Origin of the sequence: Providencia hangzhouensis, from assembly GCF_029193595.2 — a bacterium.
Classification (GTDB): domain Bacteria; phylum Pseudomonadota; class Gammaproteobacteria; order Enterobacterales; family Enterobacteriaceae; genus Providencia; species Providencia hangzhouensis.
Map to the genome: position 1 here is coordinate 4,094,673 of NZ_CP135052.1, position 421,293 is coordinate 4,515,965.

A 421,293-nucleotide genomic window follows, 5' to 3' on the forward strand; every position below is an offset into this window, starting at 1 on the left:
TTATCAACTCGGTGAAAAACACCGTAACCGCTTCTCTGGCTATATTGATATAATCGTCATCATAGCCAGCTTGGCGAAAGTGAGTTTCAATAAACTGCTGTGCCTGACGGGCTCCGTACCCGTTAAGAACCTTGCCTAAAGCAGTGATAAGCATTTTCAAAAAGGACATAGTGAAACCTTAGAGCTACCAGTAGTAGCCTGCAATAAAAAACGTAGGGGGGATGTGAGCACATCCGTTTCAGACAAAACGGATGTTGTGAGGCGTTGATACTAATCCGCAGTGAGGGTTGTACAGACTGACATATCAGCGAGTACCTTATGAATATTGCTGGCGGAGGGGGTGAAACGGGCTACTTTTTTGTTGTTAATCCAGACTTCAAACGATGTTGCTTTTCTAACAGCATCAATGAATGATATCCATGCATTATCCCCATTACGCCAGCCTAAAGACGGGGGAACACCATACTGTTCATCGCCGGTAACCAGCGTGATCTGGGTATTTTCGTCATGTGAACTCAGTATTCTTCCATCCGGCAATGTGACCAGTACACTGTGTTGTAACACCTGAGTATCATCGGGATTACTGGTACAGCTAATGTTCAACTGAGTATCCTGTGAATCGGTGATGATATACTCAAACACACCCATGCCGTAGCCGGAACCCCAGATGTTGGGTACGGCATAAGCGGTGGGGACAGCACTCAGCAGCCCAGCTGTGAGTGCAAGAGATGATAATATTTTCATGGTCTCTCCTTAATTATTACCGATAATTTAAATAGTTAATGACCGTATTTATATTCAGAGCCTTACCCCTGATTTATCGTGTGCGAAACATAGACAGAATATCGATAGAATAAAAATTATTTAATGATAACTCTCCCCGCTGAGCTGCATACACTCTTGCTATAGGGCGTAATAATTTATCTCCAATATGATTAATTACCCGGCTCACCTCTGGCGTATTACTGACTTCAGTCACCACCTGTCCCTTTGACTGATAGAGAGTATATTCTACCGTACCCGTGACTTGCCTAGTGTTTGCCATATCAATAGCGGTTTTATTCACATTCGCGATAAAACTTTTATTATTCTTGTAGCTGGGTTCTTTCATCGCCCTTTGGTTAATATCATCAATCCGCTGTTTTAAATTGTTATTTTCATCATCGGATAGCATGGCTGTGAGATGCACTTTGCAAGTTAACGATTTAACATTCGGATTGCTATCAATAGCGATAGGGTTATCCCAAGTTATCTTCACCGCATGACTCGTTAAACCAGACTGACCGTATGGGTGGAATGTTCTGAAGTCGACTTTATTTAAAGAGTTACTGACAATAACCTCGTTAACTGATTTTAGTACCTCTTCGTTTTCACACGAAAAATTATCTCCACATCCCGTTAGGGTAGATACGACTAGAAGAAATATCGCTGATTTAAACATTTTCATTTAATAATCCTTGATCAGAATAAATTGATTTTTTGAGGAGCAGGGTGATCAGATATTTCATTTCTTCTTTTTAAAGAGACTTTGAATATACCTGCAGAGTGATAATGAATTTATTTATGAATAATCCCGCTGATGTAATCAAAATGAGGAAGAGCACGCATAAATCTCGGGTCCTGCAGGATACGATCAATATGCCTGTTCCGTGCAAAATTGCTGGTGGTCATCACCACATCGGTAATTGCAGAGAGGGTAAAAACTTGAATACGATCCTTTGATACCGCCGCCAGATACCACTCTCCGTCGTGGCAGATGAGTCTGTAAGGTGCGATTGATGACTGAAGATGTTTCCGATGCAGGAAACGTATAAGGCGGTTACGGATGATGGCCTGAACAATGACCTGAAAACCACCAAATAATTCAGGAGCCTGCCGTGGCGGATCATTCCAGATAATACAAGGTGAGCCCTGGCGGTTATCGAGTAGTACTGAAAGCAGTTTAGGATCCAGAACCGGAAAATAATGTGCCACGCTGGTTATCTGGGCAAAGCGCAGAATATCACTATTGGTTCGGAAAGGTCCTCGTGCATCACGGAGACTAACGTGACCGTCGATATATTCAGTGTCGAGATAACGTAGACGCTCACGCAGGTCGCGCTGCACCGTGCGGCCAGAAACGCCAAACTCTTGTGCCAGTTGACTAATATTGAGTGATTCCCCCATAAAGAGGCGGCTGACAAGTATAGCAAGACGTATGGCTAACCGGTCATAGCGGTGTTCCTGTTTAGGCATGATAAGTGCTCCCTGCAGAAAATAGCCGGACCAGCCAGCGGTCGGCAAAAAGTGGATTAACGGGAAATATGTCGCTGATAGAGTCAGGTCACGATAATGCAGACCAGTATGGTGATTCGGTACGCCGAGCCAGAAATGTTGAAAATCATTTATGCTGAAAAAAGAGGTTCGTAACTCTGCCTGTACTAACATGATGGTAAGTTGATGTGTTGGATTGGTCAGATCAAGTCGCATATTGCGGGAAAAGGTAGCCAGCTCTTCTTGGGTCATCTGGTCCAAGCTCTTCCCAAGTACTTTCAATAGCAGAGTGAGTTCAATGGCTTCGGTGGAATTTTTTACGTTGTAGTTCACCTCGAGCTTGTCGTATTCATCTTCAAGGATTTCCCTGTAAGCTACTCCTTGCCGCAGAAGGGCCAAACTCATCAAGGTATTCACGCCATAGCACTGAATCTCAGCAGCTATCTGTTGCCAATAACACCGATGTTCAGCTTTTAGTAAATGGTACTCAATGGTGCTGGTTAAGCTCTCAGCCCTAAGGGTATCACCGTCACGGGGGGCTGTGGTAAGAATGAAAGCCAGCGATTGTAGTTTTTCATTACTACATTGGCCCAGTAGATGTAAATCAGGAGCGTGGCGGTAAACAGCCATTGCTTGCCCTCAGTCAGTATGGTGGAAAGACCATACTGTAAGGGAGTGTGTTGCGCAGATATGTCTTATGAAATGGTGAATTTTTATGCGGATGGCGTTGAATGCGACACTGAGTGTCATAGTCCCGTGACAACTACGACTAAAACATACACATTGAGGTCGGGAAGTGCCGTCATCCATTATGATGATATATATCTGATTTTATAATGAATTACTGCATTTGTTCGAACAAAGACTGTATAGCCATATCCATCAGTTCTGAGTGGTCCATACTGTGTTTTTTTGATAATTCCTTAAGCATCCTGATGCTTTCTTTGCTCAAGCCGAGAAGTTCGGCAGTCTGTTTTTTATCCGTCTCTTTTCTTTTTTCACGTACCTTCTTTTGTGACCAAGCTTTAGTCAACGAGGTGACTAACTCTTTAAAATTATCTTCTCTTGTAAGCAGATAAAGCTGTGTGATTAATGCGTATTTATTATCACTCTCCGTGAGAGGTTCTAAATCAGCCAGGAACATATTCTTTTTCTTTAAGTAACAAATTGAAAAATAAACCGACTCTTTGCTTTTCATCAAAGAGGTGACATTGACCTCACGCCTGCATATCTCTTTACCTCTCTTGTAGTTACAGGATAAATGTGAAATCAGAAGATTTATTTCAGTATTTTTGAATGGCAACAAACTTAAGAAGGTCAAAATGGATTTATAGCGTTCTTTATGTCCGCCTACTACCCTGGGCAGACAAAATGCATCAGAAACGTATTGAGCTTGCGGATTATCCCCCACATCACTGTAGCGATGTATATTATCCGCTCTAAGTAGTTTAAACACATCTCTCCATCTGAGCTGCATCAGGTTCCACCAGAAATAGTGGCATGCCTCGATATCATTTTTAAGCCATACAATACAACTATCTGAGAAAGCGTCACTTTCTACATCTTTTACAAGTTTATTTATCTTATCAAAAGGAGATTTCATTTTATCAGAAGCAACACCAGAACAAATAAAACCTATTAATTCCGAGGCATTGTTGACTATCTGAGGGAAAATTGAGTTTGCTACTGTTATATTGAGCGAGATTAATATGCGCCCGAGCAGAGACAATGGAAAGGTTGAAAGATATTCCCTTATCAGCATTGGTTCATCTCCTGCCAATTCCTGCGCAACTTTGATTCTCATCCTTTTTATACGCTCATCACTCATGTTCATTTCCTTCTCTCAAGCCTCCTTTTAGGATAACTTAAACCAAGGTGTTAATGAAGATTTTTCATGTTAAAAATGATGGTTTATATAGGAAAAAATAAGGAAAAAACGTTCCGTTCATAGCGCATAATCCCTGTAAATACGGGGGGGAAATGGTACTTTAGTGACATAGTTAGCAATTCCCGCTTACAAAGGTAACTCCAGAGTGACTGAAGGACCAGCCAGTAGCACGTTGATGGTGCATGGCCCCCCGGATGCACACACGTTACATAGCATAAGCTGTCGGATTGGTAATATATATACCTGACACATCCTTTCTCTTTGTTACGCTTAAAGCTATGGGTTACCTTCCTAATCCTTCTGTAATCAGAAATGATTTAATCAAGATAGGTTGAAACATCAAATCTCAGTTTTAATTATCTGAAGCATTATTTTTAAGAGTATTTTTTTACAGCTCCAGTCATTGATGTGAAAAAAAACACTGGAGATTTCCATAATGAATTACATCTCTAATCCTTTCTGGCAACAACGTATTACCGACACCTTCCTGAACGCCATTAAGGCTTATCCGCGAGTATTAATGCTGAGGGTTGATCTACGACTACCCAATGCTCCAGCAGCTACAGATGCTGCTGTTATCTCCCGATTTATAGACTCCCTGAAAGTAAAGATTGCAGCGTATCTGCTTCGTAAACACCGCGAGGGCAACCGAAAACGCATGACCGACCTGCGTTATATCTGGGCAAGGGAATATGGAGAACGCAACGGTAAAAAGCATTACCACGTAGTGTTATTGCTTAATCGTGAAGTCTGGTGTTCCGCAGGTAACTATAACGATCCGTCTTCACTGGCAGGGTTAATCAAACAGGCGTGGTGTAGCGCCTTACGGGTGAGTAATTCGGAGTATGCAACGCTGGCACACTTTCCGGAAAGCCCGGTGTACTGGATTGACCGCGGGAATAATGAGCAACTACAGGAGGCATTAGTACGGGCTTCATATCTTGCAAAAGACTATACCAAAGTTACCGGTGATGGCGAACGTAATTTGGGATGCAGTCAACGCTGATTTTTCCGTCAAGATTCGCCCCAGCCTATCGGGGCCGATAAGGCTCTCAGGTATTTTTTTACTGGCAATCCCTATCCTCTGAAGGAGTACTGGCGTGCAATAGAACTCAACCACGCCGGACTCCTCCCATCATTAATTTTCAGAGGGAGATATTCCATGGCTACTATCAATAACCCCATTCTTAGTGCTGAAGACCCACTTATAGACATGACTTTTATCACTACATATACAGGCATGACCGACAAATGGTTTTATAAACTTATTCAGGACGGAGTTTTCCCAAAACCCATCAAGCTGGGACGTAGCTCACGTTGGTTTAAAAGCGAAGTGGAAACCTGGGTGCTACAGCGTGTTGCTGACTCGCGGCGGATAGAAAAATTATGAAACGTACTACGGTATGAAAACTGGGATTATTTACCACTTCCATACCGAGGATAAGCATAAGCGTCAATACAGGGCGTATTGACGCTTATGCAGAAGTTATATTTACTTTCCATGGAAGAAGAACGACGACAGCTGAAAGACTGCTTTGTGCTCATCCTGCACATGTACCTACAGCCGGGCTGTCCGGGTTTTGCCCCTGCCCAGCTCCTGCATAAGTAACTAGTACAGTGTTAGGTTTTGGAAACTGTATCCGCTTCATGCATCAACTTATCTACCAGTGGTTTAAAGAAGGACGGCAAGGGGAGTGGCTCACCTTCTTCATTCAAATTGTGACAGTCAAACCAGACACCGTTCTCATATGCGATAAAGAACGTTTCATCTTCGCTTACCGTAAGCTCGATACATGGCCATGCATCCCCATAGACTGAGTGATAGGTCACGGCAGTGAAAGGCACGTTTCCATCCTCTCTGCGAAGAAGGGCCAACAATTTTTTCGAAAGCACCCAGCTGTGCAGCTCCCGGAAATAGCCGCGAAGGTTTGTCTTACTTAGCAGATACACTTGGTTATCTAATTTGTCGATAATCCTTTCCGAACAGTAGCGAATGGTCTCAGGGTCTTTCACGACCAGTTCACGCCAGCCACCGGGGTTTGATTCCTGAATAATTTCTCGGAGCGTGTTTGACATATCTTCTTTTTTATTCAGCTTATCCAGCAGCTCAATAAACACGCTTTTCTCTGTTACCCTCAGCCAGTTCTCATTACGCTCACGCCAAGACTGATGTGAAGGCAGGCAAAAGGTGTATCGTTGCCCTTTCTGCCATATCAGATAGTCTCCCAATGACAGCAGCGCACGTTCAAGTAGGTGCTCGTAGTTATGCAGAACCTTTTCGTTAAGCACCCAATAGGTTTTCTCTGTCAGAGATATAAATCGGGTTAGATCGTAACCGCTATTATCAGCAGTTTTGGCCCCCTTGAGCAGCCCCCTTATGCGACCTTTAAGATGAGGATGAGATTCTGCCCGAATTAAGGCAGGCTCCCATGCACTATCCAGAATAATCAGCTTTGCTTTAAGAACTTCTTCATCCCACTGCTCGTTAAAACCCAGTCGAACTTCAACTGTACGCAGACAACTGTAAATGTCATCAGCATAGGGGGCCAATTCATTAAGTGAACGAATAATCCCCACTGCAACTTGATTACTATCAATACGCATGGTGTAAAGGAAGTTATCGGTAACACGGCTCCATTGAGCGTGCTGCTCAGCGAAGCGGGCATCGATGGACGATCTCTTGGCAGTAATAAATGCACAAAGTGCATAAAAACGGCATGCTCCGAGTAAGTCAGAGCCCGTCAGAAATTCCATCAGCAAGCTGCGATGTTCAAGGGTTGCGTGCGGAGAGCAAAGAAAATCCAGTATGGTTGAAAGGATCTGAATGTTCCCAGGGTTGAAGGTATCCCTTGCTTCGAATTCTGAGGAACTAAAACCTTCACGGGTGCTTCTCAGGGCGTTGAACCAGGCCGCATTTAGGTTTGCCAAAAGATATGCAGGTTCAGATGACTGACTGCATTCAAGAAGAAACGCCATCCGCTTAAAAAAGCGGAGAAAGAGGGTATCAAAGCTTTCGGTCCTTTCTTTGCTCAGGTTCCAGAACATATCAGTCCATGCCTGATCGATTTTTTCACCAAAGGTCACAGCACCGGGCTGCTGGCTCATTCTGCCTGAGAGCCAAGCTTTGAAATTTTCGAAATCGGTAAGTGATTTTCCCCGCGAATTCATTTTGATATAGAGATCGTCAGAAAGTCCAAATGAGGACAGGTTCAGATACTGGAATACCACTGGCTGGGAGTCAGAACTGCATAGTTTTGCATAAAGCTCACTCGGCACATTACCGAAGCATGATTGAATCGCATTAAGCATCGTCAGGCTGGCGGAGACCGTAGGGTCCTGAAGCCAAGAGTGATAAAACCAGCTGCTATCCGTTATCTGCTCCCGAAGAGTGGGGGCATTCTCCGCAAACTTTAGACCACTGTTGTCGGCTCGCACCAGTGCATGGAAAAACTCCGTTGCGGCGGTGCGAGTCTGATAGGTGAAACGGGATTTGCCCTGATAAGCGAATCGTTCACTAAAATCAGCATATTTCGACTCTTTGTTCGCTAGATACCAGTGCAATAGGAAGAGAGTCGTAAGGCGCTGCTGACCATCGAGGACCGAAAGAGTCGGACGCTCCTCAGTGCTGAGATTTCCATAAATAAAATCGAGATCGAGCGGCAGTGCGTCGACAGGAGCTGTTAGTGCTTGGCTGATCGAATGGAGAAACTGATTGCGAATTTCCCAAGCCTCCTCACGCCCTTGGGCATAATCACGCTGTATGATAGGGATCACAACGTTGCTGACTTCGCTGAATAAGCTGGCGAATGTGATGGTTTTACCTTGTTGCATACGTTGCTCCATCAAAAAATACAGTCAGCGCATCTGTAATTGCGCGTCGATAGCTATCCTGATCCTGAGTATTCCAGAAAGTCATGTCGTGGACGTTACTGCTGTAATATTTGAGAAATACATTTCGTGTACCGGGAGGAACAAATGTTGACGCCTTATCCGCTTCAATGATGCGATTACGCTTGACCGGAAAGATGGCATTTCGGTAGCTTCTGTTAGTTGACTGATCTAAAAGAGTAAGGTTCCCAATGCTGTCATCCCTATCCTGTTGCGACGTACGGCTGTACTCATTCAGAACATCGCTGAAATAGGTTTCAAATTTTTCACTGTCAAATGGCTCCTCCAGAAGCAACATCTCCGCGCGTTCAAAAAGTACATGCTGTGCCGACCCGGCCGGGTATAACCCTTCCTCTGTGATATTGTAAGGCCGGAAATGTTCTCGCATCACCTCCGTCCAAGCCTTCTGTCCACTGATATTTTCCGGCATTTGCGAGCTGACTGACGTAATGTGCTCTATGTCCCAAGCATCGAGTTTGTAATGCCGGAACGGGAAACGGGTAGAGGATGTTTTGTTCGTCAACAAAATGGCAATATTGAAAAGCAGAAGCACAGGACGCAGCGACCGCGCTGGATAGGTCAGCGCGGATAGCGCGGCGTCAATCTGAGTGCTGCAATCGGTTCGCTCCCTGCTCAACGAACCCACGAGTCCCGGCAGAGCAATGCGCAGAATCCTTTTCTTTAGTCCGGTAATGAATTCTGACTTTTTCTCGCAGCTTTCAGATTCGCTAATTAGCTGTGGAATGACGCTCTCACTATTATTGATAAGATAGCCGACAAGATGATAAGTCACGCGTCCACGGTACCATTCATCCAGCAACATAAAGCGCTGTTTAATAAGCCTCCACACTTTTTCTATGCGATCCTGGTCCTGATGCATTTCCTGTAGGTAATGGGCGAACGATAGGAAGATGTAGTGTGGATCCTGACGGGAAATACCTGACTTTAATGAATCTGCAACCAGGCCAAGTATAAACTCTATGCGGTTACTCTCACGGGTATGGTTACTGATGAAATACCAGAAGTCTTCCTGCTGAAGGCGGCGCTCCGTTTCATCCCACTCCTGCGCAATTCTGAGCTGATTAAAGCGAACGCTGAGTTCGGTCACCTGACTGAAATTTCCGGCATTGAGCAGCAGTGCTTTGACCAGCTCTGCGTTGGTTAGCGGGATTTTTCCACGATTAAGCCGGGAAAAGACCTCCGTCACATTTGCCTGATCGCTTAGCTGATACCAGATCACTTTTACATTTTTACCGGCCTCATCATCATTCAGCAGAGTCTGCAAAAAGCTGAACTTATAGACAGGCGGTCGTGAACTGAACCATGCGTCTATTGCTTCCCGAGCCTGATTCATATGATAAAAATCAATATTATCATCTGCGTGTTCGCTATTGATATTGCTAAGGAAACTTGCACTCTCAGGGCGGGTTTCGTAGCGCAGAGAGTACCCTGAATGTCCAAGCATAGCGGCAATGTCTTTCAGATAATGAAGGATAATACAAATAGTTGTCAGGCGCTGCTGACCATCAACCAATTCCCATTCTTCGCCACATTGCTTAATAACAACTGGCTGTAGGCAGTAGAAGGCTTTGCGGGAACTTGACTCGCTGTTTTTCTGAAATTCCGCGATGTCATCCAGCAGATCTGTTACCTGTCTTGGCGTCCAGCGATAGCCCCGCTGGTATGAAGGTATGAAAAAACGCTGTTTCATCAGGTCGCTAATTGGCCTAAGGAGAAGTTCATTGCTCGTGGTCATGTGCCTCCCTGCATGTCTGATTTTTCCGGCCGCATGTTAAGTAGTTTAAGTCAGTTATAACAGTAATAATTAACGTTAACAATCCGATATTCTAAACGCAGGGTCTTTGACCTGCTTCGCTTTTTGCAAATGGTGCGCAGCGGTACATTATCTTTTTCCCAGAGAAGGTAAACCGCCGGAGACAACAATCCTGCGTCCGCCAATGTATTGGTCCATAATGTCTCGTGACTTGGCACTTTTGTTTTTTTTACCCTTTGCCGTTACTTTCTTGTTTTTGCTAGATTTGCTTTTTACAGCAAGTCTTTTCTTGGCATGGGCAAGCAGAATGAGCCGCCCTGACATCAAACTCTGTCTGGAAGTATCCGCCGCATCATAGCCATTCACGATGGTCATTATTTCTTTTTCAATTTCAGATAACGTTTTTTCAGCAACGAATTTTTCTACTACAGCGGAGTATTTTTTATCGAGCAGTTGAGTTATCGCCCATTGATAGGAAACCGTCGTTACACTGTTTTTCTTTGAAGGATTACTACTGATGTAAGAAGAGCTTCGTCTTTCTGAATGGGCTTTATTTCGATGCTTTTCTAATCTTTTCGCGTCTTTCAGAGAAACATTACATACTGGACATTTGCAGGTTTGACGGGCAATAAGCGGTGCCTCAGCTACCGGCTTAGCACGATGAGGTGCCATCTTCCAGCCATGATTGGTTAGCAAATGACTGGACAGCACCGTCACCTCAACTGCAGTATTACACAGAGCACATATGATTTTTTCCATACTCTCCTCCCTCAAGCGATGGATGCTGCAGGACAGGAGCATTGTGCGCCATTATGTTTAGCTTGTCATTATCATCCCAGCCATCCCATCCAAACGCTTCTTGATCTTCTCCCAGTCAGGCATTACCTGCCCCATGAGTCGGTAGAAGCGTTCACTATGGTTATGCTCGGCCAGATGGCAGAGCTCATGCAGAATAACGTAATCAATGCACTCACGCGGGGCCTTTACCAGATTGGGATTCAGGGTCACCCTTCCATTGGGGGAACAACTTCCCCACTGAGTCTGCATAGTAAGAATGCGCAATGGCGGTGAGTCACTGACCCATAACGCTTGCTCCAGCATTGCACTCAACCGTCTGGCGAATACTTCCCGTGCACGGGCCTTATACCAGTCAGTCAGCAACTGTAGAACCTTTTCAGCGCTCTTATGGCGTAAGGTGACTTCCAGCTTGCCACGCAACATTTTTACGCCCTGAACCTCAGAGGGAGCCACTATCACCTTAAGCATGTACTGTTTTCCCAGGTAATAGTGACTCTCACCGCTGATATACTGTCGTGGAGTTATATATTCCAGCTGCTTACGGAAGTCCCGTAGCTGCTGATAGATCCAGCGCCCACGCTTTTCAACGGCATTCAAAACCTGTTGGTCATCGGTATCCTGCGGCGCGGATACTACAACCCGGCAGTCGGGGTGAACTTTTATCAGGATGCGTCCATTTACCAACAGTCGGGGTTTACACTCGAAGGTAATACGTTCATCACCGTAAATGAAGCTCATTGATCTTTCGCCCACAATTTAGACTCCGCTCAACCCTACGCGGGTAATCTGGACGATCATTTCCACAATCTTTTTCGCCTGATCCATTCCGCCATCTATTGCCTTACACTCTTTAAACATCATCGGTAGAAGCTTCTTGCGAATATCAGCCTCGATATTTTGCGGATTGATCGAGTTCTCAGCCACAGAGATATCAACAGCCTGGTCTACTTCAAAAGCAAGCTTCACCCACTTACCGATAACTTGAGAATCGGTAACGGCAAAAACCTCCGGCAGTACTTTTTTGTACACACCGAAGTAAGCCTGTGCATGGTGATTACCAGCAAATACGTCAGGTATTTCGTTCAGCCGCCGATCTTGTACTTGCTCCTCAAATTCACGAAATAGCATGTACTGCTTGAGAGGGTGATCAAACAGTTTTTCCGTCTCTTCAATAGCCAGGCGCAGTAACTTCGAGAAGGCTTCCTGGGCATAAGGATCATCACGTAAATCCTGCTCAATCATGCGGGTTACGCGGGTTTTGATAATATCCGTTTCGTTGCGAGTTTTATCCTCGCTCCACTCTTCGGGCCGCTGTCCCATTTTGCTGACTTCATACACTCCATCAGGCTCTCGGACTTCTACGCCAACAACGTGTTTATCCAGCAACTTTTTAACCTGTTCGGTGTACTGCTCATAATCTACCGTCTCACCGGCATCCTGCTTCACCAGCTGGCGCAAGCTGGTAAATTGCCTCAGCGTCTCTTTATAGTGCTGGCGATCCTCTTCGCTGAAACTCTTATCCTCAAAGAAGGTAGCCGACTGCAACGCCACTTTCAGGCAGCTGGCAAATTGCGTGAGTGCCTCATAAAAGTCTTCACGGACTTTAAGATGCACATCAACCATTTCTCCATGCTTTTCTTCAGTGCGCGGCACCAGTACCTGACGGAGTTGCTCAATATCGTTTTTGTTTTTTACACCTGCGAAAATCGCCCACAGATTTTTATACAGCTGGGGAAGACGCTTGTACTCCGTACTCATCTGGCCGTACAGCCCCACCAGATCGTCGATGTCAAACCCGCCCTGCGTGCGGGATGCCAGCTTCTGGTAATCCTCAATGGTGGTATCCAGCTCTTTGAGGATGCCCCGATAATCGATTAGCAGACCAAATTTTTTCTTAGGGTGGAGTCGGTTAACACGGGCTATTGCCTGAATAAGGTTATGCCCTTTAAGAGGCTTATCGATGTAAAGCACTGCATTTTTGGGTTCATCAAAGCCGGTAAGTAATTTATCGACCACAATAAGTAGCTTCAGCGAATCATCTTTATCAAAACGCTCAATGACATTGCGCGTGTAAATCTGCTCATCCTGAGAGCCGACATTATCTTGCCACCATTTGGTCACATCAGGGATGCCAGATTCATCCACCTCGGTATTCCCTTCACGCGTGTCAGGAGAACTAATGACTACTGCAGACTCAAACAGCCCGGCTTCATCAAGATACTTTTTGTATTTTATCGCTGCTGCTTTACTGTCACAGGCAAGTTGCCCTTTCAAACCATCATCGATGTTTTTGACAAAATGGTTGGCGATATCCAGTGCAATAAGGTGGATGCGGTCGTCGGCATTATAGACCTGCCCTTTATTAGCAAACTTACGCTTCAAGTCGGCTTTTTGTTTATCTGTTAACCCCTCAGTGATACGGTCAAACCAACTATCTATAGCTCGTTCGTTAACATTCAGCTCGGGCGGCCGCTCTTCGTAGAGAAGCGGAGTGACGGTTTTGTCCTCTACCGCACGCTGCATGGTGTAAGCATGAACGATGGGACCAAATTTATTAGTGGTTTTATCATCTTTCAGCAATGGCGTACCGGTGAAAGCAACAAAAGCCGCGTTGGGTAGAGCCAGCTTCATGCGTTGATGACTCTCACCGCCATGGCTACGGTGGCCTTCATCAATCAACACGATGATATCAGAGCTGGTATTCACGCACTCTGGCAGGCGGGTGGCCGTGTTAAATTTCTGAATCAACGAGAAGAGAATGCGCTCAGTCCCCTTACCTATCTGTTCGGCTAAACGTCTGCCAGAGGTGGCAATGGCATCGGCTTTATCCCTTTTACCTGCCAGTTCCCCGGTTGAGATAAAGGTGCGGCTGAGCTGGTTTTCCAAATCGATGCGATCGGTTACCACGATGATGCGGCACTGCTTGAGAGTTTCACTCAGAATCAGCGCCTTGCTGAGGAAAACCATCGTCAGCGACTTACCAGAACCCGTGGTATGCCAGATAACCCCACCGTTGCGGCTACCATCAGGATTCTTCGTTTCGATACGCTGTAGCAGTCGTTTGATACTGAATACCTGCTGATATCGGGCAATGACCTTACCGGCTCTCTTATCAAACAATGTGAAGAAGCGAGCCATATCCAGCATGCGCTCGGGTAACAGAAGGCTTATAAGCAACTGATCCTGACCCGTTAAAGCTAGCTCGCCCCCTGCGATCAGGTTCTGATACCATTCCAGGCATGCAACCGGGCGGTGACTGAAGATTGAATCCACCTGCTGCGCGTTAAGTTTGCGGTTTTTTATGGTAAGCATCTCCAGATCGGAGATATCTTCTTCCCGCCATGTAGCCCAAAACTTTGCTTGTGTTCCGCAAGTCCCGTAACGCCCATCATGACCGTTTATCGATAGTAAGACCTGGCTATAGGCAAACAGTCGCGGAATTTCATCATGACGCTGGTTTCGCAGGCTTTGTGAGATCCCCTCGTCAATAGTCGGTCCTTTTTTAGCATTGCCGTCCGGACGCTTAGCCTCAATAACTACCAATGGAATACCATTCACAAAGCAGACAATATCTGGTCTGCGCACCTCAATGCCGTTAGCGCGTGTCACGCTGAACTCTTCGGTGAAAACAAAGCTGTTGTTCTTCGGGTTGTTCCAATCGATCAACGAGATAGTTGGGTTCGCCCGTTTGCCATCGATAAACTCCGTTACTGAGATGCCGTACAAAAGGTGGTTGTACAAGTGCTCATTGGCAGTAATCAGACCCTGATTTAATGCGGGACTGTTAACTTCGGCAATTAGGCTATCAATCGCTTTGTCGGAAATGACATGCTCTTTACCGGCAAAGATAAACGTTCTCTTGGCTAACTGTTCACGCAAAATCTGGTTTAAGACCACCTGATCTGCCTTGCCTGCTCGCGCAGACATGGCTTGCTGAGGTGAAATATATGTCCAGCCTAAATTGCTCAAGAGAGCCAGTGCCGGGAGTTTGGCGCTGTACTCTTCCTGGAATTTTGGCGCGATCTGCATACTCATGATGTTCCCTTATCTTTATCGGCTTTCCAGTGCAGTAGTTCGGTAATATCCTTTTCACCCTCAGCCTCTTTTAACAAACGCCGCTGCTCTGCAAATCTTGCATATTCACCCTGAGCTTTTTCATCTGCCATTTTCTTACAGACAGTCCCAGCGCCCTGTAGCACATTGCGGTCGTTGAACTGCAGGAATTGATCCAGCTTCTCCTGCCAGTCCTGCAAAAAAACCTGCTGACGGCGCAGCGCCTGATCTTCGGCATAGTCCAGCCACATATTCACTACACGGTTCAGCTCACTGACCTCTTTTTGGATCAGGTAATTCTTAGCAACCGTGACATCGCCTTTTCGCACGTCATTGCCTTTATAGCCGGTGAGCCCCATATGAGGCCGGCTGGCATCTGCCCGCTGGTGGATCAGCTCAGCGGCTGTACGCCCAGTGCAGGCAAAGTGCAGTTTGTTCTGGATGGTTTGAAAGAGGAGGGTGGTCTCTTTCAGAGTCGGCTGATAATCAGCAGCCAGCGCGAAAATCTCCCGCACACGCAGATAGACGCGCCGCTCGCTGGCACGAATATCTCGGATACGTTCCAGCATCTCGTCAAAGTAGTCGGACACCACAGAAGAGCCAACGGGCGGACTCTTCAACCGCTCGTCATCCATCACAAACCCTTTAATCAGATATTCCTGTAGGGTTTGCGTGGCCCACTGACGGAACTGAGTCCCCCGAACTGAGCGAACACGATAGCCTACGGCCAATATGGCTTCGAGACTGTAGTGCTCTATCTCTCTGGAAACCTGACGCTTTCCTTCCTGGCGAACTATCCGGAATTTCCGGATAGTTGAATTTTGACCAAGTTCGCCTTCTGAAAAGATGTTGATCAGGTGCTCGTTGATGGTACGAACATCCTTATCATATAGCTCAGCCATGGATGCCTGAGTGAGCCAAAGCGTATCTGACTGAAAGCGACACTCAACGCGTGCGCGCCCATCTTCACTTAGGAACAGCAGGAATTCACCTGCTGGAGGTTGAGGTAAGTGTTTATCAGTCATGCGGCGTCCACCTTAACCCGGCGTTTGCCGGTAAGCAGTTGCTGCATCAGGGCTTTTTTTTCTTGTTTTAGGTGGTTGAGTTTTTGTTTTAGAGTTTCTATCTCACCATCCGCACAGGAAAGAGCAGAAGCGATCTTTCGTTGTTCAGCTATCTCAGGGATAGCTATAACTTGATTAGAAAATATAGATATCCAGTGACGTTGATGCCCCCCAATTTTGAAATCAAGCATCTGCATAGCTTCGAATACATACTTTATAGAAACACCATCTCTTGCAGTAAGGATTTTCATTGCGCTTGATTTAGCTTTAAAAGGAAAATCAACAAATTTACTATCTGTTGTGAAATCATCAAAGATTATCACGGGTAATTTCCCTCTATATATACCTTCTAATTCATTGGTATAGCCAAGAATAAATGTCTTTCCAGCCGTAAGAACTGGGATGTCATAATCATCATTATAATCTGTTGAATTTACCAAATAGGGGGTAGGTTGTTTATATTCAAGCAACTCCCCTAACTCTTTACGCTCCCATTTTCCGTTAAACTCAGGGAAGCGCTTCTTACCGGTTAACAATTGCTGCCTCAGTGCTTTTTTCTGCTGCTGGCTATTGGCAAGTAGCCGCTCAGTGGTGGCGATCGCCATATCCCAATTAGAAAAAATTTGAGCTATTTTTTTTTGCTCTAGTAAGGGCGGAAGAATAAATTTCAGTTTCTTTAAGTTTGTCCCTGAAAGATTTTTCTGCACACCACCAGAAGATAAATTATGTATATCTCGCTGAAGGTGTTCTGATTTCAGAAGTGAATGTATATACTTAGGATGAACATTGTCCTTTAAAATAAATCGAATCAAGAATGCCCCTGCAATTATGGGCTTATCTTGCTTTTCAAAAAGACAAGGAATACCGCAAGTACCAGATCTCGTTATAAGGAGATCATTACTCTTCAGGTAATGAGTCTCAAAAGAGTCAGGGAGGTTTGCATAAGGTATTGTTTTGTAATCAATATTACCTTCACTATCTAAATCAGTAGTGCGTATCGCTCCAACATTTCCATTATCACTATAAAGCTCAGCGGAAAATCTTGGTCCAAAGGCACTCTCATGGATAACTTCACCTAATGTAACTACCTTCCACCCTTCAGGCATCATAACCCAACTCCTCCAGATACTTCGCCATCTCCACTTCTAGCTCAGCCAATTGCGATTGCAGTTGTTCACGCTCGGCACGGATCTCTATTAGATTAATTTCTTTTTCTTCTTCAAAGGTATCAACATAGCGGGGGATATTAAGGTTGTAATCGTTGTCGCGGATCTCCTGCAGACTGGCAAGATAAGCATATTTTTCGACGTTATCGCCATTGCAGTAGGTTTTAACGATTTTGGTAATATTTTCCGGAGTTAGCTGATTTTGATTTTTGCCTAACTTAAAATCACGACTGGCGTCGATAAACAACACGTTATCGTCCACTTTACTCTTTTTAAAGATCAGGATTGCTGCAGGTATACCTGTACCGAAGAATAACTTTTCTGGCAAACCAATCACCGCATCAAGAAGATTTTCTTCAATCAACTTCTGACGGATTTTTCCTTCACTGGAACCACGGAACAACACTCCATGAGGAACCACCACACCCATACGTCCGGTTTTCGGCTTCATGGTCTCGATCATATGCAGGATAAAGGCAAAATCGCCCTTGGTTTTTGGCGGTAGTCCGCGCCGGAACCGGCTAAAATGATCGTCTTTTACATCATCGATCCCCCATTTCTCCAGTGAGAAAGGTGGATTCGCGGTTACCACATCAAATAGCATTAGGTTAGCATTTTTATCGAGTAGCTTGGGGTTACGGATCGTGTCACCCCACTCAATTTTATGGTTATCCTCGCCGTGCAGAAACATGTTCATTTTAGCCAGCGACCAGGTGGAACCAATTGCCTCCTGACCATAAAGCTCATAATTCTTGCTATGGTGCTGTTGAGCCACCCACTTGCCACATTTCATCAAAAGCGAAGCAGAGCCACAGGTTGGGTCACAGATCGATTCCCCTGGCTGTGGGTCAAGCAAAGCTGCGAGCAGATCTGACACTTCAGGTGGCGTATAGTACTCTCCGGCTTTCTGACCGCTGTTCGCAGCAAACTTGCCAATCAAATACTCATAAGCGTTACCAATTACATCTAATCCCCCCACCCGACTAGGCTTAAGATTCAGCTCTGGATGAGTAAAATCTTCGAGTAGCTGCTTTAAAATCAGATTCTTTTGTTTTTCATCACCAAGCTTATTGGTATTAAATGAAATTTCCTGGAACACGCTCTTGCTACCATCTTTCAGCTTGGTGCCGTTAGCTTCTTCAATTGCGTGTAGAGCTACATCGATACGTTCACCGTTACCCGCCTCACTTCGACGCTTATAGAGAGCATAAAAGCTAGCATCTTTCGGTAGAACAAAGCGTTCATTCTTCATCATCTCTTCAATCAGCTCTGGTTCATCGCCATACTGGGCTTTGTAGCCATCATAGTGATCCTGCCAAACATCCGAGATGTACTTCAGAAACAGCATAGTAAGAATAAAATCTTTGTAAGTATCAGGGCTGATGGTGCCACGGAAAGTGTCACATACGCCCCATAGCACGCGATTGATGCGGTCCTGATCGATCATATTGCTCATAACAAGTTAATCCTTAAGTAATTTTTGCAAAATACCAAGCTCAAGCTGATGGCGATTTTCCTGTAACCTATTGATAAGTTCATCTTCTTTCTGCCATATACGCTGGAGTTCGATAAGCTGTAATTGAGTTTCAGCAGGGGGAACCGGGATAGCTACATCCAGCAGCGCTGATTTCGTTATTAACTGAATGTTGGTGCCACTCCGATGAAACCACTGCTGAATCATCGGATGGTTTAAAAGCCAGCACACGTATTCAGGGGCAATCTCACTCTCTTTTCTTTTGAGACTAACAATCAGGAACTGGCTGGTAGCAACCACAGGAACCTGACCACGATATACAACTGCCAGATTACGATTCCCTCTGGCGGCAACAACAATCTCCCCCTGTTCAAGAAATGGGGGAGCGATGCGTTGTTCCCACACGACAGTAGGTAGTGCTTTGTCATTAAACTGCCAGTCCTGATCGAGATCTTTAATCTGTAACAGACGCACATCCCCTTCAGGGTCAGGCGTGATTGCTCCCCTTAGAGTGTGGCCTGAACGGATGCCTGCAATTTGGCCTAACTTTTTTAAAGCTGTTGGCATACGGACCCCTGATTCATTGCACCATCCCTGGCGCATCTATTCTTAAGCGTGGCGATTATAAGTTGTTTTTAAGCCATTGAGAGATTTTGTCAGAAAGCCCATACCACGCACCATCTCCCCGCAAACCAGTGACGAGTAGACCGTCATCGTTATCCATAACGGCTTTGAGATAATCGCGAACTTGAGTTGCCGTTTGCTCGGTGACAATAATCCAGGTTGATTCCAGAGGATGACACCAGGTCCCATAAGACTTGATGCGCTCAATAAGCGAGGAATAATCTTTCTGCTTTCGCAGATCGTAAGAAATTTGATAAGCTACCATAGATTTGATCTCCTAATTTAGACGTTTGGGTTTGAGTCAACGCGACAGATTGCAGTCTGTCGCACCTCCCACCTAATCTCTGTAGTTGCTGTACAGAGATAAAAGTGGTGTGGTAAGCCTATGATTGAGCAAAAAGATCAAAATGTAAACTACAAAATAATGCAGTAGCAGACCTACAGAAAGACATTACCGAAGTTTAGGTGTAAAAAAACCGCCCTCTCACGACTCAATCAATTGATTTTAAAAAAATAAAAAACAATCGAATAATAAGAAAACATGCGCAAATATTTTTATAACCCGCGCACTTTTATGCATTTTTGTTAAATAATCTAGGTGACATCATTCAACATTGACGCAAGATTATCCCATACACTTATACCATCTCCCGTCTTCCCTCCAGATAGGGCGCATATTTATACATGCCACAAATGACTTTCCGTTTGCTGGAGACCAAATCGTTCTCGTATGCTAAATTTACTCAGTCTTCAATTTAGCAAAGTCAAACGGACTAATTGATTTTTCTCGATTAATATCCAAATAATCCGCCCACCATTGCACCATCAGTCGCCTTTCCTCTATATGCTCTGCCTTATGAATATAAGCCGCACGTACTGAGTTACGTTCTTGGTGGCTCATTTGCCTTTCTACTGCATCCTTCGACCATAGCCCTGACTCAATCAACGAACTACACGCCATTGTTCTGAAACCATGCCCACACACTTCCACCTTAGTGTCATAGCCCATCACTCGTAATGCGTTGTTAACCGTGTTTTCACTCATTGGCTTTCTAGGATTGTGATCGCCGATAAATATCAATTCATGGTTACCGCTGAATTGATAGATCTGCTTTAAGATCTCAATAGCTTGTCGGCTTAAAGGAACTAAATGAGGTGTACGCATTTTTGATCCGCGATGTGAGTGTTTCACCCCTTCTATCGCTTCGCGTTCAGCAGGGATCGTCCACATGGCATTATCAAAATCGATTTCTTCCCAACGAGCGAAACGCAGTTCACTGGAACGAATAAAGACTAATAAGGTGAGTTTGACTGCAAGTTTAGTTAAAGGTCTTCCCTTATAATCATCGATGCGTCGTAAGAACTCGGGTAGACGTTTGAGTTCTAAAGCGGCTCTGTGGACTCGTTTACCTGTAGCCACAGCACCTGACATATCTTGCGCTGGGTTATAGTCGATTAATCCGCTTTGTACGGCATAACGCATTATCGCCGTCACACGTTGTTGTAAACGTGCCGCCACTTCAAGACGTCTAGACATCTCTACTGCTTTAATCGGTTCGAGTAGGTCACGAGTTTTCAGTTCGGTAATATTGCGTTTACCAATAGCAGCGAAGATATTGTCCTCAAGGCTTTTGAGGACTCGATGGCTATGCCCTTCTGACCACTTCTTATTCGTCGCGTGCCAATCACGAGCAACTTTTTCAAAGGTATTAAATTCTTTTTGTTGCTCTTCTTTCACTTCTTTGCGTTTTTCGCTGGGATCTATCCCGCTAGCGACAAGTTTTCTTGCTTCATCTCGTTTTTCGCGAGCATTCGCTAAGGAGACATCAGGGTACACGCCAAATGCTAACATCTTTTCTTTACCGCCAAAGCGATAACGGAAGCGCCAATATTTAGAGCCATTAGGATGAACCAGAAGAAATAGCCCGTTACCATCTGTTAGCTTATACGCTTTATCTTCAGATTTTGCAGAACGAACCTTAGTATCGGAAAGTGCCATTTTAACTATCCTCGCAGCCGAATTGCGGGTACAAAACTTTATCGAATCGGCATATACCCGCAAATGTACCCACATCATTAACTTGATGTCGGTTGAGTTGAGTATACGTTGGTAGAGTTAAAATGCGAGAGGAACCTTGAAAACACTGGGTTTCAGATACAAAAAAAGATGTCGGTTGACGTCTCTTGATGTTCTTATGGTGCCGAAGGCCGGACTCGAACCGGCACACCCGAAGGCGGTTGATTTTGAATCAACTGCGTCTACCAATTCCGCCACTCCGGCACGAAGTGATGTGTTTCTTGGAAAACGCTGTCATTATACTTGCCTTGTGTCTACTGGCAACACTTATTCGTGAAGTTACAGTTTGTTCGATTAAAAAAAAAGCATATTCCTTAGATCTGATTAAATCACTGGGAAAGCTTCTTTTGTTTATATATCTATTAATGAGTATGTTAACTTCTCCCAAATTATTTTTCTTATCGCAAGGCTCTGTGACTGGCGGCAGGTCATTATTTTTGTTAGTTTATCTGCAATCTAATGTCAATATTTAAGGTTTAATCATGGGTTTTGTTGGGTGGATAGCAACAGGTATCTTTATTGGCATCTTAATTGGTGTCGTAATGAAGATTTTCGCGAAGAAAAAATAATATTGGCTGAAAGGTCATTTGCAAACAATCATATCGGCTGGCTTCCAACATGAAGAAATCATTTCTAAAAATTCTGTCTGTATCTGCATTGTCTTTGGTGTTAATGGCGTGCTCAAGTAAGACAGAAAAAGCACCAAAGTTTCTGCAAAGTAATGATATTGAATCCTCAGATTGGCAGGTTTTTGAGGGAGATAGAAGGACTTACGAGCGCGTCGCTAAGATTGTCGATTTGTATGCTAACCGCATTTTTAATGAAAGCAATGCACGGGGCATGGCAATCATTGTTATCGATAATAATCAGGCGTTGTCACGCTATTATGGTGAAACCGCACCTGGCAATGGTAAAAAACCCGGTCCAAATTCATTAATTCGCATTGCATCAATTACCAAATTAATGACAAGCGAAATATTAATTAAGCTCGAACAGGATAAGAAGCTGTTAATTACTGATCCGTTACAGCAGTATGCCTACCACGGCGTTAATGTGCCTGATAATGCCAGCGGGCAGCCTATTCGCTTATATCATTTAGCGAGCCATACCAGTGGATTACCTCGAGAACAACCCGGCGGAAAATGGGGTCGCCCTGTTTTTATTTGGCCAACTCAAGATAACCGTTGGACATGGCTAAAAACAGGTAAGTTAGATGCGACACCAGGCACAGAAGCTTCTTATTCCAACTTAGCATATGACTTATTGGCTGATGCGATGGTTAAAGCTTCGAGAGTCTCTTATCCCCAATTATTTAACCACTATGTGACATCTCCCGCCAAAATGACGAATACCACTTATACCCCTAACAATGCGCAGTGCGCACTGTTAATGGAAGGAACAAAACCAAGCCCTTGCCATAACACACTCGCGGCAGCAGGAAGTGGTGGCGTGTATTCTACCCCTGCAGATATGCAAAAATGGATGCAGCAATTTTTATCGACAGACAGTAACTTAAGAAAAGTCACCGCAGCCCGTGAGCAAGGTATCTATTTTCCACGCGAAAAGCTTTTGGAAATTAAAGGGATGGATGTTGCAGGCCATGCTGATGGACTCGGCCTTGGGTGGGTGTATATGAAGCCTAAAAACGGCACTCCGGGAATTTATCAAAAAACCGGCGGTGGCGGTGGGTTTAATACTTATATGGCGATGATCCCACAGCAAAATATTGGGATATTTGTGGTAATGACCCGCAAAGATAACAGTAAATTCAGTAAATTAACAATTGGAGTTAACGAACTGCTCGCTTCACTGTCGGCTAACCATGCGTATGGGAAACATTGAAGGAGTACCGCCGAAGCGTTACAAGCAATGGCGAATTACACCCCAACCTTAAAACGTGGATTTACCCGCATTATTACATTAATTGCGACAACAGCCTGAGATATTCAGGCTGTTTTTGATAATTTTCTTAGCCTTTTTTATAATCAATTTTATTAGGTTCTCGATAATATTTTAGTAATGTCATTTACTTATAAGAGTCCATAATGAGAACCAAGAACTCCTCAACAATACTGAACTATCATTCCGAACCACAACGTAAAATTAGCCCAATCGAGTTTAATAACATTCTGAATGATATTAAAAACCACTGTATTAACAGCCCAAAAGAGTTAAAAGCAAGATCAATAACTATCTCAATCCCCAAAAGCTATTCTGATGATTTTGAAATGCTAGCGATTAAAGCCTATCGACAAGAAGAGCGGCGTATTTATCGAGAAGAATGTTCTGCTGCTTTCAAATTCAAAACACATAATGGGATGAAACGAGGCATTTTTTCTTTAGCTCAACAACTGGCTAATAAAAGCGGTGAAAATATTTTAGCGATGGATCCCCAGCCTCACGCAGCCCTCCCCAAAAGAAAATTATTTCGGCCACAACCGCCATTTATCGCCTTTATCAGCGCACTCGGTTATACACTTTTTAGCTAACAGTAAAAAACGCTGAGTTATAACCGCCAAAATAGTTAGCAAAACCATGTCGTTACCTGATAAATATAATAGCTTGGCCCTTCAAGCTATTATTTCACTCTCGATGTCGCTTTATACAATGTTTTTACCTGCCGAAAAGCTAGGATTATTTTCTCTCTCATTTTGTTAAAATAGGAAGTCAGATGAACATATCTTCACTTTTCTCACACCATATACTGCGCCCTTCCACGATTAAACAAGGTAGAGCATCTGAATTAGTTTTACAGCTCAGAAAAATCTATAATCACCACACAGCTTACCCCACTCCCCAGCAGCCTACTCAGATAGAAATCGATCTTAGCCAGCTTAATTATCTCAAACTGGGAAATAATCAAAAAGAGTTAGAAAAAACCGCTGAATATAAACAGTTAGTCGATAACACTCGCCAAAAAGCACAAAATGAATTTACCGAAAAAGTATGGAATCACGCCTACCCTCTTCGTCAGTCATATACCGCTAACGGTGGAATGTTTTCTTACGCCCAACAATTAGCTAACAAAAGCCGTTGCAATGTCATTGGTGTTAAAGGTGAATATGTCCCTGCATTAGAGGGAAACAAGCTGCAATATATTATGTTTCGCCCTCAAAACAAACTGTTAGGGATTATTAGTCACTTAGGTAATGTCCTGCTAAGTCAGCAATGCTAAAAAGAAAAGGGCTGTGAACCCCGAAGACTCACAGCCCTTTATTTGCCTATAAACGGTTATTTTCGTTTAACTAACAATGTGATACTTACTATCAGGAATAGGACGCTTGGCAATGCTGCTGCAATAATCGGTGGCACCGAATACACTAAGCTCCAATTACCGAACCCTTGGTTAAGTACGTAAAAGAGGAATCCCCCCACAATACCTGAAATAACACGAACGCCCATAGGAACGGTACGTAACGGCCCAAAAATAAATGAAACTGCCATTAGCATCATAACTGCCGCAGAAAGTGGTGCGAGGATTTTTTTCCACATGCTCAGCTCATAAACCGCAGCCACTTGGCCACTTTCTTTTAAATATGAGACATATTGATACAGGCCGCGGATTGATAGCGAATCAGCATTCAGTGAAACTATTCCTAGTTTTTCTGGGGTTAGGTTGGTCTTCCAATCCACCGTCAATCGCTGTGAACCTGTGATTTTTTTCTCGCTACTTAGAATTGACTCATCCACTTGAGATAACACCCAAAGCTGATTTGTCGAATCGTACTCACCATTCGCAGCAAACATCACCGACTTCAATTTACGTTGGTCATCAAAACGATAAATCGACACATCTTGAATCGATGTCGCATTATTAATCCGCTGAATATGAATAAAATCATTGGCATCTTTTGCCCACATACCTTCATCTGTCACAACTAATGAGTTACCCACGATTTTTTCTGCGCGATAATTTCTTGCCCACTGTTCTCCCGCAGGTGCGATCCACTCACCAATAAACATTGCGACAATGACCAATGGAACTGCTGTTTTCATCACCGATAATGCGATTTGTAAGCGGGTAAAACCGGAAGCTTGCATGACGACTAGCTCACTACGTGAAGCCAGTGCCCCTAACCCCATGAGTGCTCCCAACAAGGCTGCCATTGGAAAGAAGATATCAATATCTTTTGGGACAGTTAATAAAGTGAATACACCTGCGCTCAATGCCGTATAGTCGCCATCACCCACTTTGCGAAGCTGCTCGACAAATTTAATGATCCCTGCCAGTGAAACGAGCAGAAATAGCGTCACTAAAATCGAATTTAAAATGGTTCGACCGATATACCTATCTAAAACACCAAACATCAGGCAACCCCTTTACTCAATTTAAGACGCATACGTCTCATTGGGACGGTATTCCACGCATTTAGGACTATCGCTAATATTAAATACCCCACATTCACCGCCCACATAGTATACCTTGGGTCAAGGTCGCCTTTATCAGCACTATTACGCAATGTACTTTGTAATAAAAAGAAAATGAGGTATAGCAGCATCGCTGGAAGCATACTTAATACCCGTCCCTGACGTGGATTAACTTCGCTTAATGGCACGACCATCAAGGCCATGACGACAACGGAGAATACTATCGTTAAGCGCCAATGGAACTCCGCGTTCACTTCAGGAGTATTTTCAGACCACAGTTGTAGCATATTTTTTTGCTCGACTCGGTCACTACGCGTTTCTGCGGTTTGGTGGTCAACAATAGCTTGGTAATTAACAAAGTCAGTTATTCGAAAATCTCGCAATAACGCGGTTCCTTCATAGCGAGTACCTTCGTTTAAAACAACGACTTGTCGGCCATCGGGGTCTTCTTTCATATAACCGCTATCAGCCACTACAACTGAAGGCCGTTGTTCATTTGCAGCGCGTAGCTGTGCAAGAAATACGTTCTTGAAGTTGCTACCTTTTACATCACCAATGTACAGGACATAATTGCCATCTTTAGTGGTTTTAAATTGCCCTTCCACCATCGCAGCTAGCCCAGGGTTCGCTTTCGCATCAGCCAATACTTGTTCTTGATATTGCGATGACCATGGTAACATCCACGTGATATTAGCCACCGCAACCATTGCGGTAATGACCGCTAGGACTAACGCGGCTTTTACTAAAACACTTTTACCTAAACCGCAGGCATGCATTACCGTGATTTCACTTTCAGTGTAAAGTTTACTGTAGGTCATCAAAAGCCCAAGGAATAGGCTCAAAGGTAAGATAAGCTGCGCCATTTCAGGCACACCTAACCCCAGTAAAGGAAGTACTAAGTTTGAGGGAATGTTGCCCTGAACCGCAGCGCCAAGAATATCTATCGACTTCTGGCTAAAAAAGATTAGCATCAATACAAAAAGTATGGCTAACTGACTTTTCAGGGTTTCCCGTACCAAATATCTAATAATGATCACGCTTATTACGCCTGTGAAAACTTGTCTTTTGGGAAGAAAATGGCTAAGTTCGTTCGATGTCTGCCATTTACTAACATATACTCTAGTTTATTGTATGGCTACAATGATATAAAAGCATTCTCTATACTGGTTGAAATATCAGAACATGCTTAATATTCGAGAAACCAGATATACCCGCCATACTTCATGGTGTATCGCAATTAACAGCATACAACGTGAGCTATTTCGCGTATAGATGGTTAGTTTAACATAAAGAGTTCATTCTCTATGAGGTAGATCATGCGAAACGCTAATTTTAGCGGGAGCATCGGCCTTTGTCTTTAAGATTCAGGAGAACGCATGGAGTTTAGTGTAAAAAGTGGTAGCCCGGAAAAACAACGCAGCGCTTGTATTGTTGTCGGAGTCTTTGAACCACGCCGTCTGTCCCCAATTGCTGAACAGCTGGACAAAATCAGTGACGGATATATCAGCGCCCTGCTGCGCCGCGGCGAACTTGAGGGTAAAGTGGGGCAATCCCTGCTACTCCATCATGTGCCCAACGTTCTGTCTGAACGCATTCTACTTATCGGTTGTGGTAAAGAACGCGAATTAGATGAGCGCCAATTTAAACAAATTATTCAGAAAACAATCAGCACGTTGAATGAAACTGGCTCAATGGAAGCCGTCTGCTTCTTAACTGAATTACACGTTAAAGGCCGCAATAATTACTGGAAAGTGCGCCAAGCCGTCGAAACAGCCAAAGAATCACTGTATGTGTTTGATCAACTGAAAAGTAATAAAACAGAACATCGTCGTCCACTGCGTAAACTGGTTTTCAACGTGCCAACTCGCCGTGAATTGACCAGTGGTGAACGTGCTATTTCCCATGGTTTAGCGATTGCTTCAGGTGTTAAAGCGGCAAAAGATTTAAGTAATATGCCACCAAATATCTGTAATGCAGGTTATTTAGCGTCTCAAGCACGTCAATTAGCAGATATTTCAGACAGCAAACTCACCACTCGAGTCATTGGTGAAGAGCAAATGAAAGAGTTAGGAATGAACGCCTATCTCGCGGTGGGTCAAGGTTCACAAAATGAATCGCTGATGTCCATCATGGAATATAAAGGCAATCCAGATCCCGACTGCAAACCTATCGTACTCGTTGGCAAAGGGTTAACCTTTGATTCCGGCGGTATTTCAATTAAACCATCCGAAGGCATGGATGAAATGAAATACGATATGTGCGGTGCGGCTTCTGTTTACGGTGTAATGCGCTTTATCACTGAATTGCAGTTGCCAATTAATGTCATTGGGGTATTAGCAGGCTGTGAAAACATGCCTGGTGGGCGTGCTTATCGTCCGGGTGATATTCTTACTACCATGTCTGGGCAAACCGTTGAAGTCCTCAATACGGATGCCGAAGGCCGTTTAGTTCTGTGTGATGCACTCACCTATGTTGAGCGTTTTGAACCTGAGCTAGTTATTGATATCGCGACCTTAACAGGGGCTTGTGTCATTGCATTAGGCAGTCACTACACTGGGTTGATGTCAAACCACAACCCATTGGCTCATGAGTTATTAAACGCGTCAGAGCAAGCGGGTGACCGTGCATGGCGTCTACCACTGGCTGATGAGTATTTTGACCAAATCACGCCTAATTTTGCTGATTTAGCCAATACAGGTGGCCGTCCTGCTGGTGCTATCACCGCAGGTTGCTTCTTGTCTCGCTTTGCCACGAAATATAACTGGGCACACCTTGATATCGCAGGGACTGCTTGGCGTTCAGGTGCAGCAAAAGGCGCTACTGGTCGCCCTGTCTCCATGCTAGCGCAGTTCTTATTGAACCGTGCAGGCCTTAATGGTGATGAGTAATCTCATTTAACGCTTTAGCTGTACATCACTCGTAAAAATATCCCGATGAGCATTTATGCGACTCGGGATATTATTTTTGGTTTTTTGATACACCAAGAAAGCCATTTTGAGGCAGCTATAAAAAAGGTTATAATTCAACATAGACATAATTCTGCGCTTAGTTACCAAAAACGTGTAGCCAACCCCCCCTACAAATTGAAGGATGGCAATTTAAGCTATACCCTAAATAATTCAGTTTGTAGGTAGGCGGCAAGCAATTGAGACCTTAGGAGCATACAAAAGTATGTGACTAAGGCGAAAGTGCGTAGCCAACACCCCTACAAATTGAAGGATGGCAATTTACGCTATACCCTAAATAATTCAGTTTGTAGGTAGGCGGCAAGCAATTGAGACCTTAGGAGCATACAAAAGTATGTGACTAAGGCGAAAGTGCGCAGCCAACACCCCTACAAATTGAAGTATGACGGGTATATGAAAAAAGGTACATTTTACCAACTAAAACAGGCATCACCACATCCTGAACTTGAAGCCCATGAATGGCTAGCTTGTGAGCTTGCCGCACAAATGTGGCGCAGTGGAAAGCGTGTTTTAGTTGCTTGCGAAACACAGCAACAAGCTGAAAAGATTGATGAGGCCTTGTGGCAACGCGATCCACACCAGTTTGTCCCGCATAATTTGGCGGGTGAAGGGCCGCGTTATGGTGCACCGATTGAAATTTGTTGGCCTGCTAAACGGGGAAATACCCCACGCGATGTCCTGATTAATTTACAAAATCAGTTCGCAGATTTTGCCACGGCTTTCCATGAAGTGGTAGACTTCGTACCTATTGATGAAACTTTAAAACAGTTGGCGCGTGAGCGGTATAAAACTTACCGTAGCGTCGGCTTCAATTTGACTATGGCGGCGCCGCCAACTTACTGAATACAAAAAGATAATGGAAAAGAAACCAGATAGCCCAATGAATGAGCCTTCGCTCGATAAAACGTATAACCCCGCAGAAATTGAGCAATCTCTATATGCTCACTGGGAGAAAAGCGGTTATTTTAAACCTAATGGGGATACCACCCAAGACAGCTTCTGTGTTGTCATTCCACCACCGAATGTCACTGGTAGCCTGCACATGGGGCACGCCTTCCAACAAACCATCATGGATACGATGATCCGCTATCAACGTATGCAAGGTAAAAATACCTTATGGCAAACGGGAACTGACCATGCAGGTATCGCAACTCAGATGGTTGTTGAGCGTAAAATTGCAGCAGAAGAAGGTAAAAACCGTCACGACTACGGCCGCGATGCGTTCATTGACAAAATCTGGGAGTGGAAAGCTGAATCCGGCGGTACAATTTCACAGCAAATGCGCCGTTTAGGCGATTCTGTTGATTGGGATCGCGAGCGTTTTACTATGGATGAAGGCTTATCTAAAGCCGTTAAAGAAGCGTTCGTTCGCCTTTATAAAGAAAACTTGATTTATCGTGGTAAGCGCTTAGTTAACTGGGACCCAAAACTGCACACGGCAATTTCTGACTTAGAAGTTGAAAATCGTGAAATCAAAGGGTCTATGTGGCACCTGCGTTATCCATTGGCTGATGGCGCAAAAACGGCTGAAGGCAAAGACTATTTAGTGGTCGCAACTACCCGCCCTGAGACCATGCTAGGGGATACCGGTGTCGCCGTTAACCCTGAAGATCCACGTTATAAAGATTTAATTGGTAAAGAAATTATTTTGCCAATCGTTAACCGCCGTATTCCAATTGTTGGTGATGAACACGCTGACATGGAAAAAGGCACTGGCTGTGTGAAAATCACTCCAGCTCATGACTTTAATGACTATGAAGTCGGTAAACGCCATCAGTTAACAATGATTAACATGATGGACTTAGACGGCAACGTTCGTAACGAAGCGGAAATTTTCGATACCAACGGTAACCCATCTACCGCTTATAGCTGCGAAATCCCAGAAGCTTACCGTGGAATGGAACGTTTTGCAGCGCGTAAAGCTATCGTCGCAGAATTCGAACAACTTGGCCTGTTAGTTGAAGTGAAACCCCATGACCTGACGGTGCCTTACGGTGACCGTGGTGGTGTAGTTATTGAGCCTATGCTAACCGACCAATGGTACGTGCGTACTGAGCCTTTGGCTCGTGATGCCATTAAAGCCGTTGAAGATGGCCGTATTCAGTTCGTTCCTCGTCAGTACGAAAACATGTATTTCTCTTGGATGCGTGATATTCAAGACTGGTGTATTTCTCGCCAACTGTGGTGGGGCCACCGCATTCCTGCATGGTATGACGAAAAAGGCAATGTCTACGTGGGTCGCGATGAAGACGAAGTTCGTCGTGAAAACAACTTAGGTGCGGATATTGCTCTGCGCCAAGACGACGACGTACTGGATACGTGGTTCTCTTCCGGTCTGTGGACATTCTCTACTCTCGGCTGGCCTGAAAATACCGACGCACTGAAAACATTCCATCCAACAGATGTATTAGTCAGTGGCTTCGATATTATTTTCTTCTGGATTGCCCGTATGATCATGATGACCATGCATTTCATCAAAGATGAAAACGGCGAGCCACAAGTGCCATTCAAAACCGTTTATATGACAGGCCTGATCCGTGATGAAGAAGGCCAAAAAATGTCAAAATCCAAAGGGAACGTTATCGACCCATTAGATATGATTGACGGTATCTCTTTGGAAGATTTACTTGAAAAACGTACTGGCAACATGATGCAGCCACAATTGGCTGAAAAAATTGCTAAACGTACTCGTAAAGAGTATCCAGAAGGGATCGAAGCCCATGGTACTGATGCACTACGCTTCACTTTGGCGGCATTAGCGTCAACAGGCCGTGATATCAACTGGGATATGAAACGCCTGTCCGGCTATCGCAACTTCTGTAATAAATTATGGAATGCGAGCCGTTTCGTTCTGATGAATACTGAAGGCCAAGATTGTGGTCAAAACGGCGGCGAAATAAGCTTCTCACTGGCTGACCGCTGGATCATGGCGCAATTCAATCAAACAGTGAAAGCTTACCGTGAAGCGTTAGATACTCACCGTTACGATATCGCAGCGGGTATTTTGTATGATTTCACATGGAATGAATTCTGTGACTGGTACTTAGAGCTGTCTAAACCTGCTGTTCATAAAGGTAACGAAGCACAAGTACGTGCGGCTCGCTTCACCTTAATTGAGGTATTAGAAGGCTTACTGCGCCTTGCTCACCCAATCATTCCATTTATCACTGAAACCATCTGGCAGCGCGTCAAAGTGGTTAAAGGTATTGATGCCGATACCATTATGTTGCAAGCGTTCCCTGAGTTCGATGCGGCTAAAGTGGATGAGCTCGCGCTAAGTGACCTTGAGTGGATCAAAGAAGCCATTATTGCTGTACGTAATATTCGTGCAGAAATGAATATCTCTCCAGGTAAGCCACTGGATGTGATGCTGCGTGGTGCTTCTGCTGATGCAAAACGTCGCGTTGAAGAAAACCAAAGCTTTATCAAATCAATGGCACGTTTAGAAAGCATCCGCGTACTGGCTGATGGTGAAGAAGCACCGGTTTCTGTCACTAAACTCGTTGGCGGTGCAGAGCTGCTGATCCCAATGGCTGGCTTAGTCGATAAAGACGCAGAACTGGCTCGTTTAGATAAAGAGCTGGAAAAAGTGGTGAAAGAAATCGAAACCATTGAAAGCAAGTTAGCTAACGAAGGTTTTGTGAGCCGTGCGCCTGCTGCCGTTGTTGAAAAAGAACGTGAACGCTTAACTGCCAATATTGAAGCAAAAGCTAAAATTGAAGCGCAAAAAGTGACCATCGCCTCTTTGTAATTATTAATTAGCTAATCATTTTTAAGCCCTTATCGATTCGTTGATAAGGGCTTTTTATTCGAGTATCATCAAATGACTGCGTTCGCAGTTCTCAGATTGAAGTTCCCTTCTGGTTCTCTCTACACTGAGTTGTACACAATAATAATCAAGAGTTTCACATGACAACACAAAACTACAAAATTCGTCCTATCGAACAACAAGATAACGCAGGTATTGCCGCGGTAATCCGCGAAGTTTCTGCTGAGCATGGCTTAACCGCAGACAAAGGCTTTGCTGTTGCTGACCCTATTTTAGATACCTTATTTGAGGTTTATAGCAAACCGCGCAGTGCTTACTGGGTGGTGGAAATGGATGGCGAAATTGTTGGCGGTGGCGGTGTTTCACAAGTCGCGGGAGGCGATAACGATACGGCAGAATTACAGAAAATGTATTTATCTTCCGTGCTACGTGGCAAAGGCTTAGCAAAACAAATCGTACTGATGTCACTGGAATTTGCTAAAGCGCAAGGCTACACTCGTTGCTATTTAGAAACAACCAAAGAACTTCAAGCTGCTATTAAGTTATATGAAAAATTAGGGTTTGAATTTATTGATGAACCGTTAGGAAATACGGGTCATAGTGACTGTGAAATTCGTATGTTAAAGGCATTATAATTCTACGCTAAACGAAAAAGGATAGTTTTTAGCTATCCTTTTAAGTAATTATATGATGCGACTAATAATTAATGCACGCGATCTTCAGGGTCTATATCATCACCATCTTCGTCGTCATACTCTGCATCTGGGTCTTCAAAATACGTGCCCCAACCATCATAGTTGATGCCCATTTTTTCAGCCAACTTCATTAATTGCTCAACCTGTGCGTCAATCAGCTCTGCATTTAAAGCACTTTCACTGATTACATCGCAACACATCAGGGTTTCACCCGTTTCAATTTCGAGCTCTTCTGCATCCGTGACTTCATAGCCTAGTTTAAAAGCTTCAACGGCTGCTTTCTCTAACAGAGCAAAGTTGTCCGCAGAGAAGTGATGCTCAATCGCATACAATGCATCAGGATCGCTACCATCTTCCAGTAATTCCTCGATGATCAAGCGAGTTTCTTCATACTGCGCATCGAGTTCAGCTTTATCTACCATATCCACACCCCTTTTGTTTCTTTGTCGCTCATCTTTCTTTGCGCCATTCTCCCACACGGTTGACAGTGAAACCATATATTTAAAGATAATTTCTTTTACATTGGGGGTTGATTTTGAATTTTTATGAATATAAATTGAATATTAATTCAAATCAAAAAGGCTACCAATTATGAATCCCCTATATAATAAACCTTTTTTAAGGTTACTTGATTTTACTTCTAGCGAAATTCATTCACTTTTAAAACTCTCTTCTTGGTTAAAATCAGAAAAAAAAGCGGGCACAGAGCAGCCCCTCCTTTCAGGGAAAAACTTTGCCCTTATTTTTGAGAAAGACTCAACACGGACACGCTGTGCATTTGAAGTTGGAGCATTTGACCAAGGTGCTAGAGTCACTTATTTAGGGCCTTCTGGTAGCCAAATCGGCCATAAAGAAACCATGAAAGACACCGCTAGAGTGTTGGGTCGGATGTATGACGGTATCCAGTACCGTGGATTCGCCCAAAACACGGTAGAACTCTTAGCCGCGCATTCGGGAGTGCCTGTATGGAATGGATTAACTAACGAATTCCATCCCACACAGTTATTAGCCGATCTGCTGACCATTCAAGAGCACCGACCAAATACGCCATTCTCAGAAATTAAATTTGCCTATTTAGGCGATGCGCGTAACAACATGGGCAACTCGATGTTAGAAGCTGCTGCTCTCACAGGTTTAGATTTACGCCTTGTTGCGCCAAAAAGTTGCTGGCCGGAGGAAGACTTAGTGAACACTTGCCAAGCACTAGCTCAAAAAACGGGTGCGAAAATCACGCTCACGGAAGATGTCGCCGAAGGCGTTAAAGATGCTGATTTTATCTATACCGATGTGTGGGTATCGATGGGAGAAGCCAAAGAAGTATGGGCACAGCGCATTAATTTATTAAAACCATACCAAGTGAATATGAATGTGATTAAGCTCACCGGCAACACAAATGTGAAGTTCCTACATTGTTTGCCTGCCTTTCATAATGAAGACACCACATTGGGCGCGCAATTAGCTAAAGAATTCAATATGTTTGGTGGCTTAGAAGTCACGGAAGAAGTCTTTGAATCGCCTTATAGCATTGTCTTTGACCAAGCAGAAAACCGTTTACATACTATCAAAGCGGTGATGGTGGCGACATTAGCGCCAGAATTGCCTGCTAATATATTTTAATTATGCTGCTCTGTAGACATCAATTTAAGCAAAGGATGTCTACAGAAAAGTTTGACGAGTTAGAAGTGGCTATCAGGGATAGATCAGGTGCTACAACAAAATTACATTGTAAAATCTTTATTTTTGAAGTGTTGATATCACTTTCTTTTTTTGACCAGTAACTTCAGGGGCTGTTGTTCTAAACCGGTCAGACATTAATACTTTAGCATTCGCTAACATAATATCGCGCATTTCTTGAGGCGATAATCTTTCAACCTTATTATTCCCCATAAATCACCCCGTATCATTAATGTTCCCAAGCTGTATTGTATCAAATTCCACAATAATTTTACAGCATGGTGAAAAATAGACTATTTTAATAGCACTATTGATTCGACAGTAATTCCGTAAGTAACGATAGCTGAATTAATCGCAAAGCGTCACTGGTTGCAAACATAACATTTTCATCCCTTAATAATTTGAAACCAAACTTTTGATAATGTGAGATCAAACCTTCATCAGGTTCAATAATATAAACGGCTTTACTATCTGGATATTGAGTAAGGAAAAAAGTTACCGCAATAATAACTAAAGTAGTTAAACGCCCATTTAGAGCGTGCTCAGGGAGGTCTCGCACAAAAGACTCAATCAAAAAAATATGTAAGTCACCACGCTTAGTCGCGTAAACACCAAGTACTGCACCATCAATTTCAGAACCTTTCTCTAATCTGAACCCCATATGAAAGCTGTCTTCACTGAGAAAATGTCCAAATTTGCTAAGCCAATTTAACACAGACCGTTTATCTCTCACTAAGGACTCAAAGTCATCTTCTGATAGCGTACTTACTTGTAAATCTAAGAGAGCTTCATCAACAAACTCCTGTAAAAAATCGACTGTTTTATGTAGATTAGACTCCGAAGACACATGCGACTCCCTATATTGTTATCCGTTATACTCTGCTCCTCATACCTCACCTGCAAAAATATTTTGGCCTACTTTGCTGAAAATTTATATCAAATAAAAGTAGGCCATTCAGATAGAAAAAAGTGATTAATAAAGAAATAATATATACTGATTAGGATCTTTCACCATTAGCCAATCGGCTATTAATTATTTCAATAACTGATGGCAAATCAGCTAAAGTATCAATCACATAATGAGCGCCAGCAGCATATAGTTTCTCTGTGGCTTGTTGTTTCAACGCGTTAACTTCATCAATTGGCATCCCTTGATATTCTTCCCATGTTTTACCAAATTCATTACCCGAAACCGATAATCCAACGCTCCACATTCCCGCATTGCGCCCTTCTTCAATTCCGGGAACGGCATCATCCACTTTGATACAAGCGGATACAGAACCAACACCTAGCTCAATGACGTTCTGTAATGCCATCCAAGGTCCCGGACGCCCACCAGCAAGGAGGTCATCACTTGCTATCCAGTAGTCGGGTTGGTAGCCCAATGCCTTTGCAGCTGGAACTAACTTTTCCATCACGGCACGAGGGTAACCTGAACAAGAGCCAATTTTAATACTTTTGTTGCGTAATGTAGCGATTGTGTCGACAACTCCAGTGATTGGTGTTGCAAAGTCGATAACTTTCGCAATTTGCAATGGCATAAAGGCCGCGTAGATTTTATCGATATCCTCACTACTCATTGAGCGGCCAAACTTTGCGTTCCATAAAGCGTCTACTTCAGGCAATTTACCCAGTGCTTCAATATGTTGCCATTTTCCTAGTCCCATAGGAATGCGCGCTTGAGCCAATGTAATATTTATATCAAACACAGATTTAAATGCTTCGATGAAAATCTGAGTAGGAGCAAAAGAGCCAAAATCTACAGTGGTACCCGCCCAATCAAGGATAACGGCTTCAATACGGTTCATTTCTTTTCCTTATTTTTCCCAGTAAATGGCTTTTTTTATTGCTACCAACAATGCATCAATGTCTTTTTCATAAACTTCACCAATATTTCCAATACGGAAACAATCACTTTGCGAGACCTTGCCCGGATAAATGACAAAACCCTGAGATTTTAAACTCTGATAAAATTGCTTAAATTGGTAATCAGATGAATTTGGTGAGTAAAATGCGGTGATAATTGGCGAATGAAGGCTATCTTCTAACAACGTGGTAAAACCTAATTTACGCATACCGGACACCAACTTGTATTGATTCCCTTGATAACGTTGAAAGCGAGCGGCTACGCCACCTTCTTTAGCTAACTCCTTGAGTGCTTGGGCAAATGCTAATACAGTATGAGTTGGAGAAGTAAATCGCCATTTACCTTGGAAATCTTCCATACAGCGCCACTGTGCGTATAAATCTAGCGATAATGAACGAGAGCGCCCCTTACAACGTTCAAGCGCCTCGGTACGGGCGATAACAAAAGCAAACCCCGGAACCCCTTGAATACATTTATTCGCAGAACTAATTAAAAAATCAATGTTAAGCTCAGCAATATCCATGGGGACCCCACCAAAACTGCTCATTGCATCCACGATATAGCGTTTTTGATACTGCTTCGCTAATTTCGCGACTTTTTCTATCGGGTTTAAAATCCCTGTCGTAGTTTCACAGTGCACCATCGCAATATGAGTGATTTGGCTATCTTGTCGCAATAACTGTTCAATCTGTTGCACATCTGGCAACGACACTTCACCGCAATCATAAACACAATGAGCCACACCCAATCGCTGAGCCATTTCAGCCATTCGAGCACCGTAAGCGCCATTACTGATAATCAAAACTTTCTCTTTATCACCGATTGCACTACCTAAAACCGCTTCAACCGCATAGCTTCCACTTCCTTGAAGCAGAACCGAAGAATACCCTGCTTTGGCCGTTGCCAGTGCCACTAATTGTTGACGAATATTTTGTACAACGCCTAAATTATAATCATCATCCCATGTACAGCTATCAAACAGCATGGCTTCTTTCACCGTTTTAGACGTCGTAAGCGGCCCCGGTGTTAATAGCAAATAATTATTGTTTGTCATTCAATTTACCTATTGGTCTATACCAGATTTCCATTATAATGGTCGTAGGCTGCTCAAAAGGTCAAAGGAAAAGTGCTCGTGAAACAAAAAATTCATATAACTATGTATAATATGACTGAAACAATGACAGGAAATAACCATGAAATTATCAGCGGATGAAGCCCCGCAATATCTGCTTATCAAAGCCCAATTACAGGAAAAGATTCAAAATGGCTCGCTAAAATGTGGTGATAAACTCCCCTCGGAACGCGAACTTTGTGCCATTTTCAATACCACTCGTGTCACTATTCGCGAAAGTTTAGCGCAGCTAGAATCCAGTGGGGCCATTTACCGTTCTGAGCGTCGTGGTTGGTTTGTCACACCTGAGCGCCTTTGGTTAGATCCAACCCAAAATACTAATTTCCATAAACTTTGCCTCGAACAAGGTCGCCAACCGAAGACAGTTTTACTGGATGGAAAAGTTATTACCGTTCCTCTCGAAGCTATGGAGCCGTTAAAACTTCAATCATTTGAACAAATTTATTTACTCACCCGCCTACGTTTTGCTGATGACAGGCCCGTTTGTTACTGTGAGAACCATTGTTTACCAGCTCGCGTTCCTGAACTGCTACGCCACGACCTCAACGGCAGTTTAACGGAAGTGTACGAAGCTCATTTCAATTTAATCTATACCAGTATGCATTTGTCTTTCTACCCAACGGCAATGCCTGCCCAAGCGGCACAAGCACTGGGGGTTACGGTTGGCCGTCCAGCCTTATTGTTGCAACGCTTAAACTATGACCAACATGGGCGAATTTTAGATTATGATGTTGAATACTGGCGCCACGATAGCTTGCGCATCGAAGTCGATACTTTGTGATTATTTCTATTTATAGAAAATAATTTTATCTATTTAGCTGCATTTCATCTTTCTGTCATATAAACCCGTTAGCGTAAAAAACATCTGGTATATACCAGAATACATTTTACCTTAACAGGAGATAACCATGAAACGCACCTACTTAGCTGGTCTATTAATGGCAACCCTTTGCTCTACCTCTGTTTTTGCCGCTGATGTTGTGACTGTTTACTCCGCTGATGGCCTGCACGATGGCAACAACAGTTGGTATAAAAATCAGTTCGAGGCGTTTACCAAACAAACAGGCATTAAAGTACAATATGTCGAAAGTGGTTCAGGGGCGATAGTTGAAAGGCTCGCTAAAGAACGCACCAATCCACAAGCCGATGTGCTTATTACCGTTCCGCCTTTTATCCAACGTGCCGCAAAAAACCAGTTATTAGCTGAATTTATGCCAGAAAATGCAGCAAATATTCCTAATTCAAATCACTTTTACACGCCGTTGGTCAATAATTACCTGACCTTTATCTATAACGCTAAGCTGCTTAAGTCTCCTCCTGAAAATTGGGACTCCCTACTCGATTCTCGCTTTAAAAATAAACTTCAATATTCAACACCGGGACAAGCTGGGGATGGTACTGCAGTGATGTTACAAGTTTTCCACAGTTTTAATGGCAAAGACGCAGGGTTTGATTATCTCGGTAAGTTGCAGGCTAATAACGTTGGCCCATCCGCCTCGACAGGTAAGCTTACCGCCCTCGTGAATAAAGGGGAGCTCTATGTCGCTAATGGCGACTTACAAATGAATTTATCCCAAATGGTACGTAACCCTAATGTCCAAATTTTCTGGCCAAAAGATGCCAATGGGGAACGTAGTACACTGGTTTTACCTTATGTTGTCGGCTTAGTTAACAACGGCCCTGAAACCGAAAACGGTAAAAAACTCATTAATTTCCTGCTGGATAAACCATCACAAAGCCGTGTTAGTGAGCTTTCATGGGGTATGCCTGTTCGTTCAGATATCACACCATCTGATAAGCAATACCAGAGCGCTGTCCAAATGTTAGAAGGTGTGAAAACTTGGCAGCCTAATTGGGATGAAGTTGAAGTTTCCCTATCCGATGATATTTCCCGTTGGCAAAAAGTCACTGATGGTGAGTAACTTGTGATGTTGATGAAACGAAAAGCCACTACTGCAATGCAGCAAACCGAGCACTCTGGGATCACATTAGAGTCTTTACGTGTCTCATATCATAATAATGTCGTGCTAAAACCTTTAGATTTAACCATCGACTCTGGGGAAATATTGGTGTTGATTGGCCCGTCTGGTTCAGGAAAAACCACGGTATTGCGAGCCATTGCGGGGTTTGCTCAACCTGACAGCGGGCGCATCTTATTAGGTGATATGGATATCACCCACCTTCCCCCATACCAACGCGGACTCGGTATGGTTGTACAAAATTATGCGCTATTTCCCCATATGAAAGTGGAAGAGAATGTCGCATTTGGCTTACGAGCTCAGAAACAACCTAAAGCACTCATTAACGAGCGAGTCATTGAAGCCCTTAAAATCGTCGGAATGACGGATTACGCAACCCGCTACCCTCACCAACTTTCAGGGGGGCAGCAACAGCGAGTTGCGATTGCTAGAGCGATAGCCGTAAGGCCTCGTGTTCTGTTACTCGACGAACCGCTTTCCGCACTAGATGCGCAAATTCGTCATAATATGGTTGAAGAAATTGCCCGTTTACACCGCGAACTGCCCGATTTAACTATTCTTTATGTGACTCATGACCAAACTGAAGCTCTCGCACTTGGTGATAAAATTGGCATTATGAAAGATGGCTACTTAGTCGCACATGGTGAGAAAAATGCCTTATATCACCGCCCACCCAACCGTTTTGCTGCTGAGTTTTTAGGCCGAGCCAATATTCTAGCCGCTACTGCGCTTGGTTTTTCAACAAGCCCTGGAAAAGTGAATGTCAGTTGTGGTGGAACATTGTTGGAGGCTCATACATTAGGCATGCGAGCAGGCACTCACAAATGGGTGTGTATCCGCCCACAGCACATCACGCTAGTACCAAATTCCAATGCCACCAATCAATTACAGGCCACATTGACGTCTATTCGCTGGCAGGGGGATTTAACGCATTTAATTTGTGATGTTGCTGGTGAAACCGTGAGTGTTGCCATCACCCATTTGGCCTCACCGCCTAAAATAGGCGACAAACTCACTTTATGGTTTTCACCTGCGGATACCGTTTTAATTGAGGAATAACATGTCACATATTAGCGTGCCAAAAGGTTCATCAATAACGATAAAGCCCATTTATTGGATATTGCCGCCACTACTGGTGTTAGTTACGTTGTTTTTTTATCCCTTATTGTTGATAGCCCAACAAGCACTACAAAATGAGGCGGGTAGATGGGGGTTGGATGCATTTTGGCAACTTATTGAGTCAAAACGCTTTATTAATGGGTTATGGAATACACTCTACATTGCCATTTTGGCCACCTTAGGTTGCCTTGTGATAGGCAGTGTATTGTCACTGATCTTAGTGTTTATTCCTTTTCCGGGAAGCCGTTTTATCACGCAAGTGATTGATACTTTTATTGCTCTACCGACCTTTTTGATTACCCTAGCTTTTACCTTCATTTATGGTTCTGCAGGGCTACTCAATGGCACCTTGATGGCATTGTTTGATTTAGAATTCCCCCCCGTTGAGTTTCTTTATTCTATCCATGGGGTGATTTTGGCAGAAATTACCGTTTTTACCCCGTTAGTCATGCGTCCCCTTATGGCGGCACTGCGGCAAATCGACAAAAGCCAGTTAGAAGCGGCAAGTATTTTAGGCGCACACCCTGCACGGGTTATCGCGCAAGTTATTTTCCCTGCGGCGCTTCCCGCTTTATTAGCAGGGGGTAGCCTGTGCCTGCTGTTAACCACCAATGAATTTGGCATCGTACTGTTTATCGGGGCGAAAGGCGTCAATACCTTGCCGATGATGGTATACAGCAAGGCAATATTAGAGTCAGATTATACCGTGGCATGCATGATTGCCTTAATTAACATCTTGCTTTCACTCGGGTTATTTTTCCTATACAGAATGGCGACCACTCGCCTTGGGGTAAGGAATTAATTATGTTGATTTGGTCTAAAAAAGGACGAGCCACTGCCACTATCATTGCCATCAGCTTATTTGGTTTATTGTTTTTACTGCCTTTAGTAATGATTTTAATGTCGAGTTTCAGCCGCCAATGGAATGGCATTTTACCTTCAGGCTTTACTTTTGAACATTTTGTGAATGCGTTTAGTGGGCCAGCTTGGGATGCCATTTTATCCAGCCTAGTGGTTGGTTTTAGTGCCAGTCTATTTGCGCTGTTTTGTGGGCTTTGGGCTGCGTTAGCACTAAGAAGACACAGTGGGAAAATACAAAAGTGGCTGAGTATTGCATTTTATCTCCCCAGCGCTATTCCTTCTGTGTCTATTGGGCTTGGGATCCTTGTAGCATTCAGCCAAGGCTATTTACAGATGAACGGCACTTTTTGGATTGTATTTAGTGCTCATTTTGTGTTGATTTCTGCTTTTACGTTTAGCAATGTTTCCACTGGGTTAACCCGTATTTCTCCCGATATTGAAAATGTGGCTTTTAGCTTAGGCGCTTCTCCTTGGTATCGTTTATGCCATGTCACCCTACCACTATTGATGCCATGGATGATTTCAGCATTAGCATTAAGCCTATCACTGTCCTTAGGGGAACTTGGTGCCACAATGATGTTATATCCCCCCGGCTGGGCGACATTACCTGTTTCCATTTTCAGTTTAACCGATAGAGGCAATATTGCTGATGGTTCGGCACTAACGATTGTATTAGTTTCGATTACATTATTACTAATGATGAAATTAGAGAAAGTAGCAAAAAGGCTTGGGCAAAAATAAAAGTTATCACGCTAAATAGCCAAGTAACCTCTACCTACTGGGCTATTTAGCGGCCTGTATACTATTCCCACATATACTTATCTTTTTTTGTCCAGCCTTTGGATACCATACATTCCAAGTAATAATTATTACGGGTATCTTCATTGACATCAATCACATAGCTTTCCATAACTGGTGTTTGTTCTTTATAAGTTTTGTCTTTTCCACAATCATCATCTTTTTTGCATTTTTTTTCGACATAAGACATAACAGAGCGCTGCGCAACTTCATTTTTGATTGGGTACAAATGAAGGGCTTCGGGTTTACAAACTGCATTCGCCTCAGCTTGAGTGAATTTTGAGCCACCGGAAACAGGTACCCAAACAGATGAACAGCCAGAAAGAAGGAATGCCAATAGAATAAAAAGTCGTGATTTCATAATGATCATATTTAATTAAAAAGAAAAAATATCTTACTCGTACATAAAATGTGTGTAAATAAATGTACTGTATATTCAATCATGTGATTTAATTTTGGTTTAAAAAACACCAATGCTCAGCACATTCCCTATTGAGAGATACTATTTCTCCCATTTTTCAGTTAGTTCAAATATTCACCAAAACGCAAAAATAAAAAAAATGTATTTTTCTTTATGCAAACGCTTGCGTCATGGAATGAGATGCGTATAATGCGCCACAATTTGCCGGGAGAAACCATGAACGCTGCTGCTCTATTTTTTACAGAGAACACCTCCACTGCACTGCCTTCTGGCGGTCTGGACAGCCTGTTTTTCCCCTTCTTATTTACAGAAAAGCCCCTCAATTGAGGGGCTTTTTTTTGGCCTATAGACCTAACATGTCTTGCTGACACAGGAGAACAACAATGCCGAACCCTTTATACCACCGCGATATCATCTCGATTAATGATTTAGACCGTTCAGACCTTGAATTAGTGCTTAATGTTGCGGCTTCATTAAAAAAACAGCCGCAACCTGAGTTTCTAAAACATAAAGTCATCGCAAGTTGTTTCTTTGAGGCCTCTACACGCACACGCTTGTCATTTGAAACGGCTATCCATCGTTTAGGCGCTTCCGTTGTTGGTTTCTCTGATAGCACCAACACATCCCTCGGTAAAAAAGGGGAAACATTGGCCGATACCATTTCTGTCATCAGCCAATATGTCGATGCTATTGTCATGCGCCATCCGCAAGAAGGTGCCGCTCGCCTTGCAAGCCAGTTTGCAGGCCACATTCCTGTCATTAATGCAGGCGATGGTTCAAACCAACATCCCACACAAACATTACTCGACTTGTTTACTATCCAAGAGACCCAAGGCCGTTTAGAAAACCTACAAATTGCCATGGTCGGTGACCTAAAATATGGCAGAACCGTGCATTCCTTAACCCAAGCACTGTCTAAATTTGAAGGCAATCACTTCTACTTTATTGCCCCTGAAGCGCTTTCAATGCCAAACCATATTCTGCACATTTTAGAAGAAAAAGGCGCAACCTACAGCCTGCATAATAATATTGATGAAGTGATGCCAGAACTCGACATTCTGTATATGACCCGTGTACAAAAAGAGCGCCTCGACCCCTCTGAATACGCGAATGTGAAAGCACAATTTATTTTAAGTGCGGCTGACCTGCATTGTGCAAAACCGAATTTAAAAGTCTTACACCCACTACCACGGGTTGATGAAATCGCAGTTGATGTGGATAGCACACCTTATGCTTACTATTTCCAACAAGCAGGAAATGGGATTTATGCAAGGCAGGCATTGTTATCTCTAGTTTTAAATAAAGAATTAGCTATCTGAGGAGGACATACCATGACACAAGATCATAAATTACAAGTTGAAGCAATCAGCCACGGTACCGTTATTGACCACATTCCTGCTCAAATTGGTTTCAAATTACTAAAATTGTTTAAACTAACAAAAACAGATGAACGCATCACAATTGGTTTAAATTTGCCATCAAGCAATCTAGGTAAAAAAGACATTATCAAAATCGAAAATACCTTTTTAACCCCAGAGCAAGCTAACCAATTAGCCATGTATGCCCCTGAAGCCACCGTTAACCGTATTGAAGATTACCAAGTGGTAGAAAAGCTTGAACTCACGCTGCCTCACTATATCGACAATGTGTTAATTTGCCCAAACAGCAACTGCATTAGCCATAATGAGCCAGTATCGAGCAGTTTCCGCGTGAAAAAAATCGGCAAAGAAGTCGCACTGACGTGTAAATTCTGCGAAAAAGAGTTCGATAGAGACGCTGTGATCAATAACCAATAGGTTGTTTTTGCGTAGACTGCGGTGTTGTGTAGGTGCAATCCATGTTTATAATGGTGCCTAACACCCCATAAAGTTATACTCAAAGTCACACCAAGCCACAAACACCGCTGTGGCTTGCCATATGACGAGTATTTTCTCTTTACGTGATGAAACGGAGTAGTTATGTCATACGAAATCAATACAGAAAACGCACCAGCAGCGATCGGTCCTTACGTTCAAGGCGTAGATTTGGGTAGTATGGTTATCACATCAGGGCAAATCCCTGTTGACCCTAAAACGGGTGAAGTGCCTGAAGATATCGCAGCACAAACTCGCCAATCACTGGCTAACGTAAAAGCAATTTTAGAAAAAGCTGGCTTAAGTGCGGCTAATATCGTGAAAACAACGGTATTTGTAAAAGATTTAAATGACTTTGCGACAGTGAATGCAACCTACGAAGAATTTTTCAAACAACATAATGCACCATTCCCAGCTCGCTCTTGCGTTGAAGTTGCTCGCCTGCCAAAAGACGTGAAAATTGAAATCGAAGCAATCGCAGTACGTAAATAACGATTAATTCGAGCCAAACACCCCATGCTTTGGGTGGGGTGTCTTTCATTACCGTCTACCCCCGATACAGAATAAACTCCCCGCCACAATGGTCATTTTCATGGTTTACAAATAAAGAAAATCACATCTCTTTTTTTATTTAGCTCACTGAAATGAATACTGGCAACTGAAAAGATTTATTTCCTCTGCGCTTTTGATCTTCATACAAATTATTTTTTTCTTTGTTTTAAATCAAATGTTGGCGATCTAAATAAAAGCAAAATCCCACATATTGTGCTTTAATTACACCAACCAACACAACATATAGTATTTATTCACATTTTATCCACAGATTAGTCCCCGTAGTAAACATGGCGAATAGCTGAGGTCGTATTGTGGATAACTTAACAAGGAGAATGCCCGTGGTAACGGTTGTTATAAAAAGAGATGGTTGTCAGGTCGGTTTTGACCTTCCACGAATTCAGGAAGCCGTTAAACGTGCAGCGGCTGCTGTGAATGTTAAGGATGACGATTATTGTCTTCAGGTTGCTTCTGTTGTTACAGAGCAACTTTGCAGCCGTGACCGAGTGGATATCGCTGACATTCAAGATGCTGTCGAAAACCAATTGATGGCAGGGCCTTATAAAGACTTAGCCCGTGCTTATATTGAATATCGCCACGACAGAGACAGCGAACGTGAAAAACGCAGCCAATTGACACATGACATTCGTGGGCTAATCGAACAAAGTAATGTCTCTTTACTCAATGAAAATGCCAATAAAGACAGTAAAGTGATCCCGACACAACGCGATTTACTCGCTGGTATTGTCGCTAAACACTATGCAAAACAACATATTTTGCCGAGAGATGTCGTTATCGCACACGAACGTGGTGAAATTCACTATCATGATCTCGACTATGCGCCGTTCTTCCCGATGTTTAACTGTATGTTAATTGACCTTGAAGGCATGTTAACTAACGGGTTTAAAATGGGAAATGCAGAAATAGAGCCACCAAAGTCTATTTCAACCGCAACAGCTGTTACAGCACAAATTATTGCACAGGTTGCGAGCCATATTTATGGGGGCACAACCATTAACCGTATTGACGAAATTTTAGCGCCATATGTCGCTATCAGCTACGAAAAGCACCTAAAAGTCGCCAAAGAATGGGGAATAGCAGACGCAGAAGGTTATGCACACAGCCGCACCGATAAAGAGTGTTACGACGCCTTTCAATCCTTAGAGTATGAAGTCAATACGCTTCACACCGCAAATGGCCAAACCCCGTTTGTCACCTTTGGTTTTGGTCTCGGAACCTCTAAAGAAGCACGATTAATTCAACAGTCTATTCTGAAAAACCGCATTGCGGGACTTGGTAAAAACCGTAAAACGGCCGTTTTCCCTAAGCTCGTATTTGCAATTAAAGATGGCCTAAACCATAAACTGGGTGACCCTAATTACGACATCAAACAACTCGCTTTAGAGTGTGCCAGTAAGCGCATGTACCCCGATATTCTTAACTACGACCGTGTCGTTGATGTTACTGGGTCATTTAAAACGCCAATGGGCTGCCGCAGTTTCCTTGGCACCTATGAAGAAAATGGGCAACAAATTCATGATGGCCGCAACAATTTAGGCGTTATCAGCCTCAATTTGCCTCGTATTGCTATCGAAGCACAGGGCAGTGAAGATGCGTTTTGGGCATTACTGGATGAACGTTTAGCTATTGCCAAAAAAGCCTTAATGACTCGCATTGCCCGTTTAGAAACCGTAAAAGCACGTGTTGCGCCAATTTTATATATGGAAGGCGCTTGTGGAGTTCGCTTAAAAGCGGATGATAACGTCGCTGAGATATTCAAAAATGGTCGTGCATCTATTTCTTTAGGTTACATTGGGTTGCATGAAACCATCAATGCACTTTTTGGCACACAAACTCATGTCTATGATAATGAAAAATTGCGCGAAAAAGCTGTCGAGATTGTCAGCCACTTACGTCAAGCCACTGATGAGTGGAAAGCCCAAACAGGCTATGGTTTCAGTTTATACAGCACACCAAGTGAAAATTTGTGTGACCGTTTTTGCCGTCTCGATACCGCTGAATTTGGTGTGATACAAGGTGTTACCGACAAAGGCTACTACACAAACAGCTTCCACTTAGATGTTGAAAAACAAGTGAATCCTTACGATAAAATTGATTTTGAAGCGCCTTACCCTGCACTCGCGAATGGCGGTTTTATCTGTTATGGCGAATATCCAAACTTACAACATAATGTTAGAGCCTTAGAAGACGTGTGGGATTACAGCTATCAACATGTGCCTTATTATGGAACTAACACACCAATTGATGAGTGTTATGAATGCGGTTTTTCCGGTGAATTTTCCTGCACCAGCAAAGGTTTTACCTGCCCGGCTTGTGGTAATCATGATACTAACCGAGTTTCAGTTATCCGCCGTGTCTGTGGCTATTTAGGCAGCCCAGATGCAAGGCCATTTAATGCAGGAAAACAAGAGGAAGTCAAACGCCGTATTAAGCATTTAGGTAACGGCCAAATAGGTTAATGCCATGAATTATCACCAATATTATCCTGTTGACGTGGTCAATGGCCCCGGAACCCGCTGTACACTGTTTGTGGCAGGGTGTGTTCATCAATGCCGTGGTTGTTACAACCAAAGTACATGGCGAGTGGATTCAGGTGTGCCATTCACCCAAGAAATGGAAGACCAAATTATCCAAGACTTGCAAGATACTCGTATTCGTCGACAGGGATTATCCCTGTCGGGCGGAGACCCGCTACACCCAGCCAATTTGCCTGCAGTGCTCAAGTTGGTAAAACGCGTTAAAGCAGTTTGCCCAGATAAAGACATCTGGTTATGGACAGGATACACATTGGGTGATTTTACGCTTGAACAGCAAAAAGTGGTGAGTTTTGTCAATACCGTGATTGACGGTAAATTTGAGCAGGATTTACATGACCCGCGCTTAATTTGGCGCGGTAGCTCAAATCAGGTGATCCATAGGCTTCGTTAAATTTGGCATTCCCAATATAGCTTGGTGCCAAAACCTAATTTATTATCCACCATTTTGACATTCTGTAAGTGAAGCAGCCAAACTGGCAGTTTCGCTGCTATTGCCACAGGGAAACGACGGCAGTAGAAACTGCGAGCGAGCTGTGCTTCCTCACTTTCTAATATTTTAATTTCACCTGTAAATTGAATACCTTGTATTGCATTCACAGCTTTAGTTTGCGCCGATATTGTGCCAGCCACTTGCGGGTTAGCCACCATCAATTGCCCATGCTTGGAATTCGGGTCTGTCATTAAAATCAGACACATCGTTTTCGCATCAAATGCATAGTAACAACTGGCAGGCCAGATATCATTGTTGTGATGAGCAAAAAGGGAAAAAACGTGTTGGCGAGCAATATAGCGTTGGATGTGTTTTAAAGTTTGTTCAGGCGTCATAGCGGTTTCCATATAAACCCGTTCAGAACAAGCTTTCGGGTTACCCCTAAGCTTGCTTAAACTGTTCTGAACGTAGGCATAAAATTCGCTATTACTATAGCCTAACTAGCTGAAATATTAACCTAAATTTTTTTAGGCCTATACGCCAACTAAATTCGAGTATTTATTCTAAATAATTCGTGGTACAGCTAGGCGGCAAGTGAACGAGACGCTAGGAGCATACATAAGTATGTGACTAGTGCGAGTAAACGTAGCCAACAACGCTGTGACGTGAATTATGACGAATAAATTTATTTATAAATAGCCGCGGTACCACTCATGCTATTCTCACCGCCAGCAGAAATCACACGGAATGAAGTTGCGCCAGCTTCATCAGCTTTTTTGGCTAATTGTGCGGTCAGGTCATTTACACTCACAGCACCCGTTACTGAGACATAACCTGCTGCTGGCTGACTAGTATGTTGAACTTCTTCAGCCGCCATTGAACCAAATGAAACAGCACCTAAAGTTAAAGCAGCAGCGAATAATGTTGATTTTTTCATTGTATATACCTTCTTGTAAAATTGATTTTTAGTTGGGATTTTTACTGTCCCTCTGTGATATGGATCATATTATGCGCTTTATTTTGAAAAGAGAATTAGCTAATTTTGCTATAGTCATTCAAATATTTTGAATATTAACCTAGGTTGAGGTTACAAATTTGTGACAGTTTAATATCATTTTTTATTTAAATTTTAATATGTTATAAATATCTTACTTAACGAATATATTCGTTGTTAACCTAATATTTTCTTCTTATAAATCAGCACAGAATGATAAAAACAACCCTAGAAAAAAAACAATCAAAACAAAGTGATTGGTATCTTTACTTAGTAAGAGAGAAAAATAACGCCTTGTATTGTGGTATCACCACCGATGTACAACGTCGTTTTGAGCAACATAAGGCAGGAACAGGGGCAAAAGCATTGAAAGGAAAAATGCCACTAGAACTGGTATTTTCTTGTTTTATTGGTTCTCGCTCAGCCGCGTCAAAAATAGAATATCAAGTTAAGCAACTGAATAAAAAGATAAAAGAAAGGCTGGTCATTGACCAGCCTGATGATTTAACTGACTACTTAGCTAACTATAAATTATTGAAGTGTGAAGAGTAAGTCACCAAACCTTGGTGTTCCCCGATTTCGCCATTTTCTAAGCCACAAACCAAAAAATGAGCCTGTTGTTCAGGCCATTGGCAGCTTACGCCGTGGCTTGAAGCCGGTTCAAAACCAAAACGCGAATAGTAGCGTTCATCTCCCAGTACAACGACAGCACCATAACCAAACTCATTAAGGCTATCTAACCCTTCATAGACCAGTTTTTCTGCGATCCCTTGGCCTTGATGCGCTTTACTTACCGCTAATGGCGCAAGACCTACCCATTGTACGTCTTCGTCGTTAACATCAACGGGTGTGAAGCCAACATAGCCAATCACTTCACCATCATCATTTGTTGCCACAACCCCGAGAGTTAACAAACCATCCTCACGCAAATGTTGAACAAGGTTAGCTTCCGCTTCAGTTGGAAATGTTTCACGCAATAATTTATCAATACCCATTGCATCGACAGGGATTTCAACTCGAATTAGCATGAAGTTAACGCAGGCGATTTAGGCTCTGCGTCCTCAGCTTCATTCACGGTTTTAATCACATCGGCTAATTGTAATAGAGCAAAACGCAGCGGTGCTGGCATGTTTTCGAGTTCGAAAGCGTCCATTAAATTCTTCACATAAAGTCCGAGCTCAGTATCCCCTTCAATCACCAATCTACGTTGGAAAAAGAGCGTATCGGGGTCTTCTTTACGCGCGGCGATCAGTACCAGATCATTCGCATTACCACTCACACTAACATCAGCCTCTGCATGCTGTTTTACAGACAATTGACCATCTTGCAAACTGATAAACCAGACTAATGCTAAGTCACGAACTTCAACTTTTAGCCATTTGTCTTCGAGAAAATCAAGTTCCCCTTCTTTTACTGATTCGCGAAATTGCCAACTTAGCAACTGCTCGAGAACCTGACGCTGTAATGCGAATGGGGTCACTTTTAAAGGCAGTTTCAAAAATGAAGGGCCTTTTGTGATGAGTTGAGAACGAATTTTACCTAACACAGTACTGACTCCCGTAGTAATTGTCTGCCCGTTTTCGTGTAACTACTTAACCGCAGTAGCAGCTCGAATTATTTAGGGTAACATATTGCATATTTAGATGATTAAATTTTCAACGCTAATAACCCCACTTATTGAAGTCATTAACCTAACATTTGACTCACGATAAGTTATCTTGCCAAAAAATGACATTATTGGTTTGATCCTATATCAATTTTTGCCCATCCCGCCAATATTTATTTCTCACTTCCCATTGATAAAAAACTATCTCTAATTACCGATACTATCCAATTAACGTTCAAAATTTAGTCAAAAATGATTTATTTTCCCTATTTAATAAACTTATTCTCTACTATTTGATACAGTTTCTTTATTACCCACCAGTCCCCTTATTTCCCTAACAACCTTAATTAACGAATACTGATATCCATTAACAATTTCTCTGCTCTAAATCAAAATCTATAACAGTTCTGTTGACTAGAATGGCAGCTATTAAATTTTATACAGGGATAGGACAATGGAATTACTCTGCCCAGCAGGGAATTTGCCCGCGTTAAAAGCGGCTGTCGATAACGGTGCTGATGCCGTTTATATTGGATTAAAAAATGATACCAATGCGCGCCATTTCGCAGGACTCAATTTTACTGAAAAAAAACTGCACGAAGCTGAGCGCTATATTCATAACCGTAAACGAAAATTACATATTGCGATTAATACATTTGCGCACCCTAATGGTTACGAACGTTGGCAAAACTCCGTCGATCTTGCTGCAGATCTCGGTGCCGATGCCTTGATCTTAGCCGATATCGCAATGTTAGAGTACGCGGCAAATAAATACCCGCATATTGAAAGGCATGTTTCTGTTCAAGCCTCTGCGACCAATACTGAAGCCATACGCTTCTATGAACGTAATTTTCAAGTCCATCGTGTCGTCCTGCCGCGCGTGCTATCTATTCACCAAGTGAAACAATTAGCCAAAAATAGCCCTGTACCGCTTGAAGTGTTTGCTTTTGGTAGTTTATGCATCATGGCTGAAGGCCGCTGCTATCTGTCTTCTTATCTCACGGGTGAGTCGCCAAATACCGTAGGTGCATGCTCTCCAGCCCGTTTTGTTCGTTGGCAACAAACTGAGGAAGGAATGGAGTCACGCCTCAATAATGTGTTGATAGACCGTTACCAAAAAGATGAAAATGCAGGTTACCCAACACTATGTAAAGGACGTTATCTTGTCGATGAACAGAAATATCATGTCCTAGAAGAGCCCACCAGCCTCAATACTATTGAATTATTACCTGAACTGATGGCAGCGAATATTGCCTCTGTCAAAATTGAAGGCCGCCAGCGCAGCCCAGCTTATGTGACTGAAGTGACCCGTATTTGGCGCCAAGCCATCGACCGTTACAAATCCAACCCGAATAACTTTGTCACCGACCCTAAATGGCTAAAAGCATTAGGTGGGCTTTCTGAAGGAAGCCAAACTACATTGGGTGCCTATCATCGTAAATGGCAGTAATTTAAAAGGTAAATATCATGCAGTACTCGTTAGGATCTATTCTTTATTACTGGCCAAAGCAAACGCTGGAAGATTTTTATCAATACGCCATACAAAGTGACGCCGATATTATCTATCTCGGTGAGACAGTGTGCAGTAAACGTCGAGAAATGAAGCCCAATGATTGGATAGAACTCGCACAACAACTCACGAAAAGTGGTAAACAGATTGTGCTGAGCACCCTTGCTCTCCTTCAAGCACCTTCAGAACTTAAAGAGATCAGCAAATTAGTTGATAATGGCGAGTTTCTCGTTGAAGCCCATGATTTTGGTGTGGTCAACATGTTAGCCGAGAGAGGACTTCCTTTTGTCGCGGGCCACGGTTTGAATTGCTATAACGCACAAACCTTAAATATTCTCTTACGCCAAGGCATGGTGCGCTGGTGTATGCCTGTAGAGCTTTCTCGTGATTGGCTAGTCAATTTACTTCACCAATGTGATGATATCGGTATTCGTGGCAAATTTGATGTTGAAGTGATGAGCTACGGTCACTTACCACTTGCCTATTCCGCACGCTGTTTTACTGCTCGCTCTGAAAATAAGCAAAAAGACGAGTGTGAAACTTGTTGTATAAACTACCCACAAGGGCGCAAAGTACTTTCCCAAGAACACCAACAGGTGTTTACATTAAATGGCATTCAAACGCTCAGCGGCGCTTGCTATAACCTCGGTAATGACCTGCATTCAATGCATGACCTTGTAGATATTGTGCGCATTTCCCCTGAAAGTATAGAATCCCTTGAGATAATCAAACAGTTTAAAGCCAATGAAAATGGGGATATTCCGCTGAATATCGTAAACCAAAACTGTAATGGTTATTGGCGACAAATTGCAGGGTTGTTGCTAGTGCCTTGATATACAATAGGTAATGAGCTCGAACTATAGCTCATTACCTTAACCAAATAATTCACTGTGCGAACCAATATCAACGAAAGTGATTAAATTACTTTTATCTGACAAGCGATAAACCAGTAAGAAATCACCACCAATATGAAGCTCCCTAGCTCCTTGCCATTCATGACCTTCTAATTCATGGTCAAGATATTCTTTTGGTATTATTTTTTGAGAAAACAGTATTTCCATAACGAGAACAGCCGCATTCATATCCCTACGGCCCGCTCGGTTATATCGTTCCCATGACTTCTTAAACGTTGGTGTATAAGCAACCTGCCTTGGTTGCTTAGCTCGCTTATTACTTGGCTTCTGAGTCAACTTTGCTTAACTCCACCATCATTTCGTTAATTGAATCGTAGTGCTGCTCAATAGCTTTAGCTTCTTTCAACGCTAGTGTAGTTTTCAGCGAAGGTTGCTTACGTTTGATTTCAAAGGGAACTCTTTGCTCTTGAACTACTTGCTCTAAAAACAAACGAATAGCTGCGCTAATAGTCAAACCACAATCTTGTAATACACTCGTGGCTTCCGCTTTTAATTGTTCATCAATTCGACTACGAACATCTGTTGTTTTCAATAGTGTTGACATATCATCCCCCCACACATATCAAACGTAGCTACATTGTGACTACATTGTGGTTGAGTTTAGCATTTGTCGATTAATTAGTCATTATTTCTTTAGGCCGCCTTTTCTAATAGACCATAAACACGATTAAATATTAATGCCGATGCCTGCGCCAGCGGTTAAACATATGGCTAATATGACGCAGTTCGCCATCTCGGAGCATACCAATAAATACCCCAATGACCGTATAAATAACCCCTAAAATCAGCATCATCACGATATCCATCAGGACATCGCTAAACGGTAGTCCCATTTGGTTAAGACCTGCCATGGCGTTTGTGGCCCATGTTGATGGTAGTGCTGATGCAATCATACGAACCCAATCAGGCATCGCTTGCAGTGGCCAAATCGTACCTGACATATAAAACACAGGGGTCGTAATAAATGCCAAAGTTAAATAAATCATTTCGACACTGCGCAAACATTCCGTCACTAACTTGCCAAGCCCCAGAACAGCCAAGAGGAATGGGAACGTGAACATCCAAATCACATACAATGGCGCTTCTTGCCGGTAACCCAATACCCACGGCCAAAGGGCAAAAAATACGGTAGATAAAAATAACCAAATCGGAATTAAAGCAGATAGCGCCCCTAAATAAACGGCTAATGGCGGTTTTCCTTTCGGCGTAGAACGGACCGCGATACTGACTCGCACACAGGCAATCAATAGGGAGTGCTGTAATAACATCACCAATAGGCCAGGGAAAACGATCGCTGCGAAGCTGATCCCTGGGTTATACAATGGCTCAGTTTCACTGCGAATAGGGGTAATAATCACTTTAGCTTGCTCTTGGCTATAGCCTGCTTTAGTGAGTAACTGGGTGTTATAGGCATTGAGCAGTGTTTGGTAAGCTATTGATAACTCTTGCTGAATTTGCCCACTCGCTAGCCGGTTAGTGCCATCACCATACACTGGCACAGTGATATTTTTACCACTCAATAAGTGTTGTTGAAAATCTGTTGGAATGATAATTATCGCAAATAACTTTCTCGCAATCATATCCTGACGAGCTTGAGCAAGGTTATCATAACTCTGCAATTGCACCTTCGGCGTCGCATCAAGATCGCGGATTAACTCACGACTTGCTGTGCTGTGGTCCATATCAATCACTGCAACAGGTAAGTCCCAAAGAACAGGCTTGGCATAAACTAAGCTCATAACGCACAGAGAAACCAATAATAACAGCCACATCGGTTTTTCCAACATCCCCAGCAGCACTTTACGAAAGGTTGCAAAATAGATAGCCATTAGACAACCCCTCCTTGGTTTTCTAACCGTTTTACTAGTCGCTTACGGATTAAAAAGCCAATCACGAATGGGTAAATCAATAAAAATAGACACACTTGAACGATGCGAGTAAAAGAAATCTCCCGCAAGAAAATATCAAACATAGCATTCAATGTATGTGTAAGTGGTTCAATATTAGAAATAATCTGTGCAGGCAATATCATTGATAGCTCAGGCACAGCCATACCCGAAAAGGCTAAGGCGATACTCACCAGCATCCCTATCAAGCTATACGCCATGATGGCACTTGAGGTAAAACTAAACAGCAATAAACCGATACTTTGCGCTGCTATCACATAGAAAAACCCTAATACAATCATATATAACGGGTTCCCTACCACTTTAGCATCAAAAATAGTGACTAGCGCCGCAATCTCTACGGCGAGCAATATACTGAAAAATAAGGTGTAAGGAGCTAACTTCCCAAGTAACGCCATGACAAACGGTTTAACACTTTGTAAGGTAGAACCTCGTGACATGGTGTAGATTGTTGCGGTAACAACAAATAGCTGTAGCATATGAATAGTTGCAGCAAACTGTTGATAATAAATATAACTACCGCTCGGATTGAACAAACTGTCATAAGAAAGTGTGACTTGAGCTAATGGCGGCAATGCCTTTCCCATGGACTTAGCCATTTCTTGGCGATACTTCGCATTCAGCTCTGCCACTAGCCCACTAAAATCTTGAATCGCATAACTGCCTGATGCATAAAAGAGCGCATTATAATACATCCGCAGCTCTGGCTGACGCCCCCGTAAAACATCTTCTTCAAAGTTATGAGGAATATACAATAACGCGTAATCTTTTGAACTACCGAGTCTTTTTAATGACGTACTCAAATTATCATCAATCGTTTTTACATCAGCGTGCGGGCCTGCGTTAAGGTCACGAATAATTTGCCGAGACACGGGGCTATGGTTGTCATCCACCACAGAAACGGGTAAATCCATTAATGTCCCCTCTGAAAAGTTAGCGCTAACTAACGTAAACAGCATTAATGGAAACAGCCAACTTAACCAATGAAAAACAGGGCTACGAATAGCCATTTGGGTTTCACGGCTAAAGGCGTGCTCAAAACCGTGCCAAGCGAACTTAAATTTCATGGCAACACCTTTTACTTATCCCAGTGCCATAACACACTCATGCCAGGCCTTAACCCTTCGATCGGCTCTACAGGATATAAGCGAATTTCAAATGTTTTTAAATCGAAGTCACCCGTTGCACGTGTTGCTCGCTTAGTAGCATAGTCACCTTTTGGTGCAATATAACGAATTTCAGCTTCAACCACCTTATTACCCAACGCTGGGATATCCAGCTGTACTTTATCGCCTTTTTTCACATCAACTAAAATATCTTCACGCAAGTTATAGACAAAATAAGCTTGCGGCAGGCGTATTAATGAAACCAAAGGGCTTCCTGCATTAAATAATTCGCCAATTTCAGCGGGGATAGGTCCTACTTCCCCATCAACCGGGGCTTTAACTTGCAAATCATCCACCTGAACTTGCAATTCAGCCAATTTTTGTTCTGCTTGGTCAAGCGCCGCCTCATATTGCTGACGTAATTCAATACGGTCACCATGTAAGCCTTCTTCTAACCGTGCTTTTGCCCCCTGGACTTGCGAAAATGCCACTTCTTTGGCCTTACGTGCGTTATCTAACTCATTCGCTGAAACATACCCTTTGTTTTTTAAATTACTTAAACGGGCATATTCACGAGAGGCATTTTGATATTGAGAGTTGGCTTGTGCCAAGGTGGCTTTAAGATCACGAATAGTTTCTTCGCGAGTACCATTAATAGAGAGTTCTAGCTGCGCCTTTGCTTGGTCTCTTGCCGCTTTTGATGCTGCATACTGCGCCTGTAGCTCAGGGCTTTCTAATGTTAAGAGAAGTTGCCCTTGTTTTACATCATCACCACGCTCAATATGGCGCTCAATCACCCGCCCTTTTGCTTTCGAGGTTACGATAACTTCAGGTGCATCGACTTCCCCCTGTAACAATAAATATTGGTTATGGGAATGAAAAAGTGCCGCTGCTGCTATTAAGATAAGCATCAGCAAAATCAGTGCTATTGTTCTTTTTTTCATTATTTATGTGAACCTTAAATAATAACGGGGGAAACTACCATCCCTAGAGTATGACAAGAAAGTTAAATACAGCGTTAATAAATTCGTGCGCAAGATCACGAAAAGGTAGGTCATTGACTAATATTGAAGCGGTTTCAGCCTTATGTCAAATATTGATGAGTGTACTTTTCTCAAATGTCGATTACTTAACCAGTGACTTACGATATAATTTCAAGCCGAATAAAGACTAATAATAGATAGCAAGAATAAATAATTCCGCCACAAAATAAAAATCCCACAACGTATCATGCTCTAAATAGTTCACATTGTGGGTAGGCGACAAGAGAAGATAGCTTGGGGAGCATACACAAGTATGTGACCCAAGGAGCTGAACGTAGTCAACACCCCCAGAATGTGAAACATGACGAGCCATGCTCTAAATAGTTCGCATTATGGGTAGGCGACAAGAAAAGGTATCTTGGGGAGCATACACAAGTATGTGACCCAAGGAGCTGAACGTAGTCACCCCCCCAGAATATGAAACATGACGAGCCATACTCTAAATAGTTCACATTGTGGGTAGGCGACAAGAGAAGATAGCTTGGGGAGCATACACAAGTATGTGACCCAAGGAGCTGAACGTAGTCAACACCCCCAGAATGTGAAATATGACGAGCATGTACGAATTTGACTTAATATTACTCCTCCTCCAGCAAATGTGCGTCTACTTAGTGATCGCATGGGTCCTTAGTCGTACCCCGCTGGTTACCCCATTACTTAAAGTCACTATTCGCTTACCTCACAAGGTGATGTGCTACCTGATTTTCTCAGTATTTTGCATTATCGGTACTTATTTTGGTTTGCATATCAATGATTCTATTGCCAATACTCGCGCCATTGGTGCCGTGCTTGGGGGCCTATTAGGCGGTCCCGCTGTCGGCTTTGCCGTTGGTTTTACTGGTGGGTTGCATCGTTATTCATTGGGTGGTATGAGTGCATTTGCCTGTATGGTTTCAACGATTGTTGAAGGGTTGATTGGCGGGTTAGTTCATCGTTACTTTATGAAACGCGGCGAAATTAATAAAATTTTTAATCCTATGATTGCCAGCTGTGTCACTTTTATTGCTGAAATCATACAAATGCTAATTATTTTATTGTTGGCAAAACCTTTCGATGAAGCCCTCGAACTTGTTAAAAATATCGCTGCACCTATGGTCATCGCAAATACGATTGGCGCAGCTATGTTTATTCGTATTTTACTCGACCGCCGCGCTATTGTTGAAAAATACACAACTGCATTCTCTGCTCAGGCGCTAAAAATCGCCTTAACCACTGAAGGAATTCTGCGTAAAGGCTTTAATGCTGATAACAGTATGAAAGTTGCCAAGATTATTTATCAAGAACTAGAAATTGGCGCCGTCGCCATCACTGATCGTGAAAAAATACTCGCATTTATTGGTATTGGCGCTGATCACCATCGCCCGGGAACACCGATTTCGTCGAGTCAGTCAAGGCAAGCTATTGAGAATAATGAAGTTGTATATGCCGATGGCAATGAAACGCCTTACAAGTGTTCATTAAGCCCCACCTGTAAACTCGGTTCTGCATTAGTGATCCCATTACGCGGGGAAAACGAAAAAGTCATTGGTACAATTAAACTGTATGAAGCGAAAAATAGCCTATTTAGCTCCATAAATCGTACCCTTGGTGAAGGCATAGCCAGCTTATTTTCCGCGCAAATTCTCGCGGGCCAATATGAGCGCAATAAGCAATCACTGTTACAATCTGAAGTTAAACTACTTCATGCGCAAGTGAACCCCCACTTTTTGTTTAATGTACTCAATACGCTGCAAGCCGTGATCCGCAAAGATAGCCAGCAAGCAGGCCAGCTTGTGCAGTATATTTCGACATTTTTTCGCAATAATTTAAAACGGCCTGAACAAAATGCCACGCTTGGTGAAGAAATTGAACATATCAACGCCTATTTGCAGATAGAAAAAGCCCGCTTTCAAGAAAGCTTACAAATTCATATTGAGATCCCAGATGAAGTCAAACAGGTTGAACTTCCAGCATTTACCCTGCAGCCACTGGTTGAAAATGCAATTAAACACGGCACCTCACAGTTATTAGAAACAGGATATATTACAATACGTAGTTATATCGGCAGTGAACATGTCTACATCGAAATAGAAGATAACGCGGGGCTATACAAGCCCACTAAAAAGTCCGATGGCTTAGGAATGGGGCTAGTCGATAAACGCTTACGTTTAAAATATGGTGAACAATATGGTATCAGCGTAGAACATGAGCCAGAAAAATTCACTCGAATGAAAATTCGCCTGCCTTATTTGGCTACAACATAATAATGATTAAATTACCTCTATGAATGTATTGATTGTTGATGACGAACCTCTTGCACGGGAAAATGTGCGTTGCCTACTTGAAGAACACGATGATATTGAAATTATCGGTGAATGCGCCAATGCGATTGAAGCGATTGGGGTCATTCACAAAAAAAAGCCTGATGTGGTTTTTCTTGATATTCAAATGCCGCGCCTAACTGGCCTTGAAATGGTACGCATGTTAGATCCAGAAGACCGCCCCTATATCGTCTTTCTTACCGCTTTTAATGAATTTGCCATCCAAGCTTTTGAAGAGCATGCATTTGATTACTTGTTAAAGCCCCTTGAAACAGAGCGATTAAAAAAAACCTTAAACCGCCTACGTCAAGGTAAGCAAAAACAGAACCTTGAACTACTCAGCAACAATGAGCCGCTCAAATTTATCCCTTGTACTGGCCATAGCCGCATCTATTTGATGAAGCTTGATGAAGTGCTATACGCCACCTCACGTATGAGTGGCGTGTATGTGATGAGCACACAAGGGCAAGAAGGCTTTACTGAGCTCACATTACGCACATTAGAAACTCGTACACCTTTAGTGCGCTGCCATCGCCAATATTTGGTCAACATGACTCAGTTAAATGAAATTCTGTTTGGCGACGGTGGACAAGCCGAGTTGGTACTCAGCTCCGGTGAACATATACCTGTCAGCCGCCGTTATCTCAAGCCACTAAAAGAGGCATTGGGGTTAGTTTGAGTCGCGCTTCAACTTCCTACGCACAAACTTGGTGTATAAATTAATAATAAATTTGTACATCTAACTGATTTTTTCTATAATCAGAAATATAAGTTCAAAAAATACACAATACGTTATTCTGGGTTGTGTGTTCACTATTTATAGGAACAAAATATGTCTAATACAATGTCGCAAAAAGCAGCACGTGAAGGCCTTGGTAACCCTGAGCTCTTTAAGGGCGGCGTTTTTGTAACAAAAAATGGGCAATCTGAGCTGTTTATCCAAACAAGTGAAGAACGTGAAATAGAGCTAAAAGAAAGGGAAAGAGAGCGCCAAGCAAATGCACTGCTAAAATTGGTGATGGCAGCAAAAGATGATGTTAAAAATAAGAGAACCTTATCACCAGAAGAAGCGCTAGAAAAATTACGTGCAGCAAGAAAATAATGAAAGGAAATTGTGATGGAACAACCCTATACGGTCACCCTCGCAGAAACTGCATTATGGTCACTACAGGATGTAGAATCCTTTAAAATCAATTTTATGAGCAGTGTTCAAGCAGCCGCGTTTGTTGATGAGCTACTTTTATCATCCGTTAGAGCAATATCAGAAGATCCAAAGCGTTATCGCCCAAATCAAATGTTAGCCGATAATGGTCTACTAATTCGGGAGCGAATCGATATAACTAGCCAATATCGTTGTTTATATGAATTTGATATGCAAACAAATAACGTTGTTATCCTACTTTTTATCAGTACAGCACAAGATTTAGAAAAAACGCTTTATCGCTACTACATACTTAGGTAAAAATGGCTAGCAAAAAACCCGCATTTCCAAGAAGTGCGGGTTTTCATTTTATTAGGGAATAACTTCCCTAAAACCTAGCAATTACGCGTTATGGCTGCTGCTACGACGACGAGGTGCTGCATTAGTACCATCTTGACGTGGAGCAGAGTTACCACGGTCACGGTTACCACCGCCACGACGCTCACCACCGCTACGACGTTCGCCACCGCGCTCACCGCCACGGTCATTACGACGACCTGCACCAAAGCCACCTTCGCTGCCGCCATCACGACGACCACCACCACGACGCTCACCACCGCCGCGACGTTCGAACGGTTGTGCATCACCGATCAGCTGCATTTGAGTTGGTTTATTCAAAATGCGTGCGCGACTTAAATGAGTTAACACGTCAGTTGGCATGCCTTTTGGTAATTCAATTGTCGAGTGCGTTCCGTACAATTTGATATTACCGATATAACGGCTGCTGATATCCGCTTCGTTAGCAATCGCACCAACAATGTGACGAACTTCCACACCATCATCACGGCCAACTTCAATACGGTACATTTCCATATCACCGACATCACGACGCTCACGACGTCCGCCACGCTCACCACGTTCTGCACGGTCAAAACCATTGCCGTTGCTGTTGCGGCGATCACCACGGCGATCATCGCGATCATTAAATTCACGACGTGGACGACGTGGCGCATCTGGTGGCAGGATCAGAGCACGTTCACCTTGTGCCATTTTCAGTAATGCTGCGGCTAAAGTTTCCATATCTACATCTTCTGATGGAGACATTTTTGCTAACAGTGAACGATATTGGTCTAAATCGCTGCTTTCTAATTGCTGTTGAATTTTCTCAGCAAATTTCGCCTGACGACGTTGGCTCAGCAGATCTGCATCTGGTAATTCAACTTCAGGAATAGTCAGTTTCATCGTACGTTCAACGTTACGTAGCAGACGGCGTTCACGGTTCTCAACAAACAGTAACGCACGGCCCGCACGACCCGCACGGCCTGTACGGCCAATACGGTGAACGTAAGACTCGGCATCCATTGGGATGTCATAGTTAACAACTAAACTAATACGCTCAACGTCCAAACCACGCGCTGCAACGTCAGTTGCAATCAAGATATCTAAACGACCATCTTTTAAGCGCTCTAAAGTTTGCTCACGCAGTGCTTGGTTCATGTCACCATTTAGTGCAGCACTGTTGTAGCCATTGCGTTCTAACGCTTCAGCCACTTCTAATGTTGCATTTTTGGTACGCACGAAAATAATTGCTGCATCAAAGTCTTCTGCTTCTAAGAAACGCACTAACGCTTCATTTTTACGCATACCGTACACTGTCCAATAGCTCTGAGCAATGTCTGGACGGGTTGTAATGCTAGCCTGAATACGAATTTCTTTCGGGTCTTTCATAAAACGACGTGTAATACGACGAATTGGCTCAGGCATTGTTGCAGAGAACAGCGCAGTTTGGTGCTCAGCTGGAATTTGGCTCATGATGTTTTCAACATCTTCAATGAAGCCCATACGCAGCATTTCATCAGCTTCGTCTAAGACTAAGCCTTTTAATTTAGAAAGATCTAACGTGCCACGTTTTAAGTGATCAAGAAGGCGGCCTGGTGTACCCACAACAATTTGTGGTCCTTGGCGCAGTGCACGTAATTGTACGTCATAACGTTGACCACCATACAGGGCAACAACGTTAACGCGGTTCATATGTTTAGAGAAATCACTCATTGCTTCCGCTACCTGAACAGCCAACTCACGAGTTGGAGCAAGTACTAAAATTTGCGGAGCTTTTAAATCTGGGTCGATGTTATGCAGTAATGGCAAACTAAATGCAGCAGTTTTACCGCTACCTGTTTGTGCCATACCTAATACATCGTTGCCATCCATTAACAATGGAATACATTGCTGTTGGATTGGTGATGGTTTTTCATATCCCAGGTCATTTAGTGCTGTCAAAATAGATGCTGATAAACCTAACTCAGCAAAAGAAATATCGGTCTCAGTAGTCATGTAAAGGTGCCTCATACATAATGGCAGCCAGTTTACATAACCATGCGAAAATCATTTCGGTCATTTTCATTTAAAATGTGAACTGGCTCAAATTGTGTTTATTAAACGAACAAATAGGCCGTCACCCCGAGGGATGATGACTTAAAAATTTATCATGAAATGTTCGTCAGCTATTGCTGGCCCGATTCTAAAAGGTCGTCTTGTTCTTGGCCTAACAGCGCCAATTCCAACAATGCATAGCGGTGTTCAACAAAGCTGTGAGCGTTGTTAGCTACCGTCAGTTTGAATAACGCAACTGCGCTATCCTTATCCCCCAGACTTAGGTAATGCTTACCTAAATAGAAGTTAGTTTCACTGAGATGCTCAGCGAGCGAAGTGTTATCCGTAGATGTTTCTTTCAAACGCTCCATCAATGTATTTTCATTGATATTGCCAAGATAGAATTCTACGATATTCCAGCCCCATTGCCCTTTCTCCGCTTGGTTGTAGCGGGCAGCAAGATTATCTTGCGCCATACGCGGGTCTATGTCTTTCTCTACGAGGTAAAGCCACAGAGTACGAAAAGGATCATTTGGATCTATCTGATAATACGCCAGCAGATCATCCTGCGCTAGTTTGTACCGTTCACCGTAATATAATGCGATGCCACGATTCATTCGCGCGAAATTGTAAGTTGGATCAAGCTCTAAAACAGAATCAAACGCTTCATAGGCAGCATCATAATTGCCTGCCTGCGTAAAATATATCCCTAAAAAATTAAAAACTTCAGGAATATCAGGACGAATGGCTAACGCAGTTGAAAAATCATTACGTGCCAGCGCCCTTAAACCGAGACTATCATACAACACACCGCGCTCATATAAAAGCTGTGCGTATTCATCATCGGTTAAAGACCGACTCGCAAGGATTTGTTCCATACGAGCCAGTATCACTTCTTGTTGCAATGAAGGTTGAAGTGGAACGGCAAATACCTCGTTCTTTCGCCAATCTTTGCTACTACATCCAATAATAACAAAAAAGATAAGCGCCAAGAGCACACGCGGTAACGTGCGATAATCTCTCACCCGAAGACAGATACTGTTCAACATACTCCGCCCTTACATTACCACGCTTTACAAATGATGGTTTCAGCAAATTTAGGCTGATAGCGCCCTAACTTAATAGAGCGCTGTTAAGTCAGCTTACTCTGCTGAGTCCTGCGGTTGTGCACTTGCTTCTTCAGTTGCTACCGCTTCTTTCATGCTAAGACGGATACGGCCCTGACGGTCGATTTCCAATACCTTAACAGGAACTTCTTGACCCATTTGTAGGTAATCAGTCACTTTCTCAACACGTTTGTCCGCGATTTGAGAAATATGAACCAGACCTTCTTTACCGCCGCCAATCGCAACAAATGCACCAAAGTCGACAATACGGGTTACTTTACCTGGGTAAATGCGGCCAACTTCAACTTCTGCTGTGATATCTTCAATACGACGAATTGCTTCTTTCGCTTTAATACCATCAGTTGCTGCAATTTTCACAGTACCGTCATCTTCGATCTCGATAGTCGTGCCTGTTTCTTCCGTTAACGCACGGATCACAGAACCACCTTTACCGATGACATCTTTGATTTTGTCTGGATTGATGCGGATAGTGTAAATACGTGGAGCAAATTCAGAGATTTCTTCACGTGGACCATTGATTGCTTGTTCCATCGTACCAAGAATGTGCAAACGCGCACCTTTCGCTTGGTTTAAGGCAACTTGCATGATTTCACGCGTGATCCCTTCAATTTTGATGTCCATTTGCAGTGCACTGATACCTTCACGGCTACCAGCCACTTTAAAGTCCATATCACCTAAGTGGTCTTCGTCACCTAAGATATCAGACAGAACAACGAAATCTTCGCCTTCTTTTACCAGACCCATTGCAATACCTGCAACAGCGGCTTTAATTGGCACACCAGCATCCATCAGTGCTAATGACGCACCGCAAACTGATGCCATTGATGATGAACCATTGGATTCAGTGATTTCAGACACAACACGTACAGTGTATGGGAAATCTGCGTGGTCAGGCATCACAGCTAACACACCGCGTTTCGCTAAACGGCCGTGACCGATTTCACGACGTTTTGGTGAACCCACCATGCCAGTTTCACCGACAGAGTATGGAGGGAAGTTGTAATGGAATAAGAAACGGTCAGTATATTCGCCCATTAATTGGTCGATAACCTGTGCATCACGCTCTGTACCTAAAGTTGCAGTTACCAGTGCTTGAGTTTCACCACGAGTAAACAACGCAGAACCGTGAGTACGTGGCAGAACCCCCGTACGAACGTCCAGTGCACGAACCATATCTTTTTCGCGGCCATCGATACGTGGCTCACCACGGATAACACGGCTACGAACAACTTGTTTTTCTAAGCTTGCTAAAATATCTGCAACTTCAGAAACATCAACGTTTTCGTCTTCAGCAACTAATACTGCAGTGACTTCTTCTTTGATTAAGTCAACCTGCGCGTAGCGCTCTTGTTTCTCAGTGATGCGATAAGCATCGCCCATACGGCTTTCAGCTAATTGTGCAACACGGTCATGAAGAGCTTGGTTAACTGGCTCTGGCTGCCAATCCCATTTCTCTTTACCAGCTTCTTTCACTAATTCATTGATATTCTGAATAACAACTTGTTGTTGATCGTGGCCAAATACCACTGCACCTAACATTTGCTCTTCGCTTAACAAATCAGCTTCAGATTCAACCATTAATACCGCGTTATCAGTACCTGCAACCACTAAATCCAAACGGCTGTTTTTCAGTTCGTCTGCTGTAGGGTTCAGAACATATTGGTCATTGATAAAACCAACACGTGCAGCACCGATTGGGCCATTGAATGGAACCCCTGACAGCGCTAATACCGCTGATGCACCAATCATCGCAACGATATCTGGGTTAACTTGTGGGTTAACAGATACAACGGTCGCAATGATTTGAATTTCGTTATAAAAACCTTCTGGGAACAGAGGGCGTAGAGGACGGTCAATCAGACGTGCGATTAACGTTTCGCCTTCACCAGGACGACCTTCACGACGGAAGAAACTTCCAGGGATGCGGCCCGCTGCATATGTACGTTCTTGATAGTTAACAGTTAAAGGGAAGAAATCTTGACCTTCTTTCACTTTTTTCTGTGCAACTGCAGTCACGAATACTGCAGTGTCATCCATGTTAACCATAACAGCAGCAGATGCTTGGCGTGCGATCATACCGGTTTCAATCGAAACAGTATGTTGACCGTATTGGAATTTACGAACAATAGGATTTAACACTATTTTACCCTTTTTGTAAGGCTACCTGAGATTCTCAGGGAGCATTGGTTTACTCTTCCTACTACAGCCTCGCGACTAATGAGAATACTGATGTTCTAGTGATCAATTCTCTCATTAGCCGCGCGAATCGGATGTAGCGAAGAGGCATTAATAAAAACAACTCACTACGATTTATAGCTTAGCATTTAAGTTAAGTATAATTCGAGTATTACTTCAACTTTCAAAATAACTTTTAGAAGAAAAGGGGCCTCTGGCCCCTTTTCTCTGAAACTGACTCTACTCGTCATACTTCAAGTTGCAACGTTGTTGACTACATTCACTCGTACTAGCCACATACTCATGTATGTACCTAGTAACTCACTCATTTGTCGCCTAGCTGCAACTCAAATTATCTAGAGTAAGATTAGCGGCGCAGACCTAAACGCTCGATAAGAGCAGTGTAACGCGCGATATCTTTACCTTTCAAGTAAGCTTGTAAGCGACGACGCTGAGCAACCATACGCAGCAGACCACGACGGCTGTGGTGATCTTTTTTGTGCTCTGCAAAGTGACTTTGCAGGTGGTTGATTTGTGCTGTCAGCAGAGCGATTTGAACTTCGCTTGAACCAGTGTCATTTTCACCGCGGCCGAACTCAGCAACGATTTTAGCTTTCGCTTCATTACTTAGAGACATAATAAACTCCAAAATGATTAATGTAAGTGATGAGAGCCAATCTCTAATTTAGCATCTCAAGATTAAGCGCCGCTATTCTACGCTGCTTAAGGCAGCAAAGCAATAAGCGCCACTACACGGACTGTTCATTTTCTACAACCAAACGCTTCGGTGCTATACGGCCATCTTCACTCACCAGAGCAATACCGATAAACCGCTGCTCAGCGCCACAAGTGACTCGAACCATACAACCTTCTTCAAGGCCTTGGACTGCGGCTCTCACAGGTTGACCCTGCTTAAAATAAGCCGCTGTTTCCTCTGTAATATTTACAGCTGGAAAATGAACGACTGCGGTATCCATTGGCAACAATAGAGAGTCGAGCAATGACTCAAAAGAACCTTCACCCGCATCTACTTTTGCACGTAAAGCAGCTAATTGTTCTAATGTTACCATTCGCTCATAAGGGTAATTAGCCACTTGCACTCGACGCAGGTAAATCACATGCGCACCACAGCCTAACATCTCACCTAAATCATCGATAATTGTACGAATATAGGTTCCTTTAGAACAGTGTATCTCCAGTTCTAATTCATTATTTTCTAAACGAATAAACTGCAATTCATACACTGTAATTGGGCGAGCTTCACGCTCAACTGTAATCCCTTTACGCGCATATTCATACAACGGACGACCTTGGTGTTTCAACGCTGAATACATTGAAGGAACTTGTAATGTATCACCACGGAAAAATTCTAAAGCATCATCTAGTTGCTGCTGTGTAAACTCTACGTTACGCTCACTAATAATTTCGCCATGTGAATCTGACGTATCAGTGCGTTGCCCAAGACGTGCAATCACGCGATAACGTTTATCTGAATCGAGTAAAAACTGGGAAAATTTCGTCGCTTCGCCGAGACAAACAGGCAACATACCTGTTGCGAGAGGGTCAAGTGCCCCCGTGTGCCCAGCTTTATTGGCATTAAAAAAGCGCCGCACTTTTTGCAGCGCATCATTTGAAGAAATGTCCGTGGGTTTATCCAGCAGCACTACGCCGTCAATATTACGGCCGCTACGACGACGCCCCATTATTTTTCCTCTTTATCACTAACATCCGCACGACGTTTTTCATCATCGCGGATCACATTTGACACTAAATTAGACATCCGCATACCGTCAACAAGAGAGTTGTCATATTCAAATGTTAACTCAGGAATAATACGCAAACGCATTGCTTTTCCAATTAATGAACGTATAAAGCCTGATGCTTCATTTAATGCTTTAATGCCATCTGCAACCATTTCTTCTTCGCTTTTATCGTTAGCGATATTGAAGAAGGTCACAAAGACTTTACCGTATGCGAGATCGCGAGATAACTCGACACCTGAAACGGTAGCCATACCAATACGTGGGTCTTTGATCTCACGTTGTAAGATGATCGCAATTTCTTTTTGCATCTCTTGCGCAACGCGTTGTGCACGACTGAATTCTTTTGCCATCGTTATATCTCCTGACAATAAAGGGGGCAAGCGCCCCCTCATTCATACTGTTTTCTCACCACGACATTTCGTGGGTACTCACAAAATTAACCGTCAATAGAACGTTTAACTTCAATAATTTCGAAAACTTCAATCATATCGCCTACACGAACATCGTTGTAGTTCTTAACGCCGATACCACATTCCATACCGTTACGAACTTCATTGACGTCATCTTTAAAGCGACGTAGTGACTCTAGCTCACCTTCATAAATAACCACGTTATCACGTAATACGCGGATTGGGTTATTACGTTTGATAGTGCCTTCAGTGACCATACAACCAGCAACCGCGCCGAATTTCGGTGATTTAAATACATCACGAACTTCTGCAAGTCCAATAATTTGCTGTTTGTACTCAGGCGCTAACATACCGCTCATAGCTTGTTTGATTTCATCAATTAAGCTATAGATAACAGAGTAGTAGCGTAAGTCAACACTTTCACTTTCAATTACGCGACGAGCAGAAGCATCTGCACGTACGTTGAAGCCTAAGATGATAGCATTCGATGCCGCAGCTAATGTTGCGTCAGTTTCAGTGATACCACCTACACCAGAACCGATGATTTTAATTTTAACTTCATCAGTCGACAGCTTCATTAGAGAGTCGGTAATTGCTTCACAAGTACCTTGTACGTCGGTTTTCAGAACGATGTTCAGCTCAGACACTTTACCTTCTTCCATGTTAGCAAACATGTTTTCCAGTTTAGATTTCTGCTGGCGAGCTAATTTAACATCACGGAATTTACCTTGACGATACAAGGCAACTTCACGTGCTTTTTTCTCGTCACGTACAACGGTAGCTTCATCACCCGCTGAAGGTACGTTAGATAAGCCTAAGATCTCAACAGGCATTGAAGGGCCTGCAGACTGAACTTCTTTACCTAATTCGTTACGCATTGCACGAATACGGCCATATTCGAAACCACACAGGACGATATCGCCTTTGTTCAGTGTACCTTCTTGAACTAAGATTGTTGCAACTGGGCCACGACCTTTGTCTAAGTACGACTCAACAACGACACCACTTGCCATGCCTGCATATACCGCTTTCAGTTCTAAAACTTCAGCTTGCAGCAAGATAGCATCGAGCAACTCGTCAATACCGGTACCTTTCTTAGCAGAAACACTGATGAACTGAGTATCACCACCCCAGTCTTCAGAAATAACACCGTACTGAGACAGCTCATTTCTAACGCGGTCTGGGTCAGCTTCTGGTTTATCAATTTTGTTTACTGCAACAACAATTGGTACACCCGCTGCTTTCGCATGCTGAATAGCTTCAATTGTTTGTGGCATAACACCATCGTCTGCAGCAACAACCAGAACAACGATATCCGTTGCCTGAGCACCACGAGCACGCATTGAAGTAAACGCGGCGTGACCTGGGGTATCTAAGAAGGTAATCATACCCTTATCAGTTTGTACGTGGTAAGCACCAATGTGCTGAGTAATACCACCCGCTTCACCTGATGCCACTTTCGTTGAGCGAATGTAGTCAAGTAGAGAGGTTTTACCATGGTCAACGTGACCCATAATGGTCACAACTGGCGCACGTGGCTCTTGAAGTGCAGAACCTGTATCACGGTCATTCATTACCGCTTCTTCTAATTCGTTTTCACGACGCAGAATAACTTTGTGACCCATTTCTTCTGCAACTAACTGTGCAGTTTCTTGGTCAATCACTTGGTTGATAGTCGCCATTGCGCCCATCTTCATCATCGTTTTGATGACTTGAGAACCTTTTACTGCCATTTTATTAGCAAGTTCACCAACAGTGATTGTTTCACCAATCACAACATCACGGTTAACCGCAACTGCTGGTTTAGTAAAGCTTTGTTGTAAAGAACTACCTTTACGTTGCTTACCTTTGCTGCGACCCGAACGGCCTGCGGCACGTTCTTCTTCGCGATCTGCTTTTTCAGAAAGTTTATTACCTTTCTTCTGGCGAGGTGCTTTTGCAGTACGATTACGTGAACGACGGCCTTCTTCTTTCTCATCACTTTCATCTTCAGCTGCACGAGCGTGCGTTGAAGTTGTTGTGTGATAATCGCTGTCTTCTTCAGTTTTCGTTTCAGCAGTCCACTTTTCACCGTTTTCTTCTGCCATTTTGCGTGCTTCTTCAGCTACGCGACGTGCTTCTGCTTCAACTTTGCGCTGAGTTTCTTCTTCAGCTTTACGTTTTAGCTCCGCAGCTTCAGCTTCACGGCGTTGTTTGTCGGCATTACTTTCTACAGCTTTGCCTGGTTTTTGTTGATTTTCGCTTGGTTTCACTTTTTCTCTTTCCGCTGCTTCGCGCGTAGCTTTATCTGCTGCTTCACGTTTTGCTTTCTCTTCGGCTTCACGTTTTGCCTTTTCTTCCGCTTCACGTTTAGCTGTTTCTTCTGCTAATCGTTTTGCTTCTGCTTGACGTTGTGCCAGTTCTTCAGCTTCGCGCTGTGCCTGCTCTTCCGCTTCACGCTGCGCCTGCTCTTCCGCTTTTGCTTCTTCAGCATCACGGTTCACATAAGTGCGTTTTTTGCGGACTTCGACATTTACCGATTTGCTTTTGCCACCGGTGACGGGGACACTCAGCGTACTACGAGTTTTGCGCTGTAGTGTCAATTTGCTTGGCTGACCCGCTACCCCGCCTTGTTCACGGTTTAAATGGTTCAGTAAAGCTTCTTTTTCTGACTGGCTAACAGAGTCATTCTCACCTTTTTTGATCCCTGCTTCAGCAAATTGCTGTACCAGGCGATCAACTGTGGTTTGAATTTCCGTTGCCAATGTTTTTACAGTTTCTGTCATGCCGTTCCTTCCTGCTACAGTGTTTACGCATCGTTACCGAACCAGCAAATATTACGTGCGGCCATGATGAGCGTACCTGCTTTCTCATCATCCAGACCTTCAATATCAATCAGGTCGTCGATGCCCTGCTCAGCAAGATCTTCCAGTGTACAGATTCCACGAGTAGCCAAATTATAGGCAAGAGTACGATCCATACCTTCAAGATTCAATAAATCTTCTGCTGGCTGATTATCACCTAGGCTCTCTTTTTGAGCCAATTCTATTGTGGTGAGGGCCGCTTTCGCTCTTTCACGTAGAACTTCAACAGTCTCTTCGTCAAGACCATCAATTTCCAGAAGTTCATTAATAGGCACGTAAGCCAGTTCTTCTAACGTCGAGAAGCCTTCTTCAACAAGTGCAGTGGCAAACTCTTCATCAATATCAAGATGCTTGGTGAATGTATCAATAGAAGCATGTGCTTCTGCCTGATGTTTTGCATTAAGCTCTTCTGCGGTCATGACATTTAATTCCCATTTGTCATCACCACGGTGTTTTTTCAGTAACTGAGCTGCCAGACGAACGTTTTGACCGTTACGTCCAATGGCTTGTGCCAAATTACTACTTTCTACGGCAACATCCATCGTACATTTGTCTTCATCGACTACGATAGATGCAACATCAGCCGGAGCCATTGCATTAATAACGAATTGAGCTGGGTTATCATCCCATAACACAATATCAATTCTTTCGCCGCCTAATTCACTAGAAACGGCTTGAACACGTGCACCACGCATACCAACACAAGCACCAACTGGGTCGATACGCTTGTCATTAGTTTTAACTGCGATTTTTGCACGAGAGCCTGGGTCACGAGCAGCGGCTTTGATTTCAATAATTTCTTCGCCGATTTCTGGCACTTCAATGCGGAATAATTCAATCAGCATTTCAGGGCGAGAACGCGTAACAAAAAGTTGCGCGCCGCGTGCTTCAGGACGAACATCATACAGGACTCCGCGGATACGGTCACCTGGACGGAAGTTTTCACGTGGCAACATATCTTCACGCAGAATAACGGCTTCCGCGTTATTGCCTAAATCTAACGTGATATTTTCACGATTAACTTTTTTCACCTGAGCAGTGATAATTTCACCTTGTTGCTCACGGAATTGGTCAACAACCATCGCACGTTCTGCTTCGCGCACTTTCTGTACGATAACTTGTTTAGCTGTTTGGGTAGTAATACGGTCGAATACAACAGATTCAATTTGATCTTCGACGTACTCTCCAAGCTGGAGCGCTGGGTCTTCATACTGAGCCGCTTCCAACGTAATTTCACGCGTTGGCATTGTGACTTCTTCCACAATTAACCAACGACGGAACGTGTCGAAATCACCTGATTTACGGTCAATTTCCACACGAACATCAATTTCTTGCTCGTATTTCTTTTTAGTCGCCGTCGCTAATGCAGTTTCCAGAGCCTCGAAGATTTTTTCACGAGGGAGGGATTTTTCGTTAGAAACCGCTTCTACAACAGCCAGAATTTCTTTATTCATCCTAGTTGCCTCATTGAACTTTATTAAAAGTGGGGTACCAAGTTAGCTTTCTGGATGTTGCCGAGGGCGAACACCTCATCCTTACCATCTACAGTAACCGTAATCATTTCACCGTCTATGGCCTTAATAATTCCTTGCCACTTACGGCGGTTCTGCATTGCTATACGCAAAGTCAATGCCACCTCTTCCCCCATAAAACGCTCATAATGCGCAATGGTGAATAATGGACGTTCAAGCCCTGGTGACGATATTTCCAGGTTATAAATGACAGAGATTGGATCTTCAACGTCCAATACTGCACTGACCTGATGGCTGACATCAGCACAATCATCAACAGTGATGCCTTCTTCACTATCAATGAAGACACGCAGTGTTGATGTACGGCCACGGACAAACTCTAAGCCTACAAATTCAAAGCCTAGCGCCTCCACAGGTGCTGAGATCATCTCTGTTAATTTCTGTTCTAATGTGGACAAGCCCACCCCCAGACATAAAAAAAGGGCTATAAAAGCCCAGTTAATTCGATTGTCAAATAACAAAAAACCCCGAAATTCGGGGCTTTATGCAACTGGACCCTGTAGTGCACGGGTTCACCATATTCTTATTATACCTGTAAAATCTAGAGAAATCGATGAGAAATTTTGAGAGCTGTTAGATAACTGCACTTGATTACTACACCGGATAACTACTATAGACCACGATACTGACAAGGTATGTTGAATAAGAAATGGTTGCGGGAGCCGGATTTGAACCGACGACCTTCGGGTTATGAGCCCGACGAGCTACCAAGCTGCTCCATCCCGCGTTCGAAAGCGTGTCATATTCTACACAGATAACCTGTAAATCACAAGCATCTTAAATAATGGTGCCGAGGACGGGACTTGAACCCGTACGCCCGTTTTGTAGGCACTACCACCTCAAGGTAGCGTGTATACCAATTTCACCACCTCGGCACTGAGGCGAGGTTATCAATATTCAATCAATAACCTCAAATTTTAACTTCTTGCTCATCGCTGAGCTTACTACTTAATGATGGCATTAGTTGCCTTCATTCGGAATCTTTCACACTTAACGAGGGATATCGCTCGTTGGTGTAGCTGGTGCTGCCGGAACGTCTGTTGGTTGCTCGACTTTTGTAGGTTCACTAATGTTTTCCCACTTACTACCACTACCAGTTCCGTACTTGTTGGCGGTCATGTTGCCAAGTATTAAACTGATGATGAAAAACACAGCAGCCAAGATTCCAGTCATACGGGTCATGAAGTTACCTGAACCCGATGAACCAAACAGTGTTGCAGAAGCGCCCGCACCGAATGAAGCTCCCATGTCAGCACCTTTACCTTGCTGTAACATAATCAGACCAATAAGCCCGATAGCCGCTAGCAAGAAAATAATTAAAAGAGCTACATACATTTGAGTTACCTATTCAGTTGCGGTGCATAGCCTAATGCTATGACCTTTATCACTGCACACCTGCTCATTTCGGCCGTAAAGAAACACTCTTACGGGATTGAGCAGGTGCGAATACTAACCAAAGCTGAGCCGACAAGCAAGTCTATTTTAATTCCATTTGATTATTTGCAGAAAAAAACAACAAATCATCAAAATATCGCTCAGCTTCACCAATAACAACTTAGCCAGCTGCTTTTACTGCATCAGCAATATGGTTTGCCATTGCAGTCACATCAGCTTCGTTTTCACCTTCAACCATAACTCGGATTAATGGCTCTGTTCCTGATTTTCTCAGTAATACGCGGCCTTTTCCTGCCAATTGTTTTTCAACTTCTTCGTTCGCTGCAACAACTGCATCACTTTGTAATGGGTCGTGTTGGCCTTTGAAACGTACGTTAACTAGCACTTGTGGTAATAATTTCATACCACTGCATAAGTCATGTAGGCTCATATGGTTACGTACCATAGCGCTTAATACCTGCAAGCCTGCAACAATCCCATCACCAGTGGTCGTTTTATCTAATAAAATCACGTGGCCTGAGTTTTCAGCCCCCATGCGCCAACCTTTTTCCTGTAATTTTTCGAGAACATAGCGGTCGCCCACTTTTGCACGCTCAAAAGGAATTCCTAGCTGTTTTAGGGCGATTTCTAACCCCATATTACTCATTAATGTTCCCACTACCCCACCTTTTAACTGGCCTTGGCGTAGCGCTTCACGAGCAATAATGAAGAGAATTTGGTCACCATCGACTTTTTCACCGAGGTGATCGACCATAATAATGCGGTCACCATCACCATCAAATGCTAAACCGACATGCGCTTTTTCTTCCAAAACTTTTTGTTGTAACTGGCGAACGTCTGTAGCGCCACACTCTTCGTTGATGTTGATTCCGTTAGGATCGCAACCGATAGTGATGACTTCTGCCCCTAACTCACGGAACACATTTGGTGCGATGTGGTAAGTAGCCCCATTAGCACAATCAATGACAATTTTTAAACTTGCAAGGCTTTGTTCGTTCGGGAACGTACCTTTACAAAATTCAATATAACGGCCGGCAGCATCTACAATACGGTTTGCACGACCTAATTCAGCTGACTCAACGCAGGTGATCGGCTTTTCCATTTCAGCTTCAATGGCTTCTTCGACTTCATCAGGCAGCTTAGTCCCATCAATTGAGAAGAATTTAATCCCATTATCATAATATGGGTTATGAGACGCTGAAATAACAATTCCCGCTTCTGCGCGGAAAGTACGTGTTAAATAAGCAACCGCTGGCGTTGGCATTGGACCTGTGAAAGATGCGGATAAACCCGCTGCTGCTAAGCCCGCTTCTAATGAAGATTCCAACATATAGCCAGAAATACGCGTATCTTTACCAATAATAATTTTACGTGAACCATGACGAGCGAGGACTTTCCCTGCCGCCCAGCCTAATTTTAAAACAAAATCAGGGGTAATTGGGCTATCACCCACTTTGCCACGAATACCATCAGTACCAAAATATTTACGGTCGCTCATACGCTTATTTTTCCTTTTCTGACAGAGTCATCTGTACCACTTGCATCGCTTGCACGGTTTCTTTGACATCATGAACTCGAATGATGTGTGCCCCTTGCATCGCAGCAATCACTGCACAAGTTAGGCTGCCTGCGAGGCGTTCTTGTGGTGGAACATTCAATAATTGTCCAATCATAGATTTACGTGACATCCCTGCCAATAGCGGTAGTCCGAAATTATGAAATTGTTCTAAGTTTGCCAATAACTGGTAATTATGCGACAAGTTCTTACCAAAACCAAAGCCTGGATCAAGGATAATTTGTTGCCTCTCTATCCCTGCGCTCACACACCGGGTGATTTCAGCATCAAGATAGTCTTTTACCTCACGCACCACATTTTCATAATTTGGCGCTTCTTGCATCGTTCTTGGCTGGCCTTGCATATGCATAATACAAACGGGTAAACCTGTTTTCGCGGCGACGACTAATGCGTCTGGCTCATGTAGAGAACGAATATCATTGATGATATGCATACCTGCGTTTGCTGCTTCCGCCATGACTTGGGCTTTAGAGGTATCGACTGAAATCCATACATCAAAACGCTGGGCTATTGCTTCAACAACAGGAATAACCCTATCAAGTTCCTCATTCACAGAAACTTCGGCAGCCCCTGGACGGGTAGATTCACCACCAATATCAATGATAGTCGCACCGTGTTCCACCATTTTTGCCACATGTTCAAGCGCATCATGATAACGATTATGAGTGCCACCATCTGAAAAGGAATCAGGAGTGACATTCAAAATCCCCATCACCTTAGGTGTGGATAAGTCAAGGACACTGCCTCTCGCTTTGATTTGCATTGTTATTTTTCCTTAACGAAAAAAACCCCAGCGAACTGGGGTCTTAATATTTTATTTCACGACCGCTTATTGTGGTTTGCTGTCGTTATTATCTGATGGGTTTGATTCATCAGCATTATTACTATTATTTGTGTTATCTGGCTCTTCAGACTGTGGTTTTTCCGCTGTAGGTTCCGCTTTTGGCGCACCTGTACCGAACGAACCAGTGACATTACTCACTTTTTTGTCTTCATCCCAACCTGCTGGCTCACGCACTGGACGGCGGTTCATCAGGTCATCAATCTGTGGCATATCAATGGTTTCATATTTTAATAATGCATCTTTAGTCGCATGCAGAATATCAATATTGTCTTCCAATGTTTTGTATGCCAGTTGATAACAGTGGTCCAGAATTTTTTTAATTTCTTCATCGACAATACGTGCTGTCTCATCAGAAATTCCTGAACCATTACCTGAAGAGCGACCTAAGAACGCTGGGCCTTCTTCTTTCGAATACTGCATTGGGCCTAAGCGGTCAGAGAAGCCCCACTGAGTCACCATGTTACGCGCCGTATTCGTCGCAAACTGAATGTCGGAAGAAGCACCCGTTGTGACTTTATCGCGACCATAAATCAGTTCTTCTGCAATACGACCTGCATATGCCGTTGCAATCATACCTTCGAGCTTCAAGCGGCTACGACTGACTTCATCACCTTCTGGTAAGAAGAAAGCAACACCTAACGCTTGCCCACGCGGAACGATCGTGACTTTGTGAACAGGGTCATGTTCTGGCATTAAATGACCGATAATCATATGACCACCTTCATGGTAAGCCGTTGATTCTTTTTGCTCTTCGGTCATCATCAGAGAACGACGCTCTGCACCCATCCAAATCTTGTCACGCGCTTTTTCAAACTCAACCATAGAAACAACACGCTTATTCGCGCGAGCAGCAAACAATGCGGCTTCGTTCACTAAGTTTGCGAGTTCAGCACCTGAAAATCCAGGTGTTGCACGTGCAAGAATGAAAGTATCTACACTTGGGTCAATAGGAACACGACGCATATGTACTTTCAGAATTTGTTCACGGCCACGAACGTCTGGTAAGCCAACGACTACCTGACGGTCAAAACGACCTGGACGTAATAAAGCAGGGTCAAGTACGTCAGCACGGTTAGTTGCTGCGATAACAATGATCCCCTCATTACCTTCGAAACCGTCCATCTCAACTAGCATTTGGTTCAGTGTTTGTTCACGCTCATCGTGACCACCACCAAGACCTGCACCACGTTGACGACCTACAGCATCGATCTCATCGATAAAGATGATACAAGGCGCTGCTTTTTTCGCTTGTTCGAACATGTCACGAACACGAGAAGCACCCACCCCCACAAACATTTCCACAAAGTCAGAACCGGAAATGGTGAAGAATGGAACTTTTGCCTCACCAGCGATAGCTTTTGCCAGTAATGTTTTACCTGTTCCTGGAGGCCCTACCATCAGTACGCCTTTTGGAATTTTACCGCCAAGTTTTTGGAAACGAGCAGGTTCACGTAGAAACTCTACGATTTCGCCCACTTCTTCTTTGGCTTCATCACACCCAGCAACGTCTGCAAATGTTGTTTTGATCTGATCTTCTGTCAGCATGCGGGCTTTACTTTTGCCAAATGACATTGCCCCCTTGCCGCCACCGCCTTGCATCTGGCGCATGAAGAAAATCCAGACACCAATCAACAGAAGCATTGGGAACCAGGAAATAAAAATAGATGTCAGTAAGCTAGGTTCTTCTGGTGGTTCACCAACAACCGTCACATGCTTATTTAGCAAAGTGTCTAACAGCTTCTCATCCTGCATAGGAAGATAAGTTGTATAGCGGCTATTATCAGCCTTTCTGACGTTCAATTCACGACCTGTGATACGAACTTCACGTACCTGATCCTGGGCTAACTCATTGATAAACGTAGAATAATCAACTCTGCGACTATTCGAATCGCTTGGGCCAAAACTCTGGAACAAGGACATCAGAACAACTGCGATGACTAACCAGAGAATCAGGTTTTTCGCCATGTCACTCAAGGGATTAACCTCATATTACAACTGTGTTAACAAATAACGCTCAGGGTACTACAGTTTTAGCCCTGTCGCTACAATGTATACTTCACGTGACCGTGCGCGCGAAGATTCGGGTTTACGAACTTTTACTTTCGTAAACAGGGAGCGGATATCCCTAAGGTAATCGTCAAAGCCTTCTCCCTGAAACACTTTAACAATGAAACTCCCCCCAGGCGCCAATACAGCACGGCACATATCCAAAGCTAATTCAACTAGATACATAGAGCGAGGAATATCAACCGCTGGTGTCCCACTCATATTTGGAGCCATGTCAGACATGACCACCTGTACTTTTTTGTCGCCAACGCGTTCTAACAAAGCGGCGAGAACGGCTTCATCGCGAAAATCCCCTTGCAGGAAATCAACGCCAACGATTGGGTCCATCGGCAATAAGTCACAAGCAATAACCCGCCCATTATGACCTATTTGGCTAACAACGTATTGCGACCAACCACCAGGGGCTGCTCCTAAATCAACAACGGTCATACCTGGTTTAAAAATTTTATCACCTTGCTGGATTTCTTCCAGCTTAAACCATGCACGTGAGCGTAGCCCTTTTTTTTGTGCTTGCTGAACATATTTATCACTAAAATGCTCTTGCAACCAGCGACTTGAGCTTGCCGAACGTTTTTTATTGGCCATTGTGCTTTCCAACTATACTAAAAGAACTTCACCTAACTTGCTGCTTCTTTACCATCAAAAAGATATAATTGATGGTGATAGATATCAGATGGCGGTAGAATAAGCCATTTTCAATACTAACCAAGCAAAAAATCAATGAATCTTAATAAAAAACAAATTCAGCACCTAAAAAGTCTCGCTCACCATTTAAACCCTGTTGTTATGATCGGCAACAATGGTTTAACCGAAGGTGTTTTGGCTGAGATTGAACTCTCATTAGCACATCATGAGCTTATCAAAGTCAAGATCGCAGGCGAAGACCGTGATACTAAAAATTTGATCGCTGATGCGATTGTTCGCGAAACTGGTGCAGTAAATGTACAAATTATTGGTAAAATTCTTGTTATCTACCGTCCTTCGGCAGACCGCAAAATCATTTTACCTAAATAATCCCCCATCATTTATATAAAAATGCCATTGAAAGCATGTTTTATATGATGAAAAAGGCCGCCTGCGGCCTTTTTCTTTAAATCAGGGAAATAATATAACCAATTCAGGGAAATAGGAATCAGATATACTCAACTTTAAGAATTTCGAACTCGACATCACCACCTGGGGTTTTAATCGAGACCGCATCATCAACTTCTTTACCCACTAAACCGCGTGCTATCGGTGAGTTCACAGAAATCAGATTGATCTTAATATCTGCTTCATCATCACCAACAATACGATACGTTAGCTCTTCGTCAGTATCAACATTCAATACTGTCACAGTCGCGCCAAAGATAACACGACCGTTATTGACCATTTTAGTTACATCGATCACTTGAGCGTGAGAAAGTTTCCCTTCGATTTCTTGAATACGGCCCTCACAGAAACCTTGTTGCTCACGTGCTGCATGATATTCTGCATTTTCTTTTAAGTCACCGTGCTCACGCGCTTCTGCAATAGATGCAATAATTTCTGGGCGACGGACAGATTTAAGGAATTCTAGCTCTTCTCTTAGCTTATCCGCACCAAGTACCGTCATCGGGATCTGTTTCATTAATAAATACCTCGGTTCAATCCTATCTAAAAACAAGTATCTTCCTGATTTTGTAACAACAGTACACCGAACACCTGCGTAAAACCGGGGGTGTTCTAGTAAAAAAACGCAATCAGACTTATGTACTCATTTATCTTATCATAATGTACGCTATTTTAACTGAGACTTAATAACGGGTCACCGTTTACTTTCTTGGGCATTACACTTTAGTATGTATTATATGTCCACCCTAATGCGTGAAATATATGTCATTATTAACTTTAACCAGAAAATGGATAATCTCTTTAGGAATTACCTTAGCTAGTACGCAAGTTTTTGCGATTCCTATTGATGAATACAAACAATATTTACCTGATGGCACTAACCTTGCTCTGGTCGCGCAAAAAGTGGGAAGTAGCACCCCATTAATTGATTATAATGCACAGCAAATGGCATTACCTGCAAGTACACAAAAGGTTGTGACCGCTCTTGCTGCCCTATTGCAACTGGGGCCAGATTACCGTTTTGTCACCAATTTTGAAACTGATGCAAAACTTAGCAACAAAACGCTGACGGGTGATTTAGTGATCCGCTTCAGTGGTGACCCGACATTAACCCGCCAACAAATTCGCAATATGGCGAATGCATTAAAGCAGCTTGGGATCCATAAAGTTGACGGCGATCTCGTCGTTGATATTTCTGCTTTTACTAGCCATGACAAAGCACCGGGATGGGTTTGGAATGATATGACCCAATGCTTTAGTGCGCCACCCGCTGCGGCTATCATTGACCGTAACTGTTTTTCAGTTTCTCTTTACCCTGCTGAAAAAGCAGGAGATTTTGCATTCATTAAGGCGGCTAGTTTTTACCCTGTCAATATGTTCAGCGAAGTCAAAACATTACCTAAAGGTTCCCCTGAAGCGCGCTATTGCGAACTTGATGTCGTTCCTGGTGAACTGAACCGCTACACCCTAACAGGTTGTTTAACTCAACGCAGCGAGCCCTTGCCACTTGCCTTTGCGGTACAAAATGGAGCGAGTTACTCCGGAGCAATTGTTAAAAATGAGTTAACCACCGCGGGTATTGAGCTAACTGGCCATGTGAAAAAACGCACATTTCCTGCGGCTCAATCACAAGTATTAGTCAAAACCGAATCTAAGCCACTACATGACTTGTTGAAAGTGATGCTCAAAAAATCCGACAATATGATAGCGGATACCGTTTTTCGTACCATTGGGCGTGAATATTATGGTGTTCCGGGAACTTGGCGTTCAGGATCCGATGCGGTAAGACAAGTGCTGAAGCAAAAAGCGGGGATCGACCTTGGTAATACCGTGATGGTAGATGGATCGGGATTATCTCGCCATAATTTAATCACCCCAGCAACCATGATGGAGATCTTGCAGTTTATCGCTAAAAATGATCAACAACTCGATTTTATTTCTATGCTTCCACTTGCCGGCCATGATGGCACTTTACGTTACCGTGGTGGTTTTGATGAGGCGGGTGTGAATGGTAAAGTTTCCGCCAAAACGGGAGCATTACAAGGTGTTTATAATCTCGCTGGTTTTATCACAACCGCCAGTGGTCAACGTGTGGCTTTTGTGCAATTTATCTCTGCTTATGCGGTACCACAGAGCCAGCAACGTACACGTCGAGTACCATTAGTGCGATTTGAAAGCCGTTTGTATAAAGATCTGTATCAGAAAAACTGATCATACGCGATTTAGACAGTAAAAAGGCGCTTTCGCGCCTTTTTACATTTCTAAGATAAACTATTTTTGATAAATAATTTCGACACCTTCGTCGTCATCTTCATCCCAATCATCATCCCAGTCATCATCAAAATCTTCAGTACCAGAAAGTTGTTCTTTGTGATAATCATCCCACATGAATTCAACTTTTTCAGGTTGCTGTGTATCTTCAGTCGTTGCCATATCACGCGGTTGAGTATTCATAAATTCCATGATATCCCAACACAGTGCTTTCACACCTTCGTGGTTAACTGCTGAAATCATATAGAATTTATCTTCCCAGCCCATCGCTTTGGCAATTTCTGCTGCGCGCTGTGCTGATTCCTCTTCACCTAAGATATCAATCTTATTGAAGACTAACCAACGTGGTTTTGCTGCCAGCTTTTCACTGTATTTTTCTAACTCACTGATGATGATCTTCGCATTTTCGACAGGATCAGACTCATCAATAGGGCAAATATCAATCAGGTGAAGTAAGACACGACAACGTTCTAAGTGTTTCAGGAATTGGATCCCAAGGCCTGCACCTTCCGCTGCGCCTTCGATCAACCCTGGAATATCCGCAACCACAAAGCTTTGTTCGTTATCCATACGCACGACACCCAAGCTTGGGACTAAAGTGGTAAATGGATAATCAGCAACTTTTGGTTTTGCTGCTGACACTGAACGAATAAAGGTAGATTTACCTGCATTCGGCATACCAAGCATACCAACATCTGCTAACAGCATCAGTTCTAACAGTATTTCGCGAGTTTCCCCTTTTGTCCCCATGGTACGTTGACGTGGAGCACGATTCACTGAAGATTTAAAACGGGTATTTCCAAGCCCATGGAAACCGCCTTTAGCGACCATATGACGTTGATCATGACGAGTCATATCACAAAGTACTTCATTGGTCCCTAAATCGCGTACACGCGTTCCTACAGGCACTTTAACTGTGATATCTTGACCCCGTTTACCTGTACATTCACGGCTTTGGCCATTCTGGCCGCGCTCTGCACGAAAGGATTTTTCAAAACGATAGTCGATTAGCGTGTTGAGGTTTTCGTCTGCTTGTAAGTAAACGTCCCCACCATCGCCACCGTCACCACCGTCCGGTCCCCCTTTAGGGATGTATTTTTCACGGCGGAAGCTGACACAACCATTGCCACCATCTCCTGCCACGACCAATATTTTGGCTTCATCTACAAATTTCATAATTCTCTCTCCGCTTCTGAGCCGCATAACGCTGGATGGCTGTTCTACTCAGAGATGGTGCATCTTTAATACGTGTGTAGTTCATTAAAGATCAAATATCTGAATATAAAAAGCCCCGCAAAAGGTTTTTGCAGGGCTTTAATTCTGAATTAAAGGTCAGAAAACTTATTCAGCTTCGATGCTGATAAATTTACGATTGTTTGGACCTTTAACTTCAAATTTAACTTTACCGTCCGCTAATGCGAACAGAGTGTGGTCACGGCCACAACCTACGTTGTTACCTGCGTGGAACTTAGTACCACGTTGACGAACGATGATGCTACCTGCTAATACAGCTTCACCACCAAAACGTTTAACACCTAAACGTTTTGCTTCTGAGTCACGACCGTTACGAGTCGAACCACCAGCCTTTTTGTGTGCCATTAATCTGCTCTCCTAAATCTTAAGCGATGACAGTGATCTTAACATCAGTGAACCACTGACGATGACCCTGTTGTTTACGGCTATGTTTACGACGACGGAATTTGACGATTTTAACTTTTTCGCCACGACCGTGTGCAACCACTTCCGCTTTCACTTTAACGCCTTCAACGACAGGAGCGCCAATTTGGATCTCATCGCCATTAGCAACCATCAGAACTTGATCAAATTCAACAGTTTCACCTGTTGCGATGTCCAGCTTTTCTAGGCGGACAGTTTGACCTTCGCTAACTCGGTGTTGTTTACCACCACTTTGGAAAACCGCGTACATATTAACTCCGCTTTCCGCGTACCCGCTAAATATTTCAATTCCAGAGCACGCTATAAAATATTCACAATAGGGCGCGAATTCTACGCAAAAAAGCAGCAGAACACAAGCCAATAATGCGGTTAGATGACAAAAAATACGACTTTTTTCTCAATAACCGTTTTTGAACGTTGATTTTGTCCCTATTCACTCAATTGTTACTTATTTAAACATTTTTTGCATCACACCTGATAATCTTATAATTAATAATGTTATGCTAGAAAGATAACTGTTCTATCGGTCTCCCAACTTTTTATTTCGGGAATGAACCAAAAACTAATAATATGAATAAATTAAGATGAATTTAGAATCTATTATTGAACTGACAACTGAGGATATGTCAGCGGTAAACGAAGCCATCCTCAGTCAATTGAATTCAGATGTTGCGCTAATTAACCAGCTTGGTTATTACATCGTCAGTGGTGGCGGTAAAAGGATCCGGCCTATGATCGCAGTGCTTGCTGGTCGATCCTTAGGTTACTCGGGTCATAAACATACCCAAGTTGCTGCATTGATCGAGTTCATTCATACAGCAACTTTGCTGCATGATGACGTCGTTGATGAGTCCGATATGCGTCGCGGAAAGCAAACTGCAAATGCTGTTTTTGGTAATGCAGCGAGTGTCTTAGTTGGTGATTTTATTTACACTCGATCATTCCAGATGATGACGGATCTCGATTCAATGCGGGTGCTAAAACTGATGTCTGAAGCGACGAATGTGATCGCTGAAGGGGAGGTTTTGCAATTGATGAACTGCAACGATCCTAACATTACTGAAGAAAACTATATGCAAGTGATCTACAGTAAAACCGCACGTCTTTTTGAAGCAGCAGCCCATGCATCTGCGATTTTAGCCAATGCGACACCAGAGCAAGAAAAAGCACTACAAGATTATGGTCGTTATATTGGGACAGCTTTTCAGTTAATTGACGATCTACTCGATTATGATGCAGACAATGCTCAGCTGGGGAAAAATACGGGGGATGATTTAGATGAAGGTAAGCCTACACTTCCCCTACTTCACGCGATGCAAAATGGTAATGAAGAAGAGTCAGCATTGATCCGCCAAGCGATTGAACAAGGCAATGGGCGTCATCTGTTAGATACTGTTCTTGCAACTATGAAACGCTGTGGTTCCCTTGAATATACTTATGCAAGAGCCCAAGAAGAAGCACAAAAAGCGATTGATGCCTTAAATGTAATTGAAGATTCAATTTATAAAGATGCATTGATCGGCTTAGCTTATATCGCAATCCAACGCCATTCTTAGTCACTAGAAAAGGCAAAACAGGTCAAGAAAAGGGGAAACGCTATTTTTCCCCTTTGTCTTCTTCATCGATTTGCGCAAGCAGTGACGACAAACCATAACGCAGGATATATTTCACTATTTTATTGCGCTCAGACTCTGTCAATTGATAATACGCTTCTGACCAGATCTGTAATGCATCTGTTCTTTGACTTTGGTAAGTTACCGAAGGCTCATGCAGGCTAAGTTGCCCTTGGATTTCCCCCGGTAAGCTTTCATAATAATACTCAACAGCCTTACCTTGCACCCCTCTTTTACGGCGGTTTTTCCAGCCTTCTCGTCTTGCCATTAGGTTAATTCCCTGGGGTGATGTCGGGAGTCCTTCTAACCCAGCTAATTCTTTGGCAGTGAACCACAATTTTTTCATTTTTCACTTCACACTTATATTATGAAACCTGCTGTTGCAGCTTTACTAAAATGTCATCTGTTAAAAAATTTTTTAAATTCAATATAATATTATTTTTATATATTAATTATTTACACCTTAAGTAATTGTAAATTATTTATTATTAATTAAATCAATTAGTGCTAATGTGCCTTCACGCATAATAAATGTCAGGATAGTGTCTCGTTCATCATTAGAAAGCTGGTTATAAGCTTCCTGCCAAATAAAGGCATTATCATTTCGTTTTACTTGATAAGGAGATGAAGTTTCGTTAGCAAACTGCCCCTCAAAAATATCGATAGGTAAAGAACTAATATGGTACTCCAACGCTTTGCCTTGAATACCTCGCCTTTTACGGCTTACCCAGTTTTCACGCCTTGCCATTGCATTAATACCTTGAGTTGTCATGGGAAGCCCTTGTAACCCAAGCAGCTCTTTTGCCGTTAGCCATTCCTTGTACATGCTGACCCTCCTAGTCATGATGACAATTTAATTCTCAGTTGTTGAAAACTATCTATATTTTCTCAAAATCTCATTAACTCATTCGTTTTATTTATGCCTATAAATAATAATATACAAATTATATTTGTTATTAGCATTCTAATTTCTTTTAATAACAGACAATTAAATAATTTACTCACTAATAATTTAACTAATTTTATTAACTAATCTAGATATATTACGAGTACGAGTAAAAAGTAGCATTAAATATGCCATTTCTATCCCTAACTAGAAAGAGTTAGTTTTAACATCAAAGTTTTATCCTAATTCACAGTTATTCATTCTGACTTTCTATTTAATTTCATAAAAACCACGATAGTTTCATAAAATGAATTTTTAAGAAAAAATCAGAAATTATTTTAGGAAATTTCTGTTATTTTATTTCCAATAACTAAACGGATGTACTGAATGTATCATAATTTTCGGTTACTCGTACCACTAACTCTACATGATTCTAAGTGAAAAAAGGACTAAAAAATGATTTTACGGAAGTCGGACTGGCACCCTGCAGATATCATTGCAGCTTTACGTAAGCGTGGGACAACTCTTGCCGCAATTTCGCGCGAGGCAGGACTAAGCTCTTCAACGTTAGCAAATGCACTATCACGCCCTTGGCCTAAAGGGGAATGGATTATTGCCAATTTCTTAGCGATCCACCCCGCTGAAATTTGGCCAAGTCGTTATTATGACCCAATTACAGGGGATTTATTAGAAAGAAAAGTCAGAGTAAAAACACCAGCAGAAGATTAAAAATTGAATTGATATAATTATAACGCCGTGAATAATAAATCAATTTATTCACGGCATTATCCTTAGATGGCTCTCCAATAAAGAACGGTCTTGTTTATTTCATCCGAGAAAAACCGTCAGCGAGATCTTGTTTTAAGTCATCTAAATTTTCTAAGCCAATCTGCAGTCGTAATGTCGGTCCACCAGGGTTCCAATTAGTCACAGTTCGATATTCAGCACAATTAAATGGAATAATTAAGCTTTCAAAACCGCCCCATGAATACCCCATACCAAAAATTGATAAACCATCCAGCATTTTTGCAATATCTGTTTGGGTATATTTAGGGTCAAGTACAATGGAAAACAGCCCCGATGAACCAGTAAAATCCCGCTTCCAAATTTCATGGCCTGGGCAATCAGCAAATGCAGGATGTAAAATACGAATCACTTCGGTTCGTTCTTGCAGCCAATGTGCAATATTTAAAGCTCTTTCTTGAGCTTCTTTTAAGCGAATAGGTAAGGTTCGCAAACCCCGCAATGCAAGAAAACAGTCCTCTGCTCCCGGCAACATGGCCATGTAATCATAAGTTTCACGTAGTTTCGGCCACCACGCTTGATTCGCCGAGACAATTCCCATTAGCAAATCAGAATGGCCGCCTAAATATTTGGTGCCTGCTTCCAGCGAGATATCACAACCCAGTTCATGAGCTTTAAAAAATAAAGGTGTCGCCCATGTATTATCAATAATCGTCGCAATGTCATGGCGTTTTGCAACCTCAACAATTGCAGGCACATCTTGAATTTCAAAACTTTGAGAACCTGGAGATTCTAAAAAAATTGTGCTGGTATTTGGCGTTACCAGTTTTTCAATGTCAGCACCAATCATCGGGTCATAATAGGTTGTGATGATCCCCATTTTATCCAACAGACCATGACAAAACTTACGTGTTGGCCGATAAACACTATCAGGCATTAATAAATGATCACCTGTTTTCAATGTTGTCAGCAATGCCAACACAATCGCGCCTAAACCAGATGGTGAAAGCACCGTCCCTTCGGCTCCAGCAAGAGCGGACCAAGCTTGCTCCAATTGCTTAATTGTTGGCGTGCCCGCTGTACCATAATTAAATTCCGCCCTATCATTGATTAAGGCATCAACAGTTGGAAATACGACCGTCGAACCGCGATAAACGGGAGCATTTACAAAACCAGCTTGCTTAGCAGGGTCTCTCCCTAGCTGGGTGACTTGTGTATCAACATGAAATTCAGATACCGCTTTTTTCTTCATGAGATCCTCTCAACAACATCATTATTTATTCGAAAAATTTAAAGAATGGAGATAGGCATAACAGCACACCAAAGAAAATGATGAACCACACTGTTGGGCCTTTAAATTTGTGTAATGCCGGAACTTTGTAAACCAGATAGCAAGGAATTAAGCAAGAAACGATACCAAATAATGGACCGCCAAGTTGCATGAAAAACAGAATAGAAAACCGTGTTGAAACCCAAAACCACAGTGCAATGATAACGCCTAAGCATACCCCATAATGTAGCACAGTTTGGTTAATGCGTTCTTCAGGAATAAATCGACTCAATAGATTGACAACAATGCCTTTTATTGCTTCTTGGAAGCCTAAATAAATTCCTAAGAATGCCGTCAAGATTGCAAAAATATTGAGTAATGCGGTCATCACTTTCACTATTGCCCCAGGTATCACTTGAGCAGCAATCGCTAATGCTGAAATATTTTGTTCAAAGGCCGATACGGCTTGCTCATGGCTAATTGAGAAAGTAAAAGAAAAAGCAAAAAACAAGACTGCAACGGCGAGAATAATATACGCAACACGGTTAGCGCGTATTGCTCGGTATGTCGCGATACGCTTATTACTTTCTATTTTACGATACGCAATGTTCATGGGGCTCAATATTTGCACAAACAATATAGAAAATAAGGTAAATGGTAGTGTTAAAAAAACATCTCTCATAAATGGGAGAAAATCAGGAAATGCTGTGATATTGGCAAAATTCCAATATGGAACCATCACTATACCAAGCAGTACGATAATACCGAATTTTACAATAACCATTGGACCAGAGACTTTAAACAGTAACCGCTCCCCTTGTGCAGCAATTGCGACTAATACTGAAATAATAATCAACCCATACCAAACAGAATCAGATAATAGCCCTTCCGTTAATCCAAACGTTTTAATGTAAGAAGCACTATCGAAGGTGACCGCCAGCGAGTAAGAGAACATTCCATGCAATAACATCAAAAAATAGGCAATCCCTAATGCTATCCCCCAGTTTTTACCTAAATATTGTGTAATAACACTGGCGTAGTCATTACATTCTTCAGATTCAGATAATGTTCTGAGATATAAATTTTGTAGCCAATAAATTGCTGGATAAGAAAGTATTGTTGCAGCAATAAAGACCCAAATACCTTTGATACCAATTTGCACAGGCATAAAAACAATCCCTGAACCAATTGCCATACCAATGCATAAAATAACCCAACCAACATCATATTTTGTAAAGGGGATCTTTTTTGTATTAATCGGATTATCTGCACTTGCCTGAATACTATTAGACATAGTCTATTCCTCAACGTTATAGATTTAATTATTAAAAAAGTTAGGAACAACAATATTGTGTAGAAGCTACATTTTTTTTTAAAACTGGTGTGGCATGAGTAAACTGCGATAAATTCACAATTATAGTATGCTGGAATAAACGGGTTTAATAGGGCATGACAATGCTAATAAATAAAAACACTTTTGCGTTTAAAGCAAAAATTGACAGCTACGCGATTTTTCGGCATTTAGAGTTATTCATCAAAATCGTCGAGTGTAATAGCTTCAGCCTGGCTGCAAAGAAGCTGAATGTAACGCCATCATCAGTTAGTCGAGGCCTTCAACAACTCGAAGATCAATTGGGGGTTGTACTCCTAAAGCGCACAACGCGAAATTTTATTTTAACAGACGCAGGGCGCTATTTATTGCAACGATCGCAAAACTTATTGGCCGATCTCGATGACTCACTGGTCAATACCGCCAGCTTCTATCAACATGCTCAAGGGCAATTAAAAATTACCTGTTCTATTGCATTTGGAGTTTGTCATTTAATGCAAATATACAGTGAATACCGAGAAACCAATCCTAAAGTGAGTTTGTCTGTTGACCTTAATGACGAACTTATTAATTTAAATGAAGTTGATTTCGATATTGCATTACGAATTACCAGCCACCCACCTGAAAACTTTGCATTACGGAAAATTTGTAATATTAATTGGGTATACTGTGGAAGCCGTACTTATTTCGAACGATATGGTATTCCTCAATCCCCTGCCGATATTGCATCACACAATTGTTTAATTAATCCAAATATTCCTGACACCTGGCGCATGACGGATAAAGACGGTAGCGCATATCCTCTAGAAATTAATAATATGATTGAGGTAAATAGTAGTTTAGGGTTATTAGAGGCAGCACGCTGCCATCAAGGTATCGTTTGTTTACCTACTTATATGCTAGGCAATTATATTGAAAACGGAGAGTTGCTCCCTGTCTTATTGGATTATGACCCTAAATCCACCCCATTTGCCCTATATGCTTTATACCACCCAGCCCATACACACTCACCTAAAATCAGGACATTTATTGATTTTTTAGTAGAGAAAATACCATCAGATCCGCATTGGGACCATTGGATGCGACAGCATGCTTCATGATGACTTACCCAATAAAAAAGGTTGAGTTCTAAACGAAACTCAACCCTTCACATTCACTATTAGGAAAAATTAATTGGCATTAGCCATTAATGAATTTTTCACCTAATTCGATATCTGCTTTTAATACATCTAGCATGTCTTTCAGCGCTTTCTCTTCAAATGCGCTTAATTTACCGATTGGTAAATGCTTTTCGATACCGTTTTTACCTAAAACAACTGGTTGTGCGAAGAAGCGAGCGTGTTCACCATCACCTTCAGTGTAAACACATTCAACTACATTGCTTTCGCCTTGGAGACCACGAATTAAAGATAAACCTAAACGTGCGGCTGCTTGGCCCATAGATAAAGTTGCAGACCCGCCACCCGCTTTCGCTTCAACGACTTCTGTACCTGCGTTTTGAATACGTTTGGTTAACGCGGCAACTTCCTCATCAGTGAAGCTAACACCTTCAATTTGAGATAACAATGGCAGAATAGTCACACCTGAGTGGCCGCCAATAACAGGCACTTCAAGGTCATTAACATTTTTGCCTTTCAGCTCAGCAACAAACGTATTAGAACGAATGATATCTAACGTCGTCACACCGAATAAACGGTTTTTATCGTATACTCCTGCTTTTTTCAGGACTTCCGCAGCGATAGCAACGGTGGTATTCACTGGGTTAGTGATAATACCAATCAATGCCTTAGGGCAGGTTTCAGCAATTTGTTGGATCAGATTACGGACAATACCCGCATTGATGTTAAATAAGTCAGAACGATCCATACCTGGTTTACGTGCAACACCCGCAGAAATAAGAACAATGTCAGCACCTTTCAATGCAGGTTTTGCATCTTCGCCGGCAAAGCCTGTCACTTTAACATCAGTTGGGATATGGCTTAGGTCAGCAGCAACACCTGGAGTAACTGGTGCGATGTCGTAGAGGGAGAGTTCTGAACCTGCTGGGAGCTGGTTTTTGAGAAGAAGGGCGAGAGCCTGACCGATACCACCTGCTGCACCTAGGACTGCAACTTTCATTCTGAAACTCCTTAATTTGTACTTTAAAAAGATATCACTTTATTTGTTATACACTTAACACATTACGTATAAAAAACAATTTGTTAACAGATAGAGAGAGAGTTTAACGCAAGAGAACTTGTTTATTAATTGCCAGTATTCTAAACAAATTCCTTATCTGTTAATGAGATAACGGGCACTTTTTTAACAAATAGTTTTTCAGGGTATTGCATTTCGCACAATAAGTTGTTTTTAGTGTATATTATTCAATCAAAAATATTTTTATTAACAATAAATTTACAGCAGACATCTGAAAAATTCATTGTTCTATTATGCTAATTTTTCATTCCCACAATTTACGATAAATAAATACTTCTGACTATCAGCTCGAAACAAGCTTATCTAACTTTAAGTTATTCACTGGTTATAAAATCATCATAACGCAATTTTGTTGCATAAAAATGCACTTTTACGGATAATACAACTTGGTTCAATGCAAAAGAATGGGTTAATTATGCGCACTCCGTCTAAACAAGAAGACTTGGTTAAGGCTTTTAAAGCCCTACTTAAAGAAGAAAAATTTAGCTCGCAAGCTGAGATCGTCACAGCTTTGCAAGAAGAAGGCTTCGAAAATATTAACCAATCAAAGATTTCCAGAATGCTTACCAAATTTGGTGCAGTTCGCACCCGTAATGCAAAAATGGAAATGGTATATTGCCTGCCTACAGAGCCTGGTGTCCCTACCGCTACCAGTCCACTCAAAAACTTGGTTTTGGATATAGACTATAACCCTTCTGTTGTCGTGATCAGAACTAGCCCTGGTGCTGCACAGCTTATTGCACGTTTGTTAGATTCATTAGGCAAAGCTGAAGGGATTTTAGGTAGTATTGCTGGTGATGATACTATCTTCTCAACACCAGCAAATAATTTCACCACAAAAGAACTGTATGAAGCGATTCTAGCGTTATTTGAACAAGAGCTTTAATCTATTGATATACATTAGCTTAAGAGGGAAATTGATTTCCCTCTTAAGTTGTTGACAAAGCGGGATAAAAGCGTGGTTTTTCCCACTTTGTGTTATCAGCCGAAAATCAATAAATTGATTTTCCTAGTTTATTTTCAAAACCTATTCGACTTGCTGCCAAACATAATATGTTTGTCAGCAGTCTGAGAGGGAAATTGATTTCCCTCTTATTGTTTTTGTCTGTTTCTATTCTATTTTGAGACATCATTTTGCTATTTGATATTTTCCGTAACTTCATACACTACGGCTTTCACTTCCTAATGCCAATTGCCTTTGGTTACCTATTTTGGCGAAAAAATTGGAAACTAGCGGCCCTGATTATGATTGCCACGATGGCTATCGACTTAGATCATCTGCTAGCTGATCCGATTTTCGACCCAGAGCGCTGTGGCATTGGTTTCCACCCACTCCATTCCTTTTGGGCTGCGGTTGTCTATGTCGTATTATTATTCATGCCATCATGGAAACTTAAAGCCATTGCTGTTGGTTGTTTATTCCACCTTTTTACTGATTCAGTAGATTGTTATATGGGAAGTTTAAAAAAAGAAATGAATAGTCCAATAACATTAAGTCTCGTCACAGAACAGTGCCCATTGGGTATGCCAAACATAAAAAAACCCCAGTAATCATAAGAATCACTGGGGTTATCAAATAGCTAGCTAAGAGAATTTAATCATCTCGCTCTGTTTCTGCTTTCGCTTTCAAACCTGCGAGCAATTTGCCATGAATGCCACTAAAGCCACCGTTGCTCATCACCAAAATATGATCGCCCGGTTGTGCGGTTTCAATAATCATATTGGTAAATGCCTCAATATCTGCACTCCAACGCGCGGGTTGGACGCATTTTTCAGCGATGTCTGTCACCATCCAAGGGATATTGGCGGGTTGGAAAAGAAACACTTCATCTGCACGGCCAAGCGCAGGCGCAATATCATTTTTATTGATACCCATTTTCATCGTATTCGAGCGAGGTTCGAGCACCGCAAGAATACGTGAAGTTCCCCCAACTTTGCTGCGAAGTGCTTCTAACGTCGCCAAAATAGCAGTTGGATGATGTGCGAAGTCATCGTAAACACTGACACCATTTTCAACGCCTCGTAGCTCAAGACGACGACGTGCATTGATAAAACTATCTAAGGCGAGACAAGCTTCTTTTACTGGAACGCCCACATGGTGAGCCGCTGCAATCGCCATCAATGCATTTTGGATATTGTGGTTACCCACTTGTGACCAAGTGACTTCTCCAACTTTTTCTTGTTGGTAATACACCGCAAAATGGCTGCCATCGTGGCTGAGCTTCTCAGCTTGCCATCCGCCATGCTCCCCGCCCACCAGCTCTTGTTCACTCCAGCAGCCCATTCCAATCACTTGTTTTAAATGATTGTCGTTGTCCGGTGTGAAAATTTTGCCACTGGCGGGCACAATACGTACAAGATGATGGAACTGTTTTTGAATCGCTTCGAGGTTTTCAAAGATATCCGCATGGTCGAATTCAAGGTTGTTCAATACCAAGGTTTTCGGGCTGTAATGAACAAATTTAGAACGTTTATCGAAGAATGCACAGTCATATTCATCAGCTTCGATGACAAAAAACGGGCTTTCACCAATCTTAGCGGAGACATCAAAGTTACCTGGGACACCGCCGATTAGAAAACCTGGCTTGTAACCGCAGTCTTCTAAGATCCACGCAAGCATCCCCGCGGTGGTCGTTTTTCCATGGGTCCCCGCCACAGCCAGTACCCAACGTTCCGGTAACACATAGTCATGGAGCCACTGTGGGCCAGAAGTATACGGCAAACCTCTTTCTAATACGGCTTCAACACAAGGGTTTCCACGCGTCATTGCATTACCAATCACCACCATATCCGGTATTGGGTCAAGCTGAGCCGGATCATACCCCTGAATAAGCTCAATCCCTTGATTTTCAAGCAATGTGCTCATCGGTGGATACACATTGGCATCCGAACCCGTCACTTTATGTCCTAAAGAACGAGCCAATATTGCTAAGCTTCCCATAAAGGTACCGCATATACCTAAAATATGTATGTGCATTCTTTTTCATCCAATTAGCATGAGGTTGGTCACTATTCTACCCATCAAAAACAGGTTTATAAATGCATTAACCTATTAATCTTTTTTTTATTTAGTTAAACTCTTCCCGCGCGAGGGTAAATGCCCCGCAAAACCTCTGTCAATTTTATTCAGGACCTTCGTCATGAAAACATTAGGCGAATTCATCGTCGAAAAGCAACAAGATTTTCCTCATGCAACAGGTGAGCTGACTTCTTTATTATCAGCTATCAAACTGGGCGCTAAAATTATCCATCGTGATATTAATAAAGCTGGACTTGTCGATATTCTTGGCACTAACGGTGTTTCGAATATTCAAGGTGAAGTTCAGATGAAGCTTGACCTGTATGCAAACGAAAAACTGAAAGCGGCTTTAAAAGCACGCGGAGAAGTCGCCGGTATCGCCTCTGAAGAAGAAGATGAAATTGTCATTTTCGAAGGAGACCGCGCAGAAAACGCAAAATATGTTGTTTTAATGGACCCACTTGATGGTTCTTCAAACATCGATGTAAACGTTTCCGTTGGAACAATTTTCTCAATCTACCATCGTATCACGCCAATTGGCCAACCGGTTACAGAAGCGGATTTCCTGCAACCTGGTAACCGCCAAGTGGCTGCGGGCTACGTGGTTTACGGTTCATCAACGATGTTGGTTTACACCACTGGTGTTGGTGTACATGCGTTTACTTACGACCCATCATTGGGCGTGTTCTGCTTGTCTCATGAAAAAGTGATGTTCCCATCAGAAGGAAAAATGTACTCCATCAATGAAGGTAACTATATTAAGTTCCCGATGGGTGTTAAAAAGTACATTAAATATTGCCAAGAAGAAGATAAAGCAACAAATCGTCCGTATACCACGCGTTATATCGGTTCTTTGGTTGCAGACTTCCATCGTAACTTGCTCAAAGGGGGAATTTATATTTACCCAAGTACGGCAAGCCATCCAAATGGGAAACTGCGCCTTCTGTACGAATGTAACCCAATTGCATTTTTAGCAGAACAAGCCGGTGGTAAAGCCAGTGACGGAGCAAACCGCATTTTAGATATCATACCTAGCGAATTACACCAACGTGCGCCGTTCTTTGTCGGAACTGAGTCGATGGTAGAAAAAGCAGAATCATTTATGCGTGAATTCCCTGACACGGAATAATCTAATTCATTAATTATAAGGCGGGGCTTCCCGCCTTTTTTGTCCCTTTTTTTCACCAACTAGTGAGTTTTGTCCCCTTTTACGGCTATAATGTCCCTCACGCTATCTACTCTATTATTTAATTTGCCTAAAGGCGGCAATAAATGCGATGCCAGCGACAAATTAAAATGAGTAAATTCATTATTCACACAAAGGATACATTTAAATGGGCCTGAACAATGTACCGGCAGGTAAAGATCTGCCAGAAGATATCTATGTTATCATCGAAATCCCTGCGAACGCAGATCCTATCAAATATGAAGTTGATAAAGAGTCTGGTGCGCTGTTTGTAGACCGTTTCATGTCAACAGCGATGTTCTATCCATGCAACTATGGTTACATCAACAACACCCTGTCTTTAGATGGTGACCCAGTTGATGTATTAGTTCCAACTCCATACCCATTGCAACCAGGCTCAGTCATCCGTTGCCGTCCTGTTGGCGTACTGAAAATGACTGACGAGTCTGGTGAAGATGCAAAATTAGTGGCTGTTCCGCACACTAAATTAAGCAAAGAATACGATCACATTAAAGATGTGAACGACCTGCCAGAATTACTGCGTGCTCAAATTACTCACTTCTTTGAACATTACAAAGATTTAGAAAAAGGTAAGTGGGTTAAAGTTGATGGTTGGGAAGACGCGGCATCTGCAAAAGCAGAGATCATCGAATCTTTCGAACGCGCTGCAAAAAAATAATCCCCCTATAGGGAGATTATGAAAGCTCTGGTTAATACCAGGGCTTTTTTTATGGGTTATAATCAGTTAATTAATCTATAAAAAACGCCAGCTATCATAGCTGGCGTCCTGTATAACTATAGCATTCAATATAATATTGGATAGCTACTTTTCTTCATCACGTTTCAACCAGTCGCCACTTTTTATTTGGCGTAGACCATCAACGGAATGTTTATATAGATAAATCCAAGCGTTACCATACGGCGTTGGGATGAGCTCCCTCACATAGTCTTGAGAATTTTTCTTTAGCTCATCTAACTCTGTCAAAATGGACGGGTTGATTCGATAAACTTCGCACTCTATCGCCCCATCCCCTTTGACAACCGCTGGATAATATCCAAGATCATACAGTTCATAGCCTTCTAGCTTATGCTCACCAAGTAGCTGAGCATAAGTCATCCAGTGATGATTTCCTTGCTTTTGTCTTAAGCTGCCATAAACAATTACACGCATAATCTAAAACTCAAATTGGTAAAGGAGATCCAATGCCTGATTAACACCAGACACAGCTTCTAAATACAGTTTTGGCATCAATCGATAACGTAAAGTTAACGTCGCCAATGAGTCAAAGATACCAACTCCATACTTCACTTGTAAATCATTAGTGATCTTACCACTTACAACGACTTGAGAACCATCCCCCACACCTTGGGTATCGACGGCTAAATCAGAGACCCCAAATGTCTCACCAATTTTGCCCACGAGTTGCCCACTTTGTGCTACACCTAAGCCTATTAACATAGATGTCATTTGTGAACCATTTGCGTCCCCACTGTCTAAGCCCTCTCCTCTTAATAAGTAAGACAGCGCTTCTTGTTGTGTTTTCGCCGGTTCAGAGAATATTTCTACTTTCGGTTTATCTGCAAGCCCAGTGACCTTCACCCCTGCAATCACGCCATCTGCCGTGTTGTCTGGGTTACGTATAGCTTCTAAGTTTAAGAATGGTTGGTCCGCAGGGCCTGAGAACTGAATTTGCCCCTTACGTACAATCAAATCTTGCCCATAAGCACGGAAACGACCAGCTGGAATATCCACCTGACCATTGATGTGCAAGCCATGGATATTTTGAACCACTTTCAATAAACCCGTCAGGCGCGCTTTTAAGCCAAACGCATCCAATCGAACATCGTTACCAATTTTAATATCCAAATTGGTCTGAATAGGAATGGATGGCGCTTTTTGTTCAATTGGCTGTAAGTTGCTATCTAACATCACCACATCTGAAGATGCGCTTACCGCCGACTCAGGGAGCTCTTGAACAGTAATTCGAGCCCATGGAATATTGACCGTACCATTTAACGTGAGTACCGAAGGTGATGCATCAAATACAATATCCGGTTGAACATCAATTTGGATCATCGGCGGTAAAGAAACACGGAGGTTATTACCTCGCGCCATGATTTTTGCACGCCATGCATCAATATTGCGCCAATCTGCGTCACCATCAATGTTCAGATAGCCCTCTGGCGTGTTTATCTGACCATTCATGACTGAGCTCGTGCCGTTGAAATTAACACCTAAATGACCACTTTTGATATCAAACGGGATCATTGCAGATCTCACTTCTAAACTCGAAAGCGCTAAATTACCATTTAATAACGGGTTATTCGCTGACCCGCCTAAGCGTAGATTTCCACTTAAACGGCCATTCGCCACTTCCTTCTGGCCCAGTAACGGCTTGATTAAATCTAATGTCACCGAATTAATTTCAACATTACCCGACAACAAGCGACGTTTCTCAATATCAGACACTTGGATGTTACCGCGCATCTGTCCGTTATTAGCCAACCCAAATAACCAACTAAGGTCAGCCTTACCATTTTTCAACCCAGCACTTAACGTTAAGGTATCAAAAGCAATAGGCAAACGGGTTCCATCCACGAACTGAACCGCTTTGACATCATTTCCTCGCAAGTCCAGCTTCACTTGTGGCATGCTGCCATCCGCTTTCCAAATGGCATTGGCTTTACCCGTAAATACGCCACTGACTCGAGTATCTTGTGGCATAAATGGTTTAAGCATTGCGAGATCAAAACGTTCTAGCACGATATCCGCGCTACCACTTTTACCCGCTTTAATCGGTTTTGGTACACACAAACGGGCATTCGGGTTAACCCAACAATGTCTGCCAATGGTCACTTCTTGTGTTTGGTTGGCATAATCGAGTGACATTGCTTGGTTTAAGCGCCATTCACCCACCACCGTATCAAATAAGGTATTGGTTAAATTCCCTTTCCACACTTCAGTCTGCCGGTCAAAACTCCCCGCTAATGCTAATTGCCCAGAAACCGGCTCACCCTTCATATTTAATTTTAAAGTGTGCTGTTTTTCACTGCCTTTCGCATCTAAAGTCAGGTTATTGACGACAAGATCGCCTTGTTTTAGCTGACGCAGAACAACGGATAAATCCCCTTTAATTTGTTCGCCTGTTGCCACATTTCCTTTGATAACAACATTTTCGATAGCAAGGTCATCCTGCCACTTCACACCGCGTGCCGTAAGGTCAACAAGGGCTTCTGGTGTTTGTAAATTACCACGTAATTTCACATCACCCGCAATCACACCACCTAAGCCCGGTAGCAAACCATTGAGTGCAGGGGCATTAATTTTGGCATCAAGATTCCATTTATCGGCAAGAGAACCTTTTACATCAACATTGTTTTTACCTAATGCCAAATTAAAGTTCGGAATATCCCATTGGCCTGCTGCGTTACCTTTGGCTTTACCCCGTGCTTTTAAAAGATTATTTTTAACATTACCGTCTAAAATAATTTCAGGAATATCCAACTGCCAGCTGCCACCGTATAAACTTCCGCGAGTGGCAATTTTGCCATCCACTTTAGCAGGCCATTCAGGGTACTGTTTTGCCGTATTAATACCCGAAAGAGTCAATACTGCATTCCAACTAATCGCCTTGCTCCAGTCCGCAACGCCAGTAATATCCGCATTACCTTGCAAAGCGGCTAAACGTAAGCGAGTTAAATTAATTTGCTCTTCATTACCTTTCGCATCTAATAACAAGGTAGAAGGAGGGAGATCCTGCCCAGTGATCGCTGAGCGTACAGACATATCATAAGCCGATGGCCGGCCATTTAGGCGCAGACGTGTCCCATCGAGTTGATATTGCGCATCCCCCACTAACGGCCACGTTAACTTATCACTTTCTAATGTAAGCAAAATAGGCAGGTCTGCTTGTGACAAATCCGTTTCTGCATCTAGTTTTGCATTAATTGGCCCATGTAAATTCAATGCCAATTTTAGCTCATCAATCAAACCGCCTTTTAAGGAGAGATCTACCTTTTGCCCATCTAAATCGTCTAAACGGCTTTCCCCCACGACTGACAATGAGACTGGCCATTTATCTTGCAAGGTCGCCGTGCCAGATAACGCAATATTCCCCTGCGGTGCATCGACTTTTAACTGTTTAACGAGAACTTGTTGCCCTTCATTTGAAAGACTCAGGTGCAATTGGTTAATTTTGAGATCAGTCGCACCCGTTAATTGAAAATTCGAAGCATTAATACCGTCGACATTCAAATCAACAGGTAAAATAACTTCGGGTAATTCAGCAAGTAACGGTTTAGAAAATAGCGCTTTTAATTCATCTGCTAATGATTTTTGTTCATTAATCGGCGTTGGCTCTGGCTGTTTTTCTTCAGCGACGACATCTGATTTGGTTTCAGGTAAATTAATCGCCAAATCAATGATATCAGTTGGAATAATAGTGATCGCTTTCCCTTCCCACGTGACCCCTGTGGTAAATTTAGCTAAATCAATATCCATACCATCCACATTGACGTGCGTTGAAACCAAAGCCAATTGATTCAAACGAATAGTCAAAGGCGCCTTGAGTTCAGTCAAAGGTTCAGATGGTGGCGTTTCTTCAGCAGGGGGAAATTGGGTGGTATCGACAGTAACAGTAACATTTTCCGTGCCTAAGTTGTCGACACATAGCTCACGGCTTGTTAAACAACCTAGACGTACCGCTAAATTTAATTTCCCCGCATTAACATCAACTCCCGGCATTTGATATTTAACGCCACTTAGCGTTAAGTTACTAATATCACCGTCAATTTTATCAATGGTTAATTCAGGAACAAAACGTGTCGCTGTATTTAATGCAAAGTGAAGACCTGATTGCGTTCCAATCACCCAACTGAGTGCGGCAACAACCAGAACGAGAATTAATAAAATGGAAAGACTGGTCCATTTTAGCCACTTCAACCACCTCATAACTCAGTCCCCAAGCCGATATAAAACTGTATTTTGTTGTTATCTGGATCACCGATAGGTTTTGCTAAGTCTAATTTTATTGGACCAACCGGTGAGACCCAGCGGATACCGACTCCCGCACCCGTTTTAAAATCATTATCTTTAAAGTTATCAACGGCTTCACCACTATCAATAAAGGTCGCTCCCCACCAATTTCCTGTAAAGTTATATTGGTATTCCACAGAGCCTACCGCCAATTTTGATGCCCCTGTCAGCTTACCTTTACTATCTTCTGGCGAGATCTTTTGATAACCATATCCACGCACGCTACCATCACCACCCGCAAAGAAACGCAAGTCCGGTGGAACTTTGTCGAAGTCATTGGTTTCAATCCAACCGATATTTCCACGAACGACAAAGCGATGCCCCTCCCATGGCGTTCTGATCCATACATTTTTGGCTTGTAGTACAGCGAAGTCGATATCTGAACCCCAAATTTTATTCGAATAATCAATAGAATAACGTTGGCTATCTCCCCATGTTGGCATCACACCGCCGCGTTGGCGAATGCGGCTTACATAGGCCCCGGGATATAGCAACATCGTCGTATTCGTCACATTAGCTTGGGTAAAGTTACTCAGCATCCAACGCATGTTTACGCCATATTGCCAACCGGATGAATAATCCCAGTTACGAGACACATTCAAGGTCGTTGTATTCGCTTGTGTATCATTCAAATCTGTCCGTTTAAAGCCCCCTTGAACCGCATAATATTGCTCAAGCGGGTTCGCTTTTAATGGAATTTTATAACTCGCATCAATTAATTGTTCTGGTTGGGATAAACTAATATTTGACGTTAAACTCTGCCCACGAGAGTTAATCCAAGGCTTATTCCATGTGGCTTTAACGCGAGGGCCGACATCGGTGGCATAGCCTCCCCCAAGCTCAATAAAGTTTTTCGCTCTAGGGGTCATTACCGCTTCCATCGGTAACTCATAAGAATTTGCTTTGCGCGCACTCACAATACGCGGTGTCACAATTGCAGAAGAGAACCAACCTGTTTCAGCTAACCGACGGTTAAACTCAGCAAGTTGCTCTGATGTGTAGTATTCCCCTTTTTTAAAAGGGGCTAGGTTATTCAGGTAATCTTCTCGGATTTGTGAACCTGAATAAGAAATTGCACCAAACCGATAACGTTCACCACTGTTAAAATCAAAATCCCAATAAGCCGCATGGTGATCAAGAGAAATACCCAGTTGGCTTTTCTCCATCATCGCATCAAAATAACCTTTGCGAACAGCTAAACTACTAAAGCGTCCTTTAAATTCTTCGTATTCGCCATCATTTTGAACTGTATCAAGCTTTGGCGTATATTGTTTGAGCATCTTTTCATAGTCGGGATCCGTTTTTGCTCCACCTTGCAATTCAACAGTCACTCCCTTCAATAAAATAGGTTCTCCAGGAGTGACCTTGGCGGTTAAAACGGAACGAGCAGGCGGGGTTTTTTCTTCATAGCTAAATTCAACCGTGGGTTGGTAGTAACCTAAAGGCTTTAAACCTTCTTTAATTGCTTTCTCAACACGGGCTCGAAAACGACCATTTGGCACAACTTCATCTTGCGATATATTAGACAGTTGTACTCGAACGTTTTGATTAAGTTGTCCTTCAAGGCCTTCAATATTAAGACGAAGATTAGCTGCGTGTACCACTGGCACTGCCGCAGTTAGGCAGAGAAAACAAATTAGAGGGTATTTCGACACGCCTACTCCTAAGGTGATTGTTCGATTGACTAAATACTTCATATCAATTTATTTTGAGTAAAATTCGCCATATACACAAGTTTTTATCCCTATTTTTAGATTATTTGTGTGGTCAATACATATAGGAATCATTATGCCTTTTAATAAATTTCACTCTGCAAGTATTGCACAACCTCTGCCCGGCAGAGCAACTGCTATGACTTACTCACCATATCATGCGCTTAACCATCATTCGATTGAGATTATTCCTAAGAATATGGAAATTGCTTATTTTGCCATGGGCTGTTTTTGGGGAGTTGAACGATTATTTTGGCAGCAAGCTGGGGTTTATTCAACTTCTGCTGGGTATTGTGGTGGAGTGACCCCTAACCCGACCTACGAGGAAGTTTGCTCTGGACGAACTGGCCACGCAGAAGCGGTTCGTGTCGTTTTTGATCCGCAAGTTATCAGTTACTCTCAACTATTGACATTATTTTGGGAAAACCATGACCCTGCACAAGGCATGCGCCAAGGAAATGACATGGGAAGCCAATATCGTTCCGCAATTTATACTGTGTCAGATGAGCAAGACCAGCAAGCGATGGAAACACTGCAAGCTTACCAAAATGCAATGATAGCGCAGCATGACTCTCGTGCAATCACGACCGAAATAGCGCCCTTAGACACTTTCTATTTTGCCGAAGATTACCACCAGCAGTACTTATACAAAAACCCGAATGGATATTGCGGATTAGGAGGGATTGGTATCTGTTTACCACCTTCGTTAAACAAATAAATCAATAACTTAATACAGTGAGTTCATCTTCCCAACCATTCAAGTTGCTTTTCAATATGACTTAAAGCAGCTTGAATGATGATGAATATCTAGGCAGATAAATCACCTCAGTGCTATACTAATGCAACATATCAACAATTTGCGCATATTGCGCAACATATATTTGCATACTCAATATATTTAAATACACGAGACTATGCCTTCAGAGATTTTTGAATTTTATGGATTCTTCCTTTGATTGGCTGGATAACTTATGCTCAACAGTTTATTAATTGTTCTATTATTATGTGCAATTAGCGCATTCTTTTCTTTGTCAGAAATTTCTCTGGCAGCTTCCCGCCGCATTAAACTTAAACTTATGGCCGACGAAGGCAACATTAATGCGGCTCGCGTGCTTAAATTACAAGAAATGCCGGGAATGTTTTTTACCGTCGTTCAAATTGGTTTAAATGCCGTTGCTATCCTTGCCGGTATTGTGGGGGAATCTGCTTTTTCTCCAGCTTTGTACGATATCTTTATTCAATTTTTATCCCCAAGCTGGGCTCAACAAGTTTCATCAATCCTGTCATTCACCATTGTGACAAGCTTGTTTATTTTAGTGGCTGATTTAACGCCTAAGCGCATTGGTATGGTAAAACCTGAAGCCATTGCAATTCGTATTGTGAATCCGATGCGCTTCTGTTTAGTGGTACTGAGCCCATTCGTCTGGTTTTTTAATGGCCTTGCGAACCTGTTTTTTAAATTATTCAAATTACCTACATCACGCAATGAAGATATCACTTCTGATGATATTTTTGCGGTCGTTGAAGCAGGTGCTGTAGCGGGTGTGTTACGTAAACAAGAACACGAATTAATTGAGAACGTGTTTGAGCTGGAATCACGTACTGTACCATCAGCGATGACTCCGCGTGAAAGTATCATTTATTTTGACAAAGACGAGTCAGAAGAAAGCATCAAACATAAAATTTCAACCCAGCCACATTCTAAGTTTCTAGTATGTGCAGGGGGTATTGACCATGTTATTGGTTATGTTGATTCGAAAGAATTACTTAACCGTGTACTCAATGGGCAGAGCTTAAGTTTAAAAGATGGTGTTCACATTAGAAATACGCTCATGATCCCTGACACCCTCTCATTATCAGATACCTTAGAAGCATTTAAAACAAACGCCGTCGATTTTGCTGTGATTCTCAACGAATATGCATTAGTCATGGGTATCATTACCATCAATGATGTAATGATCACTCTAATGGGGGACTTAATTGGTCCAGGGCAAGAAGAGCAAATCGTAGTACGTGATGAGAATTCTTGGTTAGTTGAAGGCGGAACGCCAATTGAAGATGTGATGCGCATTTTAGATATTGATGATTTCCCTGACTTTAGCAACTATGAAACCATCGCAGGGTTTATGATGTACCGGTTAAGAAGAATGCCGAAACGGACAGATTATGTGAAATATGCGGGCTATAAATTTGAAGTCGTCGATATTGATAATTACAAAATTGACCAATTACTCGTAACTCGCCTGACTACAGCGCCATCACCTGTCGTTGTACAACCCGGAAAAAATACTATTGAAACGGCTGGCGCAAGACAACAAACAAAAGATACAGGACATTAATGCTTGATAGCGAAGCCGTTTCTTTCAATGCGCCACCTATGTGGCGCGTTGTTAACCAAAAACTGCTGATTAACCTACCCCAGTTCTGCCTGCAATAATGAAACCTGTTTATTGACCTCACTCATCACATTGTAATGGCGCTTATCACTGATTTTAGGTGGTAGAATTTTCCCATAGTTAAACTCAAATGCCCCAAAATCCTTAATATAGAGCCTGCCACGGAATAGCGTTTTGACGTAAAGAGCAATCTTAGATGGGTTATAACGGTTAAAAATTTTCATTAGAACTTTGCCTCCCCTTTGTTCTTACGATATTCAATAACTCATACCGTACAATAATCATAGACAAGAAATTTTTATTTTGGTTCTAAAATTGCAGTTTTATTCAATTTACTGACATAACATGACACTGTAAATTAACTGTTAAAACCCCATAAACTTTGCTTTTATTCTAAATTTTAAAAAAATGTTAAATTACCTCTTGTAACTCATCCGATGAGCTATGCTATAAATAGTAGTCATCAGACAAACCACTAGGCTCACATGGCAAAATAATCAATCAAGGGGCTTTTATGATAAAAAATTATTTACTTTTAATATGCTTGCTTGGGGTATCTGCAGTAGCTTCTGCAGCAAATATTCAATTAAACCAATCTGTTCCTGCTGTTTCTGTCACTGACAAGGGTGAGCTTGTCATGAATAATGACGGGAAATTGGATTATCAACCGTGGAAAAGCCAACAGCTCGTTGGAAAGGTGCGTACTATCCAACACATTGCTGGCCGTTCTTCAGCAAAAGAACTCAATGCCCCCTTAGTTGAGGCTATCAAGCAAGCCAAGTTCCCTCATGATAGCTATCAAACAACAACAATCATTAATACCGATGATGCAATTTTCGGTACGGGTGTATTTGTGAAAAACAGCGTTGAAGATAGCAAAAAAGAGTTTCCATATTCACAATTTATTGTTGATAGCGAAGGTACGGTGAAGAACGCATGGGGCTTGAAACCAGAAAGTTCAGCAATTATCGTATTAGATAATCAAGGGAAAGTGTTGTTTTTCAAAGATGGTGAATTAAATACCCAAGAAATTCAAAAAGTCATTAGTTTGTTAGTCTCATCACTAAACCAATAACGTCTACCTTTTGCAGTTACTAAGTTAGTATGTAGTGTGCGCAATTCGCACACTACAATTTCTCACACGCGACAGGTAGTTAGCCCTATCTCACTTGAGTTAAAAATAGTGAGTTATGCTAAAATGCCCTTACATTAAATATGCATAATTATGATTATTATTTTAATAAACAATCATAATTAATGCGCTTATTATCACGTTTTAGTTTCATTCCAATACACTTTGGCACAAAAGCCCCCATTAACGCCATGAGTAAAAATAACTTGTAAATGATGCAATTGCGCAATCCGTTTAACAATAGAGAGCCCTAAGCCACTCCCAGTTTTTTCTTGTCCCGGCGGACGATAGAAGCGCTCACCTAACCGCCGTAAAACTTCAGGTGTCACGCCATTACCATCATCTTGAATTTCAAGGTGATCAGCATACAAAATAATCTCCACTCGCCCCTCTATTTTTCCATAACGGATTGCATTATTGAGCAAATTTCTCAGCAACGCATTGAGTAGTAATGGCTGACCTTGAAAATCAGGGGGGCTAGCAACTAAAGTATTTATTATCGTTGTTTGCTGCTCTTTAGCTTCCGGCTCTACATCTTTTATCGCCGCTTCAATTAACTCAGGCCAAGATACAACTGTAATATCATCAAGTTGCGTGGATGACTCTAACCGAGACAACATCAGTAGTTGGTCAACAAGCCTTGTCGCCCTATCAATACCTTCCGATAAATTAGCCACTGCATGGTTACGGATATCTGCATCATTCCCTGCAATTTGCACCACTTCTGCCTGCACCCTTAATGCTGCAAGTGGGCTACGTAGTTCATGAGCCGCATCCGAGGTAAATTGTCGTTCACGAGCAAACATTTCATTAATACGGCCAAACAGTACATTCATAGAGTCAATAATAGGTCTTACTTCACTGGGAATTCGCGTCACTTGTACTGGGGTTAGTTCATCAGGTTTTCGGTGATATAACTGGTTTGCTACGTCCTTCAATGGGCGTAAAGCTCGTGTCAACAGCCATAAAAATAGTAATAACATGATTGGCAAAGCAATCAACCAAGGCATAAATTGTGCAACCATAATATCGGTTGCCATTTCTTGTCGGTATTCCCACTCTTGCCCTACTGCAATGATATATCGACCATCTTGAGATTTTAGCCACACAAAACGCCAAGGGTCGTCACTTCCTTGGATCATCCCATCGCTAAACCCTTCTCGCTTAAATTGATAGACGATGTCTCTACCGTTATCACCGTCGTTTAATACCATTTCGCCGCCTGGTGTAAAAATAGCAAATGCCAGTGCATCGTCATCTTGATGGCCACGGTTCTTTCGCAATAGTTTTTTGGTTTTAGTCAGTGAAGGCTGGCTCAATTCAAAGCCTGATGGTAAAACAGATAACCGTTTAGCAAACGCCATTTGCTGGGTATCAAACAGCTCATTAATCGTTTTATAGCTTTGGTACCACGCTAACGAACTGGCGATCCCCCATGTCAGTAAAGCTAACAAGAGCAGCATTAAAGTGAGTTTCAGCCTAAGACTAAATGTCTTCATCATTTATCATCACCTAATCGATAACCAACACCATGAATGGTTCGAATAAACTTATTGCCTAATTTACGCCTTAAATGATGGATATGTACCTCAACCGAGTTACTAGAGACCTCTTCATCCCAGTTATATAATTTTTCTTCAATTAAAGGGCGAGAAAAAACTTTATTTGGGTTATGCATAAATAAAGAAAGTAAAGCAAACTCTTTCCCTTTTAGTTGTACAGGTTCACCTTGCTGTGTCACCGTCATTGCAACTGGATCCATTTCGACATCACCATGCGTAAGTTTAGAAGATAATTGCCCACTTCGGCGGCGGATCAACGCTTGCAAACGCGCCATGACTTCCATTAAAGCGAATGGTTTACAAAGATAATCATCAGCCCCTTGTTGAAGTCCTTGAACACGCTGATCCAAAGCATCCCGTGCCGTCAAAATCAAGACTGGCTCATCACGCCCCTCCTTACGCCAATGCTTCAAAATATCCATTCCATCAATATTTGGTAACGAAAGATCGAGTACAACAGCGTCATAAGGTGCATCAAATAAAGCGAGTTGCCCCTGTTTACCATCCATAAACCAATCAATGGTAAATCCTAATTGGGTTAAGCCCACTTTTAAGCCATCACCAATTAACCGGTCATCTTCAATTAGTAGAATTCGCATAATCTACCCCCATATTAGAATATTATTATATTTATCCTATCAGCTATAATATGACTAGCTATTATTGGCAAAATTAAAAATATAATTCGTTAGTTAAGTTTCTTAAGATCCTGTTAAGATTTACTTGGTTTAATACCCTCCATACAAACAAGTTTACATCCAATTTGGAGATACCGATGATGAAAAAATTACCTGTAATTGCTTTAGTTGCTGCACTCGCGAGTGCACCTGTTTTCGCTGCAAATGGCGGGTTTGACGGCCCTGGCGCTGCCACAAATACAACAGCCCAAACCTCTCCAACCGGTGGTTTCATCGGCCCAAATAGTGGGGAAATGACTGTCGCAAAAGCACTTGATATGTCAGATGACAGCTGGGTTATTTTACGTGGGAATATCGTCAAACAACTTGACCATAAACATTATGAATTCACCGATGGTACTGGCACTATTAATTTAGAAATCAGCGAAAAGCGTTGGAATGGCATAAATGTAACGCCAAAAGATAAAGTTGAAATTCGCGGTAAAATTGATAAAGACTGGAATTCAAGAGAAGTCGAAGTTAAACAAATCCAAATAATTAAATAACCCGCAAGTTTACAATGGGATCTGCTCTAAAGCAGGTCCCATCTAAATCCTATTTCATACAGAAATTAACAGTGCTAAATTAACAAAATTATTTTTGCTTACTAAGGCTGCTTAATGACTGTAAAACTCCCTAACATACGGAATATTCGTGAGAAACTGCTTTCAGATAATTGGTATATTTTAAAAAAATATACTTATGAGTTACAACGTCGAGATGGTAGTTGGCAACAACAAGAGCGCGAAGTCTATGATAGAGGCAATGGTGCCGTTATTTTGTTATATAACAAAATAAAAAATAGCATTATTTTAATTCGTCAATTTCGTATGCCTGTTTATGTTAATGGCTATTCTGATTTTCTGATCGAAGCCGCCGCTGGTTTACTAGAAAATGTCTCACCAGAAGCTCGTATTATTGCTGAAGCAGAAGAAGAAACGGGTTTTAAAGTCGATAAAATTCAAAAAGTTTTTGAAGCCTTTATGAGCCCTGGTTCAGTCACCGAAAAACTCCACTTTTACATTGCTGAATATAGCGATAATAATCGTCGTAACGCAGGTGGTGGGCTTGAAGAAGAAGGGGAAGATATTGAAGTTTTAGAGTGGCCCTTCCCTAAAGCCGTTGATGCGATAAGAACGGGAGAAATAGTTGATGGTAAAACCATTATGCTAATCCAATATCTCGCCCTAAACTCTATTCTAAAAAGCTGATCCTATACTTATAGCTCATAATGATAAAATAAGTCATCGTGAGCTCTCCTATTTTTTATCAGTCATTAAACGAACGATAAAAATAAAACAAATCATAAAAAGACAATCAACTTTTATTATTTTGTTGTTTAATTAAAAAATAAAATCATAAAGCCAAGATAAAACATATTTAGCTTTGACCTACTCGCTAAAAAACTTTAAATTCAAATAATATTAATTTTATATATCATCATTTTAAGAGTCTTATTTTTGCATCTAATGAATATCAAATAATTGTTATACATTACAGTCGGTGATTAAGGAGCTAAATAAAATGATACGCTGCGTTCGTATGTGGACAGGAGAAGATGGAAATTCTCTATTTGAAGAGGGCACTCTTGAGCTCAATAATATAGCAGGAGGCGATAACCAAACCCCTACCATTGCAGTCAACGAGCTTACCTTTCGTGAAACAGTTTCTGGCGGCTCTTTTGATTGGCATCAAGACCCAGTTCCTCGCTATGTCATTACACTTTCAGGCACTTTAGAATTCGAAACCAAAGATGGTTCTAAATTTATCATCAACCCAGGTGATATTTTACTTGCGCAAGATAATACAGGAACAGGCCATAAATGGCGGCTTATTGGTGATGAGCCTTGGCGTCGTGCTTATGTTGTCTATCAAGAAGGCACCGATCTTTGCTTCACTCCAACAAAAAAATAGGGGGCATCATGAGCAAACCCATTGCTGAGAATGTCGATATTGCTCTCATAGGTGCAGGGATCATGAGTGCAACGCTTGGTACATTTCTCAAAGAACTTGAACCTTCACTGACGATCGCCGTTTTTGAAAGGCTAAACGACTGTGCCCAAGAAAGTTCCCACCCGTGGAACAATGCGGGAACAGGGCATGCCGCTAACTGTGAGATGAACTATACACCACCAAATCCAGATGGTACGGTGGACATCAGTAAAGCCCTTGAAGTCAATACTGAATTCGATCTCTCTCGTCAGCTTTGGTCTTATCTGGTCACCAAAGGCAAAATTAAAGACCCACGTGACTTTATTCACCCATGCCCACACATGAGCTTTGTTTGGGGTGAAGACAATGTAAAATTCTTGAAACAACGCTACCAACAGATGTCTGCTCACCACTGTTACCACAACATGGAATACAGTGATGATCCAAAGCAGATCAACGAGTGGGCACCTCTGATCATGGAAGGCCGAGACCCTAAAGAAGCGATTGCGGTTACCCGTGTTAATACCGGTGCTGATGTCGATTACGGTGCGCTAACGCATTTATTAATCGCACAATTAAGCGAACAGCCCGGTTTTTCAATTCACTATAAACATGAAGTCATCGATGTTAAAAAAACCGCCGATGGCAGATGGAATATTGAAGTTAAAAACCTACTCACGCACGAGAAAACAATGACTTCCGCGAAGTTTGTGTTTGTTGGTGCAGGCGGTAGAGCAATCGAATTACTACAGAAATCAGGGATCCCTGAAGGAAAAGGGTATGGTGGATTCCCCGTCAGTGGTATCTGGCTGCGTTGTGATAACGAAGAAATTGCCTCTCGCCACCATGCAAAAGTCTATGGTAAAGCAGACAAAGGCTCACCACCAATGTCTGTTCCACACTTGGACACTCGTATTATTGGTGGTAAACGTTCTCTATTATTCGGGCCTTATGCCGGTTTTTCGAGTAAATTCCTTAAGCACGGCTCTTATTTAGACCTGTTTGAATCGGTTAAATTGAATAACATTGAACCAATGCTTGCGGTTGCGAAAGATAACTGGTCACTCGCAGAATACTTAGTGGGCCAAGTCCTGCAAACTTCTGCTCACCAATTTGCTATGCTGCAACAATTCTACCCAGAAGCACAGCATGAGGATTGGAAAGAGGTGGTTGCAGGGCAACGAGTACAAATTATTAAACCTGACCATGATAAAAAAGGGGTTTTAGAGTTTGGTACAGAACTGATTACTAGTGCGGATAAATCATTTACTGTATTGATGGGAGCATCTCCGGGGGCCTCCACAGCGGCATTTATTGCGCTAAACGTATTAAAAACGTGTTTTGATGAGCAACTCAAAGGCGATGGATGGGAAACACGTTTAAAAGACATCATTCCAACCTATGGGATTGACTTAAAAACGGATGCAAAAGCCTGTTTAGATATTCGTACAGCCACTGCCAAAGTGCTGCAACTAGATAATTAGTTATTAATTAGGTTGGGAAATCACTTCCCAACCTTTATTGATGTTTAGAATAAAATCACCCGAAAACCTGGATTTAAGAAAGACTCTCGAGGTGTATAATCGAGCGTTTTTCCATGCCAATCAACGACTTTTGCCCCTGCACCAATGGCAACCGCATGTCCAGCTGCAGTGTCCCAAATATTTGTAGGCCCAAAACGTGGGTAAAGCTGTGCTTTTCCTTCCGCAACCAAACAAAATTTGAGTGAAGAACCAATTTCTACTGTCGTGTGTTCACCCATTTGTTTTAAATAATCCATTAATTCATTGTCTTGATGGGAACGGCTGATAACAATGACTGGTGGCTTGGCATCATTCACATGAATAAGTTGCTTATGGCCACCCTCCTCCTTCCATGCCTGATTACCTTCAGCGTAGTACAGCAGCCCTTTCGCTGGGGCATATACTACCCCCATCGTTGGTACACCGTTCTCGATAAGGGCAATGTTAACCGTAAAATCCCCATTACGATTAATAAATTCTTTCGTTCCATCCAATGGGTCAATCAACCAATAGCGTTGCCAATTCTGCCTGACTGGCCATTCAGGAGGATCTTCTTCAGACAGTTGGGGGATATCAGGAGCAATACGAGCAAGGCCCGCGGTAATCACATTGTGGGCGGCAATATCAGCCTCTGTAACAGGCGAATTATCACTTTTGTGTTCAACCTGTAAAGGTTCTTGCGCATTATAAGTTTCCATAATCGCATAACCCGCTTCTTGAGCTAATTCGCAAATTTGCTGTAGCATATTATTCACCTCTCTGATGACCCTTTACTGCAAGAGTAGCAATTGTGTGAAATTAACGCCATAAAAAAAGCCCCAAAGTCCAAAGACAATGAAGCTTTTTAACTGTGAACTGAACTAACAGAAATTATAAAATTTCAAGTAATTCAACTTCAAATACTAATGTACTGAATGGCGGGATTGATGCACCTGCACCACGCTCACCATAAGCTAATTGGTGAGGGATATATAATTCCCATTTAGAGCCGACTGGCATCAAGGTCAATGCTTCAATCCAACCTGGAATAACGCCGCTTACAGGAAACTCTGCTGGCTGCCCACGCTGTACTGAGCTATCAAACACAGAGCCATCAATTAAACGCCCTGTATAGTGAACACGTACGCGGTCTGAGCGAGATGGGATAGCACCATCACCTTGGTTAATCACTGAAAATTGTAAGCCAGACTCAGTCGTTGAAACACCATCACGTTTTTGGTTTTCATCTAGGAATTTTTGGCCTTCTTCCGCTAATGCTGCCTGGCGGGATACACGAACAGCGTCGGCACGCTCATGCACTTCACGCAATGCTTTGTGCAGAGTTTCAACAGGTACCGATGGCATATTGCCTTCTAAAGCGTCAACGAGGCCTGCTAAAATTGCATTTGGCACTAAACCTTCTAGCCCTGACTCTAATAATTGCTGCCCAACTTGTAGACCTATGCCATAACTCGCTTGAGCTTCTACCGAATCGAAATTTTGGTTTGCCATGAAAATACCCATATGATTTTGAGAAAATCCAAGAATAGCAGCCCCATCCTTATGGGTAAACCCAAACAATGAATCTAAAGAATAAAACTGATTGATTCCCGACAAATTTATTCAGTGTTCTCTGAAAAATTCAGCCCAACGCTAAAAAAGCCTAAAAAGGGTGCTAGTATGCGTATTAATACGGTCTAATTTACTCATTGCCTCATCAAGGAGGAGTGATGTTTAAACTTTCAAAATTTCATCGCTATGGTATTGCACTGCTTGCCTTAATTGTCGTGGTCGCTTTTTTTTGGCCTGCAAGCGAAAAATCCCCCAGCGATATTGTTCAAAACCAGCCTATTGTTATCCCACCACCTACTACCCCTGAGGTTGTGCCTGAACCGACTATTACACCGCCGATACCAGAGCCCGTGCCGGCACCTGAAGATAATTCACCTCTTTTACCTACTGAGCCCGAAATTATCCCAGAACCTAATGAGCCTGAACCTAATGAGCCTACGACGGTAACATCACCAGAAAAAACGCCTGAGCCCAAAACAACTCGCCCTTCTGCTAATGAATGGCAAAACTACCGAGTACAAAAAGGGAAGACGCTCGCACAACTCTTTCGCGATAATAACTTACAAGCCAATGACGCTTTTATTATGGCACGCGTTGAAGGGGCGGAGAAACCACTGAGTAATTTACGCCAAGGGCAAAAAATTCGTCTGAAAGCGAATACAAAAGGTGAAGTTCAATTATTAGAAACTACCGGCTCTGATGGGAAAACTTATAGTTTCGCGCGGTTAAGTGACGGAAGCTATTACCGTACACCTTAGTTTAAACACCGACTTTAGGGTAGCATCCCGCTACCCTAATACTTAGTCTGAATTTGCACTATTTACCCCACCTTGGCTTAACAATATATAAATTTAGCGATATATAATAAATAGTCTCTCTCACTAACATGTTAAGCAATAAAAACTATCATGCTAAAGCGCAAATGGATTAACATATTTTTAGGTGTGGCTCTTTTATTACTTATCGTGATTGTTAGCTCTATTTCATGGTTCAAGATCAATTCAAATGCGCTGTGGAACATCGTTAATACTCAATGTATTCCATTACTTCCAACAACGCTGCCCTGCTTGAAAGTGGAACAGGAAAAATACTATGTATTATTCAAAGATAAAAAAGGGCCTTTACACAACTTAATTATCCCGACTGAAAAGATCACAGGGATAGAATCTAGCCAATTATTGGAACAAAACTCACCCGACTATTTTGCTATCGCTTGGCAAGAAAGGGGCAGTTTGTCACAACAAACAACCCACCCAATTCCTGAACATTTATTGGCCATTGCGGTAAACTCCCAATATGGCCGCTCCCAAGACCAACTCCATATTCATATTGCCTGCTTAAAACCTGAGATAAATAAAACGCTTAATCAACTTTCATCAACAATAACAACACATTGGGCTTCTTTATCTTCTGAACTAGCGAGTCATCATTACTTAGCCAAAAAATTTCCGGAAGGCTCACCCCATGTAGAAAATTCGTTTCATCAACTAAACGAATATGTCATCAAGCATCACGATAAAATGGGTAATTTTGGCCTAGCAATGGTACAGCTTAAAGATGGTTCTAAGGTATTACTTGCCAACCGATTGAATTTTTGGGATTTGAACTTAGGTTCTGCGGGTGAATTACTCGACTACCAATGCTTAGCTAATCAATAAATACAAAAATATTGTCTAGAAAATAAAAAACACCGGACTTAGCCGGTGTTTTTATTCGCATCATGGATAACCCAGTGATGCATATCATCATTATTGATTACTCAGCAACGATGATAACGTTCAGCTCTGCGAAAACATCGCTGTGTAACTGGAAGTGAACTTCGTGGTCACCAGTAGTACGCAGAACGCCGTTTGGCAGGCGAACTTCGCTTTTCGCGATTTGAACGCCAGCCGCAGTAATTGCGTCAGCGATATCACGAGTACCGATTGAACCGAACAGTTTACCTTCGTCACCAGCTTTAGAAGCTAAAGTTACAGAACCCAGAGCAGTAACAGCTGCTGCACGAGCCTGTGCTGCTGCCAGAACGTCAGCTAATTTAGCTTCCAGTTCAGCGCGGCGAGCTTCGAAGAATTCGATGTTTTTCTTAGTCGCAGGAACAGCTTTGCCCTGTGGAACTAAGAAGTTACGAGCATAGCCCGATTTAACGTTAACCTGATCACCCAGGCTACCTAGGTTAGCTACTTTATCAAGCAGAATAACTTGCATTACCTTATCCTCTATTAGTCGTTAATGGACTGTACCAATTACTGATGACGATCAGTGTATGGTAACAGAGACAGGTAGCGAGCGCGCTTGATAGCACGAGCGAGCTGGCGTTGATATTTTGCACGAGTACCGGTGATACGGCTTGGTACAATTTTACCACTTTCAGTGATATAGTTTTTCAGCGTTGCGATATCTTTATAGTCGATCTCTTGAACGCCTTCCGCTGTGAAACGGCAGAACTTGCGACGACGGAAATAACGTGCCATATGGCTAGTCTCCAGAATCTATCAAATCAATCTGCTCGGCATGGAGGACAATCTTGCTGATCCCATTGCGCCCTTGATGGGTACTAATGAAACCGCTTACTGTAATCCAACTGCCGACCGTTATACTGTGAGTATGGGCTTGTAAGGTTTGTCCGCTGGCGATAATGGGCATTCTGCACCATGCTTGCCTTAACAGTCCTGCTTCCAGCTGCTGTGAACGATGTTCTAAAACAAACTGGCAGTGAGGAATGCCTGACGGACTCACTTTTCGAATCAATGCTTTACAGACTATGCCTGTTAACACCAAACGATTAGTGGTCACCTGCGCAATTACTCTTCAGAATCCCCAGTTTCTTCTACTTCTTCATCCTGATATTCATCAGACATGTCACGGCCACGACGTTCGTCTTTAGCTTTGACCATTGGAGAAGCTTCTGTTACTGCGTGTTTTAAGCGCATAACCATGCTGCGGATAACGGCATCGTTGAAGCGGAAGTTAGTTTCCAGCTCATCAATCGCTTCCTGCGGCGCTTCTACGTTCAGAAGAACATAGTGTGCTTTGTGCAGTTTATTGATTGGGTAAGCCAGTTGACGGCGGCCCCAGTCTTCCAGACGGTGAATCTGACCTTGTGCGTTAGTGATAACAGCACTGTAACGCTCGATCATGCCCGGAACCTGTTCGCTTTGGTCAGGATGGACCATAAAAACGATTTCGTAATGACGCATTAGTAGTTGCTCCTTACGGATTATTAGCCTCCTGTCTGGGTTAACCGCGGCCCGCGGAGGCAAGGAACTTATTGAGTGCGGCTAAAAAATTGACGCGTAACTATACCCATCCCTGAGATAAAACTCAAGAGATGGATACCGTTTTACATTAAATATTATTTTTCTACAGAAACAGGTAAGCGCTGACGCACCGCTTCAAATAAACAAACCCCTGTCGCCACTGACACATTTAATGATGACACAGAGCCCGCCATTGGAATACTAATTAACTCATCACAGTGCTCACGAGTTAAACGGCGCATGCCTTCGCCTTCAGCTCCCATAACTAAGGCTATCGAGCCAGTTAATTTGCTTTGGTATAAATTATGGTCAGCTTCACCCGCCGTTCCCACAATCCATACATTGTATTCTTGTAGCAAACGCAATGTCCTTGCCAGATTCGTCACACGAATAAGTGGAACATTTTCTGCCGCGCCACAGGCCACTTTTTTCGCGGTTGCATTAAGCTGAGCAGATTTATCTTTAGGAACAATCACAGCATGAACGCCAGCGGCATCAGCGCTACGTAAACACGCGCCTAAGTTATGAGGGTCTGTCACGCCATCCAATACCAATAAAAATGGCGATGGTGTGCTCTCCAATAAATCAGGCAGGTCACCTTCTTGATACTGTTTACCCGGTAATACTTTCGCAATGATACCTTGGTGAACGGCGCCTTCGGTTTGGCTATCCATCCATTGACGGTTCGCTACTTGAACAACAACACCTAATGCTTCGATTTCATGCACCAGCGGCATTAATCGGCGGTCTTCACGACCTTTCAAAATATAGACTTCTTTAATGCGTTGCGGTGAACGCTCAAGTAAGGCTTTCACTGCGTGAATGCCATAAATCATTTCGCTCATAAATTTCTTATTTATATTAATAAATAGTAAAGTGGCGTGTTAGCGCCACTTTGGTTAATAACGATGGTTAATAACTACAGCAATACCATTATCCCTCTTGTTTTTGGGATTTTTTTGCAACGCGTTTAGCTTTTAATTTTGCTGTAATTTTTCTGGTTTTATCGGAAGGCTTTTTGCCTTTTCCTTTCCCTTTCGCCTCTGGCTTAGCCTCAGCTTTTTTTCCTTTTTTATCGGAACGACGAAATGCAGAATCAGGCTCGAAGTTTTTATCTTTACTCGCATCCGCTTTTCGACGAGCTGGGCGTGTAGCATTTTTAACTTCTTGCTTCATTTTGTCCCGCGCCGTTTTGCCCGGGTTTTTCGCTTTCCGAGTGGTTGAAATTAATGCGAAATCGATGGTGCGTTCATCCATATGCACCGCTTCAACACGAATTTCCACTTCATCGCCAAGACGGTAAGTGGTACCTGATGATTCACCAATTAAACGCTGACCGACCGCATCATAACGATAGTAGTCATTATCCAACGTTGAAATATGCACTAAACCATCAATAAATAAATCATTAAGGCGAACAAAGAAGCCAAAACCGGTCACACTGGTAATTAAACCTGTAAAGGTTTGGCCTACTTGGTCCTGCATGAAATCACATTTCAGCCAGTCAGCCACATCACGTGTTGCTTCATCAGCACGGCGCTCAGTCATTGAGCAGTGCTCGCCAAGCTGTAACATGCTATCCATGTCTGAATGCCAGCCACCCGTTTCCGTCCAGCGTTTATCTGAATGACCATGTTCTTTAGCCAGCAGATATTTTATCCCGCGGTGTAACGTCAGGTCTGGGTAACGACGAATTGGTGATGTAAAGTGAGCATACGATTTCAAACCTAGACCAAAGTGACCACGATTTTCAGGATCATAAATCGCTTGTTTCATTGATCGTAAAATCATGGTTTGTAGTAATTCATGATCAGGGCGTTCAGCCACTTCATTCATTACCTGCGCATAATCTTTCGGCTCCGGCTTCATTCCGCCCGGCAGAGTCAACCCTAATTCACTAAAAACAGAGCGTAAATTCATCACGCTTTCTTCTTTAGGGCGGTCATGCACACGGTACAATGCAGGCTCTTCATTTTTCTCAACGAACCGAGCCGCCGCAATGTTAGCCAAAATCATGCACTCTTCAATCAATTTATGTGCATCATTGCGCTCTACTGGCTCAATACTTTCAATACGTCGCTCCGCATTAAAAATAAATTTCGCTTCTTCAGATTCAAAAGAAATCGCACCACGCTCAATACGTGCAGCATCAAGTGCTTTATATAATTGATGCAAATGCTCAATATGTGGCACTAGCGCTTTATAGTGCTCGCGCAGTTCTTCGTCTCCTTCCAAGATTTTCCATACTTTTGTATAAGTTAACCTTGCATGAGAACTCATAACCGCTTCATAGAACTTGTATGAAGAAAGCTTACCAGATGCCGACACCGTCATTTCACACACCATACACAGGCGGTCAACACCAGGGTTAAGTGAGCACAGACCGTTCGATAAGACTTCCGGTAGCATAGGAACGACTTGAGATGGGAAATATACCGAATTACCGCGGCTACGCGCTTCTGTATCCAGAGCCGTTTGTGGGCGGACATAATAGCTTACATCCGCAATCGCCACCCATAAGCGCCAGCCACCGCCTTTCTTCGGTGCACAGTACACTGCATCATCAAAGTCACGAGCATCTTCACCATCAATCGTGACTAACGGTAAGTCGCGTAAATCCACGCGCCCTTTTTTCGCAGACTCAGGGACATGTTCACTTAGGTCAGCGACTTGTTTTTCAACTTGTGGTGGCCATGAATGTGGGATTTCATGAGTACGTAAAGCGATTTCCACCGCCATACCTGTGCCCATTGTTTCGCCTAATACTTCAATGATATTCCCCACCGCTTGCGAGCGACGTTGTGGACGAGTGACTAATTCAACCACCACCACATTACCCATTCGAGCGCCAAGAACACGATCTTTCGGTATCAAAATATCAAAGCTTAAACGGCTATCATCCGGTACGACAAACCCCATCCCCGATTCGATAAAATAGCGACCAACAATTTGGTTATTACGCGGCTCTAACACACGAACAACCCGAACTTCTGTACGCCCTTTACGATCTTGCCCATAAGGTTGCGCCAAGATAACGTCCCCATGCATGGCGCGTTTCATTTCATCTTGAGATAAATAGTAATCTTCTTTTTTACCATCAACACGTAGGAAGCCGTAACCATCACGGTGACCAATGACTTTCCCTTTTAATAAGTCTAAACGCTCCGGTAAGGCATAACACTGACGGCGAGTGAAGACCAGTTGACCATCACGTTCCATGGCTCTTAACCGACGACGTAATGCCTCTAATTCATCTTCTGTCGATAAATTCAATAATTGTGCGATTTCTTCGCGGTTAGCTGGTGCAGTACGCTTCGAGATAAGGTCAAGAATATATTCTCGACTTGGAATTGGGGACTCGTATTTTTCTGCTTCTCTTTCCTGAAAAGGATCTTGTGACATCGTTACCTCCGTTGTCATCAGAATTCATAACTACCGCAAATGCTAATCAAGCAGTAGTTGATAGAGCGGGCTGTTATCTTTCACCATGTCCGCCAGCGTGTATTGATCAAGTTCTTGTAAAAACTGCTGTATTGCTTGGTGTAGCACACCTTTTAAACGACACGCAGGTGTAATGTGGCAAAACTCACCACTACAATTAACAAGAGTCAGGGGTTCTAATGCTCTAACAACGTCCCCTATACGAATTGATTCTGCTGGTTGTCCTAGTGTAATCCCGCCATTTTTGCCACGAGTGGCTTTAATATAACCTAAGTGACTGAGCTGATTAATAATTTTTACCATATGGTTACGAGATACACCGTAGACCTCGGTGACCTCAGTAATACTGGTCATTTTCCCTTCACCCAGAGAAGCCAGATAAATAAGAGCTCGTAACCCATAATCTGTAAAACTAGTCAGTTGCACAATCACCTCAAAATTTTAGCTATAACGCTGTTGGCCGCAAATCAGTGGCCTAAAAACATGTGACTTCTTTTAAAATTCACATTTACTATTTCTAACCCAACACATTCAGTTTTCTGAATAAAATATAGCATGCTAATAAATTATATGTTGCTAAATACAGTTTAACGTATAACACAGGTCAAATATGCATTTAATTGCACAGAATTTGCACACAAAAGTGACTTAATTCAATCATTATGGGGAATTTTGACTGTTTTATCAAAGAAGCGACATATTGGAAGGAGGTAAAGCAGTAAAAAAACTGCGCCCGTTTAAGGCGCAGTCAGTGTTATTACTCAACATCAAATGGATCACGCAGGATCATGGTCTCTGAACGATCTGGGCCCGTTGAAATAATATCAACTGGAATACCCGTTAGTTCTTCAACACGTTCGATGTAATTCAGAGCTGCTTGTGGCAGTAATTCTCTTTGTTTCACACCAAAAGTTGTTTCTTTCCAACCTGGCATTGATTCATAAACTGGCTCTAAACCATCCCACTCATCAGCAGCTAAAGGTGTTGTTTCTAACACTTTACCATCTGGACGGCGGTAGCCTACACAAATTTTGACTTCTTCTAAACCGTCTAAAACATCCAGTTTAGTCATACAGAAGCCTGACAGTGAGTTGATTTGTACCGCACGATTAATCGCAACGATATCTAACCAACCAGTACGGCGTTTACGGCCTGTAGTTGCACCAAATTCTTGGCCTTTTTCACGCAGGAACTCACCCACTTCGTCAAACAGCTCAGTAGGGAATGGGCCCGCACCAACACGTGTTGAGTAAGCTTTGATGATACCTAATACGTAGTTTACATAGCGAGGACCTAAACCAGAACCCGTCGCCACACCACCAGCTGTCGTATTTGAAGAGGTTACATAAGGATACGTACCGTGGTCGATATCTAATAATGTCCCTTGTGCGCCTTCAAACATCACTAATTCATTCTTCTGATTTGCTTTATAGAGCAGATCAGAAACATCAATTACCATGCCAGTTAAGATATCAGCCACAGCCATAATATCATCTAACGTTTTTTGGTAATCGACAGCAGGTTCTTTATAGTAATGAACAAGTTGGAAGTTGTGGTATTCAACGATTTCTTTTAATTTTTCTGCAAACGTTGCTTTATCGAATAAATCACCAACGCGCAAACCACGACGTGCAACTTTATCTTCATAAGCAGGACCAATACCACGACCTGTTGTCCCAATCGCTTTGGAACCACGAGCTTTTTCACGCGCATTATCTAATGCGATATGATAAGGCAGGATCAGTGGGCATGCTTCAGAAAGACGTAAACGTTCCCGAACAGGAACACCGCGGTCTTCCAATTCTTTCATCTCTTTCATTAATGCGTCTGGCGCTAAAACAACACCATTAGCAATAATGCTGATGACATTTTCACGAAGAATACCGGATGGAATTAAGTGGAGAACGGTTTTTTCACCGTTTACAACAAGAGTATGGCCAGCATTATGGCCGCCCTGATAGCGAACTACATATTTAGCACGCTCTGTCAGCAAGTCAACGATCTTGCCCTTCCCTTCGTCACCCCATTGGGTGCCCAGTACGACAACGTTCTTACCCATTTTGAAATACACTCGGTTGCTTAAAAATGAATTCTACCATCAAAAATGAACTGTTCCAGTGATATTTTGGCAATACAAAAATTTTTTTCTGGAAAGCAAGTAAAATGGTATTTTTTATTTCTGCCGTAAACTCAAAATGAATGCCATCAGTTGAGCAGCTCAAATTTTCCCTGAAAAATCCTATACTTAAAACGACAGGCGAAAAAAAGCCCACCGAAGCGGGCTTTTCTTTAATAGATTAACAGTTATTTTGCTAGGTTGCACGCAACTTAGCTTGTTATTAATCTGTCGCGCGAAGCTTAGTTGGCGCCTTCATAAAGCGGAAGAAGTCAGTGTCTGGGCTTAATACCATCACGTCTTCACCACTCTTGAAGCTTTGCTCATAGGCACGCAAGCTACGAATAAACGCATAGAACTCTGGATCTTGGTTGAATGCATCAGCAAACAGTTTCGTTGCCATCGCATCACCCTCACCTCGGTAAGTTAGAGCGGTACGTTCTGCTTCAGCCAACGTTTCTGTTACTGTTTTATCTGCAACAGCGCGGATCTTAGTCGCTTCTTCTTGACCTTGTGAACGATGTTGACGTGCAACTGCTTCACGTTCTGCACGCATACGCGCATAGATAGCTTCAGAAACTTCGTTTGGCAGCTCAATACGTTTAATACGTACATCGACAACCTCGATACCTAACGCCGCCATACTGTTTGCATTCACAACCAGTGGCTTCAGGTTCGTTTCCTCTTCAACACGTTTTGCTGCATCCGCAATCGCTGCATCCGCTTCTTTTGTTGAGTCGTCAATTGCAGTACCTTTGTTCAAAGCATCACGCACATCAACAGTTAAACGACCACGTGAATCAGTGATAATGTCTTTAACGCTTAAACGACCAAACTCAGAACGTAAACGGTCACTAAATTTACGTTTTAACAGTGTTTCCGCTTGGAATGGATTACCACCGCCAGTCGCTACATAATAACGACTGAAATCAGTAACACGCCATTTCAGGTAGGAGTCCACCATTAAGTCTTTGTTTTCACTTGTCAGATAGCGGTCAGCTTGAATTTCAAGAGTCTGAATACGTGCATCCAACATTTTCACAGTTTCAATAAATGGAACTTTGAAATGCAGACCCGGCTCATAAATGATCGGTTTGTTTTCAGAGTCACGTAGAACTTTACCAAAACGCAATACGATACCGCGGTCAGTTTGAGGAACAATAAAGATAGATGCGTATGCAACTGCCAAGATGGCAATAACGATAACAATTAGCGATTTACGCATGATTATTGTCTCCCTACTCTAACAGCATCACCACGAACAGCGTTATTTGGCTGTGCTGGTGTTGCAGCAGATGATGACGAACTATTGCTTGGCGTCGCCATTCTTGCTGACGGATTAGCTTTTGACGTTGAAGCCGCATCTGAATTTGTACCGCGCATGATTTGATCCAGCGGCAACACTAACATGCTGTTGCTCTTATCATTCGCAATCACTTTACGTGTATTACTTAACACACGCTCCATTGTGTCGATATACAAACGCTCACGGGTGATTTCTGGCGCAGCACGATATTCAGGTAACATTTTCGCAAAACTTGCCACCTCACCCTCTGCTTTGAAGACCACACTCGCTTTATACGCTTCGGCTTCTTCAATTAGGCGTTGTGCGTTACCTTTTGCCAGAGGAAGAACTTCATTTCGATAAGCGTGCGCTTCACGAATGGTTTTTTGTTCTTCTTCCCTTGCTGAGATTACGTCATCAAATGCCGCTTTAACATCTTCAGGTGGACGCGCTGCTTGGAAGTTAACGTCAAGCAGTGTGATACCCATCTTGTATGGTGCAATTGTTGCTTCGAGCTCTTTTTGTGTAACATCACGGATAAAAGCACGATTCGTAGTCAGTACTTGCTCCATCGCAGACTGACCGATTACACCACGCACAGCACTATCTAGCGCCTGACGCAGACTATTGTCTGGGTTTGTGACACTAAATAAATATTGCGCAGGGTCGGTAACACGATATTGAACGTTCATTTCAACGCGGATCACGTTTTCATCTGACGTTAACATCATGCCATTTGTCGCTTGTTCACGCACGGTTTCTACGTTGACAGGAATGACCCTATCAATGAAGGTTGGTTTCCAGTTCAAACCAGGCCCAACAATACCACTATATTCACCAAAACGTAATACTACGCCACGGTCACTTTCTTTGATGGTGTAGAAGCCTGAACCTGCCCATACAACAACGATAGCAGCAAGAGCTAACATACCTAAACGGCCACTGATTTGTGATGGTTGTTTATTATCACCATCACCACCGCCGCCTTTATTTCCACCAAGCTTGCTGCCTAGTTTACGAAAGAGATCGTCGAGATCATAAGCCCCACGTTTTCGACCACCTTTGTTCCCGCCAGAGTTGCCGCCTTTATTGCCGCTTCCCCACGGATCGCGGTCTTGTCCGTCATTACCGGGCTGATTCCACGCCATGTTTTAGCTCCATTCTTTATGATTGATTTTCAGGGCTAAGAGCGATAGGGCTCTTAATATCAATTCCATTGCCTAACTATATTATTAACGGCCAAATTATTAACGGCCAAAGCATTATTAATAACCAAAGCGATTAAATAACATAGTCAGGTAATTGCTGCTCTTGTTTGCACAGACGCCGCCAATCCACCATTGGCATACGCACCTCAAGGCCAATTGAGCCGTCTTCTTCCTGCCATTCACGTTCGATTGACTGAAGTTGATAGAAACGGCTACGTAAACGGCCTTCATTCGGTGGTAAACGCAATTCAACATGTGCGATTTCACCTGAAAGACGTTCCGTCAATGCCTGTAGCAACAATGGGATACCATCGCCCGTTTGCGCTGAAACCCAGACACGAACCGGCTTGTTATCCTCATCTCTGTCAATACGCGGGACAAAATCCTCCAGCATATCAACTTTGTTCATCACTAAAAGTGTTGGTATTTCATCCGCTTCGATTTCTTCTAACACACTTTCAACTGCATGAATATTTTCATCCAAGCGATTGTCAGCTGCATCGATAACGTGCAGCAATAACGTTGCTTCACGTGTTTCTTGCAGGGTTGCTTTAAAAGCTGCAACCAAATCATGGGGTAAATGGCGGATAAAACCCACAGTATCTGCAAGAACGACAACACCAACATCTTCTACATCAATACGACGAAGTGTTGGGTCAAGTGTTGCAAATAACTGGTCAGCAGCATAAACATCAGCGGCCGTCATGCGGTTAAACAAGCTAGACTTACCAGCATTGGTATAACCGACAAGCGAAATAGTCGGGATATCTGCCTTACTTCTCGCTTGACGCCCTTGTTCACGCTGTTTTTCCACCCGACTAAGACGAGATAAGATTTGTTTAATTTTATCTCTTAATAGCCGGCGGTCAGTTTCAAGTTGAGTTTCACCGGGGCCTCGTAAACCAATCCCGCCTTTTTGTCGCTCTAAGTGCGTCCATCCCCTCACTAAGCGAGTCGATAAATGCCTTAATTGAGCCAATTCAACTTGAAGCTTACCTTCGTGTGTACGTGCGCGTTGAGCAAAAATATCTAAAATTACCCCTGTACGGTCAACCACCTTACATTGGCAAATCCTTTCGAGATTACGTTCTTGAGCAGGGCTTAGAGTATGATTAAACAACACCACATCTGCACCACTTTCCTCAACAGCTTGGGCAATTTCTTCTGCTTTACCTTCCCCAACAAAAAACTTTGGATGAGGAGCTTTACGACTGCCCGTGACTATTTGTACTGGTTTTACCCCAGCAGATGTCACAAGTGACTCAAATTCTGCCAGATTATCAACGTCTTTCTCTTGAGAAAAAAAGACATGGACTAATACAGCTAGTTCACCGCCTTCATACCTATCAAACAAGGTGTAACCTCTTAGGCTAAACAATAATTGCAAAGGAAAAACACAGGTACAGTCTCCCTACCCATGCTTTCCTTGTCTTTTAGCGTACAAACTTACTCAGTTACTTCGCCATCTTGCGCTGCAGGGTTACCTGAATGGTAATTACCATTACCAGTGCTACCCGCAGTACCGCTATGATGAGAAACAGGGCGAGCAGGGACAACAGTCGAGATAGCGTGTTTATAAACCATCTGGCTAACTGTGTTTTTTAATAAAATGACAAATTGGTCAAAAGACTCAATTTGCCCCTGCAATTTGATGCCATTAACGAGATAAATAGAGACCGGAACCCTTTCACGACGTAATGCGTTCAGGAACGGATCTTGCAAAGATTGCCCCTTAGCCATTCTATGTTTTCCTTATTTTGTTGTTTTTAAAAGAGAATCTTTTAGATTCCAAAAAGTAACTACTCAAAAATTGCGCTTAACGTTCTAATTGTACACAAACATCAGTCCTATGCACGCATAACCTGCATAACGGTGCTAAGCGCTTGCTGAGGTTGTTCACTATCTAGCCAATGAACATTCTCCCAGCTTCTTAACCAGGTAATTTGACGTTTTGCCAATTGGCGAGTTGCACAAATCCCCCGATAAATCATTTCATCATGGCCAATTTCACCATCTAAATATGACCACATTTGCCGATACCCCACACAACGAATTGAAGGGAGGTCAACATGTAAATCATTTCGTTGATGTAACTTGCGAACTTCTTCTTCAAAACCCGCATCTATCATCAGATGAAAACGTTGTTCTATGCGCTCATGTAAAATTTTACGATCTTGTGGCGCAATAGCAAACTGAAACACATTATAAGGCAATTCTTCCCCTGCTGTTTGTATCATTTCAGTCAAAGTTTGTCCCGAAATGAGATATACCTCTAAAGCACGGGATAATCTTTGTGGGTCGTTAGGGTGAATCCTTGCCGCGGCAACTGGGTCAACCTCAGTAAGACGACGGTGAATCTCCCCCCACCCTTGTTCTTTCGCAATGTGTTCAATTTCAGTACGAACTGCTTGGTCAGCTGAAGGAAGAGGTGAAAGCCCTTCTAATAAGGCTTTAAAATACAACATTGTGCCGCCAACTAATAATGGAATTTTACCTTGTGAGGTAATTTCAGCCATGGCATTTAATGCGTCACGGCGAAAATCGGCAGCACTGTATGGTAGAGACGGATCGAGGATATCAATCAGACGATGGGGAGCTTGGCTGAGTTCTTCTGTTGTTGGTTTTGCTGTGCCAATATCCATCCCTCGGTAAATTAATGCCGAATCGACACTAATAATTTCCACAGGCAAATGCTTGCGAAGTTCTATCGCCAAAGCGGTTTTACCTGAGGCCGTCGGACCCATTAGGAATATTGCGTCAGGTTTTTTCTGAGTTGCTAAATCACTCATTTGTTAGTGTAGCTACCACGGATTGTAAATTAATTAATTGTAATAATGTTGGTGGAGGGTTTTTCACCCACTGCGGACATACCCGCTCAACATCAGCCAGCAACTGAACAGCCTGTGCTAAACTCCAACTTTCTTCTGTTTTAACCTGTGAAACTGCTTTAGCGAGCCATTGTGCTATCTCTTCGTCAGTGACACTTTCTTTTCTCGATAAAAAATCGAGTAGCTCAGAAAAAAGCTGTGATAAATTTTGTGTTCTTAATGGTAACGATACCGTATGAATTGTTACTTTTCCATGTAATATCGTGGCTTCGATACCAAATATTGTCAATTGTTCCTTGTACCGCTGTAAAACCTCTATTTCATCATTTTTAAGTGACAATTTTAGAGGTATTAACAATGGTTGGGGCTTTAAGGCTCCACCACTCGGTGACAATTGTGACAACTTCAATAAATAATTAGCTTCCGTTAAGGATAACAGGATTAGCCCCAACGAAGACTCAATTAATGCAAAGTTTTTTGCGTAAATTGTCAATACTTTGCCAAAAAGGTAGTTATCCGCATTTTTTGCTACAGGTTGTGAGGATATTTGCGGTGAACTGATTGGGTTACGTTCAGGAAAAAGCGGCTTTTTATCTTCAGGAGCAACCGGAATGGACATTAAGCTCTGATACAGTTCGCCTGCTTTTTTGTCATAAGTTGAGCCAAACGTTTTTGCTGGTACATTTTCTGAAAAACCTGACGTTGATTTCGGCGAAGAAAAAGCGTGATTTTTAGCATTATCCTTTAAGTGGCTAGCCTGCTTATAAGGTGTTTTAGGCTCTAGAAGGGTATTCTCGACTATCGTCTTGTTTTCTGCCTTATGTTGCTTAGGAGCCACACTAGGAGAAGAAAAATAATTTCCCCCCGCAGAAGGCCGATTTTCCAGTTCTGTATTTACAGGTTCGATACCCGGAAGCTCATCAATAGATGCGGCTTCTAATAATACTGTTCGTACCGCTTGATAAATAAAATCATGTACCAGACGAGCTTGGTGAAAACGAACCTCATGTTTTGCTGGGTGTACGTTAACATCAACTTGTTTTGGGTCAATGGTCAAATACAGGACATAAGCTGGCTGCTGGTTTTCGTCTAAATGCCCTTCATAAGCTTGACGAATAGCATGATTAATCAGGCGATCACGCATCATACGGCCATTGACATAGCAATATTGTGTTTCACTACCCGACGTCATTGATGGAGAAACGACCCACCCTTTGATAGCAAGATCGCTATGTTCCCAAGACAACGCCAAAGCGCCTTGCATAAAGCCCGTTCCACAAATCGTCCCAAGACGCCTCTCTTGCTGTGCCTCATCATGAGCCGCTCGGTATTGCTTTACTAATTTCCCATTGTGAGTCAGGTTGATAGCCACATCAGGGCGAGAAAGCGCAATTCGGCGAACAATTTCATCGATATGACCGAATTCAGTTTTTTCTGTGCGCATAAATTTACGACGAGCTGGCGTATTATAGAATAAATCTAATACTTCAACCGTTGTGCCATTGGGATGCGCTGCGGGTTTAACTATTACCTCCATATCCCGACCTTCTGCATAGGATTGCCATGCTTCTGTCTGGTCTGCAGGCTTTGATGTCAACGTTAAACGTGAAACAGAACTGATACTCGCTAGTGCCTCACCGCGAAACCCCATACTCATAATGGCTTCAAGATCATCTAATGTGGCAATTTTACTGGTCGCATGGCGAGCTAAAGCCAAAATCAGTTCATCTTTACTGATACCACAACCATTATCACGAATACGGATCAGTTTTTCTCCACCGCGCTCAATGTCGATATCAATACGCGTTGCCCCTGCATCAAGACTATTCTCAACGAGCTCTTTAACCACTGACGCAGGCCTTTCAACCACCTCACCTGCTGCGATTTGGTTGGCAAGTTGTGGGGATAGAATATGTATAGCCATGCCTCCCCCTTATTGTGGCGCTGCTTGTATTGGATTCGCCAAGAAATATTGACGTAACCCTAAATGGATAGCTTCTGCAACTTTGTCTTGGAATTCATTCGATTTTAGCAACTGCTCTTCCGCTGCATTACTAATAAACCCAGTTTCGACTAAAATCGATGGGATATCAGGAGAACGCAATACACCTAAGCTTGCATGTTCAGGGGTTCTTTTGTGAATATTACCTACTTTTCGCAGCTGTTCGATCACTTTAACTGCAACATCGTACCCCACACGCTGAGAATGACCGAATTGTAAATCTAAAACGGCTTGGCTTAAGTAAGGGTCCGCGCCACTCAGTGCATCACCCGCCCCACCTAATAATTCCGATTGTTTTTCACGTTGTTCCAGCCAACTACCCAGTTCACTGTTTGCACGCCGATTAGACAATACCCATACTGATGCGCCCCGTGCACTGCTATTCGGAGCCGAGTCCGCGTGAATTGACACCAACATATTAGCCCCTTTCTTACGTGCCACATCAGAACGACCACTAACAGAAATAAAATAGTCACCGTCACGTGTCATCGCGGGCTTAAACATTGGGTCGGCTTCAAGGCGTTGGTATAATTTACGTGCGACGCTGAGAGTCACATCTTTTTCTTTATAACCATTCTTGCCTATCGCACCAGGGTCTTTTCCACCGTGTCCTGCATCAATAGCAATGACGACCTGCTTGCTACCCTTTGGCATATTTTTATATTTGGTTGGTGTTGGTGTAGCCACAGGTGCAGGGTTACTCATCTTCAATGGTTTATCTTGAGTATTATTTGCCGCTGGTTTAACTGTATTATTGGTTTGATTAAAAGAGGTAGAACCGGATGCATTTCCAGTCGATATCGTTAACACCAACTGATATTTACCTGAAACCTGTTTAAGTGTCGCTTTTGTTTTCGCTGCGCGAGATAGCTCTAAAACTAAGCGTTTGTGTTGGTTATCAGAAGGTTGGCTCGCCCGTACCAGTTTTACAAGGTCTCCTGCGGGAACTTTAAGTGGTAAACCAATAATCTCACCTCGTTGTTTGATATCAACAACAAGGCGCTCAGGTGAATGCAATGGGAAATAGGAGTAGTCGGGCTTACCATCAATAAAACTTAGCACCACTTCTGCTTGTGATGGGCTGTTATTAACTTGAATATTTGATAATGTTGCCGCTTGTGCTTTTGCTCCAAACAGCCACATAGCTGATGCCATAAACAAGACGAAAACAGTAAAAAAACCCTTTTTTGTTATTCTGTGGATTGATGCATTCAACATGAGCAATAGCTTCCTTAGAGTAGGGGTAATGCTTCTAACAACGACTCCCCATTGGCAGAAAAAGCAACAAAGTGAGCCTGACGCCCTTCGCCTTGATAGGTCAGATGGAGCTCAAGATCCGCTTCAGGTAAAAAACCTTTACCTTGTTGCGGCCATTCGACCAAACAGATCGAATTTCCAGAAAAATAGTCACGAATCCCCATAAATTCAAGTTCTTCAGGGTCTGCTAACCGATAGAGATCAAAGTGAAAAACTTGACGATCTGCTAATTCATAAGGTTCAACCAAAGTGTAGGTTGGGCTTTTTACGTGACCTTGATGGCCCAGCGCTTGTAAGAAACCTCGGCTAAAGGTGGTTTTCCCTGCTCCGAGATCACCATATAAGTGAATAATTGTGCCTTGATGGCAAGCCTTAGCGATAGCATTACCTAAAGCGACAGTTTGCGCTTCATTGGCAAGTTGTATTGTACGTTCTTTCATATTGTTCTTTTATTATGTCATTAATAGGCGGTGTCGCCTGTTTATCCTTTAAATGCATAGTTTATCTTGCTGATCAAAATGCATAAAGAGATATCAACAAACATCAATATTACTGCTTATCTTAACCTAAGATGGGGCTTTTTTCTTAATTAACATTGCTTGAATGATGAGTTCAGAAATATCCTATAATTGTTCTCAATATTGAAGGCATTTTTTCATGCGTTTTGATGAATAACGCAGGTCATGTTAGAGTGCCAGCCGTTTTAATCTTTCTCAATATAGGATCTGATGCCAAGATACCTCGATCTCGATCTTCTCGCTCAGAATATTAAACAATGGGGTGTTGAAGCAGGTTTCCAACAAGTCGGGATCTGCGATACTGACCTTTCAGCGGAAGAGCCCAAATTACAAGCATGGCTAGATAAACAATTTCATGGTGAGATGGAATGGATGAATCGCCATGGGATGATGCGAGCCAGACCACACGAACTGCACCCTGGCACGTTACGTGTCATTAGCGTGCGTATGAATTACTTGCCTGCCAAAGCCGCATTTGCTAGTACATTAAATAACCCTGAATTAGGTTATATCAGCCGTTATGCCCTAGGGCGAGACTACCACAAATTATTAAAAAAACGTCTAAAACAACTTTCAGATCGTATTTTAGACTATTGTCGTGAATTTAACGGAGTGATACTGGCCGATGGCACCACCATTGACGATCTTAATTTTCGACCTTTTGTCGACTCTGCGCCAATCTTAGAGCGCCCTCTCGCCGTCAAAGCGGGTTTAGGATGGACAGGAAAACATTCATTAGTCTTAAATCGTGAAGCAGGATCTTGGTTTTTTCTCGGTGAATTATTGATTAATTTACCCGTTTCTGTTGATAAACCTGTCGAAGAAGATTGCGGCCGCTGTGTTGCTTGTATGACAACTTGCCCAACAGGTGCAATTGTCGAACCTTACACCGTAGATGCTAGGCGCTGTATTTCTTATCTTACCATTGAGCTAGATAGTGCTATCCCTGAAGAATTTCGCCCTCTAATGGGAAATCGGATCTACGGTTGTGATGACTGCCAGCTTATTTGCCCGTGGAACCGTTTTTCCCAGCTAACTGATGAAGATGATTTCAGTCCAAGAAAGGACTTACATACACCAAAGTTGCTCGACTTGTTCTCATGGGATGAAAAAACCTTTTTAAAGGTGACCGAAGGCTCTGCAATCCGCCGCATTGGTTATATTAAGTGGTTGCGAAATATCAGTGTGGCGCTAGGTAACGCACCTTATCAAGACAGTATTGTACTGGCTTTACAAAATAGGTTGGGAATTAACGAAATGCTAGATGAGCACTTCCAATGGTCTATACAACAACAGCTTAATCGACGTAATGCAAACCAAGTCACAATTCAAACTTCACAGCAAAAACGCCTTGTACGTGCTATTAACAAAGGTTTACCGAGAGATGCATAGAAAAAAGTCAGCTATATACCTGAAATGAAGAATTGTCAAATTGATGTGAATAAAGTAAAAAGTGCTTAGCAGACAATAGGTAAAGAATTTGCAAGATGTGCTAGCCGCATTTTGACAAAATAAATCACTTAACAAATAAATCAATAAGTTACAACAATGCTATTTAAATACTAGAATTAAATAGCACAACAGAAATTTGTTAATTAGCCTGTGGATAACTCTGTGTAATAAGTTATTTCAAATCGCGATAAAAACCCAGATTGATTGAGCGGGCTGTGGATAACTTTCTAATGGCACATTGAAAAGAAAAATACTGATTTTACGTTTACTAGCAATACAAAAGTTACCAAAAAACAAGACTAAAATGAAAAGTGACTCGAAGTAAATAAAAAAGCATATTTTTGTTTATTATTTAAACTTCTAATCATCATCTTAGAGATGGAAGCAAAACACCCTATTGCTAAGGGGTGGCTATTCTATGGCGACCTGAAAACGAATGCAAGAGGAAATCTGGATCTGATCCAAAAAAGATCGCAAAACCCATGTAGATCCTAGTGTTCAAGATATAAAAGGATAAAAACAGTGAACAAGCGCAATTCATATGCACACTAGGTGATTCTACTTAAGTTAAATAGGTATTGTGTAAGAATTAATTAAGAAGAAAAGTTAAGAGACTAAGAAAATATTGGAGCGGGAAACGAGACTCGAACTCGCGACCCCGACCTTGGCAAGGTCGTGCTCTACCAACTGAGCTATTCCCGCATTTGGTGGGTACTACTTTGACTAAAACACTAAGAAAGTTTGGAGCGGGAAACGAGACTCGAACTCGCGACCCCGACCTTGGCAAGGTCGTGCTCTACCAACTGAGCTATTCCCGCATCACGAAAATAGTGCTTTAGCTAAAACATCAAAAAATTTGGAGCGGGAAACGAGACTCGAACTCGCGACCCCGACCTTGGCAAGGTCGTGCTCTACCAACTGAGCTATTCCCGCATCACATTTTTGGATGTTTCACGTGCCGACTTAATAACAAAAACTTCATCGGTACGGGGAGCGCATTATACGAAAAATTCAGATACTAGCAAGCCCTTACACTCAAAATTTTTATTTTTTTATTCGTTTGCTGACAATTCAATCACAATGGTGATTTTATCAACACCCGTTGTAATAAATTGATTTCAATAAGTTAACATTGTTAACTTATTGGGAGAGAACAGCTTATGAAAGCCGCTCAAGTGAAGTGAACCCACAAAGTTGGACACTTTTAGTTAAGCGGCTTATTCGTTAATTTAATATTTATTCTTTAATAAATGTTTCTCGATAATAAGCCAGCTCAGCAACTGATTCACGAATATCATCAAGGGCCTGATGAGTATTTTTCTTAGTAAAACCCGCTAGAATTTCAGGTTTCCATCGGCTAGCAAGCTCTTTTAATGTACTGACATCAAGATAGCGATAATGAAAATAGCTTTCTAATTCAGGCATGTAGTTGAACAAAAAACGTCTATCTTGCCCAACACTATTACCACAGATTGGGGATGCCCCTTGAGGAACCCATTTTTCTAAAAACGCAATCGTGGCTAACTCAGCTTCACGCTCACTCACGGTACTTTTGCGTACACGTTCAACTAAGCCGCTATTAGTGTGGGTGTTTACATTCCACTCATCCATCAAAGCGAGTTGTTCATCCGTTTGATGTACTGCAATTACAGGGCCTTCTGCTAAAATATTAAGATGACTATCTGTTACAATGGTCGCTATTTCAATAATACGATCACGAACAGGATCGAGCCCCGTCATTTCTAAATCGATCCAAATTAAATTATTCTCATTCTTTTGCATGATATACCCTAACTGCATTCTATGAAGTTAAGGTATGATAGCACTCTTCATGCCATCAGTGACAGGCGTGAGTAACCCCCTAAAATACAGCCCATAGTAAAGAGAGGACAGGTGGCTAAACAGAAACTTTCGAAAGGCCAACAGCGCCGAGTTCAAGAAAATCATCAAAAAAGACTTAAAAAGCAAAAAACAGTTGAAATTGATGATAGCCAATTAGGTGAAGCACAAGAAGGCTTAGTCATTAGCCGTTTTGGGCAGCATGCTGATATTCAAGCAAGTGACGGGACTATCCAACGCTGTAACTTGCGCAGAACGATTTCGTCCCTCGTTACAGGGGATAATGTGGTGTGGCGACCAGCCTTGAACACACAAAGTGATATCAAAGTAAATGGCATCGTCGAAGCGGTTCACGAGCGCCGTTCTGTTCTAACTCGTCCCGATTATTATGATGGCTTAAAACCGATTGCCGCTAACATTGACCAAATTGTTGTGGTTTCAGCTATTTTACCTGAGCTTTCGCTGAATATTATTGACCGCTATTTAGTTGCCTGCGAAACCACCGGGATTAAGCCTGTTATCGTTCTCAATAAAGTCGACCTACTCGACGACGAAAACCGTGAGTGGGTAAGCGATTTAATGACAATTTATCGTGATATTGGCTATCAAGTTCTCGAAGTTTCAAGCCATACCAATGAAGGCATGGAAGCGCTTACTAACGCGCTAGCAGGTAAAGTATCTGTATTTGTTGGTCAGTCTGGTGTGGGCAAATCCAGTTTATTAAATGCATTACTCCCACATAACGAAGAAGCGATTTTAGTTAATGAGGTTTCAGACAACTCAGGGCTAGGACAACATACAACAACAACAGCTCGTTTATATCACTTCCCATTGGGCGGCGATGTGATTGACTCCCCTGGTGTCCGTGAGTTTGGTTTATGGCATCTAACAACGGAACAAGTGACCAAAGGATTTGTCGAATTTAAAGATTACCTTGGCGGCTGTAAATTCCGTGACTGTAAACATTTAGATGACCCTGGTTGCCTGTTACGTGAAGCCGTAGAAGCAAATAAAATTGCTGAATCACGCTTTGAAAACTACCATCGCATTTTAGAAAGCATGGAACAAATCAAACCTCGTGGTAATTTTACGGCGAAAGATAAATAATGTTAGTGAGTGCTTACAAATAACTCACTAACGCTAAACCCGCTCTAAATAATTTAATGATGGTTAGCCAATGATGCGGCCGTTTGAAATATGACGAGTAAACTGTGTACAATAGCCGCCCTTTTGCTAACATACCTTTAAAAATCAGAGGTTAACGTGCTAGATAAAATTAAAATTCGCTTGCAATATATGCTTCCAAAACAATGTCTTACTGAATTTGCAGGCTGGTTCGCAAGTCGCAATGCGGGTTTCATGACGCAATGGGCAATTAAACTGTTCGCAAAAGTCTATAAAGTGAACATGAATGAAGCGCAAAAAAGTGAGCTTACTGCTTATGCCACTTTTAATGATTTCTTTATCCGTCAGCTAAAAGAAGGCGCTCGCCCAATTGTGGAGAAAGAACACCAACTTGCTCAACCTGCTGACGGTACAGTTAGTCAATTAGGCCCAATAAATGATGACCTTATCTTCCAAGCTAAAGGCCATAATTACACAGTTGAAGCGTTACTTGCTGGCCAATACCAATTAGCAGAGCATTTTCGTGGTGGTGACTTTATTACCACTTACCTCTCCCCAAGTGACTATCACCGTGTACACATGCCATGTGATGGTTTACTCAAAGAGATGATTTATGTGCCAGGCGATTTATTCTCTGTAAATCCATTAACGGCACAAAATGTTCCCAACCTGTTTGCACGAAATGAACGCTTGATTTGTGTTTTTGACACCCCTGTTGGCTTAATGGTACAAATCCTTGTAGGTGCAACCATCGTTGGTAGTATTGAGACGGTTTGGAGCGGTTGCGTCAATTCCAGTCGTGAAGGCGTCATTAAGCGCTGGGTTTACCCTGAGTTGGACTCTGAAGGTGCCGTTTTCTTGAAAAAAGGTGAGGAAATGGGGCTGTTTAAACTGGGCTCAACGGTGATTAATTTATTTGAACCTAACAAAGTGATATTTAATTCATCACTGATCCCCGGTTATGCAACTCGTATGGGCGAATTACTCGCTGAAACTGTTGCAAATACAGTAACAGAAGAACCTGCTGACGCTTAATTAAATTATTATCCCTTGAAGGAGCTCCTCACTGTGCGTGTGATTATCAGTTTTTTTCTTAGCCTGTTAATCGTTTTTTCTTCCGTTGCAGCACCGACTGCAGCGCAGGATGAAGCACAGATTAAGCAGGAGCTCAAACAACTTGAGTCAAGTACCAACCCCAAAGATGCAGAGATAGCACAAGCATTACAGGGTGCTTTGAATTGGATGAGTGAAACACGTGATTCCGATGCAAAGGCCAAGTCTTATCAAGAAGCCATTGATAACTTTCCTAGAATTATCAAAGAAATAAGACAAAAAATCCTCAATGAAAGTGATGAACCAGCACCTATACCTGTGGGTATCAGCTTAGGTGAACTTGAACAACGTATTATTCAGCTTAGCAGCCAATTACTCGATCAAAGCCGCTTAACTCAGCAAGAGCAAGATAAAGGCCGCGAAATCAGTGAATCACTAAGTATTCTGCCACAACAACTTTCTGAAGCTAGACGCTTACTCACTGAAGCCTCTTCGCGCTTTCAGTCTCTGAGTACACCCTCAACGCCATTAGCCGATGCCCAGTACACGTTAGCTCAAGCCGAAGTAAGTGCTCGCAAATCAACAGTTAATGAACTGGAAATGGCGCAGCTTTCTGCCAATAACCGCCAAGAAATCTCACGCCTTACGTTGGAGTTATACAAAAAACGCTATCAACGTATGGAACTTGAGTTACAAAACCTGCGTGATTTCCAAAATACCCAACGCCAACAAAAAGCAATTTTAGCGTTAGAACATACCGAGATGTTGGCTGCGCAAGGTGAACTGACCCCATTTTTAACTGAGCAGCTTGATATTAACCGTAAAATGTCTCAGGAATTAACCGCTCAGGCACAGCGCATGAGCGCAATCACCAATAGCCAAGCTGAAATTTCAACGAGTATCCGCGATGCTCGACAAGCGCTCACAACTATTCGCGAGCAAGCTCAGTGGATCAGCAGCTCAAGTACATTAGGGGAAGCGCTCAGAACACAACTCTCCCGTTTGCCTGATATTCCAAAGAGCCAACAGCTTGATCGGGAAATGGCTGATTTACGCGTTCAACGCTTAAATTATGAAGATAGCCTCGATAGGCTAAGTAAAATAGATACAACCGAGCAAGAAAGCGAGCATGAGCTCAATACAGCTCAAGTACAAGTTTATCAGTCATTGATTAAAACCCGCCGTGAGCTACTAACCTCTTTAATTTCAGGTCTCGATGCTGAAATGTTAGAGCTAACAAAGCTCAATGTCGCCACTGGGCAATTGACCGATGCATTAAAAGAAGTCAAAGATGCTTCAAACCGTTATCTTTTCTGGGTCGCAGATGTTCCGCCAATAAGCATCAGCTATCCTGTCATGTTAGTAACGGATATTACTCAATTACTTTCTCTGGATACCTTGTCCCAACTGGCTGGTGCTCTACGTGTTATGCTGACAACACAAGATACATTTTTGTATCTTTTAGGTTCGATAGCATTAGTCATTTTCAGTATTAGCACTCGCAAGCACTACCAAGCATTTCTTGACCGCTCCAGTTTACGGATTGGTAAGGTGACACAAGACCGGTTTTACTTAACCATTCGAACTATTTTTTGGTCAATAATTGTTGCTCTTCCTCTCCCTATGATGTGGTCAGCCATCGGTTATGGCTTACAAAGTGCATGGCAATATCCCATGGCCGCGGCGATAGGTTATGGTGTCAGTGCGACGACACCTTTACTATGGCTGTTTATGATCAGCGAAACCTTTTCTCGCCCTACTGGGTTATTTATTTCTCACTTCGGTTGGGACAAAGATTCTGTTAAACGTGCGATGCGTTATTACCGAATGGCGATTTTTGTCATCGTTCCACTCGTGATGGCAATTATTACCTTTGAACATTATAGCGATAGGGAATTTGCAGCTAGTATTGGCCGCTTATGCTTTATCTTTTTATGTGTCGCACTTAGCTTAATTACCAACAACTTACGCCGCTCACAAATCCCTCTCTACTTAGATAGACATGGCTCCGGTGAGAATATTGTTAATAAAGCATTGTGGTGGATGATATTACTCGCACCTATCGTTGCTGGGTTCTTCTCCATTTTAGGTTATTTTTCAACTTCACAGGCCTTGCTTGCTCGTTTAGAAACCTCTGTCGCCATTTGGTTTGTTATCCTTATCGTTTATCATACGATCCGTCGTTGGATGTCAATGCAGCGCCGTAAATTAGCCTTCGAGCGTGCGAAACAACGCCGTGCTGAGATATTAGCTCAACGTGCTAAAGGTGAAGATGATAGCCAGCAAGCAAACGCCAGTAGCGAAGGAAATATTGATATCGAAGAACAGGTTATCGACTTAGATACCATCAGTACCCAATCCGTTGGGTTAGTTCGTTCGATTTTAACCATGATTGCCTTGGTCTCATTGATTTGGCTGTGGTCCGAGCTACATACCGCATTCTCTTTTCTTGAAAATATTCGCTTATGGGATGTGACATCAACGGTTAATGGCGTTGATACCGTACAACCTATCACCATGGGGTCTATTTTCATTGCCATTTTGACTATTATCGTTACCGCACAATTGGTTCGTAACTTACCGGCTTTGCTTGAGCTGGCCGTACTCCAACATTTGGATTTAACACCAGGTACTGGTTACGCCATTAGCACATTAACAAAGTATACGATAACTATTATAGGGACCATTGTTGGCTTCTCTATGTTAGGAATTGAGTGGTCAAAACTGCAATGGCTTGTTGCGGCAATGGGGGTCGGGCTTGGTTTTGGTTTACAAGAAATTTTCGCCAATATTATCTCAGGGTTAATGATCTTATTTGAGAAACCGATCCGGATTGGAGACACAGTAACTATCCGTAACTTGACGGGGAGTATTACCAAGATCAACACCCGTGCTACTACGCTGACAGACTGGGATAGAAAAGAAATTATTGTGCCAAATAAGGCATTTATTACTGAACAATTTATTAACTGGTCACTGTCTGACACGATCACACGTATTGTCATGACTATTCCTGCACCTTCTGATGCCAATAGTGAATTAGTAACAGATACCATTTTACGTGCAGCCAAACGCTCTACGATGATTTTAGATAACCCAGCACCTGAAGTATATCTTGTTGATTTACAACAAGGTATTCAGATTTTTGAATTACGTGTCTATGCCGCTGAAATGGGCCATCGGTTACCTGCGCGTCATGAAATTCACCAAAACATCTTAGTTTCCTTTGCTGAACAAGGAATTACCTTGCCATTCCCACCATTCCAAGCAAGGGTGGATGTCCGTGATAATTCTCTGCAAAGTGCGACAAACAATCTTTCAGGGCGTAATCCTAGTCGTAAGTCAGGGGAATTGTAAGCCGTATTATGCCATTACAATTAAATGAAAAAGACGAATTAGTGATGTTGAGGATCGCCCAACTTGAACGTGTTGGGTCGATTTTATTCTTTTTAATTCCATTAATTATCTTATTAATTGTTGGGAAAGCTTTTGCATTTAATACACTGTACCTTTGGCAAGTGTATTGTGCGGTTTATATCGTTGGGTTTCGTGTACTTTGTAGCAAGCTATCATCACAACAGCAACAGCTAGCTATTCGTCGAGGCTGGGGAAACAATCGTTTTTATCGGCTTTCTTGGTGCTATCTTGTATTATCTGTTGTCATACTGGTGGGATACAAAATCGTATCCCACACATCTGCTTAATCATTAGCTGGCTTTAAAACCATACGATTTAATATAACCTTCCGCTAATTTTTGTGCTTGCTGTAATTCTTCAGGGCTTAACTGAGCCGCAATCTTATTTTGTAGACGATGACTTTCTGCGTTGCCGCTGTACACCGCAGTTGCAAGCCATGCGTAGGCTTGCTGCAAGTTTTTCTTCACACCACGTCCTTCAGAATACATGACACCTAAGCGGTCTTGAGACTTGGCATCTTTTTGTTTCGCGGCTTTTCTAAACCAAAACACTGCTTTCTCGTCATCTAAATCAACGCCACTCCCAATCGAGTACATTTGGCCTATTTGGAATTGAGCAAGTATATTTCCGCCTTGCGCTGCTTTTCTAAACCAAAATGCCGCTTTTTCTAGGTTTTGACTGACACCTAAGCCTTGTGCATACATCATAGCCATGTTGGTTTCAGCTCGGGTATCACCTTGAGCCGCTGCTTGTTCATACCATAGCATCGCTTTGTCATAATCACGACGCACACCAAAACCATTTACAAACATCGTACCTAAGCGAAACTGTGCATCTGAATTCCCTTGGTTCCCCGCCTTAATAAACCACTCAGCCGCTGCTTTAGAATCTTGAGAAACACCTAACCCTTTAAAATAACGCTCTCCTAGCTGAAATTGAGCTTTAGGGTCACCTTTTTGTGCTAACTGCGTAATTTGTTCAATCGAGGGTTCTTGTGCTGCTGTCGCCGGTGCCGGCGCAGTGGTAGGTTTAGCGGTTAAAACAGAACTATAACAAATCGAGCCTAACAACAGTGCTAACGCAATTTTTTTCATCCTAAGGAACCCTCAACAGTGCAATATGCAACCTGTGAAAACAGTGCTATCCATTAATATCGACCGAAACACTCATCCCCCTAGTTTAAATTTACTTTTTGTCAGAAAAAATAGGAAAAGTGGCCTAAATTTCACAAAAAGCACGTTTCGCTGTATTTTCGCTATGGGAACTTACGTTTTTCATCTAATTGAGATAATAAAAAACCAGATAAACATATTGCCTATCTGGTTCCTCTATTTCAAATAACAAAATACATTATGCGTTATTAAGGTATTTATTTCTCAGATAACGAGCAACAGCATCATCACTATTCGAACCAATGACTTCCATGTGTGGTAACGCATCTTTTAGCAATTGATGAGCATTTTGCATGATGCAGCCTTTTCCAGCCATAGTCAGCATTTCTTTGTCATTCATGCCATCGCCAAAAGCAATACTATCACTCGGTGTATAGCCATGTAGTGCCGCAACTTGCTTCAGAGCCTCACCTTTAGAAACATCACCAGCCATAACTTCTAAACAGCTACGCAATGAAAACGTTACATTCACTTTATCTTGCCAGCGTGCTTGAATGCGCTGCTGTAAATCCACCAGCAGGTCATGATCTTCACTGGTGTAGTAAACTTTACAGACTTCAGAAGTGACAAAATTATGGCGGTCAAACAGCTGGTAGTTAAATACCGATTCTTTAAAAAATTCTTTTTGTTCAGGGCTTTCCCTGTTGATAAACCAATCATCACCATGGTAGTAATTAGTGATAAGTTCAGGGTTATCAAATTCCATCAAACACAGTTCATGAGCTATTTGAGGGTCAACATTGTGCTCAAAAATTAAGTCACCGCGGGTATTATGGATCCGTGCACCGTTAGATGTGATCATATACGCGTCGATGCCTAAACCATCACGGATTTGAGCAACATCCACATGGTGACGGCCTGTTGCAAACACAAAATGCACATCTTGGGAAGTCACTAGCTGTTTCAAGGTGTCTTTTGTATAAGACGTTAAATCATGATTGGGAGATAACAGTGTCCCATCCAAATCGGAAGCAACTACAGGATATTTCATATTCAAACCCTAACTAATACTGATCAAAAAAATCACAGATAGCATTAAGCGCCATCGCTCTTAATGCATCCACTTCAAATAGGATTTCATGGTGTGCCCCTTCAATGATGAGAGGTAATTTTTCTTCTCGTCCTATTTGCGCTTTTTGTCGGCTTTGACAAAAAGCTTGTAGCTCTTTATTGCTGACCACTTTTTCTTCGCTGGCTTCCAACACCATCAGTGGTACATCAATTTCTCCCGCTTTCGCAATTAGCTCATCGCCAATCACAAAACTTTCACGTAACCAATGGTAAGTCGGCCCACCTAAGCGCAATTCAGGATAATCGGCATAATAACGTAAGTAGCGCCGATAACGCTCTGGGCTGTGTGTTAATACATTGATTAAATAAGGTAATGGCTGCCATTTCCCAGTAGAAGCCGCATAATCATTGCGGACACTTTCGCGAGATTCGGCTCTATCAACAATAAAGCTCGCCATCCAACGAGGCATTGGTAAATTAATACCAATCATCGGCGCACATAAGGTTGCAGCATCAAAAGTGACGTTATCTCGCAACAAATACCCGGCTAAGATAGCACTCCCCATTGAGTGAGCTAATGCATAACATTTTGGATAATGCCGATATTTAACCTCAAGCTCAATGAACTTTTCAAAATCGTCAATGTAATCAGTGAATTTTTCAACATGGCCTTTTTGAGGATCGGCTAACATGCGCCCTGATCGCCCTTGCCCACGGTGATCAATAATAAACACATCATAGCCTAAATGATAAAAATCATAAGCCACTTCAGGGTACTTCACATAACTTTCACTGCGCCCCGGTGAAATGACAATCGCTTTATGATGCTTTGGATGAATAAAACGGACATAGTGAATGGGGATATCATCAACCCCCACGAATTGAGATTCTTCACGGTGTTGCCAGAAATCTAAAAGCGGGCCATTTGTAAAAGCAGAAAATTGAGTTTCTCGATTCAGCCAACTCTCTTTTAGGTTTTCAGGCGTCATCCTGCAGTTTCCTTATCTATTCATTCATAACCTTCAAGATGGTCTTGGATAAGCGCCATAAATGCTACTCCAAAACGTTCGAGCTTGCGTTCGCCAACACCATTGATTAACAGTAATTCGGCAGGTGAAGTCGGGGTGTGCTCAGCCATTTCTATTAATGTTGCATCATTAAACACCACAAATGGCGGAATATTTTCTTCATCTGCAATGGATTTACGCAATTTACGCAGTTTAGCAAAGAGCTTTTTATCATAATTGCCATGATAAATTTTGTTTTGTTGATTACGGCTTTTTACCACTAAAACACGAGGAACTGCGAGTTTTAGTACAGCTTCACCACGTAATACTGGCCGTGCTGCCTCCGTTAATTGAAGCGCTGAAAAATGCGTAATATTCTGTGTGATCATACCTAAATGGATCAGTTGGCGAATCACACTGACCCAATGTTCATTACTTTGTTCTTTACCAATGCCATAGACGGGCAGTTTATCATGGCCTAAGTCACGAATACGCTGATTATTAGCGCCACGCAGAACCTCAACAATATAGCCGATACCAAAGCGCTGACCAACACGATAAATACAGGACAGCGCTTTTTGCGCATCCACTAACCCATCGTACTGTTTTGGTGGGTCTAAGCAAATATCACAATTGCCACAAGGCTGCTGGCGATTTTCACCAAAATAATTGAGTAGCACCAAACGGCGGCAAGTTTGTGCTTCAGCAAAAGCCGCGATGGCATTCAGCTTATGCCGTTCTATATCTTGCTGCATACCCGCAGGCTTTTCTTCAAGACAGCGACGTAACCATGCCATATCTGCAGGGTCATAAAATAAAATGGCTTCGGCTTCAACACCGTCACGACCTGCCCGCCCTGTTTCTTGATAATATGCTTCGATATTACGCGGAATATCAAAATGAGCGACAAACCGAACGTTTGATTTGTTAATTCCCATCCCAAAAGCCACTGTCGCCACGACAACTTGTAGGTTATCTTTTAGAAATGCATCTTGTACCCACTCCCGTTGGGCAGCGTCTAACCCTGCATGGTATGCCGCAACACTTAAGCCTCGCTTTTGCAAGCGCTCTGTCGTTTCTTCAACCTTACTGCGACTATTACAATAAACAATACCCGCTTTTCCTTTTTGCCCTTTAATAAAAAACCAAAGTTGATCTAAAGGCTTATATTTTTCGACTAAGGTATAACGAATATTTGGCCTATCAAAGCTACTCACATGGACTAATGGCTCATGTAGCTCTAATAAACGAATAATGTCTGCACGTGTGGTTTCATCCGCAGTTGCGGTTAACGCCATCACGGGTACATTAGGTAATGATTGCCGTAATTGGCCTAGTGCGCGGTATTCAGGGCGAAAATCATGTCCCCATTGGGAAATACAGTGGGCTTCATCCACTGCTAGCAAGGTGATGTTCCATCCTGCTAATTGGCTTAAGAAATAATCAGTTAACAACCGTTCAGGAGCAACATACAGTAATTTTATTTCCCCCTGACTGCACAATTCCATGATTTGACGTTGTTCTTGTGACGTTTGTGATGAATTTAAACACGCAGCATTAACCCCATGTAACCTTAATTGGTCAACTTGGTCTTTCATTAATGATATTAATGGCGAAACGACCAGTGTGACACCTTCTTTAACTAAAGCAGGAACTTGGTAGCAAAGGGATTTACCACCCCCTGTTGGCATTAACACTAAGCAATCACGGTTATCCAAAATAGCCCCAATGACAGCATCTTGCCCAGGGCGAAATGACTGATAGCCGAATGTACTATTGAGCACATGTTCAGCCAATGAAAGTTGGTTAATGACGCAAGCAGTGGACACAAACTTCCTCAATCGATAAAACAAGCCGTTGCCCAATTGAGCAGCGAAGTTGTTGATTCATGACTTGGTATTCAACTCAGAACAAAATAGAGAGCTGAGTTTTTCTTCCATTACAGCATATCGTTTAGCATAACACCGATACCAAAACGTGTTTGTCGATAATTGTAGTCTATCATCGACTCACCATATCCGCTAAACAACTGGGTATAAAAACGCACATGTTTACTAATTGGATAGCTCCACCCCAATTCTGCACCACCATACCCTGTATTCCAGTTATAGCGCCCAGTCGTAGTAAACACGCTGTCTCCCAACGCATACCCTACTTTTAAGCGATAGTAACCCATATATTTGGTAATATCAGAATTATCATCACGCCCTTCACTTTCATGAATCCGGTACCAAGGTTTGAGATCAACTTGCCAGTTACCATTTTGCGCCATTGCCCTTGCATATACTCGGTTCCAGCTGCGAGACGTAGGCTCTGAACGACCATTTGACTCGTGGTTAAAACCTGTTTCAATCTCACGCAACGTCCAACCCGCAAATTGGTAGTCGGTTAACCAGCCAACAAACACTTGAGGCTCATAGTTAGTTTCTCTAAATGGTGAAGACTCTTTTTTATTACTTAGTTGCCACCAAGAACGCTGAGTATAAGAAACAGCTAAAATTGAGTCATCACCCGCAATACCCGCCCATAATGGAAACGCTAAACTTAATTGAAATTTAACTTCGTCCTTTAACGCATCATCACCCCAATTGTAGCTAGAAATGGCTTCTTTATTCATCGAGGATGTATAGGTATAAAGGATGTAATTCGATTCATACGGATACAGCACAAATGGGTTATCATGGTGTTGCAGTAATCCTGAAATGATGCTTCCACGTATTGGCAAGGTATTTTTGACATCTTCTACAGGCTGAACACCTGTATTTTCAGTCGCAAACAATGAAGCAGACCAAAAGCAGAGCACTGCACTTAACAAAATCGGTAAAGCGCGCATTAGTCATTCCTATTTTCAACATCGTCCAAAAAAAGTTTGTCCTATTTTACACACAAAACTGAATAACTGTTGAAAGATTATTCATTCGTTTGTTAGAGACATAATTTACACATAATGTTAACTTATCATTCACATATTTTTAAAGGATGAAAACGATGAATGACCGTACTTATACTTTAGAAGAAGCCAGTGACTTAATGAGCCATGCATTTATTTATAAAATGCCATTTAACCAGCTACTTGGTATTAAATTAATGAGTTTAAATGATGATTTTGTTCAGCTTACTGTTGAAAATCGTCAACAATTAATTGGTAATTTTACTCAGAACATTTTACATGGCGGTGTGATCGCTTCGGTTTTAGATGTTGCAGGGGGGATGGTATGCATCAATCGTATTTTGCAGCGTATTAATCCATTAACCCACACCGAGATTGTCGATAAAATGTCCCGAATGGGGACAATCGACTTACGAGTTGATTATTTACGCCCCGGTCGAGGGCAAATTTTTACTGCTAGTGCTAGCTTATTAAGAGACGGCAATAAAATAGCCGTGACCCGCTGCGAGCTTCATAATGAAAACAACCAGCATATTGCAACAGCAACGGCAACTTATCTGGTTGGATAGAAATAAAATATAAATAATTAGTCACCTACTAAACTAATAACTTGTAAAAAAACCTGAGCAATGTCACATTAGTGGTATCAAAAATCGAGCCGCTTAAATCGGCTCGGTCTCTCTGTATAAGTATCTTTTTAGTCTTTAATTCAATTTCAGAGCCAACAATGAGCCAGCAAAATACTACCAAAGGCGTGTTATGTGCCTTAGGCGCCTATTTTATTTGGGGTGTCGCACCTATTTATTTTAAAAGCATCCAAGAAGTGCCCGCAGAAGAAATCCTGACTCATCGTATTATTTGGTCATTTTTCTTTATGATTTTATTATTAACAGTTTCACGGCATTGGAGTTATGTTCGCCAAGTACTAAAGCAACCAAAGAAAATATTAGTTCTTGGTGTAACGGCAACGACAATTGCTTGTAACTGGTTAATTTATATTTGGGCAGTTAATAATGGTTATATGCTACAAGCTAGCTTAGGTTACTTTATTAACCCACTAGTTAACGTACTGTTTGGAATGCTATTCTTACAAGAACGTTTTCGCCGCATGCAGTGGATTGCTGTTGGTCTTGCACTAACGGGTGTATTGATCCAGCTTTGGCAATTTGGCTCAGTGCCTGTGATTGGGCTAAGTTTAGCTGTTACATTTGCCACCTATGGATTATTACGTAAAAAATTAGGGGTCGACGCACAAACAGGAATGACATTCGAAACACTTTGGCTGCTTCCTGTCGGGATTATCTTCTTATTATTTTTTGCAGATAGTCCAACGAGTGATATGGCAATGAATGATTGGCATTTGAATGCACTTCTGATTGCTGCCGGGGTAATTACTACAGTGCCACTGTTACTATTTACAGAAGCAGCTAACCATTTAAGGCTTTCAACGCTAGGCTTTTTCCAATATATGGGGCCAAGTATTATGTTCTTACTCGCCGTCTTTGTGTACGGTGAAGTTATGACACCTGAATTGTTAGTCACTTTTGGGTTTATCTGGGTTGCATTAATTTTATTTACATTAGATGCATTATATACCCAGCAGAAACTGAGAAAAAAATAATGGGTAACTGTTTACAGAAAGTCAGATAGCCGGTAAATAGCGTTAATATTAAATACCGACTCTCGTTTTATATTCCAAACGAAGTCGGTGTTTCATTATATGGAACTCAAATAGTTAATTTAATTAATGCAAATAGGCTATTTAATTAAGTAGTAAATTCTTTATCTACCACATGATAAATCAAAATTAATTTAAATCTTTTTGTTCTTATCTATATATACGCAATTGTAACAAAATAAATTTAACCACATAAAATCAATAAGTTAAACACAAAAAATTCATCTTGATTTTCTATACATAATAGCTATCATTTAACTTATCTTAAATCCACTTCAATTAATAAACACATCCATCAAACAACTCTTTGAAATAAAAGTAGTTGTTTATTTTTTTCAATTAATGATTGCTTAATAGGAACTTGGTAATTATATTGTACGCCGCTTGTATTCACCCCAGCGGATGGTGATGGTCCGATTCATCACTGACGTTTCATTAAAGTGCGCACGATGACATTTCATTTTAAAAATGTCCTGGTGCGAGGTTTTCTGAAATTGAATGCAGACGGTTCTAAGATTTAATTTAATACAACCATGTAGCGTTAAGACTCTAAATAATTCGAAAACATAACTAGGCGGCGAGCGAAGCCAACAACGTTGTGATTCGAAGTATGACGAGTACGGCTGCATTTTAGGTTCACTCGGCCTGTGCATTCAGACAGAGTTAACGTTGTTAAGGGCTTTTGGGAAGGGCTTAAAAATGCAACAGAATACCGTTCAAATGAAACGCGTACTGACCACTCCTGCGTTAGTTTTTTTCGGGCTGGCTTATATGGTGCCACTCGGAATTTTCACCACCTATGGACAAGTAACTGTATTGAGTGAGGGCCATCTGCCTATCGCTTATTTAATTACATTAGCTGCCGTCTTTTTTACCGCCATGAGCTATTGCCGCATGACAAGCGCACTTCCTCTTTCAGGATCTGCTTATTCATACGTGCAAAAAACCTTTGGCGGCACACTCGGGTTTTTAGTGGGTTGGGCACAATTGCTCGACTATCTCTTTCTGCCAATTATTAACTACATTGCAATTGGGATCTTTGTTCATGAAGCGTTCCCCGATATCCCAATGTATGTGATTATTTGCAGTACCATCACAATTGTTAGCATTATGAATATTTTGGGAATTAAATTAGTTTCCTCAATGAATATGCTAATCATTTTAATGCAATTTGTATTTATCGCAGTGTTCCTATACTTGAGTTTTAAAACTTCATTTGTATTGGATACTGATGCTTTATTGGCACCTATTACGGTAATGTCAGAACAAGTATCAGGATTATTTGCTGGTGCAGCGGTACTCTGCTTAGCCTTCCTTGGCTTTGATGCGATCTCCACCATGGCAGAAGAAACCAAAGATGCACGTAGTGCGTTACCAAAAGCGATTCTATACACCGTGTTTATCGCAGGTACGCTATTTGTCATCATTTCCTATGGTGCGCACTTGGTTTACCCGATGTGGCAAGATTTCATTCCTAACACAGATATTGCTAGCCTTGCGGTAATGAAACAAGTTGGTGGTGCGATGATGGCTTCTAGCTTTATCACCGCTTATGTTATCGGTGTATTTGCCTCAGCAATGACCTCACAAGCCAGTATTGTACGTATTTTCTATGCGATGGGCCGTGAAGGCGTGTTACCACGTTCGCTGTTTGCTTATCTGCATCCAAGACTCAATACACCGATTTACTCAATTATCTTTGTTGCGTTAGCATCACTACTTTCATTAGTGCTTTCACTCAGCATGGTCGCCTCAATGATTAGTTTTGGTGCCTTAATTGCATTCACTTTTGTGAATTTATCGGTCATTAAACATTTTTACATTGACCGTAAAGCACCGCTGGATAATACAAAAATTATCACTTGCCTGATTATGCCTTCTATTGGTGTTATCCTAACATTATGGTTATGGACAAGCCTTGATAGCGAAGCCTTTAAAGTGGGTTTATGGTGGCTAGCCGCAGGAGCAATTTACTTAGCACTGCTGACCCATGGTTTTACTCGTCGTCCACCTGCAATCTCTGACGATGAAACTGAAATGATTATTAACTAAGCATTTCAAGTCTTATAAATGATTACGGGGGAGCACTTGCCTTCCCCGTTGTTTTTTTAGCTCTGGTGCCACCAAAGCACCACTGATACAGACGGTTTACAATGAATAATCAATTAGCTGACGTTATTTATTTTAACGGTTATATATATACTGCGGATGATAAAAATCGCGTTGTCGATGCGGTTGCTGTTCGTGATGGTTACATTCTTGCCACAGGCACTTCTGATGAACTTCATCAGTATGTTGGCCCTGAAACAGAGAGTATCGATCTCGAAGGCAAAATGATGATGCCTGGTATCATTGATGGTCATATGCACCCTTTTTGGGGCGGTATTCAACTCTTCGGTTGTCATTTAAATTATGAATCGTTAACTATCGAGCAAATTTTAGAGCGTGTACAAGATCACCTCGATAAAGACCCTCGTACCGGGGAAAATGATTGGCTCAAAGTCACTGCATGGCTACGTCAAGGAATGATCCCGGCGGGTGTTGATATGTATCGTGAAGATATGGACAAGCTCAATACAAAACGCCCTGTCGTATTATTTTCAAATGACTGCCATACATTGCTAGCCAATAGCCGTGCTCTCGAACTATTTGGTATCACTAAAGACACGCCTGAGCCACCTGATGGTAAAATTGGCAAATACGAGAACGGTGAGTTGAATGGCATCCTTGAAGATGCACCCGCTATGCGTGCTGCCGATAGCATTCCTTCAATTCGTGACGACCAAGCAATTGAAGTTGCTGAATTAGTACAGAAAGTACTTAACCAGCAAGGTGTGACTATGGTGATGGACGCCCGCGTTTCAGAACAACAGCTTGAAGCCTTTTCTCAATTACAGCAACGTGGTGACCTTACGATCCGTTTCCAAGCTGCTCGTGAAATCACCCCCGATGAAACACCAGATGTTGCTTCAGTAGCGGCAGCCGTGGATAAAGCCGTTGCATTTGCCAAAAAATGGCACCAAGCTGATTGGACACCAACCCCAGGTATTGGCTTGAATAATATTAAAATGTTTGTTGATGGTGTCATGCAATTTCCAACAATGACAGCGTCGTTATTGCAGCCATACCGCATTAATCAAGGCACAGATGACACGCCTAATTGGGTAGAAACGGATAACTATGGTGATCTGTATTTCACAGCTGAAATTCTTGATGAATTAATGGAAAAAATTGCCGCAGCAGGCTATGACCCTCACTTGCATACTGTTGGTGAAGGTGCCGTTTCCATCGTATTAGATGCGATTGAAAAAATGCGAGCAGCGCACCCAGAAAAAGATATTCGCCCAGGACTCGCTCACAATGAATTAGTCCATGCGGATGATTACGCCCGTTTTGCGCGCTTAAAAACCATCGCTTGTTTATCTTTCCAGTGGGCAGCCCCAACTCCAGAGCTAGCGGCTTTTGAGAAAAAAATGCTCGGTGATGAACGTTTTGAGCAACTTGAACCCATCGCTAAGTTTGTCGATGCTGGCGCGGTTGTTGCATTTGGTAGTGACTGGCCAATCGATGATTTCGATGAGTGGTATGATTTAAAAGTCGCAGCGACACGCCGTGGCCGCGATATTAATGGTCAAAAAGCACCGAGACTCGATAATGACCGAGACTTGACGGTAATTGAAGTTTTGCGCTCTGCAACCATTGACTCTGCTTATGCACAGCACCGTGAAGATGTACTCGGCTCATTAGAGGCTGGAAAATTTGCTGATATGATTGTATTGGATCGCAATGTATTTGAGATCCCTGCTGATGATATTGAAAATGTAAAAGTATTACGTACAATTATTGGTGGAAAAACTGTACATATTGCTTAATTATTTATTTAGATAACTAATTAAATAAACACCCCAAAGATTAAATAATATCTTGGGGTGTTTTTAATTGGGCACTTAATTCCAAACCTGAATACACACAATTAAATCGGGAAATTACGAGGGAATACGCTCCCTCGTAAAGCAACATTACTCTTCGTAAGAAAACGTTGTTTGAACAACTGTATTTCCATGACTAATGACAATTAGACAAAGTCTGTCTCGCATTAGTACTGAAATACTAAACACGGTAATACACGCTGAAACAAACGCAATCACTGCGAACTTGCTCATTTCCCTTGACCTCTTAATGGTTAAGAGGCACAATCCTAACTGTCGGGTTAGGTTTGGGCCTCGTTGGTTAATAATAACTAACGGGGCTTTTCCATTTCTAATCCAAACATTTTATCCAACATAATAAGCTTGAACCAGAAAGGCTCAAGCACCCGCCCAAATGATAGCAAATTTTTATATTTCACTCACGCTCAATTCCATTGGAATAAATAAAAATATAAATTTAATTATCTAATTATTAGTTTGTATAATATTAATTAATTTATATATTGATTTTATATATTGGTTTCAGAAAAAGGCTAAAAATCGGCTATCTTTAAAATAGCCCTTGCAAAAGAAAAAAGTTACCGTTAGTATCCGCAGCGTTTTATATTCATCTACTAACTGCAAGGAGGTTTACCATGACAACAATTAATCAAACTCTTTGCGGGCACACTCAGAAATAGCCACTCTCGTTAGTTAATCTATTTTCTTAATTTTGCCTGCTAATTCACCTTATTTTTCAATTAAAAATGAGTTAATAGCTTATGGGCAATACCTTACATACTGTGGATCAGCAAGTCAGCTATATCGCCACAGAATCAACATGGATTGAAAGTAAAGCAATCCAACAGTTACAAACAACCGCAAACTTACCTAATATGGTCTCTGTTGTTGGCATGCCTGACCTACATCCAGGCCGTGGATACCCAATTGGTGCGGCATTTTTCTCAACCAAGCGCTTTTATCCTGCGCTAGTTGGTAATGACATCGGTTGTGGAATGGCGCTGTTCCAAACTGATATTAAAAAATCGAAAGTTAACCTCGATAAACTCGAAAAACAACTTTCTGAAATGTCAGATCATGCGCCTTTGTCATGGCTTGAAGAGCATGTTCCAAATAACATGCAATCACATGACTTTATGTCATCATTAAGTTCTATTGGTGGCGGAAATCATTTTGCAGAATTTCAAGCTATCGATGAAATATTAAACCCTGAATGGTTCAAGGAAAGTGGTTTAAACAAACAACAATTGCTGTTGTTAGTTCACAGTGGTTCTCGAGGTTTAGGCCAATCAATCCTTCGCCAACATGTAGAAAAATATAGTCATGATGGGCTTATAGACAATACTCAAGATGCAAAAGATTATCTGGAAGCTCATCAGAATGCATTGGATTTTGCCCAACTAAATCGACAAATGATCGGTTTACGTATGCTGCAACAAGTAAAATCAAAGGGTAAACTCGTACTCGACCTTAATCATAACCTAGTTGAATACTGTAAAATCAATGATATTGAAGGGTGGATACATAGAAAAGGAGCGACACCATCAGATCGCGGGCTAGTCGTTATCCCTGGTTCTCGAGGTGATTACAGTTATCTCGTTTCTCCACAACCAAGTGAAGTTTGTCTGAATTCTCTTGCTCATGGAGCTGGACGGAAATGGATGCGAACTGAGTGTAAAGGACGTTTATCACATAAATATACACCGACTCAATTATCAAGGACGGTATTAGGTAGTCGTGTTATCTGCGCAAACAAACAATTGATTTACGAAGAGGCCCCTCAATCTTATAAATCTATTGATACTGTAATTGAAAGCATGGTGAATATTGGCATCATCCAAGTTGTTGCGCGTCTTAAACCTGTTATAACCTATAAAACCAGTGGAGATTGCTAATGATATTATTACAGTTTTCCTCTGCGCAGGGGCCTGAAGAATGTTGCATAGCGGTGGAAAAAGCACTTATTTGTTTTTTCCAAGAGGCTAAAAAACTTTCAGTCATTGCCGATACACTTGAGTTTTTCCCATCACGCTATGGACTAAAATCTGCCTTAATTTCATTGGAAGGCGAGAATGCAGAAATACTATCCCAAAAATGGACTGGCACTATTCAATGGCAGTGCCAAAGCCAAATTAGGCCACGACATAAACGTAAAAATTGGTTTTTGAGTGTCACCCGTTTCTCTCCCATTAAACCAATTGAAGAGAGTGAAATTGAGTTTGAATTTACTAAAGCACAGGGGGTTGGAGGGCAGCATGTGAACAAAACCTCGTCTGCGGTTAGAGCAAAACATGTCGCTACGGGTATCACTGTCAAAGTGCAATCTGAACGCAGCCAGCACGCTAACAAAAAGCTTGCGAAACAGTTAATTCAATGGAAATTGAATGAACATCAATCGCAGCAACTTAATGAACTGGATAAACAACGTCATCATTCCCATTATCAAATTGAAAGAGGAAATGCGGTAATGACTTTTTCAGGAAATGAATTTAAACGTTTAAAATAAAACAATACCACCTCAGATAAGAGGTGGTATATAATTTAAGATATCTACCTTACTGTTTTGTGCTTTACTACCCAGACAATGCTTAATTCACTAAATAACACATTGAATTATTAAATTGACATTCAGCAATATAATAATTTGGCTCAATGATAAAACTATATTCTTTTTGTGAAGAAAAACAATTTGTTGTTTGTATTAGTGACGAATGATCAACATCATAATTAATAGGTACAATATCGCCTTTATTTTTATTCATTAAGCTATTAAATGCTGTTTCTAATTGTTTTTCATATTCCATGATACTCATTCCTTGTTGAATCTGCTTATCACCATAACCAAATTTATCAACGCTGTTCATCTACAAGCTCCTTTTATATGTACATTGAAAAATCACAAGTTAAAATGGCTGATATAACCGATTAAAACAAGTTAAATTGAATAGAGTTAATCTTAAATTTTAAAGGAAATAATATAATATTAATTAGATATTATAAATATGAAAGAATCTCTATCAGCCACCTCAATAAGAGGTGGTAATAGCCTGAACGGATTAGAGTAATTTTTCTGTTAAAAACCAGCCTGCGATACTTTCTCGTTTTTGTTGAGTCGGTAACACTTCATGTGGAAATTCTTCAGACATAAAAAAAATCATTCGACCTGCAAGCGGTTCCAATTCAAACAATTGATTGTTTTCTTTATCATAGACAACAAGTTCACCTCCATCTCCAGCTTGCCATGTTTCATTCATATACAAAACAGTGGTTACCTTGCGACGCCCTTGTCCTCTTGGGTTATCAACATGCTTTTTATAAAATCCACCATTAGGATAACGGCAGAAATGCGTTTCAAAATCACGCAGACCAAGATAAAGCTGGCAGTTAAGCTCTTGCCTAACCTGCTCCATTTTATCGAGATAATTAACGATAGGCTCCCCCATTTCAGGTTCTAGCCAAACAGTTTGATCAGCACGAATACTTTTATTTCCTTGTAAGGTATCACCGCGCCCAATACGTGCATCCTGTAGGGTATCTGGAATACTATTTTTGATGGCTTGTATATGTTGCAGGCTCATGAAATCGTCCCACACATACCAACCTTGTGAGGAAAGTGAATCAATAAGTTTATCCATTGACATGATGAGTCTTAGAAAAGTTAATTAGGTAATATTTTATACTTCATTGAGATGAAACTTTAAAATTAAAAACTCAAATCCTGAGGATTAATACGGCATATCAAAGTCAATCACTAAAAAGATAGTGATAGTTATCATAGAGTAAACTAGAAAAGAGATTCAAAATTACATAAATAACATACTCATTCCATAGTAAAAAAGCACTCCATCCATATTGAGTGCTTACTATAAAATCAAATTAAACGATTGATTGACTTAGCAGAATGCAGTTCTTCCAATACCACCACAAGAACAACGTGCCACTGGGTTAAGAAGACTTACCTGCCCTAGGTTTTTATTTACTTCACTATTCCCCTCCTCCGCCGATTGGAAAGCCGTAATTCGTTCTGAAATTAATTCGCTTTGAATTACGGGTTGAACTAATGTATTACCATCTTGATTTTCAATCATTTTTTGAGAATGAATTGACCAGTGAAGTTCAACATCTTTGATAGTTTCTTTAATGCTATGCATTTCTTCATTATATCTTTTAATATTTAAAGATAGATGATTTTTAAAAGGCCCTGAATTCACTTCTAATTCGCCTTGTTTTTCCATTTCAATATTTAGCTTATCAATATATTGATTTAATTCGTCTAATACTTTTAGTAAATTGGACTCCTGTAGTTTACTTATCCTACTTAACTCATCTAATACATGCTTATCTTTTGCTATGCTAGGGCTTTCTACTCTATACAATGAAATATTTCTACGTAATGACCTTATTTCTTCTATTTCTGAATTAGTTTTATGTTCGTTCAACTCACTTAGGCCTTTAAACATATTTAATTGTTCATCAAATACTTTTACATTTTTATGAACTTTTTCCTCTAACATTCTCATCGAATCATCTATCTGTTTTTGGCTATATTTATCAGTAACAACCGAACTGGAGCCCCAAGCTCTTCCTTTATTTAATAGCTGTACTGAACGAGATTTCAAATCATTTATAGACGAAACAAATTTTTCAATTTCATCATCTATCTCTTTTTTATTTTTTATTGTCTCAATTTCTATGTTATCTAACTGTAAATCAATTTTTCGTTCATCTTCTAGTAACTTAGATGCTCTATTTTTCAATGATTTTAGCTTAGCGTTATGATAATTTATTGAGATAGATACAATACCTGTTTTAACTTTATTAAACGAAGTATTTAGATGGGTTATTTCATTATTTATCTTTACTAAAGTAGATTTTTCACTATTTAACATACCCTCTTTTGTCTCATGAGGGATTTTTTTGATTACAAAAATACTTTCTAGTAGTTTATGGTCACCACCAATATTTTTATTTTGCTTATTTATTTCCAACTCTATTTTATACTTAGAAAACTTACTAGCCTCAAAATATAAAATCTCATTACCGATATTTTCCTTGTTATATTTACTAGCAAGATTTTTCATTGCTAGTAAATTACCTTCAAAAAATTTAATAGCTTTATTTACCTCATCTATTTTAGCAGTCACTTCACTATTTATATTTGTTTTTTCAGATAAATATTCATAGCCATATTCATCTTGAATTTTCATTACTAATGAAGACTTCAGTTTCTTAATTTTATTTAAACGATTTTCAGCAGAAAAAATTAACGAGTCTATTTTTTTAAAATCATAACTATTTAAATTAAAATCAATTTCCATATTAATCCCTTTGATTTTCATATAATTAAAAACATAATTTGATATCTATATTGCGTTTTTATATTATATTAAAGACAAAGGAGTGACTAATTTATTATTTGTATAATAAAAACAAATTATAATTATTTTAAACCTATATTTCATTTAAATAAATAAAGTAGAAATATTATTCAGATTTCTACTTTATTTATACTTGTCTATTACAGTTTCTCAAGCTTCGCATATGAAGCCACCAGCCATTTAATTCCTTGACCTTGGAAAGCGATTTGTAAACGACAGTGTTCACCACTACCTTCAAGGTTAATAATCGTGCCTTCTCCAAATTTAGGATGAACTACACGCTGCCCTAATGCATAACCCGAATCATTTTGGCTAATCGGGGTACCAAGGCGTTGATGGCTAACTGGTCTTGAAACCTGCGCTCGCAAACGAACTTCTTCAACACACTCGGTTGGTAGCTCACCGATAAAACGAGAAGGCCTGTGATAAACTTCTTTGCCATATAAACGACGACTTTCAGCGTAGGTGATAGTCAGTTTTTCCATTGCTCGGGTAATACCGACATAAGCAAGGCGACGTTCTTCTTCAAGACGACCACTTTCATCCATCGACATTTGGCTTGGGAACATACCTTCTTCCATTCCCACAATGAATACAACTGGAAACTCCAGGCCTTTAGCCGAATGCAAAGTCATCAATTGAACGGCATCTTGACTAACATCCGCTTGTCCATCTCCTGCTTCCAATGCTGCATGAGAAAGAAAAGCCTGCAATGGCATTAAGTCTTGGTCTTCGTCTTGATAGCTGAAATCACGGGTTGCATTGACTAACTCTTCCAAGTTTTCAATTCGAGCCTGTGCTTTTTCGCCTTTTTCTTGCTCATACATCGCTCGTAGGCCTGAGTCGTTAATGACTCGATCAGCTTGGACGTGTAATGGCATGTCTTGGGTTTCTTTAGCTAATGCATCGACTAATTCTAAGAAACGCTCGATTGCAGCGGCTGCCCTACCTCCCAACACCTGCTCGCGAAGTAAGTACTCACAACTTTCCCATAATGTTAGTTGTTGATCCCGTGCAGTTTGGCGAACAGTATCTAATGTTCTATCTCCGATGCCACGTGTTGGTGTATTGACCACCCGCTCGAAGGAAGCATCATCATTACGATTTGCTATTAATCTTAAATAAGAAAGTGCATCTTTAATCTCTTGACGTTCAAAGAAACGTTGCCCACCATAAATACGATATGGCATAGCACCTTGGATGAGCGCCTCTTCTAATACACGAGACTGTGCATTACTCCGGTACAGCATGGCACAATCTTGTAGGGCTCCACCATTTTCATGCCATTGTTTAATGCGCCCAACCACATAACGTGCTTCATCTAACTCATTAAAAGCGCAGTAGAGGGAAATGGGTTCACCATCTCCGCCTTCTGTCCATAAATTTTTCCCTAAGCGGTCACTGTTATTCGCGATCAATGCGTTCGCCGCTTTTAATATATTATTCGTTGAACGGTAGTTTTGCTCAAGGCGGATAGTTTCTGCACCAGGAAAATCATTGAGAAAGCGCTGGATATTTTCTACTTGAGCCCCACGCCAGCCATAGATTGATTGGTCATCATCACCAACAATCATGACTTTGCCAGTTTCCCCAGCGAGTACACGGATCCATGCATATTGGATATTATTGGTATCTTGGAATTCATCGACGAGAATATTCGTAAAGCGCTCACGATAATGCTGTAGTACATGGGGCTTGTTTAACCACAGTTCATGGGCACGTAATAATAGCTCAGCAAAATCCACCAGTCCGGCTCTATCACAGGCTTCTTGGTAAGCTTGGTATACTTTTAGCCATGTCGCTTCGACTGGGTTTCCGTAAGCTTCAATGTGCTGAGGACGCAAACCCTCATCTTTTTTACCGTTTATGTACCACATACCCTGACGTGGTGGCCATTGTTTTTCATCTAAATTCATCGCCTTAAGTAAGCGACGAATTAAACGGTATTGGTCATCACTATCGAGAATTTGAAAATCCTGCGGTAAATTAGCATCCATATAATGTTGGCGTAATAAACGATGCGCTAAGCCATGGAATGTTCCTATCCACATACCGCCTTCACTAGTACCAATCAATTGATTGATTCTATGGCGCATTTCTGCTGCCGCTTTGTTCGTGAACGTCACTGCCATAATTGAAAATGGGGAAGCATTTTCCACAGACATCAGCCATGCAATTCGATGCACTAGCACCCGAGTTTTACCACTACCTGCCCCCGCAAGGACAAGTAAATTGGTACGCGGGGCGGCAACCGCTTCGCGCTGTTTGTCATTAAGGCCTTCAAGCAGATAAGAGACGTCCATAGTTACCATCAAAGCAAAACAGTGGTTAATACCACTGTGAGGTTATTAACAATGGCTATTGCCACTGTATTTTTATACAGGAAATAATTATACCAATGATAAGAGAGAATCCAACCGCGAAATTTCTACATGCGGTAATAAACGACCCTCTTTCTCTTCCATCAGTGTTTTTTGTTCTGTGTTTATCCAGCAAGCTTGCATACCGCTGTTAATTGCACCTTCAACATCCGTTAACAGGTTGTCCCCGACATGAAGAATAAATTGTGGCTCAATTTCAAGTCGCTTTGCTGCTAAACGATACATATCACAAAATGGCTTTGAGCGCCCATCAGGCCCCGCTTTCAATACAAATTGAAAATATTGGCCTAACCCACATGCTTCCGGCTCTGCGTTACCATTAGTAATCGCCACCAACGGAACTTTTTCTGCAAGTTGGCACAATGTTTCATGGGTGGATTTCGGGACATCGATTCTATTTCGCCAATATGTGAAATGCGCCATGATGTCATCCGCCCCTTTTTGTGCCGCTTCTTTCGAATAACCATAATGGCAAAGCATCATTTTGGAAGAGAGCCAACGCCAACGTGATATATCATGATAAATATCAGGCTCTTGTTCTTCAACAAGACGGCGAAAAGCATAAAGATCTTCATTACTAAAATGATTAAAGCGCGGATCATATTCACGAACAAAACGTAAAACTTCTTCTTCCGTTTTATCAATAACTGGGTGGTTATCGTAAAGCGTGTCATCCAAATCAAACGTGATCGCCAGAATGGGTGATAACGGACGGTAAAAATGCATTAAGGTTTCTCCCTCTTTGCTCTCGGATGAGCCACATCATACACGTTTGCTAAGTGCTGAAAATCAAGGTGCGTATAGATTTGTGTTGTTGATAAATTTGCATGCCCAAGAAGTTCTTGCACTCCACGTAAATTCCCACTTGATTCAAGGATATGTGTCGCAAAAGAGTGGCGTAATTTATGGGGATTAATGTGGCTATTAACCCCTTGTTTTATTCCCCATTGCTCAAAACGTTTCTGTACGTTCCGATTCGAAATACGTTTACCGCTTTGGGTTGAAATAAAAACGGCGTCATCTTCAGGGTCATAGAGCTCTCGCATCTCAAGCCAACGTTGTAGCCAACTCACCGCAGTTTTACCCATTGGCACTCTGCGCTCTTTACTCCCTTTCCCCATTACCCACACTTCGCCCGTATTTAAATCAAGATGGCGAACATCTAGCCCGACTAGTTCAGATAAGCGTAACCCCGCGCCATACATCACTTCAAGCATCGTTCGGTCACGTACAACAAGAGGGTCGCCACTATCCATGTTCAAAAGTTGGGAGACTTCATCCACATCCATATTCTTAGGAAGGCGCTTTTTGGATTTAGGGGCATGGATTGCTTTTGCGGGGTTTGCGGGTAATTCCCCCTGGTGTACCATCCAATCAAAAAAACTACGCAGCGATGATAACCGCAACGCCATACTTGCTGCTTGTAAACCCGATTTGCGACTTTTAGCCGCAATGTTGCGCACAATCGTCGCATCCACTTTTTGCCATTCGTGGATATTTAATGAGACTAACATTTCCACAATAACGCTCAGTTGGCGACGATAGTTAGTAATAGTAACCGGGCTTAGCCGGCGTTCAACACGCAGATAATACAGAAAGGCCTCAATTTGGCTCATCAGCCCTTCCGGCTGGTTTTTTACAGGCGTTCTATCCATTGGCATAATAACCTCGGTAGAATTTGAGCGACTTTCTCCAACATGACCGTTCCCATACCATGTTGATAATGTTCACGATCACGGCTAGTAAAGATGACCATACCTGATTCACCATGATGACCAAACAATGAAATGGCGACTGAGCCGACATTTAACGCATCAGGTAAAAGTAGTTGGATTTCAGGGCCATTTAACCGGCCGAGGTAGTTACGCTTATCACCAAAGCGTTGAATCCTCACGGGTTCAAAAACACGACGCGAGATAACTAATTGATGTGCATCCAAAGGTGCAGACAAATGCCAACTGTCACTAAACAAGCGTACCTGAGCACCGGATAAACCCAGTTTTTTTGCCCAACGGTTTAGCGCTAACAGCATTTGCTGTAAACTTTCTGCTGATGACATTTCAATCACCAACACTAACAACTCATCAAAAAGCTCTACATTTTCATGAGCTTGCTCAACCATAAACCGAATATCTTGTTCGAGCTCTTTGATTTTCAACCGTTGACGGCTCATGACTAACTCAGGCAATGAAATCGCTTCCCGCACAACATGTGGGACTTTTAGTTGCTCCAACAGCTGTACATTACGAAGAAAAAAATAAGGGTTTTCCGTTAAATAGCGCACGACATCAAGCTCATCAATTTGATGAACCATTTCCTGTGCTTTTTTGGTTTTATCCATTTTTTCCTCTTCGGCTATTCAAAATTAGAGTTGAATGACTCCATCATAAACATGCGTTGCAGGACCTGTCATATAAAGAGGCGACCCAGGACCTTCCCAAGAAATATCTAATGAGCCCCCCGGCAAATCGACTTTAACCCGCTTCGCCAGTAGCCCTTGAGTAATCCCAACCGCGACAGCTGCGCATGCTCCGCTACCACACGCCTGAGTTTCCCCAGCTCCACGTTCATAAACGCGCAAGCGAATATGGTCAGCACTGATAATTTCCATAAAGCCAATATTGGCACGTTCTGGAAAACGCTCATGATTTTCTAAAGCGGGGCCTAAAACTTCGACTTCTGCCGTATGAATACTTTCAACTTGAATGACACAATGCGGGTTACCCATTGAGACAACCCCACACAGCACTGTACGTTCTTGTGCTCGAATAATATAGGTCTTTTCTTCTTTAACTGCGCGAAATGGCACTCTCTGTGGTTCAAAATCAGGTTCGCCCATATTAACGCAGACATCATCATTCTCATTTATGGTTAATGTCATACGACCCGACTGAGTGCTGACTTTTATTTTTTGCTTATTCGTTAAGCCTTTGAGCCTAACAAAACGAGCAAAACAGCGGGCTCCATTACCACATTGAGCGACCTCACTGCCATCTGCATTAAAAATACGGTAATGAAAATCAAGGTCAGGGTCATAAGGGGCTTCAACTAATAGTAGTTGATCGAACCCAACGCCTGTATGCCTATCTGCTAACCGACAAATCAATTCAGGCGAAAAATATACATTTTGTGTAACGCCATCGACAACCATGAAGTCATTGCCTAAGCCATGCATTTTAGAAAATTGCATTTCACGCTCCATAGAGGTGGCTTACTGATTATTTGGTGTTTGAGCTGGCTCTTTGGCAGTACTGTCTTGTGCGGTAGGTTGCACATCAGATGCCTTAGCCGGAGCTGCAGTTTCTTCCGGCGGAAAATACAACGGGCCTTTTAAGCCACAGCCAGAAAGGGTAAATAAAACAACTAGTGCACTAAGCCCAATTAAACTTTTTTTCATTCTTTTTCGCCCGTAATACTCACTTTTGACATCTGATATTTTACACAATAACAGGAGTGGCCTCGCAAATCACGCCTGTTTATCCAGCATGTTGATATTATATACTTTAGGCTAAATTTAGTCTGAAATTTTTAGTGGGTATGCTGAGATTGACCCCAATGCAGGTTCCCTCCTATAATTTCAATTAACAATAATAATTTCAATTAAACCATTGTGAGCAAACAGGAAATTAATCGTGAATGACAGCGAATTTCATCAGCTAGCAGAAACGCTACTGAGCACCATCGAGGAGCATTTAGATAATTATGAGGGTGATGCCGATATTGATTGTGAAATCAATGGTGGTGTGATGACTCTTAGCTTTGAAGATGGCAGTAAAATTATTATTAATAAACAAGAGGCATTCCACCAAATATGGTTAGCAACTAAACAGGGTGGGTACCATTATGATTATAAACAAGGTAATTGGGTTTGTGACCGTTCAGGGCATGAATTCAAAACTAAACTAGCCGAGGCAATTGCTTTTCAAAGCCAAGAGCCCTTTTCGTTCTAAGCTTTACGAATTTATACGGTGGGCAGCGCAAAACTGCCTACCATCAATAATAATGTGCTTGTGGGTGCTGTGGTTGGCTAGATTGCCTTTCATACCCAACGTCATCATCTTCTGCCGTAAATGGCCATGTCGCACCAGAAAATGCAACAACTTGGTTTTTACCATCTTGATTAATGATTTGGTAAAACTGCGGTAAATTGAAATTGATAAAGTTTGCACCATAGGTAAACCGGTCGTGGGAAGAAGAATAGAATTTACTCACGTCACGGACGAGGTCTTCTTTTGAGCCTTCGCAGTGGGAATAAATTTCAACCCGATTTGCTTCATCTAAAACGTAAATATTAAAACCCGTGTTATCTGCGGTATTTTCAAAGAAAAACTGTACAATCCCTTCACTTGCATAACCATCGACAACAGCAGGCAAATGGTTATCACCCTTCGCCTGAAGTTTAACTGGCCAGCCATGTAGTTTGTTATGGGAGATAGCCCCATAGAACTCAACGGCATTTTCAAGTTTTTGCACAGATACATTTAGGCGCTCAAAGAATAACCCCCACGTCTGCCCGGCAATACGTAATGCTTTAAAACGCCCAGGGTCATTTCGGTTGCTTGATAAACGCAGTTCTACACATTCAGATACCAGCTGTTGTACACGGGTACGAATCAGCCCGCGTAAGTGCTCACTATAACAAAACACCTCAACCGCTTCAGGAGGTGATGCATCTTGATGCATTTTTCCTAAAATGGTCTTAAGTGCTTCTAACATGCATTGTTCTCCGCTGAAATGTAACGTTCTTACCTCATTCCACGAATTACGATACAACAAGTCAATACTACCAATCAAACACCGTTGTGATTCTCCAAAACTGAAAATATCCAGTTTTCTAAAATCAACATGAACGACTTGCTCAGAATATACCTGTGTTGGGTCTTTTTCTAAGTTAACAATGATTGCAAGATGGCGGATTTCACAAGGGCTATAAAGCGCTTTTGGCGTTGGAGCGGGTAACCTGATAGGGAAATGACTTGATACATCATGCATCAACTCAAGCAGCTTTCGTTCATCACACTGAGACTTCCCGTTATACATATAAACCTGAGTATTCTCAGTCAACAGGCCGTTAAAATATGCCCATGCAACTAATTTATTTAAATAGCGATTATATTCAAGAGGTTGATGACCAATAATGGCCTCAATATTTGGCGCTTGGTTATACAAATACCAACCACTACGGTTAGCTCTCCCCTCGGGTACATAAATAAAGGTGAGATGCGCTTCGCTCAAATCAGGTGAAATTTGTGGATTAACTAATGTCACCTTACCAGGGAGCGCCTCGAAAGCCGCATATAATTTACGGGTTAGTACCCCAATATCTTGTGGGCTTGCACTAACACTTAAATTATTTCTACGCGCAAAGCGAATGAGATTACGATAACTTTGCATCATCGTATCAAGTAACTCGTTGTGTGCCTCACGGACACGCTCAATTTTCCATTGATTACGTGTGTCGAGAATAGACAAACGTTCTGCTCCCCACCCCCATGACTCAACCAATTGAGACAACACATCACGGCGCCAGCCTGAGCATGTGTTATCCTCTTTTTCAGATAGTTTTTCACACACTTTTAGGTAGAAACAACGGCGGATAAGGTCAAGACGAGTTAGATCATTAATTTCAGTCAGGTAACGTGTCACACGCTCTAACATCAAACAGTATGAGTCCAAGCCATAACACACAATTTCGCCTGCATGTAAATGACGCTTAAACTCCATCGCTAATAATTTACCGTTAGGGTAATCCCATGAATAGGATTCCAGTAAAATACTCTTCAATACGGCTTTATAGGGGGAATCAACACTTTTGTATAGCTGCCATAGACTTGCACCGAAGTATTCCGCCGCAGAAAGCTCACTTAAACCACCTAAATCAAGCCATTCATTCGGTGTTAGCACGCCTTGTGCATATAACCCCATAACATATTCATCGTAATGCTGCTCTTCTTCAACTGGCACCATAGTCCACAGCAAACGTTTACCCGCCATACGTACAGCTGTTCGATAAAATTCATCTAACAATAAGATATGTTGCGTTGAACCACAGTTTTCCCCACCAATATGCCCACTAGCATGATGGCGAAAACGATTTTCATCGATTAAAAAAACAGTGACATCAATCCCCAAAGACGCAGCCCACTGCTCAATTAAGGTACACTTCTTTTGCAAAAAACGTTTTTCTTCGTGGTCCAACCAAGAAGGATGGCAAACCCAAACGTCAATATCTGAACACTGACTTTGCCCAACAGATGAAGTGCTTCCCATCGAATAAATACCCGTAATAGGTAATTCGCCATTCGCTTCGGTTTCAATCGTGGGTAAAAAACGTTCGAAAGGTGCCAACCATTTTTTTTGCTCTGTATCAGGAGAGAAAAAACAGACACCATGGGGGACATTACCTTCAATAAAACCAGGTATCATTGGATGATGATAATGAAACAAGACAGGCAGCAAGCTATAAACCTTCGAGAAGGTTTCACTCATAGAAGCTGTTGCACGTTCTAACCGTAATTGGTTTATCGCATCCAGTCTTTGTTTTAAGGTTTCAATATAGAGATACAAAGGTTACGCCTGATTGAATGAAAGTAATACAAACCTGAGAATTTCCCAGCACCCAACAGATAGAGATAGATTTAAAATAATTTTCAAATGGATTGTCGGAAACGTGATCAATTTAACACCTTGCATCAAAAGGGTAAAGTAGATCACATAATTTTATACGCTTATTTTTGATACAAAATGCTTTTCAACATATTGTATAAAAAGGCTTTTTATTTTTTAATCTATAAAATATCCCTTGTTTTTCAATGGAATAATTTCTTTTTACTCAATTGTTTAGTAAAACAGCAAAATCAAACGATATTAAGTACAATACGCACAGTGTCTGCGCTTACTCGCTTCAACACGAATTAATACAAACCGCAGAGTGTTTCACACGAAAGATAGCACGATAAGCTAAAGAAATTGCTTAATAGCTATTCTAGGTCATCTCATTTTGAATCGCGTTCTTGCATCATGGAAGAAAAAGTAAATCAGTTATCAACAATTCAGAGAGTGGTTTTGCGCCTAACTGGAAAAAATATCCTTAACATGTTAAAACTAAGGCCAATTGTATGGTTAATCTGCGGCATTTTTCGCCAGAGAAAACAGTAAAATGACATCAACAAATATCGTGCGTATTGCAACGCGCAAAAGCCCTTTAGCCCTATGGCAAGCGCACTTTGTCAAAGACAAATTAGAGCAACTTCACCCAGGTTTGCTGGTTGAACTCGTGCCTATGGTGACAAAAGGCGACATCATCCTTGATACACCTCTCGCGAAAGTTGGCGGGAAAGGGTTATTCGTCAAAGAATTAGAACTTGCCTTATTAGAAGGGCGCGCAGACATTGCCGTTCATTCGATGAAAGATGTCCCTGTTGAATTTCCTGAAGGCTTAGGATTAGTCACGATTTGTGAACGTGAAGACCCCCGAGATGCCTTTGTCTCAAACCACTATGACAACCTTGAGGCACTACCAAAAGGCAGTATTGTCGGAACATCGAGTTTGCGTCGTCAATGCCAATTAAGGGAGCTCCGCCCTGATTTAGTCATTCGTGACTTACGCGGCAATGTCGGAACACGCTTATCAAAACTAGATAACGGTGAATATGATGCCATTATTTTGGCCGTTGCAGGGTTAAAACGTTTGGGGCTAGAAACTCGAATTAAAACCGCCCTTGCCCCTGAACAATGCTTGCCTGCCGTTGGCCAAGGTGCTGTCGGCATCGAATGCCGTTTAAATGATAGTAAAACCTGTGAGTTACTCGCGAAACTAAATAATGACGCAACATCGACCTGTGTTCTGGCTGAACGAGCAATGAATATGCGTCTTGAAGGTGGTTGCCAAGTTCCCATTGGCAGTTATGCTATTTGGCAAGATGACAAAATATGGCTACGCGCCTTGGTTGGAGCGCCAGACGGTAGTGTGATTATTCGTGGGGAACGACGAGTTTCACCAAGTGAAGCTAACCAAGCAGGGGTATCATTGGCTGAAGAATTACTTGAACGCGGTGCAAGGGAAATTTTGGCGGATGTCTATCAAGGAAACCCGCCTGCATGAAAGTGCTTGTCACTCGCCCTGAGCTCGCATGTTCAGAGCTGATCACGGCAATCACCACCAAAGGGGGGGAAGCCTTCGCCTCTCCTTTAATTCGCATAGGGCCCGGTGCTGAATTAAATACCCTTATTCCTCAACTTGATAGCCTTACTGCGAATGATTTAGTCTTTCTTTTATCTAAAAATGCAGTCGAATATGCAAATTTAACACTTGAACAAATGGGGCGTAGCTGGTCAGATAAGTTATCTTACTACGGAATTGGCCGCTCTACAGGGCAATATTTTCAGCAAGTAACCGGAAAAGACATACGTTGGGCTGAACAAGGCGAAACCAGTGAAATACTACTGACACACCCTGAGCTTCAATTTCTCGAAGGGAAAAACGCCCTGTTATTACGTGGAAATGGCGGGCGAGAGCTTCTCGCGTCAACATTACGGGCTCGAGGTGCGCAAGTCAGTTATTGTGAATGTTATACAAGGTACCCGGTTGATTATGATAAAGCTCTGTTCAATCAGCAGTGGTTTCAAACCGGTATTACAGATGTTGTGATCACGAGTGGTCAAATGTTAGCCTTGTTAGAAGAATTAATCACTGAAGAATACCAAACTTGGTGGTTTTCCCGCCGCCTACTTGTCGTCAGTGAACGGATTGCAGACCAAGCCCGCAGAGGCGGATGGCAAAAGGTCTGTGTAGCTAATAGCGCAGATAATAATGCTTTATTAGAAGCATTAATTTCAATCGATATGGGATGCTAATTTATGACGGAACACGATAAAACAACCGAGACGGTTACCCCAGAAGCTGGTGCAGAACAACAGCGCCCAAAAACTAAACCTTCTTCGGAACAAAAACGTTCTGGTCTGATAGGCGGTGTAATTGCTATCGCTATTATCATCGCTATTGGCGGTGGGCTGTACTATTTCACTCAACAAAGTAATGCCACCTTAGTCAATGAAAACAATGAATTAAAACAAAAATTAAGTGATTTAATCGAACAACAAAACTCAGACAGGCAGCGGTTAGATGCATTAGTTGCGGCTAATGCTGAAATAAAAAGCCATTCTCGTGAATATGAAGAGAATCTCAACCGCCGCATGCAAGAGCTGCAAGCGCACGTTACTGCGTTATCTAGCGCTGATGTTAAAAGTTGGCTACTTGCACAAGCTGACTTTATGGTCAAAATGGCGGGAAGAAAGCTGTGGAATGATCGCGACCCAGTAACCGCGGCCGTTTTGCTAAAAAGCGCTGACTCAAGCTTGGCAGAAATGAATGACCCAAGCCTACTCGACATTCGTAAATCAATTAACAGTGATATGGCTAAATTAGCCGCAATCAACCAAGTTGACTATGACGGCATTATTTTACGTTTAAACCAACTAAGCAATGAAGTCGATAACTTACGTTTAGCAGATTTAAACAGTGGAGATGCGAAAGCTGAGGATAACGCTGACATTAGCGATGATATTTCGGATTGGAAACAAAATTTGGCGCGTAGCTGGAAAAGTTTTGCAAATGACTTTGTCACAGTACGAGCTCGTGATGGCTCAGAAGCCCCTCTCCTTGCACCAAATCAAGACATTTACCTACGTGAAAACATTCGCTCTCAGCTATTAATTGCAGCGCAAGCCGTACCACGTTATCAAGAAGCCACCTACAAACAGTCATTAGAGCAGGCATCGACTTGGGTAAGAGCCTATTTTGATACTGAGGCGCCTGAAACCAAAGCATTCCTATCAACCATTGACGACCTAATCAATCAGCCGATTGATATTGACATGCCTGATACCTTGGAAAGCCAAGAAAAGCTAGAAAAAATCATGCAAACACGGGTTCGTAGCTTACTTTCTCAGTCATCCGACAATACAAAAGTTAGCGATGGTGCCGTTGATGCCGCAGCGGATGCGACTGAAGCGCCAACAGAAGCCGCAGCAGATGCCGCTGTTCCTGCCACGGATACGCAAAAAGCAGAGTCAGCTGACAATTCACACCCTTCTGAATCAGCAGAGCCTGCTGGCAATAGGGGGTAATTATGATAAAAGTCCTGATCCTATTTATAGTACTTATTGCAGGGATAATCTTAGGCCCATTATTAGCGGGTCACCAAGGTTATGTTTTTATCCGTACAGATAATTATGACATTACGACCAGTGTAACCAGCCTCGTTTTGGGCTTTATCTTGCTCCAGTTTGTGCTGTTATTCCTTGGTTGGTGCTACCGCCGTTTTATCAGCACGACATCACGTACCCGAGGTTGGGTAAGTGGTCGTAAATACCACAAAGCGCATACTCAAACACAAAAAGCGCTACTGAAATTAGCAGAAGGTGATTTCGAGCAAGTTGAAAAATTAATGAGCAAACATGCTGATTTTTCTCAACAACCAGTCATTAACTACCTCATGGCAGCCGAAGCTGCTCAACAGCGTGGTGATGAATATCGCACTCACCAATACTTGGATAGAGCCGCCGAAGCCGCAGGGAGTGACCAGCTTCCTGTTGATATCAGCCGTGTCCGTATCCAATTAGCGGAAGGAGAAGTCCATGCTGCTCGCAATGGTATTGATAAACTTCTCGACAAAGCCCCAAGACACCCTGAAGTATTGCGTCTTGCGGAACAAGCTTATTTACGTTCGGGCGCCTATCAGTCACTGATTGAATTACTTCCTGTTATGGCTAAAGTACAGTTACACAATGAAGATGAGCTCGATGCATTGAAATTAAAGGCTTACAAAGGGTTGATGAACCAATATATGGCTGAAGGGGGTAGTGATGGGCTAAAAGCTTGGTGGAAAGCACAACCTCGCCGAGTTCGTCATGAAACCGCATTGCAAGCTTTCTTAGCAGAACATTTGATTGAATGTGGCGATACTGCAAGTGCAGAAAAAATGATTATTGATGGCTTAAAACAGCAATATGATGAACGCTTACTCCTGCTAGTGCCAAAACTGAATAGTGAACGCCCTGAAATTATCGAAAAAACCCTTTTACATCTGCAAAAGCAAAACGGTGCCACCCCGTTACTCAACAGTACATTAGGTGTTTTATCGCTACAGCATGCCCAATGGGACAAAGCAGAGACCTACTTTAAGGCCGCTTTAGCACAACGTTTTGATGTTCAGGATGCATCATGGTTAGCCGATGCGTTTGACAGGCAACATAAATCTAGTGATGCGGCAAAAATTCGCCAAGATGCATTAAACCATTCATTAAAACAAGAACGAAACTAATATTCTTGCTTATCCTTTTCTAAAAACTCCACACCTTTTAGTGGAGTTTTTTTATTCATAAACTTAACTGCCACTAAGCCTAGCTTCCCCAATCAAAACGCAGAAAAGAATTTAAATACATTGCGTTAGTCGTATTAAATCATCGTAAAAGGAGAATATGAGGTTCATGATTGGTAACATTACAGATCAATAACTCAATGTTTAATCAATAATCGTTATTTAAGGATCAGCAAAACACACTTGGCTATGTTATAAAATAAACACATAGTGTATAAAGCTTTATATACATCTTTGCTTTGAATGAATTAGGGATATCGATATGAATGTCATTAAAACTATTTGGCGCTGGATTATTGCAACCCCAAACCGTTTACAAATATTCTTTGATCTTCTGCTGTTAGTATTATCACCTTTTGTTTTTATTATGATTATTGGTTTTAATACCGAAGATCTTAGTAAAGACATTTTCATTATTACATTCATTATCCTCTGCTATACCTATATTACTCGCTGGTTCAGTAAGTGGTTTAGTAAAGGTAGAAGCTAATACCTATCTTATTTTCAGCCTCTTAGTCATTTTCTAAGGGGCTTGGCTTTTTACATAAACAAAAAAAACACCTGCACAAGGCAGGTGTAAAATACAATCAGGTCTACAGACGGATGGTGCCTCACTCAACGTTTCGCCCGTTCGTTGATGGTAAGAGGATGAGCTCTTGATCATCTAAGTTGGACAATAGGCACCGATAATCGGCTTTGCGTCATCTCTGGGTTTATGAAGCTTCGCTGTCATAAGAAGTGAGATGAGCATCTACATATAAAATAATGCACAATACATGCCAACTTTTTAAAACGAAGTTTTTTTAAGCTTACTCTTTTGGCTTCGCTCTCATCTCTCGGTTTTACACATAATTTTCCTTCTTGGAAAGAAATCCCCCTAACATTAAAGAATTCACTAATGTGGTGCCTGTATCTTATCTTGCTATTTTGTCGCAGTTTAGAGACAGCATAAAACAGTTATTTATATTCCCTTATAAATCAACAAGTAAAATGTCTCCTTTTGGCGACACCAATATAATGAATTGTATCTATTTTACGACACAGGCTAGTTAACCTGCTAAATTACAAATAAAAACAAGCAATTAACCATAGCCAATCATTATTGAAGAAACAGCACTAAGTAGACTTTAAACAATTCAGGTTATAGCTAGGCGGTAAGTGAAGATATACCGATGAATATACACAAATATGTGATTCTAGGAGACTAACGCAGACAACAATGCGATGGGTTGAAGTGTGATCATTATAAAGCATAAAAAGCAAAAAACCCGTCGGTTAAGACGGGTTTCTTTAAATTGGTCGGCGAGAGAGGATTCGAACCTCCGACCCACTGGTCCCAAACCAGTTGCGCTACCAAGCTGCGCTACTCGCCGAAATTTTGTAGTACTTATTAATACCTATTACATTTCTTCGTGGTGCGAAAGGGGGGACTTGAACCCCCACGTCCATAGGACACTAACACCTGAAGCTAGCGCGTCTACCAATTCCGCCACCCTCGCAATGTCACAAAAAAATGGGGTGGCTAATGGGACTCGAACCCACGACAACTGGAATCACAATCCAGGGCTCTACCAACTGAGCTATAGCCACCATAACTTCACTTTTTTCAAAGCGTTGCTATATTACTACATACAACGTCATTTTGCCAACCGTAGCGAAGCGCTAAAACTGGTGCGCCCGACAGGATTCGAACCTGAGACCTCTGCCTCCGGAGGGCAGCGCTCTATCCAGCTGAGCTACGGGCGCTTAACGCCGTTGCGGGAGAGGATAGTACGGATTTATCCTCCCGCTGTCTAGTCCTTTTTGAAATAAAAATATCGATTGCTTGCCTTTTATCCATTTCGCTGAGAAAGAGAGCATATTTACCCTCTTTTTCACTGTACGACTAATAAAAATCCGTCGAAGCACCACCACTAAACTTTTGCATTGCGGTTATTGAACAGGCGAATAATGAAATAAAGCAGTGAAACGCCCCCTAAAAAGATGGCGCCAACAATTAAAGATAAACGGGTATCTGGGTTAATCGCCATCCCAACTAATACGCAGGCTAAAAATAATAAGGTCGCATAGTTAACCCATGGAAAAAGGATCGATTTGAAAGGATGCCCAATAAGCTTTTCTTTGTTTTGTTGGCGAAAACGGATTTGGCTGGTCAATAGCACTAACCAAGGCACCATACCTGGTAACACACTCGCACTATAGACATACACAAAGACTTTTTCTGGATTCGGTATGATGTAATTCAAGCTAGAACCCGCCACTAAACAGAGAATAGTAAAGCCAACGCAACGCGCTGGTACGCCATTTTTCGTTAATTTCAATAATGACTTAGGTAATTGCTTATTTTGCGCTAAGGCATATAGCATTCGCCCACCACTATACATGCCACTATTGCAACCAGATAACGCCGCAGTTAACACCACAAAGTTAATTACAGCGGCTGCGGACACAATCCCCACTTTCGCAAACGTAAGAACAAATGGGCTACCTTGTGAACCCACTTCCGTCCACGGAAAGAGTGTCACAACAATAAAAATAGCACCCACATAAAAAATTAATATGCGCCATAAAATATTATTGATCGCTTTTTTTAATGTAACTTGAGGATTTTTCGCTTCACCTGCCGTGATCCCAACTAATTCAACCCCTTGATAAGAGGCCACAACGATACACAACGCAAATAAGAAACCTTTCCAACCCCCTGCAAAGAAACCACCATGCTCAGTGAGATTTGCTAGCCCAATCGGTTCAAAATTATTACCAAGGCCAAAAAAAATCAGCCCTAAACCAATTAAAATCATCACTACAATCGTGGTCACTTTGATCATGGCAAACCAGAACTCAAGCTCTCCATACAGCCGAACAGCAGCTAGGTTAGCTAATGCGACTAATACCACGGCAATAATGGCAAAAATCCATTGAGGCACGTCAGGGAACCAATATTCAGCATATACGCCAATGGCAGTGATCTCTGAGATACCAACGGCCACCCACATAAACCAGTAGCCCCACGCAGTGAGACATCCCCAAAACGGACTTAAGTATTTATAACCAAACGAAGCAAAAGAACCGGTTACAGGCTCAAGAAATAGCATTTCCCCCATTGAACGCATAATGAAGAAAACAAAAATTCCTGCGATGATATAAGCCAGTAAGACAGAAGGCCCAGCCCATTTTAGTGTACTGGCCGACCCCATAAATAACCCAACGCCAATAGTCCCACCGAGCGCAATCAGCTCGATATGCCGTGCTTCTAACCCACGTTGAAGCCCTTGCTGTGGATTTCCCATACATACCCCTGTCAAAATTAGATATTTAAAATGCAGTTTTAATTGAAACTCAGTTAGTAATAATCACTGCAATTATTTGAAAAGCATCAATTAGGCGATTAAAAAAATGCCATAGCCGCAAGATTAAGCACAAACTGGTGCGAATATGATTATTTTTGAGGGATTATAGAAATATTTGAAGAAAGAGACCAGTCATTCGGAGAATTCAGACCGCAAGCAAGGGATTAGGCCTACTTGCGGCCAGTAAAATACATCGATAATAACGATAAAAATCAAATCACTATAAAAATTAAAGCTTACCGCCGTAATAGTAACCTAAAAATTTCAGTAATTTAAACTGGCGAGTAATACGGGAAGGCTGAGATAGTAAGCGATACAACCATTCCAACCCTAAGTTTTGCCAAACTTTCGGTGCACGTTTTACATGCCCTGTAAACACATCATAAGTCCCCCCAACGCCCATATATAAGGCATCTGGGTACACACTTCGGCAATCTCGCATAAAAATTTCTTGTTTCGGAGAACCCATCGCAACAGTGACAATTTTTGCACCACTTGCACGAATGCGTTCGAACAATGCACTTCGCTCTTCAGCAGTAAAATAGCCGTTTTGCGAACCTACAATGTTCACATTCCACTGCGAGCGTAGCTTGCTTTCAGTTTGCTCTAGAATTTCTGGTTTGCCACCCACTAGGAAAACTGGCGTACCTTCTTTACCGGCCCGTTCCATTAACCCTTCCCACAAGTCAGCACCAGCCACGCGGGAAACTTCAGCTTGGGGGTATTTACGACGAATAGCACGGACAATACTAATTCCGTCAGCATATAAATATTCGGCTTGGCCTAGTAACGTATTTAAAGCCGTATCTTGTTCAGCGATCATCACTTTTTCTGCATTAATCGCAACGAGCGTTCCCGTTTTCGTTTCCCCACCAGCAAATAAGTAGTCTAAAAAATGGGCCATATTTTTAAAGCCCCAAATATTATGACCACGAATACTATATTGTGGAATAGATGGCTGTGTAACGGATGAAGACTGAGTTGATGACGATTCCATGATACTCCTTTAGCGGCTTTCACGCTGTTGGCTTCTTAAAAAAGAAGCTGTTTTTGTGCGAATAAGCCCTGCACTTTCAAATAACCAATACAGTAATTTTGCTAACACCAGACACAGTCCGAATATTAAGCAGAAGAAAACCACCCGTGAGACGAAAGAATCCACGCCTTCACGCGCTAAAACAATAATGTTAAAAATGGCACCAAAACAAAATGCCTGCATAATGGCAGCCTTATAGCGATTCGGTTCTTTCAGGCTCATGCCATAGATCCAATCAAACCATTTGATGATAAGCCCCACAACTATGGCTCCGAGTGGTATAAAAATCACCCCACCCATCACCACCAATGAACCAATCAGTGTTGGGGAAATTGCCAGTCCAGAATGGTTGTTTAGTACTTCCCACGTAAAATAGTTGGCAGAATTCAATACCGTATCTGGGCGTTCTGGCCAAACCCAAGAAGGAATAAAAACATAAAAGTCACGGATAATCGGCGCTAGGCCTTGAAAGTCCATCTCATCATAGTGGCTTAGCAGTAATGCTAAGTTTTCCCACGGGGAGAATGTGTCCCGTGTTAAGTACAAGAAAGTGTAATACGCTTCGGCACCACTGACATCTAGCCCATAGCGCTTTAAGGCTAACCAGAACATACCTACAATACTTGCGACCCCGGCTGCAGCTAGCATCCACAGCGTAATCCAACCCCTGACAATCCCAATAAATAAGAATAGTGCGAAAGCAATAATAATGTTCGCTCTGGTTCCTCCAACGATAACATAGGTCAAGAAACCAAATGCAACGGTACTAACGAGGAAGAAAATCCAACGTTTCTGTGTCGGTCGCAAGAAATAAACAATCAACATTGCCGGTATGAAGAAATAGAAAAAGCGTTTTAATGCCACGCCAGAAACTTGGCTGGAGAATATTTGGCTATAGGATTTTAGCTTAAACAGCAAAAAACCGTTCTGCATGAAAAATATACCTACTGTCACGACTGCAATCAGTATCAATAACAGACAGGTTAGATTCGTTTCCACTTTGTTCATGCTAAACAACGCACGCCGTGGTGCGTCTGGTTGCCTAGAAAGCCGTGTTTTATAAGCAACATAATAAATCGCATAAAAACTGGTAGCCGCTAGTTGGGCGTAAAGTAAGTAATCCGCTTTCACAACCGCAACATCAAATTGGAACACTAACGCACAAGTTAATGGAAAACCAAAGTAAAACGTCAATAAATACAACATTGAAAAGAAAATATTGAAGTTAAACCGAGCACGTAAAAACTCTTTGTACAACAAAGTACCAATAAAAATAATTGATATCAGGTAGACCAGTGCTAAGCCACCTAACTCCGTCAGTGTCATGCTCGCTCCTCCACGGCACTGAGAACGGCTTTCCAGCCTTCAGTAAAGTTAGGAGCAAAAAATTCGATATGCTGTTTATCTAATAAGCTCATTTGGCGCTGAGCTTCATCCACCAGCGGTATCGTCAGGTTGTCACCATAGAAAAATACAGGGACATTTTGAGCAGTTAAATCCTGCCAAAATGTATTTTGACGACTGATCACAAATGGAATACCAAATTGGATTAACAAACAAACCGTACCAACACCTTGCTGGCGATTAAAAATAAAATAGCCAAGATCACAGGATTTGAGCAAATTAAGGTACTCGCTAAACTCCATGCGCTCTTTCAGAATTTCTACTTGCCCTGAAGTAAACTCACTATTTGCAGCCTGTTCGACTTGTTCAATATAGCCTTGGTTATTTGCAGGATAACCCATTGGGACAATAACCTTAACCTCATCACCAAATTGCTGTTTAATCGCACTCAGCGCCTCTACATGACGATTAGAACGGTCACCTGAGTTACCCAACAAAATAGTCAGTTGAGAGCCTTCACGTGCCTTAGGCTCGCTAATTGTCAATGCGGGGTCCATTCGTGTTGGAAAATACAACACAGTGGCAGGCACTTTAGGGTTCGACTGGTGGAAATAGCACAAATCGCCACGTGTTGCACACACATGCCCTACTTTTTTCTGCGCTAAACGACGCAAAATATAGAATAACTTAAATTTTAGAGAGCTAGATTCTTCATAGAGGTCAGCTCCCCATATATGCCACCAAAACTGATGGGATTTGATTTGACCAAATAATAGCGCTAACCAAATAGGGGCGTTGAATTGCCCATGAAAGAAAAAGCGAGTACGGCGGTCTGCCTTGGCACGCTGTATAACACTATTAGCAATGGCCTGTTTATTCGCAAAAACATCTATTTTTAGCTGAGGATAAGCGTCAGCAAGCTGCGCATCATCGCTTACCACCATAAAATGCGGCGTTGATGACGAAGCCATTTCTTGGCAAATGACGTCATTAAAAAACGTCAGTACCGTCTGGTTGTGGTGTGGGAGATTCGATCCCAGTACATGTATTAAGGTTGTCATGCTCGCCTACGGTAAATCAAAAATACGCAACAACATAAGGTAAAATAGACAATATAAGTGGCCATATAAGCCTGAGTTGCACCTACTGCACCATGTTCAGGGATAAGCCAATGGGCAAAGCCCGTTAATAATAAAAATTGACTCACTTCAGTGAGGACATAAAAACGCAATGCGGCTTTAGCAATAACTAAGTAGCCAAATACGTAAGCCCCCACTTTCAATACATCACCAACCAACTGCCATGCAAACAGGTCTCTCATCCCTGTAAATTCTTTTGAGAACAGCAACCAAATCGCGAAATCACGTAGTAACCAAACTGTAAAACTCACAACGGCAACAGCAGGTAAAACAAACTTCAATGCTTTAACAATTTCTGCTGTGATTTCATTTTTATGCTGCAAACGCGATAACGTCGGCAATAAATACACTGAAAATGTCGCGGTAATAAACTGCAAATAGGCATCTGAAATGGTGGTCACACCGGTCCATAACCCCACTTCATCCCAGCTATAGGTTTGGGCAAGTAAGTTTCGCATCATGATATAAGCGACTGGCAGTGTGACTGCCGTTAGCATCGCCATGACCGTAAATTTGCCTAAATTAGTCGCAATCGCTTTGTCCCATGCTGGCTTCAATGACGATAACGCAAACTGCTTGCGTTTAATTATCATCCCAGCCGCAGGCAATACCACAAGTGCAGGAACTAATGCTAACCCCGCTAGTGCACCTTCATACCCGCCCACTAGATAGCATAAATAATAAGCAATTACACCAATTACGCTACCTAAAATAATGGCTAATGCGTTTGCTGATGCGTCTCGGTAGCCCTTCAAAATAGCCAGAAAATAGTTCGCATACGCGATACCCATTTGAATTAAGGCGACTATTTGAATAACTGAGCTGTATTTTTCACTATCAAATAACGCCACGCTAATTGGCGCACTGCAAAGTAAAAAGATAAGCGCAAGTAGCGCTGAAAATCCTAAAATAATCGTCGATGAAGTTCCCAGAACCGCACGTAATTTTTGTGGGTCTTGGTGGTGCTCTGCAACATATTTTGTGACACCATTGAAAATCCCTGCACCAGATAACACCCCTAGTACAGTAATCAATTGGCGGAAGTTACCCGCCAGCCCCACACCGCTGGGCCCAAATGAGACTGCAAACAACTTAACGATTAACAGGCCTACCCCGATTTTAATCAGGGTAGAGCCAGCAGTCCAAACCGATGCTTTAGCAAGAGACATTAGGCAAAGAACGCTTTGATTCGCTCAATGACCGTCTGCTGTTCGTCATCAGTCATGTTGTAGAACATCGGTAAACGCACTAAGCGATCACTTTCTGATGTTGTATATTTATCTTCACCATGGAAACGGCCAAACTCGATACCTGCCGGGCTAGTGTGTAATGCAACATAGTGGAATACTGTCAAAATGCCATGAGATTTCATGTAATCATTGAATTCGGTACGCTCTTCGATATCTTTAAGTTTGATGTAGAACATATGGGCATTATGTTTTAAGCCTTCTGGCACAGTTGCTAGGACTAAACGTCCCGCATCAACCAATGGCTGCAACGCTTCATCATACCGTTTCCATAATAGTAAACGGCGCTCATTAATTTTGTCGGCTTCTTCTAACTGTGCCCATAAGTAAGCCGCTTGCAAATCAGACAACAGGTAGCTTGAGCCGATATCACGCCATGTGTATTTATCGACTTGACCACGGAAAAATTGGCTACGGTTCGTTCCTTTTTCACGGATCACTTCAGCACGGCTAATCAAGTCTTTATCATTGATAAGCGTTGCCCCACCTTCACCGCCTGAAGAATAGTTTTTAGTTTCATGGAAGCTATAACAGCCAATGTGGCCGATAGTCCCCAGTGCTTTGCCTTTATACGTCGACATCACACCTTGTGCCGCATCTTCAATCACGAATAAATTGTGTTTTTTCGCAATAGCCATAATGGTGTCCATCTCGCAAGCAACACCTGCATAGTGGACAGGAACGATGGCACGCGTACGTTCAGTGATTGCGGCTTCAATTTTAGTTTCATCAATATTCATGGTATCAGGACGGATATCAACGAATACAATTTTAGCGCCACGTAATACGAATGCGTTAGAGGTTGATACAAAAGTAAAGCTTGGCATGATGATTTCATCACCCGGCTTAGTATCAATCAGGATCGCCGCCATTTCTAATGAGGCCGTACAAGATGGCGTTAACTGCACTTTCGGGCAATTAAACCGTTTTTCCATCCATTCTTCACAACGTTTCGTGAAGCCACCGTCACCACACAGTTTGCCACTTTCCATGGCTTGTCTCATATACTCTAATTCAGTACCTACAACTGGTGGTTTATTAAATGGAATCATGTTGTCCCCTGTATAACCAATAAGCGGTACTGGCAATTGCTGCACCGCTACGTGAATAAAGATTTAATGCCGCAACATTACTGATTTGCGTGGCCACATTTAACTGTGCTTTTTGGTGTTCCACACACCAATTAAATGCTGCAGACATCAACTTACGCCCTACACCTTGCCCCTTCGCTTCTGGTATTTTCGCTAGTAGGCCAACCCGTGCTGTTTCTGCATCAAGATGCCGTAAACTCACAAAGCCCAATATCGCACCAGACGCGTCTTTAACTAGTAAACAAGTGTGATCAAACGTACCAAGTACTGATTTTTCTATCCACAACGCATAAAACTGACCGCTATCACCATCACGATACCAAGGTGCTCTAAAGCGGCTTTTGCTAAAGACAGACTCAGCGGCTTGCCGTAAAGTAGGAATATCATCCACTTGTGCAACAACAATGTGCTCTTCCGCTGTTAAACCTGCCTTTAAATAAGCATTTTCTGTGCCAATAGTAAGAACGAAATCGATTTCACCTTCAACAAATGAAAAACCCATACCAGCCAAATCATCAATCAGCTGCGTTTCAGACGCGGCGACTTTTGCTTGCACGATATCGTATTCATTTATTTGATAAGCAAGGAGGGTCTCGAGATTATCCCCCGTAAAATTCAACTTTGCCGTTGAGCGATGAAAAAATTCGCTCTCCCATGGCAGGCTCTCAATACTGGCGCGGACGGACACGTAATAAATCCTCTAAGTATTGCCCATAACCTGTTTTTTTCAGCTGTTGCGCTGAAAAAGCGACTTGCTCGTCTGTCAGCCAGCCGTTACGCCATGCTATTTCCTCTAAACAAGCAACTTTGAAACCTTGACGTTTTTCAACGGTTTGCACAAAGGTACCTGCCTCAATGAGGCTATCGTGGGTGCCTGTATCTAACCAAGCAAAACCACGACCGAGCAATTCAACGTTTAATTCGCCACGTTCTAAGTACATTTGGTTAATTGACGTGATTTCTAACTCACCTCGTTCAGAAGGCTTAACTTGTTTTGCAAATTCAACTACTTGTGAGTCATAGAAATACAGCCCTGTCACCGCCCAATTCGATTTAGGTTTAACCGGCTTTTCTTCAATCGACAGTGCTTTAAAATTATCGTCAAATTCCACGACACCAAAACGCTCAGGATCCATCACTTGGTAACCAAAAACCGTTGCGCCATTTACTCGTTTAGCAACAGATTTTAATTTTGGGCTAAATGAATGGCCGAAAAAGATATTGTCGCCCAATACTAAACAGCACGAATCACCGTTAATGAACTCTTCACCAATGATAAACGCTTGCGCAAGGCCGTCTGGTGATGGCTGTTCTGCATAGCTCAACTCAATCCCAAACTCATGACCATCCCCTAATAAACGCTTAAACATCGGCAAGTCGTCAGGGGTAGAGATAATTAAAATCTCACGGACTCCCGCCAACATCAGGACTGAAAGCGGGTAGTAAATCATCGGCTTATCGTAGATAGGCAATAACTGTTTAGAAATACCGCGAGTGATAGGATGCAAACGCGTCCCCGACCCTCCAGCTAATATAATACCTTTCATACTGTCACCTAATTTCCTAGACCTAGACGTTCGCCCGCATAGGAACCGTCTTGTACGCGGCGCCACCACGTTTCATTGTTCAAATACCACTGCACCGTTTTGCGGATACCTGATTCGAAGGTTTCTTGTGGCGTCCACCCCAATTCGCGCTCAATTTTCGCGGCATCAATGGCATAACGCATATCGTGACCCGGTCTGTCTTTCACAAACGTGATTAAGTCACGGTAGTGCGCCACACCTTGTGGCTTCTGCGGATGCAGCTCTTCAAGCAGCTCACAAATCGTTTCTACAACGTCAATATTACGGCGCTCATTATGACCACCAATATTATAGGTGGTGCCAGGTTGTGCGGTTGTCGCAACTAAATGCAGTGCTCGTGCATGGTCTTCAACAAACAGCCAGTCACGAATTTGCTCACCTTTCCCATAAACAGGCAGAGGCTTACCCGCTAAAGCATTCAAAATAATTAAGGGGATCAATTTCTCTGGGAAATGATACGGCCCGTAGTTATTTGAACAATTGGTGATCATCGTCGGCAGACCATAGGTTCTTTGCCATGCACGAACCAAGTGATCGCTCGATGCTTTCGATGCGGAATAAGGGCTACTTGGCGCATAAGGCGTGGTTTCTGTGAAGAAACCATCAGGCCCCTCGAGGTCGCCATAAACTTCATCTGTCGAAATATGATGAAAACGAAAAGCCGCTTTTTTCTCATCATTCAGTGCAGACCAGTAATGGCGCGCCGCCTCTAACAATGTGTAAGTTCCCACAATGTTGGTTTCGATAAATGCCGCAGGGCCATCAATTGAACGGTCAACATGGCTTTCTGCCGCTAAATGCATCACGGCATCGGGTTGGTATTTTTCAAAAACGGCATCTAATGCAGCTCTATCACAAATATTCACCTGCTCAAAAGCATAGCGCGGGTTATTCGCAACCGTTGCAAGGGACTCTAAGTTACCTGCATAGGTTAAGCAATCCAGAACCACTGCGCTGTCGTCAGTGTTTTCAATAATATGACGAACAACAGCAGAGCCGATAAACCCGGCGCCTCCAGTGATTAAAATGCGTTTCAACGCCATACTCCTTTTGTATCCACAACCCATTTTTGTGGGATCGCAGAGCCTTGGATGCCTTTGAACATATTGTGGTCAACTAACATTAAGATCACATCCGCTTCATTAACGGCTTTTTCAATCGAAACTAGCTCAGAAATGCCTTTTAAAGAGGTCGGTAATTCATCAATGTGTGGCTCAACCGCATACGTTTTACCTGGGTTCCAGTTCGCCACCATTTTGGTGATGTGCATTGCTGGGCTTTCACGTAAATCATCAATATTAGGTTTAAATGACAGGCCGAAACAGGCAATGGTCACTTCACTGGCTTTTTTACCGGTTTCCACTAAGCAATCAGCCACTGCCGCTTTCACTTGGTCAACAACCCAAATTGGTTTGCCATCATTGACTAAACGAGCGGTATGAATGAGGCGTGATTGTTTTGGATTTTGCGCAACGATAAACCATGGGTCAACCGCGATGCAGTGCCCACCAACACCTGGGCCTGGTTGCAAAATATTAACGCGTGGATGACGATTCGCGAGGCTGATTAACTCCCACACATTGATGTCTTGTTCCGCACAAATTAATGATAATTCATTCGCAAAAGCAATATTCACATCACGGAAGCTATTTTCCGTTAACTTACACATTTCCGCGGTTCTTGAGTTAGTAATTACACACTCACCTTCAAGGAAAATATTGTATAGCTCACTTGCACGCAGAGAGGATTTTGGCGTCATACCACCAACAACACGGTCATTTTTAATTAATTCGACCATCACTTGGCCTGGTAACACACGCTCAGGGCAGTACGCTACATCGATATCAGCTTCTTCCCCTGCTTGATGAGGGAAGGTTAAATCAGGGCGAGCAGCTGCCATCCACTCTGCCATTTGCTCTGTTGTTCCTACTGGCGATGTAGACTCAAGGATGACTAAATCCCCTTTCTTCAGCACCGGAGCCACAGACTCAGCTGCAGCACGTACATACGCGAGGTCAGGTTCGTGCTCGCCTTTAAATGGCGTAGGCACAGCAATCAGATAAGCATCTGCAGGTTGCGGCTTAGTAAAAGCTTTCAGATGGCCTTCTTCAACCGCCTTTTTGACCACGATATCCAGTTCTGGCTCCACGATGTGGATTTTACCCTGGTTAATAGTATCAACGGCATGTTGGTTAACATCGACACCAACCACTTGTTTTTTACGTGATGCAAAGGCTGCTGCTGTTGGTAAACCAATATAACCAAGGCCAATAACAGAAATAGTTTCAAAACTCATAATTTCACCTGATTACTTTTCAATGCTGCAAGAATACGCTGACATGCATGACCATCCCCATAAGGGTTATGTGCGCGGCTCATTTCGTGATACTCCGCGTCATCTGTCAGTAACCGATTAACTTCTTTCACAATTTTTTGTGTATCTGTTCCCACAAGACGAACAGTACCTGCATCAACAGCTTCTGGTCGTTCTGTGGTATCTCTCATCACCAAAACAGGCTTACCGAGAGAAGGCGCTTCCTCTTGAATACCACCTGAGTCTGTTAGAATTAAATAAGCATGGTTCATCAAATAAACAAACGGTAGGTAGTCTTGAGGGCTAATTAAAATAATATTATCAATATCATGCAGTATACGTTTAACAGGCTCACTCACATTTGGATTTAAGTGAACTGGATATACGACTTGCACATCGGGATGCGCTTGTGCAATTTCTGCTAAAGCGTGACAAATACGTTCAAAGCCACCACCAAAACTTTCTCGACGATGGCCCGTGACTAAAATCATTTTTTTATTTGGGTCGATAAATGGGTAATTTGCAGCCAATTTCTCCATCATATGCTGGTCGCTCATGACTTTATCACGTACCCACAATAACGCATCAATCACACTATTACCGGTGACAAAAATATGACTGTCAGGAATAGATTCTTTTAACAAATTTTGGCGTGAATTTTCAGTTGGCGCGAAGTGATACATCGCTAAATGACCAGCAATCTTACGGTTTGCCTCTTCAGGCCATGGCGAATACAGGTTTCCTGTACGTAATCCCGCTTCAACATGCCCTACTGGTATACGATGGTAAAATGCCGCAAGGCTAGTTGCCATCGTTGTAGCTGTGTCGCCATGAACAAGAACAACATCCGGTTGAAAATCAGCAAAAACGCTTTTCAACCCTTCAAGAATACGACAAGTGATATCAGTTAAATCTTGCCCTGGCTTCATAATATTGAGATCGTAATCTGGAATGATCTCAAACAGTTTCAGTACTTGATCTAGCATTTCACGATGCTGTGCCGTAACACAAACTTTAGCTTCAAAGTCTGTATCTTCAGCCAATGCATGAACCAGTGGTGCCATTTTAATAGCTTCAGGTCGTGTGCCGAATACAGTCAATACTTTCACAGTGACTCTCTTATATTTATCTTTCGCAGTGAGCTGCTTTGTATAATCTTAATAACTTTATATGCCACTGGAAAATTCGCCAGTGGCTTATCCCAAAATCAAGATGGGCGGCGGCGAGCAAGTACCACTCCGGCACCTACTAACATCCCTATGGCTCCCCATAGAACCATCATAAAGGCTCGACGAGGACTATCGCGTTTAACGGGCTCTTCAGGAGTACGTAAATAGCGATATGCTTGAAAATTATCTTGGAGGGTAGGCCCGACGCTCAATGTTGATAACATGGCAATATTTTGGTCGTAATCACTGTCGTGATCGGGGCCGGTTGCTTTCAATGTTTCAATTTGTGCTTGTAATAAAGGGGCACCTAGCATAAACATTTTTGAATCTGGGATTTCATCCACAGGTGTTGCGCTTTGATTACGTACAATACCTTGTTTTTCTGCAACTTTTAATGCTTGTTCCAGTGCATTCAAACGTCGCTCATAAGCGGCCTTGGCCACCATATCTTCACGTTTAACTAATGCCTTCATGGATTGCATTTTCGTTGCCCAAGTGCCTTTAATTTCATCATTTAGATTCATTGTGGCACGTTGGTTAGCAAACTGAGTGTATTGACGCAGCAACTGGTTCGCATCTGCGGAAGTTTCCGCCACTAACTTAATGCTATCTGTTAAATTTTTGACTTCATCTGCTGGCGTAAACTCAATATCGTTGATGAGCTCATCCAATAATGCGGCATCTGCTTTAGGATCATTCTCTAAGCGCTGCTTATAGTAATCCGTATTTAGCCAAAATTGACGACGTGTATCATAAGAGCCAAGCTGCTTTGTGAATTCTTGATAAGCTTCTTTTGCAATTGTCGGTAATTGCCCTTCTTGCCCCGTAGTATTAATACGGGAATCGAGGTTGCGCAGAAATTGCTGCTGAGAATAGTAACTTCCCAGATTATTGACGGTTGGTAAATCCGTAATTGCTGTCGCACTCCACTTCGGCTGCATAAAATAGGACGCTCCCAAGGCAATTGCTGCAAAAATAACGGCAAATGCAACGATCCAAATTTTACCTTGCCACAGTGAGCGACATAAACCACGGATATCCAATTCCGGCTCTATTGGCGATTGATGCTGACTCGGTTGTGTTTCTGAGTTATTCACTGCACAGAACCTCTATTTTCGTTTTGTCGTTACCGTACTGCTCCTCTACGTGCTCTACGTCTCACTCGCTTAATAAAACGGGCGACTTTCCAAGCTCGTTTGATGCAGTAACCATACATCATAAATACAAGCAAAAATAATGCCAACATTACCCATTCAGGTACAAATGTTAAGTGTTCACCAATAATACCGACACATGCTAAAGCGGCCGCTGATAGTGTAATCAGTACAAATGCCCCTTTTGGTGTAAAACCAGAACGCATAATTAAATGATGAATGTGCTGGCGATCGGGTGAAAATGGGCTCATCCCTTTACGAATTCTGCGATACATAATGGCAACCATGTCCATTAGTGGGATCGCAATAATCCATAAAGCGGTAACTGGGTTAATCGGATGTACTTCTTCTTGGGTCGAAGCCACAAGGATCCAAATAATAGTAAACCCAATCAGCGTACTTCCCGCATCTCCCATGAAAACTTTAAAACGACGGCCTAGCAGTTCAAGATTTAAAATTAAGTAAGGAATAATCACTACAATAAAAGCAAAACACCAATATGATAACGCCATATTGCCATTTAAGTATAATAAAAATCCTAATGCACCAAACCCAACACAAGCAACTCCACCAAGCAAGCCATCTATGCCATCAATCATATTGAAAGAGTTGATCGCCGTCCATACTGCAAATAGCGTCACTATATAAGAAAAAGGCCCTAATACTAATTCCCATGGCCCAAACGCATGCCCTAGAGAATCTAACTTAAGCCCAGCCACGGTCATCATTAACATCGCAACAAAAGCTTGCACAAATGCCCTTAGCTTTACACTTATATCAAATCGGTCATCAAGAGCACCGACTAATACAAGAATACCTGCACATAGCAAATATAACCATTTATGTGGGATGTATTCACTCGTAATAGAAAAAGCAAAACATATTCCAATATAAATTGATATTCCACCGACAAGTGGTACTAGACCTTCATGTTTTTTTCTAAAATTAGGTTTATCTACTAAGCCAATTTTGGCAGTTATTAGTCGAGCAATAAAAATCATACAAAACGCAAATAAAAACACGTAAAGAAGATTAGTAAAAAAATGTGCTCTATCCACTGGTTCACTCTCTCATTATTCTATTTAAATTACACATCAATACTTCTGAGTGTCACTTAAAAATAAGCAATATTCATGCCAATATAACATTCTCATCATCTGTAACCTGTATCACAAGGCTTTCTAAAGAGAAAATTTAAGTATCCTTTTTAAGTATAGGTTATAAAAATAAATATCCTCCGGCATAGCCGGAGGTTTTTAATATGCGCCTATAAGGCTTTGTTACCAGCCGCGCCCTAACAGGCGCATAACGGCCCTGACATTTGCATCTATGGATTACTTACGGCCCGTAAACGGGCTGCCCGGATAGGGGATCGACAATTGCTCTCCCAATTTATCCTGTTCTAACTGATGTTTTATATATTCTTGTATTCGTTTCGTATTCTTTCCTACCGTATCAACATAGTACCCTCTGCACCAAAACTCTCTATTTCGATATTTAAACTTTAAATCCCCAAATTGCTCATAAAGCATTAGGCTACTTTTTCCTTTTAAATACCCCATAAAGCTCGAAACACTCATCTTGGGTGGGATTTCTAGAAGCATGTGTATATGGTCAACACAACATTCTGCCTCCACTATCCTGACATTTTTCCACTCACACAATTTCCTTAAAATACTACCTATCGCCCTACGTTTTTCACCGTAGAAAACTTGCCTTCTATACTTTGGGGCAAAAACAATGTGATATTTACAATTCCATCGTGTATGCGCTAAGCTCTTTTCGTCCCCATTGGGACCCCCTTTTGATTTTTTGTTTGACTCTTGCAGTTGCCAGACCGCAAGGTGTTTTAACAAATCAAAAGGGGTTTTAATATCTTATTCAAAGCTGAAAGCTTTACGGAACCCCCAGCCTAGCTGGGGGTTTTCTATGCACAACAAAAAAGACCACTTCAATTAGGAAGTGGTCTTAAAAACATTGACAAGTAAATAAACTTATTGACTAAGCTCTTTTCATAAAATCAAAGAACTCTTCGTTGGTTTTTGTCATCGCTAACTTACTGATGAGGAACTCCATCGCATCGATTTCGCCCATTGGGTGAATAATCTTACGTAGGATCCACATTTTTTGTAACTCATCTTGCGATGTAAGTAACTCTTCTTTACGCGTACCTGAACGGTTGTAGTCTATTGCAGGGAAAACACGTTTTTCTGCAATCTTACGAGATAGGTGCAGTTCCATGTTACCTGTACCTTTAAACTCTTCGTAAATAACTTCATCCATCTTAGAACCGGTATCAACCAGTGCAGTTGCAATGATTGTCAGGCTTCCACCTTCTTCAACATTACGAGCAGCACCGAAGAAACGTTTTGGACGGTGTAATGCGTTAGCATCCACACCACCGGTTAATACTTTCCCAGAGGAAGGTACAACCGTGTTATATGCACGAGCTAGACGCGTAATAGAGTCGAGTAAAATGATAACGTCTTTTTTATGTTCAACTAGACGTTTCGCTTTTTCAATCACCATTTCAGCGACTTGGACGTGACGTGCTGCAGGCTCATCGAAAGTTGAAGCAATAACTTCACCTTTAACCAAACGCTGCATTTCTGTCACTTCCTCAGGACGTTCATCGATCAACAGAACCATCAGAACGCAATCAGGGTAATTGTGTGCAATATTCGCTGCAATATTTTGCAGTAACATTGTTTTACCGGCTTTCGGTGGAGCCACAATCAGACCACGTTGACCACGACCGATTGGAGCCGCTAAGTCTAGTACACGAGCAGTTAAATCTTCAGTTGAACCATTACCACGTTCCATGCGCAGACGACGGTTTGCATGTAATGGAGTGAGGTTTTCGAAAAGAATTTTACTGCGGGCATTTTCAGGTTTGTCGTAATTAACTTCGTTGACTTTCAGGAGGGCAAAATAACGTTCACCTTCTTTAGGAGGACGAATTTTTCCTGAAATTGTGTCACCTGTACGTAGGTTAAAACGGCGGATTTGGCTAGGAGAAACGTAGATATCATCAGGACCTGCGAGGTAAGAACTGTCTGCTGAACGGAGGAAACCAAATCCATCCTGCAATATTTCCAGTACGCCATCGCCGAAAATATCTTCGCCACTTTTCGCATGCTGCTTCAAAATAGAGAAAATAATATCCTGCTTTCTCATACGGGCTAAGTTCTCTAGCCCCATGTTTTCGCCTAACGTAATCAATTCTGATACTGGCGTATTTTTTAATTCGGTAAGATTCATAATGGTGGGTTCTTTAACTCGGGGTAATTCTCGAACTATGAACGTAAATTGACGGCAGCTTACTATTAAGTGCCAGTTTAACTTTATACTGCCCTGTTGCTCACTAATTTTTACCAAAAGCAAACAACAATGCAAAAAAATCTTGTGCTAGCCATTACTAAGATTGCTCTAACATTTGACTGCAACTCATCTTGATGATGTGTGACATATTATTAGAAACACACACAATATTAGCAATAGTTTTTTGTACATTTAGGACAACATCCATCCCAATATCGCAAATTTAATGTCAGATTAGCATTAAAAAACACATAATTGCTAAAGACAAACCTGTCCCACTTCGTTTTTATATCCCTATGATATAAAAATATTGAATTTCATTGCGTTCGCTTATGCGCTATCTTTAATTCATATGAGAGATGCATTGAAACCGAAGATATTGAATACTGCTATAACTCAATGTCTAAACTTTCAATTTTCATATTTAAAATCATTACGCCATCAGTTTTTTGATCAATAACAATCATCACAATACTGAACTAACAAGCTAGATATGTAAGATAAGAGCAATGGAATACAAGGTAATTCATATGGGTGCTATACGAGGAATGACGATAACTTATCATGCTTAAGTGAAGACGTCTAGCGGCTCTCTAGATAAAATAGATATACCGCTAAACGTTTTAGCTTACATATAACGATAACTTACAGATTTTCGTCTAAAAATTCTTTCAGTTGCGTTTTTGATAATGCCCCAACTTTCGTTGCTGCGACTTCACCATTTTTGAATAAAAGCAAGGTCGGGATACCACGAATTCCATATTTTGGAGCGGTAGCAGGGTTTTCATCAATATTCAGTTTTGCGATGGTCAGTTTGCCTGTATATTCTTCAGCAACTTCATCAAGAATAGGCGCGATCATTTTACAAGGACCACACCATGCAGCCCAAAAATCGACGAGAACAGGTGAACTTGCGTTCAGAACTTCAGTTGCAAAACTTGCATCAGTTATATGTATAATTTTATCGCTCATGTTGTACTCCAAAGGATCATCTTTTGCAGACTTAGTGTAACATTATTGGCAGCAGTATGCTTTATTTCAAAAGATACACTTTCGTAAACCAACCGTTAACTGATATTCTAACATACTATGAGTAAAGCACACTTGACAGAAAAGAAGTTTTCCGACTTCGCATTGCACCCTAAAGTCATTGAAGCTCTGAATAAAAAAGGCTTCAATTTTTGCACGCCTATACAGGCGTCCACCTTGCCTTTTACTGTCGAAGGCAAAGACGTGGCGGGTCAAGCGCAAACTGGTACAGGTAAAACGTTAGCTTTTTTAACGTCTACATTCCATTATTTATTAACTCACCCCGCTATTGAGGGTAAAAAAGCGAATCAGCCTCGTGCGCTGATTATGGCACCGACACGCGAACTCGCGGTACAAATTTATTCGGATGCGAAAGAGCTAGCTGAGTACACTGGCCTGAAAATGGGGCTAGCTTACGGTGGTGACGGCTATGATGAGCAGCTTAAGGTTTTACAAAACGGTGTTGATATCCTTATTGGTACAACAGGCCGTTTAATCGACTACGCGAAACAAGGCCATGTCGACTTAAGTGCGGTTCAAGTTGTGGTACTTGATGAAGCCGACCGCATGTATGATCTTGGTTTTATTAAAGATATTCGCTGGATTTTCCGTCGTATGCCAGGTGCTGCAGAAAGGCTTAATTTGCTGTTTTCTGCAACTTTATCTTACCGAGTAAGAGAATTAGCTTTCGAGCAAATGAATAACCCTGAATATGTTGAGGTCGAACCTTTACAAAAAACAGGTCATCGTATCAAAGAAGAGTTATTTTACCCTTCTAATGAAGAAAAAATGCGCTTACTCCAAACGCTTCTTGAAGAAGAGTGGCCAGAGCGTTGTATTATTTTCGCCAATACAAAACACCGTTGTGATGATATTTGGGCGCATTTAGCTGCCGATGGTCATCGTGTAGGTTTGTTGACCGGCGATGTCGCACAAAAAAAACGACTGCGTATATTAGAGCAATTCACACAAGGCCATTTAGATATTTTAGTGGCAACTGATGTTGCAGCTCGTGGTTTACATATTCCATCAGTTACTCATGTATTTAATTACGACTTACCTGATGACTGTGAAGATTACGTACACCGTATTGGTCGTACTGGTCGTGCTGGTGAAAGTGGAAACTCAATTAGCTTAGCCTGTGAAGAATATTCACTTAACCTCCCTGCTATTGAAGAATATATTCAACACTCAATCCCTGTTAGTAAGTATAACAGTGATGCATTATTGAGCGATTTACCGGCACCAAAACGCCGTCATCGCCCACGTCCTGGAGGCCAGCGCCGTAATTCAAATTCGCAGCGTCGCCACAATGGCCCACGTAACAACCATAAACGTCCAGGCTGAGTAAAAACGATATGCTGAAATCTTCTTCTCTTTATGCCGCCATCGATTTAGGCTCAAACAGTTTTCATATGCTAGTCGTACGTGAAACCGCTGGTAGCATTCAGGTGATCTCTAGGGTTAAACGCAAAGTTCGTCTTGCTGCAGGGTTAGATAACAATAACCTGCTTTCTAAGCAAGCAATGGAGCGAGGCTGGCAATGTTTACGCCTGTTTTCGGAACACTTACAAGATATTCCGAATACACAAATTCGTGTTGTCGCGACTGCGACTTTGCGTTTAGCTAAAAATGCCGATGTTTTCATCGAAAAAGCCAGTCAAATTTTAGGAAACCCTGTAAAAGTTATTCAAGGGGAAGAAGAAGCTCGCTTAATTTATCAAGGTGTTGCTCATACAACTGGTGGGCCAGATCAACGCTTAGTGGTTGATATTGGTGGGGGAAGTACTGAACTTGTTACAGGTACTGGCGCAAAAGCGGAGCAACTCTATAGTCTTGAAATGGGTTGTGTGACTTGGCTTGAACGCTACTTTGGCGATAGAAGTTTAACCGAAGAAAACTTCTCAGCGGCTCAAGCCGCTGCACATAATGTCATCGCCCCTATTGCAGAGTCACTCAAGACACATGGGTGGAAAATATGTGTTGGAGCATCCGGTACTGTACAAGCCATTCAGGAAATCATGATTGCCCAAGGCATGGATGAACTGATCACCCTTTCTAAGTTACAACAGCTTAAGCGCAAAGCCATTCAATGCCAAAAACTTGAAGAGCTTGAAATTGACGGCTTAACCTTCGAACGTGCCCTTGTTTTTCCAAGCGGCTTGTCTATTTTGATTGCTATCTTTGAAGCATTAGACATTGATAACATGACACTTGCTGGCGGAGCACTTCGTGAAGGGCTTGTCTATGGTATGTTACAGCTTCCTATTGAGCAGGATATTCGCGCTCGTACCGTTCGCAATATTCAACGGCGCTTCCAAGTCGATATCGAACAAGCTGGCCGAGTCCGTCAACTTGCAGAATATTTTTATTTACAAGTCGCGAAAGATTGGGGCTTAGATACACGCTGTCGTGATTTACTATCGAGTGCATGCGCCTTACATGAAATCGGCTTGAGTGTCGATTTCCGTAAAGGCCCCGAGCACGCGAGCTACCTCATAACACACCTTGATTTACCAGGCTTCACTCCAGCTCAAAAACGGTTACTTGCTGCATTATTGAAAAATCAGCAAGGCCCTGTCGATTTAACACCATTAAGCCAACAAAATGCGCTACCCATACAGCATGCATATGATTTATGTCGTTTACTCCGCCTCGCCATTATTTTTGCGAGCCGCAGACGGGATGATACCTTGCCTGCACTAAGACTTAATGTGAATGCACAGAGGTTAACCATTACACTGCCTTATCGTTGGTTATCTGATCACCCTCTACGAGCGGAAAATTTACAGCAAGAAGTTCAATGGCAGGGCTATGTGAATTGGGTTTTAGAGTTGGAAGAACGTAATAGTTCAAATTGATAATATATTCCACACTAGACCTACTCTAGTGTGGAAATTCAATTAGTTGTGGTTACTCACTTTTTTTATTTAGCCCTAAACGCGCTTTAATATCGGCTAAAGCTGATTGCCCTTTCTGCATACGCTCCTGCGCACTAACCACTTTACGCTGTTGCTCCCATTGTAAATCATCTTGTGGCAATTCAAGGAGAAAACGGCTTAATTCGGGACGGATCAATTCACCATATTGACGACGCTCACGACAATGAGAAAAGAATAACTCTCTTTGCGCTCTTGTGATCCCTACATAAGCTAAACGGCGTTCTTCATCAATATTATTTTCATCAATACTGCTTTGATGTGGCAGCAGCCCTTCTTCCATACCGACCAAAAAAACATAAGGAAATTCAAGGCCTTTAGACGCATGCAACGTCATGAGTTGAACTTGGTCTGATTCTTCATCATCCTCACCACGCTCCATCATATCGCGCAGCGTAAAGCGTGTAACCACTTGGCTCAATGTCATTGGGTCATTGAGATCATCACCTTCCACCATTTCACTCATCCATGTGAACAATTGGTTGACGTTTTTCATTCGCATTTCAGCAGCTTTAGTACTGGTCGACGTTTCATATAACCAGCTTTCATAATCCATTTCGCGCAGTAAATCACGCACCGCAATTAAAGGTTCACGTTCCGACGTTCGAACAATACTGTCCATCCAATGAGTGAAACGCTGTAATGCTTCTAATCCTTTGCCTTTTAAAATTTGTTCAAGCCCTAGATCAAAGCTGGCCTGATATAAGCTTTTCCCTCGCTGGTTTGCCCATTCCCCAAGTTTTTGGATAGTTTTAGGACCAATCTCTCGTCGTGGAGTATTTACTATGCGTAAAAAAGCACTGTCATCTTCAGGGTTCGTCAATACTCGCAAATAAGCTAATAAGTCTTTAATTTCAGGGCGGGAGAAAAACGAAGTCCCCCCCGAAATGCGATACGGAATACGATTTTGCATCAACATTTTTTCAAAAATACGCGATTGATGATTACCGCGATACAAAATGGCGTAATCTTTATATTCCGTCTTATTAATAAAATGGTGTGCAATAAGCTCCCCAATCACTCTTTCGGCTTCATGGTCTTCATTGTTTGCCGTAAGAACCCGAAGTGGCGCTCCATATCCCAATTCAGAAAATAATTTTTTTTCAAATACATGAGGGTTATTGGCAATTAAAATATTTGCAGCCTTTAAAATTCGTTCAGATGAACGGTAATTTTGCTCAAGCTTAATGACATTTAACTTAGGGAAGTCCTGATTCAATAAAACCAAGTTTTGTGGCCTTGCGCCACGCCATGAATAGATTGACTGGTCGTCATCACCCACAACCGTAAACCTTGCTCGCTGCCCCACAAGCAATTTAACCAACTGATATTGGCTCGTATTGGTATCTTGATATTCATCCACCAGCAAGTAGCGAATTTTTTGCTGCCAGCGTTCACGAACTTCTTCATTTTGATATAACAACATGGTAGGTTTGCTGATTAAGTCATCAAAATCCAACACATTGCAACTTTTCAGATGAAGTTCATAGCGGCGATAACACTCGGCAAAGTGATGCTCTTTCTCACTCCGTGCTTGGCCTATAACTTGTTGTGGCGAGATAAGATCATTTTTCCAATTAGAGATCGCTGAGATCAATTGTTTGAGTAAGTCTTTATCTTCTTCTAGTAAGTCAAAAGTGAGTTCTTTCAACAATGCCATCTGGTCTTGGTCGTCAAATAGCGAAAAGTTGGCTTTAATACCCAGCGCTTTATATTCACGCTTAATGATTTCCAACCCTAATGTATGGAAGGTGGATATGATCAAACCGCGTGCTTCTTTTTTCCCCAAGGTTTGTGCCACGCGCTCTTTCATTTCCCGCGCCGCTTTATTGGTGAAAGTCACCGCTGCAATTTGCCGAGGCTGATAACCGCATTGGCGAATTAAATGCGCAATTTTATTGGTAATAACACGTGTTTTGCCTGACCCCGCCCCCGCCAATACAAGGCACGGGCCATCGACAAATTCAACTGCCTGCTGTTGGCTAGGATTCAATCGCATGGCTTCTCTACATCACTCAGTTATTCAAAAAGGAATTCGCTACAGATTGTAGCAGAAACCGACCCAACTCTTGAGCAACGATCTTCTCTATTTATAAAAAACAAAAAACCACATCATCCATCCGAATAATGTGGTTTTGTTCTTTTTCTTTTATAACATCAATGCATTTTTCTAAACTATTCGCGTTAGAGGAAGGCGGCAAAGGAGGTTATCCCAAGGAGCATACATTAAGTATGTGACTTGGGTAACCGAGTGTAGCCAACGCACCTATCACGCGAAGAGTGACGAAAAATGAGTTAGCTATAACATCAATACATTTTTCTAAACTATTCGTGTTAGAGGAAGGCGGCAAAGGAGGTTATCCCAAGGAGCATACACAAGTATGTGACTTGGGGAGCCGAGTGCAGCCAACGCGCCTATCACGCGAAGAGTGACGAAAAATGAGTTAGCCGACCGCAATCTTCTTCATATCCGTCATATAACCACGTAACGTCTTACCGATCTTCTCAATCGGATGGTTACGGATAGCTTCGTTGATATCACGTAACTGTGCATTATCAGTGCCATTATCGGCAACTGGTTTCGCTAAATCCCCTGCTTGTAACTTCGTCATGAAATCCTTCAGCATTGGCACAACTGCGAATGAGAACAGATAGTTACCATACTCTGCAGTATCAGAGATAACCACGTTCATTTCATATAAACGTTTACGAGCAATGGTATTTGCAATCAGTGGTAACTCATGCAGAGACTCATAATACGCAGATTCTTCTAAGATACCCGCTTCTAACATCGTATCGAACGCTAATTCAACACCCGCTTTAACCATAGCAACTAACAAAACACCGTGGTCGAAGTACTCTTGTTCTGCGATTTTCCCTTCATATTCAGGGTAATTTTCAAATGCTGTTTTGCCTGTCTCTTCACGCCATGTCAGCAAGTTTTTATCATCATTTGCCCAGTCTGCCATCATGGTTGCAGAAAATTCACCTGAAATGATGTCATCCATATGTTTTTGGAACAATGGCGCCATAATGGTTTTCAGTTGTTCAGATAATGCATAAGCACGAATTTTTGCAGGGTTAGACAAACGGTCCATCATCAGCGTGATACCGCCTTGTTTCAGCGCTTCAGTGATAGTTTCCCAACCAAACTGAATTAATTTTCCTGCGTAGCCTGGCTCAACACCGTCTGCGACCATTTTGTCGTAACTCAGTAATGCACCCGCTTGCAACATACCACACAGAATCGTTTGCTCGCCCATCAGGTCAGACTTAACTTCTGCAACAAATGAGGATTCCAGAACACCTGCACGGTGGCCACCAGTCGCTGCTGCCCATGCTTTAGCAATTGCCATCCCCTCACCTTTCGGGTCGTTTTCTGGGTGTACTGCAATCAACGTTGGAACACCAAAACCACGCTTGTATTCTTCACGAACTTCAGTACCTGGGCATTTTGGCGCTACCATCACAACAGTAATATCTTTACGAATTTCTTCGCCAACTTCAACAATGTTGAAGCCATGTGAATAACCCAGTGCTGCACCTTGTTTCATCATAGGCTGAACAGCGCGAACAACGGTTGAGTGCTGCTTGTCTGGCGTTAAGTTAATAACCAAATCAGCGGTAGGGATCAGTTCTTCATAAGTACCAACTTTGAAACCATTTTCTGTCGCTTTGCGCCATGAAGCACGTTTCTCTGCAATTGCTTCATCACGTAATGCATAAGCAATATCTAAACCTGAATCACGCATATTCAGGCCTTGGTTTAAACCTTGCGCTCCACAACCGACTATGACGATTTTTTTACCTTTCAGAAAACCTGCTTCATCTGCAAACTCTTCGCGCTGCATAAAACGGCACTTGCCTAATTGAGCTAACTGCTCACGCAAATTCAATGTGTTAAAATAATTCGCCATTGTCATACTCCATTGTTCTGTTGTGTTCGTTATGTCAGGCAGTCTGCCTGTCGCTCATTTTTGAGCGTTTATGGATTTACTATATGCGATGTTTCGCATTGCTTAAATTGATATATTAACAATACAATGTTGCAATATCTGCAACGCCATTAATTATGTTAATTAGAGGGCAAAATGGACATTCGCGATCTCAAGCTTTTTTTGCATTTAGCACAAAGTTGCCACTTCGGGCGCACATCTAAAGCGATGCATGTCAGTCCTTCCACGTTGTCTCGGCAAATACAACGCCTCGAAGAGCAGCTTGGTCACCCACTATTTGTGCGAGATAACCGCTCAGTTAAATTGACCCAAGCAGGGGAACACCTTAAGCAATTTGCCCAACAAACATTATTGCAATATCAACAGCTGCAACATGCTCTCAACCAGCAAAGTCCATCGCTCAGTGGGGAACTACATCTTTTTTGCTCAGTTACAGCAGCTTATAGTCATTTACCCGAAGTTTTAGATAAATTCCGTGCGCTACACCCATTAGTGGAAATTAAACTCACGACAGGGGACGCAGCGGATGCTGTCGAAAAAGTAGAAACTCATGAAGCTGATCTTGGCATCGCCGGGAAACCCGAGCGCTTACCTGATAACGTCCGTTTTGCAAAAATCGGCGAAATCCCTCTCGTTTTGATTGCTCCATCACTACCCTGTGCTGTACGAAGCATGGTAACAGAAGCGGAACCTGATTGGTCTACCGTCCCCTTTATCCTGCCTGAGCACGGCCCATCTCGTAAACGTATCGAACTCTGGTTCCGTCGCCATAATATCAATAACCCTGTCATTTATGCGACGGTATCAGGCCATGAGGCAATTGTGTCAATGGTGGCTTTGGGATGCGGTATTGCCTTGATTCCTAGTGTGGTCGTTGATAACAGCCCAGAACCCGTACGCAGCCGTATTTCACAGCTCGATAATATTTCAATGGTAGAACCTTTTGAACTCGGCGTTTGCCTATTAAGCAAACGCCTGAGTGAACCATTAATTAAAGCGTTTTGGGAATTACTCCCAGACAACTCAATCTAAGGTTCTTTGGCTATCTTGCGGCGCTAAGAAAAAACGGAAAGACGGGTTTCCTGTTTCATCATGATATTCATAACCTAACGCATCAAGATGCCTATCAAAACGTACTTCTGGCCCAGCCAGTTCAAACGCCGCCAGCACTCGCCCATAATCTGTACCATGGCTGCGATAATGAAATAACGTAATATTCCAATGAGTCCCGAGTGTTTCTAAGAATCTCAGTAATGCACCTGGAGACTCTGGAAATTCAAAGCTATACAATCTTTCATCTAATGGCTTTGATGGGCGACCACCAATCATATAACGCACATGAAGTTTTGCCATTTCATCATCTGATAAATCATTGACTTCATAGCCGTTACTTCTAAGTTCTTGGATAATCTCCGAGCGCTCGCCATCACGGCCACTTAAACGCACCCCAACAAAAATACAAGCACGGTCAGGATCGGCATCCGTATATCGATAGTTAAACTCCGTAATGGCTCGATGGCCTAGTAACTGGCAAAAACGTAAGAAACTCCCTTTTTGCTCAGGAATGGTCACTGCCAGCAAAGCTTCTCGTTGTTCACCAATTTCACAGCGCTCAGAAACATAACGCAGCCCGTGGAAATTCATATTCGCACCGGACAAAATATGTGCTAAACGTTCGCCTTTGATGTTGTGCTGCTGTACATATTTTTTCAATCCAGCCAATGCCAAAGCGCCTGAAGGCTCTGCTATCGCGCGAACATCTTCAAAAATATCTTTCAATGCTGCACAAATGGAATCACTATCAACAGTGATAACATCATCAACATATTGCTGGCACAATCTGAAGGTTTCATCGCCAATACGTTTGACTGCCACACCTTCTGCGAACAAGCCAACACGCGGTAAATCAACAGGGTGCCCAGCCTCCAATGCCGCTTTTAGACAGGCGGCATCTTCAGACTCCACACCAATAATTTTAATCTCTGGCATTAACTGCTTAATAATCACAGCGACGCCCGCAATTAACCCACCGCCACCTACTGGGATAAAAATTCGGTCTAAATGAACATCTTGTTGCAGTAGTTCCAGTGCTATCGTAGCTTGGCCTGCAATGACTGAAGGGTGATCAAAAGGTGGAACGAAGGTGTAGCCATCCTCTTCTGCCATTGTAATGGCTTTCGCTTTCGCTTCATCAAAATTAGCGCCATGTAAAATAGCTTCGCCACCGAAGCTTCGTACTGCATCCACTTTGATATCTGCTGTTGCGACTGGCATGACGATTTTTGCTTTCACACCCACACGGTTTGCCGATAATGCAACGCCTTGAGCGTGGTTCCCTGCAGAAGCGGTCACCACACCTTTGCTTTTTTGCTCTTCGGTTAAACTCGCAATCATGGCGTAAGCACCACGGAGCTTAAAGCTATGTACAGGCTGCCTATCTTCGCGCTTTACTAAAATGGTATTGCCCAAGCGTGAAGATATTTTATCCATCTGTTGAAGAGGCGTTACTTGTGCAGCTTCATAAACCGGCGCACTTAGCGCCGCTTTTAAGTAATCTGCTCCGGTTGGGGCAGCCGGTAATGGTTTTGCTGCAGCCACAATTAGCCCCCTAATTTCGACTTGTCACGAACAGCACCTTTGTCTGCGCTCGTCGCCAAAGAAGCGTAAGCACGCAGAGCAAAAGAAACCTCACGCTGGCGATTACGCGGGGTGTAAGCTTTATCGCCTCGAGCTAATTCAGCTTCACGGCGTTGATTCAATTCGCTTTCACTCACATCCAGCACCATCGTTCTTTTTGGAATATCAATATCAATAATATCGCCATCTTGAACTAATGCTAATAAGCCACCACTCGCTGCTTCTGGCGAAATATGACCGATAGAAAGGCCAGAACTACCACCCGAAAAACGGCCATCCGTTATTAATGCGCAGCTTTTCCCTAATCCCATTGATTTGAGGTATGAAGTTGGATAAAGCATTTCTTGCATGCCTGGACCACCTTTTGGCCCTTCATAGCGAATAACAACCACATCTCCTTCAACGACTTTGCCACCCAGAATGGCTTCTACTGCGTCATCTTGGCTTTCAAACACTTTGGCTGGGCCACGGAATGTTAAACTGCCTTCATCAACTCCAGCGGTTTTAACAATACAGCCATCTTCTGCAATATTTCCAGACAGAACAGCCAGCCCTCCATCCAAACTATACGCATGCTCAATACTACGGATACACCCATTCTCACGGTCAGTATCCAATGATGGCCAGCGGCAATTCTGTGAAAAGGCTTTTGTCGTACGGATCCCAGCAGGGCCTGCGGAAAACATTGATTTAACAGACTCGTCCTTCGTTAACATCACATCATATTGCGCTAATGTTTCTTGGAAGCTTAGCCCTAAAATATTAGTTACGTTTTCTTGCAACAAACCTGCACGGCTCAGTTCACCTAAAATACCAATAACACCACCAGCACGGTGAACATCTTCCATATGGTATTTTTGTGTACTCGGTGCAACCTTACACAAATGCGGAACTTTACGTGATAAACGGTCGATATCATCCATGGTGAAATCAATTTCGGCTTCCTGAGCCGCCGCAAGCAAATGCAGAACTGTGTTAGTTGAACCACCCATCGCAATATCCAACGTCATCGCATTTTCAAATGCAGATTTATTGGCGATATTGCGTGGTAACGCACTTTCATCATCTTGTTCGTAATAGCGTTTAGTTAATTCAACAATGCGCTTACCTGCATTGATAAATAAAGTTTCGCGGTCTGCATGAGTCGCTAATAATGAGCCATTTCCTGGTTGAGATAACCCCAGTGCCTCAGTTAAGCAGTTCATTGAGTTTGCAGTAAACATTCCTGAGCAAGAGCCACACGTTGGGCATGCTGAACGTTCTATTTGCTCGCTATCTGCATCGCTCACATTTGGGTTCGCCCCTTGGATCATGGCATCAACCAAATCGAGCTTGATAATTTGGTCTGAAAGCTTAGTTTTACCCGCTTCCATTGGGCCACCCGAAACAAAAATAACCGGAATGTTGAGGCGCAATGACGCCATTAACATGCCTGGCGTGATTTTATCGCAGTTTGAAATACACACCATGGCATCCGCACAGTGTGCGTTTACCATATATTCAACCGAGTCTGCAATTAATTCACGAGAAGGTAAGGAATACAGCATTCCGCCATGTCCCATGGCAATCCCATCGTCAACTGCGATTGTATTAAACTCTTTCGCAACACCACCTGCATTTTCAATTTGCTCTGCAACTAATTTGCCTAAATCACGTAAATGTACGTGGCCTGGAACAAACTGTGTGAATGAGTTAACAACAGCAATAATGGGCTTTCCAAAATCAGCATCGGTCATGCCTGTTGCACGCCATAATGCACGAGCCCCAGCCATATTACGACCATGAGTTGTTGTTGCTGAACGGTACTTAGGCATATCTTTAACTCCCGTGTTTAAAACAGGCGGGGAACGTCCGCCTGTAACATCTATTTCAATTTAATTATTAAGGGTTTACTGGATCTAACCAGCCCCATTTATCTTCTGTTGTGCCATCAAATAAGCCAAAGAATGCTTGCTGAATTTGCTTGGTTACTGGGCCACAACGACCAATGCCGACTTGGATACCATCAACGCTACGTACTGGCGTAATTTCGGCAGCTGTGCCTGTCATAAAGACTTCATCAGCAAGATAAAGAGATTCGCGTGATAGTGTTTGCTCACGAACTTCAATACCCAAATCTTTTGCTAACGTTAAAATTGCATCACGTGTAATACCTGGTAATGCAGAGGATGTGAACGGAGGTGTATACAGGATGCCGTCTTTCACCTCAAAAATATTTTCCCCTGCACCTTCTGATAAATACCCATGAACATCTAATGCAATACCTTCTTGGTAACCATGACGACGAGCTTCGCTACCAACTAGCAAAGAAGATAAATAATTACCTCCTGCTTTCGCCCCTGTAGGGATAGTATTTGGCGCCACACGGTTCCAAGAAGACACCATCGCATCAATACCTTGGTCTAACGCTTCTTCACCTAAATACGCCCCCCATGGGAACGCCGCTAAAATAACATCGGTTTTGTAACCGTCTGGTGGGTTAACGCCCATACCAACATCACCAATAAACACTAATGGACGAATATACGCACTGACTAAGTTATTTTTACGCAAAGTTGCACGGCAAGCTTCCATTAACTCTTCAACGCTATAGCTGACAGGCATACGGTAAATTTTCGCTGAATCATGCAAACGTTGCATATGCTCACGGTGGCGGAAGACCACAGGACCTTTATGTGAGTCATAACAACGGACGCCTTCAAACACCGATGTACCATAGTGCAGAGCATGAGACATAACATGAACCTTTGCATCAGCCCATGGCGTCATTTCACCGTTAAACCAAATAAAGTCAGCTTTCTTAGTCATTTGTATATTCCTTACATTGCACTTTGTGTGCGTAATAGTCGTGATTCTTGTTGTAGTACTTCAACTTCTGTAATGTCTGAAAGCTTAGTTAACTGTGCACAAAGCTGAGTTAATGGCCTTTGACTACTTACAGTGAGTTCAATATTAACATTGTCGCCGTCTGTTGATTGCCCCATATTCATGGAATTAATACGAAATCCACGATGGCGAGTGACCCTTAATATACGCTCTAAAACCTCAGGACGGAAACGGGCCAATATCGAGATTTGATGTTGCATCATAATGGTTTCTCCATCATTTTTTCATTACTAGCCCCAGGTGGAACCAACGGCCAGACATTTTCTAGTTCATTAATTGATACCTGTAATAAATAGGCACCTTCGCTATTCAGCAATTCATCTAATGCAGCATTAACTTCTGACTTATCAGTAATTCGTTGGCCTTTGATACCAAACGCACTGGCTAATGCCACAAAATCAGGGTTATCCGTCAAAATCGTTTCACTATAACGCTGCTCAAAAAACAGTTCCTGCCATTGGCGAACCATGCCTAAGCGTTGGTTATCGATCAAAAGGATTTTTACAGGAAGTTGCTTACGTTTGATGGTTCCCAACTCTTGGACATTCATCATAAATGACCCATCCCCAGATACACAGACTACAGTATCCTCAGGCCTAGCAACCTGTGCACCAATTGCCGCAGGGATACCAAACCCCATGGTGCCAAGCCCACTAGAGGTTAAGAAATTTTCAGGGCCATCAACGGTGATATGCTGTGCTGACCACATTTGGTGTTGCCCTACATCGGTGGTCACAACCGTATTTGGTTTCATTTTATCCGACAGCTGTTTCAATAACAGTGGCGCATAAATAGGTTCACCAGGATGGTCATAACGCCAACCAAACTCTTTTTTAAGTTGCTGAACTTCCTGCTGCCAAGGTTCAATTGATTTTTTAAGCATTAATTCAGGGAGTAATACTTTTGCATCACCATGTAGCGCAACATGTGTTTGACGTAATTTGTCTAATTCTACGTGGTCTATATCGATATGAATCACTTTGGCGTTCGGTGCAAAAGTATTTAACTTACCTGTTACCCTATCATCAAAACGAGCACCAACAGCGATGAGCAAGTCACAGCGTTGCACTGAAATATTGGCTGCTTTAGTACCATGCATACCTAACATGCCTAAATAGTTTTCATCTAAAGGGCTCACGGCACCAAGCCCTTTTAACGTTGCAACTGAAGGAACACCTGTAAACTCAATAAATTCACGTAATTCTTTAACGGCACCAGACATTCCAACACCGCCACCAACGTACAACATAGGCTTTTCTGATTGTTCTAATAGCATTCTTGCCTGTTGTATTTCAGATAAAGGTGAAGTGACTTCTTGCTCTACCGGCATTAAAAATGGAGACAACTCAGCTCGTTGTAGCTGAATATCTTTCGGAATATCAATCAGTACAGGACCAGGACGCCCACTATTTGCGATTGCGAAAGCCTCAGCAAGAATGCGAGGTAAGTCCTCGATATCTTCAACCAAAAAACTGTGCTTAGTACAAGCTAAGGACAACCCTAAAACATCGATTTCTTGAAAGGCATCGGTTCCAATAAACTCAGAAGCAACCTGCCCAGTAATGGCGACAACAGGAACGGAATCTAACAATGCATCAGCCAATCCCGTGATAACATTTGTTGCGCCAGGACCCGATGTTGCGATACATACCCCTGTTTTCCCTGTTGAACGTGCATATCCAATCGCAGCAATTACAGCCCCTTGCTCATGTCGACACAACAAATGCTCAACTCCGCCATCATACAATGCGTCATAAACTGGCATAATTGCGCCACCAGGATACCCAAATACGGTATCAACTCCCTGTGTTCGCAATGCTTGAACTAACCATTGTGCTCCGTTCATGCTTTATCTCCTGTCCGTCTACTTTATCTATTTGTATTTGTTATGTTTTATTTAGTGTGTTTGCATTCATCAACATTTATGTCAAAAAAAACCCCGCGCCTTTCGGTGCGGGGTTCTCGTGAGATCTGGCTGTTATTTTAGCCTTCGTCGTCCAAGTGCAGCCCCGCACGGTGGGATAATAATCACCACCACGCTAATAATAATTAGGCTAACTGCTTGGATAAATGCGTTCATGAGTTTTACTTTTTCAATATTCTTAATTATCTATTATTTAGAGTTATCATTTTAAAATCGTTTTGACAACTTTTATTTAATTTATTTATTTTCAAAACATTAAATTATTTAAAAATCATATCGTTATCAACAAATTAGCATTATAAACTGCCTAAACTACCGTTTCTCAGTAAAATTCAATAGAATACATAGCATAATCAGCTACATCATCCGCACCAGCCATTCAATACCATTAAGATTCACGCCAAAAAACTAATTACTTTTTCTTATGAATATCCAAGTTCAGTATAGCTTCCACTCTTTATAAAATTAACGCAATCACTGTTATAACAAGTCCTCGAAGCTACTCGACGCAAATTGAAACAGCCTAGTAACTAAGCAATTAAATTATCGAGCAGCTTCGCAAATATGTTATCAACTCAAGATAAACAAACCTAATTTCAGCAGAATATTACTCTGTAAAAAATATTGGAGGGCTTATGACATTAGCAATTGTTTACACTAGAGCATCAATTGGGTTAGAAGCACCTCTTGTTACTGTTGAGGCACATATTAGTAATGGGCTTCCAGGTTTAACACTTGTTGGGCTACCAGAAACAGCAGTAAAAGAAGCAAGAGATAGAGTTCGAAGCGCTCTACTAAATAGCGGGTTTGAATATCCAGCTAAAAAAATGACGGTTAATTTAGCCCCAGCAGATTTACCAAAAGAAAGTGGTCGGTATGACCTTGCCATCGCTATTGCCATACTCGCATCATCAGGGCAAATCCCCCACGATCCATTAAAACAATATGAATTTTTAGGCGAACTTGCTTTGTCTGGCGATGTTCGCTATGTCAACAGTGCTATCCCAGCGGCCCAATCAGCATTAAAACAACAGCGCTCTTTAATACTATCAACGGAGAACCAACACCAACTAGGCCTACTTCCAGATAATAGCGTTTATTTCACGACATCCTTATTAGAGCTCTGCCATTTTTTACATAACAAACACACATTAGTTTGTAATCAACAAGTTCATCAAGCATCTATCCCAACCAAGCAAGAAGGTGATATCAACGATATTATTGGTCAAGAACATGGGAAACGGGCATTAGAAATCTGTGCTGCAGGTGGACACAATTTACTCTTGTTAGGTCCTCCGGGGACAGGAAAAACTATGCTAGCAAGCCGTCTAATGACTTTACTCCCCCCATTAACCTCTCAAGAAGCCTTAGAAGTTGCTTCACTACATAGTTTAAGTGAAAACACAAAAGAAGACATGAATTGGCCAATAAGGCCTTTTAGAGCACCCCACCATAGTGCATCAATTGCCGCTTTAATTGGCGGTGGCTCTCTTCCCAAACCTGGTGAGATCTCACTTGCACACCATGGTGTTTTATTTTTAGATGAATTACCCGAATTTAGCCGCTCGGTATTAGATTCTTTACGAGAACCTCTAGAATCTAGAAAAATTAGCATTTCTCGAGCAAAAGCAAAAGTTTGCTATCCTGCGAGTTTCCAGCTAATTGCGGCCCTAAATCCTAGCCCAACAGGCCATTACCAAGGAGAAATGAGCCGCTCAGCTCCTACTCGCATACTACGTTATCTTTCACGCATATCAGGGCCTTTTATTGACCGATTTGATCTTTCAATAGAGATTCCATTGTTACCTCTCGGTTCATTAAGTAATCAAACTAACCAAGGTGAAACAAGTGAACAGGTTAGACAAAGAGTCATCGAAGCCAGAAATAGGCAACTTAGGCGAGCTGGAAAAATTAATAGTTTACTAACACCAAGAGAAACCACACAATTTTGCCTGCTAACAACAAAAGATGCGTTATTCTTAGAACATGCATTAAATAAGCTAGGTCTTTCCATTCGAGCTTGGCACAGAATTTTAAGGGTTGCTAGAACAATCGCCGACCTTAATGCCGCAGAAACTATTGAACGTTCAGATTTATTAGAAGCTTTGGGGTATCGAGCAATGGATAAGTTATTGCTTCATTTGCAAAAACAAGTAAGCTGAGAAGAGTGGACAGATAAGTACTTATTATCCCGTAGAAATAAAGGGACCGAAGTCCCTCTTATCATACGATGATAATATTAATCATCTGTATCAGTGTAGTCTTCCGATGGGTCTATCTGCGGTTTACCGCCAGATAAAGTATGGAAGCGTTTTGGACGGTTAATACGGCTAGAATATTTTGTCCAAACTTTTTCTTCTGGGGTAGCTGGTTCACGTTCACCACGGCATACAGCGACGAAAAGTTTTTCTTCTTCTGTCTGAGGTGCACGCTTACCTGTATCAAGCTCATTAAAAGCTTGGCCGAGACGTTCTAGCAACTGAGCTTCTTTAATGGTGAAATCACCATGACGAGAAAAGCCACGTGGGTAATGTTTGTTATCAAAAAAACGATTAGTCGTGATGAAGCTATCTGCCATCTGACACACTCCTAACTTATTACAGTCAAACTCTATATGGCGCGGAGTATTAGACAGCATTGACAATCTGTAAAACAAAACATTTAAATCACCACGACAAAAATAATTGGAGATGCATGTGGACAGCGAGTTATTGAGAACTTTTTTAGAGGTCAGTAAAACTAGGCACTTTGGTCGAGCTGCAGAATCACTCTATTTAACGCAATCAGCGGTTAGCTTCCGTATTAGGCAACTAGAAACACAATTAGGTACAAGCCTATTTACGCGGCATAGAAACAATATCCGGTTAACAGCTGCAGGAGAAAGGCTTGTTCCATATGCTGAATCGTTAATGAATACCTGGCTGCAAGCTAAAAAAGAAATATCTCATGCCTCACAACACACAGAGCTTTCTATTGGTGCAACAGCTTCACTTTGGGAAGGTTATCTAACTGACTGGGTAGAAGAACTTTATAATCAACATGATGAACTGCGGCTCGAAGCTAGGGTTTCAACGCGCCAGTCTCTTGTTAAGCAACTACATTCTAGAGAATTAGACTTATTAATCGCAACTGAACCGCCTAAAATGGATGAGTTTGAAAGTACAATCATCGGTACGATTGACTTACAACTCATGGCTTCCCAAAAAAATATTGCACTCACAAAATATAATTTTATAAGGCTTGAATGGGGTGCTGACTTCCATCCAAAAAATGAACCTTCATTAACTCAAGATGACACACCTGTTATGATCACTACCTCAGCCCATATTACCCGCCAATTACTTCCTGTATCGCTTTCAGCGGCATTTTTACCTGCTCATTGGGTATATCAATATCCAGGCTTAAAAACGCTCTCAGAAACCTCAATAAACAAACCTTTGTATGCAGTTTGGCTCCAGAAAAATGATCAGCAAGCTCTTATCAATCAACTGATTAAAACTCCAATAAAAAATGCACAGTTAAGTGAATAAAAATAGGAAGGTGAGTAAAGATTTCACTCACCTTCCTATGATCCCATAAATAAACTATAGATCTCTGCAAAATAATCTTAATTGATACTTCATTTTATTTTTTAATCAGATATATCAATAACAGATAACTGACCAATATTCATACAGCAATACAATGACATTTTGCTTCTTCAGCAAGGTAATTTGTGATCTTAATAAAAATTAAACCACCAACTTTATATATATGCTCATTTTTCTAACTTAAATATTGAACACAACAAAATATCATTCAACCTGTGAATACTATTGAGAAGTATAAAGTCGTAAGTAACAACTCACTGATGATGCGAAAAATAAATATAAAATGATGAAAATAAAAAGTAGCTGAGAGAACGTAACGTCACAGTGTATTTAAATAGTGAATACGATTAAGAGATACAAAACAGTGGGATGGTTAATGGGATAAAATAAATTGAAAATTAGCAGAAGGGGAAAATAACTTTATATTTATAGTCACACGAATAAAGAAAAACCCGATTAAGCTAATCGGGTTATCAATAGATACTTCTTTTATTATTACTTAATTGGTAACTGGCAGGGGCGGAGAGACTCGAACTCCCAACACCCGGTTTTGGAGACCGGTGCTCTACCAATTGAACTACGCCCCTAAATTAAGTGGCGGAACGGACGGGACTCGAACCCGCGACCCCCTGCGTGACAGGCAGGTATTCTAACCAACTGAACTACCGCTCCACTTATTCTTTTGCCTTTCGGCTGTTTACTGCTTATTGAGCAATAAACCTTTAATTAATGTCTGGCAGTTCCCTACTCTCACATGGGGAGACCCCACACTACCATCGGCGCTACGGCGTTTCACTGCTGAGTTCGGCATGGGGTCAGGTGGGACCACCGCGCTATTGCCGCCAGACAAATTCTGTTTTGTTCCCGTTTAGTTTTTTCTTCACTAAACCAGAACCTCAATCTCAAACAAGCTGCGTGTCCTTCACCTTTCGGCTTCTCACTTCTCGAAAACAACTCTATCTCTCTAAAACACCTTCGGTGTTGTCAGGTTAAGCCTCACGGTTCATTAGTATTGGTTAGCTCAACGTATCGCTACGCTTACACACCCAACCTATCAACGTCTTAGTCTTAAACGTTCCTTTAGGACCCTTAAAGAGTCAGGGAAGACTCATCTCAAGGCAAGTTTCCCGCTTAGATGCTTTCAGCGGTTATCTCTTCCGCACTTAGCTACCGGGCAATGCCATTGGCATGACAACCCGAACACCAGTGGTGCGTCCACTCCGGTCCTCTCGTACTAGGAGCAGCCCCTTTCAATCTTCCAACGCCCACGGCAGATAGGGACCGAACTGTCTCACGACGTTCTAAACCCAGCTCGCGTACCACTTTAAACGGCGAACAGCCGTACCCTTGGGACCTACTTCAGCCCCAGGATGTGATGAGCCGACATCGAGGTGCCAAACACCGCCGTCGATATGAACTCTTGGGCGGTATCAGCCTGTTATCCCCGGAGTACCTTTTATCCGTTGAGCGATGGCCCTTCCATTCAGAACCACCGGATCACTAAGACCTACTTTCGTACCTGCTCGAGCCGTCACTCTCGCAGTCAAGCTGGCTTATGCCTTTGCACTAACCGCATGATGTCCGACCATGCTTAGCCAACCTTCGTGCTCCTCCGTTACTCTTTGGGAGGAGACCGCCCCAGTCAAACTACCCACCAGACACTGTCCGCACCCCAGATAATGGGGCAACGTTAGAACATCAAACATTAAAGGGTGGTATTTCAAGGTTGGCTCCACGCAGACTGGCGTCCACGCTTCAAAGCCTCCCACCTATCCTACACATCAAGGCTCAATGTTCAGTGTCAAGCTATAGTAAAGGTTCACGGGGTCTTTCCGTCTTGCCGCGGGTACACTGCATCTTCACAGCGAGTTCAATTTCACTGAGTCTCGGGTGGAGACAGCCTGGCCATCATTACGCCATTCGTGCAGGTCGGAACTTACCCGACAAGGAATTTCGCTACCTTAGGACCGTTATAGTTACGGCCGCCGTTTACTGGGGCTTCGATCAAGAGCTTCTCCTTACGGATAACCCCATCAATTAACCTTCCAGCACCGGGCAGGCGTCACACCGTATACGTCCACTTTCGTGTTTGCACAGTGCTGTGTTTTTAATAAACAGTTGCAGCCAGCTGGTATCTGCGACTGGCTTCAGCTCCATGAGTAAATCACTTCACCTAATGCCAGCGTGCCTTCTCCCGAAGTTACGGCACCATTTTGCCTAGTTCCTTCACCCGAGTTCTCTCAAGCGCCTGAGTATTCTCTACCTGACCACCTGTGTCGGTTTGGGGTACGATTAATGATAATCTAGAGCTTAGAGGCTTTTCCTGGAAGCGGGGCATGAGCTACTTCATCACCGTAGTGACTCGTCATCGGACCTCAGCATATAGTGAACCGGATTTGCCTAATTCACCTGCCTACATCCTTAAACCGGGACAACCGTCGCCCGGATAGCCTAGCCTTCTCCGTCCCCCCATCGCAATTATCACCAGTACGGGAATATTAACCCGTTTCCCATCGACTACGCATTTCTGCCTCGCCTTAGGGGTCGACTCACCCTGCCCCGATTAACGTTGGACAGGAACCCTTGGTCTTCCGGCGTGCGGGTTTTTCACCCGCATTATCGTTACTTATGTCAGCATTCGCACTTCTGATACCTCCAGCATGCCTCACAGCACACCTTCACAGGCTTACAGAACGCTCCCCTACCCAACAATATCTAAATATCGCTGCCGCAGCTTCGGTGCATAGTTTAGCCCCGTTACATCTTCCGCGCAGGCCGACTCGACCAGTGAGCTATTACGCTTTCTTTAAATGATGGCTGCTTCTAAGCCAACATCCTGGCTGTCTGAGCCTTCCCACTTCGTTTCCCACTTAACTATGACTTTGGGACCTTAGCTGGCGGTCTGGGTTGTTTCCCTCTTCACGACGAACGTTAGCACCCGCCGTGTGTCTCCCGTGATAACATTCTTCGGTATTCGTAGTTTGCATCGAGTTGGTAAGTCGGGATGACCCCCTAGTCGAAACAGTGCTCTACCCCCGAAGATGAGTTCACGAGGCGCTACCTAAATAGCTTTCGGGGAGAACCAGCTATCTCCCGGTTTGATTGGCCTTTCACCCCCAGCCACAAGTCATCCGCTAATTTTTCAACATTAGTCGGTTCGGTCCTCCAGTTAGTGTTACCCAACCTTCAACCTGCCCATGGCTAGATCACCGGGTTTCGGGTCTATACCCTGCAACTTATTCGCCCAGTTAAGACTCGGTTTCCCTACGGCTCCCCTATACGGTTAACCTTGCTACAGAATATAAGTCGCTGACCCATTATACAAAAGGTACGCAGTCACACCCTAAAGGTGCTCCCACTGCTTGTACGTACACGGTTTCAGGTTCTATTTCACTCCCCTCGCCGGGGTTCTTTTCGCCTTTCCCTCACGGTACTGGTTCACTATCGGTCAATCAGGAGTATTTAGCCTTGGAGGATGGTCCCCCCATATTCAGACAGGATAACACGTGTCCCGCCCTACTCGTCGAGTTCACAACACTAACACCTTCGGATACGGGGCTATCACCCTTTACTGCCGGACTTTCCAGACCGTTCTCCTGATGCTAATGCTGATTAAGACTCTGGGCTGCTCCCCGTTCGCTCGCCGCTACTAGGGGAATCTCGGTTGATTTCTTTTCCTCGGGGTACTGAGATGTTTCAGTTCCCCCGGTTCGCTTCGTTTGACTATGTATTCATCAAACGATAGTGCAACGAATTGCACTGGGTTTCCCCATTCGGAAATCGTCGGTTGTAACGGTTCATATCACCTTACCGACGCTTATCGCAGATTAGCACGTCCTTCATCGCCTCTGATTGCCTAGGCATCCACCGTGTACGCTTAGTCGCTTAACCTCACAACCCGAAATTGTTTCAACGTTCACATTACTGTCATGGCTGTGCGTGGTGAACTTCTTCGTTGGGCAGTGCTCGCAATGCTCACGTACCTAAGTACGCTGCGCTTGCTGTGCGCTGTCCGCCTTGAATTTCACACTGCTCGCGCATGCCGCTCGAGTTTGTGACCGAAAATTTCAGGTCTGAAATTTTGAGAGACTCTCACATTGTTTAAGCGATAAACAATGTGCGTTGTTTTCAATTTTCAGCTTGTTCCAGATTGTTAAAGAGCATAATTGTTAAACCAACTACAATATAATTGGCTTAATCATTATTGGGGACATCGTCTTTCACTCGATATCGGCGCAATTGGCGTCCCCTAGGGGATTCGAACCCCTGTTACCGCCGTGAAAGGGCGGTGTCCTAGGCCTCTAGACGAAGGGGACACGAAAATCACAAAAACTTTTGTGCTTTCATGTAAGTCCTATTCTCGCGAATAAGTCTCCCACGTAAAGCCATTGCTCTACTTTCTATCAGACAATCTGTGTGAGCACTTCACAAAAACACTTCAATGGTAAGGAGGTGATCCAACCGCAGGTTCCCCTACGGTTACCTTGTTACGACTTCACCCCAGTCATGAATCACAAAGTGGTAAGCGCCCTCCCGAAGGTTAAGCTACCTACTTCTTTTGCAACCCACTCCCATGGTGTGACGGGCGGTGTGTACAAGGCCCGGGAACGTATTCACCGTAGCATTCTGATCTACGATTACTAGCGATTCCGACTTCATGGAGTCGAGTTGCAGACTCCAATCCGGACTACGACGTACTTTATGAGTTCCGCTTGCTCTCGCGAGGTCGCTTCTCTTTGTATACGCCATTGTAGCACGTGTGTAGCCCTACTCGTAAGGGCCATGATGACTTGACGTCATCCCCACCTTCCTCCGGTTTATCACCGGCAGTCTCCTTTGAGTTCCCGACCGAATCGCTGGCAACAAAGGATAAGGGTTGCGCTCGTTGCGGGACTTAACCCAACATTTCACAACACGAGCTGACGACAGCCATGCAGCACCTGTCTCAGAGTTCCCGAAGGCACCAAAGCATCTCTGCTAAGTTCTCTGGATGTCAAGAGTAGGTAAGGTTCTTCGCGTTGCATCGAATTAAACCACATGCTCCACCGCTTGTGCGGGCCCCCGTCAATTCATTTGAGTTTTAACCTTGCGGCCGTACTCCCCAGGCGGTCGATTTAACGCGTTAGCTCCGAAAGCCACTCCTCTAGGGAACAACCTTCAAATCGACATCGTTTACAGCGTGGACTACCAGGGTATCTAATCCTGTTTGCTCCCCACGCTTTCGCACCTGAGCGTCAGTCTTTGTCCAGGGGGCCGCCTTCGCCACCGGTATTCCTCCACATCTCTACGCATTTCACCGCTACACATGGAATTCTACCCCCCTCTACAAGACTCTAGCTGACCAGTCTTAGATGCCATTCCCAGGTTAAGCCCGGGGATTTCACATCTAACTTAATCAACCGCCTGCGTGCGCTTTACGCCCAGTAATTCCGATTAACGCTTGCACCCTCCGTATTACCGCGGCTGCTGGCACGGAGTTAGCCGGTGCTTCTTCTGTCGGTAACGTCAATCGCTGATGATATTAGCATCAACGCCTTCCTCCCGACTGAAAGTACTTTACAACCCTAGGGCCTTCTTCATACACGCGGCATGGCTGCATCAGGCTTGCGCCCATTGTGCAATATTCCCCACTGCTGCCTCCCGTAGGAGTCTGGGCCGTGTCTCAGTCCCAGTGTGGCTGATCATCCTCTCAGACCAGCTAGGGATCGTCGCCTAGGTGAGCCATTACCTCACCTACTAGCTAATCCCATATGGGTTCATCCGATAGCGCAAGGACCGAAGTTCCCCTGCTTTGCTCCTGAGAGATTATGCGGTATTAGCTACCGTTTCCAGTAGTTATCCCCCTCTATCGGGCAGATCCCCATACATTACTCACCCGTCCGCCGCTCGTCAGCGAGAAGCAAGCTTCCCCTGTTACCGCTCGACTTGCATGTGTTAGGCCTGCCGCCAGCGTTCAATCTGAGCCATGATCAAACTCTTCAATTAAAAGTAGCTTGATGCTCAAAGAATGTCTTACTGACCGTAACGTTCTTTTGTTCGGCTAACTTTGTCGGCTTCGCATCGCTTCCCCTCGCCGTACCTAAGTACTGCCTCGGGTTATCTCTGCTTGCCTTCGCGTTACCCTTCCAAAATAAGCGTTACTACCTTATTTCATATATATGAATTAACGTGTTAGTCACTCTTCAAGACTTAAAATCAAATATTTTTTTGATAGTGTCCTGTGAGTGCCCACACAGATTGTCTGATAAATTGTTAAAGAGCGTTGCGACTAAATCTTTCGATTTTCGGACTTGATTCCGTGAATCAGGTCGTTGTCGCGAGGTGTCGTATAATACGTTTTTTATTTAGAAAGTCAAGCGTTTATTTTCAACTTTTTTCTTTCTCACCTCTGTTATCACTGGGTTATGAAGTTTTCTTCTAACCGGTTTATCGTGACAACGGATGCGCATTATAGGGAGCCTTCAGAATTACACAACCTTTTTTTTTAAAAAAAACTCTGTTTGCGGATAAAATAGCCACCTTGTGCTTTTTCACCGCATAACGGTTATAAAAGAAACGACTTCATGCCTATAATTCTAGCTTTAGCAACCTACTGGCTCATAAATTCATAATGAACCAATGAGTTATTTAACAGCTATCTTTTATTTCTTTTTTATGGTTATCACTATGAACACACTTTTACGTCCTTATTTAGGTATTTACCCTTCTATTAATGCACGCGTTTTCATTGACCCATCTTCTGTTGTAATTGGAGATGTTCGCATAGCTGATGATGTCAGTATTTGGCCTCTTTCTGTTTTACGTGGTGATGTTAACTATATTTCTATTGGTGCACGCACCAATATTCAAGATGGCTCAGTTCTACATGTCACACATAAATCCGCAAGTAACCCTGAGGGGAACCCGTTAATTATTGGAGAAGATGTCACCATTGGTCATAAAGTTATGTTACATGGTTGCACTATAGGAAATAGAGTGCTAGTTGGAATGGGTTCAATTGTTATTGATGGGGCTATAGTAGAAGATGACGTTATTCTTGGGGCTAACAGTTTAGTAACTCAAGGAAAAAGACTCGAATCCGGTTACTTATATACAGGGAGCCCAGCAAAAGCCATCCGAAAATTGACTGATGCTGAGTTAAGCCATTTACGTTATTCAGCGAATAACTATGTCGAATGGAAAAATAACTATTTAGCATCTGATAATATGTAAAGCCCATCGTCATCATCGAGGCCTTGTTCAATCAAGGCTTCAAACTCTTCTTCTATATCCCATCGATACTGCTGAAATAAACTCAAAGGTGTTTCTTTTTTACCATAACGTTGAAATAACAATGACTGAGGAATTGCACATTCCGCAAGCATTCCGCTGATCAACACAGGAAAGCGTACTTGCTTGGATAGCGCATCCCACTCTTCTCTATCAGGGAATTGAATTTGCTGATTCACCCTTTCAATTCCTTATATAAGGCAGATAGAACAGGTGTAATTTCAGGAAGAATGCCATGCCATAGTTTAAAAGAAAACGCGGCTTGCCCTACTAGCATACCTAGGCCATCGGCTATTTTAGTCACTTGATGTTGAGTCGCAAACTCAAGGAAGGGCGTTAATGATGATTGATAAAACATGTCATAGCATGCAACTTGATCGCTAAACACATTTGGATTGATTGCAGGAACCTCTCCACTTACACCAGATGAAGTCGCATTGATAATCAGATCAAAATCAGCAGATACGATCTGTGAGATCTCTTTCCCGCACATTTTACCTAGTGCTGAAAATTCATTAACTAATAATTCAACCTTAGAAAAGGTTCTATTTGTCAAAGTGATATCACAGCCATATTCTAAAAGTGGCAATAATGCTCCACGTGTCGCACCACCAGCACCAATCATTAATATTCGGCTATTTGGATGAACAAACTTTAAACGTTGTAAATCTAACAAAAGCCCCATTCCATCGGTGTTGTCGCCCAACAATCGATTATCATCAAGCTTCATCACCGTATTAACAGCGCCACAAACTTGAGCTCTTGCAGTTAATTCAGAAACAGCCTGAAAAGCACGCTCCTTAAATGGCAAAGTAATGTTTGCGCCCTTTCCACCCTGAGAAAAAAAACCTATTAGACTTTGTTCGAATCCCTCGATTGGTGCTAGGACTTTTTCATATTCAAGGCAAACCCCTGTTTGCTCTGCAAACATTTTATGTATAACAGGTGATTTACTGTGTTGAATTGGATTACCAAAAACCGCAAACATTTCCATCAATATTATCCTTTACGATATAGTTGCCCTGTTTTTGCGTCTCTTATTTCAGATGGGTTTTGACGACCACCAACCATTCCATCAAGAACAGGAATACCCCCGTTGAACTGTGCAATAACCTCCTCAGTTGTCCTACAAGGCTCTAACCCACTTAAATTAGCACTTGTAGATACCAAAGGTTTGCCATAATGACGGCATAATTTTTTTACTAATTCATGGTCTGTAACTCTCACTGCGATGGTATCAAACCGACCTGTCAACCATTTTGGAGTCGTTACTTTTGCCGGGATCACCCATGTTACTGGCCCCGGCCATGTTGCAAACATCGCTTGCTTTTGTTCTTCTGTTAGTTGCTCATCATCTATATAGTCTTTTAATTGCTCGTAGCTATCAGCGATAAGGATTAATCCTTTTTCCCAAGGGCGTTGCTTTAACTCTAATAACTTATATACCGCTGTTTCACTATCAGGGTCACAACCTAAACCAAATACGGCTTCTGTTGGATAGGCAATAACCTCCTCATGTTGTAATGAACTAATAATACTTTCAATTGCAGGTGTAGATATATTTGACATAGTTTTAACTCATTATTCTTCTTGTTGTTTACCGCAGCGTTTGCTGGCACAAAATAATCTTACTCCCTGTCCCCCCCTTTTTTCCATAAGTAATGGATACTCACAATACTTACATTTACCATTAATAGGCTTATTATTTAATATAAACTGACAGTTAGGGTAATTGTCGCAAGCATAAAAAGTCTTACCATAACGCGATTTTCTCTGTAATAAATTCCCTTTTTGGCATTGCGGACAAGAAATTTTAGTTTCATCCGGTTTATCAATTAGCTCAATATGTTCACATTCAGGATAATTACTACAACCAATAAACATGCCAAATCGGCCTTGCTTAAGCACTAGGTCGTGACTACATTTAGGACAATGTTGACCTTCTAATACTTTAATTATATGACTTTCCACCGTAGGTCTTAGCGGTCTCATATAATGACATTGTGGATAACTTGAACAACCTAAAAAAGGCCCATGTGAACTATTGCGGATAACAAGCAAAGAATCGCATTCTGGACAATGTTCATTTTTTTCTGTATCGAAGGGCAGTTGTTTAGACATGTTTTTCTCTACTGTTGCTTTTAACTAAGTTACTCTGGTATACCCACCAGCCCCCGAGCTAACTACCCCATTAATTTCCATCTCAGTTAATATGGTAATAATTTGAGTAACTGGAATTTGGGTTTGTTCTGCAATGACATCTACTGGTGTCGCTTGGTACCCAACCATACCTAAAATTTTATTTTCTACCACATTAAACTCAAGTGGTGCCTGTTCTATAGGTAATTCGGTTTGTATCCAATTTAACCCATCACCTATATGCTGTAAAACATCCTCAGGTTTAGCTAATAGATAAGCTCCCTGCTGTAATAACCAATGGTTGCCATGAAATGCAGAGTTACCTAATGGAGCAGGCAATGTAAATAAGTCGCGGTTTTGCTCTAATGCATACCTAGCGGTTATCAGTGAGCCACTTTTCATCCCTGCTTCGATTACAATAACTGCTTTACTTAACCCACTAATAATACGGTTTCTCTTGGGAAATTGTTTAGGTAATGGTGGTGCATCAGGCCAATATTCTGAAATCAAAGCACCATAATTTTTGATTTTTTCAGCCAATTCAGTATGTTGTCGTGGATAAATATTCGCTAACCCGCTACCTAAAACCGCAATTGTTTCACCTCGATTATCAAGGGCAGCCTTATGGCTTATACCGTCGATACCTAATGCAAGCCCACTGGTGATGGTTATACCATGATGGACAAAGCTCTTCACAAATAGGTTAGTCCATATTCTGCCGTATTCACTTGCTCTACGACTTCCAACTACAGCAATTTGTGGCGTTACCAATAATTCACTTTTTCCCACGACAAATAATAAAAGAGGAGGACGGTAAATTTGCTTTAATAAAAAAGGGTAATGGGAATCACAGAAAGTAATCATTTGATGATGTTTATTTGAAAGCCATGCCTGTACTTTCTCAAGCCGGTGCATAGAGACATTCATAAACTGTAATTGCTGTATTTCATTCAAACCATGATGGTGTAAAGTCTGATAGCTAATTTTATTTAGTTGTTTTAGCTCATTAATTATTCTTACTGCATTCAGAGGTAATAACCTTTTAACCTGTGACATTCTTAACCAAATTTCTTGGATATTCATTATTGTCATCCTGACTCATCAACAAATAGGTTCTTCAGTGAACAAATCATAACCAATACTGTCAATATGAATGAGAAATGTCTAGAATAGTCATTAATTCCCATTCACATTTTGGAAACTGCTCGAAAAATTTATGTCAGTCTTAAACGTATTACATTACCCAGACGAACGCTTACGCACAATTGCTAAGCCAGTAGACAAAGTTGATGCTTCTATACAGCGTATCGTTGATGATATGTTCGATACCATGTATGAAGAAGAAGGTATTGGCCTTGCAGCAACACAAGTTGATATCCACCAGAGAATCATCGTTATTGATGTGTCTGAAACTCGTGATGATCGCTTAGTTCTTATTAACCCTGAATTACTAGATAAATCAGGGGAAACGGGGATCGAAGAAGGTTGCTTGTCTATTCCAGAACAACATGGCTTCGTCCCTCGTGCTGAGCAGGTAAAAGTTCGCGCGCTAAACTATAACGGAGAGTCTTTTGAACTGGAGGCTGATGGTTTATTAGCTATCTGTATCCAACATGAGATGGACCACCTTGTTGGTAAACTATTCGTTGACTATTTATCGCCTTTAAAACGTCAGCGCATCCGCCAGAAAGTTGAAAAGTTAGACAGACTAAGAGCAAAAGAAGCCAAAAATAGCTAATTCGCTACATATAAATAGGGAAATTAACGTGTCAGAGCCATTAAAAATTATTTTTGCGGGTACCCCCGATTTTGCGGCCAAACATTTAGCTGCTCTCTTAGATACTAGACACCAAATCGTTGGCGTCCTCACTCGCCATGATAAACCTGCGGGAAGAGGTAAAAAGTTAACTCCGAGCCCTGTCAAGGTTCTCGCTGAAGAACACCAAATCCCTGTTTTTCAACCAGTATCTCTTAAAGATAGCGAAAACCAGCAGTGGATAAAAAACCAAAATGCAGACTTAATGATAGTTGTTGCCTATGGCCTGATTCTACCGCAAGCCGTTCTCGATATTCCTCGCTTAGGTTGCTTGAATGTTCACGGCTCTTTGTTACCTCGCTGGAGAGGAGCGGCACCAATTCAACGTTCTATTTGGGCTGGTGATACTGAAACGGGTGTGACTATTATGCAAATGGATGCAGGTTTAGATACTGGAGACATGCTTTACAAAGCAATTTGTCCAATTAACCCTAGTGATACAAGCGCCTCGTTATATGACAAGTTAGCAATAATAGGCCCAGAAGCATTAATTCATACTGTTGAAATGCTATCCTCAGGCCAATGCACAGCTGAAAAACAAGATGATTCATTAGCAAATTACGCTGAAAAATTATCAAAAGAAGAAGCTCGCATTAATTGGCAAGATGATGCTGTACATATTGAGCGCTGTATTCGTGCTTTCAATCCTTGGCCAATGAGTTATTTCATGGTTGAAGAACAACTCATTAAAGTTTGGCAAGCTGAAGCACTCGAAGAAGCACATGATAAGCAACCAGGAACAATTATTAGCGCTGACAAAAAAGGTATATGCATTGCCACAGGAAATGGCATACTAAATATTACTCAGCTACAACCGCCTGGCAAAAAAGCAATGAGTGCACAAGATATCCTAAACTCTCGTCGCGAATGGTTTACCCCAGAGCAAGTTCTAGCATAACGAACTTGTAAACTGCCTGATACCTTCAGGCAGTTTTATTTCAGTCACTAATGAATTCATCCTCACCATATGAAAAACACATATAATTTGCGTAGTATCGCGGCAACAGCAATTTTCCAAGTCCTTGATAACGGCCAATCATTAAGCACTGTACTGCCTGACTTACAACGCAATATCAATGATAAAGATAAAGCTTTATTACAAGAAATTTGCTTTGGCGTTTTACGTTATTTACCTAAACTTGAATGGTTTATTAGCCAGCTAATGGAAAAACCATTAACGGGTAAACAAAGAACCCTACATTACTTAATTATGGTAGGCATCTACCAGCTACTTTATACTCGTATACCGCCTCATGCTGCATTAGCAGAAACAGTAGATGGCGCAGTTGCACTGAAAAAGCCCCAATTAAAAGGGCTTATTAATGGCGTATTACGTTCATTTCAGCGCCAACAAGTACAATTAGAAGAAAGAATTGCTAACAACACTAGCCAATATTTACATCCAAGCTGGTTATTAAAACGCCTACAAACTGCCTATCCAGAGGATTGGCAATCTATTATTGAAGCAAATAACCAACGCCCACCTATGTGGTTAAGAGTAAACTCTCAACATCACACTGCTGCACAATATCTCAACTTACTAGAACAATCTGAGATAACCGCACATTTGCACCCCTCACATCCAAATGCTATTCGGTTAGATGAACCCACCGCAGTATCTCGTCTTCCGGGCTTTGAAGATGGCTGGTCAACAGTACAAGATGTCTCAGCTCAAGGCTGCGCTGAATTGCTAGAACCTCAAAATGGGGAAAGTATTTTAGATTTATGTGCAGCACCAGGTGGAAAAACAACCCATATTTTAGAATTAGCCCCTAGAGCGAATGTTATTGCTGTAGATATCGATGAATATCGTCTTAAAAGAGTGAAAGAAAATCTAATTCGTCTTAAGCAACATGCTGTTGTTATACAAGGAGACGGCACACAGCCTGAAAAATGGGCGAAAGATCAGCAATTTGACCGTATTTTACTTGATGCACCTTGTTCCGCTACAGGCGTTATTAGGCGTCATCCTGATATTAAATGGCTACGCCGTGATTCGGATATAAATGAATTGGCGCAACTACAAGCTCAAATTCTCGAAGCTATCTGGCCTTATTTAAAACCGGGCGGTACTCTACTTTATGCGACATGCTCAATTATGCCCGAAGAAAATGGAAAGCAAATACAAAATTTCCTATCTAAACATAATGACGCCAGTCTAAATGATGGAACCGATGCTGGGTTACAAGTATTACCAAGTACTAATGGTGGTGATGGTTTCTTTTATGCACGCTTAGTCAAAAAAGTGTAGTAAATTGTAGCCAGCTCTCTGATATAGGAAGATGTAATGAAGATCATTATTCTAGGTGCTGGGCAAGTTGGCGGAACGCTTGCTGAAAATTTAGTTGATGAGAACAATGATATTACCGTCGTTGATACCGATGCTGATCGGTTACGTCAATTACAGGATCAATTCGATCTTCGAGTGGTAAATGGTCATGGCTCTCACCCTAGAGTGCTTCGAGATGCAGGCGCAGAAGATGCGGATATGTTAGTAGCCGTTACCAATTCAGATGAAACTAACATGATTGCCTGCCAAATTGCATATAGCCTATTTAATACCCCAAATAAAATAGCGCGTATCAGGGCGACTGAATATATCCGTGAAGCCGACAAATTGTTTCTACCTGAACAAATCCCGATTGACTACTTAATATCGCCAGAACAACTAGTTATCGACTATATCTATAAATTAATTCAATACCCTGGCGCCCTTCAGGTTGTAAACTTTGCAGAAGGCAAAGTTAGCATAGTTGCTGTAAAAGCTTATTATGGCGGCTCACTCGTTGGTAATGCACTATCGAGCTTACGCGAACACATGCCACATATTGATACTCGTGTTGTCGCTATTTTCCGTCAAGATAGACCTATTCGCCCTCAAGGCTCAACAATTATTGAAGCGGGTGATGAGGTTTTTTTTGTTGCTTCAACACAACATATCCGAGCCGTAATGAGCGAGCTGCAAAGACTAGAAAAACCATACAAACGTTTGATGATAGTCGGTGGTGGTAACGTCGGAGCCGGTCTAGCAAGGCGACTAGAAAAAGATTACAGCGTGAAACTTATTGAGCGCAACCAGAAGCGCGCAACAGAACTTGCTGAGTTGCTGCATGATACCATTGTATTTTATGGCGATGCATCCGACCAAGAACTACTCACAGAAGAACATATTGAGCAAATGGATGTTTTTATTGCCCTAACAAATGATGATGAAGCTAATATTATGTCTGCTATGTTAGCAAAAAAAATGGGGGCTAAAAAAGCAATGGTTCTTATACAACGCTCTGCATACGTTGAACTCGTTCAAGGTGGGGTGATTGATATTGCGATTTCACCTCAACAGGCAACTATTTCTGCTTTATTAAGCCATGTTAGAAAAGCGGATATAGTCAATGTTTCATCTTTAAGAAGAGGCGTTGCGGAAGCTATTGAGGCAATTGCACACGGTGATGAAAATACGTCAAAAGTTGTTGGCAAAAAAATATCTGAAATTAAACTTCCTCCTGGAACTATTATTGGTGCAATTGTTCGTGAAGAAGAAGTCATTATAGCTAGTGATTACCATATAATTGAACAAGGTGACCATGTCATTATGTTTATTACAGATAAAAAGTATGTACCCGAAGTTGAAAAATTATTTCAACCAAGTCCATTCTTTTTATAAAAATAAAAATAGTAAATATTTGTAGCTTAATAATTTTAGCGACTATAATTTGTTAACCTAATACATGTTTTGTTTCAATTGAGTTATTTATTAAGGGGTCGTCTAATGAGCTTTTTAAAAGATTTCCGCGAATTTGCTATGAAGGGCAATGTAGTGGATATGGCAGTTGGTATTATTATTGGTGCTGCATTTGGTAAAATTGTATCTTCATTAGTTGCTGATGTCATTATGCCTCCGCTAGGTTTACTAATCGGAGGTGTTGATTTCAAATCATTCAGCGTAGTATTAAAAGAAGCACAAGGTGATTTACCAGCAGTAGTACTAAATTATGGTATGTTTATACAAACCGTTTTTGACTTCGTTATTGTTGCGTTCGCTATCTTTATGGCAATTAAGGTCATGAATAAAGTTCGCCGTGAAAAAGAAGCCGCACCAGCAGAGCCAGCCCCACCATCTAAAGAAGAAGTTCTGTTATCAGAAATTCGTGATCTTTTAAAAGAACAAAATAAAAATTAACTAAAAGGCCAGTGGTAATAAGTAAATAAACCTATTACCGCTGGCCTCCCAGTTAACTGACTTCTTATTTTTTTCTTTTCTTGTGTAACTGCCTTTTCCTTTTTTATTTTTTTCAACTCTTTGGCGAAATAGTGGGTCATGTAGTAATGCTTCAATCGCATTATCTTTAATCTCACCACGTTTATGTTGATATTTACTCATGATATACCCTCATATAATTAGCAGATTGTATAATTAATAAACTTTAGATGCACCTTTTTCTAATATTTCCATAATGGAGCAATAGGTTGTCGCATGTTCTTCTCCACAACATGCTGAACTTAACATCTTCAGCGAATCGCGCATAATAATAAGCTCTTGTATCTTTTTTTCAACTTCAAGTAATCTGAGATCAACAATCTGTTTAGATTCTTGGCAGGTATGATGTTCAGGATCCACTCGTATTGAAAGTAGTTCAGTGATAGCTTCTAAAGTAAAACCTAACTGTTTTGCATAACGAATAAAACGCAGTCGCTGTAGGTCTTGTTCCGTAAATAACCGATACCCACCTTCTGTTCTTTCTTTATGTCCCATCAAACCTTGTTTTTCATAAAAACGAATCGTATCAGGCGTCACATCTGCTAGCCTAGCAAGTTCACCTATCTTATACATGCTCATAATACTTACCTGTAAATATGGGTTAACCACGAAAAAATCAAGGGAATAAATTTATTTGAAGAAGTAAGAATAGCAGGTACAAAAAAACCGGGCAAATATACCCGGTTTTCTTGAAAGCGACGGCAGATTACTCTGCAGCTGCTTCTTGAGACTCAACAGCACGGTCAACAAGCTCGATGTAAGCCATCGGAGCGTTGTCACCTGTGCGGTAGCCACACTTAAGAATACGAGTGTAACCACCTGCACGAGCTGCGAAACGAGGTCCCAGTTCATTAAATAATTTTGCAACGATCTCGTTATCACGAGTACGTGCGAATGCCAGACGACGATTAGCTACGCTGTCGGTCTTGGCAAGAGTAATCAGCGGCTCAACGACGCGACGCAGTTCTTTCGCTTTAGGCAGAGTCGTCTTGATGATTTCATGACGAACTAAAGAACCTGCCATGTTACGGAACATAGCTTGGCGGTGGCTGCTGTTGCGGTTCAATTGACGACCACTCTTACGATGGCGCATGACCTTATCCTTCTCAGTAAAACCTTAACCTGTGATCTTAATCATCAGCAATACTTGCTGGTGGCCAATTTTCTAAGCGCATGCCCAGAGAAAGACCACGAGATGCCAAGACGTCCTTAATTTCAGTAAGAGATTTCTTACCAAGATTCGGAGTTTTAAGCAACTCAACTTCTGTACGCTGTACCAGATCACCGATGTAGTGGATAGCTTCTGCTTTGAGGCAGTTAGCAGAGCGGACAGTCAATTCCAGATCGTCAACTGGGCGCAATAAGATAGGATCGAATTCTGGTTTTTCTTCTTTAACTTCAGGCTGACGTACATCACGTAAGTCAACAAAAGCTTCAAGTTGTTCAGCCAGAATGGTTGCCGCACGGCGAATCGCCTCTTCAGGATCGATTGTACCGTTAGTTTCCATTTCAATAACTAACTTATCCAAGTCTGTACGTTGCTCAACACGAGCTGCTTCAACATTGTAGGCAATACGCTCTACTGGGCTGTAGCAAGCATCGACTAACAAACGACCGATTGGGCGCTCATCTTCTTCCGAATGAACTCGGGCAGAAGCCGGCACATAACCACGACCACGCTGTACTTTAATTCGCATATTAATAGATGCGCTTTCGTCAGTCAGGTGGCAGATGATGTGCTGTGGCTTGACGATTTCGACATCACCATCATGGATGATGTCGGCTGCAGTCACAGGGCCAATGCCAGATTTATTCAAGGTTAAAATAACTTCATCTTTCCCCTGAACTTTTACCGCCAGCCCTTTCAGGTTGAGGAGAATCTCCAGGATATCTTCCTGTACACCTTCTTTGGTGCTGTACTCATGCAGTACACCATCAATCTCAACCTCTGTCACCGCACAACCCGGCATAGACGAAAGCAGAATACGGCGCAGTGCGTTACCAAGAGTATGGCCAAAGCCACGCTCTAAAGGCTCAAGGGTCACCTTAGCGTGCGTCGAACTCACTTGCTCGATATCTACCAGGCGCGGTTTTAGAAACTCTGTCACAGAACCCTGCATTGTGTCCTCTCTTTGGTGCTAAGCTTTACTTGGAGTAAAGCTCGACGATCAGGTGTTCGTTAATGTCCGCAGACAAGTCAGTACGTTCAGGAATACGTTTGAACACACCTTCCATTTTAGCAGCATCAACTTCCAGCCAAGTTGGCTTCTCACGCTGTTCAGCCAGCTCTAAAGCAGCCTTAATACGAGACTGTTTTTTAGCTTTCTCACGAACGCTGATAACGTCATTCGGGGAAACCTGATAAGAAGCGATATTAACTACACGGCCATTTACCATGATAGCTTTATGGCTAACCATTTGACGTGCTTCTGCGCGAGTTGCGCCAAAGCCCATACGGTAAACGACGTTATCAAGACGACCTTCCAGCAAAGTCAGCAGGTTTTCACCTGTGTTGCCTTTCAGACGTGTTGCTTCTTTGTAATAGTTACGGAATTGACGTTCCAGAACACCGTAGATACGACGAACTTTTTGTTTTTCACGTAACTGGACGCCATAGTCAGACAGACGCGGTTTACGCGCACCGTGCTGGCCTGGAGCCTGTTCTAATTTACACTTGGTGTCAATCGCGCGAACACCAGACTTCAGGAAGAGGTCTGTTCCTTCGCGACGGCTCAGCTTGAGCTTAGGACCCAAATATCTAGCCATTTTCTTTCTCCAACAGTCCTAAAAAAAACGAAACGTATTAAACGCGACGTTTTTTCGGTGGGCGACAACCGTTATGAGGGATAGGAGTCACATCAGTAATATTAGTGATGCGGAAACCAGCGGCGTTCAGAGCACGAATTGTTGATTCGCGACCCGGACCCGGTCCCTTAACCATAACTTCCAGGTTCTTGATACCGTATTCTTTCACGGCTTCTGCGCAACGCTCTGCTGCAACCTGAGCTGCAAACGGAGTGGATTTGCGAGAACCACGGAAACCGGAACCACCGGCAGTTGCCCAACCCAATGCGTTACCTTGACGGTCTGTAATAGTAACGATTGTGTTGTTGAAAGAAGCATGGATATGAGCCACACCGTCTGAGACTTGTTTTCTTACACGCTTACGTGCACGAATTGGTGCTTTTGCCATTATTCAATACCCCGACTTATTTCTTGATCGGCTTACGCGGACCCTTACGGGTACGAGCGTTAGTCTTAGTACGCTGTCCGCGCACAGGAAGACCACGACGATGACGTAAACCACGGTAACATCCAAGGTCCATCAGACGCTTGATGCTCAGGGTAATTTCACGACGTAAGTCACCTTCTACAACGTATTTAGCAACTTCGTCACGCAGCTTGTCGATTTGTTCTTCAGACAGCTCACTGATCTTAACATTTTCAGCAATACCAGTTGCTTCACAGATAGCCTGTGAACGAGTTTTGCCGATACCGAAAATCGATGTTAAAGCGATTACAGTATGTTTATGATCAGGAATGTTAATGCCTGCTATACGGGCCACTATGCACTCCTAAGTTAAAATATACATTACTGTGCTGAAAAGCCCGTTTTCAGGATACTCAAACAATAATGTATCTTAGATAAAAAAGATTGGCTGGCTAATTTAGCCAGCTCAACCCAACTTTGCAAGAAAAAAATGCTTTTTCTTAACCTTGACGTTGTTTATGTCTTGGTTCAACACTACAAATTACACGAACGCTACCATTGCGACGAATAATTTTGCAGTTACGGCATAATTTCTTGACGGAAGCACGAACTTTCATTTTTACTCTCCGTAACTTCTAAGCAAACCATAATCACACTAAATGATTACTTACCTTTCAGGTTTGCTTTCTTCAATGCAGACTCATACTGACTTGACATCATCAGAGTTTGCACTTGAGCCATAAAGTCCATGATAACGACAACCACGATTAAGAGGGAAGTACCACCAAAATAGAAAGGTACTTTCATTGCGTCACGCATGAACTCCGGGATTAGGCAGATGAAGGTAATATATAATGCGCCAACTAATGTTAAGCGAGTCATTACCTTATCAATGTACTTGGCCGTTTGCTCTCCCGGACGAATTCCTGGTACAAATGCACCGGACTTCTTCAGGTTATCTGCTGTTTCTCTCGGGTTGAAAACCAACGCCGTATAGAAGAAACAGAAGAAGATGATCGCAGATGCATAAAGTAACACATATAACGGTTGACCAGGCTGTAAATACATAGAAATTGTAGTCAGCCAGTCCCAGCCAGTTCCATCACCAAACCAAGAAGCTATTGTACCCGGGAATAGTATGATACTGGAAGCAAAAATTGCAGGAATTACACCCGCCATATTCACTTTTAACGGTAAATGTGTACTTTGTGCTGCGTAAACACGGCGGCCTTGCTGACGTTTAGCGTAATTAACGACGATACGACGTTGACCACGTTCCATAAACACAACAAAGAATGTAACCGCGAATACTAACACCGCAACCAACAGCAACAGGAGGAAGTGCAGATCGCCTTGCCGAGCTTGCTCGATGGTATGGCCAATAGCCGGCGGTAATCCCGCAACAATACCAGCAAAGATAATGATAGAAATACCGTTACCGATACCTCTTTCAGTTATCTGCTCACCTAACCACATAAGGAACATAGTCCCCGTGACCAAGCTAACAACAGCCGTAAAGTAGAACGGGAGACCCGGATCAATAACTAACCCTTGCATCCCTGGCATATTCGGTAGACCCATTGCAATACCAATAGATTGGAATATTGCTAATACCAGAGTACCCCAACGAGTATATTGGCTTATCTTCCGACGACCTGCTTCTCCTTCCTTCTTAATCTCTGCTAACCGTGGATTAACCACTGATAATAATTGGATGATAATCGATGCCGAAATATACGGCATGATACCCAAAGCAAAGATAGAAGCACGGCTAAGAGCACCACCAGAGAACATGTTAAACATTTCAATGATGGTGCCTTGTTGCTGTTCGAGCAATTTGGCAAGCACAGTGGCATCAATACCAGGGATTGGAATAAAAGAACCAATTCGGAAAACAATTAGCGCACCAATTACAAACAAAAGTCTGCGTTTAAGTTCGCCAGCTCCACCCTTGGCACTTTGAAAATCTAATCCTGGTTGTTTAGCCATCTGTCACTTATTCCTCAATTTTACCGCCGGCAGCTTCGATTGCAGCGCGAGCACCTTTAGTAACACGAAGGCCACGTACAGTAACTGCACGGTTCACTTCGCCAGACAGAATAACTTTCGCATATTCAATCTGGATGCCAACAACGTTCGCGGCTTTCAGTGCGTTCAGATCAATAACATCGCCTTCAACAGCAGCAAAATCAGACAGACGAATCTCTGCAGTGATCATTGCTTTGCGTGAAGTGAAGCCGAATTTCGGCAGACGACGGTATAAAGGCATCTGGCCGCCTTCGAAACCACGACGTACGCCACCGCCAGAACGAGATTTCTGACCTTTGTGACCACGGCCGCCGGTTTTACCGAGACCAGAACCGATACCACGACCTACGCGTTTAGGCGCGTGCTTGGCACCTTCAGCCGGAGACAGAGTATTTAAACGCATCTCTTACTCCTCAACTTTAACCATGTAGGAAACCAAGTTGACCATACCACGTACAGCAGGAGTATCCTCGCGCTCTACTGTATGACCAATGCGACGCAGACCTAAACCGACCAGTGTTGCCTTATGCTTAGGCAGACGACCGATTGAACTGCGAACTTGTGTAATTTTAATAGTCTTAGCCATAGCCGATTACCCCAGAATTTCTTCGACGGATTTTCCACGCTTAGCTGCGACCATTTCTGGAGACTTCATGCTGTCTAAAGCATCCAGTGTTGCACGAACCACGTTGATTGGGTTAGTGGAACCATAGGTTTTAGCCAGTACGTTGCGAACTCCAGCTACTTCTAAAACAGCACGCATTGCACCGCCGGCAATGATACCGGTACCTTCGTGAGCAGGTTGCATAAACACACGAGAACCAGTGTGTGTACCTTTCACAGGGTGGAACAATGTGCCGTTGTTTAGAGCAACGGTTTTCATACTGCGACGGGCTTTTTCCATCGCTTTCTGGATTGCTGCCGGAACTTCGCGCGCTTTGCCGTAGCCAAAACCAACGCGACCGTTACCATCACCAACTACAGTCAGTGCGGTAAAGCTGAAAATACGGCCACCTTTAACGGTTTTTGCTACGCGGTTTACCGCGATCAGCTTTTCCTGCAGTTCGCCAGCTTGTTTTTCGATGTGAGCCATCTTACACCTCTACCTTAGAACTGAAGGCCAGCTTCACGGGCAGCATCTGCCAGTGCCTGGACTCTACCATGATATTGGAAACCAGAACGGTCAAAAGCAACAACAGTGATGCCTTTTTCCAGTGCGCGTTCAGCAATTAATTTACCAACTACTGCTGCTGCATCTTTGTTTCCAGTGAATTTCACTTGCTCATTGATAGCTTTTTCTGTAGTAGAAGCTGCAACCAATGTTTCAGAACCGTTCGGTGCGATAACCTGCGCATAAATATGGCGTGGAGTACGATGTACCACCAGGCGAGTCGCACCCAACTCTTGGATCTTACGGCGTGCGCGGGTCGCACGACGGATACGAGCTGCTTTCTTATCCATAGTGTTACCTTACTTCTTCTTAGCCTCTTTGGTACGCACGATTTCATCGGCGTAACGAACACCTTTACCTTTGTAAGGTTCAGGACGACGGTAAGCACGCAGTTCTGCTGCAACTTGACCAATCACTTGCTTATCCGCACCTTTCAGTACGATTTCAGTTTGTGTTGGACATTCAGCAGTAATGCCTGCTGGCAGTGCGTGTTCAACCGGATGCGAGAAACCTAAAGACAAGCTTACTGCATTGCCTTTGATTGCTGCACGGTAACCAACACCGACCAGTTGAAGCTTTTTAGTGAAGCCTTCGGTAACACCAACAACCATTGCATTACACAGTGAACGAGTAGTACCCGCTTGTGCCCATGCATCATCAAAACCTTCGCGTGGTGCGAAAGTCAGTTGATTGTCTTCGCTTTTAACTTCAACTGCATTATGGATAGTACGAGTAAGCTCGCCGTTTTTACCCTTAATCGAAATAACCTGACCGTTGAGTTTTACCTCTACGCCGGCAGGAATGACGACGGGTGCTTTTGCCACACGAGACATTCTTTCCTCCCGAATTAAGCTACGTAGCAGAGAATCTCGCCACCAAGACCAGCTTGGCGAGCTGCACGATCAGTCATGACACCTTTAGAGGTAGAAACAACAGCGATACCTAAACCAGCCATAACTTGTGGCAGCTCATCTTTTTTCTTATAGATGCGCAGACTTGGGCGGCTTACACGCTGAATGCTTTCTACAACAGCCTTACCTTGGAAATAACGTAAAGTCAGTTCCAGTTCTGGCTTGATGTCGCCTTCAATTTTAAAATCTTCAATATAACCTTCTTCCTTCAGCACTTTGGCAATTGCCACTTTCAGCTTGGAGGAAGGCATGGTGACCGCAACTTTGTTCGCGGCCTGACCGTTACGGATACGGGTCAGCATATCCGCGATGGGATCTTGCATGCTCATCTGTCTTTACTCCCGTGATTCAAATGGAATTACCAACTTGCCTTTTTAAGGCCCGGGATTTCACCGCGCATAGCGGCTTCACGGACTTTAATACGGCTCAGACCAAACTTCCGCAGGAAACCGTGCGGACGCCCTGTTTGACGGCAGCGGTTACGCTGACGAGAAGGACTTGAATCACGTGGCAGTGTTTGCAGCTTGAGAACAGCGTCCCAGCGATCTTCATCAGATGCTTTAACATCAGAGATGATAGCTTTCAGTTCTACGCGTTTTGCGAAGAATTTCTCAGCTAATTTAGCACGTTTAACATCACGCGCTTTCATAGATTTCTTAGCCATGAGTACCCTGCCTTACTTGCGGAACGGGAAGTTGAACGCTGCTAACAGTGCGCGACCTTCGTCATCTGATTTCGCAGTAGTGGTGATAGTAATATCTAAACCACGTACGCGATCCACTTTATCGTAATCGATTTCAGGGAAGATGATTTGTTCACGAACACCCATGCTGTAGTTACCGCGACCATCGAAAGACTTAGCGGACAAGCCACGGAAGTCACGAATACGTGGTACAGCAATAGAAATCAGACGCTCAAGGAACTCCCACATGCGTTCGCCACGCAGGGTTACTTTACAGCCGATTGGATAGCCCTGACGGATTTTGAAGCCTGCAACAGATTTGCGTGCTTTGGTGATCAAAGGTTTTTGACCTGAGATCGCTGTTAAATCAGCTGCTGCATTATCCAGCAGTTTTTTATCAGCAATCGCTTCACCAACACCCATATTCAGGGTGATCTTCTCGACCCGAGGGACTTGCATGACAGAAGTGTAGCTAAACTCGGTCATGAGTTTATTAACTACTTCGTCTTTATAGTAATCATGCAGTTTCGCCATCGTATACTCCAAAAATTACTTGATAGTTTCACTGTTAGATTTGAAGAAACGGACTTTTTTGCCGTCTTCGAATCTAAAGCCTACACGGTCAGCCTTACCAGTTGCCGCGTTAAAGATTGCAACGTTAGAAACTTGAATAGCCGCTTCTTTTTCAACGATGCCACCTGGTTGGTTCAGAGCCGGTACAGGCTTCTGATGTTTTTTAACCAGATTGATACCTTCAACGATAACTTTACTAGAAGAAATAACCTGCTTTACTTTACCGCGCTTACCTTTGTCTTTCCCAGTTAGCACGATAACTTCGTCATCACGACGGATTTTCGCTGCCATAGTTCGCTCCTTAGAGTACTTCAGGTGCCAGAGAGATAATTTTCATAAACTTCTCGTTACGAAGTTCACGAGTTACCGGCCCAAAAATACGCGTACCGATTACTTGCTCACTGTTATTATTTAATAACACACAAGCATTACCATCGAAGCGAATGACAGAACCGTCAGGGCGACGTACACCCTTCTTGGTGCGCACCACTACCGCTTTCAGGACATCACCCTTTTTAACTTTACCGCGTGGAATTGCTTCTTTAACAGTAATTTTAATGATGTCGCCTACATGTGCATAGCGACGGTGCGAGCCACCTAGAACCTTGATACACATTACGCGACGTGCACCGGAGTTGTCGGCCACGTTCAGCATAGTCTGTTCTTGGATCATTTTAGTGCTCCGCTAAATGTCAACTACTACTGAGCCACCTCATTATGAAGAGGCCGTTCAAATATACCCATACTACGAGGGCGCGGCATTATAACACCACATCATCGTGTTGGACAGAAAAAAATAAACGGCTCAATCAAAAAGAGCCGTTTATTCATCAAGAAAAGTTATTCTATTACAGAACAGCTTTTTCTACAACGCGAACTAAGGCCCAAGACTTAGTCTTAGACAGTGGACGAGTTTGGCGGATTTCTACCACGTCACCAATTCCACATTCATTGTTCTCGTCATGTACGTGCAATTTAGTCGTACGACGGATGAATTTACCATACAGAGGGTGTTTCACCATACGTTCGATAGCAACAACAATAGATTTCTCCATTTTATCGCTAACTACACGACCTTGCAGAGTACGGATTTTATCGCTCATTACGCACCTGCCTTCTCAGTCAGTAAAGTCTTCACACGTGCGATATCGCGACGCACTTGTTTCAACAGATGAGACTGTTGCAGCTGACCGCTTGCAGCCTGCATACGTAAATTAAATTGTTCACGTAACAGGTTCAAAAGTTCAGCATTCAGCTCTTCAACGCTTTTTTCGCGCAGCTCTTGTGCTTTCATTACATCACCGTCTTAGTTACAAAGGTGGTTTTGATAGGCAGTTTCGCTGCTGCCAGAGAGAATGCCTCACGAGCCAGCTCTTCAGGCACACCGTCCATTTCGTACAGTACTTTACCAGGCTGAATTAAGGCAACCCAATATTCTACGTTACCTTTACCTTTACCCATACGAACTTCGAGTGGTTTCTCAGTGATTGGTTTGTCTGGGAACACACGGATCCAGATTTTACCTTGACGCTTAATAGCACGGGTCATAGCACGACGTGCCGCTTCGATCTGACGTGCAGTCAGACGACCACGGCCAACAGCTTTAAGACCGAAAGTGCCGAAGCTAACATCCGTACCTTGCGCTAGACCACGGTTGCGGCCTTTGTGCACCTTACGGAATTTTGTACGCTTTGGTTGTAACATCAGCGACTCTCCTTACTTGCGGCCTTTACGCTGCTGCTTTTTAGGTTGAGCAGCTGGTTTCTCAGCTTGTTCAACAGCAGCCATACCACCCAGAATCTCACCTTTGAAGATCCATACCTTAACGCCGAGAACACCATAAGTGGTGTGCGCTTCTGAAGTGTTGTAATCGATATCAGCACGTAATGTGTGCAGTGGCACACGGCCTTCACGATACCACTCGGTACGAGCGATTTCAGCACCGCCTAAACGGCCACTGACTTCAACTTTAATACCTTTAGCGCCCAGACGCATTGCGTTCTGTACCGCACGCTTCATAGCACGACGGAACATAACACGACGTTCCAGCTGTGAAGAAATGCTGTCAGCAACTAATTTAGCGTCTAGTTCTGGTTTACGAACTTCGGCGATATTGATTTGCGCAGGAACACCAGCGATATCCGCTACTGTTTTACGCAGTTTTTCAACGTCTTCACCTTTCTTACCGATAACGATACCTGGGCGAGCAGTGTGAATAGTCACACGGATGCTTTTCGCAGGACGTTCGATAACGATGCGAGAGATTGACGCTTTTGCCAATTCTTTATTCAAGTACTGGCGTACTTTGTAATCGCTGTCTAGGTTGTCAGCGAATTCATTGGTGTTCGCATACCAAGTAGAGTTCCAAGGTTTGACAATACCCAGGCGAATACCATTAGGATGTACTTTCTGACCCATTGCTAGTCTCCAGAGTCTCAGCGATCGGACACAACCACAGTAATGTGGCTGGTGCGCTTAAGAATACGATCTGCACGGCCTTTCGCACGCGGCATGATGCGTTTCATGGTTGGACCTTCGTCTACGAAAATTTTCGCAACTTTCAGGTCATCAATGTCAGCGCCATCGTTTTGCTCTGCGTTAGCAATTGCAGATTCAAGTACTTTCTTCACTAAACCAGCAGCTTTCTTGTTGGTGTAGGTCAGAATTTCCAGAGCTTGCGACACTTTCTTACCGCGAATCAGGTCGGCAACTAAGCGAACCTTCTGGGCAGAAGAACGAGCGTGGCGATGCATAGCTAAAGTTTCCATCTCTTCCTCCTATCCTTAACGTTTCTTAGCTTTCTTATCTGCCGCGTGGCCGCGATAAGTGCGAGTCGGTGCGAATTCACCCAGTTTGTGACCAACCATTTCGTCGGTTACAAAAACTGGAACATGCTGACGACCATTATGGACAGCGATGGTCAATCCGATCATATTAGGAAAGATCGTTGAACGACGGGACCAAGTCTTAAGAGGCTTCTTGTCTCCGCTTTCCACCGCTTTCTCTACCTTCTTCAGCAAGTGCAGGTCAATAAAAGGACCTTTCTTGAGAGAACGTGGCATGGTTTATCCTCTAATTATTTTTTAGAACGATGACGTACGATGAATTGATCAGTACGCTTGTTACTACGAGTTTTCTTACCTTTGGTTTGAACGCCCCATGGTGTTACTGGGTGTTTACCAAAGTTACGGCCTTCACCACCACCATGTGGATGGTCTACTGGGTTCATCGCAGTACCGCGAACGGTAGGACGAACACCACGCCAGCGGCTAGCACCAGCTTTACCGAGAACACGTAACATATGTTCAGCGTTACCAACTTCACCAAGAGTTGCACGGCAATCAGCTAAAACTTTACGCATTTCACCAGAACGCAGACGTAATGTGACATAAGCACCATCACGAGCAACGATTTGAGCGTAAGTACCTGCTGAACGCGCTAACTGTCCACCTTTACCTGGTTTCAGTTCGATGTTATGAACTGTAGAACCAACAGGGATGTTGCGCATCGGCAGTGCGTTACCAGCTTTGATTGCTGAATCAACACCAGATTGAATCTGGTCGCCAGCTTTCAGGCCTTTTGGTGCAAGAATATAACGACGTTCACCGTCTTTATATAGAACCAGTGCAATGTTCGCAGAACGATTTGGATCATATTCCAAACGCTCAACAACTGCAGGAACACCGTCTTTGTTGCGTTTGAAGTCAACTAAACGATAATGCTGCTTATGGCCACCACCGATATGACGGGTAGTGATACGGCCATTGTTGTTACGACCACCGGATTTGCTGTTTTTTTCTAACAGCGGAGCATAAGGTTTACCCTTATGCAGCTCAGGGTTAACCACTTTAACTACGTGGCGACGGCCCGGAGACGTAGGTTTACATTTAACAACTGCCATTGTTCTTTACTCCTCCGACTTACTCAGCACCGCTAATGAAGTCCAAATTTTGGCCTTCTTTCAGCGTGACGTAAGCTTTTTTCCAGTCGCTACGACGACCGAAACGCTGACCGTGGCGTTTAGTTTTGCCTTTAACCAGCAAAGTGTTAACACCTTCAACTTCAACTTCAAACAGTTTCTGTACAGCAGCTTTGATTTCTGCTTTAGTCGCGTCTTTCGCAACTTTGAGAACGATGGTATTGCTTTTTTCCATCGCTGTAGAAGCTTTTTCAGATACATGCGGCGCGCGCAGTACTTTTAGCAGACGTTCTTCACGGATCATGCCAGCATCTCCTCAACTTGCTTCACAGCATCAGCAGTCATAACCACTTTGTCGAAGGCGATCAGGCTAACCGGGTCAATACCTGCTGCATCACGAACGTCAACCTTATACAGGTTACGCGCTGCTAAAAACAGATTTTCATCTAATTCAGCAGTGATGATCAGAACATCTTCCAGAGCCATATCTTTCAGTTTCTGTGCCAGCAACTTAGTTTTAGGTGCTTCAACAGAGAACTTCTCGACAACGATCAGACGATCTTGACGTACCAACTCAGAGAGGATGCTTTTTAAAGCACCACGGTACATCTTCTTATTAACTTTTTGACTGTGGTCCTGTGGTTTAGCTGCGAAGCTAACACCACCAGAGCGCCAAATTGGGCTCTTTACTGAACCAGAACGTGCACGGCCAGTACCTTTTTGACGCCATGGTTTTTTACCTGAACCAGAAACTTCAGCACGAGTTTTCTGAGCACGAGTACCTTGACGAGCACCAGCTGCATACGCAACAACTACTTGGTGAACAAGCGCTTCATTGAAATCACGCCCGAAGGTAGTTTCGGAAACAGTCAGCGCGCTTTGCGCGTCTTTCATTACCAATTCCATTCCTATCTCCTCGACGTTAAGCCTTGACAGCCGGTTTTACGATCAGGTTGCTACCAGTTGCTCCTGGAACAGCACCTTTGACCAGCAGCAGGTTGCGCTCAGCGTCAACACGTACTACATCTAGGCTTTGAACAGTTACACGCTCATTACCCAGTTGGCCTGCCATTTTCTTGCCTTTAAACACTTTGCCCGGAGTCTGGTTTTGACCGATAGAACCCGGAACACGGTGAGACAAGGAGTTACCGTGAGTAGCATCTTGAGTACGGAAATTCCAGCGCTTAACTGTGCCGGCAAAACCTTTACCTTTAGATGTACCAGTAACGTCGACTTTTTTAACGTCAGCGAAAATTTCAACGCTAATGCTTTGACCTACTGTGTATTCTGCACTGTCTTCAATGCGGAATTCACGCAGGATACGGCCAGCTTCGACGCCAGCTTTAGCGAAATGACCTGCTTCAGGCTTAGTTACACGATTAGCTTTTTTGCTACCGGTAGTAACCTGAATTGCATTATAACCGTCAGTTTCTGCAGTTTTAACCTGAGTAACACGGTTATTTTCAATTTCGATAACAGTTACAGGTATAGAAACGCCATCTTCAGTGAAGATACGAGTCATACCGACTTTCTTACCGACTAAACCTTTCATTGTTTCAACCTCTCAATCGTTCGACGACCTGATTAACCCAGGCTGATCTGCACGTCAACGCCGGCAGCCAGGTCCAGACGCATCAGAGCATCAACGGTCTTTTCGGTTGGCTCAACGATGTCAACCAGACGCTTGTGAGTGCGAATTTCGTACTGATCACGCGCATCTTTGTTAACGTGCGGAGAAATCAGAACGGTAAAACGCTCTTTACGTGTCGGCAGCGGGATAGGACCACGAACTTGCGCACCAGTGCGCTTAGCAGTCTCTACGATTTCCGCAGTTGATTGATCGATTAAACGATGATCAAAAGCTTTCAGGCGGATACGGATTCTTTGGTTCTGCATGAGACCAGAGCTCCAACTATTTTATAAACGTAAATGATTACTCCTCGTACCCATTTCGATTGATGGGAGAGTGTAATCGTTCTTGATGTAACTTCCAAATCGGAAGTATTGTCTAAATGAGCAACAAATTGTTAACTCAATACTGATATTTCAGTCCTAAAATATAGGGCTTACTCATCAGTAAGCCCGCGCATTATACGTAAATTATAGGGAAACGCAAGCAATCGAGGAAAATATGTGCGAATTTTCTAGGGGAGTAATGGAAAAAACCTCAACCATGGAATACACAGTGGTTGAGGTTAGTTATTAACTTAATAAAACAACAGTACGGAATAAGACTTTATTCTTCTTTAACTTGTGCTTGAAGATAGTTTTGAATTCCCAAACGATTAATCAGCTCTAGTTGAGTTTCTATCCAATCAATATGATTTTCTTCATCAGCTAAAATTTCAATCATCAGGTCTCGACTTACGTAGTCATGAACCGAATCTGCATACTTAATAGCTTCCTTTAGATTTTTTGCCCCATCGATTTCAAGCTGTAAATCTGACTTCAGCATTTCTTCAACATCTTCACCAATATTCAATTTGCCAAGATCTTGTAAGTTAGGAATACCTTCGAGGAAAAGAATTCGCTCTATATATTTATCTGCGTGCTTCATTTCATCAATTGATTCGTGATATTCCATCTCATTGAGACGTGTAAGCCCCCAATTTTTAAACATGCGTGCATGCAAAAAATATTGGTTAATTGCAACTAACTCATTGCCCAGTAGTTTATTTAGGTGGGCTATCATTTTTTTATCGCCTTTCATTTCTACCCTCCATCGCTTCCAGTCTTTTAAGTGTAGTACTGAAATTGATGTTAGTGTGATTTTTACACAATGTATTTAAACAAAAGGTGATAAATATGGTGGGAATAATTTGACTGGTGTTAAATACTATGCGACTTCAGTTGCGCACGCATCCTCAAAAATCATTTGCTCTTCATATAAAATTGCCTTCGTCTGTCGAATACATTTTCCACATTCTAAGCCTACAGGCAGAATTTGTCGTAGACCCTTTAGTGAGGTCACTTGATACTTTCTTGCGGCATTTCTGATCTGTTTATCAGTAATGGCTTCACAAAGGCAGATGTACATGATGCTTACCTGTATAAATCACATACAGATAGTTTAAATAAAAATGATTTGCATTTCAATTATCATTACTAATGATTTACAAAGATCATTTACCACTGAGCGATTAATTACACAAGCAAGTGAAATCAAAAGAAAAAATAACTTTTAATATGAATGATTCGGCTAATATATAGCAACGTAATGCTGCAATTTTATGTAGTCAAAATTTTGCTTATAACAACAAAAGGGCACCTAAATAAGGTGCCCTTTTTTAAAACTAGATAAAGCTATGTATTATGCAATAATTTTTGCAACAACACCCGCACCTACAGTACGGCCACCTTCACGGATTGCGAAACGTAAACCGTCGTCCATCGCGATTGGGTGGATCAGGGTAACGATCATGTTGATGTTATCACCTGGCATTACCATCTCTACGCCTTCTGGCAGTTCGATAGTACCTGTTACGTCAGTTGTACGGAAGTAGAACTGTGGACGGTAACCTTTGAAGAATGGAGTATGACGACCACCTTCATCTTTGCTCAGAATATAAACTTCTGATTCAAATTTAGTGTGTGGCTTGATTGAACCTGGTTTCGCCAGTACTTGACCACGTTGAATTTCTTCACGCTTAGTACCACGCAGCAGAACACCAACGTTCTCACCTGCACGACCTTCGTCTAACAGTTTACGGAACATTTCAACGCCAGTACAAGTTGTTTTAACCGTGTCTTGAATACCAACGATTTCAACTTCTTCACCAACTTTGATGATACCACGCTCAACACGGCCTGTTACTACTGTACCACGACCTGAGATTGAGAATACGTCTTCGATTGGCAGCAGGAATGGCTTGTCAATTGCACGCTCTGGTTCTGGAATGTAAGTATCCAGGTGGCCTGCTAATTCAACAATTTTCGCTTCCCACTCTGGGTTGCCTTCCAGCGCTTTCAGAGCTGAACCACGAACAACTGGAGTGTCGTCGCCTGGGAAATCGTATTGAGACAGAAGTTCACGAACTTCCATTTCGACTAATTCTAACAGCTCTTCGTCGTCTACCATGTCACATTTGTTCAGGAAAACGATGATGTAAGGAACACCAACCTGACGACCTAACAGGATGTGCTCACGAGTTTGTGGCATTGGGCCATCAGTCGCAGCAACAACCAGAATTGCACCGTCCATCTGAGCAGCACCTGTGATCATGTTTTTAACATAGTCGGCGTGTCCTGGGCAGTCTACGTGTGCGTAGTGGCGAGTTGGAGTATCGTATTCTACGTGTGAAGTAGAGATGGTGATACCACGCGCTTTTTCTTCTGGTGCGTTATCGATTTGGTCGAATGCGCGAGCAGAACCGCCGTAAGTTTTAGCCAGAACAGTAGTGATAGCTGCTGTCAGAGTAGTTTTACCGTGGTCAACGTGGCCGATAGTACCAACGTTAACGTGCGGTTTTGAACGTTCAAATTTTTCTTTAGACATTAGATTGTCCCTCTAAGACACGGAATCGGTGGTTAAACCACATCAACCAAGCAAGAATTATTTCGCTTGTTTTTTTCAGGAGACAAATCAGGGAGATAAGTGAGAACATAAAGGAAGTGGTGCTGATAGGCAGATTCGAACTGCCGACCTCACCCTTACCAAGGGTGTGCTCTACCAACTGAGCCATATCAGCACATCTTGGAGCGGGCAGCGGGAATCGAACCCGCATCATCAGCTTGGAAGGCTGAGGTAATAGCCATTATACGATGCCCGCAATGAACTCGGCTACCTGAGTTATCAGCTGTTAAACTGTTCCTCAAAATTTTCTCTTAAGAAAATTTCTTGGAGATGGTGGTGGGAGAAGGATTCGAACCTTCGAAGTCTGTGACGGCAGATTTACAGTCTGCTCCCTTTGGCCGCTTGGGTATCCCACCTATCCAAATTTTTAATGGTGCCGGCACCAAGAGTCGAACTCGGGACCTACTGATTACAAGTCAGTTGCTCTACCAACTGAGCTATGCCGGCATCAAGTGCTGCGCATTCTAGGTAGAGTCGGCGCAGGTTGCAACAAAAAAATTAACTTTTTTGTTTGTTCGCTCACATTTTGTTCGCTTTTCGCATTTTTGTTGATTTTTTAACTGTTTTAAGCTTAAAACATCAACAGCAGCTGTTAACTATAGTCCATTATCATTTGGTCAGTAAAGGGAGAAAAAGGCTTAAAATTTTTAAAATCATTATTTTTTATTCGATATCACAGTTTTACCCTCTTATTCTTAGGTGTTTTTTTCATCACTCAGTATCATTTTTTCTGCCTGCATCAAAAAAAACTGATAAAAAATAGAAAAAAACCTACGCCTCCCCACTTTCCCTCGCTATGATGCTAGCAAATTTTATGGATACGGGTGTTTAGGCAACCTGTCCAACCTGCATAAAATAGGCAGATGTTGGTTTATGAAAAAGAAAGAAAATTTTATTACTACGCCATACTTAGAGTTTGATAGAGAACACTGGGCAACTTTACGTGATTCAGTACCGCTTACATTAACATCGAGTGAACTTCTAGAGTTAAAAGGGATTAACGAAGAACTCTCTATGGAAGATGTTATAGAAATTTATCTACCTTTATCGCGTTTACTGAATTTTTATATTAGTTCCAACTTACGTCGTCAGGCTGTTCTAGAACAATTCCTTGGAACTAATGGCGCAAAAGTGCCTTATATTATTGGTATAGCAGGTAGTGTGGCCGTTGGTAAAAGTACAACAGCACGTTTACTGCAAGCACTACTCACTCGTTGGCCTGAACACCGTAAAGTTGACCTGATCACAACTGATGGTTTTTTACATCCTAATCAAGTATTAAAAGATAGGAATATCATGAAGAAAAAAGGTTTTCCGCAATCTTATGATATGCGAAAACTAGTCAACTTCGTGTCACAAATAAAATCAGGTGCACGTAATGTTAAGGCTCCGGTTTATTCGCATTTAACGTATGACATTGTCCCTGATGAAGAACAGGTAATTGATCAACCTGATATTTTAATACTCGAAGGGCTGAATGTCTTACAAAGTGATATGGATTATCCACAAGACCCCCATCATGTATTTGTATCTGACTTTGTTGATTTCTCCATTTATGTTGATGCTGCACCTGAATTATTAAAGCAATGGTATATCGGTCGGTTCCTTAAATTTAGGCAAGGTGCATTCTCAGATCCTGATTCTTACTTCCATAGTTATTCTAAACTTAGGGAAGAAGAGGCAATTAATATTGCTAGCTCTATTTGGGATGAAATTAATGGGCTAAACCTTGAAGAAAATATATTACCAACAAAGGAAAGAGCCAGTTTAATTATGACTAAAGGTGAGAATCATTCTATTCAGAGTGTTAGATTAAGAAAGTGATTATTTATATTGGCCGGTTTCTCTCCGGCCAGTAATATATTATTCATTTGGTCTTAAGGATATTTCACCACCAATATAGGAAATTATTTCGCCATTATCCTTCTGTAGCAATAATGCACCTTGCTCATTAATCCCACGTTCAATTCCCGTTATTATTTCGTTGCCAATCAATAACTTAACATTTCTATTTAAAAAATTATCTAACTCAATCCATCTTTCTAAAAATGGTTTTAGCCCTTCTTTTTCAAATAAAACCAATGAATTCCTCAAAGCTTGAATTATATTTGCTGATAATTCATTTCTCTCTATATTTTCAAATTCGTCAGATAGAGAGGACCAGGCTTGAGTTATGTTTTCGCTACTGTCAGAATTTTCTTTATTCATGCCAATATTAATACCAATACCGATAATAATATGAGCTGCATCCCCTGTTTTACCCGTTAATTCAACCAAAATTCCTGCAAGCTTTTTATCATTCATATATAGGTCATTAGGCCATTTGACTTTGACTTTATTACCAATTAATTTATTTAACGTTTCAGCGACAACAATACCAACAACTAAGCTTAACCCTATTGCCGCCGCAGGACCTTGGTCTAATTTCCAGTACATGGATAAGTAAAGGTTACATCCAAATGGTGATATCCATTGCCTTCCTCTTCTGCCTCGCCCAGCACTTTGATACTCAGCAAGACACGTATCCCCTGACTGTAATTCAGTAATTCTCTCCAACATGTACTGATTAGTAGAATCAATAACAGGTTCAACTATAATATTTACGTCATCAACTCGCTGTTTTATTGTATCTTCGTTAAGTAGGTTAATAGGATAAGGTAGCTTATACCCTTTACCGGTTACCGTTTGTACATTCAGTCCCCACGAACGTAGCGTTTTTATATGCTTATTGATCGCTGCGCGGGTCATCCCTAGTTTATCTCCTAGCTGTTCTCCTGAATGCACTTGCGCATCGGCCAAGATATTTATGAGATCTAGTGGGGTGTTTCTTTCTTTCATTGAATACATTCCATTGCGTTGATTTCGCCATTTTTACCAATAAACCTGACCTCTGGTTCTAAATGTATACCAAAATGCTCTAAAACCTTTTGACTCACATATTTTGCTAGATTGACAATGTCTTGCCCTGTCGCTCGGTTTTTATTGATTAAAACCAATGCTTGCTGCTTATGTACCGCAGCACCACCGATTTCATGTCCTTTCAGACCACATTGGTCGATAAGCCACCCTGCTGCTAGCTTTACGCGTCCATCTTCTTGGTTATATTGAGGACAATTAGGATAAGCTATTTTTATGGCTTGTGCTTTTTCTGCTGAAATAATAGGATTTTTAAAGAAACTCCCTGCATTACCTGTTATTGCCGGATCAGGTAATTTACTTCTACGCGTTTGGCATACAGAGTTAAATACTTGTTCTGGTGTTACTGTATTGGGGTCAAGCTGAGCAAGGTCACCATATATAAGCTTAGGCGTCCATTCTTTAGCAAGTTTTAACCCAACACTGATAATGACATAGCCATATTGATATTCATGCTTAAAAATGCTATCACGGTAGCCAAACTGACACTCTGCAGCTGTTAGCCGTGTTACTTTACCTGTATCTAGAGAAAGTACATCAACATACTGACATATATCTTTTAGCTCTAAACCATAAGCACCAATATTTTGAATGGGCGCAGAACCTACACAACCTGGGATCAACGCTAAATTTTCCGCACCACAAACACCTTCACTCAATAACGTTTCAAGTAATTGATGCCAATTTTCACCTGCTTGAGCATGAACATACCAATAGCTGATATCTTCTGTTATTTGTACACCCTTTAGCTGATTGATGATTACTACACCTGCAAAGTCTTCAACAAATAGAACATTGCTTCCCCCTCCTAATAATAATACTGGGAGTTGCTGATTTTTAGCCTCGCTCCATTGCTGGAGTAGAGATTCTTGGTTATCCACAAAAACAATTGATAGTGCTTTTGCTTGAATGCCAAAGCTATTAAATGATTTAAGTTCAGACGTTAGGTTCATTACAGCCTTCAGTACAAATAAAACAAAGATAAGATAAGTCTATCAGGCTGGATTAAGAGTGAATAGCAGGATTAAGAAAATAAGATAATTAGTGAAAATTACTCTATTAGTAGAATGCAAAAAGCCACCCAATGGGTGGCCTCTTTATATTTAAAACCTAGCAGTTCCCTACTCTCACATGGGGAGACCCCACACTACCATCGGCGCTACGGCGTTTCACTACTGAGTTCGGCATGGGGTCAGGTGGGACCACCGCGCTATTGCCGCTAGGTAAATTCTTTTTAAATTCCGATTATATGGTGCTGATACCCAGATTCGAACTGGGGACCTCACCCTTACCAAGGGTGTGCTCTACCAACTGAGCCATATCAGCAATATGGTGCGGTCAGTTAGTACTGACACAACCTTAAAATTTAATGTCTGGCAGTTCCCTACTCTCACATGGGGAGACCCCACACTACCATCGGCGCTACGGCGTTTCACTGCTGAGTTCGGCATGGGGTCAGGTGGGACCACCGCGCTATTGCCGCCAGACAAATTCTGTTTTGTTCCCGTTTAGTTTTTTCTTCACTAAACCAGAACCTCAATCTCAAACAAGCTGCGTGTCCTTCACCTTTCGGCTTCTCACTTCTCGAAAACAACTCTATCTCTCTAAAACACCTTCGGTGTTGTCAGGTTAAGCCTCACGGTTCATTAGTATTGGTTAGCTCAACGTATCGCTACGCTTACACACCCAACCTATCAACGTCTTAGTCTTAAACGTTCCTTTAGGACCCTTAAAGAGTCAGGGAAGACTCATCTCAAGGCAAGTTTCCCGCTTAGATGCTTTCAGCGGTTATCTCTTCCGCACTTAGCTACCGGGCAATGCCATTGGCATGACAACCCGAACACCAGTGGTGCGTCCACTCCGGTCCTCTCGTACTAGGAGCAGCCCCTTTCAATCTTCCAACGCCCACGGCAGATAGGGACCGAACTGTCTCACGACGTTCTAAACCCAGCTCGCGTACCACTTTAAACGGCGAACAGCCGTACCCTTGGGACCTACTTCAGCCCCAGGATGTGATGAGCCGACATCGAGGTGCCAAACACCGCCGTCGATATGAACTCTTGGGCGGTATCAGCCTGTTATCCCCGGAGTACCTTTTATCCGTTGAGCGATGGCCCTTCCATTCAGAACCACCGGATCACTAAGACCTACTTTCGTACCTGCTCGAGCCGTCACTCTCGCAGTCAAGCTGGCTTATGCCTTTGCACTAACCGCATGATGTCCGACCATGCTTAGCCAACCTTCGTGCTCCTCCGTTACTCTTTGGGAGGAGACCGCCCCAGTCAAACTACCCACCAGACACTGTCCGCACCCCAGATAATGGGGCAACGTTAGAACATCAAACATTAAAGGGTGGTATTTCAAGGTTGGCTCCACGCAGACTGGCGTCCACGCTTCAAAGCCTCCCACCTATCCTACACATCAAGGCTCAATGTTCAGTGTCAAGCTATAGTAAAGGTTCACGGGGTCTTTCCGTCTTGCCGCGGGTACACTGCATCTTCACAGCGAGTTCAATTTCACTGAGTCTCGGGTGGAGACAGCCTGGCCATCATTACGCCATTCGTGCAGGTCGGAACTTACCCGACAAGGAATTTCGCTACCTTAGGACCGTTATAGTTACGGCCGCCGTTTACTGGGGCTTCGATCAAGAGCTTCTCCTTACGGATAACCCCATCAATTAACCTTCCAGCACCGGGCAGGCGTCACACCGTATACGTCCACTTTCGTGTTTGCACAGTGCTGTGTTTTTAATAAACAGTTGCAGCCAGCTGGTATCTGCGACTGGCTTCAGCTCCATGAGTAAATCACTTCACCTAATGCCAGCGTGCCTTCTCCCGAAGTTACGGCACCATTTTGCCTAGTTCCTTCACCCGAGTTCTCTCAAGCGCCTGAGTATTCTCTACCTGACCACCTGTGTCGGTTTGGGGTACGATTAATGATAATCTAGAGCTTAGAGGCTTTTCCTGGAAGCGGGGCATGAGCTACTTCATCACCGTAGTGACTCGTCATCGGACCTCAGCATATAGTGAACCGGATTTGCCTAATTCACCTGCCTACATCCTTAAACCGGGACAACCGTCGCCCGGATAGCCTAGCCTTCTCCGTCCCCCCATCGCAATTATCACCAGTACGGGAATATTAACCCGTTTCCCATCGACTACGCATTTCTGCCTCGCCTTAGGGGTCGACTCACCCTGCCCCGATTAACGTTGGACAGGAACCCTTGGTCTTCCGGCGTGCGGGTTTTTCACCCGCATTATCGTTACTTATGTCAGCATTCGCACTTCTGATACCTCCAGCATGCCTCACAGCACACCTTCACAGGCTTACAGAACGCTCCCCTACCCAACAATATCTAAATATCGCTGCCGCAGCTTCGGTGCATAGTTTAGCCCCGTTACATCTTCCGCGCAGGCCGACTCGACCAGTGAGCTATTACGCTTTCTTTAAATGATGGCTGCTTCTAAGCCAACATCCTGGCTGTCTGAGCCTTCCCACTTCGTTTCCCACTTAACTATGACTTTGGGACCTTAGCTGGCGGTCTGGGTTGTTTCCCTCTTCACGACGAACGTTAGCACCCGCCGTGTGTCTCCCGTGATAACATTCTTCGGTATTCGTAGTTTGCATCGAGTTGGTAAGTCGGGATGACCCCCTAGTCGAAACAGTGCTCTACCCCCGAAGATGAGTTCACGAGGCGCTACCTAAATAGCTTTCGGGGAGAACCAGCTATCTCCCGGTTTGATTGGCCTTTCACCCCCAGCCACAAGTCATCCGCTAATTTTTCAACATTAGTCGGTTCGGTCCTCCAGTTAGTGTTACCCAACCTTCAACCTGCCCATGGCTAGATCACCGGGTTTCGGGTCTATACCCTGCAACTTATTCGCCCAGTTAAGACTCGGTTTCCCTACGGCTCCCCTATACGGTTAACCTTGCTACAGAATATAAGTCGCTGACCCATTATACAAAAGGTACGCAGTCACACCCTAAAGGTGCTCCCACTGCTTGTACGTACACGGTTTCAGGTTCTATTTCACTCCCCTCGCCGGGGTTCTTTTCGCCTTTCCCTCACGGTACTGGTTCACTATCGGTCAATCAGGAGTATTTAGCCTTGGAGGATGGTCCCCCCATATTCAGACAGGATAACACGTGTCCCGCCCTACTCGTCGAGTTCACAACACTAACACCTTCGGATACGGGGCTATCACCCTTTACTGCCGGACTTTCCAGACCGTTCTCCTGATGCTAATGCTGATTAAGACTCTGGGCTGCTCCCCGTTCGCTCGCCGCTACTAGGGGAATCTCGGTTGATTTCTTTTCCTCGGGGTACTGAGATGTTTCAGTTCCCCCGGTTCGCTTCGTTTGACTATGTATTCATCAAACGATAGTGCAACGAATTGCACTGGGTTTCCCCATTCGGAAATCGTCGGTTGTAACGGTTCATATCACCTTACCGACGCTTATCGCAGATTAGCACGTCCTTCATCGCCTCTGATTGCCTAGGCATCCACCGTGTACGCTTAGTCGCTTAACCTCACAACCCGAAATTGTTTCAACGTTCACATTACTGTCATGGCTGTGCGTGGTGAACTTCTTCGTTGGGCAGTGCTCGCAATGCTCACGTACCTAAGTACGCTGCGCTTGCTGTGCGCTGTCCGCCTTGAATTTCACACTGCTCGCGCATGCCGCTCGAGTTTGTGACCGAAAATTTCAGGTCTGAAATTTTGAGAGACTCTCACATTGTTTAAGCGATAAACAATGTGCGTTGTTTTCAATTTTCAGCTTGTTCCAGATTGTTAAAGAGCATAATTGTTAAACCAACTACAATATAATTGGCTTAATCATTATTGGGGACATCGTCTTTCACTCGATATCGGCGCAATTGGCGTCCCCTAGGGGATTCGAACCCCTGTTACCGCCGTGAAAGGGCGGTGTCCTAGGCCTCTAGACGAAGGGGACACGAAAATCACAAAAACTTTTGTGCTTTCATGTAAGTCCTATTCTCGCGAATAAGTCTCCCACGTAAAGCCATTGCTCTACTTTCTATCAGACAATCTGTGTGAGCACTTCACAAAAACACTTCAATGGTAAGGAGGTGATCCAACCGCAGGTTCCCCTACGGTTACCTTGTTACGACTTCACCCCAGTCATGAATCACAAAGTGGTAAGCGCCCTCCCGAAGGTTAAGCTACCTACTTCTTTTGCAACCCACTCCCATGGTGTGACGGGCGGTGTGTACAAGGCCCGGGAACGTATTCACCGTAGCATTCTGATCTACGATTACTAGCGATTCCGACTTCATGGAGTCGAGTTGCAGACTCCAATCCGGACTACGACGTACTTTATGAGTTCCGCTTGCTCTCGCGAGGTCGCTTCTCTTTGTATACGCCATTGTAGCACGTGTGTAGCCCTACTCGTAAGGGCCATGATGACTTGACGTCATCCCCACCTTCCTCCGGTTTATCACCGGCAGTCTCCTTTGAGTTCCCGACCGAATCGCTGGCAACAAAGGATAAGGGTTGCGCTCGTTGCGGGACTTAACCCAACATTTCACAACACGAGCTGACGACAGCCATGCAGCACCTGTCTCAGAGTTCCCGAAGGCACCAAAGCATCTCTGCTAAGTTCTCTGGATGTCAAGAGTAGGTAAGGTTCTTCGCGTTGCATCGAATTAAACCACATGCTCCACCGCTTGTGCGGGCCCCCGTCAATTCATTTGAGTTTTAACCTTGCGGCCGTACTCCCCAGGCGGTCGATTTAACGCGTTAGCTCCGAAAGCCACTCCTCTAGGGAACAACCTTCAAATCGACATCGTTTACAGCGTGGACTACCAGGGTATCTAATCCTGTTTGCTCCCCACGCTTTCGCACCTGAGCGTCAGTCTTTGTCCAGGGGGCCGCCTTCGCCACCGGTATTCCTCCACATCTCTACGCATTTCACCGCTACACATGGAATTCTACCCCCCTCTACAAGACTCTAGCTGACCAGTCTTAGATGCCATTCCCAGGTTAAGCCCGGGGATTTCACATCTAACTTAATCAACCGCCTGCGTGCGCTTTACGCCCAGTAATTCCGATTAACGCTTGCACCCTCCGTATTACCGCGGCTGCTGGCACGGAGTTAGCCGGTGCTTCTTCTGTCGGTAACGTCAATCGCTGATGATATTAGCATCAACGCCTTCCTCCCGACTGAAAGTACTTTACAACCCTAGGGCCTTCTTCATACACGCGGCATGGCTGCATCAGGCTTGCGCCCATTGTGCAATATTCCCCACTGCTGCCTCCCGTAGGAGTCTGGGCCGTGTCTCAGTCCCAGTGTGGCTGATCATCCTCTCAGACCAGCTAGGGATCGTCGCCTAGGTGAGCCATTACCTCACCTACTAGCTAATCCCATATGGGTTCATCCGATAGCGCAAGGACCGAAGTTCCCCTGCTTTGCTCCTGAGAGATTATGCGGTATTAGCTACCGTTTCCAGTAGTTATCCCCCTCTATCGGGCAGATCCCCATACATTACTCACCCGTCCGCCGCTCGTCAGCGAGAAGCAAGCTTCCCCTGTTACCGCTCGACTTGCATGTGTTAGGCCTGCCGCCAGCGTTCAATCTGAGCCATGATCAAACTCTTCAATTAAAAGTAGCTTGATGCTCAAAGAATGTCTTACTGACCGTAACGTTCTTTTGTTCGGCTAACTTTGTCGGCTTCGCATCGCTTCCCCTCGCCGTACCTAAGTACTGCCTCGGGTTATCTCTGCTTGCCTTCGCGTTACCCTTCCAAAATAAGCGTTACTACCTTATTTCATATATATGAATTAACGTGTTAGTCACTCTTCAAGACTTAAAATCAAATATTTTTTTGATAGTGTCCTGTGAGTGCCCACACAGATTGTCTGATAAATTGTTAAAGAGCGTTGCAGCTTTTCTTTATGAAAACCAACCTTTCGGTCGTTGCTGCGAGGAGGCGTATATTACGTTTTCCTCCGTGAGAGTCAAGCAATTTTTTGCTTTTTCTTTTCAGAATCTCTCGCTGCCGTTTCAGTGTTCATCGCACTTTGCGTTGTCTTGTTCCCGGTCAGTGGATGCGCATTATAGGGAGTCAGAAAAATCTGGCAACCCCTTTTTTCATATTTTTTTCTGTTCGCTCAGCTTTCCACCAAATTTGACTTAGATAGCTAGTTTTTCCAGCGTTTTGAACCCTTCAGCTTCGAGAACTGGCTGTAATCCTTTTGCGTTGTCATCCATTAATAAGCAATATGCGAAGTTTTCTTCCTCTGAATTGGCGATTTCTTCTTGATTATTAATGAGCCAAACGGTTCTTCTGGCGATTGCAGAACCTGAATCAATGAATCGAGTTCCATTTGGTAGCACTTTTTCGAGTTCTTCTATTAATAGAGGAAAATGCGTGCAACCCAAAATAACAGTATCGGGCGGCTCTGGCATTCGAATCCATGGCCTGACAGTTTGAGCAACTTCATCTAGTGGTAAAGTTTCCCCATGTAACTTTCTTTCTGCAAGTTGAACTAATTCCGCAGAACCGAGAGAAATCACTTTGCAGTCTGTTGCAAACCGTTCGATCAGCTCTTTGGTGTATTCGCGGTTTACAGTGCCTTTCGTCGCCAATAAACCAACTACGCCATTACGCGTTAACTTGGTTGCGGGTTTAATGGCTGGAACAACCCCAACAACTGGGAACGTAAAATGTGCTCTCAAATTAGGAAGGCTGACCGTACTTGCGGTATTGCACGCAATAATCGCAATGGTTAAAGGATGTTTTGCAGCTATTGCATTTACGATTTGATAGACCCTATCAATAATGAACTCTTCGCTTTTTTCACCATAAGGGAAGGCTTCATTGTCGAATGCATAGATATAGTGAGCATTCGGGATCATTTTTTTGACTTCACGATAAACAGATAACCCGCCCACTCCAGAGTCAAACACTAGAATGGTCGGGCGAACAGATAGGTTGTTATCAGAAGTTGTAGCTTCCTGTAAGGAAATATTCTCTTCCAGCGGTGCGATAACCATACGCGGTCTCATAGTCTTTATCGAACATATTAGCTATTTTACCACGAATTGTGAGATGTGAAGTGATTGGATATGCAGCGGTGAGATCCCAGATGCTAACGCCGCCGACTTTAGTGCGTTGATAAGTTTCATTGGTATCATAACGACTGCCTATATATTGGTAAGTCAACCCCATATCTACAGCAGCAATGTTCCAATCTAGCTGGTATTTGACTTGTTGTTTTGCTCTACGATTAAGCACTTTATTTGTTTTTTCATTTCTTGGGTCTAGATACTGTAACGTGAGTTGATGGCTAAATAGGCCTGTTTGTAATTCACCATTCCACTCGACTCCTTTAATCTTTGCCTTGCCAATATTGTTATAAGAACTAGTTTGCGTCACTGGATCCGAAGTGAAATCAATCAGATTAGTTATCTCGTTTTCATACCCAGTTAATTGCCAAAACAATAACCCTGTTTCGCCTTCTAAACCAATTTCCCACTGCTTACTTTCTTCTGGTTTTAAATTTGGATTTCCTTTGATGTTCCAAGCAACATTATCCGTATAAAGCTGACCTAAGTTAGGGGCTTTATACGCTGTAGCATAAGAGCCGATTAACTTATATCCATCATAAAATTCCCAGCTTAAACCTGATTGCCATGTCGTGTGCCAGTTAAATTCAGAATGGTGATCTGAACGTACTGCCCCTTCCGCATTGACAGAGTCGATGAGTGCATATTGTCCTGTAAGATAAATACCTGTGTTATTGACGGTTTCTTTTTTACTTGTCATCGTATAACCACCGGGCTCAATGCTTTGACGTTGATAATCAACCCCAGCACTGATATTTCCTTTTTCTAATCTATAGCTATTACCCCATTGAAAGTTGTATTGGTCTGATTCATCAATTACAGAACCGCTACCATACCGCCCATTGTGATAGTTGTAGTTGTAATCTTTCATATGGCTATAGCTCCCAAGCAAACTTGTAGAGTACTTACCATTCGCATATTTCAACCCAGACTCATATGTTCTGCTGTATAGCTTACGAGTGTCTGCTGGCGTACCGTCATAACTCGTACGATTGTCGTAACCATAAGCGCGTGCATAAGCAGAAAGAGCGGAAGAGAATTGATGCTCAACACCTAACCATAATGTTTTATTCAAAAAACCATCTTTATCGGGTTGAGGGCCCCCGCCTGTATTTCCTCTGGCTTCAACATCAAACCCTTTTGTATGAGTATAAGCACCCGCTGCCGTTACCGTTGTATTCTCACCAATTTTTTGCTGAGTCGAACCGTTATAGTTTTGATAACTGTGTGAGCCAATGCCTGCATTTAAAGTAGTGCCATCGTTATCACGACGAGTAATAATATTCACCACACCACCAACAGCATCAGAACCATAAACCGCTGAGCGTGCTCCGCGAATATACTCAATGCGCTGTACCAGAGAAATTGGGATTTGGCTCATATCAGATGAACCTGAAATGCCCGCCTGATTCAAACGAACGCCATCAATTAGAACTAAAACATGACGAGATTCTGTTCCTCTAATAAAAAGAGAGCTTTGTTGCCCCATTCCGCCACTTTGAGAAATATCCACACCCGGCAAACGCCTTAATACATCTATTACGGTATTGGATTGCCAATGGTCGATATCTTCACGAGTGACCACCGTCACTGGCGCTAATATAGAAGAAATAGGTTGTTCAAAGCGGTTAGCAGACACAACCACTTGGTCCGTTTGATTATTTGCACTTGCCAAAGAAGAAGTAGCGCACAGTACTGCCAGCGCAGCGGCCGATAGCGGCAGCAACTTTTTATTATTCATTATGGTTACACTCGGAAAATCAATTTAATTAACATTCCGCGAGGTTGAATATAAGATTCGCGCGAATATTCAACGAAGCGATTAGAAGTGTGGCAGGTATCGGACTTTTACCATTGCGCGTCAGTCTTGGATTCACACCAAATTCCCTAAACCACAGCCTATTATCGTAAGTTGAATAGTAGTGAGTGTCTATGGATGGATAATGAAAACTGGACATCTTCGCCGCATTCCCTACAATTTCGCTCCTGATACGAATTTATTACTGCTTTATGGAGCCAAACATGCCAAACACCTTGCATACTGAAGACTACGAACAACAGCTCGTAGAAAAAACGGATCGTTTAAAGGCGATGATGGCTCCTTTTAACGCCCCTGAACCTGAAATATTTTCATCTCCAACATCCCATTATCGGATGCGCGCTGAATTTCGTATTTGGCATGAAGGTGATGATCTGTTTCATATTATGTTCAATAAAGAAACGAAAGAGCGTATTCGTATTGACCAATTTCCTGTTGCCAGCCAATTGATCAATGACATGATGGCGGCGTTATTACCGTTAATTAAGCAAAATGAATTACTGCGCCATAAATTATTTCAAATTGACTATTTATCAACACTAAGTAATAAGCTGATTGTTTCGCTGCTTTACCATAAAAAATTAGGTGAAGAATGGATTGATGAAGCAAAAGCGTTAAAAGCCGCTTTAGTTGAACAAGGCTTTGATGTGCAATTGATTGGCCGAGCGTCAAAAACAAAAATTATGTTAGATAATGATTATGTTGATGAAGTCTTACCTGTAATGGGTAAAAATATGGTTTATCGCCAAGTCGAAAATAGCTTCACGCAACCTAATGCACAGGTCAATATCAAAATGTTGGAGTGGGCAATTGAGTCAACGCAGAATTCGACGGGTGATTTATTGGAACTGTACTGCGGAAATGGAAATTTCTCTTTAGCATTAGCGCAAAACTTCGAACGCGTATTAGCGACTGAAATTGCAAAGCCCTCAGTGGCCGCTGCTCAATATAATATTGAAGCCAATAATATTGAAAATGTACAAATTATTCGTATGTCCGCAGAGGATTTTACCCAAGCCATGCAAGGTGCCCGTGAATTTAGGCGCTTGGAAGGTATTTCTTTAGCCGATTACCAATGCAATACTATATTCGTTGACCCGCCTCGCAGTGGTTTAGATGCAGAAACAGTGAAACTAGTTCAGGGTTATGAGCATATCCTATATATTTCATGTAACCCAGAAACGCTATGCGATAACTTAGCTGAGCTGACTAAAACCCATAAAATAGAGAAATTAGCCTTATTCGACCAGTTCCCTTATACCCACCATATGGAAAGTGGGGTATTACTGAGCCGCTATTAATTTACTAAAAAACAAAAACGCCGCAGTGATGTGAACTGCGGCGCCTTACTATTAGAAAAATCGTATAAACTTAATTTTCAACTTCTTGTTCAAGTGCTAGCTCCGCTTTTTCTTTCTTACGTGCTTTCCAGCTTGAGTACATCCACAATGCGATAATGACAATAAATGTTGCGGGAATAAAATTAGAGCCTATTTCAGGATTTTGCACACGTAAAATCGCGGCATAGCCAAAAAGCCCAATAAAAAAACTACCTGCAACAAATTTTGGCAGCCCCATAGGCATCGCTTGATGCAAATAGCGCTGATGTAAACAATACACTGCCAATATCAGGGTTAAAATTGGGAAAAATGAAAAATCGACCAGCGAGTTAAACAACGTTGAAAAGGTTCCATGGGTTGCAAGGCCAATCACAAAGGCTAGCAATAATGTGCTTCTTTCATAACTTTTTTGATCCGTCATTGATTCTCCTTATTATTTAGTCAGGTCTGGGTCAGTTTGATTTTGTTTTTCCTGTTCCCGGCGGTACCAGTAATAGGCGCCTTTCGCTATCATTCTTAACTGTAATACCAGCCGTTCTTCGAGATTTCTGCGTTTTTCTTCATCGATATCTAGCGCCTCTGCACCTGCGCTAAAGACAATCGTTACCATGGCCTCTGCTTGCATTTCAGTAAAATGGCGAGGCATACGGCTTTCAAGTTCAAGATAATCGGCCAATTCCGCAATAAAATGCTGAATTTCCCGAGCGACTGCCGCACGAAACTCAGCAGATGTTCCTGAACGCTCCCGCAATAATAACCTAAAGGCGTTAGGGTTATTACCAATAAACTCCATAAAAGTTGAGACTGATGTACGGATCACACTCCCGCCTTTTGCAATACGCTGCCTTGCTTGGCGCATTAGCTGGCGTAACATCAAGCCGCTTTCGTCGACCATCGTCAGCCCGAGTTCATCAACATCCTTGAAATGACGGTAAAATGAAGTCGGTGCAATCCCAGCTTCACGCGCAACTTCTCGCAAACTAAGGCTAGTAAAACTCCGTTCAGCGCTTAATTGGCTAAATGCGGCTTCGACGAGTGAACGCCGAGTTTTTTCTTTTTGTTTTGCTCTAACGCCAATTGTGTTACTCACGGTGATCCTAGTTTCTTATCATGAAAGGTAAATGTAATAAGCCTTACTCTTCGCCTAGCATACCTGAAAATAGTTAAACTGTTTTGGAGAAAAAGCGACTATCACTACAATTTACTCATTTTCAGAATTTAACTTAGCCTTTTTCAATTAGTTTTTTAACACTGATATACTACCAACCTTTTATTAAACAATACGTCAGCAAATCCTTGGGAGCATGCATAAATATGTGACTAGGGTAAGCGAGTGTAGCCAACGCTGTATCAATTTGAAAAACGACGAGGAAATTAGGTGAAATAACCAACTAATGATAACATCTTGTTGTCATTTTGTTTTAGAGCAGGTCTTACCTCATGCAACTTACCCATTTTGATGCAATAGTCATTGGTTCCGGTCCTGGTGGTGAAGGCGCCGCCATGGGGCTAGTGAAACAAGGAAAAAACGTTGCTGTTATAGAACGTTATAATAATGTCGGCGGAGGCTGTACCCACTGGGGAACCATTCCCTCAAAAGCCCTCCGTCATGCTGTTAGCCGTATTATCGAATTCAACCAAAACCCTCTTTATAGTGATAACTCCCGTAGCTTAAGCTCCTCTTTCTCTGAAATTCTTCGTCATGCTGAAACGGTAATTAGCCAACAAACACGCATGCGCCAAGGTTTTTATGAGCGTAATGGTTGCCAAATGTTTTCGGGTGAAGCCACCTTTATCGATGAGCAACATATCAGTGTCCGTTACGCAGATGGTAGTTGTGACGTTTTAAGTGCGGATAAAATCGTGATTGCCACAGGTTCTCGTCCATACTGTCCGTCCGATGTTGATTTCAATCATTCTCGAATTTATAACAGTGATACGATCCTCAACCTAACTCACGAACCTCGCCATGTCATTATTTATGGTGCTGGTGTTATCGGCTGTGAATATGCATCTATTTTCCGTGGATTAGGGGTTAAAGTTGATTTAATCAACACGCGCGATCATCTATTGGCCTTTCTTGACCAAGAAATGTCAGATGCCTTGTCGTATCATTTTTGGAATAGTGGCGTTGTTATTCGCCATAATGAAGAATATGAAAAAATCGAAGGGGTCGAAGACGGTGTTATTGTTCACCTGAAGTCGGGTAAAAAAGTCAAAGCAGACTGTTTACTGTATGCGAATGGTAGAACGGGTAACACGGATAGCTTAGGTCTCGCTAATGTCGGGATTGAGGCTGATGGCCGCGGTTTAGTTAAAGTCAATAAAGCATATCGCACCACTAATGAACATATCTATGCTGTTGGTGATGTCATCGGCTACCCAAGCTTAGCCTCTGCGGCCTACGACCAAGGACGAATTGCGGCCCGAGCCATTGGTGGTAGTTTAGGTGATGCTCATTTAGTAGAAGATATTCCAACAGGGATTTATACCATTCCTGAAATTAGTTCAGTTGGTAAAACAGAGCAAGAATTGACCGCAATGAAAGTGCCTTATGAAGTCGGTCGGGCACAATTTAAACATTTAGCACGTGCACAAATCGCAGGTATGAATGTCGGTAGTTTGAAAATATTATTCCATAGAGAAACATTACAGATACTAGGTATTCACTGTTTTGGTGAAAGAGCGGCTGAAATTATCCATATCGGCCAAGCTATCATGGAACAAAAAGGTGAAGGTAATACTATAGAATATTTCGTGAATACAACCTTCAATTACCCAACAATGGCGGAAGCTTTCCGTGTTGCGGCTTTAAATGGTTTAAATCGACTATTTTAATTATTTTGTGATTTATGGTTGCCAATAACCTGGCAACCATCATCAATTAAAAAATAATATTGGCGGCTTAACCTTAAACTCTATTTTTATAATAGTTATCCATTGAGTTATAGATGGTCTCAGCTAATTGTTCATAGCGCCCACGTAACGGTGAACCCGGGCGATAAACTAATACAATTGTACGTTTCGGCTCAGGCTCAATACAATTTAAATAACATACCCCATCACGACAAACTTCATTTGGTACCGATAAATCAGGTAAAAGTGTAATTCCACTCCCTGCGGCCACCATATTTCTTAACGTTTCTAAGCTCGTTGCCCTGAAGTGTGTGTCTTCCTTCGCGCCCGCTTGGAAGCAGAAGCCCATCGCTTGGTCACGTAAACAGTGGCCATCTTCTAACATTAATAGCTTTTCACCTGACAACTCACTCATTTCAATCGTATCACGATCATGCCATGGGTGACTCTCATAAATAGCCAGTTTCATCGGTTCTTCGAATAACGGAACAACAATAAAAGGTTCCGTTTCTTTAACTTCCGCTAAAATAGCGCAATCTAATTTACCGCTGTCTAACTGAGCTAATAATTGCTGAGTTTGCGCTTCATGCAAATAGATTTCTAATTTCGGATGAGCTTGGTGCAATTGCGGAATAATATGAGGTAATAGATATGGCGCAACCGTTGGGATTAAACCAATATGTAATGGGCCCGACATGCTTTCCCCTTGGAGGGCGGCCATTTCTTGTAATACTTTAATTTCACGCAAAATAGTACGGGCTTGTTCAACCAATAATAAACCTTGTTGAGTGAAAAGAACTTTGCGGCTGGTTCTTTCTAACAACATAACGCCAAGTTCTTCTTCTAATTTACGAATTTGGCCACTAAGAGTAGGTTGGCTAACATGACAAGAATCCGCGGCACGTCTAAAATGTTTATGTTCGGCGAGTGCGACAAGGTACTCTAAATCTCGAATATTCATATTTCTTTTCCTTTCGTGAATTCTCTGTCAAACCAAAGATAGATAATACCAATCACTATATCGATATTGTTTTGTTTTATCTATTGATAAATTGAAAAATAGGGAGAAAACCTCATTTTCTGTACAAAACCCGCAATAAAATGAAATAAAATGTAATATTTAGAAACAAAATGTGTCATTATTTACCCTCCTGTTATTTACAAAGAAAGCACAACACCAGAAAAACATTAAGTTTTACTTATCATACTTAAAACAGTATTAAATATAAGTGTAAACTCTACTTAAGATCGATATTAAAGTAAAAATCCAATTGACCAACCTCAAAAACATTTCAAGCTAGTACATGGATGCGATCTTAAAAAAAGAAGAAGTAATTTTTTTAAATTTGCATTAATTTATTATTTTAGTTTTATAATTTCATGAGTGAAAATAACGTCATGTATAAAGTCCTTTAAAATCTTACACATAATTACACACACTTTTATTGTGGATAAACTCAAAATAACACCCTATATTTATTATAAGAAAAAAAAGCATAGAACAGCATCAATTCAAATTAATAGTTTTATATAGTCACCTAACTTCTGCAATATCCTCATCAATGATGATAATACGGGGGGCTAAATACTATGAACACTATTATCAGCTTTACCTTCCCCATAAATGATCTAAATAGCAAACAAAGTTATTACAGAAAACCACAAGCATGCCGATATAAGATATGCATGTATATGATGAGCAGTGATACAAGCATAAGTTTGAAAACTGCACATACCAATAAAAATCCTCTAGGGGGTATAACAACATAAATAGGTAATTCAAAATACTGATGAATACCAATATGAATGAGGTAATAAAAATGAAGAGTAAAAGCATCAAATACCAATTCAAGTATCGAAAACATAATTTAGAGCAATACTGAAACGTTTTCATTAATAATAAGGTGGTATTAACCAATATTATTTTGGAAACAAAGAACATCACTCTCCAAAGGTTTAAAAAAGAAATCACAATGCCTTATTTCTGAAACATTTTGTCATATTCATTTTCACTTTCAATTAAACTTTGTAAATTTGTATTTAAAAACAAATTAAAAATCTCAATATAACAGCCATTTTTTATATCTAAAAATGAATATATTCAAGGCGGCTTTAAAAAACGCCACAATAGATTAAACCACCCAAAAGGGGGGTTTTGATGCAAACACAGAACATTAAACACTAACAAGCCAAATTTAACGGAATATTGTAAATATAAATCATTAAAAAATGACCCTAGAGATATATTAAAGCAGGTCATTTAGAATTATATTTTAATACATTTTTAGCTTTTAGATTTACACCTTTTTAGAGTTTTTCATTTTATAATTCTTCCCATAGCAAGATATATGAAAACTTAAACAAACCGAATTACAGAAATTTGAAATTAGGAGCAAACATTATGACTATTAAAAAGATCACTTCAGTATTAACTTTAACTTTCGCTTTAGCTGCAACATCATTCTTTACTACGAATGTACAAGCTGAAGGAAATCAAACAACCATTACTTTTAAAGCCATGATTGTCTCTCCACCATGTACCTATGACATTAATCAAAACAACACAACTTTGAATTGTTTTAATAATGAAAAAAACAAAATGGAATCTAGCCCAATTAATTTTTCCAAAGAGAAAAAATCACCAGAATGGAAAGAATTAAATGGAAGCACGAGTATTTACCAATTCAATTGGACTAATAAAGAAAAAGGATATGCATTATTATCCGTGCAACACGCTTAATTAGAAAATAACCCGATTTTAAAAACACATTACATAAACAACTGATTTAAAACGAATTAAGTTGTAGGGCTCTATTATGCAAAAATCAATAACAGAAAGAGTATTTAATCGTTCATTAACAGCTTTAATATTAGTTTTAGCATTCAGTACATTCAATACCTATGCGAACCAAAGCCCAGAATCAGGCACTATTAGCTTCAATGGCGCAGTGGTTCACCCAACTTGTACGAATGCTGTCTCTGATACACATATTAAATTGAGTTGCTTGAATAATACTGAGTCTACAATGACAAATATTGGGCTAAATAATATTACTCAAGGAAAAGATTGGAACGTTATTAATGATGGTCGAAATGAATACTCATACAATTGGATCAATGAGGAGAAGCAATTAAGAATGTTAACCATTAAATATATTTAAAAACAAACGCGTTATGGGAATTGGGGTAGTCATGCTACCCCCCATTTTTATCTTCTATAACCGATCACAGTTCTAATCGTTTTTTTGCTTCTACAATAGCATTTGCCACTTGTTTCTGAGATACCCCGCCTTTTGCTAACCGCTTATCTAAACAAGATTGTAGTGATAAAACTTCATAGACATCCAACTGAATAGTGCTACTGAATTTTTGCAAATCACTTAAAGCCATTTCCTCTAAAGCTTTACCTTGCCCAATTGCGGCAACAACGGCCTCACCCACAATATGATGCGCTTCACGGAATGGAACACCTTTAGCAACCAGATAATCAGCGAGTTCGGTTGCATTCGCATAACCTTGCTTTGCGGCATCTTCACAACGACCACGACGAATTTGAATACCATCAAGAACCAACGCAGCCATGTGCATGCAATCTAACCAAGTATCTAATGCATCAAATAGCCCTTCTTTGTCTTCTTGCATATCTTTGTTGTAAGCAAGAGGGAGCCCTTTTAGGGTCATCATCATACCTGTCAATGCACCTTGGACACGCCCACATTTTCCACGGATCAATTCCAATGCATCAGGGTTTTTCTTTTGCGGCATGAGTGATGAACCCGATGTCACTTTGTCTGATAGCTCAACAAAGCCAGCTTCTCCGCTATTAAAGAAAATTAAATCTTCAGCAAAGCGGGATAAATGAACCATACCGATACTTGCGTTCGATAATAGTTCAAGAACGTGGTCTCTATCTGATACTGTATCCAAGCTATTACGCGTTGCAGAAGCAAAACCTAACCAAGAGGCAAGCTGCTCACGGTCGATATCATAAGCCGTTCCTGCTAATGCCCCACACCCTAATGGGCTGACATCTAAACGTTTTAAGGTATCTTTTAAACGGCTTTCGTCACGCGCTAGCATTTCGCTATAGGCTAAACACCAGTGGGCAAATGTCACCGGTTGGGCACGTTGTAAATGGGTATAACCTGGCATTACTGCATCTTGGTTATTTTCTGCGGTGATGACCAACGCTTTTTGTAATTCGGTTACCGCTTCAAGTAGCAACGCAACTTGGTCTTTACACCACAATTTTAAATCTGTTGCCACTTGGTCATTACGGCTACGACCGGTATGTAATTTTTTCCCTAAATCACCAACTTTATCAATCAGCTTACCTTCAACCCAGCTATGAATATCTTCTGCGTCACTTTGCAGGATAATTTCAGGGTTATCTTGCACTTCTTTCAGTAAGGAGTTTAGCGCTTGTTCTAAAGTTTGTTGTTCGCTATCAGACAATACACCAACTGTTACTAGTGATTTTGACCATGCGACTGAGCCGATAATATCTTGTTGCGCCAGGCGATAATCGAAACGCAATGAATCATTAAACTGTTTGAACCGTTGATCCGCTTGCTGACTAAAACGTCCACCCCAAAGTGCCATAACTAATCCCTACCTGATTGATAAAATAAGTTTTTAACCCCGACAGCAGTCTTGGCTGCCGGGAGACTACTATTTGATTTATTTCGCTTTGTTTTGTTCTTTCAGCGCACGGATACGTGAAGACAGCGAGTAAAGACGAATAAACCCACCTGCATGACTGTGGTCATAAACTTCATCTTCACCAAATGTGGCAAATTCTTCAGAATACAGGCTCTTATCCGCTTTTTTCTGAATCGCAGTCACTTGCCCTTTATATAATTTCAGAACAACTTCCCCTGTCACATCTTGTGCTAATGATTCAGCAGCCGCTTGCAGCGAGTGACGTAGTGGTGCGAACCAACGGCCATCATAAACCACATATGACATTTCTAAGCCGAGTTGCTCACGCCATTTGTAGCTGTCACGGTCAAGAACCAGTTGTTCAATACCACGTAATGCCGCCATCATAATGGTGCCTCCCGGGGTTTCATAGCAACCACGAGATTTCATACCCACTAAACGGTTTTCAACGATATCAATACGGCCCACTCCATGTTTTGCACCTAAAGTATTTAATGCTTCTAAACAGCCAAGTGGAGACAATGCTTGACCATTTACCGAAACGACTTCACCGTGTTTGACACCAACGGTAACTAATTCAGCTTCATCTGGTGCATCTTGCGGATCGACAGTCCATACCCAACAATCTTGGTTTGCAGCATTCCATGTGCTTTCTAAAACACCACCTTCCGTAGAAATGTGCCATGCGTTTTCATCACGGCTGTAGATTTTTTCAAGGCTAGCTGTTGTTGGAATATTACGCTCTTTCAGATAATCGAGCAGCGCTTCACGGGAACGTAAGTCCCACTCACGCCATGGTGCAACCACTTGTAACTGTGGTGCTAATGCCGTATAGGTGCTTTCGAAACGCACTTGGTCATTACCTTTACCTGTTGCGCCATGGGCAACAGCATCTGCACCCACTTTTAAGGCAATTTCAACTTGCGCTTTAGCAATGATTGGACGAGCCATTGACGTACCTAATAAATAGCTACCTTCATATAGCGCCCCCGTTTTCAATACAGGGTAAATATATTCTTTGATGAACTCTTCACGTAAATCGACGACATAGCACTCGGATGCACCTGATTGTAGAGCTTTTTTCTCTACGCCTACTAAATCTTCACGGTCTTGCCCCACATCCGCAACGAAGGCCACGACTTCGCAATCGTCATAGTTTTCTTTTAGCCATGGAATAATTGCTGATGTATCCAGGCCACCTGAATATGCTAATACAATCTTTTTAATGCCCTTTTTCATAACGTACCTATCCGCTCAATTAATATAGTTATTCCATGGCTCATTTATGATGCCAAGATCCGTGTTCCGATTGCTGTTCCATTAAACAGCTCGGGAAGTTGTTCTGCATGACGCCAACTTGCGATATCAACAGAGCGTTGTAAGGCTGCCGCAGCGTCTAACGCCGCATTGACCTTCACAATCATTCCATCGGTAATAATTCCCTGCTCAATGAGCTTTTGCGCTTTTTGCGTCGTCATTTCGTCAATTTTTTGGCCTTTACCATCCAAAATACCGCTCACATCAGACAGTAAAACCAAATCTGCGTTTAAGGCTTGGGCGATAGCGGTTGCAGCTTGGTCCGCATTTACATTCATCAACTCACCTTCTGGTGTGATACCTATAGAGCTGATAATGGGTAAATAGCCCGCACCCAGCAATAATTTCAATAAGTTCGCATCGCCAGGTTTGGCATCACCGACGTGACCTAATTCTTCGTTTAATTGAGTCACTGTGGCACTTTGCCCATCACCGAGAGAAAGCCCTATGGCTGGAAGTTGATACTTCGTTGCCCATGCCAGTAATGTTTTATTCGCCGTACCCGCTAATGCCCCTGTAATGATATCGATTTGGTCTGCTGGCGTGACTCGTAACCCTTGCTTTTTAACAACAGGTAATTGCAGTTTTTGCATCAATTCATCAACTAAACAGCCACCGCCATGTACAATCACCAACTCACGTTGATGTGCTTGCCGATAGGTTTGAATCGCTGTAAATAATTTTTCAAGTGCCTCGACGCTATCAAGTAACACTCCGCCCAATTTAATCACTAAGGGTTGCATGGGGTTAATCCTTCTTAAAATAAAGACTGAGTTTCAGCAAAACCAAAACGAATATTCATGCACTGAACGGCTTGTGCTGCCGCACCTTTGAGTAGGTTATCTTCTGTACCTACTAAAATCAGGTGTTCACCATTCAATACATAGCCAATATCACAAAACGGTGTCCCCACTACCGATTTCAATGCAGGAACGCCTTTTTCATATAACCGCACTAACGGTTTATTTTGATAAGCATCTTTAAACGTTTGTGTGATTTTTTCTGCCGAAACACCCGCTTTTACTTTGCACGTAATCGTTGCAAGGATGCCTCGAGAGAAATTGCCTAAATGTGGTGTGAAAATAACCTCTCTTCCCAAGTGAGTCGCAATTTCTGGCTGATGGCGATGAGTAAAGATGCCATAAGGTTGCAAACTCACTTCACAAAAGCTGTTAGTCATCGAGGCTTTACGGCCTGCTCCAGAGACTCCGCTGGTGGCATTAATCACTGGCCACATAGCTTCATCTAGCAAATTGCCTTCAATCAATGGTTTAAGTGCTAATTGGGAAACCGTTGGGTAACACCCTGGTACTGCGATCAGTTGCGCTTGACGAATTTTATCGGCCTGCCATTCTGCTAAACCGTAAACTGCTTGCATTAGCCATTCAGTATTTGTATGTTCAAAGCCATAGTATTGCGTATAGAACGCAGGATCTTGAACACGATAAGCACCCGATAAGTCGAACACAACGCAGCCCGCTTCAAGAAACTGAGGGGCTATGTCGTGGCTTACTTCATGTGCAGTGGCAAGAAAAACAACATCAATACCTTCCGCTGCTTCTGCGACATCGGTTAATGGCAGAACGGGAAGGTCTATGATGCCTTTATACTGAGGATGTAAATCAGAAAAACGTTTATTTGCATCCGCACTTTGCTTCGATACCATCAATCCTTGAAGATTAACTTCAGGATGGCGTTGCAAATAACCGGCTAATTCTGCTCCAGTATAGCCACTGGCCCCGATAATGAGTGTGTTCAACATATGCTTTCTACCTTGTACTCGTGACCCAAACAGTTTAATGTGTATTTTTATTCAAATAAAGTGCATGAATATTGATACTATTATGGATAAAGGCTGTCAACAGTGAATATTAAATTACCTGCATTTATTGAGACTTATCGTCAATTAATTGCGACTCCATCGATTAGTGCGACTGATTCTCATTTGGACCAGAGCAATAAAGCCCTAGTGGAACTTCTCGGTGGGTGGCTGGAGACGTTAGGTTTTTCGGTCAACATTCAACCTGTGCCGGAAACGCGAGATAAATATAATTTGCTTGCATCTATTGGTGAAGGAAATGGTGGGCTGATGCTATGCGGCCATACCGATACCGTGCCCTTTGATGATGGACGTTGGAGTAAAAACCCGTTTGAGCTAACAGAGCATGACGGCAAGTTATATGGGCTCGGAACCGCAGATATGAAAGGCTTTTTTGCTTTTATTGTTGATGCGTTACGCGATATGGATTTAACTCAGCTCAAACGCCCACTGCATATATTGGCCACTGCGGATGAAGAAACATCGATGGCTGGCGCACGTTATTTTGCAGCCAGTACCGCGCTAAGACCGGATTTTGCGATTATTGGTGAGCCGACGTCGTTACAACCGATTCGTGCGCACAAAGGACATTTATCAAATGCTATCCGCATTACTGGGCAATCGGGGCATTCTAGTGACCCAGAACGTGGGGTCAATGCCATTGAATTAATGCATGAGTCTATTTCCCATTTGATGGACTTACGAAATACGTTAAAAGAACGATTTAACAACCCTGCATTTGTCATTCCCTACCCGACGATGAACTTTGGTCATATTCATGGCGGTGATGCAGCCAACCGAATTTGTGGTTGTTGTGAATTACACATGGACATTCGCCCACTCCCCGGCCTGACTTTGCAGGACTTAGATGAACTACTCAATGAAGCTCTTGAGCCTGTTAGTGCCCGTTGGCCAGGTCGCTTGGCGATCGAGCCCATGCATCCGCCGATCCCTGGCTATGAATGCCCAACGGACCACAAGATGGTGGCAGTAATTGAACAGTTGTTGGGGCAAAAAGCGGATACCGTGAATTACTGTACTGAAGCGCCGTTTATCCAAGAGCTCTGCCCGACGTTGGTTCTTGGCCCTGGTTCTATTGAGCAAGCACATCAGCCTGATGAATTTATCGATATGCGCTTTATTGAACCTACTCGCCAATTAATTAGCCAAATGGTTGAGCACTTCTGTTTCACTGAGTAAATCTGACTAGCCATCGATTTAAGCGCGACACTGAACAGGGTCGCGTTTTTTATCATGAATTATTTTCCTGTTGCCTTTGAAAAAACCTCAGCGTCATAATTTAATTTAAGTATTGACTATTGGTACCGATCTGGTAATTTCTATTTGGACGTCTAAACGTATAGACGCACAAATGGATATAATAACGTACAAAAAATAGTTAGTTTGCAAATTGCGAGGTTACAGGGTATGAGTTTTTTTCACGCAAATCAGCGCGAAGCGCTAAATCAAAACTTAGCTGAGTTAGATGGCCAAATTAATGTTTCATTTGAGTTTTTCCCACCTCGCAGTGAAGAGATGGAGCAGACACTATGGAAATCTATTGATAGGCTCAAAAACCTGAAACCTCAATTTGTCTCTGTGACTTATGGTGCGAATTCCGGCGAACGCGACAGAACGCACAGTATCATCAAAGATATTAAGGATAAAACCGGTTTAATTGCAGCCCCTCACCTAACGTGTATTGATGCAAGCCCTGATGAACTGAAAGCCATTGCTCGTGACTATTGGAATAATGGTATTCGCCATATTGTTGCATTGCGTGGTGATTTACCTGACAACAGCCGTAAACCAGATATGTATGCTGTTGATCTAGTCGAGCTGTTAAAAAGTGAAGCGGATTTTGATATTTCTGTTGCGGCCTACCCTGAAGTTCACCCTGAAGCCAAAAGCGCTCAAGCCGATTTAATTAGTTTAAAAAAGAAGATTGATGCGGGAGCTAACCGTGCAATCACTCAGTTTTTCTTTGATGTTGAGAGCTATTTACGTTTTCGTGACCGCTGCGTCGCGACAGGTATTGATGTGGAAATCGTGCCGGGGATTTTACCCGTCTCTAACTTTCGTCAACTCGAGCGCTTTGCCAAACTGACTAACGTACGCATTCCTGCATGGATGAGTAAAATGTACGAAGGGTTAGATGACGACCCTGAGAGCCGTAACCTTGTCGGCGCATCAATCGCCATGGATATGGTCAAAATTCTTAGCCGTGAAGGCGTGAAAGATTTTCATTTTTACACGCTGAACCGCTCTGAGCTCACCTATGCTATCTGCCATACTTTGGGAGTTAGGCCTTAATTTAGTCGGATGAGGCGAATATTTTGCCTCATCCCTTTGCTATTTTCTTCTATACTTATAAATATCTTCTATTTCTCCAGAAAAAAATATCAAATAGCTAGAACTAGTTATTTCTTGTTTAAAAAAGAACCAGTGTCTTTAAGGTAAATATATTAACGTGATATCTAAACTAGTTAGATTCGCGAACTACTTTTCCACAATATAACTCATGCTATTATTTTCTTTATATTCAAATTCATTTTGCCACAATAATTATATTTAACGGTTAACGGTATAAATTAACTTTAAACATTATGAAAATCAGGGTTTAAATAAAAGTTACATAACTTAACATTATTGAAATATTAGTTTTTTATGAACATTTATTTATTTCCACTACATTTTTCGCCCATATAAAATCAAATAAAAACAACTAAAAAGCTAAATACATAGAAATAAAAACCATAAAAATGTAACAATTTAGTTAAATTGAGTGGTTTTTAGCATCATTTTATGAACACAATCAGCTATTGAGAAAAATTATCTATAACCAAAATAACCATAAACCATCATTCACTCTACTGTTACTTTCTAATTATGACGGTTTTCATTAAATTATCTTTTTTATTTGAACACTTTTGAATTTTTAAAAAGACGGCGTATATTTAATATTGAGCTCAAGATTAATAGTATTTAATTACCACATGGTCATTGAGGAATTAAAACATGAGTAATAATGCATTAAATTCAAAACACAGTGGAATGGATGATGTCTACGCATCATTAGAATTATCCAAATCATTACCAAAAACCAAGTTTCCATTGAAAGAACAAGCACCACGTAATGTATTTAGTGCAGTACGCGATGAATTAATGCTAGATGGGAATTCACGCCAAAACTTAGCAACATTTTGCCAGACATGGGTGGATGATGAAATTCGTGATTTGATGGATTTGTCTATCGACAAAAACATGATAGATAAAGACGAATATCCACAAACAGCAGAAATTGAAAACCGCTGCGTACATATGTTAGCGGACTTATGGAATTCACCGGATGCAGAAAATACCCTTGGTTGCTCAACCATCGGGTCCTCAGAGGCTGCAATGCTTGGTGGGCTAGCGCTAAAATGGCAATGGCGCAAAAAACAAGCCGCTAAAGGAAAACCGACCGATAAACCTAATTTAATTTGTGGCCCAGTTCAAATCTGTTGGCACAAATTTGCTCGTTATTTCGATGTTGAACTCCGAGAGATCCCTCTTGAAGGTGACCGCCTCATCATGACACCGGAAGAGGTGCTCAAACGTGTCGATGAAAATACTATTGGTGTCGTACCGACCCTTGGAGTGACATTTACCTGCCAATATGAGCCCGTAAAAGCTGTACACGATGCGCTCGATAAACTACAAAAAGAAACTGGACTGGATATTCCTATCCATGTGGATGGTGCTAGTGGCGGCTTCTTAGCTCCATTTTGTGCACCAGATTTAGAATGGGATTTCCGCTTACCACGTGTAAAATCCATTAATGCATCAGGCCATAAATTTGGTTTGGCGCCATTAGGCGCTGGCTGGGTTATTTGGCGTGAAGCCAAAGACCTTCCAGAAGAATTGATTTTTAATGTGAATTATTTAGGCGGTAATATGCCAACATTCGCACTGAATTTCTCTCGCCCTGGCGGTCAAATCATTGCTCAATATTATAATTTCTTGAGACTGGGTCGCGAAGGCTATGCAAAAATCCACAACGCTTGCTATGCAACTGCACAATACCTCAGCCGTGAAATTGAAAAATTAGGGCCATTTGAAATGATTTTTGATGGTGATAGCCAAACTGGTATCCCTGCATTAGCATGGAAACTGAAAGAAGGCACCGCCACCAGCAAATATTCCCTCTATGACATCGCAGACAAACTGCGTAGCCGTGGCTGGCAAGTTCCTGCTTACTCCATGCCAGCAAACCGTGAAGACCTTGTTATTCAACGTATTCTAGTGCGTCATGGGGTTAGTTTAGATTTAGCCGCATTACTCATTGATGACTTCAAACGCACCTTAGAGTATTTCGATAAGCACCCCGTCAATAAACCGCTAACAGAAGAAGAAGGCGGCGGCTTTAATCACAGTTAATTCTTTTATTCATGATTGTGTTGTTAACGAGCCAAAGAGCCTTAGGTTCTTTGGCTCCTACTGAGATCCGCCCTGAAAAGGCAGATTGTTTATCGATTTGAGGAGAACTCGTATGGCAACAACGACAGCTCCAGCCGCAAAGCAACTGACACTACTTGGCTTTTTTGCCATCACTGCATCAATGGTGATGGCCGTTTATGAATATCCAACATTTGCAACATCTGGCTTTAGCCTCGTATTTTTCCTGCTATTAGGAGGATTATTGTGGTTTATTCCTGTCGCATTGTGTGCCGCAGAAATGGCAACCGTAGAAGGTTGGGAGGAAGGTGGTGTATTTGCATGGGTTTCTAATACATTAGGCGAACGTTGGGGATTTGCCGCTATTTCATTTGGTTATTTACAAATTGCGATTGGCTTCATTCCTATGCTGTATTTCGTATTAGGGGCACTGTCTTATATTTTGAATTGGCCAGAACTAAATACAGACCCAATCACTAAAACGATAGGGGCACTTGTTATTCTCTGGGTATTGGCTTTCACCCAATTTGGCGGAACTAAATATACTGCCACGATTGCGAAAGTCGGTTTTTTCGCAGGCATCTTGCTTCCAGCGCTAATTTTGGTCTTTCTAGCGATCAGCTATTTAGCCAGCGGCTCTCCATTGGCCATTGAAATTAGTACTGAAACCTTTATTCCTGATTTCACCAAAATTGGCACACTCGTGGTATTTGTCGCCTTTATTTTGAGCTATATGGGTGTTGAAGCTTCAGCAACTCACGTTAATGAAATGAAAAACCCCGGTCGAGATTACCCCGCAGCGATGTTTTTACTCATGATAGCGGCAATTTGTTTAAGCTCAATTGGTGGGTTATCGGTAGCAGCGGTGATCCCAAACAGTGAAATTAATTTATCTGCTGGTGTGGTACAAACATTCAATGTGCTTGTCACACACTTTAATTCATCCTTTGAATGGGCAGTGAGAATTATTGCGGCACTATTATTGCTTGGCGTGCTGGCTGAGATTGCTTCTTGGATTGTGGGGCCATCCCGCGGGATGTATGTCGCGGCACAGAAAGGTATTCTGCCGCAAGGCTTTGCCAAGGTGAATAAAAATGGCGTACCGGTAACACTGGTGATTTCGCAGTTGTTGATCACAACAGTAGCGATTATCGTCCTCACCAATACTGGGGGCGGTGGTAATATGTCATTCCTTATTGCTCTAGCCTTAACGGTAGTTATCTATTTATGTAGCTATTTCATGCTATTTTTAGGTTATATGCAGTTAGTTTGCAAACAACCAGAGAAAAAACGTGTCTTCAATATACCGGGAGGTAAAGGCATTAAACTTCTCATTGCGTTAGTCGGCCTAATTGTTTCTATCTTAGCCTTTGTGATTTCATTCTTCCCACCGAGTTCTTTACCGAATGGTGCGAGCAATACCACCTATGTGACGTTACTTGCGGTTAGCTTTGTGATTATTTTCTTACTGCCTTTTGTAATTTATGCTTTCCATAACAAACAAGGTAAGAAAACTAATGTCTCTATGGTGCATATCAAAACGCATAATGCGCCAGCTAACCATTTCTTTATTCACCCTCGAGCTCGTTCTGCGTATCACTTGATTCATCATGATAAACCAGACGATGGTTCATCCAACTCGTAATAACCCGTAAAAATAATGAGGGCTACCATTTGGTAGCCCTCATATTATTCAAGTACTTTAAAAATCAACAAACTAACCCGTATTACGCATGCCTGCTGCCACACCAGCAATCGTCACCATCAAGGCTTGCTCGACACGTGGGTCGGGCTGCTCTTGTTGGCGGGAGCGGTGTAAAAGCTCTGCTTGTAAGACATTTAATGGGTCAGTATAAACATTACGTAATGCGATGGATTCCGCTATCCAAGGTAAATCCGCCATTAGCGCTTCATCTTTTGAAACCGCCAACACGCTTTTAATATCTTCAGATAACTGGTCACGCAGTTTTTGCCCTAATGGCCATAAGCGCTCTTCCACCAAGCGGTGGTCGTAATATTCCGCCAGCCATAAATCTGCTTTTGCATAAACCATTTCTAACATCGCAATACGCGTATTAAAGAATGGCCACTGCTGCCACATTTCATCAAGAATGGCTTGTTTGCCTTCTTTCTCAATGACATGTTTTAGCGCCGCTCCTGCCCCTAACCATGCGGGTAACATTAAGCGGTTTTGCGTCCATGCAAAAATCCATGGGATCGCACGCAAAGTTTCCACACCACCAGTTGGGCGGCGTTTTGCAGGACGCGACCCAAGCGGTAATTTACCTAGCTCTAGCTCCGGTGTTGCGGCACGGAAATAAGGCACAAAATCCGGTTGTTCACGTACATAATCACGGTACATCGCACAAGACACATCAGATAGCGAATCCATCACGGACTTCCACTCATCTTTTGGCTCTGGTGGCGGTAAAAGGTTCGCTTCTAATATAGCACTGGCGTATAACGCAAGGCTGCTAATGGTAACTTGCGGCAAACCGAATTTAAAACGGATCATCTCGCCTTGCTCGGTTACCCGCAACCCTCCTTTTAAACTACCCGGCGGTTGAGAAAGTAATGCAGAATGTGCAGGCGCACCACCGCGTCCAATTGTGCCGCCACGCCCATGGAATAATGTCAGTGTGACACCTTCTTTCTCACACAATTTAATCAGTGCATCTTGCGCGCGATACTGTGCCCATGAAGCCGCCATTACCCCTGCATCTTTAGCAGAATCAGAGTAACCAATCATCACCATTTGGCGATCATCGATAAGGTTGCGATACCACTCAATGCTTAACAGCTTGGTCATCACACTTTCTGCGTTATTTAAATCTTCCAGTGTTTCGAATAGTGGCGCGACGGGTAAGCGGACTGACGCCCCATTCTCTTTTAGCAGTAATTTAACCGCCAACACATCTGATGGGACTTTCGCCATTGAAATAACATAAGCCGCAACAGAATCATTTTTGGCTTTCGCAATCACTCGACAAGTTTCAAACACTTCCTGTGTTTCTGCACTCGGCTGCCAATCTTGCGGGATAAGTGGGCGTAAAGATTGTAGTTCTTCCAGCAAGAACTGTTGTTTTTCCTCTTCTGACCACTGCGAGTAATCACCCAACCCTAAATACTGAGTGAGCTCTGCAATGGCTTCAGTGTGACGAGTACTTTCTTGGCGCACATCAATACGTACCAGTTGCAAACCAAAGCTACGAATACGGCGCAGAGTATCCAACAACTGACCATTGGCAATAATTTTCATATTGCAGGCAATTAATGATTGGTAGCATGCGTATAGCGGGTCCCATAATTGGGCGTTATCCACCAATAAGTCTGCCGGTGGTAAAACTTGCTCGCCTTTTACACGGCGCTCTAAGTACTCTAGCGTCGAAAATAGTTGGCTACGTAAATTTTTCGCGATTTGGCGATAAGGCTCGTCAACGTCATCCCCCCCAGCTAGCGCACGCAGCTCTGGGGTCGCTTCCGTCATCGAAAGTTCTGAAACCAATACTTGAATATCTTTGAGGAATAAGTCTGCCGCTTTCCAGCGACTCAGCAATAGAACTTGGCGAGTCACATCCGCAGTTACGTTCGGGTTACCATCACGGTCTCCACCCATCCATGAGGTAAAACGAATAGGATTGGCTTCAACCGGTAATACTGCCCCAATAGAGTCCTCAAGTTGTTCGTTAAATTCACGTAAGAAAGCAGGAACCCCTTCCCACAATGAATTTTCCACAACAGCAAAACCCCATTTAGCTTCATCAATGGGTGTTGGGCGAATTTTACGAATTTCATCGGTATGCCATGATTGAGCCACCAATTGACGCAAGCGGCGCATGATATTATTGCGTTCATAATCCGCAATGTCATCATGGTCGAGTTGTGACAAACAGTTGTTTACCTCAACTAATTTATGGATCAACGTACGGCGAGCAATTTCCGTTGGGTGAGCCGTTAAAACCAGCTCAATTGAAAGCTGTTCAACTGCTTTTTGGATATCACCATCAGTGAAGTTTTTGCCTTTTAATCGGCTAAACAGATTTTTCAATGCTACTGGGTTACTTGCCGCTTCGCCGTGAGGCGAAATACTGTGGTATTGCTCAGCGACGTTTGTCAGGTTTAAGAATTGGTTAAATGCCCTTGCAACGGGTAGCAATTCATCATTAGAAAGATTTTGTAATGTCATCAGCAGTTTTTGCCTCTGAACTTCATTACCTGCACGAGAAGATTTGGAAAGCTTACGAATGGACTCAACTTTGTCGAGTATGTCCTCACCTAAGGCTTCCTTGATGGTATCGCCGAGTAGCTTACCCAGCATACTGACATTACTGCGCATTGCGGAATATTGCTGATTCATGAGACTCCTGACCTTGTGCTTCTGGCAGAATGCATTCCCGCACGGTTCACGGTTAACAGACTGCTACCTGTTTCCTGTAACAAAATTTCAGTCGGCTGCGTTAGAGTTGTCGTTTTGTGATGCAGGCCGCTAAATTTACCCTTCAGTGTATATTCATATCAGAAAAAAATGACTTTGGGGGATTTTTCTGAAATTTAATTACAGCCTTATTTTTATTAATTTTTCTTATTTAAGTATTGTTTCAGCGCAATATATCGTCGATTCAGCACTTTTAAGACATGAATAATGTTTAAGAATTAAATCATCAGAATAAAAAACAGAAAATGAAGGGATAAATTAAAAATCTTCATGATGCATTAGTGCCCTCAATACCGAAGAGAACACCAATGCACTGAATAAATGATTATAAAAGTTGAGAGAGTCGGTTCAGATCCGATTGAATAGCACCCGCAGTCACATCGCGCCCCGCTCCAGGCCCACGGATCACTAATGGGTTATCTCGATACCAACGGCTTTCAATAGCAAACACATTGTCACCCGGTAATAATGAGGCCAGTGGATGTTCCGGCTTCACCGCTTCCACCCCCACTTTTGCTTTGCCTTTTACCGCATCAAACCGTGCGACATAACGTAGCACTAACCCAAGTTCTTGCGCTGCTTCTAAGCGCTGCTGCATTTGCTCGTTAATAACCGCACTGTTTTCAAAAAACGCGTCCAAAGAACCTGCCTGTGCTTGTTTTGGCACTAAAGACTCAACTCTCACATCATCCGGCTCGATGTCATAACCCGCTTCACGGGCTAAAATAATTAATTTGCGCATAACATCTTGCCCCGACAGGTCAATACGTGGGTCTGGTTCAGTTAACCCTTGCTGCCAAGCTTGCTCTACTAGCTCACTAAATGGGATGGAGCCGTCAAACTGTAAAAATAGCCATGATAGCGTTCCAGAAAAAATACCACTGATAGTCAGGATAGAGTCACCGCTTTCTTTTAAATCACGTACTGTATAGTTAATCGGTAACCCTGCCCCTACCGTCGCGTTATATAACCAGTGACGACCTGTTTTTGCGAACGCATCGCGAATTTGACGATATTGTGCCGTTTGCGCCGCCCCCGCAATTTTATTTGCACTAATCACATGAAAACCATAACTGGCAAAATCTACATAGTCATCTGCCAACGTTTCACTGGCTGTGACGTCTAACACCACTAAATCATCATAAGGGTGGGAACGCATCCATAAAAATAGGTTATCGTCCTCATGCTCTACGGCTTCATCATCAAAGAAAGCTAGTGCACGACTTGGGTCAATCCCTTGGTAATTCAGTAAGCTACGGCGGCTGTCTACTACGCCAGCTAGGACGAAATCAAAGTCACTACGTGCAGAAATTTTGTGTTGCTCCGCGGCAAAAAGTTCTAACCAACGCGCGCCAATATTCCCTTTACCAAATAACACTAAACCAATGCGTTTTTCTGCGCGGAATAAGCTTTGGTGCATCCCTTTAATTAGATGTTCCGTTTGGTTAGAACGCAAAACAGCAACTAAACTGATATCGTCCTCTGAATGCCAAATAAATTCAACAGGTTGCCCTTTTAATTCCTCATAAAAGCGGTGGCTATGTAACGGTTTTTTACACACCCCCGCACCGACTAATGCAACCAGAGAAAAACCTTCGCGTAATGATAATGATCCCGGTAAACCGGCTTCTTCAAGGGTATTTAAGGCACTTTCGACAATCTCGGAGGTATAGCACAATTGCAGTAAAGAACGGTCATGATGAATACCGCGAGCCAAAGGGCGCAATTGAGCACGTTTAAGTAATAAATCCACATCTTTGCAGATTTGTTTAAAATCACGCCCCGCGGCGATACGCAATTCAATCAGACACACATCATCATGACTAGTCACGATTTTCGCACCAGCCCCTGATGCAAGCACCCGTTCAATTTTTGTTGAACCCTGTTCAGGTTGATAGCTACACCTTAATTGCAAATCAATGTTGCTCACAGAAACAGGCTGTAAAGTCCGTGTATGTAAAACGGGAGCCGCTAAACGCGCTAATTCACTCGCTTCATCAAGACGTAACAAAGGCAGTAAACACGCATCTTTCACTTTGCGAGGATCCGCGCTATATACCCCAGCAACATCACTCCAAATCGTCACTTTAGCGGCATCCGCCAATGCACCAACTTGTGTTGCAGAATAATCACTGCCATTACGCCCGAGTAATACGGTTTCACCTTGCTGATTACGTGAAATAAACCCTGTTACCACAATACGACGGTTAGGTAATTGCGTTAGCTGTTGCTGTAACAAATACCGTGACTGTATTTCATCAACTTGTGGCTGTGCCGCACGTTCCGCACGCAGAAATAAACGTGCATCGAGCCATGCACTTGCCATATCAGCTTGGGCAAGCACTTCTGCCATCAAGCGAGCTGACCAGATTTCACCGTGCCCGACCACTTCTGCATAAATCGCATCATTTATGGGTTGATCCAGCAATGCGCTTAAACGCTCTAAATCGTGAATAAATAACTGGCTTAGCTCTGCAGCCTTTTGTTCAGGTAAAAGAGATTCAATTAAATCAAGTTGATAGCGGCGTAATGATTGCTGAGCTTGATGAGCCGAAATACGATCGCTTTGGCTTAATTTTAACCAGTTAATCAACTGATTTGTTGTACTACCCGCGGCAGAAACCACCATTAAATCACCGGGTTGGCTATAGTTGGCCATAATTGTTGCAACGCGTTGATAGCACTTCGCATCGGCTAAACTACTGCCCCCAAACTTATGTAACTGGCGGTGGCAAGGAGCCACCTCAACCGCTGTTAGTACACTCATCAAAAAACTCCGCTAACGTTGTGCCGCAACCTGAAATGCGTGATCTAAGTCTGTAATTAAGTCCTGAGGATCTTCAATCCCCACTGAAATTCTTAGCAAGCTATCTGTGATCCCCGCTTGCGCACGGGCTTCTGCTGACATACCTGCATGTGTCATTGTGGCCGTATGGGAAATCAATGTTTCCACACCACCTAATGACTCCGCTAGTGTAAACAGGCTGAGTGAACGAAGAAAATGGCGAAGTTGTGGCTCATCACCTGCAAATTCAAAACTCAGCATCGCGCCAAAGCCTTTTTGCTGTTTCACTGCTATTTCGTGCCCGGGGTGATCTTCTAATGCAGGATAATACAATTTTTTTACTAAAGGCTGTGATTTAAGATATTTTACGATCTCTTGTGCATTTTGCTGTTGCTGTAATACACGTGGAGATAATGTCCGAATACCTCTCAATAGTAGGTAGCTATCAAAAGCGCCCCCAGTAACACCAATATTATTCGCCCACCAAGCAAGCTCTGTTACCCATTTTTCTTCTTTTGCAATCACCACCCCTGCAACAATATCAGAATGGCCATTCAAGTATTTAGTGCATGAATGCACCGCAAAATCTGCACCTAGCGAAAGAGGCTGCTGCAAAATTGGGCTTAAAAAAGTATTATCCACAACAACTAATGCACCTACATCATGAGCTAACTGTGCAATATGCTGTATATCAAAAATTCTTAATAGTGGGTTGCTGGGTGTTTCGATTAACACTAATTTGGGCTTTTTCGCTAATGCAGTCTGCAATGCAGATTCATCACTTTGGTCGACAAATTGCACCTGATAAGCCCCACGCTGACTTTGGCTATTAAATAACCGGTAGCTTCCGCCGTAACAGTCATGTGGCGCAACGAGTAAATCCCCCGGTTGCAAAAAAACTGTACATAACAGGTGAAGCGCAGACATCCCACTGTTAGTCATTACCGAACCACTACCACCCTCAAGTTGTGCCAATGTTTTTTGCACAATATCACGCCCTGGATTTCCACGACGTGAATAATCATGAGCTCTCGGTTCATTAAAGTCAGTAAAATTATAGGTACTGGATAAATAAATGGGAGGCACGACGCAACCAAATTGTTGGTCTTCATTTAATCCATTATGAATTGCGATGGTTGACGGCTTGTAAGTCATAAACGCTTCTCCTGAACAGTGATAGGCTAAATCATACCCATCGGATGTTTAGACGTCAACATATCTAGACGTCTAAACCTCTTTACGTTTATATCTAGTAATGGAATAATCAGCCCTAATAATTATGTGTAAATTGATAGTCAATCGCATAAGTGAACTTAACTCGTTAATTTTATATAATATCTTGTGATAAAATAAGTTAAGTCACGTCTAACATATATGCAGACGTTCTCGATTTAGGGCTTAGATTAAGTTTCTATTAAAAAGAATATGCATATTATTTTTTATTATTATTGAAAATATCCAAGGTAACCCATGGCTGAATGGAATGGTGAGTATGTCAGTCCGTATGCTGAACATGGCAAAAAGAGTGAGCAAGTAAAAAAAATTACAGTATCTATCCCTTTGAAGGTACTAAAAATTTTAACTGACGAACGTACTCGTCGTCAGATTAATAACTTGCGACACGCGACAAATAGTGAGCTCCTGTGTGAAGCTTTTTTACATGCATTCACAGGCCAACCACTGCCAAATGATGAAGATTTACGTAAAGAGCGTAATGACGAGATCCCTGAAGCCGCAAAAGAAATTATGCGCGAATTAGGTATCGACCCTGAAACGTGGGAATACTAGCCCCAATTAGTCACCATTACGTATCTCAAAACTTTAACTACGTCGCACGCCTTGCGACGTAGTGCCTTTCCTTATGTTTTATTCAAGATAGCTATAACGATGATGGCGACGCGCTCAAGTCTAAAGTGAAAGTACGAATAATGATATTATGTTCGCCGTGCTTTACCGCTTCTAATTTCTTCATTTAGACATAAAAACACTTATTTTAGGCATTAAAAAAGGGAAACTCAGTTTCCCTTTTTTTTCGCATTCACAAGTTCGATTATTTTTTAGAACCTGGGATGCTGAAACGTTGGTTGAAGCGATCAACACGACCACCAGTCGCAACATCACGCTGTTTACCAGTATAGAACGGGTGGCAGTTACCACAAACGTCCAGGTTCAGCGAGTGACCAGCAGTTGAATTAATTTTCATTACATTACCGCAAGAACAAGTTGCAGTAACTTCTTCGTATTTAGGGTGAATACCTTTTTTCATGGGAGAACCTCTATTAAGGCCGTGTCGCCATTCCAGCCCTAACGCCGGACACCACACGTCGTGTTGATTGAATTTAATATATTGGTAAAAATAGATACCAAAGGCGGCGGATCATACAGAAATTCTGTTTATCACGCAATGAAAACCGAGTAAATTTTGTGGTACTCTAGTCAACAATCGCTCGCATTATCGCATAAAAAATAGACGGAAACCCAGATATGATCGTCGTTCAGGTGGCTTTACCTGTCCCTTTAAACCGCACATTTGATTATCGCCTTCCTGATAACATGCCACTACCAGTGATTGGCAGCCGTGTTATGGTGCCATTTGGCAAGCGCCAAGCCTTGGGTATTGTGGTAAAGCACAGCGATAAAAGCGAATTTGCTGAAGATAAATTAAAAGCCATCGAACTGGTTCTCGACCACCAAACGCTTTTCCCTGACGATATTTGGCAGCTCTTACTGTGGTCTTCCCAATACTATCATTACCCAATAGGTGAAGTGCTCTTCCACGCATTACCCACACTATTGCGCCAAGGTAAACCTGCGGAATTTACCCCTATTTGGCAATGGCAAGTGACGGATGAAGGCTTAGCCGTTGACCTTAATGAGCTAAAACGTTCCCCAAAGCAGCAACAAGCTCTTGCACTTTTGCGTCGTAGAGCCGTTTATCGCCATCAAGTGAGTGAGCTTGAAATCAGTGAAAGTGCTCTGCAAGCATTGAAAAAGAAAGCTTATATTGAGTTACATCCCGTTCAACCGACTAGCGAAAAGTGGCAACCAAGCTTTACAGTTTGTGGGGAAAGGTTGCGGCTTAATAGTGAACAAGCGACCGCTGTCGGTGCTATACGTGCTGAAGATGACCTATTTTCGCCATGGCTACTCGCTGGGATCACAGGGTCCGGTAAGACGGAAGTGTACCTGAGTGTATTGGAAAATGTCCTTGCCCAAGGTAAACAAGCTTTAGTTTTGGTGCCTGAAATTGGCTTAACCCCACAAACGATTAGCCGTTTTCGCGAGCGCTTCAATGCGCCTGTTGATGTGTTGCACTCAGGCTTGAACGATAGCGAACGCTTAGCGGTTTGGTTACGCACTAAGCAAGGACAAAACGCCATTATTATTGGCACTCGCTCAGCGCTGTTCACCCCTTTTGCCCGCCTTGGCATTATTATTATTGATGAAGAACATGACAGCTCATATAAACAGCAAGATGGCTGGCGTTATCATGCACGTGACTTAGCTGTTTTCCGCGCTAAAAAGAACAATATTCCCATTGTGATGGGTACTGCGACGCCATCACTAGAAACCTTATTCAATGTACAGCAGCATAAGTATCGGCAATTAAATCTCACTATTCGTGCAGGTAATGCACGCCCTGCGGCTCAGCACCTTATTGATTTAAAAGGCCAGCCGTTAAAATTTGGCCTTTCTCACTTATTAATTCAACACATTAAAGAACACCTTGCACAAAACAACCAAGTCATTCTATTTTTAAATCGTCGTGGTTATTCCCCTGCATTAATTTGCCATGAATGTGGCTGGATTGCAGAGTGCCAGCGCTGTGACCACTATTACACCTTGCACCAAAATTTCCATCAATTACGCTGCCACCATTGTGATAGCCAGCGCCCGGTTCCTCGTCAGTGCCCACAATGTGGTTCAACTCATTTAGTGCCTGTTGGAATGGGAACGGAGCAACTTGAGGAAGGGATTTGTGAACTGTTCCCTGATACCCCCGTTACCCGTATTGACCGTGATACCACGAGCCGTAAAGGGGAACTGGAACAGCATTTAAACCAAGTACATGAAGGGGGAGCTAGAATTCTTATTGGCACACAGATGTTAGCCAAGGGCCACCATTTCCCTGATGTCACCTTAGTCGCCTTATTAGATGTCGACGGGGCTTTATTCTCGAGTGATTTTCGTGCAGCCGAACGGTTTGCTCAATTATACGTGCAAGTTTCTGGTCGAGCAGGACGAGCTGGTAAACAAGGTGAAGTGTTCTTGCAAACCCACCATCCCGAACACCCATTGTTGCTCACGCTTCTTGAAAAGGGTTATCACGCATTTACCCAAGAAGCGATGGAAGAACGGCAAATCGCAATGTTACCACCTTACACCAGTCATATATTGATCCGTTCAGAAGACCACAATAACCAAGATTCGCGCCAATTTTTGCAAAATGTACGGCAATATATTAGTGAACATCCACAAAGTGATGCCAAAATGTGGATTTTAGGCCCCTCGCCGTCGATTCAAGCCAAACGTGGCGGGCGATTCCGCTGGCAATTGCTATTGCAACACCCTTCGCGGCTTTATTTACAACAATTTATGGCGAAACTGTTGCCAGAAATTATTCAACAGCCAGAAAGTCGCAAAGTAAAATGGAACATCGATGTGGACCCGACCGATTGTTAACTCATTATCAATGCTAAAGGATTCATTTTATCTAACCATTTAACTTTATAGGCCATACCAGTATTGTCTTTGCAGCATGTTGATAAATTTGAATTATTTGCCATATAATTCTAAACGACCAAATTGAGTATTTTTCATACATATTGAGTTTCATTTATCTTTTTGCCCTTAGAATTATTTTCAAAATTTGCGAAGTAGCTCTAAAAAATGACGCAAGTCACATTTTTTATGCAAACTAGGTAACAGATATTCTTGAGAAACCAATTAGAATAACCACTAATAATGACGTACTTGCGCCATTCAAAAAAAGCAAACGATTAAATCAATCTAAGGAAGGCGTTGTGGAAAGTAAAAAACACAATAACACGGCAACGATGAAAGATGTTGCCAGTGCCGCGGGCGTTTCGACAGCGACGGTGTCTAGAACACTTATGAATCCGGAAAAAGTTTCTTTGCAAACACGCCAAAAAGTCGAACAAGCGGTGATGGATGTTGGCTATTATCCTCATAACCTTGCTAGAAGCTATAAGCGCAATGAATCAAAGACTATTCTTGTACTCGTTCCTAATATTCGCGACCCTTTCTTTAGTGATGTCGTGTGCGGCATTGAAGAAATTGCCGCTCAAGAAGGCTATTTTGTTTTGATTGGGGACTGTAAACACCAAGAAAAACAAGAAAATGCTTTTATTAATCTCATTATTACCAAACAAATTGATGGCATGGTCTTACTGGGTTCCAATATTCCATTCGATATCTCAACCGAAGAGCAAAAAAACCTCCCTCCAATTGTGATGGCCAATGAGTTCGCACCTGAGCTAAAACTGCCTACCGTACATATCGATAACCTCACCGCCGCATTTAACGCAACACATTACCTACAAAAACAAGGCCATAAACTGATCGCTTGTATTGCAGGCCCTGACCATATGCCTTTAAGCCAATATCGTTTAGAAGGTTATAAAAAAGCCATGTTACGCACAGGTGAAAAACTGCGTGAAAATTATATTATTCGTGGTGATTTTACCCATGAGGGTGGCGCTGAAGCAGTGAAAACATTGATGTCACTTCCTGAACCACCGACAGCTATCTTTTGCCATAGTGATATCATGGCAATTGGTGCAATGTGGCAAGCGAAAAAAATGGGCTTAAAGCTCCCTGATGACCTTTCTTTTGTTGGTTTCGATAACTTAGAGCAAGCAAAATACACCTTGCCAGCCCTAACGACTATCAACCAACCTCGTGCTGAAATTGGCCATCATGCGATGCAATTACTACTTGAACAGATTCATGGGCACAATGTTAATCCAGGCTCACGTCTCCTAGATTCTGATTTAATCATTAGAGAGAGCACAAAAGCGCCTAAAAGCTAGTCAAAGTTGCTCAGGTTAAGTAACATGTTAACCCAAATGATGACTAACAATTGATAACTAGTGAATTAATAGCGTGGCACAAAAAGATTATGTAGCTCGAGGGCGCTCATCCGCCCGTAAAAAAAGCAAAGGTAAATCAAAGAAAGCACAAGGACTACCAATGACAACATTGGTTGTTGCTGTCACGATTGTCGTGCTATTTGTTGGCGGCCTGTTTTATATCACTCAAAATAAAAAGGACACACCACAACCTCAGGTAGCCACTCCCACAACACCGGGTAGTACGCTTCCACCAAAGCCTGAAGAACGTTGGCGTTATATTAAGGAACTCGAACGTCGTGGTGTGGATATGCCAAATATTCAACAGCCGAGCACGGGGAATAATATTGTGCGCCCATCAGATTTAACACCTGAACAGCGCCAGCTATTAGAGCAAATTGATTCTGACAGACGCCAGCCTGTCACTAACTTGCAAGAAATACCTGCAAACGGTAAACCAGTACCGCGTTCACAAGTGCTCATCAATGAGCCTGCTCAACCTATCGAGCCAGTACAACGTAAACCGGCGGCCAATATCCCTCCAAAACTTGAGGCTCAACCAACCGCGCCTGCAACTCAACCACAAACGGCACCAAGCACTAAACCGACAAACAGCTTGCAAAATATGGTTGTTCAATGTGGTTCATTCCGTACAGCAGAACAAGCCGAGTCTGTACAAGCTACTTTGGCATTCTCAGGTATTGAAAGCCGTGTAAGCGCAGGTGGAGGTTGGCACCGTATCGTTTTAGGACCTTATTCCAAGTCCACTGCCGAAAAAATGCGTGACCGTGCAGCAGGTGCAGGTGTTTCCGGTTGTATTCTTCGTGCTTCTGGGGGTTGAAAAATTCCTCCTTCCCCCCCATGTACTGTTTTAATGTACTCATGAGCGGTACTTTGTGTCTTCAACCTAGTTCAAGTGATAGTTAATTAGACAACTATCACTTGAATTTAATCTTTTGAAAATCACATTCAACCGCATTCTTTTTTGTAATAAAACCAGGGGCTAACTCATGACAACAATCGTAAGTGTTCGCCGTAATGGCCAGGTCGTAATTGGTGGTGATGGACAGGCGACGATGGGTAATACCGTCATGAAAGGCAATGTCCGCAAAGTTCGCCGTTTATACAACGACAAAGTCATTGCCGGATTTGCCGGTGGCACCGCAGACGCATTCACATTATTTGAACTGTTTGAGCGCAAACTCGAACTGCATCAAGGCCATTTAACGAAAGCGGCCGTTGAACTTGCTAAAGATTGGCGTACCGACCGCATGCTTCGTAAATTAGAAGCCTTGTTAGCTGTCGCTGATGAACACACTTCACTGATCATTACGGGTAATGGTGATGTGGTTCAACCGGAAAACGACTTAATTGCGATTGGCTCCGGTGGCCCATATGCACAATCAGCCGCACGTGCTTTGTTAGAAAATACAGACTTAAGTGCTAAAGAAATCGCTGAAAAAGCGCTCGCTATTGCAGGTGATATCTGTATTTACACCAACCATAATGTCAACTTTGAAGAAATTTCTTCAAAATCATAAGGATTGCTAGTATGTCCGAAATGACTCCACGCGAGATTGTCAGCGAACTCGACAATCATATTATTGGCCAAAATAAAGCCAAACGTTCTGTTGCGATTGCTCTGCGTAACCGCTGGCGCCGTATGCAGTTAAACGAAGTATTACGACACGAAGTCACCCCAAAAAATATTTTGATGATTGGGCCAACAGGAGTAGGTAAAACTGAAATTGCCCGTCGCCTTGCAAAATTAGCCAATGCGCCATTTATCAAAGTTGAAGCGACCAAATTTACTGAAGTCGGCTATGTTGGTAAAGAAGTTGACTCGATTATTCGCGATTTAACTGACTCTGCCGTTAAAATGGTGCGTTTACAGTCTATCGAAAAAAATCGCTATCGCGCCGAAGAAATGGCTGAAGAACGTATTTTAGACGTTCTTATCCCACCAGCAAAAAATAACTGGGGGCAATCTGAACCAACGGATGAGCATTCTCCAGCCCGCCAAGCATTCCGTAAGAAATTACGTGAAGGCCAATTAGACGATAAAGAAATTGAAATCGAAGTCGCTGCATCCCCTATGGGTGTTGAAATTATGGCACCTCCAGGCATGGAAGAGATGACTAACCAGTTACAATCCATGTTCCAAAACCTAGCAGGCCAAAAACAGAAACCTCGTAAGATGAAAATCAAAGAGGCATTCAAACTGCTAGTTGAAGAAGAAGCGGCTAAATTAGTCAACCCTGAAGAGCTAAAAGAACAAGCGATTGAAGCGGTTGAACAGAATGGTATCGTCTTCATCGATGAGTTCGACAAAATTTGTAAACGCGGTGGCCAAAGTTCGGGGCCAGATGTATCCCGTGAAGGGGTTCAACGTGATTTACTGCCATTAATCGAAGGCTGTACCATTTCCACTAAGCACGGCATGGTCAAAACTGACCATATCCTGTTTATTGCTTCAGGTGCGTTCCAAGTTTCGAGCCCATCAGACTTAATCCCTGAACTCCAAGGCCGCTTGCCAATTCGCGTTGAGCTACAAGCTCTGACAACTGAAGATTTTGTGCGTATTTTGACTGAGCCAAATGCCTCATTAACTGAACAGTATAAAGCGCTGATGGCAACAGAAGGCGTGAATATTGAATTCACGACTGACGGTATTCGTAAAATTGCAGAATCAGCATGGCAAGTGAATGAGTCAACCGAAAATATTGGTGCTCGTCGCTTACACACAGTGCTTGAACGCTTAATGGAAGATATTTCTTTCGATGCCAGTGACCGTAACGGGCAAACTATCCAAATCGATGCAGACTATGTCAGACAGCACTTAGATGAGCTGGTGGCAGATGAAGACTTGAGTAGATTTATTTTATAATCTTATTAATTATCTGGTTTTCATGTATCCTTAATATACATCGACTAAAGTGCAGCTTTTATCGCTGCACTTTTTTCTATGAAATATTCTGCCCATTGCATTGAAAATACTCAGGTATCTCTCTATATGATGGGTTATTAAATTATTAAGATCACATCTCTAAAGAGTTTGAATTATAGGTAACTGCATGCAGTCGACATCCTCAACAATAAGTCGTAAACAAGCTTGGATTGAAAGTCTCCGCCCTAAAACCCTACCATTAGGGGTGATTGCGATTGTGACAGGCTCTGCACTCGCTTATTTAACTAATAATTTTAAATGGCCTGTCGCTTTATTAGCACTTATCACAGCGGGTTTATTACAGATTTTATCTAACCTTGCGAATGACTATGGTGATGCGGTCAAAGGCTCTGATACGGCTGAACGCATTGGTCCATTACGTGGCATGCAAAAAGGCGTTATCACGCAAGCGGATATGAAAAAGGCGCTCAAGCTAAATATTACAGCGGCCTGTCTTTCCGGCTTACTGTTAATTATTGTCGCATGCGAAAAACCCGAGGATGCCATTGGTTTTGTCGCATTAGGGCTTATTGCTATCGTCGCTGCAATTACCTATACCGTGGGCAAAAAACCGTATGGCTACCTGGGGTTAGGGGATATTTCTGTTTTAATCTTCTTTGGCTGGCTAAGTGTTATTGGGACTTATTATTTACAAGCAAATAGTTTTAATATCATCACTGTCCTACCCGCAACGGCTTGTGGGTTGCTCTCTGTCGCAGTATTGAATATCAATAATATGCGTGATATCGAAAATGATATTAAAGCAGGTAAAAATACCTTAGCGGTACGCTTAGGTCCCCAAGGGGCTCGAATTTATCACACCATTATTATTGTTGCGGCTATTTTATGTTTGGCCTTTTTTAATCTAATTTATTTACACGGCTGGAGCGGTTGGCTATTTTTACTCGCCGTACCAATGCTAATGAACCATTTACGCCGTGTTCTCAGCGACCCAACCCCCGAAGGTATGCGCCCTCTATTGGAAAATATGGTGAAAGCTGCACTCGTGACCAACGTTTTATTTTCCATCGGCGTCGTAATGAGCAAATAATATTCACTATTTGTCGTTTTTTTGACTTTTTCCGCCTATTTTTAGGCGGGTAACTTTGCCAAGTACGGTTCAAAAGGGATATACTGGTTGCCTCTTGCAGCAAAAAAGACCTAACTCCTATGAAATATGATACTTCCGAACTCTGCGATATTTACCAAGAAAGCGTCAACGTGGTAGAACCCCTTTTCTCCAATTTTGGTGGACGTACTTCATTTGGCGGTCAAATCATTACAGTTAAGTGTTTTGAAGATAACGGCCTAGTGTATGATTTGCTGGAAGAGGATGGTACAGGGCGTATCCTACTCGTTGATGGGGGCGGTTCTGTCCGTAAGGCACTTATTGATGCTGAAATTGCAAGGTTAGCTGTTGATAACCACTGGGAAGGAATTGTGGTTTACGGTGCGGTTCGTCAGGTAGATACCCTGATGGAACTCGACCTCGGTATTCAAGCTATTGCTGCGATGCCGGCGGGCTGTCCGGATGAAGGCATCGGTGAAAGTGATATTCGTGTTAATTTCGGCGGTGTGACTTTCTTTTCAGGTGATTACCTTTATGCCGATAACACCGGTATTATCCTTTCTGAAGAGCCATTAACACCTTATGAGAACAACGGTTTTGTCGAAGATGACAATATCGACGCATAATCCGTTAAAAATTCTATAAATAAGGGCTGCAATAATTTGCAGCCCTTATTTTTATACTCTACTACGCGAGGTATGACGAAAGTTTCTCTAAACCCTACAATGCGAGATATAACAAAGATTTCTCTAAATAATTCGTGTTGTAGGTAGGCGGCAAAGTCGATAAGACCCTAGGAGCATACATGAGTATGTGACTAGGGCGAAGAGACGAAGCCAACACCCCTACAACGCGAAGTATGACGAGAAATTACACTTCTTCCATCTTACCGAGTAAAGTCCGTAAACGCTCCTGCCAAGCTTGCTGCTCTTGTTTTAACTGTTCATTTTCACGCACCAGTGAATCCGTGCCTGATTTTGCTGTTTCAAGCTCTTGGCTTAACGCACCATTTTTATCTTTTAATTCATCGATTTCCATTTGTAACAGTGTGATTGTATCAATCGCTTGTTGCACTTTGGATTCTAGTTTCTCAAATACTTCAAATGACATAATTCTGGTCTCCCTTATCAGCTTTTACACGATTGTAAGTAGCATGATCCTCTGTGTCCAGTTCCTTCCTTCTGAATCGTAATAACCTTCATTAAAAAACACTGGTCAGATCACATCACAAAGGTCGAATCCATCACTATTTTTGATTGTTTTGTTTCGCTTTAGTGATGTAACACACACTTTTCAATTTCGATATTTCTCGTTTATGTTCTTTAACGATAAATTTACAGTTAATGATTTTCGATTAGAAAATCTTAACTTAAAAAAACATTACAATATTTTTCATTTTCGTAGGATAGAAACATATGAGCCAAATGACGACTACATCACTCACGGGTCAGTGCATCTCAGAGTTTTTAGGGACTGCGCTACTGGTCTTTTTTGGTCTAGGTTGTGTTGCTGCCGTTAGAATAGCGGGCGCACAACTAGGCTTGTGGGAAATTAGTATTATATGGGGCTTTGGCGTTGCTTTAGCCGTTTACCTAACCGCTGGCACCTCGGGTGCCCATCTAAACCCAGCCGTTACTCTCGCACTATGGCTATTCGCGTGTTTTGATAAGCGCAAAGTTGTTCCTTATATCATCGCACAGATGCTAGGTGGCTTCTTTGCTGCCGCATTAGTTTACTCAATGTATTCCCCTGTATTTTTCGATTACGATCAAGTTCATCACATCATTAGAGGCTCACAAGAAAGCTTATTTACTGCGGGTGTTTTCTCAACCTACCCAGCACCACAAATTAGTGTTCCTCATGCATTCTTTATTGAGGTCATTATTGCGGCCATTCTTGTTTGCTTAATACTCGCGCTAACCGATGATGGCAATGGTGTCCCACGTGGCCCACTTGCACCATTGTTAATCGGTATTTTGATTGCTGTTATCGGTGGGTCATTTGGCGCGCTCACTGGGTTCGCACTCAACCCTGCTCGTGACTTTGGTCCAAAGGTTGTCGCTTATCTCGCTGGTTGGGGTGATATCGCTCTGACTGGTGGCCGCGATATTCCTTATTTCCTTGTCCCATTGACAGCACCTATTGTTGGTGGTCTGCTAGGCGCATTCGCCTATCGCAAGCTGATTGGTCGCCACTTACCTTGCATGGTATGTGAAGAAGAGACCAAAACAGAAAAATTATCCGTTAAAAACACCAAATCCTCGGAACAGGCTTAAATTATGACTACTGAAACCACTATTGCGAAAAAGTATATTGTTGCACTCGACCAAGGCACAACCAGCTCACGTGCTGTTGTACTCGACCATGATGCGAATATTGTCAGTATTTCACAACGTGAATTCACCCAAATTTATCCTAAGCCAGGTTGGGTGGAACATGACCCAATGGAAATTTGGGCATCACAAAGCTCAACACTAGTGGAAGTACTCGCTAAAGCGGATATCCGTACCGATGAAGTCGCTGGGATTGGGATCACTAACCAACGTGAAACCACTATTGTTTGGGAAAAAGCCACAGGTAAGCCTGTTTATAATGCAATTGTATGGCAATGTCGCCGTACTGCTGACTTTTGTACCCATCTAAAACAAAATGACCGCGATTTAGAAGAGTATATTCGCCAAAATACCGGTCTGGTTGTTGACCCATATTTCTCCGGTACAAAAGTCAAATGGATTTTAGATCATGTTGAAGGCGCACGTGAGCGAGCTGAAAAAGGGGAGTTATTGTTTGGTACTGTCGATACTTGGCTCGTTTGGAAAATGACACAAGGGCGTGTTCATGTCACCGACTACACCAATGCCTCTCGAACCATGTTGTTCAATATCCGTAACCTCGAGTGGGATGACAAAATTCTCAAAGCGCTCAATATTCCACGAGCAATGCTTCCTGAAGTGCGCCCTTCTTCCGAAGTCTACGGGCAAACCAATATTGGGGGGAAAGGTGGGACTCGTATTCCAATTTCAGGAATGGCGGGAGACCAACAAGCCGCTCTGTATGGCCAACTGTGTGTCAAATCAGGAATGGCCAAAAATACCTATGGAACAGGCTGTTTCCTACTTCTGAACACGGGAGAGACTGCTGTACGTTCAAATCATGGCCTACTGACGACTATCGCGTGTGGCCCAAAAGGTGAAGTCAATTATGCACTTGAAGGCGCTGTATTTGTCGGAGGTGCCTCTATCCAATGGCTGCGTGATGAATTGAAATTAATTGATGAATCAACAGACTCAGAGTACTTTGCCACTAAAGTGAAAGACAGCAATGGCGTGTATGTTGTTCCTGCCTTTACTGGTTTGGGAGCTCCATATTGGGACCCATATGCGCGCGGTGCTATTTTTGGCCTGACACGTGGTGCAAACCGCAACCATATTATCCGTGCAACATTAGAATCTATCGCTTATCAAACCCGTGATGTACTTGATGCAATGCAAGCAGATTCAGGTGAGCGCTTAAAAGCACTACGTGTTGATGGTGGCGCTGTCGCCAATAACTTCTTAATGCAATTCCAGTCAGATATTTTAGGTACTCCTGTTGAACGCCCTGAAGTGCGAGAAAGCACTGCATTGGGAGCCGCTTACCTTGCAGGCTTAGCCGTTGGTTTCTGGAGTAATCTTGATGAGTTACAGAGCAAGGCGACCATTGAGCGTGTATTCAAACCAGGTATTGAAACGACGGAACGTAATTTCAAATACGAGGGATGGAAAAAAGCCGTAGCTCGTGCCCAAGAGTGGGAAGATCGTGGCTAATCCATCTTTTAATCTGTTTTATTTCTAATATCCCAAAGGCCATATGAATCATATGGCCTTTTTTATTTTATCCCTACAAGTATGACTTTCTTCTAATAACTAATTAGTTAATCAATGAAAATGCAGTTATTAAAACAATAATAAATTAGACCGTTTTTTGCAGTTTATTTAGAATAATATTTCAATAAAATTCAAAATTAACCCTCAAAAAATGGATTATGGTAATGGATAACCTTAAAATATTTGCTGATGAGATACAGCAAGGCAACTTACAACTAGGATGGTATAAAAAAGGGAGAGTGGCAATTATTCAACAAGATACCGCCTTGATAAATGCATTAAAGGATAACCCTGAACTATCCGCTGACGGCGAAAAAGCATTTAAGTTATTCAATTGGTTAAGTGATAGACCCCGGTTAGCAGGTGAAAATAAAAAAACTTATTTATTGAGTGCCCTCGGTACTGAACATTTTTCTGGATTTAGTTTCCACCCCAAGCAAAATTTATTTGTCGAAAGCTTTAATTCACCCCATGAATGGATTAATGGAGAAACTCGAGCACAAGCTCAGCTCGCTGATTTATTACTACCAAGCGGGCAATGGCATCGCCATTATAATATCGTCGTCTTGCCCGAAAATGCCAATGACAAACAAGTCGATCTAGTTCGCCATTGGTTGGAACTCACTGGCGGCAGTTTATTGATAGTCAAAGATAAAGACAAAAAACCATCAGTATCGACCCAGCAACTCATTGATGAACTTAATCCAGTAGAGCCTATTGAGCAAGCCAGCCGCACCTTAGAAAATCACAGTTTCCAGCAAATTATCACCCTACCAACCCAAGCAATAAACTCATTGAAGCTAACCGATGAGTTACGAAAAAACAGCCAATATTTCTCAATATCTATAGAAAATATGAAGTATAACAAGGTGTTGTCTTTACATGACGTTCCAATTACAAAAACATCATCTTGGCAACAGATTGCCCATTCAGTCGAAACCGATGTAAATAAAATAATGGCAGTAAATCAGCTTCCTGCGGTTAAAATCCGCTATGAAAAGAATACCTTAAAACTTGTTGGTGAAAATATCATTTTTCGCCAGTTCCAATTGAAACAAACAAAACCGGCGATCTCTCGACATGATGCGCAAGAAAGCGTTCCTCAAATTCTACCTATTTTAGTAGCAGAAAACCCAGATGAGCTCCCAAATCAGTTAGTTGTGGGTGCCATAACAGGAAAACTACCAAATAGCCCCCATATTAAGGGTTACAAAATCCTTGAGCAGCCCAAATTTGGTCAATTAACGCTAAATAACACCACCAACGAATGGCAATACATTGCCAATAATGCAAAATTTAAAACCCACTCAGATCAATTTGATTTTATTGCTATTCTACCTAACGGGCAGCAATCCCAACCCCTTTCCATTCAGTTACAAACCGCAAATACACCACAACTGCGCATTCCTGGTAAACGCACATATTCCATTCCAGACCCTGTTTATCATGAACCCCAACGGCGCCACAACACAACACCAAGTGATATGCAAATCCATCATATTCAACTTGCGCAGACTCACCTGCAGAGTATGACCGATAAGCACATGAGCTTAACAGCTAACCGCTGGGCGTTATTGAATGTGGAAATTACCAGCGAAACGGCGGCAAAATCCCCTGATATTGAAGCCATCGTCAGCAATAAAGAAAGAAAAATATTAGGTCGAGTGAGATTAACTGGCCCGGATCATTTGCCCCAAAAATTAACAGCGCTCCCCCAACAGATGAATGTTTCAGCGCAAAATTGGCATCAGCAACGCTTTACAGCTCCGCTAAAAGGTGAGTGGATACAACCGGATATCAACCTCGTTATCACTGTTAATGGCAAACCCATTATCACCGAAGAAACCAACCAATATGGCCTATTCTCCCCCAATGTCACCCTTGATAACCACTTAATTGTTCATGTTGATAGCCACAGTTTATATCAACAAGGACATGGCGTTTATTCATCTTCCCCGCTAAGTTGGGGAAAAGAAGCGGTAACAGTTTTACCGATTGGGCAGCTCACAGTGCATAGCCTTCCTGCTACGGTGAGTCACCCAAGCTTAACGCCACTTAGAACTGACACCAATAGCAACACCATTCCGTTTATTCATCCTCATTATGATAACCCTGAAGAGATTGACTATCACCCCAGTGCACAAATTTTTTGGGCTTATAATAATAGTCATAAATACCAAACTGCTAACAATGCTGATTCTGATTATCAATATACTGCGATTGAAACCCTACCTTCAAATGTTGGCACTGCGCTATTAGGGCTTGGGTCGCCCAACAACGGTGGCGGAGTTCATGAACCTAACGTGATGTTTCATGAGATTTTTGGTCACGGTCTTGGCTTGCCTCATACCAATAAACTAGGTGATGATGATAAGTTAGTATACCCTTACGACCCTCACAGCCATGGTAAAAACCCAGCTTATAACCAATCTAGGCAATATTATGTCACTTATCACGATCTCCACAGTCACTTACAACAAGCCATGCCAACCATGCTTTCCAGCTTTGTTCCTTTTCGAAGTGGTGCTTATGATGCCTTCTTGCCTCACGCAGATGCCTATAACCAAAAAATTCACCAATTTTTAAGTGGAAGAGTACGCTGGCAACATAATAAAACGAAAGGGGAAGATACCGAAGATGGCGGGTTTGCAGGTGACGGTTTTTATCAGCACTGGGATCAAACCAATAAACAATGGGTCACACTAACCCAACAAAATTACGCTGAATATTGTAAACTAACGCAAATTGAGCAATTCCCTCATCAACGTGATGTAGCGATTTATTGGATACAGCATCAGTTTACTAAAATGGCAGATAATACCCCACACCCTTATAGCACCATCACGGTTGACCGTACCATAGGGAGCTTGCCGGCCGATTACCATAACCTAAAAACAGGGGTTGGCCGTCCATTTGATACTAATGGTGACTATGCATTCACCGTCACTTATGCAACTCCGAATGGGTTATCGACCGAAGTATTACAAATCCGACGTACAGAGAGCTTCAATATTGCAGATAAAGGCGAATTGGTTCAGTTTACTCTACATGAATTGAACTACAAAAAAGAGCTTGGGCAGTTGATCTCCCACTATAACAACCCGGATTCATTAGCTTGCCGTGTATTAACAAACAGTGATGGCTATTTATTACCCAACCAGCTGATTCTCGATAATTATTGGCAAGGTGCCCCTATTTACTGGGCAGCAACAGAAGAAGGCTTAATTGATTTTTCGACAGGTAAAGTCAATCTCGACAAAATCACCTCAAAAAGTGCACTTTGCGCCAAGTGGGTTGAAAAAGGCCGGTTACATCAACAATATTTTTCATTATCTGACCCATTTGGCCAAGATTCGCAGGTTGATACCTCTTTGAACTTTATTGCGCTCAATCACCTTGATACTCACGCAAGGCATTACTCAGCAATACCCGATGTGATCTACTACACAGTCGAGCAACCTTTAGTTGCGGATGTAAACTTCGAACAAACGGTGGATATTACTCACCTAAACTTGCCTGATGGCCAGTACTCTTTTTGGGTCACACTAAGGACAAGTGATGACCAAAAACAAATTCAAGAAAGCATACCAATAGAGGAATGGTATTTTTCAGTACAACAAAATCAATTAACAATAAAAGGCACGATAGACAGTACCCCTGAGTTAAAACTGGATGGAATAATCATTCATATAGACCAACACTTGCAGGACCATACTGTACCAAAGTTGATTTGGCTCCAACAAAACACTCAAAATCCAACAGGACAATTAGCAGAAAATACAAAATTTCTAGATTATAACCAACCAGTGATATTTAATTCAGGAGTCATGTTGCCGGAACTTATATCATCAATGTCAGAAGAGGAACCTAGCTCCTTGTATTCATCGGTGCTATCAATTCCGCCACAAAAGCAAGCTGATATACTGCTAAGCGCGTAATTTGATGGTCAGGCTGTCTTTTGCAGCCTGACCATATCCCATTAAACCATGCGTTCTGAGTGATTCATACGTTTTGCTAAAGGTAACCAGCACAACAATACAAGCGTCGACATTAAAAACATCAACAATCCTAAACTAAACTGCCCGTTCTGTGGTAACAAGGCGGAAACCCAAGTCGCAACACCTGAACCGACATTTTGTAAGCCGCCAACGAGAGCACCTGCGGCACCTGCCAAATAAGGGAAAGGCTCCATAGCCCCTGTCGTTGCTAATGGAAATAACATACCAGCGCCAAAGAAAAATACCGCTGCTGGGACTAACAATGTCCATATATTCATAATCCCAAACCAGCCTGGCACCCACATCATAAAGCCAGCCAATAAACAAATAAGCACTGAGTGCCACATCAAATTATAAAACGTTTTTCCCTCTCGCCCTGCATACCAAGCGCCAAAGAAAGCGGCAGGAATCGGCAATATAAATAAAATACTCACGGTGATACTGCTTAGCCCTAATACACCGCCCATCAATACACCACTGCTGGCTTCAAATACCGCTATCCCAGCTAACGCACCAACTAGCATGGCAAGGTAAGAGAGAAATGAACCACTTGAAAGTAATTCACGATATGAGGCCAACATTCTGTGCTTTTCTGGGGAAACCGGCCGCGTTTCTGGTAGCCAACGATACATACTCAATAATACTGAGGCTCCTAAGATAAATAGGAAAATATAGCAAGCATGCCAGCCCCAAAAGTGCGCTAATATTCCGCCAAACATGGGAGCCAATAATGGGCTGACTAACACCCCCATATTTAATAGGCTATTTGCATAACGCAGCGCTGTGCCTTTATATAAGTCACGAGGCATTGTTCTTGCCATTACACCGGCAACACCAGTTCCTAGCCCTTGTAACCCACTTGCCACTGTAAGTATATTTAGCGTTGGCGCGAAAATTGCCACAACCGTTGAAAATAAGAAAATCGTTAAACCGGTTAAAATAACAGGTCGGCGACCAATTCGGTCAGATAGCGGCCCATAAACTAACTGCGAAAAACCATAAGAAAATAAATAAGCCGCCATTACTTGTTGAACAGCACCAGAGGGCTCATTAAAATAAGCGGCAATTTCAGCAATGACAGGAACATAAATAGTTTGTGTCATTTGGCCGACTGCTGCCAATGCAATTAGCATTAATAGCAAATTAAAATGTTCCAGTTTTCTCATTTTTCTCTCAAATACATCCAATAATTCAAATGCACGCTATTTCGGACACAAAATAACGCCGCATTATTTCATTGTAATAATGCAAAATTATTTAGGTGCTTAATTATCAATATAAAAATACTGCTCTACGCTTTTATGCCATTTTTAATAAATAGCAAATAATGCGTTTTGCTTGAGTGTGACTAAGATAACAAAAGCAGCCATCTTTTCGTAGTAGTGCGACATTTTATATTTTTCAACAATGGCAGTAATATTCGCCAGCATTGTCAACATAACTGTACATTGAACTTTAAAATAGACCAATATTAAGAATAAAACACTGGAACACATTATCGATAAGCATAAATAATGAACTGTTTTAGTATTAAATCCTAGTGAACCATGCTTTGGCTCATTCACATCAAAAATGAGTTATTTTTCAGATGGTCGATTTTAAAATATGAAGAGGTGGGATCTATGGCAAATTGGGTAACAGGAACAGTGATTGAAGCCAAATTTTGGACTGATTCATTATTCAGCTTAGTCATTGAGGCGCCAATTAAACCCTTTACCGCCGGACAATACGCCAAACTGGCACTCGAAATCGAAGGCGAACGTATTCAACGAGCTTATTCTTACGTCAACGCACCTAGTGATAACCGACTTGAATTTTATTTTGTCATCGTCCCCGAAGGGAAACTTAGCCCAAAATTAGCACAATTAAAACCCGATGATACGTTACAGATCACGGATGAAGCAGCGGGTTTCTTCGTTTTAGACGAAATACCCGAATGTAAAAACTTATGGATGTTATCAACAGGTACCGCCATTGGGCCTTTTTTGTCCATCTTACAGGAAGGCAAAGACCTTGAGCGCTTCGAGAACATTGTTTTACTCCACGCTGTCCGTTATGAGAAAGATTTAAGTTATTTGTCCTTAATGAAAAAGTTGGAACAACAATATCAAGGGAAATTAAAAATTGTCACCGTGGTGAGCCGCGAACAATGTACAGGCTCATTATATGGCCGCGTTCCAGCCTTAATTGAAAATCATGCACTCGAAGAGGCTGTTGGCCTAGCCCTTTCGCCTGACACCAGCCACGTTATGCTATGTGGTAACCCTGAAATGGTCAGGGACACTCGCGATACACTAAAAAATAACCGTAACATGGTTAAACATTTACGCCGCAAACCTGGCCATATTTCGAGTGAGCAATACTGGTAATTTAGCATGCTACCCTGAAATATTTTCAGGGTAGCATTCATGTTATATGGTAGTCGGACTACATGGCATTGACGCTATAAATAATCCACCGTTTCTGTTTCTTCACCGTAGTGATTAACACCATCCATCCCCACAAAAGCTCCACAATCAAGTACCATTATCATAGTAATTAATAATGGTAAAAAGCGCCCTATCCCCCATTGCCATACAGGTTCAAATTGGCTGACGTCGATTGAAAAAAGAGCAAATGCCAATAAAATCAGCGCAAACCACCCACCCGATTTTCCACGGTCATGTAAACGCTTCACAAAGATAGCGGCCAAAGGGTAAAGTAGTAAAATAAATAACGATATAGCAAGTGTTTCAGAGAATAGCAGTGCATTTTGTAACAGGGCAATTACCGTCATTAAAATAAAAATGACTGCAATACCTACCCAAAATGGCCGGCGACCGATACGGCCTTTGAAGGAAAAAGCCCATTGTTGTAATGTCATTACCTATAATCCTGATACAATGTGGAAAACTAAAAATGAGTGGCTCAAAAATGACCCAAACTTTATTTCGTTCTGTATACGCCATCATAACCATTTTTGTACTTAGTGTGCCACAACTGGCTTTTGCTCAAAAAGTCCCAACGCTGCCAGATACTGACTTTGAGGTCTCCTATTTGGCCCCTGATGCGCCTTCTTTTAACCTCACTATTCCTGAATTACGTAACCAATTCAATCAAGCATACAAAGACTTATATCTTCATGAATATAAAGTAATTGCTAGCCAAGATATCGCAGCTCCCTATATTCGAGCAGCTTCTCGAATTAACCAACAAATTTATTCCTCTGCGGTGTTAGAACGCGGAAGTGAAAAAATTAAAAGTTTACAGATCACATTACTACCGTCTGATAACCCACAAGAAAACCAAAAAAATCGACAATTAATGGAAAGTTATACCATTGCAATGGTCCGTATATTTGCCCCTGAAGTTTCACAGGATAAAGCCCCTGAACTTACGGAAGCCTTAAATAAATTTATTGCCAATAATAGTGCAACTCACGCGGAAGAAGCTCGATTAGGCGCTTTAAGATATATTTTAGTAAAAAGTGACAATAATGTGCTTACTTTTGCTGTTGAACCGATTAAGCTAGAACAACAAACACCCTAAACTGACTGTGATCACGCTCTAAGAACAAGCATGATGAAAAGCAAAGCTATTATTATCCATTGTTCTTATAATGCAGAAGGTGAATGGCGACAACATTGTCACGTTACGCGTGTAACATAAGCGTGTGATGAATAACTTATTGATTAATCATTCAAACTCTCTGGTTGGAGGAAATAACATGCGACATCCATTGGTAATGGGTAACTGGAAACTAAACGGCAGCACACAGATGGTCAATGACCTCGTCGCTGGCTTGCGTAATGAACTCAGCAGCGTTGATGGCTGTGATGTGGCTATTGCACCACCTGCGATTTATTTGACTCAAGCTAAACATGCGTTAGCAGGCAGTCGCATTGCATTAGGTGCACAAAACGTTGACGTTAACCTATCAGGTGCATTTACAGGTGAAACCTCTGCTGAAATGTTAAAAGATGTTGGCGCCAAATACATCATTATCGGCCACTCAGAGCGCCGTACTTATCACAACGAAAGTGATGAATTTGTCGCTAAGAAATTTGCTGTCTTAAAAGAACAAGGCCTGATCCCAGTACTGTGTATTGGTGAAACTGAAGCTGAAAATGAAGCGGGTAAAACCGAAGAAGTCTGCGCTCGTCAAATCGATGCCGTATTGAATTCTTTAGGTGCAGAAGCTTTCCAAGGTGCCGTTATCGCTTATGAGCCAATCTGGGCTATCGGTACAGGTAAATCAGCAACACCAGCACAAGCACAAGCAATCCATAAATTTATTCGTACTCATATTGCGAAAAAAGATGCAGCCATTGCTGAACAAGTTATCATCCAATACGGCGGCTCTGTTAATGCCAGCAACGCAGCTGAGCTATTTACTCAACCAGATATCGATGGTGCCTTAGTGGGTGGTGCTTCTCTGAAAGCTGACGCTTTTGCTGTTATTGTTAAAGCGGCTGCTGAAGCGAAAAAATCTAAATAAGGTTATTTTAATACCTTGAGATTAACCGCCAAATATTGGCGGTTTTTTGTTTTCATTAATTCCAACATGAATAAAATCATCATATTAATATTTTTATTATTCTCATAATTACCAACCATATAATACAATTACCACTTAGTTTTAAATAAAATTAATATTTATTAATTAAATTTAAAACTAACAAATAAACATATGATTAAAAATCTTAAATAAAGTTATAAATAAAAATACACCTTTATACCGACAATAATAAAACTCCCAAAAATAACAACAAGATGCAACTTATTAGATTTTTAATTTATATATACCATTCATCATCTATTAAATAATAACGGTAGACAATCTATAAAAGTTAATACACATTTATCTCTCTAATCGCTCAACTAGATAATTAACACTAATAAAACTCACCCTGAAGGATAAATATGAAATATATAGTTGGTTTAATCTATAGCATCATAATTATATTCCCTACAATTTGTTTCTCTGAATTAAATAATGACTCTTGGCGAGTTAATACCAATATCTATTTGGAAATAGAAGAATATCAAGGACAACGTGATTCATTTAATAATAAAGTCTACGATAAAATCAGCACCGTTGGGCAACTAAAGCTTTTCAACCCGCAATCTGCCTGGCGCTTTGCTCTTGAACACCGCGAATCTTTAAGGAATCATGGCCGTAACTTCACGACTTCACGGGATTCTTACATTAGAAATCGCACGCAAATTGATGCTATCAAGAAAATGATTAACACCCCAACATCAGACTTAGAGCTTGGTTTTCGTTACAGAAAAGAGTCAAACGATGTCGAACCCAACACCAAAGCACGTTCTTCGAATCGTTTATATGGCTTAACTCCTGCCGGCGAGTACCGTTTCAATGATGATTGGTCTTTTAACTTTTGGCTCTCTTATTTTTATTACAGTAATTATTTCAATGACAGCAGTCATGAAGCAGAAACCGAATTTGGTGTGACCTATAAATATTCAGATGCATTAAAAGCAAAATTCACTGTTTATATTGATAACCAATGGGATAAACATTTCAGCACCCGCTTTTTACAATCACAAGTTCGTGCGTACCTACCCATTACCATTAAACCCAACTGGAAAATCACCCCCTATGCACGTTATTTCTTACAAGAAAATACCTATGATAAAAATAATTATTTAACACAGGAAATTAAAAATGGCTTCCGCATTGGCTCTCTCGTGGAATACCAAGTCACCCCATCACTGACTTTATGGAGTGAGTTTGCCTATGAGCCTTCAACATGGAAATCACCTAAAAAGAATGGAATTACGTCAGGATATGATAATAAACAAACGCTATACCTAAGTAAAATTGGCGTAAAATACCAATGGTAACCTTTGGTTTGTAACTAACTTATTTCTCTTAAAAAAATAAGCCATGTGAAATATCATATGGCTTATATATTTTAAATTAGAAAACCACTTAAATATAAGAATAAAACATATTAAAAAGCAAATAATTAGTGAAAACATTAATTTTTTACGCTCTATCGTCGATTTAAATACCATTTAATTATAATTTATACTTACATCACATAACAAAATAATATCAAGTTGAAATTATTCTAGGTTAAAATCAATTATTCTTGATAATTTACCGTTTAATATCAATGAGATAAATAAAGACTCCTTCTCTATCTATTTGTACTCTATTCCTCTTACTCTGAAAGAGAGAATACTATCAACTGTGAGCACTCTCACATCATAAATATATCCAGCCACTTATTATTTTTTGAAAAATAACTTAGGGAAAATGAAAAATGAAGAAATTCACTTTACTTAGTGCTTGTATTTTCAGTGCATTTTCAATGGCTAACCCAATAACACAAGCCCAATTGAATGAATTATGGCAAGACAAACAAAAGTCTGCACAAGAAATAGTAAATAATATGTCCGAGGCTGAGAAAATTGGTCAGCTCTTCATGTTAGATTTCAGATATTGGAATAAAGACAGCCATGGAGAACCCGCTCCTTTTCTCGTTATGAATGATGAAGTTTCTAAGGTTATCAATCAGTACCACCTCGGTTCGGTGATCCTATTTAGAGAAAATCTGATTGATACACCACAAACTGTGGAGTTAATTAATAAACTTCAATCTTCCCGCAGTAATCTTCCACTATTTATTGGTACCGACCAAGAAGGGGGTTATGTCACCCGCTTACGCGTAGGCACCGAAATGCCCGGAAATATGGCATTAGGCGCAGCACGTAACCCAGCCCTTGCAGAGCTAACAGGGATGATCCACGGATATGAGCTATCCAGTCTTGGTTTTAATATCAATTTTGGCCCAGTTGTTGATGTTAATAACAACCAAAATAACCCAGTTATTGGGGTACGCTCATACTCAGATGATAAAAATTTAGTTGGCTCTCTGGCCACCAGCTATATTCAAGGCATTCATAAATATAATTTATTGACGTCACTTAAACATTTCCCGGGTCATGGAAATGTCTCTGCTGACTCCCATGTTGATTTACCCGTTGTTAATTCCGACGCGAAAACATGGCGAGACACTGAACTCGTCCCATTCAAATACGCGTTATCTCATGGTGCTGATGCCGTCATGACCGCACATATCATTGTACCAGCACTGGATGACGATAAGATCACCACACTTGCAGGTAAACAAGTTGGCACCCCAGCGACGCTTTCCAAACCTATTTTGCATGGTATTTTACGCGATGAGCTCAACTATGACGGCTTGATAGTGACAGATGCCATGGACATGGGGGCTATTGCTGACAACTTCGATATTAATTGGGCGGTAGAAACCTCGTTACTCGCTGGCTCAGATATTATTCTTATGCCAATTAAAATGTGGGACTCCCAAGCGGTTTCTCGTTTAGATAACATGTACCGCTATTTAGAAACACAAGCAGAGAAAAACCCAGAACTGAAAAAACGTATTGATGAATCCGCAAAACGTGTAGTGCTGAAAAAGCTTCAGCAAGAAATTACAGCACAACCAATAGACTTAGTGAAAGCAGAACAAGTCGTCGCATCAAAAGGCCATAAAGATATTGAAAATATGGTTTCTGAACAGGCTATCACATTAATTAAAAATGAGAATGTGCTGCCCTATCAATTAAAACCGCTGAATCGAATTTTCATTATTTCTGATGAAAAGCCACGCAATACCTTAATTCAAAAACAGTTAAATGATATCGCACAGGAAACGGGGGTTGCTATTATTACAGGCGAAAGTGTCGTTAAATTGAATGAAAATACGCTAACTCAAGATGAAGCAAAAAAACTGGTTCAAAACCAAGATTTGGTATTACTGACGACCTACAATTTAAAGGATACGCCAACGAATGCTCAGCTTATCATTGATGCTGCAAACCAACTTAAAACCCCTATTGTTGTTATCTCTTCACGTAACCCCTATGACATCGCATACCTAAACAATGTAAACGCAAATATTGCCATCTACGGTATTACCGGATTTGATATCACCAATAATAACCGCAATTCGTTAGAAACCAATATTCGCAGCGGTTTACGGACATTATTTGCTAACACTCACGGCCAGCCGCTAAACCCACCTCAAGGGTTGCTACCCGTTAATATTAAAAACCCACAAGGTAACAAAGTGCTGTTCCCTTATGGTCATGGTGAAACCTACTCCACAATCAATTAATTACACAACCTATTAATTATTAACAATGATTTAGCCTTTATACCCCACGGTATAAAGGCCAGACACTAACGCCTTGAACTAAGGCATAAAAAACAAAATATACATAAAAATTAAAGGGTTAAAATGAAAACTTCACTGAATGGTTTACTTTTTGTTACTCTCACAGGATTGACAACATCCGTTTTCGCAGCTGATCAGGTCAATAATGATTACTGGCGCGTTTCTTCCAACGTCTATATGGAACTCGAAAAATTTGAAGGACACCATAATACCAGCGGTCGTAAGGTCTACGACAAAACCACGATGGTTGGCCAACTATTTTTAGCGAATCCTGAATCAAAATGGAGCTTTTTTCTGGAACATAAGGAATCATTAAGAAGCTACAACCACAATTTCTCAACATCCAAAGATTCTTTTATTCGTAATCGTACGCAAATTGGCGCTACTCGGAAAATGTATGCGAGCGATATTGGTCAGTTCAATTTGAATGTCACCTATCGTAAGGAATCAAATGACTCCGCACCGGGCACACAGGCACGGCCATCGAATACTATGTTTTGGTTAATGCCTAGCGGGACATACAATTTCAATGATAAGTGGGCATTTAACTTTTGGGATGCGGTTTACCATTACGATAATTTCCATGCCCCCAATAGTTATGAGTGGGAATCCGAACACGGACTTGTTTATAAGGTCAACGACTCTGCAACCGCCAAAGTCTATCTATACACCGATTGGACATGGGATAAAGACTTTAATAAGACATGGGAACAAAACCAAATTCGCGGTTATTTTCCTATCACGTTAAATCAGGACTGGAGCGTAATGCCTTATTTTCGTTATTATTTAAATGAACATAACTACGATAGTAACAAACGCACTACCCAGAAAGTTAAAGACGGCTACCGTGTCGGGACACAAGTTTTTTATAACTTAACACCAAAACTAACACTATGGGGCGGCTTCGCAGTTGAACCTAGTACTTGGGAAAACCCAAAAAATGCAGGTATCACCTCAGGTGGCAACAACCGTCAAACATTTTATCTTGGCCAGTTAGGTGTCAAATACCAGTGGCAATAATTAGCCCTAGTTTACATCTCAGATAATACTCAAAATAGTTCGTGCTGTAGCTAGGCGGCAAGAAAAGCTAATCCCTAGGAGCATACACCAGTATGTGACTAGGGTTAGCGAACGTAGCCAACAACGCTACAGTGCGAAATATGAAGAGTATTAGCGTTGGATGATTTCGTCGAACACCCCCCCATTCGCAAAATGAGTTGCTTGTGCCGCTTGCCACCCCCCGAAACTTTCATCTACCGTCAGTAACTTAAGCTCAGGAAACTGCTGCTGATATTTTTGAGCCACTTCCACATTTCGTGGGCGATAGTAGTTTTTCGCTGCAATTTCCTGCCCTTCCGCAGAATAGAGGTGCTCTAGGTAAGCTTCGGCAACTGCCCTGCGGTCACGTTTATCGACAGTTTTATCAACAACAGCGACAGTTGGCTCAGCAAGAATCGAAATACTTGGCGTCACTATCTCAAACTGCCCACTTTCCCCTAACTCATTGATAGCGAGTAAAGCCTCATTCTCCCAAGCAATTAATACATCACCTATACCGCGTTCAACAAAACTATTGGTTGCGCCGCGAGCCCCCGAATCGAGTACTTCCACATTTTTATAGAGCTGTTTAACGAATTGTTTCGCTTTTTCAGGGTCTTGCTGATTTTTATCTAACGCATAGCCCCATGCTGCTAAGTAATTCCAACGTGCTCCGCCGGAGGTTTTCGGGTTGGGTGTCACCACGGAAACGTCTTTGCGGACTAAGTCGTCCCAATCTTTGATATTTTTCGGGTTATCTTTACGAACGAGAAAGACGATAGTCGATGTATAAGGAGCTGAATTATCGGGGAGCTTTTTTATCCAATTTTTATCTATACGGCCACTTTGTGCTATAGCATCAACATCATAGGCTAAAGCTAAGGTAACAACATCGGCTTCTAATCCATTCACCACTGATATGGCTTGCTTACCTGAGCCACCATGAGATTGCCGAACGGTAACGGTATCGCCCGTTTTCTTTTTCCAATAATCACTGAACTCCTGATTATATTGCTGATAAAACTCACGAGTCGGATCATAAGACACATTCAACAATTGAATATTTTTCGCCCAAGCCCCTGTTGCTAACAGCAATAGCAATGCCGTCGTAAATTGTGATTTTGTTACCTGCCATGAACGTGTCATCCACATTTCCTCATTAAATTTATGATAAGAAGAGGCTGACAGATAGCATCAATTACGGGAAATAATTAAAAAGAAAAACTTATAAGAATGAGGAATATGTGAACAAAGAATGAAAGATAAAGACTTACAAATAACCCTCTTTTAAATAGTTTGAGTTGTGACTAGGCGGCGGCTCGGGTGCATACATAAGTATGTGACCCGAGTAACCGAGAGCTGCCAACAACGTCACAGCTCAAAATATGACGAAGAAAAAGAAGAGGAAGAATTAGTACAGCTTCTTCGCCGTATCAAACCAATCTTTCTTAAAGACGCGCTTCATATTCATAACAGCATCAATAATGTCATGATGAACTAATTTTTCATTTTGGATACCAACACAGCGCCCACCATAGCCTTCTAACAGAAGTTGAATGGAATAGGCTCCCATGCGTGATGCCAAAATGCGGTCATAAGCAACTGGAGATCCGCCACGCTGGATATGGCCTAGAACCGTTGCGCGAGTTTCATGATGTGTTTCTTGCTCTATATATTTCGCTAACTCACCCACATCACAAACGTGTTCGGTAATAGCGACAATCGCATGGCGTTTACCTTTTTCAATGCCACGCTTGATTTCAGATAAGAGTTCTTCGCGGTCAAAAGCCATTTCTTGCTCAGGTAATACTAAGAATTCACAGCCCCCTGCAATCGCAGCAGATAATGTTAAATCACCACAGTAACGCCCCATGACTTCAACAATCGAAATACGTTTATGGGAAGTCGAAGTATCACGAAGGCGGTCAATGGCCTCAACAACCGTTTCGAGGGCAGTAAAATAGCCGATGGTATAGTCTGTACCAGCAACGTCATTATCAATCGTTCCCGGTAGACCAATACATGGGAACCCTGCTTCCGTCAGTGCTTTAGCCCCCAAATAAGAGCCATCACCACCGATGACAACTAATGCGTCAATATGGTTTTTCTTCAGATTATCAAATGCGACTGCACGCACTTTTTCATCACGGAATTGTGGAAAACGAGCTGAACCTAAAAAGGTACCACCACGGTTAATCATATCCGACACGCTATACCGGTCTAATTGCTTCATGCGGTTTTCATATAAGCCAAGGTAACCGTCAAAAATACCCATGACTTCTAAACCTTCACCTAGTGCCGCACGAACCACACCGCGGATAGCGGCATTCATGCCTGGCGCGTCACCACCACTCGTTAAAACCCCAATTCTTTTAATCTGCTTGACCATGATGACCTCTGATTAATGAACATAAAATTGCAAATCGATAAAACCGTTACGCTGTTAATCTTTTTAACGCTAATTACACTGACTGACTAGTGCTGAATTGATTCACCTAACAGCATAATACGGCAAAGAGTGAATTATGCATCTGCTTTCCATCAAGCTTTTATGTTTTATTGTGATCCAGTTTACATAATTCTAGCCGATCACCCCAATAGGTAAATCCTTCAAGGTAAAAAAAGCCCTAGAGTACAAAATACAGCGTATTACCCTAGTCATACCTTAGTTTGAAATAAAAATTAAGTATTAATGATAACACTTAAATTCCTTCGATGCTGTACCTATAAAACAAAAGAAAAGCACCATTTTAGTGCTCTTTTGATTAACGAACAAAAACGAAAATAAAATGGGATTATGTATAGTAATAACGCGTTAAATGGAAAAAAATAGGCGCAGCAAAACACAATGAGTCAATACGATCCAGCATCCCACCATGCCCTTCAATAATCGCCCCAAAATCTTTAATACCACTATCACGCTTAATTGCTGACATACATAACCCACCCACAAACCCCATAATGGTAATAGCGAATGACATCAGCCCCGCAACCCACCAGCTAAACGGGGTTACCCAGTAAAGGCAAACACCAATGAGTACTGAAGATAATACTCCGCCAATAAAACCTTCAATTGTCTTATTTGGGCTCAACTTAGGCACAATAGGCCGCTTACCCATTAACTTGCCAAAAACATACTGCAACACATCTGAAATTTGCGTCACAATAATCAAGAAAAGTAATAATTTTACGTTTTCGCCTTCATAGCCTTGAATATTCAACATCAATAACGCAGGGACGTGGCTTAAACAGAAAACAGCCACCAACATCCCCCACTGAATTTTTGCAGTGCGTTCAAGAAAATGAAAGGTATCTCCAGCTAAAGCAATACGGGTAGGCAAGAAAAGGAATACAAAAACAGGTACGAAAATTGAAAATAACCCATACCATTCAATACCTACCAACACATATTGCAATGGAATAAAAACAAAGAAGCACCAAAATAATGCCTCGTGGTCACTTCGCCGTGTTGGAGTTAAAGTAATAAACTCTCTTAGTGCAAAGAACGATATCAGTGCGAATAAGATCACGACACCTATATTGCCAAGCACCACAGCAAGTACACAAATAATGCACATGACCCACCATGCGCGGATACGAGCATTCAAATTATCAATAGTTGGGTTACTTTTTTCACCTGAATAACGATATGCAAGAATACCACCAATAACACTAGCAAATACTAGTATCCCAAACACACCTGACAACAATAATACTAATTCCCTGTCCCCAATACTCATGGCATTAGCTCCTCAAGTGCTTCTTTGGCTCGCTGCAAAAAGTCGATTTTATTTTCATTCTCCATAATAGGCTCCAGAGGCTTACCAACGATAGCTGAGCAAATCACAGGCACAACAAGCTTTGACCCCTTCGGTAATACACGATTTAAATTTTCCAAATAGACTGGAACAACTTCAACGTCAGGGTATTTTTTCGCGAGATGGTAGAGCCCACTTTTAAATTGACTTAGCGTTTCCCCATCTCCACGCGTACCCTCAGGAAAAAATATTAATGAATGCTTTGACTCTAATACTGATTCTAAAGGAGCTAATGTATTATTTTGTGCGGGCTTATCGCCTTTTCTATCGACTAATACAGCGCGAAAAACCTTATTAACTAAATAACGCCGAAATGGTGTCTTAACCCAATAATCTTTAGCGGCAACAGGGTGAACAAAATGGCGCATTAACGGCGGCAACCCAGACCAAATAACCAAACCATCAAGATGACTGGAATGATTGGCATAATAAATACGTGAAGCCATTGAAGGTTGGCACCCGACCCAACGAGTGCGAACGCCAGTTAATAAACGGCAGGTTCCCGATAACAGCATGCCCATTCCCTTAGCTAAAAGAGAAATTCTCTGCACTTTTTCCATCTTTTTTCCTTGCTAACGTTTTATCAAACGAAAATTTGCAAAATTACGAAAAAACCTGAATATCGTTTAATTAACAAGATAGAGAGTCAATTACAGGAGTACAACGGGATAAGTTCTGATTTGTAATATAAGAAAAGTAATATTGAGATAAACAGCAGGGAATAAGTGATTGGTGTAGCAATATATCATCACATTACTACACCAGAACGACATCCAACTAACATCAATAATTAAATATTATTTTTTGTCAGCAGCAATACGGTCACGGATGTTTTGTGCGCGCTCGCTTGATGGTGGGTGAGAATCAAACATACTTGTTTCACTGCTACCCATTTTCGCTAATTTTTCAAAACCAGTAACTAAACCTTCAGTTTTAACACCGCGTTTTTTCAGTAAATCGTAAGAAAAGTTATCTGCTTCACTTTCTTGGTGCTGAGAGAACTGTGAGTTAATCAGTTTTTCACCCAGTGCAGCAACTTGTGATGCGCTCAGTTGTTCTGCTACGCCACCCGCTGATGATGCAGCAGTACGTGCAGCAACCGTTGCATAAGCAACTTGCATAGCTTTACGTGTATGACCTAATGCAACGTGGCCCATTTCATGACCTAAAACACCTTCAACTTCATTGTCATTCATCACATCCATCAGGCCGCTGTATACACGTACACAACCATTCGCCATCGCCCATGCATTTACATCGCTAGTCATATAAACTTTATAGTTTACTGGGGTACCATCAACTTCGTTACCCAATGCTTTTGCGATTTTATCTAAACGTTTTGCATATTTGCTAGACGCTGGTGCGATTTTGTTTTGCGCATCCATTTCTTTACATGATTCATCACTGAATTTTTTAACGTCTGCATCACTCAGTGTTGCCGCTTGGAATAATTGCATACCTGAGTTAGTCAACATCCCTTGGTCTAAATTTTTACAACCCGTTAAAATGACAGCAGAAACAGCAACTGCCACAAGCGCTTTCATCTTCATAGAACATTTTCCTTTAGTATATAGGTATTATTTTTTAACAACGCTAAAGACTATGAATTTTGCGAAAAATAACAATAGGAATAAAGCCATAATTATCTAATATATGAATTTGATAACGTTTTGACTAAAATTGCAAAATGGGCAGAATATTATTCCAATAATAAGTACTATATAAGCTTCATACAAATAGTACTTAAATTTAGAGTGAAAAAATTCTAACTATTTAATAAATAACTCAATAATGCAAAAATCATTTTCTGTATTTTGCTCAATAGTAAATTGTAGATTCTCTCGATTTTCTTTGATTAGTAGAGTCTCGAATGGTTTTAAATAAAGGCAATCTGAATTAATAGTCACCCCCAAATTAGGGGTAATATTAAAAATTAAGATCTCACTTGCTCCACTGACCCAAGAGTTAATAAGCGCAGTATTCACCCATTGTAAGCGGGCTTGATATTTTTCAGGATTATAGATGACATTAAAATCACGAATTGCACCTTGGATAAGCTCCGCATAAACCTCACTTTCCCCATTAAAAGCAAAAAACTCTTTTTGCTTTAACGTCACCGCAGGGTTCTTATCCACATGTAAAATAAATCCTTCCCCTTCCAATACTCCAATAATACGTTGTCGATTTTGGAAAAACGAAAATGCTCCCGCCGCTTTAACATCTGCAATAGACACTCGCCAATCAAAATCATCTAAACCTTCACCATGACTGCGTGCCAATTCAAGTGTCGACCCTTGGCCATTTTTCCAAGGCATATTGCGATAATCTTGCGTCGTTAATATCTGAGTCATAAAGTGAACCCTACTTTGGTGGATACGTTATTTTTATAGTGAGCTTAGCTAATGGCTAGCCTAATCATAGATAAGCTATTTTTTAGATACTCTTAAACTGTAGCTTTAATCCGAGAGAATTAACGATTTTTATAATCGTCATAAATGTTGGATTTCCCTGTCCTGATAGCGCCTTATATAAACCTTCACGACTCATTCCAACTTCTTTAGCTAATTGGCTCATATTTCTTGCCTTCGCAATATCACCAAGTGCAGCGAGAACTAGACTAGGGTCACCTTCTTCTAGAATTTCGTTTAGATACATTTGTATTTCTTCTTCACTGTTTAAATACTCAGCGATATCAAATTCTTTTAATTTAGTATTCATAGTTCCCCCTCAACTTCACCAAAAAGAAGTTTAGCTTTATGGATATCCTTCTGCTGCGTTGCCTTTGTCCCACCACAAAGTAAAATTACAATAACATTGTTTTTCTGCTTTAGATAAACACGATACCCTTGTCCTTCATGTACCCTCAGTTCCGAAAAGCCATCACCAATGGGTTGAACATCACCATAATTTCCATTTTTAACCGCCTAATTCTCATTAGAATTTTAGTTTTAGCTCGAATATCTCTAAGATTTTTGATCCAACTATCAAAACATTCCGTTGTTAGAACCGTGATCATAAGACTGCTCCTTGTCTTTATGTTTTTATCTTAGCAATCTTCGTTTAGTTGTCAACTATAGTTAACAACCATGAATAAAGGACTAGTTTAGAAACAAAAAAAAAGCCCCTAACAGGGGCTATAAAAGACAGGGATGGTGTCTATGGCAAGGAAAAACTTCACTTACTGCTACTTCACTACTTACTATGGAACTCAATATATGAAACTAACTAACTTGCATTACTACAGGCATTACTACAGGTACTAACAACTAAATTTACTGAAACTGCATCGCTTGAAATTCCGCCATTTTGTGTTGGTGAATATTTTCAAGCTCAGTTTTCTGCTCTGGCGTTAACAACTGGTACAATTCATGGTGAATTCGAGCCATTTCAACACGTTGTTCCAGTTCTTTTTGCATTCGCTTTTCAAGCTCTTCACGAACCGCTTTGTCATCAAAGCTATCCGCTATAATTAATTTGTGCAGCGCTTCACGTTCTTTAACTAAAGCAGTGTTATCAACATGATAATGGCGCTGTGTTGCCATTAAATCACGTAATTGCTGGCGCTGTTTTTCATTTAACGTGATACCATTAAACATAAAGGTACTGGCACGTTCTTCACTGCTAAATAACTCATGATGTTGAAAGGGCACAACCGCATTGCCTGACGGCGTAGTTGGCTCAGACTGCATCTGTAACATCAAAGGTGTTGAACTTTCATTTGCAGCACTTTGTGGCTCTTCTGCAAAAGCAACCGCTGGCCCGAACACAAACGCAGAAGCTAAAACTAACATTGCGGTTTTATGTACTGTATTATGTACTTTGCTATGTGTTGTTCTCAGCATTTGACACCTTGTCTCCGAACTGTGCTCGTGATTCAATGTGAACAAATATACACCTGTGGCTGCAAACTAGCGTCAGAGCATGTAAAAGAACGTAAAGTCATGGAATCGTACAGATTGTTATCGTATTTTGGCAGTTGGAGGACTTAAAAAATGCATAAAATCCTATTAGTTGATGACGACCGTGAACTCACGTCGCTATTAAAAGAACTGCTGGAAATGGAAGGTTTCAATGTTGTCATCGCCTATGATGGTGAACAGGCATTACAGCAAATTGACTCATCCATTGACCTGTTACTACTTGATGTCATGATGCCGAAAAAAAATGGTATTGAGACATTAAAAGAACTGCGCCAAATCCATCAGACCCCCGTAATCATGTTAACGGCTCGCGGTAGTGAGCTAGATAAAGTTCTGGGCCTAGAATTAGGTGCAGACGACTATCTACCTAAACCGTTCAATGACCGTGAACTAGTCGCGCGTATTCGTGCTTTATTACGCCGTTCTAACTGGAGCGAGCAAACCCAAGGCGACAATAGCAATACCCCTGTTTTACAAGTTGATAAACTGCAACTTAACCCAGGCCGCCAAGAAGCCAGCTTTGATGATGAAATTTTGGACTTAACAGGTACCGAATTTACGTTGTTATATCTGCTCGCACAGCACCTAGGCCAAGTTGTTTCTCGTGAACACCTTAGCCAAGAAGTACTTGGGAAGCGCTTAACACCGTTTGACCGTGCTATTGATATGCATATTTCAAACTTACGCCGCAAACTTCCGGAACGCACTGATGGCCAGCCGTGGTTTAAAACCTTACGTGGCCGTGGATACTTAATGGTTTCTGCCACATGATCAACAGCTTAACCGCAAGGATCTTTGCGATCTTCTGGTTTACCCTCGCACTAGTATTAATGCTAGTGCTGATGGTGCCCAAGCTCGACTCTCGGCAAATCACCGTCCTTATGGAAAGTGAACAACGCCAAGGGGAGATGCTTGAGCAGCATATTGAAGCCGAACTCGCACAAGCTCCGATGAATGACCTACTTTGGTGGCGGCGTATTTCTAACGCCATCAAAAAATGGGCACCTCCCGGCCAACGGTTGATTATCGTCACCAGTGAAGGCCGTGTGATTGGTGCTATGCCAAGTGAAATGCAGGTGATACGTAACTTTATTGGCCAGTCCGATAACGCAGATCACCCGAAAAAGAAAAAATATGGACGAGCTGAAATCCTCGGGCCATTCTCCATTCGCGATGGGGAAGACCACTACCAGCTATATTTAGTTCGCCCAGCAAGCAGCCCGCAATCTGACTTTATTAACTTATTGTTTGATAGGCCTTTCTTATTACTGATTGCCACAATGCTGATCAGTGCTCCGTTATTATTATGGCTATCTTGGAGTCTTGCCCGCCCTGCCCGTAAGTTAAAAATGGCGGCCGACGATGTGGCGAAAGGAAATTTACGGCCACACCCAGAGCTAGAAGCCGGCCCACAAGAGTTCTTGTCTGCTGGGAATAGCTTTAACCAGATGATCAGCGCCCTTGATGGTATGGTTAGCGCACAGCAACGCTTAATCTCTGATATTTCTCATGAATTACGAACTCCATTGACACGTTTACAGTTAGCAACAGCCTTATTGCGCCGTCGCCATGGGGAAAGTAAAGAATTAGAACGCATCGAAACCGAGACCCATCGCCTAGATAGCATGATTAACGATTTGCTGGTGTTATCTCGTAGCCAGCACAAAAACGAGATCTTGCGTGAAAATATCAAAGCCGATGAACTTTGGGGCGATATCTTAGATGACGCTAGCTTTGAAGCCGAACAAATGAACAAAACCCTCGAGGTCACTTCTAACCCCGGACCTTGGCCGCTATATTGCAACCCTTCTGCTGTCGGGAGTGCTTTTGAAAATATTGTGCGTAACGCACTACGCTATTCGCACACGCATATTGCCGTTGATTTCAAAGAAGAAAATAACGGTATTTTAATCACTGTCGATGATGATGGCCCTGGTGTTAGCCCTGCTGACCGTGAGCACATTTTCCGTCCGTTCTACCGCACGGATGAAGCTCGGGACAGGGAGACGGGTGGGACTGGTTTAGGTCTTGCAATTGTTGAAACCGCGATAACACAACATAAAGGTTGGGTGAAGGCGGATGATAGCCCATTAGGTGGTTTAAGGTTACAAATCTGGCTACCTGAACACGGCCGGTAAATTAATTTTATTCATACAAATAAACCCCCCTTATTTTCATTCTCAATATGGGGGTTTATTTTTTCATTCAACTTATACCTATTAATAGGGAATAGTCCTATATTGCATCTAAAAACAACAACTCCCAAATACCTAACCAATATAAAACTCTATTTTGCTGTTTTTCACATGCAAAAAAAAGAATAATAGAAAAGAATTTTTGAAATTAGCAACGTACTAGCCTAGTAAAAAGCATATCGCTTTACATCTTAAGATGTTACTAATTCCTATACCTAACATATTAATCTGATATTCTGTTATTACTTAGTTAAAGTGTGATAGCTGAATTAATAGAAAGCACAGAAGCCCAACTCAATGCAAATTAAGATACTTATAATGTGGCGGATAATAATCATATTTTAACTCTATTTATAGGTTTTCATTTATTAACCTGTTCAGTATTAGGCGAACTCAACTTCAAATGGATTTATCAATGAAAAATTTCAAGCTCACTAAGCTAGCAATACTTGCTGTGCTCGGTACCATCAGTGCACAAAGCGTTGCAGGGGGATTAGTTCTACCAGATAACAACTTACGCAGTGACCTTGCTTGGCTTTCTGAACGTAACGTTATTCAAATTAGCTTATCCACTTGGCCACTGTCCCAAGAAGAAATCACGCGTTCTTTAAATAATGCAAATATTACTAATAGCGAACAAGAAGCCATTATTCAGCGCATTAAAAAGAACCTTGACCGTAAGAAAAACAGTGTTCAACTAGAAACTCACCTTGCATCTAGCCACAACTCAATGCCACAAGGGTTTGCTCAAAGTGAATATAGTGATATTCGCTATACCGTTTCAGGTAACTACAGCACTGACGATGTAGACTTAAACCTCACCGCGAATGGCGAACGTGCTTTACGTGTTGAAAATGGTTCTGATTACAACCTCAATGGTTCATATGGTGGTGTAAAAATTTGGAACCAGTGGGTAACTTTTGGTGAGATCCCACAATGGTGGGGCCCCGGCCACGACGGCAGCTTAATTCGAACTGATGCCGCACGCCCTATGACCGGTTTCTTAATTCAGCGTGCAGACCAAAGCCCATTTGAAACCCCATGGCTTTCTTGGATTGGTTCATGGCAATATCAGTTAACAGCTGCACAATTCAAACAGTATGATCCCAAAAATACTAAACTGATTGGCCTGCGCATGACCATGAACCCAACTGATTTCTTCGAACTCGGTGGTTCACGCGTGGTCATGTGGGGAGGCGATGGCCGCCCTAATAACTGGGATTCTTTCTGGAATGCGATGGGCGGTAGAGATAATACCGGTGACTATCACGATGACCCAGGTAACCAACTGGCCGGTTTAGATTTCAAACTAAAACTTTACCCATTAATCGACTTACCTGTCAGCTTATATGGCCAAATGGTGGGTGAAGACGAGGCTAACCTCTTCCCATCGAAAAACGCCTTTATGGGTGGTATCGAAGGCTACCACACCTTATGGGGCCAGCCACTAAATTGGTATATTGAAGGCGCGAACACCCACACAGAGTGGAATAAAGATAACGTCATGTATCGCCACTTTATCTATACTGAGGGCTACTATCAGCAAGGTGCATCACTAGGCCACGCAATGGGCGGTGACGGGCGCATGCTCACGACCAAAGTGGAATACACTCTCGATGATGACAACCGTGTCAGCACCCGCCTCATGTATGCGAAAGTGAATAAATCTAACTTTGATGGCAACAAGTTATTCCCTAAATCAGAAACCATCAAAGGTGTTGATTTCGGTTGGTGGCATAACTTTGACTATGACATCAGCACTGACGCGAAGGTTTGGGTATCTAAAACTGATTACGAAACACGCAATGACTTAGGTGCAGCCGTTACAGTAAACGTGCCGTTTAAGTGGTAATTGGCACACATTGAGTATATTTAATCGAAAACGGGTTATGTTTTGGCATAATCCGTTTTTTTATCCAAAAAAAATTGTCATCCTAGTCAAAAATATATTACACATATAATTTCTACCGATAGCCAAGTGAATTAATATAATCAATTAAGCATTTTATTAATCTATTACTACTCTAAATTAGGATAAATATGGAGATATAAGCATCTCGTTTTTATTAAACCCACACTAAAAGCAATGATATACAAGGAATAACTTAACTTAAATATATAATCACATACAAGGCGTAAGAATAGGATTATAACCTGATAATTTAAAATAATTTATTGTATTGCTACTCCCCTTAGGACTATTCCCTAACACTATCACGGTGATAGTCAGTAACTAGCTTTAATGGTATTATTAAGCGCTTTTTACTTGACCAAATAAATGCTGAGGCATACCCTTTGGCAGTCAAAAAACAATAAGCTATGCTTATCAATTGAACAAGTTAGCAAAAAATGCAATGTTTTCAATTAATAAGTATGCATTTACAAATTCAATGGTGCTCTGGGACCCGACAACCCAGTGCGGTAGCTATGGGTGTTATTAAATATTAATAATAGATTGAATAATCCATAGTTCAAATTTAATTAAATTGGTCTCTGAATTATGAATCAAATACTCCCTCTTATCGGTCGTTCTAATGCTTTATTTAGTCAAGACATTAAGGCTTATGAAAACGAACTTATTAAAATAGTTAGTCAATCACGTTTTTTAGTTCTAGGTGGGGCTGGTTCAATTGGTCAGGCAGTAACGAAAGAGATATTTAAACGTAACCCTAAAAAACTTCATGTTGTTGATATTAGTGAAAACAACATGGTTGAATTAGTGAGAGATATCCGCAGCTCATTTGGTTATATCAATGGGGATTTCCAAACTTTTGCTTTAGATATTAGCTCCATCGAATATGATGCGTTTATTAAAGCTGATGGGCAGTATGACTATGTTTTAAATTTATCAGCACTAAAACATGTTCGCAGTGAGAAAGATCCATTTACCCTAATGCGTATGATTGATGTCAATATTTTTAATACCGATAAAACAATACAACAATCAATTAATTCAGGTGTTAAAAAATATTTTTGTGTATCTACTGATAAGGCCGCTAACCCAGTCAATATGATGGGAGCTTCAAAGCGTATTATGGAAATGTTCTTAATGCGTCGCAGCGAAGAAATAGAAATATCAACAGCCCGCTTTGCGAATGTCGCCTTTTCTGACGGCTCTCTCCTTCATGGATTTGACCAAAGACTGAAGAAACGTCAGCCTATCGTTGCACCTAATGATATCAAGCGCTACTTCGTGACACCTCAAGAATCGGGGGAATTATGTTTAATGTCATGTATTTTTGGTGAAAACAGGGACATTTTCTTCCCTAAACTTAGTGAAGTCCTTCACCTTATTACCTTTGCTGATATTGCAGTTAAATACCTAAAACAACGTGGCTATGAACCGTATTTATGTAAAGATGAGGACGAAGCTAGAGAACTCGCTAAAACACTACCAGCTCAAGGGAAATGGCCTTGCCTCTTCACATCAAGCGATACGACTGGTGAAAAAGATTTCGAAGAGTTTTTCACAGATAAAGAAATACTCGACATGGCACGTTTTGAAAATCTCGGCATCATTAAAAATAAAGCGAATTATCAGCCAGAACTATTATCGTTATTTGAAACTGAAATCGCACAAATGAAATCGCAAAAAGCGTGGAATAAAGAACAAATTGTTGCGCTATTTTTTAAAATGATCCCCGATTTCGGCCACCAAGAAACCGGAAAATATCTCGATAGTAAAATGTAAGGCCAGTCAATGAAACCACAAGCACTGATAGAGTTTATTCGAGACACATACAAAACGAATGATTTCATTCCGCTACATGCCCCAACATTTACGGGTAATGAAAAAAATTATGTTGTAGAAACCATCGATAGTACTTTCGTCTCTAGTGTCGGAAAATTCGTCGACGAATTTGAACGAAAGATAGAAGCATTTACTGGTAGCACTCGTGCCGTTGCCACCGTTAATGGGACTGCGGCATTACATACCGCTCTTTATATGGCGGGCGTTCGAGCTAATGATTTAGTTATTACACAAGCATTAACCTTTGTTGCTACTTGTAATGCGCTCTATCATATGGGGGCTCAACCTATTTTTGTTGATGTTTCCCCTATCAGTTTAAGTCTATGTCCTAAAGCGGTAGAACAATACCTCGAAGAACATGCAGAACTCGCTGAGAACGGCTGCTTTCATAAACAAACAAAGCAAGCAATTAAAGCCGTCGTCCCAATGCATACATTTGGTCACCCCGCAGAATTAGACGAATTACTTTCCGTATGTCAAAAATGGCAGCTTGCTTTAGTTGAAGATGCAGCGGAAAGTTTAGGGTCTTTTTATAAAGGTAAGCACACTGGCACTATCGGTGAATTCTCTGCATTAAGCTTTAATGGTAATAAAATCATTACAACTGGCGGTGGCGGGATGGTTCTTTGCGCCACAGAAGAAGCTGGAAAACATACAAAACATGTCACAACAACAGCAAAAATTCCTCATCCATATGAATTTTTTCATGACGAGCCAGGATTTAATTACCGTTTACCCAATTTAAATGCCGCGTTAGGCTGTGCCCAAATGGAACATTTACCCTTATTTTTAGAGCAAAAACGCAGACTCGCAAATCAATACCAAAATTTCTTCGCTGGTAGCGATTATCAATTTGTTGTTGAGCCATCTTATGCGAAATCTAATTATTGGCTAAATGCCGTCATCTGTTCCGATGCAAAATCACGAGATGAGCTGTTGAAACAGACAAATGAAGCAGGTGTAATGACTCGCCCTATTTGGAAACTGATGCACCGTCTACCAATGTTCAAAGACGCTTTATGTGGAGACCTCTGTCAATCTGAGTTTATTGAAGCACATTTAATTAATTTGCCAAGTACACCCATTTTAGTTTAAGAAGAACTTTAAATGAAAAATATAGCAGTATTTACTGGTACTCGTGCTGAATATGGGCTCTTATTTTGGCTCTTAAAGGATATACAAGCCGATCCTGAATTAAATCTACAACTTATAGTTTCAGGAATGCATTTATCTCCTGAATTTGGAGAAACATACCAACAAATAGAGCAAGATGGATTTAATATTACTGAGAAAATAGAAATATTATTGTCTTCTAACTCACCTGTTGGAACTGCAAAAAGCATGGGTCTTGGTATACTTGGTTTTAGTGATGCATTTTCTAGAATAACACCAGATGTTCTCGTTATACTTGGAGACCGGTTTGAAGCATTAGCGGCTGCACAAACAGCAATGATTTTGCGAATTCCTGTGATTCACCTACATGGTGGGGAGATCACAGAAGGTGCATATGATGATGCGATTCGCCATGCTATTACCAAGCTTAGTTACTTACACGGAACTTCAACAGAAGAATACCGCCAACGGGTTATCCAGCTTGGCGAGAGCCCTGAGCGAGTAAAAAATATCGGTGCTATTGGTTTAGACCATCTTAAACGAGGTCAATTCTTAGAGCTTCATGAACTCAGTAAATCTTTAAATTTTAAATTAGAAAACCCCTATTTTTTAGTCACATACCATCCTGTAACATTAGCTAATGAGTCCCCTGAAAAAAGTTTTCAAGCAATTTTGGACGCACTAGATCAATACCCAGACTATCAAGTTATTTTAACCTATCCAAATGCTGATGATGGTGGCCGACGAATTATCCCTATGCTTGAAGCATACGCTACTGAAAATCCTGAACGCATTCTCTCTATACCATCCCTTGGGCAGCTCCGTTATCTAAGTGCGGTCAAGCATGCTGCTGCGGTTATTGGTAACTCCTCGAGTGGTATCATTGAAGTACCGTCATTTAATGTACCAACTGTCAACATAGGTGTTCGACAAAAAGGTCGTTTGGCTGCAGAAAGTGTTCTAAATTGCTCGGCTGACTCAAACTCCATATACGAAACAATTCAATTAGCACTTAGCAAATATAATGATCTTGATAATAAAAAGATCATCAATCCTTATGGTCAGGGTGATAGTAGCAGCCAAGTAATTGACATGATAAAAACATTGCATTTTGAACCTTGCAAAAGATTTTATGACTTACCTTTTGAACTGAAGCAATAGGGTACAACATATGACTATTATTATCGCAGAAGCGGGTGTTAATCATAATGGTAGTGAAAAACTAGCATTTGAGCTTGTTGATGCAGCTTTCAATGCTGGTGCAGACATCGTTAAATTTCAGACCTTTAAAGCTAAGAATTTAGTTACAGAACATGCCGAACAAGCTACATATCAAGTTAAAAATACACAAAAACAAGAATCGCAGCTTGCAATGCTAAGTCGGTTAGAACTGTCCTATGATGCTCATCACCAGCTCATTAAATATTGCAATAAATTAGGCATTGAATTTTTATCCACTGCATTTGATGATGAGAGTCTTGATTTTTTAGTGACTGATCTCGGCTTAAGTCGCTTAAAAATTCCTTCAGGAGAATTAACGAATGCACCATTAGTGCTCAAGCATGCACGCAGTGGTTGTGATTTAATCGTATCCACAGGAATGGCAACATTAGCTGAAATAGAGATGGCATTAGGTGTAATCGCTTTTGGTTACACCAAAGATAAAAGTGCGATGCCTTCAATATCCGCCTTCCAAGAGGCATATGCATCCAAAGCAGGACAAGAAGCATTAAAAACTAAAGTTACCTTATTGCACTGTACCACTGAATATCCAGCACCAATGGAAGAAATTAATCTATGTGCGATGGATACGTTAGGTCTTGCATTTGCTCTACCAATGGGATATTCAGATCACAGTGAAGGAATTACGATTCCAATTGCCGCTACTGCTCGCGGAGCCGTATTAATTGAAAAGCACTTTACTCTTGATAAAAATATGGAAGGTCCTGATCATAAAGCATCTCTAGAACCGCAAGAGTTAACCGAAATGGTGAGAGCAATACGGCAAGTCGAACTGGCTTTAGGCTCTAGAATAAAAACACCGACTATATCTGAAATAAAGAATAAATCTGTTGCTCGCAAAAGTTTAGTTGCAGCTAAACCTATTAAAGCTGGTGAGACATTTAGTTCTGAAAACCTAACAATTAAACGACCTGGAAATGGAATATCACCATATAGATACTGGGAGCTCCTAGGAAATACCGCTCATAATGAATATAAGCCTGGAGATTTAATTCTTGAGTAATAAAAAGCCGGTGGTCATTATTGGCGGGGGTGGCCATGCAAGTGTATTAGCAGATATATTACGCTATCAAGATAGGAAAATCCTTTCCGTTATTTGCCCTGATGATATACGAGTAAGAGCTATTTTTAAAAACCTTCCACACTTAATACAAGATCATGAAATTAAAAAATTTCATCCTGATGAGGTCTTATTAATTAATGGAATAGGTATACTTCCAAACTCAAATTTACGAACTAAAGTGAATTCATACTTTACATCATTGGGCTATCAATTTGATAGCGTCATCGCTGATAGTGCTATTGTCTCCAATTATGCAACTCTTCATTCTGGTGTACAAATTTTACCGAGAGCAATAATTCAAGCTGGCACTATCATTAAAGACAATACTATTATTAATACTGGAGCAATTGTTGAACATGATTGCATAATTGGGCGCAATAACCATATTGCCCCCGCTTCCACGATTTGTGGCGAAGTTACAACGTTTGATGATGTATTTATCGGTACTAATGCCACCATAATTCAAGGTATTAGCATCGCTCAAGGTTCAATCATTGGAGCTGGCGCAATAGTTACACAGGATATTTTATTCTCAAGCATTTGTTACCCAAGCCCAATTACCGTCAAAACAAATAAATAGGTTTAAAAGGGATTCTATGAGTTATAATTGGAAAAATGTTCTTATTAATACAGAAAATACTATTCGTGAAGCATTAGAAATTATAAATAATGAAGCTTTACGTGTTGCTCTTGTTATTAATGAGGAACAACATTTAGCCGGTATTGTTACTGATGGGGATATCCGCAGAGGGTTACTAAATAATCTACAGCTAAGCGATCCGATATCCTCAATTATGAATCAATCACCTACTACTGCTAAGGTAGGAACTTCACGTCAAAAACTTGTTGAATTGATGGAATCAAAAAGTATTTTATCAATACCAATAATTGACGATGATAATAGAATAATTGGATTAGAAACGCTGGGTAACTCCCTTAATCAAAAAACATACCAAAACCCTGTATTTATTATGGCTGGTGGATTCGGCACTCGTTTACGCCCACTAACCGATAACTGCCCAAAGCCTATGTTAAAGATTGGGAATAAACCAATTCTTGAAACAGTTATTCGTAGCTTTATCTCTGCAGGGTTCGTTAATTTTTATATATCGACTCATTATATGCCAGAGCAGATCCAAGAACACTTTGGCAATGGTAATGAATTAGGTGTTAAAATCTCATATGTCCATGAAGAGTTACCTCTAGGTACTGGAGGAGCACTTGGTTTACTCCCTAAAGACTTACCTAAAGACCTTCCTCTCATCATGATGAATGGTGACGTCCTTACTAATGTAGATTTTCAGCGTTTACTTGACTTCCATATTTTACATGATGCTGATGCTACTATGTGTGTACGTGAATATGACTATCAAATCCCATATGGTGTCATCAATGGTGAAGGAAATAAAATTACTAGTATGGTTGAAAAACCGATACAGCGTTTTTTTGTTAACGCTGGTATCTATGTAGTTTCTCCTCGAGTAATAAATTCCGTACCTAAAAACCACCGTATAGATATGCCAACTTTACTTGAACAGCATATGAATGAACGAAATAATATTTTAATGTTTCCTATCTATGAGTACTGGTTAGATATTGGCAGAATGGATGACTTTAATAGAGCGCAAATTGATATCAAAACCATAGGGCTCAACTATGAATAATGTTGCTGTAATCGGTTTAGGTAATATTGCAAGTAGACATCGACGTAATTTAAGAGTTTTATTTCCTGATGCAAAGATATATGCCGTGTCGGCTAGTGGCCGTGTACCGACTGAAAATATAAGTGATTGTGACAAGCTGTTTGCTTCCATTGATGAATTAATTCTAGAAAACGTTCAATTGGCCATTATAGCTTCACCGGCTCCTTTTCATACACATCATGCAATTCCATTTATTAAAGCCTATATTCCAGTATTAATTGAAAAACCTGTTACATCTACATTAGAAGAAGCAAAAGAACTTCAACAAATAGCTGAAAAATACTCTACTCCTATAGCAGTAGGGTATTGCTTACGTTACTTATCATCAGCACAAGCTATGAAAGAATTAATAGAGGCGCAGCAAATCGGTACATTATCTTACGTAAACATTGAAATCGGGCAATACCTACCAGATTGGCGACCAAATAAAGATTACCGTAATTGTGTGTCTGCAAATTCAAAACTTGGTGGCGGTGCATTGTTAGAACTTAGCCACGAAATTGATTACGTCCAATGGCTATTAGGACCGTTGCACCTACAACATGCTATTTTGCAGTGCTCTGAACAATTAAGTTTAGAGGTTGAAGATAACGTAAATATTCTTGCAACAACTAGTAATAATACCATCGTTAATATTCATTTAGATTTTTTACAACGCAAAGCATATAGGTATTGTCGATTCGTTGGAACTAGCGGTTCATTAGAATGGGACTTAATCAAAAATGAAATTATTTTCACAACGAAAAACCAAGTTACCACTTTATATAGTGATCCCGAATGGGATAAAAATAACATGTACTTAGAAATGCTTCTAGATTTTATTGAAAAGATAAACGGGAAAAAAAATCAATCCATAACATTATCTGAATCAATAGAAACAATTGAGTTTATTGAAAACATAAAAAAAACTTATCCACCCATTATTACATCAAAGTGATGTTGAAATATAGGTTCACTTACAATGAAAAATTTCGCCTTTATTTTTGCACGTGGTGGTTCCAAAGGGTTACCCCATAAAAATATTAAGTTATTAGCAGGTAAACCATTATTACAGTATTCAATTGATATCGCGAAAAATGCTCCATCTATTGATAAAGTTTTTGTATCAACCGACGATGAAGATATTGCTAAAATTGCTAAATTAAATGGAGCAACTGTTATTCTTCGCCCCAAAGAGCTAGCAAGCGATACCAGTCCCGAATGGCTTTCATGGCGACATGCGATTGACTGGGTAGAAAAATATTATGGTCGATTTGATGGGTTTATCAGTTTGCCAGCAACAAGCCCATTACGCAGTATTCAGGATGTTGAGGATGCCATAGCGAAAAGAGAGAGTGAACAAGCAGATATTTGTATTTCTGTCACCCCTTCGAGTCGCAGTCCCTATTTTAATATGGTAAAAAAAACAGCAAATGGGTTTGTAGAGATCGTTAACCCACCTAATGCTGAAGTAGCCCGCCGACAAGATGCCCCTGCAGTGTTCGATATAACAACTGTTGTTTACGCAACAACCCCGCTATTTGTTCAAAATAATTATGGACTTTTTTCAGGGCAAGTAACCAGTATAGAAATACCGAAGGATCGTGCCGTTGATATAGACGATATTTACGATTTTCGTTTAGCTGAAGCTATTATTATGGAGTGCAAATAATGGAAAATTTATTAAAAGATAAAAATATTTTAGTTATTGGCGCAGGTGGTTTATTGGGCTCTACATTAGTAACTGAATTACTGAATCAAAAAGCAAGAGTTATTGCTGCAGATATAAATCTAGAAGTGATGAGTAATCGACTAAAGTCAATGAACGTTAATACACAAAATCCGAATATTCGCCTTTTACAATGTAACATTGTAGATAAAGAATCAGTGAAAAACATGTTAGATAACACACTTGAAATAGATGGTGCCGTTAATACAACTTACCCTAGAAACAATAAATATGGCAGCCACTTTTTCGATGTATCCTTAGAAAGCTTTAACGAAAATCTATCATTACATTTAGGCAGTTCATTTTTATTTACGCAACAATGTGCAGCTTATTTTTTGAGAAATAAAAAACCCTTTTCGCTAGTCAACATATCATCAATATATGGCGTAATCGCGCCTAAATTTAAAATATATGAAAATACTAGTATGACTATGCCTGTTGAATATGCAGCGATTAAATCAGCCCTACTTCATTTAAATAAATACGTTGTTTCTTATATAAATGATAGTAAGTTCAGAATTAACTGCGTGAGTCCTGGTGGAATATTTGATTCTCAGCCAGAAGAATTTCTAAATGCTTATAAAGCCAATACTCATGGTGAAGGCATGCTTAATGTGAAAGAGATCATTGGTTCCATTATGTTTTTACTTTCAGAACAATCACAATATGTTACCGGTCAAAATATTATCGTTGATGATGGCTTTTCACTTTAACCCTAATACCCTCTTAGCTATTGCTCTTAGAGGAAGCAGCTTACTTAGTAAGTTTGCCTTATTATTTATTTTATCCGCACAAGATGACCCCAAAATATTAGTATCGTATACGGTTATGTTCTCCATTATTGTATACTCACTGTATATAATAAATTTTGATTTGTATACATACACTACTCGTATTTTATCTCATGCAGAGAAAGAAAATAGAGGCCCTATTGTATTACAACATATCAACTCTACACTAATATTGTGTGTAATAACAATACCTTTATTATATGCCTTTTTTTTATTTAATTACATTGATAAAAATGACCTTTTTTATTTCTATATTATTTTAATACTAGAATTTTCCTCTACTGAGATTTATCGTTACTTAGTTGCATGTAAAGAACAGAACAAAGCTAATTTATATATATTCTTAAAATCTTCTTTATGGGTTTTTATATTCATTATAATCGTTTTAATAAAACGAGATGTAAATATTATTGAACTCTATGATACCTGGCTTTATGGGCAGTTAGTTGTTCTTATATTATCTTTTTTCTTTATAAAAAACACAGTAACGTTTAAAAAAACATATAAATATTCTATTAGCCAGCTTCTCACATCTATCAAAGTATCAATTCCAATATTAATAGGAACACTAGCAATAAGGGGGATATTTACATTTGATAGGATCTATATCTCAAACGATGTTGATATTATTTTTTCATCTGCATATATGTTTTTTTCCACGTTATCAGGTGCTACTTTGACATTTGTAGATGCAATACTACTTATTGTAATAATTCCTAAGCTAGTTTCTTTAAGTAATAACACAAATCAACACTGCAAAGAATTTAGAGTTTTCATATTACGCTTAATATTTGTTTCAGGAATAATATCCATTCTTGTAATGTTAATATCATTAATTATTTCATTCTTTCCCTCTTACGATAGATATAGCGAATATAGATATTTAATTTTATATTGTTCAACTTCAATGTTTATATTCATTCTTTCTCAGGGGTTTTCTATTTATTTTTACTCGCGTTCGAATGATGGTGTTAACATTAAAATAAATATATTATCATTTTTATTATTTATAATATTAGCAAATATCTTCCCTAGTAAAAATATCCCTGCTTTAGTTTTCCTTACCATGCTTACTATTTTAGCATCAAAAGCATATGTTTATTATATTTATAATCGGCATGAGAGTCTTCATGATAAACTACAATAATATTAAAGTTTTCTATTTCGCTCTAGCTATCTTCCTTTCTATCGAATCGTTATCAATACTGATGCCTTTTAGCAGTATTTCAGAGTCTGGTTTTGCCTACTTTATCTACTATGCCATTTCATTTCTTTTCTTACTTTCATTAGCTCTATCTAGTATTATCATTAGGAAAAAAATATATATTAGTAATCCATCTATCTTATACATATCAAAGATAGTTAATACGTTCTTAATACTTGGTACTCTAGGTGTTATAATGGTTATCTATGATAGGATATATATACAGCAAGTAGACTATTCTCAAGGTATCGGATTAGCAAGAGAAATGTGGAGAGAGCAAGCTAAAGAGAGGGAAGGTGTATCCAGTCTATACAATCTTCTTGGAAATATAATGTTTCCTCTCCTTTATTGGTCTTTTTCATTCTGTATTATATACTGGGAGGAAATTAATAATAGAAAGAAAATTATATTTTCAGTATTTTTAATTTTATTATTCTCAGCTATAACAGGAGGTAGAGAACCTGTTCTAGTTCTTATTGCAATATTCCTTTCATCATCATCATTTCGCTCTATAATTAACAAGAAAACATTTAACAAGCGTGTTGTTAAATTTTCAATTTTTGCAATAACAGCCATTCTTATCTATTCAGTCTATATTGGGTATATACGGTTTCAGGTTTATAATTTTACAATGCTACAATATGGAGAATCGTTAGCTAGCAGGCTGGGAGGAAGGCTTGATGATGTTAATATCATTAATAGTATCATTCCAGATACATTTTACCCAGTGGGAATATATATTACCCATGTAAAATGGGTTTTCATAAATACAATTGAATATTCTATTCTATATAATTTAGATGGCATATCTTCTTTTAGACAAATAGTTAGTATGTTACACCAGTACATTCCATCCATCTTTGGCTCTTTAAATATAACAGCGCCAACGTATGCTCCAAATTGGATTCCTTTAACAGGATCAATCTGGTATGATTATAATATATATGGTATTTTTTTAATATTTTTGCTACCTTTTTCTACCTCTCTATTTTCTTTTTTTTGTTTTAAAATAAAAATATTAAATACTAGTTTATCATCAATAGTAGTATATGTATTTCTGAACTCAATTTTAATATTTGGCTGTTTTTCTTTTTTATTCGAAACAGTTCAATTTATTTACCTTATATTTTCCATTCCCCTTTTGATAATTATAAAAATAGTGTCAAAATTTAAAATAAGCAGAGAAAAAAATGAAATCAATCGGATTTATTAATGTTTATCCATATAGACCACATGCTCATCATGCATATTATATTAAAAAAAAATTATTAGAGCTATATGGAGAAATAAAAACGTATGCTCTTAACTGTAGTGGAAATACTACCACCTGTTATGTTAAAGAGTTAAAAGGCACCTCTAATAGTGAATGTAGAAAGTGTAAAATAGGTGGATTGCAGTCCTTCAATTTTGATGTAAATGAGAGCATTGATAAATATAATAAAATTTCAGATTTTAAAATTAATTACAGAGAACTAGTAAAGTCAAGTTCTTATACACTATCGAGGATAGAATCTCTTTCTGATATAAATTCAGAAGATGTTACTTATTTTCAAAACTTACTTATGCCAGGAGCCAAAAAATTTTTTCATGCGACAATAAATTGGTTAAAAGAAAACAACATTGAAATTCTTATATTGTTTAATGGCAGAATGGATTACACACGAGCAGCTTTAGAGGCAGCAAAAGAATTAGGAATACCATGCATAACACATGAAAGGCCGCTATTTGGACATGGTTTAATATTAAATCTCAATGAAAATTGTTCTTCACTCAAGAACATTCATGAAATCAATATTCAGTTTAAAAACAAAGCATTAACAAAAAAACAATCTCATTTAGCTGCAAAGTTACTAGCGGAACGATTCGTAGGAAAGAATAATTTAGAATGGAAAAAATATAACGAAAATCCTAATTCAGTCTCAGAGTGGCCTAACATTAACTCAAATATGAAAATACTGATATGTCCCAGTAGTAAAAATGAATTACTTGGACATCCTGATTGGAACACACCTTGGGGAAATAATACTGATGCTTTAGATATAATGCTTGATAATAATATTATACGTAGTGAAGATATTTTAGTAAGGTTCCATCCCTCATGGGCTGTATCATTTGGAAAAATTAATGCAAAAAAATGTTCTGAACATTATTTAAACTGGTGTAACAGAAGAAATATTAAGTATATACCAAGTGAAAGTAGTATGAATACTAGAGATCTAATATCTATTAGTGATTTAGTGATCCTAAATGGAAGTAATACAATCTTAGAATCTGGAGCCATTGGTAAACCAACTTTATGTTTAGGTCCTTCACCATACACGCATTCAGGAGCCGCTATCGATATATTAAGTTTTAATGATTTAAAATCAATTAGTCTAGAAAAAATTTTATGTAGGGATAAAAAAGAGATTATTACTTCTACGCTTAGATATGTCTATTCTAGAGCCTATCGTGAACCACTATATGTAAATGAGGTAGTTTCAAAAACAGTGACTGAATGTGATTTTTATAGCTCAGATACTCAAAACCCAATTGAAGATGTAATAAACGGTAAATTTATTGTAAATTGTAGTTCCTATGCAGAATCCTCCGATGAGGAAATAAATATTGTCGATAGCTTAGCTAAAAACGATAACATCGTATTTTCAGAACTATCTAATTACCCTACTGATAGTATTACTGATTTTAATAAAATTAATTTAACAAGAAAACATATATATCGCTTAGTTGATTGGGTCAGAAATATGCAAGCTAAAGGTGTCTAATGCTCATTTCAATAGTTATGCCTTGTTATAATTCAGAAAAAACCATTACTCAATCTATAAACTCAGTTATTGAACAAACATATAAAAACTGGGAGTTAATCATTATAGATGACGGTTCTACAGACTCAACATTATCAATAGCAAAGAAAATTGCAGCTAACGATAAACGAATCAAAGTACTTTCATTGCCTAAGAATACAGGAACTCCCGCTGAACCAAGGAATAATGGTTTAGAATATTCAAATGGAGACTATATTGCATTCTTAGATAGCGATGATTTATGGAGTAATAATAAATTAGAGTTACAGCTCTCTTTTATGATAAAAAATGACATTTCTCTCTCTTGTACTGCCTATACTATTAAAGATACCAAAGGAAAAATATTTAATTATTACCCACCGTTGTTCGCTAACTATAGTGACTTACTTTCAAATAACTCTATCGGGTGTTTAACTGCCATGGTAAAAAAAGAGTTAATTTCAAAAACTAGATTTAAAAAAATAGGCCATGAGGATTATGCATTTTGGTTAGTATTATTAAAGAAAACCGATGGTGTATATTGCCTTAATGAGCTCCTAGCAACCTATAACAAAATGGAAAACTCTGTATCCTCTAATAAAAAAAAACTATTTATATTTTTCTGGAATGTATATAGAAAAAGTGAAAAATTTAGCATCCCTCGTTCTTTTTACTTTTGTATTAAATATTTTATAAATGTTATTTGGTTTAAATACAAATGAAAACTTTAATTAGCGGATCTACCGGATTTATTGGAAAGGCAGTTCTTCAAGAATTAAAAAATAACTATCGGGTAATAATCAGAAAACATTCACCTGAATTAAATGACCATTTTACCATTCAGTCTTTCAATCAAAATACAGACTGGACTGGTGCATTTGATGATATCGATAGCATTATTCACCTCGCCGCGATTGCCCACCGTATGAAAGTCAAAACACCAAGTGCGGATGAGCAGAAAGAATTATGGAGTGTTAATGTCGAAGGAACGTTGCACTTTGCAAATGAAGCGGCTAAAGCGGGTGTCAAACGTTTCGTTTTTATAAGCTCTATTGGTGTGAATGGTAATCTCACTCATGAAAAACCTTTTTCTCCTCAAGATCCAGCAGCACCACATAATGAATATGCTAGGTCTAAGTTAGTCGCAGAACAAGGGCTCATTGATATCTGCGCAAAAACAGGAATGGAACTAGTGATTATACGTCCTGTTTTGGTCTATGGAGAAAATGCACCGGGCAATTTTGGTCTTCTTTTAAAGCTTATCAAGAAAGTACCTATGTTACCTTTTGGCTTAACAAACAATTCGCGAAGTTATATATCCATAAAGAATTTGGCTCATTTTATTGCTGAATGTACTCGTCACCCTAATGCTGCTGGTAAAATATTTTTAGTGTCCGATGGGAAAAATCTTTCCACAAAAGAACTTACTACCATTATAGGAACAAGCCTAGGAAAGAATATCATTCAATTACCTGTTCCTACGCTTCTGATGAAAATCCTATTAAGTGCAGTTGGCAAGCAAGGTCTTTTTACCCAGCTTTATCAAAATTTAGAAGTCGACTCCTCAAATATGTTCGATGAACTAGGCTGGAAACCGCCTTATACTATTGAACAAACAATGAGTTACTTAGGAAATGACAAAAAATGATACGTATAATTGACTTCTTTGCTGCTTTAATCGGCCTAATTGTTCTTTCTCCAGTATTACTCATTACATCTATTATTGGTTATTTTGAAACAGGCTCACCTATCTTTATCCAGACTCGAGTAGGCAAAAACAAAAAACCGTTCAGATTAATTAAGTTTAGAACAATGAAAGTAGGAACATCCTCCGTAGCCAGCCACTTGGTTGATACCCGTTCTATAACAAAGTACGGCACTATTCTGCGAAAAACCAAAATTGATGAACTTCCTCAATTAATTAATGTATTAAAAGGTGAAATGAGTTTAGTTGGTCCTCGTCCAAATTTATTTAATCAAGAAGAATTAATACAACAACGTTCAGCACTCAATATTTATGATGTTCGCCCCGGTATTACAGGATTAGCTCAAATTAAAAATATTGATATGTCTACACCACAACTTCTCGCTACTACAGATAGAGAGATGATAGATAATTTGAACCTTAAAAACTATTTTAGATATATTATGATGACAGTCACCGGCAGTGGTTCCGGCGATGCTGCTGCCAAATGAACAACAGAAAGAAGTAATCATTATGGACAAACTTAATCGCATATGGTCATTACCCCGGGTGTATAAACGACTCATTGGCTTGGGAATCGATACACTCCTTATCATTGTTTCATTCTTCCTTGCCTTATGGGTAAGACTTGGTGAAGTTGTTATTCACCTATCCCCTAGTACTTGGCTCACATTACTTGGCACTATTATCATAACGTTATTAGCCTTTGTAAAATTAGGGCTATATCGTGCGGTACTTCGTTACTTAACATTCCACGCTTTAACCGTTGCTATGGTTGGCGCATTAATTTCTGCATTTTCTATTACAACATTCTCCTATTACCTAGAAGCCAACATTCCACGTACCATTCCTTTTATCTATATGACCTTTCTCATTTTATTATGTGGTGGGGCAAGAATGCTAGTACGCTCAATGATTGTACAAGCGAGCCGTAAAGGGTGTGAGCCTGTTCTAATTTATGGTGCAGGGAGCACAGGGCGCCAACTAGCTATCGCGTTACGAAATGCCGTGTCTTATCAAGTTAAAGGCTTTATTGATAACGACCCATCACTACATCACACCGTAATACAGGGTATCACTGTTTATTCATCCGATAAGATTGAGGAATTAGTTAATAAATTAGGCATTGAAAAAATATTATTAGCCATGCCGCGATCTTCACGTTCTGAGCGTAAAGCTATTATTAATGGGTTGTTACATCTGTCTGTCGAAGTTCTAACAGTACCTGACTTTAACGATATTGTTGAAGGTCACGCTACAGTTGATGACTTAAAAGATGTTGCTATTGAAGATCTTTTAGGTCGTGATCCTGTTGCCCCTAATCCAGATTTAATCGGTGCCAATATCACCAATAAAAATGTCATGGTAACGGGAGCTGGAGGCTCTATCGGTTCAGAGCTATGTCGGCAGATTATTCGCCAGAAACCATTAACATTAGTGTTACTTGAAATCTCAGAATTTAATTTATACGAGATTGATAAAGAGCTAAACAATATTGCTAATGCTGAGAGCCTGAAAGTTAAAATTGTGCCCCTATTAGGGAATGTCCAAGAGTTTGAACGTTTAAAAAATGCATTAGAAACTTTTCATGTTCAGACTGTTTATCATGCTGCAGCCTATAAGCACGTCCCTCTTGTTGAATATAATGTTGTTGAGGGGGTTCGTAACAATATATTTGGTACTTATAATGCGGCCAAAGCCGCAATTGAAGCTAAAGTAGAATCTTTCGTTCTAATATCTACCGATAAAGCGGTACGCCCAACGAATGTGATGGGAACATCAAAACGAGTAGCAGAGCTAGCCTTACAAGCACTCTCTAAACAAGAAAGTGAAAAGGAGCAAGGAACTCGGTTTTGCATGGTAAGATTTGGTAACGTACTTGGTTCATCAGGGTCAGTGATCCCTTTATTTAAGCAACAAATCGCCCGAGGCAAAGCAATTACAGTCACCCATCCAGATATTATCCGCTACTTTATGACTATCCCTGAAGCCGCTCAATTAGTCATACAGGCTGGTGCAATGGGAAAAGGTGGGGATGTCTTCGTATTGGATATGGGGGAACCAGTTAAGATCGTCGATTTAGCAAACAATCTGGTTCAACTTTCGGGACTTGAGTTAAAAACCGAGAAAAATCCGAATGGTGACATTGAAATCAAATTTACAGGTTTACGACCGGGAGAAAAGCTGTTTGAAGAACTTCTTATCGGTGATAATGTCCATTCAACAGAACACCAACGGATCATGTCTGCCAATGAAGTTTTCATCCCCTTAGATGATTTCATTAAAGTATTAGATAAATTAAACATAGCATGTCAAAATTATGACCTTGAAGCGATACGTCAGATTCTACTTGAAACTCCAACAGAATTTAACCCAACAGATGGCATTGGTGATTTAGTGTGGAATGCACAGCACTAGTCCCCAAACTATATTATTCATTATTAAAAATATTTAGCTAACTTTTAACAGGATACTCTAGTGATTAACAAGCGTCTTCCACTTACTCTATTAGCTGTGGGTATTTTACTTACAGGCTGCACCGTCACCCCCGGCGCCTATGTATCAACCTCGGGCAAAAATGTGGTTGATACGGGTGACCGTGATATTACTAAATTAGTTGATATCTACCCAATTTCGCCAAAATTGTTGGATGATATGTACACTGCACCCACCATTGCCAAACCCAATGTACAGTTAGAGAAGCAACTGACTCACTATGAATACCGTGTGGGTGCAGGTGATGTATTAACCATTACGGTTTGGGACCACCCAGAGCTCACTATCCCTGCGGGTTCATACCGTAGTGCGCAGGACTCAGGTAACTGGGTTCATTCTGACGGCACTATCTACTACCCGTATATTGGTAAAGTCAAAGTGATCGGTAAAACCGTCACTGAAATCCGTACTCTGATCAGTAACCGCTTAGCCACCTATATCGAATCCCCACAAGTGGATGTGAGTATTGCCGCCTTCCGTTCGCAAAAAATGTATGTGTCGGGTGAAGTGGCGAAACCAGGTACCTTGCCAATTACCAACGTCCCACTGACTATCTTAGAAGCCTTTAATAATGCAGGCGGCTTAACCGAAAAAGCCGATTGGGATAATGTCGTGCTTACCCGTAACGGCAAAGAAATCAAAGTGTCACTGCAAGATTTAGTTCAGTACGGCGATTTAACCCAAAATTACCTGATGCTACCAGGTGATGTGCTGTATGTGCCACGTAATGATAGCCAAAAAGTGTTTGTCATGGGTGAAGTGGGTCAACCAACGACCTTAACTATTGATCGCGCAGGTATGAGTATTACTGAAGCCCTAAGCAAAGCGAGCGGGATAGACCAAACAACGGCTAATGCAACAGGTGTATTTGTTATCCGCCCAATTAAAAACCAGCCCGCGGAAGACAAAGAGCTTGATGCTCTGTTACCGAAAAAAATGGCCGCGGTTTATCAGCTAGACTTATCGGATGCCACCTCTCTCGTGATGGGAACTGAATTTAAACTGCAGCCCTATGACTTAGTCTATGTTACCGCAGCCCCTGTGGTACGTTGGAATCGTCTAATCACTCAGTTATTACCAACTATCGCTTCATATAATCAGTTAACCGAAGGTACCAAGCGTATTCACGACTGGTAATCGATATGTTTAATAATATTCTCGTTGTTTGTATGGGAAATATCTGTCGCTCTCCTACGGGGGAGCGTTTATTACAGCACTATTTTCCCGAAAAAAACGTTCATTCTGCGGGCATTATTGCTAAAAATGACATGCCCGCTTATGAGAGCGCCATCCGGATTGCCGAGCAACATCAGCTTTCCCTTGAAAACCATCAATCACGTCGGTTAACTAGCGAAATATGCCATAAAGCAGACTTAATCCTAGTGATGGAAAACGATCATATTGCTAAAATCCACCAACAGTTTCCTGAAACACGCGGTAAAGTGATGTTATTTGGGCAATGGATTAATAAAACCGAAATCCCTGACCCTCATAAACGCAGCGATGAAATGTTTGAGCACGTTTACCAGTTGATGGAAAAAGCCACGATTGCTTGGCAAGGCAAAATTTAATTTTATTTATTGGATGACTTAACATTTAACCTATTATGAACACAACAAAAAATAGCTCCCCTGCCTCAGATGAAATCGATCTGCTCGCTCTGTTTAAAGTTTTGAAATCCAACACGATTAAAATTGGGTTTTTTACCGTATTTTTTGCTGCTGTTGCAGTGGCATATAGCCTATTGGCAACCCCTATTTACCAAGCCAATGCGACCTTACAGTATGACAAATTAGGTCAGGTTTCATTACTTGACCAAATGAGTGATGTCATGCCATTTGGTAACAGCAATAACCAAGTCGACTCTGAAATTGAAGTTATCAAGTCCCGCATGGTGTTAGGTAAAACCGTTGCAGACCTGAACCTTGACACTCAAGCAGCTCCTGAAGGCTTTGTCAGTAAATTACTTGGTGAAGTGGCTCCCGTTCATGTTGACCTATTTCAGTTACCTGAAAGTTTAATTGGCCAGCCATTTACCCTAACTTATTTAGGGGATAACAATTATTCCCTCAATGTAGATGGCCAAGTCTTACAAGGTAAAGTCGGTGAAGTCCTCAAGCAAGGGGAAATTAACTTATTGATTTCTAGTTTCACGGCTGAAGCTGGCGAAGAGTTCTCATTAATCAAAAATGCCCGTTACTCCACCATTGAAGACTTACGCAACACTCTAACCATCGCTGAAGTCGGTAAAGGTACTGGTATTATCAGCTTAGCCATTAAAGGTGCAAATAAAACTGAGAATGTTAAAATCCTCAACAGTGTTATCCAAAACTATGTTGACCAAAATACCGAACGTAAAAAAGAAGTCACTAACAATACGCTTGTATTTTTAGATGACTACTTACCTACGATTAAAAAGAAATTAGATAACTACGAAAACCAGTTAAATGCCTTTCGTAAAAAGAATGAATCCATTGACCTCTCTTTAGAAGCTAAAGCCGCTCTAGATACTGCATTACAGGTCGAAGAAAAACTTAATGAGTTGACCTTTAAAGAAGTGGAAATTCAGCAGTTATATACCCGTAACCATCCCGCATATCAGTCCCTGTTAGATAAACGCCAACAGTTGTTACGTGAAAAAGAAAAAATCAGTAAAAATATCCAAAAACTACCTAATACCCAACAAGAAATCGTCCGTTTAACTCGCGATGTCGAAGCGGAACAAGCCATTTATACTCAATTAGTGGCGAAACAGCAGGAACTCAGTGTGTTGAACTCCGGTATTACAGCGGATGTGCGTATTATTGACTCCGCTGAATCCCAGCCAAAACCTGTAGCACCGAAAAAATCATTGATTGTTGCTCTCGCCACTATCCTTGGTTTTATTATCGGCTGTGCGTATGTGATTGCCCGCGAGTTCTTTAATAATAAAATTAAGAGCACGGAAGACATTGATGCATTGGGTGTCAACGTCTATGCCACTATCCCATTCTCTGCTCATGAGAAAAAACTCATTGAAGCTGGTAATAAGAGCCCACTAGCGATAGAAAACCCAGCAGATACTGCTGTCGAAGCTATCCGTTCATTACGTACCAGTGTGTACTTCTCGGTAATGAACCAAGGTAACAACCTAGTTATGGTCACCAGTGCATCACCGGGTGTTGGGAAAAGTTTTGTTACCTCCAATATGGCGGTGGTACTGGCTAACGCAGGTAAAAAAGTATTATTAATCGATACCGACTTACGTAAAGGCCGTTTGCACAAAGCCTTTGGGTTAAACAATAAAGCAGGCTTATCTGACTACTTATCACAGCAAAGTTTAGAATCACCGACCATTCATGCTAACGTGATTGAAAATCTCGATGTAATTTGTCGTGGTAAAAATGTTACTCACTCTTCTGAGTTATTAATGGGTGAGCGCTTTAAGCAATTATTAGATAAAGTCAAAAACCAATACGATATTGTGGTGATCGATACCGCACCAATCTTAGCAATTACGGACTCTGCGATTATTGGTAAATATGTCGGTACTTCATTACTGATTGCTTTCTACGGTGTGAATACCGTGAAAGATGTTGATCTATCACTGAAACGCTTTAAGCAAAATGATATCGAAATTACAGGTGTGATCCTCAATGGTATTGATGCAAGGTCTGACGACTATAACTACCATTACGAATATTAAGACTCAGGAATATTGAGATGAAGAATCAACAAGTTCTCGTCACAGGTGGCCTTGGTTACATTGGTAGCCACACCTGTGTACAGATGATCCAGCAAGGGATGCAGCCGGTTATTTTAGATAACTTGCATAATGCCAACCTTGAAGTGCTTAACCGTATTGAAGCTATCACTGGAACAAAACCGACCTTTTACCAAGGTGATGTGCGTGATGGGCAAATTTTAGCGTCCATTTTTTCTAATCATCAAATTCATTCTGTCATCCACTTTGCTGGGTTGAAAGCTGTTGGTGAGTCGGTACAAAAACCAATTGAATACTATGATGTTAATGTCAATGGCACATTGGTATTAGTGGAAAGTATGAAAAAAGCGGGTGTTAAGAGCCTGATTTTTAGTTCATCGGCAACTGTATATGGCGAGCCTGAGCATATCCCATTAACGGAAGAAGCATTGGTAGGAAATACCAACAGCCCGTATGGCACCAGTAAATATATGGTTGAACGTATTTTGACTGACTTAAATATCGCAGATAACGAATGGTCTATCTCATTGCTACGCTACTTTAACCCTGTTGGAGCTCATAATTCAGGTTTGATGGGTGAAGACCCGAATGGTATTCCAAACAACCTGACACCATTTATCGCGCAAGTCGCTGTTGGTCGTCGCAAAGAGTTAGCAGTGTTTGGCGGTGACTACCCGACAAAAGATGGTACGGGTGTTCGCGACTATATTCACGTGATGGATTTAGCTGATGGCCACATTGCTGCGCTAAATAAAGTCAGCCAGCAAGCCGGATTGCATATCTACAACCTAGGCACGGGAACAGGAACAAGTGTTCTGGAAGTCGTTGCTGCATTTGAAAAAGCTGTTGGTAAACCCATTCCTTACACTATTTCAGCCCGTCGCCCTGGTGATATTGCTGAGTACTGGTCAACACCTGCAAAAGCTAAACATGACTTAGGTTGGACGGCAAAATACTCCATTCAAGATATGGCTGATGACGTTTGGCGTTGGCAGTCCATGAACCCCAATGGTTATAACAGCTAACCTCAACGAGTTATTTCAGAGACGAGCCTTTATGGCTCGTTTTTTGTTTTCAGGAAACAAATAATTTTTACGGCTGCTATAAAAGTTCCACATGAAAACAAACCCATTTGCGCGTAAACTCTTCCCATCATTTATTATCACAAATATCAGCTTAACGTTATGCCACACATTGTTTTATTCGAACCAGAAATACCGCCAAATACTGGCAATATCATTCGCCTTTGTGCCAATACTGGCTTTGATTTACATCTTATTCACCCTCTTGGCTTTACATGGGATGATAAACGCCTACGCCGTGCAGGGTTGGACTATAGCGAGTTTGCCGATATCAAGCACCATCATGATTATTTTGCTTTTTTAAAAAGTGAAGGGCTAAACCCAGATAATAACCAATCTGAAAGCGGTGCCCGTGTGTTTGCCTTAACCACTAAAGGTAAGCCAAGCCATAGTAATGTTAGCTATCAAGAAAATGATTATTTGATGTTTGGCCCTGAAACCCGGGGGTTACCGCCTTATGTGCTAGATAACATACCAATGGAGCAAAAAATTCGTATTCCGATGTTGGCAGATAGCCGCAGTATGAATTTATCCAACTCTGTGGCAGTCGTGGTGTTTGAGGCATGGAGGCAGTTGGGGTATGCAGGGGCGTTATTGAAAGATTAATGCCATATTCGAGCTGTATAGTATGGACTCCGATTCTTTGAATCCTATTACAGCTCGATTTATGAAAATAGGCTTTTATTTTCTCATTAAATAATGAAGGAGGAGATTAGGTGAAAATTAGTCTTAAAAAGCAAATTAAAAATACGACTACTGAAACTATAAATAGTGATAGTAAACTGACAGAAACCGCCTACTTATTATATTCTCCAGCCAATGCTGAACACCTAAAAAATCTATTGCTCAGTTTAAAGCAGGTAACATATTCAAAAGAAAGATCTTTGAAAAATAGGCATAACGAGTTTCAGAAATAATTAACTCTCTCAAATCCCATCCCCATTTTCAAAACCCCAAATAGTGCCATTAAAGTTTTGATCCATTTCTAAGGACGGTTTATCGCTAGTTGGTTTACCGACAATACGTGCTGGAACCCCGGCTACCGTGGTGTGTGGTGGAACGGGGTGAAGTACAACAGAACCTGCGCCAATTTTTGCGCCACGGCCAATTTCAATATTGCCTAAGATTTTTGCCCCTGCACCAATCATCACCCCTTCTCTTACTTTAGGATGGCGGTCACCACAGGTTTTCCCAGTACCGCCTAGTGTGACGGATTGCAAAATTGAGACATCATTTTCGACAATAGCCGTTTCCCCAATCACAATACCCGTTGCGTGGTCAAGCATGATACCACAACCAATACGGGCCGCTGGATGGATATCGACACCAAAGGAAACAGAGATTTGATTTTGCAAATAAACCGCCAGCGCTTGGCGGCCTTCTTTCCACAGCCAATTACCGATGCGATAGGCTTGCAAGGCGTGGAAACCTTTTAAATACAATAATGGCGTGGAGTATTTATCAACGGCAGGGTCACGTAAGCGAACCGCCGCTAAGTCCATTGCCGCAGAGAAAATCATACTTTCGTCATTGCGATAAGCGGCTTCCACAATTTCGCGCACTTCAAGAGCAGGCATAATAGGTGAGCTCAGTTTGTTAGCTAGCATATAACTGAGCGCACTGCCTAAATTGTCGTGCTTTAATAATGTCGCGTTAAAAAAACTGGCAAGAAGTGGTTCGCAGTCCGCAAGAGACTTCGCTTCATCTTTAATGAAACCCCAAATTCTATCCAGTTCTTCACGCGACATAATCACTCACCTATCTATTTTTATTAATCATGCAGCTTTGGCATATCGGCAATTTCATCTTTCGTCGCACGCCCTAATAGGGCTTGCGCTGCCTCTAACACATTTTTATGGCGATAGAGGATTTGATAAATTTGCTCAGTAATTGGCATTTCAACACCTGCCCGCTCAGCCAGTGCGCGGACTTCTTTGGTATTACGATAGCCTTCAACCACTTGGCCAATCTCTTTTTCTGCATCTTCAACACTAACGCCATCGCCTAGCATCATGCCAAAACGGCGGTTACGGGATTGGTTATCGGTACAGGTTAACACAAGGTCACCTAAGCCTGCCATCCCCATAAAAGTTGCAGGGTCTGCTCCTAAAGCTGCACCTAAACGGCTCATTTCCGCTAAACCACGGGTAATCAATGCGGTACGTGCGTTCGCACCAAACCCCATACCATCGGAGATCCCTGCGCCAATTGCGATGACATTTTTTACGGCACCACCCAGTTGCACTCCAACCATGTCAGGGTTCTTATAGACGCGAAAACTCTTGCCACAATGGAATAATTTTTGTAAATCATCACCAAATTGGCTATCGCTTGCCGCCACGGAAATTGCCGTTGGTAAACCTGCGGCTAATTCTTTCGCAAATGTCGGGCCAGAAAGTACTGCCAGCGGAATTTCATTGCCTAATACCTCACGTGCCACTTCTTGCAACAAACGGCCAGTATCTCTTTCTAAGCCCTTAGTCGCCCAAATAATACGGGAGTCTGCGCGTAAGTAGGGCTGGATTTGTTTTAGTACATCACCAAAAACATGGCTCGGTACGACAATCAAGATATTGGGGCTCGCCTCAACGGCGCGTTTTAAGTCCGTTTCGAGAGATAAACTATCAGGGAAAGAAACGCCAGGCAAAAACGCCTGATTACTGCGGTCTTGTTCTAATTGATGAATGTGTTTTGGGTCATGGCCCCATAGCACAACCTGATGTGCATTACGTGCAAGCGTAATGGCTAAAGCGGTGCCGTACGAGCCGGCACCGATCACTGTCATTGAAGCAGTATTCATTAAGCGTCCTGTTGAGCTTCTGAGTTCTGCGCTTGTTCACCTTGTTGCTGCTGTAAATAGTTCATGAACAGTGCATCAAAGTTAACTGGCGCTAAGTTCAATTGTGGGAATGTACCACGGCCCACTAAGCTAGTGATCGCTTCACGTGCATATGGGAACAGGATGTTCGGGCAGTATGCACCTAAGCAATGTGCCATTTGAGTACCTTCAATGCCTTCGATAGAGAAAACACCCGCCTGCTGCACTTCACACAAGAAAGCCGTTTCTTCACCTAAAGTTGCCGTAGTCGTGACACGTAAAACAACCTCATAAACACCTTCAGACAGCTGAGTTGAAGAAGTATCTAAATCTAATTTGATTTCTGGTTGCCACTCGTGTTGAAAGATGTGTGGTGCGTTAGGTGCTTCAAATGAAACGTCTTTTGCATAAATGCGTTGAATTTGAAAGACCATTTCTGAGTTGTTTTGTTCTGACATAGTGTATGTACCTTTAACTTCCATATGAATTTTCCCTGTTATTCTGAGCTACAGGGGTGTTCGCTGCATTACGCTACCCAAGTCACATACTGATGTATGCTCCTTGGATATCTTCACTTACTTCTTACCACGAGCTAAAGGAAGGTTTTCACCTGCCCAGCCAGAGATCCCTTCTTTCAGGACAAAGACTTTTTCAAAACCGTGTTGTGCCAGCTGTTCAGCAGGTTTACCTGATTCCATACCACTTGCAGAAACGATAATCACTGGTTTCTGTTTGTGTTTTTCTAATTCACCTAAATTATTCTCTTTAATTTCAGACGGTGTTAAGTTAATAGAATCAATAATGTGCCCTTTACGGAAATCGTCACGAGAACGTAAATCGACAACAACCGCCTCTTCTTTATTAATCAGTGTAATCGCTTGTGAACGAGCAATCACTTTCGTTTTAGAGAAAAGGCCTTTAAAGGTCATAACAACCACAGCCACTAATAGCGCTATCCAAACCAGACTCAATAACATGTTCCGGCTTACAAATTGCATGATTTCTTGGATCATGGGGGGCAATCACTCCCGTTAGTTAAAAACAAATATCAAAGGGTTCTGAGTATACCTTTGTGTTGAGCTAATTACAGCCAATTCCCGCAAACTCGCTTGTTTTTTTTGCGCTAAGGCACGCAAAATTAACACTGTTCACTGAAAAACTGCGTTTCTGTTTCGAGGCGGTACGCAAATATTTTAACATAAACGTGCGAAACAGGTCTAAGTCGTGCTTCAAATAGGCAGTGAATAAGAAAAAAGTATTGAATACTGGCTATACAAAATAAATCAGTGATAATAAAACTGTATTATTTAACTTAATATAGTTCTAGTTCAGGGCAAAAATCCGAATTTATAAATGTTTTCAATACTATTTGTTAGACAGTGCTGGAAACCATCACTTGCAGATGAAATAATCAGCTATTGCATTTAATTGAGGTGATTTATCACGATGGCCAATACACATTATCGAATGAAAATTTCATTTATTCGTCAGGCTATTAGCGCTCTCTTTGGGTTAGGGCTGCTTGTTCTCGCCCCAACACAAACTGTGTTTGCCAACCAGATCACTGAAAATAAAGGCCAGCTACATGATTTACTCAAAAGTATTGCTGAAAAAGAGAAAAGCGTAAAAGAACAACAAGCCAAGCGCTCAGCACTACTTGAGCAACTCAAACAACAAGAACAAAGTATTTCTGCGGCCGGTCGTAGCCTGCATGAGACTCAAAACCAGCTAAAACAATTAGATAAAGAAATTGTTTCCTTAAATAGCAATATCAAGCAGCTACAAACCAAAAAACAACAACAAGAGAAATTATTAGCTGACCAACTAGATGCGGCCTTTCGGTTAGGTAAACACCAAGGGTTAACCCTAATGTTCAAAGGTGAAGAAGGCCAACGAGAAGAACGTATTTTGGCCTATTACAGCTATTTAAATCAGGCGCGTGAAAAAAATATTGTTGCTTTAGAAGAAACCACTAAAGAATTACAAGAACAAAAAGAACTCGAACAAAAAAAACAAGCCGAACAAAAAACAACGCTGGCACGCCAACAACAAGAAAAGCGTAAGCTGGATAACGCACGCGCTTCGCGGCAAAAAACCCTAAATGCCCTTGAAAGTACATTAAAAGAAGACCAAAAAAATCTTGCTGTTCTAAAACAAAACGAAGCGAGATTACGCGATAAGATTGCCCGCGCTGAACGTGAAGCCAAAGCCCGAGCAGAGCGAGAAGCCAAAGAAGCGGCACGTATTCGCGTGCAAGTGGCTGAAAAAGAACGGCAAGCCAAACAGAAAGGCTCAACCTATAAACCATCTGAAAGTGAACGCTCACTGATGTCACGTACAGGTGGTTTAGGGCGCCCTGCTGGGCAAGCTATTTGGCCTGTTCGCGGCTCATTACTCCATAACTATGGGGATGTCATTTCCAGCGAGTTACGTTGGAAAGGCATGGTTATCGCGGCTAATGAAGGAACCCAAGTCAAAGCTATCGCCGATGGGCGCGTGCTACTGGCTGACTGGTTACAAGGCTATGGGCTAGTTGTCGTCGTTGAACACGGTAAAGGCGATATGAGCCTCTATGGCTATAACCAGAGCGCCTTAGTGAATGTCGGCCAAGAGGTTAGAGCAGGGCAGCCGATCGCCTTAGTGGGTAGCAGTGGCGGCCAAGAGCGGCCAGCACTCTATTTTGAAATCCGCAGACAAGGTAAAACCGTAAACCCACGTCCATGGTTAGGCCGATAAATATAGCTAGGGCGATAAATTTTAAATTCAATTAATTAGGATAACGTTATGCTGAAGCACTTACCCGTTCGACCACTCATTGTTTTGTCATTATTAATGATGTGTCTACCGGTGAGTGCGGCAAAATTGGCGATTGTGATTGATGATTTTGGTTATCGCGTTAAAGAAGACAACCAAATTCTAGCGTTATCCCCTGCGGTAACTATTGCAATTTTACCGAGCTCTCCCCATGGCCGTGAAGTCGCAGAAAAAGCCAATCAGCAAGGGCGCGATATTCTCATCCATATGCCAATGAAACCATTGAGCAAACAACCGCTAGAGAAAGACACATTAGCTCCATCAATGAGTGCAGAGGAAATTGACCGTATTATTAAAAATGCGATAACCCGAGTTCCTTATGCAAAAGGCATGAATAACCATATGGGGAGTGAGATGACGTCAAGCTTACCCGGTATGCAGAACGTGATGCGCAGCCTGTCAAAGTCAAACTTGTTTTTCCTCGATAGCGTAACCATTGGGAATACCCAAGTAGGTAATGCCGCCAAAGAATACGGCGTTCCCACGTTACGTCGCCATATTTTTATTGATAACCACCAATCGGAAGAAGAAACGCGCACTCAATTGAATAAAGCCGTTGCCTATGCGCGCAAACACGGTAGTGCGGTAGCAATTGGCCATCCACACCCATCTACCGTACGCGCCTTACAAAAATACCTTGCCCAACTCCCTGCTGATGTTGAATTAGTTGCCGTTAGTGCTCTGCTGAGCCCTCAATCTTCAACTAAACAACCAACATCATTAAGAATGCTATCTGAAGAAGCGAAAAAGACACCGACACAACCTCAAACTAAGCAAGCAGTACAAGATGAAATAAAAACACCACCAACCAAAGATGCTACTGTTGTGCAACCCGAAGCGGCTAGCCAACCAGAAAATGTGATTATTCCGCAAGAACTCGGTATATGTGAGTTTACATTACCGCCTTCTAAGCCACAGGGGATTGATTTTATTATGTTTGTGGTTGAGAGTATTTATAACGATAAGGCTTTACAACCTTTGTTGGTACAGGGCGATAGAGCCCAAAAGCGCCCGCTTTTCAAGCAACAGCAGTAGATCATTTTCGGTTCCCCTTCTTGGTTCAAAAAAGCCAAAAAGGGGAATCGAGATAATTAATTTAATCCCAGTTTAAAATCACTTTACCAGATTGGCCTGAACGCATGATATCAAAGCCTTTTTGGAACTCATCAATCGAGAATTGATGGGTAATTATCGGTGATAAATCCAAACCAGATTGAATGAGTGTCGCCATTTTATACCATGTTTCAAACATCTCACGGCCGTAAATTCCTTTAATAAACAGACCCTTGAATATTACCTTGCTCCAATCTGTTGCCATCGAAGCAGGGGGAATCCCTAATAGTGCAATTCTGCCACCGTGGTTCATGGTGTCTAACATGGTCTGAAAAGCTGCTGGTGAACCAGAAACTTCCAGTGCAACATCAAAACCTTCTTTCATCCCCAACTCATTCATCACGTCTTTTAAATTTTCACGACTGACGTTCACTGCACGGGAAACACCCATTTTTTTCGCCAATTCAAGTCGATAGTCATTCACATCCGTGATAACAACATGGCGGGCCCCCACATGTCGGCACACTGCAGCCGCCATGATACCTATAGGGCCAGCACCTGAAACCAGCACATCTTCCCCCACTAAATCAAAGGAAAGAGCCGTATGAACTGCGTTGCCAAATGGGTCAAAAATAGCCGCTATTTCATCAGGGATATTATCGGGAATTTTAAAAGCATTAAATGCAGGGATCACCAGATATTCAGCAAAACACCCTTCTCGGTTAACCCCCACCCCAATCGTATTGCGGCAAAGATGAGTACGGCCACCACGGCAGTTTCGGCAGTGGCCGCAAGTAATATGCCCTTCCCCTGACACTCGGTCACCAATTTTAAAGCCTTTGACTTCCTGTCCAATCGCAACAATTTCCCCTATATATTCATGACCGACAACCATTGGGACAGGAATGGTTTTCTGCGACCATTCATCCCAGTTATAGATATGTACATCCGTACCGCAAATCGCAGTTTTACGAATTTTGATCATCACATCATTGTGCCCGAGTTCCGGTTTCGGAACATCTGTCATCCATATACCTGGTTCAGCTTTCAGTTTGGACAGTGCTTTCATAAAAGACCTTTTATTTGATTATTTTTAGTTTTCTACCAATGCGGGTGAATGCTTCAACAGCGTGTAAAATATCCTCCTCACTATGTGCTGCAGACATCTGAGTACGAATACGTGCCTGGCCTTGCGGTACAACAGGGTAGAAAAAGCCCGTGACATAAATACCTTCATCGAGTAGCTCTTTCGCAAAAATTTGGGCGAGTTTGGCATCACCTAACATAACAGGGATGATGGCGTGGTCAGCGCCAGCAAGGGTAAAACCCGCTGTGGTCATTTTTTCTCTAAATAACACGGCATTACGCCATAATTTTTCACGTAATGAATGGCCTTCTTTCATCATATCAATCACTTTGATAGATGCGGCAACAATCGCAGGAGCGAGGGAATTCGAAAACAAATAAGGGCGAGAACGTTGACGCAGCCATTCAACTACCTCTTTTTTCGCTGCCGTATAACCACCAGATGCGCCGCCAAGGGCTTTACCTAATGTCCCCGTGATAATATCGATACGCCCCATCACATCGCAGTACTCATGGCTACCACGACCATTTTCCCCAACAAAACCAACAGCATGTGAGTCATCCACCATCACCAACGCTTGGTATTCATCCGCAAGGTCACAAATGGATTTTAAATCAGCGATAACGCCATCCATTGAGAACACGCCATCTGTGGCAATTAAAATATGGCGAGCTCCTGCTGTTTTGGCTTCCTCTAAGCGTACTTTTAATTCCACCATATTATTATTGCTGTAGCGGTAGCGTTTTGCCTTGCTTAGCCTGACCCCATCAATAATGGATGCATGATTTAATGCATCTGAAATAATCGCATCTTCCGGCCCTAACAAGGTTTCAAATAGCCCACCATTTGCATCAAAACAGGATGAATAAAGAATCGCATCTTCCATGCCCAGAAAATCTGCCAATTTGCGCTCTAAAACTTTGTGGCTGTCTTGCGTTCCACAAATAAAGCGTACAGACGCCATACCAAAACCATGGCTATCCATTCCCCGTTTAGCGGCTTCGATGAGCGCGGGATGGTTAGCAAGACCAAGGTAATTATTTGCACAGAAATTAATAACCCGCTGGCCACCTACAATTTCAATGTCAGCATCTTGTGAAGTCGTAATAATGCGTTCGTTTTTAAATAATCCATCGGCTTCAATTTGTACCAATTGTTCTTGAATCTGCTGATAAAATCTTTCTGACATGATTTTTTCCTGTATAGAGACTATTAATAGAGTTTAATAATAGTCTCTATGTGTGGCGATATTCACAGCATAAATAAGTCAAGTTTGTAGCCAAGATCACGATATTTACCTTGTTCTCATTTAAGTGTCAGCTCAATTCTCTTCTATCAATGCTACCGTCTGCGCCAAGAGATGTTATTATAGTCACCAATTACGATTCTATTTTCTTAACCCATTTGAGGTATACCCAATGATCATAGTCACTGGTGGAGCTGGTTTTATTGGCAGCAATATTATTAAAGCCCTAAACGCAATCGGCCGTACAGATATCTTAGTCGTTGATAATCTGAAAGACGGCACTAAATTCGCTAACCTTGTTGACCTTGATATTGCGGATTATGCAGATAAAGAAGATTTTATTGGCAGCATCATTGCGGGTGATGATTTCGGTGATGTCGATGCGGTATTCCATGAAGGCGCTTGCTCGTCAACCACTGAATGGGATGGTAAATATATGATGGACAATAACTACCAGTACTCGAAAGAGCTACTGCACTATTGTCTAGACCGTGAAATCCCGTTCTTATACGCTTCTTCCGCAGCAACCTATGGCGGCCGCAGTGATAACTTTATTGAAGAACGCCAATTCGAAAAACCATTGAATGTCTATGGTTACTCAAAATTCCAATTTGACCAATATGTGCGTGAAATTCTGCCAGAAGCGGACTCACAAGTCTGTGGTTTCCGCTATTTCAATGTCTATGGGCCAAATGAAGACCATAAAGGCGGCATGGCAAGCGTTGCTTATCACTTAAATAAACAAATTAATGAAGGGCAAAACCCAAAACTGTTCGAAGGTAGCGATACTTTCCGCCGTGACTTTATTTATGTGGGTGATGTGGCTGCAGTCAATTTATGGTTCTGGGAAAATAATGTTTCAGGTATTTTTAACTGTGGTACAGGACGTGCAGAATCTTTCCAAGCTGTTGCTGATGCTGTCACTGAATTCCACAAAGATAAAAATGTGGCCATCGAATACATTGAGTTCCCTGAAAAATTAAAAGGTCGTTACCAAAGCTTCACCCAAGCTGACCTCACTAAGCTACGTGCCGCTGGCTATACTGCACCATTTAAAACGGTTGCAGAAGGTGTCACCGAATATATGCACTTGCTCAATAAAGACGCGTAACGCTTATTTCTGAAAAATCATTTATGAAAATATTGGTGATCGGCCCTTCATGGGTAGGGGATATGATGATGTCACAAAGCCTTTATCGCACGATCAAGGCTTTACATCCCCATGCACAGATTGACGTGATGGCGCCACAATGGTGCCGTCCTTTACTCGCCAAAATGCCTGAAGTTAGCGAAGCCATTCCTATGCCTCTTGGGCATGGTGCACTGGAAATTGGTGAACGTCGTCGATTAGGCCAAAGTTTGCAGGCAAATGGCTATGACCAAGCGATTGTGTTACCCAATTCCTTAAAGTCTGCACTTGTGCCTTTCTTCGCAAAAATCCCCAAAAGAACGGGATGGCGTGGTGAAATGCGCTATGGTCTACTCAATGATATTCGCCCACTCAATAAAGACGCTTTTCCTTTAATGGTGCAGCGGTATGTTGCGCTTGCTTATGATAAGCAAACTATTCGATCAGCTGCTGATATTCCGACACCTATTTTACCGCCTAAACTGGTGACTATACCGCAAGAAGTCACTGAAACTCTGCAAACCTTTGGGGTTGAAGGTTCTCGCCCTGTTATTGGTTTTTGCCCAGGCGCAGAATTTGGGCCCGCCAAACGTTGGCCCCACTACCACTACGCTTCTCTTGCTCAAACACTCATTAGCCAAAAAGGCTATCAAGTGTTGCTATTTGGTTCACAAAAAGACCACGAAGCGGGTGAAGCCATTCGTTTAGAGCTGACCGATGATGCTAAATTGCATTGCCATAATTTTTCAGGAAAAACATCTTTAGAACAAGCCGTTAATCTAATCGATGCCTGTACTGCAGTTGTCAGTAATGACTCGGGTTTGATGCATGTCGCGGCAGCGCTAGGTAAACCTCTTGTCGCCTTATATGGCCCAAGTAGCCCTGACTTTACACCGCCATTATCAGATAAAGCAGAAGTGATCCGCCTAATTACGGGGTACCACAAAGTGCGTAAAGGTGACGGTGAAAGTGGTTATCACCAAAGTTTGATTGATATCCAACCCCAATTAGTTATCGATGCGTTAGCTCGGTTAAATATAGGTATTGAATGATGAGAGTATTATTAGTCAAAACATCTTCAATGGGAGATATTTTACACTCATTACCTGCGCTGACCGATGCACAACAAGCCATACCCGATATCCAGTTCGATTGGGTCGTTGAAGAAGGCTTTGCACAAATTCCAACATGGCATAGTGCCGTTAACCGAGTGATCCCTGTGGCTATTCGTCGCTGGCGTAAAAATTGGTTTTCTGCACCGATCAGAGCCGAACGTGCAGAATTTCGCAAGAAATTACAAGCAACACATTATGACGCAATCATTGATGCGCAAGGGTTATTGAAGAGTGCCTTTCTTGTCACCCGCTTAGCTCATGGCGATAAACATGGCTATGACCGCCATAGTATTCGCGAACCATTAGCCAGCTTCTTTTATGACCATCGTTATGCAATCAGCAAGCAACAACATGCCGTTGAACGTATTCGCCAGTTATTTGCCAAGAGTCTTGGTTACGCCTGCCCAACACAGCAAGGGGATTACGCAATTGCTCGCCACTTTTTGCAGTCAACAGAAGAGCATCAAAGCCCTTATGTCATTTTCCTGCACTCAACCACCCGTGATGATAAGCACTGGCCTGAAAAAAATTGGCGAGAACTCATCGGGCTAATGGCTGGGAGTGGTATCAAAATCAAATTACCGTGGGGAGCACCTCATGAGCAACAGCGCGCAGAGCGATTAGCAAAAGACTTTGATTTTGTAGAGGTTTTACCTAAACTTACTTTAGCCGAAGTTGCACAGCAAATTGCTAATGCTAAAGCCGTGGTTTCTGTCGATACTGGGCTTAGCCATTTAACAGCCGCGCTTGATAAACCCAATTTTACCCTGTTTGGCCCCACTGATCCCGGCTTGATTGGAGGATATGGGCAAGGGCAGCGTGAATTGATATCACAAAATAAAATAATGGCCGATATCAATCCAAAAGAAGTTTATTCACGACTAATCAGTTTATTTTGAAATATCTACTGTTATAAAATTCACGGCATGTTGAGCAAGCGCCGACTCAAGCCGCTCAAAACCGTTATCCATACTAGCGAAGCGGAAAGTATAGTTTTTTACCGCATCACTTGAACTTAAAATAAACTGAGTAGTACTAAAAAAACCATAAATTTCAACGAAAGCTCCCTGTTCAATCAGATCTATTATGATATCTTCCGCTGATTGACGTGAATTTATATATTCAATATCTGAAAAGTAATTAGTTAAATCTCTAGGATGAGGGATATAATATTGTATCTCTCTATTTATTATGAAGTTATCTAACTGAGACAATAGTGCGGGGACGTCATTGCTAATCTCATCATAAACTGTACCTAAAAGAATAGATACCTTATTGCGTTGTTCTACCTTTTGAGGACAATTAATAAAGGGAATATACTCCGTATTATCTCTTTGCTGTTTAAAAATTGTATAGTGCAACTCAGTATTTTTAATTAAATCATATTCATGAAGATGCCTACCCTGAAAATAATGCGTCAATTTTTTATATAATGAAGGTTTTACCACTCGTCTTTCGTTAAGCAAGTTAAAAGCGCCATCATCAAATGTACGAATTCTTTGGTAAACTATTTTAGAAAGGATATGATGTACTAGCGTAACGTCAACATTTGCTAGGTAGACACAATCATAATTTTTAGTCGGAAGAATTTTTACAACATCTTTAGCATACAAGTCCCTTTTAAATGTTTTAAAAGGCCTTTGTGGATTAAATTTATTCAAATCGTATAAACAAACAACACACTTATTGTTGATATACTTCTCTAAAAAAAACTGATTTTTTGTATTATTCAAATCACCTAAAAATAAGACAGCTGAATCTTTATTTTCTTTTTTTTCTAATAGCTTGCCTACTATTCTTAGCTGTAAAATAGTCATACAAATGAATAACTGCATCATTTTTCCCTACCTATTATTTTGCGACATTTTAACATAGAACCCTTGATGCGAGTAGAGAGAGCTATACATTCTAATACCTTTCAGCTAATACTATAGAAAATAAAACAAAATTAAAGCATTTAAGATAAAAGTAGATACATACAAAAATATATACCTACTTTTTCAATTACTGAGGCGCAATAAACCCAAAGCACATGGTTTCAGGTTCTGCATCTGGCTCAGAACGATAAATCACATCTTCTTTTTCTATCGTAAACTGTGGCCAGAACTTACGAACCTTAGCAAAGTTTTCATGGGCGCAATCATCGTATTTTTTACCCAGTAATAAAGCACCATGTTGACGAATTTCAGCTTCCGTAATCTCACGGTTATACACATTCGGTGGCATATGCTTTTCCATAGACCAAGGCTGAATGACGTGTGGCCTGTCCTTGCCATAAATAATAAACCATTGGTACTGATTATCTTCGCCACCGACATATTTTACAGGTGTGTTATAACGTTCATACCAACGCTGTTCCCCATCTGCAATTAAGGTTTTAACACCAATAAATTTTTGCCCCGCTCCACGAATATTCGCAGCCTGAACGGTAATATAACCAACTACCACTAAAACACCAAAAATTGCAAAACCCACTAATGACTTCTTAAACGGTTTTCTTGGCATTTCTATTATTGAGCCAACAAATAGCGGTGCGCTGATAGCCATAAATGGCTGCAGCCATTCAGTTATTCGACCACCATCGTGGAAAGAGAACCAGCCATATATCACCACTAATGGAAATAAAATAATGAAGTTAGCCATGCGGTTAGGCAACGCTTTAGGCCACCCTAGCTTTCCACCACAGCTATAAACGACAATCGCCGCAATCACTAATGGGTAAAACACGCTTAGTGCCGCTTGTGTGGTGTGAAGATTAAACCCAGGGTCGATTTGTGAATCCACCCATTTGAAAGCCGAAAAGTCCGTTGCCATCAACCAAAAGAAATTTGGCAATACCAAAGCAAACCACAATGCAATCGCAAGGTAAAAAACAGGATGACGGTAACTTTGGCGAACCTGTTTCACAAATATAGTTAACAAGAAAACAGACCCAACTAGCGCCAATGTTGAGTATTTCCCCATTGTTGCAAGGCCTGCAAATAAGGCAAATGGTAACCACCATACTGGGTTATCATCAACCGCACGTAAAAAGAAATAAATAACCCAAGGCCATAATGTCACTAGAATATAGTTATCATTATAAGGAATGATATCGAAATTAATGACACCTGATAAATTCAACATTAGCATTGCAAACCAAGCGAAATCGCGACGCCCAGTTAAACGGAAGGCTAGTTTCCATACCCCAAGTAAGCCAAATGCAATACCCACAAAATGACTAAAATACCAATAAAAACTATAGGGGATATCGAGGTAAATTGCAGGCCACATCATTACACCAACAAACCATGGGTTTTTAGGTGATCCCCACTCCCCATTCATTCCCCAATTCACTGCTTCTACTGTGTCATAAGGTACGGTAGGGTCGAAATAAAAACTCGCTAAGATCCAAACTATGGCATAGCTTATGACCCATACATAAACATATTTATTTGAAATTGATTGATTAATGGCTGGCATATAGTCTTAGAAAGATAAGCAAAAGTTCCAACATTCCATTTGGATACTACTCTAATAGTAATAAACCAAATCGAATGACTCTATAATAAACGAGGCAGTGTACTATAGTTTAAATGCAATACTAGGATGTGCCAGAAAATATTCACAATCTATTGTTGTAATGTTCAAGTTAATATTCAAAAAAAGACATTACTTGGCATTATTGCTCTCGCGGAGGCAAATAGGGTTGCAATAGTTTTAATAATCTTTGAAGGGCACCTTGGTTCTCATGAAGAACTTCGGCGGCATGACGTCCATAATATAACCGGTAATCTTCATCAGAAAGCAAACTCGTCACGGCTTGAGCCATAGATTCACTGTCTGTCACCGTAATTAAGCCATCTGCTTGAGTCAGTTTTCCGCAAATATCTTTAAAATTAAATGTGTGAGGCCCCATTAACACAGGTAGCGCATGGGCTGCGGCTTCGAGTGGGTTATGCCCCCCAGTTTCGACCAAACTTCCCCCAACAAAGGCAATATCCGCAATTCCATATAGCAACATCAATTCGCCCATGGTATCGCCAATCACCACTTGGACATCTGCAGTAGGGATCGTATTGGCACTACGACGAATAAACGTTAAACCGGCTTTTTGAGTTAATTCTTCCGCTTTTGCAAAGCGTTCAGGGTGACGCGGTACTAAAATTAATAATAGATCAGGAAATCGTTTTAATAACTGTTGATGTGTTTCTAAAACAATGGCTTCTTCACCCTCATGAGTGCTAGTCGCTATCCAAACTGGGCGATGTGCTGCCCATTGGCGGCGTAAAGTTATTGCCCTGACAGCTAATTCAGGCGTTACAGAGATATCAAACTTCAGGCTCCCTGTTACACTCAATTGCATCCGCCGCAACCCTAATTGAACGAAACGTTCACCATCTTCCTGATGTTGTGCTGCGACCATAGTGACATTACGTAGCATACGTTTCACAAAGCTACCGAGCTTTTGATACCCAGCAGCAGAGCGCTCAGAAAGTCTCGCATTTGCAATAACCAATGGAATTTTACGTTTATACAATTGGTTAATCATGTTTGGCCATAATTCAGTTTCCATAATGATCACAAGTTTTGGGTCGACTTGTTTCAGGAAACGACGCATAGAACCAGGGAGGTCATAAGGTAAATAGACGTGGTCAACATCGTCGCCAAATGCAGAAAGAACACGCTCTGAGCCAGTTGGCGTCATTGTTGTTACTGTAATTGGCAGAGACGGATAGTGATGGCGAAGTGCACGGACTAGTGGAACGGCTGCAAGAGTTTCCCCGACAGAAACTGAATGTAATAAAATGCCTTGAGGTTTTACTTTTCCTGCACAAAAGCCGTAACGTTCGCCCCAACGTTTACGATACGCAGGCGCTTTACGGCTGCGCAGCAATAGGCGAACCCATATAAATGGCTGGATAAGATAAAGAAGTACCTGATATAAACGCAGCAATAACATTCGATCTGATTCACTTACCAAAATTGGCGCTATCTTACCATAAAGCTCAGATAAAAGTGTGCAGAATATGCACCTAAAAATAGCAGTAAAATCTTATCTACAGTTGCAACCATGCTAGATAGCCGATAATGTTAGCGCTTATTCATGCTATTTTTTCGAATAGAAAATACAAACAACGAGATACTATCGCCATGAAACATAAGGCTATTTACCCTGGTACGTTTGACCCTGTGACATCAGGACATGTTGATATTGTTACCCGAGCAGCAGCAATGTTTGACCATGTCTTGTTGGCTATTGCAAATAGCCAACGAAAAAACCCGATGTTTTCCCTTGATGAGCGTGTTGCCCTTGCTAAAGAAGTAACTTCTCACCTTGATAATGTTGAAGTTGTTGGGTTTTCTGAATTGATGGCTAATTTTGCACAAAAAAATGGCGCTAATATTCTTATTCGTGGCGTTCGTTCTGTGGCTGATTTCGAATATGAGTGGCAATTAGCGAATATGAACCGCCATTTTGTTCCTGACTTGGAAACCGTATTTTTATTACCATCGCAAAGTTTGTCCTTTGTTTCTTCTTCTTTAATCAAAGATGTTGCCCTTCACGATGGTGATATTTCGTCTTTCCTACCCCCAGTGGTTGCTGAGGCAATGTTAAAGAAACTCAATAAAAAATAGTAAAACGCACTATTTTTGACACTGCGGACAAAAGAAAGTACTGCGTTGCCCCTGTTTAATGCTTTCTATTGGCGTACCACACATTGAGCAGGGTTCCCCCTTTTTCCCATAAACAAACAATTCTTGGGCAAAGTAACCCGGCTTACCATCCGACTGTAAAAAATCTTTTAGTGTCGTGCCGCCTTGCTCAATGGAGCGTTGTAACACCTTTTTGATCTGTTGCACGAGTTCAGTAATTTCAGCCAATGTTAATGTATTAGTGATTTTTTCAGGTGATATTTTCGTCGCAAATAATGCTTCATTGGCATAAATATTACCCACACCAACAACCACTTTGTTATCCATTAACCACGGCTTAACGGCCACTTTTTTCTTTTGCGCTAATTCATAAAGATATTGGGGATTAAAGGCATCTGATAATGGCTCAGGTCCTAAGTGTGCAAGTACCGAACTGTTTTCTAAATCATCACACCAGAGCCATGCGCCAAAACGACGAGGGTCCGTATAGCGCAGCACTTTGCCATCTCGCATAACTAAATCTACATGGTCATGTTTTTCTTCAGGTAATTCTTCGGTCAAAATACGCACACTACCAGACATTCCCAAATGAACAATAATCCAACCTGTTTGCAATTCAATCAGTAGATATTTGGCCCGACGTTGGACACTCAGAACCGCTTCATCTGATAAGCTTTTAATTTGTTCACTGACCGGCCAACGTAATCGACTGTTGCGTACAACTGCGTAAGAGATTGTATTTCCGACTAAATGTGGTTCTATTCCACGGCGGCTGGTTTCAACTTCTGGTAGTTCTGGCATATATAAACTCACATTTTTTGCTTAGGGATACCATTTTGCAATCACCCTCATGAGCTCATCTTTAACAATTTCCCAAGTGAAATTATCATAAGCATGTTTTTTGGCATGATAGGCTATTTTTTGACTATCTGGGTGCTCTAATGCACTAGTAATATCCTCAGCCATACTTAAAGGCGAAAGCGGCTCCCTGAAAATAAACCCAGTTTCATTATGGGAAATAAATTCCACCATTGCCCCTCGCTGGCTTGCTATCACAGGACGACCAGAAGCCATTGCTTCAAGTGCAACCATACAAAATGATTCTGGCTCAATAGAAGGAACGACAATAACATCCCCGAGAGCATAATAGTGTCTAATTTTTTCAGGATGAACCTCACCTAAACAAATACACTGCTCACCCAAAATTTTTGCAAAATTTTTTACTTCGTTTTGATATTGCGCCAACTCACCTTTTGCTGTCGTATTTAGGTCTCCCACAATGACAAGTTTATAGTTAGGATCCGCTTTAAATAAAACTTGACATGCTCGCATTAATTCAAGCAGCCCTTTGCCTTTAGCAGTTCGTCCAACAAATAAAACAATTTTATCTTCCGCTGTTAACCCAAAATCCTCACGTTTGACCTCTGGAGGCTGAGCATAAATTTCACCATCAAACCCATTACGGACCACCTCAATATGCGCATTTGGTAAACGTTCTCTATACCAATTTTTCATAAAATGGCTTGGCACAATGATTTTTATGTCTTCAGGGACATCTTTAGGCTCGTACAAATTATGCATGTGTAACACAACATTATTATGTCCTTCTTTCTTAATTATTTTTTTGAAGGATTTAATATGATTGTGAACAAAAATAACACTTTCATTCGGGTTTGGCGAAAATTGGTGTTTAATTTTGACAATTCTATCGGCATAAGAATATGGATCTAACCTTGTCCATTTCTTAAATAGTCTTGTATACACTTTTCCAAACTTAATACGCTCAATTTCACAATACTTATTAACAACAGAATGAGCGCTATACCCATCATTTCGTATACAAACGATTCGGTTTTCAATGTCTAATCGTTTGGCGATGTTGTACATCCACGATTCAATTGCTGCCGCACTTTTAGGCGGTATAGAAAATATAGGGGAAACTGTTAAGATAATTTTATTAATCATCATATTATTTTCTTTTTTTTGCGTATTTTTCAAACAAATAGCAAATGCCCGACAAAATACCTGATAAATAAGCACCTCGCTTTAATAGGTGCTTATATTCTTTTTTCCTTTCAACAAATTTAGTGGCATGTTTTAAATCATCCTTTGTCCAAGGTGATTGTGCTAATGCTTTATAAAAAGGCTGAGAAGAAGGATAGTTCGCCCACTTATGCCAAGGCTTACTCACACCCGTGTAATGAATTAAAACTGTTTCGGGTGTAATAATAGTTTGATATTTTTGATGGGTTCGGTCATACAGTTCATTTTTTAGTGTATAAACCGTATTAAACTTCTGATTAAGTAGTATCAGGTCATTTCTTAAAATAAGGTTTAATACATCTTGGTCTGGGTATTTAAACCGTTGTTTCGCATTTTCTGCAGATAACAATTCGAAACATTGCTGAGTAATTCGTTTTTCGTGCCATTCTTTTAAGTTCACAAACATTACACCCGAGTTAAAATAGGTCTCAGTTAACTTTGGAATGTGAAGCCGTGTTTCACTTTTTGTCCTTACGCCAATGTTATCGGCAATAACACCACATACTTTATCTTTAATTAAATCAGCCGCCAAATTCAATTGGCCATTACAGATAACATCCGCATCCAAATATAAAGCAAAATCATAATCTTTCGAGAGATAATCTAAAGCAACTAACCGAAAATACATTGCTGAGGACCAAATATCAGAAACTGGTAATGTTTTTAGTAATTGATTATCCAATTCATAAATATGAAATTCAGCTGGAAACTGATGAGAAATAACCTTCAGCTTATCTAAAAAGCTAGGGCGGGCTTTATCTAAAAAATAATGAAATCTGAAGAACGTATTTGGGTTATTAATAAGTAAAGAGACCGCTGAAACACCCGCACCAAACTGATAGTTTTCATCCGAACCATAAATAACATCAAGACATGGTAAAGAGGTATTACTAGCATTAGCCCCCTCATTTAGCAGATATTTATTTGTTATCAAGTTATTCATGGCACACTCTCTTCTGCTTGGTTGAACTATGCCCCATCATAGCGATTAAAAAACCCAAAAGAACACCTAAGGGTTTAAGGTCGACTTGTTCAAACATTCCACGAACCAGATAAAAGCCAATAAGACTTAACAACAATGCAATGAAGGAAAAGTAAATTTCCGGTTCATCAGACCTATTTTTAATCCCTTGCATTGAGGAATAGCACATTGACAAAAATACCGCACTAAATATCGCTAACCCTGCAATACCCGCACCAAACCAAATATAAAGCCAAATATTATGGGGACCGATAGAGTATCTAGCGACCCATTCAGGATAATGTTTAACTACACTGTTGTATTTCTCATGATAAATTTCATCACCAACCCCATAGCCAATAATTGGGTTTTCTAGTATAAGCTCAAAAGCGGTTCCTTGGGTTCCATTAGTATAACGGTGAGAGCTATCTGTCTGCTCCAGCTTATAAAATAGTTTTTTACTTGTTTCTGGATAAATTAGTTTAATTGAAATAAGTGAAACTAATGAAAGGCATAATACAACCCCAATTAGCTTCCAGGGTCGTTTAAAACATAAAAATAATAACCCAGCGGCTGCAACTGTAACCCATGCCCCCCGAGCTAGCGTTCCAAGCAAAACAAACAGAAATACAATACTTAAAATATAGAAATAAATAATTTTAGATTTAGGCAATAAATACCAAAGAATAGGAAGTATTGGAAAGAAAAAAACTAACGCATCCGAAACATGCCTAAAATCATAGGTAGTAAACGGCAAGATATCCTGCTGATAAGCTATATAGTAGCGGTATAACTCAACAAGTAAAACTAAGGCTAACGATGCAGTAAAACTCGTTAATAATAGTTTTGAAATATCTTTTAGGCTTTCTCTATATAAAATAATCGGCAATAAAAGAGATAAACTTAGTATTCCATAATTTAATAAATTATTGTTGAGGGTCTTAATCGATACACTTGGTATGTCCGAATAAGTTACTGATATATAAAGAAAGACAGAAAAAGCACCAACCAAATATAATAGCTTATTATTTAATTTTTCCAACACTTTTTTTGTATCTAAGGATAGATAAACCAAAGATGTCGCTATCATCAAATAGAACAGAATATGCTTATATCTCGTTACATTTTCTACAAAAAAAAGAACAACAAAAATTAGTACCAAAGTCTTGTTATACTTTGAGAGAATACTTTCATTTCTTTCTAAAAAAGACATAACTTACCCAATTATTATTTAACTTAGTTTAACCCAGAAATACTGGAGATTATTTTTTATCCCAGAGAAAACCTTTCCTTGGTTAAACATATGCTTCGCACAATAACGCAAATGATTACTGCTTTTAGCCTTCAGTAATGGAATATCTTTCCAAGGCGATACGTCCTTTGCACTAATAAAGGGTTGAGCTGTTGGATAATTCGCCCACTCATGCCAAGGCTTAGTTGGGCCAATATAATGAATCAATACCGTTTCAGGCGTGATTGGGTTTTCTTTTTTGCCTTTTTGCAGCTCATAATTGATGCTGTATTGAGTGTTATATTTGCCATCAAGGTAAATGACTTTCCCTGTTAATAGCATATTTAAAATGTCTTGGTCTAAATAGGATAATTTTGCTTTCACAGCATCTTGGGAAAGTAAATCCATTGCTTTAGTTGAGATATCAAATTTTGACCAATTCACTAAATTTAAAACTAAAAACCCTGCATTAAAATACCCCGAAGCAATACTTGGGACTCCTAGAGCATCAGCTCTTTTTTGCCACCAATTGCGATCCCTTTCAGGCACAACAGCAGCGATTTCATCATCTTTAAATTGAATATTTAGCAATGGCTGCAGCGTTCCTTGGCACATAATATCTGCATCCATATAGATCATTCTATTTAACTGGTTTGAAAAGTAGTCCGCAATAATAAACCTAAAATAAGTTGCATATGACCAATTTTTGGTACTTGGAAGCGATTTAAGCTGTTCACAGTCAACTAAATAAACTTTAATACTCGTCTTATATTGCTCAGCGAGCTGTTTAAATAATTTATTTTGCTCATCATCAAAATAGTCAGTAAATACATGAAATGAAAAAGAGATATCAGGATTGGTTTTCAATAAAGAAGCAATCGAGATCCCACAACCATATAGAAAATTACGGTCAATCCCATAGGAAATATGTAAGCTATCATTATTAACAATCGCATCAGATGACGATAAATCAATTTGTTGTGTAACCGCATTTTCTTTATTGAAGAACATTTATATCTCTCTTCTTTCTTTGACTTACAATGACTTTCTAATTGTACGTTCTTTAATTTGTGCAGCTTTGCTTTCCGCTTTAGCGATCAATGACGCTTCCTGTTGCAAAATATCTCGTAGCGATAAGCCAAAGTAGACTTTCATAAAACGAAGAACATCACGCTGAGTGAGCCCAATATTTAATGATGAATAATATAAACCAATTAAGTCTTTATTTCGCCAACGAATTGGAACAGAATTTCTGAGTTGTGCTCTGTGCAAATCAATAACCGATATTTTTAGCTGCTCTTCATTTCCCGTAAATGGCAAATGCAGTAAAAAATGGCAAATATAACAATCACGATGGTTAATACCCGTTGCGTGCATTTTACGCACCATTTTCGCGACCCGACGAATAATCATTTGCTTGGTACTGAAAGTTGGCGGGTTATCTAACCAATTTGCACAATAATCTTCCAAACTCACCGTCGGGGTCAAATCTTCAGTAATAATAAAGGAGTGGCGACGAAGAGGATTAACCCCTTTTTGCCCGAACGCCCGGCCATTCATAGTATCCACTCCAACTTGGGTAAGTTGATGAATAGCATTCCACTCTCTATCAGCCCCTAATACCGGCAACCGAAAAGATAATAAGTTTTTAAGGACTTCTTTCAGTGTAGTCCCATAATGAATTTTTATAAAATAGCTACGCCCTTCAAGTTCAAAACGCAGCGTTTTACGTGTCTCTAACGCACGAAAAACTTCACCTTGTAACTTATCAGCTTCGATAAAGGGATCTTTATTTTTCCATAATTCACTAAAAGGGGTTTTTAACTCAATCATTTGCTTCCCCCTAAAATAATATCTGCGGCTTTTTCTGGTAAACTATACAAATCTTCTGTATCCGCAAAATAGCGCGCATTACTTACCCATTGTGCTAATTGAGCCGGACTTTTTAAACTATTTTCTAAAGCCACGTTTAAAACGGTTTGCTCAAAAGGTTCGTTTACCACAATACCGCATTGAGCTTGGCTAATAAATGAAGCATATCCACATACTTCTGTGACAATAATCGGTAAACCTGCAGTAATCGCTTCTAATAACACGATACCTGCGGCTTCTTGATAAGCTGGATGCATTAATATATCGGCTGCTGCCATTAATTCTGCAATATCATTACGTCCACTAAAGAAAGAGACTTGTGAGCCGATTCCTAGCGTTTTCGCTAACTGCTGGTATTTCACCGGTTTATCTTGGCCAACTACCATCAATAACGTGTTTTTCTTAATGTCTTCGGGCAACGCCGCAATGGCTTTTATGGTCCGGTCAACACCTTTACGTTTGAAGTCAGAGCCTACCTGCAATACTAAAAATGCAGATTCAGGTATTTGATTTTTTTCACGATAAACTCTTTTGGCGTCAGCAATTTGTTTATCATATTTTCTATCTTGGGCAATACCGGGAGGTAGCATATGAAAACGCTCATTTTCAGTTCCATAATGCTTTTTAAAATGACTAATTTGATGTGGCGTTAACATTAATAGCTGTGTCGGTTTCCCCACTGCAAAAACCGCTTTTTCAAATGCGGCATAGTGTTTATAGCGAGGTGTCAGCTTATACAAAAACCCTTTTTCTTCAGCGACTTTTTGTGCATAACAGACATCAGCTGCATAATAAACATCCAACCCTGGCATTTTATTGAAACCAATTATCCGCTCAGCAGGATGCTGCTTTAAATGAGCTAACACCCAGTCGCAATATTGTGCATTTCGCCCATGATTCGTCTTTGAAGTTACCGGCACGATAATAATTTCAAAACCACTAGGCTTATCACCTTCCCATGATTGGGTATAAACACGGACGTGATGACCACGTGACTGGCATTCAGTTGCAATACGTAGGAAATCCCGCTGTAACCCACCAAACGGAAAGTATTTATATAAGCAAAATGCCAGATTCATGTTAATACCTTGTCATCATAGAGCGAATATTCATCGGCAACATTTTCTCTGTTGCTTTAATTACATCAGAAGCTGGAATAATGGATAAATACTTTTTATCACGATCTAGCTCTTCTCTCGGTGGCATAGTTTCATAATCACCCGCCCAAAACTGAACGACATTATCGCTCCAAGGCCGCCAAAAAATATGATTTGTCGCACCGAAAAGGCACACTATTGGCGTTTTAACTGCAGCAGCAATGTGCATTGGTGCCGAATCAACACCAATAAATAAAGCGGCATGAGCAATCAATGCGCCTAGCTCAGGAAATGAAGTTTTCCCTGCAAGCTCAGTAACGGGCTTTGTTCGGCAGCCATTTGCAATATCACTGATACATTCCAAATCTTCTTTACTCGGCCCCGAAGTTAAAACCACTTGATAACCCCGAGACTGCAATGCATCAATGACGGCTGAGAATTTTTCATTATCCCAACACTTAAAGGCTTGGCGTGCTGTTGGTTGGATGACGACATAGCTACTATGGACACCAAGGCTTAATAACCTTTCATCAATATTTTTCCAATCCTGCTCTGAATAAGACATCGTTAGATGTGTTTTTAGTTCTTTTATTTCTAACGGCTTGAGCACTGATAGGTTATTTAGAACAACATGTTCGCCTTCAGGTTCTGTCAAATGCGTAAAACTATTACACCAATATTTAGAGTCTCGGTGGGCAAACTGATGGGAAATTTTTGTACTAGCAGGAATTGCTCGAACCAATACACTCACCATCCATTGGTCTGCTAGATTAACAACTAAATCATATTTATTTTTACGCAGCTTTAGCAGTAATTTAATAAAATTACATGCTTTACTCAGCCCACCACTTTTTTTCCCTGCCATGCCGTACAAAGCGTTAATTTCAGCATTTTCAGAGAGGATAGGGATAGTATCCTGATAAAGCAAAACATCAATTTCAGCATCAGGATATTGGTGTTTTAATGAGCTGATAACCGGTGTTGTCAGCAGCATGTCCCCATGAAACCTCATCTTGATCACAAGAATTTTTTTAAACTGTTTTTTCACCAGGCACTCTTAATCAAGTCTATATGTAAAAGACAATAGTCATTCGACAACAAATATCATTATTAATTCAATGAATACTCTCTATGTTACTACTTTCATTATAATGGTCATAGCTTCGAATGCGCATATCATCGATAACCCAAATTTTAGGTAAAAAAAAACTCAGCCGAAGCTGAGTTTTTAACGCAGAAAGCAAAATTATTTAATTTTTGCTTCTTTGTAGATCACATGCTTACGAACAACTGGATCGAATTTTTTCAGTTCCAGTTTTTCTGGCATTGTGCGCTTGTTCTTCGTAGTGGTATAGAAATGACCTGTACCTTCAGAAGAGACTAGCTTGATTTTCTCGCGAATACCTTTAGCCATTTTTTAGCTCCTTAGTACTTCTCACCACGGGTACGCAGTTCAGCAAGAACAGCATCAATACCCTTTTTATCGATAACACGCATACCTTTAGCAGATACACGCAGTGTTACGAAACGTTTCTCAGACTCAACCCAGAAACGGTGAGAGTGCAGGTTTGGCAAAAAACGACGTTTGGTCGCGTTTAATGCGTGTGAACGGTTGTTACCGCTCATTGGACGCTTGCCAGTAACTTGGCAGACTCGTGACATGTCTATTCTCCAAAAATCTAATCAGCTCGAGCTTTTTTGTTCTGGGTATGGCCGCCTCGTCAGGCTTAGGAGCCCATCTCAGCAAACTTTCATTGACTGAAAAAACCGTTAATACCTGAATAAAGATTTACTTTACTAAGACGTAAAAATTTACTGAGATAGGCCCTTCTCGCCAAACCCAAGATCCTTAAAGGTGGCGTAGTATACGCTTTCAATCGTTTTCACTCAAGCCCAACACAAAGAAAGTTGTCATTTTTTAGGCAAAAAAATAATTTTATAACCACCCTCGTTCTACAAATGAGACACATTGCTTATGCCCGACGACAAAATGGTCAAGTAGTTTAATCCCCATAATAGCGCAAGCTCGCTGGATTCGCTCTGTCACTTGCCTATCCGCAGTGCTGGGTTCTGGGTTACCCGATGGATGATTATGGGCTAATATAATGCCGTTCGCATTCATTTTTATGGCAAAGCGAATAATTTCTCTAGGGTGGACTTCAACTTTGTTCAAAGTACCTTTAAACAACTCTTCATGGCAAATAATTTGATTTTTATTATTTAAAAATATCACGACAAAAACTTCACGCTCTTGCCCTGCAAATAAATCCAACAACTTTGCTTTCAACTGTTCAGGCCCAGTCATCACATCTTCATATAAAAATTGTTCAGAGAAAAAGCGTCGAGCTAGTTCACTGACGGCCTGTAGTTGGGTAAATTTACAACTCCCCATTCCTTTACAGTGTTTTAGTTTTTCGTAGTCTGCTTGTAGAAGCAAATACACTGAACCAAACTCCTGTATTAAACGCTTCGCAAGCTGCAAAACAGGTTCACCTTGGCTCCCTGTACGCAAAAAAATAGCGAGTAGCTCAGCATCAGATAACGCAGCCGCCCCGTATGCGAGTAGCTTTTCTCTTGGTGGTAAATCTAGATGTTCACTCATCATATTCTTTGTCCCTAAATCCCTTGCATCCTTTTTATCTAGCCTAAAAAACATTCACAACCCCTCACATATGGGTTTGCGTAGCGCTTCGCAAAAATAGTACTGTGACGAAAAATCGAGCGCGCCACCTCTAGCTTCTCTGTGGTAATATGCCTCCCATGTTGACCGAATTGGATAAAAATAATGAATCAACTATCACTATTAGGTAAGCAGATAGTTATTGGTATTAGTGGGGGCATTGCCGCTTATAAAATCCCTGAACTTACCCGCCGTTTGCGCGATAAAGGTGCGATTGTGCGTGTTGTGATGACTCAAGGTGCAAAAGCCTTTATTACACCTTTAACCTTGCAAGCCGTTTCAGGGCATCCTGTTTCCGATGACTTACTTGACCCAGCCGCTGAGGCTGCTATGGGACATATTGAACTCGCTAAGTGGGCAGATATCATTATTCTAGCGCCTGCTACTGCGGATTTAATTGCTCGCCTCAGTGCAGGAATGGCAAATGATTTACTCACAACAGTTTGTCTTGCTTCCGCTGCACCGATTGCACTTGTGCCAGCAATGAACCAACAAATGTACAAAGCAAAAGCAACACAAGAAAATTTAATCAAATTGCAACAACGCCAATGTATGATTTGGGGGCCAGACGCAGGTAGCCAAGCTTGTGGTGATATTGGTCCTGGTCGCATGATTGACCCACTAGAAATTGTTCGTCTAACCAGTGAGTTTTTTACCCCTAAACTCGACTTACAAGGCATCAAATTAATGATCACTGCTGGCCCAACACGGGAAGCACTCGACCCCGTTCGTTTCATCAGCAACCATAGTTCGGGGAAAATGGGTTTTGCCATTGCTAAGGCAGCCAGTCAACGTGGTGCTGACGTCACTTTGATTGCGGGCCCTGTAAATATTGAAACACCTGAAGGGGTTAAGCGGATTGATGTCACGAGCGGCCTAGAAATGTATGAGCAAGTTCATCAAACCATTACAGAGCAAAATATTTTTATTGGTTGCGCCGCAGTTGCAGATTACCGAGCAAAAAACATTGCTGAAAATAAAATAAAAAAACAAGGTGATGAAGTTTCGATTACACTTATCAAAAATCCAGATATCGTGGCTAGTGTCGGCAACCTAAAACACAATAGGCCATATGTTGTTGGGTTTGCAGCTGAAACCCAAAATGTGGAAGAATACGCACGCCAAAAACGACAGCAAAAACAACTCGATCTCATTTGTGCCAATGACGTCTCACTAGCAGACAACGGATTTAATAGCGATAACAACGCGTTACATATTTTTGATGCTAACAGTGATACACGTTTGCCTCACTGCAATAAAAACGAATTAAGCCACTATTTACTTGACGAGATACTTCAACGTTATGAAAAAAATTGACCTAAAAATCCTTGATAGCCGTATCGGTAATGAATTTCCTCTACCAGCCTACGCCACTACAGGTTCTGCTGGTTTAGATTTACGTGCATGCCTTGATGCACCTATCGATCTGGCGCCAGGTCAAACAGAACTTATTCCAACGGGTTTAGCCATTCACATTGCTGATGAAAGCCTTGCTGCTGTCATCTTACCTCGTTCAGGTTTAGGACATAAACATGGCGTCGTACTTGGTAACCTAGTTGGGCTCATTGACTCTGATTATCAAGGGCAACTTATGGTGTCTGTCTGGAACCGTAGTGATAAAACTTTTACTATTGAACCCGGTGAACGTATGGCTCAAATGGTATTTGTCCCGGTTGTTCAGGCGGAATTTAATATTGTTGATGATTTTGACGCAACAGAGCGTGGGGCTGGCGGTTTCGGCCATTCCGGCCGTCAATAAATAGAATATCCTGATAACAAATATGCTAGATAGAACCTGAATTAGGTTCTATCTTTATGAATAAAAACAATCAGCCGCATATTTTCTTTCAGGAAACTTGCTCAACATTACTTATATTTTAAACATTTTTTAAATCCATTTTGCTTTGTAAGTCTCTTTACTAAGAGCAAAATTTTGGATAGTTTGTTTTGCTGTTTTAGCAGGGGTCTTATTAGACATGGCAGAAAAAGCGACAACACAAAAACGTAACAGACGTGATGAGATTTTACAGGCTCTTGCGTTAATGTTAGAAAGTAGTGATGGTAGCCAACGCATTACAACAGCAAAACTTGCTGCTACGGTTGGTGTATCAGAGGCTGCGCTGTATCGTCATTTTCCGAGTAAAATGAAAATGTTCGATAGCCTCATTGGGTTTATTGAAGACTCATTGGTTTCGCGCATTAATCTGATTTTAAGTGATGAAAAAGATACGATAATTAGAATTAAACTAATACTAGCGCTAATACTTGGTTTTTCAGAGAAAAACCCTGGGCTAACGCGTATAATGACGGGCCACGCTCTGATGTTTGAGCAAGATAGGCTTCAAGATCGTATTAATCAATTATTTGAACGTATAGAATCGCAATTGCGACAGGTGTTAAAAGAGAAAAAAATACGTGATGGTCATGGGTTTATTCATGATGAGTCACTGCTTGCTTCTCAGTTATTAGCCTTTTGTGAAGGGATGCTCTCACGTTTTGTACGTTCTGAGTTTCGTTATCGGCCAACCGTCGAGTTTGAATCGCGCTGGCCTTTAATTCTAGCTCAGTTACAATAACCGATTGTTTATACTACTCACCCCGCCCATCATTGGGCGAGGGCTTTTTTTACTCGATTCCGTATTGTTCGCGGTAAGCCTTCATAGCCGCTAAATGTTCCTGCATACCTTCCTGTTCAGAGAGGTAAGTGATTAAATCGCTCATGGTAATAATTGAGTAAACTTTACAGCCATAATCACGCTCAACCTCTTGCACTGCTGAAATGTCACCTTTGCCTTTTTCTTGGCGATCAAGGCATAGCAAAACACCATTCAACGTCGCTTGTTGTTGTTTAATAATTTCCATTGACTCACGAATTGCCGTTCCTGCAGTAATGACATCATCAACTACCACAACACGCCCTTTCAAAGGACTCCCAACTAACACGCCACCTTCCCCATGGTCTTTAGCTTCTTTGCGATTGAAGCAATATGGCATATCGATGTCATGGTGTTCAGAAAGTGCTACCGCCGTCGTCGTTGCGATAGGGATCCCTTTATACGCAGGGCCAAAGATGACATCACACTCAATTGCACTATCTTGTAATGCTTGTGCATAAAAACGACCGACAAGTGCCAGATCACGCCCTGTATTAAATAACCCCGCATTGAAAAAATAAGGGCTTTTACGACCTGATTTCAGCGTAAACTCACCAAATTTAAGTACCTGTTTTTTCATGGCAAGTTCAATAAAATCGCGCTGATAGGCTTTCATTGGTCATTCTCCTCGTTGATGATTATTTATCTATATTCAAAGCTGCTAATTGGTTGATGAACCAGCAGACATAAAAAAGGCGACTATTTAGCCGCCTAATTAATGATTAACTTACTTCAGCGCTTCTCGCTGAGCTTCAAAAATGGTATTTAAACCTGTTTTAGCTAATGCCAATAGAGCAAGTAGCTCTTCATGACTAAATGGTTCGCCTTCTGCGGTGCCCTGCACTTCAATCATTCGGCCATCATCCATCATCACAACATTCATATCTGTTTCAGCGGCAGAATCTTCAACATATTCAAGGTCACATAGGGCTTCTTGATTTACAATTCCGACGGAAACGGCTGCAACCATTGATTTGAGTGGGCTTTTTGCAATTTTACCTTGCTCAACCATGTTATTCAGTGCATCAACTAGAGCCACACAGGCACCAGAAATCGCCGCTGTACGTGTACCGCCATCCGCTTGGATAACATCACAGTCTAAAGTAATGGTGTACTCGCCTAACTTTTTAAGGTCAACAGCAGCACGTAAAGAACGTGCAATTAACCGTTGGATTTCCATCGTACGACCCGTTTGTTTTCCTCGTGCAGCTTCACGTTGATTACGTGAATTTGTTGCGCGCGGTAACATACCATACTCCGCTGTAACCCAACCTTGCCCCTGCCCTTTTAAAAAACGAGGAACACCTTCTTCAACAGTTGCATTACATAACACCTTCGTGTCGCCAAACTCAATAAGAACAGAGCCTTCTGCATGCTTAGTATAGTTGCGCGTGATGGTAATCGGGCGCATTTGGTCTGCTTGTCTATCTGCTGGGCGCATGGTGTTATCTCCATTATCAACTCAAATTGGGACGCATTATACGTTGTTCAAGCGATAATGCCTATCCTGTCATCCTGCATAGCGTTATAATCTCCTAAATCTTTACGATAATGGGAACGAATTATGATCCGTAGTATGACCGCTTTTGCCCGTCGGGACATCAAGGGTGAATGGGGGAATGCGGCCTGGGAGCTGCGTTCCGTGAACCAACGTTATTTAGAAACGTATATTCGCTTACCTGAGCAATTCAGAAGCCTTGAGCCCGTCATTCGCGAGCGCCTGCGTTCTCGCTTAACACGTGGAAAGGTAGAATGTAGTCTACGCTTTGAGTTAGATGGCGCAAATCGTGGCGAGTTAATCCTAAATGAGCAATTAGCCCGCCAATTAATCAGTGCTGCGAATTGGGTTAAAAATTACAGCCATGAAGGTGAAATCAACCCATTAGAAATTTTGCGTTGGCCTGGAGTGATGTCAGCTGGCGAGCAAGATTTAGACATAATTAGCGAACAACTAATGGCAGGGTTAGATGAAGCGATTGATGCCTTTATCCAAAGCCGTGAAGCTGAAGGGGCATCCTTACATACACTTATTGAGCAGCGACTTGACGGTGTGCTAGCAGAGGTCGCCAAAGTACGTCAACACATGCCAGAAATTCTACAATGGCAACGTGAACGCTTACAAAACAAGTTAGAAGAAGCTGACATTCAAGTGGATAACAACCGCTTGGAACAGGAACTTATTCTATTGGCTCAACGTGTTGATGTTGCAGAAGAATTGGATAGATTAGAAGCACACGTTAAAGAAACACGTAATATCTTGAAGAAAAAAGAGGCAACTGGCCGCCGTCTTGACTTTATGATGCAAGAATTCAACCGTGAAGCGAATACGTTAGCGTCAAAATCAATTAATAGCGAAGTCACAACTTCAGCAGTTGAGCTCAAAGTATTAATCGAACAAATGAGAGAACAAATTCAGAACATCGAATAATCACTCTGTTACGATTTTAATCCATAAAAAAGCCAACCGATGTGAAGTGAGCTTATTTATCGTTTGGCTTTTTTCTTTGAAAAGATTCTCAAGTTAACTCGAAATAGGTGCTAATTGTCACGATTTTTGAACCTGCATTCCACAACAACCCTTCGAAGATATTAAAAAATTTTTACCCAAGAAGTATTCGGGGAAAAATAGACTATTACCACGATATTCATTATTTCTTTCCAAATAATGAATAGAAACGATTAAATCAATTTCCATAGAAATACATAATCATTTGATTTTTAATCATAAATATTATTTTCTTCCTGTTTTTTCCCAAAAATAAGATCTCGCTCATAAATCAATCAAATGTTTTGAGTTCAATCACAGATAACAAAACAGATCTTTGACACCACAATAACTGCTTATTAACATCCATCTTGTATACAAGTTGAATTCAATATAAATACAATAAGGTTGATTACCTCGACAAACCAATAAAAAGGTAACTCTATGTCACATAATGATTCTGTTGTAACACCAGCAACAAAAGACTCACCAGGGCGTTTACGTTGGGGATTAGCAGCAATATTTTTTATTATCGGTTTGATTGCATATATGGATCGCGCCAATATTTCCATTGTTGCCGAACATATGATGACCGATTTAGGAATGAGCAAAGTTCAATTTGGCTTTTTGGGTGCGTTATTTTCGCTTGGCTATGCACTTGCCCAAATTCCAAGCGGAATACTTGCAGAACGGTTTGGTAGCAGGCTTATCGCAACCATTAGCCTTTACGTTTGGTCCGCATTCACAATATTAACGGTCGTTGCCCCTACCTATATTTGGCTATGCATCGTACGCTTCCTATTTGGTGTTGGAGAAGCGCCGCTCTACCCTGCGAATGCCGTCTTTAATACATGGTGGTTTCGCCAAAATGAAAAGGCACGAGCCGCTAGCTTCTTACTTGCCGGTTCCTATTTTGGGCCTGTGATTGCCCCCACCCTTACCGTATTTATTATGATTTCGTTCGGGTGGCATGCCGTTTTCTATATCTTCGGTGTGATTGGTATTCTTATCGGTATGATTTGGTATTTCTTTGCCAGAAATAAGCCTGAACAACATCCAAAAATTTCTCAAAGTGAAATTGCATTTATCCAAGGAGGACGAACAATTAGTGAGCAAGGAGGTGCTGATGTTAAAGCCCCTTGGCGCAAATTTATGAAAGAACGTCCGTTCTGGGCTGTTGGTTTCCAATATTTTTTTGTCGCCTACATGACCACCTTATTTATGATTTGGCTCCCCACCTATTTACAAGAGGCTCGTGGTTTCTCATTAACCCAAATGGGCGTTGCCGCCAGTTTTCCTTGGCTAGCAATTTGTATCGCGGTACTCACTGCAGGTTCAATTTCTGATTGGTTACTCAACAAAGGGTACTCACAGTTAGTCGCTAGGGGATATATCGCCATTACCGGTTTTATTCTCTTTATTGTGGGTATTTGCGGCGCTGCTCAAACTGAAAGTGCCATTGCGAGTGTTGCATGGCTAACTCTTGCACTCGGTTCTCTAGGATTACCAGTTGTGACCTCTTGGGCAATTGCAGCAGATAAGGGCCGCCAATATGCAGGCTCTGTCAGTGGATGGATGAATTTATGGGGCAATCTCGGTGGTGTTATTTCCCCCATTCTATGTGGCTGGCTTGCACAGCATTTCGGCTGGACCGTCGCTTTACTTTTCAATGTGATACCTATCAGTTTAGCGATTGTTTGCTGGTTTTTCATTCAGCCAGATAAACCATTAGCTGCGGCAGTTAATCCTGACTAATTTTCACCCATATACATTATGTTCAATACAATAAATAAAGGTGTCCCTATGTTTACATTAAATCCTCGTGTTGCCTGTTTTAGCTCGGAAATTATCGAAAGTTGCCGTGATGTTTGCCCGTCAACTATTGGACACATGACTGACTTCGGTTTTCTCAAAACATTACGCCCACAAATTGAACAATGCCAATTTATTGGTAATGCTGTAACTGTTCGTATTCCACATATGGACTCATCTGCCGTACACAAGGTTTTCGACATTGTGCAAGAAGGCGATGTTGTCTGTATCGATATGTCAGGGGATTATGATCGTGCTTGTTGGGGGGAAATGGTTTCTTATATGGCACGGGCAAAGAAAATTGCCGGTGCTGTCATTGATGGTTGTGTCACTGATATCAAAGCATTACGTGAGATTGGCGTTCCTATTTATGCACGTAAAGTGAGTCCGTTAACAACTCGAATTTTAGGTATTGAAGGCGCAATTAATGTGCCGGTTAGCATAGATGGCGTAACGATCCATCCTGGTAACTTAATCATCGCAGATGGCGATGGCATTTTAGTCGCAGATGAAGTTACTCTGCAAGAGTATCGCCAACGAGCCCTTAATGCCCAACATGCTGAAATTGATGTTAAAAAGCGCATTGATGCCGGTGAAACATTAGCGGCAATTTCAGGTGCTGCGAAATTTTTTGAATAAGGAGGCTCTATGAAGATTGCAATTGCTCAGCTAGCCAGTAGCCCAGATAAAGCTCTAAATTTAAAAAAAGCCTGTGAAGCTATACAAAAAGCTGCTCAAGGTGGTGCCGACCTCGTCCTATTGCCGGAAATGTTTATGGCTTTTGTTCCCGCGGATAGTGGCATTAGCTATGCCGATGTCGCAGAGCCTGTTGATGGCCCTTTTGTCTCTCAGTTGGCAAAAGCCGCTCAACAATACGGTATTTATGTGACCTGTGGTATTTATGAAAGTGCCCCGAATGAGCCGAAAAGAGCTTTCAACACGACAATTATGTTGAACCGCCAAGGTGAGCTTATCTATCACTACCAAAAAACACACCTGTACGATGCCTTTTCATATCAGGAATCCCTTAATATCATTCAAAGTAATAATGAATTAAAACCTGTGGAAACGGAATTTGGCAAAATTGGCGTTTTAGTCTGTTATGAACTGCGTTTCCCAGAAGTTGCTCGAAAACTAACCTTAGCTGGCGCTGACCTTATACTCGTTCCCACAGCATGGGTTAGCGGGCCACTAAAAGAGGAGCATTACCAAACATTAGTTAAAGCACGTGCTTTGGAGAACACGATCCCTGTCTGCGCATGTGACCAAACGGGTAATATTTTTATTGGTCGCAGCCTTGTTTGTGATGCACTTGGAGTAACTATCGCATCTGCTGGTTACGATGAAACACTATTTTTTGCTGAAATATCAACACAGCATACCGCAGAGACACGAGAAAAATTACCTTGTATGCAAAACCGACGCCCTGAGCTGTATTAGTCTAAAAACTGGCAAGGATGCCGGTTTATTCAACAAGCTAAGTTCAATTATCCACCCAAATTTAACAGCATCCTAAATAATATAAAACTAGTGTATTACTTGTATACCAATCTATTCCTTTCTATACTCACTAAAATTTCTATTGTTAACACAAGATCCTGATGAAAGATAAACCACTAAGCCAACAGGCCTATACTGCAATTAAACATAAAATTCTCAGCAAGCAATTTGGAGAGGAAAGTTACACCTCTGAAAATAGCTTAGTTGAGGAACTCGGTATGAGTCGTACTCCAATTCGCGAAGCCTTATATCAATTACAAAATGAAGGCTTAGTCAAAATTATCCCTCGTAAAGGTGTTTTTATTCAGAAACTATCGTTAAAAGAAACCAGAGATAATTATGATTTACGCTTAGCAATTGAGTCCCATGCAATTAAATTAGTTCGTGAATATTTAACTGATGAACATTTTTCTATCTTAAAGACGATTATTGAGCGGCAAGATGAATTATTGAAGAAAAATGACTATCAAGGTTGGATAAAAGAAGATGAACGCTTCCACCGTTTCTTCTTGGAATTACTGGATAACTCGGTTTTCTTAGATTTAGCGGATAATATTCGCCAGCGAGTCTATTTCCAACCTGACCCTATTTATCGCAATGAATATTATCATGAGTCTACACGCCAACATCAGCAATTAGTTGAACAACTCAAAGCAAAAGAATTTACCCTTGCGGAAGAAACGCTAACTGAGCATATATTGCGCGGCAAGCGTAATTATGTTTAGTGTTAAAACCAACAAAAAAAGAGAAAACCAAATTGATGGTTTTCCCTTAGATTAAATGTTATTTCTAACAACTTATCTTAGCTAGACTTAGCCTCTTTCAGTGCGGCGTCTTTATCGTGATGATAATGGAAGGTAAATTGGAAGATTATTGCTAATACAACAGTATAAGAAGCAAAAACTAACCAGATCATTTGCCAATCTTTAATACCATCCACCGTGTAATAGTCGACAACCAATCCACTTAATATCGCACCAAAATAGGCACCAACACCATTAACCATCGTCATAAATAAGCCCTGAGCACTCGCGCGCATACGCGTATCCACTTCTCTTTCAATAAAAATAGAGCCTGAAATATTGAAGAAGTCGAATGCACAGCCATATACGATCATCGACATTATTAAGAACATCAAGCCAATTGCTGATGGGTCACCAAAGGCAAAGAATCCAAAGCGTAATGTCCACGCAAACATGCTTAATAGCATGACAGTTTTAATGCCATAGCGTTTCAAGAAAAATGGAATTGCTAAGATAAAGCACACTTCTGCCATCTGAGAGATCGATAATAATATCGATGGATACTGAACCACCAAACTATCTTGGTATAACGGATTCAGACCGAAGTCATGTAAGAATGGGTTACCAAACGTATTGGTAATTTGTAAAACCGCACCAAGTAACATAGCGAATAAGAAAAATACCGCCATAATAGGTTTTTTAAATAACACCAGAGCATCTAAACCTAGCTTACTGATCCAGCTACTTGAAATTGCTTTTTTATTAACATCAATTTTTGGCAAGGTTAATGAATAAAGCGCTAAAAGTAATGAACAGCCACCTGCAATATAAAGCTGCATACTACTTAGCTCAAATTTCAATAAGCTAATACTCCACATAGCAACAATAAAACCTACCGTACCAAATACACGAATAGGTGGGAAGTTACTCACTGAATCGAGCTGATATTGGCTTAATGATGAATAACTGATGCTATTTGAAAGTGCAATAGTTGGCATAAAGGCCATTGCATTAATTAACATCACCCAGAACATCACTGTTGAACTCGTGACTGTTGCAGCATAAAACAATGCGGCAGCCCCAATCAAATGACAAATCATATATAAACGATTTGCTGGAATATATTTATCTGCAATGATTCCGATAAGCCCGGGCATTAGAATGGCAGCAATACCCTTTGAGCTATACACCATACCGACTTCTGCACCTGAAAAACTCAATGTTTTCATCATGTAGGAGCCGAGTGTAACTAACCAACTTCCCCAAACAAAATATTGCAGGAAAAGCATGATTTTCAAGCGGGATTTAATATTCATACAAGGCTCCGTTTGGAGTTATATTTATTTGTTTTTATTTTCAACTCAGCAATGGCGACACCCATAAGGATGACAGCAACGCCAACAAACTGAATGAACTCAAGAGGTAACTGCAATACAGTCACAGATAATAAAATCGTGACGGGCAACTGCATTGAGCTAACAATGGTCGCTAAACTGGTACCGATCAGTGGAGTACCTTTGGCAAACATCCACATACCAAAGAAAGAACCAAAGAAAGCTAGGGGTAAGCCATAAGAGAAAAATAGGGAATGAAACGTTGATGCGCTCAATAAGAATGTTGGAGGAACGACAATCGATGTCAAAATTGCGCCCCCTGTTACCATAATTGCAGAACGCATCATAGGATCTGTTTTAACCGCTAATGCACCACTGACATAAACACGAATAGCATTCGATAATGCCGCACATAGTCCTAATAGCACACCAAGCCAGTGAAATACGATCCCTGAACTATTTAACAAACCTGTCGCTAATACTGTCCCAATTAATATCACCACAACCGATACCATGGTCATTATGGGAGGAGCTTGACGGCTGACAACCGCATTAATGGCAACCCCCATCCATGTAAATTGCAAAAATAAGACGACACCAAGCGCCGGAGACAAATATTGCAATGATGCATAATATAAGAGTCCGGTTAGCCCTGTTGTCGTCCCAGTGAGTAACATTAATAGGCCTTGTTGTCGTGTTGGCCATACTAGACGTGCTTTTTTAATTAATGCACCTGCGGCAACAAAAAACCACAGTAAAATCGCACCTAATACCGTTTGGCTACCGATGACATCATTCAAGGAATATCCTGCGCGGTAGGCCAACACGACGAGTGTTGAAAGAATGCCATAACTGCAAGCGCCTAAAGAAACTAAAATTAGACCTTTAAATTTCATTTCAATATTCACCTTATTTAGCGTTATGAACATCTTTATATTGTTTTGAGAAAAAGAACCTAAAAACTAGAAGCGAGCGATCACACCCGTCACTAATTTCAAGAAGGTGGCTTTAACTTTCTCTGCAGTTTCAATAACTTCGTCATGGCTAAGAGGTTGTTCTAAAATACCGCAAGCCATATTAGTTAAACAGGAGATGCCCACTGTCTTAATTTGTGAATGATGAGCGACCAGAGCTTCTGGTACGGTAGACATACCAACAGCATCAGCGCCTAAGGTTCTGATCATGCGAATTTCGGCAGGTGTTTCATAAGTTGGACCAGTCCACCATGCATAAACACCTTCACGAACAGAAACACCTTGTTCGGCCGCTACATCCTTGATTGTTTGGCGTAATTCTTTGTTATACACCTCACTAACATCCAAGAAACGCACCCCTAATTCAGGGTTATTTGGCCCCATCAATGGGTTATTTGCAGTTAAATTAATATGATCGGTAATAATCATCAGGTCACCTGGGTTGAAATCGGTATTTACTGCACCGCAGGCGTTGGTAATAATCAATTTTTCGACGCCCAATGCTTTCATCAAACGCACAGGGAAAGTGACTTGGTCGAGGGTAAAGCCTTCGTAGTAGTGGAAACGGCCTTTCATCGCAACCACATTTTTACCTGCGATGGTGCCAATCACCAATTCATTGGCATGCCCTACGGCTTCAGATTTGGCAAAATGTGGAATTTCGCTATAAGGAATATGTACTGCATTTTCTAATGTGTCCGCAAACGGGCCTAATCCTGAACCCAGAATAATGCCCACTGTTGGTTTAATATCTGTGCGAGACTGAATAAAGCTTAAGCTTTCTAGAATATCTTTTGTATGATGCATGGTTGTCTCCAAATTGACATCGACTAAAAATTGTTAAAATCGATCATAAAGCAATTTAGAAACAGAACAGCGATCTTAATCTCATTTTAAGAAAAAGAATTTAGATATGATGTGTCACATGAAGCAGAATCTTATGCGTATATTTGCTAATCTTTAGCGCAAGAGTCGGAATGAAAAGGAGTGAGGCGCTTGTTACATACACTATTAAATGAATTTCGCACCTCAAAAAATTCAAAAACACAAAAACTCAAAACGCTTTACCGGTTAATTTTAAACCATGGTCCCATTAGGGCAGAGACGTTGACATCACTGGCTAGCATGAAACCAGCAACTTGTGCTCGGTTACTCGACGAACTGGGGAGAAATCACTTAATTTCGACTTCTGAGCTCGGAGAGTCGACCGGTGGCCGCAAACCTATCCTCTATAATATCAATGCCGCTGATGGCTACCTAGTTGGCATTGAAATGAGTGATATATATTCGACGATAGTTTTACAGAACCTAAAGTTGGATATTTTAGGGATGGTAAAAGTCAAATATGAGCACCTAGAAACCGCAGAAAATATGGTGGATCATCTGCTCAATAAATTAGATATTTTATTAGCTGAACATGGACTTAACGTAAAAAGTTTGTTGGGTATAGGCATCGCCATCGACCATATATTAGAACGCGATAAACTGCCATATCATCAATATAACTCACGAATAAAAGAACTTCACGACTATATATCCAGTAAAGTCCCTTGCTTCGTATTACTCGGAAGTGGGATCAGTTTTGCGGCTTTTGCTGAGTATCGTTTACGCTATACCTCTGATAGCCAAAGGTTTTTATTTACAACCTGTGATACCGATATTCGCAGCTGTACCATCATCAACAATCAATACGCTCCAGCACCCATTAGCACCGCTCAAGCCTTTGGTCATACGACAATTGATATTAATGGTCAACGCTGCGAATGCGGGTCATTTGGCTGTTTAAAGCAATATAGTTCACTGTCTGCGATTAAGTCACGGGTGATCCAGCAACTCAGGTTGGGTAAAAGCTCAATAATCAATGAATTAGTTAATAATGAGTCTGAAATTAGCTACCATACTATTTTCCAAGCTCTCACATTGGACGATGCCCTGTGTCTCGAAGCACTTGGCGAGGCAGCCTATTATTATGGTATTGCCATCGCTAATGCGATTTTAACGACTCAAGCAGATGTGGTGGTGTGCGGCGGAACCCTAACACCTAAAAATCACTTTTTTGAGATGACCAAAAAGTCTATTGAAGAAAAACTCTCTATTTTTCCTCATATTAAGACACGTATTTACCCCGCCAATGATTCATACGAAATTGTTGCTCAAGGCGCTGGTGGAATGGTCATGGAGAAATACCTTGCTGATTAAGCGGTTCTTTCATTAAAACAGATAGAGTGTAGAATAAATCAACGAACCTATGCTCTATCACTATTAATGAGGGGATCATGTTAGAATTTGAACACATCAGCAACACGACAAAATCATTGGTACTACAACAGCTTACTTCTCAATCCCCTCTTGTTCATTGCATGACAAACGATGTTGTTCAGACCTTCACTGCCAATGTCCTGTTAGCGCTCGGCTGCTCTCCCGCCATGATCATTGAATCCGAAGAAGCAGAGCAGTTTGCCGCTATCGCACATGGCTTGCTGATTAATGTAGGCACATTAACCACTGAGCGCCGACATGCAATGAAATGTGCGGTTAACAGTGCGAATCAGGCGAAAAAACCTTGGGTACTTGACCCTGTTGCCGCAGGTGCGCTTAGCTTTCGCACCCATTTTTGCCATGAATTGCTGACTCTCAAGCCTGCCGCTATTCGCGGTAATGCCTCTGAAATTATGGCATTGGTAGGAAGCAGTGCTGGCGGCAGAGGCGTTGATTCCCTTAACACCACTGATGACGCTCTTCCCGCAGCACAATTATTAGCGAGACAAGCTAAGACAATTGTTGCGATAAGCGGGGAAGTGGATTACATCACTGATGGAATACGCACCTTTGCAGTTACTGGCGGCCATATTTTAATGACTCGTGTGGTCGGTACGGGATGCGCTCTTTCCGCGGTGGTTGCTGCATGTTGCGCTCTACCTGGTGATAGGCTACAAAATGTTGCCGCTGCTTGCGCTATCATGAAACAAGCTGGAGAAACCGCAACCCAGCGTTGCCATGGGACGGGCAGTTTTATCCCTGAATTTTTAGATGCGCTTTATCAATAGTTTTGTTGTGATCGATAACTTTGTTTTTTTCGGTAGTTTTGTGGTAATGAAAACTTGGCATAGCGAACTAGAGCCGAGTTTTCTTCCCTCTTATCTTTCTTGACCAATGACGAAAGTGATCTCTAAAACGAATAAAACGATAAACAAAATTTTTGCTATCGGGTTCGATACCGTAAAAACGCTGTAATGCAATTAAATCATTCGCTTTGCAAATAGCAAAATTACCATAATCTGATAAATCAATAACCTTAAGTCCTTCATTGGTTATAACAAAGTTCCCTGCATGGATATCATTAGAAGATAAACCATACCAATGCAATTGGTTGATAATGACTTTCATCTCTGCATAATAAGGCTTGATATCATCAACTTCAGATAAAACAGTTCCTTCCACATACTCCGCAATAATCCATGTTTCTACTGACTCACGACCCACCATTTTTTCTGCGACAAAGTAAATATCATTCGTTACGGTACAACCGTTATTTTGTGCAGTCACTAAACGTTTCAATAAACGTGAATAAAAAGGGCCAGAAATAATACGCATCAGCCGTTTTTCAATACGCTTATCGCGTTCTTTTTCGCATTTAATAATATAACTTTGTCCATTTACATGAATACGAGCAACACTTCTCTCAATATTTCCGCTACTTAAATTCTTACCCGCGATCTTGCCATCAATATAATCATTAACAATTTGCCAAAAATCTATCTCACCTTCTTTTTGAAAGGTGATAAAACCGTCTCTTTGTTTTTTTATTATTTTCTGCATAACAAAATAGCCAATTTTTAATCAATTGACGGATGCTAGCAAATGGCAAACAACATTTCTTAGCGATTGTTGCAGAGTAGCGTTTAAAAATAGGTAACTTGTGCACTATGGCACAAAATAGATAGGGTTATTAGGTCTTAATATACAGAGATAGGTTAGCACGATACCAACCTACCCCATAAACGCGTTTTAATCGTTACCAAATAAATCTCGGGTATAGACTTTCTCTGCCACATCTTCCAGCTCAGGCACCATACGGTTGGCTAGAATAATGTCGCTTTCTGCTTTGAAAGTGTCGAGATCACGGATAACCTTCGAACGGAAAAATTCTTCTTCTTTTAAAACCGGCTCATACACCACCACTTCAATGCCCTTGGCTTTGATGCGTTTCATCACACCTTGTACCGCAGAGGCACGGAAATTATCAGAGCCCGCTTTCATGACTAAGCGATAAACACCGACTTTACGTGGTGCTTTAGCAATAATTGCATCGGAAATAAAGTCTTTACGGGTGCGGTTTGATTCCACAATGGCGTTAATCAGGTTATTTGGCACATCATCGTAGTTAGCTAACAACTGCTTGGTATCTTTCGGTAAACAATAACCGCCGTAACCAAATGATGGGTTGTTATAATGGCTGCCAATACGTGGGTCTAAAGAGACCCCTTCAATAATTTGGCGTGCATTTAAACCGCGGCTTTCTGCGTAGGTATCGAGCTCATTAAAGTACGCCACACGCATGGCTAAATAAGTGTTGGCAAACAGTTTAATGGCTTCGGCTTCGGTTCCATCGGTAAATAACACGGGCACATCTTTCTTAATTGCGCCTTCCAGCAACAAATCCGCAAAAATTTTCGCGCGCTCTGAACGCTCTCCCACCACGATACGGGAAGGATGTAAGTTATCCCACAAAGCACGCCCCTCACGTAAAAATTCAGGAGAGAAAATCACGTTGGTATAACCAAACTCTTCACGTAAACGGGTGGTAAAACCGACTGGAATGGTAGATTTAACGATAATGGTGGCAGCCGGGTTAATTTCGTTCACGTCATGAATGACGGATTCGACCGATCTTGTATTGAAGTAATTGGTTTTTGGGTCATAGTCGGTTGGCGTTGCGACAATGACGTATTGTGCACCGGTGTAAGCTTCAGTTTTATCTTCTGTGGCACGGAAATTGAGGGTCTTTTCCGTTAAAAACTGTTCAATTTCTGCATCAACAATCGGTGATTGATGGTTGTTTAGCATCGCCACTTTTTCAGGGATGATGTCCACCGCAACCACTTCGTGGTTTTGTGACAGCAACATGGCGTTAGATAGGCCGACGTAGCCGGTTCCTGCGATTGCTATTTTCAAACTTGCCTCTCAAATCCTGCTAAAGATGTTACAGCTTATTGATATTATTGGTGGTAATAAGAACGGTACCAATCCACAAATGCCTGAACACCCTGCTCAATAGAAACTTGTGGGCGATAACCTGTCACATTAAACAAGTCTTCCGTATCCGCCCAAGTGGTGTACACATCACCCGCTTGCATAGGTAAAAAGTTTTTAATCGCTTCTTTACCCAGTGCCTTTTCCAGCGCAGAAATAAATTCAATCAACTTAACAGGCTGCCCATTACCAATATTATAGATTCGATATGGCGCGCTGCTTTCTGCAGGTGATGCCGAATGATTATTCGGGTTCGCTTGTGGAATTATATCTGAAATACGGATCACACCTTCGACAATATCATCAACAAAAGTGAAATCACGACTGAGATTGCCGTTATTATAGACATCGATAGGCTCGCCCGCCAAAATAGCTTTCGTAAACTTAAATAAAGCCATATCTGGGCGCCCCCAAGGGCCATAAACCGTAAAGAACCGCAGCCCTGTGGTCGGTAGCTGGTATAAATGTGAATAGGAGTGCGCCATTAATTCATTGGCTTTCTTTGTTGCCGCATAGAGTGAAATCGGGTGATCGGTTGCCATGTCAGTGGTAAATGGCGTCTTATCGGTTACGCCGTACACCGAACTTGAAGAGGCATAGACTAAATGCTTCACTTTTGCTTGGCGACAACCTTCTAAAATGGCGAGGTGGCCAGTTAAATTACTATCTGCGTAAGCAAATGGGTTTTCCAACGAGTAACGAACACCCGCTTGTGCCGCTAAGTGAATGACTCGGTCAAATTGTTCTTGTGTACACAATACACGGACAGTCTCACGGTCTGTGATATCAAGATGAATAAAACGAAATAACGGAAACTGTTCCAATAAATGTAAACGGGATTGTTTAAGCCCCTGATCGTAATACGCATTTAAGTTATCAATCCCGACAACTTCATGCCCACTCTCTAATAAACGTTGGCAAAGCGTGAAACCAATAAAGCCCGCACTTCCCGTGACCAAATATTTCATATTCATTGTCTTCTAGCGTTAAACCATTCTAAAGCTCGAAATGAGCACCTAATTTCACAGAAAAATTAACTAAAATTAAGACAAAAAAAATAACGAATGGTTTTGTTATTAAAACAAGAAAGCGTAAAAAAATAATAAATTTTAAGAAAATATTAATATTTTAGGCAGGAAATAACAAAAAAGAGGGGATCAGCCGTAAATATCTACGGCTGATAATAACATACTATTACATATCACCTTTATTGGCATTAGCTGCTTCTAAAGTTCCATAGACATAGTTGCGATAGCTATCAAGTAACTTTTGGTCTTCACAATCATTGAGTTTGCCACCACATAAGTGACGCATTTTGATGTTGGCTTCATAAAATGGGGAAATGTTTAAATTTGCCCTTTCTAATAAGATTCCGCCTAAGAAGGAAATATCTGTTAACTGGCCCGTTGTTATTGCAGTTCCTGATTTCAAGTTATCCCGCAAAGTAAATTGTGTTAGGTAAGCGGGTGATGAAAATGAAGAATTATACTGATTTAAGCTAATTCCTGGTTGATGGTCACCAAAATATAAAAACATCAACGGACGCTCACGTTTTTCAATGAATTCTGCGAAATCACGTATTGATGCATCTGAGGTTACGATTTTGTCCATATAATGGCTAAATTCACCTGCAGCATCTGAGTTTTTAATTTTGTCTTTTATACCGTAGTCATCACTATGGCTCTCTTTGTAAGGACCATGCTCATACATTGTAAGAGAGAAAATAAATACGGGTTTATCTGTTTCTTTCGCTAAGATTTCTTTTACATATTTCAGCATATCATCGGTGCTGATTGTCCATAAGTTATCTTGCAGTTTACCTGGATAGCCGAGCTCTTGTGGTTGAATAATTCGATCAACCCCAAGCGTTTCATAGGCATGCCCTGAATGGTATGCGCCTTTATTAAAGGGGGTAAGTACCACAGTATAATAACCGTTGGCCTTCATTTCTTTGAATAAGCTATTTTTAAGGTGGTCAACGATAAAATAAAAGACACCGCTTTTTTGCGCACCAAAATCATCACTATTTAAGCCAGTTAGCGCTGAGAATTCAGATAACCAAGTTCCTCCCCCAAAAGTTTGTACCCGCATCTGACTATGCGCACTTACGCCACTATCTTGCTGGAACATAAATAAATCAGGAAGCTTAGTTCCTTCAGGTAAGTCATAAATATGTGGGTCAACAGTAGACTCTTGCAGTAATAAAACGATGTCTGGTTTTTCTGAGACTGCATTATTTTCTAGGGATATTGCTGCTGCTTTTTCCATAAAATAATCAGCTGAGCCTGCAAATTCAGGGGATTGATAACTCGCATTTTGTGCCGACATAATAATATTGGTCACTGTCCCTCGGCCTTTTGGCAACGTCTGAGACCATCTGTCATAATAATGTGAGCTTGTGAAGTTAATACCAAAGTAACCCGCAACAATAAGAACAACACCAATAACACGAGTCATTTTTGATTTACTCGGCTTGAGCAATCGCCAGCTAATAACCCCATTAATGACTAATAATATAAGCAACCCAACCAGTGCGACACCTGCTAACCAATAATGACCCAAGGTCCCCATATTGGAAGTGTCTGTCATAATATTGATATCACTAAAGAAGAGTTGTTCTTTGTAATAATGAACTTTTAACTGATTCAGGAATTTTATGATGATAAATAATGTGCTGGTAATAATAGCGGAAAATAACCAGCGAGCTGTTAGCACCATTAAAATACCGAATAAAACGGCATATACACTGACCGATATGAGAGCAGGATAAATTACGCTACCTTTTTCAAAGACTAAGAAAAGGGAGCCAATAAAGATCAATGCCAGATAAAAGCCTGCAAATAACTTTTTCTTCATCAGTTTTACCACAAGTTTAATATTGGAGGTTGCTATGAGGCACTACTATAACGGATTAAAACACTCAATTTATTCAACGAAAATGCCTTTATCTCGTAAATGGTGACCATCGCCTTTACGACGAGTAAAACCGCTTTTATCAAAAAACTCAAGAATTTGAATCGCAAGTTTCCGACCAATCCCTAATTCGTTACGGAAATCAGCCGCAAAAATGACTTCATTTTCCATGCAATAACGGTGAATAAGTGACGCAAAATAATTAATTTGCTCATGGCTATAATAGCGGTCACGAACTATCGCCGTAATTAATCCCATTTGCGCCGCCTTTTTTAGAACGCGACGCATCGTATCTTCTTCATAGCCACTTTCTAATGCTAAATCACGTACCCACCACGCCTCATTGCGTGAAAATAATGGGTGTATTTGCTGCCAAATCAATTGCTGTTGGGCATCAAACACCAGCCCATGTTGGGGCATATGCAACCAACCGCGAGTTTGCTTAATAACATTTTCACCAATGAGATCATCAATGAATTTAAATGCTAATGCCTCGCTCATTGAAGGCAGAGCCATACGTTTTAAACGTGCTTTGCCTACACCGATTTGGTCACTGTGTATTTCATTGAATTCTTCAAGGGTTTGAACGATACGTTCTTTCGCTATTTGCGCTTTAAATGTGGATAAAACATGGTTGCCAACACGCTCCACATCCATTTGAGCCAATAAATTATCTAACACATCATGGGTGAGTTGCCGCGCCCAACTGTAATCCCGTAAATTAAGCTCACCTTGAGGAAGCTGTAGCTTAAAGTGAGCCAGTTCATCTTGTTCTCGGCAAAGCTTAGATAACCAATCCAAAAACTCCGGAAGCCTTTTACCTCGCCGTGGGGAAACCAAACGTATCACTCGAGCCCCACCTAACGTTTGGCGAGCGCTAATATCACGGATAATTAACCGGTCATTTTCTACTAACCATAATGGGGTATCTAAAATTAACTCAGCAAGCACGGGGGTTTCCCCTTGCTCCACTAATAATGACACTCGCCCAGTGATGTGGCTTGCACCATGGTAAAGATGCACAGGTTGCCAGTGCTTAATTAATGCATCGCATTCCAATTCAACAATAACCCGTGTTGCAATAAACGCAGGTTGCTCTGCAAGTAACCAATCCCCTCGGGTAATATTTTCTTTATCAATATCGCCCACCAAGTTTAAGGCCACGCGATCACCTGCAACAGCGAATTCAGATATTTGGTTTTGCCGATGAATACCTCTGACGCGAACTTGCTTATCCGCTCCTGTCACCCATAGTGACTCACCAACTTGAATTTTTCCCGCTAATGCAGTGCCAGTCACCACTACCCCTGCACCTTTAACCAAAAAAACGCGGTCAATGGCTAAACGAAAACGACGTTGGATATTGGGATGTGAACCACTTTGCTGATGAAGTTGTTGCAGATATAAACGCAGCGCATCAATGCCGCGCCCATCTTCAATAGACGTAATGAATAGTTTTGCATCTGGCCAACCTTGTTTAGCCAGCTCGGAGGTGACTTGCTCCGTAACCTGTTCAATTCGCGAATGATCGACTCGGTCAGCCTTCGTCAGTATAACACTGATATTTTCACAACCCGCTAGCCTTAAAATCGAAAGGTGTTCAAGGGTTTGCGCCATCACGCCATCATCACAAGCTACTACCAAAAGCGCATGGTTTATACCACCAATCCCAGCCAACATATTGGCTAAGAATTTTTCATGTCCTGGAACGTCGATAAAACCAATAGAGCTCCCATCTGGCTGTGGCCAGTAGGCATACCCTAGGTCAATGGTCATTCCGCGCTTTTTCTCCTCAGGGAGGTGTGCGGTATTTACGCCAGTAATGGCTTGAATTAAAGAAGTTTTACCATGGTCAACATGGCCTGCTGTCGCAAAAATCATGAAAGTAAAACCTGTAATAACGCGTGTTCATCATCAAGACAGCGCAGGTCAAGCCACAATTTACCGTCTTTCATGCGCCCAATCACTGGTTGAGGTAGCTGGCGCCACTGCGTAGCGAGTTGCTCTAATGTACTACCTTTTCCATTTAGCGGTGTGAATGTTACCGCAAAGCTAGGAAGACGGTCGACAGGAAGTGAACCGCTCCCTATTTGTGAGAGACAAGGCTCAACTTCAACAATAAATTTGTCCCCATAAAAGGCTTGTAGAGCAACAACTATGCTTTCTGCGCTATCACGAATAGTTTCAGGATCTCGTGTTAGCCAACGTAATGTGGGTAATTCTGTTGTGAGTTTTTCGGGAGTTAAATACAGTTTTAGCGTTGCTTCAAGTGCAGCTAAAACCATTTTATCAACGCGTAAAGCACGTTTTAATGGATGTTTTTGAATTGCATCAATCCATTTTTTCTTCCCTAAGATAATCCCTGCTTGTGGGCCACCAAGAAGTTTATCTCCAGAAATCGAAACCAAATCAATACCTTGAGAAAGGTAACTTTGTGGCATAGGCTCTGCGGGTAGCCCATAAGCCGTCATATCAATCATCGAACCACTGCCTAAATCAATTGCCGTTGGTAATTGGTACTTTCTACCTAGCTCTGCAAGCTCTTCACCTTCAACTTCTGCAGTAAATCCTTCAATACTGTAATTGCTGGTATGCACTTTCATTAATAGTGCAGTTTGATCATTAATCGCATTCTCATAGTCACGTAAGTGAGTCCGATTCGTTGTACCCACTTCAACTAATTGGCAGCCAGCCTGCGCCATCACATCTGGCACACGGAAAGCCCCACCAATCTCAACCAATTCACCACGAGAAACAATAACTTGCTGGCCATTTGCAACCGTTGCTAGCAATAATAAAACTGCGGCAGCATTATTATTAACAATACAGGCATCTTCGGCGCCAGTGAGCACACACAGTAAATCAGCAATCGCACGGTCACGATGCCCACGCATCGCACCATCTAGAGAATATTCTAATGTGACAGGCGAACTCATCACTTGGCTAACTGCATTCACCGCCGTGGTTGACATGACCGCACGGCCTAAATTGGTATGTAGCACCGTACCCGTCAAGTTAAACACGTTTTTTAGGGCGCTTTGCCCTAAAGCTTGATGGCGTTGTGCTAACTCTTTTACCCAATCTTCCTGCCAAGCAGGTAATTTCCCTGCCTGTGCAATACTGGCTCGAGCTTGCTCTTGCATCTCACGTAAACATGCAGTGACCCAATGAGCCCCTGATTGTTCAACCAATATTTGCACTTCATCGAGCTGCAATAATTTATCAATAGCAGGAAGTTGGCGATATAAAGCCAAGTCTGATTCAGCCATAGTCACGATTCTCTTTTACCGCTTATTTTTCACCAGGGAACAAGAACGGATTAATACTACTACGCGCAAAGCCTTCTTCTTCCATCCGTGCATCTAAAATAATTGAGGCTAAATCATCCGCGACAGCTTCAACTTTAGCTTCTTTTTCTTGATAAAGGATTTTCAAGTAGCTACCGCAATCACCGCAGCTTTCTGCTTTAACTGCCGCATTTTCATCATCTAATGACCAATAATTCAATTTACCTGTTTGCTCACAGTTACTGCATTTAACGCGCACCATATGCCATTCAGTTTCACATAAATTACAGTGTAAATAACGTAAACCTTGTGATGTACCAATTTGCACAATACTCGACACTGGCATGCTATTACATACAGGACAGAAATGGCGATGGTCTCCATGTTCTGCACGCGCTTTACCTGGGATATTTGCTGCCATTTGTGCCCAATACACCGATAATGCAGCCCAAATAAACATCGATTTATCCGCAGGAACTTTTTCAAACTCTTCATTTAGCAACGCAGTTGCCATGGCTTCGAGTTCTGTTTCAGACGCTTTATTCAGATTTTCTAACGCCGGACGTACAGACTCAGGCACGACTGGCATTAATTCGGCAATAATTGCCGTTAATAATTTGTGCCAATGCATTGTCCGTGGAAATGCTTTTGCATCCAATGGCGAATTATTGGTATTTGTTGAGCGCTCAAGGATAGATGCCATATCCATTTCTAATGGATTATCATGCTGTGCATTATGTTGTGCGGTTGCCACTTCAGCAGCAAAATTCAGATAATCTGCAAAAGGATGTTCTCCTGCGCCAAGTTCTTTGAGTCGCTCAGCACGGCGTTGATATAAACTTTTTAAGTTAGGAAACAGAACTGGTGGAATAAAACCAATTCCCTTTTCTTTCAATCTTTCTTGTCCTAACTCTTCTTTAGGAACGATACGAATACCCATTGCGTTCTCACTTTTCTATTTTCTGAACAATTTTTTGAGCATAGGGTAAACCTATACTCAAATTAATCATTCCTATTTTATGCCATCGGCGGAAATTGCTACCACTTACTGCTCAGGATAAAACAAAAACGGTTAGGTCGCTACCTTGATGCCCTTGTATCAAGACGGGTATTTGATCTGATAAGGGTTTTGTAGGCAACAAAGGAAAAAATACAGACAAATTTACCTTAAGCAAAGAACAATTATGATACAAAATCACCGATGATAAAGGCATTTTCAAAGGTGTAAATCAATCTATTTCAAGATCATAAATGACCGATTGTGGTGGCCTTAAAATCATCTATTCTTGTTAAAATATGTGGGGTTAATCAAACTTTAACGATATAAGAATAATTAATAAGCTAATAGATACAGCTAAATAAAGTTTTTATTGAAACATTAGCAAGGATATTTAAATTACTGCATTAATTTTCTTTGATATAGTTTTAAAACTAAATTATAGCGGAGACCGTAGAAATGAGAGAGTTATTAATCACACTAATAATTATACTTCCTATTTATTCAATTTTATTTATTAGCGAATTATAGATAAATGTTTAATTAGAATTCTAATAGCTGTATTTTATATTAATTTAACTTATAAAAACAACTTTTAGATTAAACTACCGTAATAGATTATTAATGGATTGAGATCCTAATTTAGAGTTTTCCAACCGACTAAGGACAGTTATGTTTTTCTCGAAACAATTAAACCAGTTTATTGCTTTGGCTAAAAATGGTTCGCTAAATCAAGCGGCAGAGTCTACCAATGTCACGTCTTCAGCGATATCACAAGGTTTGATTCTTCTCGAAAAAAAGCTAGGAAAGAATATTTTAGTTAAAAAAAAAATAAAATACTAATTTCCGATTATGGCATGGAGCTATTTAATAAAATAAACCCTCACTATGAAAGTATAAATAAAATATTAAACAACTTAACTGTGCCAAACAATGAAAAAAAAATTAAAATTCTTATTGATGGATTTCCATTCTATGGGATACATTCGATAATAAACAACCTATTGAAAAACAAGAGTATTAGCATTGAAGTTGAATGCAAGATCTCAAATGATATTTTGTATGAAATAAAAAACCACCACTATGACATCATAATATCACCTGTAGATATCGACGTTGACCATAAAAGTATACAAAAAATAAATTTAGAAACTGAAATATTAGGTTTAGTTTTTCATAAAGAATTAATGAAAAAAAGTATGAGCGTTGAGAAAATGATGAGTAATGAAATTCTTATTCAAACAAAATCATCATTCGAACATTGTACCATGATAGAATTTTTAAAAGAAATAAAAAAAATCGGTATAAACTTTAAAACACTTACAATAAACGAACTGGATTTATTACATTCATTAGAAAATAAAACTGGCTATTCATTCATGACTGAGGAATACTTTAATAAAAAATCGAATCCTGACTTGGTGTTTAAAAAAGAACCCTTTAATTTTTTTCTTAATAGGAGAGCTTATCTACTAAAAGAAAGTAATATTGAAATTTATTAATGAATAATTTTACTTTAAATAAAAATCAATTTAAATAATTCGAGACTAACAATGAAAATCATTTCTTTTTTTATGTTTTCTTTATTTTTATCTTCTTGCCAAAACAGTTTTATTAATGAAATTCAAGACAGTACAATTGAAATAAAAAACCCCAATCAGACAAAAAACAATGGACTATAATTTTCAACTCATATTAAAAGGAAATTTCGTATGATAATTGGTGTAATTAGTGATATTCATATAGGCTCAGATCATGATAAAGAAGTATTGGCAACGTCTATTAAAAATATTAATCACTGTGGAGCCGAAGGGTTATTAATGGCTGGGGATATTGGTGATTATCATCAACATAGAAAAGATTCTTTTGATATTTTCCTAGAACAATTTCCAAAAAAATATCATCAAAATTTATTATTGATGTTAGGCAACCATGATGTCCGAACTGGGGCCGAACCCCATGAGCCATTAGACCCCGATTTAGTCGGATTATATGACTCTTACTTAGAAAAATGCAATATTGACCGGCAAGAAGATACAATGTGCATTGATGCATGGATTGATGGTTATCATTTTATTTGTTTGAACACAGATGTTCCTTTAAAAAATCAAATGGAATTAAATGAAGCATCACTTCTCTGGTTAGAAAAAAAACTGGCTGAAGGCGCTGATGCGAATAAACCGATTTTTGTGATGACACATCAAGCATTCAATTGTTCACATTGGCGGTCATACTTATATGGCGGATTTGGACCGCAAGATGAAAGACTAAAAAGTCTATTTTCTCGTTATCCCCAAATAATTATGTTAAGTGGTCACATTCATAATGGCTTTGGGATTATTGAAGCTATTCAACGTCCATTTGGAACATTAATTGATATTCCAAGTTTAACATTAGGTGAAAACGGGGTTACAGATAAAGGCACTGGCTATTTATTAAAAATAGAAGATGATAAACTAACCTTTGAAGCTTGGAATTTTTATCAAAATATTCATTTATCTGAATATGATACGATAATATTATTACCTACTTTATCAAGTTTAGCCGCTGAGCTACCAGATTATGCTGACGAAGAAACTGATTCATTAATTTCAGAATCAAATCTCTTAATGAATAAAGAATACAAAGATGAATACATAAAAATCTATGACGAGAAAACATGGAAAGAAATTAATACCCTAAGAAATAAAATTATTAAATACAAATCTAAACCTAAATCTAATGAAATTAATTACCATAAATTAAAATTTAATAATGACGATAATATCACCATTGAGGTATTGAATGCAGCACTAAATCAGCACAACCATATTCTTATTGAATCAAAAAATGGTCACTGGGCTGACCAAATTACAATACCGCCACTAAAAAATAATCAATCCATTACCATTGATCCTACTGCGGCCTATTGTAGTACACTGATCGTGAATAAAGAGAAGCATAGGATTTCAACAGGTGAAAAATGTACGGTTTCCTGTAAGTCTTATTGGCAGTTTGAAATGAAAAATGACGTAGATTCGTTGGAGCAAAAATCAGCTTATCAGCTTACGTTTAAGAATGAAGATTCTATTACACAAAAAATGATAAAGGATATTTTTAAAACCAACGATAGTATATATATTGAAATTAAAAATGACAAATGGCTAAATAAAATTTCTATTCCCAAACTGCCCCTCAGTAATAAAAAGATTAAAGTTAAATCAACAGCGGATCGTAATAGTTCAATAGTTGGTGGCTACTATACGTATATTATTAAGTCAGGCGACTTATTGACTATTTCTGCAAAACAGGATTGGAGTATTGATAAAAAAAATTAAAATAACTTAACAACTAGTTCAATACGCGACTAATTATAATTTAGTCGCGTATTTTTATGCATACTCAACCCTTTGATATCACATAAATACCAAATAATAAAAGCCAATATTGAAAAGAAAATTATACTTTTAATAATTCTGGATAATACATCCGTTTCAGCGCTAATTCTAACCCTCTCACCTCTGCTAAGCCTTTTAAGCGGCCAATAGCGGAATAACCAGGGTTAGTCACTTTCTTCAAATCATCCAAAATTTGGTGACCATGATCTGGTCTCATTGGAATTGGTGCAAGCCCCGCAGCATGGCGTTTTTGTTCAACCGCTAAAATGGCTTTGACCACTTCAAACATATCGACATCACCTGCAATATGATTTCCTTCATGGAAAGTATTTGGGTTGTTTTCTCTCACCGTTGAACGTAAATGTGTGAAATGAATACGATCACCAAATTCATTAATCATTTTTACTAGGTCGTTATCGGCTCGCACACCATAAGAACCTGTGCACATAGTAAACCCATTATGAATGCTATCGCAGCTTTGCTTAATAAACCGCATATCTTCAATGGTAGAAACAATACGTGGCAGGCCTAAAATTGGGCGCGGAGGGTCATCGGGGTGAATAGCTAAAACCACATTTTCTTCTTCACATACAGGAACGATTTTCTGCAAGAAATAACGTAAGTTCTCACGTAACTGATTTTCATCAATATTATTATACAGCGCCAAGCGCTCACGGAATTGGTCTAATGTATAACCTTCTTCTGCGCCCGGTAGCCCTGCAATGATGGTTTTAATCAGGTTTTCGATATCATCAGATGACATATTGGCATAATACTCAGCCGCTTCTTTAACTTCTTGTTCTGAATAACTCGCCGCCGCATTTTCACGTTTTAAAATATGAATTTCAAACGCGGCAAAGGCAATATTGTCGAACCGTAACGCTTTGGAGCCATCTGGTAGCGTATAAGCAAGGTCAGTACGCGTCCAATCTAGAATTGGCATAAAATTATAGCAAATGGTCTTAATACCACAGGATGCTAAATTACGAATACTTTGTTGGTAATTTTGAATATAGAGATCAAAATTACCTTGTTGAGTTTTAATATCTTCGTGAACAGGAATACTTTCCACGACAGACCAAACTAACCCAGCATCTTCAATGATAGCTTTACGCTTTAAAATCTCCTCAACACTCCAAACTTCACCGTTAGGAATATGGTGAAGCGCAGAGACGATTCCCGTCGCCTCTGCTTGCCTAGCATCACTTAAAGAAACAGGGTCATTAGGACCGTACCAACGCCACGTATGCTCCATGAGTACTTCTCCTGCGATTATTCAAAAATAGTCTGATAAGGAATTGTTTCAAATAAGTAACCATCAAAATTGGGGTCATCAAAATCAGAAAGCTGCATTAGCGTATTTTTGACATTCTCTAAATGCTGCCACATCTCTTTTTTAGCCAATTCAGGATCACGTTTTTGTAGTGCATTTAAAATATTTTCATGATCAATCAACCACTTCTTCCGGTAAGTCGTATTGTCGATATGCTCATGTAGCTTATCCCACATAGGGCTTTGTAACCGCACAGCCCAGATATCATCAATAATCTTCGCCATCATGTCGTTCTTGCTTGCTCGAGCAATTAACACATGAAACTTATGATCATTCGCATCGTCACTTTCATTATTCGCAACTTTGATTCGCTCATCCTCTAGTAATGCGCGGATCTCTTGGATATCGGCTTTTGTTGCTGACAAGGCCGCACATGCAGCTATCGCACTTTCAATCACTTGGCGAGCTTGCAGTATTTCAAAAGGGCCATGGTCTAAGCTTTTGACTTCATCAATTAATAGATCTGGGTGATTGATGACATAAACACCAGAACCTTTCTTGATAGAAACCAATTTTTCAATTTCTAACATGATGAGTGCTTCACGTACCAATGAGCGACTAACATCATATTTTTTAGCGATCTCACGCTCTGGCATTAAACGACTTCCTATCGGATATTCACCAGATGCAATGAGCTCTTTTAACTGCTGACCTAGGTATTGGTACGAGCGGTATTGAGTTTTCATATATATGTACAACGCGTTGTCGAATTAAATTTAGTTCTTCCATTGTAGATTATCGTCCCTCACCACAATGGTCAACCAATTTATCCACTATTTCCACAAAATTAGTTAACCAATTTGTGATCAGATTCACTTATTGTCGTCTTTTTAGTCATTGTTTTTTAATTTACCGATTGATAGAGTGAAAAAAAGAAAATTTGGTTAACCAATAAATAAACCAGTTTGAGTAATTCGGGGTGATTTGGTTGATCAGTTGGTTAACAAGTAATAGGGATTTAGGCCAAAATGAAAATCATAAAAGCAGAAGTCTTTGTATGTAGCCCCGGTCGTAATTTTGTCACATTAAAAATTACCACCGATGAAGGCATATATGGACTAGGTGATGCCACCCTTAACGGGAGAGAACTCTCAGTGGCATCCTATCTTCAAGATCACCTCTGTCCTCAGTTGATAGGCCGTGACCCACATAAAATTGAAGATATTTACCAGTTCTTCTATAAGGGAGCTTACTGGCGTAGAGGCCCAGTTACGATGTCCGCCATTTCTGCGATTGATATGGCACTGTGGGATATTAAAGGCAAAATTGCCAACCTTCCGGTCTATCAATTACTCGGTGGCGCTTCTCGTGAAGGAGTGATGGTTTATTGCCATACCACGGGTACCGATATTGCCGAAACACTAGATAACTACGCGAAATATAAAGAAAAAGGTTTTAAAGCGATCCGAGTGCAGTGCGGCATCCCAGGGATGGCAACCACCTATGGGCAGAGTAAAGGAAAAAACCTTGCTTATGAACCTGCCACAAAAGGCCATCACCCTGAAGAGCAATTTTGGTCAACCGAAAAATACCTCGATTTTATGCCCAAACTATTTGAAGCCGTACGGGACAAATATGGCTTCAATGAACACCTACTACACGATATGCACCATCGCTTGACCCCTATTGAAGCAGCTCGCTTCGGTAAAAGTATTGAAGATTATCGATTATTTTGGATGGAAGACCCAACACCAGCGGAAAACCAAGCTTGTTTTAGATTAATTCGTCAACATACCGTCACCCCAATCGCTGTAGGTGAAGTTTTTAATAGCATTTGGGATTGTAAACAATTGATTGAAGAGCAACTTATCGATTATATCCGCACCACAATCACGCATGCTGGAGGGATCACGGGTATGCGCCGGATTGCTGATTTCGCTTCACTTTACCAAGTTAGAACCGGTTCTCATGGTCCATCTGACCTATCCCCAATTTGCCATGCTGCCGCCTTACACTTTGATCTATGGGTACCAAATTTCGGCGTTCAAGAGTTTATGGGCTACTCCGAAGAAATGTTGTCCGTATTTACGACCAACTGGACGTTCAACGATGGTTATATGCACCCAAGTGATAAGCCCGGTTTAGGTATCGATTTTGATGAAAAACTGGCAGCGAAATACCCGTACAACCCAGCTTATCTTCCAGTTGCTCGTCTCGAAGACGGCACGTTGTGGAACTGGTAATTTTTATTTTATTCGGAGTTAAATATGAAAGCTGTAAAATCGGTAGTAATTAAAGAACCTAATACATTATTGATTGAAGAGCGTTCAGTTCCTGAACCAACTGAAAATCAAGTACAAATAAAAGTCCGATTAGCCGGTATTTGTGGTTCTGACAGCCATATCTACCGTGGCCATAACCCATTTGCAAAATATCCACGAGTGATAGGTCATGAATTTTTCGGTGTCATTGAAAAAGTCGGTTCCAGCGTAGACAGTAAACGCATTGGTGAACGTGTCTCTATCGACCCTGTTCTCAGTTGTGGTCATTGCTACCCATGTTCAATTGGTAAACCAAATGTTTGCGAGACACTAGAAGTATTAGGCGTTCATACTGATGGCGGGTTCACTGAATATGTTAATGTCCCTGCGGCAAACGCTTATACCATTCCTGATTCAATCAGCGATGAATGTGCCGTTACCATTGAACCATACTCTATTGCCGCCAACGTGACTTCGCATGTTCATCCAACTCAAGATGATGTCGCATTAGTCTATGGTGCGGGTACGATTGGGTTAACCTGCGCACAGGTTCTTAAAGGCGTTTATCAGGTCAAAACCTTAATTGTAGTTGACCGCGTGACTGAACGCTTAGCAAGAGCAAAAAATTGTGGTGCTGATATTGTCATTGATAATTCACAAACCCCACTACCAGAGCAACTCAAAGCACTGGGGCTCCGCCCAACGTTAGTACTTGATGCAGCTTGCCATCCCGCTATCTTACAAGAAGCCATCTTGATTGCTTCCCCTGCGGCAAGAGTTTCTATTATGGGCTTTTCAAGTGAAGCAAGTGCCGTTACACAGCAAAGTATTACCAGCAAAGAGATTTCATTGTTTTCTTCGCGCCTGAATGCCAAAAAATTCCCAGAAGTGATTAGCTGGATAGAATCTAAAAAAATTGACCCAACAAAAATCTTAACCCATCAGTTCCCATTCACTGAAGCGCAAGAGGCAATATTAACCTTTGAAAAAGACCAGAAGACCTGCTGTAAAATTCTTTTAACCTTTTAATTTAATTAAAAAAACTAAATCCGATTTTGGATACTACTCTACGTGATTAATAGGATAATAATATGAATACTCAGTCAATTGATCCATCAGGGAAAGTGGAACGCAGCTCTGGCGATCTGACCAAAGCTGCAGTTTCAGGCTGGCTAGGAACCGCTCTGGAGTTTATGGATTTCCAGCTTTACTCGTTAGGCGCAGCACTTGTTTTCCATGAAATATTTTTCCCTGAACAATCCGCTTCAATGGCATTAATTCTTGCTATGGGAACTTACGGTGCCGGATATGTCGCACGTATTGTTGGTGCGATTTTCTTTGGTCAAATGGGCGACCGAATCGGTCGTAAAAAAGTACTCTTTATCACCATCACCATGATGGGGGTGTGTACTACATTAATCGGGGTATTACCAACCTACGCACAGGTAGGTATCCTCGCACCGCTATTATTAGTTCTTTTGCGAATTATTCAAGGCTTAGGAGCAGGCGCTGAAATTTCAGGTGCAGGAACCATGCTGGCAGAATATGCGCCAAAAGGCCGCCGGGGTATTGTGGCTTCACTCGTGGGTCTGGGGACAAACTGCGGCACATTAAGTGCCACTGCGATTTGGGCGGTTATGTTCTTCTGGTTAGACAAATCAGACTTGCTGGCGTGGGGCTGGCGTGTACCTTTCTTGGCAAGCTTCGTTGTGATGTTGTTTGCCGTGTGGTTACGACTGAATCTGAAAGAAAGCCCAGTATTTGAGAAAGTACAAAATACGGAAGAGCAAGAAGCCAAAGTTGCGGTACAAACGCCACCGAAAGAAAGTTTCTTTGCCATGTTTAAATCTAAAGCATTTTGGTTAGCAACTGGTATTCGTTTCGGTCAAGCGGGTAACTCTGGGTTAATTCAAACTTTCTTAGCGGGATATTTAGTTCAAAGCTTATTATTTGATAAAAGTATTCCAACTGATGCGATCATGATCAGCTCCGTTGTCGGTTTCCTGACCATTCCTGTGATTGGTCTGCTATCTGATAAATTCGGGCGCCGTATTCCTTATATTATTCTTAGTTTATCTGCCATGTTGCTCGCCTATCCGATGTTATCTGTCATCGTCGATGGTGCGAACAGCGTTAGCTTAATTACCATCTGTATTATTATCGTTCATAACTGTTCAGTACTCGGATTATTTGCCTTAGAAAATATTACGATGGCTGAAATGTTCAACTCACGTAACCGTTTTACTGGTATGGCTGTGGCCAAAGAAATTGGTGGCTTAATTGCCTCTGGTTTAGGCCCAGTTCTAGCGGGTATTTTCTGTAGCATCACCGGAAGCTGGTGGCCAATTGCAATCATGATCATCATTTACTCTGCCATTTCATTAATCAGTGCCATTATCATGCCTGAAGTGAAAGATCGTGATTTAACCAGCACGTTGGATGCGGTTGAAGAGGCTGAACAACAAAAAGGTAAAGTGAGATATGCAACTGTCAACCAATAACCTAAACCAATTACCCGCCACAATCAAAGTACCAAGCTATGATAGGGAGCAGGTAAAGGTAAAAATGCTTCACTTAGGTTTCGGCGCGTTCCACCGCGCCCACCAAGCCATCTTTGCGGATATTTTAGCTACGGAACAGCAGAGTGATTGGGGTTTTTGTGAGGTCAATTTAGTCGGTGGCGAGCAACAAATTGAAGATTTACTCGCTCAAGACTGCCTTTATAACGTAGTTGAAATGCAAGGCGATAATTGGCAAACCCGTACTGTCGGTGTGGTAAAAGAAGCATTACACCCAACCATTCACGGAATTGATGCCGTTATCAATCGCATGTTAGACCCTAATATTGCCATCGTTTCCATGACGGTTACTGAAAAAGGTTATTGCTATGTGCCCGCGACAGGTTCGATTGATTTTGCGAACCCCGCTATTGCGCATGATTTAGCCTCACCAAATACCCCGAAATCACTACCGGGTCTGATTGTTGAAGCCTTAAAACGCCGTAAGGTACTGGGTATTGCACCATTTACAGTCATGTCCTGTGACAATATGCCTGAAAATGGCCATATCACGAAAAATGTCATTTTAGCGATGGCTGCAAAACAGGATATTGCATTGGCCAATTGGATTGAAGCCAATGTCACCTTTCCATCTACCATGGTGGATAGAATTGTGCCTGCCATGACACCAGACACAGCGGAGAAAATTCAATCCCAGCTAGGCCCTGTCGTTGACAAAGTCGCCATTGCCTGTGAGCCATTTCGCCAATGGGTGATTGAAGACAATTTCGTCGCAGGTCGCCCTGAGTGGGAAAAAGCGGGCGCTCAGTTAGTCACGGATGTCGTTCCATTTGAAGAAATGAAGCTGCGCATGTTAAATGGTAGCCACTCTTTCCTTGCTTATTTAGGTTATTTGGCTGGTTACCAATATATTAATGAGTGCATGCAGGATAGCGCTTATGAAAAAGCCGCTTATCACTTGATGGTCAATGAGCAAGCACCAACGTTATCCATCAAAAATGTGGATTTACCAGCCTATGCTAATGCCCTGATTGAGCGTTTTAAAAATACGGGGTTGAAACATCGTACTTGGCAAATCGCGATGGATGGAACGTTGAAATTATCCCAACGTTTACTCGATTCTATCCAAATTCACCTGAAAAATGGCCAATCATTTGATTATTTAGCCTTAGCCGTTGCGGGATGGATGCGTTATGTCAGCGGAAAAGATGATCATGGCGCAGAAATTCAAGTCAGCGACCCACAGGCTGTAAAATTGGCTGAGCTGGTTGCAAACAGCACTGATGATGAAAGCCGTGTTCGCGCATTGCTGTCCCTCAACAGTTTGTTTACCGAAGAACTGGTTAATAATTCACTATTTACTGAAAAGGTGACTGCATTTTACCTTTCACTACGTGATAACGGTGCCAAGAAAACCATTGAAGCACTCAACCACCAGCACACCCTGTAATAACATACTAGTAGGCGGGTTTCCCCCGCCTTTTTCACTCAAACTTCGCTTAAACTATAATCTACTGTGTTAGCGGCGGAAACCAAATAGCTTGCTGACCACTCACCAACCGTTCTTGGTTAATCCAAGTAAAAGGTGCGGGTACCTGAGCTTGCAAACGCACATCTTCAGCCCCTCTTTGTGCTGTCAATGTGGGAGTAAGGACAACAGGCTCTGGCCCATAAATAGCCGCTGACGTAGAATCACGCTCGTTTCGCCCGCCACAAACCACCCATAACTGGTTTAATGTAGCAATTGCATAAGGGATAAAATCGACACGCCCTGTTGGCGGCTCTTCAACCGAAAAAAGATGGCTATCAATTTCCACTTTTAAATCACATGGGCTGCCCGCTGGTGCAGCAAGAATATCAGCACGTAACATACTGTATAACCCCCCTAATTCAGGAACGTCTAATTCATGTGCTGCCGCCAGTGCAATACGCCCAATTGGCGTTGCTGTCACACTCACAGCGCTACCCGCTGTTGCCCAGCCACTATCCCGTTCATTAAGATGTGTAACACGATAGCGGGCTAATATTTCCCCTGATGGGCCCGCAAGAATGACGGTGTGGAACACTTTATCAATCTCAATTTCAGGATAACTTCCAACAATATAGCCTTTTCCTTGATGAGCAGCCTGACACAGTGTTTGTTCAAATGCTCCCCCTTGCTTTTCAGCATGGGACAAAATAAGGTTCGGGTCATTCGTATAAGGAAGCGCAGAGAGCTCGGGTAAAACCAGCAATTCATTTTCTCCCACTTGAATTGCATCTAACTTAGAAATAGATTTTTCCCACTGAGCAGCAATAAGCGTCGTTTGTATTACTGTTTCTGTCGCATTGATATCTGTTGGGCTGCGATGAAAAGCCAGTGTTGGGAAATATAATTCAGGGCGGCGCTTCGCGAGTAATGCATCACGTTGCTTATCTGCTTCGTCTAAATCAATCGTCGCACAGTATATGCCATTTAGCCCGGGTTCTAGCTCTAACGGGCTAAGCACGGGAGATTGAGCCACTTTATGCCCTGATGGCGACCACACACTTGAGCCCCCATTATAGTAAAGCTGCCCTTTAGTAATTGGGTTAGTTTCAATTCCACTTCGGGTAGCACAAATAACCCACAACCCATTGAATGCGCTCATATGTTGTACATGCGCAACCGTTGAGTGGTCGCCCAACATTTCAGCAGGGGTGGCATTTGGCATCATTCGGTCGGATACTGAATGCCAACCAACGATTTGCGCCCCTTCTAATGCAGCTAATCGAACGTATTGCCAGTAGGTATCATCATAACAAATCAATAATGCGATACGGCCAATCGGTGTTTCAAAAGTTTTGACACCAGTATTGCCCGGTGCAAATACTTTTTGATCCTGAGAATTCAGGCCTATTTTACGATATTTACCAATAATACCTTCCGGCCCCATCAAAACGGCTGAATTATAGGCGAGCCCTGTTTCGCTATCTCGCTCCGCGATACCGACACTCATATACATTCCTGTTCGAGCCAATACAGGCAGTATTGCAGCAGTCGTTTTGCCAGGGATAGTATCTAAATAAGGTGCTAATTCCGTAGAGTCCGAAAATAAATAACCACTCACTGCCGTTTCTGGAAATACGGCGTAATTTACCCCTTGAGTAGCCACTTTTTCTGTCGCTTTGACTAAACGTTGGATATTCCCATTTAAGTCTCCCCATGCAGGAATAAAATCAACGGCTGCGACCTTACTGCTTTTTTTTATTTCAGCAATACTCATACAATAATCCTTATTCAAAGAATTTATTAATAAAAAAATAAAAACTAAATAGGGAAAAATATTTCTATAATTCCAATTGATTGAGGTAGTAATCGCCTGAATTTAGCGGCTATATTTGAATATATCTAATATCTGAATATAGCCGCTAATATTAATTAGCTTTTTTAGAAAATCATATTAAGAGCGGGTTTAATATTATTAATTAAATAACATTATTTTTTTTCATTTCCATAATTTGTTCATCACTATAACCAAGCTCTTTTAATACTTCGCTATTATGTTCCCCAAGCAATGGAGCACTTTTAATTTCAGGGATAAACGCTGAAAATTTCATTGGGCAACCCACCGTTAAATATGAGCCTCGTTTTGGTTGTTGAACTTCGACAATCGAACCACTACGACGCAAAGAAGGGTCATCCATAATTTCTTTCATACTTAATACTGCAGAACATGGCACATCAAACTGATCAAAATAATCAGTTAGTGCATGTTTATCTTTGTCTTTAGCGATTTCTTCAATTGCATCCCATACATCTTGGATATGACTTGCACGTGCCTGTGTAGTGGCAAAAGCAGGATCGGTTTTCCATTCTGGGCGCCCAATAGCATCACAGGTATTTTCCCAATTATGGTCTTGATTAATAAAATAAATATAGGCATTTGGGTCAACATCGCTACCTTTACATTTGAGCATTGTTCCCGGCTGACCGCCACCACTCGCATTCCCCCCACGAGGAACCGCATCACCAAACGTGCCATTTGGGTATTGAGGGTATTCCTCTAAGAAACCGAGTTTTTCTAAACGTTGTTGGTCACGTAATTTCACACGACATAAATTAAGCACCGCATCTTGCATTGACATAGTAACGCGTTGCCCTTTACCTGTTTTTTCACGGTGTAATAACGCCGTCAGTATGCCTATCAATAAATGCATACCCGTATTACTATCCCCCAATGCCGCAGCACTTACGGTCGGAGGGCCATCAGGAAAACCCGTCGTTGATGCTGAACCACCAGCAGATTGAGCAACATTTTCATAGGCTTTCACATTCGCATAGGGTGAATTCTCATTAAACCCTTTAATCGACCCAAAAATTAATCGAGGATTGAGTTCTTGGATGTGCTCCCACGTAAACCCCATATGGTCGATAGCCCCCGGATGAAAATTTTCAACTAATACATCAGATTGACGTATTAGTTTCTCCATCACGGCTTTTCCCTCTGGCGTTTTGGTGTTGAGCTCTAAAGAGCGTTTGTTACTGTTTAACATCGTAAAATACAGCGCATCCACATCAGGGATATCTCGCAATTGATTACGTGTCACATCCCCAACGCCTGGGCGTTCAATTTTGATCACATCAGCACCGAACCAAGCAAGCATTTGTGTACATGATGGCCCTGACTGAACCCCAGTAAAATCAAGAACGCGTATCCCATCAAGCGGTTTTGAAGAAGTCATAATTCACCTTTTTACAAAACTGCCATGACGTCATTTCTCACGCCATGGCAACTCATTTAGCCCCATTGACTCTTTCTATGAAACGAGTCGAGAGATGTAGATCCACGCTGGAGCTGCGATGATAAAACCAAGTACACTCACCGCCAGCGACGCAGTTCCTGTCCGGGTATACAGATTAAAGCGACTTGCAATAATTATTCCAGAGAAAGCAGGTGGCAATGCCCCAGCTAATACCATCATTTGCAGTTGCTCTGTTCCCATATTAAACATCATACCCGCCAGCAACATTAACCCTGGCATTAACACTAGCTTTAATAACGTGTTATAGATAATCTCACCATCGAACTCGAACTTATTCGCGGCTAATGTCAGACCCGCAGCAAATACCGCAACACCGGAGTTTGCTTTTGCAATTAAATCAAATGTTGGGTCCCAAACGGTAGGAATTTTCACACCAACCAATACCAGTGCTGTAGCAAGTACCGGAGCCCATACGACGGGTTCTTTAAAGGCGGATATTAATGCATCCATACCGCCACCACCCTTTTTCCCTTCTGCATCAGATGGGTTCAGTAGGAATAGGCCAATAGGGATTGTAATGGCATTAACGATGATGGAAATAATAGCGACAACTAACCCAGTTGAAACAGTTTCACCATAAATAGGGTCTAGAACCGCAAACCCTAAGAAACCAATTGTCGGAGAACCTGCAATTAATGCACATACCGCAGCTTCGCCACGACTATGTTTAAAAATATATTTACAGCTAAAGAAAGAGAAAAAGAAACAAACGAGCAAGACCACAAATGAAATAATAGTCAATTTAGCGTCTGCAAATATCATTTCTCGATTAGCGCGTGCGATAGAAACAAATAATGCAGCAGGTAATGCGTAATTTAATACCAACTTATTAAATGCTTTCGCTTGGTCACTGGTAAACACATTTCGTTTACCACTCACATAACCTAATACCATAATAATAATGATAGGTAATAGGTCGCTCATAAAAATCTTATACATAAAATCAGCCATAAGACCCACCTATTTTTGGCAATAAGACCCCGTACGCCACTCATTAAAAATGAGCCGCGTAGGGTTATCTTTGTTAGTTAACGTTATGCTGCGTTAATTTTTTACGACAGACTTCGGATTTAAATTACCAATATGGCCACTTTCCGTTCCAACTGCAGGGTCAATAACAACATTTATCAAAGTTGGATGACCCGATGCTAAACCGGCCCTCAAGGCTTCTTGTACCTCAGCAGGTGTTGTTGCTTGGTAGCCGATGCCACCAAAAGCCTCAATCATTTTGTCATAACGCGCTCCGCCCATTAAAACGGTAGGAGAAGGGTCTTGATCACCATGGAGGTTTACGCCATCACCACGGTAAATCCCACCATTATTGAAAATCAAAATAGTGACAGGCAATTTGTAGCGACAAATCGTTTCGATTTCCATACCACTAAAGCCAAATGCGCTATCGCCTTCAATCGCTACAACAGGCTTACCACTAGTTACAGCGGCTCCCACTGCATAACCCATTCCGACCCCCATAACGCCCCAGGTTCCACAATCTAAGCGTTTACGTGGTTGGTACATATCAATAATATTTCGCCCATTATCAAGCGTGTTAGCGCCTTCATTGACGACATAAACATCTTGGTGATCGACCAACACATCACGGATTGCACGTAATGCGTTGAAGTAATTCATCGGGGAAGTGTCAGTGTTTAACTTAACTGCCATTTTCTCGACATTGATTTTCTTGTGCTCATCAATACTGACAATCCATTCTGTTGGTGATTTAACAGGGGTTGATTTAAGTCCTGCCAATAATGACTCAATACTGGAGTAAATATCGCCAACAACTGGAGCCGCTATTGGGCGGTTACTATCAATTTCGGAAGGTTCAATATCTAACTGAATAAATTGCGTTTCTGGTGACCAATGCTTACCTTTACCATGGTCAAGTAACCAGTTAAGACGTGCTCCCATTAATACCACAACATCTGCACTGGATAAGGCATATGAGCGAGCTGATGCGGCTGATAGGGGATGTGTATCTGGCAGCAGCCCCTTAGCCATTGACATCGGTAAATAAGGGATACCGGTTGTTTCAATAAATTGACGAATATTGTCATCCGCTTGGGCATAAGCTGCACCTTTACCCAAAATAATTAATGGTCGCTTAGCCGAGGCGAGCAACTTAAGGGCTTTATTCACTGAATCTGGTGATGGAATTTGTCTTGGTGCAGGGTCTTCAACTGTAAAAATGGTTTTATCCGCTGCGTCCTTGTCCATCACGGCAGACAACACTTCCGTTGTTAAATCAAGATAAACCCCACCAGGACGACCTGATACCGAAGCTCGGATTGCCCGGGCTAGTGCGATACCAAGATCCTCAGGTTTATTCACACGATAAGACGCTTTTACAAAGGGTTTTGCCGTGTTCATTTGGTCTAACTCTTCGTAATCACCCTGCTGCAAATCAATTATCGCTCTGTCGCTTGAGCCACTGATTTGAATCATTGGAAAACCATTGGTCGTTGCATTAGCAAGAGCAACCATACCATTCAAGAAACCCGGCGCCGAAACCGTTAAACAGATACCCGGTTTTTGGGTAATAAAACCACTGATTGCAGCTGCGTTACCCGCAGATTGCTCATGGCGGAAACCAATATAGCGAATACCTTCAGCTTGCGCATGCCTTGCCATGTCAGTCACTGGAATTCCAACAACACCGTAGATTGTATCAATGCCATTTTTTTTAAGTGCATCGACAATAATATGCATACCATCAGTCAGGTTTTGGGTTTGATCAGCAGACATGTCTACCTCATAAATAACTGATTAAAAGATTAAATGGAGTGATTTCTCACCCCAATATTTAAAATTAGATCGCTTTGTTCGCTCGCATAGTCGCAATTTCATCTGCGCTATAACCTAACTCAGTTAGGACTTGCTCTGTATGCTCACCCAACAATGGTGCGCTTTTGATATCGGGTGTAAATGAGGAGAATTTCATCGGGCAACCCACCGTCAAGTAAGTCCCGCGTTTTGGCTGCTCAACTTCAACAATACTTCCGCTCTTACGCAGAGATTGGTCTCGTGCTATTTCACGCATACTGAGTACAGGAGCACAAGGTACACCGTATTTACTTAAGTACTCGACCGCTTCATGTTTATCTTTATCCGCTAAGAATTTTTCAATTTCAGCAAAAATATCAAAGATATGAGGTTGACGAGCCTTTGGTGTATTGTAAGCGGGGTCAGTTGCCCATTCAGGCTTACCAATAGCGATACAGGTTTGCTCCCAGTCCTGCTCTTGGATAGTAAAATAAATATAAGCATTTGGGTCAGTTTCCCAGCCTTTACATTTTAAGATCCAGCCAGGCTGGCCACCACCGCCAGCATTACCGCCACGAGGAACTGCATCACCAAATGTGCCATTTGGGTATTGTGGATATTCTTCAAGGTAGCCAATTTTCTCTAAACGTTGCTGGTCACGAAGTTTGACACGGCACAAGTTGAGTACGGCATCTTGCATCGACATAGTCACTCGCTGGCCTTTTCCTGTTTTCTCGCGATGTAATAACGCTGCGAGTAAGCCAATGAGCAAGTGCATACCTGTATTACTATCACCTAATGCTGCGGCGCTCACTAATGGCGGGCCGTCCCAAAACCCTGTGGTTGATGCGGCACCACCTGCGGCTTGGGCAACGTTTTCATAAGCTTTAACATCTGCATAAGGAGAGTCTTCATCAAAACCTTTGATGGAACCGAAAATCAAACGAGGATTTAATTCTTGAATGTGTTCCCAAGTGAAGCCCATATGGTCAATTGCACCTGGATGGAAGTTCTCAACGAGGACGTCGGCTTGCTTAATCAGCCGCTCCATCACCTCTTTACCTTCTGGAGTTTTTGTATTTAATTCCACTGATCGCTTATTACTATTAAGCATCGTGAAATACAGCGCATCCACATCAGGTATATCCCTTAATTGGTTACGCGTGACATCTCCAACTCCAGGGCGCTCAATCTTAATAACATCTGCGCCGAACCACGCTAACATTTGAGTACAAGATGGTCCTGATTGTACACCGGTGAAATCCAGTACTTTAATACCTTGTAAAGGAAGATCCATGTGGTACCTCTTTATTTAGCTATCGTAAATGGAATGAATTAGGGTTCTATTATTTAGCTGTGTTAAAAAGACATTTGAATATATGACTATTTTTATATTTATTAATAATTACATTACTCTTTTTATTAAATAATATCACCAATGTCCAGCAATTAATTCTTTTAATATATATGCATTATAACATTCTTAAAAAAAACAAATATCAGAACATTAGTTTACTTTTAAATTAAAATAAAAAACAAAGTCTCGAATTAATCAGCAGTGACCATTTAAGATAGACCTTTATTGATCTAATATCAATATTCAATAGCTATTCACAAAAAAACAACAATCACAAAAATAGTTTATTATCAATAAATTAAAGGGTTGATGTCTTTTTTTTACATAATATAAAAACGAATAAATGTTTATTTGTTTATTATTGGTTTAAAAAAATTGTAAATCATACGCGAAATAAGAGCATCTTTATTTGATGTGTATTTTTTTATTAATCTTATTTTGATTAACTATAATGATAATAAATCGCAAACAGGTCATCAAATAAATATATCTAATTTTATTTCTTTCAAATAAATTGAATGTTTATATTTTTTAGATATAAAAAACCCACAAATAACATTAGTCATTTGTGGGTTTGATAACAACAATAATAAAACTTAGTTTTTCTCTTGTTGCTGTTTTTGCTGTTTTTCTTTTTCCAAAAGCTGGCGGTACCACAATGGATGGTGTTTTCTAGCCCAACCACGAGTCACCCAACCTTCAACCATCGCACGTACTGAACCTTTCACCCAAATCGCTGCATAAGCGTGAACCACAATCATGATGATCAACGCAATCGCAGAGAGCGAGTGAATAAGAATCGCTGCACGATAAACAGGGATTGGGAAGTAATCTGCAAAATAAGGGCGCCACATAATCACTCCCGTGACCACCAGCGCTAATAAGCAGATAGTGACAACCCAATAAACCCCTTTCTGACCGAGGTTATATTGGCCGACATCGCCCGCCTCTTCGTTTTTCAGTACTTTGCCGATATTTTTTGCCCACTTGATATCTTCTTTATTAATGAAGTTATGATGGAAATAGCGGAAGAACATAAATACGAACAGCAAGAACATCGCCGTACCCACAAATGGATGCAAAATTCGCGACAGTTGTGGTGTGCCTAAAATATTCATAAACCAGTTTAGTGAAGGGAAAAAGAACCCTAACCCACTGATTGCCGTGAACAAAAAGCAAATCACAACCGCCCAGTGATTGATCCTTTCAATCGGCTTGTGGCGGATAATTTTGTCGTTATCATCTGGCATCATTTCTGATCCTCCCCTTCTTTTGATTTCGAAGTGTCAGATGACATTGCATTATGCAAATCTTCTAAAGCCTCTTCTTCATCTTTTTTGGAGACGCGGTTTGGACCAATACCCACATAGTGGAAGATGGCCGCCGCAAATGTTGCAGCAAAACCAACCGCTGCTAATGGTTTCCAGATACCTTTCCAGAAAGTCACTGTTGGGCTGATTGTCGGGTTTTCTGGTAATCCGTGATACAACTGAGGTTTATCTGCATGGTGCAGAACGTACATCACGTGCGTACCACCAACCCCCTCAGGGTCATATAAACCTGCGTTTGCATAACCACGAGTTTTCAGCTCTTCAACACGCTCACCAGCCATGTTAATCATGTCTTCTTTGCTACCGAAGTGGATAGCGCCGGTTGGACACGTTTTCACACACGCAGGCTCTTGACCGACTTCAACACGGTCAACACACAGCGTACATTTGTATGCACGGTTATCTTCTGGGTTGATGCGCGGTACATCAAACGGACAACCCGCAATACAATAACCACAACCAATACAATGTTCTGATTGGAAATCAACGATACCGTTTTTGTACTGTACTATCGCGCCTTCCGAAGGGCACGCCTTCAGACAGCCTGGGTCAGCACAGTGCATACAACCATCTTTACGGATCAGCCATTCAAATTTATCGTTCTCTTCCACTTCAGAGAAGCGCATTACCGTCCATGATTTAGCGGTTAAATCTGTTGGGTTATCATATACCCCAACGTTCGTCCCGATTTTGTCACGGATATCGTTCCATTCGGAACACGCGACCTGACAAGCTTTACAGCCGATACAGGTCGTCACATCGATAAGCTTTGCAACTTCTTCCTTATAGTCCCGCACCTGAGGCGCGGGAGTCAGGGAATTGGTGGCAGAGCGACGAATAATGTCCTGAGATTGCATTGACATAATTTATCTCCTTACACCTTTTCCACATTGACAAGGAACGATTTAAATTCCGGTGTCTGAGTATTCGCATCACCCACATACGGCGTTAACGTGTTAGCAATAAAGCCTTTCACAGCCAAGCCTTCAAAGCCCCAGTGAATAGGGATACCGATAGTATCAATATCTTTACCCGCCACTTTCAGCGTATGAATACGTTTGGTGACCACCGCTTTTGCTTTGATATAACCGCGTTTAGAGCTGACTTTCACCGTATCACCTTGTTTGATACCTTTTTCATTCGCCAGACGTTCACCAATTTCTATGAACTGTTGTGGCTGAATGATGGCATTTAACAAGGCATGCTTTGTCCAATAGTGGAAATGTTCAGTCAAACGATAAGTCGTTCCCACATAAGGGAATTCTGTCGCTTTACCCATTTGTGCCCAGTCATCTTTAAACACACGAGCAGCAGGGTTTGATACGACTTTTGGATGCAATGGGTTAGTATCCAGCGGCGTTTCAATTGGTTCGTAGTGCTCTGGGAATGGGCCTTCAGCCATTTTATCCAGTGCGAATAGACGTCCCATACCTTCTGGCTGCATGATAAATGGACCAACACCACTTCCCGGCGCAGCATTGCTATAGTCAGGAATATCCATTCCTATCCATTTGCTACCATTCCACTCGAGGATTTGGCGTTTTGGATCCCATGGTTTACCCATTGGGTCTGCTGATGCACGGTTATAAATCACACGGCGGTTCAGAGGCCACGCCCATGCCCAACCTAATGTATTCCCCAGACCTGTTGGGTCAGAGTTATCACGGTTAGCCATTTGGTTGCCTTTTGGCGTCCAGCTACCTGTAAATATCCAGCAGCCACTCGCGGTGGTACCGTCATCACGTAACTGTGCAAACGAGCTCAGCAACTCACCTTTTTTCGCAATAACGTTGCCATCAGCATCTTTCAAGTCAACTAAAGCATAGCCATTGTTTTCTTGAGCAACTTCTTCTGGTGTTGGGTTATCGCGGTCGAAGTAATTCCAAGTCATACTTAGAACTTGTTCAGGTACCGCACCGCCTTCAGAGGCATACAGTTGGCGTAAACGGTGGAAAATACCAGACAGGATTTCACCATCACTGATAGCTTCACCTGGGGCATCCGCACCTTTCCAGTGCCACTGTAACCAACGTGCCGAGTTCACAATCGAACCATTTTCTTCAGCAAAACAGCAAGATGGCAGACGGAATACGGTAGTTTGAATTTCTGCCGGGTTCACATCATTCATTTCGCCGTGGTTTTGCCAGAAATTCGACGTTTCGGTGTTCAGCGGGTCAACGGTGATTAAATACTTCAGCTTAGAAAGCGATTTAATAACTTTGTTTTTATTCGGGAATGAAGCTACTGGGTTAAAGCCTTGGCAGATATAGCCATTCACTTCCCCTTTATCCATCATTTCGAAATAACGCAGTACATCGTAGCCTTGATCCCATTTCGGTAATAAATCAAAGCCCCAATTATTTTCTTTCTGCGCTTTATCGCCATAGAACGTCTTCATCAAACTAACAAAGAATTTCGGGTAGTTACCCCAATAGTTTACCTGGCCTTCAACCGTCGCTTTTGGCGTGTTTGCAGCTAAGTAACTTTCTAATGTCGTTTGTTTTTCTGATGGTAAGGTCAAATAACCCGGCAAGCTTTGTGACAATAAGCCTAAGTCAGTCAAACCTTGGATATTGGAGTGTCCACGCAGGGCATTTACACCACCGCCTAACATCCCCATATTACCCAGCAGTAATTGGATCATCGCCATGGTACGGATATTTTGCGCACCCACGGTATGTTGAGTCCAACCTAATGCATATAAGAACGAGGCTGTTTTATCTTTAGCACTGGTTTCAGCCAAATACTCACAAACTTGTAGGAAGTCTTTGATCGGCGTACCACAGATATTATTCACCACTTCAGGTGTATAACGGCTGACGTGCTCTTTTAATAGGTTTAACACACAGCGTGGGTGTTTCAGAGTCGGATCGCGCAGCGCAAGGCCGTTTTCATCCATCTCATAGTTCCACGTGGTTTTGTCGTATTGACGTTTTTCTTCGTCATAACCTGTGAACAAGCCGTCATCAAAACCATAATCTTCACGAATAACTAAACTGGCGTTGGTATACGCTTCCACGTATTCACGCTGAATTTTTTCATTATCCAGTAAGTATTTGATAACACCTGATAAGAACGCGATATCTGTACCAGAACGGATAGGCGTGTAAAAATCCGCCACTGCCGCAGTACGGGTAAAGCGTGGGTCAATCACAATTAATTTGGCTTTATTATGGATTTTAGCTTCCATCGCCCAGCGGAAACCGACTGGATGCGCTTCTGCCGCATTACCACCCATAACGACAACTAGGTTTGCATTTTTAATGTCAACCCAGTGGTTGGTCATCGCACCGCGACCAAATGTTGGAGCAAGACTTGCTACCGTTGGTCCGTGTCAGACACGCGCTTGGTTATCGACGGCAAGCATGCCGAGAGCGCGGGTAAATTTTTGTGTTACAAATCCACTTTCGTTACTGCCCGCCGATGCGCACAGCATACCAGTGGTCAGCCAACGGTTAACGGTGACACCCTCTTTATTTTTCTCAATAAAGTTCGCATCACGGTCTTCTTTCATTAACTTAGCGATACGGTCAAACGCGTCGTTCCACGTGATACGTTTCCACTCATTGGTACCCGGCTCACGCACTTCTGGGTATTTCAAGCGGCTTTCACTGTGGATGAAATCGATAAGTCCAGCACCTTTCGGACAAAGTGCACCACGGTTTACCGGATGATCCGGGTCCCCTTCAATATGGAAAATGCTCTCTTTTGCATTTTTCGCGCCATCACCGAGGCTGTACATTAACAGCCCACAGCCGACAGAACAGTAGGTACAGGTATTTCTGGTTTCCTTCGCACGCAGTAATTTATACTGGCGCGTTGACGCTAACGCGGTAGCGGGTGCAAAACCCAAAGCCGCTGCAGTCGTACCTGCCATACCGCCAGCGCAGATCTTAAAGAACTGCCTTCTGCTGACTTGCATGGGGATCTCCTCATTTACATTGCTCATGTTTACCTAACGTCAATCGCGATAATCAGGTAAACTGTTCTTATTCAACGTCTTCCTTACGTATCCAGGTTCATTGCCTGGCAAATGGTGTAAATTCTTTTTACCCATAATTAATATTATGTATCATTAATGCTAGGAATTCATCTAATGTATGAAACAAATACTACAAATGACTCCAAATTAATCAAAATGATTGGCTTAAACCAAACAACCGTGCAACAAAAAGGCAACCTTAATTTACCCGTTAATGATTATGTTGCGGAGGAATATCCTGTTGCTTTAGTCTTCAATGGCATATCTCACGTAGTGATGATGGCGACGCCAAAAGATTTGGCGGATTTTGCTATCGGGTTCGCCCTTTCGGAAGGAATAATACAGTCAGGTGATGAAATTCGTGGAATTGATATCGTTGAAGGCTGCAACCGCGGAATTGAAGTACAAGTTGAATTATCTAGCCGCCGGTTTATGGAGTTAAAAGAACGTCGTCGTAATCTAGCGGGGCGTACAGGCTGTGGTATTTGTGGAACAGAACAACTTGAAGAAATTTTCAAACCGATCGCCCCGCTACCTTTCACCCAAACCTTTTCTCTCTCGCACCTTGATAATGCATTACATGAATTGAAAAAAGTGCAAGAGATTGGTGCGCTGACAGGTTGTACCCATGCGGCCGCATGGATTTCACCAGAAGGGCAATTAGTCGGTGGATGCGAAGATGTCGGCCGCCATGTTGCACTCGATAAACTTTTGGGTATGAAACATCGCAACCAATGGCAACAAGGTGCAGTACTGGTTTCTAGCCGTGCCAGCTATGAAATGGTGCAAAAGGCAGCCAGTTGTGGCGCTGAAATTTTATTTGCCGTTTCTGCTGCCACCGCGCTTGCTATCGAAGTCGCCGAAAAAGCCAACTTGACGTTAGTCGGTTTTTGTCGTCAGGGAAAAGCCACGGTGTTTACGCACGGGAGCCGAATTAAAGATTAAAGGGGCATAATTAGTCCCAGCCTTTATTTAATCTCGCTGCTTTGTGATGTAATCCGGATAGAATTGAGTCTGCGATATGCTCAGGGAAATCTGTGGGTAATTGTTCTCTCACTTTCTTAATAACACTTTCCATTTGCTCACCAAATTCAATTAAGATTTTTTCCATCTCAGCACGATCAAATCCAACGGCTTTGGCCGTTGAAAAAAAATGTCTTGGGAAAATTTGCTCTATATTGTATTTCATCCCCCTTGTTCCCTTCAGCCCCATAGCCAATTTGGCATCTCTAGGGTTAATTCCCCTCCCCCCATAACTAGGATACATGGACAAAATATCGTAAAAAGGTGTTAACTGATAACGGCCTTCAGGTTCAATAAATAATGAAAAATTTTTAGCATGGCCATCCGTCGCTGCAAGTAACCAAAACAAAACCTGGCTCTTCATAAACTGATATCTATCTTTCTCCGCATTTATTGAACCTAATAAGTAATTCATAATTTCAGAAATACCCGGTCCACCATGATTTTGATATTTTCTTGCCGGTGAAATATTCAATGTTTGACAAAAATCTTCTTGTGGTAAACGCATAATCCACGAGGAATCAGAAGAATATTTACGGTCAAAACGTTCAACCGCTAACGCCTTTATTTCACCTACATTTAAAATAAAGCTATAGGGCACATCTAGGCCAAACTCTTTTGCTATCAATAAACATAAATATTCATTTTCTACACTATCCGACATATCTATCGAATAAGAATGGCTTTCTATTTTACCAATGGGAAGTTTAATAATATGGGTAGTTGGAGTCGCATTCTGAGGTAAGCACCAATGCCCATCTAAATAGAGTAATGCGGTTTTCTCTTGAGCGCCCGCAAGTGAGATCCTAAAGTCATCTTCATCTTCAATCATGCCTAAAGGAGCATTCGCTTTATACCCTGTTAATATTTTTTCTAGTTGCTTATTAGATAAGGGTTTATATTCAATTTTTCTGATATTACTGACTCTTTGCCCATCTAGAATGAGTTGTAAAGCCCCCACACTATCCTGGCCAATCTTAGATAATAAATCGAAAGGTTGATTTGAATCCGCTTGATAACGACTAACAATTCGATTCCGTATCTCAATATTGTCCGGTAGGAGATTATCAAAAAAATTATAAACTTCGTCTCCTCGATATTCTTGGTGCCTAAGTGGCATTGATAAAGAAATAGGTCGAGCACCTGATGTTTCCAACCAGTGACTATTATAAGTAAATTGGTGAGCACCAGTACTTGAACGAATCAAATCCCCAACTAAGTAACCATTCATGTATACATGCAAAGTCGCCATCACCACTCCTCCTTCCATCCGGAGTCTGAATTTGATGAGCCGCTTTCATTTCGCGGTTTAATATCGAGTTCTAAATTGAGGGCAGATAAAATCTTAAAAAAGGTTTCTAATTTGGTAGAGTCAGGAGAGAGTTCAAAGCTAGAAACAGTATCTTGCCGAATACCTACTTTACTAGCGACTTTGCTTTGAGATAACTTTTTCGTCTCTCTGACATCCTTCATATAAGCACTAAGTTGTCGGGTATTCGTCACTTTCATTTTAAAACCTACCTTATTTTTCACCCTAACAATATTTACACGCTATAACCGGTAAACATTATATTACACGCTATAGCCGGTAATATCAAGATTACACGCTATAGGAGGTAAACCATAAATTACACGCTACAGCGTGTGAAAAATATATTAATAAGTATGGCCCACAAAACAGCCAGTGCCATACCTTAGCAAGGTAAAGCTTATATATTACTTGGTTGCTAGAACTTAATAGAGAATTAAGACAGGAAAAATGGAGGGGAGTACCGATAAAGCAAACCTACACGTAATACCGTGTAGGTTATAGACGATAGATGATAGGTGATACCGTATCACTTCCCGATACAAAAACTTGAGAAAATACGGCCTAATAAATCATCAGAAGTAAATTCACCGGTGATTTCGCTAAGTTCCTGCTGAGCTAAACGTAATTCCTCCGCCAGTAACTCACCGGAGCGAGCATTCACTAACTGGTCATAGCCCTGTTCAAGGTGAACGGCTGCTGCATTCAGTGCTTGTAAATGACGACTACGAGCAAGGAAACCACCTTCTGTATTACTGTTAAAGCCAATGGCTTCTTTTAGGTGATCGCGCAACAAATCAATGCCTTTTTCTTCGCGCGCAGACAAGCGAATTAACGGATAACGGGTATTATCAATAAACTCAACCGGTTCGCCTGTCATATCTGCTTTGTTACGAATGACGGTGACCGGAAGTTCATCAGGTAAACGCGCCATAAATTCAGGCCAAATCTCTTGCGGCTCTGTAGCATTGGTTGTGGTGCTATCTACCATAAACAGCACATGGTCCGCTTGTTCGATTTCTTTCCAAGCACGCTCAATACCAATTCGTTCCACTTCATCACTGGCTTCACGTAAGCCTGCGGTATCAATGATATGCAATGGCATGCCATCGATATGAATATGTTCACGTAACACATCACGCGTCGTTCCCGCAATATCCGTCACAATCGCAGCTTCACGGCCCGCCAATGCATTTAGCAAGCTCGATTTTCCTGCATTTGGGCGCCCAGCAATAACCACCTTCATGCCTTCACGCAATAAACTGCCTTGGCGTGCTTGGGAGCGAACTTGTTCTAAATCTGCCACGACTTCGTTGAGTTTAGCTTCAATTTTACCGTCAGACAGGAAATCAATTTCTTCATCTGGGAAATCGATAGCGGCTTCCACATAGATGCGCAAGTGAGTGAGTGCTTCCACCAATTGGTGAATATGGGAAGAAAAAGCCCCTTGTAACGAATTCATCGCTGAACGTGCCGCTTGCTCTGAACTCGCATCAATCAAGTCAGCAATCGCCTCAGCTTGCGCTAAATCGAGCTTATCATTTAAAAATGCACGTTCAGAAAACTCACCTGGATTCGCAATACGAATGCCATCAATCGTTAATATTCTTCTTAACAATAAATCAAGAATAACAGGGCCACCGTGTCCTTGTAACTCAAGGACATCTTCTCCCGTAAATGAATTTGGTCCAGGGAAGTAAAGCGCAATACCTTGGTCAAGAACAGAGCCTTCCTCATCACGAAATGGCAGGTAGTACGCATAACGTGGTTTAGGGAGTTTTCCTAGCACGATTTCAGCAACTTGTGCCGCTTTCGGGCCAGATACACGTAAAATACCGACACCACCACGACCGGGAGGTGTTGCCTGTGCGACGATAGTATCGTTGATTTGCATGATGTTTCTCTGTCATTCCTATAAAAAATTAAGGCGGTCATTAAATGGCCGCCTTAATATTATATCGATAGCTGAGCAGAAGGCTCACCTAAAATTCAATTTATTTCTTTTCTTTCTTATCGCGACTATGCAGACCACGTTTTTCCAGACCACGGTAAATCACTTGTTGCTGGATGATGGTTACTAAGTTACTCACGATATAATACAGAACCAGACCTGATGGGAACCACAGGAAGAAGACAGTGAACACGACTGGCATGTACGTCATAATCTTCTGCTGCATTGGATCAGTCACAGCGGTCGGTGACATTTTCTGAATCACAAACATTGTCACACCCATCAATACAGGCAGGATGTAGTACGGGTCTTGTGCAGACAAGTCTTGAATCCAACCAAAGAACGGTGCGTGGCGCAGTTCAACAGAACCCATCAACATATAGTAAAGTGCAAGGAAGATAGGCATTTGAATCAGCAGAGGTAAACAGCCACCCAGTGGGTTTACTTTTTCTGCTTTATACATCGCCATCATTTCTTGGCTCATACGTTGTTTGTCATCACCAATACGCTCACGCATTGCAGCCAGTTTTGGTTGCAGTAAACGCATTTTCGCCATCGAGGTGTACTGTGCTTTAGTCAGCGGGTACATAATACCACGAACGATAAAGGTAATAACGATGATGGCAATACCCCAGTTACCCACAAAACCGTGAATGAATTTCAGCAGTTTAAACAGTGGCTGAGAGATAAACCATAACCAACCATAATCAACGGTTAAGTCTAAATGTGGTGCAACTGCGGCCATTTCAGACTGAATTTCAGGACCAACCCATAATGTTGATGAATAAGTACCTGCACCATTAGCTGCGATAGTCATTGGTTCACTCTTATAACCAATGATGGCAGACTTTTTATCTAGGTCGATGGTATAGAAAGTGCTCTTTTCTGCACTTGCAGGGATCCACGCCGTTGCAAAATATTGTTGCAACATTGCCACCCAGCCACCTTTAGTGGTCAAGTCGAGGTTTTTATCTTCGATGTCACCAAAGCTATATTTTTTATAGTTGTTTTCATCAGAAGAATACGCCGCACCACGATAAGTATGCAGAGCAAAGTTACTGCTACCGGTATCACGCTCTTTTGGTAACTCGATAGTTTGTTTTAACTGACCGAAGAAAGCGAGACTCAGTGGTTGAGCTGTTGGATTTTGAATACTGTATTCAACTTCAACAGTATATTGGCCACGTTTTACAATGTACGTTTTCTGATACACAACACCGTTGTTATCAGTAAATGTCATTGGTACGCGCAAGACGTCTTGGCCTTTCTCTAATGTGAAAGTTGTAGAATCTGCGCTATACAGCGGACGTTCGCCATTATTATTTGCTGGGTTGTCTGGGCCATGAAGACCAATCAAACCACTTTGTGCCTGGTAGACAAAACCTGGGTTAGTTTCCAGTAAACGGAAAGGGCTTTCCGAATGAAGGGTCGCAGGATAGGCTAACAGGTCAGCCTCATCGATATCACCACCACGAGTATTGATGCGAATATCCAGTACATCAGTCTTGACTGTGATGAGCTTACCTTGCCCACTGCCAGTTACGGCTTGAGCATCACTGCTTGGCATATCCGCTTGTTGCGAAGTTTGAACAGTTTTAACGTCCTGAGCAACTTTATCGCTCTCCCAGGCCTGCCAAACTAAGAACGACACGAACAACAAAGCGATGAGTAGAAGATTGCGTTGCGAATCCATCGTTATAATTCTCTATTATCATCAGTTTTTCTAGGTGGGACAGGATCATCTCCACCAGCGTGTAAAGGGTGGCATTTTAATACGCGTTTCGCCGTTAACCAACTCCCTTTTAGCATACCAAACCTGCGCAATGCCTCAATTCCGTAATTTGAACAAGTAGGATTGAAGCGACAACGAGGCCCTAACAACGGGCTAATAGCCAGTTGGTAGCCTCTGATCAGCATGATCAGGATTTTTGAGCCAAGCGACGGTGACGACGCCATAACTTATCCAATGCTTCCGTGATCTGTTGATTGTCCAGATTAGCGACCCCTTTCCTTACCAATACCACAAAATCCATTGAAGGCAACTCATGTTGATGCAGACGAAAATATTCACGCGCTAACCGTTTAATACGATTTCGCTCATGAGCTCGTTTAACATTTTTTTTGGCGATGGTAAGACCGATGCGGGGATGCCCCAGCTCGTTTAGGCGACCAAGGATTGTTATCTCTGGGGAACTCGCCCTCTGCGGCTGCTTAAAGACATTATCGAAATGCCTGGGAGTTAACAAACGTAACTCCCGGGTAAAAGCGAGCGTAACCACTTGAATAGAGGGCTAGCTTTATTACTTAGATGAAACGGTCAGACGAGCGCGGCCTTTAGCACGACGGCGAGCCAGAACCTGACGACCATTTTTAGTGGCCATACGAGCACGGAAACCGTGTGAACGGTTGCGCTTCAGTACGGACGGTTGAAAAGTGCGTTTCATAACGATTTCTACCTAACTTTTAAATTTATTACTGATTCAGTAAACGCGTTGGCAACCAGTGGAAACTGATTTACACCTGTGCCTCTATCGCAACAATATAGAAAGAGGCAGGATTGTAATAAAACATAGGGGGTCACGTCAATGAAATGACGCAATCAAACCACTTTTATTTATAGCCTGGCTGACCGGTTTGCCGACATATGTTGTGACAGCCGACGAATGATTACATCCGCATACTGGCTGAAAACCTGCTTTTGCCCCCGCCCTGCCTAACATTAACGTTAAAATAGAGCGATATAGCCCAACAAGTTTACCTCAGTTTCGTGTAAAAATCACATCAGTACTGTACACAGGGAGGAAGATTATACGGACTCCGCCCCAAAGCGCAAGGATCTTCAAGAGATCTAAAAATATTTTTTGATCATACAGAATATTTACCGTAAATCGTCTAAAGTTATCCCCAGCATGTGGAAAAATGACAGCAAATTAAGATAACCCGGTCTATTTCTTCTTTATAACGGGTGCCTTATCACATTTACCTGTGGATAAAAAGCATAAAAACTGTGTAAAAGAATGGAGATCTCTGACTAATTTTGCGGTATGATCGCAGGTCTATTTCTGATCTAACGATCGGCAATATGCAGTAAGTAAGAGTTAATCTAAAACATTTTTGGGTCATGCTACTACATGCTATTAAACTACATGCGATTAAAAGTAAGCCCGAGAAATTTCTTTGTTTACATCCGTACTTCTTGTTCCATTGACCTTGTTTAGGGGAGTCCAAC

At 41.7% G+C, this 421,293-nt stretch carries 385 protein-coding genes, 19 tRNA genes, 7 rRNA genes, 1 pseudogene and 1 riboswitch (1 of these 413 cut by a window edge); of the genes and pseudogenes, 148 read left to right on the forward strand and 264 right to left on the reverse strand.

The features are described from left to right. The 5 genes from PZ638_RS18690 to PZ638_RS18710 form a co-directional block, all read right to left on the reverse strand. Window positions 1-169 carry the 5' portion of a hypothetical protein gene (locus PZ638_RS18690; protein ID WP_275612230.1) on the reverse strand. It extends 44 nt beyond the left edge of the window, so only the first 169 of its 213 coding nucleotides appear in the window; its start codon is at window positions 167-169; its stop codon lies beyond the left edge, outside the window. A gap of 101 nt (window positions 170-270) precedes the next feature. After that, complete coding sequence (locus PZ638_RS18695; protein ID WP_275612231.1) at window positions 271-744, reverse strand: hypothetical protein; 474 nt, start codon at window positions 742-744, stop codon at window positions 271-273. 73 nt (window positions 745-817) lie between these two features. Continuing rightward, window positions 818-1,447, reverse strand: coding sequence for a hypothetical protein (locus PZ638_RS18700; protein ID WP_275612232.1), 630 nt, complete (start codon window positions 1,445-1,447; stop codon window positions 818-820). Between the two features lie 110 nt (window positions 1,448-1,557). After that, window positions 1,558-2,883 (reverse strand): WYL domain-containing protein, encoded by a 1,326-nt coding sequence (locus PZ638_RS18705; protein WP_275612233.1) that lies wholly within the window; start codon window positions 2,881-2,883, stop codon window positions 1,558-1,560. 211 nt (window positions 2,884-3,094) lie between these two features. Beyond that, a complete protein-coding gene (locus PZ638_RS18710) occupies window positions 3,095-4,081 on the reverse strand; it encodes a hypothetical protein (protein WP_275612234.1) in 987 nt (328 codons plus the stop codon). Between the two features lie 496 nt (window positions 4,082-4,577). Here PZ638_RS18710 and PZ638_RS18715 point away from each other — a divergent pair, with 496 nt between their 5' ends. Further along, the gene (locus PZ638_RS18715) at window positions 4,578-5,147 is read left to right on the forward strand and encodes an inovirus Gp2 family protein (RefSeq protein WP_275612235.1); all 570 of its coding nucleotides are present in this window, start codon (window positions 4,578-4,580) and stop codon (window positions 5,145-5,147) included. A 156-nt stretch (window positions 5,148-5,303) separates the two neighbouring features. After that, a complete protein-coding gene (locus PZ638_RS18720) occupies window positions 5,304-5,531 on the forward strand; it encodes a helix-turn-helix transcriptional regulator (RefSeq protein ID WP_275612236.1) in 228 nt (75 codons plus the stop codon). A gap of 230 nt (window positions 5,532-5,761) precedes the next feature. Here the strand turns inward: PZ638_RS18720 and PZ638_RS18725 are convergent, their stop codons facing one another. From PZ638_RS18725 to PZ638_RS18780, 12 genes are all read right to left on the reverse strand, one after another. Further along, on the reverse strand, window positions 5,762-7,972 hold the full coding sequence (locus PZ638_RS18725; RefSeq protein WP_275612237.1) for a DUF262 domain-containing protein: 2,211 nt from the start codon (window positions 7,970-7,972) through the stop codon (window positions 5,762-5,764). Then, window positions 7,959-9,785: a DUF262 domain-containing protein gene (locus PZ638_RS18730; RefSeq protein ID WP_196735859.1), complete on the reverse strand. Its 1,827-nt coding sequence runs from the start codon at window positions 9,783-9,785 to the stop codon at window positions 7,959-7,961. The genes PZ638_RS18725 and PZ638_RS18730 overlap by 14 nt, the downstream gene beginning before the upstream one ends. 147 nt (window positions 9,786-9,932) lie before the next feature. Further along, window positions 9,933-10,562 carry a hypothetical protein gene (locus tag PZ638_RS18735; protein ID WP_275612238.1) on the reverse strand — a complete coding sequence of 210 codons (630 nt, stop codon included), beginning with the start codon at window positions 10,560-10,562 and terminating at the stop codon, window positions 9,933-9,935. A 57-nt stretch (window positions 10,563-10,619) separates the two neighbouring features. Then, window positions 10,620-11,339: a M48 family metallopeptidase gene (locus PZ638_RS18740; protein ID WP_275612246.1), complete on the reverse strand. Its 720-nt coding sequence runs from the start codon at window positions 11,337-11,339 to the stop codon at window positions 10,620-10,622. An 18-nt stretch (window positions 11,340-11,357) separates the two neighbouring features. Then, window positions 11,358-14,636 (reverse strand): type I restriction endonuclease subunit R, encoded by a 3,279-nt coding sequence (locus PZ638_RS18745; protein WP_275612239.1) that lies wholly within the window; start codon window positions 14,634-14,636, stop codon window positions 11,358-11,360. After that, entirely contained in the window at window positions 14,633-15,679 is a 1,047-nt protein-coding gene (locus PZ638_RS18750; protein WP_275612240.1) for a virulence RhuM family protein, read from the reverse strand. The genes PZ638_RS18745 and PZ638_RS18750 overlap by 4 nt, the downstream gene beginning before the upstream one ends. Continuing rightward, window positions 15,676-16,827, reverse strand: a complete 1,152-nt coding sequence (locus PZ638_RS18755; protein WP_275612241.1) for a restriction endonuclease subunit S — start codon at window positions 16,825-16,827, stop codon at window positions 15,676-15,678. The genes PZ638_RS18750 and PZ638_RS18755 overlap by 4 nt, the downstream gene beginning before the upstream one ends. Further along, window positions 16,817-18,340 carry a type I restriction-modification system subunit M gene (locus tag PZ638_RS18760; protein WP_275612242.1) on the reverse strand — a complete coding sequence of 508 codons (1,524 nt, stop codon included), beginning with the start codon at window positions 18,338-18,340 and terminating at the stop codon, window positions 16,817-16,819. Before PZ638_RS18760 ends, PZ638_RS18755 begins: the two co-directional genes overlap by 11 nt. Before the next feature lie 6 nt (window positions 18,341-18,346). Next, entirely contained in the window at window positions 18,347-18,925 is a 579-nt protein-coding gene (locus tag PZ638_RS18765) for a restriction endonuclease subunit S (RefSeq protein WP_275612243.1), read from the reverse strand. A gap of 55 nt (window positions 18,926-18,980) precedes the next feature. After that, window positions 18,981-19,247: a hypothetical protein gene (locus PZ638_RS18770; protein WP_275612244.1), complete on the reverse strand. Its 267-nt coding sequence runs from the start codon at window positions 19,245-19,247 to the stop codon at window positions 18,981-18,983. A 474-nt stretch (window positions 19,248-19,721) separates the two neighbouring features. Beyond that, entirely contained in the window at window positions 19,722-20,981 is a 1,260-nt protein-coding gene (locus PZ638_RS18775; protein ID WP_275612245.1) for a tyrosine-type recombinase/integrase, read from the reverse strand. A gap of 197 nt (window positions 20,982-21,178) precedes the next feature. Further along, a tRNA-Leu gene (locus tag PZ638_RS18780) sits at window positions 21,179-21,263 on the reverse strand. Between the two features lie 414 nt (window positions 21,264-21,677). Here PZ638_RS18780 and ampH point away from each other — a divergent pair. The 3 genes from ampH (at window position 21,678) to PZ638_RS18795 (ending at window position 24,234) form a co-directional block, all read left to right on the forward strand. After that, window positions 21,678-22,901, forward strand: coding sequence for a D-alanyl-D-alanine-carboxypeptidase/endopeptidase AmpH (gene ampH, locus PZ638_RS18785; RefSeq protein WP_144139663.1), 1,224 nt, complete (start codon window positions 21,678-21,680; stop codon window positions 22,899-22,901). A 203-nt stretch (window positions 22,902-23,104) separates the two neighbouring features. Further along, entirely contained in the window at window positions 23,105-23,548 is a 444-nt protein-coding gene (locus PZ638_RS18790; protein ID WP_136134054.1) for a hypothetical protein, read from the forward strand. Between the two features lie 182 nt (window positions 23,549-23,730). Next, window positions 23,731-24,234 (forward strand): hypothetical protein, encoded by a 504-nt coding sequence (locus PZ638_RS18795; RefSeq protein ID WP_144139666.1) that lies wholly within the window; start codon window positions 23,731-23,733, stop codon window positions 24,232-24,234. 56 nt (window positions 24,235-24,290) lie between these two features. On the opposite strand, the gene lptG is transcribed toward PZ638_RS18795, so the two are convergent. Together lptG and lptF are read right to left on the reverse strand one after the other, a co-directional pair. Next, window positions 24,291-25,367 carry an LPS export ABC transporter permease LptG gene (lptG, locus tag PZ638_RS18800; protein ID WP_004264322.1) on the reverse strand — a complete coding sequence of 359 codons (1,077 nt, stop codon included), beginning with the start codon at window positions 25,365-25,367 and terminating at the stop codon, window positions 24,291-24,293. After that, window positions 25,367-26,464: an LPS export ABC transporter permease LptF gene (gene lptF, locus PZ638_RS18805; protein ID WP_036958756.1), complete on the reverse strand. Its 1,098-nt coding sequence runs from the start codon at window positions 26,462-26,464 to the stop codon at window positions 25,367-25,369. Before lptF ends, lptG begins: the two co-directional genes overlap by 1 nt. 339 nt (window positions 26,465-26,803) lie before the next feature. Here lptF and pepA point away from each other — a divergent pair, with 339 nt between their 5' ends. From pepA to PZ638_RS18825, 4 genes are all read left to right on the forward strand, one after another. Continuing rightward, window positions 26,804-28,315: a leucyl aminopeptidase gene (gene pepA / locus PZ638_RS18810; RefSeq protein WP_004264329.1), complete on the forward strand. Its 1,512-nt coding sequence runs from the start codon at window positions 26,804-26,806 to the stop codon at window positions 28,313-28,315. A 471-nt stretch (window positions 28,316-28,786) separates the two neighbouring features. Next, window positions 28,787-29,236 carry a DNA polymerase III subunit chi gene (locus PZ638_RS18815; protein WP_036958827.1) on the forward strand — a complete coding sequence of 150 codons (450 nt, stop codon included), beginning with the start codon at window positions 28,787-28,789 and terminating at the stop codon, window positions 29,234-29,236. A gap of 37 nt (window positions 29,237-29,273) precedes the next feature. Beyond that, window positions 29,274-32,144: a valine--tRNA ligase gene (locus PZ638_RS18820; protein ID WP_172412245.1), complete on the forward strand. Its 2,871-nt coding sequence runs from the start codon at window positions 29,274-29,276 to the stop codon at window positions 32,142-32,144. Between the two features lie 158 nt (window positions 32,145-32,302). Beyond that, window positions 32,303-32,797 (forward strand): GNAT family N-acetyltransferase, encoded by a 495-nt coding sequence (locus tag PZ638_RS18825; protein ID WP_004264338.1) that lies wholly within the window; start codon window positions 32,303-32,305, stop codon window positions 32,795-32,797. Between the two features lie 68 nt (window positions 32,798-32,865). Here the strand turns inward: PZ638_RS18825 and rraB are convergent, their stop codons facing one another. Then, complete coding sequence (rraB, locus tag PZ638_RS18830; protein ID WP_004907524.1) at window positions 32,866-33,279, reverse strand: ribonuclease E inhibitor RraB; 414 nt, start codon at window positions 33,277-33,279, stop codon at window positions 32,866-32,868. 169 nt (window positions 33,280-33,448) lie between these two features. On the opposite strand from rraB, the gene argF reads away from it, so the two are divergent. Then, a complete protein-coding gene (gene argF, locus PZ638_RS18835) occupies window positions 33,449-34,474 on the forward strand; it encodes an ornithine carbamoyltransferase (RefSeq protein WP_206277232.1) in 1,026 nt (341 codons plus the stop codon). Between the two features lie 117 nt (window positions 34,475-34,591). Here argF and PZ638_RS18840 read toward each other — a convergent pair whose 3' ends face one another. The 4 genes from PZ638_RS18840 to phnW all read right to left on the reverse strand — a co-directional run bounded on the left by PZ638_RS18840 (window position 34,592) and on the right by phnW (window position 37,452). Then, the gene (locus PZ638_RS18840; RefSeq protein ID WP_153673787.1) at window positions 34,592-34,744 is read right to left on the reverse strand and encodes a hypothetical protein; all 153 of its coding nucleotides are present in this window, start codon (window positions 34,742-34,744) and stop codon (window positions 34,592-34,594) included. Window positions 34,745-34,838: 94 nt separating this feature from the next. Further along, window positions 34,839-35,378, reverse strand: a complete 540-nt coding sequence (locus tag PZ638_RS18845) for a hypothetical protein (RefSeq protein WP_275612214.1) — start codon at window positions 35,376-35,378, stop codon at window positions 34,839-34,841. Window positions 35,379-35,529: 151 nt separating this feature from the next. Then, window positions 35,530-36,339 (reverse strand): phosphonoacetaldehyde hydrolase, encoded by an 810-nt coding sequence (phnX, locus tag PZ638_RS18850; RefSeq protein ID WP_094961635.1) that lies wholly within the window; start codon window positions 36,337-36,339, stop codon window positions 35,530-35,532. 9 nt (window positions 36,340-36,348) lie between these two features. After that, window positions 36,349-37,452 carry a 2-aminoethylphosphonate--pyruvate transaminase gene (gene phnW, locus PZ638_RS18855; RefSeq protein WP_094961636.1) on the reverse strand — a complete coding sequence of 368 codons (1,104 nt, stop codon included), beginning with the start codon at window positions 37,450-37,452 and terminating at the stop codon, window positions 36,349-36,351. Between the two features lie 139 nt (window positions 37,453-37,591). Here phnW and phnR point away from each other — a divergent pair, with 139 nt between their 5' ends. The 5 genes from phnR (at window position 37,592) to phnV (ending at window position 42,230) form a co-directional block, all read left to right on the forward strand. Further along, on the forward strand, window positions 37,592-38,311 hold the full coding sequence (phnR, locus tag PZ638_RS18860) for a phosphonate utilization transcriptional regulator PhnR (RefSeq protein WP_004905839.1): 720 nt from the start codon (window positions 37,592-37,594) through the stop codon (window positions 38,309-38,311). Between the two features lie 127 nt (window positions 38,312-38,438). Beyond that, window positions 38,439-39,452, forward strand: a complete 1,014-nt coding sequence (locus tag PZ638_RS18865) for a 2-aminoethylphosphonate ABC transporter substrate-binding protein (protein ID WP_094961637.1) — start codon at window positions 38,439-38,441, stop codon at window positions 39,450-39,452. A gap of 6 nt (window positions 39,453-39,458) precedes the next feature. Next, the gene (gene phnT, locus PZ638_RS18870) at window positions 39,459-40,568 is read left to right on the forward strand and encodes a 2-aminoethylphosphonate ABC transport system ATP-binding subunit PhnT (RefSeq protein WP_096864319.1); all 1,110 of its coding nucleotides are present in this window, start codon (window positions 39,459-39,461) and stop codon (window positions 40,566-40,568) included. Window position 40,569: 1 nt separating this feature from the next. Then, entirely contained in the window at window positions 40,570-41,430 is an 861-nt protein-coding gene (gene phnU / locus PZ638_RS18875) for a 2-aminoethylphosphonate ABC transporter permease subunit (protein ID WP_004905842.1), read from the forward strand. A gap of 2 nt (window positions 41,431-41,432) precedes the next feature. After that, window positions 41,433-42,230: a 2-aminoethylphosphonate ABC transport system, membrane component PhnV gene (phnV, locus tag PZ638_RS18880; RefSeq protein ID WP_094961639.1), complete on the forward strand. Its 798-nt coding sequence runs from the start codon at window positions 41,433-41,435 to the stop codon at window positions 42,228-42,230. Window positions 42,231-42,291: 61 nt separating this feature from the next. Here phnV and PZ638_RS18885 read toward each other — a convergent pair whose 3' ends face one another. Then, window positions 42,292-42,648: a hypothetical protein gene (locus PZ638_RS18885; protein ID WP_036958764.1), complete on the reverse strand. Its 357-nt coding sequence runs from the start codon at window positions 42,646-42,648 to the stop codon at window positions 42,292-42,294. A gap of 443 nt (window positions 42,649-43,091) precedes the next feature. Here PZ638_RS18885 and pyrB point away from each other — a divergent pair, with 443 nt between their 5' ends. From pyrB to nrdG, 5 genes are all read left to right on the forward strand, one after another. Continuing rightward, on the forward strand, window positions 43,092-44,027 hold the full coding sequence (pyrB, locus tag PZ638_RS18890; protein WP_004907510.1) for an aspartate carbamoyltransferase: 936 nt from the start codon (window positions 43,092-43,094) through the stop codon (window positions 44,025-44,027). A 12-nt stretch (window positions 44,028-44,039) separates the two neighbouring features. Then, on the forward strand, window positions 44,040-44,504 hold the full coding sequence (pyrI, locus tag PZ638_RS18895; protein WP_112308096.1) for an aspartate carbamoyltransferase regulatory subunit: 465 nt from the start codon (window positions 44,040-44,042) through the stop codon (window positions 44,502-44,504). A 162-nt stretch (window positions 44,505-44,666) separates the two neighbouring features. Next, a complete protein-coding gene (ridA, locus tag PZ638_RS18900) occupies window positions 44,667-45,053 on the forward strand; it encodes a 2-iminobutanoate/2-iminopropanoate deaminase (protein ID WP_004907508.1) in 387 nt (128 codons plus the stop codon). Between the two features lie 401 nt (window positions 45,054-45,454). Then, window positions 45,455-47,593, forward strand: coding sequence for an anaerobic ribonucleoside-triphosphate reductase (nrdD, locus tag PZ638_RS18905; protein ID WP_094961641.1), 2,139 nt, complete (start codon window positions 45,455-45,457; stop codon window positions 47,591-47,593). Window positions 47,594-47,597: 4 nt separating this feature from the next. Continuing rightward, on the forward strand, window positions 47,598-48,062 hold the full coding sequence (nrdG, locus tag PZ638_RS18910) for an anaerobic ribonucleoside-triphosphate reductase-activating protein (RefSeq protein WP_036958767.1): 465 nt from the start codon (window positions 47,598-47,600) through the stop codon (window positions 48,060-48,062). Here nrdG and PZ638_RS18915 read toward each other — a convergent pair. Both PZ638_RS18915 and bhsA read right to left on the reverse strand, forming a co-directional pair. After that, a complete protein-coding gene (locus PZ638_RS18915) occupies window positions 48,059-48,496 on the reverse strand; it encodes a YhbP family protein (RefSeq protein ID WP_136134048.1) in 438 nt (145 codons plus the stop codon). The two genes, nrdG and PZ638_RS18915, sit on opposite strands and share 4 nt — an antisense overlap. Window positions 48,497-48,786: 290 nt before the next feature. Further along, window positions 48,787-49,038, reverse strand: coding sequence for a multiple stress resistance protein BhsA (bhsA, locus tag PZ638_RS18920; protein WP_094961642.1), 252 nt, complete (start codon window positions 49,036-49,038; stop codon window positions 48,787-48,789). Between the two features lie 270 nt (window positions 49,039-49,308). On the opposite strand from bhsA, the gene PZ638_RS18925 reads away from it, so the two are divergent. Then, window positions 49,309-49,647, forward strand: a complete 339-nt coding sequence (locus PZ638_RS18925; protein ID WP_004905864.1) for a GIY-YIG nuclease family protein — start codon at window positions 49,309-49,311, stop codon at window positions 49,645-49,647. On the opposite strand, the gene PZ638_RS18930 is transcribed toward PZ638_RS18925, so the two are convergent. Beyond that, entirely contained in the window at window positions 49,620-50,123 is a 504-nt protein-coding gene (locus PZ638_RS18930) for a GNAT family N-acetyltransferase (protein ID WP_004905865.1), read from the reverse strand. The genes PZ638_RS18925 and PZ638_RS18930 overlap by 28 nt on opposite strands. Continuing rightward, the gene (gene ubiT, locus PZ638_RS18935; protein ID WP_094961643.1) at window positions 50,117-50,641 is read right to left on the reverse strand and encodes a ubiquinone anaerobic biosynthesis accessory factor UbiT; all 525 of its coding nucleotides are present in this window, start codon (window positions 50,639-50,641) and stop codon (window positions 50,117-50,119) included. Before ubiT ends, PZ638_RS18930 begins: the two co-directional genes overlap by 7 nt. A gap of 514 nt (window positions 50,642-51,155) precedes the next feature. Between ubiT and ubiU the strand changes: the two genes are divergently transcribed. Together ubiU and PZ638_RS18945 are read left to right on the forward strand one after the other, a co-directional pair. Further along, a complete protein-coding gene (gene ubiU, locus PZ638_RS18940; RefSeq protein WP_094961644.1) occupies window positions 51,156-52,151 on the forward strand; it encodes a ubiquinone anaerobic biosynthesis protein UbiU in 996 nt (331 codons plus the stop codon). A 17-nt stretch (window positions 52,152-52,168) separates the two neighbouring features. Then, complete coding sequence (locus PZ638_RS18945) at window positions 52,169-53,044, forward strand: U32 family peptidase (protein ID WP_094961645.1); 876 nt, start codon at window positions 52,169-52,171, stop codon at window positions 53,042-53,044. Between the two features lie 39 nt (window positions 53,045-53,083). Here PZ638_RS18945 and PZ638_RS18950 read toward each other — a convergent pair whose 3' ends face one another. From PZ638_RS18950 to PZ638_RS18970, 5 genes are all read right to left on the reverse strand, one after another. Then, window positions 53,084-53,401, reverse strand: coding sequence for a type II toxin-antitoxin system YafQ family toxin (locus tag PZ638_RS18950; RefSeq protein WP_272674589.1), 318 nt, complete (start codon window positions 53,399-53,401; stop codon window positions 53,084-53,086). Then, window positions 53,382-53,669 (reverse strand): type II toxin-antitoxin system RelB/DinJ family antitoxin, encoded by a 288-nt coding sequence (locus PZ638_RS18955; RefSeq protein ID WP_004905876.1) that lies wholly within the window; start codon window positions 53,667-53,669, stop codon window positions 53,382-53,384. Before PZ638_RS18955 ends, PZ638_RS18950 begins: the two co-directional genes overlap by 20 nt. Before the next feature lie 130 nt (window positions 53,670-53,799). Further along, entirely contained in the window at window positions 53,800-54,954 is a 1,155-nt protein-coding gene (locus tag PZ638_RS18960) for an ABC transporter permease (protein ID WP_206277227.1), read from the reverse strand. Next, window positions 54,954-56,099 carry an ABC transporter permease gene (locus tag PZ638_RS18965; protein WP_004905879.1) on the reverse strand — a complete coding sequence of 382 codons (1,146 nt, stop codon included), beginning with the start codon at window positions 56,097-56,099 and terminating at the stop codon, window positions 54,954-54,956. Before PZ638_RS18965 ends, PZ638_RS18960 begins: the two co-directional genes overlap by 1 nt. Before the next feature lie 11 nt (window positions 56,100-56,110). Then, a complete protein-coding gene (locus PZ638_RS18970) occupies window positions 56,111-57,082 on the reverse strand; it encodes an HlyD family secretion protein (protein WP_094961646.1) in 972 nt (323 codons plus the stop codon). A 656-nt stretch (window positions 57,083-57,738) separates the two neighbouring features. On the opposite strand from PZ638_RS18970, the gene PZ638_RS18975 reads away from it, so the two are divergent. The 4 genes from PZ638_RS18975 to PZ638_RS18990 all read left to right on the forward strand — a co-directional run bounded on the left by PZ638_RS18975 (window position 57,739) and on the right by PZ638_RS18990 (window position 60,943). Then, window positions 57,739-59,424: a sensor histidine kinase gene (locus tag PZ638_RS18975; RefSeq protein ID WP_094961673.1), complete on the forward strand. Its 1,686-nt coding sequence runs from the start codon at window positions 57,739-57,741 to the stop codon at window positions 59,422-59,424. 19 nt (window positions 59,425-59,443) lie between these two features. Beyond that, window positions 59,444-60,160 (forward strand): two-component system response regulator BtsR, encoded by a 717-nt coding sequence (gene btsR, locus PZ638_RS18980; protein WP_004905884.1) that lies wholly within the window; start codon window positions 59,444-59,446, stop codon window positions 60,158-60,160. Window positions 60,161-60,313: 153 nt separating this feature from the next. Beyond that, on the forward strand, window positions 60,314-60,583 hold the full coding sequence (locus PZ638_RS18985) for a hypothetical protein (RefSeq protein WP_094961647.1): 270 nt from the start codon (window positions 60,314-60,316) through the stop codon (window positions 60,581-60,583). Window positions 60,584-60,598: 15 nt separating this feature from the next. After that, window positions 60,599-60,943 (forward strand): type II toxin-antitoxin system RelE/ParE family toxin, encoded by a 345-nt coding sequence (locus PZ638_RS18990; protein WP_164456148.1) that lies wholly within the window; start codon window positions 60,599-60,601, stop codon window positions 60,941-60,943. 81 nt (window positions 60,944-61,024) lie between these two features. Here the strand turns inward: PZ638_RS18990 and PZ638_RS18995 are convergent, their stop codons facing one another. From PZ638_RS18995 to rlmE, 16 genes are all read right to left on the reverse strand, one after another. Next, window positions 61,025-62,956: a DEAD/DEAH family ATP-dependent RNA helicase gene (locus PZ638_RS18995; RefSeq protein ID WP_004905887.1), complete on the reverse strand. Its 1,932-nt coding sequence runs from the start codon at window positions 62,954-62,956 to the stop codon at window positions 61,025-61,027. Between the two features lie 170 nt (window positions 62,957-63,126). Next, on the reverse strand, window positions 63,127-64,044 hold the full coding sequence (nlpI, locus tag PZ638_RS19000) for a lipoprotein NlpI (protein WP_226617020.1): 918 nt from the start codon (window positions 64,042-64,044) through the stop codon (window positions 63,127-63,129). 93 nt (window positions 64,045-64,137) lie between these two features. Beyond that, the gene (pnp, locus tag PZ638_RS19005; protein WP_094961648.1) at window positions 64,138-66,261 is read right to left on the reverse strand and encodes a polyribonucleotide nucleotidyltransferase; all 2,124 of its coding nucleotides are present in this window, start codon (window positions 66,259-66,261) and stop codon (window positions 64,138-64,140) included. A 403-nt stretch (window positions 66,262-66,664) separates the two neighbouring features. Further along, window positions 66,665-66,934 carry a 30S ribosomal protein S15 gene (rpsO, locus tag PZ638_RS19010; RefSeq protein ID WP_004905890.1) on the reverse strand — a complete coding sequence of 90 codons (270 nt, stop codon included), beginning with the start codon at window positions 66,932-66,934 and terminating at the stop codon, window positions 66,665-66,667. A gap of 112 nt (window positions 66,935-67,046) precedes the next feature. After that, the gene (gene truB, locus PZ638_RS19015) at window positions 67,047-68,000 is read right to left on the reverse strand and encodes a tRNA pseudouridine(55) synthase TruB (RefSeq protein WP_110591057.1); all 954 of its coding nucleotides are present in this window, start codon (window positions 67,998-68,000) and stop codon (window positions 67,047-67,049) included. Continuing rightward, window positions 68,000-68,410 (reverse strand): 30S ribosome-binding factor RbfA, encoded by a 411-nt coding sequence (rbfA, locus tag PZ638_RS19020; RefSeq protein WP_004905894.1) that lies wholly within the window; start codon window positions 68,408-68,410, stop codon window positions 68,000-68,002. The genes truB and rbfA overlap by 1 nt, the downstream gene beginning before the upstream one ends. A gap of 86 nt (window positions 68,411-68,496) precedes the next feature. Beyond that, complete coding sequence (infB, locus tag PZ638_RS19025) at window positions 68,497-71,235, reverse strand: translation initiation factor IF-2 (RefSeq protein WP_096864329.1); 2,739 nt, start codon at window positions 71,233-71,235, stop codon at window positions 68,497-68,499. Window positions 71,236-71,258: 23 nt separating this feature from the next. Beyond that, window positions 71,259-72,767 (reverse strand): transcription termination factor NusA, encoded by a 1,509-nt coding sequence (gene nusA / locus PZ638_RS19030; protein WP_004905898.1) that lies wholly within the window; start codon window positions 72,765-72,767, stop codon window positions 71,259-71,261. A gap of 23 nt (window positions 72,768-72,790) precedes the next feature. Then, window positions 72,791-73,243: a ribosome maturation factor RimP gene (gene rimP / locus PZ638_RS19035; protein WP_036958775.1), complete on the reverse strand. Its 453-nt coding sequence runs from the start codon at window positions 73,241-73,243 to the stop codon at window positions 72,791-72,793. A 252-nt stretch (window positions 73,244-73,495) separates the two neighbouring features. Then, window positions 73,496-73,572: transfer RNA gene (locus PZ638_RS19040), tRNA-Met, on the reverse strand. Window positions 73,573-73,630: 58 nt separating this feature from the next. Then, window positions 73,631-73,720, reverse strand: a tRNA-Leu gene (locus PZ638_RS19045). Between the two features lie 115 nt (window positions 73,721-73,835). Then, window positions 73,836-74,180, reverse strand: a complete 345-nt coding sequence (gene secG / locus PZ638_RS19050) for a preprotein translocase subunit SecG (protein WP_004905902.1) — start codon at window positions 74,178-74,180, stop codon at window positions 73,836-73,838. A gap of 220 nt (window positions 74,181-74,400) precedes the next feature. Beyond that, window positions 74,401-75,738, reverse strand: coding sequence for a phosphoglucosamine mutase (glmM, locus tag PZ638_RS19055; RefSeq protein WP_004905906.1), 1,338 nt, complete (start codon window positions 75,736-75,738; stop codon window positions 74,401-74,403). A 4-nt stretch (window positions 75,739-75,742) separates the two neighbouring features. After that, entirely contained in the window at window positions 75,743-76,579 is an 837-nt protein-coding gene (gene folP / locus PZ638_RS19060) for a dihydropteroate synthase (RefSeq protein WP_094961651.1), read from the reverse strand. Between the two features lie 66 nt (window positions 76,580-76,645). Then, window positions 76,646-78,625 carry an ATP-dependent zinc metalloprotease FtsH gene (gene ftsH / locus PZ638_RS19065; RefSeq protein WP_094961652.1) on the reverse strand — a complete coding sequence of 660 codons (1,980 nt, stop codon included), beginning with the start codon at window positions 78,623-78,625 and terminating at the stop codon, window positions 76,646-76,648. Window positions 78,626-78,682: 57 nt separating this feature from the next. Continuing rightward, window positions 78,683-79,312, reverse strand: a complete 630-nt coding sequence (gene rlmE, locus PZ638_RS19070) for a 23S rRNA (uridine(2552)-2'-O)-methyltransferase RlmE (protein WP_004905912.1) — start codon at window positions 79,310-79,312, stop codon at window positions 78,683-78,685. 135 nt (window positions 79,313-79,447) lie between these two features. Between rlmE and yhbY the strand changes: the two genes are divergently transcribed. Further along, window positions 79,448-79,741 carry a ribosome assembly RNA-binding protein YhbY gene (gene yhbY / locus PZ638_RS19075; RefSeq protein ID WP_004905914.1) on the forward strand — a complete coding sequence of 98 codons (294 nt, stop codon included), beginning with the start codon at window positions 79,448-79,450 and terminating at the stop codon, window positions 79,739-79,741. 118 nt (window positions 79,742-79,859) lie between these two features. Here the strand turns inward: yhbY and greA are convergent, their stop codons facing one another. Beyond that, window positions 79,860-80,336: a transcription elongation factor GreA gene (gene greA / locus PZ638_RS19080; RefSeq protein ID WP_004905916.1), complete on the reverse strand. Its 477-nt coding sequence runs from the start codon at window positions 80,334-80,336 to the stop codon at window positions 79,860-79,862. Window positions 80,337-80,581: 245 nt separating this feature from the next. Between greA and dacB the strand changes: the two genes are divergently transcribed. Continuing rightward, on the forward strand, window positions 80,582-82,030 hold the full coding sequence (dacB, locus tag PZ638_RS19085; RefSeq protein WP_272674591.1) for a serine-type D-Ala-D-Ala carboxypeptidase: 1,449 nt from the start codon (window positions 80,582-80,584) through the stop codon (window positions 82,028-82,030). A 60-nt stretch (window positions 82,031-82,090) separates the two neighbouring features. On the opposite strand, the gene cgtA is transcribed toward dacB, so the two are convergent. The 3 genes from cgtA to rplU form a co-directional block, all read right to left on the reverse strand. Then, the gene (gene cgtA / locus PZ638_RS19090; protein ID WP_036958779.1) at window positions 82,091-83,266 is read right to left on the reverse strand and encodes an Obg family GTPase CgtA; all 1,176 of its coding nucleotides are present in this window, start codon (window positions 83,264-83,266) and stop codon (window positions 82,091-82,093) included. A 165-nt stretch (window positions 83,267-83,431) separates the two neighbouring features. Next, window positions 83,432-83,689, reverse strand: a complete 258-nt coding sequence (gene rpmA, locus PZ638_RS19095; RefSeq protein ID WP_004905922.1) for a 50S ribosomal protein L27 — start codon at window positions 83,687-83,689, stop codon at window positions 83,432-83,434. Window positions 83,690-83,708: 19 nt separating this feature from the next. Continuing rightward, window positions 83,709-84,017 carry a 50S ribosomal protein L21 gene (gene rplU / locus PZ638_RS19100; protein WP_004905925.1) on the reverse strand — a complete coding sequence of 103 codons (309 nt, stop codon included), beginning with the start codon at window positions 84,015-84,017 and terminating at the stop codon, window positions 83,709-83,711. A 334-nt stretch (window positions 84,018-84,351) separates the two neighbouring features. Here rplU and ispB point away from each other — a divergent pair, with 334 nt between their 5' ends. Next, the gene (ispB, locus tag PZ638_RS19105) at window positions 84,352-85,323 is read left to right on the forward strand and encodes an octaprenyl diphosphate synthase (RefSeq protein WP_096864332.1); all 972 of its coding nucleotides are present in this window, start codon (window positions 84,352-84,354) and stop codon (window positions 85,321-85,323) included. A gap of 40 nt (window positions 85,324-85,363) precedes the next feature. Here the strand turns inward: ispB and PZ638_RS19110 are convergent, their stop codons facing one another. Continuing rightward, window positions 85,364-85,726, reverse strand: a complete 363-nt coding sequence (locus PZ638_RS19110) for a DNA-binding protein (RefSeq protein ID WP_004905928.1) — start codon at window positions 85,724-85,726, stop codon at window positions 85,364-85,366. Between the two features lie 132 nt (window positions 85,727-85,858). After that, on the reverse strand, window positions 85,859-86,206 hold the full coding sequence (locus PZ638_RS19115; protein WP_004905929.1) for a DNA-binding protein: 348 nt from the start codon (window positions 86,204-86,206) through the stop codon (window positions 85,859-85,861). Window positions 86,207-86,722: 516 nt separating this feature from the next. On the opposite strand from PZ638_RS19115, the gene PZ638_RS19120 reads away from it, so the two are divergent. After that, a complete protein-coding gene (locus PZ638_RS19120) occupies window positions 86,723-86,995 on the forward strand; it encodes a helix-turn-helix domain-containing protein (protein WP_004905930.1) in 273 nt (90 codons plus the stop codon). Between the two features lie 94 nt (window positions 86,996-87,089). On the opposite strand, the gene metC is transcribed toward PZ638_RS19120, so the two are convergent. Then, a complete protein-coding gene (gene metC, locus PZ638_RS19125) occupies window positions 87,090-88,262 on the reverse strand; it encodes a cystathionine beta-lyase (RefSeq protein ID WP_094961656.1) in 1,173 nt (390 codons plus the stop codon). 25 nt (window positions 88,263-88,287) lie between these two features. Next, complete coding sequence (locus PZ638_RS19130) at window positions 88,288-89,475, reverse strand: amino acid permease (RefSeq protein ID WP_232062811.1); 1,188 nt, start codon at window positions 89,473-89,475, stop codon at window positions 88,288-88,290. 260 nt (window positions 89,476-89,735) lie between these two features. On the opposite strand from PZ638_RS19130, the gene PZ638_RS19135 reads away from it, so the two are divergent. Beyond that, on the forward strand, window positions 89,736-90,710 hold the full coding sequence (locus PZ638_RS19135) for a LysR family transcriptional regulator (protein ID WP_004905935.1): 975 nt from the start codon (window positions 89,736-89,738) through the stop codon (window positions 90,708-90,710). Window positions 90,711-90,789: 79 nt separating this feature from the next. Here PZ638_RS19135 and mdh read toward each other — a convergent pair whose 3' ends face one another. Next, window positions 90,790-91,728: a malate dehydrogenase gene (gene mdh / locus PZ638_RS19140; RefSeq protein WP_004905937.1), complete on the reverse strand. Its 939-nt coding sequence runs from the start codon at window positions 91,726-91,728 to the stop codon at window positions 90,790-90,792. Between the two features lie 493 nt (window positions 91,729-92,221). On the opposite strand from mdh, the gene argR reads away from it, so the two are divergent. Both argR and PZ638_RS19150 read left to right on the forward strand, forming a co-directional pair. Next, on the forward strand, window positions 92,222-92,692 hold the full coding sequence (gene argR / locus PZ638_RS19145; RefSeq protein ID WP_004907450.1) for a transcriptional regulator ArgR: 471 nt from the start codon (window positions 92,222-92,224) through the stop codon (window positions 92,690-92,692). A gap of 248 nt (window positions 92,693-92,940) precedes the next feature. After that, window positions 92,941-93,357 carry a DUF6122 family protein gene (locus tag PZ638_RS19150; RefSeq protein WP_036958784.1) on the forward strand — a complete coding sequence of 139 codons (417 nt, stop codon included), beginning with the start codon at window positions 92,941-92,943 and terminating at the stop codon, window positions 93,355-93,357. Between the two features lie 43 nt (window positions 93,358-93,400). Here the strand turns inward: PZ638_RS19150 and mpl are convergent, their stop codons facing one another. After that, a complete protein-coding gene (gene mpl / locus PZ638_RS19155) occupies window positions 93,401-94,783 on the reverse strand; it encodes a UDP-N-acetylmuramate:L-alanyl-gamma-D-glutamyl-meso-diaminopimelate ligase (RefSeq protein ID WP_036958785.1) in 1,383 nt (460 codons plus the stop codon). A gap of 163 nt (window positions 94,784-94,946) precedes the next feature. Here mpl and fbp point away from each other — a divergent pair, with 163 nt between their 5' ends. Beyond that, entirely contained in the window at window positions 94,947-95,954 is a 1,008-nt protein-coding gene (gene fbp, locus PZ638_RS19160) for a class 1 fructose-bisphosphatase (RefSeq protein WP_004905947.1), read from the forward strand. Window positions 95,955-96,159: 205 nt separating this feature from the next. Continuing rightward, on the forward strand, window positions 96,160-96,690 hold the full coding sequence (gene ppa / locus PZ638_RS19165) for an inorganic diphosphatase (protein ID WP_004905951.1): 531 nt from the start codon (window positions 96,160-96,162) through the stop codon (window positions 96,688-96,690). 144 nt (window positions 96,691-96,834) lie between these two features. Here the strand turns inward: ppa and PZ638_RS19170 are convergent, their stop codons facing one another. From PZ638_RS19170 to tamA, 3 genes are read right to left on the reverse strand one after another with little or no spacing between them, the layout of a single operon-like run. Beyond that, a complete protein-coding gene (locus tag PZ638_RS19170) occupies window positions 96,835-97,182 on the reverse strand; it encodes a gamma-glutamylcyclotransferase family protein (RefSeq protein WP_004905952.1) in 348 nt (115 codons plus the stop codon). 3 nt (window positions 97,183-97,185) lie between these two features. Then, window positions 97,186-100,962: an autotransporter assembly complex protein TamB gene (gene tamB / locus PZ638_RS19175; protein WP_094961659.1), complete on the reverse strand. Its 3,777-nt coding sequence runs from the start codon at window positions 100,960-100,962 to the stop codon at window positions 97,186-97,188. After that, the gene (gene tamA / locus PZ638_RS19180; RefSeq protein WP_094961660.1) at window positions 100,959-102,701 is read right to left on the reverse strand and encodes an autotransporter assembly complex protein TamA; all 1,743 of its coding nucleotides are present in this window, start codon (window positions 102,699-102,701) and stop codon (window positions 100,959-100,961) included. Before tamA ends, tamB begins: the two co-directional genes overlap by 4 nt. A gap of 133 nt (window positions 102,702-102,834) precedes the next feature. On the opposite strand from tamA, the gene msrA reads away from it, so the two are divergent. Then, window positions 102,835-103,476, forward strand: a complete 642-nt coding sequence (msrA, locus tag PZ638_RS19185; protein ID WP_110591051.1) for a peptide-methionine (S)-S-oxide reductase MsrA — start codon at window positions 102,835-102,837, stop codon at window positions 103,474-103,476. Window positions 103,477-103,729: 253 nt separating this feature from the next. Then, window positions 103,730-105,097: a polyamine export protein PaeA gene (gene paeA / locus PZ638_RS19190; RefSeq protein WP_144139691.1), complete on the forward strand. Its 1,368-nt coding sequence runs from the start codon at window positions 103,730-103,732 to the stop codon at window positions 105,095-105,097. 74 nt (window positions 105,098-105,171) lie between these two features. Here paeA and PZ638_RS19195 read toward each other — a convergent pair whose 3' ends face one another. Beyond that, window positions 105,172-105,378 (reverse strand): DUF1107 domain-containing protein, encoded by a 207-nt coding sequence (locus PZ638_RS19195; RefSeq protein ID WP_004905964.1) that lies wholly within the window; start codon window positions 105,376-105,378, stop codon window positions 105,172-105,174. A 290-nt stretch (window positions 105,379-105,668) separates the two neighbouring features. On the opposite strand from PZ638_RS19195, the gene PZ638_RS19200 reads away from it, so the two are divergent. Beyond that, the gene (locus PZ638_RS19200; protein ID WP_094961662.1) at window positions 105,669-106,229 is read left to right on the forward strand and encodes a YtfJ family protein; all 561 of its coding nucleotides are present in this window, start codon (window positions 105,669-105,671) and stop codon (window positions 106,227-106,229) included. Between the two features lie 194 nt (window positions 106,230-106,423). On the opposite strand, the gene qseC is transcribed toward PZ638_RS19200, so the two are convergent. Both qseC and qseB read right to left on the reverse strand, forming a co-directional pair. Beyond that, window positions 106,424-107,785 carry a quorum sensing histidine kinase QseC gene (gene qseC, locus PZ638_RS19205; protein WP_144139702.1) on the reverse strand — a complete coding sequence of 454 codons (1,362 nt, stop codon included), beginning with the start codon at window positions 107,783-107,785 and terminating at the stop codon, window positions 106,424-106,426. Further along, entirely contained in the window at window positions 107,785-108,447 is a 663-nt protein-coding gene (gene qseB / locus PZ638_RS19210; RefSeq protein ID WP_004905970.1) for a quorum sensing response regulator transcription factor QseB, read from the reverse strand. The genes qseC and qseB overlap by 1 nt, the downstream gene beginning before the upstream one ends. Before the next feature lie 179 nt (window positions 108,448-108,626). On the opposite strand from qseB, the gene PZ638_RS19215 reads away from it, so the two are divergent. From PZ638_RS19215 to mqo, 4 genes are all read left to right on the forward strand, one after another. Then, window positions 108,627-109,031, forward strand: coding sequence for a YgiW/YdeI family stress tolerance OB fold protein (locus PZ638_RS19215; RefSeq protein WP_036958838.1), 405 nt, complete (start codon window positions 108,627-108,629; stop codon window positions 109,029-109,031). Between the two features lie 114 nt (window positions 109,032-109,145). Continuing rightward, complete coding sequence (gene nudK / locus PZ638_RS19220) at window positions 109,146-109,736, forward strand: GDP-mannose pyrophosphatase NudK (protein ID WP_094961663.1); 591 nt, start codon at window positions 109,146-109,148, stop codon at window positions 109,734-109,736. A 313-nt stretch (window positions 109,737-110,049) separates the two neighbouring features. Next, window positions 110,050-110,439, forward strand: coding sequence for a cupin domain-containing protein (locus PZ638_RS19225; protein WP_036958789.1), 390 nt, complete (start codon window positions 110,050-110,052; stop codon window positions 110,437-110,439). Window positions 110,440-110,447: 8 nt separating this feature from the next. Continuing rightward, on the forward strand, window positions 110,448-111,941 hold the full coding sequence (mqo, locus tag PZ638_RS19230; protein WP_094961664.1) for a malate dehydrogenase (quinone): 1,494 nt from the start codon (window positions 110,448-110,450) through the stop codon (window positions 111,939-111,941). Between the two features lie 44 nt (window positions 111,942-111,985). Here mqo and cysQ read toward each other — a convergent pair whose 3' ends face one another. Both cysQ and PZ638_RS19240 read right to left on the reverse strand, forming a co-directional pair. Beyond that, entirely contained in the window at window positions 111,986-112,726 is a 741-nt protein-coding gene (gene cysQ, locus PZ638_RS19235; RefSeq protein WP_004905978.1) for a 3'(2'),5'-bisphosphate nucleotidase CysQ, read from the reverse strand. 124 nt (window positions 112,727-112,850) lie between these two features. After that, window positions 112,851-113,471 (reverse strand): BamJ family beta-barrel-assembly machinery protein, encoded by a 621-nt coding sequence (locus PZ638_RS19240; protein WP_004907421.1) that lies wholly within the window; start codon window positions 113,469-113,471, stop codon window positions 112,851-112,853. Window positions 113,472-113,689: 218 nt separating this feature from the next. On the opposite strand from PZ638_RS19240, the gene PZ638_RS19245 reads away from it, so the two are divergent. Next, a complete protein-coding gene (locus PZ638_RS19245) occupies window positions 113,690-114,289 on the forward strand; it encodes a LysM-like peptidoglycan-binding domain-containing protein (RefSeq protein ID WP_094961665.1) in 600 nt (199 codons plus the stop codon). Window positions 114,290-114,439: 150 nt separating this feature from the next. Continuing rightward, on the forward strand, window positions 114,440-115,189 hold the full coding sequence (locus tag PZ638_RS19250; protein WP_112308113.1) for a CDP-diacylglycerol diphosphatase: 750 nt from the start codon (window positions 114,440-114,442) through the stop codon (window positions 115,187-115,189). Window positions 115,190-115,286: 97 nt separating this feature from the next. Here PZ638_RS19250 and rplI read toward each other — a convergent pair whose 3' ends face one another. The 16 genes from rplI to tsaE form a co-directional block, all read right to left on the reverse strand. Next, window positions 115,287-115,736 (reverse strand): 50S ribosomal protein L9, encoded by a 450-nt coding sequence (gene rplI, locus PZ638_RS19255; RefSeq protein WP_004905983.1) that lies wholly within the window; start codon window positions 115,734-115,736, stop codon window positions 115,287-115,289. Window positions 115,737-115,774: 38 nt separating this feature from the next. Then, a complete protein-coding gene (gene rpsR / locus PZ638_RS19260) occupies window positions 115,775-116,002 on the reverse strand; it encodes a 30S ribosomal protein S18 (RefSeq protein ID WP_000135199.1) in 228 nt (75 codons plus the stop codon). Window positions 116,003-116,006: 4 nt separating this feature from the next. Beyond that, window positions 116,007-116,324 (reverse strand): primosomal replication protein N, encoded by a 318-nt coding sequence (gene priB, locus PZ638_RS19265; protein ID WP_094961667.1) that lies wholly within the window; start codon window positions 116,322-116,324, stop codon window positions 116,007-116,009. A gap of 8 nt (window positions 116,325-116,332) precedes the next feature. Further along, window positions 116,333-116,728, reverse strand: a complete 396-nt coding sequence (rpsF, locus tag PZ638_RS19270) for a 30S ribosomal protein S6 (RefSeq protein ID WP_004905988.1) — start codon at window positions 116,726-116,728, stop codon at window positions 116,333-116,335. Between the two features lie 155 nt (window positions 116,729-116,883). Next, window positions 116,884-117,633: a 23S rRNA (guanosine(2251)-2'-O)-methyltransferase RlmB gene (rlmB, locus tag PZ638_RS19275; protein ID WP_144139693.1), complete on the reverse strand. Its 750-nt coding sequence runs from the start codon at window positions 117,631-117,633 to the stop codon at window positions 116,884-116,886. A gap of 88 nt (window positions 117,634-117,721) precedes the next feature. Further along, window positions 117,722-120,190: a ribonuclease R gene (gene rnr / locus PZ638_RS19280; RefSeq protein WP_036958793.1), complete on the reverse strand. Its 2,469-nt coding sequence runs from the start codon at window positions 120,188-120,190 to the stop codon at window positions 117,722-117,724. Window positions 120,191-120,232: 42 nt separating this feature from the next. After that, window positions 120,233-120,655 carry a nitric oxide-sensing transcriptional repressor NsrR gene (gene nsrR, locus PZ638_RS19285; RefSeq protein ID WP_004907407.1) on the reverse strand — a complete coding sequence of 141 codons (423 nt, stop codon included), beginning with the start codon at window positions 120,653-120,655 and terminating at the stop codon, window positions 120,233-120,235. A 331-nt stretch (window positions 120,656-120,986) separates the two neighbouring features. Beyond that, on the reverse strand, window positions 120,987-122,288 hold the full coding sequence (locus PZ638_RS19290; RefSeq protein WP_004905994.1) for an adenylosuccinate synthase: 1,302 nt from the start codon (window positions 122,286-122,288) through the stop codon (window positions 120,987-120,989). Between the two features lie 280 nt (window positions 122,289-122,568). Beyond that, window positions 122,569-123,570, reverse strand: coding sequence for a protease modulator HflC (gene hflC / locus PZ638_RS19295; RefSeq protein WP_004905999.1), 1,002 nt, complete (start codon window positions 123,568-123,570; stop codon window positions 122,569-122,571). A gap of 2 nt (window positions 123,571-123,572) precedes the next feature. Next, window positions 123,573-124,778 carry an FtsH protease activity modulator HflK gene (gene hflK, locus PZ638_RS19300; RefSeq protein WP_094961668.1) on the reverse strand — a complete coding sequence of 402 codons (1,206 nt, stop codon included), beginning with the start codon at window positions 124,776-124,778 and terminating at the stop codon, window positions 123,573-123,575. A gap of 133 nt (window positions 124,779-124,911) precedes the next feature. After that, the gene (gene hflX / locus PZ638_RS19305) at window positions 124,912-126,192 is read right to left on the reverse strand and encodes a ribosome rescue GTPase HflX (protein ID WP_004906004.1); all 1,281 of its coding nucleotides are present in this window, start codon (window positions 126,190-126,192) and stop codon (window positions 124,912-124,914) included. A gap of 92 nt (window positions 126,193-126,284) precedes the next feature. Beyond that, on the reverse strand, window positions 126,285-126,578 hold the full coding sequence (gene hfq / locus PZ638_RS19310) for an RNA chaperone Hfq (protein WP_004906005.1): 294 nt from the start codon (window positions 126,576-126,578) through the stop codon (window positions 126,285-126,287). 107 nt (window positions 126,579-126,685) lie between these two features. Then, a complete protein-coding gene (miaA, locus tag PZ638_RS19315) occupies window positions 126,686-127,627 on the reverse strand; it encodes a tRNA (adenosine(37)-N6)-dimethylallyltransferase MiaA (protein WP_004906008.1) in 942 nt (313 codons plus the stop codon). Further along, a complete protein-coding gene (gene mutL / locus PZ638_RS19320) occupies window positions 127,620-129,590 on the reverse strand; it encodes a DNA mismatch repair endonuclease MutL (protein WP_094961669.1) in 1,971 nt (656 codons plus the stop codon). The genes miaA and mutL overlap by 8 nt, the downstream gene beginning before the upstream one ends. A gap of 9 nt (window positions 129,591-129,599) precedes the next feature. After that, on the reverse strand, window positions 129,600-130,886 hold the full coding sequence (amiB, locus tag PZ638_RS19325; RefSeq protein WP_094961670.1) for an N-acetylmuramoyl-L-alanine amidase AmiB: 1,287 nt from the start codon (window positions 130,884-130,886) through the stop codon (window positions 129,600-129,602). 14 nt (window positions 130,887-130,900) lie between these two features. Next, a complete protein-coding gene (gene tsaE / locus PZ638_RS19330; RefSeq protein WP_004906013.1) occupies window positions 130,901-131,365 on the reverse strand; it encodes a tRNA (adenosine(37)-N6)-threonylcarbamoyltransferase complex ATPase subunit type 1 TsaE in 465 nt (154 codons plus the stop codon). Window positions 131,366-131,653: 288 nt separating this feature from the next. On the opposite strand from tsaE, the gene queG reads away from it, so the two are divergent. Continuing rightward, entirely contained in the window at window positions 131,654-132,835 is a 1,182-nt protein-coding gene (queG, locus tag PZ638_RS19335) for a tRNA epoxyqueuosine(34) reductase QueG (RefSeq protein WP_094961671.1), read from the forward strand. Window positions 132,836-133,521: 686 nt separating this feature from the next. On the opposite strand, the gene PZ638_RS19340 is transcribed toward queG, so the two are convergent. The 4 genes from PZ638_RS19340 to orn all read right to left on the reverse strand — a co-directional run bounded on the left by PZ638_RS19340 (window position 133,522) and on the right by orn (window position 134,677). Then, window positions 133,522-133,597, reverse strand: a tRNA-Gly gene (locus PZ638_RS19340). A 40-nt stretch (window positions 133,598-133,637) separates the two neighbouring features. After that, a tRNA-Gly gene (locus PZ638_RS19345) sits at window positions 133,638-133,713 on the reverse strand. 39 nt (window positions 133,714-133,752) lie between these two features. After that, window positions 133,753-133,828: transfer RNA gene (locus PZ638_RS19350), tRNA-Gly, on the reverse strand. Between the two features lie 303 nt (window positions 133,829-134,131). Then, window positions 134,132-134,677, reverse strand: coding sequence for an oligoribonuclease (gene orn, locus PZ638_RS19355; protein ID WP_272674598.1), 546 nt, complete (start codon window positions 134,675-134,677; stop codon window positions 134,132-134,134). A 111-nt stretch (window positions 134,678-134,788) separates the two neighbouring features. On the opposite strand from orn, the gene rsgA reads away from it, so the two are divergent. The 4 genes from rsgA to PZ638_RS19375 all read left to right on the forward strand — a co-directional run bounded on the left by rsgA (window position 134,789) and on the right by PZ638_RS19375 (window position 140,616). Then, a complete protein-coding gene (gene rsgA, locus PZ638_RS19360) occupies window positions 134,789-135,841 on the forward strand; it encodes a small ribosomal subunit biogenesis GTPase RsgA (protein WP_004906021.1) in 1,053 nt (350 codons plus the stop codon). Window positions 135,842-135,997: 156 nt separating this feature from the next. Continuing rightward, window positions 135,998-136,894 carry an archaetidylserine decarboxylase gene (gene asd, locus PZ638_RS19365; RefSeq protein WP_272674599.1) on the forward strand — a complete coding sequence of 299 codons (897 nt, stop codon included), beginning with the start codon at window positions 135,998-136,000 and terminating at the stop codon, window positions 136,892-136,894. Between the two features lie 33 nt (window positions 136,895-136,927). After that, window positions 136,928-140,269 carry a miniconductance mechanosensitive channel MscM gene (mscM, locus tag PZ638_RS19370; RefSeq protein WP_094962478.1) on the forward strand — a complete coding sequence of 1,114 codons (3,342 nt, stop codon included), beginning with the start codon at window positions 136,928-136,930 and terminating at the stop codon, window positions 140,267-140,269. Between the two features lie 8 nt (window positions 140,270-140,277). Next, window positions 140,278-140,616, forward strand: a complete 339-nt coding sequence (locus PZ638_RS19375) for a hypothetical protein (protein WP_094962477.1) — start codon at window positions 140,278-140,280, stop codon at window positions 140,614-140,616. A gap of 3 nt (window positions 140,617-140,619) precedes the next feature. Here PZ638_RS19375 and PZ638_RS19380 read toward each other — a convergent pair whose 3' ends face one another. The 5 genes from PZ638_RS19380 to pldA all read right to left on the reverse strand — a co-directional run bounded on the left by PZ638_RS19380 (window position 140,620) and on the right by pldA (window position 146,352). Beyond that, a complete protein-coding gene (locus PZ638_RS19380) occupies window positions 140,620-141,423 on the reverse strand; it encodes a tetratricopeptide repeat protein (protein WP_004906030.1) in 804 nt (267 codons plus the stop codon). 256 nt (window positions 141,424-141,679) lie between these two features. Then, a complete protein-coding gene (yigL, locus tag PZ638_RS19385; RefSeq protein WP_094962476.1) occupies window positions 141,680-142,492 on the reverse strand; it encodes a sugar/pyridoxal phosphate phosphatase YigL in 813 nt (270 codons plus the stop codon). 13 nt (window positions 142,493-142,505) lie between these two features. Then, entirely contained in the window at window positions 142,506-143,501 is a 996-nt protein-coding gene (gene pldB, locus PZ638_RS19390) for a lysophospholipase L2 (protein ID WP_272674601.1), read from the reverse strand. A 20-nt stretch (window positions 143,502-143,521) separates the two neighbouring features. Then, entirely contained in the window at window positions 143,522-145,348 is a 1,827-nt protein-coding gene (recQ, locus tag PZ638_RS19395; RefSeq protein ID WP_180312197.1) for an ATP-dependent DNA helicase RecQ, read from the reverse strand. Between the two features lie 110 nt (window positions 145,349-145,458). Next, entirely contained in the window at window positions 145,459-146,352 is an 894-nt protein-coding gene (gene pldA, locus PZ638_RS19400; RefSeq protein ID WP_094962474.1) for a phospholipase A, read from the reverse strand. Between the two features lie 155 nt (window positions 146,353-146,507). On the opposite strand from pldA, the gene PZ638_RS19405 reads away from it, so the two are divergent. The 4 genes from PZ638_RS19405 (at window position 146,508) to PZ638_RS19420 (ending at window position 151,959) form a co-directional block, all read left to right on the forward strand. After that, a complete protein-coding gene (locus PZ638_RS19405) occupies window positions 146,508-146,978 on the forward strand; it encodes a thioesterase family protein (RefSeq protein WP_096864355.1) in 471 nt (156 codons plus the stop codon). Window positions 146,979-147,136: 158 nt separating this feature from the next. Next, entirely contained in the window at window positions 147,137-148,030 is an 894-nt protein-coding gene (rarD, locus tag PZ638_RS19410; RefSeq protein WP_004906041.1) for an EamA family transporter RarD, read from the forward strand. Window positions 148,031-148,786: 756 nt separating this feature from the next. Continuing rightward, window positions 148,787-150,139, forward strand: coding sequence for an APC family permease (locus PZ638_RS19415; RefSeq protein ID WP_094962471.1), 1,353 nt, complete (start codon window positions 148,787-148,789; stop codon window positions 150,137-150,139). Between the two features lie 101 nt (window positions 150,140-150,240). Next, a complete protein-coding gene (locus PZ638_RS19420) occupies window positions 150,241-151,959 on the forward strand; it encodes an amidohydrolase (protein ID WP_094962470.1) in 1,719 nt (572 codons plus the stop codon). Window positions 151,960-152,106: 147 nt separating this feature from the next. Here the strand turns inward: PZ638_RS19420 and PZ638_RS19425 are convergent, their stop codons facing one another. Further along, window positions 152,107-152,250: a Hok/Gef family protein gene (locus PZ638_RS19425; RefSeq protein WP_112308132.1), complete on the reverse strand. Its 144-nt coding sequence runs from the start codon at window positions 152,248-152,250 to the stop codon at window positions 152,107-152,109. 527 nt (window positions 152,251-152,777) lie between these two features. Here PZ638_RS19425 and PZ638_RS19430 point away from each other — a divergent pair. Both PZ638_RS19430 and prfH read left to right on the forward strand, forming a co-directional pair. Next, window positions 152,778-153,911, forward strand: a complete 1,134-nt coding sequence (locus tag PZ638_RS19430; RefSeq protein WP_096864358.1) for an RNA ligase RtcB family protein — start codon at window positions 152,778-152,780, stop codon at window positions 153,909-153,911. Next, on the forward strand, window positions 153,911-154,522 hold the full coding sequence (prfH, locus tag PZ638_RS19435; RefSeq protein WP_181488787.1) for a peptide chain release factor H: 612 nt from the start codon (window positions 153,911-153,913) through the stop codon (window positions 154,520-154,522). Before PZ638_RS19430 ends, prfH begins: the two co-directional genes overlap by 1 nt. 82 nt (window positions 154,523-154,604) lie before the next feature. Here prfH and PZ638_RS19440 read toward each other — a convergent pair whose 3' ends face one another. The 9 genes from PZ638_RS19440 to lptM all read right to left on the reverse strand — a co-directional run bounded on the left by PZ638_RS19440 (window position 154,605) and on the right by lptM (window position 163,172). Beyond that, complete coding sequence (locus tag PZ638_RS19440) at window positions 154,605-154,880, reverse strand: hypothetical protein (protein WP_096864360.1); 276 nt, start codon at window positions 154,878-154,880, stop codon at window positions 154,605-154,607. 192 nt (window positions 154,881-155,072) lie between these two features. Beyond that, on the reverse strand, window positions 155,073-155,657 hold the full coding sequence (locus PZ638_RS19445) for a 2OG-Fe(II) oxygenase (RefSeq protein WP_181488791.1): 585 nt from the start codon (window positions 155,655-155,657) through the stop codon (window positions 155,073-155,075). A gap of 252 nt (window positions 155,658-155,909) precedes the next feature. Further along, on the reverse strand, window positions 155,910-157,334 hold the full coding sequence (locus tag PZ638_RS19450; protein ID WP_272674604.1) for a hypothetical protein: 1,425 nt from the start codon (window positions 157,332-157,334) through the stop codon (window positions 155,910-155,912). A gap of 200 nt (window positions 157,335-157,534) precedes the next feature. Further along, window positions 157,535-159,697: a DNA helicase II gene (gene uvrD / locus PZ638_RS19455; RefSeq protein ID WP_036958803.1), complete on the reverse strand. Its 2,163-nt coding sequence runs from the start codon at window positions 159,695-159,697 to the stop codon at window positions 157,535-157,537. A gap of 87 nt (window positions 159,698-159,784) precedes the next feature. Then, window positions 159,785-160,501 carry a 5-amino-6-(5-phospho-D-ribitylamino)uracil phosphatase YigB gene (yigB, locus tag PZ638_RS19460; protein WP_004906059.1) on the reverse strand — a complete coding sequence of 239 codons (717 nt, stop codon included), beginning with the start codon at window positions 160,499-160,501 and terminating at the stop codon, window positions 159,785-159,787. Continuing rightward, window positions 160,501-161,430: a tyrosine recombinase XerC gene (gene xerC / locus PZ638_RS19465; RefSeq protein WP_094962481.1), complete on the reverse strand. Its 930-nt coding sequence runs from the start codon at window positions 161,428-161,430 to the stop codon at window positions 160,501-160,503. The genes yigB and xerC overlap by 1 nt, the downstream gene beginning before the upstream one ends. Next, window positions 161,412-162,116 carry a DUF484 family protein gene (locus PZ638_RS19470; RefSeq protein ID WP_112308135.1) on the reverse strand — a complete coding sequence of 235 codons (705 nt, stop codon included), beginning with the start codon at window positions 162,114-162,116 and terminating at the stop codon, window positions 161,412-161,414. The genes xerC and PZ638_RS19470 overlap by 19 nt, the downstream gene beginning before the upstream one ends. A 24-nt stretch (window positions 162,117-162,140) precedes the next feature. Next, window positions 162,141-162,965 carry a diaminopimelate epimerase gene (dapF, locus tag PZ638_RS19475; RefSeq protein WP_094962463.1) on the reverse strand — a complete coding sequence of 275 codons (825 nt, stop codon included), beginning with the start codon at window positions 162,963-162,965 and terminating at the stop codon, window positions 162,141-162,143. 21 nt (window positions 162,966-162,986) lie between these two features. Beyond that, on the reverse strand, window positions 162,987-163,172 hold the full coding sequence (gene lptM, locus PZ638_RS19480; protein WP_094962462.1) for an LPS translocon maturation chaperone LptM: 186 nt from the start codon (window positions 163,170-163,172) through the stop codon (window positions 162,987-162,989). A 235-nt stretch (window positions 163,173-163,407) separates the two neighbouring features. Here lptM and cyaY point away from each other — a divergent pair, with 235 nt between their 5' ends. Next, entirely contained in the window at window positions 163,408-163,725 is a 318-nt protein-coding gene (cyaY, locus tag PZ638_RS19485) for an iron donor protein CyaY (RefSeq protein WP_004906066.1), read from the forward strand. Between the two features lie 43 nt (window positions 163,726-163,768). Here the strand turns inward: cyaY and PZ638_RS19490 are convergent, their stop codons facing one another. Continuing rightward, complete coding sequence (locus PZ638_RS19490; protein ID WP_206277850.1) at window positions 163,769-166,342, reverse strand: class I adenylate cyclase; 2,574 nt, start codon at window positions 166,340-166,342, stop codon at window positions 163,769-163,771. 592 nt (window positions 166,343-166,934) lie between these two features. Here PZ638_RS19490 and hemC point away from each other — a divergent pair. The 5 genes from hemC to PZ638_RS19515 all read left to right on the forward strand — a co-directional run bounded on the left by hemC (window position 166,935) and on the right by PZ638_RS19515 (window position 171,646). After that, window positions 166,935-167,879 (forward strand): hydroxymethylbilane synthase, encoded by a 945-nt coding sequence (gene hemC, locus PZ638_RS19495; protein ID WP_144140428.1) that lies wholly within the window; start codon window positions 166,935-166,937, stop codon window positions 167,877-167,879. Then, window positions 167,876-168,631, forward strand: a complete 756-nt coding sequence (locus PZ638_RS19500; RefSeq protein WP_004906075.1) for a uroporphyrinogen-III synthase — start codon at window positions 167,876-167,878, stop codon at window positions 168,629-168,631. The genes hemC and PZ638_RS19500 overlap by 4 nt, the downstream gene beginning before the upstream one ends. A 3-nt stretch (window positions 168,632-168,634) precedes the next feature. Further along, window positions 168,635-169,903 (forward strand): uroporphyrinogen-III C-methyltransferase, encoded by a 1,269-nt coding sequence (hemX, locus tag PZ638_RS19505; RefSeq protein ID WP_196725058.1) that lies wholly within the window; start codon window positions 168,635-168,637, stop codon window positions 169,901-169,903. A gap of 2 nt (window positions 169,904-169,905) precedes the next feature. Further along, window positions 169,906-171,099: a protoheme IX biogenesis protein HemY gene (gene hemY / locus PZ638_RS19510; RefSeq protein WP_004906081.1), complete on the forward strand. Its 1,194-nt coding sequence runs from the start codon at window positions 169,906-169,908 to the stop codon at window positions 171,097-171,099. Window positions 171,100-171,418: 319 nt separating this feature from the next. Further along, window positions 171,419-171,646: a hypothetical protein gene (locus PZ638_RS19515; protein WP_004906084.1), complete on the forward strand. Its 228-nt coding sequence runs from the start codon at window positions 171,419-171,421 to the stop codon at window positions 171,644-171,646. 806 nt (window positions 171,647-172,452) lie between these two features. On the opposite strand, the gene PZ638_RS19520 is transcribed toward PZ638_RS19515, so the two are convergent. The 20 genes from PZ638_RS19520 to trxA form a co-directional block, all read right to left on the reverse strand. After that, window positions 172,453-172,529: transfer RNA gene (locus PZ638_RS19520), tRNA-Pro, on the reverse strand. Window positions 172,530-172,569: 40 nt separating this feature from the next. Further along, window positions 172,570-172,655, reverse strand: a tRNA-Leu gene (locus PZ638_RS19525). Between the two features lie 15 nt (window positions 172,656-172,670). Next, a tRNA-His gene (locus PZ638_RS19530) sits at window positions 172,671-172,746 on the reverse strand. 79 nt (window positions 172,747-172,825) lie between these two features. Continuing rightward, window positions 172,826-172,902 (reverse strand) — tRNA-Arg (locus tag PZ638_RS19535). Between the two features lie 167 nt (window positions 172,903-173,069). Continuing rightward, window positions 173,070-174,446 carry a bifunctional threonine/serine APC transporter ThrP gene (gene thrP / locus PZ638_RS19540; RefSeq protein ID WP_180312200.1) on the reverse strand — a complete coding sequence of 459 codons (1,377 nt, stop codon included), beginning with the start codon at window positions 174,444-174,446 and terminating at the stop codon, window positions 173,070-173,072. 289 nt (window positions 174,447-174,735) lie between these two features. Further along, window positions 174,736-175,503, reverse strand: a complete 768-nt coding sequence (gene wecG / locus PZ638_RS19545; protein WP_036958810.1) for a lipopolysaccharide N-acetylmannosaminouronosyltransferase — start codon at window positions 175,501-175,503, stop codon at window positions 174,736-174,738. Window positions 175,504-175,512: 9 nt separating this feature from the next. Then, window positions 175,513-176,868 carry an ECA oligosaccharide polymerase gene (wzyE, locus tag PZ638_RS19550; protein WP_094962456.1) on the reverse strand — a complete coding sequence of 452 codons (1,356 nt, stop codon included), beginning with the start codon at window positions 176,866-176,868 and terminating at the stop codon, window positions 175,513-175,515. Next, window positions 176,865-177,947, reverse strand: coding sequence for a TDP-N-acetylfucosamine:lipid II N-acetylfucosaminyltransferase (locus PZ638_RS19555; protein WP_004906092.1), 1,083 nt, complete (start codon window positions 177,945-177,947; stop codon window positions 176,865-176,867). Before PZ638_RS19555 ends, wzyE begins: the two co-directional genes overlap by 4 nt. Further along, window positions 177,944-179,194: a lipid III flippase WzxE gene (gene wzxE / locus PZ638_RS19560; RefSeq protein WP_165880551.1), complete on the reverse strand. Its 1,251-nt coding sequence runs from the start codon at window positions 179,192-179,194 to the stop codon at window positions 177,944-177,946. The genes PZ638_RS19555 and wzxE overlap by 4 nt, the downstream gene beginning before the upstream one ends. Next, complete coding sequence (rffA, locus tag PZ638_RS19565) at window positions 179,194-180,324, reverse strand: dTDP-4-amino-4,6-dideoxygalactose transaminase (RefSeq protein ID WP_004906094.1); 1,131 nt, start codon at window positions 180,322-180,324, stop codon at window positions 179,194-179,196. The genes wzxE and rffA overlap by 1 nt, the downstream gene beginning before the upstream one ends. Next, entirely contained in the window at window positions 180,311-181,051 is a 741-nt protein-coding gene (rffC, locus tag PZ638_RS19570) for a dTDP-4-amino-4,6-dideoxy-D-galactose acyltransferase (protein ID WP_272674608.1), read from the reverse strand. The genes rffA and rffC overlap by 14 nt, the downstream gene beginning before the upstream one ends. Next, window positions 181,029-181,910, reverse strand: coding sequence for a glucose-1-phosphate thymidylyltransferase RfbA (gene rfbA, locus PZ638_RS19575; protein WP_004906097.1), 882 nt, complete (start codon window positions 181,908-181,910; stop codon window positions 181,029-181,031). Before rfbA ends, rffC begins: the two co-directional genes overlap by 23 nt. A gap of 8 nt (window positions 181,911-181,918) precedes the next feature. Continuing rightward, window positions 181,919-182,992: a dTDP-glucose 4,6-dehydratase gene (gene rffG / locus PZ638_RS19580; protein WP_172412277.1), complete on the reverse strand. Its 1,074-nt coding sequence runs from the start codon at window positions 182,990-182,992 to the stop codon at window positions 181,919-181,921. Next, window positions 182,983-184,245: a UDP-N-acetyl-D-mannosamine dehydrogenase gene (gene wecC / locus PZ638_RS19585; RefSeq protein ID WP_094962451.1), complete on the reverse strand. Its 1,263-nt coding sequence runs from the start codon at window positions 184,243-184,245 to the stop codon at window positions 182,983-182,985. The genes rffG and wecC overlap by 10 nt, the downstream gene beginning before the upstream one ends. Beyond that, window positions 184,242-185,372, reverse strand: coding sequence for a non-hydrolyzing UDP-N-acetylglucosamine 2-epimerase (wecB, locus tag PZ638_RS19590; RefSeq protein ID WP_004906103.1), 1,131 nt, complete (start codon window positions 185,370-185,372; stop codon window positions 184,242-184,244). The genes wecC and wecB overlap by 4 nt, the downstream gene beginning before the upstream one ends. 98 nt (window positions 185,373-185,470) lie before the next feature. Continuing rightward, a complete protein-coding gene (wzzE, locus tag PZ638_RS19595; RefSeq protein WP_094962450.1) occupies window positions 185,471-186,529 on the reverse strand; it encodes an ECA polysaccharide chain length modulation protein in 1,059 nt (352 codons plus the stop codon). A gap of 29 nt (window positions 186,530-186,558) precedes the next feature. Beyond that, window positions 186,559-187,587: a UDP-N-acetylglucosamine--undecaprenyl-phosphate N-acetylglucosaminephosphotransferase gene (wecA, locus tag PZ638_RS19600; RefSeq protein WP_232062929.1), complete on the reverse strand. Its 1,029-nt coding sequence runs from the start codon at window positions 187,585-187,587 to the stop codon at window positions 186,559-186,561. Between the two features lie 333 nt (window positions 187,588-187,920). Then, entirely contained in the window at window positions 187,921-188,415 is a 495-nt protein-coding gene (tnpA, locus tag PZ638_RS19605) for an IS200/IS605 family transposase (RefSeq protein ID WP_180312677.1), read from the reverse strand. Window positions 188,416-188,587: 172 nt separating this feature from the next. Further along, on the reverse strand, window positions 188,588-189,847 hold the full coding sequence (rho, locus tag PZ638_RS19610; protein WP_004906109.1) for a transcription termination factor Rho: 1,260 nt from the start codon (window positions 189,845-189,847) through the stop codon (window positions 188,588-188,590). Window positions 189,848-190,552: 705 nt separating this feature from the next. After that, window positions 190,553-190,879: a thioredoxin TrxA gene (trxA, locus tag PZ638_RS19615; protein ID WP_004906112.1), complete on the reverse strand. Its 327-nt coding sequence runs from the start codon at window positions 190,877-190,879 to the stop codon at window positions 190,553-190,555. Between the two features lie 117 nt (window positions 190,880-190,996). Between trxA and rhlB the strand changes: the two genes are divergently transcribed. Both rhlB and gppA read left to right on the forward strand, forming a co-directional pair. Next, entirely contained in the window at window positions 190,997-192,283 is a 1,287-nt protein-coding gene (rhlB, locus tag PZ638_RS19620; RefSeq protein ID WP_004906115.1) for an ATP-dependent RNA helicase RhlB, read from the forward strand. An 11-nt stretch (window positions 192,284-192,294) separates the two neighbouring features. Next, window positions 192,295-193,797, forward strand: coding sequence for a guanosine-5'-triphosphate,3'-diphosphate diphosphatase (gene gppA, locus PZ638_RS19625; protein ID WP_094962449.1), 1,503 nt, complete (start codon window positions 192,295-192,297; stop codon window positions 193,795-193,797). A gap of 52 nt (window positions 193,798-193,849) precedes the next feature. Here the strand turns inward: gppA and rep are convergent, their stop codons facing one another. Then, the gene (gene rep / locus PZ638_RS19630) at window positions 193,850-195,874 is read right to left on the reverse strand and encodes a DNA helicase Rep (protein ID WP_094962448.1); all 2,025 of its coding nucleotides are present in this window, start codon (window positions 195,872-195,874) and stop codon (window positions 193,850-193,852) included. Window positions 195,875-196,319: 445 nt separating this feature from the next. Then, entirely contained in the window at window positions 196,320-197,792 is a 1,473-nt protein-coding gene (gene ilvC, locus PZ638_RS19635; RefSeq protein ID WP_036958818.1) for a ketol-acid reductoisomerase, read from the reverse strand. 174 nt (window positions 197,793-197,966) lie between these two features. Between ilvC and ilvY the strand changes: the two genes are divergently transcribed. Next, window positions 197,967-198,863, forward strand: a complete 897-nt coding sequence (ilvY, locus tag PZ638_RS19640; RefSeq protein ID WP_004906122.1) for an HTH-type transcriptional activator IlvY — start codon at window positions 197,967-197,969, stop codon at window positions 198,861-198,863. On the opposite strand, the gene ilvA is transcribed toward ilvY, so the two are convergent. From ilvA to ilvL, 6 genes are all read right to left on the reverse strand, one after another. After that, window positions 198,855-200,429 (reverse strand): threonine ammonia-lyase, biosynthetic, encoded by a 1,575-nt coding sequence (gene ilvA, locus PZ638_RS19645; RefSeq protein WP_094962447.1) that lies wholly within the window; start codon window positions 200,427-200,429, stop codon window positions 198,855-198,857. The genes ilvY and ilvA overlap by 9 nt on opposite strands. 2 nt (window positions 200,430-200,431) lie before the next feature. Further along, on the reverse strand, window positions 200,432-202,282 hold the full coding sequence (ilvD, locus tag PZ638_RS19650) for a dihydroxy-acid dehydratase (protein WP_094962446.1): 1,851 nt from the start codon (window positions 202,280-202,282) through the stop codon (window positions 200,432-200,434). 67 nt (window positions 202,283-202,349) lie between these two features. Further along, window positions 202,350-203,276 (reverse strand): branched-chain amino acid transaminase, encoded by a 927-nt coding sequence (locus tag PZ638_RS19655; protein ID WP_004906127.1) that lies wholly within the window; start codon window positions 203,274-203,276, stop codon window positions 202,350-202,352. A gap of 11 nt (window positions 203,277-203,287) precedes the next feature. Beyond that, window positions 203,288-203,557, reverse strand: coding sequence for an acetolactate synthase 2 small subunit (ilvM, locus tag PZ638_RS19660; RefSeq protein WP_004906129.1), 270 nt, complete (start codon window positions 203,555-203,557; stop codon window positions 203,288-203,290). Beyond that, window positions 203,554-205,200, reverse strand: coding sequence for an acetolactate synthase 2 catalytic subunit (ilvG, locus tag PZ638_RS19665; protein ID WP_206277687.1), 1,647 nt, complete (start codon window positions 205,198-205,200; stop codon window positions 203,554-203,556). Before ilvG ends, ilvM begins: the two co-directional genes overlap by 4 nt. Before the next feature lie 132 nt (window positions 205,201-205,332). Further along, entirely contained in the window at window positions 205,333-205,434 is a 102-nt protein-coding gene (ilvL, locus tag PZ638_RS19670) for an ilv operon leader peptide (RefSeq protein WP_071524553.1), read from the reverse strand. A gap of 479 nt (window positions 205,435-205,913) precedes the next feature. Between ilvL and PZ638_RS19675 the strand changes: the two genes are divergently transcribed. Beyond that, a complete protein-coding gene (locus PZ638_RS19675) occupies window positions 205,914-207,440 on the forward strand; it encodes a YifB family Mg chelatase-like AAA ATPase (protein ID WP_180312202.1) in 1,527 nt (508 codons plus the stop codon). A 77-nt stretch (window positions 207,441-207,517) separates the two neighbouring features. Here PZ638_RS19675 and PZ638_RS19680 read toward each other — a convergent pair whose 3' ends face one another. Continuing rightward, the gene (locus PZ638_RS19680; RefSeq protein ID WP_036958821.1) at window positions 207,518-207,856 is read right to left on the reverse strand and encodes a MaoP family protein; all 339 of its coding nucleotides are present in this window, start codon (window positions 207,854-207,856) and stop codon (window positions 207,518-207,520) included. Window positions 207,857-207,968: 112 nt separating this feature from the next. On the opposite strand from PZ638_RS19680, the gene hdfR reads away from it, so the two are divergent. Then, complete coding sequence (hdfR, locus tag PZ638_RS19685; RefSeq protein ID WP_004906133.1) at window positions 207,969-208,808, forward strand: HTH-type transcriptional regulator HdfR; 840 nt, start codon at window positions 207,969-207,971, stop codon at window positions 208,806-208,808. 571 nt (window positions 208,809-209,379) lie between these two features. On the opposite strand, the gene PZ638_RS19690 is transcribed toward hdfR, so the two are convergent. The 6 genes from PZ638_RS19690 to PZ638_RS19715 form a co-directional block, all read right to left on the reverse strand. Further along, window positions 209,380-209,455: transfer RNA gene (locus tag PZ638_RS19690), tRNA-Trp, on the reverse strand. A gap of 8 nt (window positions 209,456-209,463) precedes the next feature. Continuing rightward, window positions 209,464-209,540, reverse strand: a tRNA-Asp gene (locus PZ638_RS19695). Between the two features lie 59 nt (window positions 209,541-209,599). After that, window positions 209,600-209,715, reverse strand: a 5S ribosomal RNA gene (rrf, locus tag PZ638_RS19700). Window positions 209,716-209,853: 138 nt separating this feature from the next. Continuing rightward, window positions 209,854-212,759, reverse strand: a 23S ribosomal RNA gene (locus PZ638_RS19705). Between the two features lie 349 nt (window positions 212,760-213,108). Then, window positions 213,109-213,184: transfer RNA gene (locus PZ638_RS19710), tRNA-Glu, on the reverse strand. Between the two features lie 129 nt (window positions 213,185-213,313). Further along, window positions 213,314-214,853, reverse strand: a 16S ribosomal RNA gene (locus PZ638_RS19715). The 16S, 23S and 5S rRNA genes sit together here with 3 tRNA genes alongside, the layout of an rRNA operon. Before the next feature lie 681 nt (window positions 214,854-215,534). On the opposite strand from PZ638_RS19715, the gene PZ638_RS19720 reads away from it, so the two are divergent. Then, window positions 215,535-216,080 carry a gamma carbonic anhydrase family protein gene (locus PZ638_RS19720; protein WP_096865182.1) on the forward strand — a complete coding sequence of 182 codons (546 nt, stop codon included), beginning with the start codon at window positions 215,535-215,537 and terminating at the stop codon, window positions 216,078-216,080. Here the strand turns inward: PZ638_RS19720 and PZ638_RS19725 are convergent. The 5 genes from PZ638_RS19725 to dprA are packed head-to-tail and all read right to left on the reverse strand — an operon-like array spanning window position 216,056 to window position 219,359. Further along, entirely contained in the window at window positions 216,056-216,316 is a 261-nt protein-coding gene (locus PZ638_RS19725) for a DUF1488 family protein (protein ID WP_096865181.1), read from the reverse strand. The genes PZ638_RS19720 and PZ638_RS19725 overlap by 25 nt on opposite strands. Then, window positions 216,313-217,131: a shikimate dehydrogenase gene (gene aroE, locus PZ638_RS19730; RefSeq protein WP_112307797.1), complete on the reverse strand. Its 819-nt coding sequence runs from the start codon at window positions 217,129-217,131 to the stop codon at window positions 216,313-216,315. Before aroE ends, PZ638_RS19725 begins: the two co-directional genes overlap by 4 nt. A gap of 5 nt (window positions 217,132-217,136) precedes the next feature. Then, on the reverse strand, window positions 217,137-217,706 hold the full coding sequence (gene tsaC / locus PZ638_RS19735) for an L-threonylcarbamoyladenylate synthase type 1 TsaC (RefSeq protein ID WP_004265520.1): 570 nt from the start codon (window positions 217,704-217,706) through the stop codon (window positions 217,137-217,139). A gap of 12 nt (window positions 217,707-217,718) precedes the next feature. After that, window positions 217,719-218,258 carry a DNA topoisomerase family protein gene (locus PZ638_RS19740; RefSeq protein ID WP_036959223.1) on the reverse strand — a complete coding sequence of 180 codons (540 nt, stop codon included), beginning with the start codon at window positions 218,256-218,258 and terminating at the stop codon, window positions 217,719-217,721. A gap of 24 nt (window positions 218,259-218,282) precedes the next feature. After that, window positions 218,283-219,359, reverse strand: coding sequence for a DNA-processing protein DprA (gene dprA, locus PZ638_RS19745; RefSeq protein WP_144141316.1), 1,077 nt, complete (start codon window positions 219,357-219,359; stop codon window positions 218,283-218,285). 133 nt (window positions 219,360-219,492) lie between these two features. Between dprA and def the strand changes: the two genes are divergently transcribed. The 5 genes from def to mscL all read left to right on the forward strand — a co-directional run bounded on the left by def (window position 219,493) and on the right by mscL (window position 224,272). After that, window positions 219,493-220,014, forward strand: coding sequence for a peptide deformylase (gene def / locus PZ638_RS19750; RefSeq protein WP_004265511.1), 522 nt, complete (start codon window positions 219,493-219,495; stop codon window positions 220,012-220,014). A 28-nt stretch (window positions 220,015-220,042) separates the two neighbouring features. Next, a complete protein-coding gene (gene fmt / locus PZ638_RS19755) occupies window positions 220,043-220,990 on the forward strand; it encodes a methionyl-tRNA formyltransferase (protein WP_004265508.1) in 948 nt (315 codons plus the stop codon). 69 nt (window positions 220,991-221,059) lie between these two features. Further along, window positions 221,060-222,343: a 16S rRNA (cytosine(967)-C(5))-methyltransferase RsmB gene (rsmB, locus tag PZ638_RS19760; RefSeq protein WP_004265505.1), complete on the forward strand. Its 1,284-nt coding sequence runs from the start codon at window positions 221,060-221,062 to the stop codon at window positions 222,341-222,343. Window positions 222,344-222,379: 36 nt separating this feature from the next. Next, window positions 222,380-223,756 carry a Trk system potassium transporter TrkA gene (trkA, locus tag PZ638_RS19765; protein ID WP_004265502.1) on the forward strand — a complete coding sequence of 459 codons (1,377 nt, stop codon included), beginning with the start codon at window positions 222,380-222,382 and terminating at the stop codon, window positions 223,754-223,756. Window positions 223,757-223,861: 105 nt separating this feature from the next. Beyond that, on the forward strand, window positions 223,862-224,272 hold the full coding sequence (gene mscL / locus PZ638_RS19770; RefSeq protein ID WP_004265501.1) for a large-conductance mechanosensitive channel protein MscL: 411 nt from the start codon (window positions 223,862-223,864) through the stop codon (window positions 224,270-224,272). On the opposite strand, the gene PZ638_RS19775 is transcribed toward mscL, so the two are convergent. The 37 genes from PZ638_RS19775 to PZ638_RS19955 form a co-directional block, all read right to left on the reverse strand. Further along, window positions 224,273-224,473 carry an alternative ribosome-rescue factor A gene (locus PZ638_RS19775; RefSeq protein ID WP_004265498.1) on the reverse strand — a complete coding sequence of 67 codons (201 nt, stop codon included), beginning with the start codon at window positions 224,471-224,473 and terminating at the stop codon, window positions 224,273-224,275. It abuts the gene before it with no gap. 33 nt (window positions 224,474-224,506) lie between these two features. After that, on the reverse strand, window positions 224,507-224,923 hold the full coding sequence (gene zntR / locus PZ638_RS19780; RefSeq protein WP_036959225.1) for a Zn(2+)-responsive transcriptional regulator: 417 nt from the start codon (window positions 224,921-224,923) through the stop codon (window positions 224,507-224,509). A gap of 133 nt (window positions 224,924-225,056) precedes the next feature. Next, window positions 225,057-225,443, reverse strand: coding sequence for a 50S ribosomal protein L17 (gene rplQ, locus PZ638_RS19785; protein WP_004907152.1), 387 nt, complete (start codon window positions 225,441-225,443; stop codon window positions 225,057-225,059). Window positions 225,444-225,480: 37 nt separating this feature from the next. Next, window positions 225,481-226,470 (reverse strand): DNA-directed RNA polymerase subunit alpha, encoded by a 990-nt coding sequence (locus PZ638_RS19790; protein ID WP_004265491.1) that lies wholly within the window; start codon window positions 226,468-226,470, stop codon window positions 225,481-225,483. 25 nt (window positions 226,471-226,495) lie between these two features. Further along, window positions 226,496-227,116, reverse strand: coding sequence for a 30S ribosomal protein S4 (rpsD, locus tag PZ638_RS19795; protein ID WP_004265487.1), 621 nt, complete (start codon window positions 227,114-227,116; stop codon window positions 226,496-226,498). Between the two features lie 37 nt (window positions 227,117-227,153). Next, window positions 227,154-227,543, reverse strand: a complete 390-nt coding sequence (gene rpsK, locus PZ638_RS19800; protein ID WP_002919257.1) for a 30S ribosomal protein S11 — start codon at window positions 227,541-227,543, stop codon at window positions 227,154-227,156. A gap of 16 nt (window positions 227,544-227,559) precedes the next feature. Continuing rightward, window positions 227,560-227,916, reverse strand: coding sequence for a 30S ribosomal protein S13 (rpsM, locus tag PZ638_RS19805; protein WP_004907144.1), 357 nt, complete (start codon window positions 227,914-227,916; stop codon window positions 227,560-227,562). Between the two features lie 145 nt (window positions 227,917-228,061). Continuing rightward, window positions 228,062-228,178 (reverse strand): 50S ribosomal protein L36, encoded by a 117-nt coding sequence (gene rpmJ / locus PZ638_RS19810; RefSeq protein ID WP_004265484.1) that lies wholly within the window; start codon window positions 228,176-228,178, stop codon window positions 228,062-228,064. A 46-nt stretch (window positions 228,179-228,224) separates the two neighbouring features. Further along, entirely contained in the window at window positions 228,225-229,550 is a 1,326-nt protein-coding gene (secY, locus tag PZ638_RS19815) for a preprotein translocase subunit SecY (RefSeq protein WP_004265481.1), read from the reverse strand. Window positions 229,551-229,557: 7 nt separating this feature from the next. Beyond that, on the reverse strand, window positions 229,558-229,992 hold the full coding sequence (gene rplO, locus PZ638_RS19820; RefSeq protein WP_004265478.1) for a 50S ribosomal protein L15: 435 nt from the start codon (window positions 229,990-229,992) through the stop codon (window positions 229,558-229,560). 3 nt (window positions 229,993-229,995) lie between these two features. Continuing rightward, window positions 229,996-230,175 carry a 50S ribosomal protein L30 gene (rpmD, locus tag PZ638_RS19825; protein ID WP_004265475.1) on the reverse strand — a complete coding sequence of 60 codons (180 nt, stop codon included), beginning with the start codon at window positions 230,173-230,175 and terminating at the stop codon, window positions 229,996-229,998. Between the two features lie 6 nt (window positions 230,176-230,181). Further along, entirely contained in the window at window positions 230,182-230,682 is a 501-nt protein-coding gene (gene rpsE, locus PZ638_RS19830) for a 30S ribosomal protein S5 (protein ID WP_004265471.1), read from the reverse strand. A gap of 14 nt (window positions 230,683-230,696) precedes the next feature. Further along, window positions 230,697-231,050 (reverse strand): 50S ribosomal protein L18, encoded by a 354-nt coding sequence (rplR, locus tag PZ638_RS19835; RefSeq protein WP_004265467.1) that lies wholly within the window; start codon window positions 231,048-231,050, stop codon window positions 230,697-230,699. 9 nt (window positions 231,051-231,059) lie between these two features. Next, window positions 231,060-231,593, reverse strand: a complete 534-nt coding sequence (rplF, locus tag PZ638_RS19840; RefSeq protein ID WP_004265464.1) for a 50S ribosomal protein L6 — start codon at window positions 231,591-231,593, stop codon at window positions 231,060-231,062. Between the two features lie 14 nt (window positions 231,594-231,607). Continuing rightward, window positions 231,608-232,000 carry a 30S ribosomal protein S8 gene (gene rpsH, locus PZ638_RS19845; RefSeq protein ID WP_004907134.1) on the reverse strand — a complete coding sequence of 131 codons (393 nt, stop codon included), beginning with the start codon at window positions 231,998-232,000 and terminating at the stop codon, window positions 231,608-231,610. Between the two features lie 29 nt (window positions 232,001-232,029). Beyond that, window positions 232,030-232,335: a 30S ribosomal protein S14 gene (gene rpsN / locus PZ638_RS19850; protein ID WP_004265458.1), complete on the reverse strand. Its 306-nt coding sequence runs from the start codon at window positions 232,333-232,335 to the stop codon at window positions 232,030-232,032. 12 nt (window positions 232,336-232,347) lie between these two features. After that, a complete protein-coding gene (gene rplE, locus PZ638_RS19855; RefSeq protein ID WP_004265455.1) occupies window positions 232,348-232,887 on the reverse strand; it encodes a 50S ribosomal protein L5 in 540 nt (179 codons plus the stop codon). Window positions 232,888-232,902: 15 nt separating this feature from the next. Then, on the reverse strand, window positions 232,903-233,217 hold the full coding sequence (gene rplX, locus PZ638_RS19860) for a 50S ribosomal protein L24 (RefSeq protein ID WP_004265452.1): 315 nt from the start codon (window positions 233,215-233,217) through the stop codon (window positions 232,903-232,905). Between the two features lie 10 nt (window positions 233,218-233,227). Continuing rightward, complete coding sequence (rplN, locus tag PZ638_RS19865) at window positions 233,228-233,599, reverse strand: 50S ribosomal protein L14 (protein ID WP_004265449.1); 372 nt, start codon at window positions 233,597-233,599, stop codon at window positions 233,228-233,230. 175 nt (window positions 233,600-233,774) lie between these two features. Further along, a complete protein-coding gene (gene rpsQ, locus PZ638_RS19870; RefSeq protein ID WP_004265446.1) occupies window positions 233,775-234,029 on the reverse strand; it encodes a 30S ribosomal protein S17 in 255 nt (84 codons plus the stop codon). After that, window positions 234,029-234,220 (reverse strand): 50S ribosomal protein L29, encoded by a 192-nt coding sequence (gene rpmC, locus PZ638_RS19875; RefSeq protein WP_004265442.1) that lies wholly within the window; start codon window positions 234,218-234,220, stop codon window positions 234,029-234,031. The genes rpsQ and rpmC overlap by 1 nt, the downstream gene beginning before the upstream one ends. Beyond that, window positions 234,220-234,630: a 50S ribosomal protein L16 gene (gene rplP / locus PZ638_RS19880; RefSeq protein ID WP_004265436.1), complete on the reverse strand. Its 411-nt coding sequence runs from the start codon at window positions 234,628-234,630 to the stop codon at window positions 234,220-234,222. The genes rpmC and rplP overlap by 1 nt, the downstream gene beginning before the upstream one ends. Before the next feature lie 12 nt (window positions 234,631-234,642). Next, window positions 234,643-235,344, reverse strand: a complete 702-nt coding sequence (gene rpsC / locus PZ638_RS19885) for a 30S ribosomal protein S3 (protein ID WP_004265433.1) — start codon at window positions 235,342-235,344, stop codon at window positions 234,643-234,645. A 17-nt stretch (window positions 235,345-235,361) separates the two neighbouring features. Continuing rightward, window positions 235,362-235,694, reverse strand: a complete 333-nt coding sequence (gene rplV, locus PZ638_RS19890) for a 50S ribosomal protein L22 (RefSeq protein WP_004265430.1) — start codon at window positions 235,692-235,694, stop codon at window positions 235,362-235,364. Window positions 235,695-235,709: 15 nt separating this feature from the next. Further along, on the reverse strand, window positions 235,710-235,988 hold the full coding sequence (gene rpsS, locus PZ638_RS19895; RefSeq protein ID WP_004265426.1) for a 30S ribosomal protein S19: 279 nt from the start codon (window positions 235,986-235,988) through the stop codon (window positions 235,710-235,712). Between the two features lie 14 nt (window positions 235,989-236,002). Beyond that, window positions 236,003-236,827: a 50S ribosomal protein L2 gene (gene rplB / locus PZ638_RS19900; protein WP_004265422.1), complete on the reverse strand. Its 825-nt coding sequence runs from the start codon at window positions 236,825-236,827 to the stop codon at window positions 236,003-236,005. A 19-nt stretch (window positions 236,828-236,846) separates the two neighbouring features. After that, on the reverse strand, window positions 236,847-237,149 hold the full coding sequence (gene rplW, locus PZ638_RS19905) for a 50S ribosomal protein L23 (RefSeq protein ID WP_004265420.1): 303 nt from the start codon (window positions 237,147-237,149) through the stop codon (window positions 236,847-236,849). After that, a complete protein-coding gene (gene rplD / locus PZ638_RS19910) occupies window positions 237,146-237,751 on the reverse strand; it encodes a 50S ribosomal protein L4 (protein WP_004265418.1) in 606 nt (201 codons plus the stop codon). The genes rplW and rplD overlap by 4 nt, the downstream gene beginning before the upstream one ends. A 16-nt stretch (window positions 237,752-237,767) precedes the next feature. Beyond that, on the reverse strand, window positions 237,768-238,397 hold the full coding sequence (gene rplC / locus PZ638_RS19915) for a 50S ribosomal protein L3 (RefSeq protein ID WP_004265414.1): 630 nt from the start codon (window positions 238,395-238,397) through the stop codon (window positions 237,768-237,770). 32 nt (window positions 238,398-238,429) lie between these two features. Beyond that, a complete protein-coding gene (gene rpsJ / locus PZ638_RS19920) occupies window positions 238,430-238,741 on the reverse strand; it encodes a 30S ribosomal protein S10 (RefSeq protein ID WP_001181005.1) in 312 nt (103 codons plus the stop codon). Window positions 238,742-239,081: 340 nt separating this feature from the next. Then, entirely contained in the window at window positions 239,082-239,555 is a 474-nt protein-coding gene (gene bfr / locus PZ638_RS19925) for a bacterioferritin (RefSeq protein ID WP_094963184.1), read from the reverse strand. A 126-nt stretch (window positions 239,556-239,681) separates the two neighbouring features. Next, on the reverse strand, window positions 239,682-239,882 hold the full coding sequence (gene bfd / locus PZ638_RS19930; RefSeq protein WP_004265412.1) for a bacterioferritin-associated ferredoxin: 201 nt from the start codon (window positions 239,880-239,882) through the stop codon (window positions 239,682-239,684). 273 nt (window positions 239,883-240,155) lie between these two features. Then, window positions 240,156-241,340 (reverse strand): elongation factor Tu, encoded by a 1,185-nt coding sequence (gene tuf, locus PZ638_RS19935; RefSeq protein WP_004264373.1) that lies wholly within the window; start codon window positions 241,338-241,340, stop codon window positions 240,156-240,158. A 117-nt stretch (window positions 241,341-241,457) separates the two neighbouring features. Beyond that, a tRNA-Thr gene (locus tag PZ638_RS19940) sits at window positions 241,458-241,533 on the reverse strand. Window positions 241,534-241,539: 6 nt separating this feature from the next. Then, window positions 241,540-241,614: transfer RNA gene (locus PZ638_RS19945), tRNA-Gly, on the reverse strand. A 75-nt stretch (window positions 241,615-241,689) separates the two neighbouring features. Further along, a tRNA-Tyr gene (locus PZ638_RS19950) sits at window positions 241,690-241,774 on the reverse strand. Window positions 241,775-241,789: 15 nt separating this feature from the next. Continuing rightward, window positions 241,790-241,865: transfer RNA gene (locus PZ638_RS19955), tRNA-Thr, on the reverse strand. A gap of 426 nt (window positions 241,866-242,291) precedes the next feature. Here PZ638_RS19955 and coaA point away from each other — a divergent pair. Continuing rightward, on the forward strand, window positions 242,292-243,242 hold the full coding sequence (gene coaA, locus PZ638_RS19960; RefSeq protein ID WP_004264367.1) for a type I pantothenate kinase: 951 nt from the start codon (window positions 242,292-242,294) through the stop codon (window positions 243,240-243,242). A gap of 39 nt (window positions 243,243-243,281) precedes the next feature. On the opposite strand, the gene birA is transcribed toward coaA, so the two are convergent. The 10 genes from birA to btuB all read right to left on the reverse strand — a co-directional run bounded on the left by birA (window position 243,282) and on the right by btuB (window position 254,166). Continuing rightward, entirely contained in the window at window positions 243,282-244,256 is a 975-nt protein-coding gene (gene birA / locus PZ638_RS19965; RefSeq protein ID WP_094963241.1) for a bifunctional biotin--[acetyl-CoA-carboxylase] ligase/biotin operon repressor BirA, read from the reverse strand. Then, window positions 244,253-245,287: a UDP-N-acetylmuramate dehydrogenase gene (gene murB / locus PZ638_RS19970; protein WP_094963242.1), complete on the reverse strand. Its 1,035-nt coding sequence runs from the start codon at window positions 245,285-245,287 to the stop codon at window positions 244,253-244,255. Before murB ends, birA begins: the two co-directional genes overlap by 4 nt. 155 nt (window positions 245,288-245,442) lie before the next feature. After that, a 5S ribosomal RNA gene (gene rrf, locus PZ638_RS19975) occupies window positions 245,443-245,558 on the reverse strand. Window positions 245,559-245,584: 26 nt separating this feature from the next. Then, a tRNA-Thr gene (locus PZ638_RS19980) sits at window positions 245,585-245,660 on the reverse strand. Window positions 245,661-245,705: 45 nt separating this feature from the next. Beyond that, window positions 245,706-245,821 (reverse strand): 5S ribosomal RNA (rrf, locus tag PZ638_RS19985). Between the two features lie 138 nt (window positions 245,822-245,959). After that, a 23S ribosomal RNA gene (locus tag PZ638_RS19990) occupies window positions 245,960-248,865 on the reverse strand. A 349-nt stretch (window positions 248,866-249,214) separates the two neighbouring features. Beyond that, window positions 249,215-249,290 (reverse strand) — tRNA-Glu (locus tag PZ638_RS19995). A gap of 129 nt (window positions 249,291-249,419) precedes the next feature. Next, window positions 249,420-250,959, reverse strand: a 16S ribosomal RNA gene (locus PZ638_RS20000). Between the two features lie 530 nt (window positions 250,960-251,489). Beyond that, complete coding sequence (gene murI, locus PZ638_RS20005; protein WP_004265357.1) at window positions 251,490-252,353, reverse strand: glutamate racemase; 864 nt, start codon at window positions 252,351-252,353, stop codon at window positions 251,490-251,492. Next, complete coding sequence (gene btuB / locus PZ638_RS20010) at window positions 252,298-254,166, reverse strand: TonB-dependent vitamin B12 receptor BtuB (protein WP_094961912.1); 1,869 nt, start codon at window positions 254,164-254,166, stop codon at window positions 252,298-252,300. Before btuB ends, murI begins: the two co-directional genes overlap by 56 nt. Window positions 254,167-254,240: 74 nt before the next feature. Next, a riboswitch (cobalamin riboswitch) is annotated at window positions 254,241-254,336 on the reverse strand. A 111-nt stretch (window positions 254,337-254,447) separates the two neighbouring features. Between btuB and trmA the strand changes: the two genes are divergently transcribed. Beyond that, window positions 254,448-255,545 carry a tRNA (uridine(54)-C5)-methyltransferase TrmA gene (gene trmA / locus PZ638_RS20015; protein ID WP_094961911.1) on the forward strand — a complete coding sequence of 366 codons (1,098 nt, stop codon included), beginning with the start codon at window positions 254,448-254,450 and terminating at the stop codon, window positions 255,543-255,545. Window positions 255,546-255,615: 70 nt separating this feature from the next. Here trmA and PZ638_RS20020 read toward each other — a convergent pair whose 3' ends face one another. After that, window positions 255,616-256,005 carry a YijD family membrane protein gene (locus PZ638_RS20020; RefSeq protein ID WP_004265352.1) on the reverse strand — a complete coding sequence of 130 codons (390 nt, stop codon included), beginning with the start codon at window positions 256,003-256,005 and terminating at the stop codon, window positions 255,616-255,618. Window positions 256,006-256,017: 12 nt separating this feature from the next. Beyond that, the gene (fabR, locus tag PZ638_RS20025) at window positions 256,018-256,674 is read right to left on the reverse strand and encodes an HTH-type transcriptional repressor FabR (protein ID WP_004265350.1); all 657 of its coding nucleotides are present in this window, start codon (window positions 256,672-256,674) and stop codon (window positions 256,018-256,020) included. A gap of 350 nt (window positions 256,675-257,024) precedes the next feature. Here fabR and sthA point away from each other — a divergent pair, with 350 nt between their 5' ends. Then, window positions 257,025-258,422, forward strand: coding sequence for a Si-specific NAD(P)(+) transhydrogenase (gene sthA, locus PZ638_RS20030; protein ID WP_004265342.1), 1,398 nt, complete (start codon window positions 257,025-257,027; stop codon window positions 258,420-258,422). A 73-nt stretch (window positions 258,423-258,495) separates the two neighbouring features. Here the strand turns inward: sthA and oxyR are convergent, their stop codons facing one another. After that, entirely contained in the window at window positions 258,496-259,401 is a 906-nt protein-coding gene (gene oxyR, locus PZ638_RS20035; RefSeq protein ID WP_004265340.1) for a DNA-binding transcriptional regulator OxyR, read from the reverse strand. Window positions 259,402-260,841: 1,440 nt separating this feature from the next. Between oxyR and PZ638_RS20040 the strand changes: the two genes are divergently transcribed. Both PZ638_RS20040 and PZ638_RS20045 read left to right on the forward strand, forming a co-directional pair. Continuing rightward, the gene (locus tag PZ638_RS20040) at window positions 260,842-261,180 is read left to right on the forward strand and encodes a pilus assembly protein (RefSeq protein WP_094961910.1); all 339 of its coding nucleotides are present in this window, start codon (window positions 260,842-260,844) and stop codon (window positions 261,178-261,180) included. Between the two features lie 76 nt (window positions 261,181-261,256). Beyond that, window positions 261,257-261,601, forward strand: a complete 345-nt coding sequence (locus PZ638_RS20045) for a hypothetical protein (RefSeq protein WP_094961909.1) — start codon at window positions 261,257-261,259, stop codon at window positions 261,599-261,601. 64 nt (window positions 261,602-261,665) lie between these two features. On the opposite strand, the gene argH is transcribed toward PZ638_RS20045, so the two are convergent. From argH to argC, 4 genes are all read right to left on the reverse strand, one after another. After that, window positions 261,666-263,042 carry an argininosuccinate lyase gene (gene argH / locus PZ638_RS20050; protein WP_206277471.1) on the reverse strand — a complete coding sequence of 459 codons (1,377 nt, stop codon included), beginning with the start codon at window positions 263,040-263,042 and terminating at the stop codon, window positions 261,666-261,668. Window positions 263,043-263,120: 78 nt separating this feature from the next. After that, window positions 263,121-264,341 (reverse strand): argininosuccinate synthase, encoded by a 1,221-nt coding sequence (locus tag PZ638_RS20055; protein ID WP_004265334.1) that lies wholly within the window; start codon window positions 264,339-264,341, stop codon window positions 263,121-263,123. Between the two features lie 44 nt (window positions 264,342-264,385). Next, window positions 264,386-265,162 (reverse strand): acetylglutamate kinase, encoded by a 777-nt coding sequence (gene argB / locus PZ638_RS20060; protein ID WP_094961907.1) that lies wholly within the window; start codon window positions 265,160-265,162, stop codon window positions 264,386-264,388. A 14-nt stretch (window positions 265,163-265,176) separates the two neighbouring features. Continuing rightward, entirely contained in the window at window positions 265,177-266,181 is a 1,005-nt protein-coding gene (gene argC / locus PZ638_RS20065; RefSeq protein ID WP_206277472.1) for an N-acetyl-gamma-glutamyl-phosphate reductase, read from the reverse strand. 102 nt (window positions 266,182-266,283) lie between these two features. Here argC and argE point away from each other — a divergent pair, with 102 nt between their 5' ends. From argE to gadC, 4 genes are all read left to right on the forward strand, one after another. Next, window positions 266,284-267,438 (forward strand): acetylornithine deacetylase, encoded by a 1,155-nt coding sequence (gene argE / locus PZ638_RS20070; protein ID WP_275612176.1) that lies wholly within the window; start codon window positions 266,284-266,286, stop codon window positions 267,436-267,438. Window positions 267,439-267,666: 228 nt separating this feature from the next. Beyond that, complete coding sequence (gene metF / locus PZ638_RS20075; protein ID WP_094961904.1) at window positions 267,667-268,551, forward strand: methylenetetrahydrofolate reductase; 885 nt, start codon at window positions 267,667-267,669, stop codon at window positions 268,549-268,551. Between the two features lie 705 nt (window positions 268,552-269,256). Next, the gene (gene gad / locus PZ638_RS20080; RefSeq protein ID WP_004265325.1) at window positions 269,257-270,657 is read left to right on the forward strand and encodes a glutamate decarboxylase; all 1,401 of its coding nucleotides are present in this window, start codon (window positions 269,257-269,259) and stop codon (window positions 270,655-270,657) included. Window positions 270,658-270,769: 112 nt separating this feature from the next. Then, window positions 270,770-272,320, forward strand: a complete 1,551-nt coding sequence (gene gadC / locus PZ638_RS20085; RefSeq protein ID WP_094961903.1) for a glutamate/gamma-aminobutyrate antiporter — start codon at window positions 270,770-270,772, stop codon at window positions 272,318-272,320. A 72-nt stretch (window positions 272,321-272,392) separates the two neighbouring features. Here the strand turns inward: gadC and ppc are convergent, their stop codons facing one another. From ppc to metB, 3 genes are all read right to left on the reverse strand, one after another. After that, a complete protein-coding gene (ppc, locus tag PZ638_RS20090; protein WP_094961902.1) occupies window positions 272,393-275,032 on the reverse strand; it encodes a phosphoenolpyruvate carboxylase in 2,640 nt (879 codons plus the stop codon). Window positions 275,033-275,435: 403 nt separating this feature from the next. After that, on the reverse strand, window positions 275,436-277,877 hold the full coding sequence (locus PZ638_RS20095; protein WP_094961901.1) for a bifunctional aspartate kinase/homoserine dehydrogenase II: 2,442 nt from the start codon (window positions 277,875-277,877) through the stop codon (window positions 275,436-275,438). A gap of 12 nt (window positions 277,878-277,889) precedes the next feature. Beyond that, the gene (gene metB, locus PZ638_RS20100) at window positions 277,890-279,050 is read right to left on the reverse strand and encodes a cystathionine gamma-synthase (RefSeq protein ID WP_206277473.1); all 1,161 of its coding nucleotides are present in this window, start codon (window positions 279,048-279,050) and stop codon (window positions 277,890-277,892) included. A gap of 315 nt (window positions 279,051-279,365) precedes the next feature. Here metB and metJ point away from each other — a divergent pair, with 315 nt between their 5' ends. After that, window positions 279,366-279,683: a met regulon transcriptional regulator MetJ gene (gene metJ, locus PZ638_RS20105; protein WP_004265315.1), complete on the forward strand. Its 318-nt coding sequence runs from the start codon at window positions 279,366-279,368 to the stop codon at window positions 279,681-279,683. 262 nt (window positions 279,684-279,945) lie between these two features. On the opposite strand, the gene rpmE is transcribed toward metJ, so the two are convergent. Next, the gene (rpmE, locus tag PZ638_RS20110; protein ID WP_004265313.1) at window positions 279,946-280,161 is read right to left on the reverse strand and encodes a 50S ribosomal protein L31; all 216 of its coding nucleotides are present in this window, start codon (window positions 280,159-280,161) and stop codon (window positions 279,946-279,948) included. Between the two features lie 218 nt (window positions 280,162-280,379). On the opposite strand from rpmE, the gene priA reads away from it, so the two are divergent. The 7 genes from priA (at window position 280,380) to rraA (ending at window position 288,629) form a co-directional block, all read left to right on the forward strand. Continuing rightward, window positions 280,380-282,578: a primosomal protein N' gene (gene priA, locus PZ638_RS20115; protein ID WP_136135350.1), complete on the forward strand. Its 2,199-nt coding sequence runs from the start codon at window positions 280,380-280,382 to the stop codon at window positions 282,576-282,578. Between the two features lie 341 nt (window positions 282,579-282,919). Then, the gene (cytR, locus tag PZ638_RS20120) at window positions 282,920-283,948 is read left to right on the forward strand and encodes a DNA-binding transcriptional regulator CytR (protein WP_004265308.1); all 1,029 of its coding nucleotides are present in this window, start codon (window positions 282,920-282,922) and stop codon (window positions 283,946-283,948) included. 73 nt (window positions 283,949-284,021) lie between these two features. Next, complete coding sequence (gene ftsN / locus PZ638_RS20125; RefSeq protein ID WP_094961900.1) at window positions 284,022-284,828, forward strand: cell division protein FtsN; 807 nt, start codon at window positions 284,022-284,024, stop codon at window positions 284,826-284,828. A 169-nt stretch (window positions 284,829-284,997) separates the two neighbouring features. Further along, window positions 284,998-285,528, forward strand: a complete 531-nt coding sequence (hslV, locus tag PZ638_RS20130; protein ID WP_004265304.1) for an ATP-dependent protease subunit HslV — start codon at window positions 284,998-285,000, stop codon at window positions 285,526-285,528. 11 nt (window positions 285,529-285,539) lie between these two features. Continuing rightward, the gene (gene hslU, locus PZ638_RS20135; protein ID WP_004265302.1) at window positions 285,540-286,874 is read left to right on the forward strand and encodes an HslU--HslV peptidase ATPase subunit; all 1,335 of its coding nucleotides are present in this window, start codon (window positions 285,540-285,542) and stop codon (window positions 286,872-286,874) included. 187 nt (window positions 286,875-287,061) lie between these two features. Continuing rightward, entirely contained in the window at window positions 287,062-287,985 is a 924-nt protein-coding gene (locus tag PZ638_RS20140) for a 1,4-dihydroxy-2-naphthoate polyprenyltransferase (RefSeq protein WP_004265301.1), read from the forward strand. 119 nt (window positions 287,986-288,104) lie between these two features. Beyond that, window positions 288,105-288,629, forward strand: coding sequence for a ribonuclease E activity regulator RraA (gene rraA, locus PZ638_RS20145; RefSeq protein ID WP_004265300.1), 525 nt, complete (start codon window positions 288,105-288,107; stop codon window positions 288,627-288,629). Window positions 288,630-288,873: 244 nt separating this feature from the next. Here rraA and zapB read toward each other — a convergent pair whose 3' ends face one another. Next, on the reverse strand, window positions 288,874-289,113 hold the full coding sequence (gene zapB / locus PZ638_RS20150) for a cell division protein ZapB (RefSeq protein ID WP_004265299.1): 240 nt from the start codon (window positions 289,111-289,113) through the stop codon (window positions 288,874-288,876). 305 nt (window positions 289,114-289,418) lie between these two features. On the opposite strand from zapB, the gene PZ638_RS20155 reads away from it, so the two are divergent. The 3 genes from PZ638_RS20155 to PZ638_RS20165 all read left to right on the forward strand — a co-directional run bounded on the left by PZ638_RS20155 (window position 289,419) and on the right by PZ638_RS20165 (window position 295,807). Beyond that, a complete protein-coding gene (locus PZ638_RS20155; protein ID WP_004265297.1) occupies window positions 289,419-290,279 on the forward strand; it encodes an MIP/aquaporin family protein in 861 nt (286 codons plus the stop codon). A 3-nt stretch (window positions 290,280-290,282) separates the two neighbouring features. Then, window positions 290,283-291,809, forward strand: coding sequence for a glycerol kinase GlpK (gene glpK / locus PZ638_RS20160; RefSeq protein WP_004265295.1), 1,527 nt, complete (start codon window positions 290,283-290,285; stop codon window positions 291,807-291,809). Window positions 291,810-292,033: 224 nt separating this feature from the next. Beyond that, on the forward strand, window positions 292,034-295,807 hold the full coding sequence (locus PZ638_RS20165; RefSeq protein ID WP_206277474.1) for a hypothetical protein: 3,774 nt from the start codon (window positions 292,034-292,036) through the stop codon (window positions 295,805-295,807). 41 nt (window positions 295,808-295,848) lie between these two features. Here the strand turns inward: PZ638_RS20165 and emrD are convergent, their stop codons facing one another. Continuing rightward, window positions 295,849-297,033, reverse strand: coding sequence for a multidrug efflux MFS transporter EmrD (gene emrD, locus PZ638_RS20170; RefSeq protein ID WP_140172861.1), 1,185 nt, complete (start codon window positions 297,031-297,033; stop codon window positions 295,849-295,851). Window positions 297,034-297,177: 144 nt separating this feature from the next. After that, on the reverse strand, window positions 297,178-297,306 hold the full coding sequence (locus tag PZ638_RS20175) for a hypothetical protein (protein ID WP_256372551.1): 129 nt from the start codon (window positions 297,304-297,306) through the stop codon (window positions 297,178-297,180). Between the two features lie 183 nt (window positions 297,307-297,489). Here PZ638_RS20175 and fpr point away from each other — a divergent pair, with 183 nt between their 5' ends. After that, window positions 297,490-298,236, forward strand: a complete 747-nt coding sequence (gene fpr, locus PZ638_RS20180) for a ferredoxin--NADP(+) reductase (RefSeq protein ID WP_206277475.1) — start codon at window positions 297,490-297,492, stop codon at window positions 298,234-298,236. Between the two features lie 74 nt (window positions 298,237-298,310). On the opposite strand, the gene PZ638_RS20185 is transcribed toward fpr, so the two are convergent. Continuing rightward, window positions 298,311-298,730, reverse strand: coding sequence for a DUF805 domain-containing protein (locus PZ638_RS20185; RefSeq protein ID WP_094961896.1), 420 nt, complete (start codon window positions 298,728-298,730; stop codon window positions 298,311-298,313). 35 nt (window positions 298,731-298,765) lie between these two features. Between PZ638_RS20185 and PZ638_RS20190 the strand changes: the two genes are divergently transcribed. The 5 genes from PZ638_RS20190 (at window position 298,766) to PZ638_RS20210 (ending at window position 305,100) form a co-directional block, all read left to right on the forward strand. Beyond that, window positions 298,766-299,395, forward strand: a complete 630-nt coding sequence (locus tag PZ638_RS20190; protein WP_004265284.1) for a DUF1454 family protein — start codon at window positions 298,766-298,768, stop codon at window positions 299,393-299,395. Between the two features lie 178 nt (window positions 299,396-299,573). Then, window positions 299,574-300,344, forward strand: a complete 771-nt coding sequence (gene tpiA, locus PZ638_RS20195; RefSeq protein ID WP_036959102.1) for a triose-phosphate isomerase — start codon at window positions 299,574-299,576, stop codon at window positions 300,342-300,344. 425 nt (window positions 300,345-300,769) lie between these two features. Further along, window positions 300,770-301,714 carry an OmpG family monomeric porin gene (locus tag PZ638_RS20200; RefSeq protein ID WP_004265280.1) on the forward strand — a complete coding sequence of 315 codons (945 nt, stop codon included), beginning with the start codon at window positions 300,770-300,772 and terminating at the stop codon, window positions 301,712-301,714. Between the two features lie 425 nt (window positions 301,715-302,139). Then, window positions 302,140-304,020 carry a glycoside hydrolase family 3 protein gene (locus PZ638_RS20205; RefSeq protein WP_096863596.1) on the forward strand — a complete coding sequence of 627 codons (1,881 nt, stop codon included), beginning with the start codon at window positions 302,140-302,142 and terminating at the stop codon, window positions 304,018-304,020. Window positions 304,021-304,143: 123 nt separating this feature from the next. Further along, a complete protein-coding gene (locus PZ638_RS20210) occupies window positions 304,144-305,100 on the forward strand; it encodes an OmpG family monomeric porin (RefSeq protein WP_004265276.1) in 957 nt (318 codons plus the stop codon). Between the two features lie 150 nt (window positions 305,101-305,250). Here PZ638_RS20210 and PZ638_RS20215 read toward each other — a convergent pair whose 3' ends face one another. The 9 genes and pseudogenes from PZ638_RS20215 to PZ638_RS20255 all read right to left on the reverse strand — a co-directional run bounded on the left by PZ638_RS20215 (window position 305,251) and on the right by PZ638_RS20255 (window position 312,778). Further along, window positions 305,251-306,264 carry a sulfate ABC transporter substrate-binding protein gene (locus tag PZ638_RS20215; protein ID WP_050763805.1) on the reverse strand — a complete coding sequence of 338 codons (1,014 nt, stop codon included), beginning with the start codon at window positions 306,262-306,264 and terminating at the stop codon, window positions 305,251-305,253. A 265-nt stretch (window positions 306,265-306,529) separates the two neighbouring features. Continuing rightward, a complete protein-coding gene (pfkA, locus tag PZ638_RS20220) occupies window positions 306,530-307,507 on the reverse strand; it encodes a 6-phosphofructokinase (RefSeq protein ID WP_004265237.1) in 978 nt (325 codons plus the stop codon). A gap of 406 nt (window positions 307,508-307,913) precedes the next feature. Further along, window positions 307,914-308,858, reverse strand: coding sequence for a phosphatidate cytidylyltransferase (locus PZ638_RS20225; RefSeq protein WP_004265235.1), 945 nt, complete (start codon window positions 308,856-308,858; stop codon window positions 307,914-307,916). Beyond that, window positions 308,855-309,496, reverse strand: a complete 642-nt coding sequence (locus PZ638_RS20230; protein ID WP_094961883.1) for a lysophospholipid acyltransferase family protein — start codon at window positions 309,494-309,496, stop codon at window positions 308,855-308,857. Before PZ638_RS20230 ends, PZ638_RS20225 begins: the two co-directional genes overlap by 4 nt. A 237-nt stretch (window positions 309,497-309,733) precedes the next feature. Next, the gene (gene loiP, locus PZ638_RS20235; RefSeq protein ID WP_004265231.1) at window positions 309,734-310,486 is read right to left on the reverse strand and encodes a metalloprotease LoiP; all 753 of its coding nucleotides are present in this window, start codon (window positions 310,484-310,486) and stop codon (window positions 309,734-309,736) included. Between the two features lie 219 nt (window positions 310,487-310,705). Further along, window positions 310,706-311,287, reverse strand: a complete 582-nt coding sequence (locus PZ638_RS20240) for a HutD/Ves family protein (protein ID WP_275612177.1) — start codon at window positions 311,285-311,287, stop codon at window positions 310,706-310,708. An 82-nt stretch (window positions 311,288-311,369) separates the two neighbouring features. Next, window positions 311,370-311,654: an addiction module antidote protein gene (locus tag PZ638_RS20245; RefSeq protein WP_004265229.1), complete on the reverse strand. Its 285-nt coding sequence runs from the start codon at window positions 311,652-311,654 to the stop codon at window positions 311,370-311,372. Then, window positions 311,651-311,952, reverse strand: a pseudogene (locus PZ638_RS20250) (type II toxin-antitoxin system RelE/ParE family toxin). The gene PZ638_RS20245 and the pseudogene PZ638_RS20250 overlap by 4 nt, the downstream one beginning before the upstream one ends. A gap of 256 nt (window positions 311,953-312,208) precedes the next feature. Beyond that, entirely contained in the window at window positions 312,209-312,778 is a 570-nt protein-coding gene (locus PZ638_RS20255; RefSeq protein ID WP_144140843.1) for a Spy/CpxP family protein refolding chaperone, read from the reverse strand. A 150-nt stretch (window positions 312,779-312,928) separates the two neighbouring features. Between PZ638_RS20255 and cpxR the strand changes: the two genes are divergently transcribed. From cpxR to PZ638_RS20380, 25 genes are all read left to right on the forward strand, one after another. After that, a complete protein-coding gene (gene cpxR / locus PZ638_RS20260; protein ID WP_004265224.1) occupies window positions 312,929-313,627 on the forward strand; it encodes an envelope stress response regulator transcription factor CpxR in 699 nt (232 codons plus the stop codon). Continuing rightward, entirely contained in the window at window positions 313,624-314,994 is a 1,371-nt protein-coding gene (gene cpxA, locus PZ638_RS20265) for an envelope stress sensor histidine kinase CpxA (RefSeq protein ID WP_004265222.1), read from the forward strand. The genes cpxR and cpxA overlap by 4 nt, the downstream gene beginning before the upstream one ends. Before the next feature lie 472 nt (window positions 314,995-315,466). Continuing rightward, window positions 315,467-316,903 (forward strand): capsule assembly Wzi family protein, encoded by a 1,437-nt coding sequence (locus PZ638_RS20270; protein WP_206277990.1) that lies wholly within the window; start codon window positions 315,467-315,469, stop codon window positions 316,901-316,903. A gap of 648 nt (window positions 316,904-317,551) precedes the next feature. After that, a complete protein-coding gene (locus tag PZ638_RS20275; protein WP_206277843.1) occupies window positions 317,552-318,742 on the forward strand; it encodes a UDP-N-acetylglucosamine 4,6-dehydratase in 1,191 nt (396 codons plus the stop codon). A 9-nt stretch (window positions 318,743-318,751) separates the two neighbouring features. Further along, window positions 318,752-319,897 (forward strand): LegC family aminotransferase, encoded by a 1,146-nt coding sequence (locus PZ638_RS20280; protein WP_275612178.1) that lies wholly within the window; start codon window positions 318,752-318,754, stop codon window positions 319,895-319,897. A gap of 12 nt (window positions 319,898-319,909) precedes the next feature. Beyond that, a complete protein-coding gene (gene neuC, locus PZ638_RS20285) occupies window positions 319,910-321,076 on the forward strand; it encodes a UDP-N-acetylglucosamine 2-epimerase (protein ID WP_206277841.1) in 1,167 nt (388 codons plus the stop codon). 10 nt (window positions 321,077-321,086) lie between these two features. Further along, window positions 321,087-322,160 (forward strand): N-acetylneuraminate synthase, encoded by a 1,074-nt coding sequence (gene neuB, locus PZ638_RS20290; RefSeq protein WP_206277840.1) that lies wholly within the window; start codon window positions 321,087-321,089, stop codon window positions 322,158-322,160. Beyond that, the gene (locus PZ638_RS20295; RefSeq protein ID WP_206277839.1) at window positions 322,153-322,800 is read left to right on the forward strand and encodes an acetyltransferase; all 648 of its coding nucleotides are present in this window, start codon (window positions 322,153-322,155) and stop codon (window positions 322,798-322,800) included. Before neuB ends, PZ638_RS20295 begins: the two co-directional genes overlap by 8 nt. Before the next feature lie 16 nt (window positions 322,801-322,816). Then, window positions 322,817-323,884, forward strand: coding sequence for a nucleotidyltransferase family protein (locus tag PZ638_RS20300; RefSeq protein ID WP_206277838.1), 1,068 nt, complete (start codon window positions 322,817-322,819; stop codon window positions 323,882-323,884). Next, window positions 323,877-324,860, forward strand: a complete 984-nt coding sequence (locus PZ638_RS20305) for a Gfo/Idh/MocA family protein (RefSeq protein ID WP_206277837.1) — start codon at window positions 323,877-323,879, stop codon at window positions 324,858-324,860. The genes PZ638_RS20300 and PZ638_RS20305 overlap by 8 nt, the downstream gene beginning before the upstream one ends. 24 nt (window positions 324,861-324,884) lie before the next feature. Then, window positions 324,885-325,574, forward strand: a complete 690-nt coding sequence (locus PZ638_RS20310; RefSeq protein WP_206277836.1) for an acylneuraminate cytidylyltransferase family protein — start codon at window positions 324,885-324,887, stop codon at window positions 325,572-325,574. After that, complete coding sequence (locus PZ638_RS20315) at window positions 325,574-326,344, forward strand: oxidoreductase (RefSeq protein ID WP_206277835.1); 771 nt, start codon at window positions 325,574-325,576, stop codon at window positions 326,342-326,344. The genes PZ638_RS20310 and PZ638_RS20315 overlap by 1 nt, the downstream gene beginning before the upstream one ends. Further along, window positions 326,298-327,569: a hypothetical protein gene (locus PZ638_RS20320; RefSeq protein ID WP_272674413.1), complete on the forward strand. Its 1,272-nt coding sequence runs from the start codon at window positions 326,298-326,300 to the stop codon at window positions 327,567-327,569. The genes PZ638_RS20315 and PZ638_RS20320 overlap by 47 nt, the downstream gene beginning before the upstream one ends. Window positions 327,570-327,822: 253 nt before the next feature. After that, entirely contained in the window at window positions 327,823-328,839 is a 1,017-nt protein-coding gene (locus tag PZ638_RS20325; RefSeq protein ID WP_272674414.1) for a hypothetical protein, read from the forward strand. Then, window positions 328,817-330,391, forward strand: a complete 1,575-nt coding sequence (locus tag PZ638_RS20330; RefSeq protein ID WP_272674417.1) for a hypothetical protein — start codon at window positions 328,817-328,819, stop codon at window positions 330,389-330,391. Before PZ638_RS20325 ends, PZ638_RS20330 begins: the two co-directional genes overlap by 23 nt. Continuing rightward, window positions 330,391-331,131: a glycosyltransferase family 2 protein gene (locus PZ638_RS20335; RefSeq protein ID WP_206277989.1), complete on the forward strand. Its 741-nt coding sequence runs from the start codon at window positions 330,391-330,393 to the stop codon at window positions 331,129-331,131. Before PZ638_RS20330 ends, PZ638_RS20335 begins: the two co-directional genes overlap by 1 nt. Beyond that, window positions 331,128-332,057, forward strand: a complete 930-nt coding sequence (locus PZ638_RS20340; protein ID WP_272674419.1) for an NAD-dependent epimerase/dehydratase family protein — start codon at window positions 331,128-331,130, stop codon at window positions 332,055-332,057. The genes PZ638_RS20335 and PZ638_RS20340 overlap by 4 nt, the downstream gene beginning before the upstream one ends. After that, complete coding sequence (locus tag PZ638_RS20345; protein WP_164561275.1) at window positions 332,054-332,605, forward strand: sugar transferase; 552 nt, start codon at window positions 332,054-332,056, stop codon at window positions 332,603-332,605. The genes PZ638_RS20340 and PZ638_RS20345 overlap by 4 nt, the downstream gene beginning before the upstream one ends. Then, on the forward strand, window positions 332,589-334,532 hold the full coding sequence (locus tag PZ638_RS20350; protein WP_311972601.1) for a nucleoside-diphosphate sugar epimerase/dehydratase: 1,944 nt from the start codon (window positions 332,589-332,591) through the stop codon (window positions 334,530-334,532). The genes PZ638_RS20345 and PZ638_RS20350 overlap by 17 nt, the downstream gene beginning before the upstream one ends. Window positions 334,533-334,592: 60 nt before the next feature. Next, window positions 334,593-335,747 (forward strand): polysaccharide export protein, encoded by a 1,155-nt coding sequence (locus tag PZ638_RS20355; protein WP_206277806.1) that lies wholly within the window; start codon window positions 334,593-334,595, stop codon window positions 335,745-335,747. Between the two features lie 5 nt (window positions 335,748-335,752). Beyond that, the gene (locus tag PZ638_RS20360) at window positions 335,753-336,181 is read left to right on the forward strand and encodes an arsenate reductase/protein-tyrosine-phosphatase family protein (protein ID WP_206277805.1); all 429 of its coding nucleotides are present in this window, start codon (window positions 335,753-335,755) and stop codon (window positions 336,179-336,181) included. 35 nt (window positions 336,182-336,216) lie between these two features. Next, window positions 336,217-338,295 (forward strand): polysaccharide biosynthesis tyrosine autokinase, encoded by a 2,079-nt coding sequence (locus tag PZ638_RS20365; RefSeq protein WP_206277803.1) that lies wholly within the window; start codon window positions 336,217-336,219, stop codon window positions 338,293-338,295. Window positions 338,296-338,312: 17 nt separating this feature from the next. Beyond that, window positions 338,313-339,338, forward strand: a complete 1,026-nt coding sequence (galE, locus tag PZ638_RS20370; RefSeq protein ID WP_206277802.1) for a UDP-glucose 4-epimerase GalE — start codon at window positions 338,313-338,315, stop codon at window positions 339,336-339,338. A 159-nt stretch (window positions 339,339-339,497) separates the two neighbouring features. Then, complete coding sequence (trmL, locus tag PZ638_RS20375) at window positions 339,498-340,001, forward strand: tRNA (uridine(34)/cytosine(34)/5-carboxymethylaminomethyluridine(34)-2'-O)-methyltransferase TrmL (RefSeq protein WP_206277801.1); 504 nt, start codon at window positions 339,498-339,500, stop codon at window positions 339,999-340,001. 110 nt (window positions 340,002-340,111) lie between these two features. After that, a complete protein-coding gene (locus PZ638_RS20380) occupies window positions 340,112-340,312 on the forward strand; it encodes a type II toxin-antitoxin system Phd/YefM family antitoxin (protein ID WP_206277800.1) in 201 nt (66 codons plus the stop codon). A 9-nt stretch (window positions 340,313-340,321) separates the two neighbouring features. On the opposite strand, the gene cysE is transcribed toward PZ638_RS20380, so the two are convergent. From cysE to PZ638_RS20400, 4 genes are all read right to left on the reverse strand, one after another. Further along, the gene (gene cysE, locus PZ638_RS20385) at window positions 340,322-341,143 is read right to left on the reverse strand and encodes a serine O-acetyltransferase (protein WP_094962928.1); all 822 of its coding nucleotides are present in this window, start codon (window positions 341,141-341,143) and stop codon (window positions 340,322-340,324) included. Window positions 341,144-341,166: 23 nt separating this feature from the next. Continuing rightward, window positions 341,167-342,195, reverse strand: coding sequence for an NAD(P)H-dependent glycerol-3-phosphate dehydrogenase (gene gpsA, locus PZ638_RS20390; RefSeq protein WP_004265161.1), 1,029 nt, complete (start codon window positions 342,193-342,195; stop codon window positions 341,167-341,169). Continuing rightward, window positions 342,195-342,671: a protein-export chaperone SecB gene (gene secB, locus PZ638_RS20395; RefSeq protein ID WP_004906947.1), complete on the reverse strand. Its 477-nt coding sequence runs from the start codon at window positions 342,669-342,671 to the stop codon at window positions 342,195-342,197. The genes gpsA and secB overlap by 1 nt, the downstream gene beginning before the upstream one ends. Window positions 342,672-342,788: 117 nt before the next feature. Next, window positions 342,789-343,226, reverse strand: a complete 438-nt coding sequence (locus PZ638_RS20400) for a rhodanese-like domain-containing protein (protein WP_004265159.1) — start codon at window positions 343,224-343,226, stop codon at window positions 342,789-342,791. Between the two features lie 433 nt (window positions 343,227-343,659). Here PZ638_RS20400 and envC point away from each other — a divergent pair, with 433 nt between their 5' ends. Beyond that, window positions 343,660-344,949 (forward strand): murein hydrolase activator EnvC, encoded by a 1,290-nt coding sequence (gene envC, locus PZ638_RS20405; RefSeq protein ID WP_036959090.1) that lies wholly within the window; start codon window positions 343,660-343,662, stop codon window positions 344,947-344,949. 48 nt (window positions 344,950-344,997) lie between these two features. Next, complete coding sequence (locus PZ638_RS20410) at window positions 344,998-346,062, forward strand: divergent polysaccharide deacetylase family protein (RefSeq protein WP_206277853.1); 1,065 nt, start codon at window positions 344,998-345,000, stop codon at window positions 346,060-346,062. 61 nt (window positions 346,063-346,123) lie between these two features. Here PZ638_RS20410 and tdh read toward each other — a convergent pair whose 3' ends face one another. Both tdh and PZ638_RS20420 read right to left on the reverse strand, forming a co-directional pair. Continuing rightward, window positions 346,124-347,149, reverse strand: a complete 1,026-nt coding sequence (tdh, locus tag PZ638_RS20415; protein WP_206277854.1) for an L-threonine 3-dehydrogenase — start codon at window positions 347,147-347,149, stop codon at window positions 346,124-346,126. A gap of 10 nt (window positions 347,150-347,159) precedes the next feature. Next, window positions 347,160-348,356, reverse strand: a complete 1,197-nt coding sequence (locus PZ638_RS20420) for a glycine C-acetyltransferase (protein ID WP_112308425.1) — start codon at window positions 348,354-348,356, stop codon at window positions 347,160-347,162. A gap of 229 nt (window positions 348,357-348,585) precedes the next feature. Here PZ638_RS20420 and rfaD point away from each other — a divergent pair, with 229 nt between their 5' ends. Genes rfaD through rfaC form a run of 3 tightly spaced genes read left to right on the forward strand, consistent with a single transcriptional unit; the run spans window position 348,586 to window position 351,556 of the window. Continuing rightward, complete coding sequence (rfaD, locus tag PZ638_RS20425) at window positions 348,586-349,524, forward strand: ADP-glyceromanno-heptose 6-epimerase (protein WP_110592789.1); 939 nt, start codon at window positions 348,586-348,588, stop codon at window positions 349,522-349,524. A 23-nt stretch (window positions 349,525-349,547) separates the two neighbouring features. Then, on the forward strand, window positions 349,548-350,594 hold the full coding sequence (gene rfaF / locus PZ638_RS20430) for an ADP-heptose--LPS heptosyltransferase RfaF (RefSeq protein ID WP_094962923.1): 1,047 nt from the start codon (window positions 349,548-349,550) through the stop codon (window positions 350,592-350,594). Continuing rightward, entirely contained in the window at window positions 350,594-351,556 is a 963-nt protein-coding gene (gene rfaC, locus PZ638_RS20435; RefSeq protein WP_206277856.1) for a lipopolysaccharide heptosyltransferase RfaC, read from the forward strand. The genes rfaF and rfaC overlap by 1 nt, the downstream gene beginning before the upstream one ends. On the opposite strand, the gene PZ638_RS20440 is transcribed toward rfaC, so the two are convergent. From PZ638_RS20440 to waaA, 3 genes are all read right to left on the reverse strand, one after another. Continuing rightward, complete coding sequence (locus tag PZ638_RS20440; RefSeq protein WP_272674425.1) at window positions 351,548-352,495, reverse strand: glycosyltransferase family 52; 948 nt, start codon at window positions 352,493-352,495, stop codon at window positions 351,548-351,550. The genes rfaC and PZ638_RS20440 overlap by 9 nt on opposite strands. 166 nt (window positions 352,496-352,661) lie before the next feature. After that, window positions 352,662-354,119: a glycosyltransferase family 39 protein gene (locus PZ638_RS20445; RefSeq protein WP_206277877.1), complete on the reverse strand. Its 1,458-nt coding sequence runs from the start codon at window positions 354,117-354,119 to the stop codon at window positions 352,662-352,664. Window positions 354,120-354,318: 199 nt separating this feature from the next. Next, window positions 354,319-355,599: a lipid IV(A) 3-deoxy-D-manno-octulosonic acid transferase gene (gene waaA / locus PZ638_RS20450; RefSeq protein ID WP_004265144.1), complete on the reverse strand. Its 1,281-nt coding sequence runs from the start codon at window positions 355,597-355,599 to the stop codon at window positions 354,319-354,321. A 191-nt stretch (window positions 355,600-355,790) separates the two neighbouring features. Here waaA and coaD point away from each other — a divergent pair, with 191 nt between their 5' ends. Next, entirely contained in the window at window positions 355,791-356,276 is a 486-nt protein-coding gene (gene coaD, locus PZ638_RS20455; RefSeq protein WP_036959128.1) for a pantetheine-phosphate adenylyltransferase, read from the forward strand. Between the two features lie 9 nt (window positions 356,277-356,285). Here the strand turns inward: coaD and mutM are convergent, their stop codons facing one another. From mutM to radC, 11 genes are all read right to left on the reverse strand, one after another. Continuing rightward, a complete protein-coding gene (mutM, locus tag PZ638_RS20460) occupies window positions 356,286-357,095 on the reverse strand; it encodes a bifunctional DNA-formamidopyrimidine glycosylase/DNA-(apurinic or apyrimidinic site) lyase (protein WP_004265140.1) in 810 nt (269 codons plus the stop codon). Between the two features lie 21 nt (window positions 357,096-357,116). Continuing rightward, entirely contained in the window at window positions 357,117-358,262 is a 1,146-nt protein-coding gene (locus PZ638_RS20465; RefSeq protein ID WP_241098288.1) for a glycosyltransferase, read from the reverse strand. 1 nt (window position 358,263) lies between these two features. Beyond that, window positions 358,264-359,280 (reverse strand): glycosyltransferase family 8 protein, encoded by a 1,017-nt coding sequence (locus PZ638_RS20470; protein WP_206277878.1) that lies wholly within the window; start codon window positions 359,278-359,280, stop codon window positions 358,264-358,266. Continuing rightward, on the reverse strand, window positions 359,273-360,511 hold the full coding sequence (gene rfaL / locus PZ638_RS20475; RefSeq protein ID WP_272674429.1) for an O-antigen ligase RfaL: 1,239 nt from the start codon (window positions 360,509-360,511) through the stop codon (window positions 359,273-359,275). The genes PZ638_RS20470 and rfaL overlap by 8 nt, the downstream gene beginning before the upstream one ends. 18 nt (window positions 360,512-360,529) lie before the next feature. Continuing rightward, a complete protein-coding gene (gene waaO, locus PZ638_RS20480; protein ID WP_206277544.1) occupies window positions 360,530-361,540 on the reverse strand; it encodes a lipopolysaccharide 3-alpha-galactosyltransferase in 1,011 nt (336 codons plus the stop codon). Between the two features lie 24 nt (window positions 361,541-361,564). Further along, complete coding sequence (gene rfaP / locus PZ638_RS20485) at window positions 361,565-362,362, reverse strand: lipopolysaccharide core heptose(I) kinase RfaP (RefSeq protein ID WP_004265130.1); 798 nt, start codon at window positions 362,360-362,362, stop codon at window positions 361,565-361,567. After that, window positions 362,359-363,480, reverse strand: coding sequence for a glycosyltransferase family 4 protein (locus PZ638_RS20490; RefSeq protein ID WP_144140346.1), 1,122 nt, complete (start codon window positions 363,478-363,480; stop codon window positions 362,359-362,361). Before PZ638_RS20490 ends, rfaP begins: the two co-directional genes overlap by 4 nt. A 1-nt stretch (window position 363,481) precedes the next feature. Then, the gene (gene rfaQ, locus PZ638_RS20495) at window positions 363,482-364,546 is read right to left on the reverse strand and encodes a lipopolysaccharide core heptosyltransferase RfaQ (RefSeq protein ID WP_144140344.1); all 1,065 of its coding nucleotides are present in this window, start codon (window positions 364,544-364,546) and stop codon (window positions 363,482-363,484) included. Window positions 364,547-364,744: 198 nt separating this feature from the next. Continuing rightward, on the reverse strand, window positions 364,745-364,912 hold the full coding sequence (gene rpmG / locus PZ638_RS20500) for a 50S ribosomal protein L33 (RefSeq protein ID WP_004265124.1): 168 nt from the start codon (window positions 364,910-364,912) through the stop codon (window positions 364,745-364,747). A gap of 11 nt (window positions 364,913-364,923) precedes the next feature. Beyond that, entirely contained in the window at window positions 364,924-365,160 is a 237-nt protein-coding gene (gene rpmB / locus PZ638_RS20505; protein ID WP_004265123.1) for a 50S ribosomal protein L28, read from the reverse strand. Window positions 365,161-365,434: 274 nt separating this feature from the next. Further along, the gene (radC, locus tag PZ638_RS20510; RefSeq protein ID WP_094962934.1) at window positions 365,435-366,100 is read right to left on the reverse strand and encodes a RadC family protein; all 666 of its coding nucleotides are present in this window, start codon (window positions 366,098-366,100) and stop codon (window positions 365,435-365,437) included. A 183-nt stretch (window positions 366,101-366,283) separates the two neighbouring features. Between radC and coaBC the strand changes: the two genes are divergently transcribed. The 3 genes from coaBC to slmA all read left to right on the forward strand — a co-directional run bounded on the left by coaBC (window position 366,284) and on the right by slmA (window position 368,754). Continuing rightward, entirely contained in the window at window positions 366,284-367,495 is a 1,212-nt protein-coding gene (gene coaBC / locus PZ638_RS20515) for a bifunctional phosphopantothenoylcysteine decarboxylase/phosphopantothenate--cysteine ligase CoaBC (protein ID WP_094962912.1), read from the forward strand. After that, on the forward strand, window positions 367,482-367,937 hold the full coding sequence (dut, locus tag PZ638_RS20520; RefSeq protein WP_094962911.1) for a dUTP diphosphatase: 456 nt from the start codon (window positions 367,482-367,484) through the stop codon (window positions 367,935-367,937). Before coaBC ends, dut begins: the two co-directional genes overlap by 14 nt. A gap of 217 nt (window positions 367,938-368,154) precedes the next feature. Beyond that, window positions 368,155-368,754 (forward strand): nucleoid occlusion factor SlmA, encoded by a 600-nt coding sequence (gene slmA, locus PZ638_RS20525; protein ID WP_004265112.1) that lies wholly within the window; start codon window positions 368,155-368,157, stop codon window positions 368,752-368,754. 49 nt (window positions 368,755-368,803) lie between these two features. Here the strand turns inward: slmA and pyrE are convergent, their stop codons facing one another. Further along, window positions 368,804-369,448, reverse strand: a complete 645-nt coding sequence (gene pyrE, locus PZ638_RS20530; RefSeq protein ID WP_004265110.1) for an orotate phosphoribosyltransferase — start codon at window positions 369,446-369,448, stop codon at window positions 368,804-368,806. A 111-nt stretch (window positions 369,449-369,559) separates the two neighbouring features. After that, complete coding sequence (gene rph / locus PZ638_RS20535) at window positions 369,560-370,273, reverse strand: ribonuclease PH (protein WP_004265108.1); 714 nt, start codon at window positions 370,271-370,273, stop codon at window positions 369,560-369,562. A 123-nt stretch (window positions 370,274-370,396) separates the two neighbouring features. Between rph and PZ638_RS20540 the strand changes: the two genes are divergently transcribed. The 5 genes from PZ638_RS20540 to PZ638_RS20560 all read left to right on the forward strand — a co-directional run bounded on the left by PZ638_RS20540 (window position 370,397) and on the right by PZ638_RS20560 (window position 375,354). Further along, on the forward strand, window positions 370,397-371,260 hold the full coding sequence (locus PZ638_RS20540; protein ID WP_036959080.1) for a YicC/YloC family endoribonuclease: 864 nt from the start codon (window positions 370,397-370,399) through the stop codon (window positions 371,258-371,260). A 501-nt stretch (window positions 371,261-371,761) separates the two neighbouring features. Beyond that, window positions 371,762-373,072 (forward strand): MFS transporter, encoded by a 1,311-nt coding sequence (locus PZ638_RS20545; RefSeq protein WP_110592780.1) that lies wholly within the window; start codon window positions 371,762-371,764, stop codon window positions 373,070-373,072. Between the two features lie 48 nt (window positions 373,073-373,120). Further along, complete coding sequence (locus PZ638_RS20550; protein ID WP_112308435.1) at window positions 373,121-373,768, forward strand: RraA family protein; 648 nt, start codon at window positions 373,121-373,123, stop codon at window positions 373,766-373,768. Window positions 373,769-373,777: 9 nt separating this feature from the next. Continuing rightward, window positions 373,778-374,569, forward strand: coding sequence for a carbon-nitrogen hydrolase family protein (locus tag PZ638_RS20555; RefSeq protein WP_112308436.1), 792 nt, complete (start codon window positions 373,778-373,780; stop codon window positions 374,567-374,569). 161 nt (window positions 374,570-374,730) lie between these two features. Then, window positions 374,731-375,354, forward strand: a complete 624-nt coding sequence (locus PZ638_RS20560) for a GntR family transcriptional regulator (RefSeq protein ID WP_004906170.1) — start codon at window positions 374,731-374,733, stop codon at window positions 375,352-375,354. A gap of 77 nt (window positions 375,355-375,431) precedes the next feature. Here PZ638_RS20560 and PZ638_RS20565 read toward each other — a convergent pair whose 3' ends face one another. From PZ638_RS20565 to PZ638_RS20575, 3 genes are all read right to left on the reverse strand, one after another. Further along, window positions 375,432-376,688 (reverse strand): nucleoside permease, encoded by a 1,257-nt coding sequence (locus tag PZ638_RS20565; RefSeq protein ID WP_094962907.1) that lies wholly within the window; start codon window positions 376,686-376,688, stop codon window positions 375,432-375,434. Then, window positions 376,685-377,602: a DMT family transporter gene (locus PZ638_RS20570; protein ID WP_094962906.1), complete on the reverse strand. Its 918-nt coding sequence runs from the start codon at window positions 377,600-377,602 to the stop codon at window positions 376,685-376,687. The genes PZ638_RS20565 and PZ638_RS20570 overlap by 4 nt, the downstream gene beginning before the upstream one ends. Window positions 377,603-377,668: 66 nt before the next feature. Further along, on the reverse strand, window positions 377,669-378,487 hold the full coding sequence (locus PZ638_RS20575; protein ID WP_094962905.1) for a purine-nucleoside phosphorylase: 819 nt from the start codon (window positions 378,485-378,487) through the stop codon (window positions 377,669-377,671). A 189-nt stretch (window positions 378,488-378,676) separates the two neighbouring features. Between PZ638_RS20575 and PZ638_RS20580 the strand changes: the two genes are divergently transcribed. Beyond that, complete coding sequence (locus PZ638_RS20580) at window positions 378,677-379,879, forward strand: ROK family protein (protein WP_036959170.1); 1,203 nt, start codon at window positions 378,677-378,679, stop codon at window positions 379,877-379,879. A gap of 77 nt (window positions 379,880-379,956) precedes the next feature. Then, complete coding sequence (thiM, locus tag PZ638_RS20585) at window positions 379,957-380,727, forward strand: hydroxyethylthiazole kinase (RefSeq protein ID WP_272674433.1); 771 nt, start codon at window positions 379,957-379,959, stop codon at window positions 380,725-380,727. 67 nt (window positions 380,728-380,794) lie between these two features. Here thiM and PZ638_RS20590 read toward each other — a convergent pair whose 3' ends face one another. From PZ638_RS20590 to fdhE, 7 genes are all read right to left on the reverse strand, one after another. Beyond that, on the reverse strand, window positions 380,795-381,499 hold the full coding sequence (locus PZ638_RS20590; protein ID WP_110592777.1) for a lipopolysaccharide core heptose(II) kinase RfaY: 705 nt from the start codon (window positions 381,497-381,499) through the stop codon (window positions 380,795-380,797). A gap of 189 nt (window positions 381,500-381,688) precedes the next feature. Further along, complete coding sequence (locus PZ638_RS20595) at window positions 381,689-382,855, reverse strand: nucleotide sugar dehydrogenase (protein ID WP_272525157.1); 1,167 nt, start codon at window positions 382,853-382,855, stop codon at window positions 381,689-381,691. A gap of 44 nt (window positions 382,856-382,899) precedes the next feature. After that, complete coding sequence (locus PZ638_RS20600; protein WP_036959200.1) at window positions 382,900-383,901, reverse strand: NAD-dependent epimerase; 1,002 nt, start codon at window positions 383,899-383,901, stop codon at window positions 382,900-382,902. Between the two features lie 226 nt (window positions 383,902-384,127). Next, the gene (locus PZ638_RS20605; RefSeq protein ID WP_094961963.1) at window positions 384,128-385,789 is read right to left on the reverse strand and encodes an LTA synthase family protein; all 1,662 of its coding nucleotides are present in this window, start codon (window positions 385,787-385,789) and stop codon (window positions 384,128-384,130) included. Between the two features lie 69 nt (window positions 385,790-385,858). Beyond that, window positions 385,859-387,727, reverse strand: coding sequence for a selenocysteine-specific translation elongation factor (gene selB, locus PZ638_RS20610; protein WP_094961964.1), 1,869 nt, complete (start codon window positions 387,725-387,727; stop codon window positions 385,859-385,861). Next, on the reverse strand, window positions 387,724-389,115 hold the full coding sequence (selA, locus tag PZ638_RS20615) for an L-seryl-tRNA(Sec) selenium transferase (RefSeq protein ID WP_196724841.1): 1,392 nt from the start codon (window positions 389,113-389,115) through the stop codon (window positions 387,724-387,726). The genes selB and selA overlap by 4 nt, the downstream gene beginning before the upstream one ends. A gap of 22 nt (window positions 389,116-389,137) precedes the next feature. Next, a complete protein-coding gene (fdhE, locus tag PZ638_RS20620) occupies window positions 389,138-390,073 on the reverse strand; it encodes a formate dehydrogenase accessory protein FdhE (protein WP_112308441.1) in 936 nt (311 codons plus the stop codon). 729 nt (window positions 390,074-390,802) lie between these two features. Between fdhE and PZ638_RS20625 the strand changes: the two genes are divergently transcribed. The 3 genes from PZ638_RS20625 to PZ638_RS20635 all read left to right on the forward strand — a co-directional run bounded on the left by PZ638_RS20625 (window position 390,803) and on the right by PZ638_RS20635 (window position 393,447). Continuing rightward, on the forward strand, window positions 390,803-390,973 hold the full coding sequence (locus tag PZ638_RS20625) for a helix-turn-helix domain-containing protein (protein ID WP_112308442.1): 171 nt from the start codon (window positions 390,803-390,805) through the stop codon (window positions 390,971-390,973). Window positions 390,974-390,987: 14 nt separating this feature from the next. Then, window positions 390,988-391,632 (forward strand): hypothetical protein, encoded by a 645-nt coding sequence (locus PZ638_RS20630; RefSeq protein ID WP_272674436.1) that lies wholly within the window; start codon window positions 390,988-390,990, stop codon window positions 391,630-391,632. Between the two features lie 210 nt (window positions 391,633-391,842). After that, window positions 391,843-393,447 (forward strand): metallophosphoesterase, encoded by a 1,605-nt coding sequence (locus PZ638_RS20635; protein ID WP_094961969.1) that lies wholly within the window; start codon window positions 391,843-391,845, stop codon window positions 393,445-393,447. A 121-nt stretch (window positions 393,448-393,568) separates the two neighbouring features. Here PZ638_RS20635 and uxuA read toward each other — a convergent pair whose 3' ends face one another. After that, a complete protein-coding gene (gene uxuA, locus PZ638_RS20640) occupies window positions 393,569-394,762 on the reverse strand; it encodes a mannonate dehydratase (RefSeq protein ID WP_094961970.1) in 1,194 nt (397 codons plus the stop codon). Between the two features lie 17 nt (window positions 394,763-394,779). Further along, complete coding sequence (locus PZ638_RS20645; protein WP_004906196.1) at window positions 394,780-395,526, reverse strand: FCD domain-containing protein; 747 nt, start codon at window positions 395,524-395,526, stop codon at window positions 394,780-394,782. A gap of 282 nt (window positions 395,527-395,808) precedes the next feature. Here PZ638_RS20645 and manD point away from each other — a divergent pair, with 282 nt between their 5' ends. The 4 genes from manD to PZ638_RS20665 all read left to right on the forward strand — a co-directional run bounded on the left by manD (window position 395,809) and on the right by PZ638_RS20665 (window position 401,010). After that, window positions 395,809-397,023 (forward strand): D-mannonate dehydratase ManD, encoded by a 1,215-nt coding sequence (manD, locus tag PZ638_RS20650; RefSeq protein WP_004906197.1) that lies wholly within the window; start codon window positions 395,809-395,811, stop codon window positions 397,021-397,023. A 24-nt stretch (window positions 397,024-397,047) separates the two neighbouring features. Next, on the forward strand, window positions 397,048-398,070 hold the full coding sequence (locus PZ638_RS20655) for a Zn-dependent oxidoreductase (RefSeq protein WP_144140286.1): 1,023 nt from the start codon (window positions 397,048-397,050) through the stop codon (window positions 398,068-398,070). Between the two features lie 62 nt (window positions 398,071-398,132). Further along, entirely contained in the window at window positions 398,133-399,542 is a 1,410-nt protein-coding gene (locus PZ638_RS20660) for an MFS transporter (RefSeq protein WP_206277733.1), read from the forward strand. Next, window positions 399,523-401,010, forward strand: a complete 1,488-nt coding sequence (locus PZ638_RS20665) for a mannitol dehydrogenase family protein (protein WP_094961973.1) — start codon at window positions 399,523-399,525, stop codon at window positions 401,008-401,010. Before PZ638_RS20660 ends, PZ638_RS20665 begins: the two co-directional genes overlap by 20 nt. 61 nt (window positions 401,011-401,071) lie before the next feature. On the opposite strand, the gene PZ638_RS20670 is transcribed toward PZ638_RS20665, so the two are convergent. From PZ638_RS20670 to fdnG, 8 genes are all read right to left on the reverse strand, one after another. Beyond that, on the reverse strand, window positions 401,072-402,805 hold the full coding sequence (locus PZ638_RS20670; protein ID WP_206277732.1) for a nitrilase-related carbon-nitrogen hydrolase: 1,734 nt from the start codon (window positions 402,803-402,805) through the stop codon (window positions 401,072-401,074). 202 nt (window positions 402,806-403,007) lie between these two features. Then, window positions 403,008-404,264, reverse strand: a complete 1,257-nt coding sequence (gene frc, locus PZ638_RS20675; RefSeq protein ID WP_110592769.1) for a formyl-CoA transferase — start codon at window positions 404,262-404,264, stop codon at window positions 403,008-403,010. 75 nt (window positions 404,265-404,339) lie between these two features. Next, on the reverse strand, window positions 404,340-405,284 hold the full coding sequence (yfdV, locus tag PZ638_RS20680; protein WP_094962016.1) for a transporter YfdV: 945 nt from the start codon (window positions 405,282-405,284) through the stop codon (window positions 404,340-404,342). A 105-nt stretch (window positions 405,285-405,389) separates the two neighbouring features. After that, entirely contained in the window at window positions 405,390-407,093 is a 1,704-nt protein-coding gene (oxc, locus tag PZ638_RS20685) for an oxalyl-CoA decarboxylase (RefSeq protein ID WP_094961976.1), read from the reverse strand. A 64-nt stretch (window positions 407,094-407,157) separates the two neighbouring features. Next, on the reverse strand, window positions 407,158-408,408 hold the full coding sequence (gene frc, locus PZ638_RS20690; protein ID WP_004906213.1) for a formyl-CoA transferase: 1,251 nt from the start codon (window positions 408,406-408,408) through the stop codon (window positions 407,158-407,160). Between the two features lie 656 nt (window positions 408,409-409,064). After that, complete coding sequence (gene fdoI / locus PZ638_RS20695) at window positions 409,065-409,721, reverse strand: formate dehydrogenase cytochrome b556 subunit (protein WP_094961977.1); 657 nt, start codon at window positions 409,719-409,721, stop codon at window positions 409,065-409,067. Then, entirely contained in the window at window positions 409,718-410,662 is a 945-nt protein-coding gene (gene fdxH / locus PZ638_RS20700) for a formate dehydrogenase subunit beta (protein ID WP_004906826.1), read from the reverse strand. The genes fdoI and fdxH overlap by 4 nt, the downstream gene beginning before the upstream one ends. Window positions 410,663-410,673: 11 nt before the next feature. Then, entirely contained in the window at window positions 410,674-413,721 is a 3,048-nt protein-coding gene (fdnG, locus tag PZ638_RS20705) for a formate dehydrogenase-N subunit alpha (RefSeq protein ID WP_144141024.1), read from the reverse strand. Window positions 413,722-413,895: 174 nt separating this feature from the next. On the opposite strand from fdnG, the gene fdhD reads away from it, so the two are divergent. After that, the gene (fdhD, locus tag PZ638_RS20710) at window positions 413,896-414,726 is read left to right on the forward strand and encodes a formate dehydrogenase accessory sulfurtransferase FdhD (RefSeq protein WP_036959175.1); all 831 of its coding nucleotides are present in this window, start codon (window positions 413,896-413,898) and stop codon (window positions 414,724-414,726) included. Window positions 414,727-414,736: 10 nt separating this feature from the next. On the opposite strand, the gene PZ638_RS20715 is transcribed toward fdhD, so the two are convergent. The 7 genes from PZ638_RS20715 to rpmH all read right to left on the reverse strand — a co-directional run bounded on the left by PZ638_RS20715 (window position 414,737) and on the right by rpmH (window position 420,508). Continuing rightward, window positions 414,737-416,056 carry a type II toxin-antitoxin system HipA family toxin gene (locus tag PZ638_RS20715; protein WP_140172675.1) on the reverse strand — a complete coding sequence of 440 codons (1,320 nt, stop codon included), beginning with the start codon at window positions 416,054-416,056 and terminating at the stop codon, window positions 414,737-414,739. Next, window positions 416,056-416,313: a helix-turn-helix domain-containing protein gene (locus tag PZ638_RS20720; RefSeq protein ID WP_036959176.1), complete on the reverse strand. Its 258-nt coding sequence runs from the start codon at window positions 416,311-416,313 to the stop codon at window positions 416,056-416,058. The genes PZ638_RS20715 and PZ638_RS20720 overlap by 1 nt, the downstream gene beginning before the upstream one ends. Window positions 416,314-416,642: 329 nt before the next feature. Next, entirely contained in the window at window positions 416,643-418,007 is a 1,365-nt protein-coding gene (gene mnmE / locus PZ638_RS20725) for a tRNA uridine-5-carboxymethylaminomethyl(34) synthesis GTPase MnmE (RefSeq protein ID WP_094961981.1), read from the reverse strand. 100 nt (window positions 418,008-418,107) lie between these two features. Next, window positions 418,108-419,757 (reverse strand): membrane protein insertase YidC, encoded by a 1,650-nt coding sequence (gene yidC / locus PZ638_RS20730; RefSeq protein ID WP_094961982.1) that lies wholly within the window; start codon window positions 419,755-419,757, stop codon window positions 418,108-418,110. Window positions 419,758-419,759: 2 nt separating this feature from the next. Next, entirely contained in the window at window positions 419,760-420,020 is a 261-nt protein-coding gene (yidD, locus tag PZ638_RS20735) for a membrane protein insertion efficiency factor YidD (RefSeq protein WP_036959180.1), read from the reverse strand. Then, a complete protein-coding gene (gene rnpA / locus PZ638_RS20740) occupies window positions 419,984-420,343 on the reverse strand; it encodes a ribonuclease P protein component (RefSeq protein ID WP_004906229.1) in 360 nt (119 codons plus the stop codon). The genes yidD and rnpA overlap by 37 nt, the downstream gene beginning before the upstream one ends. A 21-nt stretch (window positions 420,344-420,364) precedes the next feature. Beyond that, window positions 420,365-420,508 (reverse strand): 50S ribosomal protein L34, encoded by a 144-nt coding sequence (gene rpmH, locus PZ638_RS20745; RefSeq protein WP_004906236.1) that lies wholly within the window; start codon window positions 420,506-420,508, stop codon window positions 420,365-420,367. Between the last annotated feature and the right edge of the window lie 785 nt (window positions 420,509-421,293).

Coding starts and splice junctions, on each gene's coding strand:
- PZ638_RS20665 (WP_094961973.1), top strand. CDS start 399,523: ATGCAACTGTCAACCAATAACCTAAACCAATTACCCGCCACAATCAAA.
- PZ638_RS20300 (WP_206277838.1), top strand. CDS start 322,817: ATGAGTTATAATTGGAAAAATGTTCTTATTAATACAGAAAATACTATT.
- yigB (WP_004906059.1), bottom strand. CDS start 160,501: ATGCATTTTTACCGTCCGTTATCACCCATTCTGGCGATCACGTTTGAT.
- PZ638_RS20305 (WP_206277837.1), top strand. CDS start 323,877: ATGAATAATGTTGCTGTAATCGGTTTAGGTAATATTGCAAGTAGACAT.
- PZ638_RS20655 (WP_144140286.1), top strand. CDS start 397,048: ATGAAAGCTGTAAAATCGGTAGTAATTAAAGAACCTAATACATTATTG.
- dapF (WP_094962463.1), bottom strand. CDS start 162,965: ATGCAATTTTCTAAAATGCATGGCTTAGGCAATGACTTCATGGTTGTC.
- cysE (WP_094962928.1), bottom strand. CDS start 341,143: ATGTCGCGTGAAGAACTGGATAGAATTTGGGGTTTCATTAAAGATGAA.
- PZ638_RS19440 (WP_096864360.1), bottom strand. CDS start 154,880: ATGAACAGCGTTGATAAATTTGGTTATGGTGATAAGCAGATTCAACAA.
- PZ638_RS19515 (WP_004906084.1), top strand. CDS start 171,419: ATGAATGTCATTAAAACTATTTGGCGCTGGATTATTGCAACCCCAAAC.
- sthA (WP_004265342.1), top strand. CDS start 257,025: ATGCAACTTACCCATTTTGATGCAATAGTCATTGGTTCCGGTCCTGGT.
- PZ638_RS20210 (WP_004265276.1), top strand. CDS start 304,144: ATGAAAACTTCACTGAATGGTTTACTTTTTGTTACTCTCACAGGATTG.
- ilvL (WP_071524553.1), bottom strand. CDS start 205,434: ATGAACGCATTTATCCAAGCAGTTAGCCTAATTATTATTAGCGTGGTG.
- hfq (WP_004906005.1), bottom strand. CDS start 126,578: ATGGCTAAGGGGCAATCTTTGCAAGATCCGTTCCTGAACGCATTACGT.
- PZ638_RS20275 (WP_206277843.1), top strand. CDS start 317,552: ATGAATCAAATACTCCCTCTTATCGGTCGTTCTAATGCTTTATTTAGT.
- PZ638_RS20315 (WP_206277835.1), top strand. CDS start 325,574: ATGGAAAATTTATTAAAAGATAAAAATATTTTAGTTATTGGCGCAGGT.
- PZ638_RS18755 (WP_275612241.1), bottom strand. CDS start 16,827: ATGATGCCTGAAGGGTGGAAGGTAGTTACATTAGGTGAAGTTATCCAT.
- cpxR (WP_004265224.1), top strand. CDS start 312,929: ATGCATAAAATCCTATTAGTTGATGACGACCGTGAACTCACGTCGCTA.
- PZ638_RS18865 (WP_094961637.1), top strand. CDS start 38,439: ATGAAACGCACCTACTTAGCTGGTCTATTAATGGCAACCCTTTGCTCT.
- rhlB (WP_004906115.1), top strand. CDS start 190,997: ATGAGTAAAGCACACTTGACAGAAAAGAAGTTTTCCGACTTCGCATTG.
- metC (WP_094961656.1), bottom strand. CDS start 88,262: ATGAAGAAAAAAGCGGTATCTGAATTTCATGTTGATACACAAGTCACC.
- bfd (WP_004265412.1), bottom strand. CDS start 239,882: ATGTACATCTGCCTTTGTGAAGCCATTACTGATAAACAGATCAGAAAT.
- fpr (WP_206277475.1), top strand. CDS start 297,490: ATGGCAAATTGGGTAACAGGAACAGTGATTGAAGCCAAATTTTGGACT.
- PZ638_RS19740 (WP_036959223.1), bottom strand. CDS start 218,258: ATGTCTAAACAACTGCCCTTCGATACAGAAAAAAATGAACATTGTCCA.
- argF (WP_206277232.1), top strand. CDS start 33,449: ATGAATCCCCTATATAATAAACCTTTTTTAAGGTTACTTGATTTTACT.
- tpiA (WP_036959102.1), top strand. CDS start 299,574: ATGCGACATCCATTGGTAATGGGTAACTGGAAACTAAACGGCAGCACA.
- dprA (WP_144141316.1), bottom strand. CDS start 219,359: ATGAATATCCAAGAAATTTGGTTAAGAATGTCACAGGTTAAAAGGTTA.
- PZ638_RS19250 (WP_112308113.1), top strand. CDS start 114,440: ATGCTAAAGCGCAAATGGATTAACATATTTTTAGGTGTGGCTCTTTTA.
- uxuA (WP_094961970.1), bottom strand. CDS start 394,762: ATGGAGCATACGTGGCGTTGGTACGGTCCTAATGACCCTGTTTCTTTA.
- PZ638_RS18970 (WP_094961646.1), bottom strand. CDS start 57,082: ATGAAAAAAAGAACAATAGCACTGATTTTGCTGATGCTTATCTTAATA.
- PZ638_RS19425 (WP_112308132.1), bottom strand. CDS start 152,250: ATGAGCAAGTTCGCAGTGATTGCGTTTGTTTCAGCGTGTATTACCGTG.
- PZ638_RS18740 (WP_275612246.1), bottom strand. CDS start 11,339: ATGAGCTTCATTTACGGTGATGAACGTATTACCTTCGAGTGTAAACCC.
- trkA (WP_004265502.1), top strand. CDS start 222,380: ATGAAGATCATTATTCTAGGTGCTGGGCAAGTTGGCGGAACGCTTGCT.
- PZ638_RS20325 (WP_272674414.1), top strand. CDS start 327,823: ATGGTTATCTATGATAGGATATATATACAGCAAGTAGACTATTCTCAA.
- PZ638_RS20330 (WP_272674417.1), top strand. CDS start 328,817: ATGAAATCAATCGGATTTATTAATGTTTATCCATATAGACCACATGCT.
- PZ638_RS19555 (WP_004906092.1), bottom strand. CDS start 177,947: ATGACAACCTTAATACATGTACTGGGATCGAATCTCCCACACCACAAC.
- rplO (WP_004265478.1), bottom strand. CDS start 229,992: ATGCGTTTAAATACTCTGTCTCCGGCTGAAGGTGCCAAGCACGCGCCT.
- qseC (WP_144139702.1), bottom strand. CDS start 107,785: ATGAAGACATTTAGTCTTAGGCTGAAACTCACTTTAATGCTGCTCTTG.
- tsaE (WP_004906013.1), bottom strand. CDS start 131,365: ATGAAAGAACGTACAATACAACTTGCCAATGAAGCGCAAACTGTCGCT.
- PZ638_RS20240 (WP_275612177.1), bottom strand. CDS start 311,287: ATGACTCAGATATTAACGACGCAAGATTATCGCAATATGCCTTGGAAA.
- PZ638_RS19790 (WP_004265491.1), bottom strand. CDS start 226,470: ATGCAGGGTTCTGTGACAGAGTTTCTAAAACCGCGCCTGGTAGATATC.
- PZ638_RS18725 (WP_275612237.1), bottom strand. CDS start 7,972: ATGCAACAAGGTAAAACCATCACATTCGCCAGCTTATTCAGCGAAGTC.
- yidC (WP_094961982.1), bottom strand. CDS start 419,757: ATGGATTCGCAACGCAATCTTCTACTCATCGCTTTGTTGTTCGTGTCG.
- PZ638_RS20320 (WP_272674413.1), top strand. CDS start 326,298: ATGTTACCGGTCAAAATATTATCGTTGATGATGGCTTTTCACTTTAAC.
- nusA (WP_004905898.1), bottom strand. CDS start 72,767: ATGAATAAAGAAATTCTGGCTGTTGTAGAAGCGGTTTCTAACGAAAAA.
- PZ638_RS18815 (WP_036958827.1), top strand. CDS start 28,787: ATGAAAAAAGGTACATTTTACCAACTAAAACAGGCATCACCACATCCT.
- PZ638_RS20555 (WP_112308436.1), top strand. CDS start 373,778: ATGAAGATTGCAATTGCTCAGCTAGCCAGTAGCCCAGATAAAGCTCTA.
- PZ638_RS20400 (WP_004265159.1), bottom strand. CDS start 343,226: ATGATCCAAGAAATCATGCAATTTGTAAGCCGGAACATGTTATTGAGT.
- murI (WP_004265357.1), bottom strand. CDS start 252,353: ATGGTTATCGCACCGCTGGAAGAGAATATTTCCTTACAGGAAGCTACA.
- PZ638_RS20660 (WP_206277733.1), top strand. CDS start 398,133: ATGAATACTCAGTCAATTGATCCATCAGGGAAAGTGGAACGCAGCTCT.
- rplW (WP_004265420.1), bottom strand. CDS start 237,149: ATGATCCGTGAAGAACGTCTGCTAAAAGTACTGCGCGCGCCGCATGTA.
- rpsE (WP_004265471.1), bottom strand. CDS start 230,682: ATGGCTCACATCGAAAAACAAGCTGGCGAACTGCAGGAAAAGCTGATC.
- btuB (WP_094961912.1), bottom strand. CDS start 254,166: ATGAATAATAAAAAGTTGCTGCCGCTATCGGCCGCTGCGCTGGCAGTA.
- PZ638_RS20190 (WP_004265284.1), top strand. CDS start 298,766: ATGAGTGGCTCAAAAATGACCCAAACTTTATTTCGTTCTGTATACGCC.
- PZ638_RS20420 (WP_112308425.1), bottom strand. CDS start 348,356: ATGTCAGAAAGATTTTATCAGCAGATTCAAGAACAATTGGTACAAATT.
- rnr (WP_036958793.1), bottom strand. CDS start 120,190: ATGTCACAAGATCCTTTTCAGGAAAGAGAAGCAGAAAAATACGAGTCC.
- PZ638_RS18735 (WP_275612238.1), bottom strand. CDS start 10,562: ATGGAAAAAATCATATGTGCTCTGTGTAATACTGCAGTTGAGGTGACG.
- hflK (WP_094961668.1), bottom strand. CDS start 124,778: ATGGCGTGGAATCAGCCCGGTAATGACGGACAAGACCGCGATCCGTGG.
- lptG (WP_004264322.1), bottom strand. CDS start 25,367: ATGTTTGGTGTTTTAGATAGGTATATCGGTCGAACCATTTTAAATTCG.
- rfaL (WP_272674429.1), bottom strand. CDS start 360,511: ATGTCTTTTTTAGAAAGAAATGAAAGTATTCTCTCAAAGTATAACAAG.
- slmA (WP_004265112.1), top strand. CDS start 368,155: ATGGCAGAAAAAGCGACAACACAAAAACGTAACAGACGTGATGAGATT.
- zntR (WP_036959225.1), bottom strand. CDS start 224,923: ATGTATAAGATAGGTGAACTTGCTAGGCTAGCAGATGTGACGCCTGAT.
- PZ638_RS20570 (WP_094962906.1), bottom strand. CDS start 377,602: ATGAAATTTAAAGGTCTAATTTTAGTTTCTTTAGGCGCTTGCAGTTAT.
- rph (WP_004265108.1), bottom strand. CDS start 370,273: ATGCGCCCAGCAGATAGACAAGCAGACCAAATGCGCCCGATTACCATC.
- selB (WP_094961964.1), bottom strand. CDS start 387,727: ATGATTTTTGCGACAGCAGGCCATGTTGACCATGGTAAAACTTCTTTA.
- metF (WP_094961904.1), top strand. CDS start 267,667: ATGAGTTTTTTTCACGCAAATCAGCGCGAAGCGCTAAATCAAAACTTA.
- PZ638_RS19450 (WP_272674604.1), bottom strand. CDS start 157,334: ATGGAAATTGATTTTAATTTAAATAGTTATGATTTTAAAAAAATAGAC.
- PZ638_RS20185 (WP_094961896.1), bottom strand. CDS start 298,730: ATGACATTACAACAATGGGCTTTTTCCTTCAAAGGCCGTATCGGTCGC.
- PZ638_RS19470 (WP_112308135.1), bottom strand. CDS start 162,116: ATGGATAAAACCAAAAAAGCACAGGAAATGGTTCATCAAATTGATGAG.
- nrdG (WP_036958767.1), top strand. CDS start 47,598: ATGAATTATCACCAATATTATCCTGTTGACGTGGTCAATGGCCCCGGA.
- waaO (WP_206277544.1), bottom strand. CDS start 361,540: ATGTTCTTCAATAAAGAAAATGCGGTTACACAACAAATTGATTTATCG.
- gadC (WP_094961903.1), top strand. CDS start 270,770: ATGGCAACAACGACAGCTCCAGCCGCAAAGCAACTGACACTACTTGGC.
- wecG (WP_036958810.1), bottom strand. CDS start 175,503: ATGGAATCGTCATCAACTCAGTCTTCATCCGTTACACAGCCATCTATT.
- PZ638_RS18990 (WP_164456148.1), top strand. CDS start 60,599: ATGGAACAACCCTATACGGTCACCCTCGCAGAAACTGCATTATGGTCA.
- rplD (WP_004265418.1), bottom strand. CDS start 237,751: ATGGAATTGGTAATGAAAGACGCGCAAAGCGCGCTGACTGTTTCCGAA.
- PZ638_RS18730 (WP_196735859.1), bottom strand. CDS start 9,785: ATGACCACGAGCAATGAACTTCTCCTTAGGCCAATTAGCGACCTGATG.
- mdh (WP_004905937.1), bottom strand. CDS start 91,728: ATGAAAGTTGCAGTCCTAGGTGCAGCAGGTGGTATCGGTCAGGCTCTC.
- rfbA (WP_004906097.1), bottom strand. CDS start 181,910: ATGAAAGGTATTATATTAGCTGGAGGGTCGGGGACGCGTTTGCATCCT.
- rplB (WP_004265422.1), bottom strand. CDS start 236,827: ATGGCAGTTGTTAAATGTAAACCTACGTCTCCGGGCCGTCGCCACGTA.
- glpK (WP_004265295.1), top strand. CDS start 290,283: ATGACTACTGAAACCACTATTGCGAAAAAGTATATTGTTGCACTCGAC.
- cgtA (WP_036958779.1), bottom strand. CDS start 83,266: ATGAAATTTGTAGATGAAGCCAAAATATTGGTCGTGGCAGGAGATGGT.
- loiP (WP_004265231.1), bottom strand. CDS start 310,486: ATGAAGATGAAAGCGCTTGTGGCAGTTGCTGTTTCTGCTGTCATTTTA.
- coaA (WP_004264367.1), top strand. CDS start 242,292: ATGAAAAAGAAAGAAAATTTTATTACTACGCCATACTTAGAGTTTGAT.
- PZ638_RS19675 (WP_180312202.1), top strand. CDS start 205,914: ATGACATTAGCAATTGTTTACACTAGAGCATCAATTGGGTTAGAAGCA.
- rpsR (WP_000135199.1), bottom strand. CDS start 116,002: ATGGCACGTTATTTCCGTCGTCGCAAGTTCTGCCGTTTCACAGCGGAA.
- yigL (WP_094962476.1), bottom strand. CDS start 142,492: ATGAAATATCCTGTAGTTGCTTCCGATTTGGATGGGACACTGTTATCT.
- amiB (WP_094961670.1), bottom strand. CDS start 130,886: ATGTTGAATGCATCAATCCACAGAATAACAAAAAAGGGTTTTTTTACT.
- PZ638_RS20575 (WP_094962905.1), bottom strand. CDS start 378,487: ATGCATCATACAAAAGATATTCTAGAAAGCTTAAGCTTTATTCAGTCT.
- PZ638_RS18965 (WP_004905879.1), bottom strand. CDS start 56,099: ATGAAATTTAAGTTCGCTTGGCACGGTTTTGAGCACGCCTTTAGCCGT.
- trmL (WP_206277801.1), top strand. CDS start 339,498: ATGCCACACATTGTTTTATTCGAACCAGAAATACCGCCAAATACTGGC.
- PZ638_RS19225 (WP_036958789.1), top strand. CDS start 110,050: ATGATACGCTGCGTTCGTATGTGGACAGGAGAAGATGGAAATTCTCTA.
- tamB (WP_094961659.1), bottom strand. CDS start 100,962: ATGAGGTGGTTGAAGTGGCTAAAATGGACCAGTCTTTCCATTTTATTA.
- rsmB (WP_004265505.1), top strand. CDS start 221,060: ATGAAAAACACATATAATTTGCGTAGTATCGCGGCAACAGCAATTTTC.
- pyrI (WP_112308096.1), top strand. CDS start 44,040: ATGACACAAGATCATAAATTACAAGTTGAAGCAATCAGCCACGGTACC.
- glmM (WP_004905906.1), bottom strand. CDS start 75,738: ATGAGCGACCGTAAATATTTTGGTACTGATGGTATTCGTGGCAAAGTG.
- priA (WP_136135350.1), top strand. CDS start 280,380: ATGATCGTCGTTCAGGTGGCTTTACCTGTCCCTTTAAACCGCACATTT.
- phnV (WP_094961639.1), top strand. CDS start 41,433: ATGTTGATTTGGTCTAAAAAAGGACGAGCCACTGCCACTATCATTGCC.
- PZ638_RS19290 (WP_004905994.1), bottom strand. CDS start 122,288: ATGGGTAAGAACGTTGTCGTACTGGGCACCCAATGGGGTGACGAAGGG.
- pyrE (WP_004265110.1), bottom strand. CDS start 369,448: ATGAAAGCCTATCAGCGCGATTTTATTGAACTTGCCATGAAAAAACAG.
- uvrD (WP_036958803.1), bottom strand. CDS start 159,697: ATGGACGTCTCTTATCTGCTTGAAGGCCTTAATGACAAACAGCGCGAA.
- PZ638_RS19215 (WP_036958838.1), top strand. CDS start 108,627: ATGAAAAAATTACCTGTAATTGCTTTAGTTGCTGCACTCGCGAGTGCA.
- ilvC (WP_036958818.1), bottom strand. CDS start 197,792: ATGGCGAATTATTTTAACACATTGAATTTGCGTGAGCAGTTAGCTCAA.
- PZ638_RS20200 (WP_004265280.1), top strand. CDS start 300,770: ATGAAATATATAGTTGGTTTAATCTATAGCATCATAATTATATTCCCT.
- rpsS (WP_004265426.1), bottom strand. CDS start 235,988: ATGCCACGTTCTCTCAAGAAAGGTCCTTTTATTGACCTGCACTTGCTG.
- rraB (WP_004907524.1), bottom strand. CDS start 33,279: ATGGTAGATAAAGCTGAACTCGATGCGCAGTATGAAGAAACTCGCTTG.
- PZ638_RS20625 (WP_112308442.1), top strand. CDS start 390,803: ATGTTTTTCTCGAAACAATTAAACCAGTTTATTGCTTTGGCTAAAAAT.
- PZ638_RS18985 (WP_094961647.1), top strand. CDS start 60,314: ATGTCTAATACAATGTCGCAAAAAGCAGCACGTGAAGGCCTTGGTAAC.
- PZ638_RS20445 (WP_206277877.1), bottom strand. CDS start 354,119: ATGCCAGCCATTAATCAATCAATTTCAAATAAATATGTTTATGTATGG.
- PZ638_RS20255 (WP_144140843.1), bottom strand. CDS start 312,778: ATGCTGAGAACAACACATAGCAAAGTACATAATACAGTACATAAAACC.
- infB (WP_096864329.1), bottom strand. CDS start 71,235: ATGACAGAAACTGTAAAAACATTGGCAACGGAAATTCAAACCACAGTT.
- secG (WP_004905902.1), bottom strand. CDS start 74,180: ATGTATGTAGCTCTTTTAATTATTTTCTTGCTAGCGGCTATCGGGCTT.
- rpmH (WP_004906236.1), bottom strand. CDS start 420,508: ATGAAACGCACTTTTCAACCGTCCGTACTGAAGCGCAACCGTTCACAC.
- yhbY (WP_004905914.1), top strand. CDS start 79,448: ATGAATCTTAATAAAAAACAAATTCAGCACCTAAAAAGTCTCGCTCAC.
- rpsF (WP_004905988.1), bottom strand. CDS start 116,728: ATGCGTCATTACGAAATCGTTTTTATGGTCCATCCTGACCAAAGCGAA.
- rfaC (WP_206277856.1), top strand. CDS start 350,594: ATGAGAGTATTATTAGTCAAAACATCTTCAATGGGAGATATTTTACAC.
- PZ638_RS19380 (WP_004906030.1), bottom strand. CDS start 141,423: ATGAAAAAAATTGCGTTAGCACTGTTGTTAGGCTCGATTTGTTATAGT.
- rlmB (WP_144139693.1), bottom strand. CDS start 117,633: ATGAGCGAAATGATTTATGGCATTCACGCAGTGAAAGCCTTACTTGAG.
- PZ638_RS20470 (WP_206277878.1), bottom strand. CDS start 359,280: ATGAATAACTTGATAACAAATAAATATCTGCTAAATGAGGGGGCTAAT.
- PZ638_RS18715 (WP_275612235.1), top strand. CDS start 4,578: ATGAATTACATCTCTAATCCTTTCTGGCAACAACGTATTACCGACACC.
- radC (WP_094962934.1), bottom strand. CDS start 366,100: ATGAGTGAACATCTAGATTTACCACCAAGAGAAAAGCTACTCGCATAC.
- ispB (WP_096864332.1), top strand. CDS start 84,352: ATGAATTTAGAATCTATTATTGAACTGACAACTGAGGATATGTCAGCG.
- PZ638_RS20140 (WP_004265301.1), top strand. CDS start 287,062: ATGCAGTCGACATCCTCAACAATAAGTCGTAAACAAGCTTGGATTGAA.
- PZ638_RS20630 (WP_272674436.1), top strand. CDS start 390,988: ATGGAGCTATTTAATAAAATAAACCCTCACTATGAAAGTATAAATAAA.
- PZ638_RS18820 (WP_172412245.1), top strand. CDS start 29,274: ATGAATGAGCCTTCGCTCGATAAAACGTATAACCCCGCAGAAATTGAG.
- rplC (WP_004265414.1), bottom strand. CDS start 238,397: ATGAAAGGTTTAGTCGGTAAGAAAGTCGGTATGACTCGTATCTTCACT.
- PZ638_RS18745 (WP_275612239.1), bottom strand. CDS start 14,636: ATGAGTATGCAGATCGCGCCAAAATTCCAGGAAGAGTACAGCGCCAAA.
- pfkA (WP_004265237.1), bottom strand. CDS start 307,507: ATGGTCAAGCAGATTAAAAGAATTGGGGTTTTAACGAGTGGTGGTGAC.
- trmA (WP_094961911.1), top strand. CDS start 254,448: ATGCCAAACACCTTGCATACTGAAGACTACGAACAACAGCTCGTAGAA.
- PZ638_RS20225 (WP_004265235.1), bottom strand. CDS start 308,858: ATGAGTATTGGGGACAGGGAATTAGTATTATTGTTGTCAGGTGTGTTT.
- rpsK (WP_002919257.1), bottom strand. CDS start 227,543: ATGGCAAAAGCACCAATTCGTGCACGTAAGCGTGTAAGAAAACAAGTC.
- nudK (WP_094961663.1), top strand. CDS start 109,146: ATGACTGTAAAACTCCCTAACATACGGAATATTCGTGAGAAACTGCTT.
- rpmA (WP_004905922.1), bottom strand. CDS start 83,689: ATGGCACACAAAAAGGCTGGTGGTTCGACTCGTAACGGTCGTGACTCA.
- secB (WP_004906947.1), bottom strand. CDS start 342,671: ATGTCAGAACAAAACAACTCAGAAATGGTCTTTCAAATTCAACGCATT.
- pyrB (WP_004907510.1), top strand. CDS start 43,092: ATGCCGAACCCTTTATACCACCGCGATATCATCTCGATTAATGATTTA.
- PZ638_RS20280 (WP_275612178.1), top strand. CDS start 318,752: ATGAAACCACAAGCACTGATAGAGTTTATTCGAGACACATACAAAACG.
- rho (WP_004906109.1), bottom strand. CDS start 189,847: ATGAATCTTACCGAATTAAAAAATACGCCAGTATCAGAATTGATTACG.
- rarD (WP_004906041.1), top strand. CDS start 147,137: ATGAGCCAGCAAAATACTACCAAAGGCGTGTTATGTGCCTTAGGCGCC.
- mscL (WP_004265501.1), top strand. CDS start 223,862: ATGAGCTTTTTAAAAGATTTCCGCGAATTTGCTATGAAGGGCAATGTA.
- truB (WP_110591057.1), bottom strand. CDS start 68,000: ATGGGGCGTCGTCGTAGCGGCCGTAATATTGACGGCGTAGTGCTGCTG.
- fdhD (WP_036959175.1), top strand. CDS start 413,896: ATGTATGAAACAAATACTACAAATGACTCCAAATTAATCAAAATGATT.
- PZ638_RS20465 (WP_241098288.1), bottom strand. CDS start 358,262: ATGATGATTAATAAAATTATCTTAACAGTTTCCCCTATATTTTCTATA.
- mutL (WP_094961669.1), bottom strand. CDS start 129,590: ATGGCTATACATATTCTATCCCCACAACTTGCCAACCAAATCGCAGCA.
- rpsN (WP_004265458.1), bottom strand. CDS start 232,335: ATGGCTAAGAAATCTATGAAAGCGCGTGATGTTAAACGTGCTAAATTA.
- rpsQ (WP_004265446.1), bottom strand. CDS start 234,029: ATGAGCGATAAAATCCGTACTCTGCAAGGTCGTGTAGTTAGCGATAAA.
- tsaC (WP_004265520.1), bottom strand. CDS start 217,706: ATGTCAAATATATCTACACCTGCAATTGAAAGTATTATTAGTTCATTA.
- PZ638_RS19445 (WP_181488791.1), bottom strand. CDS start 155,657: ATGTCAATGGATAAACTTATTGATTCACTTTCCTCACAAGGTTGGTAT.
- oxc (WP_094961976.1), bottom strand. CDS start 407,093: ATGTCTGCTGATCAAACCCAAAACCTGACTGATGGTATGCATATTATT.
- PZ638_RS18775 (WP_275612245.1), bottom strand. CDS start 20,981: ATGGCACTTTCCGATACTAAGGTTCGTTCTGCAAAATCTGAAGATAAA.
- thiM (WP_272674433.1), top strand. CDS start 379,957: ATGTTAGAATTTGAACACATCAGCAACACGACAAAATCATTGGTACTA.
- PZ638_RS20545 (WP_110592780.1), top strand. CDS start 371,762: ATGTCACATAATGATTCTGTTGTAACACCAGCAACAAAAGACTCACCA.
- bhsA (WP_094961642.1), bottom strand. CDS start 49,038: ATGAAAAAATCAACATTATTCGCTGCTGCTTTAACTTTAGGTGCTGTT.
- PZ638_RS20440 (WP_272674425.1), bottom strand. CDS start 352,495: ATGATGCAGTTATTCATTTGTATGACTATTTTACAGCTAAGAATAGTA.
- PZ638_RS18795 (WP_144139666.1), top strand. CDS start 23,731: ATGAACATATCTTCACTTTTCTCACACCATATACTGCGCCCTTCCACG.
- rpsH (WP_004907134.1), bottom strand. CDS start 232,000: ATGAGCATGCAAGATCCCATCGCGGATATGCTGACCCGTATCCGTAAC.
- rfaD (WP_110592789.1), top strand. CDS start 348,586: ATGATCATAGTCACTGGTGGAGCTGGTTTTATTGGCAGCAATATTATT.
- wecC (WP_094962451.1), bottom strand. CDS start 184,245: ATGAGTTTTGAAACTATTTCTGTTATTGGCCTTGGTTATATTGGTTTA.
- ppc (WP_094961902.1), bottom strand. CDS start 275,032: ATGAATCAGCAATATTCCGCAATGCGCAGTAATGTCAGTATGCTGGGT.
- prfH (WP_181488787.1), top strand. CDS start 153,911: ATGATATTATTACAGTTTTCCTCTGCGCAGGGGCCTGAAGAATGTTGC.
- ampH (WP_144139663.1), top strand. CDS start 21,678: ATGAAGAAATCATTTCTAAAAATTCTGTCTGTATCTGCATTGTCTTTG.
- PZ638_RS18955 (WP_004905876.1), bottom strand. CDS start 53,669: ATGTCAACACTATTGAAAACAACAGATGTTCGTAGTCGAATTGATGAA.
- emrD (WP_140172861.1), bottom strand. CDS start 297,033: ATGAGAAAACTGGAACATTTTAATTTGCTATTAATGCTAATTGCATTG.
- phnW (WP_094961636.1), bottom strand. CDS start 37,452: ATGACAAACAATAATTATTTGCTATTAACACCGGGGCCGCTTACGACG.
- PZ638_RS18760 (WP_275612242.1), bottom strand. CDS start 18,340: ATGAGCAATATGATCGATCAGGACCGCATCAATCGCGTGCTATGGGGC.
- PZ638_RS19170 (WP_004905952.1), bottom strand. CDS start 97,182: ATGCGTGTAATTGTTTATGGCAGCTTAAGACAAAAGCAAGGAAATCAT.
- fdxH (WP_004906826.1), bottom strand. CDS start 410,662: ATGTCAATGCAATCTCAGGACATTATTCGTCGCTCTGCCACCAATTCC.
- PZ638_RS19430 (WP_096864358.1), top strand. CDS start 152,778: ATGGGCAATACCTTACATACTGTGGATCAGCAAGTCAGCTATATCGCC.
- PZ638_RS18840 (WP_153673787.1), bottom strand. CDS start 34,744: ATGGGGAATAATAAGGTTGAAAGATTATCGCCTCAAGAAATGCGCGAT.
- rplQ (WP_004907152.1), bottom strand. CDS start 225,443: ATGCGCCATCGTAAGAGTGGTCGTCAATTGAACCGCAACAGCAGCCAC.
- PZ638_RS20560 (WP_004906170.1), top strand. CDS start 374,731: ATGAAAGATAAACCACTAAGCCAACAGGCCTATACTGCAATTAAACAT.
- PZ638_RS18790 (WP_136134054.1), top strand. CDS start 23,105: ATGAGAACCAAGAACTCCTCAACAATACTGAACTATCATTCCGAACCA.
- secY (WP_004265481.1), bottom strand. CDS start 229,550: ATGGCTAAACAACCAGGATTAGATTTTCAAAGTGCCAAGGGTGGAGCT.
- orn (WP_272674598.1), bottom strand. CDS start 134,677: ATGCAAAAGAATGAGAATAATTTAATTTGGATCGATTTAGAAATGACG.
- rpmD (WP_004265475.1), bottom strand. CDS start 230,175: ATGGCTAAGACTATTAAAATTACACAAGTTCGCAGTTCAATCGGTCGT.
- PZ638_RS18710 (WP_275612234.1), bottom strand. CDS start 4,081: ATGAGTGATGAGCGTATAAAAAGGATGAGAATCAAAGTTGCGCAGGAA.
- PZ638_RS20600 (WP_036959200.1), bottom strand. CDS start 383,901: ATGAAATATTTGGTCACGGGAAGTGCGGGCTTTATTGGTTTCACGCTT.
- PZ638_RS18945 (WP_094961645.1), top strand. CDS start 52,169: ATGCAGTACTCGTTAGGATCTATTCTTTATTACTGGCCAAAGCAAACG.
- rpmG (WP_004265124.1), bottom strand. CDS start 364,912: ATGGCTAAAGGTATTCGCGAGAAAATCAAGCTAGTCTCTTCTGAAGGT.
- PZ638_RS20670 (WP_206277732.1), bottom strand. CDS start 402,805: ATGAGTATTGCTGAAATAAAAAAAAGCAGTAAGGTCGCAGCCGTTGAT.
- mutM (WP_004265140.1), bottom strand. CDS start 357,095: ATGCCAGAACTACCAGAAGTTGAAACCAGCCGCCGTGGAATAGAACCA.
- PZ638_RS20410 (WP_206277853.1), top strand. CDS start 344,998: ATGCTGAAGCACTTACCCGTTCGACCACTCATTGTTTTGTCATTATTA.
- PZ638_RS18720 (WP_275612236.1), top strand. CDS start 5,304: ATGGCTACTATCAATAACCCCATTCTTAGTGCTGAAGACCCACTTATA.
- pldB (WP_272674601.1), bottom strand. CDS start 143,501: ATGACGCCTGAAAACCTAAAAGAGAGTTGGCTGAATCGAGAAACTCAA.
- PZ638_RS19110 (WP_004905928.1), bottom strand. CDS start 85,726: ATGAAAAAATTGTGGTTCACTGCCAAAGAATTAGCTGGGTTAGAAGGA.
- PZ638_RS18705 (WP_275612233.1), bottom strand. CDS start 2,883: ATGGCTGTTTACCGCCACGCTCCTGATTTACATCTACTGGGCCAATGT.
- coaD (WP_036959128.1), top strand. CDS start 355,791: ATGAAACATAAGGCTATTTACCCTGGTACGTTTGACCCTGTGACATCA.
- trxA (WP_004906112.1), bottom strand. CDS start 190,879: ATGAGCGATAAAATTATACATATAACTGATGCAAGTTTTGCAACTGAA.
- xerC (WP_094962481.1), bottom strand. CDS start 161,430: ATGGATAGAACGCCTGTAAAAAACCAGCCGGAAGGGCTGATGAGCCAA.
- rlmE (WP_004905912.1), bottom strand. CDS start 79,312: ATGGCCAATAAAAAACGTTCGGCAAGCTCAAGTCGCTGGTTGCAAGAG.
- argH (WP_206277471.1), bottom strand. CDS start 263,042: ATGGCACTTTGGGGTGGACGTTTTAGTCAGCAAGCGGATCAACGGTTC.
- mqo (WP_094961664.1), top strand. CDS start 110,448: ATGAGCAAACCCATTGCTGAGAATGTCGATATTGCTCTCATAGGTGCA.
- PZ638_RS19120 (WP_004905930.1), top strand. CDS start 86,723: ATGATTTTACGGAAGTCGGACTGGCACCCTGCAGATATCATTGCAGCT.
- rplU (WP_004905925.1), bottom strand. CDS start 84,017: ATGTACGCGGTTTTCCAAAGTGGTGGTAAACAACACCGAGTTAGCGAA.
- rep (WP_094962448.1), bottom strand. CDS start 195,874: ATGCGATTGAATCCTAGCCAACAGCAGGCAGTTGAATTTGTCGATGGC.
- ilvD (WP_094962446.1), bottom strand. CDS start 202,282: ATGCCTAAGTACCGTTCAGCAACAACAACTCATGGTCGTAATATGGCT.
- rbfA (WP_004905894.1), bottom strand. CDS start 68,410: ATGGCAAAAGAATTCAGTCGTGCACAACGCGTTGCGCAAGAGATGCAA.
- PZ638_RS18930 (WP_004905865.1), bottom strand. CDS start 50,123: ATGCTAATTCGAGTTGAAATCCCTGTCGATGCAATGGGTATTGATAAA.
- zapB (WP_004265299.1), bottom strand. CDS start 289,113: ATGTCATTTGAAGTATTTGAGAAACTAGAATCCAAAGTGCAACAAGCG.
- PZ638_RS18915 (WP_136134048.1), bottom strand. CDS start 48,496: ATGACGCCTGAACAAACTTTAAAACACATCCAACGCTATATTGCTCGC.
- rfaF (WP_094962923.1), top strand. CDS start 349,548: ATGAAAATATTGGTGATCGGCCCTTCATGGGTAGGGGATATGATGATG.
- envC (WP_036959090.1), top strand. CDS start 343,660: ATGGCCAATACACATTATCGAATGAAAATTTCATTTATTCGTCAGGCT.
- argC (WP_206277472.1), bottom strand. CDS start 266,181: ATGTTGAACACACTCATTATCGGGGCCAGTGGCTATACTGGAGCAGAA.
- aroE (WP_112307797.1), bottom strand. CDS start 217,131: ATGGAAATGTTTGCGGTTTTTGGTAATCCAATTCAACACAGTAAATCA.
- PZ638_RS19195 (WP_004905964.1), bottom strand. CDS start 105,378: ATGAAAATTTTTAACCGTTATAACCCATCTAAGATTGCTCTTTACGTC.
- PZ638_RS19130 (WP_232062811.1), bottom strand. CDS start 89,475: ATGGCAATTGGTTCAGGGATTGTTTTTATGCCTGTGCAAATTGGTATC.
- PZ638_RS19775 (WP_004265498.1), bottom strand. CDS start 224,473: ATGAGTAAATATCAACATAAACGTGGTGAGATTAAAGATAATGCGATT.
- PZ638_RS20490 (WP_144140346.1), bottom strand. CDS start 363,480: ATGAATCTGGCATTTTGCTTATATAAATACTTTCCGTTTGGTGGGTTA.
- rplR (WP_004265467.1), bottom strand. CDS start 231,050: ATGGATAAGAAAGCAGCTCGTATCCGTCGTGCGACCCGCGCACGCCGT.
- coaBC (WP_094962912.1), top strand. CDS start 366,284: ATGAATCAACTATCACTATTAGGTAAGCAGATAGTTATTGGTATTAGT.
- lptM (WP_094962462.1), bottom strand. CDS start 163,172: ATGAAAAAAAGTTTAATTGGGCTTAGTGCACTAGTTGTTTTATTTACC.
- bfr (WP_094963184.1), bottom strand. CDS start 239,555: ATGAAAGGCGATAAAAAAATGATAGCCCACCTAAATAAACTACTGGGC.
- hemY (WP_004906081.1), top strand. CDS start 169,906: ATGATAAAAGTCCTGATCCTATTTATAGTACTTATTGCAGGGATAATC.
- PZ638_RS19420 (WP_094962470.1), top strand. CDS start 150,241: ATGAATAATCAATTAGCTGACGTTATTTATTTTAACGGTTATATATAT.
- PZ638_RS18700 (WP_275612232.1), bottom strand. CDS start 1,447: ATGAAAATGTTTAAATCAGCGATATTTCTTCTAGTCGTATCTACCCTA.
- PZ638_RS20165 (WP_206277474.1), top strand. CDS start 292,034: ATGGATAACCTTAAAATATTTGCTGATGAGATACAGCAAGGCAACTTA.
- hslU (WP_004265302.1), top strand. CDS start 285,540: ATGTCCGAAATGACTCCACGCGAGATTGTCAGCGAACTCGACAATCAT.
- hemX (WP_196725058.1), top strand. CDS start 168,635: ATGACGGAACACGATAAAACAACCGAGACGGTTACCCCAGAAGCTGGT.
- ridA (WP_004907508.1), top strand. CDS start 44,667: ATGTCATACGAAATCAATACAGAAAACGCACCAGCAGCGATCGGTCCT.
- ppa (WP_004905951.1), top strand. CDS start 96,160: ATGGGCCTGAACAATGTACCGGCAGGTAAAGATCTGCCAGAAGATATC.
- rpmB (WP_004265123.1), bottom strand. CDS start 365,160: ATGTCACGAGTCTGCCAAGTTACTGGCAAGCGTCCAATGAGCGGTAAC.
- frc (WP_004906213.1), bottom strand. CDS start 408,408: ATGGATCTTCCTTTACAAGGTATTAAAGTACTGGATTTCACCGGTGTA.
- PZ638_RS19415 (WP_094962471.1), top strand. CDS start 148,787: ATGCAACAGAATACCGTTCAAATGAAACGCGTACTGACCACTCCTGCG.
- PZ638_RS18960 (WP_206277227.1), bottom strand. CDS start 54,954: ATGGCTATCTATTTTGCAACCTTTCGTAAAGTGCTGCTGGGGATGTTG.
- folP (WP_094961651.1), bottom strand. CDS start 76,579: ATGCAAATCAAAGCGAGAGGCAGTGTCCTTGACTTATCCACACCTAAG.
- galE (WP_206277802.1), top strand. CDS start 338,313: ATGAAGAATCAACAAGTTCTCGTCACAGGTGGCCTTGGTTACATTGGT.
- greA (WP_004905916.1), bottom strand. CDS start 80,336: ATGAAACAGATCCCGATGACGGTACTTGGTGCGGATAAGCTAAGAGAA.
- PZ638_RS19115 (WP_004905929.1), bottom strand. CDS start 86,206: ATGTACAAGGAATGGCTAACGGCAAAAGAGCTGCTTGGGTTACAAGGG.
- ilvM (WP_004906129.1), bottom strand. CDS start 203,557: ATGATGCAACATCAAATCTCGATATTGGCCCGTTTCCGTCCTGAGGTT.
- PZ638_RS20055 (WP_004265334.1), bottom strand. CDS start 264,341: ATGAAAAAGGGCATTAAAAAGATTGTATTAGCATATTCAGGTGGCCTG.
- thrP (WP_180312200.1), bottom strand. CDS start 174,446: ATGGGAAATCCACAGCAAGGGCTTCAACGTGGGTTAGAAGCACGGCAT.
- hslV (WP_004265304.1), top strand. CDS start 284,998: ATGACAACAATCGTAAGTGTTCGCCGTAATGGCCAGGTCGTAATTGGT.
- nlpI (WP_226617020.1), bottom strand. CDS start 64,044: ATGTTGAACAGTATCTGTCTTCGGGTGAGAGATTATCGCACGTTACCG.
- PZ638_RS19375 (WP_094962477.1), top strand. CDS start 140,278: ATGCCATTACAATTAAATGAAAAAGACGAATTAGTGATGTTGAGGATC.
- PZ638_RS20590 (WP_110592777.1), bottom strand. CDS start 381,499: ATGCAGAAAATAATAAAAAAACAAAGAGACGGTTTTATCACCTTTCAA.
- PZ638_RS20365 (WP_206277803.1), top strand. CDS start 336,217: ATGAACACAACAAAAAATAGCTCCCCTGCCTCAGATGAAATCGATCTG.
- yfdV (WP_094962016.1), bottom strand. CDS start 405,284: ATGTATAAGATTTTTATGAGCGACCTATTACCTATCATTATTATTATG.
- rpmJ (WP_004265484.1), bottom strand. CDS start 228,178: ATGAAAGTTCGTGCTTCCGTCAAGAAATTATGCCGTAACTGCAAAATT.
- PZ638_RS20605 (WP_094961963.1), bottom strand. CDS start 385,789: ATGAAGAAAAAGTTATTTGCAGGCTTTTATCTGGCATTGATCTTTATT.
- phnR (WP_004905839.1), top strand. CDS start 37,592: ATGAAATTATCAGCGGATGAAGCCCCGCAATATCTGCTTATCAAAGCC.
- PZ638_RS20045 (WP_094961909.1), top strand. CDS start 261,257: ATGCAAAAATCAATAACAGAAAGAGTATTTAATCGTTCATTAACAGCT.
- PZ638_RS19500 (WP_004906075.1), top strand. CDS start 167,876: ATGAAAGTGCTTGTCACTCGCCCTGAGCTCGCATGTTCAGAGCTGATC.
- PZ638_RS18925 (WP_004905864.1), top strand. CDS start 49,309: ATGATAAAAACAACCCTAGAAAAAAAACAATCAAAACAAAGTGATTGG.
- PZ638_RS20155 (WP_004265297.1), top strand. CDS start 289,419: ATGAGCCAAATGACGACTACATCACTCACGGGTCAGTGCATCTCAGAG.
- neuC (WP_206277841.1), top strand. CDS start 319,910: ATGAAAAATATAGCAGTATTTACTGGTACTCGTGCTGAATATGGGCTC.
- wzxE (WP_165880551.1), bottom strand. CDS start 179,194: ATGTCTCTTGCTAAAGCATCGGTTTGGACTGCTGGCTCTACCCTGATT.
- rraA (WP_004265300.1), top strand. CDS start 288,105: ATGAAATATGATACTTCCGAACTCTGCGATATTTACCAAGAAAGCGTC.
- dacB (WP_272674591.1), top strand. CDS start 80,582: ATGTCATTATTAACTTTAACCAGAAAATGGATAATCTCTTTAGGAATT.
- yidD (WP_036959180.1), bottom strand. CDS start 420,020: ATGGCGTCGTCACCGTCGCTTGGCTCAAAAATCCTGATCATGCTGATC.
- msrA (WP_110591051.1), top strand. CDS start 102,835: ATGCCTTTTAATAAATTTCACTCTGCAAGTATTGCACAACCTCTGCCC.
- PZ638_RS20205 (WP_096863596.1), top strand. CDS start 302,140: ATGAAGAAATTCACTTTACTTAGTGCTTGTATTTTCAGTGCATTTTCA.
- PZ638_RS20345 (WP_164561275.1), top strand. CDS start 332,054: ATGATACGTATAATTGACTTCTTTGCTGCTTTAATCGGCCTAATTGTT.
- dut (WP_094962911.1), top strand. CDS start 367,482: ATGAAAAAAATTGACCTAAAAATCCTTGATAGCCGTATCGGTAATGAA.
- murB (WP_094963242.1), bottom strand. CDS start 245,287: ATGAACCTAACGTCTGAACTTAAATCATTTAATAGCTTTGGCATTCAA.
- PZ638_RS19135 (WP_004905935.1), top strand. CDS start 89,736: ATGCTAATAAATAAAAACACTTTTGCGTTTAAAGCAAAAATTGACAGC.
- manD (WP_004906197.1), top strand. CDS start 395,809: ATGAAAATCATAAAAGCAGAAGTCTTTGTATGTAGCCCCGGTCGTAAT.
- cpxA (WP_004265222.1), top strand. CDS start 313,624: ATGATCAACAGCTTAACCGCAAGGATCTTTGCGATCTTCTGGTTTACC.
- PZ638_RS19245 (WP_094961665.1), top strand. CDS start 113,690: ATGTTTAAACTTTCAAAATTTCATCGCTATGGTATTGCACTGCTTGCC.
- PZ638_RS20565 (WP_094962907.1), bottom strand. CDS start 376,688: ATGAATATTAAATCCCGCTTGAAAATCATGCTTTTCCTGCAATATTTT.
- phnX (WP_094961635.1), bottom strand. CDS start 36,339: ATGAACCGTATTGAAGCCGTTATCCTTGATTGGGCGGGTACCACTGTA.
- phnU (WP_004905842.1), top strand. CDS start 40,570: ATGTCACATATTAGCGTGCCAAAAGGTTCATCAATAACGATAAAGCCC.
- PZ638_RS20310 (WP_206277836.1), top strand. CDS start 324,885: ATGAAAAATTTCGCCTTTATTTTTGCACGTGGTGGTTCCAAAGGGTTA.
- PZ638_RS19655 (WP_004906127.1), bottom strand. CDS start 203,276: ATGACTAAGAAAGCTGACTTTATTTGGTTTAACGGTGAAATGACGCCA.
- rplE (WP_004265455.1), bottom strand. CDS start 232,887: ATGGCGAAACTGCATGATTACTATAAAGACGAAGTAGTTAATAAACTC.
- mnmE (WP_094961981.1), bottom strand. CDS start 418,007: ATGCAAATCAACGATACTATCGTCGCACAGGCAACACCTCCCGGTCGT.
- PZ638_RS20175 (WP_256372551.1), bottom strand. CDS start 297,306: ATGTTGACAATGCTGGCGAATATTACTGCCATTGTTGAAAAATATAAA.
- PZ638_RS19240 (WP_004907421.1), bottom strand. CDS start 113,471: ATGGCAAACCAAAATTTCGATTCGGTAGAAGCTCAAGCGAGTTATGGC.
- PZ638_RS19200 (WP_094961662.1), top strand. CDS start 105,669: ATGATAAAAAATTATTTACTTTTAATATGCTTGCTTGGGGTATCTGCA.
- PZ638_RS18770 (WP_275612244.1), bottom strand. CDS start 19,247: ATGGTAGCTTATCAAATTTCTTACGATCTGCGAAAGCAGAAAGATTAT.
- PZ638_RS20360 (WP_206277805.1), top strand. CDS start 335,753: ATGTTTAATAATATTCTCGTTGTTTGTATGGGAAATATCTGTCGCTCT.
- rffG (WP_172412277.1), bottom strand. CDS start 182,992: ATGGCGTTGAAACGCATTTTAATCACTGGAGGCGCCGGGTTTATCGGC.
- ilvG (WP_206277687.1), bottom strand. CDS start 205,200: ATGAACGGAGCACAATGGTTAGTTCAAGCATTGCGAACACAGGGAGTT.
- PZ638_RS18695 (WP_275612231.1), bottom strand. CDS start 744: ATGAAAATATTATCATCTCTTGCACTCACAGCTGGGCTGCTGAGTGCT.
- rpsC (WP_004265433.1), bottom strand. CDS start 235,344: ATGGGTCAGAAAGTACATCCTAATGGTATTCGCCTGGGTATTGTCAAA.
- rplI (WP_004905983.1), bottom strand. CDS start 115,736: ATGCAAGTTATTCTGCTTGATAAAGTAGCTAACCTAGGTAGCCTGGGT.
- rplF (WP_004265464.1), bottom strand. CDS start 231,593: ATGTCTCGTGTGGCAAAAGCACCCGTCGTCATTCCTGCCGGCGTAGAG.
- rpmE (WP_004265313.1), bottom strand. CDS start 280,161: ATGAAAAAAGGTATTCACCCTAAATACGAAGAAGTTACTGCAACTTGT.
- PZ638_RS19405 (WP_096864355.1), top strand. CDS start 146,508: ATGAATGACCGTACTTATACTTTAGAAGAAGCCAGTGACTTAATGAGC.
- queG (WP_094961671.1), top strand. CDS start 131,654: ATGCCAAGATACCTCGATCTCGATCTTCTCGCTCAGAATATTAAACAA.
- PZ638_RS20040 (WP_094961910.1), top strand. CDS start 260,842: ATGACTATTAAAAAGATCACTTCAGTATTAACTTTAACTTTCGCTTTA.
- waaA (WP_004265144.1), bottom strand. CDS start 355,599: ATGTTATTGCTGCGTTTATATCAGGTACTTCTTTATCTTATCCAGCCA.
- btsR (WP_004905884.1), top strand. CDS start 59,444: ATGAATGTATTGATTGTTGATGACGAACCTCTTGCACGGGAAAATGTG.
- PZ638_RS18975 (WP_094961673.1), top strand. CDS start 57,739: ATGTACGAATTTGACTTAATATTACTCCTCCTCCAGCAAATGTGCGTC.
- pldA (WP_094962474.1), bottom strand. CDS start 146,352: ATGCGCGCTTTACCGATTTTGTTAAGTGCAGTGCTCTGCTTTTGGTCT.
- PZ638_RS20335 (WP_206277989.1), top strand. CDS start 330,391: ATGCTCATTTCAATAGTTATGCCTTGTTATAATTCAGAAAAAACCATT.
- ilvY (WP_004906122.1), top strand. CDS start 197,967: ATGGACATTCGCGATCTCAAGCTTTTTTTGCATTTAGCACAAAGTTGC.
- wzyE (WP_094962456.1), bottom strand. CDS start 176,868: ATGACACTGACGGAGTTAGGTGGCTTAGCACTGGTCTACCTGATATCA.
- pepA (WP_004264329.1), top strand. CDS start 26,804: ATGGAGTTTAGTGTAAAAAGTGGTAGCCCGGAAAAACAACGCAGCGCT.
- metJ (WP_004265315.1), top strand. CDS start 279,366: ATGGCTGAATGGAATGGTGAGTATGTCAGTCCGTATGCTGAACATGGC.
- PZ638_RS20635 (WP_094961969.1), top strand. CDS start 391,843: ATGATAATTGGTGTAATTAGTGATATTCATATAGGCTCAGATCATGAT.
- PZ638_RS18825 (WP_004264338.1), top strand. CDS start 32,303: ATGACAACACAAAACTACAAAATTCGTCCTATCGAACAACAAGATAAC.
- PZ638_RS20270 (WP_206277990.1), top strand. CDS start 315,467: ATGAAAAATTTCAAGCTCACTAAGCTAGCAATACTTGCTGTGCTCGGT.
- rpsO (WP_004905890.1), bottom strand. CDS start 66,934: ATGTCTCTAAGTAATGAAGCGAAAGCTAAAATCGTTGCTGAGTTCGGC.
- PZ638_RS20540 (WP_036959080.1), top strand. CDS start 370,397: ATGATCCGTAGTATGACCGCTTTTGCCCGTCGGGACATCAAGGGTGAA.
- hflC (WP_004905999.1), bottom strand. CDS start 123,570: ATGCGTAAATCGCTAATTGTTATCGTTATTGCCATCTTGGCAGTTGCA.
- gpsA (WP_004265161.1), bottom strand. CDS start 342,195: ATGAATACTGCTTCAATGACAGTGATCGGTGCCGGCTCGTACGGCACC.
- ftsH (WP_094961652.1), bottom strand. CDS start 78,625: ATGGCGAAAAACCTGATTCTCTGGTTAGTCATCGCAGTTGTTCTGATG.
- PZ638_RS20720 (WP_036959176.1), bottom strand. CDS start 416,313: ATGAAAGTGACGAATACCCGACAACTTAGTGCTTATATGAAGGATGTC.
- miaA (WP_004906008.1), bottom strand. CDS start 127,627: ATGAGTGATTTAGCAACTCAGAAAAAACCTGACGCAATATTCCTAATG.
- fbp (WP_004905947.1), top strand. CDS start 94,947: ATGAAAACATTAGGCGAATTCATCGTCGAAAAGCAACAAGATTTTCCT.
- argR (WP_004907450.1), top strand. CDS start 92,222: ATGCGCACTCCGTCTAAACAAGAAGACTTGGTTAAGGCTTTTAAAGCC.
- oxyR (WP_004265340.1), bottom strand. CDS start 259,401: ATGAATATTCGAGATTTAGAGTACCTTGTCGCACTCGCCGAACATAAA.
- PZ638_RS20645 (WP_004906196.1), bottom strand. CDS start 395,526: ATGAAAACTCAATACCGCTCGTACCAATACCTAGGTCAGCAGTTAAAA.
- neuB (WP_206277840.1), top strand. CDS start 321,087: ATGACTATTATTATCGCAGAAGCGGGTGTTAATCATAATGGTAGTGAA.
- PZ638_RS18765 (WP_275612243.1), bottom strand. CDS start 18,925: ATGCCAACAGCTTTAAAAAAGTTAGGCCAAATTGCAGGCATCCGTTCA.
- rfaP (WP_004265130.1), bottom strand. CDS start 362,362: ATGATTGAGTTAAAAACCCCTTTTAGTGAATTATGGAAAAATAAAGAT.
- rpsJ (WP_001181005.1), bottom strand. CDS start 238,741: ATGCAGAACCAAAGAATCCGTATCCGCCTGAAAGCTTTTGATCATCGT.
- hemC (WP_144140428.1), top strand. CDS start 166,935: ATGACATCAACAAATATCGTGCGTATTGCAACGCGCAAAAGCCCTTTA.
- hdfR (WP_004906133.1), top strand. CDS start 207,969: ATGCATGTGGACAGCGAGTTATTGAGAACTTTTTTAGAGGTCAGTAAA.
- rplV (WP_004265430.1), bottom strand. CDS start 235,694: ATGGAAACTTTAGCTATGCATCGCCACGCTCGTTCTTCTGCCCAGAAG.
- PZ638_RS20020 (WP_004265352.1), bottom strand. CDS start 256,005: ATGACGGATCAAAAAAGTTATGAAAGAAGCACATTATTGCTAGCCTTT.
- metB (WP_206277473.1), bottom strand. CDS start 279,050: ATGACTTACAAGCCGTCAACCATCGCAATTCATAATGGATTAAATGAA.
- PZ638_RS20245 (WP_004265229.1), bottom strand. CDS start 311,654: ATGAATACTAAATTAAAAGAATTTGATATCGCTGAGTATTTAAACAGT.
- selA (WP_196724841.1), bottom strand. CDS start 389,115: ATGGCTGAATCAGACTTGGCTTTATATCGCCAACTTCCTGCTATTGAT.
- PZ638_RS20215 (WP_050763805.1), bottom strand. CDS start 306,264: ATGACACGTTCATGGCAGGTAACAAAATCACAATTTACGACGGCATTG.
- PZ638_RS20095 (WP_094961901.1), bottom strand. CDS start 277,877: ATGAGTGTACTAACAGCGGTTGAGGTGGCTCCTTGCCACCGCCAGTTA.
- PZ638_RS20340 (WP_272674419.1), top strand. CDS start 331,128: ATGAAAACTTTAATTAGCGGATCTACCGGATTTATTGGAAAGGCAGTT.
- rplX (WP_004265452.1), bottom strand. CDS start 233,217: ATGGCAGCGAAAATCCGTCGTGATGACGAAGTTATCGTGCTAACTGGG.
- PZ638_RS20230 (WP_094961883.1), bottom strand. CDS start 309,496: ATGGAAAAAGTGCAGAGAATTTCTCTTTTAGCTAAGGGAATGGGCATG.
- tdh (WP_206277854.1), bottom strand. CDS start 347,149: ATGAAAGCACTGTCCAAACTGAAAGCTGAACCAGGTATATGGATGACA.
- paeA (WP_144139691.1), top strand. CDS start 103,730: ATGCTCAACAGTTTATTAATTGTTCTATTATTATGTGCAATTAGCGCA.
- rplN (WP_004265449.1), bottom strand. CDS start 233,599: ATGATCCAAGAACAGACTATGCTGAACGTGGCCGACAACTCCGGTGCA.
- tuf (WP_004264373.1), bottom strand. CDS start 241,340: ATGTCTAAAGAAAAATTTGAACGTTCAAAACCGCACGTTAACGTTGGT.
- phnT (WP_096864319.1), top strand. CDS start 39,459: ATGTTGATGAAACGAAAAGCCACTACTGCAATGCAGCAAACCGAGCAC.
- gad (WP_004265325.1), top strand. CDS start 269,257: ATGAGTAATAATGCATTAAATTCAAAACACAGTGGAATGGATGATGTC.
- qseB (WP_004905970.1), bottom strand. CDS start 108,447: ATGCGAATTCTACTAATTGAAGATGACCGGTTAATTGGTGATGGCTTA.
- cysQ (WP_004905978.1), bottom strand. CDS start 112,726: ATGCTACAGCAAATTTGCGAATTAGCTCAAGAAGCGGGTTATGCGATT.
- PZ638_RS20715 (WP_140172675.1), bottom strand. CDS start 416,056: ATGGCGACTTTGCATGTATACATGAATGGTTACTTAGTTGGGGATTTG.
- fdhE (WP_112308441.1), bottom strand. CDS start 390,073: ATGGGTATTCGTATCGTTCCTAAAGAAGAGTTAGGACAAGAAAGATTG.
- def (WP_004265511.1), top strand. CDS start 219,493: ATGTCAGTCTTAAACGTATTACATTACCCAGACGAACGCTTACGCACA.
- PZ638_RS20350 (WP_311972601.1), top strand. CDS start 332,589: ATGCTGCTGCCAAATGAACAACAGAAAGAAGTAATCATTATGGACAAA.
- fdoI (WP_094961977.1), bottom strand. CDS start 409,721: ATGATGCCAGATGATAACGACAAAATTATCCGCCACAAGCCGATTGAA.
- mpl (WP_036958785.1), bottom strand. CDS start 94,783: ATGCACATACATATTTTAGGTATATGCGGTACCTTTATGGGAAGCTTA.
- rpsD (WP_004265487.1), bottom strand. CDS start 227,116: ATGGCTAGATATTTGGGTCCTAAGCTCAAGCTGAGCCGTCGCGAAGGA.
- PZ638_RS18750 (WP_275612240.1), bottom strand. CDS start 15,679: ATGACTGATAAACACTTACCTCAACCTCCAGCAGGTGAATTCCTGCTG.
- rplP (WP_004265436.1), bottom strand. CDS start 234,630: ATGTTACAACCAAAGCGTACAAAATTCCGTAAGGTGCACAAAGGCCGC.
- frc (WP_110592769.1), bottom strand. CDS start 404,264: ATGACTTCTTCAAAACCGCTTGATGGGATACGCGTTCTTGATTTTACT.
- PZ638_RS18885 (WP_036958764.1), bottom strand. CDS start 42,648: ATGAAATCACGACTTTTTATTCTATTGGCATTCCTTCTTTCTGGCTGT.
- wecA (WP_232062929.1), bottom strand. CDS start 187,587: ATGATTTTTATTGCTCGACTAATAACTGCCAAAATTGGCTTAGTAGAT.
- gppA (WP_094962449.1), top strand. CDS start 192,295: ATGCTGAAATCTTCTTCTCTTTATGCCGCCATCGATTTAGGCTCAAAC.
- PZ638_RS19680 (WP_036958821.1), bottom strand. CDS start 207,856: ATGGCAGATAGCTTCATCACGACTAATCGTTTTTTTGATAACAAACAT.
- rffA (WP_004906094.1), bottom strand. CDS start 180,324: ATGATTCCATTTAATAAACCACCAGTTGTAGGTACTGAATTAGAGTAT.
- argB (WP_094961907.1), bottom strand. CDS start 265,162: ATGCAACCCTTAGTGATTAAATTGGGCGGAGTGTTACTTGATAGCGTC.
- rpmC (WP_004265442.1), bottom strand. CDS start 234,220: ATGAAAGCACAAGAGCTGCGCGAAAAAAGCGTTGAAGAGCTGAATGCT.
- ubiU (WP_094961644.1), top strand. CDS start 51,156: ATGGAATTACTCTGCCCAGCAGGGAATTTGCCCGCGTTAAAAGCGGCT.
- PZ638_RS19720 (WP_096865182.1), top strand. CDS start 215,535: ATGAACACACTTTTACGTCCTTATTTAGGTATTTACCCTTCTATTAAT.
- birA (WP_094963241.1), bottom strand. CDS start 244,256: ATGAAAGAAAGAAACACCCCACTAGATCTCATAAATATCTTGGCCGAT.
- PZ638_RS20550 (WP_112308435.1), top strand. CDS start 373,121: ATGTTTACATTAAATCCTCGTGTTGCCTGTTTTAGCTCGGAAATTATC.
- PZ638_RS18995 (WP_004905887.1), bottom strand. CDS start 62,956: ATGACTACTGAGACCGATATTTCTTTTGCTGAGTTAGGTTTATCAGCA.